Raw genomic sequence first — 443363 nt, 5'->3', positions numbered from 1 at the left:
GGCCCGATCAAGGCCCGCGACATCGCCTTCCTGCCGCAGCAGGCCAGTATCGACCGCGCCTATCCCATCTCAGTGCTGGAACTGGTGCTGCTCGGCCATTGGCAGCGCGCCGGCGCCTTTGGCCGCATCGGCCGCGACGGAGTTGCTGCGGCGCGCGATGCGCTGCATGCGGTTGGCCTCTCCGGTTTCGAGAAGCGTCCGCTCGGCACGCTCTCGGTCGGACAGGCGCAGCGCGCGCTGTTTGCCCGCGTGCTGGTGCAGGATGCCCGCGTCATCCTGCTGGACGAGCCGTTCAACGCCCTGGATGCGCGCACCATCGCCGACCTGCTGGCGCTGATGAACCGCTGGCATGGCGAGCAGCGCACGGTGATCGCGGTGCTGCATGACTTCGACCTGGTGCGGCAGAATTTTCCCGACGCCGTGTATCTGGCACGCCGCCTGATCGCCTGGGGCCGGAGCAGCGATGTGCTGACCCCGGAAAACCAGCTCGCCGCCCGCCGCATGGCGGAATCCTGGGACGAGGACGCGGCGCTCTGCCACGTCGACAACACGCATAATCACAATCACACCCACGCGGCCTGATCCCATGGCTGCACGCTGCCGGAGACGCGCATGAGCGCAGTCTGGAATTCTGTTTGGGATTTCCTGTTCGGTCCCTTCGCCGAATTCGCCTTCATGCGCCGGGCGCTCGTTGCCTGCTGTGCGCTGGCGCTCGGCGGCTCGCCCATCGGCGTGGTGCTGATGCTGCGCCGCATGAGCCTGTTCGGCGAGGCGATGAGCCATGCCATCCTGCCCGGTGCCGCCATCGGCTTTCTGGTCGCCGGCTTTTCCCTGCCGGCCATCAGCATCGGCGGCGTGATCGCCGGCCTGGTGGTGGCGATTGCCGCTGGCGCCGCCACGCGCGCCACCGACCAGCGCGAGGATGCCAGCTTTGCCGCCTTCTACCTGATCGCGCTGGCGCTGGGCGTCACGCTGATCTCCACGCGTGGTTCGGCCGTCGACGTGATGCAGATCCTGTTCGGCTCGGTGCTGGCGGTGGATGAGGCGGCGCTGCTGCTGCTCGGCGCGGTCGCCAGCATCAGCCTGCTGGTCTTTGCCACCATCTATCGCCCATTGCTGGCCGATGGTTTCGATCCGGAGTTCCTGCGCAGCGTACGCGGCGGCGGCACGCTGTATCACTTCATCTTCCTGGGGCTGGTGGTGGTTAATCTCGTCGCCGCCTTCCAGGCGCTGGGCAGCCTGATGGCGGTGGGCCTGATGATGCTGCCGGCGCTGGCCGCGCGCTACTGGAGCCGCTCGCTGATCGCCGGCATGCTGATCGCCGCCTTCATCGCGATGATCTCGGGCTATTGTGGCCTGCTGCTATCCTTCCATGCCGACCTGCCGTCCGGTCCAGCCATCGTGCTGTTCGCCGGCGCCGCCTATTTCCTGTCGCTCGGCTGCGGCCGGCAGGGCCTGATCATGCTGTGGCGCCAGCGCCGCCATCTGGAAGGCTGAGCATGCGCCGGCTGTGTCTCGCGGTTCTCGCCGCATTGCTGTTCGTGGCCCCGGCGCAGGCCCAGCAGGCCGCGCCGAAGAAGGTGATCGCCAGCTTCACCATTCTGGCCGATATCGCCGCCCGCATCGGCGGCGACCGCGTGACCGTGACCACGCTGGTGCCGGCCATGGGCGATGCGCATGTCTACCAGCCGGCGCCGTCCGATGCTCGCGCGTTGGCGCAGGCCGATATCCTGATCGCCAACGGGCTGAATTTCGAAAGCTGGCTCGACCGTCTGGTCGCCGCATCGGGCTTCAAGGGGACGCGCATCACCGCCACCGACGGCATCCGCCCGCGCCTGATGGTGCAGAAGCGGGATGCGCATGGGCATAACCATGCCGACCACGATCATGGTCCGGCCGATCCGCATGTCTGGCACGACCTGCCGCGCATGCAGACTTACGTCGCCACCATCACGGCCGGTCTGGCGGCGGCCGATCCGGCCTATGCCGATCAGTATCGCCGGCGCGGCGCGGCCTATGCCGCCGAGCTGAAGGCCCTGGATGCCTGGGCGGAGGCAGAGTTCGGCAAGCTGCCGCGCGCCTATCGCAAGGCAATCACCCAGCACAGCGCCTTCGGCTATCTGGCCGACCGCTTCGATATCGAGTTCCTGTCGCCGCAGGGCGTGACCACGGAATCAGAGGCGTCGGCCGATGGCGTGGCCAAACTGATCCGGCAGATGAAGCGTCAGCGCGTGCAGGCGCTGTTCTTCGAGAATATCGTCAATCCACGGCTGATCGAGCAGATCGCCAAGGAAGCCAAGGTGAAGGTCGGCGGGCGGCTCTATTCCGATGCGCTGTCGCCGCCGGGCGGCGAGGCCGACAGTTACGTGAAGATGTACCGCATCAATGTCGAGCGGCTGATCGCGGGCATGCAGCGCGCCGATTGATGGGTGCGGTGCTGCAAAAGATGCTGCGCTGAAAAGATATCGGCCCGGCTGCTGGGCAGCCGGGCCGATGGACGCTGCTAGTGTAAGTCTAAATCTTACAGGGCGTCGTCGTCGCTTTCGCCCGTGCGGATGCGCAGGGCCTTCTCCAGATCGACCACGAAGATCTTGCCATCGCCGATCTGACCGGTCTTGGCTGCATTCTGGATCGCCTCGATCACGCGATCGGCAAGGGCGGATTTCACCGCCACTTCGATCTTGACCTTCGGCAGGAAGCTAACGGCGTATTCCGCCCCGCGATAAATCTCGGTATGGCCTTTCTGTCGGCCAAAGCCCTTTACCTCGGTTACGGTCAGGCCCTCGACGCCGAGGCTGGTAAGAGCCTCGCGTACTTCGTCGAGTTTGAATGGCTTGATGACTGCCATGACCAGTTTCATGTGTCTCACTCCTCAGCGTTGTTGGCCGGTGTCTGGGTCGTTGCCCGCACGGCGCGTCGTCGCCTTTCCCACCCTTCAAGAACCGTGCCGGTCGCCCGACACGAGTCGGACACCACTTTAGCCGCCGCCGAGGCGGACAGGAAAGGCCGCGGCGCGGCTTTCTGCCCTATTCTCGGCGGCACTGCCAAAAGATTAGGCAGTGGACTCGGTTTCAGCCGCCCGCAATCAGGCGGTTTGCCGCCGAGGTCACGGCCTTGAGCGACGCGGCGACGATATTCCGGTCACGGCCTACCCCGAAGAGGGTCGAACCGTCGGGGCGCTTCACCTCCACATAGGCCACCGCTTCCGAGGAGGCGCCGCCATTGGCCGCCGTGGGGGCGATGGCATGCTCGCGGTAATCGATCAGGTTGATCGACACCCCGGCATGGCGGTTCAGCGCGTCGATATAGGCATCGATCGGCCCGGTGCCGTGGCCTTCCAGTTCGACCGCCTTGCCGCCGTCCTTGAGGCTAGCGGTCAGGCTGCGGCGCTCGCTCTGATGCGGGTCGGGCAGGGTGCGATGGCTGCCGAAGCTGAACCGGCCTTGCGGCTGGGTCAGGTATTCCGACTGGAAGGTGCCCCAGATCAGCTGCGGCGAGATTTCCTTGCCGGTGCCGTCGGCGATGCGCTGGATCACCTGGCTGAACTCGATCTGCAGGCGGCGCGGCAGTTCGAGGCCGTAATCGGTTTCCAAGACGTAGGAGATGCCGCCTTTACCAGACTGGCTGTTGATGCGGATCACCGGCTCGTAGGCGCGGCCCACATCGGCGGGGTCGATCGGCAGGTATGGCACCTCCCAGACGCCGTCATTGCGCTGGCCCTGTGCCGTCATGCCTTTCTTGATCGCATCCTGGTGCGAGCCCGAGAAGGCCGTGAAGGCCAGTTCGCCCACGTAAGGATGACGCGGATGCACCGGCAGCTGGTTGCAGTATTCCGCCGTGCGGGCGACCGATGTGATATCGCTGAAGTCGAGTTCCGGATCGACACCCTGGCTGAACAGGTTCATCGCCAGGGTGACAACATCGACATTGCCGGTGCGTTCGCCATTGCCGAACAGCGTGCCTTCCACGCGGTCGGCGCCGGCCATCACACCCAGCTCGGCCGCCGCCACGCCGGTGCCGCGGTCGTTATGCGGATGCAGGCTGAGGATGATGCAGTCGCGATTCTTCACCTTGCGCAGGAAATACTCGATCTGGTCGGCATAGATGTTCGCCGTGCTCATCTCCACCGTGGCCGGCAGGTTGAAGATGATCTTCTTCTGCGGCGTAGGCTTGATCACGGCCATCACGGCTTCGCAGATCTCGATCGAGTAGTCGATTTCGGTGCCGGTGAAGCTTTCCGGGGAGTACTGGAACACCCAGTCGGTTTCCGGCGCCGCATCGGCGAGCTGTTTCACCAGTGTCGCCGCATCGGTGGCGATCTTGGTGATGCCAGCCTGGTCGAGGCCGAAGACCACCCGGCGCTGCAATGTGGAAGTCGAGTTGTAGAAATGCACGATGGCGCGGTGCGCGCCTTTGAGCGCTTCAAACGTGCGGGTGATCAGTTCCGGCCGCGCCTGGGTCAGCACCTGGATGGTGACATCCTCGGGGATCAGCTTTTCCTCGATGATCTGGCGCACGAAACTGAAGTCTGTATCCGACGCCGCCGGGAAGCCGACCTCGATCTCCTTGAAGCCGAGCTTCACCAGGGTTTCGAACATGCGCAGCTTGCGTTCCGGCCCCATCGGTTCGATCAGGGCCTGGTTGCCGTCGCGCAGGTCGACGCTGCACCAAGTCGGCGCCTTGGTGATGGTGCGGTTGGGCCAGGTCCGGTCGGGCAGGTTGATCGGCTGGAACGGTCGGTACTTGTGGAAATTCATTTTGGGCGGAGTGATGGCTTTGGTCATTGGGTTCGCTCCTGAGCGAAAAATACGGTTCAACGGTGACGGAAGGGCCATGGATGGCCGCTGACAGAGGCCCGCTGTTCAGCGGCCGCCGGTAAGTCGCAGTCGAAGCGTCAGGAGCTGCGCGGCGCGATGCGCAGCGGCAGGACTGAAACCATTATGATAAGGCGAGATGGACATGAAAAACCGACCGGTTGAGAGACTGCGCACGCACTCCGAGGCGTCCCGACCCTGCTTACAGGATCGGGCAGCTAAGAAGTAGGATGCTCAGTCGGGCGGTTTTGTTCATATCCCCAACAAATTGCCAGTCCGCTTCGCCCGCGTCAAGTCGACCGTTGCCGCAGCGCAAACACACCGGTAATGTCCCCGCGTTTCAGGGACTTGGGCCGTCCCGCCAGAGATCTGGCCGGCCCGGGCCATAAAGTCTCAGTCTGGGAAGAGGCGCATGAAAAAAGTTTACCCGAATGCCAAGGCGGCGCTGGAAGGCATCGTCCGCGACAACATGATGGTGATGTGCGGTGGCTTCGGCCTCTGCGGCCTGCCGGAACGGCTGATCGACGCGCTGATGGACAGCGGCGTGAAGGGCCTGACCTGCGTGTCCAACAATGCCGGCGTCGATGGCGCCGGCCTGGGCAAGCTGCTGGAGACCCGCCAAGTCAAGAAGATGATCTCGTCCTATGTCGGCGAGAACAAGATCTTCGCCAAGCAGTATCTGGCCGGTGAACTGGAACTCGAATTCAATCCGCAGGGCACCATGGCCGAGCGCATTCGCGCCGGCGGCGCCGGCATCCCGGCCTTCTTCACCAAGACCGGCGTCGGCACCCTGATCGCCGAGGGCAAGGAAGAGCGTGTCTTCAACGGCGAGCGCTACATCATGGAAACCGGCCTGGTCGCCGACATCTCGCTGGTGAAGGCCTGGAAGGCCGACACGGCGGGCAACCTGGTCTACCGCAAGACCGCGCGCAACTTTAACCCCGCGATGGCCACGGCCGGCAAAATCACCATTGCCGAAGTGGAAGAGATCGTCGAACCCGGCCAGCTGGATCCCGACAACATCCATACGCCGGGTATCTATGTGCAGCGCGTCATCCTTGGCGCGCCGTACACCAAGGTCATTGAAAACCGCACCGTGCGCAAGCGCGCCTGAGCCAAGAAGGAGACACGCATCATGGCTTGGACCCGCGATGAAATGGCCGCCCGTGCAGCGAAAGAGCTGAAGGACGGTTTCTACGTCAACCTGGGCATCGGCATCCCGACGCTCGTCTCGAACTACATCCCCGATGGCGTCGACGTCGTGCTGCAGTCGGAAAACGGCATGCTCGGCATGGGCCCGTTCCCCTATGAGGGCGAGGAAGATGCCGACCTGATCAATGCCGGCAAGCAGACCATCACCGAACTGCCGCTTTCCAGCTTCTTCGGATCGGACCAGTCGTTTGCGATGATCCGCGGCGGCCATATCGACCTGTCGATCCTGGGCGCCATGCAGGTGGCCGAGAACGGCGACCTCGCCAACTGGATGATCCCGGGCAAGATGGTCAAGGGCATGGGCGGCGCGATGGATCTCGTCGCCGGCGTGAAGCGCGTCGTCGTCGTCATGGAGCACAATTCCAAGGACGGTGAGAAGAAGCTGCTCAAGCGCTGCGACCTGCCGCTGACCGGCGCCGGCGTCGTCGACATGGTGATCACTGATCTCGCCGTCTTCACTGTCGATCGCAAAGGCGGCGGTATGACCCTGATCGAGCGCGCGCCCGGCGTGACACTCGAAGAGCTGAAGGAAAAGACCGGCGCCGATTACACGATCGCCGCCAGCGCCAAATAAAAGCTGGGTAAATTCGGTTCACTTTCCAGACCCCGGCAGGCGACTGCCGGGGTCTTTCGTTATAGGCATGACGCTACGCCAACTTGCGTGTTCGCCCTGAACGTCATTACGTTGCCAATGGGGTTTAGGGGGAATTGCAATGATCCGCAAACTGCTCGCTGTGTCGGGCATCGCCATCGTGGCGGTGGCCGCTGTCGCCGTATATCGCGCCATGATGTTTGTGCCGCCGGTTGCGCCGGTCCTGCAGTCCGCCAGTTACGCGGTGGACGGTAACGCCACGGCGCAGCGCCTGTCGCAGGCCGTGCAGATTCCCACCATCTCGCAGCAGCCGCCGCTACCCACCGATCCGGCGCCCTTCGAGCGCTATATCGCCTGGTTGGCGGAAGCCTATCCCGAGGTGCATGCGCGGCTGAAGCTGGAGCGCCTGGGCGGCCACAGCCTGCTGTTCAGCTGGACGGGCCGTGAGGTCGCGGCCAAGCCGGTACTACTGACCGCGCATTACGATGTCGTGCCGGTGATCCCCGGCACCGAGAGGGATTGGACCCAGCCGCCGTTCGGCGGCGTGATCGCCGACGGCTATGTCTGGGGCCGCGGCACGCTGGATGACAAGGGCGCGATGATCACCTTGCTGGATGCGGTGACCTGGCTGCTCAAAGAGGGCTTCCAGCCGCGCCAGACAGTTTACCTGAGCTTCGGCCATGACGAAGAGATCGGCGGCCTGCAGGGCGCCTCTGCGGTTGCCGCGCATCTTAAAAGCCAGAATGTGCGGCTCGACTGGTCGCTGGATGAAGGCTCCTTCGTGCTGGATGGCATCGTGCCCGGCCTGGGCCTGCCTATTGCCAGCATCAATGTGGCCGAGAAAGGCTATCTGACGCTGGAGCTGACGGCGCGGGCCGCCGGCGGTCATTCCGCCATGCCGCCGCGCGAGACCGCCGTGGGCATCCTGGCGGCGGCATTGGTGAAGCTGCAGCAGGCGCCATTGCCCGGCGGCATGGACGGCGTCACCGCCGACGCCTTCGGCGCCATGGCGCGGCATATGTCCTTCGACAAGCGCCTGCTGTTTGCCAACCAGTGGCTGTTCGGGCCGTTGCTCGATTTCGCCCTGTCGAAGTCGCCCACCACCAACGCCATGCTGCGCACCACCACTGCGCCCACCATGCTTTCGGGCAGCATCAAGGAAAATGTGCTACCCATCGAAGCGACAGGCACGGTGAATTTCCGCCTGCATCCGCGTGACACCATCGACAGTGTCACGGCCTATGTGAAGAAGACCATCGACGATGACCGTATCACCGTCACGCCGGGTGTGACCTTCATCTCCAATCCGTCGGCGGTGGCTGGCAGCGACACGCCGATCTTCCGCGCCATGGCCGACGCGGTGCGGCGCAATTACGGCGAGGTCGCGATCGCGCCGGGCCTGACCATCGCCGCCACCGACAGCGTGCATTACGGCACCGTCTCGGATAACGCCTACCGCTTCAATCCGATGATGATCACGCCGCAGGACCTGACCGGCTTCCATGGCACCAACGAGCGGCTGTCCATCGAGAACCTGGTGCGGGCGACGCGCTTCTATATCGATTTGTTGAAGACGGCGGCCAACTGACTGGTTGCGGGCCGGCGGCGATGGCGGGAGAATGGGGCAAGCCAACACGGAGGTCGCCTCATGCCTGCCCGTCGCGCTCTGCTCGTTACCGCTTTCGCTCTGCTGTCAGGGGCGGCTTTCGCCCATCACGGCTGGGGTTCGTATGACTCCAATACCGTGCTGACCCTGGACGGCACGGTGGAGAGGGTGAACCCCGACAACCCGCATGCCGAACTGCGGCTCAAGACCGCGGACAAGACCTGGACGGTGACGCTGTCGCCGCCCTCGCGCATGGCCAGCCGCGGCAAGCCGGTCACCGATATCAAGGCGGGCGACAGGGTGGTGGCGGTGGGCTATCCGAACCGTGGCGTGCCCGACGAGATACGGGCCGAGCGTCTCACCCATAACGGCTTCACCGTGGAGTTGCGCTAGGTGGAGCACGCCGCCTCGCATCATCCCTGGCTGGTGGCGTTGGAGCAGTCTGCCCTGGGCGACGCCATGCGCAGTTCGATGCTGCTTTATCCCGCCGTCGAGGTGCTGCACATCCTCGGCTTCGTGCTGCTGGTCGGCAGCATCGTCGGCTTCGATCTGCGCCTGCTGGGCCTGAGCCTACAGTTGCCGGCGGCGCCGTTCGCCCGGCATGCCGTGCCGCTGGCCATGCTCGGCTTCTTCATGGCGGCGCCGACCGGCTTCCTGTTGTTCAGCACCGAAGCCACCAGCATCGCGGTCAATCCGGCTTTCCAGGTCAAGCTGGCCTGCGTCGCCATCGGGCTGGCCAATGCAGGGCTGTTCCATCTCGGGCCCTGGCGCAGCATGGCGCTCTGGGGCGTCACCACGCATGTGCCGGCTGTTGCCCGCATCGGCGCGTTGGTGTCGCTGCTGGCCTGGTGCGGCGCTGTCATCGGCGGCCGCCTGATCGCCTACCTTTAATCATCAGCCTTCTTTTCGCCGCAATTCGACGCAGCCTGTGCGCGCATTGCATTCACTCCGCATGCGTTCGGGTCTGGGACAAAAAAGCGATGCGATGAAGCGAGGCGGAACCGCGACGGCAGGGTCGCGTTTGATGCGCATCGCTCGGCGGAAAACAGCGGAACGTTCGTGAGTGTCCAGCGTTTGGATATTGCCAAGATGCGTTTCGCCCCCACGCTGACGGCTCATAAGGAGAAAAGCCATGTTTGCGCGTCGCACATTCCTCTCACTCATTGCCGCTACCCTCGCCCTGTCCTCGATGGTTGCCTGCGCCTCGCGCAGCTATGCCATCAATGGCACCGTGTCCTATCGTGAACGCCTCATCCTGCCGGCTGACTCGGTGATCGTCGTCCGCCTGGAAGATATCAGCAAAGGCCAGAACTATCCGGTGGTCGTCTCGGAGCAGCGCATCATGCCGAACAGCGCCGCGCCGACCACCTTCTCGCTGCCGTACGACTATAACGGCGTCAACCCGAATGCGACCTACGTGATCAACGCCTGGATCGAGCAGGGCGGCCGCATCATGTTCCGCAACAACAAGATCTACCAGGTGCTGACCAAGACCGCGCCGGCCAACAACATCCATGTTGAGCTGGAGCAAGTTGCGGCCGTGTTCGTACCGCAGCCGGTGACGACGGTTCCGGCCGCGCCGGGCACCGTGGTGCAACAGACCACCACCACGACTACCACGCCGAGCGGCGCCGTGATCGTGCAGCCTGCCCCGGCCGCCCCGGGCACCTACTATGTGCAGCCGGCGCCGGCCGCCGTGCCGTCGGGCACCGTCATCCTGCAGCCCTACCGCACCTACTAAGCCTCAGCCCCACCGGCTGAAGTGAGACGGGGCCTGCTCCTTCGGGAGCAGGCCCCGTTTTTTTGTTTTCAGGGGCAGGGCGCGTCGCGGAAACTGTAGACGCGGTCATCGGCCGGCGCGAAATCCGCCCGGCGTTCGGGTGCGGCATCGCCACGCACCGCCCATTCCGGCGACACCGTGGTCTGGTAGATCAGGCAGACCGTGCTGCCGTTGCGCTGCTGGCGATGATATTCCGCCTTGGCCGCCAGATGGTTCTTCTCGTCCAGCAACCGCGTCTCGCCATTGTCCACCACCACCCGCCAGTGCAGCAGGCCGCCGTCCTGCAGGCGCAGCGCGACCGGCCCCGGTTGCGCCGGCAGCAGGATCATGTCGCGCAGCACATAGCCGCCGGCTAGCACCGCGCCCGCCTCGAAGCGCAGCGGCGGTGCCGGTGGTTCGGCCAATGCGGCGGTTGGGATCAGGAGCAAGACTGGCAGCAGACGATGCATGCTGCCAGTCTAGCATGGAGATGAATGACTAGGAGTCCTTGCGCAGCCGGTCGATCTGCTCACGTGCCTTGTCGCGATGCGTATCCGTGATGCTGCTCTCCACCGCCTTGATGGCGGCGAGGATCACGGCCAGGTCGTCGCCATAGCCGAAGGCGCCCAGGATGTCGGGGATCACGTCGATCGGCACGATGAAATAGCCCAAAGCGCCAAGCAGGATGGCCTTGGCGCCGGTCGGCGTCTTCGGATCGACGGCCGCGAAGAAGGCCGACAGAAAGGTTTCGCCAAACGGCAGGTAGCTGACCGTCTTTTTCAGCTTGCGCCAGAAGCGCCGCGTCAGGCGCGGCTGTTCAATCGCCAGGCGCGCCGGATCGGCGGGCAGCTGATAGGACGGAGGATTGGGGTCCAGGCTCACGGTTTCCATATGGGGAGGGTTTTCGGCCGCTGCAAGCCGGAGGCTGCAAGACCGACTGGCTTGTGGAATACTTGGCCAGAGGCAGGTTTTCACATGCATTTTCGCCTGACCATGGTCCGGATTGCCGTCCTGCTGATCATTCTGATGGGCCCAGCCTGTGCTGCGGACCGGCTCAGGCTGGTGACAGGCGATGATTATCCGCCGTTTGCCGATCCGCGTCTGCCCGGCGGCGGTCTGGCCACCATGCTGGTCGGGCAGGTGGTCGCCGCGATGGGAGAGACCGCGACGCCGCCCGATTACCTGCCCTGGCGCCGCGGCTACGAAGAGACGCTGCGCGGCCGCTATGACGCGACCTATCCCTATATCCGCACGCCGGATCGCGAGCGCGAGTTCCTGTATTCCGATCCGCTGTTCCATGTGCGGCAGGTGCTGTTCATGTCGACGGCACGCACCTTTCCCTTTCGCACGGTCAGCGATCTGGAGGGGCGACGCCTCTGTCTGGCGCTTGGCTATGCGCCGCCGGCGCTGGTGCAGGCGCTGATCGATCAGAAGAAGATCGAAACCATGATGCCGGGCACGGCGGCCACCTGCCCGGGCCTGGTGGCGGCGGGGCGTGCGGATTTCTTCATCCAGGACCAGCGTATCGGCACGGCATTGATGGCGCGGATGGGCCTGGGCGACCAGATCACCGTTGTCACCGAGCCGCCGATCGGCAGCACCAATATTCATTTCATCGTGCCGCGCCGCCGCCCGGATGCAGAGGCCCTGATCGCGCGCTTCAATGCCGCGCTGGCCCGCCTGCGCACCGACGGCACCTACGACCGGCTGCTGCTGGAGTGATCCGATAATCCTGGATATGGCAAACGTGGAAATACGGGACCGGGTGGTCTATAAACGCCACCGGAATAGTTACGATATATAACGATCAAGGGAGCATGTGATGGATCTCAAGGGTGTAGGCGCGATTGTCACCGGCGGTGCCTCGGGTCTGGGCGCGGCCACCGCGCGCGCGCTGGCTGGGGCCGGCGCCAAGGTCGCCATCTTCGACATGAATCTGGAGTTGGCCGAGCAGACCGCCAAGGAGATCGGCGGCGTGGCGGTGAAATGCGACGTGGCTGACGGCCCGGGCGGCGAAGCCGCCGTGAAGGATGCCATCGCCAAGGTCGGTCCGGTGCGTGTGCTGGTCAACTGCGCTGGCGTCGGCACGCCGATGAAGGCGGTGGGCAAGGACGGCCCGGTGGCGCTGGAGAAGTTCATCAAGGTCGTGCAGATCAACCTGATCGGCACCTTCAACATGATCCGCCTGGTGGCGCATCACATGCAGCAGCAGCCCGAGATGGCCGACAAGGAGCGCGGTTGCATCATCAACACCGCGTCGGTCGCCGCCTTCGACGGCCAGATCGGTCAGCCGGCCTATGGCGCCTCGAAAGCTGGCGTGCATGGCATGACGCTGCCGCTGGCGCGCGAGTTCGCCCAGTTCGGCATCCGCGTCTGCACCATCGCGCCGGGCCTGTTCGGCACGCCGATGATGTTCGCCCTGCCGCCGGAAGCGCAGGAGTCCTTAGGCAAGTCGGTGCCGTATCCGTCGCGCCTGGGTCGCCCCGAGGAATATGCAGCCCTGGCCAAGCATATCTGCGAGAACACCATGCTGAACGGCGAGACCATCCGTCTCGACGGCGCGCTCCGGATGGCGCCCCGCTAAGTCAAAAACACGTAGATGCCCGGGTCAAGCCCGGGCATCTACGACTTTCTTCCGGCCGCCGGTTCACCCCCGGCGGCCGTTTTCTTTGCCTTTTGGCCGGGGGAGCGGCTTGCCCGGCCCGGTGATTCCCGCTACCCCTTGGGCCGACCATTTCCACCCCCATACGTCTAACTTGGCACGTGTAATTCCGGAGGATTTCCCTATGGCGCGCAAGAAAATCGCCCTCATCGGCGGCGGCAATATCGGTGGCACCCTGGCCCTGCTGGCCGGCATGAAGGAACTCGGCGATATCACCATCTTCGACGTGGTCGAAGGCCTGCCGCAGGGCAAGGCGCTCGACATGGCCCAGGCGGGCGCGGTCGAAGGCTTCGACGCCAAGCTGCGCGGCACCCAGGATTACGCCGACATCGCCGGTTCGGATGTCATCATCGTCACCGCCGGCGTCGCCCGTAAGCCGGGCATGAGCCGCGACGACCTGCTCGGCATCAACATCAAGGTCATGCAGGCGGTTGGCGCCGGCATCAAGGCGCATGCGCCGAACGCCTTCGTCATCTGCATCACCAACCCGCTCGACGCCATGGTCTGGGTGCTGCGCGAAGTCTGCGGCCTGCCGCATAACAAGGTGATCGGCATGGCCGGCGTGCTCGACAGCGCCCGCTTCCGTCACTTCCTCGCCGAAGAGTTCAACGTCTCGGTCAACGACGTGAACGCCTTCGTGCTCGGCGGCCATGGCGATACCATGGTGCCGCTGATCCGCTACTCGACTGTGGCCGGCATCCCGGTGCCCGACCTGATCAAGATGGGCTGGTCGACCCAGGAGAAGATCGACAAGATCATCCAGCGCACCCGCGATGGCGGCGCCGAGATCGTGGCGCTGCTGAAGACCGGTTCGGCCTTCTACGCCCCGGCCTCGTCCGCCATCGAGATGGCCGAGAGCTTCCTGAAGGACAAGCGCCGGGTGTTGCCCTGCGCCGCCTGGCTCGACAAGGGCAAGTACGGCCAGTCGGGCATGTATGTCGGCGTGCCGGTGGTGATCGGCGCCAATGGCGTCGAGAAGATTGTCGAGATCCAGCTCAATGCGGATGAGCAGAAGATGTTCGAGCATTCGGCCAATGCCGTGAAGGGCCTGGTCGACGCCTGCAAGGCGATCGATCCGAGCCTCGGCAAGTAAATCTCTTCAGCTTCGGCTGACACAGGCGGCGCGCCGGACATCCGGCGCGCCGTTTTGCGTTTCGGGTTATACTGGTGACGACTCATGCTTATGGAGACCAGTACGCATGCGCCTGATCATCGCGATCTTCTTGCCCTTCCTGCTGTTCTTCACCATCGGCCGGCCGATTGCCGGCATCCTCTGCCTGATCCTGCAGATCACTCTGATCGGCTGGATTCCGGCGGCGCTCTGGGCGGTCTATGCGCTGAGCCAGTACAGCACCGCCAAGCAGATCGAGAAGGCGACGGGCCGGCCCGTCTGACGGCCGATATCATTGGCCTGCATGCGAAGGTATGCGGCGCGGTGATCTTGCCGCAGGGTCCGAATGTTGCTATAATGTTCCATTGCGGGTATTACCCGCAGCCTGAACAGCGGGAAGTGGAAACGAAGGTCAAATAAGCGCAAATAAGGGTCGGATAAGGCCGGATAGCGGTCGGATAGGCCGGGATTGTAAAGGTACAATTTCGAACTTGCCGGCCCGGCCGGGTCCTCCTAGTCCTGACGAGAGGCCAAACGCGCGTGCAGGAGCCAACGCCATGACCACCTCATCTCCCGCCCTGACCTGGCGCACGCCCATGCTGGTCATCGTCGTGGGCTGCATCATCGCGCTGCTGAATTTCGGCGTGCGCTCCGGCTTCGGCCTGTTCCTCGAACCGATCAGCGCCGCCAATGGCTGGGGCCGCGAGGTCTTCGCCTTCGCCATTGCGCTACAGACCGTGCTCTGGGGCTTCGGCCAGCCCTTCGCCGGCGCGCTGGCGGATCGCTATGGCTCGGATCGCGTGCTGGCCGTCGGCGCCGTCTTCTATGCCGCCGGCGTGGCGCTCACCGCCTATGCCTCCACCCCACTGATGCTCAACCTCACGCTCGGCATGCTGCTGGGCATGGGGCTGGCCGGCACGTCCTTCACCGTGGCGCTTGCCGCCATCGCCCGCATGGTGCCGCCGGAAAAGCGCTCCTGGGCGCTCGGCCTGGGTACGGCGGCTGGCTCGATGGGCCAGTTCCTCATGGTACCGCTCAGCCAGGGCTTCATCGCCGCCTATGGCTGGTCGTTCGCGCTGCTGCTGCTCAGCCTGTTCGCGCTCGCCATCGCGCCGCTCGCCACCGTGCTGGGCGGCAGGACGGCCGAGAATGCCGGGCCCAAGCAGTCGCTGAGCGAGGCGCTGAAGGAAGCCGGCGGCCAGAAAAGCTACTGGCTGCTGATCTCGGGCTTCTTCGTCTGCGGCTTCCACGTCTCCTTCATCCAGACTCATCTGCCGGCCTATATCGTCGACCGCGGCCTCGATCCGCAGACCGGCGCCTGGGCGCTGGCGCTGGTCGGCCTGGCCAATGTCGTTGGCTCCTATACGGCCGGCGTGCTGGGCGGCAAGCGCTCGAAGAAATACCTGCTCAGCTTCATCTATGGCGCGCGCGCGGTGGTGATCACGATCTTCGTGCTGATGCCGATGACCACGGTGAGCGTGCTGATCTTCGCCTTCACCATGGGTCTGCTCTGGCTGTCCACGGTGCCGCTCACCTCCGGGCTGGTGGCGCAGATTTTCGGGCCGCGCTACATGGCCACGCTGTTCGGCATCGTGTTCTTCAGCCATCAGGTCGGCGGCTTCCTCGGTGTCTGGCTCGGCGGCCGGCTGTTCGATCTCACCGGCTCCTACGACATCGTGTGGTGGATATCGATGGGCCTGGGTATTTTTGCCGCCATCGTGCACTGGCCGATCGACGAGCGTGCGCTGGTGCGTGTGGCCCCGGCTGCGGCATGATGATGATGCGCGACAGGAAAAGCCCGTCTTTCGCCGGCCTGCACTGGCTGGCGCTGGGTTTCCTGTGCGCCGTGCTGGTGATCTGGGCGGGCATCTTCGGGCTCACACTGCGCCGTGCCGAACTGCCGCCCGAAGCTGTCGGCCGCGTCGTCGCCGTTTATCCCTTCGGCTGGTCGGGCCAGCAGAGCATGGCCGCGGCCATGAAGACCGAGGCGCGGCTGGTGCGCGAAACCTGGCTGCCCAATGCCATCGAACTGGCGTCTGATGATCCCGGCTTTGCCGCGCGGCTGCGGGCCGCCGGCGCCATCGGCGTCTATCGCGCCCAGCCCTTCGATGTCTTCACGCTGGCCGGCTGCACCGGCATGGTGCCGCTCAAGCCCCAGGCCGGGCCGGCTTCACTCCGCCGCCTGGGTTGAGTCTTCCCGGGCTGAGTCTTCCCGGGCTGTGTCTTCCTCGACCGTCATGTAGGGCATCGGCACAATGCCCAGCTTGTCGAGCAGTGCGCTGTCGCGGTCCTGGCCCGGGTTGGGCGTGGTCAGCAGCTTGTCGCCAAGGAAGACCGAGTTGGCGCCGGCCAGGAAGCACAGCGCCTGCAGCTCGTCGCTCATGTTCTGGCGCCCGGCCGACAGCCGCACCATCGATGTCGGCATGATGATGCGGGCGACCGCGATCATGCGCACGAAGGCGATGCCGTCCAGCGGGGCGGACTCGCCCAGCGGCGTGCCGCCCACCGGCATCAGCATGTTGATCGGCACGCTTTCCGGATGCACCGGCAGGGTTGCCAGGCTGTGCAGCAGGCCGACGCGGTCGGTGGCCTGTTCGCCGATGCCGACAATGCCGCCGCAGCAGACCTTCATGCCAGTCTTGCGCACATGCGCCAGCGTGTCGAGGCGATCCTGGTAGCTGCGTGTGGTGATGATGTCGCCGTAATGCTCGGGCGAGGTGTCGAGATTATGGTTGTAGTAATCGAGGCCTGCCGCTTCCAGCTGGCCGGCCTGCTCCTCGGTCAGCATGCCGAGTGTGGCGCAGGTCTCCATCCCAAGCGCCTTCACTTCGGCGATCATGCTGCAGACCTTGTCCAGGTCATGGTCCTTGGGGTTGCGCCAGGCGGCGCCCATGCAGAAGCGGCTGGCCCCCTGCGCCTTGGCTGCTTTCGCGGCTGCCAGCGTGGCGGCCGCGTCCATCAGTTTCTCGGCCTTCACGCCGGTCTTGAAATGCGCGCTCTGCGAGCAGTAGCCGCAATCCTCCGGACAGCCGCCGGTCTTGATGCTCAGCAGCATGCTCATCTGCACCTGGTTGGCGTCGAAATGACGGCGGTGCACCTGCTGCGCCAGATAGGTCAGGTCACTGAACGGCAGGGCGAACAGGGCAGCGATTTCCTCGCGCGTCCAGTCGTGGCGGGGCTCGGCAAGGGCGCAACGCGCAGTAAGGGTGGGGATATCCACAGTGGTGGCGGTCATGGGGAGCGCTCCTGTTGCCGGGTCGCGACTGCACTAGCCTGCGGACTCCGCCCTGTCCAGCCTCCGGCGATTCAACTTTCGCCATCCGTCTGTCGGCTTGCTGCGGGCGGGCGGCTGGTTTACCGTCGCATTCATGACGGGAGCAGAGAAGTCCGGCGCAGAACCGGCACTGACGATTATCATCGCGGACGATCATCCGCTGGTCCGCGAAGCCCTGGGACAGGCGTTGCGGCAGGCGATGAATGGCGTCGAGGTGATCGGTGCCGCTGATCTTGATGGTGCACGCCAGGCGCTTGCCGGCCGGGAGTCCGTCGACCTTCTGATCCTCGATCTCGATATGCCGGGAATGGACGGCTTTGCCGGTCTGGCCGCGATGCGCGCCAGCCATCCCGCCATTCCGGTCGCCATCGTGTCCTCGACCCGCGAGCCGGCCGTGATGCGCCGCGCCATCGAATTCGGCGCCGCCGCTTTCGTGCCCAAGTCGGCAGCGCTCGAGACCATCGCCAGTGCGCTGCAGTCGGTGCTGGATGGCGAAGTCTGGCTGCCGCCCGAGGTGGAAGGCGACGCGGCCGCCATGCCCGACGATTTCGCCCGTCGTGTTGCCGAACTGACACCACAGCAGCTCCGCGTGCTGACGCTGCTCAGCAAGGGTAAGCTCAACAAGCAGATCGCGCATGAACTGTCGGTGGGCGAGGCGACCGTGAAGGCGCATGTCACCGCCATCCTCAAGAAGCTCGGCGTGCGCAGCCGCACCCAGGCCGTGATCGCGGCGCGCCACTTCTCGCTTTAAATATCAGTCGCCGGTCTCACCTAGTGCGCCGGCCGGACGGTGCCGCTGGCTGATCAGCGCGCGCAGGGCCGCGGGCTTCACCGGCTTGTGCAGCACATCGACACCCATGTCATCGGCGCGGTGCCGGGTTTCCTGGCTGCGGTCGGCGGTGATCAGGATGGCCGGCAGGCGCAGGCCCCAGTCGCGCCGCAGCTGCGCGATGGCATCCAGCCCGTCGGGGCTGCCTTCGTCCAGATGCAGGTCGGCGAGGATGATGTCGGGGCTGCGGCCGGCAGCGGCCACGGCCTTGCGCGCATCGGCGATGGTGCCGACGGCCGCGACCTGGCAGGACCAGCCCTCCAGTAGCGTGGTCATGGCCTCGCGCACGCCCGCCTCGTTCTCGATGCAGAGCACGAAGATGTCGCTGAGCGAGCCGGCGGCAATGGTGGGCAGCAAGAGCGGCGCAGCCTCCTGCTGCAGCTCGACGGCGGCGCGCGGTACGGTAATACCGAAGATCGACCCGCGGCCAACCACCGAGTGCAGTCCGATCGGATTGCCCAGCATGGTGGCGATACGCTCGACGATCGCCAGGCCCAGGCCCAGACCGCGCTCGGCTGCATCGCCCGTGCTTTCGAGGCGGGCGAATTCCTGGAAGATCACATGGCGCTTGTCTGCTGGAATCCCCAAGCCGTTGTCGCAGACCTCGATGCGAATCTGGCTGCCCTGGCGGCGACAGCCGATCAGCACGCGGCGGTTGGCGCGCTCGGGGCTGGAATAGCGAATGGCGTTGGCGACGAAATTCTGCAACACGCGGCGCAGCAGGGCGGGATCGGTGCTGATGGTGGCGGTGGTGGGTACGACTTTCAGCGTGACACCGCGCCGTGCGGCCAGCGGCGCGAAGAAGCTGGCAATCGATTCGAACAGCGGCTCCAGCGCCACCGGGCGGATTTCCGGATGCACGGCGCCGGCATCCAGCTTGGAGATGTCGAGCAGGGTATCGAGCAGAACCTCCACGGCGCCGAGGCCATGGTCGATCTTGCCGACCAGCGGATTGTCCGGCTCGCGTTCGGCCAGTGCTGCGGTGAAAAGCCGCGAGGCATGCAGCGGTTGCAGCAGGTCATGGCTGGCGGCGGCGAGGAAGCGCGTCTTGCCCAGATTGGCGGCTTCGGCCTGGGCGCGGGAGGATTCCAGCTCCTGGACGGCAAGTTGCAGTTCGGCGGTGCGCTCGGCCACGCGCCGCTCCAGGCCTTCATAGGCGGCGCGCAGCGCGGCATCGGCGCGGCGGCGCTCGGTGATGTCCTGATACATCAGGAAGAAGCCGAGCACGGTGCCGCGTTCATCGATATGCGGAATATACGTGCCATGCGCGATTTCGATCTTCGCGTCATTGGTGGGGAATTCGGTCTCGAAGCTTTGTCGCTGACCCCGGAATGCAGCATCGATATGCGGCTTGAGGCGCTTGTAGCGCTCGGCCGACAGCATCTCGCTCACCGTATGGCCGTCGATATGCTGCTGCGGCAGGTTCAGCGCACGGCGGAACGGCATGTTGGTGAAGCGGTAGCGTTCCTCACGGTCCACATAGGCGATCAGCACCGGTACGTTGTCGGTGTAGATGCGGATGGCGCGTTCAGAATCGCGCAACGCCTCGGCCGCACGGACGCGCTCGCTGACATCGGTGCAGGTGGCGACGAAGCCGCCATCGGGCATCGGGTCGACGCGGATTTCGATGACGCGACCATCGGGGCGGCGACGTTCCAGGATGCGCGAGCCGGTGGCACCCGATGCCAGCATGGCGGCGAGATCGGATGATCCGTCGCCGACCAAGGTGGCCAGCGGCACGCCATTCTCGGCCATGTTGGCGGGCAGCCCCAGAAGGTCGAAGAAACGGTCGTTCCAGGCGGCGAGCTTGCGGGCGCGGTCGAACACGCCGATGCCCTGGCTGATATGGTCCAGTGTGGTGCGCAGCAGGTCGAGATTGTGGCGGATTGCCTCGGAAGCCTCACCCAGCATGGCGCGGGCGGCGCGCGGACTCAGCAGGTTTTTGCCGCGCGCCGATGCCATCACGATGCGGGCAGACGCCGCGCCGATGGCGCCGCTGAGCAGATGCTCGGTGAAGGCCATGGCCTCGGGCGGGTTCATGCGGCGGCCGGCGAAGGCGCGCTCGGCGCGCTCGGGGCCGATGAAGCGGGCTGCGAGCGCGCGCAGTTCATCAATGCGGGGGTCCTGGCCGTCCTCGTCGCCTATGGCGAGCGGCAGGCCGTCGCCGCCGGTGGTGAAGATCGCGGCCTGCTCGAGATCGTGCCGGCGCGGCCTGGCCAGCAGCGAGATGCCGACCAGCAGGATGGTGTTGATGATGACGCTGGTGACGAAGCCCTGCAGGATGAAGTCGTAGCCGTCGAGGGGCGCGGGCAGCCAGCGCGTCAGCGGCGCCACGACCGGATGGCCGGTGCTGGCGCCTTCGATGGAGGGCAGCAACAGGGCATAGACCCAGACGGCGAAGCCGGCCAGCAGGCCGCCGATCACACCATGACGATGGGCGCGCCGCCAGTACAGGCCGAGCAGCAAGGCCGGTGCAAAGTTGCCCACAGCGCAGAAGGAGATCATGCCGATGGAGGCGAGTGGCAGGTAGCCCGCGATCCAGGTGTGATAGATATAGGCGGCGATCAGGATGACGACGACGGCGGCGCGCCGCACGTTCAGCACGATCTGGCCGACTTCGCCCGAACCGCCGGCGCGCGAGCGCAGCAGGAAGGGCGTCACCAGTTCATTCGACACCATGATCGACAGCGCCATGCAGGCGACAATCACCATGGAGGTCGCCGCTGACAGACCGCCGATGAAGGCCAGCACCGACAGGGCCAGTTGGTCTGCCATCAGCGGTAGGGTCAGCACGAAGAAATCGGGATTGGAGCCCGGCTTTGCCAGCAGCAGGCCAGCGGCGGCAATCGGCACCACGAACAGGTTGATGGCGACCAGGTAGACCGGGAAGGCCCAGCGCGCGACCTTCAGCTGGCTTGGATCGCCGTTCTCGACCACGGCCACGTGGAACTGGCGCGGCAGGCAGAGGAAGGCGAAGCCCGACAGCAGCGTCATGGCGATCCAGTTGCTGCCCAGGCCGCCGGAGAGGCGGTCGGCGAGGCCGGGTGCCGCCTGCAGGCGGGCCATCAGGTCGCTGCCGGAGTCGAACAGGCCGAAGACGATGAAAATGCCGACGGCCAGAAAGGCCGCCAGCTTGACCAGGGATTCAAAGGCGATCGCCAGCATCATGCCGCGATGCTGTTCGGTAGCCTGCACATGGCGTACGCCGAACAGGATCGTGAAGAGTCCCATGATGCCGGCGACGAACATGGCGGTATCGCGCCAGGGCGGCGGCAGGCTGGCATTCAGAAGATGCGCCATGTCGCTGCCCACCAGCACCTCGAAGGTGACGCTGACCGCCTGCATCTGCAGGGAGATGTAGGGCAGTACGCCGATCACCGCGAAAAGCGTGACCAGCACGGCGACGGCGCGGCTTTTGCCGTAGCGCGAACCGATGAAGTCGGCGATGGAGGTAACGTTCTGCTTCTTGGCGATGGCGATCATCTTCGACATCACGGGGTAGCCGAGTGTGATCGCCAGGATCGGGCCGACATAGATCAGGATGAAATCCGGTCCCGACAGCGCTGCGCGGCCCACTGATCCATAAAAGGTCCAGGAGGTGCAGTAGATCGCCAGCGAGAGGGCATAGATCGTGGCGCCGCTGCGGCCGGTATACCAGCGCGGCCCGAGTCGGTCGCCCAGATGGGCAACCGCGAACAGCAGGCCCAGATAGCCGAGCGACAGAAGCAGTATGGCACTGCCTTGCAGCATGAAACGTTTTCTCCCCGTTCCGGCCAGTTAATCCCGCGCCGGGGCGGCTGTCCACCCCGGTTCCGGATTCCGGTCCAGCCCATTGCAACCCTCCGGAATTCCGCGTTCTTTCATCCCATGCGCCTGCTTTTCCGCCTGCTGGTCCTGCTGCTGGTCGCCCTTGCCATATTTTGGGGCGGCGGCCTGCTGCTGTTCCGGTTCATCGACCCGCCGGCGACCCCGCTGATGCTGATCCGCAGCATCGAGCGCGGAGAGGCGGTCCGGTACCGGCCGCTGCCCCTGGCCGCCGTGGCGGCTCCGATGGTGCGGGCGGTGATGGTGGCCGAGGACAGCCGCTTCTGCCTGCATCGGGGCATCGATCTGGGGGCGGTGCAGGATGCCCTGGATGATTACGAGGAAACTGGCCGCCTGCGCGGGGCCAGCACCATTCCGATGCAGGTGGCCCGCAATCTCTTCCTCTGGCCGGGCGGCGGGTTTGTCCGCAAAGGCCTGGAAGCCCCGCTGGCACTGGCGCTGGATGCCTTCTGGCCGAAGCGGCGGATCATGGAGGTCTATCTCAATATCGCCGAGATGGGGCCGGGCCTGTTCGGAGTCGGGGTGGCGGCCGAGGCCCATTTCGGCCAGCCAGCTGCCCGCCTGAGCGAGGTGCAGGCGGCCCGGCTGGCCGCGGTGCTGCCCAATCCGAACCGCTGGAGCGCCGCGGCGCCGACCGCCTATATCGAGCGCCGGACCGGCACCATCCGGGCCCGTATGGGGCAGGTCAGCCAGACCCAGCTGGCCTGTATCAATTGACGCACCCCCCATCCCGGAGCGCCTTGTAAGGCTGTACCGGACCCGGACCTGTGGGATAATCGGCTATGGTCTCGCCCATTGCACTTCGTATGGCCGGCGATGAACCCGCGCGCATCCCGGCGGGCAAGGTTCTGCTGCACAGTGTTGTCGCTGCCGTGGTGGTGATGGTGGCGGGTTTCGGGGTCTATGCGCTCAGCCGCGCGATCAATGTCACATCCGCTTCGATCCTGTTCGTGCCGGTGATCCTCGGCGCCGCGATTTTCGGCGGCATGATTCCATCGCTGACCGCGGCTCTCGCCGCGCTCGCGGTCTGTTCGGTGCTGTTCTACAATCCGGCCTTCAGCCTGCCCGATGCCGATCCGCAGGAGTTCGCCGACATCTTCGTCTTTGCCGGTGTCGCCATCGCCTCCAGCCAGCTGGCAGGGTATGCGCGTCGCGCTGCCGCGACCTCGCGCCGGCGCGAGGCGATGATGGAATATCTGCTGGCGTTCAACCGTCGCATCAGCGCCGTGGTCGATCCGGCCGAGACGCCGGCCGTGCTGGCCGGCGAACTGCGCAGCGCGCTGGACAGTTCCATTGCGATTTACCTTCTGTCCGGCGACAGCCTGGCGATGGTGGCATCCGCCGGTGACTTCGATGCGGCAGCTCTTGGCATGCTGGCACAGGACGCCTGGCGCGATCGTGACAGCGGCAGCAACACTGCGGCCAGCTACGTGCTGCGCAGCGGCGGCCAGCCATTCGGCGTGGTGGTGCTGGCCGAACCGGCGCGCAATGTCGATCCGCTGGCGATTGCCGCGATGATGGAGCAGTCCGGCCTGGCCCTGGCGCGCATGCGGCTGGCGCTTTCGGTGGAAGAGGCCCGCGTCACGGCCAAGGCGGAAGACCTGCGTGAAGCTGTGCTCGGTTCGATTAGTCACGACCTGCATACGCCGCTGGCATCCATCCTTGGCTCGGTGACGACGCTTGAGAAATTCGGCCCGCTCTGCGACGACGCTACCCGAACCGAACTGCAGTCGACCATCCGTGAGGAAGCCGAACGGCTGGAACGTTATATTCGCCGCATGCTGGACCTGACTCGCATTCGCGCCGGCCGGCTGACGCCGCATATGCAGGCGGTCGACGTCGCCGATATCGCCAATGCGGCGCTGCGCCAGACGCAGAAGACGCTCGCCGGTCATCGCATCGAGACCCATGACCTGCTCGACCTGCCGATGGTCGAGACCGACCCGATCCTGATCGAGCAGGCGCTGGTCAATATCCTTGAGAACGCCGCGAAGTATTCCAAGCCTGGCACGATGATCCGCATGAACGGCCACAATACCGGCGCACGTGTCGTGCTGACCGTGCAGGATGCCGGCATCGGCCTGCAGGATGGCGACGTGGAGCGAATCTTCGCGCCGTTTTATCGCACCGATGCTGCATCGGGGCATGTCGCGGGCAACGGGCTGGGCCTGATGGTCAGCAAGGCCTTTGTCGAGGCGACAGGCTGTGAAATCTGGGCGGAAAGCCGTGGCGTGGGCGAGGGTACCGCCTTCCACATCGGCATGCCGCCGGCAAAGACGCTTATGCTTTCTGATGAAGGGGAGGCCGCATAATGGACCCGCGCCGCATTCTTATCGTTGATGACGAAACCCAGATCCGTCGCTTCCTGCGCACGGCGCTGGCCTTGCATAACTTCGAGGTCGTAGAGGCCGCCAGCGGCGCCGAAGCACTGGAAATCCTGGTCAAGGACGATATCAGCCTGGTTGTGCTGGACATGCAGCTGGGCGACCAGGACGGCCTGGACGTGCTGCGCCGGCTGCGCGAGTGGAGCTGGCTGCCGGTGATCGTGCTGACCGTGCGCAATCGCGAGATGGACAAGGTGCGCGCCTTCGAATACGGCGCCGACGATTATCTGACCAAACCGTTCAGCATCGCCGAATTCCTCGCCCGTCTGAATGCCGTGCTGCGCCGCGCGCCGTTGGCTGCCAGCGAGCCGCTGTTCGAGGTTGGCAATCTGGCCGTCGATCTGGCGCGTCGCCGCGTGGTGGTCGAAGGCGCGGAGGTGAAACTGACTCCGAAGCAATATGGCCTGTTGCAGCATCTGGCCCGCCATGCCGGCAAGGTGGTGACGCACGAGCAGCTGCTGCGCGAGGTCTGGGGCGACGAGCATGCCGAGGATGTGCACTACCTGCGCATCTTCATGCGCAAGCTGCGCCAGCGGATCGAACGCGATCCGGCCCGACCGACCTATATCCAGACCGAACTGGGCGTGGGCTACCGCCTGCTGGCGGCGGACCAGCTGGAGACGGTGGCCTCCTGAGACCGGAAACGCCGTCCGGAAGGGCTTAAGCGGGCCGGAAGGCTTGCGCGGATGGGGGCGGGGACGATTTAGTACGGGCGTCCATTTCGCAACCAACGCGTAAGCCGATGTCTGATAATCTTTACAGCCTGATTCGCAGCCGGGTGACCGATCCGGCCAAGACCTTCATGGAAACCGGCGAGGGCCGGACATTCAGCTATGCCGAGACCTTCGCGCTGGCAGGCCAGATGGCCAATGCCCTGGTCGGGCTGGGCGTGCAGCCGGGCGACCGGGTCGCCGTGCAGGTGGACAAGTCGGCCGAGGCGCTGATCCTGTATCTGGGCGTGGTGGCGGCGGGTGGCGTCTATCTGCCGCTCAATAACGGCTACACGCTGGCCGAACTCGAATATTTCATCGGCGATGCCGAGCCGCGCGTGGTGGTCTGTCGTCCCGCAGTCGAAAAGGACCTGGGACCGCTGGCCAAGAAGCTCGGCGTGGCCCACTGCCTGACGCTCGGCGGCAAAGGTGCTGGCAGTCTGATGGACAAGGCGAAGGCTGCGCCGGCTGAGTTCACGCCGGTGCCGCGCGGGCCCGATGATCTGGCCGCCATCCTCTACACCTCGGGCACCACTGGCCGCTCGAAGGGTGCGATGCTCAGCCATCGCAACCTATTCTCGAATGCCGATACCCTGGTCGGTTACTGGGGCTTCACGGCCAAGGACGTGCTGCTGCATGCACTGCCGATCTTCCATACGCACGGACTTTTCGTCGCCAGCAATGTGACGCTGCTGGCTGGCGCCTCGATGATCTTCCTGTCGAAATTCGACGGTGACGAGGTGATCCGCCATCTGCCGCGCGCCACCAGCATGATGGGCGTGCCGACCTTTTACGTGCGTCTGCTGCAGTCGCCGGCGCTGACCAAGGAGCTGGTCAAGCATATCCGTCTGTTCGTCTCCGGTTCGGCGCCGCTGCTGGCCGAGACGCATCGCGAATGGGAAGCCCGCACCGGGCACCGCATCCTCGAGCGTTACGGCATGACCGAGACCAACATGAACACCTCGAATCCTTACGAGGGTGAGCGTATCGCCGGCACGGTGGGCTTCCCGTTGCCGGGCGTCGAGACCCGCATCACCGATCCCGAGACCGGCAAGGTGCTAGCCCAGGGCGAGATCGGCATGATCGAGGTGAAGGGTCCGAATGTCTTCAAGGGCTACTGGCGCATGCCGGAAAAGACGGCGGCCGAGTTCCGTGTCGACGGTTTCTTCATCACCGGCGATCTGGGCAAGATCGACGACCGCGGTTACGTGCATATCGTTGGCCGTGGCAAGGACCTGATTATTTCCGGCGGCTACAACGTCTATCCCAAGGAAGTGGAGACCGAGATCGATGCCATGCCGGGCGTCATCGAATCTGCGGTGATTGGTCTGCAGCATCCAGACTTCGGCGAGGGTGTCACTGCCGTGGTGGTGGCGGAAAAAGGCCACAAACTGGACGAGGCTGCCGTGCTGAAGGCGCTGGATGGGCGCCTGGCCAAGTTCAAGCTGCCCAAGCGCGTGTTTTTCGTCGAGGACCTGCCGCGCAACACCATGGGCAAGGTGCAGAAAAACCTGCTGCGCGACCAGTACAAGGGCCTGTACGACAAATAGGTTTCCGCTTCTGCGTTGATTCTGCCTCTGCCGAGTGCCGCGGCCGGCGACTGACTCAAATCAGCGTGCGGTAGGCGCGGGGCGCCACACCGAAACGGTCGCGGAAGCTGCGGCTGAAATGCGCTGACGAGTTAAAACCCCAGGCAAATGCGATGTCGGTAATGGATCGATGCCGCAGGGCGCCATTGCTCAAATCCTGCCGGATGCGTTCCAGCCGGCTGTTCCAGATATAGCTGTTCAGGGTCTCGTCTTCCCGGGTGAACAGCTTGTGCAGGTTGCGTTTGGTGCACCCCACGGCAGCGGCGATGTCGTCGATGCACAGCGACGGGTCCTGCAGGTTGGCGACTATATAAGCCTTGGCCCGGGCGCGCGTGTTTTCCTGCAGCGCTTCCTCGGTGGGACTGCCAAGCTTGTCCAGTGCGGCCAGCCGGACCAGGTTGGCCATGGTGTCGGCGAATTCCCAGCCGTTGTTCGGCCCGGTCAGCGTCGGCAGTTCGGCGAAGGCGGAAGACAACAGGTCAAAGACCAGGCGGCTGACGCCGCTTCGGCCGGAAAACCGCTGCACCGACATCTGGTCGAGGTTGACGCCGACGCGTGTCAGGCGGTCGCGCGGCAGCAGCAGGGCGATCTGGTTGATCGGTTCCGGGTTCGACACGATGTAGGTGCGGGTCGTGTCGTACATGCTCCATTCGCCGGGCGTCAGCACCAGCTTGCGGCCATTCTGTTCGAAGCTGCCCGCGCCCTCGATCTGGGCGACGATTTTCACGTAACCACGGTCATCGTGGCGGATCAGGTTGGGCGTACGCACGACTCGATGCCGGCCGGCGACGATGCGGCAAAGCTTCAGCCCGCCGATATCGCCCAGTTCCAGCCGGCCGCTGAAAGTCTGGTCGCCAAAGGTGTCCGATTGCAGGTGGCCGATATGCCGCCCGACAAAATCTCCCCACACGGCCAGCCGGTCCGCTGGCGCGACCTGCGAGGTGGAAACCACCGCGATGGCGCTCACTGTCCTCCCTTTCGTTGGGTATCCAACTTTCGACCAGTTTAGCCGTGATGGCAGGTTGCGTTAAAGCGGAAAGGCAACTTGTGAAGATAATCCGCATCATCATTGATTCACTTGAAGGATTGCTGTGGTTTTTGCGGTGCAGCAGACGTGTCTGCATGCGGAGCGGTTCACTCTGGAGCAAATTTCGGTTCCTTCCTGGACAAGATATGCAGTCCTGCGAAGGCTAGGGTCTCGACCGGCCCGCCAGTGTGATTCTCAAGGCGGCCCTAGGGAGGAATAAAAATGACGATTGGCAAAAACCGCCTGCTGGCGGCGGCCATGGCCATGGGCCTGGCTGTCACCGCATTCCAGCCTGCGCTGGCGCAGGACAAGATCAAGATCGGCTATGCGATTTCCAAAACCGGCCCGAATGCCGGTGGTGCGAATATCACGCAGATTCCGAATTACCAGCTCTGGCTCAAGGAGCTGAACGACAAGGGCGGTCTGCTGATCGGCGGCAAGCGCGTGCCGGTCGAGGTAATCGAGTATGACGACCGTTCGAATTCCGAAGAAGCGGTCCGTGCGGTCGAGCGCCTGATTACCCAGGACAAGGTCGATCTGCTGCTGCCGCCCTGGGGCACCGGCCTTAACCTGGCTGTCGGCCCGGTCTTCAACAAATATGGTTATCCGCAGCTGACCTTCAGCGCCGTCACCGACCAGGCCCCGGCTCTGGCCAAGCGCTGGCCGAACAGTTTCTGGTTCCTCGGCACCAGCGTGCAGTATATCGATGCGCTGGTCGATCTGCTGTCTAAGCAGCAGAAAGACGGCAAGATCAACAGCAACATCGCCATGCTGAGCGTGGCCGATGGCTTTGGCATTGATCTGTCCAAGGCGGCGCGCGACGGCTTTACCAAGGCCGGCTTCAAGTTGGTGATGGACAAGAGCTATCCGGTCGGCACCCAGGACATGTCGCCGCTGATCAGCGAAGCTCAGCGCTCGGGCGCCGATACCTTCGTCGCCTTCAGCTATCCGCCGGATACCATTGCGATCAACGACCAGGCCAAGGTGGCGAGTTTTGCGCCGAAGGTGATGTTCACCGGTGTGGGGACGGCTTTCCCGCTGTTCCCGCAGCGCTTCGGTGCCAATGCCGAGGGCATCATGACGCTCGGCGGCTGGGACCCGAAGAACCAGGGCACCGTCGAATACCGCAAGAAGCATGTCGCCATGCATAACCGCGACCCGGACTACTGGGGCAGCCAGCTCGGTTATGTCTCGCTGCAGATGCTGGAGCAGGCGGTCGAGCGTGTTGGCAAGATCGACCGCGAGGCCATTGTGAAGGAACTGCAGACCGGCACCTTCGATACCGTGCTGGGCAAGTTCAAGCTGGTCGACAACATGCCGCCGAAGGGGACCTATCCCTATATCGGCCAGTGGCAGAACGGCTTCTTCACCGGCGTGGCGCCGGCCGGCGCGAATGCCAGCCCGATGGTGGTGCCGAAGGCTCCCTGGAAGTAAGTGCCTGGCGCGGCGGTGTAGAGCCGCCGCGCCGGTTTTTCATGTGAAGGTCGCAGTCGATGTTTGTTGAAGCCCTGCTGACGGGCATAACGCTCGGGGGCATGTACGCGCTGGTCGCCATGGGGCTGACGCTCCAGTATGGCGTCGCGCGGATCATGAATCTGTCCTACGGCGAAATCCTGGTCGCGGCCTCATTCGCCGTCTTCTGGCTGTTCACCACTGCCGGCCTCAATCCGCTGCTCGGGTTGCTGGCCATTGTGCCGGCCGCGCTGGCTGTCAGCTGGCTGATCTACCGTATTCTGCTGGTGCCGCTGGTGCAGCGCGCAAAGACGCGCGATGCGCTGGAGGTCGACAGCATACTGGCCACCTTCGGCTTGCTGTTCGTGGTGCAGGGCGTGATGCTGGTGCTGTTTGGCGGCGCTTACTACAGCTATTCCTTCCTCGCCATTCCGGTGAATGTCTTCGGAGTCACCATCGCCGCCAACCGTCTGCTGGCGCTGGCCTTTGCCGCCGTGATTGGCCTGGCGCTCTACTGGGGTCTGACGCGCACGCGCGCCGGCACAGCATTGCGGGCCGTCGCCGTCGATCCAGTGGCGGCGCAACTGGTCGCCATCGATGTGCGCATGGCGGCGGCCATTGCCTTTGCGTTCGGTGGTGGGCTGGTGGCTGCTGGCGGCGTTCTGGTGTCGATGTTCCTGACCTTCAACGCCAATATCGGCGTGGTCTTCACCATGAAGGCGCTGATCGTGGTCATCATGGGCGGTGTCGGCAACCTGATGGGTGCGCTGGTGGCCGGTCTGATCCTTGGCCTGACCGAGACCTTCGTCGCCACGTGGATCGACCCGGGCCTTACGCTGGCCGCCACCTACGCGATCTTCCTGATCATCCTGTTGGTGCGTCCGCAGGGGCTGTTCGGCAGGAGCAACCGATGACGCTGGCTCTGCCTGTGAAAATTGCCGGCGCTATTGCAGCGATTGCCATTCTGGCCTGCGTACCTTTCGTGGCCGACGGCTACCGCCTGTCACTCGCCATTTCCATCCTGAACTACACCGTGCTGGCCACTGCCTGGGCGCTGTTCTCTGGCCCGACGCGCTATGTCTCGCTGGCGACGGTCGCCTTCTTCGGCATCGGCGCCTATACGGTGGCGGTGCTGGGCGAGGTGCTGGCCTGGCCGTTGGTTCTGCTGATCGCACTGGCCATCGGCATTGTCGTGGCGCTGATCGTCGGCCTGTCCACGCTGCGGCTGTCGGGCGTCCATTTCGTCATCTTCACCTTCGGTCTGGCTGAATTGGTGCGCCAACTGGTGACCTGGTTCGAGGTCAACAAGACCCGGACGCTGGGCCGTTATGTCTTTGTCGACATCACCACCAACCAGATCTACTGGCAGCTTCTCGGCCTGACGGTGCTGGTCTTCCTCGCTGGCATCCTGATCCGGCGGTCGCGGTTGGGCCTGGCTCTGCGGGTGATCGGCGATGATGAGGCCGTGGCCCGTCATGTTGGTATCAACACCACCGGCGCCAAGGTCGCGCTGTTCATGCTGAGTGCCGCCTTCATGACGCTGGCGGGTGCGGTGATGGCGCCGCGCTGGACCTATATCGATCCGGCTATCGCCTTCAACCCGGTGACATCCTTCCAGGTTCTGATCATGGCGTTGCTGGGCGGTGTGCATCGTCTGTATGGCCCGCTGTTGGGTGTCATTCCGCTCAGCCTGCTGTTCGAATTCCTGCTCGCCAATTTCCCAAACCACTTCAGCATTCTGATAGGCTTGGCCTTCATGCTGATTGTCTATGCCATCCCGAGTGGCATCGCCGGCCTGTTCGACAAGGGTCGTGCGAGCCTGCGCGGCCTGGGTAAAAATGGATGGGGCAAGGGGAGAGCGTCATGAACCAGACGCCGCTTCTGGCCGTGCAGGGGTTGACTCGTCGTTTCGGCGGTCTGGTCGCCGTGGATGGCGTCGATCTCAGCGTCATGCCGGGCGAGATCGTCGGCTTGCTGGGGCCGAACGGATCGGGCAAGACGACGGTTCTTAACCTGATCTCCGGGGCGCTGAAGCCTGATGGCGGCCGCGTGGCTTTGCGCGGCGGCGCCATCGAGGGCCTTGCACCCCATAAGATAGCGCGGCTGGGCGTAGCCCGCACCTTCCAGCTTGTGCGGGTGCTGGGCTCGATGACCTGTCGCGAGAATGTGCTGGCCGGCCTGGCCTTCGGGACGCGCAACGACTGGGGCGTGCGCGCGGAGCGCAGCGCTGACGATCTTTTGGAGCGTGTCGGCCTCAATGGCCGTGGCGACACCATGGCGACCGAGCTTACTTATATCGATCAGAAGCGGCTTGAACTGGCTCGCGCCCTGGCGCTGCGGCCGGAGCTACTGCTGCTCGATGAATGGCTGGCCGGCCTCAATCCCACCGAATTGCTGCAGGGCATAGAGCTGATCCGCAGTCTGCGCAGCGAGGGTATCGGCATCCTGATGGTGGAGCATGTGATGGATGCCATCCGCTCGCTTTGTGATCGCTGCGTGGTGATGAATACCGGTCGCAAGATCGCCGATGGCACACCGGCCGCCGTGCTGGCCGAGCCTGAGGTGATCCGCGCCTACCTGGGAGATGGCGATGCTTGAGATTGCCAATCTTTCGGTCTCGTACGGCAAGCATCGTGCCGTCGACAGCGTGGCGCTCAATGTTGCCAGCTCGGAAATCGTGGTCATCCTGGGTGCCAATGGCAGCGGCAAGACCTCACTGCTGAAGGCCGTGGCTGCCATCCAGCCGGCTGCTACGGGTGCGCGTGTAGTGCTGGCTGGCCGCGATCTGACCAAGCTGCGCGCCCATGGCATTGTCGAGGCCGGGCTGGCGCTGGTGCCTGAAGGGCGCGGCATCTTCGGAGACCTGACGGTACGCGAAAACCTGATGCTCGGTGCCTATGCCAAACGCGCCCGCGCGAAAGAGGCGGAGAACCTGCAGCGTGTGCTGACGCTCTTCCCGCGTCTGGCCGAGCGCATGACCCAGGCGGCCCGCACCATGAGTGGCGGCGAGCAGCAGATGGTGGCCATCGGGCGCGCCCTGATGTCGGCGCCGGATATCCTGCTGCTGGACGAGCCGTCGCTGGGGCTGTCGCCGCTGATGTGCGGCGAGCTGTTCGCGGCACTGGCCCGTATCCGCCAGACCGGCATCGGCGTGCTGCTGGTCGAGCAGAATGCCCGCCGCAGCCTGGCTATCGCCGATCGCGGCTATCTGATCGAGAACGGACGTATTGTTGGTGCTGGCACCGCGTCCTCCCTGAAAAACGACCCGGCCGTACAACGCGCCTATCTCGGCGTATCCGGCGCGGCACATTAACGACGGAGACATACCATGTTTCAGATCGATTTGCTGATTGACGGCAAGACCGTCCCGGCTACGGGTGGCAAGACCTTCGAGCGTAAGAACCCGCTGACTGACGGCGTGGCGAGCCGGGCTGCCGCTGCCTCCACCGCTGATGCCGTCGCTGCCGCCGATGCGGCGGCCAGGGCTTTTCCTGCCTGGTCGGCGCTGGGTCCGAACGAGCGCCGTACGCTGCTATTGAAAGCGGCCGATACGATGGTTGCGCGCACGCCTGATTTCGTCGCCCGCATGGCGGCCGAGATCGGTGCCACAGCCGGCTGGGCCGGCTTCAACGTGCATCTGGCGGCCGGCATGCTGCGAGAGGCGGCATCGATGACCACACAGATTGGCGGCGAGGTGATTCCGTCCGACAAGCCGGGCTGTATCGCCATGGCGACGCGCCAGGCCGTGGGCGTGGTGCTGGGCATCGCGCCGTGGAATGCACCGGTGATCCTGGGCACGCGTGCCTTGGCCATGCCACTGGCCTGTGCCAACACCGTGGTGCTGAAGGCATCCGAGCTCTGCCCGGGCACGCATCGGTTGATTGCTGAATGTCTGGTCGATGCCGGCATCCCTGTCGGCGTCGTCAATGTGGTGACCAATGCGCCGGTCGATGCGGCTGCTGTCGTCGATGCGCTTATTGCCCACCCGGCCGTACGGCGGATCAATTTTACCGGCTCGACCAGGGTCGGTCGCATCATTGCCCAGACGGCGGCACGGTACCTGAAGCCGGTGCTGCTGGAACTGGGCGGCAAGGCCCCGATGCTGGTGCTGGACGATGCCGATCTCGACGAGGCGGTGAAGGCGGCCGCCTTCGGTGCCTTTATGAACCAGGGCCAGATTTGCATGTCGACCGAGCGGCTGGTGGTTGACGAGAAGGTCGCCGACGACTTCGTGAAGAAATTCGCCGCCAAGGCTGCCACCCTGGTGGCGGGCGACCCGCACAAGGGCAATACGCCGCTGGGCGCTGTAGTCAGTCGTGAAGCCGTCGGTCGCGTGCAGGACCTGATCAAGGAGGCGACAGCCAAGGGCGCGAAAATGGTCGCTGGCGGTCGTGCCGATGGCGCCATCATGGATGCCACCGTGTTGGATCACGTGACGCCGGATATGCAAATTTACAGTGAAGAATCCTTCGGTCCAGTGGTCTGCGTCGTGCGGGCCAAGGGCGACGAGGCGGCCCTCAAGATCGCCAATGATACCGAATACGGTCTGTCGGCTGCCGTGTTCAGCCGTGATATCGCGCGTGCCATGGGCATAGCCAGGCGCATCGAGAGCGGCATCTGCCATGTGAATGGCCCAACCGTGCATGACGAGGCGCAGATGCCGTTTGGCGGCATGAAGGCATCAGGGTATGGCCGCTTTGGCGGCAAGGCCGGCATCGAGGAATTCACCGAGCTGCGCTGGATCACGATCGAGACCCAGCCCGGCCGTTATCCGATCTGATCGAGGGCGTCATGGGATTGCTTGAAGGCAAGATCTGCATCGTCACCGGTGCGGCCGGCAGCCTGGGGCTGGCCAGCACGGCCGATTTTCTGCGCGAGGGCGCGCGTGTCATGCTGGTGGATCGCGAGCAGGCGGCACTGGACAAGGCTGTCGTATCGCTCAATGTGCCGGCTGATCGCGTGGCGACCTGTGCCGCCAATGTGGCCGACAGTGGCGAGACGCGGCGCTACATCGGCGCCACGGTCAAGCGCTGGGGCAAGATCGATGTGCTGTTCAGCAATGCCGGCGTCAGCGGCGTGGTCAGTCCGGTAACCGAATATCCGGAAGATGTCTTCGATGCCGTGATGGCCGTGAATGTGCGAGCCTCGTTCCTGGCTTGCAAATACGGCCTGCCGCAGATGAATGACGGCGGCAGCATTATTGTTACATCCAGCGTGGTCGGCGTGACCAGCGATCCCGGCATCTGCGCCTATGCCACCTCGAAGCATGCGGTGATCGGCCTGGTGCGTACGGTGGCCAAGGAGGCCGCGCCACGTCGTATCCGCGTCAACGTGATTGCGCCGGGGCCGATCGATAACGGTTTCCAGAAGGGGATCGAGGATGGCATCACGGCAGCCATTGGCCGCGACGCGACCAAGCTGCTCGATTCCCTCATCCCACTGCACCGTCATGCCCAGGCGTCCGAGATCGCGCGCGCCGTAATGTTTCTGGCCTCCGACCAGGGCAGTTTCACCACCGGCAGCGTGCTCATGGCCGATGGTGGCATGCATATCTGAGTTTCAACGACCGGCAACAGCAGGAGGCGCCCCATGCCCGAACTTGCGACGACTGAATTCTGGAAAGATCTGAAACCCATCGCCAAGGTGTTTCAGCCGGATGCCTTGCCCGAAGTCTACATGCGGAATGCGCCGACGGACGAGGAGCGGCTCTATGTACCCTTCACCGATACCGTGTCGTCACGGCCGCTGTGGATCTCGCCGTCGCAGAACAAGTGGTGCGACATCCTCATGGCCAAAAGTGCGGGGCTGGTGAACCGGCATTACCATCCGCATGAGGTTTTCGCCTACACCATCTCGGGCAAGTGGGGCTATCTGGAGCATGACTGGACGGCCACGGCCGGCGATTTCGTCTACGAGACGCCGGGGGAGGGCCACACGCTGGTTGCCTACGAGCACAAGGATCCGATGAAGGTCTTCTTTACTGTGACCGGGCCATTGGTCTGGCTGGATGAAAACGGCGAGGCGAACGGCTACTTCGATGTGCACAACTACATCGAGCTTTGCCGTAATCATTATGAGAAAATTGGTATCGGCGCGGCTTATATCGACACGCTGTTCCGCTAGGGCTGCGCGCCCGACAGTCTGAACGCTGCCCGTTCATATAGCAGGTGATCACCGATCAGGCATCTGGCGTCCTTCACGGGGAGCGCCAGATGCCTTCGTCGTTTTTCCGTCATAATGACCTTGACGGCCCGGGGTCTTGTCTATTGTACTATCAATGTAACAATAGAGTCGCGGGAGCGTCCGACCGGCATGCGTGGGCAGAAAAATACGGTGATCGTGGACGAGCGGCTGCCAACGCCGTTGTATCACCAGATTTTTCTGATTCTGCGCAACCAGATCGTCGAGGGCAAACTCGCTGCCGGCATGCAGGTGCCAGGTGAGGAGGAGCTGGCCCGGCAGTTCCAGGTTTCGCGCATCACCGCGCGCCGCGCCCTGGCCGAACTCGCCGCTGAAGGCATGGTCACGCGAGGACGTGGACGCGGAACGCATGTGACGCCCCGGCGGCAGGAGCCGCCGCCCGTGCATGGCGGTGTCGAGGGCCTGATCGAGAATCTCATGGCCATGGGCCTGAAAACCCAGGTCGCCCTGCTGGATTTCTCCTATGAACCTGCTGCGCCAGATGTTGCCGCTGCCCTGCAGATCGAGCCGGGCACCGAAGTGCAGCGCGCCGTACGCGTGCGCTCCCTCGCCGATGGGCCGTTTTCCTATCTGACGACCTATCTGCCCGCCGATATCGGCCGCAAATTCGGCCGCAAGGAAATGTCGAACGAGCCGTTGCTGAGTCTGCTGGAGCGCTCAGGGATCGTGATCGGTGGCGCGGACCAAACGCTGTCCGCCACGCTGGCGGATACCCGCGTGGCGCCGGCGCTGAAAACCATGGTCGGCGCGCCGCTGCTGCGGATCAGCCGCATCGTCAAGGACAGTCATGGCCGGCCCGTGGAGTTCATCATCGGATTGTACCGCCCGGACCGTTATCAGTTCCGTATGAGCCTCGACCGTGTGCGTGGCGAGGATCGCAATACTTGGTCGGCCAGCGTGGCGCCGGCGGCCGGGGCAGCCAGGGCAGCGCCACGTTCCAGAAACAGGGAGAAAAAGTGATGACGAAGAAGACAGTCCCATTCCACGTTTCCCGGCGTCTGTTCCTCGCAGGAACAGCCGCCACAGCAGGCATCGCGGGTTTCCCCGCCATCCTGAAGGCACAGCCGCGCACGCTGAAGGTCGGCATCCTGCATCCGGTCACTGGCCCTGTCGCGCCATCCGGTTTGCAATGCCGGCTCGGCGCCAAGATGGCGATCGATACGATCAACGCCAATGGCGGCATCGCCGCACTGGGCGGCACCAAGATCGAGGCGATCTATGCCGATGCCCAGTCCAAGCCCGATGTCGGTGCAGCTGAGGTTGAGAAGCTGAACGAAATGGGGGTTTCGGCCATTATCGGGCCTTTCGCTTCCGGCATCGCGCTGGCGACGACGCAGGCGGCAGCCAAGCATAGCATCCCGCATATCGTCGATGTCGGCGTGGTGGACCAGGTTGTCACCCGCGGCCTGACCAACACCTTCCGCTTCGGCCCAGGCCTCAGCAAGATCGTCGATAGCGCCATCGAGAATCTGGTGGCGATGAACAATCAGGCCGGCAAGCCGGTCAAGACCGTCATGATCGTGCATGAGGAATCGGCTTTCGGTGCCGGCATGGCCAAGACGCTGAACGAAAAGCTGCCAGGCATGGGTTTTGAGATTCTCGAGACGATTGCTCATGCTAACCCGACCCGTGACTTCAACAACATCGTGTTGAAGATCAAGGGCCGCAATCCGGACCTGCTGATTCCCTCGAATTACTATAACGAGTTCGTGCTGCTGGCGCGCACCATGCGGCAGCAGAAGGTCCGTCCCAAGGCCGTTTACGCCATCCTGGGCGGCGCGGCCTCGCAATACCGCTTCGTGCAGGAGTTCTACGATGCGGCGGAATTTATCATGGATTGCAATCACTGGTTCGATCCGCGCAATCCCGTGGCGCTGGAACTGAAGAAGAAGATCGAAGCCGAGAAGCAGTTCTTCTCCTACGAGGTCTTTCTTAATCACGAATGCGTGCGCTTGCTGGTGGATGCGGTGGAGCGCGCCGCTTCCACCGACCGGGCGGCGATCACTCAAGCGCTGGCGGCGTCGAGCTGGTCCAACCACTTCATGCCCTATGGCCCGACAAAATTCGTCAACGGGCAGAATGAAGGTGCGGTACCGGTGAACACGCAGATTCTGCAGAAGGACATCAAGGTGATCTTCCCGCAGTCATTTGCCAACGCCAAGCCGGTCTTCCCGGCGCCGAAGCTCTGATGCTTGTCATGCGGAGCCGGGAGACCGGCTCCGCATATTCCCTTGTGTGATGAATGCTTGAAGTTTCAATCCTACTGCCGGCGATCCTGAACGGACTGACCACGGGTGCGGTTTATGCCCTGATCGCCCTTGGCTTGACGCTGATCTACGGCGTGCTGCATATCATCAATTTCGCCCATGGCAGCCTGCTGATGCTGGCGCTGTATGGCGTGTTCTTCCTGCATGCCATGTTCGGCATCGATCCCTATCTGTCGCTTCCGGTGGCCGCTGCTGCGCTATTCGCCATCGGCTATGGTTTGCAGCGCTGGGTTATCGGCCGGGCCAGCCATGGCAAGGACGAGAATATCCTGCTGGTCACGCTGGGCCTGTCGGTGATCATCGAGAATCTGGCGCTGTATTTCTGGCGCGCCGACACCCGTACTGTTGAGACGGCTTATTCCTTCGAGGTGATCGATTTCGGCATAGCGTTCATTTCCGTGCCCAAGGCCGTGGCCTTCGTCGGTGCCTTGCTGGTGGCGGCGCTGCTGTGGCTGCTGATGACCCGCACTGACCTGGGGCGCGCCATTCGGGCCATCGCCAAGGAGCGACAGGGTGCACGGCTGGTCGGCGTGAATGTCGACCATATCTTCGCTATGTCCTTCGGTATCGGTTGCGCCTGCCTGGGTGTTGCGGCTTGTCTGCTGCTGCCCAGCTTCTATGTCAGCCCGCAGGTCGGCCACGCTTTTGTGCTGGTGGCCTTCACCGTTGTGGTGCTGGGCGGCATGGGCAGTTTTGTCGGGGCGCTTCTCGGTGGCTTGATCATCGGCGTGACGGAAAGCCTGGGTGGGCTGTTCCTAGGTGAAAGCCTTGGTCAGCTCGGTATCTTCCTGATCTTCATCATCGTGCTGCTGTTCCGGCCCACCGGCCTGCTCGGGCAGAGGGCCTGATCATGCGCAGCCTGACCGGTATCATCGTTCTTCTTGTGGTTCTGCTACCACTGCCGCTGCTGGTGAAATCCGATTTCTGGATCACCTGGGCGACCATGGTGCTGTTCTATGCCTGGCTTGGGCAGGCCTGGAATCTGCTTGGCGGCTATGGTGGGCAGTTCTCTTTCGGCCATGCCTTGTTCTTCGGCACTGGCGCTTATTGCACGGCCGTGCTGCAGGTCCAGTTCGGTCTGAACGCCTGGGCCGGTTTCGTGCTGGCCGCCATTGCCGCCGGCCTTGTGGGCGCCGTCACCGGCTGGCTGGTGTTCCGTTATGGCTTGCGTGGATCGTATTTTGCGCTGGTCACGCTGGCCTTTGCCGAGGTCTTTCGCATCCTGGCCAATACTTTCGCCTTCACGGGCGCGGGCGTCGGCCTGCTGGTGCCGCTGAGGCCCGGTTTCGCGCAACTGCAATTCGAGGGCAAGGCCGGTTTCTTCTGGCTGCTGCTGGTCCTGGTCGGGATCGGCCTGCTGATCACTTGGTGGCTGGAGCACTCCCGTTTCGGCGCGCGTCTGATGGCCGTTCGCGAGAATGAGGATGCTGCCCGTGCGATTGGCGTGGACCCGTTCAGCACCAAACTGCTGGCGATCATGATTTCGGGTGCGATGGCCGGCATTGGCGGTGCGCTCTATGTGCAGCTGTTCCTCTATCTTGATCCGAATATCGCCTATGGCCCGGCCATGTCGGTGGAGGCCCTGCTGGTGCCGATCATTGGCGGCCTTGGCACCATCTTCGGACCCGTCCTAGGCGCCTTCGGCCTGCATGCGATTGCCGAAATCGGCCGGGTCGTCTTCGGCGATGCACCGGGCCTCAATCTGGTCGTCTATGGTGTGCTGCTGGTGCTGATGGTGCTGTTCCTGCCTAATGGCCTATTTGGCCTGGGCAGGATCAGCCTGCGCCGCCTGTTCAAGCGGGGAGGCGCCCATGCTTGAGATCAAAGGACTCTCCAAACGCTTCGGCGGCCTGGTTGCCACCAACAATGTCAGCTTTACCGTGCCAGCCGGATCGATCACCGCGCTGATCGGCCCGAATGGTGCAGGCAAGACGACGATCTTTGCCCAGATATCGGGTTTCCATTGCCCTGATGCGGGCGAGGTTAGTTTCGAGGGGCGGTCGCTGCTTGGGCTAGCGCCGGAGCGCATCTGTCGGATGGGCGTTACGCGCACCTTCCAGATCGTGCAACCCTTTGCTGGCCTGAATGTGAGGGAGAATATCGCCGTTGGCGCGCATTTGCACCGCGCCGATCGGCGCGAGGCCTTGAGTCATGCCGAACGGATTGCGCAGCAGGTCGGGTTGGCGGATCAGCTGGACAAGCCAGCGGCCGCACTTACCATAGCGGGCCGCAAGCGGCTGGAGCTGGCCAAGGCGCTGGCCACCGACCCGAAGCTGCTGCTGCTGGATGAAGTGATGGCGGGGCTCAATCCCGCAGAGATCGACGCCATTCTGCCGATCATCCGGCGCATCCGCGATGCTGGCGTGACGATCCTGATGATCGAACACGTGATGCGGGCTGTCATGAACCTGTCCGATCGGGCCCTGGTTCTGAATAACGGCGCGCTGATCGCCGAAGGATCGCCTGCGCAGGTTGCGGCCGATCCGAAGGTGGTCGAGGCCTATCTTGGTCACGGCGCGGCGGCGCGTATCGCCGCCCAGCAGGTGCAGGTGCGGCATGCTTGAAGTGACAGGCCTTCATGCGGGGTATGGTGAGGTGGATGTGCTGCGCGGCATCAACCTGTCGGTGCGGCGGGGCGAGATCGTCGCTTTGCTGGGCGCCAATGGTGTCGGAAAATCCACACTCAACAACAATCTCTCCGGCATCTGCCGTCCCAAGACCGGCAGCATCCGTTTTCTCGATCACGACATTGCCGGTGCGGCTTCGGACGATATCGTATCCGCCGGACTGATTCATGTTCCGGAGGGGCGACGCGTCTTTCCCAATCTCACGGTGCGTGAGAATCTTGAGTTGGGCAGCTATCGCCGTGGCAAGGCGCACCGGGCGGAGAATCTGGATAAGGCTTATGCGATCTTTCCGCGTCTGCGCGAGCGCATGGAGCAGGCGGCGGGAACGCTGTCGGGTGGCGAGCAACAGATGCTGGCCATCGGCCGCGGCCTGATGGCTGAACCGGAGCTGTTGATTCTCGACGAACCGTCCCTCGGTCTGTCGCCGCTGCTGGTGGAAGAGATGTTCGCGCTGATTCAACGCCTGAACAGCGAAGGCCTGACCATCTTGCTGGTCGAGCAGAATGTCGTGCAGTCGCTGGCTATCGCCCATCGTGGCTTTGTACTGGAGCATGGCGTGATTGCGCTCTCCGGGTCGGCGGCCGAACTGCTGAATGATACGAGGCTCAAGGCCTCGTATCTGGGGATATAGCCATGGCCATGACTCTTGCGGAAAAGCTGGTGGCGCGCGCTGCGGGGCTTGATGCCGTGAGGCCGGGCGAAGTCGTGACTGCACAGGTCGATCTCGCCATGATGCACGACTCTGGCGGACCGCGCCGGGTTGCACCGATGCTGGAGCGACTGCAAGCAAAGATCTGGAACCCGGACAAGGTGGTGGTGGTTTCTGATCACTACGTGCCTGCCGTGGACGCCGAAAGCGCCTCCATCCTGGACCGGACCCGCAAATGGGTGAAATCGGCAGGTGTGGCGAATTTCCATGACATGCAGGGGATCTGTCACGTGGTGCTGCCCGAGCGCGGCCATCTGAGGCCCGGCATGTTCGTGGTCGGCGGCGACAGCCACTCTCCCACGGGCGGTGCTTTTGGCGCCTACATGTTTGGTGTCGGCGCCACCGAGATGTGCGGCGTTCTGGTCACCGGTGAAATCTGGCTGCGTGTGCCGCAGACCATTCTGCTGCACTGGACCGGCAAGCTGTCGCGCGGCGTGGTGGCCAAGGACATGATCCTAGCCATGTGCGCCCGGCTCGGTATGGATGGCGGCCAGTATCAGGCCATTCAGTATGGCGGCGACACCATTGGTACGTTGGCGATGCAGGAGCGCATGACGCTCAGCAACATGTCTGCCGAACTGGGCGCGCAGGCCGGTCTGATCGCACCGGATATCGTCACGCGCGATTACCTAGTTAAGGTTGGTGTGCCAGCAGCCGGTATCGATCTGGCTCACTGGCAGACCGATACCGATGCTGTCGTGGCCGAACGGCATGATTTCGATGCGGCGACGCTCTCGCCGATGGTGGCTGCGCCACATAGCCCGGCCAATTCCGCGCCGGTCACCGATCATGGTGGCGTGATCATCGACCAGGCCTATATCGGTGCCTGCACAGGTGCCAAGATCAATGACTTGCGCATGGCGGCCGAGGTGTTGCGTGGCCGCAAGGTTGCCAATGGCACGCGACTGCTGATCGCGCCGGCTTCCACGCGGACCACAGCGGAAGCCGCGGCCGATGGTACGCTGGCTGTGCTGACCGAAGCAGGCGCCATTCTGCTGGCCACGGGCTGTGGCGCCTGCGCCGGCTATGGTGCCGGTGTGCTGGCGGAAAATGAGACCTGCATCGCGTCGACGGCCCGTAATTTCAAGGGCCGTATGGGCGCGTCGTCCTCTAAGGTCTATCTCGGCTCACCTTATACAGTGGCCGCCGCCGCTGTGGCCGGCAAAGTCATCGATCCGCGGGATCTGCTGTCATGAGCACCGGCATCATCACGGGACGGGTCTGGAAGTTTTCCGACAATATCGATACCGATGTTCTGGCGCCGGGCCTCTATATGAAAGGCTCGCTGCAGGAATTAGCGAAGCATTGCTTGGAATCCGTCGAGCCGCGTTTCGCCACCGAGGTGAAGCCGGGCGATATTGTCGTGGCGGGGAAGAATTTCGGCATGGGCTCGTCGCGCGAGCAAGCGGTGATGGCCTTGCGTGAACTCGGCATCGGCGCAGTGCTGGCGCAGTCCTTTGCCGGCATTTTCTACCGCAATGCCCTGAATCTCGGGCTGCTGGCGCTGGTCTGCCCAGATGTCGCCCACATTCGCCCGGATGCCCACCTGATCGTTAATGCGGCTGCGGCGCAGGCGCGGGATGCTGCTGGCGGTGGCGTGTTTGCCTGCGAGCCGCTGCCGCCGCATCTGCTGCAGATGGTGGAAGAGGGCGGCCTGCTGCCGCATCTGGAAAAAAAGCTTAACATGCAACGTGTAAAGGAGGCGCGCGCATGAGCAGTTTGCGCGAACGTCTGCAAAAGGGCGAGATCGTCGTCGCTCCTGGTGTCTATGACGGCTTGAGCGCCCTGGTGGCGAGTCAGGCCGGCTTCGAGGCGCTATATCTGTCCGGCGCCAGTATCGCCTATACGCGCTTCGGCCGTTCCGATATCGGCCTGGTCTCGATGACCGAGGTGGCTGATACGTTGGGGGCTATCTGCGAGCGGGTCGAGACACCGATCATGGTCGATGCCGATACCGGCTTCGGGAATGCGCTGAACGTGCAACGAACAGTGAAGCTGTTCGAACGCAATGGCGCATCGGCGATTCAGCTGGAAGATCAGGCCGCGCCGAAGCGCTGTGGCCATCTGGATGGCAAGATGCTGGTCTCGCCGGGTGAAATGGTCGGCAAGATCAAGGCTGCGCTGGACGCCCGCCGTTCGGATGACACCCTGATCGTGGCCCGCACAGATGCCATCGCGGTCGAAGGTTTCGCGCCTGCGATGGAACGTGCTGCCCGTTATATGGAGGCCGGCTGCGACATCCTCTTCGTCGAGGCGCCGCAAAGTGCCGACGAGATGCGCACCATCACCTCTCGATTTAGCAACCGCGTGCCTTTGATGGCCAATATGGTGGAAGGCGGTAAGACGCCGCTGCTCTCGGCGGCCGAACTGTCCGCGATCGGCTACCGTTTCGTTATTTTCCCCGGTGGCCTGACCCGGGCGCTGGCACATTGCATGACCAGCTACTTCGCTTCTCTGAAGCAGCATGGCACCACAGCACCGTTCCTGGACCGCATGCTGGATTTCACCGCACTGAACGCGTTGATCGGTACACCAGAGCTTCTGGCTCGGGGGCGTGCCTTCGACCCCTCCCGCTTTGATGGGGCAGACAATGATTGATCCGATCACCCTGGCCGTGCTGAAGGGCCGCCTCGAGCAGGTGGCTGACGAGATGGACGCTACGCTATTCCGCTCGGCCTTCAATCCGATCATCGCCGAGGCCCACGACGCCAGCCACGGCCTTTATCACGCTGTGACGGGTGAAACGCTGGTGCAGGGCAAGTCTGGTCTGCCGATCTTCGTTGGCGCTATGGCCTTCGCGGTCAAGGCCGTGATCGACAAGGCGGCAAAGGACGAGGCGCCCCTGCAGGACGGTGATGTCTATATCTTCAACGATCCCTATGACGGCGGCACGCATCTGAGCGATTTCAAGCTGGTGCGCCCCTTCTTCCGCGACGGAAAGATTTTCTGCTATCTCGCCTCGGTCGGGCACTGGCACGATGTCGGTGGCAATGTACCAGGCAACTACAATCCGGTAGCCACCGAATGCTTCCAGGAAGGCATGTTCATTCCACCGGTGAAGCTCTATGCCGCCGGACAGCTGCGACAGGATGTGGTCGATATTTTGCGCGCCAATACACGCCTGCCGGATAGCCTCTATGGCGACATGAACGGGCAGGTGAATGCACTCGATCTCGGCGTTCGCCGTCTGCATGCGCTGTTGGATGAATATGGCGACGCCACGGTGTCGGAGGCGCTGGCCGAGCTGAAGCGTCGCGCGGCCCTGCAATTCCGCAGCTTGATCGGCGAATTGCCAGATGGCCGCTACGCCGCCGAGGATTTTCTCGACAATGACGGTATCCGCGATGTCGCGCTGCGGATCGGTCTTGAGGTGGTGATCGAGGGTGAGACGTTGACGCTCGATTTCTCGCGGACGTCGGATGCCTGCGCCGGACCGGTGAATATCGCGCGCTCGACGGCGATTGCCGCCTGTTATGTGGGGATCAAGCATATCTTTCCCGACGTGCCGGCCAATTCCGGCGTGCTGGAGCCGGTGAAATTCATCATTCCCGATACCAGCCTGATCAGCGTGCGGGCGCCCAAGCCGGTCGGCGGCTACACCGAAACCATCCTGCGCGTCATCGACGTGATCTTTGCTGCCTTTGCCCAGATCGCGCCCGAACGCGTGAACGGTTGCGCCTATGGCACCATCAATGCCTTGTCGCTGGCCGGGTATCGCAAGGACGGCCGACGCTGGGTGATGTTCAGCTTCTTCGGCGGCGGCCATGGCGGCCATCCGCAGGGCGACGGCCTTAACCATGGTAATGCGCCGATTTCCATGGCGACGATTCCGCCGCTGGAAATCCTGGAAGCGGCCTATCCGGTGATGTTCACCGAATGGAGCCTGCGTCCCGACAGCGGCGGTGCAGGCCGGCATCGCGGTGGCCTTGGTGCTGTCTATGAAATTGAGCTGCTGGAAAAGGAAGCGGACTTGTTCCTGTTCGGTGAGCGCGGCAAATACGCGCCGGCTGGCGTGCTGGGCGGGCAGGCGGCCCTGCCGAACCGCTTCTTCTATCCCAAGGACGGCAAACAGGTCGAGCCGCCCATGGTGTCCAAGCTGCATGACGCCACACTGAAGAAGGGCGAGCGCATCCGGCTCGAAACGCCGGGCGGTGGTGGATATGGCCTTGCCGCAGAGCGCAATGAGGCTGCGGTCGCGGAAGACCTGCGACTGGGCTATGTCACCGAAGCCGGCGTCGCCCGTGACTACACAAAACCCGCCGCCATGAAGCGGGTGTCCTGACAACCGGGGGAAGCGTCGCGGAGGGTTCATGCGGATATTCATGCAAGCGCTGATGGTCCTAGGTCTGATCCTGCTGCCGGCAGCAGCGCAGGCGCAGGCCTGGCCGAACAGGCCGATCAAGCTGGTGGTGCCATATCCGCCGGGCGGCACGACCGATATCGTCGCGCGCCTCGTCGCGCCGAAGATCGCTGAAATTCTGGGTCAGGCGGTGATCGTCGATAACAAGGCGGGCGCAGGCGGCACCATTGGTGCGGATTCTGTCGCCAAATCACCGGCCGATGGCTACACGTTGCTGCTCGGCACACCGCCCGATCAGGTTACCGGTCAGTTTCTGACTAAACAGCTGGCCTATGACCCTGCGCGCGACTTTGCACCGATTTCGCTGCTGGTGCGCGGCGCCAATGTCTTTGTTGTGCATCCTGGGGTTCCGGCCAGAACCCTGACCGAGTTCATGGCGTTGGCCAGACAGCAGCCCGGCAAGCTGAACTTTGCCTCCGCGGGTAAAGGCAATACCAGTCATCTCTCGGGGGAGCTGTTCAAGGCGCAGGCCAGCATCGACATTACCCATGTGCCCTATCGCGGCAATGCGCCGGCCGCGCAGGATCTGCTGGCCGGCCATGTGCAAGCGCTATTCGAGGCGCCGGCGGCTTCCCTTGGCAATATCCGTGATGGCCGGGTGCGGCCGCTGGCTGTGACCTCCGATCATCGCCTGAAGGCTCTGCCGGATGTGCCGACCTTCATCGAGGCCGGTGTAAAGGGCATGGAGGTCTACACCTGGTTTAGTCTGTTGGCGCCGGCAAAGACGCCGCCGCAGATCGTGGCGCAAATCAACGCGGCCGCCGAAAAGGCGCTGGCCGATGCCGATATGCGCAACCGGCTGGAAGACATGAGTTTCGAAGTTGTCGGCGGCAAGCCGGATGTCTTTGCGCGCTTTCTGGTTGCTGAACGCGTGAAATGGGAGAAAGTGATTAAAGATGCCAATATCACCGCAGACTGAATCGGGCCGCCTGGCTGTGGGCGTCGATGTCGGTGGCACGTTCACGGACGTCTTCTTCCTGGACGAAGCCAGGGGCAGCATCGATATCGCCAAGGTACCATCCACGCGCGGTGATCAGGCGACCGGTTTCATCGAGGGACTGCGGTCGAAGACGACCCCGAAGCAGATTGCAACCGTGGTGCATGGCACGACGGTGGGCACGAATGCGCTGCTCGAGCGCAAGGGGGCGCGGACCGGCATCATCACCACCAAGGGCTTCCGTGATGTGCTGGAGATGCGCCGCCGCGATCGGCCGACCACCTGGGGGCTCTGGGGCCAGTTTGTGCCGGTAGTGCCGCGCGACCTGCGCCTGGAGGTGGGTGAGCGCGTGCTGGCCGATGGCAGCATCCGGCAGGCGGTCGATCCCGCGGATGTGAAGGCGCAGGCCAAAGAGCTGCTTGCACGCGGCGCCGAGGCCGTCGCGATCGTCTTCGTTAATGCCTATGCCAATAGCGAGAACGAGCGTGTGGCGCTGGCGGCACTGAAAGAGGTCTGGCCGAACGCCTATGTCACGGCGTCCTCCGATATTCTGCCCGAGATCAGGGAATTCGAGCGAACCTCCACGGCGGCGCTGAATGCCTATCTGCAGCCGCCAGTCGGCAGCTATCTACGGAAGCTGGAAGATCGCCTGCGGGGCGATGGATTCGACGGCCAGTTGCTGATCGTACAGTCGAATGGCGGTGTGATGAGTGTCGACAGTGCCGCCAACCGCCCGGTGCGCACGGCGCTGTCGGGGCCGGCGGCGGGGGTGATCGCCTGCCAGCATATCGCCGTCGCTGCCGGCTATCCCAATGTCGTGACCTGCGACATGGGCGGTACCAGCTTTGACGTGTCCCTGATTGCCGGCGGCGAGCCGGCCATGAGCGCGCAGACCGCCATCGATTTTGGCATGGTGGTGCGCGCACCCATGATCGAGATCACCACGATTGGCGCCGGCGGCGGTTCGATCGCCTGGATCGACCGCGGGGGCATCCTGCAGATCGGTCCCGAAAGCGCGGGATCGGATCCTGGTCCAGTGGCCTATGGGCTGGGCAACGACCGGCCCACAGTGACGGATGCCAATGTTGTGATGGGACGCATCGATGCCGAACGCCCGATCGGCGGCAAGTTGAAACGACTGGATGTCGAGGCCGCGAAGGCCGCCATTGAAAAGCACATCGCCATGCCGCTCGGGCTGGACGTGATGGCTGCGGCCGAGGCGATCATCCGTGTGGCCAATTCACGCATGGCCGGCGCCATTCGCCTGGTGTCCATCGAACGTGGTCATAACCCGCGCGATTTTGCCGCTATGCCGTTTGGCGGCGGCGGCGCGCTGCATGTCGGTGCGCTGATCAAGGAAGTGGGGCTTGCGTCAGCGCTGGTGCCGCGTTATCCCGGCGTCACCTCGGCGCTGGGTTGCGTGATCGCCGATATGCGGCATGATTTCGTCCGCACCGTGAACCGCACGCTGGACGATCTTGATACCTGCGTGCTGGATGCGGCGATTGCCGAGGCGACCGGCGAGGGCGCGCGGCTGCTGGATACGGCTGGCATTGCCTTCGAGGGCCGCGACATCGTGGTCGAGCTCGACATGTCCTATCTCGGCCAGACCCATACCGTGGCCGTGCCGTTAAGTGGTGACTTCGCCCATGCGGTTAAGCTCAGCCGTGATGCAATAAAGACGGCCTTTGAAGCGGCATATGCCGCCGCCTTCGGTCGTGTGCTGGATAATATCGGTATTCGCGTTCTGAACCTGCGCGTGGCGGTGATTGGCCGGCGTCGCAAGTTCGATCTTGCCCTGCTGGCGCCGCCAAAGGGCGGTTCCGTCGAGGCGGCCAAGCGCACCACCCGCAAGATATGGCTGGATGGTGCCTGGCATGAGGCTGGCATCTATCGTCGCCTGGAATTGCCGCTTGGCGCTGTGGTGCCGGGCCCGGCCATTCTGGAGCAGTCTGACACCACGATCCTGATCGAGGCAGATCTGATGGGCGAGGTCGACAAATATGGCAACCTGATCGTGAAGCGGAAGGCGGCATGAGCGAAACGCCTCTGGATCTGAAGGCTACGGCGCTGCTGATCGTCGATCTGCAGAACGACTTTCTGCACGCCAATGGTGCCTATGCGCGCGGGAAGGCCATTCTGCCAGACGCGGCGCAACTGATCGCCAATATGAAGGCTGTGGCCGATGCCATGCGTGTGGCCGGCGGGTTGATTATCTCGACCCAGTTCACGCTGGTGCCGGGGCGCGGTGGGGAACCTTTGATTTCGCCGCATCTGCAGCGGCTGCGGCCGTTCCTCCGCAAGGGCGATTTCCAGCCCGGTGCCTGGGGGCACAACCTGATCGACGAGCTGGCGCCCGCGGATTTCGTCATCGAGAAGGTGGCCTATTCGGCTTTCTATATGACGCGGCTGGAGTTTGTGTTGAAAAAGGCTGGTATCGACACCCTTCTGGTTGGCGGAATTGTGACGAATGGCGGCGTCGCCAGCACCGTGCGGGATGCGCATGTGCGCGATATCCATGCGATGCTGCTGACCGATGGCTGCGCGGCCTTTTCGAAGGAAGCGCATGATGCCAGCGTGGCCTCGCTGGGAACGGTGGCGCCAAGACTCACCTGCGCGGAAGCGGTGGCGAGGGTCAAGGCCGTGTCATGACGGTGCGGCAGGCATCAGGTGTGACGTTTCCGTTCACTGTGCCGGTGCTGGTGATCGGCGCCGGTGCCTGCGGTTTGACAGCGGCCCTGGCCGCACATGATGCCGGCGCCGAGGTTCTGGTGCTTGAACGCGATCACTCGCCCAGCGGTTCGACCGCCATGTCGTCTGGCATGATCCCGGCCGCCGGCACGCGCCTACAGGCCCAGCGCAACGTGCCGGATACCGTGGCTGCCATGACGGCCGATATCCAGAAGAAGGCCCATGGCGAGAATGACCCAGTCATGGTTGAAGCGATTTGTGCAGCCTCTGGGCCGACGATCGACTGGCTGGTCGATCGTCATCAGGTGTTACTGACGCTGGTCGAAGGTTTTCTCTATCCCGGCCATAGTTTCACACGCATGCATGCGCCGGCCTCGCGTAGCGGTGCTGATCTGATCGGGGGCCTGCTGGCGGCGGTCCAGACCGCCGGCATTGATATTGTCTGCAGTGCCGCAGTGACGGCTCTGTATGCCGACGATGATGGTCGGGTGCGCGGTGTTGCTTTTGCAAGGCCGGATGGGGCTGTCGAAACGGTTGGTTGCAATACGCTAGTGCTTGCCTGTTCCGGTTTCGGCGGCAATGCAGAGCTGCTGCGTCGCCATATCCCTGAAATTGCCACCGCGCAGTATTACGGCCATGCCGGCAACCGCGGCGATGCTTTGCTGTGGGGCGAACAACTGGGTGCGGCGACCCGACATCTTGGCGCCTATCAGGGGCACGGTTCGCTGGCGATGCCGCATGCCATTCTCATTACCTGGGCACTGATGATGGAAGGCGGTATTCAGGTGAATGCCGAGGGGCGACGATTCTCTTGTGAACATGACGGCTATTCAGAGCAGGCGATGCGGGTGATTGCGCAACCGGGCGGGATTGCCTGGAACATCTATGATGCACGCCTGCACAAACTGGGGCAGGATTTCGAAGATTATCGCGATGCCGTAAACGGCGGCGCAGTGAAGCGGGCCGATGATATTGCCGGCCTTGCGGCAGTCTGCGGCCTGCCGGCCGATGCCTTGGCGAAGACACTCGCGGAAACGCAGGCGCTGGCACAAGGCCAGGGCATGGATGAATTCGGCCGTGATTTCACGGCCAGGCCGGGCCTCGCTGCGCCATTCTATGCCGTGAAGGTGACAGGCGCGCTGTTCCATACCCAGGGCGGGCTGGCTGTCGATACCAGCGCGCGTGTGCTGCGATCGGATGGCACTGCCCTGCCTAATCTCTTCGCTGGCGGCGGGGCGGCCTGTGGCGTTTCTGGTCGCAGCCGTGACGGCTATCTCTCAGGTAACGGGCTTCTGTCTGCCGTCGTGCTGGGTGCGAAAGCCGGCGCTTCGGCGGCCGCGCTGTCGCAGCGTGACGCCAGCGGCGGTTGGTAAGATCGATTAATTGGGAAGTTCTGGCGGAGAGGGTGGGATTCGAACCCACGGTACGCTTGCACGCACAACGGTTTTCGAGACCGTCCCGATCGACCACTCTGGCACCTCTCCGCGAGGGACCGGCTGAGGTGCAAACCATTGCCGGGGGTCGAAAACGGCGCGGACGATAACCGATGCAGGCCGCCCCCGCAAGGCCCCGAGGCGGGGCGGAACATAATGATCTCTCAATGGCTTAAGACCTGTCATCGGGTTTGATCTTGTCATCCCGTCGAGGCTGGCGGAGACTGGCCTTCCAACAGCGTAAAGCGGTCCCCGGCCGCAGTCCCAATCCCGACACCGTGCAGAAGGAAGTTTGAGACGAAGTCCTGAAAAATAGCCCCAGACGGGCATCAGCTGAGGAGGAAACCAGCATGACGGTAGCGCATATCCTCAAGGACAAGTCGGGCGGCGTGATCCATGCCCGCCCTGACGACACCATCGAATCGATCTGCCAGATGCTGGCGGACAAGGGCATCGGCGCAGTGCTGGTCCTTCGGCCCGATGGGAGCATTGCCGGCATTCTGTCCGAACGTGACATCGTACGCGGCCTGGCCATGATCGGGACCGATCTCCTGCAGCAAAGCGCTGACAGCATCATGACCCGCAATGTCATGATCTGCTCCAGCCGGGATACCATCGAGGATGTCATGCACCTGATGACCAAGCGGCGCATCCGACATCTGCCCGTGGTCGACGGCGGCCGGCTGGCCGGTATGATCTCGATCGGCGACGTGGTGAAGCGGCGGATTGCCGATACCCAGATGGAAGCCGAAGCCCTGCGCCAATACATCGCCACAGGCTGAACTCTGCCTTATATAGGGAGCCATGACCCGTCAGCTTGCCGAATTCCTTGTCGCCCCCAACCCGCAGAACGCTGCCCTGACCGAGACGGTGCAGGGCATTGATCATGAGGGCCGGTCTGTCGAGACCAAGGTGCCGGTCGAGCGCCCGCTCACCCTGTATCTGAACGGCCAGGAGATCGTCACCATGATGACGATCGGCGACTATCCCGAGTATCTGGCGCTGGGTTACCTGGCTAACCAGCGCATGTTGCTGCCGGAAGATGAGGTCACCGAAATCAATCTGGAACCGGAAATCGAAACCATCGTGGTGCGCACTGCCCGCCGCACCGATTACGAGGAACGGCTTAAAAAGAAGATCCAGACCTCGGGCTGCGCCATGGGCACGGTCTTCGGCAACATGATGGACGCCATCGAAACCATTACGCTGGACCCGAAGGCCGAGCTGCGCACGTCGTGGATCTATGCCCTCTCCAAAAAGATCAATCTCGCACCGTCGCTTTATTTGGAGGCCGGCGCCATTCATGGCTGCGTGCTCTGTGAGGAAGACCGGCCGCTGATCTATATGGAAGACGTCGGCCGCCATAATGCTATCGATAAGATAGCCGGCTACATGCGCGTGCATGGTATCTCACCGGCTGGCAAGACCATGTACACCACCGGCCGCCTGACGTCTGAGATGGTGATTAAGACCGCACAGATGAATATTCCGATCCTGATCAGCCGGTCTGGTTTCACGGCTTGGGGCGTGCAGCTGGCGCGCCAGATCGGCATGACGCTGATCGGCCGCGCCAAGGGCAAGCGCTTCATCGCACTGGCGGGCGCGGAACGGTTGCGTTTCGACGCTGATCCAGCAGCTGTCGGGGATGAATCTTCCCGTTCGCAGCGCAAGGGCGGCCGCGACGACGAGGCCGCATAATGGGCGGGATGCTGGGCGTTGTTCTGGCTGGCGGTCTCGCCCGCCGGATGGGTGGCGGCGATAAAAGCCTGCAGCCGCTCGCCGGCCGCCCGGTCCTATCGCATATCCTGGATCGCCTGACGCCGCAGGTGGATGGCGTGATTCTCAATGCCAATGGCGACCCGGGGCGATTTTCTGCCTTCAGCCTGCCGGTTGCGGGTGATGCCGTCGAAGGTTTTGTTGGCCCGCTGGCCGGCGTGCTGGCGGGACTGGCCTGGGCGCGGGAGAATCGCACCGACATAACCGATATCGTCACGGTGCCGGGCGACGGCCCTTTTCTACCGCGCGATTTGGTGGCGCGCATGGCGGCGGCCCGCGATCAAGACGCTGCCGACCTGGCCTGCGCGGTGTCCGATGGCCAGCCCTATCCAGTGATCGGCTTGTGGCCGGTCCGTCTCTTCGATGACCTCCGGCATGCCGTGGTGGAGGAGGATATTCGGAAAGTTGACCGCTGGACCGCACGTCATCGGCTGGTGCAGGTTGATTTTCCCATGCAAACCGTCGATCCCTTCTTCAATGCCAACACGCCGGAAGATCTGGCGGAAGCCGAACGGCTACTTGTGAAACTGGGAGACGCTGCATGACGCCGGCTGACTGGCCGAATGTCCCGCCGGGCTACACGCTGCGGCTTTGCGCTGCCGATGCCTTCGCCACGGCCTGCAAGGCCGGCGAGGATGGCGCAGAGGATGGCCTACTGCTCTGGATCAACCGTACAGACCGCTGTGAGGCCGCCCTGCTGCTGCGGCCGCTCGACCCGATCCAGCCGGCACTGACGTTATCCTATGTCGGGTTACTTGGTTTGCATGATGGACTGGCTGGTGTCGTGCCGGCGGAAACCCCGGCCAGCATCGCCTGGCCCGACCGGCTGCTGGTCAATGAGGCCTGCGTCGGCGGTATCCGTGTGGCGCATGGCCCGCTGGTGGAAAAGCAGGGCATGGCCGATGTGCCGGACTGGCTGGTTATCGGCTTAACTGTGCAGATGGCGCCGCTGGGCGAGAATGACGACACGCCAGGTGTCGAGCTGGAATACACCAACCTGCATGAAGAAGGTTGCGGCGAGGTCAGCGTACCGAAGCTGCTCGAATCCTTCAGCAGACATGCTCTGCACTGGCTGGATCGCTGGCAGGAAGACGGTTTCGAGCCGGTGCGCCGTGCTTTTCTGCATGATCTGAATGACAAGGCGCTGAAGATCGAGGCCAATGGCGATGCCTGGCATGAGGATGGCACGGCGAAAGCCTGGCATGCCCTACGCGATGCCTTGCGACAGCCCAGCTGGCGCCTGCCGGAACCGGTGGGACAGCCGTCATGAAGCTGCTGCGCTGCATCCGGTTTGATGAGTCCGACACCCGCGTCTTTGCCGCTGCGGCGGAACCGGGCGAATGGGCCGTGCCGGGTACTTTCGTTTTCGCCGATGTTGATCCGCAGGGCTTGAGCCGTCAGGAGCGCCAGGCCTTCGCCAACGGTTTCCTTGGCCTGGGCAGTTTTGGCTGGTCAACCCTGGTCACCATCGCAACCATTGATGCGGACGAGTATGCGGCCGTGATTGACGCGTTGGCGCAGCACCTGCTGGAGGAATATGGAGCGCCGGACATCACGGAGGCGCGGGCTGCTGCGAAGGAGGAGGTTGATTATGCAGCCTCCTTGGCCGAGCATCCGATCAATACTCTGCTCAGTCTCAGCCGCTTCATGGACGGCGATGCCATCCGCGAACAGTTCCGCATCGTGCCGCCGCCGGGCGACAAGCCGCATACGAAAATCTGGGAGATTGCCCCCGATGCCTGATTTCTGGATCAGCAGTGGCTACGACCTGCTGGATCGCACCGGCACTGGCCGGCTGGGCATCGGCGAAGATTTCATCCGCGCCTATATGAGCCGCCCGGAAATGTCGCCGCCCGACGAGGCCTGCGACGCTGAACGCGCCCTGCATGCCAGCCTGCTGCAGCAGCCGCTGCGGACCGTTTCAGGCGCGGATCTTTCGGCGCTGGCCGATGCGGATGCACAGCAGAATTATGAAATCTTCCTGCGCTTCCGCGATCACATGGTCAGAAGCGGCAGCATAGAGGCTGCCTATATGGGCCTGTTCCGGAAGGGCGCGCCGGCTGTGCCGGTCATGTTCATGGATCACCTGGCTGCAGCAATCCTGCGCGATCTGCTGGATGGCAGCGAAGATGCTTTTCGTGCCCGGGCGGCTGAACTGTTCTTTCGTGCGCAGAAAGTAACGATCCGCGACGGGGCAATTCTGCTGGCGGATGAGGAAACTGTCGAGATGCTGGCGGCCAAGGACAGTTTCGGCGCCCTCGGCGCCCTGGTCGCTCAGTCAGGCACGGCACTGCGCAGCATCGACATGGATATCCTGACCCGCGAGAACGCGTCGGATTACTGGGCGCGCAGTGACCGTCATGATTTCGTGTTGGACTTCAGCTTCACTCGACCGGGCCATGATGCCTTTGCCCGGGTGATCGAGCTTTGGGTCGAGCGTCTGACCGGCGCAGCCGTGCAGGTGGTGCCGGTGCAGACGATCCGCGACGAACGGTGGGTCTGGCATATCGGCCTGGATACGACCGCCAGCACCATTATGAATGCCCTCTATGAAGGGCAGGCCGTCGATGACGACCATCTGCGCCAGATCCTGGCGCTGTTCCGCCTGGAATTCCGCGATCCCTCGCTGATGCTGCCCCGAGTGGCCGGTCGCCCGGTCTATCTGGGCGTGGCCGTGGATCATCACGGCAAACTGCGACTGAAGCCGCACAATCTTGTGGTAAACTTGCCGCTCAACACGGGAAGCTGAACCATGACCGGTAATGTCAGGCCGCCGGAAACCGAAACCCGCCAGATCGGGGTTATTCTCGAACGCCGCAAGCTGGATAACCCCTGGATCGACCATAGCTGGCGACCAGTGCAGGTGCTGGACGGCGTGCCGGGGTCGGAGCCGTGGACGAAGCTGGCTGAAGGCGATGGCTGGGAGCGGTTCTACGCCGGCTCCGCGGAGTTGGTGCTCTATCGCCATGAATCTGAGACCTATGCCTACAATATCGAAAGCGCGCAGCCATCGGTGTGGGTATTCCTGCGCAGTAGCGCGACAGCGCCCGGTGTAGAGTTGCATGGCGCTTCGGTCGATCCGGGCGAGGCGCATGCCCATAACGACACTGGCGACGACATTGTCGATTTCGTCGCGATGCCCGAGGCGATCCTGGATTGGGTCACCGATTATGTCAGCCGCCATCCACCGACCAAGGAACACTACAAACGCAAGCGAGATCGGGCCGATCCCGAGGCGCTGGCGCGCCGGCCGTATCTCTATGAGTCTGATCCGCTGCGGCAGGTCCCCGAAGATGAGTAAGCCGAACAAGCCTGCGCCCAATGACGACGCGGATGGCGATGCCGAACAGGGCTTCCTGTCGCGCTGGTCGCGCCGCAAGGCGGAGGCACGGGAACTGCCGCCGACCGAACCTCCGGTCGTCGAGGGCGAGGCCGAAGGCGAGGTCTTCGATCCGGCCACGTTACCGTCGATCGACAGCCTGACCGCGGACAGCGATTTCAGCCTGTTCCTGAAAAAAGGCGTGCCCCCGGGCCTGCGTGCGGCAGCGCTGCGCAAGCTGTGGCTGATCGAACCGAGCGTGGTGAACTACCAGCCGCTGGTCGAATACAACTGGGATTTCACCGCACCGGGCTATGGCGATCTGCTGCCGACAGACGATGTGGCCAAGCTGCTGCAGACGGTTTTCCAGGGCAGTCAGAAAATGGTTCAGCCGGAGGAGGTGCCGCCGGCTGAAGTGTCCGTTGCAGAAGAACAACCGGCACAACTGCCTGCGCCCGAAGAACAGCCCGTCGAGACGCCGGTCGCGACCGCGCCGCCTGTCGAGGAAGAAACGCCGGTGGTGTCTGCGCCGCCGCGCCGCCGTCATGGCGGCGCATTGCCGAGCTGATTACAGCGTATCCTGATCCTTTGCGCCCAGTTTGCGCAGAAGATCGGGCCGGTCACGTAGCCAGGCTTCCAGCGGTTCCATGGCGCGGAACAGCAGCGGATTGATGGTGATCGACAGGAAGGCGCCAGCCAGGATCAGGTCACGGCCTTCTGGGGGCAGCAGGCCGAACGATACGCCCAATCCAGCCAGGATGAAGGAAAATTCGCCGATCTGCGCCAGACTGCCAGCCACGGTCAGTGCCGTGGTCAGCGGCCGGCGGAAGGCCAGCACGATCAGGAAGGCCGCTACTGATTTTCCGAACACGATGATCAGCACCGTGGCAAGCAGCGCCAGCGGCGCTTCGAAGATGATATGCGGGTCGAACAGCATGCCGATCGCGACAAAGAACAGCACCGCGAAGGCGTCCTGGAATGGCAGCGATCGCTGGGCCGCATCATGGCTCAGTTCAGATTCGTTCATGATCACACCGGCGAAGAACGCGCCCAGCGCGAAGGAAACATCGAACAGCAGGGCCGCTCCGAAGGCGATGCCTAGCGCACAGGCGAGGACGGCCAGGGTAAACAGCTCGCGCGAACCGGTGGCCGCCACATGCTGCAGCAGCCAGGGAATGACGCGCTTGCCAACCACCAGGGCGAGGGCGGCAAACAGCGCGACCTTCACGCCAGTCATCAGCAGGGTCAGGGCAAGATTGTCGCCACTACTGCTTGGCCGGCCACCCAGTACGTCGGCCAGCGGCGGCAGCAGGAGGAGGGCGACGATCATGAAGATGTCTTCGACCAGCAGCCATCCCACGGCGATGCGGCCGTGATCGCTATCGACGTCATTGCGCGCTTGCAGGGCGCGCAGCAGTACCACGGTGCTGGCAACCGATAGGGCGAGGCCGAAGACCAGGCCACCGCCGAAGCCCCAGCCGAAGACCTGCGCCACCAGCAAACCCAGCACGGTGGCGACCAGGATTTGAGCAAGCGCACCCGGGATGGCGATCCAGCGCACCCGCATCAGGTCACTGGGCGAGAAATGCAACCCGACGCCGAACATCAGCAGGATGACACCGATTTCGGCCAACTGCTGCGCCAGGACGGTGTCGGCGACATAGCCGGGCGTATACGGCCCGACAGCGATGCCAGCGAGCAGGTAGCCGACCAGCGGCGACAGCCGGAATTTCTGGGCGATCATGCCGAAGGCGAAGGCGATCACGAAAGCCAATGCCAGCATTGTGATCAACGGAGTGTCATGCGGCATGACGCGGCTTTCCTCACTGGGACTGAAACAGGCAATGAACTCTTGTGCGTGGAATAGGTTGGCGCACGGTTAATAGCTGCAAAATAAGCATAAAATTTACATAACCGTCCTGCTATTGAGAGGCGGTCTCAAAATTTCGCACATGCAATAAAACATTATATATTTCAGTGCTTTATCCCGATTGCTATTGGCGGCCAACAAATCATTTTGTAGGTTGACCATAGGGGAAGAGGATTCGTGACCGAAGCACTGACGAAAGCCATCGCCATCGTCGGCGGCCAGACCCAGCTGGCGCGATTGCTGGGTGTTAAGCAGGCCAATATCTGGCACTGGCTGAACAAGGCTGCGCATGTGCCGGGCGAATTCGTGCTCGCCATCGAAAAGGCCACCGGCGGCGAAGTCACGCGCCACCACCTTCGCCCCGATCTCTATCCCGATGCAAAAGCTGTCGATGCCACGCCGGTCATCCCGGAAGAGGATTCATGGCGCGCGCAGATTTATACGCTGCTGGGCCGCTGCCTGGCGCGCCGTCCCGATACAGCGCTGCTGACCGCTCTGGCCCAACTCAAGGGTGACGATACCGCAATGGGCGTTGCGTTGGCCCTGCTGGCCGAGCGGGCCCGCACTACTTCGCTGGAACGTGCCCAGGAAGAATACGACACGCTCTTCGTCGGCCTGCCACGCGGGGAACTGGTGCCGTATGCCTCGTTCTACCGCACCGGCTTCCTCTACGAACGCCCGCTGGCCAAGCTGCGCGGCGATATGGAACGGCTGGGCTATGCCCGCGCCGACAATGTCGCTGAACCCGAAGACCACATGGGCGCGCTCTGCGAACTCATGGCTATGCTGATCCAGGGCGGCGAAGGCCGCGGCCCGGCCGAGCTCAGCACCCAGGAGCGCCTGTTCCGGCAGCATCTGGCACCGTGGGGCGAACGCTTCTTCACCGATCTTGAGCAGGCGCCCAGCGCCCGGCTCTACCAGCCGCTCGGCAATGCCGGTCGGCTGTTCATGTCCATTGAAACCCAGGCCTTTGCCCTCGCCGCGTGAGCGGCAGGCCTGAAATGTCGTTACGGAGGATCAGTCCATGAGCAAGACCGACAAGACACAGCAGATGGATCGCCGAAGCTTCCTGCGCAGCGCGGGTGCGGGCGCTGGTGTTGCCGCTGCCGCTGCGGTGACCACGGTTGTCGCCACCAAGGCTGAAGCTGCTCCGGAGAATGCCGAGACGCGCAAGAAGCAGCGCTACAAGGAAACCGAGCACGTGAAGCGCTACTACGACAGCAACCGGCTCTGAGTCCGGCGACCAGCACGATTTAGACGGAGACGCCCCCATGTTGATCAAGAAGAGCTCCACCGCCGGCGCCGCCCCCCGGGCAAAGCTGTCCGGCATTCTCGCCGGCGCAGCCCTGCAGACCTTGGATCGCCGCGGCTTCCTGAAGGCCTCGGGCCTCGCCGCCGGCGGTCTGGCTGCCGTGTCGGCGCTGTCGCCCGCGATGGTCAAGCAGGCCAAGGCCATGCCTTCGGCCACGGGCGGCAATATCGTCCGCAAGAAAAACATCTGCACCCATTGCTCGGTCGGCTGCACCGTCACGGCGGAAGTCGAGAACGGCGTGTGGGTCGGCCAGGAGCCGAGCTGGGACAGCCCGATCAACCTGGGCACCCATTGTGCCAAGGGTGCCGCGATCCGCGAGCTGACCCATGGCGATCGCCGCCTGAAATATCCAATGAAGCTGGTCGATGGGAAGTGGACGCGCATCAGCTGGGATGTCGCGATCAACGAGATCGGCGACAAGCTGATGGAAATTCGCCAGAAGTCGGGCCCTGAGTCGGTCTACTGGCTCGGCTCCGCCAAGTTCTCCAATGAAGGCGGCTACTTGTTCCGCAAGTTCGCCGCCTTCTGGGGCACCAACAACATCGACCACCAGGCGCGTATCTGTCATTCGACCACCGTTGCCGGCGTAGCCAACACCTGGGGCTACGGCGCGATGACCAACTCCTATAATGACATCCACAATTCCAAGTGCATCGTCATCATGGGCGGTAATCCGGCCGAAGCGCATCCGGTGTCGCTGCAGCACGTGTTGCGCGGCAAGGAACGCAACCGCGCCCCGCTGGTGGTGATTGATCCTCGCTTCACCCGCACGGCGGCCCATGCGACCGAGTACATGCGCATCCGTCCCGGCACCGATATCCCCACCATCTACGGTCTGCTCTGGCACATCTTCGAGAACGGCTGGGAAGACAAGGAATACATCCGCCAGCGTGTCTACGGCATGGACGACATCCGTGCCGAAGTCGCCAAGTGGACTCCGGACGAAGTCGAGAAGGTGACCGGCGTTCCGGGTGAGCAGATGAAGCGCGTCGCCGAACTGATGGCGAAGAACCGTCCGGGCACCCTGATCTGGTGCATGGGCGTGACCCAGCACACGGTCGGCACCGCCAACGTGCGTGCGCTGTCCATCCTGCAGCTGGCACTGGGCAATATCGGCGTTGAAGGCGGCGGCGCCAACATCTTCCGCGGCCATTGCAACGTGCAAGGCTGCACCGACCTCGGCCTCGATGTCACCACGCTGCCGGCCTATTACGGTCTGGTGGAAGGCGCCTGGAAGCATTGGTGTCGCGTCTGGGATGTCGACTACAACTGGATGCTCGGTCGCTTCCAGGACAAGAAGATGATGGAGACCAAGGGCATTCCGTCGACCCGCTGGTTCGACGCCGTGCTGGTCGACAAGAAGGATCTTGAGCAGCAGGACAATCTGAAGGCGATGTTCTTCTGGGGCCATGGTGGCAACACTGTGCCGCGCATGCCCGAGATGCGCACCGGCATGGAGAAGGTCGAGCTGATGGTGGTGGTCGATCCGCATCCGACCACGGCTGCGGCGCTGCCCGATCGCAAGAATGGCACCTACCTGCTGCCGGCCTGCACCCAGTTGGAGACCCGTGGTTCGCGTACTGCGTCGAACCGGTCGCTGCAGTGGGGCGAGCAGATCGTGCCGCCGGTCTTCGAGTCCAAGCCTGATCATTGGATTCTGTACAAACTGGCCAAGAAGCTCGGCTTTGAGCAGGAGATGTTCAAGAAGATCAAGATCGACGATGGCGACGAGCCGAACGTCGAGGACATCACCCGCGAGTTCAATCTGGGCACCGTGTCGATCGGCTATTCGGGCCAGTCGCCGGAACGCTTGAAGGAACACATGGCCAATCAGGGCGATTTCGACGTGATCTCGCTGCGCGCCACCAAGGGGCCGCTCAAGGGCGAGTTCTACGGTCTGCCCTGGCCGTGCTGGGGCACGCCCGAGATGAAACATCCGGGTACCCATGTGCTCTACAACACCGGGCTGCCGGTCAAGGATGGCGGTGGCGCCTTCCGTGCCCGTTTCGGTGTCGAACGCAATGGCGTCTCGCTGCTGGCTGACGGCTCGTTCCCCAAGGATTCTGAAATCCAGGACGGTCATCCCGAGTTCACCTACGGCCTGCTCAAGAAGATGGGCTGGGACAAGGAACTGACCGAGACCGAGCGCACCACGATCGAGAAGATCGGCGGCAACAATCCCGATGCGGTCGGCTGGGCGATTGACTATAGCTGCGGCATTATCCGCGTCTGCATGGCTCATGGCGTGCAGGCGATGGGCAATGCCAAGGCGCGTGCCAATGCCTTCGGTCTGCCGGACCCGATCCCGGTGCATCGCGAACCGATCTACACCTCGCGTCGCGATCTGGTCGCCAAGTACCCGGCCATGGCCGACCGTCGCGACTATCGTCTGCCGCATCTGGGCAAGAGCGTGCAGGACAAGGATGTCACCAAGGACTTCCCGATGATCCTGACCTCGGGTCGCCTCGTGGAATACGAGGGCGGCGGCGAGGAAACCCGTTCGAACAAGTGGCTCGCCGAGCTGCAGCAGAACATGTTCGTCGAGATCAACCCGGAAGACGCCACCCGCCTGGGCATCAAGGAAGGCCAGAATGTCTGGGTCTATGGCCCCGAGGCCAATGCCAAGGCCAAGGTCAAGGCGATGGTCACGCCGCGTGTCGGCAAAGGCGTGGTCTTCCTGCCGTTCCACTTCTCCGGCTTCTGGCAGGGTGTGGACCAGCGCAAGAACTACCCGCCGGGCGCCGACCCGATCGTACTGGGTGAGTCCGTCAATGGCGTGACCACCTACGGCTACGATCCAGTCACCCACATGCATGAGAACAAGGCCACGCTCTGCCGCATCGAAGCGGCCTGAGCGACGGTTAAGGAGAACACACCATGGCCCGCATGAAATTCCTCTGCGACTCCGAGCGCTGCATCGAGTGCAACGCCTGCGTCACTGCCTGTAAGAACGAAAACGAAGTTCCTTGGGGCATCAATCGCCGCCGCGTTGTCACCCTGAACGATGGCGCCAAGGGCGAGCGTTCGATCTCTATGGCCTGCATGCATTGCGAAGATGCGCCCTGCATGGCCGTTTGCCCGGTCGATTGCTTCTATAAGACCGATGAAGGCGTGGTCCTGCATTCCAAGGACCTCTGCATCGGCTGCGGCTACTGCTTCTATGCCTGCCCGTTTGGCGCGCCGCAGTACCCGCAGGTTGGCAACTTCGGCAGCCGCGGCAAGATGGACAAGTGCACCTTCTGCGCTGGTGGCCCGGAAGCGGACAACACCAAGGAAGAGTACGCCAAGTACGGTGCTAACCGCCTGTCGGAAGGCAAACTGCCGATGTGCGCCGAAATGTGCTCGACCAAGGCGCTGCTCGCTGGCGATGGCGATGTGATCGCCCAGATTTACAAGGAACGTGTGACCCGTCGCGGGTACGGTTCCGGTGCCTGGGGCTGGTCGACCGCCTACAAGACCGGCACTTCGGCCTGATCGCGTCAGATAGGAGAAACAAGATGCGCATTTTGCATTCCAAGCGCACCCTCTGGGCGGCCCTGGCTTTCGGCCTCATGCTCGCCTTTGCCGCGCCGGTATCGGCACAACAGGGTGCGGCTCCGGCCGATGATGCGCTGCTGATGCAGCAGCTGAAGGGCCCGGTGGCCGGCCGCGTGTCGATCCCAGACGCGAAGTCCGGCGTGCTGATCCAGCCCGAAGGTCGCGACTGGCGTCAGGCCTCGCAAGGGCCGGTTAAGTCGATCGGCGGCTGGCTTCTGGCAATCACCGTGATCGTGTTGGCGGCTTTCCTCGCCATCCGTGGCCGTATCAAGATCGAGCACGGCATGTCGGGCCGCACAGTCGAGCGTTTCTCGGCGGTCGAGCGTTTCGCGCATTGGCTGACGGCGATCTGCTTCATCATTCTGGGCCTGAGCGGTCTCAACCTGTCGTTTGGCCGCAGCCTGCTGCTGCCGGTGATCGGACCAGAGGCCTTCACCAATCTCTCAGCCTTCGGCAAGCTGGCGCATAACTTCCTCAGCTTCCCGTTCGTGCTCGGTGTCTTCCTGATGGCGGTGATGTGGATTCGCCACAATATCTTCAATGCCATCGACATGGAGTGGTTCCGCCAGGGCGGTGGCGTGCTGAAAAAAGGCATGCATCCGCCAGCCGGCAAATTCAATGGCGGTCAGAAGGTGCTGTTCTGGCTGGTCGTTCTGGGTTCGGCGGCGCTGGCGGTCAGCGGCTATATCCTGATGTTCCCCTTCTACATCACCGATATCGGCGGAATGCAGATCGCGCAGCTCGTGCATGCCATTGCTGGCATCCTCATGGTTGCGGTTATTCTGGGGCACATCTATATCGGCACCGTCGGTATGGAAGGCGCTTTTGATGCCATGGGCAGCGGTCAGGTGGATACCAACTGGGCCAAGGAGCATCACAGCCTCTGGGCCAAGGAAGTGGCGGCACAGCCGCGTGTCGGCGGCGACGACTGATCGCCGGCTTATCCGGATATAAAAGGGCGGTGGATTTCCACCGCCCTTTTTCTTTGCATATGCGCGACGCTGATTCAGCCGAGATTCTTCTCGGCGAAGTCCCAGTTCAGCAGCTTGTCGATCGCAGCATTCAGATGGTCGGGTCGGCGGTTCTGGTAATCCAGATAATAGGCATGCTCCCACACATCGAGTGTAAGGAGCGGCGTCACGCCGTTCATGGTCAGCGGGTTCTCGGCATTGCCGGTCTTCTTGAACACCAGCTTTCCACCTTCCAGGCATAGCCAGGCCCAGCCTGAGCCAAATTGCGTCACGCCGGTATTGGCGAATTCGCTTTTGAATTTGTCATAATCACCGAAGCTGTCCTTGATCATGTCTGCGATGCGACCCGATGGCTTGCCACCACCTTTGGGTGCCAGGCTGTCCCAATAGAAGTCATGGTTCCAGACCTGGGCGGCGTTGTTGAAGATCGTAGCCTTGTCTGCTTTGCCATGCGTTGCCTTGATGATCTCGACCAGGCTCTTGTCCTTTAGCGGATCATCGGCGACCAGTTTGTTCAAGGTGTTGAGATAGGTCGTGTGGTGCTTGCCATAATGGAAGCCGATGGTCTCCGCGTTGATCACCGGTGCCAGGGCGTCTTCGGCATAGGGGAGGGGTTTCATGGTAAAGGGGGCACCCATCATTCACTCCATTGTTGATTGCCAGTCTGGGGTCGTCAGCTTCATCTAGGGTGCTGACGGGAAAGCGGCAGCATCATGGACGGGCCCGAGGGGCGGTCTGTGACGGCGGTCATCCGGATTGTGCAGATGCACAGGCAGAGGCCGTACTTGCAATGATGCGGCACACCGGCATGATAAACGCCGCAGCACAGACAAAGTTGCAAAGGTTGATCCGATGAATCTCTGGCGATATGCAGGTTTTATGGCCGCGATCTGCAGCGGCATTCTGCAGGTTCCGGCCGCACGCGCCGATATGGAAGGTCATGGCGCCATGGTGAATGGCGTGGCGGTTTCTGCAGACGGAAAGTCACTGCTATCGGCCAGTTGGGACTACACCATGCGACTCTGGGATGTCGCGGGCCAAAAGGAACTCAAGGTCTTTGACGGGCACACCGCCAGCGTCAATGCCGTCGTCTTTCTTCCCGATGGCAAGAGCGGCCTTTCGGGCAGTTGGGATCACACGGTAATCCGGTGGGATCTCGCGACGGGTAAGGAGACTGGCCGCCTGACCGGCCATGTGAATAACATCGCCGGCATCAGCCTCAGCAAGGATGGCCGCTGGCTCGCCACCGCTAGCTGGGACCGTACGGTCAAGCTCTGGAATCTCGGCAACATGACGCTGCAGCGCAGCTTCGATGGCCATGAGGCCAATATCATGCAGGTGGCTTTCGCCATGGATGACAAGCAGCTGGTTTCGGTCGCCTATGACCAGACCGTGCGGCTGTGGGATGTGGCGAGCGGCAAGGAACTCGCTGTGCTCACCGGTCATCAGAGCAGCGTGAATGCCGTTGCTGTTTCGCCCGATGGCAAGACGGCGCTGACCGGCAGCACGGATGGCGCTATCAAGCGCTGGGATCTCGTCAACCGGCGCGAAGTCGGCAGCCTTGCCGGCCATGGCATGTTCATCACGTCGATTGCGATATCGAAGGACGGCCGTTACGCGTTGTCAGGCGGCGGCGACAAGCTAATGCGATTGTGGGATATGAAGGAAGGTCGCCAGCTCAGACAGTTTGCCGGTCATGAAAAACCGGTCTGGGCAGTGGCGTTCTTGCCCGACGGCAAACGGGCCGTCTCGGGCGGCTACGATACGGTGATCAAGCTCTGGTCTCTGGAGACCGGACAGCCGGTTCCAGCGCCGAGGTAAGCCTGCAGCTCAATTCTGATGCGCTTCGTGGGTGACGCGCGCGCCTTCGGTGCTGAAGGCGACATCAGCCGGCTTGTTGACCATCTGGAGGATCATGGCGGCGCCGACGGCGATGATCAGGGCGGCGATAACGCCAGCGATAAAGGGCTTCATGAGGCTTTCTCCGGAAACGAACTATCACCCTGAATTATAAGGGATTTTCAGGGTGAAAGGAAAGGGTTTCGATTATTTTATCGCCTCCTGTTTCAGCCAGGCGATCAGGTCGACACGGTCCTGGGCGATGGCCAGCCCGCCATACATTTTGTTGCCCGGCATGAAGTCCTGGGTGGCCGCCAGATAGGCGTCCATGGTGGCCTCGGTCCAGACCACGGCGGACTGTTTCATGGCCTCAGAATAGCGGTAGTCGGCCACGCTGCCGGCCTTGCGGCCGAACACGCCATGCAGCCGCGGTCCGACCAGATTGCGGCCGCCGGCCGCGACGGTGTGGCAGGCACGGCATTTCCCCCAGAGTTCGGCGCCACGCTGCAGACTCGCCGGTTCCAGTTCGGTATTTGCGCCGGCATTGCTCTGCGCCGACGCGCTGCCGGCAAGGGCTGTGAGGCTGAGACTCAGCAGCAGAAGGACGATGCGCAAAGGGGCTCTCCGGCTGGTTTTCCTGTGCTCTCAATACTATAGTTAGAATGGTTGATTTGCCAAAGAACCGGGTGGGAAAACGGGTCGATGCGTGTGGACGGCAAACGCGTCCTTGTGTGCAACTGCGAAGGTACGATGCCGTTGGACGGCGCCGCGCTGGCGAAGGCCTGTGGCGCCGCTGTCGGCAGCGATGACGGCGTTGCGACGCAGCTCTGCCGGGCCGAGCTGAAGCGTTTCCAGGATGCACTGAAGGCCGGCGAGCCGCTGACGGTGGCTTGCACCCAGGAAAGCCCTCTCTTCGAGGAACAGCGGGACGAGGCCAAGAGCCAGACCCCCGTGTCCTATGTCAATATCCGGGAAACCGCAGGTTGGTCCTCCGAGGCTTCTGCCGCCACCCCGAAGATTGCGGCCCTGATCACCGCGGCTGCCGTGCCGATGCCGGCCGTACCGGCCGTCACCATGAATTCGCAGGGCGTGGCCCTGATCTATGGCCGCGACGAACGCGCTATTGCTGCCGCACGCCAGATCAGCGACCGCCTCGACGTCACCATCATGCTTGACCGGCCGAAGGATGTGCCAGGCCAGCCAGTGATGGACTTGCCGATCGTGCAAGGTCATATCGCGGGCGCGCGCGGCTATCTGGGCAACTTCGAGCTGGTGATCGATAACTACGCGCTACCGCTGCCGTCCTCGCGGAAAAGCCTGACCTTCGCCGCGCCACGCAACGGCGCCAGTTCGACCTGCGACATCATCATTGATCTCACCGGCGGTACGCCGCTGTTCTCGGCTCATGAAAAGCGCGATGGCTATTTCCGCGCCGATCCCAACGATGCCGCCGCCGTGCAGCGCATGCTGTTCGAGGCCAGCGACATGACCGGCAGCTTCGAGAAGCCGCTCTATGTCGATTTCCATGCCGAGCTCTGCGCCCATTCGCGCTCGAAGAAGACCGGCTGCACGCGCTGCCTCGATGTCTGCCCCACCGGCGCGATCACGCCGGCTGGCGATCACGTCGCCATCGATCCTTATATCTGTGGTGGTTGCGGCAACTGCGGCGCGGTCTGCCCCACCGGCGCAGCCGATTACCGCCTGCCGCCGGCTGCCAACCTGACCGAACAGTTGCGTGCACTGTTGCTGGCTTATCGCGAGGCGGGTGGCCGCCAGGCGGTGCTCCTGCTGCATGACGCCAAGCATGGCGCGCCGCTGATTGATGCCCTGTCGCGTCATGGCGATGGCCTGCCGGCGCGGGTTCTGCCTTTTGCCGTTCATGCGATCAGCGAATGCAATGTGTCCTTCTTTGCCTCGGCTTTCGCCTATGGCGCCGCCGACATCCGCGTTCTGGCGCCAGCGAAGCAACGCGAAGATCTTGGCGGTCTGGCCGGACAGATGGCGCTCAGCGAAAGCGTGCTGGTCGGCCTGGGCTATGAAGGTGGCCGCGTTGGCCTGATCGAGACCGATGATCCCGACCAGCTGGCGGCTGCGATGGCAGTCTTGCCGCGCCGCGAAGGACCGAGCGGCGCCAGCTATCTGCCCATGGGCCGCAACCGTGACCTGTCGCGCCTGGCTTTCCGTCATCTGCACAAGGTGGCGCCGCAGCCGGTGGATACCGTGGCGCTGGCGCCCGGTGCGCCCTTCGGTAACCTGCAGATCGACGCCGAAGGCTGCACGTTGTGCCTGGCCTGTGTTTCGGCCTGTCCGACCGGCGCGCTGAGCGACGATCCGGAACGGCCGCGCCTGAGTTTCACCGAAGATGCCTGTGTGCAATGCGGCCTGTGCAAGACAACCTGCCCGGAAAAGGTGATCGCGCTGGACCCGCGCGTGAATTTCACCGCAGCAGCCGTGCAGCCACGTCTGATCAAGGAAGAAGAGCCTTTCCATTGCATCCGTTGTGCCAAGCCCTTCGGCACCAAGTCGACCATTGAGCGCATTGCCAGTCAGCTTGAAGGCAAGCACTGGATGTACAACAAGGACACGATCGACCGCGTACGCATGTGCGGCGATTGCCGTATCATCGTGCAGAGCCAGTCCAAGATTGACCCCTATGCCGGCGCGCCGCGCCCGGATGTACGCACCACCGAAGACTATCTGGTCGAGCGCGCCGCCGCCGAGTTGAAGGCGAGCGGGAAAAAGCCGTCATGAAGGTGCTCGGTATCGCCGGGTGGAGTGGCGCCGGCAAGACGACGCTTCTGGCCGATCTGATCCCGATGCTGGTTGCGCGGGGTGTGAAGGTCTCGACCATCAAGCATGCCCATCATGAATTTGATATTGATCAGCCGGGCAAGGATTCGTATCGCCATCGTCAGGCTGGCGCCAGCGAGGTGCTGATCAGTTCGGCCAATCGTTTCGCCCTGATGCATGAGCTGCGCGGTGCGCCGGAGCCGTCGCTTGATGACTTGCTGGCGAAGCTCAGCCCCGTTGATCTGGTGCTGGTCGAAGGATTCAAGAAGTCGGCCCATCCGAAGATCGAAGTCTGGCGCAAATCGGTAGGCAAGCCGATGCTGCAGCCTGACGATGCCAGCATCATCGCCGTGGCCAGTGATGCGCCGATTGCCGACCTGATCATGCCGCAGCTCGATGCCAACCGCCCGGCGCAGATCGTGGATTTCATCCTGGCCTGGCTGTCGGACAAAACCGCCGAGGCGCGCCGTGGCGCAGCTGAGTGACGACTGCTTTGCTCATGGTGGGGCGCTGACCCGCCTGGATGTGGCGCTGGCCGACCTGCTGCAGCGCCTGACACCTGTTACATCCGTGGAAACTCTTCCGCTGGCCGACTGCCGTGGCCGTGCCCTGGCCACGGATCTGATGGCGAAGGTTTCGGTGCCGCCGGGCGATAATTCCGCCGTCGATGGCTACGCGGTGTATCACGATGATCTGGCCAAAGACACCGAGACTCGCCTGCCGGTGATTGGTCGTGCTGCCGCCGGCCATCCGTTTCAAGGGCCGCAGCCACGGGGCAGTGCCGTGCGGGTGCTGACCGGCGCGGTGATGCCCGCGGGCCCCGATACCGTGATGATGCAGGAAGATTGCGGCATCGATGGTGATGCTGTGGTGATCAAGCCCGGCATTAAGCGCGGCGCCAATCGTCGTCTGGCTGGCGAGGATGTGCAGGCCGGCGAAACACTGCTGTCTGCCGGTTGTCAGCTTTCGGCGGCCGATCTGGCGCTGGCCGCAGCCGCGGGCCATGCTGCCCTGCCGGTGCACCGGCCGCTGCGTGTCGCGCTGATGTCGACCGGTGACGAGGTGCATGAAGCCGGCGGGCCGCTGCCACCGGGCGGCATCTATGATGCCAATCGGCCGTTGCTGGCGGTGCTGCTTGCGGCGACGGGTTGCGCCGTCACGGATCTGGGCATCCAGCCTGACCGCCGTGACCATCTGTCGAAAGTTTTTGCCGAAGCAGCCGCCAGCCATGACGCCGTGATCAGCTCCGGCGGCGTATCGACCGGTGACGAAGATCACGTGAAGCCTGCCATCGAAGCCAATGGCACCCTGCATTTCTGGCGCCTGGCCATCAAGCCTGGCCGGCCGGTGGCGCTGGGCCAGATTGCCGGCGTGCCTTTTTTCGGTCTGCCAGGCAATCCGGTGGCGGTGATGCTCACATTCGGTTTTTTCGCTCGGCCGCTGCTGCAGCGTCTGGGCGGCATGACGCCGCTGCCGTTGCGCAGCTTCCCGGTGACAGCCGGCTTTTCCTACAGGAAGAAAGCCGATCGCCGCGAATGGGTGCGGGTGTCACTGGCCGATGACGGCAAAGGCGGCTGGCGGGCGGAGAAATACGCTATCGACGGTGCCGGCGTCATCACATCGCTGACGCGAACCGACGGTGTGCTGGAACTGCCTGAAGAACGACTGCGACTGGAGCCAGGCGAGACGGCGCGGTTCTACCCTTACGCCGCGCTCGGTCTCTGATCAGTCAGAGGATGGTCGGGTTCGGGGCGTCGCCGTAGACAGCCTTCGGATCGAACATCTTTTCCTTCTCTTCGAAGGTGAGTTCGACCTTGTCGCCGGCCTGACCGGTCGGCACCGACCGGTAGAAGCAGGAGCGGTAGCCGACATGGCAGGATGCATCGCCCGGGATTTGCACGCGCAGCCAGACGGCATCCTGGTCGTCGTCGATGCGCATCTCGACCACCTTCTGCACAAGTCCCGAGGTGGCGCCCTTGTGCCAGAGCACCTTACGGCTGCGGCTGTAGTAATGCGCCTCGCCGGTCTCGATGGTTTTCTGCAGGGCCTCGGCATTCATGTAACCGAGCATCAGCACTTCACCGCTTTCGGCGGCGGTGGTCACGCAGGCGATCAGGCCATCGGCGTCGAATTTCGGCGCCAGATCATTGCCTTCTTCAACCTGCTCAATAGAGACGCGCTTGGCGAACACGGGCTTAGCTCCTGCGGGGCGCTGGCCCAGGGGCGGGCGCCGGATTGCTCTTCAAGGAATGGCCGTTATATATCGTTGGGTGGCCGGGGCATCAAGCCGACCGGTCCGGGATGCCTGCCGGGAAGCCTGATTGCGCCATGCTGAACGCCCTGTATAACGAGAAAATCCTTAATTTTGCAGCACATATCGGCCAGACCGCCCGTCTGGACACCCCGGATGCGACCGTCACCCACCACAGCCCGCTCTGCGGCAGCCGGATCACGGTCGACCTCGGGCTGGCCCCGGACGGCCGGGTGGCGGCCTATGGCCAGCAGGTCCGGGCCTGTGCGCTGGGACAGGCTGCCGCCAGCATCCTGGGGCAGCATATCGTCGGTCAGGATGTCGCGACGCTGCGCCGGCTGGCCGAGGTGATGAGGGTGATGCTGAAGGAAAACGGCCCGCCGCCGGGGGTGGACTTTGCCGGCGGCGCTTTTGCGGACCTGGAAGTGCTGGTGCCGGTGCGCGAGCACAAGGCCCGTCACAATGCCGTGCTGCTGCCCTTCGAGGCCGTGGTGAAAGCGATCGACCAGATCGAGGCTGCCCGAAAACCTTAAGCCGTTTTCAGTTCGGCCTTCGCCACCGACTGGATCAGCCCGATCATACCATTCAGGCCGTTGATCCGGTTCGAGGTGATGTTTTCCCACACGCCGATCTTCTGCAGGAAGTCGGGTGGATTATCCACGATCTCCTGCGGCGTCCGGCCGGAATAAACCTTCAGCAGCAGCGCGATCAACCCGGCGACAATCTCGGACTCGCTGCTGGCCTGATAGTGGACATGGCCATCGCGCGCCTCACCATGCAGCCAGGCGCGATTGATGCAGCCCTTTACGCGCCAGGCATCGGTGCGCAGGTCGTCAGGGTAGGGTGGCAGGTTGCGGCCCAGGTCAATCAGGAAACGATAACGGTCCATCCAGTCATCGAAGAGGCTGAAATCCTCGATGATCTGATTCTGCACCTGCTGCACTGACTCGCTCATTCCACAATCCTCAGGAGGCCACGCGCCAGGTGGTCTGGCCGGCCTTGTCTTCCAACAGGATGCCGCGGGCGGCAAGCACGTCACGGATGCGATCCGACTCTGCCCAGTCCTTGCGGGCGCGGGCATCCTTGCGGGCGGCGATCAGGCTCTCGATCTCGGCCACATCCACATCAGCCGCAACATCGCCCTTCAGCCAAGCGGCCGGATCCTGCTGCAGCAGGCCCAACAACGCGCCGCAGGCCAGAATTTCACCCTTCAGCCGTGCGCGTTCGGCTGGATCGGCGGCCTTGTTGGCGGCATTGGCGAGCTGATGCAATTCGGCCAGGGCCTTTGGCGTGTTGATGTCATCTGCCAGCGCCGCGATGAAACCCGCCGGCGCGGCCGATGTTCCGGCCGCAACATCCTTCAGGCCATCAAGGGCACGATAGAGGCGATCGAGTTGTGCCCTGGCATCGCGCAGGCCGGCTTCGGTCCAGTCCAGCGGCTGCCGGTAATGGGCCGAGAGCAGTGCCAGGCGGATCGCCTCGCCAGGCGCCTGTTTAAGCAAGTCATGCACCAGCAGCACATTACCGATCGACTTCGACATCTTTTCGGATTCGATATTTACGAAGCCGTTATGCAGCCAGAAGCGCGAGAAGAGCGCGCCGCCATGGGCGCAGGTGCTCTGGGCGATTTCATTCTCATGATGCGGGAAGATCAGGTCATGCCCGCCGCCGTGGATATCGATGGTCTCGCGCCCCAGATTCTGTTCGATCATGGCCGAGCATTCGATATGCCAGCCGGGCCGGCCGCGGCCCCAGGGACTGTCCCAGCCTGGTAGTTCAGGCGGCGACGGCTTCCACAATACGAAGTCGGCCGGATCGCGCTTGTAAGGGGCAACATCCACGCGGGCGCCGGCGATCATGTCGTCACGGTTACGACCAGACAGTTTGCCGTAATCAGCATAAGACGGCACGTTGAACAGCACATGGCCCTCGGCCGGATAGGCATGGCCGTTGGCGATCAGGCGCTCGATCATGCTGACAATCGCCGGGATATGCTGGGTCACCTTGGGTTCGATGACGGGGCGCAGGGCGCCCAACGCCGACATATCCTCAGTGTAGACCCCGTGATACCGCTCGGTGATGGTGGCAATCGGCACGCCTTCCTTCTTGGCGGCGGCGTTGATCTTGTCGTCCACGTCGGTGACGTTGCGCACATAGACCACATTGGAATAGGCGGTCTGCAGCAGGCGATAGAGCGTGTCGAACACCACCACCGGGCGGGCATTGCCGATATGGGCGAAGTTGTAGACCGTCGGGCCGCAGACATACATCGTCACCCGCTGCGGATCGCGCGGTTTGAAGGCTTCCTTCTGCCGGGTGAGGGTGTTGTAAAGCTGGATATCCATGGCCCGGACTATAGGCAATGGCGTCGGAATCGCAACCGGCGGGCAGGCCCGCCAGGCGCAGTCCTGGGTCGGAAAAGCCGGCTAAAACCCGTCTTTTAGAGGTACTTCACCAGTGACATCTGCAGGGTGTCGCGGGTAATGACATAGCTGGCTTCCAGCGAGGTCTGCAGGTTCTTGATGTTGACCGAGACTTCGCCGATATCGATGTTCTCGATCGCGCCGGCGCGAACCTTGGTGACGTCGAGGGCGCGATTATGGCGCTCTGTCACTTCCTTCAACTGCTGCTGTTTGTAGCCATTGCGCGAGGCAATTGACTTCAGTTCAGTAATCGCCGTGTTGAGCTGGGCGCGTGCGTCGTCGACCTTGGCCTGGTAGAGAGTCGGGTTGGTCGGAATATCTTGTGTCGCGTCGCGGAAACGAATGACCGAATCAATCAGACGCTGGAAGCCGTCCTCAGTAGCGGAAACACCGTAACTCAGCTGTTCGTTGTCGTCGGAGTAAAGGGTTACACCGGCGAAGTTGAAGAAGTTGTTGATCTGGGCTGCTGGCACAGTGCTGTTGTAGAAGTAATTGCCGGCCGTATACGGCGCCGGCGGCGCCGTGGTCAGATCGACTTCCGGAACGAAAGCGGCGGGAACGGCGCTGCCGGCTGCATAGGCGGTGGGTACGCCAGCCAGCGGGCCACGCATCGGATTGTCGGTGAAGTTGGTGCCCGAGAAGATGAAGCGGTCATTGTCCTTGGTTTGCAGCAGTGCGCTAATGCGGTCCAGGAGGACGTTGGCCTGCACCGCCGGTGCCGAGGTGCTGGCGAAGAAGGTGTCGCGATTCTTGATCATCGTGTCTTGCGCCTCGGTGGCGACGTCGATGATCTCTTCGATGGTCAGGGCATACAGGTCCACGCGATTTTGCGCGGTCTGGACGGCGGATTTGTAGTTATTGATCGTACCCAACTCGGACTTCAGCTGGCCAAGTTCCAGGGCGCGTTGCGACACGCCGACCAGGCCGTCGGCGTAGCGGCCGGAACCGAGCTGCTGGTTCTGCTTGATCAGCTGGGCATTCAGCAGGCGGATGCTGCGGGTGATATCCAGCTGGGTGGCGTACTGCGTATTTCCTATAACAGCGACCATCATTACCTCCCGATGTTGACAAGAACGTCAAACATCTGCGTGACGGTATTCATCACATTCGCCAGCGCGGCGTAATTGTTCTGCAAAACCTGCAGCTGTGCAAGCTCGTCGTCGATATTGACGCCAGTCTGGTTGCGAAGCTTCTGGTCCAGGGCGTGCTCAATGCGCTCAGCCGTGTCGCGATTCGTCTCGTTCACGGAGGCGGCGCGGGCGTGGTAAGCCATGATGCCATTGGCCAGGCCGAAGATATTAACGTTCGAGATGGCCAGGCCGTTGTTGTCGACGGTAACAGCCTGCGGATAGCCCGCTGTTGCCGCTGCCGCCGTCGTGCGCTGGATCTGGTTGGCGGTCAGTGCCTGATTGCGTAGCGCCTGCTGCAGAGTGCCGGCATTGGTGGCGACCAGGGTCGACGGCGTGGCCTGCAATGCGACATCGACTTGGATAAAGCCGGCCTCCTGGCCGGGTGTCGCCGGAGCGATGAAGGTGAAGAATTGCGTGGCGTTGGTCGGATCATAGGCTTCGTTGACCACAGCCGCGAGATTCGATGCCAGCGAGTCGAGCTGGTTAAAGAACTTCTGCAGCGTGCCACGGTTCGGGTCCGTACTGGTCATCGCTGGTGTGGTCGTGTCGAGATAGTCAAGCGATGCCTTGACTGAGCCATCTTTGAAACCGGCGGTGACATCTGTGGTAGTGCCGCGGATGTAGATACCGGGGGTGTTGGGAGCGGCCGGATTGGCGACATAATCGAACTGCTGGGCGGAAGTACCAACCAGCTGCACGCCGCCTTCGGTATAGACGAAGACTTCACCGCGATTATTCAGGACCGTGCGGACGCCGATCTTGTCGGCCAGATTGGCTATTTCGGCGTCACGCAGGTCTTCCAAGTCGCCGATCGGCGCACCAGAAGCCTTCTGGGCCGCAATCTTGTTGTTGAGCTTGGCGATCTCGATCGTTGAAGTGTTGATCGATTCCACGTCCTCGCGCAGGTTTTCCTGGGCGCGATTCTGGAGTTCCGACTGCAGGCCGTTGAGGCGGCGGATTTCCGTAGTCAGTTCGACTCCGCGCAGGATGACCTGGTTCTTCAGGTCATTGTCTTCCGGAGTGGCTTCCAGCTGCTTCCAGGCATCCTCGAAGCGGGTCAGCATGGCCAGCAGGGTCGGCTGCTCACCTGTGGTGTTGGTGGCGTCCAGGATGTCCGCCAGCTCCTTGGTGTACTGTAGCTGCTTGTTCTGGCGGCCAAGATCGGCCGTGGATGCCAACAAGTCCTGCTGGATTTCGGGAGCGGCGACGCGGGTGATGCTGGCGATGAGGGCGGCCTGGGGCAGGCCTTCCGCGATCGGGGTCGTCAGGGTGGCGATCTTGCGGCTGTAATTTGGATTCTGCGCGTTCGAGACGTTGCCCGACACGATGCGCGTCTGGTTCTGCAGGGTCTGCAGACCGAAAACGGCGGTGTTGAGGGCGGCGCTCAGAGACATGGCGTAAAATCCTTTTTCGGCTTGTGACGGCGGACCGGAAAGATCCGCCCTGGAGGCCGGAGACCGCCGGGCGGAAAGCCCGTCCGGCGGTCAGGTTACGTTAGCGGCGGATATTGATGGTTTCCTGCAGCAGTTCGTCCGACGCGGTGATCAGCCGGGCATTGGCCGAGTAGGTGCGCTGGGCGACGATCAGCTTGGAAAACTCTTCCGCGATATCCACGTTCGAGCCTTCGATGGCGGCTGACACATAATCGCCGGCGCCGCTGGCACCCGACTGCGACAGAACGGCCGCACCCGAGCTCGGGGTTTCGACGAAGGCGTTGCCGCCCACGCGATCCAGTTCGGTTGGATCTCGGAATTTTGCCACCGGGATCTGATAAAACCGTTTGACGTTACCGTTATCGAAGGTGACCGAGACGAAGCCGTCGGCATCGATGGCCAGGTTTTTGAAGTTACCCTGTGGCACACCGTTCTGACTGAAGTTGTTCAGTGTCAGGTTGTCGCCGGCATATTGCGTCGTACCGATCGAGTTGCCATAGGAGCCCAGGTCGAGGCGCATCGCCTGCGCACCGGCGCCGTAGTCCAGGGTGAAGGTGAAGGAGGCGTCGTCATTGGCCAGCACGCCGGTCGAGCCGGTCAGGCCGCCGCCGGTGCTCAGGCTGGAGATCGTGCCCGGATCGGCAACCGGCGTGGCCGAGGTGCCGATGGTGCCGCCGAAGGTGACCGTGGCGGGACCGAAGGCAGCCACGCTGGCGCCAGGCGCGCCGACTTCCAGCGTCCAGGTGTTGGTGCCGATACGGGTCCATTCCAGGTTCAGCGTGCGGGCGTTGCCCAGCGCGTCGAAGACCTGGATCGAGCTGACCGGCAGAGTGGCCGGCAGGGCGCCGGTGGTGTTCAGGGCGTTGGAGGGCAGGTTGGCGGCGTAATCCACCACGCTGGTCGCGACCGGCGCGTCGAGCAGGTTGGACACGCGCACTTCCTCGGTCGCCGAGCTGTCGACCACGCCGGTGACCGGATCGATCGGCCAGCCGCGCAGATAGTAGCCCGAGGAGTTCACCAGGAAGCCGTCTTCATTCTGGTTGAAGTCGCCGACACGGGTGTAATAGCTGGTGGTTTCGAAGGTCGGCAGACCGCTGGTGGTGTCTTCGCCGTTCTTCTTCGAGACCGGCATGAAGCCGCCGCCGACCAGGGCGATCGAGGTGGTGGAAGACACCTGCTGGATGGCGCCCTGTGCGTTATTGGCGAAGAAGGGCTGGTTCAGCACGCCGCCGGGCGAATGCGTATTCGCCTGTGCGCTCGACTGGGTGACCAGCGTCTGGAAGCGCGATTCCACCTTCTTGTAACCGATGGTGCTCGCATTCGCGACGTTGTCCGAGATGAAGCTGATGGCGGTCGACTGGCCATTAAGGCCGGAGATCGCCGTCTGCAAAGCGCCACTAATCGTCATAACACTGCCTCCTGGCTTAGGAACCGATTTGCCAGAGGATGAGCAAGGCCCGTGCCAGTTTCGGCGACGCTATCTATCGTTATGAATTATATGGACTTTATCGATTCGGCCAGCCCTGAAGCGGGGCGGCAGCTTATGCCGGGTGACAGGGCCGGTCGGTCTGTCCCGGCAGGAATTGCCGGGTCGAAACGCCCTCAGCCCCGGTTCAGGCCCGGCACCCAGAGCACGTCCTTGGTGCCGTCTTCGTTGGCATGGCGGGCCGCCACGAACAGGTGATCCGACAGGCGGTTGATATAGCTGAGGGCTGCCGGATTGATCCGCTCGGCATCCTGCAGGGCCGTCACCAGCCGCTCGGCCCGGCGCACGATGGTGCGGGCCATATGGAGATGGGCGGCCGCCGGGCTGCCACCGGGCAGTATAAAAGATGTGAGGGGGTTGATGCGGGCGTTCATGGCATCGATCTCGGCTTCCAGCCGGTCGACCTGCACCTGGTCGACCCGCAGAGCCGGGCGACGACGCGGATCGTCTTCCTCATCCTCCGGTGTTGCCAGATCGGCGCCGAGGTCGAACAGATCGTTCTGGATGCGCGACAGCATGGCGTCCAGGTCAGCCCCGACAGTATGCAGTCGGGCCGTCCCAATGGCGGCATTGGCCTCGTCCACGGCGCCATAGGCCTCCACCCGTAGGTCGTGCTTGGGCACCCGCTCGCCGTTGCCCAGCGAGGTCATGCCTTTGTCGCCACCCCGGGTATAGATGCGGTCGAGTTTCACCATGACGGGACGGACCTCAGCTGCGGAAGGCGAAACTGGCAATGCCGATCAGGATGATGGCAATGAATTGCAGCAGGATGCGCCAGCGCATCAACAGATTGGAATAGGACCGGTTGAAGCGTCCGCCGCGGAACAGCGCGAAGATGCCGACGCAGAGCACCAGGAAGGTGGCGACCGCGAAGGCCGGGATCAGCATATGGACGACATTCTGCATGGCTGCAGGATATAGCGTGCGGCCATGCAGGGCCAAGCGCCAGCCGGGGCCAAGCCGGCTGCGCGGCAATCCGTCGCGGCGCCCCGGCCGGGGAGGGTGTCAACAAAGCACTGGTCTGGGCTGCCGCCGGCTCCTATCCTGTGCCCCAAACCCCGGATAGAGGCCATGGCCCGGACCGATCCCCGTAATACGGCGCATTTCTGGCGTCCCCGCACCATGCCGGGGGCCAGCGTGCTGCGCGCGGACTTCACTGCCCATGACTATGCACCCCATAGCCACGATGCCCTGGTCATCGCGTTAACCGAGGCCGGAGGGGCCGAATTCACGAGCCGGGGGCGCACGGAAGAGGCGCGGGATAATGTGCTGCTGGTATTCAATCCGGACGAGCCGCATTCCGGCCGGATGGCGCGCAGCCGCCGCTGGCGTTACCGCTCCTTATATCTGGAGCCGGAGGCGATCGAGGCTATTGGTGGCTTGGTCGGGGTGGAGGCGGCGCCGTATTTCATGGCTAACATCTATGGCGATGCCGGCCTGATCGCCGCATTCTCCCGCCTGCATGCTGCCCTCGATCAAGATGACGACGCCCTGCAACGCCAGGAACTGCTGGCCGAGAGCTTCGGCCTGCTGCTTCGGCGCTACAGCAGCCTGCGCGGCGAGATCGCAACGGCGCCACGGGACCATACCCTGTTCCGCCGGCTGCAGCCGGTGATGCGGGAACGCTATGCCCAGCGGCTGGAACTGCAGGATCTGGCGGGCGTGGTCGGCCTGACGCCGTTCCAGCTCATCCGACTGTTCCGCCGCGTGACCGGGATGACGCCGCATGCCTACCTGACCCAGATCAGGCTGCGGGCGGCCATGGATCTGTTGAAGGCCCGGCAGCCGCTGGCCGATGCCGCCCTTGCCGCCGGCTTCTTTGACCAGAGCGCTCTCAACAAGCATTTCAAACGTGTCTACGGCATCACCCCGAGACAATATATTGCGGCCCAGGTGGCCTGAGCGCTGTCGGCGCAATTTTCGCCAATAAGCCGTCGGCCCAGCTTTGGCATCTTCGCCCTCTCAGGAGGGCCGATGTCCAAGTATCTGTGTCACGAACATCCCGAATTGCTGCAGTTGGAAACCCAGGTGCTGGAGACGCGGCCCGGTGCCGTGCTGTTGGCGATGAACCCTTTCTATCCCGGCGGTGGCGGCCAGCTCCCGGACCGTGGGGTCCTGCGCTGGTCTGGCGGGGAAACCGAGGTCGAGGGCTTTGAAAGCATCGGCGGCCGGCTCTGGGCCAGGCTGCGTGACCAGCAGGAAATTGCCGGCGTGGTACAGGTGAGTGTCGACCCGACCTTCCGGCAGATGATGCGCGAGCTGCATACTGATCTGCATATTCTCAATGCGCTGGTCTTCCAGGCTTTCGATGGCGCCCTGGTGACCGGTGTGCAGATGAATGCCGATGGCACCGCCCGGATCGATTTCGACCTGCCTGATGCCGACAACGACCGACTCCGCGCGCTCGAGCCTGCCATCAACGACGCAATCCGGCAAAACCTGCCGGTGCAGGAAAGCTATGTCGAGCTCGATCGGGCCTATGACGAGAAGGGGCTGCTGCGTTCGCGGTCTGTCGCGCCGCCTCCGACCAGCGACGGCCTGATCCGCGTCATCGAGATTGCAGGGCTGGATCGCCAGGCCTGCGGTGGCACGCACCTGACGGCCACCGGTGCCTCGCGGCCGGTGCGCATTCTGAAGATCGATAACAAGGGGCGGCATAATCGCCGCATCCGCATCGGACTGGATATGGGATAGCGGCCATGCTCTCCCATTGGCTGCAGGGGATCTGGAGCCGGCCGATCCTGCTGCTCTGGCTGCCACCGGCATTCTGGGCCGGCAATCTGGTGATCGGCCGCGCCGTCAGCCAGGACGTGCCGCCGGTCTCGCTCGCCGTCGGGCGCTGGCTGGTGGCTTTCGTGCTGCTGGCGCCATTTGTCGCTGGAGCCGCCTTGCAACAGCGTGCATTGCTGTGGCGGCATCGCTGGCTCGTACTGCTCTGTGGCGGCTTCGGCATCGCCGGTTATAACGCGCTGGCCTATGTCGCGCTGCAGACCAGCCCGGCGGCCAATGTCGCGTTTCTCAACTCGACCTTGCCGCTGATGATTCCGCTTGCTGCCCTGATCCTGTCCCGCGAGGTACCGGGGCTGCGGGTCTGCGCCGGTATTCTGCTCTCCTTTGCCGGCGTCGGCTGGATCGTGTCGCGTGGCGACGTTACGGCGTTGCTGACATTGCATCTGTCATCCAGCGACCTGCTGGTGCTGTTGGCAGTGCTAAATTATGCGATGTATTCGGTGCTGCTGCGGCGCAAGCCGGCCGCTTTGCAACCGCTGGTCTTTCTGGCGGCCACCATGCTGGCCGGCCTGCTGGTGCTGCTGCCATTCTGGATATGGGAACTGGCATCGGGCGCACGACTGCCCATCGATGCCGCCGCCATCGGTGCGGTTCTCTATATCGGTGTCTTTGCGTCGCTGCTCGCCTTCATTCTGTGGAATCACTGCGTGGCACGGCTGGGCGCGGCCGTCACCGGCATTTCCTTCCATCTGGTCGCTGTTTTCACGGCGCTGCTGGCCTGGCTGCTGCTCGACGAGCCAATCCGCGGTTTTCATCTGCTAGGCATCGCGCTCATCCTGGCGGGCTTCCTGCTGGCGACCTTGCCCGCAGGCAGCTATCGGTTGCGCCCGCAATCCCATGGTTGAGGTGGCGATGGCCGATGCTGTTCCGAAGGTCAGGATCGACGTGGTGCGACGCTTCGCGCGTTTCTACACGCAGCAGCTCGGCGCGCTGGACGAAAGCCTGCCCGACGACAGTTATTCGCTGGCCGAAATCCGCATCCTGTTTGAGCTGGCGGATGCCGTCACGCTGACGGCGCGCGATCTCGCTGCCCGGCTTGGTCTGGATCGCGGGTATCTCAGCCGGATGCTGCATCGCCTGATTGATCGACGGATCGTGCTGACGCAATACAATCCGCAGGATCGCCGCTTAATCCTGTTGTCGCTCAGTCCGCTGGGCCGCAGGGTCCATGGCCGGCTGGACGATGCCGCCAGCCGCGAAGTGGCGCAACTGCTCGGTCATATGAGCGATGCCGACCAACGGCGATTGCTGGCGGCGATGAAAGCAGTGATGGCGCTCTGGCCCGAGGCCTAGAGTTTGCGCATGGCTTTCTGCAGGGCGACGATGGCCGCTTCGTCGCGGCGATAGAAAATCCACTGCCTGATGCGCTTGCCTTGCAGCAACCCGGCCTGGGTCAGGATGCGGAGGTGTTCGCTGGCAGTGGGCTGGCTAACGCCAAGCTTCTCGGCGATCAGCAACCCGCAGACACCGTCTTTCACGAGGTCGCCATCGGTCTGCGGGCGGAAATGCGCCCGGGGATTGCGCAGCCAGTCCAGGATAGCCAGCCGCTTGTCGTTGGCCAGGGCACGAAAGATTGTCAGTTCAGACATATTGCCAATTAGCCATTTAACTAAGTATAAGTCAAGACCGCTTCATTCCCAGGTGCATCATGACCAGTCCCGCCATCGACCGCGCTGCCATTGCCGAGACCGCTCGTCAGGTCGCGCCCCATGTCAGACGTACGCCAGTGATTGCTGTCACGGGCGCCGACTTTGGCCTAGACCTGCCGCACCTGCGCCTCAAGCTGGAACTGCTGCAGCATTCCGGCTCCTTCAAGGCGCGCGGGGCATTTGCCAATCTGCTGCGCCGTCCGGTGCCCGCCGCCGGCGTGGTCGCGGCCTCAGGCGGCAATCACGGCGCGGCTGTAGCCTATGCCGCGATGATGCTGAACAAGCCGGCCAAGATTTTCGTCCCCAGCATCGCCGCACCGATGAAGATTGCGCGCATCAAAAGTTATGGCGCTGATCTTGTCGTGGGCGGCGAACGTTATGCCGATGCATTGGCGGCCAGCGAGGCCTGGCTGGCGCAGAGTGGCGCGCTGGCCGTGCATGCCTATGACCAGCCTGAGACGCTGCTGGGGCAGGGCGGTGTGGGGCTGGAACTGGAAGACCAGGAGCCGGATGTCGAAACGCTGCTGGTGGCCGTCGGCGGCGGCGGCCTGATCGGTGGTATTGCCGCCTGGTATGGCGGGCGCGTGAAGGTTGTTGCGGTCGAGCCGGAGGCGGCACCGACCCTGAACATGGCATTGATGGCAGGTAAACCCGTGGACGCGCCGGCCGGCGGCATTGCAGCAGACTCATTGGCGCCCAGGCAGATCGGCGGCTTGATGTTTCCGATCGCGCAGCAGCATGTAGCCGAGTCCGTGCTGGTGCCGGACGAGGCGATCCGTGTGGCGCAAGTGGCGCTATGGGATAAGCTGCGGCTGGTGGCCGAGCCGGGTGGCGCCGCGGCTTTCGCCGCGCTGCTCAGCGGCGCCTACAAGCCGCAGAAAACCGAGCGTGTCGCCGTATTGGTCTGCGGCGGCAACCCGACCGATATGGACTTTACGAACGAGCGTGGATAAGCCACGGATTGTCAGCATTACATCGCTTAGGTGAATCTGATGGTGTTCTGGATCGCATGTCTGATCGGGTTGGCAATTGCTTATCTCTTCGGCTCTCTACCCACGGGCTATCTGGCAGGTAAACTGCTCAAGGGTATAGATGTCCGGGAGCATGGCTCTAACTCCGTTGGCGCAACGAACGTATTGCGCACGGTGGGGAAGTGGCCCGCCCTAATCGTGCTCCTAGTTGACGTGTTGAAGGGCGTCGGGGCTATAGTCTTTGCCTGCTGGTTTTATGGTTGGCTCTATTCATTGCCTGCCATCGAGCCGCCGACGGCGTTTGATCTCCAAATCTATTTACCGTGGGCGATCTGTCTGGCCGGACTTGCTGCGTTGTTGGGGCATGGCCGTTCGATCTGGTTGAAATTTTCCGGTGGCAAATCCGCGGCAACAGGACTGGGTGTACTGCTGGCAGTATCCTGGCCAGTAGGTTTGGGGGCTATGATCGCTTTTGGCGTTGTCTTGGCTGTATTCCGGATTGTGTCTCTTGGCTCGATGATCGCGGCGCTAACTGCGATTATCCTTGTCTGCGGTTTGGAGCAGCCATTGCCTTATCGGTTGTTGGTGATTGCAGGCGGCGTTTATGTGATTGTGCGCCATCGTGCCAATATTCAGCGGTTGTTGGCTGGGACTGAACCTCGACTCGGGCAAATGGGCCCATAGTCGAAGCCGGAATCAGCATCCATACATCTGAGGCGGTTAAGACGTCGCGATTTGGTTCGATTAACCGTTGCGCTGTTCCAGCAGGCGACGGGCGATCACCTGTGCCTGAATCTCGGCCGCACCCTCGAAGATGTTGAGGATGCGCGCATCGCAGAGCACCCGGCTGATCGGATACTCTTCGGCATAGCCATTGCCGCCATGCACCTGCAGGGCATTGTCGGCATTCGCCCAGGCGATGCGCGCCGCCAGCAGCTTGGCCATGCCGGCTTCCAGATCGCAGCGGCGGCCCTGGTCCTTTTCGCGGGCGGCGAAATAGCAGAGCTGCCGCGCCAGCATGGTTTCCACGGCCATCCATGCGATCTTGCCGTGCACGCGCGGGAAGCTGTAGATCGGCTTGCCGAACTGCACGCGCTCGTTGGCGTATTTCAGGCCCAGCTCCATGGCGCATTGCGCCACGCCCAGCGCTCGCGCGCCGGTCTGGATGCGGGCTGACTCGAACGTCTCCATCAGCTGCTTGAAGCCCTGGCCCTCGCGCTGGCCCAGCAGGTTCTCGGCCTTCACCTCGAAACCATCGAAGCCAATTTCGTATTCCTTCATGCCGCGATAGCCCAACACCTCGATCTCGCCGCCGGTCATGCCTTGGGCGGGGAAAGGATTGGCATCATCGCCGCGCGGCTTCTCGGCCAGGAACATCGAGAGGCCCTTGTAGCTCTTTTCGTTCGGATCGGTGCGCGCCAGCAACGTCATCAGGTCGGTGCGGGCGGCATGGGTGATCCAGGTCTTATTGCCAGTCACCTTGTAGACATCGCCGTCTTTCACGGCACGGGTGCGCAGGGACCCGAGGTCGGACCCGGTATTGGGTTCGGTGAAGACGGCGGTGGGCAGCGTCTCTCCCGAGGCCAGCTTCGGGAGCCATTTCTTCTTCTGCTCTTCCGTGCCGCCACGCAGGATCAGCTCGGCGGCGATCTCGGCGCGGGTGCCAAGGCTGCCGACGCCGATATAGCAGCGGCTGAGTTCTTCCGAGACGACGCACATGGCGGTCTTGCCCAGGCCATGACCGCCATATTCCTCCGGGATGGTCAGGCCGAAGACGCCGAGCTCAGCCATCTCGTCGACGACCGTCATTGGAATGAATTCGTCCTTGCGGTGCCACTCATGAGCAAAGGGGATCACCTTGTCCTCGCCGAAGCGGCGGAACTGCTCGCGCACCATGGCCATCGTCTCGTCCAGGCCCAGCTCGCCGAAATCGCCGGTATCCAGCCCGTCCTTGATCAGCTCGGCGATGCGGCTGCGTACGGTGGTGGTATTGCCGGCGGCGATGAGTGCGATGACATCCTTGGTCGCGAAAGCCTGCTGGGCCTCTGCAGTAACGCCCAGATCAGCCAGACGGCAGATTTCCACCTGGCTCATGCTGATGCCACCGCGCATCTGCGCGAGGTATTCACCGAAACCGGCCTGCAGGATCAGCTGTTCCAATTCGCGCAGCTTGCCGTCGGCCTGCAGGCGTTCGGCCCAATGCAGGGTTTCCTTCAGCGTGGCGGCATAAGTGGCCAGCCAGGCCAGGCCATGGGTGGCGAACTGTTCGTCTTCCAGTCGTGCGGCATCGATATTGCCATCGGCGCCGCGCACCAGCTGCGCCACTGCGGCCGTGGCATGCGCAACCAGCTGTTCAGCCGCCTTGAGTGACGCCGCGCAGGTCGGCAGCAGATCGGCGATCAGCAGTGTTTCATTGGCCGGGGCAGCTTTCGGGGCAGCAGACATGGTGCGCTCGCAATATGAAATCGGATTTTGGACGGCTGGCGGGATCGCTCCCGCCAGCCGGTGTCAGCATCGAGAGGGATTATGCATTCCCTGCTTCGATGGCATCCTCAATGGTGCGCAGGCCCGGAATCTTGGCGCTGACCAAAACCGCCATGTTGCCGGGCTTGTGCTGGTTCTTCCACATCTTGGTGTGGGCACGCGGGATATCGGCCCAGCTGAAGACTTCCGACATGCAGGGATCGAGGCGACGTTCGATCACCAGCTGGTTGGCCTGGCTCGCCTGCAGCAGGTTGGCGAAGTGGCTGCCCTGGATGCGTTTCTGCCGCATCCATACGAAGCGTGCGTCGAAGGTGAGGTTGAAGCCGGTCGTGCCGGCGCAGAACACCACCATGCCGCCGCGTTTGACCACGAAGCAACTGACCGGGAAGGTCTGCTCACCGGGATGCTCGAAGACAAAATCGACGTCGTTGCCCTTGCCGGTGATCTCCCAGATGCCCTTGCCGAACTCGCGGCACTTTTTCATGTAGGCACCGTATTTCTCGGTATCCATCACGGGCGGCAACTGGCCCCAGCAATCGTAGTCGTTGCGGTTGACCACGCCCTTGGCGCCCAGGCTCATGACGAAATCGCGCTTTGATTCGTCCGAGATCACGCCAATGGCATTGGCGCCGGAAATGGCGATCAACTGGATCGCCATCGAGCCGAGGCCGCCGGCGGCGCCCCAGACCAGCACATTATGACCGGGCCGCAGAATATGCGGGCGATGGCCGAACAGCATGCGATAGGCGGTGGCCAGTGTCAGCGTGTAGCAGGCGCTTTCCTCCCAGGTGAGGTGCTTTGGGCGCGGCATCAGCTGACGCGACTGCACGCGGGCGAACTGCGCGAAGCTGCCGTCCGGCGTTTCGTAGCCCCAGATGCGCTGGGTCGGTGAATTCATCGGATCGCCGCCGTTGCACTCCTCGTCGTCGCCGTCGTCCTGGTTGCAGTGGACGATGACCTCGTCGCCGACCTTCCAGCGCTTCACGCGGCGGCCGACGGCATAGACGATGCCCGAGGCATCCGAGCCGGCGATGTGGAAAGGCGCCTTGTGCACGTCGAAGGGCGAGATTGGCACGCCGAGGCCGGCCCAGACGCCGTTGTAGTTCACGCCCGCCGCCATCACGAGGATCAGCACCTCGTCGGCGTCGATCTCGGGTGTCGGCAGCACTTCCAGCTGCATCGACTGTTCCGGCGGGCCATGGCGTTCGCGCCGGATGGCCCAGCCATACATCTGTTTCGGCACATGGCCGACCGGCGGAATCTCGCCGACCTCATAGAGGTCCTTGAGGACACCCTTGGCCCCACTAGGAGGCTGGGCGGCCTGGGCTTGGGCCGGGGCACCGTTGCTGGTCGCCAGCGCGACCACTGATCCACCCGCATTGGACATGGCGAAACTCCCTCGTTGTTTCCCTGTTACGCTCTAAGCGTGATTTCTGGTCTTGTTGGGCCGCGCAGGCCGGGATTAGCCTTGCCGCGACGCCGCGAGACGGTGCTGCAAGACGATTTGCTATCTTTTTGCAGTGGCGAAAAAATGGCAAGATCGTTTTGCAATGCAGCAGACGTTATGATATTTCCTTGTTCCGACGCAACGAGAAACTAAATAACCTTACGTCAACTTGACACGGAATAAAATTATGTCCGCGACTCGTCCGAATATAGATAGCCTTCGCACTCGCGAAAAGGGACCTGACAATAACCGGGAAAAGCCCTGGTTGTTCCGCACCTATTCGGGCCACAGCTCGGCCAAGGCCTCGAACCAGCTTTACCGGACGAATCTGGGCCGTGGGCAGACTGGCCTTTCCGTGGCTTTCGACCTGCCGACCCAGACCGGCTACGACAGCGACCATGTGCTGGCACGCGGCGAGGTGGGCAAGGTGGGGGTGCCGGTCAGCCATCTGGGCGACATGCGGATGCTGTTCGACCAGATTCCGCTCGGCCAGATGAACACCTCGATGACCATCAACGCCCCGGCCGCCTGGCTGCTGGCGCTCTATATCGCAGTGGCCGAGGAGCAGGGCGCCAGCCGGGCCGACCTGAACGGCACGGTGCAGAACGACATCATCAAAGAATATCTCTCGCGCGGCACCTATATCTTCCCGCCGGCGGCCTCGATGCGGCTGATCACCGATGTGATCGCCTTCACCTATCGGGAGCTGCCGAAGTGGAATCCCACCAACGTTTGCAGCTATCACCTGCAGGAGGCTGGCGCGACGCCGGTGCAGGAACTGGCCTATGCATTGGCAACCGCGATTGCTGTGCTGGATGCGGTAAAGGCTTCGGGCCAGGTGCCGGATGAAGACTTTGCCCAGGCCTTTGGCCGGATCAGCTTCTTCGTCAATGCTGGCATCCGCTTTGTCACTGAAATTTGCAAGATGCGCGCCTTTGTCGATCTCTGGGAGGAGATTGGCCGTGAACGCTATGGCGTTACTGATCCCAAGGCCCTGCTGTTCCGTTATGGCGTGCAGGTCAATTCGCTGGGCTTGACCGAGCCGCAGCCGGAAAACAACGTTTATCGCATCCTGCTCGAGATGCTGGCGGTGGTGTTGTCGAAGAAGGCGCGTGCCCGCGCCGTACAGCTGCCGGCCTGGAACGAGGCGTTGGGTCTGCCGCGGCCGTGGGACCAGCAATGGTCGCTGCGCCTGCAGCAGATCGTGGCCTATGAAACCGACCTGCTGGAATACGGCGACCTGTTCGACGGCAATCCGGCGATCGATGCCAAGGTCAACGAACTGAAGGACGCCGCGCGGGCCGAACTCAAGCGCATCGCTGAGATGGGCGGCGCTGTTCAGGCGGTGGAAAGCGGCTATCTCAAGCAGATGCTGGTGGAAAGCAACACCGGCCGCGTGCGTGGCATCGAGACCGGCGAGATCACGGTGGTCGGCGTCAACAAGTTCACCGAAAGCGCGCCGTCGCCGCTGGTGGCAAGCGAGGGCGGCGCCATCATGGCGTCTGATCCGGAAGCCGAATCCGACCAGATCGCGCGGCTGAAGGAATGGCGCGCCAGCCGCGACCAGAAGGCGGTCGATGCTGCGCTGGCCGCGCTGGAAGCCGCAGCCCGCGACAACCGCAATATCATGGAGCCGAGCATCCAGGCCGCGAAAGCCGGTGTCACCACCGGCGAATGGGCGGCGACGCTGCGCAAGGTCTTTGGCGAATATCGCGCCCCGACCGGCGTGTCGGCCTCCAGCAACATCATGAAGGATGACGGCATGGACGAACTCCGCGCGGAAGTGGCGGCGGTCGCCAAGCGGCTGGGCCGCCCGGTGAAGCTGCTGGTCGGCAAGCCCGGCCTCGATGGGCATTCGAATGGCGCCGAGCAGATCGCGGTGAAGGCGCGCGACTGCGGCATGGAAGTGGTCTACGAAGGCATCCGCCTGACGCCGGAGCAGATCGTGGCGGCAGCCCTGGAAGAGGGGGTGCATCTGGTCGGCCTCTCCATCCTGTCGGGCAGCCATGTCGAACTCGCCACCGAGGTGATGCAGCGCATGCGCGCCGAGGGCATCGGCGACGTGCCGGTCGTGGTCGGCGGCATCATCCCGCCCGAGGACGCGGCGCGGCTGACGGCGGCCGGGATCGCCGGCGTGTTCACGCCGAAAGACTACGATCTCACCGCCATCATGCGGGCGATCGTGGCGCTGGTTGACCGCACCTGGTCGAAGGCTGCATAAGCAGTCGTATGTTCTGGATCCTGACTGTCCTCTGGGCTGCCGGCTTGGTGCTGAGCGGCATCGCGCCCTATGACCGCATCACCTGGGTGATGGAGGTGTTGCCCGCCATCATCGCCTGGCCGATCCTGTTTTTCAGCCGCGAAAAATTCCGTTTCACCGACCTGGCCATGGCGCTGATCACGCTGCATGGCCTGATCCTGATGCTGGGCGGCGCATACACTTATGCACGGGTGCCGCTGGGCTTCTGGCTGCAGGATGTCTTCGCCTTCGAGCGCAACCCATACGACCGCATCGGCCATTTCGCGCAAGGGTTTGTCCCCGCGATCGTGGCGCGCGAACTGCTGATCCGCATTTTCCGCATCGCGCAGCCGAAACTGACCATGTTCCTGGCCATCAGCATCTGTTTGGCGATCAGCGCGCTGTATGAGCTGATCGAATGGCTGGCGGCGCTCAGCCTGGGGCAGGGGGCGGATGAATTCCTCGGCACCCAGGGCGATCAATGGGATACGCAGTCCGACATGGCCATGGCGCTGGTCGGCGCGGCGGCGGCCATGCTGCTCGCCAAGTGGCATGACCGGCAGATCGCTGCGCGACTCCGCGCCTAAGTCTGCCAATCCGAGCCAGCGGACAGCCAATTTGAGCCAAGGCTAGCCAATTCCAGCCAATGCAAGCCAACTTTGGCCAATGCGGGCCGGCGGTACTGCGACGAACCGCCCGACCTTCTGCTGAGATGGTGACCTGACCTCCACCCGTCAAGCTGGCATCCTTTTGCCGGCCCTGCTATCGAAGCCCTGCTGTTTTCACCTGTCGGAGTCCACCGTGCGTCTGTCCCGCCTGATCCGCCCCCGCACCGTTGCCGGGCGCATCATCACCAGCCTGGTCGCTGGCTTCGGCCTGCCGCTGCTGCTGTATGGCGTCCTGCTGCTGCGCACCCATGGCTATGAGCCGATGGGCCTGTGCCGCCCGGTGCCGGCAGCGCAGGGCCATATCCCCATCGACATGAGCCGCGGCAGCGGGATTCCCACCACCTGCGGCATCGACTGGACCTTTGCCGCCACGGATGTGCTGCTGCCCGCACTCGGGATCAGCCTGCTGGCCTGGCTGCTGATGGCCCTGCTGGCCCGCAGCGAAGGTTGAACCGTCCGGCGCTTGCGCTGGGTCAAATTTCCGCCATGACCTGTAGGCTATGCTGGCGGCATGGCCGATCCCAACCCGCCTGACATAGAAACTCTGTTTTCGCCCGCGCCGGAGCGGGTGATCGAGACGCATATTTCGCGTGTCTTCCTCACTGGCGATCGCGCTTTCAAACTGAAGAAGGCGGTCGTGCTGCCTTATGTCGACTTCTCCACCCTGGAGCGACGGCGCATTGCCTGCGAACGCGAAGTGGCACTGAACCGCCGGACTGCGCCGCAGCTCTATCTGGGTTGCCGGCCGGTTTGCCGCGACCCCAGCGGCAGGCTATGCCTGGATGGCGCGGGACCGCCGGTCGAATGGCTGGTCGAGATGAAGCGTTTCGATGCGGATGCGACGTTCGACCGTTTGATCCGGCGCGGCGCGATCACCCCGGGCATGATCGAGACTGTCGCCGATCATGTGGCGCGTTTTCATCTGGGTGCCGAAGCTGTGCCGCGTGACGGCACTGCAGCGCTGGCGCAGGCCATCGCCCTGAACGAGACGGCATTCGCCGGCTGTGATCCGGCTGCGCTGCCCATCCCGGCGCTGGCGGCATTCCGTGCCACGATGGCCGAGCAGTACAAGGCAAGGCGGGATGAACTGGCCGGCCGGCGCGCGGCCGGGCGCATGCGGCGCGGACATGGTGATTTGCACCTGCGCAACATAGCATTGGTCGACGGAGAGCCCCTGCTGTTCGACTGCCTCGAATTCGACGACGATCTGTCCGGGATCGATACGGCCTATGACATGGCTTTCCTGCTGATGGATCTGCTGGCCGCTGGGCGTCGCGATCTGGCCAATGTGGCGCTGAACCGCTATCTCGATATCACGGAAGATGATGATGCCTTGGCGCTGCTGCCCATCTATGTCGCCGTGCGGGCCGCCGTGCGCTGCCATATCGCAGCCTTGAGCCCCGACAGCCATGCCGAAGCGCGCCACTACCTTGATATCGGCCGGGCCGCCCTCACGCCGGCATCGCCGCGCCTGATCGCCATTGGTGGATTGTCGGGGACCGGCAAGACGACGCTGGCGCGTCGGTTGGCGCCCGATATGGGGGAGCCCTGTGGCGCTGTCATCCTGCGCAGTGACACCATCCGCAAACGGTTGCATGGCGTGGCAGAGCAACAGCGCCTGCCGGCTGAGAGCTATACGGCTGAAAGCAGCCGGCAGATCTATGCCGTCATGCAGCGGCGCGCAGAACACCTGCTGGCGGCCGGCGCCACCGTGATCCTGGATGCGGTTTTCGGGCGATCGGCGGAACGCGATGCCGTGGCCGCGCTTGCGAAAACAGCCGGCTGCCGGTTCGACGGACTCTGGCTGACAGCGCCCGCCGCCACCATGGAGATGCGGGTCACGGCGCGGCAGAACGACGCTTCCGACGCCACGGCTGATGTGGTGCGCTGGCAGCAGGCCAATCTCGATCACCCCCTCGACTGGACAGCCATCACGACCCAGGCGGGTCCGGAAGCCTGCGCGCGGGTGGCGGCCGATATGCTTCGGGCCGGATGACGGGCACTGCGGCGCCGTTGCATCGTTGTAGAGGGGCGGGCAGGCCCCGTGGAGAAGCGAGGATGATGTGGCTGCCCGGCAAGTCGCGAAAAAACACCCGACCGCACCGCACGGCAACAACGGCCGCGAGCCGGACCATGTGGCGCTGCCCTGGCATGGCGCCGCCGATCTGCCGGCCGTGCATGTCGACAGCTACAATCTGGAAATCCGCGATGCCGAGGGCTTTATCGGCGACCGCGCGAGCGGGCGCGCTTTCCGCGATCTGATCGACCGGTTGCGCAAGGAAAACCGCGACCTGACCGAGCATGAGTTGCGCGACACCCGGGCGCGCGACATGTCAAAAAGCGAATTCGACGCGATCCTGACCGGCGACGATCTGGGCGCCGCCGCCATCGTGCAAGGCGCCATTGAGGAGTTCGCGCAGAATCTTTCGGCCGTCGTGCAGCGGTTCGTGAAGCAGAAATCCTGGCAGGCAGTGGAGCGCATCGTGGTCGGCGGTGGCCTGCGCCGGTCGCGCGTGGGCGAGATCGCCATCCTGCGGGCCGCCATCCTGCTGCGCGAGGCCGGGACGGAAGTCGACCTGGTGCCGTTGAGCCATCATCCCGACGAGGCCGGCCTGCTGGGTGGACTGCAACTGCTGGCGCCGGAAACCCTGGTCCAGCATGACGGCTTCATCGCTGTGGATATCGGCGGCACCAACCTGCGCTGCGGCATCGTCACGGTGAAGAAGACCGACCGCTTCGGCGACAGCGCCAGCGTTGAACAGCTGCTGCGCTGGCGCCATCGCGATCACCGGCTCGGACGCGAGGAAGCGCTGGATCATCTTGGCGGCATGCTGCGTGAACTGGCGCAAAAGGCCGAGAAAAAGAAATGGAGGCTGGCGCCGGTGATCGCTGTCGGTTGTCCCGGCCTGATTGCCAAGGACGGCTGGATCAAGCGCGGCGCGCAGAACCTGCCAGGCAACTGGGAAGCCGAGGATTTCAATCTGACCGAAGCCTTGCGCGAACGCCTGCCACGCATCGATGGCCGTAGCATCGCCGTAGCATTGCATAACGATGCCGTGGTGCAGGGTTTGAGCGAGGTCTGGCGCATGCGCGACGTGCAGCATTGGGCGGTGCTGACCATCGGCACGGGGTTGGGCAATGCCAGCTACACCACGGTGAAGCCGGACAAAGGATGAGCCGGCGACGCTGCGCCTCACCTTATCGGATTAGGCTTATAACGACGGTGTGAGTTGTGTTCTTATTTTGCGGACAGAATGTGTGATTTCTGTCTATCCTGTTGCCAACCGAGTCACCAAGACCGGAACAGCAAGGGAGAAAGCGTCATGGCAAAGGGCCGAAAAGAACGCGGATTTTTTGAACTCTACCGGGATGATCCCGAACGCGCCGATGCGCTGGTCTTCGGGCGCCGCAGCGGCGCCAGCCGGCGCGGCTTCCTGAAAGGCAGCGGTCTGGCCGCCATGGGCGGTATGATCGGCGGTGCTATTCCCTTCGCCCAGACCATGCCAGCCGGCCTGATCCCGGCGGCGATGGCGCAAGGAACATCCGCCAGTGCGCCGGCCGCGCCGAAAATCCTCAAGATGGATGGCAAGGCCGATCTGGTGATCCTGGGCGACAAGCCGCTGGTGGCGGAAACGCCCGAGCATCTGCTGGACGACGACATCACGCCGAACGACAAGATTTTCATCCGCAACAACGGCGAGCCGCCGGCTGCGGTGGCGGGCGATGTGAACAACTGGGCGCTGACCATCGACGGCGAGGTCAACACCCCGCTGAAGCTGACGCTTGGTGAGATGAAGAAGAAATTCAAGCCGGTGACCTATGCGCTGCAGATGGAATGCGGCGGCAATGGCCGTTCGGCCTTCGAACCCAAGGCCAGCGGCAATCAGTGGGGCAACGGCGCGATCAGCAATGCGCGCTGGACCGGTTTCCGCCTCAAGGACGTGCTGCAGGCTGCCGGCCTGAAGCCCGGTGCCGTCTATACCGGCCATTTCGGTAGCGATTTGCATCTCTCGGGCGACGCCACCAAGCCGTCGATCAGCCGGGGCATGCCGATCGCCAAGGCGATGGACGAGCACACCATCATCGCCTATGCGGTGAATGGTGGCGCCATCCCGCATATCAACGGCGCGCCGCTGCGCCTGATCGTGCCCGGCTGGCCGGGGTCGCTGTCGCAGAAGTGGCTCAACCGCATCTGGATCCGCGACAAGGAGCATGACGGCCAGGGCATGACCGGCACCAGTTATCGCGTGCCGATCAAGCCGATGATTCCGGGCGACAAGCCTGACCCCGCCAACATGCGTATCCTGGAATCGATGCCGGTGCGCTCGATCATCACCAATGTCGCCAACGGCACCAGGCTGGCGCCAGGCACGCGGGCGGTGGTGCTGCGCGGCCATGCCTGGGCCGGTGAACACAGCGTGTCGGATGTGCAGGTCTCGGCCGATTACGGCCAGACCTGGCGCAAGGCGAAGCTAGGCAAGGCGGCGAACAAATACGCCTGGCAGACCTGGACCGCCGATATCACCCTGCCGTCCGAGGGCTATTACGAGCTCTGGGTGCGCGCTACCGACAGCACCGGCCGCGGCCAGAGCCATGCGGCGGCCAACTGGAACCCGCAAGGCTATGGCGGCAACGTGATGCATCGCGTCGCCGTGCTGGTGCCGGCCTGAGCGGACGGGTTTCGTGATGACTGTATGGAAGGCCGCCATGCTGGCGGCGATGCTGGGCCTGTCTGTTGTTGCTGCGCCGATGGTGCTGGCGCAGCAACAACAGGCCGAACGCGAACCCGAAGAGCCGACCGTGTTTCCCGATGGCGAGAATCGCGACGAAGTCTTCTATCTATGCACGGCCTGCCACGGTTCCGATCTGGTGCGGGCGCAGGGCCATAGCCGGTCGCGTTGGGCGGATGTGCTGAAGATCATGGTGGACCGGCACAACATGGCCGAGCTGGAAGGCGAGGAGCTGGACAAGGTGCTCGACTATCTTGCCGCCGCCTTTCCGCCGAAAGGGCGGCAGTACAGTAACCCTTTCCTGAAGCAGTAGATGGCTCTGAGGCAGCATTGGGCGAGGGTGGTCACTCGCCCTCGATCACCCCGAAATTCTTCGACTTGGTGCCGCGATTGGCGAGATCGAAGCCTTCAGCGGCAAGGCCACGGCGCAGCAGCTCGCGGATCGCGGCTGCCCGGCTGGGCATATGCGTCTTGAAGCGCCAGTTATCCAGCGCGGAAAGTTCGTCGGGGGTCAGCATGATTTGCAGGCGTTCGCCGCGGGCTTGTGGGTCGTTCATGGCCTTTCACCGTTGAAGAATCAAAAAACTCAAAGAGATAAAGACACGCTCATTCAGCAAATTATGAGTAAGAAACGCTGAACCCTCATAAGGAGTTCATTGCGCATATTAAGCCTTTAATAACATTAGGTTATTCCTGGATCGGGCGTATCCTTGGGAAAAGGATATAGCCATGAACAGATTCCCTCCCTTCACCCAGTTCACCCCGATCTTCACGCCCGCGAGCGCGCCGAAGACCGATCCGCCGTCTCCGGCCGCCGCGGCAGCGGCGCTGTCGGAGCTGCTGCGCAAGGAAGCCGATCACCGCATCGGCAACAGCCTGCAGCTGCTCAGCGGCCTGCTGAACATGCAGCAGCAGTATGTGATGGATGATCAGGCCCGCGACGCGCTGGCCCGCACCAGCAAGCGCCTGCGTCTGATCGCGCAGTTGCACCAGCGGTTATCGATCGGCGACGGCACCGGCGTGGTGTCGCTGGAAGACTATCTGATGGGGCTGCGCGACGAAATCTATGCCGCCGTGGTCGATCACCATCGGCATGACCTGCTGTTCAACATCGATCCCGTCCGCGTGCCGGTCAGGATCGCCAGCGCGGCCGGCATGATCATCAACGAGTTCATCTTCAACTCGATCAAGCATGCTTTCCCCGCGCAGGATGCCGGCACCATCGAGGTCGCCTGCGGCCAGGGCGAGGACGGCTCGCTGTATCTCCGGATCAGCGATGATGGCGTCGGCCTGCCGGCGCATGTGAAGCCGGATGCACCCACCGGCCTTGGCATGACGCTGATGCAGGGGCTGGTGGCCCAGCTGCAAGGCCATTTCAGTGTGCGGCGACAGCCACGCGGCGCCTGCTACGAAATCATGTTCCCGCTCGAGGCGGTCTGATTGCGCAAGACGAAAACGCCCGACCAGGATTGGCCGGGCGGATCGCTCAGGGCCCGCTCATGTCGGCGTCAGCGTGGCGTGGTCCCAGGTCAGATAGATGCTGATACCGCTGCCGCTGCCCGGCACATTGAAGGCGAGTCCCAATCCCGGATCGAGATAGACCGGCCAGGTCAGTTGCGTGATGCCGGTAAAGCTGCCGGCCACCAGGATGAACCGCGTGGTGGTCGGACCGCCCGGCGGCGGCGGGGGCGGCGGCACGAAGGGGCCGATGCCGAAATCAGCAAACAGCGTCGCCGGCGTACTCGGCGGTGGACCGCCCGAGCCGGCCGTGATGATGGCCGTACGCAGGATGACACCGCGCGTGTTCTGGCCGGACTGGATGATGACGACGCCGGTGCTCGATGACGGCGTGGCGTTGAAGGCATTCTGGCCCAGCAGCTGGACCGGTGCTTCCATGAACATGACTCACCTCCCTTGTGATGATGTGCCTGCGAGCCTGATTGGCTCGCGCGGACGTTATCAACCAAAAGGACATGAGTCCCGAGTGAATACCCTTTTAGGTATATATCCGCGCTGTATGAACCGTGAATAGAAAACCGCCCGGTCATCACTGACCGAGCGGTTGTTTGTGACGGCCTGCAGGCGTCGTTTACTCGGCGGCGGCCTTGTCGATGGGCGCGCCGTTGCTGCCCGGTTTCCAGCGCAGCACGGGCGAGCGCGCGGCACGGGTCTCGTCCAGACGCCGGCGCGGGGTGAGCTGCGGCGCGGCCTGGAACATCGCCAGGTTCTCGCCGCCGGCCTTGGCCTTCTCGGCCAGCCCGCGCAGCGTGTTGACGAAGGCATCGACGCTGTCCTTGCTCTCGGATTCCGTCGGCTCGATCAGCATGGCGCCATGCACGACGAGCGGGAAGTAGACCGTCATCGGATGGTAGCCTTCGTCGATCATCGCCTTGGCGAAGTCCAGCGTGGTGACGCCGGTATCCTTGAGGAAGCGGTCGTCGAACAGCGCTTCATGCATGCAGGGGCCTTCGAAGGCGGGGCTCATGATGTCCTTGAGGCTGGCCATCACGTAATTGGCCGACAGCACGCTGTCTTCCGCCACCCGCTTCAGGCCATCGGCGCCATGGCTCATCATGTAGGCGAGGGCCCGGATGAACATGCCCATCTGGCCATGGAAGGCCTTCATGCGGCCGAAGCTTTTCACATCGCCGCTTTCGACCAGATTCCAGCCATCCTTGTCATGCACCACATAGGGCAGCGGCACGAAGTCCTTCAACGCATCCGACAGCACCACGGGGCCTGAACCGGGGCCGCCGCCGCCATGCGGCGTGGAGAAGGTCTTGTGCAGGTTGATATGCATGGCGTCGATGCCGAGATCGCCCGGCCGCACCTTGCCAACGATGGCGTTGAAGTTGGCGCCGTCGCAATAGAAGAAGGCGCCAGCCTTGTGCACCATGTCGGCGACCTTTTTGATGTCGCGTTCGAACAGGCCGCAGGTATTCGGATTGGTCAGCATGATCGCCGCCACATCCGGACCCAGCTTGGCCTGCAGGGCGTCCAGATCGACGCGACCATCAGCCGTGGCCGGGATCGGGTCGACGGTGTAGCCGCACAGTGCGGCGGTCGCCGGGTTGGTGCCATGGGCGGATTCAGGCGCGAGGATACGCTTGCGCACATCGCCGCGGGCTTTGAGCGCCGCGCGGATCGCCATCAGGCCGCAGAGTTCGCCATGGGCGCCGGCAGCCGGCGACATGGCGACCGCCGGCATGCCGGTCAGCGTCTTGAGCCAGCCGGCCAGCCGGTCGATCACTTCCAATGCGCCCTGCACAGTCGAGATCGGCTGCAGCGGATGCACGTCGCCGAGACCCGGCAGGCGCGCCATCTTCTCGTTGAGACGCGGATTGTGCTTCATCGTGCAGGAGCCGAGCGGGTAGAGGCCGGCATCGATGGAGTAGTTCTTTTGTGACAGTCGCACGAAATGGCGGATCACCTGCGGCTCGGAGAGGCCCGGCAGGCCGATCTTGCCCTGACGCTTCAGGCCGCCGAGGCGATCCTTCACCTTCGGGGCGGCGGGCAGGTCGACGCCGGTGCGGCCGTCTTCGCCCATTTCGAAGATCAGCGCTTCTTCCTGCTGCAGGCCGCGGTTGCCGGTGATGGTGCCGGTCGAGGCGCTGTTGGCAGCGGCATGCGGCGTGGTGGGACGTCCCTGGCGGTTCATCACAGCACCTCCTTCAGCGCGGCAACAAGCTTGTCGAAGTCACCATCGGTATTGGTTTCGGTCGCGGTCACCAGCAGCACGTTCGCCAAGGACTTTTCCTCGGGGAACAGACGCGAGGCCGGCACGCCGCCGAGGATCTTCTTCTCGACCAGCTTTTCAACGATGCCGGCCGCCGGCTTGGGCAGGGTGATGGCGAATTCGTTGTAGAAAGCCTGCGGCACGATGGCGACGCCCTTCAGCTCGCTGAGCCGTTCGGCCAGCTGCGCGGCCTTGCCGTGGTTGATGGCGGCGAGTTGCGTGAAGCCGGCTTCGCCGAGCAGGCTCATATGGATGGTGAAGGCGAGCGCGCAGAGACCGGAGTTGGTGCAGATATTCGATGTCGCTTTCTCGCGGCGGATATGCTGCTCGCGGGCCGACAGCGTCAGCACGAAGCCGCGGCGGCCATCCTGGTCGACGGTCTCGCCGCACAGACGACCCGGCATCTGGCGCACATACTTTTCGCGAGTGGCGAACAGGCCGACATACGGCCCGCCAAAGCTGAGCGGCACGCCGATGCTCTGGCCTTCCGCCACCACGATATCGGCGCCCATGGCGCCGGGCGGGGTGACGAGGCCGAGCGAGGTGATCTCGGTGACGGCGACGACCAGCAACGCACCCTTGGCCTGGCAGGCCTTGGCCAGGTCGCTGAGGTCGCGCAGATGGCCGAAGACGCTGGGGTTCTGCACGACGACGCAAGCGGTCTGGTCGTCGATCAGCGAGGCCAAGTCTTCCGTGCCGGCGAGATCGACCGGGGCGGCGACATGCGGCTGGTCGGTCTGGTCCATCAATGTCGCGACGGTGTCGCGGTAATGCGGGTGCAGACCGCCCGACAGCACGGCCTTCGACTTCTTGGTGATGCGCTGGGCCATCAGCACGGCCTCGGCCGCCGAGGTCGCGCCGTCATACATCGAGGCATTGGCGACTTCCATGCCGGTGATCATGCTCACCTGGGTCTGGAATTCGAACAGATACTGCAGCGTGCCCTGGCTGATCTCGGGCTGGTAGGGCGTGTAGGAGGTGAGGAATTCCGAGCGCTGGATCAGGTGATCCACGGCGGCCGGGATATGGTGGCGATAGGCGCCGGCACCCAGGAAGAAGGGCACGTCCATCGGCGAGACGTTCTTCTTCGCCATGGCGGCGAAGGCACGCTCCACTTCCAGCTCGCCCTGATGCGGCGGCAGGTCGAGCATCGGGTTGAGCGCACCGGCGGGCACGTCTTTGAACAGGGCGTCGATGCCGCCGACACCGATGGTGTTCAGCATCTCGCCGCGATCGGCTTCGGTCAGACCGAGATAGCGCATGGGGAGGCGCTCCTTATCAGAGAGTCTTGAGATAGGCGTCGTAGGCGGCCTGATCCATCAGGGCATCGAGCTCGGCCTTGTTAGCGAGTTTGAGCTTGACGAACCAGCCATCAGTCTGCGCCGCGCGGTTGACCAGCGACGGATCGTCGACGATGGCCTGGTTGGCGTCGACCACTTCGCCGCCGGCCGGCGCGTAGACTTCCGACGCCGCCTTCACGGATTCAACCACGGCGACTTCAGCGCCGGCATCCACCTTTTTGCCCTTGGCCGGCAGGTCGACGAAGACGACATCACCGAGCTGGCTCTGGGCGTAATCGGAAATACCCACGGTGGCGACATCGCCATCGAGACGGATCCACTCGTGGTCCTTGGTGTAGCGGGTGGTCATGGATCGTCTCCTTACTTGGCGTAGCGCTTGGTGATGAAGGGAAGTTTGCAGGTCCTGGCGGGCAGTGCCTTGCCGCGCACCATCAGGCTGAGCGGCGTGCCGGCTTTGGCGTAGTCTGTGGCGACGTAGCCCATGGCGACGGGCGCATCGACGCTGGGGCCGAAACCGCCAGACGTAATGACGCCGATTTTCTCGCCCTTGTCGTTGAGCACCTCGGTGCCTTCGCGGGCCGGCGCGCGACCCTCGGGCTGGATGCCGACGAGCTTGCGGGCCGGGCCGTCTTTCAGCTGCTGCTGGATGATGCCGGCGCCCGGGAAGCCGCCGTCTTCACGGCGGCGCTTGGAGATCGTCCAGTTCAGGCCAGCCTCGATGGGCGTGGTTGTCGTGTCGATGTCATGGCCGTAGAGGCAGAGGCCGGCTTCCAGACGCAGGCTGTCGCGCGCACCCAGACCGATCGGCTTCACCTCCGGCTGGCTGAGCAGCCAGCGTGCGAAATCCTCGGCCTGATCGCCGGGCAGCGAAATTTCGAAGCCGTCCTCGCCGGTATAGCCCGAGCGCGTGACGAAGGCCTCGTACTTGCCCAACGCCAGCGTCGCGCCCATACCGAAGCTCATCGCCTGGATTGCGCTGTTCAGCCGCGTCAGCACGGCTACGGCGGCCGGACCCTGCAGGGCCAGCAATGCATGGCTGTCCAGATACTCGATCTCGACGCCCTTCAGATTGGCGCGCGCATGCGCGATATCGGCATCCTTGCAGCCGGCGTTGAACACCACGAACAGGTCGCGGTCGCGCCGGTTGACCATGAAGTCATCCAGGATGCCGGCCCTGTCGTTGGTGAAGACGGTGTAGCGCATCTTGCCGACGTCGAGTGCCAGCAGGTCGCCGGGCACCAGCGCTTCCAGCGCCTTGGCCGGATCTGCGCCGGTCATGCGTACCTGGCCCATATGGGAGACGTCGAACAGGCCGGCAGCGGCGCGGGTATGCTTGTGTTCGGTGAGGATGCCGGCGGGATACTGCACCGGCATTTCATAGCCGGCGAAGGGCACCATGCGCGCGCCCAGCTCTTTATGCAGTGCGTTTAGCGGCGTGATTTTGAGATTTTCGGCCGTATCGCCCAAGCGAGGTTCCCTTGCAGACAGAGTCAGAGTCGAACCGGCGGATGGTTTCGCCGTTCGCCCCCTCTGTCCGGGAACCTGAGAGATTCGGAGATGCACGCCCTGGGGGCTTCTCCTTACTCCTTCGGTGGGATTGGGGTTGGACTCCCGATCCGCTTTCCAGAGTGTCGCCAGTCCGGTCGGTCCTTTGGCCTGAGAGTTTCCGGGGCGGTTGCTCCTTCGGCGCGCGGGCCCCCGTATAAAGCACGGGTTTCGCGTCTCTCCCGCCAGACTGCTAGCGACGCCGCGAGAATAGGCGGCGCCATATATTAGTCAACGATATTCCCCATGACCTTACGGAAGTCCGAAAATACCACGATTGACAATGCTTTAAGGCGGTTTAGGGTTATCCACAGAACGTTGATTTTCCGGATGCTGACCCCGACTCGGAGAATCGATAAAAACTGGAGGAAATTGCGATGAACCCGTTCTTCGTCGAGCAGATGGCGATGTACTCGGCTTATCACCGCCATCCCAGTAACCGCGCCACGCATTTCATCGGCATCCCGTCCATCGTGATCGCCATTTTCATACCCTTAAGCTGGGTTCAGCTCTTCACGCTCTGGGGTGGCGAAACCGTGGTCAGCCTGGCCACGGTGCTGTGGTTCGTCACCGCCATCTTCTATCTCTGGCTTGACCGCAGCATCGGCGGCGTGATGGCGCTGATCAGCTTTGCGCTGTTGCAGGTTGCGGAATGGATCGCCACCAAAGGGACGACCACTGGCTGGATCGCCTTCGGCGTGCTGTTCATCGGTGGCTGGGTGTTTCAGTTCATCGGCCATGCCTACGAGGGCCGCCGCCCGGCACTGGCCGACAATGCGCTACAGGCCTTGATCGGTCCGCTGTTCCTGGTGACTGAGACCTTCTTTGCCATGGGTCAGCGCAAGGAGCTGCATGAGGCGGTTGAAGCGCGCTGGCCGCATTACTCGGTCGGCGCGATGCGCGAGCGCGCTGCGGCCTGAACCTTTCAGAACCAGGCGATCAATCCGCCATAGCAATTGAAAGATCATACGTAAAAGGGTGTCATGGCCGGGTCCGGGAATTTTCCTGGCCCGGCCTGATCCGTTTTAAGAGGACCTTATGACGCAACGCTGGAAGAACCGGCCCGAGGGTTCGAACTGGGGTGAGTTCGGCGCCGATGACCGCATCGGCCGCGTCAACTGGATCACGGCCGAAAAGGTGAAGCAGGGCGTGGCCGAGGTGCGCGAAGGCCGCACCTTCTGCCTGTCGCTGCCGTTGGAATATCCGGGCGGCAACCTGCTCAATCCGCGCCGCTTCCCGCCGCAGCTATTCGCCGTCACGCGTGAGGGCCGCGCCAACATGGCGTTGCCGCTGTCGCTGTTCGATCCGAAGCTGACGGATGTCTCCAGCGACGATGCCGCCTTGCTCTATCTGCAGTATTCGACCCAGTGGGACAGCTTTGCCCATATCGGCTCGATGTTCGACGCCGATGGCGACGGTGCGCCTGAACGCGTGTTCTACAACGGCTGGCGTGGTGGCAGCGATATTCCCGATGTCGAGGATCGCGGTGTCGGTGAGCCGCGACTGGAGCGCTTTCCCTCCAAGGGTACCGAGGCGCTGGGTATCCACAATTTCGCCAAGCACGGCATGCAGGGCCGTGGCGTACTGGTCAACTTGAAGGACCTTGTCGGCGAGAAGCGCGAATGGGTCGGCTATGACCTGCTGATGAAAGCCATGGAGGCGCAGAAGGTCAGCGTGGAACAGGGCGATATGCTCTGTTTCTATACCGGTTTCGGCGATGTTCTGCTGTCGATGCAGCGCAAGCCCGATCACCAGCGACTGGAGAATTCCTGCGCCGTGCTGGACGGTCGCGATGCCAGACTGCGCAACTGGATCACCGACAGCAAGGTCAGTTGCCTGATCGCCGACAACTATGCCGTCGAGGGGCTGCCGGCCAAGGCAGTGGAAGGCAGCCACGCCATGCTGCCGCTGCACGAGCACTGCCTGTTCAAGCTCGGCGTACCGCTGGGAGAACTCTGGTACCTCTCCGAACTGGCGGCCTATCTGAAAGAGCACAAGCGCAGCCGCTTCCTGCTCACCGCGCCGCCGCTGCGGCTCACCGGCGCCGTCGGCTCGCCATCCTCGCCCATCGCCACAGTCTAAGTTTTTCCATCAGGAGCATTGCCATGAACGGCGCCGAAAGCCTCGTCCGTACCCTCGTTTCTTCTGGCGTCGATACCTGTTTCGCCAATCCCGGCACGTCGGAAATGCATTTCGTGGCCGCGCTCGACCATGTGCCGGGGGTGCGCTGCGTGCTGGGCCTGTTCGAGGGCGTGGTGACCGGTGCCGCCGATGGCTACTGGCGTCTGGCGCGTAAGCCGGCGGCAACGCTGCTGCACCTGGGGCCAGGCTTGGCCAATGGCGTGGCCAACCTGCACAACGCACGCAAGGCCAGCTCGGGCATCGTCAATGTGATCGGCGAGCATGCAACGCATCACCTGCAATACGATGCGCCGTTGACCTCCGATATCGACGGTATCGCCCGGCCGGTGTCGCACTGGATCGGCCGCGGCCAGACTGCCGGTGATGTGGCGGCGCTGGGCGCCGAGGCCGTGGCTGCGGCACGCAGCAAGGGCGGCCAGATCGCCAGCTTGATCCTGCCGGCCGACACTGCCTGGAATGAGGCGAAGGCTGAGGCCAAGCCGATTGCCGTGGGCGCGCGCGTGAAATCCGACGAGGCACAGATCAAGGCCGCGGCCGCTGCGCTCAAGAAAGCCGGTCCGAATGGCATGCTGATCCTGGGCGGCGATGCGCTGCTGCGTGATGGCCTGAAGCTGGCGGCACGGATTTCGGCGGCCACCGGCTGCCGCCTGTCGAATAACGGCTTCAGCGCCCGCATCGAGCGCGGTGGCGGGTTGCCCAGTGTCGGCCGCATTCCCTTTGTCGTTGATCTGGCGCTGAAATACCTGGCCGATGTGCGCGAGATCGCGCTGATCGGCGCCAAGCGGCCGGTGGCTTTCTTCGCCTATCCCGGCAAGCCCAGCATCCTGACGCGCGATGACTGCAACATCACGCCGGTCGCCGAGGTGGAAGGCGACGTGATCGATGCACTGGAACGTCTGGCCGATGCAGTCGGCGCACCGAAGACTGTGCCGGCGCAGGAACAGCCGCAGAAGCCTGGCCTGCCTGACGGGGCGCCCAGCTTGGAAAAGATCGCCGCTGCCATCGCGGCGCTGCTGCCTGACAACGCGGTCGTGGTGGATGAATCCGTCACCTCAGGCCGCGGCATCTTTGCCGCCGCCGAAGCCTCCGGTCCGCATGACTGGCTGAACAACATGGGCGGCTCGATCGGCTACAGCCTTCCTGTCGCCGTGGGCGCTGCATTGGCCTGCCCGGACCGCAAGATCGTTGCGCTCACGGGCGATGGCAGCGCCTTCTATACATTGCAGGCGATGTGGACGATGGCGCGCGAGCAACTCAACGTCACCATGGTGATTTTCGCCAATCGCTCGTATGCGATCCTGCGCAACGAGCTGGCCAATGTGGGTGCAGCCAATCCGGGCCCGCGTGCCATCGACATGCTGACATTGGACCGGCCCGACCCCGACTGGGTGGCGCTGGCCAAGGGGCATGGCGTTTCGGCTATCCGTGTCACGGAAATGAACGCCTTCTGCCGGGCCTTCGCGGCCACGCTGGAACAGCGCGGACCACAACTCATAGAGTTGGTCCTGTAAGGCGCCTACCATTAATTGTTGATGGCATTTTAACGGCGGGGTTATTTCTAGATAACCTGTGCGGAGTATTCCGCGATTTCCTTTGCAGGGACGGGGGAAGTTTGCCAATCATAGGGCGTGGATGCCCTGAAGCAGCGTGCCGTGTCAGGCCCGTTGCCGGTCGGATAACGAAGGGTGTCTGCCTACCCCCACCGGGCCTTGCGCCATCCTTGTTACCGGGATGGCGTGTTGGCCGCCAAGGGCAGCACCCCGTTTTAAGCCACAGCAGAAAGTGTGAGCGTCATGTCCATGCCAGCCACTGTTTCCACGACCTCCGTTCCCGCCATGGCCGATGCCAAGGGCGGCGCGCTGCAGGCGATGGATATGCGCAGCAGCCAGGAAGTGCTGACCTTCACCATCGGCGACCAGAATTACGGCCTCGACCTGCTCAGCGTTCGCGAAATCCGCGCCTGGACCGATGTGACGCCACTGCCCAATACGCCCCCCTTCGTGCGCGGCGTGATCAACCTGCGCGGCGCCGTGGTGCCGATCTTCGATCTGCGCGTCCGCCTCGGCGGCGGCACGACCACGCCGACCAGCGCCAATGTGGTGATCGTCGTGGAAGTCGGCACTGAATCGGTCGGCCTGCTGGTCGACACCGTGTCCGACATTCTCGCGCTCGACTCCTCCGCGCTGCAGCCGGTGCCGGCGACCGCCGCCGATACCGAGCAGACCTTCCTGAGCGCGCTGGCGACCCATGAGGAGCGCATGGTTGCCCTCATCGACGTCAACCGCCTGTTCAACCGCGGTGTGCCGCAGGTCGACGCCGCAGCGGCTGCCTAAAGCCCGTTCTCCCAAATTCGGTTTGCCGGTCGCCCGCGAAAGCGGGCGATTTGCTTTTCTGCGGGTTTTTCAGGCCTCTGATCGCTCCGCAGGCGATCCATTTTTTAAACTATAGCGTGTGATACGTGGGTTGTGAAAGGTGGTGCGCATCGGGACGATTGTCTTCCCGCAAAAAGAGTATGCGAAAATTAACCCCGTAGGATCAGAACCTTGTGGTAGGTCGAAGAGACCATCGCGGAGGGTTTTCCGCCGGGGAGAAGCGCCATGTCGATCATATCCAGCATCAAAATCGGACCACGCGTACTCGCTGTCGTTGCGCTGCTGGCTGTAGCCTCGGCCGTGGTCGGTGCCATGGGAGTGATTTCGCTCGACCGGTACGAGCAGCAAACCACAGTGATGGAGAGCATCGCCAAGCAGACCCAGTATGGCGAGCGGCTCAATGCGCTGGTCTATGCGGTGGTAATGGATTCTCGCGGCGTCTACATGTCGGATGCGACGGCAGCGAAGCCATACTCGGCCGGTATTGTGAAGTTCACCGGCGAGATCGAAGCGCTGGTGAAGCAGTGGGTTGCCGAGATCGGTCCGCAGGCTGCCAGTGCCGACGAAGCGAAAAATTTCCTTACCGTAGTCAACCAGTTCGTGCAGTTCCGGCGCGAACTAGCACGACTGGGGATCGAGGGCGCGCCCGGTCAGGCGCGCGAGTTCGGCGATAACGACGCCAACCGCTCCAATCGCCAGGCGCTGAACCGCGCCATCGACGCAATCACCAAGCGCAATGCTGAGCGTGTGGCGGCTGTCGGAAACGATCTGACCCAATATTACAACACGCAGCGGCCGATGCTGATCACCCTGACTATTGCCGCCATCACCATATCGGTGCTGCTGGCTCTGTATATCGTGATCGCCACGCTGACTCGTCCGATCAGTCGCATCACCGGTGTGATGAACACGCTGGCGCGCGGCGATACCGCCGTTGCCGTCACCGGCAGTGAGCGCGGCGACGAGATTGGTGAAATGGCCAAGGCCGTCCAGGTCTTCAAGGACAACATGATTGCCCGTGAGCAGGCCGAGACCCAGATCACCCAGCAGCGCCAAGAGGCTGAGCTTCGCCGCACCGAGCGCGAAGCGCGCGAGAAGGCGGCGGGCGAGGAAATCGCCACACTGGTCAACAAGGTGGCGAGCGGCGATCTGAATGGCCGTATCGACGAAACCGGCAAGGAAGGTTTCTTCCTCTCCACCAGCCAGGAACTCAACCGTCTGGCCGGCACGCTGCAGACCATGGCCGGCGAGATGGCCGAGGTCATGGGTGCCATGGCCGGCGGCGACCTGACCAAGACGGTGCGCGGCCAGTATCATGGCGTCTTCGGCCAACTGAAGGACAGCGCCAATACCATGGCGACACGCCTGCGCGACTTTGCGCTCAACCTGAGCCGCACGGCCCAGTCGGTGAAGGGCGCCGCCAATGAAATCTCCACTGGCAGCCAGGATCTGGCCAGCCGTACGGAATCGCAGGCCGCCTCGATCGAAGAGACGGCGGCCTCGATGCATGAGATCACCACCACCGTGCGCCAGAATGCCGACAACGCTCAGGCTGCCAATCAGCTTGCCACAGCCGCCCGCGACAGTGCCGAGAAGGGCGGCAGCGTGGTTGCCAATGCGGTCGACGCGGTCAGCCGCATCGAAGGTAGCGCGCAGAAGATCAGCGACATCGTCGGCCTGATCGATGAAATCGCCTTCCAGACCAACCTGCTGGCGCTGAATGCGAGCGTCGAGGCCGCGCGTGCGGGCGAAGCCGGCAAGGGCTTCGCGGTGGTCGCGCAGGAAGTGCGTGCGCTGGCGCAGCGCTCGGCCAATGCGTCGAAGGACATCAAGGGGCTGATCACGGACTCGAACGCTCAGGTGAAGACCGGCGCCAGCCTGGTGAACCAGACCGGCAGCTCGCTCACCGACATCGTCGGCGCGATCAAGAAGGTCTCCGATATTGTGGCCGAGATCGCGGCAGCCTCGCGCGAGCAGGCCACCGGCCTTGACCAGATCAATACCGCCGTCGGTTCGATGGACGAAATCACCCAGCGCAATGCGGCGCTGGTGGAAGAGACCACGGCTGCTGCCCAGGCGCTCAACAACCTGGCGCATCAGCTGGCCGAGCTGGTCGGCTTCTTCAAGACGGGCGATGCGCCGACTGCGATGGCCACGACCCCGGCACCGCCCGCCCCTCCGAAGGGGGTGGCTAAGCCTGTTACAAAGCCTGGCGCGAAGCCCGCTGCGAGTCCGGCCAGACCGTCGCCGCAGGTGCAGATGGCCGCCGCCGCGCCGAAGGCCGGAAGTCCCGAGGATTGGCAGGAATTCTAAGAGGTTAAAGGCCGGAAATAGCGGCGGGGTTTCCGGTTGACAGGCCGGGGCCCCCCCGGTATGGTCCGGCCCACTTTTCCGCCGGGCGGGCAAAGCGCTGCGCCTGGTTTTTTGTTGGTTTCGAGGGTGTCATGAAAGTCGTCAATTCGCTCAAGTCGGCCAAGACGCGTCACCGCGATTGCCGCGTCATCCGCCGCAAGGGCCGGGTCTATGTGATCAACAAGACCAACCCGCGCTTCAAGGCGCGCCAGGGCTAAGCCTTCTTGGGTTAAGTCCCTCGCATTCTTGATGTTTTAAAAGGCCCGGCTGGAAACAGCCGGGCCTTTTGCTTATGCGCTTGACGGATTGTGCGGATCGGGCAAGTTGTCAGCTTGTCAGACAAATTATCCAGCCCGAGTCTCCAAGTCCGATCATGTCCGGCCCCTCTGCCTTTTCCGTTCCCGATCTGCCGCGCGGCACCGGCCTCAGCGCCATGCTGGCCGGGCGGCTTGCAGATGCCATTCGGGCCGGCGAGTTCGGTCCAGGCGAGCGGCTGCCGACTGAGAAGCAGCTTGTCGAGCGCTTCTCGGTCAGCCGCGCCGTGGTGCGCGAGGCGATCGCGCGGCTCAAGACCGATGGCTTCGTCGAGACGCGGCAGGGGGCGGGCGCCTTCGTGGCTCTAAAGCCCGGGCTGGCCAATTTCCGCATTGCATCGCCGGGCCTGCTGGATGCGCGCGACCTGCTGCATGTCTTTGAACTGCGCAGCGTGATCGAGGCCGGCATGGCGGAATTCGCAGCATCGCGCCGCACCGACCGCGACATCGCCGCGCTGCGTGCCGCCTATGCCGCCATGGCGCAGGCGCTGGCGCAGAATGAAGACGCCGGCGCGGCCAGCGACGACACCTTCCATGCCGCGGTGGCTGCCGCCGCGCACAATCCCTATCTGGCGCAATTCGCCACGTTCCTGGCGCAGCATTTTTCGGCTACGCGCGCCCTGACCTGGCAGCCGCAGGCGCGCGATGCAGGTGCCGCGGCCGCCTCGCAGGCCGAGCATCTCGCGCTGCTTGATGCCATCGTCGCCGGCGACGCGGACGCTGCCAGCACGGCGGCCCGCACCCATATTGCCAATGCCGCCGCGCGCTATGCCGCGGCAAAGACGTAACCGGAGACCGCCCCATGCTGATGCCGAAGCCGGAAGACGACATCATCGCCCAGCGGCTGGACCTGATCGCCGACCTGCGCCGCATCGTGCCGGGCGAGGGCGTGATCGCTGACGAGATCAGCCTGAAGGCCTTTGAATGTGACGGTCTGACCGCCTATCGCCAGCTGCCGCTGGTTGCCGTGCTGCCCAGCAACACGCAGCAGGTGTCCGACGTGCTCAAGCTGTGCAACGAGCGCAACGTGAAGGTCGTGCCGCGCGGCGCCGGCACCTCGCTGTCGGGCGGCGCGCTGCCGCTGGCCGACGGGGTGCTGCTCGGCCTGGGCAAGTTCAACAAGGTGCTCGATATCGACTGGGACAACCGCTGCGCCGTCGTGCAGCCGGGCGTCACCAATCTTGGGATCACCCGCGCGGTCGAGCATCGCGGCTTCTATTACGCGCCAGACCCATCCAGCCAGATCGCCTGCACCATCGGCGGCAATGTGGCCGAAAATTCCGGCGGCGTGCATTGCCTGAAATACGGACTCACCACCAACAACATTCTCGGCCTGGAGATGGTGCTGATGAATGGCGATGTCATCCGGCTCGGCGGCAAACATCTGGATTCCGAGGGCTACGACCTGATGGGCATCATCTGCGGCTCGGAAGGCCTGCTCGGTGTCATTACTGAAGTCACCGTGCGCATCCTGCCCAAGCCGGCGACGCAGCGCGCGCTGCTCGCCGGCTTCCCGACATCGGAGTCCGCCGGCGACTGTGTCGCCAAGGTGATTGCCTCAGGCATCATTCCCGGCGGCATGGAGATGATGGATCGCCCTGCCATTCACGCGGCCGAAGACTTTGTCCATGCCGGCTATCCGCGTGATGTGGAGGCTTTGCTGATCATTGAGCTTGACGGCCCATCGGCCGAGGTCGACGACCTGCTGGTGCGCGTCAAGGCCATCGCCGAGGCCTGCGGCTCGATCTCCTTGCGCGTGTCGCAGACTGAAGACGAACGCCTGACCTTCTGGGCCGGGCGCAAGGCGGCGTTCCCAGCCGTCGGCCGCATCTCGCCCGATTATCTCTGCATGGACGGCACCATTCCGCGCAAGACCCTGCCTCTGGTGCTGACCCGCATGGGCGAACTGTCGGAGAAATACGGGCTGCGCGTCGCCAACGTATTTCACGCCGGCGACGGTAACCTGCACCCACTGATCCTTTATGACGCCAACAATCCGGGCGAGCTGCAGCGCGCCGAGGATTTCGGCGCCGACATCCTGCGGCTCTGCGTCGAAGTCGGCGGCGTGCTGACCGGCGAGCATGGTGTCGGCGTGGAAAAACGTGATCTGATGCCGGCGATGTTTTCCGAGGCCGACCTGGCGCAGCAGATGCGCGTCAAATGCGCCTTCGACCCCAACCACCGCCTCAATCCGGGCAAGGTGTTTCCCGTGCTGCATCGCTGCGCCGAACTCGGCCGCATGCATGTGCACAAGGGCCAGCTTGCCTTCCCTGACCTGCCGAGATTCTGATCCATGCCGCAGACCTTCATTCCTTCGGGCACAACAGATGTGGTTGATGCGATCCGCTGGGCCGCAGGCGAACAGCGGCCGCTGGAGCTGCAGGGCCATCGCAGCAAGGCTGGCCTCGGCCGCCCGGCGCAGACCGAATACGCACTCGACCTCAGCCGCTTGAGCGGCGTGCTGGATTACGAACCGGCCGAACTGGTGATCACGCTGCGGCCCGGCACCCTGGTCAGCGACGTGGAAAAGCTGCTCGCCGCACGCAATCAGCTCCTCGCCTTTGAGCCGCCGGACCTGGGCCCGCTCTGGGGTCATGCCGCCGGGCGCGGTACCATCGGCGGCACCATCGGCTGCAACCTCGCCGGCCCGCGCCGCTTCAAGGCCGGCGCGGTACGTGATCATCTGCTGGGCTTCACGGCGGTCTCGGGCCGCGGCGAGCTGTTCAAGGCCGGCGCGAAAGTCGTGAAGAATGTCACCGGCTATGATCTGCCGAAACTGGTCTGCGGCGCCTATGGCACTTTGGCGGCGCTGACCGAAGTGACGCTGAAGGTTCTGCCGGCGCCGGAAAAGACCCGCACGGTGCTGGTGCTCGGCCTTGATGACCGTAAGGCGGCGCAGGCGATGGCGGCGGCTGCCAGTTCACCGCATGAGGTGTCGGGGCTTGCGCATCTGCCGGCCAATGTCGCGGCGCTCTCCGGTGTCGGTTATGTGGCGCAGGCTGGCCAGAGCGTCACCGCGATCCGTGTCGAGGGTACGGATGTATCCGTGAAGGCCCGCTGTGAGGCGCTGCGCACGCTGCTGCTGCCGTTTGGGGCGCTGGAGGAGCTGCATTCGATGAATTCGGCCTGGCTGTGGCGCGAAATCCGCGATGTCGCCTGTTTCGTGCTGCCGCAGGAAGCCGTGATCTGGCGGCTGTCGCTGGCACCGCTGGATGGCGCTGCGGTCGTCGCCGATATCATGGCGGCACACCCTGAGGCCAAGGCCTTCTATGACTGGGCCGGCGGCCTGGTCTGGCTCGCCATGCCGGCATCGGCCAATGCCGATGCGCCGCTGGTGCGTCGTCTGATTGGGCAGCGCGGCGGTCATGCCACGCTGATCCGCGCCGAGCCGAGCGTGCGTGCCGCGCAGGCAGTGTTCCAGCCGCAGGCCGAGGCGCTGGCGGCGCTCAATCGCCGGGTCAAGGAGAGCTTCGATCCGATGAACATACTCAATCCCGGCCGCATGGCTGCGGGAGCGTAACGATATGCAGACCAGCTTCTCCATCGCCCAGCTCGCCAATCCCGGTATCGCCGCCTCCAACGAGATTCTGCGCAAATGCGTGCATTGCGGCTTCTGCACCGCGACCTGCCCGACCTATGTGCTGCTGGGCGACGAGCGAGACAGCCCGCGTGGCCGCATCTACCTGATCAAACAAATGTTAGAGGGCGGCGAGGCGGCCACGGAAGAGACCGTGCGCCATGTCGATCGCTGCCTGTCCTGTTTGAGCTGCATGACCACCTGCCCGAGCAGCGTGCATTACATGCATCTGGTCGATCATGCCCGCGCGCATATTGAGGAAACTTACAAACGGCCGCTGATGGACCGCTTGTTGCGTGGCGTGCTGGCCAGGGTGCTGCCCAATCCGACGCTGTTCCGTTTCAGCCTGCGGCTGGCGCAGATCGGAAACCTGTTCCGTTTCATGCTGCCGGCACGCCTGAAAGCCATGGTGGCGCTGGCCCCGGCCACGTTGCCGGCCGCGTCGGCGCTGGATCGCCCGCAGGTGTTCCGGGCGGAAGGCGAGCGCCGCATGCGGGTGGCGCTGCTCACCGGTTGTGCCCAGCGCGTGCTCGATCCCGAAATCAACGCTGCCACCATCCGCCTGCTGACCCGGCATGGCTGTGAGGTCGTGGTGTCGCAGGGGGCAGGCTGCTGCGGCTCGCTGCCGCATCACATGGGACGTGAGGATGACGCCCTTGCGATGGCGAAGGCGAATATCGCCGCCTGGCATCGCGAGGCTGAAACGAATGGCCTTGATGCCATCGTGATCAACACCTCGGGTTGCGGCACGACGATCAAAGATTATGGCTTCATGCTGCGCGGCGACGCGGCTTGGGCCGAGAAGGCGGCGACGGTCTCGGGCCTGGCCAAGGATGTGACGGAGGTGCTGACGACGCTGGGGATCGCACCCGATGGCAAGGCCGCGCCGCTCACCATTGCCTATCACAGCGCCTGCTCGCTGCAACATGGCCAGAAAATCACCGGGCTGCCCAAGCAGCTGCTGACGCAGGCGGGCTTCACCGTGCGTGACGTGCCTGAAGGGCATCTGTGCTGCGGCTCGGCCGGCACCTACAACTTGCTGCAGCCCGAACTGGCCGGGCAATTGCGCGATCGCAAGGTGAAGAATATCCAGAGCGTGGAGCCCGACGCGGTGGCGGCGGGCAATATCGGGTGCCTGGTGCAGATCGGCAGCGGGATGGATGTGCCGGTGCTGCATACGGTGCAGCTGCTGGACTGGGCCACGGGTGGACCGCGGCCGGCGGGTCTGAAGGGCTAGTTTACTTTTTTGATTGCGCCGCGGACTCGATCCGGGCGCGGCACTGCTCTTCGGCGACCATACGCTGCTGTTCGGTCATGCCCTTGCCGCCAGCCTTCATGCTGATGCGCATTTCCTTCATGCAGGCTTCACGGGCGGCCGCCGTGCTTTCCTGGCCCAGGGCCGGGACGGTAGTGCTGGCCGCGAGCAGGGCGGCAACAGTCAGACTGATAAGGCGCATGGTGTGTCGATCCTTCGGCGTAACGCCGCAGATGTATGCCAGAAGGCCAGGTGAAAGAAGGTAACTTTTCAATCACAAGTCGGTCAGACGCGGGTTTTGATCCGGGTCCGGACCTCTTCGATCAGCGCCTCGCTGACCGTGCGGCACATATCCCAGACGGTCTCGAAGCCATCCGGACCGCCATAATAGGGATCGGGTACGATCCTGCCGAACTGTGGGGCATAGGAGAGGTAAAGCTTCACCCGGTCGCGGTACTGCGGCGGGCAGAGCCGCAGTAGCTGGGCGTGATGCCCTTCATCCATGGCCAGGATGAGATCGAAGCGGGCGAAATCCTCGGGCGAGACCTGACGGGCGCGCAGGGTGCTGAGGTCGACGCCATAGCTGCGTGCCGTTGCCACGCTGCGCGGGTCCGGCGGATCGCCGATGTGATAGTCATGGGTGCCGGCGCTATCGACCTGGACGCGGGCGTCCAGTCCCGCTGCGCGCAACATATGGCGTAGCAGGCCATCGGCGGTGGGCGAGCGGCAGATGTTGCCGGTGCATACCATCAGAATGGCGAAATCATGGGCGGTGGGCTGTGTCATTGCCGGGCAGGGAAGCATGACGCCGGGGCAGCTGCAAGGGAGACTGCCGCATAAGGGACTGGCGCACAGGACTACCATGCTGGCGCAAGGCCCTCTAAAATGACGACCGATGACACAGCCGCCCGACGACGAGACCGCGCTGCTGGAGGCCAACGGAGCCTTCTATCGCGCCTTCGCCAACCGCGACATCGACGCTATGGCCGGGCTATGGGCCAAGGCCGCGCCGGTCTGCTGCATCCATCCTGGCTGGCCGCCGCTGATGGGCCGTGAGGCGGTGCTGGAAGGCTGGCGCCGGATCCTGGCCAATCCCTCGCAGCCGCCGCTGCAGATGATGGCGCCGCGCGTGACGCTCTGGGGCGATGTGGCTCTCGTGCTGTGCTTCGAGCGCGTCGACGAGCAGTATCTGATCGCCTCCAATATTTTCGTGCGCGAAGGCAAGGGCTGGAAGCTGAGCCATCACCAGGCCGGCCCGGTCGCCACCCCGCCGCCGGGGGGCGCCAGCAATGACGATCCCGATCCCGATGACGAAAGTCTGGGCGAGGAAGATGACGATCTGGATGAAGAGGACGATGACGACGATGTGCCGCCGTCGGGGACCATTCACTAGTCTCTAGGCGTCAGTCGCCCTGCACCAGCGTCTGCACGCGCGCGCCGCCGCCGGTTTCGCGGATCATCCGGATTTTCAGAAAATCCAGCATTGGCTGCAGGGTTTGCGCAAGCCGCCAGGGCGGGTTGATGATGACAAGGCCGGAGCCGTTCATCTGACCGGACTCTTTCGTAGAGCGGACGGTCAGTTCGACGCAGACCGTCTCGCTTTTCAAATCCTTGGCCAGATCGCTTTTCCAGCGCTCGGTGCTGCGCTGGTCCTTCACCGGATACCAGATCGCGATCTGCCCGGTGACCCAGCGCTGATGCGTATTGAGCACCGCCTTGGTCAGGATATCGAATTCATCCTTGGCTTCGAAGGCCGGATCGATAAGTGCCAGGCCGCGGCGCGGCGTCGGCGGCGTCAGTGCCTTCAGTCCGGCAAAGCCGTCGCGATGCTGGATCTGGATGCGGCGGTCATGGCCGAATTCGTTGGCCATGTTGTTTTTAAGTGTTTCGGCATCCTGGGGATGCAGCTCGCATAGGGTGAGGCGATCATCATCGCGCAGCGACTGGGCCAGCAGCCAGGGCGACCCGGGATAGAGGCGCAGCCCGCTGCCGCCGGCTTTCAGCTCCGGATTGAGTCGTTTCAAAGCCGCGGTGTAGCGCGGCAGGATGCTGGCAGCAGCCGGGTCGGCCAGCACGGCGCCGATGCCGAAGCGGTATTCGCCGCCGCGCTGGGCCTCGTTGGATGCAAGGTCATAGAGTCCGAGGCCGGCATGGCTGTCGATCAGATGCACCGGGCTGGGCTTGCGATGGAAGGCATCCAGCAGTTCCAGCAGCACGACATGCTTGAGCACATCGCCGAAATTGCCGGCATGAAAGGCGTGACGGTAGTTCATGCCGGCAGCTTTACGTCATATTCGCTCGCAACAAAACAGGCTGACCGATTTAAACTTTAGCCTTCTGCAGGGCCGCTTCGATGGCCTTGGTCACTTTTGCATCGGTCGGCTTGACCGGGGTGGGGAAAACCTCGATCAACGCACCGTCGGCACCGATCAGGTATTTGTGGAAGTTCCACTTCGGCAGCGCGCCCTCGCCAAGCTCTTTCGCGATCCACTGATACAGCGGATGGGCATTGGGGCCGATCACCGCCTGCTTGTCGGTCAGCGGGAAGTCGATATCGAAATTGACCTCGCAGAAATCCTTGATCTGCGCGGCTGAACCTGGCTCCTGCGCGCCGAAATCGTTGGACGGTACGCCCAGCACCACCAGGCCCTTGTCGCGATAGGTTTTGTACACGCTTTCCAGGTCGGCATATTGCGGGGTGAAGCCGCATTGCGAGGCGGTGTTGACCAGCAGCACGACCTTGCCCTTGAACTGGGTCATCGGCATCGGCTTGCCGTCGATGCCGGTGAATTCGAAATCATGGGCGCTCATTCCGGTACTCCCTCTGGTTTTGCTTTGCGCCGATGCGTCGATACTCGGCCACAGGGCGGCGAGGCCCGCGGCAATCCAGGGCAGGGACAGAAGGCCGCCGATCAGGCGACGGCGCAACGGCAGCTTGCCGGCACTGACGCCCGGGGCAACGCCTTGATTCGCCTTGCCCTTGTACTGATCAGCCATGGATTCACCCTCCTTTAACGCAACTTAAGCTTCACTATAGCGTTGCCATCCTAGCGGGCCAGTGCCAATTCGGCTCGCGTTTCGCCCGGTTTCCCGAGGCTGGATCACATGTCGTTGACCGGACTGCTCACTTTCGCCGCCCTGTCGCTCGCCGCCCTGATCGGCGGCGTGTCGTTGACGCGACTGGTGCCGGGCTTGAGCGGCGAACATCCCGGCCTGGTGGCGATGGCGCTGCTGATGGGGTTCTGGGCCATGCGCGAAATCTGGATGCGCCGCCGCATCCAGCGCCGCCTGATCGCCGAGATCGATGCCCTCTCCGAGGAAGTCGTGCGGCTGAGTGATGCCGTGCCGGCCGAGCGCATGTCGTCCGCCGCGCCGCCTGTCGCTTCTGCGGTGGCGCCCGCTGCTGCCGCTCGTCCTGAGTCCACCCGCGCCGAGCCGCGTCTGACCGTTTCGCCGCTTTCGGCACCTGAGCCCGCCGATGATGGCACGCTGCTGGATGCCGTGCGCGACGCGCTCAACAACAACCGCGTCGAGCTGCATGTGCAACCGATCGTCAGTCTGCCGCAGCGACGCATCCGCTTCTTCGAACTGCTGGCGCGTCCGCGCGATGCCGAGGGCAATCACTATCAGGCCGCCGAATGCCTGCCGGCGCTGGATGCCGCCGGTCTGCGTGCCGAGTTCGATGCGTTGATGCTGCTGCGCAGCGTGCAACTGGTGCGCAAGCTGGAACAACGCGCCAAGGATGTCGGCTTCTTCCTGAACTTGTCGCCGGCCATGCTGGCCGATATCGACACCTTCAATCCGCTATATGACTTCCTGCAGCGCGAACGCGAGCATGCCACCAATATCGTGCTGGAATTCGCCTATGATGGCATTCGCCAGCTCGACCGCACCGGCCTGATCCGTCTGGGCCAGATCGGCGCGCTTGGCTTTGCGCTGTCAGTCGATGGTGTCGACCGTTTCGATGTCGATTTCGGCAGTCTTGCCCGCCACGGCGTGCGTTTCATCAAATTCGATGCAGCCGTCTTCAGCAATGTCGACGCTATTGCCAGGTCACCGGTCGAACTCTCTGACCTGCGCGAGATCTGCACACGGCACGATATCTTCCCCGTACTGTCGAAGGTGGAGGCTGAGGCCGACCTGATCCGCCTGAGCGACCTGGAATTCCCCTTCGGTCAGGGGCTGCTGTTCGGCGCGCCGAAGCTGGCCAAGGCCGCTTAAGCCTTCTTTACCGCGAGCAGAGCGTCGGTCAGTTCGACAAAACCGCTGCCGCCATCGCCCTCTGTGACATAGCTGGGCTTTGCCGCAATCCGGTCGAGAAATGGCCGCACATTGGCCACGCCGACACTGTAGGGAAAATAGCCGAACATCGGCGCGTCATTCGGACTGTCGCCGGCAAACACGATCTGGTCACGCACGCTGTCAAGCTGCAGACCATAGGCTTCCTCGAACAACATGCGCGTCATGGTGAGCTTGTCCCAATGACCGAACCAGCCGTTCACATGAATCGAACTGACCTTCGCGGTGGCGCCGGCCGCCTCGAACAGTGCGACGATGCGGTCGACCTCGCTCATCGGCAGTGCAGGCACGTCCTCGCAGAAGTCGATGGCGAGATCGCATTCCCGGTACTGCTGGTCCGATGCCAGCGCCGTGCCCGGCACCTCGCGCAGGATTGTCTCGGCCAGCGCGGTCAGCTTCTGCCGCGCCGCCTGACGCTCGGCATCGCTCTGGAAGAAGCGGCGATGCATCACCTTGTTGATGCGGTCATAGCGCATGGTCAGCGCGCCGTTCTCGCCGACGATGGCGTCGACGGGCCAAAATCGGGCGATCAGGTCGCACCAGCCGGCCGGGCGGCCGGTGATCGGAATCACCTTGAAGCCAGCATCGCTCAGTCGTTCCAGCGCGCCATAGGCGTCAGCCGTCAGTCGGCCATGGGTGGTCAGCGTATCGTCGATATCAGTGAGGATGTAGCGGATGCCGCTGCGTTCCTGCGGCGTAAAGGCGGTCAACGGACGGATATCGGCCATGGGTCAGATATACAAATGTCTATGCTGCGGGTGCGAAGAAGCGGGTTGCCCCGCCTGCGAACGGGCAGTTATAGTCGCCGCGCCCTAAAAGTCCGTCAACTGTTCGCCGAATCGCCTACAAAGGACCAGCCATGACTTATCAGGCTCTGCACGGCCATTATCTGGAAGACCTGCAGCTCGGCATGACGGCAGACTTCACCAAGACGGTGAGCGAGGCCGACATCACCACCTTTGCCGATGTCTCGGGCGACACCAATCCGGTGCACTTGAACGAGGACTTCGCGGCCGCCACGCCCTTCAAGGGCCGCATCGCCCATGGCATGCTGGGTGCCAGCCTGCTCAGCACGGTGTTCGGCACCAAGCTGCCCGGTCCGGGTTGCATCTACATCTCGCAGGACCTGCGCTTCAAGGCGCCGGTGCGCATCGGTGATACCGTGGTGGCCAAGGTGACAATCACCGAGATCGTGGCTGAGAAGCGCCGCGTGAAATTTGCTTGCGAATGCCGTGTCGGCGATACGGTGGTGATCGACGGCGAAGCCAGCCTTATGGTCAGCCGCAAGGCCAAGTAATCGCGAGACGGCGGGGGAAACGAAAAACATGCGGCTGCTGCGCTCCAGCGCCAGTTTTCCGCCGGCGCTGCATGGCGCCGTGGCGGCCATCGGCAATTTCGACGGCGTGCATCTGGGCCACCGGGCGCTGATCAGCGCCGCCAAGGCCGCCTCCGACCGCACCAAGAAACCGCTGGCGGTGATGACCTTCGAGCCGCATCCGCGCCGTTTCTTCGTGCCCAGCTCGCCGCCGTTCCGGCTCGATGCGCTGGAAACCAAGGCGCGCATCCTGGATGGCTTGGGCGTCAACGCCACGTTGGCCCTGCCGTTTACCGCGGAACTGGCGAGTCAGTCACCGCAGGATTTCGTCGATCATATCCTCGCGCGAGACCTGCGCCTGAGCCATGTGGTGGTCGGCTACGACTTCACTTTCGGTAAGGCGCGCGCCGGCGATACCGCGATGCTGCGCCAGCTTTGCGCCGCCCATGACATCGGCGTCACCGTGGTCGAGGCCCAGGGCGACAAGGAAGTCTATTCCTCCACGCGCGTGCGCCGCCTGCTGGAATCCGGCGATATCGCCGGCGCCAACCGCATCCTGGCGCGGCCCTGGGAAATCCTTGGCACGGTTGAGCATGGGGACAAGCGCGGGCGCGAGCTGGGTTACCCCACCGCCAATGTGGCGATGACCGATTTCCAGGTGCCGAAATTCGGCATCTACGCGGTGCGTTGCGTGATCGACGGCGAGCGCCGCGATGGCGTCGCCAGCCTCGGCATCCGCCCGACCTTCGACCAGACGGATGTGAAGCTGGAGGTCTATCTTTTCGACTTCGCTGGCGACCTCTATGACCGCGCCATGCGGGTCGAATTCCATGGCTTCCTGCGGCCGGAAGTGAAGTTCGAGGGCATCGAGGCGCTGAAGGCGCAGATCGCCGCCGATGTGGATGCCGCCAAGGCCATGCTGGCCGGCGGCTAGGCAGGCCTGAGACGGGCCGGACCCGCCTCGACAGGTAGGGCCGCGGGATGCTAAATCATCGCCATGCTTGGGCAATTCGCCATATCTCCGGCTTTGTGGCCGCAGCGAATTAGCGGCCCGGTCCTTGTCTAAGGCCCGGGATTCCTTCGTCTTTTCCTGACACTTCGCGCCGCCCGACGCCGTCTGGGCGCGTCTTCCCCGAGTAGACCCGATGACCACCGACTATCGCCCGACCGTTTTCCTGCCCACCACCGAGTTTCCGATGAAGGCCGGCCTGCCGGCCAAGGAGCCGGAAATCCTCGCCCGCTGGGAAAAGCTTGGCCTCTACGAGCAGTTGCGCCAGGACTCCAAGGGCCGCGAGAAATTCGTGCTGCATGACGGCCCCCCATATGCGAACGGCAACCTGCATATCGGCCATGCGCTGAACAAGATACTCAAGGACGTCATCAACCGCTCGCGGCAGATGATGGGCTTTGACGCCAACTATGTGCCGGGGTGGGACTGCCACGGCCTGCCGATCGAGTGGAAGATCGAAGAGAAGTATCGCGCCGCCGGCAAGAACAAGGACGACGTGCCGATCGACGAGTTCCGCAAGGAATGCCGCGACTTCGCCGATCACTGGATCGGGGTGCAGCGCGAGGAATTCAAGCGCCTGGGCGTGATCGGCGACTGGAAAAAGCCCTACACGACCATGAGCTTCGCCGCCGAGGCGCAGATCGTGCGCGAGATCCAGAAGTTCCTGATGAACGGGGGCCTGTTCAAGGGCTCGAAGCCGGTGCTGTGGTCGATTGTCGAACGCACGGCGCTGGCCGAGGCAGAGGTCGAATATCACGAGCACACCTCGTCGACCATCTTCGTGAAGTTCCCAGTGGTGAAGGCCAGCGTGAAGGCCCTTGAAGGCGCCTCCATCGTGATCTGGACGACCACGCCCTGGACCATGCCGGGCAACCGCGCCATCGCGGCGAGCAAGGATGCCGAATACGCGCGCCTGCGCGTCGATACCGTAGGCGAGAAGACGCTGGCCAAGGTCGGCGACGAAGTGATCGTCGCCAAGGATCTGGCGGAAAGCGTTGCCAAGGCCTGCGCCATCGAGAGCTACACCGTGCTGGCCACGCTGGCCGGCACCGATCTGACGGGCACCGTCTGCGCCCATCCGCTGCGCGGGCAGGGCTACGAGTTCGACGTGCCGGTGCTGCATGGTGATTTTGTCACCATGGATGCCGGCACCGGCTTTGTGCATATCGCGCCGGGCCACGGCGCGGATGACTACAATCTCGGCAGCGCCAACGGCATCGAGGTGCCGCATACGGTCGATGCCGATGGCAGCTACTTCCGTCATGTGCCGATCTTCGGCGGCGACAAGCCGGCTCGCGTGCTGGACGATGCCGGCAAGGATGGCGATGCCAACGGCCGCGTGATCGCGACGATGATCGAGGCTGGTGCGCTGCTCGGCAAGGGCCGCCTGCGTCACCAGTATCCGCATTCCTGGCGTTCCAAGGCGCCGCTGATCTTCCGCAACACACCGCAGTGGTTCATCTCGATGACCACCAACGACCTGCGCAAGAAGGCGCTGGCCGCCATCGACGCCACCGAATTCTATCCGCCGCAGGGCCGCAACCGTCTCTATGCGATGATCGAGCAGCGCCCCGACTGGGTGATCAGCCGCCAGCGCGCCTGGGGCGTGCCGATCGCCGTGTTCGAGAACAAGGAAACTGGCGAACTGCTGAAGGACCCGGAGGTCAACGAGCGCATCGTCGAGGCTTGCCTGAAGGGTGGCGCTGATGCCTGGTTCACTGCGCAGCCAGCAGATTTCCTCGGCAACAAATACACGCCGTCCGACTGGAAGATGGTGACTGACATTCTCGATGTCTGGTTCGATTCCGGTTCGACGCACAGCTTTGTGCTCGAGCAGCGGCCCGACCTGAAATGGCCGGCATCGTTGTATCTGGAAGGTTCGGACCAGCATCGTGGCTGGTTCCATTCCTCGTTGCTGGAAAGCTGCGGCACCCGCGGCCGCGCGCCCTATGATGCCGTGCTGACGCATGGCTTCACGCTGGACGAGAAGGGCCGCAAGATGTCCAAGTCGCTCGGCAACACGGTCGAGCCGCAGGAGGTCATCAAGCAGTCCGGTGCCGATATCCTGCGCCTGTGGGTGGTATCGTCGGATTATTCTGACGATCTGAGCGTCGGCAAGACCATCATCCAGGCGCAGTCGGATGCCTATCGCCGCTTGCGCAATACCCTGCGTTACCTGCTGGGCAATCTGGCTGGTTTCGAGGAAAGCGAGCGCCTGCCGCATGACCAGATGCCCGATCTGGAGCGCTGGGTGCTGCATCGTCTGGCCGAGTTGGACAAGGTGGTGCGCGAAAGCTGCGAGGGTTACGATTTCCATCGCATGTATGTGGCGCTGTACAACTTCTGCGCCGTCGACCTGTCGGGCTTTTATTTCGACATCCGCAAGGATGCGCTGTACTGCGACGCGCCGACCAGCATTCGCCGCCGTGCCGCCCGCACCGCGCTGGACCAGCTGTTCAACTGCCTGGTCAAATGGCTGGCACCTTTCATCAGCTTCACGGCGGAAGAGGCCTGGCTGACGCGCTATCCGTCGGAAGACGGCAGCGTGCACCGCGAACTGTTCCCGACAGTGCCGGCCGAATGGCTGAATCCCGCGCTGGGCGTGAAGTGGGAACGTGTGCGTCGCGTGCGGCGCGCCGTCACGGGCGCGCTGGAAATCGAGCGCGCGGAAAAGCGCATCGGCGCCAGCCTGCAGGCGCATCCGACTGTCTATGCGACGGCCGAAGACATTGCCGCGCTGGATGGCCTCGACTTCGCCGAGATCTGCATCACCTCGGCCATCACCGTGAAGGAAGGCGAAGGCCCCGCCGATGCCTTCCGCAGCGATGAGGCCAAGGGCGTGGCGGTCGTGCCGCAGCAGGCCTCGGGCCTGAAATGCGAACGGTGCTGGCAGGTTCTGCCGGAAGTAGGGCATGTGCAGGGTCATGACGACCTGTGCAAGCGCTGCGCTGAAGCGGTGCCGGCCTGATGTTCCGCCTCGGTCTGATTGTCGCCGCGCTGGTGCTGGTCGCCGACCAGCTCAGCAAGGTCTATTTCCTCGACCTGATGCAGCAGAACCCGGCCGGCATTCCGGTTCTGCCATTCTTCAATCTGGTCATGGTCTGGAATACTGGCGTCAGCTTCGGCCTGTTCGGGGAAGACAGCGTCACGCGCAGCTGGACGCTGATCGGGGTCGCGGTGGCTGTCATGGTCTGGCTGCTGGTCTGGCTCTGGCGGGCGGAGCATCGCCTGGTCGGCATGGCCCTGGGGGCCATCATCGGCGGTGCGATCGGCAACATCATTGACCGGCTCCGCTTTGGCGCCGTCTTCGACTTCCTGGATTTCCACGCCTTCGGTTGGCACTGGCCGGCCTTCAATGTGGCCGACAGCGCCATCGTGGTCGGGGTCTGCCTGCTGCTGCTCGATGGCTTCCTGCCCCAGCGCAACCGCCCCGCCGGTCAATAGATAGCGACCCTGAATCGCTACTTTTAGTATATATTACGGCGATTCGTTGCGCCGCCCGTGGAATGGTGGCAGCATCCTCCCCGGGGGCTAGTTCCAGAGAGGCAGGATGCTTCGGGCACCGATGCTGCCCGTCCGGTGCAACTGGGCGGAGAATCATGACAATAAGCCCGGGCTTCGGCCAAGGGACGATGGTTGCAGGTCGGCAATGCCTTCCTTGAGCAGGGCGGACCGGCCATGACGCTGTCTCGCCCGAATGCCCCTGTTCGCCATCAGCTATCCGCCAAGCAGGTCAAGGCGACGGTGATCGCCGTGCTGGTGCTGGGCGTGCTGTCCAGCATCTTCCAGCTCGCGCTCGATATCCGCAACGAGGTGAACCAGCGTGAATCCACCGTCGCCCAGGTGATGGACATGCTGAACGACGCGGCATCCCAGGCGGCTTATGCGCTCGATGAACAACTCGCGGCCCGCGTGGTCAGTGGTTTGCTGCTGTACCAGCCGATCTGGCGCGCCGAAATCTATGACAACTACGGTCGCCGCATGGCGATGCAGGAGCGAGCCCATAGTGTGACGCCACCCAGCGGCCTGTCTGCGCTGCTGCCTAGCGGCGACGAGGTGCTGACCCGGCCGTTATATGGCCCGCGCGACCAGGACCTGGTGGGCGAGATGCGCGTCGCCGTCGATGGCACGCTGCTGGCGCGCAGTATTCTGAGCAAGACCTGGGTGGTGATCCTGACGGGCTTCGTGCGCAACTTCATCCTCGCTGTGATCCTCGCGGTGATGTTCTATTTCACGTTGACGCGACCGCTGCTTAATCTGGTGGCGCAGATCGAGAATGCCGATCCGCGCCGGCCGGAGGAGACCCGCATCATCGTGCCGAAGAACCACGAGAATGACGAATTCGGTCTGCTGGCCGAGCGCGTCAACGCCATCCTGCATGCCGGCGCCGACTATCTGGCCGAGGTGGAGCGCAGCCGCGAACTGCTGCGCACCGTGTTGGATGCCACGCCGGCGCCGATCAGCGTGAAGGACACTGAAGGCCGCTATGTCCTGATCAATCGCCAGGTCGCGGAAACCTATGCCCTGACGCCCGAACAGATCGTCGGCCATCGCATCGACGACCTGCCGCTGGTTGGCATTGCACCGGAGGATCGTACGGATTTCGTGAGTTTCGGCCGCGAGATGGAGAAGAATGTCATGAGTTCGGGCCGCGCCGTGCTCAATCGCGAGCGCAGCGTGCGGCTGTCCGACGGACGTCAGCTCACCATGCTGGAAAACAAGGTGCCGTTGCATGACCGCAACGGTCAGCCCAGCGGCATCCTGTCGATCACGCTGGATATCAGCGAACGTAAGCAGGCGGAAAAGGCACTGGACGAGGCCAACAGCCGTCTGCGCCTGCAGGCGGAAGATATGGAGCGCCTGGCGTCGTCCTATGCGCGCGAACGCGAGCATGCCATCGCCGCCAACCGTGCCAAGTCGGAATTCCTGGCCAACATGAGCCACGAGCTGCGCACGCCGCTGAACGCCATCATCGGCTTTGCCGAGGTAATCACGCTGCGCATGTGGGGTGCCAATTCAGACCGCTATTTCGATTACGCCGAAGATATCGTGATGAGCGCGCGACATCTGCTGCATGTCATCAACGACATTCTCGACATGTCGAAGATCGAGGCGGGTCGCTACGAGCTGTCGCTGGAGGAGTGCTTCCTGCCCAGTGTGATCGGTGACTGCCTGACCATCGTGAAGGGTCGCGCCCAGGAAGCCGATATCGAGCTGCTCGACAATTTCCCCGACTCACTGCCGCCGCTGCAGATCGATGCGCGCGCCATCAAGCAGGTGATGCTGAACCTGCTGTCCAATGCCATCAAGTTCACGCCTTCGGGCGGCCAGGTCGAGCTGGCCGGCGGCCGCGACGCTGACGACAACGTGGTGATCACCGTGCGCGATACCGGTGTGGGCATCCGTCCGGAAGACCTGTCGCGGATTTTCGAGCCCTTCTGGCAGGGTGACCCCAATGTGCGCCGTCGCAGCGAAGGCACTGGCCTGGGGCTGGCGATCAGCCGCAAATTCGTCGAACTGCATGGCGGGACGCTGGAAATCGACAGCCGAGAGGATGAGGGCACGGTGGCGACGATTCGCCTGCCGGTCCGGATCGTCGCAACGGCGTGATCGGGCGGTTTTCCGCCGTCTCCCGGCCCCCGGCCACCCTTGTGCGGGGGGGCGGGGCAGAGGTAAAATCCCGGCTCTGAATTTGAGAAGGATCGTCCGTCATGACCCGACCGAACAAGGCCGGCCGGCGCCCGTCGATAGCCCGTACTGCCATGATCGGGGCTATCCTGGTGCTGCCCGTTGTTCTCGCTGGCTGCAGCAGCACCCGCGATGCGCTGGGCCTGAACAAGAAAAGCCCGGACGAATTCGTCGTGGTCACCAAGGCGCCCCTGGTGCTGCCGCCGGAATTCGGCCTGCGGCCGCCGGAGCCGGGCGCGCCGCGCCCCAATGAAGTGCAGGCGCGTGATCGTGCTGCTGCCGCGCTCGCCGGCACCAGCACCGACGCCGCCGGTCAGCTCACCCCGATGAACCGCGCCGCCGGTGCCCAGCAGCCGCGCTCGCCCGGCGAGGCCGCCCTGCTGCAGCAGGCTCGCGCCAGCAATGTCGATCCCGATATCCGCCGCAAGGTGAATGACGAATTCACCCAGTTGGCCGAACGCGACCGCAATCTGGTCGATCGTCTGATGTTCTGGCAGCCCGCGCCACAGCCGGGCACCGCCCTGGATCCGACCAAGGAGACCCAGCGCCTGCGCGAGAATGCCGCTACCGGCAAGCCCGTGACGGCCGGCGATGTGCCGGTGATCAAGCGCCGTGAGCGCGGCCCGCTCGAGGGTATTTTCTGAACGGAGACTTCCGTTGCTGCATCGACTGATCGTTGCCCTGTTCGCCGCGCTGGTTGCCGGTGTCGCAGGATGGGGCGGCGACAGCCGGGCCCAGGTCTTCCGTCCCGGGCAGTTCATGCTGGAAAACGGCATGCAGGTGATCCTGATTGAGGATCATCGTGCGCCCGTGGTGCACCACATGGTCTGGTATCGCGTCGGCGCCGCCGATGAGCAGCCCGGTGTTTCCGGCGTAGCGCATTATCTTGAACATCTGATGTTCAAGGGCACGCCCAGCGTGCCGCCGGGCGAATTCTCCAAGATCATCTCGCGTGAAGGCGGTCGCGATAACGCCTTCACCTCGTCGGATTACACTGGCTACTTCCAGACCATCGCCAAGGATCGCCTTGAGCTGGTGATGCGGATGGAAGCCGAGCGCATGAACCAGCTGCAGCCCCGCGAGGCCGATGCCAAGCCTGAGCTACAGGTCGTCATGGAAGAGCGGCTCAGCCGCACCGACAACAGTCCGGGCGCGCTGTTCGGCGAGCAGCTGGATGCGGCGCAGTACCTGAGCCATCCCTATGGCCGGCCGGTGATCGGCTGGCCGCAGGAAATCCTGCGTCTGACACTGGCCGATGCGATGACTTTTTACCGTACACATTACGCGCCCAACAATGCCATCTTGATCGTAGCTGGCGATGTGACGTTGCCGGAGCTGAAGCGCCTGGCGGAGAAATACTACGGCCTGATCCCGATGCGGTCGGTGCCGGCGCGCTTCCGCCCGCAGGAACCCAACCAGCTTGCCGCGCGCCGGCTCAGCATGAGCGATCCGCGCGTCTCGCAGCCCAGCATGCGCCGCAGCTATCTGGCCCCCAGCCGCACGGCGGGCGAGAAGCAACATGCGGTACCGCTGGCCGTGCTGTCTGAAATCCTCAATGCGCCCACCGGTCGCCTGCATAAGGCGCTGGTGCAGGGCGACGGTCCGGCGGTGTCGGCCGGCTCGTGGTATTCCGCCCTGTCGCTGGACCAGTCCACCTTCGGCTTCAGCGCTTCGCCGAAGAACGGCCGCAAACTGGACGATGTCGAGGCGGCGCTGGATGCTGTGATTGCCGCGGTACTGGCTGATGGCGTGACGGCGGAAGAGATGCAGCTGGCCAAGACCGGCATGCAGGCGGAAACCGTCTATGCCCGCGACAGCCTGTCGGGCGCGGCGCGGGTCTTCGGCGTTGCGCTCACCACCGGCCTGACGGTGGAGGATGTCGAAGCCTGGTCCAAGCTGGTTGACGCCGTGACGCGCGAGCAGGTGCTGGCGGCGGCGAAATACGTGTTCGACATCCGCCGGTCGGTGACCGGCCATCTGCTGCCCAAGCAGCAAAGCTGAGGACGGGATGGCGATGCTGGCATCACTTCGCAATCTGGGCTTGGGCCTGGCGCTTGTCCTGTCGGCGGCGACGGCCTGGGCCGGCCCGAAGATCGAACAGCTCAAGACCCCGGCCGGCATCACTGTCTGGCTGGTGCGCGAACCGGCGATCCCGATTCTGGCGCTGCAGGCCTCCTGGCGCGGCGGTTCGTCCAGTGATCCGGTCGGACAGGAGGGACTTGCCAATCTGGCCATGGGGCTGCTTACGGAAGGTGCTGGCAATCTCGATGCCGATGCCTATCAGGTGGCGATGCAGGAAAAGGCCATCAGCATCGATTTCAGTGTCGACCGCGATTACACCAGCGTCAGCCTGCGCACGCTGACCCAGCACCGTGACCGTGCCTTCGAGCTGCTGAAGCTGGCGATGACAGCACCGCGCTTCGACGAGGAGCCGCTCGGCCGCGTGAAGGCGCAGGCGCGCGTCGCCTATGAGCGCAGTCGGCAGAACCCCAATGCGCTGGCCGGTGAACGCTTCGCCCAGCTCGCCTATGGCAACCATGCCTATGGCCGGCGATCCTCGGCCACGACCGAAAGCCTGGAACAGATCGGCAAACCACAGCTCGGCAGCTTCACGCAGGCCCTGCTGGCCCGGCGTAACCTGGTGATCGGCGCGGTCGGCGATATCTCGGCCGCTGACCTGACGCGTCTGGTCGATGCCAGCTTCGGCAGCCTGCCGGTCGAGCCGCAGGTCGTGCTGCCGCCGCCGGTGGTGCCGCAGACCGCGGCCGCGCCGGTGGTGATCCAATTCCCCAATCCGCAGAGTATCGTGATCTTCGGTGCACCAGGCATCGCGCGCGAGGATGCCGACTGGTATGCCGCCACCGTGCTGAACCAGGTGGTTGGCGCCGGCGGCATGGCCTCGCGGCTGTTTGAAGAGGTGCGTGAAAAGCGCGGCCTGGTTTATTCGGTCAGTACATCGCTGGCGCCCTACAAGGCGGCGTCGCTGATGGCTGGGTCACTGGCCACCAGCAATGCGCAGGTGGGCGAGGCGCTCAAGCTGGTGCGGGCCGAACTGGCGCGGGTGGCCAGGGATGGCGTCACCGACACAGAACTGGAAGCTGCGAAATCCTTCATGACCGGCTCTTTCCCGCTGCGGCTCTCGTCCAATGCGGCCATCGCCGGCATGCTGGTGGCGATCCAGAATACCGGCCTGCCGGCCGATTACATCGATGCCTACCCCGGCCTGATCCGCGCCGTGACGCAGGATGATATCCGCCGCGTGGCGCAGCGCTTGTTCGCCCGCGACGATTACCTGATCGTCGTCGTCGGCCAGCCCGCCGGTCTCGGGGGCTGATCATGACCATCCGCCGCCTGCCTGAAACCCTGGTCAACCGCATCGCCGCCGGCGAAGTGGTTGAGCGGCCGGCATCGGCCGTGAAGGAGTTGATGGAGAATGCCATCGATGCCGGTGCAAAGCGGATTGATGTCGCGACCGCTGCCGGTGGCCGGACCCTGATCAGCATCAGCGACGACGGCAAGGGCATGGGGCGCGATGAACTGCCTGTGGCGGTGGAGCGTCATGCCACCTCCAAGCTGCCGGGTGATGACCTGCTCGACATCCGCTGGCTCGGTTTCCGCGGCGAGGCACTACCTTCCATCGGCGCAGTGGCGCGCATGAGCATCGTGTCGCGCCAGCCGGACAGCGACAGTGCCTGGGCCATCGAGATCGAAGGTGGCGTGGTCGGCAGCCCGAAGCCGGCTGCCGCAGGTCCGGGCACCCGCATCGAAGTGCGCGATCTTTTCTATGCCGTACCGGCGCGCCTGAAATTCCTAAAATCCGACCGTGCTGAAGATCTGGCCGTGCAGGAGATCGTCAAACGGTTGGCGATGGCGCATGCCAGCACCGCGTTCACACTGCAGCAGGATGGCCGCACCAGTTTCCGTGCCGATGCCGTGCAGGGTGAGTTGTTTGCGCGGCGGCTGGGCCGGTTGGAGCAGATTCTGGGGCGCGACTTCGCCGATAACGCTGTGCAGATCGAGGCCGAGCGCGAGGGCATCAGACTGACCGGCCATGCCGGACTGCCGACCTACAATCGTGGCAATGCCCAGCATCAGTATCTGTTCGTCAACGGCCGCCCGGTACGTGACAAGTTATTTGTCGGCGCCGTGAAGGGCGCCTATGCCGACTTCCTCAGCCATGACCGGCATCCGGTGGTGGCATTGTTCCTCGACGTGCCAGCCGAGCAGGTTGACGTCAACGTGCACCCGGCCAAGGCCGAGGTGCGGTTCCGTGATCCGGGCCTGGTGCGTGGACTCATTGTGGGTGCGCTGCGCCATGCGCTGGCCGAGGCTGGCCATCGCGCCAGCACGACGGTGTCGCAGGCCGCCCTGGGTGCCCTGCGCCCGCAGGGCGCGCCGACGCTCGGGCTGCCGTTCGGCAACAACTCGCGCTGGCGCGGTTACGACAATCTGCGGCCAGCGTCGGTTCCGGGCCTGGCGGAGGCGGCTGCTCTTTATAATGCGCCGCAGGGTGATTTCTCGTCGCAGACGTTGCCTGCGGCGGATGATGGACTGCAGCCCGGCGCACGCGGCGACGAGGCTGCTGCCGTTTCCCCGGTGCAGCTGCAGGCCTACCCGCTGGGCGCCGCGCGAGCCCAGGTGCATGAGACCTATATCGTGGCGCAGACCGCCGATGGCATCGTGGTGGTCGACCAGCATGCGGCCCATGAGCGCCTTGTCTACGAACGCATGAAGGTCAATCTGGAAGCTGGGCGCGTGCCGCGACAGGCCCTGCTGCTTCCCGAAGTCGTTGAGCTGAGCGAAGCCGAAGCCACGCGGCTGTCGTCGCGCGCGGCCGAACTCGCTGAACTGGGCCTTGTGCTGGAGGGGTTTGGCTCGGGTGCCGTCGTGGTGCGCGAGGTGCCGGCGCTGCTGGGCGACGTGGCGGTGCAGAACCTGGTTCGCGATCTCGCCGATGCCATCGCGGAATATGATTCCGTGTTGCCGCTAAAGGAAAAGCTGGAAGAGGTTTGTGGCACCATGGCCTGTCACGGAAGCGTGAGGGCGGGACGCCGTCTGACGCTGGATGAGATGAACGCCCTGTTGCGTCAGATGGAAGCAACGCCGCATTCCGGCCAGTGCAATCATGGCCGCCCGACTTATGTCGAGCTCAAGCTGGCCGACATCGAGAAGTTGTTCGGCCGGCGCTGATACTCTCGCGACTTTGTAAGTTTGAAAAGCCCGCATCATGCGGGCTTTTTTGTCTCGGCCGGACATATACCCAATATGAGTTAATCAGACTTAGGTATTTGAATCGATCTTACATACTAAAACATGGCGATTTTTCCTGTGCCGCGAAGCGCGGATAACGGAGCTATCCCGATCGCCGGGATGTGGAGCTCAGACAGAGCTCCTGACAACTCCAGAAAGGAAATCGTCATGGCTAATTCAGTCAATACTAATGTTGGCGCTCTGATTGCCCTCTCGTCGCTGCGCGGCGTCAGTCGTGAACTCGAAACCTCTTCGAAACGAGTCCAGACCGGTTTCAAAGTCGCCGATGCACAGGATGATGCAGCCGTATTCTCAGTTGCTCAGGGAATCCGCGGAGATATCAAGGCCAAGGGGTCCGTCCAAACCTCGCTGGCGGGTGGCGAAGGTCTCGCGCAGGTGACCAATGCCGCGCTGAAAGGTATTTCTGACACAATCGCCGACGTGCGTGCCAAGCTGGCTCTGCTCGGCAGTGACAGTCTCAGCGCCGATCAGCGCGCGATCTACAATGCTGACGTCCAGAAACTGATCGATACGACGACGGCCTATGCGGACCAAGCCAACTTCAATGGCAAAAACCTGATCAATACGGGCGGCGCATCGGCGACCTTCGTAGCGGATACCGCTGGTGCGACCTTGACCTTGACGGCGATCGATATCGAAGCCGCTATCGCCACTTTTGATGCCGCTTCTGGCGTTCCCAATGCCGCCGGTTTTGCGGCAGCCAACACTGCGCTGACTGCCCTCGAAACTGCAGTCAACAATGCTCAGGCGTCGGTTGCTGCCGAAGGTCGCGCCATCACTTTGCAGAAAAATTTCACCGATGACCTGATCGATGCAGCGAAGAAAGGACTTGGCGCGCTGGTCGACGCCGATGTCGCGGCTGAGAATGCTACCTTGCAGTCCCTGCAGGTCCGCCAGCAGCTCAACATCCAGGCGCTCTCGATCGCCAACCAGCAGCCTAACACCCTGCTCAGCCTGTTCCGTTAATCCAGGTACACCCTGATCCCTAAATCCTAAAACAGGAGGCGGAGGGCAGTTGATCGGTAACTGTCCTCCGTTCTAGCAAAATGCCACTTCGTATTGACATCAAGGCCGGCGAGAAGTTCGTACTCAATAACACGCTGATGCACCTGACAAAATCGTCAGGCATCATCATAGAAACCAAGGCAACCTTCCTGCGGGATCGAGATCGCATCCATAAGGAACATGCCAATACGGCAGCTAAGGCGATCTACTACTTCTGTCAGCAGTTGTATCTGCATGAAGACAGGTTCGATTTCTATTATCCGCGTTTCAAATCTGCTTGCATGGCTTTTGCCAAGGCGGCACCCAGCTTCGGACCATTTATCCTCAATCTCGGGGTGCAGGTTGCTCGTCTGGAGCTTTTCAAGGCTCTGAAGCAGGCGCGCCGGCTGGTGGAACTGGAGGAGGATCTTCTTGAGTCCAGGGCAAGTCAGACACTAGACCAGGTATTTCGCGAAATTATCGCTTACGGGACCCAAGACTGAGGGCAATCACATTTTGTTGGCGCAAGCACGTTCGTCCCTTGTCTGATTAGGTAGCCGATATAGCTTCGAACGCTCAAATCAGAGCAGAATGCCCTGGTGCAGACAGTCGGAATTCATAGAAATGATATCCAGCATATTGGATATCGATATGCTCTCGAAGCTTGTCGAGCCGTTTTACTTAGGTTTCTTGCGTGACGATGCTTTGTTGCAGCGGGGGCTCGCATCGTTATCCCGTCAGCTTGGCGCGGAAAGCGCGTGCCTGGCAATGCGCTGTTTCGAGACTGGCAAGCTGGCCTTCCGTTATATTTACGGAGACCTTTTTGATGGGAACGGCGACTACTCCCTGATCAGTCGATATGACAGTCACTACTGGAAGCTGGACCCTTTTTTCGCTCCGCTACTGTCTCCGGATAATATAGGCCAGTCCTTCTGCGACAGACAAACGCCCGAACCAATTGGGCCGGGCGCAGGTGCCTTTTTTAGAGAATGGCATGATTATGTGAGTTGGCGGCACATTCTGATCGGTGGATTTTATCATGAGGATGGCCGTATTGGTTATGTGCGCTTCTATCGGTCGGCAGAATCGGGACCATTCTCTTTCGAACATGCCGCCCGGCTGAATCAGGTTTTGCCGCATCTCGGGACGTCTTATCGCATGCGGGATGTCTTCTCGCAGGTTTACGCACCTCTCGAACGCACCCTGTTCAACGACGATGATCGTCCAGCCGGTGTCATATATTTCGACAGCGATGGCAATATAGTCATGGTGAACGATGTTGCCAGGCAGATCTTCGCTACAATGGACGGGCTTTATTATAGAGCCGGGCGGATCGTAGCCGGTGGGTGGGAGGGTACGGCCGCCATCGAGAAGCTTCTAGGCAACGCGATTGCCTGCGCGAGTGCCCCGACGGCGTTGCCGATCAAGACCAGTATATCGATTGCCCGGCCTTCCAGCCGCACGCCCTATACTATCCAGATCGTGCCGGTTCTGGTTCAGAACCGCTTCACCGAACAGAACGCGATTGTCGTGGCTCTGCGGATCATTGATCCCAGTGTTGAAGAAACCGGTGGACTGAACAACCAGATTCAGGCTTATCAATTGACGGCTGCAGAGGCGCGGCTGGCACGTTATCTCGTGGCCGGCATGCCACCTAAAGAAGTGGCGCGGCAGACCGGTCTGAGTGTTCACACCATCCGCACCCAGCAACGCGCCCTGTATCGCAAGCTTGGGGTGTCGCGGCATTTCGATCTGGTCAGGAAGCTGGCGCCCAGTCGCGCCGGCTGACGCAGGGAATGCATTATAATGCCGATGTCATGGAATTTTTCCCGATCACCGCTGCGATGATCGGTGGCATTTCCTGAATCTGCATGGCAGAAAGCGGCATCCGTCATCCACCGCTCAGCCTGGGATGCCATCCATGTCTATCATCAAAACAGTCGGGGAGCTTGAAGCGCTATATGGCGTGCCAGGCGAAACCTCGACCGCCAAAGAAATCGACTACATCGCGCCGGTATACCAACGATACATCGAGGCGTCACCTTATGTGGCGCTGGCGACGGCGGGGCCAGAAGGGCTTGACTGCTCGCCGCGCGGCGACCGCGCTGGCTTTGTGCGTATCCACGATGACAAGACGCTGATGATGCCGGATCGCCGCGGCAACAACCGCGTCGACAGCTTGCGCAACATCGTGCGCGATCCGCGTGTCGGATTGCTGTTCATGATTCCGGGAATCGGTAATACGCTAAGGGTTAACGGACGGGCTTATCTCGATACCGACCCGGCACTGCTCGACAGCTTCAAGATGGAAGGCAAGCCGCCGCGCTCGGTGATCGTGCTGAAGGTGGATGCCGTATATTTCCAGTGCGCCCGCGCGTTGGTCCGTTCGGATCTGTGGAATCCCGCCCTGCATATCGATCCGAAGACATTGCCCACGGCGGGTCAGATTCTGGCCGAACTCAGCAAGGGTCGGGTCGGCGGTGAGGTCTACGACCGCGAATGGCCGGAGCGCGCCCAGGCCTCTATGTGGTAATGGCCTCAATGTGGTGAGCGCAACAGGAAGGTGAGCCGGGCGGGGCCTTGCTGGCGCTGGTCCAGCAGCGTGAAACCGGGCAGCTCGGGGAAAGGCGCTTCATCCTTGGCGCTTTCGACCACAGCCAGGGCGTCCGGCTTCAGCCATCCGGCCGTGGTAAGCGCCTGCAGGGCGCGACTGACCAGGTCGGTGCGGTAAGGCGGATCGAGAAAGACCAGATCGGCGGCGGCCACCGCCGAACCCGGATTGAGCACATCGGTGCCGCGCAACGTGATCTGGGCGTCGAACTTCAGCGTCTGCGCATTGCGCAGGATGACGCGACGGGCCTCGGCATCGCTTTCGAACAGGAAGGCCCGCTGCGCGCCGCGCGAAATCGCCTCGAAGCTGAGGGCGCCGCTGCCGGCGAAGGCATCCAGCACGATGCCGTCCTCCACCCGGGATTCGCCGGCAGTGTTGAGTAAAAGCGGCGAATGCGCCAGCATGTTGAACAGGGATTCGCGCACCCGGTCCGTGGTCGGCCGCGTCGTGCGCTCAGGCGGCGCCGCCAGCGGACGGCCGCGATGCGTACCGCCGACCACCCGCATGTCAGGCTTTCTTCTTGGGCGCGGCCTTCAGCACTGGCCGTGTTTCCTTGCCGGCGCCGCCAAGCTGTTCCTTCAGCACCTTGCCCGGCACTTCCTTGACCTTGCCGGGTTCGATCGCGCCAAGCTGGAAGGGGCCGTAGGCGGTGCGGATCAGGCGGCTGACCTGATGGCCCAGATGCTCCATCACGCGGCGCACTTCCCGGTTCTTGCCCTCGCGCAGGCCAACCACGAGCCAGGCATTGTCGCCCTGACTGCGTTCGACAGTGGCCGTGATGGCGCCATAGGTGACCCCCTCGATGGTGACGCCTTCCTGCAGTTCGGCCAGATGCTGCTTGTGCGGCAGACCGTTCACGCGCACGCGATAGCGGCGCAGCCAGCCGGTGGTTGGCAGTTCCAGCCGGCGCGCCAACTCGCCGTCATTGGTGAGCAGCAGCAGACCTTCGGAATTGAAATCGAGGCGGCCGACCGAGATCACGCGCGGCAGGCCTAGCGGCAGATTCTCGAACACCGTGGGACGGCCCTGCGGATCCTTGTGCGTGGTCATCAGGCCGCGCGGCTTGTGATAGAGCCATAGCCGGGTTTTTTCCGGGCCTGCCAGCGGCTTGCCGTCGACACGGATTTCATCGCTTTCGGTGACCAGAAAGGCGGGCGTAGCAAGCTTCTTGCCGTTGACGCTGACGCGACCCTCGGCAATCCAGCGTTCGGCGTCTCTACGCGAGCAGATGCCGGCGCGCGCCAGCCGTTTGGCAATGCGTTCGCCCTTGTCGGTATCGTCGCTCATCGGCGGCAGGCCTCGATAAAAGCACTGAACAGCTTGCGGTCGCCGTCACTGATGAAGAATTCCGGATGCCATTGCACGCCGAGGCAGAATCGGTAGCCTGGATGCTCGATGCCTTCGATCACGCCGTCGGGTGCGACGGCGTCGCAGACGGCTCCGGGTGCGACCTTGTCGACGGCCTGGTGATGTGCCGAATTGACGGGCAACTCATCCGTGCCGACAATCCGGCGTAGCAGGGTATCGGCGCTTACCTTTACCGGATGGCCGGCCTGGTCACGCGGGTTGGGCTGTTCATGCGGCAGCGGCTCTTTCACGCTGTCGGGGATATGCTGGATCAGCGTGCCGCCCAGAACCACGTTCAGCAACTGTTGGCCGCCACAGATGCCGAAGACCGGCTTGTCGCGGTCCAGCATGCCCTTGGTGATGGCCCATTCAAATTGTGTGCGGGCGCCCTTCAACTTGACCGTCTCATGCCGGGTGGCGGCCCCGAACAGGGCCGGGTCGACATCGAAATTGCCGCCGGTGACGATCAGGCCGTCCAGCAGATCGAGATAGCGCTCTACGGCCTCGGGTTCATGAGGCAGCACCAGCGGCACGCCGCCGGTGGCGGTGACCGCCGAGCAGTAATTCTGCCGCAGGGCATACCAGGGGAATTTCGAATAGCCGCCGGGCTCTTCCGAATCGAGGGTGATGCCGATCAGCGGACCGGAGGCGGATTTGGGCATGGTCATAAGGCTTTATAGGCCGGCCCGGACCACTTGAGTAGGGGTGGTTTGAGGAGGGGGCTTGCTTGACGGAATGGAGCCGCTCCCGCAGGCTCCGGCCCATGAACCAGCCCCTGAGTCCATCCAGTCCCATGGATATCGCCCTGGAGGAAGCCCGGGCCGCCGAGACCCGCGGCGAGGTGCCGATCGGCGCCGTGATCGTGGATGGAACCACTGGCGCATTGGTTTCCCGGGCCGGCAACGAGACCCGGGCGCTGAACGACCCGACCGCCCATGCCGAGGTCCTGGCCATCCGCCGGGCCGCGGCGGCACTGGGGGCGGAACGGCTAAGCGGTTGCGACCTCTACGTCACTCTGGAGCCCTGCACCATGTGTGCCGCCGCGATCAGCTTCGCCCGCCTGCGGCGGCTGTATTACGGTGCGGAGGACCCCAAGGGCGGCGGCGTGGCGCATGGCGCGCGCTTCTTCGCGCAGCCCACCTGCCATCATCGACCCGACATCTATGGGGGCATCGCCGAGACCGAGGCCGCCACGCTGCTGCGCAGCTTCTTTTCCGCCCGCCGTTAGTCCCCATTGGCTGGTCCACTGGGGGCTAGTCCCTAGCCGGAGCCGCCGACGAGGCATACACTCCTCGGCCTACCGCTATCGGTTCACTATCAAATGGGATGGAAACAATGGACTTCGAATTCTCTGACAAGGTGAAAGACTTGCAGGAACGGGTCGCCCGCTTCATGGACGATCATGTGTATCCGAACGAGCACCGCTTCCACGAGGAAGTGGACAAGGGCGACCGCTGGCAGCCGACCGCCGTGGTGGAAGAGCTGAAGGAAAAGGCGAAGGCGCAGGGCCTGTGGAACCTGTTCCTGCCTGAGAGCAAGCGCGGCGCTGGCCTCAAGAACCACGAATACGCCACGCTCTGCGAGATCATGGGCCGCGTGCATTGGGCGCCTGAAGTGTTCAACTGCTCGGCACCGGATACCGGTAACATGGAAGTGCTGGAGCGTTACGGCACCGAGGAACACAAGAAGGAATGGCTGGAGCCGCTGCTGGCCGGCAAGATTCGCTCGGCCTTCGCGATGACCGAGCCGGCCGTCGCATCGTCGGATGCCACCAACATCGAGTCCGAAATCCGCAAGGATGGCGACTCATACGTGATCAACGGCCGCAAGTGGTGGACATCGGGCATCGGCGATCCGCGCTGCAAGATCCTGATCTTCATGGGCAAGTCGGACGCCAAGAACCCGAACAAGTATCTGCAGCAGTCAATGATCCTGGTGCCGCGCGATGCGCCGGGTGTCAAGGTGCTGCGCATGCTGCCGGTCTTCGGCTATGACGATGCGCCGCATGGCCATGGCGAAGTCACCTTCGAGAATGTGCGCGTGCCGGCCTCCAATATGCTGCTGGGCGAGGGCCGCGGTTTCGAGATCGCACAAGGGCGTCTCGGCCCGGGCCGCATCCATCACTGCATGCGCCTGATCGGCCAGGCCGAGCGCGCGCTGGAGAAGATGTGCAAGCGCGCCAAGAGCCGCGTCGCTTTCGGCAAGCCGGTGGCGGACCAGACCGTAACGCTGGAGCGCATCGCCGATGCTCGTATCATGATCGACCAGGCCCGCTTCCTGACCCTGCATGCGGCCTGGAAGATGGATACGGTCGGCAATAAGGCGGCCCGCAAGGAAATCGCCATGATCAAGGTTGCGGCGCCGATCATGGCCTGCCAGGTGATCGACTGGGCCATGCAGGTGCATGGCGCGGCCGGCGTGTCCAACGACTTCGGTTTGGCTTCGGCCTATGCGCAGGCGCGCACCCTGCGCTTCGCCGACGGTCCGGATGAAGTGCATCGCAACCAGATCGGTCGTCTCGAACTGGAACGCTGGAACTGACCTCTAACGACCACAAAAACAAGAGCCTCCCCATGACTGTTGAGTCCTACTTCTCCGCCACCTATGCCGAGGCCCGCGACAAGTTCCGGGCCGAGGCGAAGGCGGCGGGAGCGACCCTGACGACCTATGAAAACCCCAATGCCAAAGGCCCGAACGGCGAGATGCTGACCACCGATGTGGCCTGTCTCGGCCCGGCCGATGCGCAGGGCGTGTATCTCACCATCTCCGGCACCCATGGCGCCGAGGGCTTCTGCGGCTCCGGCGCCCAGATCGGGCATTTCAGGGACAAGCTCTTTGATGCCATGCCTGCAAAGACCAAGGCGGTGATGATCCATGCGATCAACCCCTACGGCTTCGCCCATATCCGTCGTGTGACGGAAGACAATGTCGACCTGAACCGCAACTTCCAAGATTTCGGCAAACCACTGCCGGTCAATACGGCCTATGAAGAGGTGCATGACCTGCTGCTGCCACCGCACTGGGAAGGTCAGGGCCGGTCCGCTGCTGATCAGGCGATCCTCGCCTACCAGCAGAAGCACGGCGCCTTTGCCTTCCAGTCAGCGATGTCAGGCGGTCAGTATTCGCGCCCCGACGGTCTGTTCTTCGGCGGTCAGAAACCGACCTGGTCGAACGACACCTTCCGCCGCATTCTCAAGGAGCATGTGCCGGCCAGCACTAAGCGCCTGGTCAGCATCGACTTCCATACTGGTCTGGGTCCGACGGGTTATGGCGAGCCGATCTATGTCGGTCCGGAGGACAAGGGATTCTACGATCGCGCCAAGACCATGTTCGGTCCGGAAGTCACCAACCCGAATGACGGCAGTTCGACCTCGGCACGAGTCACCGGTACGGTGCCGGAGGCCTTCTTGGGTCTGCCGAAATCCATTGAGGTGACGGCGATCGCGCTCGAATACGGCACCCAACCCTGGCAGCTGGTGACGGATGCACTGCGCGGCGATCACTGGCTGTATGCACGCGGTGACAAGAACAGCCCGCTGGCGCCGGTCCTGAAGCAGAAGATCCGCGATGCCTTCTATACCGATACGCCGGCCTGGAAGGCCGCGATCTTCGGTCGCGCCGCCGATTTTGCGCTGCGGGCCTTCCGCGGCCTAGAGGGCTAACAAGCCTTCACGAAAAACAGCGAACATAAAAATGGCGGCAGGATTGCTCCTGCCGCCATTCGTGTTTTATGGGCCTGCGCTTAGTGGTGCAGCTCGGCTAGGCGCTCTTCGCGGGTGCTGTCGGCAGCGCGCGGCTGGGTCTCTTCGCCCATCATCATGCGCTCCAACTCCTGACGGGCGCGGGCCAAACGGCTGCGGATGGTGCCGATCGGGCAACCGCAGACCTTGGCGGCTTCCTCGTAGGACAGGCCGTTGCCGACCACCAGGACCAGCGTCTCGCGCTGGGCCTTGTTCAGTTTGCCAATGGCAGTCATCAGTTCGCCCAGCACCAGGCTGTCTTCCTGCGGCGCCTTGACGGCCATCAGGTTCTCGATGGCGGTGTTGTCGCCAAAGGTGGTGGCTTCACGGCGGCGACGGCGGGCTTGGTCGATATGCTGGTGGCGCATGATGGTGAAGGCCCAGGCCTTGAAATTGGTGCCCGGCTGGAACTGGTCGGATTTAGCCAGCACGCGCAGCGCGGTCTCCTGGGTCAGGTCTTCAGCCCACTGGCGGTCGCGGGTGAGCATGATGGAAAAGGCTTTGAGGGAGGGGAGGGTATCCAGCAGGAGGCCGTGAATATTGTCGGTCATGGGGATCGTCCTCTTATGTATGTACAGAAATGACGGGCTTAACAGTGGGCGTCTCTGACACAGAGGATGGTGGTCGCGATGATTTGCAGCCAGCGACAAGGCTGGGACATGCTGTGATAAAGCTGGGACCAAAAAAGCCTGAAAACTCAGGAAATCCTGTGTATTTTCAGTGCTTTGAGTCGGCTTTCGAGGGTGTGATATTGCTGATCCCGAGGTTGGCCAGCTGCTGCTGAAGTAGCGGCAGGACCCGGTCGAGCCATTCATTGAAATGGCGGCTTTCAGGGCTTTGGACCCCATCCGAAGTGAAGTCGTCGGCATAGTTTGACGACTGTGGACTCATGGTACCGGCCTCGGATGCTTCAATCATGTCCTTGTTGTGCTTTTCCATTTGCCCACCCGCCGCGGCCACTGGCCCACGGCGCCCCAGAGTGATCGGCCGATATGGCCCGATTTCCTGCCTGCCGCAGCCGCCACCGACGACTGCATTCTCCAATGCCAAATGACGGACCGGTTACAAGGTTCCCCAGATTTTATGCGACCGCTCTGTGGCTGAGAGAAATGGGTCTGCGGTCATAAAAGCCCGTTGCTGACAGGAACCCTCTACCGGGCATCCCGTTACCCAGTCACGCGGGACGAACTGCCTGTCCCGTCTCGATTTTTTGGCAGTTTTTAAGATGGAGGAACACCATGACTGACCGCCTGATCTCGGCCGACAAGGTCGAAGGCACCACCGTCTACAATCCGTCCGGCGACAAGCTGGGTTCCATCAATAATGTCATGATCGACAAGACGACCGGCAAGGTTGCCTATGCCGACATGTCCTTTGGCGGTTTTCTGGGAATCGGTGACCGACACCACCCGCTGCCCTGGAGCATGCTGAAATACGACAGCAAGCAGGGCGGCTATGTCGTTAACCTGGACAAGAAAAAGCTGGAAGGCGCACCCAATTATGGCAACGACGAACGGCTGAACTGGGAAGACGAGAGCTGGGGCCGCAAGGTTCACGACTATTACGGCGTCCCCCCGTTCTGGATGTAAACGTCCGTCCAGCGGATGAACAGAAGAGGGCGCTTCGGAGACGGAGCGCCCTTTTTTCATTCCTCTTTCCGGTTATTCCTCGTCGCCGTCCACCAGCGTCCAGGCCTGATTGGCGACCGACCGCATCAGCGCGACATAGGCCTTGGTCACGGTCTCGGTGCCGGGCTTGCCCTGGTTGCGTTTAATGATCCCCTGTGCGGTGACGGCGACGCGCATCAACGCGAAGGCCACGTAGAAATTCCAGTGCGGAATATCCTGGCGCGCGCTGCATCGGCAATAGGCGGCGATGTAATCGGGTTCACCCGGGATGCCGGTTTCCATGAAGTCGATGCCCTGCAGGCTGCCCATACCTGGAATGGTGACGCGCCATGGCATGCAGTTGATCGCCAAGTCGGCCAGCGGATGGCCGATCAGTGCCAGGTCCCAATCATGGATTGCCACCACACGCGGTTCGCTGGAATGGAAGGTCAGGCTGTCGAGGCGAAAGTTGCCATGCATCAGGCTGGTGACGTCGTCAGCCGGTACATGATCAGGCATCCAGGCGAGCAGACGCTCCATGGCGCTGATCTCTTCGGTCTGGTTGGTGCGGTACTGTTCGATCAGGGCGCCGACCTGGCGAGTCAGATAGTCCAGTCCGCTGCCATTGGCTGGCAGGCCGGTCTGCTGGGGCAGCAGGGCATGCACGCGGGCCAGCGTATCGGCCATGGCCTCGTAATGCGCCTGGCGCTGCTTGGCATCCATACCGGGCAGGTTGGGATCGCGGAAATGCCGGCCGGGCACGTGATCCAGCAGGTAGAAGGGCGTGCCGATCACCTTTTCGTCGGTGCAGACATGCAGCGGCGCGCCGATCGGCATGCCAGAGGCATGCAGCCCTTTCAGCAAGCTGAAATCGCGTTCGATGGAGGCAGCGAGGGTGGAGCCTTTGCGGGGCTGCAGGCGCTTGCGCAGCACGGCGTTGCGGCCGGGACTGTGCAGCATGAAGGCTGGGTTGACAGCGGCGCCCTTGAATTGCTGGACGGTCAATGGCGCCTTGAACTCGGGCAGATGCTTGGCGACATACGCCGCCAACCTGGCCTCGTCGAACCGGTGTTGCGGTTGTACGGGGGTCAGGTCGGCTGCCGCCATGCCTTATTTGCTCCCCGTCATCCTCTGCACCAGCGCCCATGCCTGCTCGGCGATCGGTCGGGCGCGTTTGCCGGACTCGATCGCATGCTGGCTAGCGGCGGTGCCGTCCTTCACTCGTCCCATGATGCCCTGCAGGATGCCGGCGATCCGGAACATGTTATAGGCCATGTAGAAGTCGAGATGCGGAATACCGTCGCGGCCGGTGCGATTGCAGTAGGCGGCGAGATAGTCCTGCTCGGTGGGAATGCCCAGTCCGGCGAAGTCGATGCCGGCGACGCCACGGAAGGTTTCCGGCGCCAGGCGCCAGGACATCAGGTGATAACTGAAATCGCCGAGCGGATGCCCCAGCGTGGACAATTCCCAGTCCAGTACCGCGATCACGCGTGGTTCGGTCGGGTGGAAGATCATGTTGTCCATGCGGTAGTCGCCATGGACGATGCTGGTCTCCTCGCCGGGCGGGATATTGGCCGGCAGCCATTCGATCAGGCTGTCCATGGCTGGAATCTCTTCCGTTTCCGAGGCCTTGTACTGCTTGCTCCAGCGTGCGATCTGGCGGGCAAAATAATCGTTCGGTTTGCCGTAATCGCCCAGGCCTATGGCGGTGTAATCGACCTTGTGCAGGGCGGCAATGGTGCGGTTCATTGCATCGAAGATGCCGGCGCGCTCCTCGCGGTTCAGCTCGGGCAGGCGCTGGTCCCAGAAGATGCGGCCCTCGACGCAGTCCATCACATAGAAGGCCGTACCGATCACGCTGTCGTCTTCGCACAGGCCATAGGTGCGGGCCACCGGCACATCGGTCTGGCCCAGCGCGGTGATCACGCGGTATTCACGGTCGACGGCATGGGCGGACGGCAGCAATTTGCCCGGCGGCTTGCGACGCAGGACGTATTTCTTCGCCGGTGTCACCAGCATGAAGGTGGGGTTCGACTGGCCGCCCTTGAACTGATGCACCGTGAGCGGGCCGCGATAGTCGGCCACATTCGCCTTCAGCCAGGTTTCCAGCGCGCCTTCATCGAACTTGTGGCGCTCCTGCACCGGCATGGTGCCGACGAAGCGGTCTTGATCGCTCATACCTGTTTCCTCTTGTCTTTGGAGCGTCGATACGCGCGCTCGGGTCCTACGATAGACAAGCGGGACAGGGGGACGCAACCGCCTATGAAACCCGGGCGGATGCTGTTGTTATTGTTGGTCTGCGGTCAGTTTTCCTGTTCGCGCGCGATGGCCCGCCAGCCGATGTCCCTACGGCAGAAGCCTTCGGGCCAGCGTATGCGGTCCACGGCGGCATAGGCGCGGGCCTGTGCAGCTCCGATGGTCTTGCCTACACCGCAGACGCCCAGGACGCGGCCGCCATTGGCGAGAATAGCGCCATCAGCGCGTTCCACGGTGCCGGCATGGAAAACAATGGTCTCCGCCTCGGCCGCAGCGGCATCAAGGCCTTCGATGACAGTGCCCTTGCGTGGTTCTCCGGGATAGCCTTCGCCGGCCATCACCACGCAAAGCGCGGCCTCGTCCTTCCAGCGCAGGTCGAAATCCTTCAGGACGCCGTCGCGCGACGCCATCAACGCCGGCAACAGGTCGGATTTCAGGCGCAGCATCAGCGTCTGGCATTCCGGATCACCGAAGCGGGTGTTGTATTCGATCAGTTGCGGGCCGGTCTTGGTGATCATCAGGCCGGCGAACAGCACACCCTTGAACGGGGAGCCTTCCTTGATCATGGCGTCGACCGTGGGGAGGATGATGCGCTGCATCACTTCCTGCTGCAGAGCCGGGGTCAGTACCGGGGCCGGCGAGTAGGCACCCATGCCGCCGGTATTCGGGCCGGTATCGCCATCGCCCACGCGTTTGTGATCCTGGGCCGAGGCCAGCGCCAGCGCATTCTTGCCGTCGACCAACGCGAAGAAGCTGACTTCCTCACCGTCCAGAAATTCCTCGATCACGACTTCGGCACCGGGCACTGCGAACAGCGCGGCATTAGCCTCCAGGGCCTCATCCAGCGTCATCGCCACGGTGACGCCCTTGCCGGCGGCGAGGCCATCGGCTTTGACCACGATCGGTGCGCCCTGCTTACGAATGAAGGCGTCGGCCGAAGCCTGGTCCTTGAAACGACCATAGGCGGCGGTCGGGATGCCGTATTTGGCGCAGATATCTTTTGTGAAACCTTTCGAGCCTTCGAGCCGGGCAGCGGCAGCGGTCGGACCGAAGCAGGCAAAGCCCGCAGCCTCCAGATAGTCGACCAGGCCGATCACCAGTGGAGCCTCCGGTCCCACGACGACAAAATCAATATGCTCGTCACGGCAAAGCTTCAGCACTGCCTCACGATCCAGCGGATTGACGGGGGCGAGTCGGGCAACCTGGGCAATACCGGCATTGCCGGGCGCGCAGACCAGCTTGTTGACCAGCGGCGAGGCAGAGAGGGCCCAGCACAGGGCGTGTTCACGCCCGCCGTTTCCGATAACGAGAAGGTTCATATGGTCCCCTGGGACGTCTTGGGCGACTGGAGGAATGGCGGCAATGTTTGTATCATGGGGAAAGCAGACGCAAGGCCTCCCGGATGAGTGAATTCGACGAAAATACGGGTGCCCCGGCGACCCCGGGAAATGTGCCCGAATACACGGTCACCGAGCTCTCACTGCGCCTGAAACGCAGCATCGAGGAAGGCTTCGGCTGGGTCCGGGTCCGGGGCGAGATTTCCGGCTTCAAGCGGGCCGCGTCGGGCCATCTGTATTTCTCGCTCAAGGATGCCGATTCGGTCCTGGACGGCGTGTGCTGGAAGGGCAGCGCCGCCCGGCTCGGGGTCAAACCCGAGGACGGTATGGAGGTGATCTGCTCGGGCAAGCTGACCAGCTATCCCGGCCGCTCCAAGTATCAGATGGTGGTCGAGCGCATGGAGCTCGCCGGCCTCGGCGCGCTGATGGCGCTGCTGGAGCAGCGCAAGCAGAAACTCGCCGCCGAAGGCCTGTTCGCACCCGAACGCAAACGCCCATTGCCCTATCTGCCGCGCGTGATCGGCGTGGTGACCTCGCCCACCGGCGCGGTCATTCGCGACATCCTGCATCGCCTGGCCGACCGCTTCCCGACTCATGTGCTGGTCTGGCCGGTGCTGGTACAGGGTGAAGGCGCGGGCGAGCAGGTGGCCAAGGCGATTCGCGGCTTCAATGCCCTGCCTGAAGGCGGAGCTGTGCCGCGTCCCGATCTGCTGATCGTGGCGCGCGGGGGCGGCAGCCTGGAAGATTTGATGGCCTTCAACGAGGAAGTGGTGGTGCGTGCCGCTGCTGCCTCCGAAATCCCGCTGATTTCGGCGGTGGGCCATGAAACCGACACCACGCTGATCGACTTTGCCTCCGACCGTCGTGCGCCCACACCGACGGCGGCGGCCGAGATCGCCGTGCCGGTGCGCCTGGAATTGGTCAACACGGTTGCCGGTTTCGACGAACGCATGCGCCGCGGCATGGCTCGCATGGCGCGCGAGAAGCGTCAGCATCTGGATGCGCTCGGTCGCGGCCTGCGCGGTCCGCGCGAGCAGCTCGACATGGCGCGGCAGCGCTTCGACGACCTGTCGGATCGCCTGCGGCATGCGCTCCGCGTCGGTGTTGCCGCGCAGCGGTCGCGCATGGAGACCATGATGGCCAAGCTGCGGCCGGCGCTGCTGCGGCGCGAGGCGACGGATTATCGCCGCCGTCTGGTTGAGGCAGATGCCAGGCTGCTGCGCGCCATCCGCCAGCGCCAGGCCGATGCTATGCAGCGCCTGACCCAGCCGTCCAAGCTGTTGGAAAGCTTATCCTACAAAAATGTCCTGTCGCGCGGCTTCGCTGTCGTTTATGGCGAGGACGGGCGTGCGCTGAATGCCGCTGCCGCCATGGCTGCCGGTTCTACCGTCACCATCGAGATGCAGGACGGTCGCCGTCAGGCACATATTGATGGCGCTGACACTGCGCCGCCGTCTCTGGCATCTGTGCCGCGTCGCAGCCGTCCGGTCGAGCCGCCTGCGGCTCCTGCCAAAAAACAGGAAGAGCTGTTCTGATGCAGACTCCGTCGCTGCCGCGCGAGACCGAAGCCAGGGTGCATTACCGCCACGGGGCCTTCGATATTGTTTTTCCCGGCTCTTATGTCACCTGCGCCGTCACCGGCCAGCGCATCCCGCTGGAACGGCTGCGCTACTGGAACGTCGACCGCCAGGAAGCCTATGCCGACAGCGTGGTGGCAACGCAGGGCATGATGACTGATCCGGTGAAGCGCGCATGATACGCTGGCTCGCGGTCCTGCTGCTTCTGGTCAGCGGGACAGCTGCGGCCAACGACGCGCCGGCGGGCCTGACCTGGACGGGCGATTTCAGCCAGGGTGGCATGGTGATCGGTGTTGCTCAGCCGGGGGTCCAGATGATGCTGGGCGAGCGGCCGGTGCCCATCGCGAAAGATGGCCGTTTCGTCTTCGGCTTCGGTCGCGACGAGCCGGCACAGGCGAAACTCACCATCCGGCATGTCGGCGGCCAAAGCGAAACTCTCGCCCTGAAGATTGCGCCGCAGACTTATGACATCCAGCGCATCGATGGTCTGCCGCCGGCGCAGGTGACGCCGCCGCCCGCACTGCTGGAGCGTATCAAACGCGAGAATGCGCAGATCGCCGCGGTGCGCCAGCGCAACACGCCGGTGCAGGATTTCATGCAGGGTTGGATCTGGCCGGCGCAAGGTCCGATCTCGGGTGTCTATGGCAGCCAGCGAATTCTCAACAGCGAGCCGCGTGCGCCGCATTACGGCCTCGATATCGCCGCACCCGCCGGCAGTCCGGTGGTGGCGACCACTGATGGCGAGGTGACACTGGCCGAGAAGGATATTTATTACACCGGCGGCACCGTAATCATCGATCACGGTATGGGCATCAACGGCGCCTATTCGCATCTGCAGACCATCACCGTGAAGGTAGGGCAGCGCGTGAAACAGGGGCAGCAGATCGGTACGGTGGGGGCGACGGGCCGCGCCACAGGGCCGCATCTTGACTGGCGACTCAACTGGTTCGACGTGCGACTCGATCCACAACGGCTGTTGCCGCCAAAACCCTAGGCATCAGTCCTTCGGCCAGCGCCCATGGACCCAGAACCAGTGGTCCGGCCGCTGGCGAATCCAACCTTCGATCTTTGCATTCACCCGTAGCATGGTGTTGTAGACATCCTGCTGGGCGTTGCCGGTCTTTTCCGGCTGCATCGGGGCTTCGATGGTGACGCGGAAGTGCGTGCCATCCAGGCGCTCGACATAGGCGGGCACCATCGGGCAGTCCATGCGCAGCGCGAATTCGGCCAGCGCCGGAGCCGTCATCGCATCGCGACCGAAGAAGGGCACGGCAATGCCGTTGGCCATCTTCTGGTCGACCAGCATGGCGACGCGGTCATTGTCCTTCAGGGTACGCAGGATTTCACGTGCGGCCTTGATGCCCTTGGGCACATGCCGGCCGCCCAGCGGCGCGCGCAGGCTTTGCAGCAACTCTTCGGTCAGTGGATTGTTGGCCGCGCGATAGACCTGCACCAGCGGCAGGCCGTGATGCGCGGCGGTCAGGCCCAGCAATTCCCAGTTGCCGTAATGCGCCGAGAAAAAGATCGTCGGTTTGTCGCTGTTGCGAATGGCCTCGATATGCTCGAGGCCGACAATTTCCACGCGACCGGTATTGGCAGCTATGTCGTCGCCAATATTCGGCAGATGGGCGTATTCGGCCAGCACGCGGCCGAGATTGTCCCACATGCCGGTGAGCACGGCCTGCTGTTGCTTCTGATCGAGCTCCGGCATGGCGCGCTGCAGGTTGTGGACCGCCTTGCGATGAACAGGGAAATACGGCCCCAACGTGCGGCCAATCCAGCCGCCGAAGGCCGAGGCCTGCTCCAGCGGCAGCGCACCGAACATCGCCAGCGCCAGACGGGCGCCCCAGTAAGCGACATATTCATGCGGTTCGGCGCGATCAAACACGGCGCAGTTTTTCCGTGAAGAAGGCGTCAACCTTGTCGGGGGTGGCAAAGGCCAGGGTGACGCGCAGGGTGTCCACCATCTGCCGCGCCGATGGCGGCAGACGCACCAAATCCTTGATCGTGGTGACGGGAATGGCGTTCAGGCGATGGGCGGTTTCCACCAGCCGCATGATCGTGTCCTCGCTGTAGGGCGCGTGGTCGGGAAAACTTTCGGTTTTCACGACTGTGGCGCCCAGCTGTTGCAGCGATATGAAAAACTTCTCCGGCCGTCCGATGCCGGCGAAGGCCAGGACCTGACGTCCGCGCAGGCGCACGGCATCGGCTGGGTTGGGTTCCAGGTTGGCGGTGAAGACGGGGCGACGGCCGAAATCGGGCAGAGGCACGGTCTTTTCGCCGATCAGCACGATGGCGTCGCTGCGACCGATGCCGTCCTCGATGGTTTCCCGCAGGGGGCCGGCAGGCAGCAGCCGGCCGTTGCCGAAGCCATATCCGCCATCGACCACCAGCAGGCTGACCTGCCGGGCCAGCGCATAGGTCTGATGGGCGTCGTCGGCCAGGATGCAACTGGCGCCGGCCGCCACGGCGGCCCGGGCGGCGGCCGGGCGGTCGCGGCCGACCCAGGTGGGGGCCACGACCGCGAGCAGCAGGGCCTCGTCACCGACATCGGCGGCGCTGTGACGGGCCGGGTCGACCCGTACGGGGCCGGCCAGGCGGCCGCCATAGCCACGGCTGACGATATGGGGCTGCTGGCCCAGCGCCCGCAGGCGGCCAGCCAGGGCGATGGCTGTGGGGGTCTTGCCGGCGCCGCCGGCGACCAGGTTGCCAATGGAGATGACCGGACGGCCAATCTCCTGGGTGCCGGCGATGCGCTGGTGCAGGCGGTTGCCCGCACCGTAGAGGGCTGAAAGCGGCTGCAGCAGGGATGGCAGGCGGGAGCTGGCGCCTGCCTGCCAGAAGGCGGGCGTGCGCCTAGCCATTCGAGGCTGCCGGCGGGGCCGGGAGGATGGGTTCGTGGCCACAATGGCGATCGGCCTCGGCGCACATCGCATTCATCACCGCCTCGACTCGCAAGGTGGCCTGTTCCAGCGTTTCGCTCTCGTCGCTATGCACGTCGATCGGTTCGCCCCAGAGGTAAATACCACGGTTAAAGGGCCACGGCAGGATGAAGCGGTCCCACGAGTTTACCACGCGACATCGGGTGACGGCATAGGTAACAGGGATGATCGGCACCTTGGCCAGCCGGGCGGCGGCCACGACTCCGGAACCCGCCCGCATGCGCGGCCCGCGTGGCCCATCGGGGGTGAAGCCGGCATATTCGTTCAGCTTGAGCTGGCGCACCATCAGGCGCAGGGCGGCCATGCCGCCCTTGTCCTTCTTGCCTTCCTTGGCGCCTGAGCCGCGCACGGTGCCGATCCCGAAGGGATCCATGGCGCGGGCGATCAGCTCGCCGTCGCGATGCTGCGAGATCAACATGTGCATGGTGCGGTCGCGCCGCCAGGTCGGCGGGATCATCAGCAGGCGGCCATGCCAGAAGGCGAGAATGAACGGCCTGTTCTCAGCCCAGTAGCCGTTCGGATGCTCGGCGCCCCGGATTTCCCACCGCGTGGTCCGGTGCACCAGCCGCACATAGAACGCGATGGCATCCGCCGCGAACCGAACCGCCGGCTTGCTCCGCTGGATGCGCTTCCACAGTCCGGCCATGGTCAGACGGCGGCCTCGACGGCGAACTGGGTCGCATAGAGGCGGGCGTAGATGCCGTTGCGGGCCAAGAGTTCGGCATGGCTGCCTTGTTCGGCCAGGCGACCGTGGTCGAGCACGAAGATCACATCGGCATCAATGACGGTGGACAGGCGATGGGCAATAACCAGGGTGGTGCGGCCGCGCATGAGTTCACTCAAGGCCGTCTGGATCAGGCGCTCGGATTCCGTGTCCAGCGCACTGGTGGCTTCGTCCAGCAACAGGATCGGCGCGTCGCGCAGCATGGCGCGAGCGATGGCAATGCGCTGACGTTGGCCGCCGGACAGCTTGACGCCGTTTTCACCAACCACCGTGTCGTAGCCCTGCGGCAGTGCCATGATGAAGTCATGGGCCGCGGCATGGCGGGCAGCGGATTCAATGTCGACCTGGCTGGCATCGGGACGGCCATAGGCGATGTTAGCGCGAATGGTGTCGTCGAACAGTGTCAGTTCCTGGCTGACCAGGGCGATGCTGCGACGGATCGAGGACAGCGTCACGTCGCGCACATCCTGGCCGTCGATCAGTACGCGGCCTTCGGTGGCGTCGTAAAAACGAGGCACCAGATTCAGCAGCGTCGATTTTCCTGCGCCGGACGCGCCCACCAGCGCGGCCTTCTTGCCCGGCGGCACCACCAGGGAGATGCCCTGCAGGGCGGCCTTGTCGGTCGCATAGCGGAAGACAACATTCTCCAGGCGGATTTCACCGGTGCCAATCTGCAGCGGCTTGGCATCCGCGCGCTCGCTGATCGTCGGCTGTATGTCCAGGATGCCGAAGATGCGCTCGGCCGCCGCCAGGCCTTCCTGCATCGACGTCTGCATCGTCGCCAGTGACTTCAAAGGCTGGTAGGCGGTCAGCGCCGCATAGATGAAGGCAGTAAGCGTGCCCAGCGTCAGTGTTTCGCTGGTGCCGCCGATATAGATGATCACGGCGACGGCGATGCCGCCCAGCGCTTCGGTGGCCGGACTCGCGGCGGCGCGGGCGCGCACCACTTTCATCAGATGGCTGAGACGGGCATCGACCGAGGTGCGGGCGCGCTCGATCTCGCGCTGCTCCATGCCATAGGCCTTGACCATGCGCGCGCCCTCGAAGGTCTCGCTCAGGATCGTGGTCAGCTTGCCGGTTTCCTGCTGGCCCCGCGCGGAATTCTTGCGCGCCTTCTTGCCCAGACGACGCGTGGTCAGGCCGACGAAGGGAAAAATCACGCAGACGATCAGTGCAAACTGCCAGTTCATGCTGAACATGACGCCGGTGAGGAAGATCAGGCTGAGCGCGTCCTTGACCAGGCCGGTCATGGCCTTGGTGACGGCCTCGCGCAGCAAGCCGGCATCATAAAGGAAGCTGGCGATCAGCTTGCCCGAATGCATCTCGTGCAGCCAAGCCAGGTCGGCACGGATGAAATGGCTATACAGGCGAATCTGCGTATCGGCGATGACGCGCTCGCCAAAACTGGTCATCAGCGTGCCTTCGAAATAGGTGGCTACGCCCTTGATGATCACCACGATCACCACGGCGACCGGCACCATGACGGTCCAGTAGGGATCGCGCTGGGTGAAGACCTGGTCGATGGCGGGCTTGAGCAGCCAGGCGGTCGCCGCCGTCATCGCAGCCACCACGATCATGCTGATCAGGGCGAGAGCCAGCGATCCGAGATGGGGGCGGACCTGCTCTACCAGCAACCGGCGTAGCAGGCTGGTGCTGCTGGCGGGAGCCGCCTGGCGGCCGTCGGAAGGGGCGGGCGATATCACCGGAAATCAGTCCTAATCAAGGAGTTATGCCGGCTCCTATAGCATGCGGAGGCGCATCCGGCCACCATTGACGGCGGCCGGGCCGGGAAAACTGGGGCTGCTACGGCTGCCTTAAAGGCGCTGCTTGGCCGCTGCGGCCACGGCTTCCGCCGTGATGCCGAAATGCTTGTAGAGCTGGTCGATCGGGCCTGAAGCGCCGAAGCCGCTCATGCCAATGAAGCCGCCCTTGATGCCGAGATACTTGTCCCAGCCCTGGCGTACGCCGGCTTCGACGGCGATGCGCACCGTATTCGGGCCGAGCACCTTTTCCTGGTAGGCGACATCCTGGGCGTCGAACAGCTCGAAGCTGGGCATCGAGACCACACGGGTCGGGATGCCATCCTTCTGCAGCAGGTCGCGCGCCGCCATGGCGATGGCGACCTCTGAACCGGTGGCTAGCAGCGTGACCTTGGCGGCGGCGCCGTCGGCAGCCGCCAGTTCATAGCCGCCCTTGGCCACCAGATTGTCGGCTGTATGGTCATTGCGCACGGTGGGCAGATCCTGACGGGTCAGGGCCAGCACGGTGGGGCGATCCTTGCTCTGCAGGGCGACATGCCAGGCTTCGGCAGTTTCCACCGCATCGGCCGGGCGCAGCACCAGCAGGTTCGGGATGGCGCGCAGTGAGGCGAGATGCTCGACCGGCTGATGGGTCGGGCCGTCTTCACCCAGACCGATGGAGTCATGTGTCATCACATAGACGACGCGCTGATGCATCAGGGCGGAGAGGCGGATGGAGGGGCGGCAATAGTCGGTGAAGACCAGGAAGGTGCCGCCATAGGGGATGAAGCCGCCATGCAGCGCGATGCCATTCATCGCCGCTGCCATGCCATGCTCGCGCACGCCGTAATAGATGTAGCGGCCGCTGAAATCATCAGGCTTCACCGGCGCGAGGGTCGCGGTCTTGGTGTTGTTCGAGCCGGTGAGGTCGGCCGAACCACCCAGTGTTTCCGGCACCACGGGATTGATGACTTCCAGCGCCATCTGCGAGGACTTGCGCGTCGCCCATTTCGGCTTGTCGGCGCTCAGTTTGGCCTTGTAGTCGATAATGGTCTGGTTCAACTGTGCCGGCAGGTCGCCCTTGAGGCGGCGATCCCATTCGGCGCGTTGCGCGGCCGGCAGGGCGGCGAGCAGCTTGCTCCAGTCAGCGAATTTCGCGGCGCCGGCGGTGCCTACGGCGCGCCAGGCCTTCAGGATCGCATCCGGAATCTCAAACGGCGCATGCGGCCAGCCGAGCTTTTCGCGCGCGCCCTTGATTTCGTCGCCACCCAGCGGCGAACCGTGAGTAGCGGCGGTGCCGGCCTTGGTTGGGGCGCCATAGCCGATCACGGTGCGGCAGGCGATCATGCTGGGTTTGTCGCTTTTCTGCGCGGCAGCTATCGCGGCGGCGACCGCATCGGCGTCATGGCCATCGACGGCCATGGTGTTCCAGCCGCTGGCCTGGAAGCGCTTGATCTGGTCGTCGGAGACCGAGAGGCTGGTCGGGCCGTCGATGGAAATCTGGTTGTCGTCCCAGAGCACGATCAGCTTGTTCAGCTTCAGGTGTCCGGCCATCGAAATGGCTTCGTGGCTGATGCCTTCCATAAGGCAGCCGTCGCCGGCGATCACATAGGTGTAATGGCCGACCAGCTTGTCGTTGAACTGCGCGGCCAGCGCGCGTTCGGCCATCGCCATACCCACGGCGGTGGCAATGCCCTGGCCGAGCGGGCCGGTGGTGGTCTCGATGCCGGCGGCATGGCCGAATTCGGGATGGCCGGCGGTGCGTGCGCCGAGCTGGCGGAAGTTCTTCAGCTCGGCCAGCGTCATGTCGGCATAGCCGGTCAGATGCAACAGCGAATAGATCAGCATCGAGCCATGGCCGGCCGATAGCACGAAGCGGTCGCGATCGGGCCAGGTCGGATTCTGCGGGTCGAATTTCAGGAAGCGGCTGAACAGCACGGTGGCGACGTCGGCCATGCCCATCGGCATGCCGGGATGGCCTGAATTGGCCTGCTGCACGGCGTCCATGGACAGCGCGCGAATGGCGTTGGCCATGTCGGCATGGCTCACCGGAGCCGAGTGACGGGGAAAGGCGGTGGCGGCCTGCAGCATGTGGTCAAAATCCCGCGGTGAAAGCAGCAAAATCGGGCGCGACCATGCCGGGCAAACCTGCCCCCGTCAACCCATGCTGCCGGCTTGCGAAAAGCCGCTGGAATCGTGCGGAAATTCCAGTTCTACCGGGATTTGTCGAAGGGTGTTCCGACGGCCGGGATCGCCCGCCCGCCGGAGTCGCCCGGAATCAGCCGCGCAGCTTGAAGAAACCGACCAGCTGGGCCAGCTCGGAGGCTTGGTTGGCCAGGGCCTGGGCCGAGGCCGAGGTCTCTTCCACCAGCGCGCCGTTGCGCTGGGTCATTTCATCCATTTGGCCGACCGCCGTGTTCACCTGATCGAGGCCGGTGGCCTGCTCACGCGACGCCGCCGCGATCTCGGCGACGATATCCGACACCTTCTTGATGGCGCCGACGATCTCGGTGAGCGAGCTACCAGTCTGATTGACCAAGGATGCGCCCGATTTGACCTGGGCGTTCGATTCTGTGATCAGCGCCTTGATGTCTTTCGATGCATTGGCCGAGCGCTGGGCCAGCGCCCGCACTTCCTGCGCCACGACGGCAAAGCCCTTGCCGGCTTCGCCAGCACGCGCGGCTTCGACCGAAGCGTTCAGCGCCAGCAGGTTGGTCTGGAAAGCGATCTCGTCGATCAGGCCGACGATATCGCTGATCTTCTGCGCACTGCCTTCGATACGGCTGACAGCTTCCACTGCCTCGGCCACCACGCTGCCACCCTTTTCGGCGGTGCTGCGCGCAGCCGTTGCCAGCTGGTTGGCGGCTTGGGCATTGTCGGCATTCTGCTTCACGGTTGCCGTGATCTCGTGCATGGAGGCTGCGGTCTCTTCGATCGAGGCCGCCTGGCTTTCCGTGCGTGTGGCCAGATCCTGACTGCCAGACGAGATTTCCGAAGAGGCCGATTTTACGGCTTCCGCGTTCTCGGCCAGCCGCTGGGCGAAATCGCGCATGCGTTCGGCCATGCTGTTGACGCCGGTCTTGATCTGGGCGAACACGCCCTGATAGTCGCCCTTCACGGTGCGAGTCAGGTCGCCGTCGGCCATGCCGCCCATGGAACCGGCCAGTTCGTCGGTGATGGCCTGCAGCATGCCGGTCAGGCGATTCAGTTCCTGGCTGGTGGAGAGGAAAAAGCCTTCCTTGCCGCTTTCGGAGATACGGCCACTCAGGTCGCCGCCCGCCACCTTGTTGACGAGCACGGCGATCTCGTCGCCAGCGGCCTTTTCGCGGGCCTCGCGTTCGATGCGGCGCTTCTCGGATTCATCACGCTGCCGCGCGACGTCTCCCTCGGCATCGGCGCGGGCGATCATACTGTCCTTGAATACCTGAACCGCTTGCGCCATCTGGCCGATCTCGGCACCCCGATCCACATAAGGCACCTCGGTCTGCAGGTTGCCGCTGGCCAGACCCTGCATTGCCCCGGTCATGCGTTGGATCGGACCGCTGACGCGCCATTGCACGATCAGGAAGCCGATCACGGTGACGGCGATGGCCACGAGTAGCATCAGGCCGTTCAGGACCAGACTCTGTTGTGTCTCGGTTACTTGGCTATCTGCACGCTTGATCAGTTCGGCCAAAGCTGTATTGGCAATGGCGTTCAGCATATTCAAACTGTCAGTCACGGTCGGCTGGTATTTCGCTTGCTCGACCGGCGAAAGTTGTCCGGCGGTGAAAGCTTTCACGATCACCTGACGGTCATTGGCAATGGGACCGCTGAAGAAAGTTTTTGCCGTATTCACGGTATCTCGCAGGGCGGCCGGCGTTTCACTGCGTGCTGCGATGCTGCTGACAATACCCCAGGCGGTTAAGGCGCGGCCAGAATCGTCGGCATGCGCCGCCACCTCGTTGATCGTCCAGGTCTGGCCGCCAGACATGGTGGTCAGGATGCGCAGCACCATCGAACCCGCATAATTGCGGATCGTCCAGGCATTCTGCTTGGCGCTCAGCAACTGATCGACCGTCGGATCGACCAACTGCAGCGACGATTCCAGGAAATCGGACGCCGCTTCCACGGCATCGAGGTAGCCCTGGGTCACGCGCGTCCAATCCTGTGCGGCCTGAGCATTGCGTTGAGCTTTGGGCTGATTGATGACGGTCATCATGTTGCCGCGCAGAGCCTCTACGGCGTCATGCGCGGATTTCAGTTTTGCCAGGTAGGGTGCGGCTCCTACTTGGCCGGGCAACGCCGACAGCATGGCATAACCAGTGTTATATGCATTCCGCGCCCCATCGCGGTAGAGCACGATGTTATCGGCGGTTTCCTTGGAGACGGGCGCGTCGGCGCGGAAAGAGATCAGAATGTTGCCGCGCTCTAGACGATGCTGCTGCAGGCTGGTGAAAAAAGCCTGGCTAATCGGCGCAAGGGTCGCGACACGCTGTGCGGCCCGGTTGCGATCGAGCGCGGCGGTCACCCCCGTTATGCTGATGCCGATGAGCATCAATCCCAGGACGCCGATGATCAGGCCCAGCGTGGTGCGAATGGATAAAGTCGGCATTGCAAATCTCCCTGAAGCGACCCGCATTTTTTGCGGTCGCTGTGACTCAATAGCCCAGGGAAGGTAGCCGGAGTTGCAGAGGTCGGGATTTATAAAGGTCTTTACGTTATCAAGAAATAAGCCAGCAGATGCCCGGCCCTAGTTGCAGATGCAAATCTACAACTAAGGGGTTGTAGTTTCACCGGTCTTGACCTCTTCGCGGTTGGCAATCTGTTGCATCTCAGTCGCAGTAGCCTGATTGACCAGATGATCGAGATCAATGACCGAAACCATGCGTTCCTCGCGCGCCACGAGCGCCTTGAGAAAGCGGTGATCGGTGTTCATGTCGGTCTGCGGCACCGGCTGCAATTCCCGCTCGTTGATCGACAGGATATCGGAAACGGAATCGACCAGCAGACCGAAGGTGCCGGTGCTGGCCACCACGACGATCACCACATGCATGCTGGTCGGTATGGTGCGGCCGCCACCGAAGCGCACGCGCAGGTCATAGATCGGCACGACGGCGCCGCGCAGGTTGATGATGCCGCGAACGAAGTCGGGCGTATTGGGCAGGTTGGTCACTTCGGTCCAGGCGCGTATCTCGCGGACGCTCAGGATATCGATGCCGAAGTTCTGGGCATCGATGGCGAAGGTCAGATATTCGTTGCTGCCCGACAGATCGGTGCCTGCGGGGCTGCCCTGCCGCTGCACGGTGGTTGAAAGCTGCGTCATGATCCCTCCTGCATGCCGTCGCCGTCACGGAACCAAATTTATCTCAGATTTCGCTTGTAACGGGCCGATTAATTCATTGTTGTAAGACCGTCCGTCTAAAGATTTCAAGGGAGGAAGGGCCAGTCATGCAACTGCCCGTCAATACATTCAAGCGCGCCCTCAAGGAAAAGCGCCCCCAGATCGGGCTTTGGTGTTCGCTGTGCAGCAATATCGTGGCCGAAATCCTGGCCACGGCTGGTTTCGACTGGGTTGTGCTGGACACCGAACATTCGCCCAATGAGGTTCCCATGGTGCTGCAGCAGCTGCAGGCCATGCAGATCGATGCCAATACCTGCAGTCCCGTGGTGCGTCCGGACTGGAACGACACGGTGAAGATCAAGCGCTATCTCGATATCGGGTCGCCGAACCTGATTCTGCCATTCGTGCAGAATGTCGAGGAGGCCAGGAAGGCCATCGCCGCGACCCGCTATCCGCCCCGCGGCGTGCGTGGCGTGTCGGGCTCGCAGCGCGCCAACCGCTATGGCCTCGTGGAGAACTATCACGCCAAGGCCGACAGCGAGATTGGCGTCATTCTGCAGGTGGAGACCAAGGAAGCTGTCGGCCGGATTCCGGAAATCGCTGCAGTCGACGGCGTCGACGGCATCTTCATCGGTCCAGCCGACCTGTCGGCCAGCCTGGGCCACTTGGGCAATGCCGCCCATCCCGAGGCGCAGGCCGAGATCATGCGGGCGCTGAAGCTGTGCCAGGATGCTGGCATGCCGGCCGGCATCCTGGCGCCGAACGAGGATGACGCGAAACGGTATCTCGATGCCGGTTTCACCTTCGTCGCCGTCGGCGTCGATCAGGGCCTGCTGACCAAGGCCACACGCGATCTGGCCAAGCGCTTCCGCGTCCATGTCGGGCGCAGCTAGCAGTCAGCGTTTGCGGCGAACCCAGAAGCGGTAGCAGTTCGCAAACAAATCCGGGTGCTCGGTCTCGACCGCCGTCCAGTGGTCGAGATTGATCGCCTGAGGGTCGTCCGGGAAGCGGGTGCGATAACCGGTCAGTGCCTTGGGTGAGGTGAACTCGAAGCCCAGGAATTCCAGGCCGGCGCCATCGACCAGCTGCTGCAACTGCTGCGGCGTATAGCGATGCTCCTGACGATGGAACACGAGGTCGCGCAAGTCGCTGAGCGCGTAATAGGCGCTCGACACGCCCAGCCGGCGCGACAGCTTGGGGTGCAGCGTCGGCAGGTCGGCGCGGAAGCGGCGCACTTCGTCGGGACTGTCGCCATAGCCGTGCTGCGCGATCAGGTCGCGCGCGGCGACCACGTCGCGGCGGCCCAGTTCGCTATACAGGCCCAGCATCATGTAGCCATCGGGCTTGAGCAGGCTGACCAGCTGGGCCAAGCCGGCGGCCGGCTCGCGCAGGTGATGCAGCACGCCAAAGCTTTCGATCACATCGAACTGCCGGCCGATGCCGCCCAGCTTCAGGATATCGGCCTGGGCGAAGTCGACGTTCTTGATACCTAGCTCGTCGGCTTTGCGCTTGGCATAGGACAGGCTGGTGCGGCTCAGGTCGATGGCCAGCACCCGGGCGTCGCTGTAGCTGGTGGCGGCCAGGATTGCATGCAGGCCGGTGCCGCAGCCGGCGACCAGCACATCGGGATGATCGGTGCGGCTGGCTGTAATGGTCTGGAACGGCAGGGCCGATCGCAGCCGCACCGGTACGCTGAGCGGCGTGCCAAAGACCGGCTGGTGCCAGCGCGGGAAGGGGCTTTCCTCATACATTTCCTGCACGGCGACGCTGGTGCGGTCTTCAATCGGCACCAGCGTCGGCAGGGTGGCGGCGATGCGTCGCTCGGCCAGCGGCTCGTCGATCTGCTGGCGCTTCAGTTCGGCAAAGGCCGAGGGCCAGCTGGCTTGCGCCAGCCGTTCCGCATCATGGCGGCGATAGAGCGGGCGATAGAGGGCATAGACGGCGAAAAGAGGTGCGGCCGTGGCCGGGTCGGCTTGGTCGAGCAGGCTGTTCAGCTGCTCAAGCGGCGGTATCTCCATCGCCTCGAAGGCATCGAGATATTCGCTGCGGAAGGCTCGGGTCGCCATCAGGACGATCAGGCGCGCATAGCGGGGCAGTATGTCCGGCTGTTTCAGTGCCAGGATCAGCAGACCGCGCCGCAGGGCGATCAGACGGCGCTCGATCAGTGGGTCGCAGACCAGGCCATGCTCCAACCACTGCGCCAGACCGGGAGTCAGCAGCGGGTCGGGGCAGTCCGCCCGCGCCAGCAGCATCGCGACATCCTTCTGATGCTTCGCATCAACGATCGAGAGGGTGATAAAGACCGGATCAAGACGGATGGCGCTTTCAACCAGCGGGGCCAGGTCGCGCGGTTCGACGCCCGGCGTGCCTAGCAGCGTCAGAATCGCGGCGAGCAAATGGGGATCGGTGCGCTTGGTCCGAAGGTCGCGCAGCGAGCGGGCGAAGCCGATCTTGTAGCGCGGATTATCGGGGGCGAATTCATAGGCGCGGCCCAGATAGCCCATTGCCTGTTTTGAATCGCCCTTGGCCATCAGGGCATAGCCGAGCATGTAATTGGTCTCGGCATTCTTGTGATCGGCGTTAAAGGCGGTGATCAGTGCACCGATGGCGCTCTCAATCTCGCCCTCGGCGAGGAAGATGTGACCGAGTCCGATATAGGGGTCGGGCATGGCCTGGTTCAACACGATGGCCGAACCGAAGCTTTGCTTTGCTGCCTCGCGGTCGCCAGCCGACAGGAAGATATGGCCAAGCGTGAGGTGATAGCTCTCGAAATGGAAGTCGATCTTGATGGCGCGTTCGACCAGGTCGCGTGCCGCTTCCAGATGCCCGCGCTGCAGGGCGATGTAGCCCTTCATATGCAGGGCGTCGGCGAAATCGGGTTCCTGGGCCAGCAGGGTGTCGAGCATCGGCTCGGCCTGCCCGAACTGGCCGGCGTCGATAGCGCGCATTGCTGCGCGCAACATGGGCAACAGATGGGCCTTGGCGGCAATGACGGCGGGATCAGGAAGCGACATTTCGCTTTGCAGCAGGATACAGAAGGTGATTACTCTAGCTATTAGTAAGGGGAACGCCCAGTCGGAGCAAACATAATGAAAACAACGCCCGTGGTTTCGGCCGATCTGGCCAAGTCCGTCTTTGCCGTGCCGCCGCTCGCCCGCTATGCCGACCTGACCCTCAACGAGGATGCGAATCGGCAACTGATCGCCCATATGGAGGCCGGCGGCATCCGCAGCCTGATGTATGGCGGCAATGCCAATCTCTACAATCTGCCGGTTGGCGAATATGCCGAGATGCTGGATTTTCTGGTCGATGCGGTTGGCCCGGATACCTGGCTGATCCCGTCCTTCGGCCCCGATTACGGCAAGCTAATCGACCAGGCGAAGATTCTGCGCGGCTCGAAGGTGCCCACCGCGATGGCGCTGCCGATGACCTTCCCGGCGACGTCGGAGGGCATCGAGACCGGTCTGCGCCGTGCTGCCGTCACCATGGGCAAGCCGGTTATTCTCTATATCAAGTCAGACAACTACATCGTCCCCGATGCCGCCGGCCGGCTGGTGAAGGAGGGCGCGGTCTGCGCCGTCAAATACGGCACCGTGCGGCCCGATCCGGCGCAGGACGAGTATCTGAAGCGCCTGCTCGACCATGTCGATCCGAAGCTGGTGATCAGCGGCATCGGCGAGCGGCCGGCGATCACGCATCTGCGCCAGTTCGGTCTGGGCGGCTTCACCTCGGGTTCCGTCTGCATCGCGCCGCGCGGCTCGATGGCGATCCTGCGCGCGATCCAGCGCCAGGACTGGCCCACGGCCGAACGCCTGCGCGAAGCTTTCCTGCCGCTGGAGGATCTGCGCGACGGCATCAGCCCGATCCGCACGCTGCACGATGCGGTTACACTGTCGGGCGTTGCCGATATGGGGCCGATGCTGCCACTGCTGACCGGCCTGAATGCCGCCGATCGCGCCCGCGTGCAGCCGGTTGCCCAGGCGCTGAAGGTCTGGGATTCGTCGCTGGAGGATGCAGCGCGTGCGGCGGAATAGGATCAGTTGATCCGGCGCAGGATGGCGGTCGCCTTGTCATCCGGTTTGGATGGATCGGTTCGCGTGGCCGCCAGCGTGCCGTCGGTGGCGGGCTGAATCTCGAATACGTAACGCCCGCTGCGCCAGGCTGCACCGTTGCCCGTGCGTTTGACCGTCACCTCGATATTCTCCGGTGTTTCGGACACCAGGCCCAGGCCAGAGCGATAGAGGCCGCGGAACGATCCGTCACGGTCGGCGCTGAAGGCCAGCAGGGTAAAGCGGCCGTGGCTCCAGGTGGTCTGCCACAAGCCTGCGAAGGCATCGCCATCACGGCGCGCGAAACCATCGGGCAGGGCGATCTGGAATGTTGCCATGGCGGCGGCGCTCTCATCGCAGGGCGGCGTATTGCCGGTTTCAACAAAGATGTAGATGCAGGGGCCAAAGCGGCGGGCGAAATTCCAGGTCTGCCCGGCACCATGCCCTTTCAGGTTGGCGACCGCTGGTTGCGCGATCACCAGGTTGGGCACGCCGTATTTCGTTAGCGCCGCGGCGACCCAGGGTGCACGGATATTCGGGCTCTGGCCTTCGTAAAAATCGTCCTCATCGAAATAGGCGACAGCGATCCTGGCTTTCTTGCCGTCGTATTTCTCCCAGATGGTGCGCATGGTGAAATCATTTGCCCGCCAGTTCGTGCTGGCGGTAGAGCCGCTGTAGCTGCCATGGGCGGCCGGTGCGGTAGCGATCACGGCATCCACCTCATAGCCATACCGTACGGCTTCGATCGAGGCGTAGGCGCCTGCCGATTGTCCCATCAGCACGATCCGCTTATAGCCCATCACCTGGGCCTTCTCGATGCCGGCGCTGACGATCTGCAGCGCGCGAGTGCGGTCGTCGCTGCCCCAGCCGCGATAGAGGCTGTAGACATCCCAGCCCTGCTGGGCGAATTGCAGCGCCAGCGGCGAGGCCTTGTCGCTGGCGGCAGTATTGCCGCGACCATGGTTCCATATCACCAGGCCTTTGGCCTTGGCCGGCCCCAGCGTCGGCGGGGCGGCAACGCTGTATTCTGCCGGGCTGAAATCGTAATTCTTACCCTCGATCATGGTCTGGCTATGCGCTGACGGCGGCACCAGTGTGGTTGCCGCCATGACAAGATGCGCCGCCGCATACAATGCGGTTCTCATGGTCTTCCCCCGTCCATCATGCAGGGAAACGATGCCGGGCTGTTGCTGGGCGCTCAAGCGGAAAGCCGTGAATAACGGCGTGAAATTGCGTGAATTGGGCGTCAAAAAGCAAACGGCCCGGCGATGGCCGGGCCGCTGCGAGGGATGCGGAAGCGCTCAGGCTCAGACCTTGGCGGTTTCGGCCTTTTTCTTTTCTTCCTCGACCAGCTCTTTCTTGGAGAGCTTGCCGATCAGGGTCTTGGGCAGGGCTTCACGGATTTCCATGTCGACCGGCATTTCATGTTTGCCTAGCTTGTCCTTCAGGAAGTCCTTGAGCTGGTCGAGGTTCAGCTCCGCGCTGCCGGGCTTCAGCTTGATGAAGGCTTTGGCCGACTGGCCGCGATACTGGTCGGGGATGCCGATCACCGTGCATTCCTCGACGCTCGGATGCTCGTATATCGCTTCCTCGATATTGCGCGGATAGACGTTGAAGCCGCCCGACAGGATCATGTCCTTCTTGCGGTCGACGATGAAGATATAGCCTTCCTCATCCATGTAGCCGACGTCGCCAGTATGGAAGCGGCCGCCGGCAAAGGCTTCAGCCGTCGCCTCAGGTTTGTTCCAGTAGCCCTTCATCACATTGGGTCCGGTGATGCAGATTTCACCGGTTTCGTTGACGCCCTTGAGCTTCAGGGGATCTTCCACATCGACGATCTCGATGGTCACGCCCGGCAGAGGCAGGCCGCAGGAGCCGCGCTTGCGTTTGCCGCCATAGACGGTCTGAGTGCCGGCGGGCGAGGTCTCGGTCATGCCCCAGCCCTCGATCATCTTGTGGCCGGTCACTTCTTCGAACTTGTCCTGCACTTCCACCGGCAGCGGTGCACCGCCCGAGGCGCAGAACTTCAGCGCCGAGAGGTCGTAATCCCTGATGTTGGGCAGGTTGACGATGGCGGCATACATGGTTGGCACGCCGGGGAAGATGCTGATCTTCTTCTTGTGCAGGTCCTCGATCACTGCCTTCAGTTCGAAACGCGGATGCAGAATGAATTCCGCACCGATGGTCAGCATGCGCAGCAGCACCGCGCTCAGGCCATAGATGTGGAACATCGGCAGGACCATCAGGCAGCGTTCCTTGCCTTCGTTCATCTGTAGCAGCGGATTGCCGTCGGTCCAGCTGGCATACATATGCACGGTGGCGGTGATGTTGCCGTGGGTCAGCATCGCGCCCTTGGGCTGGCCGGTGGTGCCGCCGGTATACTGCAGGATCGCCACTTCCTCGGCCGGGTCCTTCACCGGATGCGGGGTGTAGCGGCCGTCATTGGCGATCAGGTCGGCGAAGCGGACATGCTTGTCGTCCTTGGGGATCTGGGCGATCTCCTTGCCCTTGGCCAGCGGAAACAGCAGGTTCTTGGGGAAGGGCAGCACGTCAGGCAGGCGACCGATCACCACCTTCTTCAGGCGGGTGCTGCCGACCATCTTGCCGATATTGGTGTAGAGCGCCTTTAGGTCCAGCGTGACAATGATATCAGTTTGGCTGTCCTCGATCTTGTAGCGCAGCTCGCGCTCGGCATCGAGCGGGCTGTAATTCACCACGCGGCCGCCGGCCTTCAGGATGGCGAAGAAGCAGATGACATAATGCGGCGTGTTGGGCAGGAACAGGCCGACATGCACGCCCGGACCGACGCCGAGCTGCTGAAAGCCCTTGGCGGCGCGATCAACCAGGTCGGAGATCGCGGCATAGGTATAGCTCTTGCCCATGAAGTCGAGGAAAGGCTGCGGCGCGAACCGGGCCACGGCATCGTCGAGCAGCGTCCAGATCGGACGGGCCTGGAAATTCTGCGTCCAGGTGACGCCGGGCGGATAGGATTTTTCCCAGAACGGTGCAGTCATTGTTTTGCTTGCCTCCCCAGACAGCGGACCGGCCGCGTAGGGCCGGGTTGATGAACCCATTCTAGGAAGCAGGCGGGGTCGGCGCAACGTGGCGCAACGTCAGCCTAATTCACTTCATCTGGCCATTCCTGAGGCAGGGTTGCACCGCGGGACGCCCGCTGGCACACTCAGGGGCAAGTTATTCCCTGTATGAGGCCAGAATGGGCGGCGCCAAGGATATGCGGGCGGAGCGCGATCGTTTCGTCGCCTTTGCCTTCTCGGCCGCCGACCTGATGCTGGAAGTGGGGGCGGACGGCAAGATCGGCTTTGCCTCCGGTGCAGCCCGGCTGATGGCTGGCTGCGAGGCCGAGACCCTGCTCGGCCAGAGCTTTTCCGCCCTGGTCGCCGAAGTCGACCGCCATTTCGTCATGAATCTGCTGGGCGGCCTGGCCGTTGGTGGCCGTATCGATCCGGTCACGGTGCAGCTTCTGCGCTTCGACGGCAGCACCGGACCGGTCTGCGTGCTGGGCGGCTGCTGCCTGCCACGCCAGGAAGGCCGGTACTACCTGACGCTGTCCAACGCCCGCCTGCCGCTGGCCGAGGCGGCCCTCCAGAACAAGCGCGACTACCAGGCCAGCCTGCTCGATGCCGAGGCATTCGAGGTTCGCGCCGGCGAGCGGCTGAAGCTCGCTCGCGAGCTCGGCTCCGAGGTCAAGCTCACCCTGATCGAGATTGTTGGCCTGAAGACCCTGACCGAGACCCTGGGCGAGGGCAGCCAGGCCCTGATCGACGACGTCGATGCGCTGATGCGGACCCGGTCGATGGGCGGAGATACCGCCAGCCGCATCGACAATGGCAAATACGGCATCCTGCATGCCGCGCCACTTGACCAGGATGCCGTCGCCGAACAGGTGCGCGATCTGGTGCGGCAGTCTGGTGGCGACAGCACCGAGGTCGATGTCCATGGCGCCACCCTCGATCTGCATGCCAAGGGCATGAGTGACGAGGATGCCGTCAGCGCCATGGCTTTCGCGGTGGATCGCTTTGCCAGCGATGGCGCGGCCGGCTTCACGCTGCAATCCACCGAAGACAGCCTGAAGGCGCTGCTGCAGCGCACGGTGGCGCGTGTGCAGGCCTTGCGCTCGGCTGTTTCCAGCCGGCAGTTCCAGTTGGTGTTCCAGCCGATCGTGCGGCTCACCACCCGCACCCTGCATCATTACGAAGCGCTGTCGCGGTTTGAAGATGGCGGCTCGCCGTTCGAGACCATCCGCCTGGCCGAGGGCGTACATCTGATCGGCGAATTTGATCTCGCGGTCGTGCAGCGTGTCGTCACCATGCTCTCAGAACGCCGCAAGCAGGGCGATACGCTGGATATTGCAGTCAACTTGTCAGGCCACAGCCTGGAAAGTGCCGTTTTCATGGCGGCGCTCCGCGAAATCACCACGGCCGAGCCAAGCCTGCGCAAGCATCTGATCTTCGAGATCACGGAATCGACCCAGATCACCAATCTTGTGCATGCCGCCAATGCCGTACGTCAGCTGCGCGAGGACGGCCATTCGGTCTGCCTCGACGATTTCGGCGCCGGTGCGGCGTCATTCCCGTATCTGCAGGCACTCGAGGTCGATTACGTCAAGATCGATGGCGCCTATGTGAAGGCGCTGCAGACTCAAGGGTCGCCGCGCGACCAGGCCATCCTCAAGGGCATGGTCTGGCTCTGCAAGGAGCTGCGCATCGGCACGGTGGCCGAGATGGTGGAGACCGAGGATCAGGCGCGTCTGCTGCTCGATTTCGGCATTGACTATGGCCAGGGCTATCTGTTCGGCCGGCCCGAAGCCGAGCCCAGGCTGGAACCCCTCCGTCTTGACGATCCAGACCAGCCCGGCAATCACCGCAACCCGAACGACTTCAAGTTTAAGCGCGGCTTCTAGCCGCGCAGTTCCACCCGCCCGTGATCCAGCACCACCACGTCGCGCTCGACCAGCCGGGCGCGGAAGGACACGATGTTGCCGTCACGCCAGATTTCCGTGTGGATGGTCTCGCCGGGGAAGACCGGCGCCGTGAAGCGGGCGTTGATATCAGCAATGCGTGACGGATCATGGTCACAAGCGGCTTTCACGATGGCGCGCACCGCGACGCCATAAGTGCATAGGCCGTGCAGGATCGGGCGCGGGAAACCGGCCGCGTCAGCAAAGGCCGGTTCAGCATGCAGCGGATTGCGGTCGCCGCACAGCCGGTAGAACAGCGCCTGGTTCGGCTGGGTTTTCAGCGTCACGCCAGCATCAGGCTGGCGATCCGGGATTTTGTGCGGAGGCGGAGGCATCTCTTCCGGTTTGCGCACCGGGCCGCCGAAGCCGCCATCGCCGCGCGCAAACGTCGTCGACAGCAGCGTGGCGAGCTTCTCGCCGGTGGCGGCATCGCTCAGAGCATTCTCCACCAGCATGATGGCGCCCTTGCCCGCACCCTTGTCGAACACATCCCGGATGCGGATTTTCGATTTCACCCGCGCAGCCGGCGGCATCGGCTTGTGGATGGTGATGCGCTGCTCGCCATGCACGACTTTCACATAGTTGATTCCGGTGCGCGGCGTCCAGCTATCGTCCCAGGTCACCACGGTGGCGAGGCTAGGCAGAGCACGCAGGTTCTTTTCAAACACAAAGGGCAGTTCGTCCAGGTCCATCGGGTCCTGGCCCATGCCGGTGCTTAGCGCATAGAGCATGGTCTCGCGGTCGGTGTAGGTCACCTCGCGGGCCGGAATGTCGAGCGCCAGCAGTTCCTCATAGACAATCGGCATGCTTCCTCCGTTTAATCTTTCCCGAGACTCTAGCGGCGCAGACCGCGGCAGACCAGCCTTGACGCTACGTCAGGGCATCTTGGGAGAAAACGATGAGCTACAAGACCTTCGATTTCAGCGTGGCCGATCATGTGGCAACGATCGTGTTCAACCGCCCCGAGAAGGCCAACGCGATGATCCTGCCGTTTTGGCAGGAAATGGTCGATGTCTTTGCCGAGATCGATGACCGGCCCGACATCCGGGCCGTGGTGATTGCCTCCACCGGCAAGACCTTTACCGGCGGGCTTGATCTTTCCGCCTTCGCGCCGATCACCGGCGAGATGATGAAGGGTGATCGCGGCCGGGTGGGCGAGCAGATGCGTCGTACGGTGGCTGAGCTGCAGGAAAGCTTCGCCGTGATCGACCGGTGCCGCGTTCCGGTGCTGGTGGCCATTCAGGGCGGCTGCGTCGGCGGCGGCGTCGACCTGATTTCAGCCTGCGACATGCGCTACTGCACGGCGGATGCCTGGTTCTGCATTCAGGAGATCAATATCGGCATGACCGCCGATGTCGGCACGCTGCAGCGCCTGCCACATCTCATTCCATCTGGTCTCGTGCGCGAGTTGGCCTACACCGGCCGGCGGCTGACAGCCGAAGAGGCGAAGCAGTCGGGCCTGGTCAATGCGGTGTTCGGCAGCCAGGAGGCGATGCTGACCGCGGTCATGGAGACCGCGAAGACCATTGCGGCCAAGTCGCCGCTGGCCATCCACGGCACAAAGGAAATGCTGAACTACACCCGCGACCACAGCACGGCAGATGCGCTGAACTACATGCAGGTCTGGCAGGCCGGCATGTTCCTGACGCCCGACCTGATGGAAGCGATCACCGCCAACATGGAAAAGCGCCCGGCGAAATTCGACGACATGCTGCCGGCAAAGAAGTTGGTGCAAAAGCGGCGCTAACTGACGCCCAGCACCTTCCAGATGCCCTCCGAGGTCAGCACGATCTTGTCGTCCACGGTCGCCGTGCCCTGGATGAAGATCAGGCTGCGGGTCTGACGCACCAGGCGGCTGCGCATGATCACGAAATCGCCCGGCTTCACGGCGGCGACAAACTGGTTGTTCAGCGACACGGTGGCGCAGCCCTTGCGCTCGACCAGGTCCCAGACCACCCAGCCCAGCGTATGGTCGGCGAAGGTCATCAGCATGCCGCCGTGCACCACGCCGCGCGAATTTGTATGCCGCTCCTCGGCTAGCAGGCCGTAAGCCGAGGAATTGTCGGCCTCGCGCCGCACCCAGATCGGGCCGACTTCGCGGGTGAACGGGCCCTGGCCGGAGCGCTGTTTCCAGCCGTCGGCAGCCGGATCGTATAAAGTCATAAGCACGGTTCCTTTACGTTACCCCGCGAATTGACCAACCGAATCACCGGAATGCAAGACTCCTGAGGGGCTTCCCCAGCGTCACGCGCTTGCCTGCCGCCGCCGGCGGTCTTACCTTTTGTCCGACAAGGGAGAGAAACCGCCATGGATCTCGAATTCACGGCTTCAGAGCGCGCATTCCGCGAGGAGGTGCGCGACTTCATTCGCGACAACCTGCCGCCGAAGCTGGCCGAGAAGGTGCGGCGTCAGATTCACCTGTCCAAGGAAGACTTCGTCGCCTGGCACAAGATACTTGCTGCGCGCGGTTGGTCGGCGCCGCTCTGGCCGAAAGAGCATGGCGGCCCGGGCTGGTCGCCGGTGCAGCGGTACATCTTTGACGAAGAATGCGCTGCTGCCGATGCGCCGCCGCTGGTGCCGTTCGGCCATGCCATGGTCGGGCCGGTGATCTATACCTTCGGCACCGACGAGCAGAAAAAGAAATACCTGCCGCGCATCCTGTCGATGGAAGACTGGTGGTGCCAAGGCTATTCCGAGCCGGGTTCGGGCTCCGATCTCGCAAGCCTGCGAACCAAGGCCGAGAGCGACGGCGACCATTACATCGTCAACGGCCATAAGATTTGGACCACCCAGGCGCATCACGCCAACATGATGTTCTGCCTGGTGCGCACCGATTTCGAGGCCAAGGCGCAGGAGGGCATCTCCTTCCTGCTGATCGATATGACCGATCCGGGCGTCACCGTGCGGCCGATCATCTCCATCGACGAGGGCCACAGCATCAATGAGGTTTTCCTCGACAATGTGCGCGTGCCCAAGGCCAACCTGGTCGGCAAGGAAGGCAAGGGCTGGACCTATGCCAAGTTCCTGCTGGGCAACGAGCGCACCGGCATCGCCGAAGTCGCGACCTCGAAGCAGCGTCTGAAGCGCCTGAAGGATATCGCCCGCGCCGAGCAGTCTTATGGTGCGCCGCTGCTGCAGGACGAAAGCTTCCGCAGCAAGGTTGCCGCCATCGAGATCGACCTGCTGGCGTTGGAATACACCAACCTGCGGGTGCTGGCGGCCGAGAATGCCGGCAAGGGTGTGGGGCCGGAAGTGAGCATGCTGAAAATCCGCGGCTCTGAAATCCAGCAGACCATCACGGAGCTGGCCTGCGAGGCGCTGGGTTATTACGCGGCACCCTACGAGCATCGTGCCGACGGTTCGAACCAGCCGCCGGTCGGACCGGACTATGCGCAGGGCCGCATGGAAAGCTACCTCTATTACCGTGCCACCACGATCTATGGCGGCAGCAATGAAATTCAGCGCAACATCATTGCGAAAATGGTGCTGGGCCTCTGATCAAGCCGACTTAAAGCGAAGAAAGAAGAGAACGTCACATGGATTTCCAATTGTCCGAGGAACAGACCCTGCTGGCCGACAGCGTCGAAAGCTGGCTGCAGGACAAGTATGACTTCGAACGCTGGCGCAAGCTGGTGAAGACCGATCTGGGCTACGACCAGGCCAACTGGAAGACCATGGCCGAACTGGGTTGGCTCTCTATCCCGGTGGCAGAAGACTTCGGCGGCATGGGCGGTGGTGCGGTGGACGTGGCCCTTCTGGCCGAGCGTTTCGGCAAGCATCTGGTGGCCGAGCCGTATTTCTCTACCGTGATTCTTGGCGCCGGCCTGATCCAGGCTGCCGGCGATGACAAGCAGAAGAACGAGTGGCTGCCGGCCATCGTCGAAGGCAAGGCCAAATGGGCTTTTGCCTTTGCCGAGCATGGCGCGCGCTATGCACTGAACGAGGTCGAGACCCAGGCCAAGAAGGGTGCCGATGGCTGGACGCTGGATGGCAAGAAGATTGTCGTCCAGGATGCCGCGAGCGCTGATTACATCATCGTGCTGGCGCGCACCGCCGGGAAGCGCGACGATGCGCAGGGCCTTGGGCTCTTCGTGGTCGAGGCGAACGGCGCTGGCGTGGTGCGGCAGGATTACCGGACCGTCGACAACAAACGCGCCAGCGACATACGCTTCGATCATGCGCCGGTGAAGGCCGTGCTGGGCGATCCGGCCAAGGCTTTTGCCGTCGTGGAAGCGGTGATGGATCAGGCGATCTCCTACATGGCCGCCGAGGCCGTTGGTGCGATGAGCGCGCTGCATGAAACCACGCTGGCCTACGTGAAGCAGCGCAAGCAGTTCGGTCGGGCCATCGGCGAGTTCCAGGTGATCCAGCATCGCCTGGTCGACATGATGATGCAGGTGGAAAGCGCGCGTTCGCTGGCGCTGCTCGCGAGCCTGAAGGCTAATGCCGAGCCGAAGGAGCGCGCCAAGGCCGCTGCCGCGGCGAAGGTGCAGATTGGCCGTTCGGGCAAGTGGGTTGGCCAGCAGGCCGTGCAGGTGCATGGCGGCATGGGTATGACCGACGAGCTGAATGTCGGCCATTACTTCAAGCGCCTGATGATGATCGACACCACCTTCGGCAATGCCGATCACCACCAGCGGCGGTTCGCGGCGCTCAGCGACTGATCTGTCGGTCGCTTTTTGAACCATGGCAAAAAGGCCGGGTCGTGAAACGCCCGGCCTTTTCTGTGAGCGCCCTGCTGAAACGGCGCGGTTTCTGAGGCTTTTCGACGAAGCTTGGCTAGTCTTTTCGTCAAATTCGCTTGACCCTGACGGCCGTGCGGACGAGGCTAAGTGCATAGACCCGTGTGCCCCCGTGGCATGCGCCGAGGAAACGCTCGCCATGGCGGATCACTCAGCCGCACCCGCTTCAGCCGCTCCGCCGGAACTTCAGCCGGACCGGATCAACACGATCAATCAGCGCCTGTTCGAGACCTCGCTCGACCTTATCCTGGTTGTGAGTCGCACCGGTGAGTTCTTCCGCGTCAGCCCGAGTGCAAAAGCCATCCTCGGCCGCGATCCGGAAGAGATGGTGGGGCGCAGCGCAGTCGGCTTCATCCATCCCGACGACCTGGACAGCACACGCGAGGAAATGCGCGCCGCCCGCAAGGGCAAGCTGATGCGCAATTTCCAATGCCGCTACATGCACAAGTCCGGCCATCCGATCATGCTGATCTGGACCGGCGTATGGTCGGAAGAGACGGGCCAGCACTTCTTCATCGGCCGCGACATGACCGAGCGGCTGGCCATCGAGGAACGCCTGCGCCATCTGCAGCGGCTGGATGCCGTGGGCCAACTCACCGGCGGCATCGCCCATGATTTCAACAACATTCTGGCCATCGTGGTCGGTTGCCTTGATCTGCTGGCCGACCAGCCCGGACTGGATGCCGAAGGACACAAGTTCGTGCAGGACGCGCTGCATGCCGCCAACAGCGGGGCTGAGCTGACCAAACGACTGCTTGCCTTCGCACGTCAGCAGCCGCTGGCGCCGCGCCGCGTCGATGTGAACGAGCTGTTGCGGCGCTTCGCACCACTGCTGCGTCGCACGCTGGGGCAGGATATCGAGATCCGACTGATGCCGGCCCCCGATGTCTGGGCGGTCTTCATCGATGCGGCCAACCTTGAATCCGCGGTGGCCAATCTGGCGGTGAATGCACGCGACGCCATGCCGGGTGGCGGCCGGCTGATCATCGAAACCGCCAATGTCACGCTGGATGAGGTCTATGCCCACAGCAATCCCGGCGCCGAGTCCGGCGATTATGTGGCCGTGTCGATCACGGATACCGGAACAGGCATCCCACCGGCGGTGATGGAGCATATCTTCGAGCCGTTCTTCACCACCAAGGAGGTCGGGCGCGGCAGCGGCCTTGGCCTGAGCATGGTGTTCGGTTTCCTCAAGCAATCGGGCGGCCATATCAAGGTCTATAGCGAGCCGGGCCATGGCACGACCATGCGGCTCTATCTGCCGCGCGCCGGCGGCGCCAAGGCCGAGGCGCAGGAGGTGGCCGAGGAGCAGGGGCGCCGGCTGGCCGAGCAGAAAGTGCACACCATTCTGGTGGTGGAGGATAACGAAGGCATCCGCAACGTCGCGCTGATGCATCTGAAGAAGCTCGGCTACAAGACCATCGAGGCTGAGAATGCGGGCGAGGCGATGCGCCATATCGACAGCGGAACGCCCATCGACCTGCTGTTCACCGACATCATCATGCCGGGCGGCATGAGCGGCTATGATCTGGCGCGCGCCGCGCGCAAGCGCCGTCCCGACCTGAAGGTGCTGTTCACATCAGGCTTCCCCGGCGCGGTCTTCCCCGACAACTTGGAACATGATCCGGCGATGATGCTGAGCAAGCCTTATCGTGCGCAGGACCTGGCGCAGAAGCTGGTGGCGTTGCTGGATTGAAGGCATGAAAAAGCCCGGTCGTTTGCACGGCCGGGCTTTTTGGGAAACCGGAACGTCTGACAGGTCAGGCGGCGTTGATCGCCTTCACTGCTTCGACGGCGCTCTCCGGGTTCCAGTTCGTATAGGCCTGCGCGCAATGCGATGCGCAGTAGGGCTTACCGGGCAGCGACACATGGGCGCAGAAATCGAAATCCGTGGTCTTCGGATCGCCGATCGGCCACTTGCAGCGCGGACCGCTCGACGGCGTCAGTGCCGCCAGCATGGCGGCTGTCAGCTGCGGCTGGCCGGCATGCCCGCCCGAAGAGGACTGGACCGGGCCAGAGCCGTCTTCGCTGCGCGGCTGAGCCGGCGCGCGCGGTGTTGAAACCCGGTGATGGACGGCTTCACCGCTCCCACCACCCGATGATCCGCCCCCGGAGGACTGGCGCGGCTGGGCCGGCTTGTCCGAGCGCATGATTGGCGAGGCCCGCTTAGCAAGACCGATGCGATGGGCCTTGCCCACCACGGCATTGCGGGTCATCCCGAGCTGCTTGCCGATCTGCGTGATCGACTGGCCAGCTTCCCAGTGTTGCACCAGAAGCTTAACCTTCTCGTCTGTCCACACCATATTTAGCCCCCGTTCTTGGCATTGGCCGCTAGATGGAGTAAAGGCGCCAAAATCGGTTTGGGGTCAACCGGACTCTTACAATCATCCACAAGAATCTATGGAAATGCCTGTGCTAAGCCCTTAGCTAGACGGGGCCGAATCGGAGTTATCCACAGATGAATGCACCCGAAAAGCCGATGGTAATCCTTAAGAGTCAGGAGCGAATTCCCGTGCCAGACGCGACCGCTCTGCGCAGTGACTACCATAGGCAGGGCTATGCGGTGGTCCGGGGCCTGTTTAGCCCCGGAGAGGTGGCGCAGATTGCCGCCGCTTTCGACCGAATCCAGGCTCGGGGCCTGGAGCGGGGCCGCAGCTGGCGCCATGGCAACCTGATGTACCGGATGGGCGAGGATCCCAATCTGGGCCGCATCCTGCGCATGGTGCAGTGGCCAAGCTGGGAGGATGCCGCGCTGGACGCCGTCCGGCTCGACCCGCGCTTTGCCGCCGTGCTGGGCCCACTGATCGGCCATGACCTCAAGCAGATCATCAACCAGATGCACTGGAAGCCGCCGGGCGCGGTGAAGGCGGATTTCGCCTATCACCAGGACAGCCGCTTCCGCCGGCCATCGAGCGCCTTCCGCAACCTGGCGACCTCGTACATCCAGACCGGACTGGCCATCGACGCCCATACCAAGCAGAGCGGGGCCATGCGCATCATCCCAGGCAGCCATACGCGCGGGGATCTGGGGCTGGGCGGCGACGGGCCGATCCTGCAGCAAAGCCTGCAGGACGAGGCGCTGCTGGCTGCCGGCCTCGATCCGGGCGGCGTGGTCGACCTGCTGCTGGAACCGGGCGACCTGGCGCTGTGGTCGCCCTATCTGGTGCATGGCTCGGGGCCGAATGTCTCCGGGCAGGACCGTCGTCTCTATATCAACGGCTATGTCACCGCCGCCGACTGCGATCGCGGCGAATGGGCCTTCCGTGACGGTCGGCCGGTGGCGCTGGGGCCGGAACCGGCGCTGGTGCATTTCGAGGGCCTGCGCGAGAAGCCTGGGCCGCATTTCCTGGACGATTGATTAGCCGCGGCCGGGATGTCACGGTAATCCCATGACAAATCCGAATCCCAGCGGCAGTTTTTCGTTCGATCTCGTCATCTTCGGCGCTACCGGCGACTTGGCCCTGCGCAAGCTGCTGCCAGCCCTCTATCACCGCGATGTCGCCGGCCAACTGAATGATGATGTGCGGTTGATCGCGGTGGCGCGTGCCGCCATGAGTGAAGGCGATTATCGGGACATGGCACGCAGCGCGCTCACCACACATGTCGCCGCCGACGATTTTGACGCCGCCCTGGCCGAGCGCTTCCTGGCACGTTTTAGCTATCTGGCGCTGGATGCGGACCAGCCCGATGATTACCGCGCGCTGAAGACATTGCTGAATGGCGACAGTAACCGCGTGCTGGTTTTCTATCTTGCCATGGCGCCGCGCTTCTTCGGCACCATCTGTACCCACCTCGCCGCGGCCGGGCTGAACAGGGCCGAAGCCCGCGTGGTGCTGGAAAAGCCGATCGGCCATGATCTGCCTTCGGCCCGCGCCATCAACAATGCTGTCGCTGCCGCTTTCCCCGAGACCCGCGTCTTCCGCATCGACCATTATCTCGGCAAGGAGACGGTGCAGAACCTGATGGCGCTGCGCTTTGCCAATGCGCTGTTCGAACCGGTCTGGCATCGCGGCGTGATCGATCATGTGCAGGTGACGGTGGCCGAGAAGATCGGCGTCGAGGGCAGGGCGGATTACTACGACCACGCCGGCGCGCTGCGCGACATGGTGCAGAACCATCTGCTGCAGCTGCTCTGCCTGGTGGCGATGGAGCCGCCAAACGCCTTCAATGCCGATGCGGTGCGCGACGAGAAGCTGAAGGTGCTGGAGGCGCTGCGCCCCATCGCCGAGCGCGAGATCACCGACAAGACCGTGCGCGGTCAGTATGCGCGCGGCGCCGTGGATGGCGCCGCTGTGCCTGCCTATGACGACGAAGTCGGCCACCTGAGCAACACGGAAACCTTCGTGGTGGTGAAAGCCGAGGTCGAGACATGGCGCTGGGCCGGCGTGCCCTTCTATCTGCGCACGGGCAAGCGCCTGCCGGTGCGTCACTCCGAAATCGTGGTGCAGTTCCGCCCCGTCCCGCACCTTATCTTCCCGGGCGCGACGCGCGATGTGGCGCCGAACCGGCTGGTGATCCGGTTGCAGCCCGATGAAGGCATCTCGTTGCATATGATGACCAAGGTGCCGGGGCCGGGCGGTATGCGCCTGCGCACGGCGCCGCTGAACCTGAGCTTCGCCGAAGCCTTCCATGGCCGGCAGCCCGATGCCTATGAGCGGCTGCTCATGGATGTCGTGCGCGGCAATCCAATGCTGTTCATGCGCAGTGACGAGGTCGAGGCCGCCTGGCGTTGGATCGAGCCGATCCTCGCCGGCTGGCAGTCGTTAGGCGCCGACAGGCCGAAGAGCTACACCGCCGGCAGCTGGGGACCGTCGGCCGCCAGCGGGTTGATCGAGCGCGACGGCCGCACCTGGCACGAGGACATGCGTTAAGCCATGCCGGCTTTGTTGGAGACGCTGCGCGACCGGCTGGGGCCCCATGTGGGGCAGGTGGACGAGTTCGCCGGCCGCGTGCGCCTGCAGACACTGGTCTTGCTGCGCTGGATCGCGATCATCGGCCAGCTGCTGGCTATCCTGTTCGTGCATTTCGGCTTGGGCTTCAAGCTGCCGCTGCTGCCCTCGCTGACCGTGGTCGCCATCTCGGCGCTGCTCAACATCGTCCTCTTCATCATCTACCCGACGGCGAAACGCCTGAGTGCCGCCGGTGCAGCCGGCTATCTAGCCTTCGATCTGGTTCAGCTCGGTATCCTGCTGTATCTCACCGGCGGCATCGATAATCCTTTCACCGTGCTGATTCTGGTGCCGGTCACCGTCTCCGCCACCATCCTAACGCTGCGCTCCACCGTCATCCTCGGCGCGTTGGCGTTCGTCATTACCGTGATCATGACGGTGCATCATTTTCCGCTGCCTTGGGGCGATCCATCGGAAGTGCTGCAACCGCCGCTGCTGCAATGGGGCAATCTCATTGCGCTGGTACTGGGTACGCTGTTCATCGCGGCCTATGCCTGGCAGGTGGCCGAGGAAGCGCGGCGCATGTCAGACGCGCTGGCCGCAACGCAGATGGCCCTGGCGCGTGAGCAGCAGGTGTCGGCGCTGGGCGGTTTGGCTGCGGCTGCCGCGCATGAACTGGGTTCGCCGCTGGGCACCATCGCCGTTGTCGTGAAGGAGATGGCACGCGAATTGCCGCCGGACAATGCCATGGCCGAGGACGTCGCGCTTCTTCAGAGCCAAGTTGAGCGTTGCCGCGAAATCCTGGCGCGCCTGTCGCGCCGCCCATCCGACAGCACTGACCAGGAAGCCTTCTCCGATCTGGGCATCGCCAATCTGATCGAGATGGCGGCACAGCCCTGGCGTCGCGAAGCGATCCAGTTCTCGGTGGTGCTGACCAGCGAGGGCAATGCACCAAATCTGCCGCGGCGCCCAGAGATCATCCATGGCCTCAGCAATCTTCTGCAGAATGCGATGGAATTCGCGCGTCACGCTGTCGCAGCCGAGATCGGCTGGGACGACAAAACGATCCGCTTGCGGATTCTGGATGACGGTCCGGGGCTGAATGTCGACATCCTGTCGGCGCTGGGCGAACCCTATGTGACCAGCCGGCCGGACAGTGGCGGCATGGGTCTCGGTGTATTCATCGCTATGAACTTGTTGCGCCGCAGCGGCGCGTCGGTGGCTTTTGCCAACCGGCCGGGCGGCGGCACCCAGGTCACCGTGATCTGGCCGCGCGAGACAATGAGCCGCCCCGTGTAATGCTTTGCCTGAACCCCCGGCCGGGCTAGAGTGAGTCGCTATGACTGAGATGACCCTTCTGATTGTCGATGATGATGAACCGCTGCGGATGCGGCTGGCGCGCGCGATGGAGAAGCGCGGCTATCAGGTGCAGACTGCCGATAGCGTCGCCACCGGCATCCAGATGGCGCGTGCCAAGCCGCCGGCCTATGCCGTGGTCGACCTCAAGTTGGGCGATGGCAACGGCCTCGATGTGGTCAGCGCCATCCGTTTGGCTCGTCAGGATGCCCGTGTGGTGATGCTGACCGGATACGGAAACATTGCCACCGCTGTCGCTGCCGTGAAGGCTGGTGCGGCCGACTATCTGCCCAAGCCGGCCGATGCCGACGATGTCGATCGTGCGTTGCGTGTAGGCAATGCCGCGCATCCGCCGCCGCCGGACGAGCCGATGTCAGCCGAGCGTGTGCGCTGGGAGCATATCCAGCGGGTCTTCGAACTCTGCGACCGCAACGTCTCGGAAACCGCGCGCCGGCTGAAGATGCATCGCCGCACTCTGCAGCGCATCCTCGCCAAGCGTTCGCCGCAATAGGCGGCCTCCATGTTTATCGGGCAGGCCAGCCTGCCGCCGGGCTTACGCGTCTATGCCATCGGAGACATCCATGGCCGCGTCGACCTGCTGGATCAGCTGCATGGGTTGATCGAGGCGGATCTCAAGACTGCCCCTGAAAAAGCCGTCATCGTTTATCTGGGCGACTACGTGGATCGCGGACCGGACTCCCATGCGGTGATCGAGCGGCTCTGCCGGCCGCGGTTCGCCAATGTCGAGACCGTGGCGCTGCTGGGCAATCACGAGGACATGCTGCTGCAGTTTCTCGATGCGCCTTATGGTGCCTCGCTATGGCTGGCCAATGGCGGCGACGCAACCTTGCGCAGTTATAAGGTCAAGGTGCCTGCCTCCTATGACGAACTGCTGTTCACTCAGCGTGCCCTGATGGGGGCGATGCCCCGACATCACAAGCAGTTCCTGATGGGGCTGGCAGAGCAGGCGCAGTTCGGCGATTACCTGTTCGTCCATGCCGGAATCAGGCCTGGCCTGCCGCTGGACCGCCAGAGCCGAGAGCACATGATCTGGATCCGCGATCTGTTCCTCGATTCGGTGGTCGACCACGGTATGATCGTGGTGCACGGCCATACCATCGTGCATGAGGTGGAGTGGTGTGAGAACCGCATCGGCGTCGATACCGGGGCCTATACCACCGGTCGGCTGACCGCCCTGGTGCTGGAAGGGCCGGACCACCGCCTGCTGCAGACCTGATAATCGAGCACAGGACTGGCGTTAAGCCCCTGTCCGGTGTACGAAAAAGCTATGTCTGACTTGTCTGCCGATCTCGCCGATTTCTCCGCTGCCCGGGTGCTGGTGGTGGGCGATGTGATGCTCGACCGCTTCGTCTACGGTGGAGTGGAGCGCATCTCGCCTGAAGCGCCGATCCCGGTGATGCAGGCCGAGCGCGAGATCGCCATGCCCGGCGGCGCCGGCAATGTCGCCCGCAACATCGCCGCTCTGGGGGCCCAGGTGTCACTGTTCGGCCTGGTGGGCGATGACGTCGCCGCCGATCATCTCAACGAGGCGCTGGCGCTGGAACCCAATATCCTCGCGCAACTGGTGGTGGACGAGACCCGCCGCACCATCGAGAAGACCCGCTATATCGGCAGCCGCCAGCAGCTGCTGCGTGTCGACCGTGAAAGTCGCGCCGCGCCGTCGGACGAGGCTGTCGATGCCCTGATCAAGGCCGCGACCGAAGCCCTGAAGGATTGCGCCGTGCTGGTGCTGTCGGATTACGCCAAGGGTGCGGTCTCGGAAGCTGTGATCAAGGCGCTGATCAAGGCTGCAGCCAAGCTGAACAAGCCGGTATTGGTCGATCCCAAGGGCAGCGACTATCGCCGCTACAAGGGCGCGCATCTGGTGACCCCGAACCGCCAGGAAGCCGCGCTCGCCAGCGGCGAGCCATGCGACTCTGATGCCAGCGCCGTGACGGCCGGCCAGAAGCTGAGCGAACAGGCGGGCATCGCCAATGTGCTGATCACCCGTGGCGCTGCCGGCATGACTCTTGTTCAAGGCAAGGACCATCCTCTTCATCTGGCGGCTGAGGCACGCGAAGTCTTTGATGTCTCCGGCGCCGGCGACACGGTTGTGGCCACCATTGCCGCAGCGCTGGCCGTTGGCCGCTCGCTGCCGCAGGCCGCGCGTCTGGCCAATGCTGCCGCCGGCATCGTGGTGGCCAAGATCGGCACGGCGGTGGTGCACCCTGAAGAATTGCGCGCTGCCCTGCATATGCCCGATCCGCATGGCATCGACGCCAAGGTGATGACGCGCCAGCAGGCCAGGGACCGTGCCGATCTGTGGCGCAGCCGTGGTGAGCGCATTGGCTTCACCAACGGTGTCTTCGACCTGCTGCATCCCGGCCATCTGGCCCTGCTGGCGGAAGTGCGCGGGCAATGCGACCGTCTCGTGGTTGCCATCAATGCCGACAGTTCGGTGAAGAAGCTGAAGGGTGACAGCCGCCCGGTGCAGGATGAACGCCATCGTGCCCAGATCCTGGCGGCGATGAGCATCGTCGACATGGTGCTGATCTTCAGCGAAGACACGCCGATCCCGCTGCTGGAACTGATCCGGCCCGACCTGCTGGTCAAGGGGGGCGACTACACCGTCGATCAGGTGGTGGGCGCTGATCTGGTGCGGGCCTATGGCGGCGAAGTGCGGGTTTCGCGCCATGTCGCGGGCCAGAGCACCACGGCGACCATCGCGCGTCTGCGCAGCTAAGAGTTTTCCGCGCATGGCCCAAACAGATGTCGACGTCGCGATCCTCGGCGGCGGCATTGCTGGCCTCTGGCTGCTGGCGCGGCTGCGCAACGCGGGCTATAGCGCGCTGTTGCTGGAAAAGAATGCGCTCGGCGCCGGGCAGACCTTGGCCTCACAGGGCATCATCCATGGCGGCCTGAAATACGCCCTCGACCTCAAGCTGAATGCCGACGCGGCTGCCCTGGCCGACATGCCGGCGCGGTGGCGTGCCTGCCTGGCCGGCAGCGGCGAGCTTGATCTGCGCGCGGCGAAGCTGGCAGCGCCCAGTCATCTGTTCTGGGCACGCAAGACATTGGTCAGCCGCATCGCCGGATTTTTCGGCAGCAAGCTTCTGCGCGGTCGCGTCGAGGCCCTGCAGCACGCGCAATGGCCGGCCGTGCTGCAGGATGCCGAGAGCGTCGCCGCCGTCTATGCGCTGGATGAATGCGTGCTGGATGTGCCAAGCCTGTTGAATGCTTTGGCCGTACTGGGGCAAGACTGCATCGGTGGGATTGACGGCGATGTGACTATCGCGGCGCAAGACGATAGTGTGACGATCACGGCTGACGGCCGCAGTTTCACGGCTGGCACGCTGATTTCCACCGCCGGCGCCGGCAACGAGGCACTCATCGCGCAACTTGGGTTGCCCAGGCAGACAGCGCAGCGCCGGCCGTTGCATATGTTGATGGTCGATAATGCGCCGGGTCCCCTCTGGGCCCATTGTTTCGATGCCAGCGACAAGCCGCGCGTCACTGTCACCTCGCATGTCAGAGCCGATGGAATGCTCGTCTGGTATGTCGGTGGCCTGATCGCCGAAACCGGCGTGCAGCAGAGCGAAGCTGAGTTGATTGCCACCGCCAAGCAGGAATTCGCCACGCTGTTGCCCAGGCTTGATTTCAGCCGCAGCCGCTTTGCCGGCTATCGCGTCGACCGCGCCGAGGGCGCTACCGAAGACGGCCGGAAGCCCGAAGGCCCGGTCCTGAAACGTGCCGGCCGCGTGCTGCTGGCCTGGCCGACCAAGCTGGCGCTGGCGCCGCAACTGGCCGATCTGGTGCTGGCTGACCTGCCGCCGCCGTCTGGTCGCGTGTCCTCACAGGTTGGTATATGGCCTGCCGTCGCCATTGCCGCACCACCCTGGGAGACCAGCGCATGGAGATGAGGCTGCTGGGCAACACCGGGATCAGGGTCAGTCTCCTGGGTTTGGGCACCGTGAAGATCGGGCGCAATGAGGGCGTGAAATATCCTAGCGGCTTTAATCTGCCCGACGACGCTGCTGTTGTTGCGCTGCTGAATGAGGCCCGCGAACTCGGCATCAATCTGCTGGATACCGCGCCGGCCTATGGGCTTTCCGAAGACCGTCTGGGACGGCTGCTGCCGGGCAAGCGGGAAGACTGGGTGATCGTGACCAAGGCGGGCGAGACCTTCGAGAACGGCGTCTCGCGGTTCGACTTCTCGCCGGCGGCTATCCGTGCTTCGGTGGAAACCAGCCTGCGCCGCCTGCGCCTGGAGCATGTCGATGCCGTGTTGCTGCATTCCGATGGCGTGGATGAGAATACCGACCGTTTCCTGCCGGCGGCGGCGGAGTTGCAACACTTGAAACAGCGTGGCCTGATCCGCGCCGGTGGATTTTCGGGCAAGACGGCGGCCGGTGCTGACAGGATGGTGAATTGCACCGACCTGCTGATGGTGACCTATAATCCGGATTATACGGAGGAGGCGCCGGTAATTGCGCGTGCTGCGAAACAGGGCAGGGGTGTTCTGATCAAGAAGGCGCTGGTCAGCGGGCATGCCCACGACCCGGCCAGGGCGCTGGCGATGGCCGCGACACTGCCCGGTGTTTCCAGTATCGTGGTCGGCACGCTGTCGCCGGTCAATCTGCGGGCCAATGCCGCAGCGGTAACTGCAGCGGGGAGACCGGCGTGAGCGGAGAGGGCATGGACACGACAGGCGGCATCGCGGGCGCAGGCGAGCAGGAGTTCCTGTCCTTTGGCTGGGACGCCGTCACTCTCGCCGTTCCCGGTCAGACTGAGGATGCCGCGCCGCAGCCGGGTTTTGCCCGGGGCGATTTCGCCGTGGTCGGCCATGAAGACTCGTGGCTGGTGATCGCACTGCCGGCCAAGCTGGTGCTCGGCACGCTGCCCAGCGCTTCGGCCGTGCGCCGCTTTGTGGCGAAGTGTGTCAGCTTCCCGGCCCAGCCCAATGGCGCCATCATCGGCGCGGCGCGGCAGGCCATGCTGCAGGCAGTGGAAGAGGAACTGCATCTGGCGCGTCAGGCCGCCGATCTGCTGGAATCCAAGATCGCCGATCTGATGGGCAGCATCGACGACATCCAGGCCAAGTCGATCCTGTTCGGCCGCGACGACGAAGACGGCAAGTGATGCTCCCATGAGTGAACCGGGCGACCAGATCTATTCTTTCGGACGCGGCGCGACGCTGTTCCACGAGGGCGCCAGCGGCGACTTCTGCTACCTGCTGCTGTCGGGCCGGGTTGAAGTCTTCCGCATGAAGGATGATGAGAAAACCAAGCTGGGCGAGATCGGTGAGGGCGGTGTGGTCGGCGAGATGGCGCTGATCGATCCGGCGCCGCGCTCGGCCACTGTTGTGGCGATCGAGCCGACCACTGGCCGCCGCATCAATGGCGTGGCGCTGGAGCGCGCGCTGGCGAGCAGTCCGCCGCTGGCCCGTTATCTGCTGCAGACCTTCATCCGCAACATCCGCCACGCTGCCGGCATCCCGATGACCGGTATCACGCCCGAGGTGGTGACCGGCGAGATGATGTCGGCAACGATCAAGTCCGAGAACAACAGCATGCGGGTGATGGACCGTAAGGTCTATCAGCCCAGGGATGCGGTCTTCCGCGTCGGTCAGCCGGGCTACAATCTGTATCTTGTGCAGAGCGGTCGCGTCGATCTGGTGCGGGAAATTCCAGGCGGCGGCGAGGAGCGGCTGCGCAGCGTCGGTCCGGGCGAAGTCTTTGGCGAACTGGCGCTGCTGACCGGCGGCACCCGTCGCGCCTCGGCCATGGCTGTGGAAGCGACGGTCTGCGAGACCATATCGGCCACGCATTTCAAGGCCATCGTGAATGCCTGCCCGCCGGTGGTGAAAGCGCTGATGCGCATCTATGCGGATATCATGCTGCGCAACGCCACGGGCGGTGCGCCGCCGTAACGGCTGCATCGGTTACTGGCGCGGCGCGGCCGGCTTGATGATCGGTACATCCTGCAGCGAGCGGATATAAATCCCGACCACTTCCGGTCCCTGCAGCGAGCGGTTGACCTGGAACACCAGGCGGCGCTTCAGGCCTTCCAGATCCTTGTCGTAGACGCGGCCATTGGCGCCCAGCGGTTCGCGGTTCAATTCCATGATCACGGCGTTGTAGACGCGCGGCATCAGGGCATCGACCTTGCGGGCGTTCTCGACATTTCCGCAATCGATGTTCAGGGTCATGATCACGCGGCTGCCGGTCGGGCCGTTGACCGGCGCGGTGACGGCGTCGACCACCAGGACCGATGTGTTCACCAGCGGCTTTTCGGGCAGCTTTTCTTCAGCGCCTTCTTTCTTCTTCTTGTCTTCTTTTTTCTTGTCGGCAGCGGCAAACGCGCGCACGGGCAGCAGCAGGGCAGCCGCCAGACCACCGAGCAGGGCCCGGCGGTCAATATGGTTAAGAGCGTTCGCGCGTCGCATGGAAACGGATTTTATCCCATTTCTTCTCGATATAGGAAAGTTCCCATGCATTGCGGGCCATGAAGACCGGATTCCCGTCCCGGTCATCGGCCAGTGCGCCGCGATTCTGGTCGAGGAAATCGTCCAGATCACGCTTCTCGGCGGAGTCGACCCAGCGTGCGGTTTCGAAAGGGGCCTGCTCGAACCCGACCTCCAGGCTGTATTCCTCGGCCAGCCTGGCCGCGAGAACGTCAAGCTGAAGAGGCCCGACCAGACCGACGATCCAGTCCGCGCCGATGCGGGGGCGGAACACCTGGGTGACGCCCTCCTCGGCCAGATCCTCCAGCGCGCGCTGCAGGTGCTTGGCTTTCATCGGGTCGGACAGGCGCACGCGGCGTAGGATTTCCGGCGCGAAGTTCGGGATGCCGGTAAAGCGCAGGTCCTCGTTCTCGGTCAGTGTGTCACCCACCCGCAGCGTGCCGTGATTGGGGATGCCGATGATGTCGCCCGGCCAAGCCTCGTCGGCCAGCGAGCGGTCCTGCGCGAAGAACAGCGTGGGATTGCTCACCGTGATCGGTTTGCCGCTGCGCACCTGCTTCAACTTCATGCCGCGCTTGAAATGGCCAGAGCACAGCCGCAGGAAGGCGACGCGGTCGCGGTGGTTCTTGTCCATGTTGGCCTGGACCTTGAACACGAAGCCGGTGACGCTCTTGTCGGTCGGCTCGACCAGGCGCTTGTCGGTCATCTGCGGACGCGGCGGCGGCGCGAACTCGCCCAGACCTTTAAGCAGTTCATCGACACCGAAATTCTTCAACGCCGAACCGAAATAGACCGGGGTCATGTGGCCCTGGCGATAGGCCTCGACGTCGAATGGCGCGCAGGCGCCTTCGATCAGCGCGATGTCTTCCAGCAGCTTGGCGCGTTGCGCCTCAGGGATGTAATCGGCGGCGCGCGGGTCATCCAGGCCCTTGTCGAGGATGATGACTTCCGGCTCCAGGTTCTTGTTGTCCTTGCCGACCAGCAGCAGGCGTTTGCCGAACAGGTCATAGCAGCCGCGGAAATCGTGGCCCATGCCGATCGGCCAGTTGGCCGGCACGCATTCCAGCGCCAGCGTGGAAGCGACTTCATCCAGCAGCGAGAAGGGGTCCTGTGCCTCACGGTCCACCTTGTTGACGAAGGTGGCAATCGGCACATCGCGCAGGCGGCAGACCTCGAACAGCTTGCGCGTCTGGGTTTCGATACCCTTGGCGGCATCGAGCACCATGACCGCACTATCGACGGCCGTCAGCGTCCGGTACGTGTCTTCGCTGAAGTCTTCATGGCCCGGTGTGTCGAGCAGGTTGAAGGTCCAGCCTTTGAACTCGAAGTTCATCACCGAGGTCGAGACCGAGATGCCGCGCTGCTGCTCGATCTTGAGGAAGTCCGAGCGCGCACGCCGGCTTTCACCGCGCGCCTTCACGGCGCCGGCCAAGTGGATCGCGCCGCCGAACAGCAGCAGCTTTTCGGTCAGCGTGGTCTTGCCCGCGTCAGGATGCGCGATGATGGCGAAAGTACGCCGGGCGCCAATGGGATCACTGGCGCCCGGTATGGTGACTGCAGCTTCGGACATCGGACTTTACGCTACCTCAGAAATCTGGCCCGGCTGTCCTGATATGGGCCCGCTCAGCGGTCGTTCCACCCCTTGCCGGCTTCGGCACGCTGCACCAGCAGATTGGCTGGTTCCCAGTGCTTGCCGTGGATCTTGTGGAAGCCGCGGATCGTGGCGAGGACCTTGTCGAGACCGATCTGTTCGGCCCAGAACATCGGCCCGCCGCGATAGACGGGGAAGCCATAGCCGAAAAGGTAGGTGATGTCGATATCGCTGGCCCGGATGGCGATGCCTTCCTCCAGGATTTTCGCGCCTTCATTGACCAGCGGATACATGCAGCGCTGCACGATTTCCTCGTCGGAAATCTCCCGTCGTTCAATGCCTTGCTCCTTGGCCGAAGCCAGGATGATCTCCTGGACCACCGGATCGGGCACGGCATTGCGGCCATCATACTTGTAGAAGCCGGCGCCGGTCTTCTGGCCGAAACGGCCCAGTTCGCATAGGCGGTCGGCTACCGGCGAATAGCGCTCGTCCTTGGGGCGCAGATGCGCCTTGCCCTTGCGGATGCGCCAGCCGACATCCAGGCCGGCAAGATCGCCCATGCGGAACGGCCCCATGGCGAGGCCGAAACGCTCCAGCGCGCCATCAACCTGCTCGGGTGTGGCGCCTTCCTCCAGCAGGAAGTTGGCCTGGCGAGTATAGCCGTGCAGCATGCGGTTGCCGATGAAGCCGTCGCAGTTTCCGGCCAGCACAGCGACCTTCTTCAGCGTCTTGCCCAGCGCCATCACGGTTGCGATGGTCTCGGGCGAGGATTTGGTGCCGCGTACATTCTCCAGCAGTTTCATCACATTCGCCGGGCTGAAGAAATGCGTGCCGATCACGGCTTCCGGCCGTTTGGTGGCGCTGGCGATCTCGTCGACGTCGAGCGTCGAGGTGTTGGTGGCCAGCACCGCGCCCGGCTTCATCACCTTGTCGAGTTTGCCGAAGACCTCTTTCTTGATGCCCATCTCCTCGAACACGGCTTCGATGACGATATCGGCATTACCGATATCCTCGAAATGCTGCGTGGCCGAGATCAGCTTCATCGCACGATCCATGGCCTCCTGCTTCATGCTGCCGCGGGCGACCGATGTGGCATAGTTCTTTTCGATCACGCCCAGGCCGCGCGTCAGCGCTTCCTGCGAGGTGTCCAGCAGCTTCACCGGAATGCCGGCGTTGGCGAAGTTCATGGCGATGCCGCCGCCCATGGTGCCGGCGCCGAGAATGGCGGCCGACTTGATCTCCTTGGGCTTCACATCCTCGGGCAGGCCGGGAATCTTGGCCGCTTCACGCTCGGAAAAGAAGGCGTGGATCTGGGCCGCGCGCTGCGGGCTGGCCATGCATTCGAAGAAGTATTCGCGTTCCTTGGCCAGGCCTTCGTCCATCGGCAGCTTGGTGGCGGCCTCCACCGCATCGATGCAGCGCCAGGGGCCCAGGAAGCCCTTGGCCTTGCGTTCGATGCTCTTGCGGTAGTCGGCGAACACGGCGGGATCGACGTTGGTGATCTTCTCGTTCATGTCGCGCACCAGACGCAGCGGGCGCTTCTCGGCGACGACCTTTTTGGCAAAGGCTAGCGCGCCCGCCAGTAGATCGTCGCTGACGATCTCGTCGATGGCGCCAAGTTCAGCGGCTTTCTTGTTGGGTATCGGATTGCCCGACACGATCATATCGAGCGCTACCTTGGGGCCGACCACACGCGGCAGGCGCTGCGTGCCGCCTGAGCCCGGCAGCAGGCCGAGCTTCACCTCCGGCAGGCCCACCTGGCCGCTGTCGACGCCCACGCGCCAGTGGCAGGTCAGCGCGACCTCGAAGCCGCCACCGAGCGCCGTGCCATGCAGGGCGGCTACCACCGGCTTCGTCATCGCTTCGATGCGCTTTAGCACATCGGGCAGATAGGGCTGGGTCGGCGGCTTGCCGAATTCCTTGATGTCGGCGCCGGCAATGAAGGTACGGCCGCCCCCGATGATTACGGCCGCCTGGACGGCGGCATCGGCATCGGCCTTGTCGAGGCCGGCGATGATGCCGGCGCGGACGCCCTGGCTCAGCGCGTTGACGGGGGGATTTTCAATGGTGAGGACGGCAACGCCGTCTTGGACGGCATAAGCGACGGGATCGGTCACGTTTCTCTCCGGGAATCTTCTACATTGTCGGACAATCGGTTATAGCCGACCGAAAGAATGCGGGCAAAAGCCTTGGACTGCCGCTACGTCAGCGCTAAGTGTATGGAATGGCCAGTTTTTCTGAATATCGTGCACGCGAATGGGATGATCGCCGGCTGATGCTGGCGGCATTGCTGTCCATCGTGCTGCACGGGTTGGTCGCTCTGGTGATGCTGCTGGAGCCATGGACTTGGCGACTCCAGCCCGAGCCGCCACCGATTCTGGCGGAGTTCGTGATGCCTGAGCCACCCAAGGCGGTGCCGCCTCCGCCACCCCCGCCGCCGCCCGCGCCGACTCCACCCGAGCCACAGACGCAGGCGCCGCAGGCTCTGCCGGCACCGCCGCCGCCGGCGCCCGTGCCGCAACTCCGGCGCGGCGCGGCGGTCACCGACCGTTCCGTGGCGCCGCCGAGTGCGGGTGAGCGCAACAAGCCGCAGCCGAAAACGGCCGAGCCGAAACCGGAAGACGGTCTGGGCCCGCGCACGCCGCGCCAGAGCCAGGCCGGCAATCGGCAGTCGGGTACGCAGAGCAGCGCACCGGGCATGCCGGGCGAGCGGATGACGCAGTCGGAAAGCGATTTCTTCCTCAGCCAGATTGTCACCATCTGGCCGATCGATTTCGACGCACCACAATTCGCCAATATCCAGATCGACGGCGCCTATATGGTGCTGCCGAATGGCATGCTCGCGCCGCCATTCGGCAAGAACGATCCCTGGGACATGAATGCGATGATCCGCGGCTGGGACCGCATCGCCAACGACCAACGTCCGCAGGCCGTCGCGCTGCGCACGGCGATGGAAACCCTGATGCGCGCCATGCGGAATGCGCAGCCGATGGCCATGCCGCCTAACGCGCAGGGCTATCCCAAGATTCTCGTCATGGAATTCAAGATCGGCGATCTGCAGTAATCGCCGTGTTTACTGCGGCCGCATCTTTTCGATCGCCGACGTGTAGCTCTTCTTGATGTTGTTGCGGATTTCGTCGAGCACTGGCTTTACCGTTTCATGCTCGCGGATGCGCTGCCAGTAGGCGGCCAGCGCCGGCCGCTTCTCCAGCAGGTCCTGCCCCAGGGCCAGCGGCATCACTTCGGCCACGTAGAGCAGGGCGGGCGCCAGCGCGCAGTCGGCCTGCGTGATATTGGCGCCGGCGGCGCAGCCGTCCTTGGCCACATAGGCGTCGAGGAATTTCAACCCGCGCGCCAGCGGTGGCGCCAGTGCCGCGACGGCGGCATGGTTCTCGGGCGCGGTGAACAGCAGCACGAAGAAGTCATGCAACGGCGGCGCAACGTAAAGATCGACCAGGCGCACGATCAGGTTGACCCTTGCGCGCTCTGTCGGATCGGCAGGCCAGAGCGAGGCGCCGGGCAGCACGGCATCGAGATAGGCGCAGATCACGTCGGATTCCGGCAGCACACTGCCGTCATCCAGCACCAGCGCGGGTACCTTGCCCAGTGGCGTGATCTGTCGGTATTCGGCAGGCGCCGGCGGCTTGATCATTTCAAGCTCGGCGCCCTTGGCGCGCAGGAACAGGCGCACGCGGGCGGCAAAGGGCGAGGCGTCGTAATTGTAGAGCTTCATGGCTTGCATCCATGCTGGCGCAGACTGCTCCAGTCGCTGAGCTTGCTGCGCGGGCTCGGCGCGATGGCACTGGTGGTTTCCACCGTTTCGATACGCTTCCAGCCGGCCCAGTCCACGACATTGACACCGCGGGCCATCAGCCAGGAATCCAGCGCACCGGAACCGGCTTTCGCGGGTGATGCATCCTCGGCGTAATCGGCGAGGATCAGGTCGGCGACGGTTTTCGATTCCGCGCGGTTGGTCGGGATGGTGCCCGAGGGACCACGCTTGGCCCAGCCCACCACATAGAGACCGGGTGCGATGCGGCCATCGGTATTGGCGATCACACCCTTGGCGTCGGTCGGCGGCAGGTCGCCGTCGGTGGCGGTGTAATAGCCAATGGCGCGGATCAGCGTGCCGATTTCCAACGGCGCGTCGCGACCAACCAGCTTTAGGCCCTCGACGCGATCCTTGCCCAGCACGGCTTCCGAGCGCTGGTTGAACATGAAATGCAGCCGGATCGGCTTGTCGTCGGTACGGTCTGCGAATTCATGCAGCAGCTGCAGGTTCTTTTCCTTCACCTTCAGCTCGGCCGGATCGATGCCGGCGGGAAGGCCTTCCGGCAGATCGGCTTTGCTCACCACCGGACGCACGCGCTCCAGGCGACCGATCTCGGCCAGTTCGGCACTGGTGAAGCTGGCCTCGATCGGGCCGCGACGGCCCAGCGCATAAAGATCAGTGAGTGGCGCCGCGCCGATCACATCGGCCGCATGGGCGGTCAGGTCGCTGTTCGCCATCTCGGCCTTGCTCTTGCCCAGCACGCGCAGGATATCGACCGAGACATTGCCCATGCCGATCACGGCCACGGCCGGCCGGTCGAGCAGGGGTTCAAGGTCGCGGAAATCCGGATGGCCGTTATACCAGCCGACAAAGGCCATTGAGCCGTAACAGCCGGGCAGCTCCTCGCCGGGCACGCCCATCGGCCGGTCCGCATGGGCGCCCAGCGCCAGCACCACGGCATCGTAATGACTGCTCAGCTCAGCCAGCGGGATGTCCCGGCCCACGGCCACGTTGCCCAGGAAGCGCACATTGGTGTTGGCGAACAGGCGGTCGAACTGGCGGGTGACTGCCTTGGTGCCCTGATGATCGGGGGCGACTCCGAAGCGAACGAGGCCGTAGGGCGTGGCCAGCCGGTCGAAAACGTCAATTTTCAGGTCCGGGCGCTGGCGGATCAGGGCGTCGGCGCAGAACAGTCCCGAGGGACCGCTGCCGATAATGGCGATATGGTGCAGCACAGCCTGGTTTCGTCTATGATTGGTCAAAATGTCGCCGCAACCTTAGTGCAGCCTGCCGCTGTTATGCAAACCTGGCATCCCGGATTTCCCTCCAGCCGGCCGGACTGTCTCAGAGCTGAAGTCATTCCTGGCCGATGAGCGAACAAGATCCCCCGAGTTTCCGTGTTCTCAATGCGCAGGGCCGCGCCCCGGCCGTGCTGATCTGCGACCATGCCTCACGCGCCGTGCCGGCGGCCATGAACAATCTCGGCCTCCCCGATGACGAGTTGCTGCGACATATCGGCTGGGATCCGGGCACGGCCGCGATCACCGAGCGGCTGGCCCAGACGCTGGATGCGCCGGCAGTGTTCAGTGGCGTGTCGCGGCTGGTGATCGACTGCAACCGGCGGCCCGACGATCCGACCCTGATCTGCGAAGTGAGCGACGGCACCATTGTGCCGGGCAACCGCAATCTCGATGCGGCCGAGCGCGAACGCCGGCTCAACAAATATTTCCATCCCTATCATGCGGCGATTGAGGACACGATGGATGCGGCGCGCGAGCGCGTCCCCGAGCCGGCGCTGCTGTCGATCCACAGCTTCACGCCGCGCATGCGGGTGAAGGGCATGGACCGGCCCTGGCATATCGGCGTGGTCTGGGACCGTGACGGCCGGCTAGCCCAGCCGCTGCTGAAGGCGCTGCGCGACGAGGGCGACCTCGTGGTCGGCGACAACGAACCCTACAGCGGCAAGGACCATTCCGGTTATTCGATCTTCGCCCATGGCCAGAACAAAGGGCTGCATCACGTGATGATCGAGGTGCGGCAGGATCTGGTCAGCGACGAGGCTGGCATCAAGGAATGGTCGGTGCGGCTGGAACGCTGCTTCCGCCGCATGCTCATCGATGCCGGGCTGATGCGCCCGGCCGCCACTGCTGCCTGATCCATACAGCGTATCCGGGGGAAGCATGATCTCTGCCGACGAGTTCACTATCGGCATCGAGGAGGAGCACCTGCTGGTCGATCGCCGCACCGGCGTGCTGGCGGTGGAGCCGCCCGATGCGCTGCTGGCTGAGTGCGAAAGCCTGGTCGGCGGCCAGATTAATCCCGAATTCCTGAAATGCCAGATCGAGATCGTCACCAAGGTCTGCGGCAGCATGGGCGAGGCGCGTGCCGATCTGGTGCGGCTGCGCTCGGCCATCGCCGAGGTGGCGGCGAAGCACGATCTGGCGCCGATTGCCGCCTCGACGCATCCGTTCGCCAAATGGAGCGACCAGAAGCATACCGACCGCGCGCGCTACGACCAGCTCGCCAAGGACCTAGCCGGCGTGGCGCGGCGACTGATCATCTGCGGCATGCATGTCCATGTTGGCATCCCCGATGACGACCTGCGGATCGACCTGATGAACCAGGTCAGCTATTTCCTGCCGCATCTGCTGGCACTCTCGGCCTCGTCGCCGTTCTGGCAGGGCGAGGAAACCGGGCTGCAGTCCTATCGCCTGTCGGTCTTCGACAGCCTGCCGCGCACGGGACTCCCTGAGCGTCTGGAGACCTGGGGCGAATACCAGCGGCTGGTCAATCGCCTGATGCAGGCCGGCCTGATCCAGGATGCCACGAAACTCTGGTGGGACATCCGGCCGTCCGCGCGCTACCCCACCTTGGAGCTGCGCGTCACGGATGTTTGCACAAGACTCGACGATGGCATCAGCGTTGCGGCGCTCTATCGCTGCCTGCTCGCCGTGCTGCTGCGGCTGAAGCAGAAGAACCAGCGCTGGCGCATCTATGCCAACGCCCTGATCGATGAGAACCGCTGGCTGGCCCAACGCTATGGCATCGCCGGCACCCTGGTCGATTTCGGTAAGGGCGAGGCGCTGCCCTATGCCAGCCTGCTCGAGGAACTGATCGAACTGGTCCGCGAAGAGGCGATCCGGATGGGCTGCCTGCCCGAGATCGAGCGGGCGCGCGGCATCCTGTCGCGCGGGACGTCGGCGCAACGGCAGTTGCAAGTCTACCGCGATGCGCTACATGCTGGGATGGACAAGCCGACCGCATTAAAGGCCGTGGTCGACTGGCTGATCGCCGAGACCGTCAACTTTGAAGTACCGAACTAGGAGGCAGAGATGGCCGACAAGATCGATGACAAGACGCAAACCGAGCTGGAGGCAGCTGCCTTCCGCCGCCTGGTCGAGCATCTGCGCGAGCGCACCGATGTGCAGAATATCGACCTGATGAACCTGGCCGGCTTCTGCCGCAACTGCCTGTCGAACTGGTACCAGGATGCCGCCAAGGGCAAGGGGATCGAGATCGATAAAATGGCTGCCCGCGAGACCATCTACGGCATGCCCTACGCCGACTGGCAGGCGAAATACCAGAAAGAGGCCTCGCCCGATCAGCAGAAGGCCTTCGCCGAAGCGCAGAAAAACCACAAGCATTAGCTTTTTGGCACATAGGGATAACCCCATCTGTCCACAGGCGGCGCATTCCTGTGGATAACTGACGGCCAGACGAGAGCAAGTGGTAGGCGGGCGGGTCTTGCTGGCTATAATCCGCGCCAACCGCATTCTCAGATTTATGAAGGGTCGCCGCCATGGCCAAGCTCAATTCCGGAAACTTCTCGACCGATCAGCTCAATCAGCTTGTCGCCCGCATCGAGCGTCTGGAAGAAGAGAAGAAGGCGCTGGCCGACGACATCAAGGAAGTCTATGCCGAGGCCAAGGCGCATGGCTTCGATGTGAAGATCCTTCGCCAGGTGATCCGCCTGCGCAAGATGGACAAGGCCGATCTGGCCGAGCAGGAAACCCTCCTGCAGGTCTACATGGACGCGCTGGGCATGACGACCGACCACAGCGCTGCCGACGCCGCCGCGGCGGAATAATCCATGCGCGCCGCCAGCCTGACCCTTGTCGGCCTGGCGGCGCTGCTCTCCCTTGATGCGGCTGCACAGCAGCAGCAGCGCCCGCCATCGATCATCACCGATGACGCCCAGGCCTGCATCTCGGTTGCCAATCTCACGCAGTACAACTGGCCGATCACGCTGGCGCGCGAAGGCCGTCAGCGCAGCACAGTGAACGTCAAGGCCCGCGAAGTGATGCGCTTTTGCGTGCCTGACCGGCTCAAGCCCGGCGAGCATATCATCGTGACATTGCGCTCAGCCTGGTTGCCGCTGGGCGAATGCAAGCTGCTCAATCGCGGCACCATGGAAATCTTCCGGGTGCCCGACAAGACGCTTACGCCGGGCGAGCGTACCGAAGTGAAGTGCTACGAGGGCCGTTAGGCCGTCATCGTATCAGGGACGCGCCAGCGCCCAGCGCCAGACAGTGCCGTCATCCGGGTCTTCCACGGCTTCGATCAGCGCAAAGCCGCGGCTGCGCAGGATCGCGGTGGAGGCATTCTCCTCCGGCAGGGTATGCGCCAGCACCGCTTGAATCTCGTATTCATTGAACGCGATCTTCAGCAGTTCGCGCGCCATGACCTTGCCAATGCCCTGGCCTTCATAGCCCGGAAACGTGAAGTAGGCGATTTCGACCAGGCCCTGCACCGGCGCTGCCTTGAAGGCGCAGGTGCCGACCACGGCATTGTCGGCCTCGCGGATGGCGAGATAGCTTATCCAGGGTTCGGTGGCGCCGGTCTGGGCATAGAGATCGAGCGTGGCCGTCGCCACTTCCGCGGCGAGCTCGGCCACCGCGGCATGGTTGGGATGTTCGGCCAGTACCGTCGCCGGATGGGCGGACAGACTTTCCAGATATGGCGTATAGAGCGGTTTGAGTGTCAGCATCAGCGGGTTCTGAACGATCCCGTGCGGGCAGGCAAGCGATTAGTGGCTTTTCAGCCAGTCCATAAGAGTGGGCAATACCACCTGGGGCTTACGCACCCAGCGGAAATGGTCGATGCCGTCGATGCCCATCGCCTTGGGATCGAGATGATGCCGTGTCACTGCCGCCCCGGGGAAGCGCCGCACGATGTCGTCCATCGCGTGTTTGGGCGCGAAGAAATCGCCCTGCAGCGAAATCGCCAGCACGGGCAGGGCCATGGTCGCCAATGCGGCATCATGGTCGATGCGGGACGGTTTGCCGAACCAGAACCGCCCGGTGCGTGCCTGCCGGCCCCAGTCGGCGATCACGCTGCGCGCCTCGCGACCGGCGAATTTGAATTTTTCGCCTGGAAAATGGCCGAGCAGTTTCGAGACCAGCACGGCCGCCTGGCTGTAGGGCCAGAAGGGCAGCGGCCAGAGTTTCCAGTGCACCGAACTGACGGCGGTGAGGATCAGGCCGTTTAATTGCTTTGGGTGATGGGCGGCATAGATCGCGCTGATCTGACCGCCGAGGCTGTGGCCGTAGAGATAGAAGGGGGCGCCGGGAAAGCGCGTCTTCACGGCTGTGACGGCCTGCGGCCAGTCCTCGGTCAGCATCTCGGTGTAGCCGAAGTCGTAGTCGCGTCCCGGCCGCCGGCCGCCGGTCTCTTCATGGCCGCGCAGTTCGGCGACAGCGACATTGTAGCCGGCCTGCTGCAGTCCACTGGCGAGCGGCGCGTAATAGCCGGCCTTCACGCCCATGGCCGGCTCGATCAGGATGGCCGGTGCAGCCGCATTCGTGGCGGGGTAGACATGCAATGCGAAGCTGGTGGCTTCTGTGTTGCGCTGCAGGCGGATGATCTCGGGCGTCGTCATGACCAGATCAAGCCATGACGCCCGATGATCCGCAATTACCTTTCGAATTATAACGCTGCGGCATGCCGCAGCGTTATGTGATGGCGGTTACTCGCCCCTCGTCATTCAGCCGCAGTCGCCAGTGGCGCCGGATCGCGGAAGCTGGCCAGCAGCTTGGCTTCCTTGTCCTTGGCATCCTTCAGGTGTTTCAACTTCACATGGCCGTAGCCGCGGATATCTTCCGGGATTTTGGCCAGTTGCACGGCGAGGCCGTGGTTGTCGGTGGTCAGCTTGGCGCAGAGCTCCTCGATCAAGGTGAAATAATCCTCGATGAGCTGGCGCTCGGCCTGGCGCTCATGCGTATAGCCGAAGATATCCAGCCTGGTGCCGCGCAGGCCCTTGAATTTCGCCAGCAGCTTGAAGGCGCGGAACATCCACGGGCCGAACTGCTTCTTGGCTGCGATGCCGGTTTCCGGATCGGGCGGGTTGAGCAGCGGCGGCGCCAGATGGAATTCCAGCTTGAAGTCGCCTTCGAACTGCGCGTTCAGCTTTTTCAGGAACTCGCCATCGGTATACAGCCGCGCGACTTCGTACTCGTCCTTGTAGGCCATCAGCTTGTAGGCATAGCGCGCGACGGCCTCGGCAAAGCCGGTCATGCCCTTGGCCTTCGCCTCGGCGGCCTGCGCCTTGTCCACCAGCGCCTTGTAGCGCTGCGCGTAAGCCTCGTTCTGATAGGCGACGAGGCGCGGCAGGCGGTCGGCGACGATCTCCTCCGTGGTCTTGGCGAAAGCCTTCGGCATCATCGTGGCCAGGGTCGGCTCGGCGATGGCGTCCACGGTCTTGGCGTCCTGCGCATAGAGCCGGCCCCAGTTCAGCGCTTTCTTGTTGGCATCGATCGCGGTGCCGTTCAGTTCGATGGCCTGCAGCAGGGCATCGAGCGAGACCGGGATCAGGCCGCGCTGCACGGCATAGCCCAGCATGAACATGTTGGTGGCAATGGCGTCGCCCATCAGCGCCGTGGCGATGCGGGTGGCCTCCACGAATTCCGACAAGTTCTCGCCGGCCGCATTGCGGATGGCCTGGGCCATCTGGTTGTCGTCGAGCTGGAGATTGGGATTGAGCTGGAAGGCAGCCGTCGGCGTGAGATGCGTGTTGATCAGCGCCCGCGTCGCGCCTTTCTGCATCTTCTCCAGCGCCGCATCGCCGGCCGCCACCACCATGTCGCAGCCCAGCACCAGGTTGGCGCCGCCGGCCGCCACGCGCACGGCATGGATGTCGTCGGGGTTCATGGCAATGCGCACATGGCTGAGCACGGCGCCGTTCTTCTGCGCCAGGCCGGTGAAGTCGAGGACGGAGGTCCCGTAACCTTGAATGTGCGCCGCCATGCCAAGGATCTGGCCGATGGTGACGACGCCCGTGCCGCCGATGCCGGTGATCAGGATGTTGTAGGGCTGGCTGAGCGGCGCGACTTCCGGGGCCTTGAGGTTGGCGAACAGGTCATCCGCCACGCCATCGGGATTCTTCTTCACCTGCACCTTGGCGCGCTTGACCTTGCCGCCATGCACGGTGACGAAGCTGGGGCAGAAGCCTTTCACGCAGGAGAAATCCTTGTTGCAGGACGACTGGTTGATCTTGCGCTTGCGGCCGAGTTCGGTTTCCTGCGGCTCGACCGAGACGCAGTTGGATTTCACCGAACAGTCGCCGCAGCCTTCGCAGACCGCCTCGTTGATGAACACGCGCTTGTCCGGATCGGGGAAGGTGCCGCGCTTGCGGCGGCGGCGCTTCTCGGCGGCGCAGGTCTGGTCATAGATCAGCACGGTGCAGCCGGGGATGTCGCGCAGTTCCTTTTGCACGGCATCGAGATCGTCACGATGATGGAAGGTGGTGCCCGGCGCCCATTCGGTGCCGACCGGATACTTGTCCGGCTCGTCGCTGACCAGCGCGATGCGGCGCACGCCCTCGCCATAGACCTGCAGCGAAATCTGATGCGGGGTCAGCTGGCCGTCATGCGGCTGGCCGCCGGTCATGGCGACGGCGTCGTTGAACAGGATCTTGTAGGTGATGTTCACTTTAGCGGCGACCGAGGCGCGCAGCGCCAGCAGGCCGGAATGGAAGTAGGTGCCGTCGCCCAGGTTGGCGAAGATGTGCTTGTCCTCGGTGAACGGCGCCTGGCCGATCCACGGCGTACCTTCGCCGCCCATCTGCGTGAACGTCGCGGTCGAGCGGTCCATCCATAGCGACATGAAGTGGCAGCCGATGCCGGCTACCGCGCGGCTGCCCTCGGGCACGCGGGTCGAGGTGTTATGCGGGCAGCCCGAGCAGAAATACGGCGTGCGCTGGGTCTTGCCGATGCTGCTGGCCGCGGTCTCGCGTTCCTTCTGCTCGATGAAGGCGATGCGCTCCTCGATGCGGGCATTGGTCCCATAGCGCTTGAGCCAGGTGTAAAGCGCCTTGGCGACGATGGCCGGCGAGATTTCGCCTGACGATGGCAGCAGCCACTTGCCCTCGGCGTCGAACTTGCCGATCACGCGCGGACGCACGTCCTCGCGCCAGTTGTACAGCTGCTCTTTCAGCTGGTTCTCGATGACGGCGCGCTTTTCCTCGACGACCAGAACCTCTTCCAGGCCTTCGGCGAAATGGCGGGCGCCTTCGCGCTCCAGCGGCCAGACCATGCCGACCTTGTAGAGCCGGATGCCCATGTCGGCGGCCATCTCCTCGGTGATCCCGAGGTCTTCCAGCGCCTGGCGCACATCCAGATAGGACTTGCCGGTGGTGATGATGCCCAGGCGCGGACGCGGGCTGTCGATCACCACGCGATCGATCTTGTTGGCGCGGGCGAAGGCCAGCGCGGCATAGGCCTTGTGGCGCTGCAGGCGGTCTTCCTGCTCCAGGATCGCATCGGGCCAGCGGATGTTGAGGCCGCCCGGCGGCATCTGGAAATCGGTGGGATAGGCGATCTGCAAACGGTCGGGGTCGATCGAAACGCTGGCCGAGCTTTCCACCGTCTCGGTCTGACACTTGAAGCCGACCCAGATACCGGCATAACGCGACATCGCCCAGCCGAGCAGGCCGTAATCGATGAATTCCTGGACATTGGCCGGATGCAGCATCGGCATCATGGCGGCCATCATCATGTGCTCGGACTGATGCGCGACCGTGGAGGAGGCGGCGCCATGATCGTCGCCGCATAGCGCCAGCACGCCGCCATGCTTCGAGGTGCCGGCCGAATTGGCGTGCTTGAACACGTCCATCGAACGGTCGACACCCGGGCCCTTGCCGTACCAGATGCCGAAGACGCCATCGTATTTCGCCTTCGGGAACAGGTTGAGCTGCTGGCTGCCCCAGACGGCGGTGGCGGCCAGATCTTCGTTCACGCCGGGCTGGAACTGGATGTGATTCTCTTTGAGATACTTGCGCGCCTTCCAGAGCTGCTGGTCAAACAGGCCCAGCGGCGAGCCGCGATAGCCGGAAATGAAAGCGGCGGTGTTCAGGCCGGCGGCCAGATCGCGCTTACGCTGCAGCATGGGGAGGCGCACCAGCGCCTGGGTGCCGGTCAGAAAGACGCGACCGCGTTCGAGGGTGTATTTATCGTCCAGCGTGACATTCGCCAGCATTCGATATCCTCCCGATACCATCACCGTGTCTGGCCGCTTCCGGCGACCTGCTGCCGAATTAGGTCAGCATTACTTACCTAATTATAGGGTGCTCGCCGCGCCGGGTCGAGAGGAAAACGAAGCGTGCACTGCAACACCGAGCCGGTTGCTCTTTCAGGCTATTCTGATAGATAGCGCGGGAGCATTAAAGGGACACGCTGTCCCGTAAATCAGGTTGTTTCATGGCCATTCTGCTGACGGGCGCTGCTGGGTTCATCGGGTTTCACGTTGCGCAGGCTCTGCTGGCGCGCGGCGAAGAGGTGATCGGCCTGGATAATCTGAACGATTATTACGATCCGCGCCTGAAACACGCACGACTCGAACAGCTTCTGAGCCAGAAGGGTTTCCGATTCCACCAGATTGATATCGCCGAGGCTGGCGCCGTGCAGGCCGCCACCAAGGGTTCCGATATCCGCAAGGTGATCCACCTGGCCGCCCAAGCTGGCGTGCGCTACTCGCTGACCAACCCCTATGCCTATATCCGGTCCAATGTGCTGGGCCATGTGGTGATGCTGGAATTCGCCCGCAATCTGCCGAATTGCGAGCATATGGTCTATGCCTCGTCCTCTTCGGTCTATGGCGGCAATACCAAGCTGCCCTTCGCTGTCGAAGATCGCGTGGATGCGCCGATCTCGCTCTATGCCGCGACCAAGAAGGCCGACGAGCTGATGAGCCATGCCTATACGCATCTCTTCGGATTCCCACAGACCGGCCTGCGCTTCTTCACCGTCTACGGCCCCTGGGGCCGGCCCGACATGGCGATGTACATCTTCACCAAGGCGATTTTTGAAGGCAAACCGATCAAGGTGTTCAACTACGGCAACATGGAACGCGACTTCACCTATATCGACGACATCGTCGATGGCATCGTGAAGACACTGGATAATCCGCCGCCGGCGGACGAGCACGGCCGCCGCTACCGCCTCTATAACATCGGCAACAACAAGTCAGAGCCGCTGCTGCGGATGATCGACCTGATCGAGCAGGCGGTGGGCCGCAAGGCCGAGAAGGAACTGCTGCCGCTGCAGCCCGGCGACGTGCCGGCGACCTATGCCGATATCTCGGCGATCCAGCGCGACACCGGCTTCAAGCCCAGCACGCCGATCGATGTCGGCATTCCGCGCTTCGTCGACTGGTATCGCCGCTACCACAATATGGTCGGATGAGCCCCGCCAACCATGAGTGAAGTCCCCCAGATCGACCCCAACGGCATCGACCCCAAGGTGGTCGAGGCCATGGTGCTGCAGGGCATTCCGCACTGCGCGGCGCTGGGTGTGAAGGTGATCGAGGTCAAGCCCAGTCACGTCACCCTGTCGCTGCCCTACAATCCCGATCTGGTCGGCGATCCGGTCAGCGGCGTGCTGCATGGCGGCGCGGTCACCTCGCTGATCGACAGCGTTGCCGGCATGGTGGTCTTTGGCGCGCTGCTGCAGGCGCACCAGAAGCTGCAGGCCATCGCCACGCTGGATCTGCGCATCGATTACCTGAAGCCGGCGGCGGCGCAGAAAGAACTCTACGCCACCGCCGAATGCTACAAGCTAACCCGCTCCATCGCATTCGTGCGGGCGCGCGCCTATCATCCCGATGCGCCCGACGACCTGGTGGCCAACTGCGTCGCCACCTTCATGATCGGCTCTTCCGACAAGCCGCCGATTCCTACTGGTGCGAAGGTCCCGGGGGTGAAGTCATGAGCCAGGATTTCCCCGCGCTCATTGCCGCCGCCCGCGCGCAGCGCGATTTCTCGCCCTTCCTCGCGGCCGTGCCGTATTTCCGTTTCCTGGGCCTGAGCGTGAAGGCGGGTATGGAGCCGGGCGACCTTATCTGCGTGCTGCCTGGCGACCCCAAGTTGATCGGCAACGCGCGGCTGCCGGCCCTGCATGGCGGCGTGGTCGGCGCGCTGCTGGAATCGGCCGCCATCGTGCAACTGATCTGGTCGGCCGAGACCGACGCCATCCCGAAGATCATCGATCTGTCGGTTGATTACCTGCGCTCGGCGCGCCCGGTCGAGACCTTCGCCCGCGCCATCATCACCAAGCATGGCCGCCGCGTCGCCAATGTGCGCGCGGAGGCCTGGCAGGACGATCCGGCCCGCCCGGTGGCGACCGCGCACGCTCATTTCCTGCTCGGATAATTTTCCGCGATCACAGGGGATTGGCTGGTCCGCTCTGGTCAAACCGGGCATCCTTTCCCATATAATGCTGTAACCGCAAAACGAGGTTTCGCATGGCTTCCCCCGCCACCGTTTCTCTGTCCAAGGATTCCGTCGCCAATGATTACGGCGCCCTGCCGGTCTGGGATCTGAACGATCTCTATCCTGGCCTGGAATCCTCCGAACTTAAGCGCGATCTTGCTGCGGTGGCCGAGCGCGCCAGCAAGCTGCAGCGCGACTGGAAGGGCAAGATCGCCAGCGCTTCAGGCGATGAACTCGCCGGCGTGGTGGCGGAATACGAAGCGCTGCAGGACCTGCTTGGCCGCATGTATTCCTATGCCTCGCTGGCCTACGCCGGCGACATGGCCGATCCGAGGGTCGCCGGCTTCTACCAGGACATGCAGGAGAAGCTGAACGACATCACCACCAGCCTGCTGTTCCTCACCCTGGAGCTGAACCGGCTGGAAGAATCGGCGCTGGAGCAGAAATACGCAGCCTCGGCCAGGCTGAAGCATTACCAGCCCTGGCTGCGCGACCTGCGGCTGTTCCGGGAGCATCAGCTCGACGATGAACTGGAGCGGCTGCTGCATGAAAAAGCAGTGGCTGGCCGCGCGGCTTGGAACCGCCTGTTCGACGAGACCATGGCCGGGCTGCGCTTCCCCTATGGCAAGGAACAACTGACCGCCGAGCAGGTGCTGCATAAGCTGTCGGACCGCGATGGCAAGACGCGCAAGCTCGCCGCCAAGACACTGGCCAAGGTGTTCAAGCAGAATATCCGGCTATTCGCGTTGATCACCAACACGTTGGCCAAGGACAAGGAAGTCGAGGACCGCTGGCGCAAGTATCCGACGCCGGAAGCCTTCCGTCATCTGTCCAACTGCGTCGAGCCCGAGGTGGTGAATGCGCTGACCGATGCGGTCACGGCATCCTATCCGAAGCTGTCGCACCGCTATTACAAGCTGAAGGCCCAGTGGATGGGCATGAAGAAGCTGCCCTGGTGGGATCGCAACGCGCCGCTGCCCGAGGACAATGATCGCGTGATCGTCTGGGACGAGGCGCGCGACATCGTGCTCAAGGCCTATGGCCGTTTCTCGCCGCAGCTTGCCGATCTGGGCAAGAAATTCTTCGACAATGCCTGGATCGACGCCCCGGCGCGGCCGGGCAAGGCATCCGGCGCCTTTGCGCATCCGACCGTGCCGAGCGCACATCCGTATCTGCTGCTGAACTACCAAGGCCGCACGCGCGACGTGATGACCTTGGCGCATGAGCTGGGCCATGGCGTGCACCAGTTGCTGGCCGCCGAGCAGGGTCCGCTCATGTCGGATACGCCGTTGACGCTCGCGGAGACGGCCTCGGTCTTTGGCGAGCAGCTCACCTTCCGCGCCCTGCTCGATCAGGCCGGCCCGGAGCGCCGCAAGCTGATGCTGGCCTCCAAGGTCGAGGACATGCTGAACACGGTGGTGCGCCAGACCGCCTTCTTCAAGTTCGAACGCCAGGTGCATGCGGCGCGTCGCGAGGGTGAACTCACGCCGGACCGTATCGGCGAGCTCTGGATGGGCGTGCAGAAGGAAAGCCTGGGTCCGGCGATCCGCTTCGACCAGGATTACAGCGCCTTCTGGTGCTACATCCCGCATTTCATCCATTCGCCCTTCTATGTCTATGCCTATGCCTTTGGCGACTGCCTGGTGAACGCGCTCTATGCGCGCTACCAGGATGCCGAGCAGGGCTTCCAGGAGAAGTATTTCGACATGCTGAAGGCCGGTGGCACGCTGCGGCACCAGGAGCTGCTCAAGCCCTTCGGCCTCGATGCCTCCGACCCCGCCTTCTGGTCGAAGGGGCTGAACGTCATCGGTGGCTTCATCGACGAGCTGGAGCAGCTCTCCTAGTGGCAGAGCGCGACAGCACACTGGGTCGCGTCCGCCGTTACGCCAAGGTCGGTGCCTCCGTCGGCGGCCTGGCGGCACGGCTGGGTGCCGAGCGCGTGCTGGGCGTGAAGATGGATCGCGCGCAGCATGCGGTCGATCTGCGCAATGCGCTTGGCGGGCTGAAAGGCCCGCTGATGAAGGTGGCGCAGATCATGTCCACCATCCCCGATGCTCTGCCTAAGGAATACGTGCAGGAGCTGGCGCAGCTGCAGGCCAATGCGCCTGCGATGGGCCAAGCCTTCGTCAAGCGGCGCATGGTGACGGAGCTCGGGCCGCAGTGGCAGTCGAAATACAAAAGCTTCGATCTGGCGGCTTCGGCGGCGGCCAGCCTGGGCCAGGTGCATCGCGCCACAGCGAAAGACGGCGCGCCGCTCGCGGTTAAGCTTCAGTATCCCGACATGGCGTCGGCGGTGGAAGCCGACCTGCGGCAGCTCAAGCTGATCTTTGGCATCTACAAGCGCTACGACGCCGCCATCGACACCACGCATATCCATGATGAGATCGCCACGCGGCTGCGCGAGGAACTGGATTACGAGCGCGAGAGCCGGCATATGCGGCTCTATGGTGCCATGCTGGCCGACGAGAAGCAGGTGCATGTGCCAGTGCCGGTCGCGGACCTGACCACCAAGCGCCTGCTCAGCATGAGCTGGCTCGAGGGCCGGCGCCTGCTCGACTTCAAGGATGCGCCGCAGGAAACCCGCAACACCATCGCGATGAATCTGTTCCATGCCTGGTATGTGCCGTTCTATCGCTGCGGTGTGATCCATGGTGACCCGCATCTGGGCAATTACACGGTGCGCGACGACCTTGGCATCAACCTGCTGGATTTCGGCTGCGTGCGCATCTTTCCGGCGAAATTCGTCTCCGGTGTGATCGATCTCTACCGCGCCATTTCCAGCGATGACCGCGCGCTGGCCGTGCATGCTTATGAGACCTGGGGCTTCACGGGCCTGAGCAATGACGTGATCGACACGCTCAACCTCTGGGCTGAGTTCGTCTACGCGCCGTTGCTGGAAGACCGGCCGCGCCGCATCCAGGAGATGGAGCAGAGCGGCGTCTATGGCCGCGAGGTGGCCGAGGAAGTGCACCGCAAGCTGAAGACGCTGGGCGGCGTCACGCCGCCGCGCGAATTCGTCTTCATGGATCGCGCCGCCATCGGGCTGGGCGGCGTATTTTTGCACCTGAAGGCCGAGATCAACTGGCACCGCATGTTCCATGAGCTGATCGCGGGCTTCGATGCGGCGGCGTTGGCCAAACGCCAGGCTGCAGCGCTGACGGCGGCGGGGCTCGAGAGTCCGGCCTAACGGAACCCGCCTTTGCCTCGCGGGTTAAACCCGTATTAGCAGAGGAGGATCATCATGCCGCCCCGCCAGCCTGCTGCCGAAGACGGCCGTCTATCTGACTCCACCCACGAACCCCGCGCATTCGAAAGCGATCTGGACCGCCATCGCGATGGCGATGACTCGGTGTACGGATCGCATGGCGTGCAGGCCGAAACGCCGTCGCAGCCGGCGCGTCCGCAGCGCCTGTCTGGCCGTCGTCAGCCGGTCAGATTTCCCCGGTAATCCAACCTAATCCCTGTGTGGCAGGGCCCGATTGACCGGATTTACGGTTGCCGCAGGAGCGCTTTGGGCTGAAAATGGCGGCCATGGTCGACAGCCTGTCGTCTTCACCGCCGCCGCCATCCGCTACGCCGCAGGGTGTGGATGGCAGCCTGCGCGCGCGCGCCAAGGCCGAGCTGCAGGCCCAGTTTCCCGGGCTGACGGTGCTGGGCGATGCGCCGCCCGAGCAGGCCAAGCCGCAACGCAAGGACACCGGGCGCCCGGTCACCGGCGGCAATGAAAAACCGCTCGCCAGCGGCGATACGCTGCTGGGCGCACAGGAGCAGAAAAGCGACGAGGACAAAAAGGCGGCTCCCGGCGGCGAGCTGACCGATGAAGAGAAAGAACAGGTCGCCAAGCTGAAGCAGACCGACACCAAGGTGCGGGCGCATGAACGCGCCCATGCCGCGGTCGGCGGCCAGTATGCGGGGGCGCCGTCCTACACCTATGCCAAGGGTCCCGATGGCCAGCAGTATGCCATCGGTGGCGAGGTCGCGATCGACGTCGGCGCGGAATCCGATCCGTATGTCACGCTGCGCAAGGCCGCGCAGATCGCCGCCGCCGCGCTGGCGCCGGCCGATCCTTCGGGCGCGGATCGCGCCGTCGCCGCCGCTGCCGGCCAGCTCCGTAACCAGGCGCTGGCCCAGATCCGCGAAGAGAAGCAGCAGGAGGCCGAAGCGAAGGAAGCCGAACGGGCCGAAGACCGCGAGAAGAAGGCCGAGGCCGAGGAGCAGGCGAAAGCCGCCGACGCAGCTTCGCCCGGTGCGGCCGAAGATGCACCGAAGGTCGAGGTCAAACTGATCGGGCCCGCGCCGTTCGGGGCAGAAGCGGAAGAGGGTGCGGCGGGCCAGAAGGCTCAGGCCCAGACAGCTCAGGCCCAGACAGCTCAGGCCGGGCCGGTCGGCAGCGACCCGCCCGCGGCGCCCGCCGCCGCACTGGCCGCCGCCGCACTGGCCGCCGACGGCCCGGCCCAGCGTGCCAGCCGGGCCTATCAGAGCGGCGCCAACGACAATATCGCCACGGCAGGTCGGCGCATTGGCCAGCTGGTCGGCCTCATCGCCTGATTTCCCTTGCGTTTTCGTGTGGTTCCGGACCCATGGAGGGCGGCGGCAGGGGTTGTGTCGGCTTTGGCCGCCAGCGTAATATCCCTGTCGATTCAATCCCTAAACACGCAGAGGGCGTTATGGCCGAAGAACACAAGATGGGCACCATGGACATCACCGAGCACAAGTCCACCTGGGCCGGCTTCATGAAGCTGACCACCTGGGGTTCGGTCGCGGTGATCGTGCTGCTGATCCTGATGGCACTGTTCCTGGTCCGCGGTCACTAACCGCTGGGCGGCGCTGCGAGGCGCCGCCTTTTTCTTGTTTAAGCGTTCGGGGGGATCAGAATGAAAATCGGTATTCCAAAGGAACGCCGCAGCGGCGAGAAGCGCGTAGCCGCTTCGCCGGAGACGGTGAAGAAATTTGTCGGTCTCGGCTGCACGGTGGTGATCGAGACCGGTGCAGGCCTCGCCGCCGATATCCCCGACGATCAATACACCGCCATGGGCGCGCAGATCGCGGCTGACGCCAGGGCCACCGTCGGCGATGCCGACATGGTGCTGAAAGTGCAGCGGCCGATGACGGCGGCCGAAGGCAGCGACGAACTGGCGCTGCTCAAGAAGGGCGCCATCCTCGTCGCCGGCCTGCAGGCGCTGCAGCAGCGCGACCAGGTCAAGGCCTATGCCGCCGCCGGTGTGAATGCCTACGCCATGGAGCTGATGCCGCGCATCACGCGCGCCCAGTCGATGGATATCCTGTCCTCGCAGTCCAACCTCGCCGGCTACAAGTCGGTGCTGGATGCCGCCGCCCATTTCGGCCGCGCTTTCCCGATGATGATGACCTCGGCCGGTACCATCGCGCCGGCGCGTGTCTTCATCATGGGTGTCGGCGTGGCAGGTCTCCAGGCCATTGCGACCGCCAAGCGCCTGGGTGCTGTGGTGTCGGCGACCGACGTGCGCCCGGCCACCAAGGAGCAGGTGGAAAGCCTCGGCGGCAAGTTCGTCTGGGTTGACGATGAAGAGGCCCGCAGCTCGCAGACGTCCGGCGGCTACGCCAAGGAAATGTCGGCCGAGTACAAGGCCAAGCAGGCGGCGCTCGTATCCGAGACCGTGAAGAAGCAGGACATCATCATTACCACCGCGCTGATCCCGGGCCGTCCGGCTCCGGTGCTGGTGACGGAAGAGATGGTGAAGTCGATGCGCCCGGGTTCGGTGATCATCGATCTGGCGGTCGAGGCCGGCGGCAACTGCCCGCTGTCCAAGCCCGACGAGGTTGTGGTGGTGAACGGCGTCAAGATCGTCGGCTACACCAACTATCCCAGCCGCGTGCCGGTCGATGCGTCCAATCTCTATGCGAAGAACCTGTGGAATTTCCTCAGCCCGCATTGGGACAAGGATGCCAAGACCTTCAAGTTCAATCCGGAAGACGAAACCGTCACCGGCACCTGCCTGACCCGCGATGGCCAGGTGGTGCATGCGTCGCTGAAAGAGGGGAATTGATCATGGGTGAGGTTTATTCCTTCTTCTCGCTGCTGACGGTTTTCGCGCTTGCCTGCTTCGTCGGCTATTACGTGGTCTGGAGCGTCACGCCGGCGCTGCATACGCCGCTGATGAGCGTCACCAATGCGATTTCCTCGGTGATCATTGTGGGCGCGCTGATTGCCGCCGGTGCGTCTGCCGTGTTCGACGCTTCCAAGATCTTTGGCCTGCTGGCCATCGCGCTGGCCGCCGTGAACATCTTCGGCGGCTTCCTGGTCACGCAGCGCATGCTGGCCATGTACAAGAAAAAAGAAAAGAAGTGAGGGCCGCGCCATGCCGATCCAGATAACCGCGCTGCTCTACCTCGTCAGCTCCATCCTGTTCATCCTGGCGCTGCGCGGGCTCTCCTCGCCCGAGACCAGCCGCAAGGGCAATTTCTACGGCATGACCGGCATGGGCATTGCCGTACTGACCACCATCGCCAATCTCGGTGCGCTGGCCGACACCATCGTCTGGGTGCTGGTCGCCCTGGTGATCGGCGGTGCCGTCGGCACCGTGCTGGCCCGCCGCATCCAGATGACGGCGATGCCGCAACTCGTTGCCGCCATGCACAGCCTAGTCGGCCTGGCCGCCGTGCTGGTGGCTGCGGCTGCCTTCTACAATCCGGCGCCTTACGGCATCGTCAATGCCGCCGGCATGATCACCGTGGCGGCGCGCATCGAGATGTCGCTCGGTGTTGTCATCGGCATCATCACCTTCTCCGGATCGCTGGTGGCCTTTGCCAAGCTGCAGGGCCTGGTCTCGGGCAGCCCGGTGATCTTCAAGGGCCAGCACATCCTGAACGCCCTGATCGGCCTGATCATCGTCGGTCTGGTTGTCGCCTTCTGCATGAACCCGAGCCGCGAACTGTTCTGGGCGGTGACGGTGCTGGCGCTGATCGTCGGCTTCACCATCATCATCCCGATCGGCGGCGCCGACATGCCCGTCGTCGTCTCGATGCTGAACAGCTACTCGGGCTGGGCTGCGGCCGGCATCGGCTTCACCCTGCAGAACCCGGCGCTGATCGTCACCGGCGCGCTGGTCGGTTCGTCCGGCGCGATCCTGTCCTACATCATGTGCAAGGGCATGAACCGCTCGCTGTTCAATGTCATCCTCGGCGGCTTCGGTGGCGACACCTCGGCGGCCGCTGGCGGCCAGAAGGTCGACCGTCCCTACAAGAAGGGCTCGGCCGATGACGCTGCCTTCATTATGAAGAACGCCGGCAAGGTCATCATCGTGCCGGGCTACGGTATGGCGGTCAGCCAGGCCCAGCATGCGCTGCGCGAGATGGGCGACAAGCTGAAGGAAGAGGGTGTGGAAGTGAAATACGCCATCCATCCGGTGGCGGGCCGCATGCCGGGGCACATGAACGTGCTGCTGGCCGAGGCCAATGTCTCGTATGACGAGGTGTTCGAGCTGGAGGAGATCAACTCCGAATTCCAGACCGCCGATGTCGCATTTGTGATCGGCGCGAATGACGTGACGAATCCGGCCGCCCGCGACGACCCCAAGAGCCCGATCTTCGGCATGCCGATCCTGGACGTCGACAAGGCCAAGACCGTGCTGTTCGTGAAGCGCTCGATGGCATCCGGCTATGCGGGCATCGATAACGAGTTGTTCTACAAGGACAACACGATGATGCTGCTGGCCGATGCCAAGAAGATGGTCGAGGACATCGTCAAGGGCCTGTAAGTCTTAACGACCCGTCCCCTTAGGTGAGCCGCGGCCCGGAGCGACCCTCCGGGCCGCTGTGTTTTGGAAGCGTTTTAAAACCGGCAGAATCCGCTTTTCGCAGGCCGGGGATGTGGTAAACAGGCCCCATTCGAAAACCCGCACCCGCCATGACCTCCCGCAAGACCCGGACGACGACCTTTGTGCATCGCGATGACCTGTCGCGCGAAGGGAAAGCCGTGGCCGAGGTGCTGGATTACACGCACAAGAATCTCGAGAACGCCAATTTCGAGGGCCGCTCGCTGCGCCGCGCCAAGATGGTGGGCAGCAACCTGCGCTCGGCCCGCATGGCGCGCGCCAACCTGGCCGAGGCCGATCTGTTCGGCGCCGATCTGGCCAATGCCGACCTGCAGAACACCGACCTGACCAAGGCGGTGTTGCGCGGTGTGAATCTCAAGGCCGCCAATCTGAACAACGCCATCCTGGTCGATGCCGATTTCCGCGGCGGCCTGATGATGAAGCCGGGTGGGCAGGAGCGGGTGGGCGTGGACGTCTCCGACCTGAGCGACTGCTTGCTGGAATATGCCACTGCCTCGCGGGCACAGTTCGCCGGCGTCGATCTCAGCGGTGCGTCACTGGTGGGCGCCGATCTCACGGGGGCGAATTTCTTCGGCAGCAACCTGCGCGGCGCGGACCTCTCCTATGCCAACCTGACCGGCGCCAATCTGAACGATGCCCGCCTGGTCGGCACCCGCATGGTGGGCGCCAATCTGAAGGACGCGCAGATCGTCAACGCCACGGTGGAAGACGTGGTGGCGACTGGCGCGAATTTCTCCAATGCGGTGATCCGTGGCGTCGACACCCAGCGGCTGCAGAGCCAGGAAGAGCGCCTGGTCGGGCCGGCGGCCTATGCCGCCCAGCTGACCGAAGCGGTCGAGCAGCACCGCATCTGGGTCGAGACCCATGGCAAGAAGGGGCGGCAGCTCAACCTGTCGGGCCGACGCATCGCCTATCATGATTTTTCCGGCCTGGTGCTGGATGGCGGCGATTTCGCCGATTGCGATCTGCGCGGCACCAAGTTCAAGGGCAGCAGCCTGCTGCTGGCGAATTTCACCCGCGCCAATCTGGCCGGGGCCAGCTTCGCCGATGCCAAGGTGGCCGGCGTGCGCTTTATCGAATCCAATCTGCGCTGGAGCGATTTCTCGGCCGCGCAGTCGGGCCGCATGCCGATCTATCTGGCCAGTGGCCGGTTCAGCGGCCGTCATGTCGCCACCGACTTCACCCGCGCCCGCCTCGATGCCGCCCGGCTCGATGGCTTCGATCTGCAGGACTGCGTCACCGACGCCAAGTAAGTCCTGAGCCAGGTCCGTCTAAGCCGGCCCGCGTTTGGCCGCCCGTACGAAATCCGCATGCTGCAGACCGCAATAGTAGGGTTCGCCCTGCTCGGGGAAGGCATTGAGCTTGGCGTTGTAGCAGCGATGCTGGAAACCGTGCTTGTCGGTCAGCGTGATCAGCGTGGGCTTGTGCCGGCCTTCCTCGCCCTCGCGCGGACCGGTTAGGTAGAAGGCGACGCGGTTGATCGGCTCGCCCAGCACCCGCAGGTTCTTCAGATGCGTCAGCCGCTCGCTCACCGCGGTAAGGAAGGTCTCGGTGTTGCACAGATTCTGCCCCAGCCCCAGCGGCCGTTCGAAATCGCCCATCACGATCTGGTCGTCCTGCGCGATCTCGATCAGGCGGGCAACCTGGATCGTCACGTCGCCGACGATGAAGGCGCCGCCATTGCCGCCATCCTTGCGCGGCTGGTGATAGAGGAAATGGCTGCCGATGCTCATGCACAGCCGCAGCACCGGCACACTGCCGGGCACTGACGCCGTGCGGCGCAGCGCCGAGAACAGGATCTGGAAGATGGCCACCGCGCAGAACAGGTCGATATCGGCGCGCAGGCCCTGGCGCTCGTTCCACACATAGAAGCCGTCGCCCGTGGTGGTGCGGCCGAAGGTGACGGCGAGGCCATTGGCCTGCGCCATCTCTTCGGCGAGGTTGAGCGAGAATTCCAGCGTCGAGAGCTGGGCTGCCTGCAGTTCGGGCGTGGTCTTGGAAAAGCCGACGATGTCGATCAGCAGCACGGCGCGATAGGGCGTCTTGCTGACCGTGAACAGGTTGAACACCTGCTCGACCAGCGCCGGCGCAATCTCGCCCGGCCCGGTGCCTACCTTTGTATCCAGCCGCAACTCCATGGGCTGGCTGTCGAGCAGTCGGGCGGCATCGTCCAGCTCCGGCCCGCTCATCAGGTTGCCGGCCGACAGCGTGGGCAGGTGACGGGCATGCTCGCCGAACAGCCGGGCCTTGGGCACGGTGATGATCTCGATGCCGTTGCGGCTCGGCCGCCAGCCGACCAGCGCGTTGCTGCCAAAGCGCCAGAGATCGAAAAAGATGCCATGCAGCTGCCGCCGCAGGGCTTCCTCCCGGAATGCGCTATTCGTTGTCATATCAGGCAGGGCCCACCCCTAGTGATGGCGGTTTGGATAGCCGCATAGGGCCTGTGGATCAATGCAAATCCGTCGCAGAAGCGCCCAGGTTGCATTTTCCGGCATGCAGCCGGGAACTTATCGGCCGGATTTCCGTTTGGGCGAGTGGACTTGTGTGCCAGGGCGGCGGCATCTTTGGGTGTCGTCAGCCTTGCAGGAATGGGAAAACTGCCTATCTTAGGTTTTGTCATTCTACTTCGGACTGCCGGCCTGCTACCCCCTCGATCATTTCGGACGGGTCCAGACCTCTGCCATCCTGGACATAGTCTGATGCGCCCCACATGGGTGGAGTGCGACCTACCACTGAACGAGGACAAAGCACATGGCCACCGGCACTGTGAAATGGTTTAACAGCACCAAGGGTTACGGTTTCATTCAGCCCGAGAGCGGCGGCGCGGACGTGTTCGTCCACATCTCCGCCGTTGAACGCGCTGGCATGAGCGGCCTGAACGAAGGCCAGAAGGTTTCCTTCGAGGAGCAGCGCGATCCGAAGCGCGGCAAGACCTCGGCGGTGAATCTCAAGGCCGTCTAAGCCGTTTCGCGTATTGAGTAAGAGGGGGCGTCCGGCGACGGGCGCCCCTTTCCCTTTGTTGAAGTTCTGAAGAAGTCCCCAATCTTCTGTGAGTGCCGGAGCAGCCAGTCATGGCCAAGAAGCCCAAGATCAACCCCAACGCCACCTTCATCCTGTTCAACGTGATCTATGAAGACGGCGCCCAGACCTCGAACCGTCGCGTGCCGCCCGAACTGGTCGGTGGCCTGGACGGCGAAGGCCCGATCAAGGCTTTCATCGAAGAGCAGGATCGCGACATCGCGCTGAAGTCCGGCCGCCCGCGCGGCCCGATCAAGACCATCACCCGCGTTCCCGGCCAGTAAGCCTAAACACTCTGGCGCCTGCGCCTTTCGATGGCCTCATGCAGGGCCTGCAGGAAGGCCGAGCGCTCCTTCTGCGAAAAGGGCTTCGGCCCGCCGCCCACGCGCTCGGTGGGATTGGCGTCGCGCAGCTCGGTCATCAGGTTCCGGCTGGCCAGGTCCATGCCGATCGAGCTTTCGGTGAAGACGCGGCCCGTCGGGCTCAGCACCACCGCACCGCCCTTGACGCCGCGCGCCGCCAGCGGGATATCCGCGGTGATCACGATATCGCCGGGCTTGGCCTGCTCCACGATCCAGTCATCGGCCTTGTCCAGGCCGGATTCGACCACCACCAGCCGCAGCCAGTCGACGCGCGGCACGTTCAGCCAGGCATTGGCCACCACGATCACCGGCACGCCGTGGCGTTCGGCCACCTTGTAGACCTCGGCCTTGACCGGGCAGGCATCGGCATCGACATAAACCGTCAGCATGGCCGCTTTATGCCATGCCGTGATAGGATCGCGCCATGAGCAAGGCTTTCACAAAAGAGACCGATTCCGACCCGGATGACGATCTGGAAGATGCCGCCCCGCCGATTCCGGCCGGGTCCAAGAACTACATCACGCCGGCCGGGCTGCACCGGCTGCAGGCCGAGCTGCGCCAGCTGAAAACCGTCGAGCGGCCCAAGGTGGTGGAGATCGTCTCCTGGGCGGCCGGCAACGGCGACCGCTCGGAGAATGGCGACTATCTCTACGGCAAGAAGCGGCTGCGCGAGATCGACCGCCGCATCCGCTTCCTGCTGAAAAGGCTCGAGATCGCCGAGCCGGTCGACCCCAGGCTGCAGAAGAACCGCGAACAGGTCTTCTTCGGCGCCACCGTCACCTATATCGATCCCCATGATGCGGAAAAGACCATCCGCATCGTCGGCATCGACGAGGCGCGGATCGAGCAGGGCGAGGTGAGCTGGATCGCGCCCGTCGCCCGCGCCCTGATGAAGGCGCGCGAGGGCGACATCGTCGACCTGCGCACGCCGCATGGCATCGAGCAGATCGAGGTGGTGAAGATCGCCTACGAAAGCGGGGGAGACGACCAATGACCACCATGAAGGCCGTGCCGGTGAAGCTGGCCGATATCTATGTGCCGGCCAAGTTCAAGGGCCTGCTCGATCCCGCGAAAGTGCAGACGCTGTCCGACCAGATCGTCACCGACGGCGGCATGACCGTGCCGATCCAGGTGCGCCGCGACGATGCGCAGAAGCGCTATGTGCTGATCGCCGGACTGCACCGGCTGGAGGCCATGCGCAGTCTGGGCGAGGCGACCATCAACGTCTACGTGGTGGCGGCGCGGAAGTTCTGACGGCCTAAGCGTCCCTCTTATTCCGAACCGTCATGCCCGGGCTTGGCCCGGGCATCCACGAGTGTCTTTTTTAAAACCAAAGCGTGGATGCCACGCCCAAGGCGTGGCATGACGGGGTATGACCTATGACGCCATCATCATCGGCGCCGGCGGCGCCGGGCTGTTCTGCGCCGCGCAGGCCGGCCAGCGGGCAAAGCGCGTGCTGCTGCTCGATCATGCCGCCAGCCCGGGCGAGAAGATCCGCATTTCCGGCGGCGGGCGCTGCAACTTCACCAATCTGCATGCCGGGCCGAACGACTTCCTGTCGCAGAACCCGCATTTCGCCAAATCGGCGCTGAAGCGCTACAGCCAGCAGGATTTCATCGCGCTGGTGGATAAACACGGCATCGCCTGGCATGAGAAAACGCTGGGGCAGCTCTTCTGCGACGGCAGCGCCAAGCAGATCATCCAGATGCTGCTGGACGAATGCGCCAAAGGCGGCGTCACCATCCGCCTCTCCACGCCGGTCGCCAGCGTGACGAAAACCGACAGCGGCTTCCGCGTCGACAGCGCCAGCGCAGAATCATTCACCGCCGCGCAACTGGTGATCGCCACCGGCGGGCCGAGCATCCCGAAGATGGGCGCCACCGGCTGGGGCTACGAGGTGGCGAAGCAGTTCGGCCTGAGCGTCGTCCCGCCGAAGCCGGCGCTGGTGCCCGTCACCTTCGATGCCAAGGATGCGCAGACGTGGGACGGCATGGCCGGCGTCGCGGTGGAGGACGCCGAAGCGACATGCGGCAAGGCCAGGTTCCGCGAGGCGCTGCTGTTCACGCATAAAGGCCTCAGCGGGCCGGCGATCCTGCAGATTTCATCCTACTGGGAACAGCTCGGGCGGAAAGAACCGGTGGTGCTGAATCTGCTGCCGGGCCGGGACCTGTTCGCGCTGTTGAAAGCGGCGCGGGCCGAGAAGCCGAAAAGCGATCTGGTCACCGTGCTGGCCGGGCTGATCCCGAAACGGCTGGCCGAGCGCATGGCGGATATTGCCATCGCCGAGGGCCGCATGGCCGATCTGGCCGATGCGCGGCTGCGTGCGGTGGCAACGACCGTGCAGGACTGGCGGCTGACACCCGGCGGCACCGAGGGCCATGCTAAGGCGGAGGTGACGCTCGGCGGCGTCGACACCGCTGCGCTGTCCTCGCAGACCATGGCCGCGAAAGCCGTGCCGGGCCTGTATTTCATCGGCGAGGTGGTGGACGTCACCGGGCATCTCGGCGGCTTCAATTTCCAGTGGGCCTGGTCATCGGGCCATGCCTGCGCCCAGGCTTTGTAGGTCGATCTTTTTTATTTTTTGTCATGCTCGGGCTTGGCCCGAGCATCCACGCGTTTTTTAAGGAAGACGTGGATGCCCGGCACAAGGCCGGGCATGACAGTTGAGGGTAAAAGCCTGTATCGCCCCCTTCTTATCCCGCCGTCGCCGCCCTCTGCTTGTCCAGCTCGGCGGCCAGCGATCCCGGCACGATCTCGGGCATGATCTGGCGGGTCTGGAAAATCTCCACGCTCTCGAATACCGGCTCGCGGAAATACGGATCGCGCGCCAGATGCGCGTCCAGCGCGGCGCGGTCGGGCATCTCCAGCACCATCAGGCTGCCGACCACGGTGCCGGCCTCATCCATGAGCGGCCCGCCGTATTTGAACGCGTCCGTGCAGGTGGCAATGAATTCCAGATGCGCGGCGCGCCATTTCTGGCGCATGCCGCTGCCGGGGCGGTCCTTGGCATGAACGACGAACAGCATGGCTCTCTCTCCCTCATGGTCTGTCGGATGGTCTGATCATCTGTCGATAGCATGCCGCGCCATATTCGTCAGCCGCCTGACGGATTTGTGAGGTCTGTACCCTCGCGCAACCTTCTCCGGCCCGATGCAACGCTGCGTTTCACGCAGGCCCGGAAATACAAGGCCAGAAATCCGGGCCCGGAAATACAGGGCGTATATGCAGTGCGACAGCGCACAGCCTGCACCGAAGCCGCGCGGTAAACCGGTTGCGATACGGATTCACCACATTTGCGCATAGGATTTTCGCGTTACAACCGAATCATGGAGACCCCTATGCGTCACGAGTCCACTGTCGACCGCTACATCAATCTTCTGCTCGCCACCCTGAATGACCGGGGCTTCTTTGTTGAACAGGACCCTGATCTCTCGCGCTGGCGCCGTTGCCTGGAAAGCATGCCCGGCATCGTCGGCATCAATTCGACGTATGATCCGGCGCATCACGATTTCCAGCCGGGCGGGCCGCAATACTGGCTGCGGCTCTCCACCATCCCCAATCATCCCGCCCATGGCATGAGCAAGGACAGCACGCTGGCCGCCGTCATCGCCTTCCGCCTGATCGACACCGGGCCGGGCGGCTGGATCGAATGGCTGCGCAGCGGGCGGCTGTTCTCGGAAAAGCTGACGCCGCTCGGCTCGGCCGAGATCCTGCAGCCGCGCGAGTGCAACTGGACCGGCCGCATCGGCCATCATGGCGGGCTGGTGGTGGCGCAGGGCTTCCGCAGCCGGCGTCTGGCCTATCTGCTCACCCATCTGGTGCGGGCGGTCAGCATCAAGCGCTACGATGTCGATTACCACTGCGGCCTGGTCTACGAGAACCTGTATCGCGGCGGCGTGCCGCTGCGCGCGGATGGCTATGGCTATGCGCGGGCCGACCTGGCGATGGAGGGCTTTGTCGGCGCCGTCGGCCGCACGGCCCGCATGTACACCACGCAGATCGACCGCGCCGGCATGCTGGCGCAGATCGAGGCGGGTCCGCTGTCAACCATGCTGGAGCCGGATATCACCCAGGCGGCGTAGCCGCCATAACATCACGCAGGCGGCGTAGCCGCCTTCGGCCTCAATGCGTGACAGCGGCGAGCGGGACACCCGGGGTGAGGGGACGGATCAGCGTCACCACCCGGGTGACCTGCCCGTTGGCGCCGAAGAAGGGGAACATGGCGCGGTTGTAGACGCGCACGCTCATCGAGATGGTGAAGAAGGCCGGCCGGCGCTCGGCCACCACGACGCTGTAGGTCTGCTCGGCGGCGATGCGCGCCGGCGCCTGCTGGATCGCGCCCAGCGTCAGGTTGTCGGCATCCTCGCCGTCCAGAACGAAGGGATGATGGTCGAAATCGATGATGCGCCAGGCCAGCACATTCTGCGGCCGCGTGTCGATCACATGCACGGGATCGGGCGAGAACAGGCGGCGCATCTCGGCCGTGAAGGACGGCACCGCGCCCTCGGTGCGATCCTGGCTCCACAGCGCCTCGGCCAGGCTGGCCTTGCCATCGCCGCGCAGCACGTCATTGGACTTATGCCGGTCGACGCGGACCAGGGCATGTTCGGAGGATACATAGATCGACTCTGACGTGGACATCATCATTCCGTCTGCGCGTGGAGGCCGGCCGGCCAAGGCTATTTCTTCTTGCGGGCCAGCGCCGCGGCATGCCGCAGCGCCGCGATGCTGGCATCGGGGGTGTCATCCGCCTGGGCGTGGCGGTCGAGATAATACTGGATCAGCGTGTTCCGCTGCAGCGCCGAGAGCGGCAGCTTCAGCCGGCGCGCCTCGGTCAGCGCGAACAGGTCGGCATAGGCGAATTCGATCATATGGCCGTCGCGCTGCTCCAGCCCGTCATGCAGCAGGCGCAGATACTGCCGGTCGTCGCCCGAGAGATTGGCGGTGTAGTCGCGGCCGCTGAAGGCGGCGGCGGCCGGCGCCGGCTCCTGCCGCGGCCGGCGCTTTTTCTGCTGTTTGGCCAGCGCCTCCAGGACAGTGGCGCGCGCCTCGGGCGCAAGCTGGGCGAAATCGGCCAGCAGGGTGGTGGCCTGCTCGGCATCGATGGCATCGGCGGGCAGGCGCAGCACCAGTTGCCCATTCTCGTTTTCGGCCGTGATCAGCAGCATCTGTGAAGCATCCCCGTTGAGACGCACAGCATACTGAACTCGTCCCGCGCCGTCGATATGGCAGGTTGCGGCGGCGGTAGGATCGGAAGCTGTTGGTTGTAACTGCAGCGGGCGGGAATTTCCCGGGAATGCATGCGATTTTATTCAGAGAAAAGTCCGAAGGCATGACTAAAGCCGGGGAGAAAGCGCGAGTTATACACAACGCAATATAGAGCGGGAGCGCAGTGTTATCACCAGGCTGACCACGTCATATCTTCCCCATAAGAAGAAGGGAAAAGGTCGTGGTCTGTATTTTTAGTTTTATCAAAATTCATTACCTCGAAATCAACATCAATATTCTTTAAATCAGTTTTTAGTTGTTTGAAAATTTGAGTGAAGTTGTGTTCATCGCGCTCGGCATAAATCGCGAGCATGGCTACGTCCGGCCTGACTCTTTGAGCAAGGTCATATATTTTCTTTAGCTCTTTCTCTGTAACTCCCGCGTAGCTTGTTTTGACTTCTGTCATGAAAACTTGACCGTCAACAGACGCTAATACGTCTATGTCAGTAGGTGGGTTGGGATCATTGCGGCTACTGACATTTACGGAGGGAATAAAACAGAAAGAGTTATTGGCCCGTTTATATAATTGATTGAGGCACCAAATCACTGATTCTTGGGCTGAAGTGGAATTAAAGGCGTGTTGCAGGAATGGGTTAAGTCTAAAATTAAAGGACGTGCTAACTGGGGCGGATTCTTTAGATTGGCAAACGTCGCATAATTGGAAAGGCTTCAAATTCTCAAGGGAAACCCAATTCTTGTGTTGGCACACACCGCACGTCCATCCGTGGCCCTGTCTCAGAAATCCGCGATCACGCAAATACGTTACGGATTTCGATAATTGAGGAGCCACCGCATTTTGCGATAGAAATTCTCCACGCTGAGGCGTCGCTTTGGCAATCTGCTTTGCCCAACTAACAAGCCCCTCAAAATTTGTAAAACCGGAATTTCCCTGGGACGAAAGATACGATCTTGCGACAAGTTCGAGTGAACGGCGTGCAAGCCATTCAGGGTTCGGGTTCGCATCCTTTGTGTATTCTTCAATTTCTGTTGCGAGTTTTTTGATTTTTTCTGGATTTTTCGCGGGCTCACTAGGCGAGAGTTTAGATATAACGTCTAGCCAGTATGGGTTTGTGAGGAAGATAAGTGCTTCGGGCAAAGATCTGAATAACTGCAGTACCCCTAATAAATCCCGCCCTTTGTCTGATATTCCTGCATCGGAGAAATTATAAAATGTATCTGGTGTGCTCTCCTGATCTTCTTTAGGCGCGGCCCAAGATTTAAAGCGAAGAGCGTAGCTAAACGCTCCAAAATCTGAAGGCAAGTTGAGTGTTTGGCGTGGCCATGCGCTGCAGTCCCAGACGGTTAAGTCTCCGAGGGCGGTCGGCCGTGTATATTGCGGGAAATAAGGCTGCGAATCTCTGCCAGAGAGAGCAATTGTAATTGCTTTATCCAATCTCAGCCGGCGTGGAAAATTCCAAGTGTGTGGAACGTTATAATATTGGGAATGATTTTCTGAACGCTCAATGGACAAATCTAGTGCCCAAATGCCACGGCTAAGCGCGTTTTCGGGAGTGAGCGTGAGGTGATAAGGGCGAACTAAGGGCAGGTGTATTTGATTGTTAGCGTATCTTTCATTTTGAGAGTTAGTGGGTGCGGGCCAAATCATTGGCTTTCTGCCGGGAGTGGCGACGGATATTTTTGATTTAATTACCTCATGGCAATCATCAAAAACCTCAGAAGGCTTAAGATTTTTTGAGGACATCATTACTCTTTGAGGCATCGATAATTTCGATTGAACCTCTGCGAGTTGATCGGGAAGTAGAGAGCTAGATTTTACAATAACATGGGGGGCTTGATTCCCGTTAATGCGATGACGATTACGTATTGATATCCATTTCTTCAGCCAATCTGGGCAACTGCTCTGAAATCGAGTAGCTGATAGCCGCATAACTGGAATATCTGATTCAGTATCAAGAGAGCGATATTTGTGCTGAGAATTCCAGTAGAGGAGTCGATCGTCTAGCTCGTCACCTACGACAATTGTGAGGTGGTCATTCCAACTTTTCCGCCCCCTTGCTAGAGGGTATATATATCCACATAGGGTATCAGATAGCCGATTCATCGACAGAACGTCATAGCTCTTTGTTATGGTATTGAAGTATTCGTCTTTATCTATGAGTGTTATTTTTTCGCTATCATGGTTCTTGGGTATTTCTGTCGAATATTGAAGCCTGTAGGCGTGTGGCAGAAGTGACGTGAAAATGTGACTTCCAGTCGCGCTTCCAAATGTATCTTGTGTGTCTTGATCCGTATTGGATGGCCATCCTGCGTCTATGACCCTCGGTAAATCATGGCCGCGCATCTGTGCGTGGCGAGAAAATAGTGGGACTAATGAGGTTGCTTGAAGTAAATCTTCTTGCCCATGATATCCTGGCCAGAAATTTAAATGATTTTTGGTGTCTTCTATATTTTTCGAATGGAATGAGATTGCTGCGGGCGCAAATGTGTATGATAGGCGTTCATATAAAGAATCGTCTAATTTGGCGTAAGAATATATGAGGTCAGCATCCCATAGCTCCAACAGTGACCAATACGCTAAGTCCAATTCTGAACCGTTCGTCGGAATTATGGGCGTTCTGCGTCCTCCCCATCGGGACTGACACTCTGCGAAAAGGGCTGTGATTAGTGCGGGTGGAGAGTCCGGCGGAATCAGGTACGCTAAACGCGTAGGTCTAGGAACCGCGCGGTATGATAGTGGTTTACTAGTTGTCCACATTGCTTTCCCCCGGCAGATCAACTTTATTTGGAATGCAGTTTAGAGCCATTCCCTTTTTTGTGAAAAGGGATGGTGTGGATATCATAGGGAAACGGAAACGCCATGGCCTCTGCGGCCCAAGACATCACCGAAGGGGCAACCTTCGATTACATCATTGTCGGTGGCGGCACGGCTGGCACTTTGCTGGCCAACCGGCTCTCCAAAGACCCGAAGAACAAGGTGCTTCTCATCGAGGCCGGCGGGCGCGACAACTGGATCTGGTTCCACATCCCCATCGGCTATCTGTTCGCCATCGGCAATCCGCGCGCCGACTGGTGCTACACCACCGAACCGGTGCCGGGCCTGAACAACCGCTCCATCGGCTATGCGCGCGGCAAGGTGATCGGCGGCTGCACCGCGATCAACGCCATGGTCTACATGCGCGGCCAGGTGCAGGATTACGACACCTGGGCGCAGATGGGCCTCACCGGCTGGGGCTGGGACGATGTGCTGCCCTATTTCAAACGCCACGAGGATTTCCACGGCGGCGCCTCCGAGCTGCATGGCGCCGGCGGCGAATGGCGCGTGGAAAAAGCCCGCGTGCGCTGGGACCTGCTCGATGCCGTGGCCGATGCCGGCGCGCAGATCGGCATCCCGAAAACGGATGATTTCAATCGCGGCACCAACGAAGGCTCGGGCTACTTCCAGGTCAACCAGAAGAAGGGCATGCGCTGGTCGGCGGCCTCGGCCTTCCTGGCGCCGATCATCGACACGCGCGGCAATATCGGGCTGCTGTCACGCGCCCATGTCGAGAAAGTGGAGTTCGAGACCGCCACCGATAGCGGCCGCCCGCGCGCCGTCTCGGTGATCGTGGCCGATGATTTCGAGCGCAAGCGCATCAAGGCGCGCAAGGAGATCATCCTGGCTGCCGGCGCCATCAACTCGCCGCAGCTTCTGCAGTTAAGTGGTATTGGCCCTGCAGGCCTGCTGAAGGACCACGGGATAGATGTGGTCCATGATGCGCCCGGCGTGGGCGAGAACCTGCAGGACCATCTGCAGCTCCGCCTGATCTACAAGGTCAGGAACGCGCGCACCATCAACGGCGCCGGCCTGTTCGGCCGTGCGCTGATGGGGCTCGACTATGCGATCCGTCGGCGCGGCGCGCTCACCATGGCGCCCAGCACGTTCGGCATGTTCACGCGCTCAAGCCCTGAGCATGAGACGCCGAATGTGGAATTCCATATCCAGCCGCTGTCGCTCGACAAGTTCGGCGATCCGCTGCATGGCTTCCCGGCCTTCACCGCCAGCATCTGCAACCTGCGGCCCACCAGCCGTGGCCATGTGCGCATCAAGTCGGCCGATCCGCATCAGGCGCCGGCGATCCAGCCCAACTATCTCGACACCGAGGCCGACATGCAGGTGGCGGTCGACAGCCTGAAACTGACGCGCCGGCTGGCCGCCGCGCCGGCGCTGGCCAAATACCAGCCCGAGGAATACCTGCCCGGCGCCGATATCCGCACCGAGGCCGACATGCGCGTCGCCGCGGGCCAGATCGGCGCCACCATTTTCCATCCGGTCGCCACCGCCAAGATGGGCGTCGACAGCGATCCGATGGCGGTGCTCGATGGCCGCCTGCGCGTGCGTGGTGTCGATGGCCTGCGCGTGATCGACGCCTCGGCCATGCCGCTGATCCCGTCGGGCAACACCGCCTCGCCGACGCTCATGATCGCCGAGAAGGGCGCCGAGATGGTGCTGGAGGATAACCGGGGTTGATGGGCCGCCGGTCGCGCCTTACCTGAAGGGGAGCGCGGTTGGCGCACCGCCTGACCCGCTGGCCCGCGGTGGCCGGGATTGGCGCGGATTGGCTGGAATTGGCCAGAGTTGGTCAACATTGGTCGAGATTGGCGCGTCCTTGGCATGCCGCTGGCCGGACTTGGATGCCGCTGGAACGGAAACGGCGGCCCGGATGCCCGGACCGCCGCTGTTTGAAATCCCGATAACGCGTTGAGTTACTTGATGCCAGCCGCGCGCACGATGCCTTCGGTGATCATCTTGGCGGCCTCGTCGGGCCCGACCCAGCCGGCCGATTTGACGAACTTGCCCTTCTCCAGGTCCTTGTAGTGGACGAAGAAATGCTCGATCTGCTCCAGCAGGCTGGCCGGCAGGTCCTTGTAGGTCGTCACGTTGGTGTAGAAGGGGTGCAGCTTGTCGACCGGCACGGCGATGATCTTCTCGTCGCCGCCGGCCTCGTCTTCCATCTTCAGCGCGCCGATCGGGCGCGAGCGGATCACCGCACCGGCCACCACCGGCACATGGCTCACCACCAGGATGTCGCAAGGGTCGCCGTCGCCGCCCAGCGTGTGCGGCACGAAGCCGTAATTGGCCGGGTAGAACATGGCGGTGTGCAGGAAGCGGTCGACGAACAGCGCGCCGGAATCCTTGTCGAGCTCATACTTCACCGGCACGCCGCCGGCCGGAATCTCGATCACGGCGTTGAGGTCATAGGGCGGGTTCTTGCCGACGCTGATGCGGGCGATATCCATGGTCGTGGTCCTTCGGACTCTGCAGGGGGTGCGGGCGTCTTTTTCGCAAATGCAGCAAAAAACGCAACTGCTTGATCCCTAATATTTTCGTCGCAGTCGGGGCCATGCGGTGACTATGATAGGACCTCTGGTTCCGGGGGGAGTATGCATAGGGAACGCAACGTCAAGATTCTTGCCACGCTGGGGCCTGCCTCCAGCAGCCCGGAGCGCATCAGGGCCCTGTTTGAGGCCGGCGCCGACGTCTTCCGCCTCAATTTCAGTCACGGCACCCACGAGGATCATGCCGCCCGGGTCCGGGATGTGCGCGCCCTGGAGGCCGAAACCGGCCGGCCGATCGGTCTGTTGGCCGATCTGCAGGGGCCGAAGCTGCGAATCGGGGCCTTCCGGGATGGTGCGGTCGAGCTGCAGAACGGCCAGGCCTTCCGCCTCGACCTGCAGGCCGGGGCTGGCGACATCACCGGCGTGCAGCTGCCGCACCCGGAAGTGCTGGGCAGCCTGAAGCCCGGCACCGAACTGCTGCTGGATGACGGCAAGCTGCGCCTGAAGGTCACCGGCGTGGGGCCGGGATGGGCCGAGACCCGCGTGATGGTCGGCGGCCGGTTGAGTGACCGCAAGGGCGTCAACCTGCCCGATACGGTGGTGCCGCTGTCGGCGCTGACGCCCAAGGATCGCGCCGACCTCGACTTTGCCCTGTCGCAGGGTGTGGATTGGATCGCGCTCAGCTTCGTGCAGCGGCCCGACGACCTGCGCGAGGCGCGCAGCCTGATCCAGGGCCGCGCGGCCCTGCTGGCCAAGATCGAGAAGCCCTCGGCGGTCGAGAGTCTGGACGAGATCGTGCAGCTCTGCGATGCGCTGATGGTGGCGCGCGGCGATCTGGGCGTGGAGATGCCGCTGCAGGCGGTGCCGGGGTTGCAGAAAAAGATCGTGCGGCTGGCGCGCCGCGCCGGCAAGCCTGTCGTGGTCGCCACCCAGATGCTGGAAAGCATGATCAAGGCGCCGGTGCCGACGCGCGCCGAGGTCTCGGATGTGGCCACGGCGGTGTATGACGGCGCCGATGCCATCATGCTGTCGGCGGAGTCGGCCTCGGGCGATTTTCCGGTTGAGGCGGTGCGCACCATGAACAGCATCGCCATGCAGGTGGAGCGTGATCCGCTCTATCGCGGCATCATGGATGCCGAGCACAACAATCCGGAGAACACGCCATCCGATGCGATCACCGCGGCCGCGCGCCAGGTGGCCGAGACGATCAACGCCGCCGCCATCGTCACTTATACGATGTCGGGTTCGACGGCGCTGCGCGCTGCGCGCGAACGGCCGCGCTCGCCCATCCTGTGCCTGACGCCGCTGCTGGAAACCGCGCGGCGGCTCAGCATCGCCTGGGGCGTCAACGCCGTGGTGGCGGCCGATGCCATCAACTTCGCCGACATGGTCGAGAAGGCGACGACCGTGGCGCGCCAGAGCGGAATGGCCAAGCCCGGCGACAACCTGGTGGTGACCGCCGGCGTGCCCTTCGGCTCACCCGGCAACACCAATGTGCTGAGGATTGCCCGCGTGGAGGCCGGCTGATGCCGACGATCCTGCTGCTCATCGGCTCGAATGTGCTGATGACCTTTGCCTGGTACTGGCACCTGAAATACCAGGAGCAGGCGCTGTGGAAGGTGATCCTGATTTCCTGGGGCATCGCCCTGTTTGAATACTGCCTCGCCGTCCCGGCCAACCGCATCGGCTATACCACCGGCGGATTCTCGGCGGCGCAGCTTAAAGTCATGCAGGAAGTGATCACGCTGGCGGTCTTCGCCGGTTTCGCGGTTTTCTATCTGGGCGAGGGGCTGCGCTGGAATTACCTGGCCGCCTTCCTCTGCCTGGTCGGCGCGGTCTTCTTCATCTTCCAGAAGTAGGCGACGCCTACAGCTCCTTGGCGTCGATGCGGCGCCGCAGCTCTTTCAGCTTGTCGGGGCCGTCGTTCAGATGCGGATTGGCGGCCATCGCCCGGCGATAGGCGCGCAGCGCCTCTTCCAGGTTGTCCAGCCGCTCCATGATCAGCCCCAGGCCGGAGAGTGCGCCGAAATGGCGCGGCTCCAGTTTGAGCGTGCGCTCGATATCGGCGACCGAGCCGGGATAGTCACCAGCCAGAAACCGCACGGTGGCGCGCTTGTTGTAGGCTTCGGCGAAATCGGGCTTCAGCTCGATCATGGCGCTGAAGATCTCGACCGAGCGCCGGTAATCGCCCTTTTCCATGACGGCGATACCGCCCTGCATCAGGGCGTCCAGCGTATCGGAGTCGCTCTTGGACCAGGCTTCCCAGATCTTGCGCTCGGTCTGGCGCGCCTCAATGGGATTCTGGGTTTCCTGCAGTTTCTCGAACAGGCTGTCGAGGACGGACTGCGCCGCGGCCGGCTGCGCCAGCATCGGCGCGAGCAGGAGAAGCAGGGCAGGAAGGAACCGCAACCGCATGGGCCAATGCTAGGTCCGCCGGGCGCGGCCGGCAAGAGCGGTTTTTTTCACAAAGGTGGGAATAAAGCGGGTTCCCGCTGGTCTACCTCTGCAGCGGCGCCATACCGGCAGCCGCCACAACCGCAAACAAGGGGATACCCGATGATGATGCGCAACCTGATGCTGACCGGCCTGCTGTCGCTCAGCCTGGTCGCCTGCGCCAGCAGCAATTCGATGGCGCCGGCCAAGACCGGCACCACCGCGCTCGGCCCGGTGCTGGTCGATGCCAAGGGCATGACGCTCTATACCTTCGATCGTGATGCGACGCCCGGCAAGTCGGCCTGCAACGGTCCCTGCGCCACCAACTGGCCGCCGCTGATGGCCGCCGGCGATGCCAAGGCCTCGGGCGACTGGACTGTCATCACCCGCGACGACGGTGCCAAGCAGTGGGCCTACAAGGGCAAGCCGCTGTATGCCTGGACCAAGGACACCAAGCCGGGCGACACCACCGGCGACGGCTTCCTGAACGGCGCCTGGCACATCGCCAAGCCGTAACAGGACGGGTATGGTCGGGCGGCAATGCTTGTTATGTTGCCGCCTGCCATCTCCCTGACGACCGCCAGAGCATGCTGTTCCGCCGTTCCCCGCATCCGATCGAAGCCGAGCTGCCGCGCCTACGCCGTTTTGCGCTGGCGCTGACCCGCAGCCGCGATACGGCCGATGATCTGGTGCAGGATTGCGTGGAGCGCGCGCTCGGCGCCTGGACGACGCGGCGCGGCGATGCCGCCAGCCTGCGGCCCTGGCTATTCACCATCCTGCATAACCGTTGGCGCAGCCGGATGGCGCGCGAGGGCATGCGACCGGACAGCCGGGCGCTGGACGATATCGGCGAGGGACCACAGGCCAGCGGCGGCCAGTGGGAACGGCTGGAACTGCGCGACATGGATGCCGCGCTGGGATTGCTGCCCGACGAGTGGCGCGCACTGCTGTTGCTGGTCGTGGTGGAAGGATTGAGTTACGAGGAGGCGGCCAGAGTGCAGGACATTCCGCTCGGCACGGTGATGTCGCGCCTGGGGCGCGCGCGTGAACGCCTGCGTCGCCTCATGGATGGCGTGCCGCCCGCGCAGGGCGACGGCCAGGCAGTGCATTTGAGGAGAGTGAAATGAGCGGCGATCCGGCAAAGAGTGTGAGCGAAGCCGATCTGCAGGCCTATGTCGACGATCGGCTGCCGCCCGAACGGCGCGCCGATATCGAGGCGCATCTGGCCCTGCATGCCGACGATGCCGCAAAGGTCGCGATCTGGCAGCAGCAGGCGGAAGACCTGCGTGCGCATTTCGCCGGTGGCATGAACGACGAGATCGTGTCTCCGGCCCTGGCCGCGCTGTTTGCCACACGCAGTCAGAACAATTTCGGCCGCAGCGTCATGCGCATCGCGGCACTGCTGCTGGTCGCCGTGCTGGGGATCGGCGCGGGCTGGTATGGCCGTGGCGCCTTCTCGCCGGGGATGGCAGTGTCAGCGCTGCCGCAGGAAGCCACGCGCGCGCATCTGGTCTACAGCCGCGAGGTGCTGCATCCCGTCGAAGTGCCGGCCAAGGAAGAACAGCATCTGGTCGCCTGGCTGTCCAAGCGCCTGGGCACGGCGCTGAAGGTGCCGAGCCTGACGGCGCAGGGCTATGCGCTTGTGGGCGGCCGTCTGCTGCCAGCCTCCAGCGGCAACAATGCGGCGGCGCAATTCATGTACGAAAACCGCCAGGGCCAGCGCCTGACGCTCTATGTGCGTTCGGGCGAGGACAACGGCGACACATCCTTCCGCTTTGCCGGCGATGGCAGGGCGGCGGCCTTCTACTGGGTCGATGCCGGTTTCGGCTATGCCCTGACTGGCGAGAACGGTCGCGAGGCGCTGTTGCCGGCGGCGCGGCAGGTCTACGAGCAGCTCAGCCGCTAGACGCGGCTCGCTCTTAAACCCGACTGAGGCCGGCCTGCCGCAGCAGGGCCGCGCCCAGCGGATGGCTGGGATTGGCGCCGTCAAACTTGATGCTGAAATGGTCGGCACCCTTGATGCGCAGCAGGCTGGCATTGGTGCCGGCGTCGCGCAGCGCCTGATGGAAATCCAGGCTCTGCGCGATCCAGCCTTCCGGCTCGGCATCGCCGCAGGCAACAAGAATGGTGCTGGTCACCTTGCCTGTCAGCTTAAGCGGCAGGCGGGTGACGCTGTTGCGCACCGCCATGGCGCCGTCCAGCCGGATATCGGCATTGACGCTGACATGCAGCACCGGTTCGAGTTCATAGACGCCGCTGACCAGACCCAGTGAAGCGACCGGCGGCTGCCCCGGCAGATCGGTGGGCCAGGGCGCGGCCACCATCATGGCGGCCAGATGCGCGCCAGCCGAATGGCCGATGACATGAATCTTCGCCGGATCGGCGCCCCAGTCGAGCGCGCGGGCGGCGACATGCACCAGCGCCTCCTGCACTTGTCGCACGATGGTGTCGACCGTGACGGCGGGGCAGAGATCGTAATTCAGGTTCACGACGACGGCGCCGGCCTTCACGAAAGGCACGATGGCAAAGGTGGTGGTGTTCTTGTCGAGGCCGCGCCAGTAGCCACCATGGATGAAAATCACCAGCGGCGCATTCGGCCTGGCATTGTCGGGCTTGTGCAGATCGTAGGTCTGCAGCGGCCCGGTGCCATAACGCAGGTCGTATTCGCCGCCGATCTCGGCCTTTGCCGCGGCCGAACGCTCGACATAAGTTTTGAAATGCTTGTCGAAATCCGGCACGGCCTTGCGCGGATTGAACTGCGCTTCGATCTGTTCGGAGGAAAGGCTGCGCCAGTCGAAGCTGCTCATGCGGTTCAGTCCTGCAGGGTTCCAGCGACCCGTGCGCGCGTTTTCAGCAGCGCCAGCACAACGTCGATGGTGGGGGTGACGATCTTCAATTTCTCGGCAAGTTCGGCAATCACGCCGATCAGGCCGCCGATTTCCATCGGCCGGCCGGTTTCCAGGTCCTGCAGCATCGAGGTCTTGTGTGGACCAACCTTGCGGGCCGCGTCCATGCGCTGTTCGACCGTGATGGGGAAGGTGATGCCCAGGGCTTCGCCCACCTGCTGGGCCTCGCGCATCATCGCGCCGAGCACGCGGCGTGCATCCGGATCGGTGGCCAGGCCGCCGAGCGTGCCGTAGGTCAGCACGCTGACCGGATTGAAGGACAGGTTGCCCCAGAGCTTGGTCCAGATTTCCTGACGGATGTTGTCGAGCACTGGCGCGTCTATGCCGGCTTCGGTCAGAACCTTGCTCAACCGCTGCACGCGCTCAGACGTGCTGCCATCGGGTTCACCCAGCGGCAGGCGGCTGCCGCCGCCGTGGCTGATCACGCCGGGCGCCGAGATCGCGCCGGCAACCCAGACCACGCTGCCGATGGCGCGCTGCGGCCCGATCAGGTTCCATTGCAGGTCACCGGGATCGACGGACGCCAGACGCATGCCGTCCAGCGGACCGCCATGGCGATAAAAATACCAGTAGGGCATGCCGTTCATCGCCGTGATCATCGGCGTATCGGCGCCGAACAGCGGCAGCATCTTCTCGGCCATGTCGGGCACGGCCGGGGCTTTCAGGCTGAGGATCACCACATCCTGCACGCCGGCCTCGGCCGGATCGTCGGTGCAGCCGGGATGCACGGTGAAGCGCTTGCCGTCGCTTTCAACGGTCAGGCCGTGATCGCGGATGGCATCGCGATGGGCGCCGCGGGCGATCAGGGTGACATCATGGCCAGCGCGGGCCAGCAGGCCGCCGAAATAGCCGCCGATGGCGCCCGCGCCAACGATGCCGATCTTCATGCCGCCTCGATATTGGGGCGGTGCTGCGCCATCCAGCTGGTCAGGCGCTCGCGTTCCAGCGCGGTGACCCACAGGCCGCATTTGGTGCGGCGCCACAGCACGTCATCGGCCTCGCGCGCCCATTCCTGGCGCATCAGGTAATCGACTTCGCGTGCATAAAGCCCGCCGCCAAAATGCTCGCCCAGATCGGCTGACCACTGCGTGTCGCCCAGGATGGTGTCGACCGCCGAACCGTGGCGGCGCGCTAACCGCGTCAGCCAGGCCGGATCGAGGCCGGGATAGCGGTGCTTCAGATCGGCCACGAAGGCATCGAAGCTCAGGCCCTTGAGGTCGCCGCCGGGCAGCGGCTCGCCGCCGGACCAGGCCTTGCCCATCTTCGGATAGAAGGGCGCAATCTTGTCCATCACCTGCTCCGACAGGCGGCGCGCGGTAGTGAGCTTGCCACCGTAGACCGACAGCAGCGGTGCGTCGCTCTTCGCGCCCGTATCGAGGTCCAGCACATAATCGCGCGTGATGGCCGAAGGATCGTTGTCGCCGTCGTCATAGAGCGGTCGCACGCCAGCATAGGACCAGACAATCATGTCCCGGGTCACGTCCTGGCGGAAATACTCGCTGGCCGATTTCAGCAGGTAGGTGGTTTCGTCCTCGCTGATGCGCGGCGGACCATCCAGCTTATCCAACTGAATGTCGGTCGTGCCAACAAGCGTGAAGTCGCGCTCATAGGGGATCGCGAAGATGATGCGGTTGTCGGCATTCTGGAAGATGTAGCAGTGATCGCCATCGAACAGCTTCTTGGTGACGATATGGCTGCCCTTGATGAGGCGCACGCTGTTCTTTGGGGTCTGGCTGAAGGCGCCGGTCAGCGTCTCGCGCACCCAGGGGCCGCCGGCATTGATGATGCCGCGCGCCGTCACGATGCGGCTGCTGCCATTGCTCTGGTCGGTCAGCGTGACATGCCACAGACCGCCTTCGCGCCTGGCCGCCGTCACCGCCGTGCGGGTGAAAATCTTTGCGCCCTTGTTGCGGGCGCTCATCGCGTTCAGGACCACGAGGCGGGCGTCATCCACCCAGCAGTCGGAATATTCGAAGCCGCGTTTGAATTTTGATTTCAGCGGCCGGCCGCGCGGATCGTCGCCGGTGAAGTCGAGACCCACCGAACCAGGCAGGCTCTGGCGGCGCGACAGGTTGTCATAGAGGAACAGGCCGATGCGGATCATCCAGGCCGGACGCAGGCCGGGATGGTGCGGCAGCACGAAGCGCAGCGGCCAGATGATATGCGGCGCCATCTTCATCAGCACTTCGCGTTCGCCCAGCGCTTCGCGCACGAGGCGGAACTCGTAATGCTCGAGATAGCGCAGGCCACCATGGATCAGCTTGGTGGCCGCCGAGGAGGTGGCGCCGGCCAGGTCGCCGCGCTCGGCCAGGATGACGCTCAGGCCGCGACCGGAGGCATCGCGGGCGATGCCGGTCCCGTTTACGCCGCCACCGATGATCAACAGATCGGCAGGTTCAGAAGACATTGAAAAATAACCGCTGGAAGGCAGGAAAGCGGCCTTTATACGGTCACGCTGATCTGCTGCGCAAGGTCGAGCTCCAGCCTGCCGCGCCCGCCGGCGCTGCGATAGGCCGAATGGGCGCTGGTCCGGGCCTGCCGGCTGATCTCAGCCTCGTCAGACTGGGCCAGCTGCTGGGTATGGTAGGTGTTAACCCCGAAGGCCTCGCGCCAGGCGCGCCGGCGCTCCAGATGGGGGGGAATCTCGGCATTGGGGTCGGCGGGCTCGCCCCGGTCGGTGCGGCGCCGCAGGATCTGCAGGACGGCCTGGCCAGCCTCGCGGGTCTTCTGCAACAGGCCGGCGCCCCGGGTGGGGGCCTGGCTGCCATCCTCCTGGGTGCGGAAACCCTCGGCAGCAGCATTCTGGCGCTGTTTTCTGCGGGTTTCGATGGCGGAATCAGCCTGGCCGCCCGAAGGCGAAACCACAATGCCGGTGCCGACCAGATTGACCATGAACCCTCGCGTCTAGAGGCCGGACTCAAGCAGGGAGTCGGTAAATGGCGCGTTAACGTCCCGGAATTGTGAACGGTCGCCCGCGGGGGGCGGCGTCAGCGGGCCGGCTGGTCCAGTCGGTAGACCTCGACCGTTTCGAGCCGGCCCTTCACGGCCAGCCGGCCGATCAGCGGCGGCTTGGGGCTCAGCCCGGCCTCGGCCACGGTTTCAGCGCTGGCAAGCGCGACGACCTGCTCATCCTCGTTTTGGTGGTCGCGGCCCAGCTGCTCCAGCCGCTGGGCGGTATTCACCGTATCGCCGACGACAGTGTAGTTGATGCGTCCGGGTGCGCCGATATTGCCGACCACCACCGGGCCGGAATGCAGGCCGATGCGCATGCGCAGGATCGGCTTGCCCAGCATGACGCGGCGGGCATTGTCAGCCGCGAGCGCGCGACAGATGGCCTGCACGGCGCGACACGCGCGGGCGGCATGGTCATCGTCGCGTTTGATCGCGCCCCAGACCGCCATCACGGCGTCGCCGATGAACTTGTCGACAATGCCGTTCTCGGCCTCGATGCAGGCGGTCACCAGCCCGAAATGATCGTTCAGGATGTCGGCGGTTTCCTCGGCAGTCATTTTTTCAGACATTGCCGTGAAGCCGACGAGGTCGGTGAAGATTACCGTCACGTCGCGGCGCTTGCTGACATTGACGGCGTCCTCGCCCTCGCGCACCAGCCGGTTGACCAATTTGCGCGGCACATAGTTGCCGAACCAGTGCAGCGCCGCATTGGCGGCGTTGATCGCCTGGGCAGCGTCGTCGAGTTCGCGCAGGCGCGTGCGGTCGAGTGGCGGCGCATCGAAATCCAGGTTGCGCAGCCGGTTGGCGGCCAGGCTGATCGACAGCAGCGGCCGGCGGATCAGGCGACCGAGGCGCCAGGCGATCATCAGCGACAGCGCCAGGCTCAGCAGGCCGACGGCGGCCGAGACCTGAAGCCGGCTGATTTCAGTCTGGATCTGGTCGAAGGCGAAATAGCGGCCGACCAGCCAGGGCCGTTCGCCGAATTCGTTGATGCGGCGATAGACGAAGATCCACTGCCGGCCGTCGACCTCGACGATATGCGCGTTGCCATCGTCGCCCAGCAGCGAGCGCGCCAGCACGCGATCGATGCGGCCGTCCCAGATCCGGCGCAGCACGGGGTCGTGGATCTTCTGCAGCGCCGGAACGGGGTTTTCCGCCGACAGTCCGTATTCGTGGTTCAGCAGCGTTGGATGCGCCAGCACATATTCATCGTCATAGAGGATGAAATTGGTCGCCTCGTTATCCACGCTGTCGGTCTCGATCACGCGCGACAGCGTGCCCAGTGACACGACGGCCAATGCCTGACCGACGAAAAGCCCGTCAATAATGACCGGCGCCTGCGCGTTGATCAGTGGCTGGCCGATCTCGGGGTTCCAGATCAGGTCACCCCAATGTACCGGCTTATTGTAGAGGTCGGGCCGGTTCTGCATCTCGAACAGGCGGCGCAGCGCTTCCAGTCGCGCCGCCGTATCGGGGTAGTTGCGGATGCTGTCATGCAAGGCCAGGGTGTTGCCGCCCTGGCGGATGACGCGCGTCGCCACGCTGTCGTTGCGCAGCAGGGCCAGCGCGTCGACCTGGGGCAGGGCATCGAGGCCGGCCATCATGTAGTCGGTCAGCCGGCCGACATCGTTCACGCCGATCTGCTTGCGCTGCAGCCGGGTGCGCAATGATTCCACCTGGTCGGCAGCGGGCACAAGCTGATCGCGCGCGCGTTCGACCAGCTGAGTGACGATGCGGTCGTTACGGTCGCGCAACAGCTCGACCGTGTTGAGGCGGCCGGTGAGCAACGCGACGCCGTTGGCGACGCCGGCCAGCACCACCAGCAGGCCGACGGCCAGCGTCAGCACGAAGGTGATCGACGGCCGCACGCGCGGCTGGCGCGCGGGCTTCAGAGCGGTCGGTTCGAGTGCCGGCGTGGAGGCGGCCTGCTCAGCCCTTGGTTCGGGCAAGGGCCTCGACCTGCTTGCGCAGGTCTTCCATCTGCTTCTTCAGGGTGTCGACCTCGACCGGCTTGTCGCCGGCCGCGCCTTTTTCACCCGCCTCGGCGGCGACGAAGGGATTGAACAAGGTCATGGCGCGCTGGAACATCTGCATGTTCTGGCGGCCCATTTCCTCGATGCTGCGGAACGGGAACATCTCGCCGAAGGCTTCGGCCATGTACTGGCGCATCTCGTCCTGATTGCGCTGGAACGAGGCCATCGAGATTTCCAGGTAGCTGGGCACCAGGGTCTGCAGGCTGTCGCCGTAGAAGGTGATCAGGCGGCGCAGGAAGCCGATCGGCAGCAGGTTCTGCCCCTTCGACTCTTCCTCGAAAATGATCTGGGTCAGCACGCTGCGGGTGATGTCCTCGCCGCTCTTGGCATCCTCGACCACGAAATCCTGACCGTCCTTGACCATCTGGCAGAGGTTTTCCAAGGTCACATAGGAGGAGGTTGCCGTATTATACAGCCGCCGATTTGCATACTTTTTGATCTTTATGGCAGGCGCTGCTGTCGTCTGGTCGGTTTCGGCCACGGTCCCACGCTCCCTAGGTCAGTTGAATACATCTTCGCGCGTAATCCTTTGTATACGCAAGTCTCTTGTGCACCGCGAAAGGGTGGCCGGGAAAACCCGCTTGGGTGTAGGCTGTGGGCATGGACGATCCCAAGGCTGGCCCGAAATCAGCCGGCGATGCACAGGCGCTGGCGCAACAGTTCCTCGATCTCTGGCAGGAACAGGCCGGATTGCTGGCTACCGATCCGAAACTGGCTGAATTGTCGGCGACCTGGCTCAATCTCTGGAAGCAGGGTGCGACCGCAGCGGCGCAGGGAGGCGGCAATGTCGCAAAGTCCCCATCACAATCCCCGTCTGGGGCCACGGCCGCTGCCGCTGCATCTGGCGACCGCCAACCTGATGTTGCTGAGCTCGCTCGCCGTCTGGCCGAGTGCGAGGCACGCCTCGCCGTTCTGGAATCCGCAGCTGCAGGCAAGGTTCGCCGCCCTCGCGCCGCAACTGGCAAGCGTCGACCCGGCTGACTTCATCGCCGAACTGATGCGTGCCGGCCTGGCACGGCTCACCACCATGAGCGGCGCCATGTTCCGCTATCGCCAGCATGGCTATCGCCGCGCCCTGGCCGATCCGCCAGCAATCTGGCGCGAAGGCGGCAGCCGGCTTCTGTCTTATGCCCGGGATGGCATCCCGGTGCTGCTGGTGCCTTCGCTGGTCAACCGCGCCTATATTCTCGACCTGGCCGAGGGCCAGAGCCTGACGCGCTGGCTGCCGGCACAGGGCCTGCGTCCTTTCCTGCTCGACTGGGGCGATCCGGGCGAGGCTGAACAGCGTTTCGATCTTACCGCCTATATCGCGCGGCTGGTGCGGGCGCTCGCAGCCGTGAAGCGCGAAACCGGGCAAGTGCCGCTGCTGCTTGGCTACTGCATGGGCGGTAACCTGGCCTTGGCTGCGGCATTGCAGGCCCCTGATGACGTGTCTGCGCTGGCCCTGCTGGCCACGCCTTGGGATTTCCATGCCGGCGGCGCCCATCATGCAGCGCTGGTGCAGGCGCTGGCGCCGGCGCTGGTGCCGCCACCTGCAACGGATGACGCGCCGCCGCCGATGCTGGAGGTCGATACGCTGCAGGGCTTCTTCTGGGCGCTCGATCCTTTCACGGCGCTGAAAAAATTCAGCCTGTTTGACGCCATGCCGGAGCAAAGCGAGGGCGAGCGACGTTTCATTGCCATGGAAGACTGGCTGAATGACGGCGTGCCGCTGGCCGGACCGGTGGCGCGCGAATGCCTGATCGGCTGGTATGGCGAGAACCGCCCGGTGCGGGGCGACTGGTTGATCGCCGGCAAGCCGGTACGGCCGCAGGAGTGGAGCAAACCGACCCTGGTGGTGCTGCCCGAGCGCGACAAGCTGGTGCCTAAGGAAGGTGCTGCCGCTTTGTTGGACCACTTGCCGCAGGCCATGCGTCTGGATGCGCCCAGCGGCCATATCGGCATGGTGGCCGGGCCGCGGGCGGAGACGGGGCTGTGGCAACCGCTGGCCGACTGGCTGTTGCAGGCCGGTGCTCTGGTGACGGAGCGATCCGCTGCGTCACCCCGCAGACGCAAGACCAAAGTGCAAGCCTGACCGGCATTTTTTCAATGCCGGGGGCCTTGCTGCAGTTGCGAAAAGGCCTTTATCGTTCCGTTCAACAGCGTCTCGACCTAGCATCACATATATAAGTCCAGAGTGGAGGGACATCCCATGACCGATATTGTCATTGCCAGCGCCGCGCGCACGCCGGTCGGCTCGTTCAACGGCGCGCTCAGCAGCGTGCCGGCGCATTATCTCGGCCAGGTCGCCATCGATGGCGCGCTGAAGCGCGCCGGCGTGAAGGCCGATGAGGTCAGCGAAGTGATCATGGGGCAGATCCTCACCGCTGCACAGGGCCAGAACCCGGCGCGTCAGGCCTCGATCAATGCCGGCCTGCCTGTGGAAGTGCCGGCTTGGGGCGTCAACATGCTCTGCGGTTCGGGCCTGCGCGCCGTCGCGCTGGGCTTCCAGGCGATCAAGAACGGCGACAGCGACATCGTGGTCGCCGGTGGCCAGGAAAGCATGAGCCAGGCGCCGCACGCTGCTTATCTGCGTGCCGGTCACAAGATGGGCGATCTCGGCTTCATCGACACCATGATCCGTGACGGTCTGTGGGATGCCTTCAACGGCTATCACATGGGCAATACCGCCGAGAACGTGGCCAAGCAGTTCCAGATCACCCGTGATCAGCAGGACGAATTCGCGGCCAAGAGTCAGAACAAGGCCGAGGCGGCGCAGAAGGCCGGCAAGTTCAAGGACGAGATCGTTCCCGTCACCATCAAGGGCCGCAAGGGCGATACCGTGGTGGAGAATGACGAATACATCCGTCATGGCTCGACCGTTGATGCCATGAAGGCACTGCGTCCGGCCTTTGCCAAGGATGGTTCGGTCACCGCCGGCAATGCCTCGGGCATCAACGACGGCGCCGCCGCCGTGGTGCTGATGAGCGCCGAGGAAGCCAAGAAGCGCGGCGTGAAGCCGTTGGCCCGCATCGTGTCGTGGGCGCAGTCGGGCGTCGATCCGTCCATCATGGGCACCGGTCCGATCCCGGCGTCGCGCGCGGCTTTGAAAAAGGCTGGCTGGAAGGCCGGCGATCTCGACCTGATCGAGGCCAACGAAGCTTTCGCCGCCCAGGCCTGCGCCGTGAACAAGGACATGGGCTGGGACACCGACAAGGTGAACGTCAATGGCGGTGCCATCGCCATCGGCCATCCCATCGGCGCCTCGGGTGCCCGCGTGCTGGTGACGCTGCTGTATGAAATGCAGCGCCGCGATGCCAAGAAAGGCCTCGCCACACTCTGCATCGGCGGCGGCATGGGCATCGCGATGTGCATCCAGCGCGACTGACGATTTTGGAAAAAGGCCGGGAGGGGAGATCCCGGCCTTTTTTCCATCAAGAAAAGACCACCATCTGACAGCCAAATAGCAAAAAAGTATTCAACAGGAGGATTCCCATGTCTCGCGTAGCGATTGTCACCGGCGGTACTCGTGGTATCGGCGCTGCGATTTCCCGTCTGCTGCACCAGAACGGCTACAAGGTCGCCGCCAACTATGCGGGCAACACCGAGCGCGCCAAGGCCTTCGAGGCTGAAACCGGCATCAAGACCTATCAGTGGAACGTTGCCGATTTCGACGAATGCCAGAACGGCGTGAAGCAGGTTGAGCGCGATCTCGGCCCGGTCGATGTCATCGTCAACAACGCTGGCATCACCCGTGACGGCACCATGCATCGCATGGGGCATGACCAGTGGCAGGCAGTGATCGACGCCAACCTGGGCGGCTGCTTCAACATGTGCCGCGCCGCCATCGATGGCATGCGCGAGCGCGGTTTCGGCCGCATCGTCAATATCGGCTCCATCAACGGGCAGGCCGGCCAGTACGGCCAGGTGAACTACGCCGCCGCCAAGTCGGGCATCCACGGCTTTACCAAGGCTCTGGCGCAGGAGGGTGCCGCCCGCGGCATCACCGTGAACGCCATCGCGCCGGGCTACATCGACACCGACATGGTCGCCGCCGTGCCGGCGAATGTGCTGGAGAAGATTGTTGCCAAGATTCCGGTCGGTCGACTCGGTCGCGCCGAGGAAATCGCGCGCGGCGTGCTGTTCCTGGTGGCGGACGAGGGCGGCTTCATCACCGGCTCGACGCTCAGCATCAATGGCGGCCAGCATATGTACTGACCGAAGCGGGGCGGTTTTCCGCCTCTTGCGCCCTCATTCCGAAACCGCCGCAGAAATCCTGCGGCGGTTTCTTTTGTTTGTCACAGCCGGATTTAACACAAATCCGCCATGATCCCCGCACAGCTTGACCGTTGTAAAAGCAGTCCAAGGAGGCTGTGTCATGGTCCGTATGTTCGCTGCTGCCGCTTTCACCGCTGTCGTTGCCGGAGCATTGTTCGCGCCCGCGCCAGCCAAGGCTGACAGCTTCTCGTTCGGGTATTCCTCGGGCGACTATCGCCGGGGCTATTACGGGCCGCCGCGGCGCTACTACGGCCCGCCGCCGCGCCATTATTCGTATTACAGCTACCGGTATTACGCGCCGCCGCCGCCGGTGATCTATGCGCCGCCACCAGTCGTCTACGCGCCGCCGGTCTATGCTGCACCTCCGGTCTACGCGGCGCCGCCGGTTATGTCGGCCGCGCCGGCCTCGCCGGTCTATGTCGCGCCCAACGGCCAGTATTGCCGTGAGTACCAGGGCGGTGTCACCGTAGGTGGTGGTCCGCAGCGTGGCTATGGCACCGCCTGCCTGATGCCCGACGGCGCCTGGCGCGTCGTCAACTAACTGTCACGTTCATTCCTCATGGGCGAGACCACAGCTTGGTCACGCCCAAAATGCTGTGCTGATCCTACCTCTGCATATCGGCAAGCGCAGAGGAGTGTGGCGTGGCGGAACGGCAGGCATATTTGAAGCAGGGGCAACGCCGGGTCGGCGGCTGGCTTTTCCCCTATAGCGCAACCTTCATCGACGACCTCGGCGCGCTGCAGCGCGATGCGGGCATTGCCGGCGCGGTCGGTGAGATCGGCGTGCATCACGGCAAGCTGTTCATCCTGATGGCGCTGGGGCGCAAGCCGGAGGAACGGGCGATTGCGATCGATGTCTTCGACGACCAGCATCTCAACCTCGACGATTCCGGTAACGGCGACCGCGCCATCTTCGAACGCAATATCGGCCGCTGGCTGGCCGATGCCTCTGCTGTGCGAATTCTGCAGCGCTCTTCATTTGAGGTGACGCCGGCCGACATCCTCGACAGCGTTGGGCCATTGCGCCTGGCCTCCATCGATGGCGGCCATACCGAGGACTGCGTCGTCAACGATTTCAGTCTGATTGAATCCGTGCTGGCGCCGAAGGGCGTCGTGATCCTGGACGACTATTTCAACGAATACTGGCCCGATGTCGCCTCGGGTGTGGCGTGCTACATGATGGAGCCGGCCAGCCGGTTGCGGCCCTTCGCCATCACGCCGAACAAGACCTATTTCACCTTCGCCGGCGATGCCGGCTTTTATCGCAGCGCGCTGCGCGAGCGCTGCGGCTATTACTTCGAGAAGTCGGCCCGCGTCTTCGGCAGCGATGTCGACATCTATGGCACCCAGGCCTTCACCTTCTCCTTGAAAAAGCGGGCCATAGAATGGATCAAGGCGACTCCGGCGGCTCCCTATGCCCGGGCGCTGCGTCGGCATTTCGCACGTTAGCGCCAGGCGCGCTGAAGGCCGGGCTTGTTAAGCCAGGTGACCCGCGACGCCAAGTCGCAGGCGGGATGGCCGAACGGTCATGAAGCCGGTGCTATATTGAGGCAGGCAAATCCTGGGAGCCACCCACCATGTCATCCGCCACCCTGTCCGCGTCGCCGCAGCCGGTCGAGGACCGCCTGTCCCTGGTGCAGCGCCGCCGCAAGCAGTTCGCCTTCGGTAGTGGCCTGTTGTTGTTACTGGTGCTGCTATTCACGGAATCGATGTGGCCGTCGGAAGCCCTGCCGCATGAGGGCCTGGAACTGCTGGGCTACGGTCTTATCCTGCTCTGCATCACCGGGCGCACCTGGTGTTCGCTCTATATCGGCGGTCGCAAGAAGAAGCTGCTGGTCGATCAGGGGCCATATTCGCTGAGCCGTAACCCGCTGTATCTCTTTTCCGTTCTGGGCGGCATCGGCGTCGGCCTGCAGGCCGGCAACGTGGTGACCGGCATGGTGCTCGGCCTGTTCGTCTTCACGCTATTCAGTGTGGTGATCGCCCAGGAAGAGGAATTCCTCAAGTCAAAATTCCCCGAGGACTTCGCTGCCTATGCGGCGAAGGTGCCGCGCTGGGGGCCGCGCTTCTCCAACTGGCATTCTGATGCCGAGTTGACCGTGCAGCCGCGCATGGTGCTGATCACCTTCCGCGATGCGCTGTCCTTCCTGATTGCGATCCCGCTGCTGGAAGGCATCGAGCTGCTGCAAAATGCTGGCTGGCTGCCGGTGCTGCTGCATCTGCCCTGAGCAAAGCGTGCCTCGCTGTGCATTGCAGCATGGCAAAAGTCCATTGACGATCGTTTGCAATACAAACAATAATCCTCCGTAACAATAAACGGAGGAAACCATGCGCAACGCTCTTGGCGTCGCGGCCCTTGTGGCTGCTGGCCTGCTATCCACCTTTTCAGTGCAGGCCCAGGACAAGCCGATCAAGGTCGGCGTGCTCAACGACATGTCCAGCGTCTATGCCGATTTCCAGGGGCCGGGTTCGGTGCTGGCGGCGCAGATGGCGGCCGAGGACTTCATGAAGGCGAGCAAGCGCAAGGTCGAGGTGATCTTCGCCGATCACCAGAATAAGCCCGATGTCGGCGCCAACATGGCGCGTCAGTGGTACGACGTGGACAATGTGGATGTGATCGTCGATCTACCTAATTCTGCTGTTGCCTTGGCCGTCAACCAGATCGCGAAAGACAAGAACAAGGCAGTGCTCGGCTCCGGCGCGGGCAGCTCACTGCTGACCGGCGAGCAATGCTCGGCCAATTTCGTGCACTGGACCTATGACACCTGGTCCTACGGCCATTCTGCGGCCCGTGCGGCCTACGAGCAGGGCGGCAAGAAGTGGTATTTCATCACCGCCGATTATGCCTTTGGCCATGACTTGGAAAAGCAGGCCAGCGACGAGATCAAGGCGCTGGGCGGTACCATCATCGGCTCCGCCCGTCATCCGGTCGGCGTCAGTGATTTCAGCTCCTTCCTGCTGCAGGCGCAGTCATCCGGCGCCGATGTGGTGGCTTTTGCCAATGCCGGCGGCGATCTGACCAATGCGCTGAAGCAGGCCGCCGAATTCGGCCTCGGCACCAAGCAGCGCATGGTCGGCCTGATCTTCGGCGTCACCAACGTGCCGGCGCTCGGCCTGCAGGCGACGCAGGGTCTGCAGTCGATCGCGCCCTTCTATTGGGACCTGAATGACGGCACGCGCGAATGGTCAAAGCGCTTCCAGTCACGCCATGGCAAGAAGATGATGCCGAACGACATGCATGCTGGCGTCTATGCCAGCCTGATGCATTACTTCAAGGCGGTCGACAAGGTCGGCAGCCCGGCCGATGGCCGCGCCGTGGTCGCCGCGATGAAGGCGATGCCGACCGACGATGCGCTGTTCGGCAAGGGCACCATCCGCGTCGATGGCCGCAAGCTGCATCCGATGTATCTGCTGGAAGCCAAGAAGCCGTCGGAATCGAAGGGCGACTGGGACTTCCTGAAGGTGGCCGCCACCGTACGGGCGGACAAGGCCTTCCGCCCGCTGGCCGAGGGTAACTGCCCCCTGGCCAAATAACCGGGGCCAGCTGGGATGCGGTAAGCTGCCTGTAAGCTTGATGCAGGATAGTCGGCGGCAATCTTTCCCGATTGCCGCCGAGGCCCCTGATGCTGAAGAACTTTCTGTTCCGTCTTTTTGTCCTCATGACCGGCTTGCTGCCGTTCGCAGCCCCGTCGCAGGCAGCGCCGCCACCCGGTGGGAGCTTGACGTTTACCGTCCTTCGAGACGGGAGCGAAGTTGGTCGCCACGAGCTGCAGTTCAACAACAGCCCTGACGGTCTGAAGATCGATATCCAGACCAATGTGGCGGTGAAGGTTGCATTCATCACCGCATACCGTTTCGAGCATGAGGGCCATGAAATCTGGCAGGGTGGCCGGCTTGTGCGGTTATGGTCGCGCACAAATGATGATGGCACCAAGCATGTCCTGGACGCCTCGGCCGACGGCGCGGGCCTGAGCGTGATGGCGGATGGCAAGAATCCGGAGAAGGCCAATGTCACCATTCCAGCCAGCCTCTGGAATGAAGGGATTCTGCAGCAAAGAAGCATTCTCAATACGCTGGATGGCAGCCGCATGACGATTGAGGTTTCCGACCTGGGAACCGAAACGCTTGCCATCCGGGGTGCGCCGGTGCCGGCGCACCATTATTCGATTACCGGCGATCTGCAGCGGGAACTCTGGTATGATGGCGAGAACGTTCTGGTGAAGGTGCGCTTCAAGGCAAAGGACGGCTCGAATATCGAGTATCTGCGCCGCTGATGGGCATTGTGGGGCAGGGGGTGGGCGAGAATGCGCCTGCTGTTGGTTGAAGACGAGGGGCAGTTGCTCGATCTGGTGCAGCGCAGCCTCAGCAAGATTGGATTCACGGTCGACAATGCCGGAAATCTCGAGGATGCGCAGGCTGCGCTTGCGGCATCGCGCTATGATGTGATCATTCTCGATCTCGGCCTGCCCGATGGAGACGGGTTGGCGCTGCTGCGCGCGCTGCGCGGTCGACGCGACAGCACGCCTGTGCTCGTTCTCACGGCTCGGGATGGCGTTGACGACAGGGTCGAGGGACTGAACAGCGGTGCTGACGACTATCTGCTGAAGCCCTTTGCAATGCCCGAGCTGATCGCTCGCCTCAAGGCGCTACTGCGTCGACCGAGCGGGGCGCTAGGTCTGGTGCTCGAGGCGGGCAATATCCGTTTTGATACAGTTGGCCGCACCGTTACCATTGATGGAAAAAACGCCAACCTTACATCGAGAGAGATGACGCTTCTGGAAAACCTGCTGCGTCGGACGGGCCGTGTGGTGCCTAAGACATATCTTGAGGAACGGATTTATGGCTTCGATGACGAGGTGACCCCCAACTCGCTGGAGGTCCTGCTGCATCGGCTGCGCAAGAAACTTGAAGGCAGCAATTTTTCTGGAGAGATTCACACGGTGCGCGGCGTCGGCTACCTGTTGGTGGAGACGCCAAGCTGAGCCAGCCTCGCAAGCAGTGGTCTTTGCAGGCGCGCCTGGCCTGGCGGCTGGGCTTTGTCCTGCTCGGCTCGCTTTTCCTGCTAGCCATCGTCATTTCGCATTATACGTGGCAGGCCATCGACAGTCTCGACGATGTCAATCTGCAGATTCAGGCTGATCAGATTGCCAGCCATACAGCGTTGGACGGAGGTCGGCCTGTCCTGCGTCTCCCGGATGTCCTGGATCGGGCCTATCGGGAATCGGGTGATGGTTATCTATACGCGGTTATGGATATTCAAGGCGGCGTGCTTCTCGCCTCCAGCGGAAAGGCGCGCGATATATTTTCCCTGCTTCCGCTGGAGCGCCTGAAAACAGGGTCGGGACCGGTTTTCCGGCTGATGGATGCGGCCGGCAACGGCACGCCATATTACGCGTTCATTTCAGTGCTGCCAGGCAGTGATTTGCGTGTCGTGGTGGCGCAGGGATATATCCACGGCGACGTCTATATCGACTCCCTGATGAACGAGTTTGCCAGCCATATCGGCTGGACGTTGCCGATCATTCTGATCGCGACATTGCTGATTGCGGTGTGGACCATCCGGAGCAGCCTTCGACCGATCAAGGACCTTTCCGATCGAGCCCTGATGATTGGCCCTGCGACCCGCGATCTGCGCCTTCCCACCGGTGAGGTGGCGGTGGAAATCCTGCCGCTGATCACGGCGGTCAACAGCGCCCTGGACCGGCTCGATCGCGGTTTCGAGATCCAGCGGCGCTTCACGGCGAATGCGGCGCATGAATTGCGCACACCGTTGGCGGTTCTGACCGCTAGGCTGACCGAGCTTGACGATAACGCGACGGCGCGGCGGTTCGGTGAGGATATCGCACGGATGAATCGACTGGTAGCCCAATTGCTGCAGGTTTCCAGGCTGGAGGCGACAGCCCTGCGGATCGAGGACGATGTCGATCTCAATCAGGTGGCCGAAACGGTGGTCAGCTATCTTGCCCCGCTCGCGATAAGCCAGCATCGTACGATCGCCCTGCAGCCTGCGCCATCGCCTGTCATGGTGCGCACGGCGCGTATCCCGCTGGAGGATGCCCTGCGCAACCTGGTGGAGAACGCGCTTCAACACACCCGATCCGGCACGGAAGTGACGGTCACAGTAGGGCAGGACGCTTCCATCGCCGTCAGTGATCATGGACCAGGCGTGCCGCTGCAATTGCGGGATGAGATATTCGAGCGTTTCTGGCGCGGTCGCGACCGCGGGCGTGGCGGCGCGGGGTTGGGTTTGGCAATCGTTGCCGAGACGATGCGCGCCTTGGGCGGCCGGGTAAGTATTTCCGATGCGCCATCCGGCGGAGCGCGTTTCGTGCTGCATCTGCCTCACCAACGCCTGTGACATATTGCCACTGGTGTCTGCGCGGATGTTTCGTAAGGCGGCTGTAAGCACGAATCCATAAACAGGGCGCATCTGAACCTTCTGGGGTTTTGCATGCGCTTTGAAATGATTACTCCCGAGAGTCCGCTGCGGCCGGCCGTCGAAGGCATGGTGCGCAGTGTGTTCCGGAACGAATACGACGCTCAAATTACGGAATTTCCTGGCCGCATGATCGTCGTGCTGGATGATGCCGGTCAGCCACGATGCGCTGCTGGTCTGCGTGATGCGACAACCGGCTTCTTCAGTGAACAGTATCTCGACTGTCCCATCGAAAGAAGGATTGCCGCGGCTGTCGGCAAGCCGGTAGGCCGCGATTCCATTCTCGAGCTTGGTTCGGTTGCCGCCAGTAGGCCCGGTGCCTTGCTTATGCTGCTCCGCGGTTTCGCGAGTCTTGGCCTGGGCTCAGGCTATCGCTGGGGCGTGTTCACGGCGACAGACCGGCTGCGCCGGCTTGCCGGACGTATGGCGATCGATATGGCGGATCTTGGGCCGGCCAGGCCGGAGCGTGTCCTCAATCCCGGCAACTGGGGCCGCTACTATGACAATGATCCGCGGGTCTGCGCGGTGGAAGGGCTGCCGGCCGAAACTCGTCTGGAGGTATCGAGGCTTCCCGGCGACGCGGTCCTGTCCGCCATGGAGGCGGCGCAGTGAGCGAGGTTCTGGTGGCGCTGGGCGAGATGGCGGCACGATGCGACGGGCGCCCCGCTTTTACTGATTCGAGTGGGTCGGTTTCCTTTGCAGGCCTTGCTCGCCGGGTGGCGGGTGCGGCAGCCGTCATGAAGGCAATGCCGGATACCATCGGGCTTCTGTCGGCGAGCAGCATCGACTGGATCGTGGCCGATCTTGCCGCCTGGGCGACAGGTAAGACGCTGGTGCCTTTGCCGCATTTCTTTTCCGATGCGCAGCTTTTTCACATCATCACCGATGCAGGTGTGCGGCTTGTGCTGGCGGAAGAGTCCCAGCGGCACCGTATGCAGGCGGTACCGCATGCCCCGATACCGATGATGGAGGCAAGCTGGGTTGGCGCGTCTATGGCGGGGCGGCGCATCGTCTACACGTCGGGATCGACGGCGGCCCCCAAGGGTGTCTTGCTCGCAAGTCAGCAGATCAATCACAGCTGCATGGCCCTGCTGTCGGCCAGTCAGGCAGGTCCATCCGACTGTCATCTCTCGGTCCTTCCGTATTCTCTTCTGCTTGAGGCCATCTGCGGCATTTACTTGCCCATCATGGCGGGTGGCTGCTGTGTGATTGCTCCCGATATCGTCGCGGCGCAGGGCGCGGATATTGCCGTCAGGCTGGGCGAAACGGTCATGCGGGAACAGCCTACGACCACGGTCCTGGTTCCGCAGCTGGTGCAGGCCTGGGTGCTTGCGGCATCCGTCGGCCGGGTCGGCATTCCCGACGGCCTGCGCTTTGTCGCGGTTGGTGGCGCGGCAGTCCCCGATGCTGTCGCGGCCCGGGCGTGGGATCTCGGGATTCCGGTCCATGAGGGCTATGGCCTCACCGAATGCTGTTCGGTCGTTGCGGTGAACCGTCCGGGCGATCGCCGGGCCGGCACCGTAGGGCGCGTACTGTCGGGATATGATGTGAGAATTGCCGATGACGGAGAGATCGTTGTCGGAAGCCGGTCGGTGGCCGACGGATATTTGGGACGCGAAGATGGGCCCGATGGTTTGCTGTGGCGCACCGGCGACCTTGGCCATTTCGATGCGGATGGCTATCTGCATGTTTCCGGCCGCAAGGACAATCTGCTCGTCACAGGCAACGGCCGCAATGTTGCGCCGGAATGGGTGGAGACGATGCTGTTGGCGGATCCGCGTATTGGCCGCTGCATCGTCCTCGCGGCGCCTGACGGTGTGTTATCTGCTTTGATAGAGCCCGCTCCGCTGGGTGTTGCGTGGCTCGGCGCAGCCGACAACAAGCGACTGCATGACCTGATACAGGCATTGACCAAGGCGGCGCCGGATTACGCCATACCGCGCCGTCTGGCCATTGTTGCCCCCGACCTGCTGGCGCAGGCCGGATTGCTCACGCCGAATGGCAGGCCGCGCCGCCGCGAGATCGCTGCCCGCTACGACGACTTCTTTTCCGCTCCGCTGGAGCAGCCCCTGGAGATGCAGCATGCAGTTCTTTGACAGACTTTTTCTGGAAACCAAATCGGAACGCGAGGCCTTTATCGGCACGCCGGTGATCCAGCAGGCCCTCCGGCAGGGCGTGCCGACGGGCATGTATCTGGATTTTCTCGGCCAGGCCTATCACCATGTGCGCCATACCTGCCGTTTGCTCAGCGCCGCCGTGGCGCATTGCAAGGACGATGACAGTCGCTACATCCGTGCCCTTCTCGAATATATCCGTGAGGAGCAGGGGCACGAGGAATGGATTCTGGATGATATTCGCGCCCTTGGTGGTAATGCGGAGGCAGTGAGGGCCGGTCAGGGCGATCTTCCCTGCCGGTTGATGGTGGCCTATGTCTATTATGCCATCCAGCATGTGAGTCCCTATGCCATGCTGGGAATGGTCCATGTGCTGGAGGGAATGTCGGCGGCGCTGGCTACGCTTGCGGCTGACACGTTAAAATCATCGCTCGGCATCAGTGATAACCGCGGATTCAGCTATCTCGGGTCGCATGGATCGCTGGATCAGGAGCATGTCGCCTTCTTCCGCGATCTCGTAAATGGCCTCGACAGCCCATCCGACCAGGACGCGATCATTGATACTGCCCGCGTCGTTTATCGTCTGTATGGCGACATGTTTCGCGCAATAGCGGACCAGCACAGGGCGGTCGAACATGCTGCTTGAGGGGCGCAGGGCCGTCATCACCGGCGGCGGCGGCGGCATCGGACAGGCTCTGGCCCTTGCGCTGGCCAGCCGTGGCGTCCGTCTTGTTCTGGTGGGGCGTCACGCCAAAACCCTTGACGAAACCGTCGCCCTACTCCCGCGGGGCAGTTCTGCCCAGACGGTTGTTGCCGACATCACCACATCGGCAGGGCGCTCTGCCATTGTACAAGCCTGCCAGATATCTGGCCTGGATATCTTGATCAACAATGCCGGCACAGTGGTGAGCGGCATCTTCGACGATTTGGCCGATAGCGATCTGGAGGCCATGGTCGCGACAAATGTTACCGCGCCCATGGCCTTGATCCGCGATCTCTTGCCGGTCCTGCGAAAATCCGATCGTCCGCGCATCGTCAACATCGGCTCTGTCTTCGGAGATATCGGTCATCCTTGTTTTGCGGCCTACTGTGCCACGAAATTTGCATTGCGCGGACTGTCCGATGCTCTGCGCCGTGAGCTGGCGGATGACCGGATTGGTGTGACATATGCGGCGCCGCGTGCGACCCGTACCGCTGCGGCTGATGGCTTTCACGACTTGATAGGCCCTTTCGGAATGGCTATGGACGACCCGATGGATGTGGCGGCACGGATCGTCACAGCGGTCGAACGGGAAGCCAATACGATCTACGCCCGTGGCCCCGAACAGATTTTCGTCCTGCTACAGCGGCTGTTGCCAAGAATGGTTGATTGGGGGCTGATCAGGAAGTTCCGCCAGGTCAGGTTGCGGCTCAGGCCGGCAGCGACCCATTGACGTCATCCGCCTGCCGCAACGAAACTGCCATTGAGGCGTTTCGTTGCGGCAGAGGCGGAGGATGACATGAAGGTTGTTGCGATTACCGGCGGGGCGCAGGGCATTGGGCGCGGCGTCGCGCTGGGCTTCGCCGCGGCCGGCTATGCGGTCTCGATTGCTGATCCGGCCCATGACGCCGGCGCCGAGCTTCTCGATATCCTGAAAACACGTGGCGCGAAGGCCAGCTTCGCCGTTACTGACGTATCCGATCCGCAGGCGGTCGAAGCCTGGGTGATGCAGACGGTGCGCGAGCTCGGCTGCCCCGCCGTGCTGGTCAACAATGCCGGCTTCATGATCCGCAAGCCGTTCCTTGAGCTGCGGCTGGCCGACTTCGACGTGGTGATCGCCACCAACCTGCGCGGCACCTTCATCTGTTCGCAATTGGTGGCGCGCGAGATGGTGAAGCGGGGCGAGGGCGGGTGCATCATCAACATGGCCTCCACCCGGGCCTTCATGTCGGAGCCTGATACAGAAGGCTATACCGCCTCCAAGGGCGGCGTCTTCGCGCTCACCCATGGCATGGCGATCAGCCTGGCCGAGCATCGCATCCGGGTGAACAGCATCAGTCCGGGCTGGATCGAGACGCGCGACTGGCAGTATTCCAAACGCGCCAAGACGCCGCAGCATTCAGAGGAAGACCGCGAACAGCATCCGGTCGGCCGCGTCGGCACGCCTGAGGATATCGCGCAGGCCTGCCTCTATATCGCAGGCGCCGGGTTCATGACCGGGCAGAACATGATCATCGACGGCGGCATGAGCGTGAAGATGATCTATGCCGAGTGACGGCTAGTATCAGGCAAAAGCGATATTGTGCGTCTTCAGCGGTACCGAGCGGATGCGTTTCCCGGTCGCCGCAAAGAAGGCATTCAGCACCGCCGGTGCAGCCACCGTAATCGTGGGTTCTCCGACACCGCCCCAGAAACCGCCACTGGGCATGATGATCGTCTCGACTTTCGGCATGTCACTGATGCGCATAGAATTATATGTGTCGAAATTCTCTTGCTCGATACGGCCATCCTTCACCGTGCATTCGCCGTAGAACAGCGCCGACAGGCCGAAGACGAACGAGCCTGCGACCTGTCGCTCGATCTGCGCCGGATTGACGGCATGGCCTGGATCGGTGGCGGCGACAATGCGGTGGACCTTGATCTTGTTGCTGTTGACCACGGAAATTTCGGCGACGGCGGCGACGTAGCTGCCAAACGACATCTGCTGGGCGATGCCGCGGAAAACCCCTCGGGGTGCGGGCCTGTCCCAGCCGACCTTTTCGGCAACGGCATTCAGCACGGCAAGATGCTTGGGGTGATTGGCCATCAGCTTGCGCCGGAAAACCAGCGGGTCCTGACGAACGGCATGCGCCAGCTCGTCCATGAAGCATTCCAGGTAGATCGCATTCTGGTTGGCATTCACGCCGCGCCACACTCCTGGTGGGACATGGGGATTGCGGATCGCATGGTCGATAAGCAGGTGGGGGATCGTATAGCCAAGATTGGCCGGTCCGATATTGCCCGGGATATTGTTGGCCAGTCCCTGAAACGCGAAGGGATCCATGCCGTTCTGCAGGGCTTCGGGGTTGGCACTGGCGAAAATCGATTGCCCGGAAATCCGCATATGCAGGCCGGTCAGATTGGCATTAGCGTCGAATGCGCCGGTGAGCTTGCACTGCGTCAGCGGGTGGTACCTGCCATGGGTCATGTCCTCTTCGCGCGACCACAGCAGCTTGACGGGAATGCCCGGCATCTGCCTGGCGATGACCACGGCCTGCTGAACGTAGTCGCTCACACCACGGCGACCAAATCCACCGCCCATCATGACCTTGTGCACGTCGCATTTCTCGATGGGCAGGCCGGAAGCCCGCGCCACGGTCGCCAGGGCGATGTCGGCATTCTGGGTACCGGTCCAGACCTCGCATTTCTCCGGCGTATAAAGCGCCGTCGCATTCAGCGGTTCCATGGGGGCATGAACCTGATGCGGGTATGAATAGACCGCCTCCACTTTTTTCGCGGCCGTTGCAATGACGGATTTCGCGTCGCCAGTTTGGTTGCCGGCAAAGGCTGGCTGTGCGGGGTCAAGTCCCTCTGCCACCCATGCTGCGGTGGCGGCGCTGGAAGCCTGGGCATGTTCGCCCTCGTCCCATACAATGGGCAGGGCATCCAGGGCGGTCTTGGCGTGCCACCAGGTGTCAGCCACAACCGCAACGGCGCTGTTACTGACCTTGAGAACAGCCTTCACACCCTTCATGCGGCGTATCTTGCTATCGTCGAAAACTTTCAGCGTGCCGCCGAAGACCGGACAATCCTTGATTGCGGCATTCAGCATGCCGGGCAGCTTGACGTCGATGCCGTAGACCATCTTGCCGTTGGTCTTGTCGACCGTGTCGATGCGCAGTACGGGCTTGCCGGCGATCTTCCAGTCTTTCGGATCTTTTAGGGCAAAGGTGGTCGGCGGCTCGAGCTTTGCGGCGGCGGCTGCCACCTTGCCGTAGGTGATCGTGCGGCCCGAGGCCGCATGGGTGATGACGCTGTTGGCCGTGGTGCATTCCGTGACGGGCACGTTCCACGCGTTGGCGGCAGCCTGCAGCAGCATGATGCGGGCTGCGGCACCACCCTTGCGCATGTAATCCTGCGATGCGCGAATCCCGACGCTGCCACCGGTGTAGAAACTGCCCCAGACCCGCTTGCGGGCGAGGTTCTGGCCCGGTGTGGGATATTCGGTCGCGACCTTCGACCAGTCGCAGTCGAGCTCTTCCGCCACGAGCTGGGCGAGGCCCGTCAGCAGGCCCTGGCCCATTTCGGACCGGGCAACGCGGATGATCACCCTATTGTCCGGCTGGATGACGACCCAAGCGTTCACTTCCGGCGCGTCATCTGCCTGTGCCTCGGATGAGCCAAAGGGAATGCTCAGCCCGAGCGTCAGTCCGCCGCTGATGGCGGCCGTACCAATAACGAAGGCGCGACGGTTGAGTGCAATGGGAGCGTTCATGGCAGTCCCTCAGGTGCTCGCGGCGGCATGAATGGCCGCGCGAACTTGCTGGAAGGTGCCGCAGCGGCAGATGTTCGTGATGGCCTCGTCGATATCCTTGTCGGTCGGTTTCGGATTCTCGCTGAGCAGCGCCGCCACGGCCATGATCATGCCGCTCTGGCAATAGCCGCATTGCGGCACGTCATGAGCGATCCAGGCCTGCTGCACCTTGTGCGGCGTGCCGTTGGCCGCCAACCCCTCGATGGTTGTGATCGCCTTGCCGACCGCGTCCTCGACCAGTACGCCGCAGGATCGCGCGGCCACCCCGTCGATATGAACCGTGCAGGCCCCGCATTCCGCGATGCCGCAGCCATATTTGGTGCCCGTCAGGCCGGCATGTTCCCGGATTGCCCATAACAGCGGTGTGTTGGTGTCCGCGTCGATCTCGACGGTCTTTCCATTGATCGTAAGGCTGGGCATGTATCTTCACGTTTTGACGTTGAGGTGTCTGTCCCGCCTGTTTATGCTGCCCCCTGTTGCGTGAAAATGCATATATTTGCAGACCACTTGTGGAAAAATGCGCAAGCGCCATGGACTGGGATAATCTCCATTATTTTCTGGCCCTTGCCCGGGCAGGGAGTCTTTCCGCCGCCTCCAAGGCGTTGGGGACGGACCATTCCACCGTGGCGCGCCGTATCGCGGCGTTGGAAAAAGCCCTTCAGTTGCGGTTGGTCGACCGGCGGGCACGCTCCTACAGCATCACGGCTGTCGGGCAGGCGGTCTGCGCCATGGCGACCCGGGCCGAAGTGGCGATCGAGGAAATCGAGCGATTCGCCCGCGGCAATGCGGCATCACCGGAAGGTCTGGTGCGGGTGAGTGGACCGCATGCCATCATCGCGCATTTCGTCACCCCGCGTTTCATGGCGCTGCAGCGCCGGTATCCCAATGTGCAGCTGGAGCTGATCGGGGAGGCGAACGAACTGTCGCTTAGCCGGCGCGAAACCGATGTTGCCCTGCGTCTGACCAAGCCGCGCGAGAGCGGTCTGGTGATGCGCAAACTGGGAGAGATCAATTACGGCCTGTATGGCGCGCGGAGTTATCTGGCCACGCGATCAACGGAGGAATGGGATTATCTCGGCTTTGATTCAAGCCGCGATCACGCGCCCCAGCAGAAATGGCTCAAGACGCTGACCAATGGTCGCGAGCTGGCGCTTCGGGTCAATGACATGGCGGCGGTCGTCGGCGCCGTTCGCGCCGGCCTCGGCGTTGCGGCGTTGCCGCGCGGCATGGTTGGCCAGGACAAGGCATTCAAGGAAATCAAAACTCCGACGCCGGCGCCGTCGCGCGAGCTCTGGCTGGTTTTCCATCGCGATGTCGGAAAGGCGCCGGCGATCCGCGCCGTGATCGACCATCTCGTGGCGATCTTCAAAAATGACTGGGGGCCGTCGAAGCGGTCTTCGTCATGATCCGGTTCTAGTCTGGAAATGGCTGGGGCGGGAGGGATCGAACCTCCGAATGGCGGTACCAAAAACCGCTGCCTTACCGCTTGGCTACGCCCCAGCAGAGCCTGATCAAAACGGCCGGTCAGGCGGGCCGGACAATACTGGGGGCTGGGGCCGGTTTCAACCCGCCCCAGCCTTAACCTGCGGCCGTCGCCGCCACCCACCATTTCGGATAGGCGCGGCCGATATTGCGGGCAGCGAAATCGGCATCCCGCTTCTCGGCGAACAGGCCGAAACAGGTCGCCCCTGAACCCGAAAGTCTTGTCAGCAGGCAGCCGGCCTGGGCTTTCAGCGCGGCCAGCACCGGGTCGATCTCGGGCGCCATGAAACGCGCAGGCGCTTCCAGGTCGTTGCGGCGCGCGCGCAGCAGGATCGCCAGATCGGCGGCGCTGTCGGGCCGGCGCTCCAGCGGCTCCGGCGCGCTGAACTGCCCCGCCAGCGCCGCGAAGACATCCTTGGTCGCCAGCGCGACGCCGGGATTGACCAGCACCAGCCAGAAGGGCGGCAAGGGCGGCGCCGGCGCGAGTTGCTCGCCGATCCCCTGCATGAGCGTGGCGCGGCCCTGCAGACAGGCCGGCACATCGGCACCCAGGCGAATGGCGGCATTGCCCAATGCTTCGTCATCAAGCGCGATCCGCCACAGCGCGCGCAGGCAATGCAGCGTGGCGGCCGCGTCGGCCGAGCCGCCGCCAATCCCCGAGGCAACCGGCAGGGTCTTGGTCAGGGTGAGCGCCGCGCCTTTCATGGGGCCGGTCAGCAGGTTCATCGGCCGCAGCAGCTCGGCGGCGCGCAGCACCAGATTGTCGGCAGCGGGGTCGGCCTGCAGGCTCTTCGCCTGTTGCCCGTCGATGGACAGGGTCAGTTCTTCGGCCGGCACGACCGCGATGCGGTCGCAGGCCGCGGCATCCTGCGCGAAGACGACAAGGCTTTCGAGCGTGTGGTAACTGTCCGCACGCTTGCCGGTGACATGCAGGAACAGGTTGATCTTGGCCGGCGCCAGCCGGCTCAACGCTGTTCCAGTCATGATTACTTCGCGGCGACCGGGTCGAGGCCGTGATCGATCTTGCGCTGCACGGTCAGACCCAGGTCCTGCTCGGGGTTGAGGCCGAGCGCACGACGCCACTGGAATTTCGCCTCTTCCTGGCGGCCGACGCGCCAGTAGGCATCGCCCAGATGGTCGGTGATCACCGGATCGCCGCCTTTCAGTTCGACGGCGCGCTCCAGCTGCACCACGGCTTCGGCATAGCGGCCCTGGCGATACAGCGCCCAGCCGAGGCTGTCGATGATGGCGCCGTCATTGGGGCGCAGTTGGGCCGCGCGCTCGATCATCTTGGTGGCACGCTCGACATGGCGGTGCATGTCGACCCAGGAGTAGCCGAGATAGTTCAGCACCAGCGGCTGATCGGGCTGCAGCTCCAGCGCCTTCAGCATGTCAACCTCGGCCTTGTCCCACTGCTTGGATCGCTCATAGGCGATGCCGCGGCCGAACACGATGCTCCAGTGGCGCTGCTCCAGGCGCGGAATCCGCTCCAGTGCGCTGGTGTATTCCTTCGCCGCCTCGGGCCACTTCTCCATGTTGCGATACATGTCGGCAAGCGTGAGCAGGGCGCGCGAGCTGGCCGGATCGGCGCTGGCCATGCGGCGCAGGATGCGCACGGCTTCATCCGTGCGGCCCAGTTCGTTGATGCACCAGGCGGCACGCAACTGGGCGCTCTCGCTGTAGGCCGAACCGGTCGCGACCTTGCTGTACATGGTCAACGCCTGATCGTAGCGGTTGCGGCCCTCATAGATGTCGCCCAGCAGCATGCGGGCATCGTCGAGATCGGGGCGCATGAACAGCGCGAGCTGCAGGTGCAGCTCGGCCAGTTCGCCGCCATCCGAGCGGCCCAGCGCCGAGGCCGAGGCGAACATGGCTTCCGCCATGCCTTCCACCGCGTTACCGACCAGTGGCTGCGCGGCTTGGCCGCGACCGGCATCGAGACGCTTCAGCGCATGCAGCAGGACCGGGTTGTCCGGGTTCTGCACGAGGTGCTCGTTCAGCAGCCGGCGCGCTTCCGCGCCACGGCCCTGGCGCTCCAGGAAGCGGCTGTAGCCGTCGACCAGGCGGGTGCCGGCGCGGTCGCGGCCTTCGACGGCCTCACGATAGGCGGCCTCGGCCGGTTCGGGCTGATTGAGGATTTCCAGCAGCAGCGGCTTGAGATAGGCATGCACGCCGCTCAGCAGCGGGTGACGTTCCAGGCGTTGCAGGTTGGCGATGGCCTGGTCGCTTTCGCCGTTGCCGGCATGAGCAAAGGCGGCGAGCAGCGGATTGAAGGCGGCGTGAATGCCGCCGGTCGGGCCGTCGGCCACCAGCTTCAGCACGCCGTTATAGTCGCGCGCCAGCATCATGGCCGAGGCTTGGGTCATGCGCGGCAGGTATTCGCCGGGGTTGAGCTGGCGCAGCGGCGGTACCAGCGTCACGGCTTCGGCCACGCGGCCATCGGCGATCAGGGCGACGAACGCGCCCTGCGCCAGCAGGCTGCTGCCCGGATCGTCACGCAGCGCGCGGAGGTAATAGTTGGCGGCGGCGGTGTTGTCATTCATCTCGCGCGCATGCCGCGCGGCGAGGAAGTTGCCATAGGGAGAGTCGAGGCGATAGCCGCCGCGCGACGAGGTGCCGGATGGACCGCCTTGCGTGCTGCAGGCAGCCAACGGCAGGATGACAGCCAGCAAAAGCGTGGCCGCCAGTCGGGGTGAGGTACGTCGGTTACGGGAGGCTGTGTCTGTCATGGCTCACATGTTGGGATAATTCGGACCGCCGCCCCCCTCAGGGACGGTCCAGTTGATGTTCTGCGCGGGATCCTTGATGTCGCAGGTTTTGCAGTGGACGCAATTCTGCGCATTGATCTGGAAGCGCGGGTTTTTGCCCGCGTCGTCCCGCAGCACTTCATAGACACCGGCGGGGCAGTAGCGCTGCGCCGGCTCGTCGAATTTCGGCAGGTTCTCCGCAATCGGGATCGACGGGTCCTTCAGCTTCAGATGGATCGGCTGGTCTTCCTCATGGTTGGTGTTCGACAGGAACACCGAAGACAGCTTGTCGAAGCTGATCTTGCCATCGGGCTTGGGGTAGACGATAGGCTGGCAGTCCTTGGCCAGCTTCAAGGTCTCGTGATCGGCCTTGGTGTGGCGCGTGGTCCACGGCACCAGGAAGCCCAGGCCCAGATCGTTCAGCCACATATGGATGCCGCCGAGCAGCGTTCCGATCCACATGCCGTACTTCATTGCCGGCTTGACGTTGCGCACCTTCCACAGGTCCTTGAAGGACCAGGAGGCGTTGAAAGCCTCGGGATAGGCGGTCAGCTCATCGCCGCCCACTTGTCGACCTTCCTGGGCGCCGCCCTTCAGCGCATCAAAAGCGGCTTCGGCGGCCAGCATGCCGGACTTCATCGCGTTGTGGCTGCCCTTGATGCGCGGCAGGTTGACGAAACCGGCCGAGCAGCCGATCAGCGCGCCGCCCGGGAAGGTCAGCTTCGGGATCGACTGCAGGCCACCCTCGTTGATGGCGCGGGCGCCATAGGAGATGCGCTTGCCGCCCTCGAAGACATCGCGCACCGACGGATGCGTCTTGAAGCGCTGGAATTCATCGAAGGGTGAGAGATAGGGATTCTCGTAGCTCAGGTGGATGACGAAGCCCACGGCCACCTGGTTGTCTTCCAGATGGTACAGGAAGCTGCCGCCGCCGGTGCTGTTGTCCAGCGGCCAGCCCTGCGTATGGACGACGAGGCCGGGCTGGTGCTTGGCCGGATCGACCTGCCACAGTTCCTTGATGCCGATGCCGAACTTCTGCGGATCGACGCCATCACGCAGGTTGAACTTCTTCTGCAGCTCCTTGGCCAGCGAGCCGCGCACGCCTTCGCCGATCAGGGTGTATTTGCCGCGCAGCTCGACGCCGGGCGTATAGCCCGACTTGTGCTCGCCGTTGCGGCCGATGCCCATGTCGCCGGTGGCGACGCCGACGACTTCGCCCTTGTCGCCATACAGCACTTCGGCAGCGGCGAAACCCGGGAAGATTTCAACACCCAGCTCTTCGGCCTGGCTCGCCAGCCAGCGGCAGACATTGCCGAGCGAGACGATGTAGTTGCCGTGATTGTTCATCAGCGGCGGCATCGCGATATTCGGGATCGGGATGTGATTGGACTCGGTCAGAATCCAGAAGCGGTCGGTCGTCACCGGCGTATTCAGCGGCGCGCCCTTGGCCTTCCAGTCAGGGATCAGCTCGTTCAGCGCGATCGGATCGATCACGGCGCCGGACAGGATATGGGCGCCGACCTCGGAGCCTTTTTCCAGCACGCAGACGGAAATCTCGTGATTCTGCTCGGCAGCCAGCTGTTTCAGACGGATTGCGGCGGCCAGGCCGGACGGGCCGGCGCCGACGATCACCACGTCATATTCCATCGATTCGCGTTCAGACACGGGGCACCTCTGAATTGATGTCTTTTTTATTTTGGGGGCATCACTGCTGGTCAGCTTGACGCTCCCTGCCTGCTTACCAGACTATAGGGGGCAAGCCAACGGCGCGACCACTGGCCGGACCCGATGAACGCCACGGAAACCTCTGATTTTCCACCCAGTCTCCTTGATATTGCCCTGTTCTATGCCGAAGCCGGTGTGGACGAGGCGATCGGCGATGTGGCAATCGACCGCACCACGCTGCCCCAGCCTCAGCCTCAGGCGCAGACCGCGCCGAAACCTGCCGTAACGGCACAGGCTGGTGCTGCGGCCCAGACCGGGAATCCCCAGACTGGGAATCCAACGTCCGGCCCGGCCTTCGGTGCCGCCGCCTTCCAGGCCTCGCGCCCGGCCCAGATGCCCAGCCCGGCGCTGCTGTCGGGACAGGCGGTGGAAACCGCCGCCACCAAGGCGGCGCAGGCCTGCAACACGATCCCTGAACTCGAAGCGGCGATCAAAGCCTTCGACGGCTGCGCGCTGAAGGCCACCGCCACCAACACGGTAATCGCGCGCGGCAACCCGAAGGCGCCGCTGATGATCATCGGCGAAGCGCCGGGACGCGACGAGGATGCGCAAGGGTTGCCGTTCGTCGGCGAGAGCGGCCAACTGCTCGACAAGATGCTCAAGGCCATCGGCCGCGACGAGAGCAACGTCTATATCTCGAACCTGCTGTTCTGGCGTCCGCCGGGCAACCGCGATCCCTCGACCGAGGAACTGCTGGCCTGCCGGCCGTTCATCGAGCGCCTGATCGAGCTGGTGCAGCCCAAGCTGATTGCCTGCGCGGGCAAGTTCTCGGCCGCGACGCTGCTCGGCACCACGCAGGGCATCACCCGCGTGCGCGGTCGCTGGCATGAGTACAAGCGCGGCGATCTGGTGATCCCGGCGATGCCGCTGCTGCATCCGGCCTATCTGCTGCGCCAGCCCGGCGTGAAGCGCGAAGCCTGGCGCGACATGCTGGAGCTGAGCGCCAGACTGGAAGAGATCGCGTAGGGATGACGCGCATCTTCTACGCCCCCGTCTTCTATGGATGGGTGGTGGTCGCCGCCGCCTTCCTGGCGATGTTCACCTGTTTCGGCGCGGCCTATACCTTTCCCGCTTTCTTCGAACCCCTGAGCCGTGAATTCGGCGCCACGCGCGGCACCGTCTCGCTGGTGTTTTCCGCCGCCGGCTTCATCTATTTCGCGCTCGGCGCGGTCAGCGGCCGTCTGGCAGATCGTATCGGGCCGCGCCCGGTGGTCGGTTTCGGCATGGCCTGCATCGGGCTGGGACTCATTGCTGCCAGCTTCGCCGACAGTCTCGCCAGCATCGTCATCTTCTATGGCATCGGCATCGGCATTGGTGTCGGCTTCGCCTATGTGCCGGCAATCGGCACCGTGCAGCGCTGGTTCATCGCCAAGCGCGGCCAGGCCTCGGGCTGGGCGGTCGCCGGCATCGGCATCGGCACCATGGCCGCGCCACCTGCTGCCGCCATCATCATCGAGCAGCTGGGCTGGCGCGAGGCGTATGTTGTTTTCGGGATCGCTGTATTGGCGCTGGGTGCGCTGGCCACGCTGCTGCTGCGCGCCTCGCCGGCCGTGATGGGCCTGCAGCCGGATGGCGCAGCGGCTGCGCCGCAGAACACCCCCGGCGTCCCATCCGGCCTCGATCTCGGCGCCACGCTGCGCCATCCCAGCTTCTGGCTGCTCTATGCCGCCGGCGGCCTCAACTGCATCGGCACCTTCGTGCCCTTCGTCCATCTCGCGCCCTTCGCCATGGACCAGGGCTTGAGCCGCAGCGAGGGCGTCTGGCTGGTCGGCCTGATCGGCGTCGGCAGCACGCTCGGCCGTTTCGTGCTCGGTGGCCTGGCCGACCGCATCGGGCGCGGCCGCTGCCTCAGCCTGATCATGCTCTGCACCGGCGTGGCGCTGCTCTACTGGATCGTGGCGCAGGGCTTCTTGGCGCTTGCCGTCTTCGCGCTGGTCTTCGGGCTGTTCTACGGCGGGTTCGTCGCGCTGGTGCCGGCGGTGACCGCCGATCTCTTCGGCCTGCGCGCCATGTCCTCGGTGCTGGGCGTGCTCTACACGTCTGTGGCGCTGGGCACGCTGCTCGGGCCGACGCTCGCCGGCTGGGTCTTCGATTCCACTGGCAGCTACACCTGGCCGATCCTGATCTGCGCGCTGGGCTGCGTGGTCGCCGCCGGCATCGTCCTGCGCCTCCCGCAACATATTGAAAAATAAGGCCGCTACCCTCGGTTGACGTAACTTTACTTGTCCCCTCCCGCCGCATGCGGTATCCGGGAGACCGTTTTCGGGTTGGGGGCAATCATGCGTCTTGGGGGGATCGGCCTTATCTGCGGGCTGCTGCTGGCTGCCGTCAGCCCAGCCATGGCCCAGACGACGTCCGAACTGCCGGCCGTACTGGCCGCCGAGGACGTTGACCGCTACCAGCGCATCTTCGATTTCCAGACCGATGGCGAATGGGCCAAGGCCGATCGCGAGATCAGCCGCCTCAAGGATCGCGTGCTGATCGGCCATGTGCTGCAGCAGCGCTACACCCATCCCACCGCCTATAACGCCTCCTATGCCGAACTCAGTGACTGGATGGCGAAGTATCGCGACCATTCCGGCGCCGAGGAAATCTATCGGGCGGCGCTGAAGAAGAAGGGCCGCAAGGACAAGGCACCGGTCGTGCCGCTGGGCACCGACATGGGCGAATACAATGGCGAGCAGCCGGGCCAGGTCGCCACCACACGCCGCATTCCGCAATCGAAAGATCGCGATCCTGAACATCGCAATGCCATTGTGCAGGCCGAAGGCCAGTTCAACGCGCTGCTCAAGCGCGAGCGGCTGGGCGAGGCCGAGGCCTTTCTCAACAAGCCCGATGTGCGCAGCAAGCTGAGCGCCGTCGAGTTTGACGACTGGCGCCGCCGTCTGGCCTGGATGTCGGTACTGGAAGGCCAGGACGAGCGCGCGCTCAATCTGGCCGGTGCCGCCGCGCAGCGCTCGCGCGCACGCCTGTCCGAACCCGACTGGGTCGCGGGCCTTGCTGCGTGGCGACTGGGCAAATACGACAATGCCGCGCATCACTTCGAGAATCTGGCGTTTTCCAAGGTCGCGACCAGTTGGGAACGCTCGGCCGGCGCCTGGTGGGGGGCGCGCGTGCAGTTGCGCCTGCGCCAGCCTTCGGAAGCTATCCGCCTGCTCGAAATCGGCGCGCAGCACGAGCGCACCTTCTATGGCCAGCTCGCGCTGGCCCAGCTTGGCACCGACCAGCCGTTGCGCTGGACGCCGCCGCCGCTCGATCCGGCGGAGGCCAAACGTCTGGCCGATATTCCCGCCGTGCGCCGCGCGCTGGCCTTGAGCGAAGTGGGCGAGGCCGTACGCGCCGACCGCGAAGTGCTGCGGCTGTTCGCCCAGTCGCCCGACCAGCTTGCCGGTGCGCTGCTGGGTCTGGTCAGCCGCATGCAGGCGGCGCCGGCCTCGTCGATGAAGATTTCGATCGCCTGGTACACGGTGAAGGGTGAGGGCTACGACTCTGCGCTCTATCCGTTGCCGCCCTGGGAACCCGAAGGCGGCTTCAATGTCGACCGCGCGCTGGTCTTCGCCTTTATGCGGCAGGAAAGCGCTTTCAATGCGCGCGCCATGAGCACGGCCGGCGCCACCGGCCTGATGCAGCTGATGCCCAAGACCGCCGGCGCCGTCGCCAACGACAAGAGCCTGCATCACAAGACCGGCCGTCATAAGCTGTTCGCGCCGGAATACAATATCGAGCTGGGCCAGAAGTATCTGCAGCACCTGCTGGAAATGCCGATGATCCGTGGCAACCTGCTGTACCTGACCGCTGCCTACAATGCCGGTCCGGGCAACCTGCAGAAGTGGCTGCGCGCCTCGCCCGACCAGAACGACCCGTATCTGTTCATCGAGACCATCCCGCTCAGCGAGACACGCAACTTCGTGCAGCGCGTGCTGACCAACTACTGGGTCTATCGCACCCGTATCGGCCAGCCCAATACATCCTTAAGCGCCACCATGACCGGCGGCTGGCCGGTCTATCGCGGCCTGGATCGTGGCGACCAGCGCGCCGAAAGAAAGTGATAAATCTCCGGTTGGCCCTTCTTGGGGCAATGCTTCCCGTTCTTGCGGCGTGTTCCGGTGACTCTCTGGTGACGTCAACTAGAATTCCCCGAGGGACGGTTGGGACTGATGCCCAGCAGCCAATATCGGTGTTTGGCCCCGTGACGTCGCGTGAAGGCATTGTGATCGGCAATGCGCGCGTATATTCGACAGGGAATGCTGGCTATTTCCAATATGAATGGTTCCCGAATGAAGAATTCGGAAAGTTGCCTCTGCGGGAATTGGCCTTTCATTGTCAGCCGAGAGACCGTCCGAATATAGCGATGGTTTCCGCCACCACCGCCAGCCATGTGTCGAGCATAAGAAAACTTGAAGAGTGCCCACCGGGCTCGATTGTTTGGCTGCAAATCCGATAACCGGGACCTAGGTTTCATCTATTGCAGATCCTAGGTTATGATCGTCTCAGTTACGAAGGAGCCGCCATGACCGAATTGCAGCCGCAGTCCTTTGTCGATGCCGATGGCAAGCGCCTGTTCGTGCCGGTGCGCATCGCCGTGCTCACCGTTTCCGATACCCGCAGCTTCGACGACGATAAATCCGGCAACACGCTGGCCGAGCGCCTGACCGAGGCCGGGCACCAGCTTGCCGCGCGCGCCATCGTCAAGGATGACGTGGCCGAAATCCAAGGCCAGCTCACCGACTGGATCGATGACGACACCGTCGATGTCATCCTCGCCACCGGTGGCACCGGCGTGACGGGGCGTGATGTCACGCCCGAGGCCTTCGAGGGTATCTACGAGAAGAGCATCCCCGGTTTCGGTGAGCTGTTCCGCATGCTCAGCTATCAGAAGATCGGCACGTCGACGATTCAGTCGCGCGCCACCGCTGGTGTCACGCGCGGCACGTATCTCTTCGCGCTGCCGGGCTCGCCCGGCGCCTGCCGCGATGCCTGGGACATGATCCTGAAAGACCAGCTCGACTATCGCCACAAGCCCTGCAACTTCGTCGAACTGTTCCCGCGCCTGCGCGAGCATGAGCGCCGCGGCGCGGGCCGATAAGACCCGCCTGTAAACTGGCCCCATGTATTTCGGCTAAACTGGCGCTTTTACCGGGACCGCTGCTAGGGTAATCCGATCAGATCGCCCTTTCAGGAATCCGTCCATGTCCGACATCGTCATCCGGCCTATCGCCGCCACCGAGCGCAAGCAGTGGGAGCCGCTCTGGCTCGGCTATCTGGCCTTCTACGAGAAGAGCGTGCCGCCGGCCGTCACCGACGCCACCTGGCAGCGCCTGCTCGATCCTGCCAATGCCATCGAGGGGCTGATCGCCTGGGAAGGCGAAGTGGCGCTGGGGCTGGTGCAGTATCTGCTGCATCCCTCGACCTGGAACATCGGCGGCAACGTCTATCTGCAGGACCTGTTCGTGGTCCCTGAGTCGCGCGGTAAACGCATCGGCCGCCGGCTGATCGCCGCCGTCACCGAGATTTCGAAGGCCAAGGGCGCCGGGGTGCTCTACTGGCAGACGGAGGAGTTCAACGGCACCGCCCGGCGGCTCTATGAGCGCGTGGCCAAGCGCGCGCCCTTCGTGCGCTACAATATCGAACTCTGACACGAGTCATTTTCTGGCCGGTTTTCCCGGCTTTCTCAAGTTCTTGAAATGTTCTTTTCGCCGCGATATCCTCGCGGCCATGAAGAAGGTCGTCCAGAGGGCTGTTTCCACCGCTGAGGACCACGCGCACCCCGATGCGCGGCGGGGCCGGGGTGCGCTGTCGACGGTGCGCAGCCGCTACGACACCGAGACGCGGCAGAAGCAGGACGACGGCTGGGACAATCTGGAAGAGGCCGACCCGATCCGCACGCATCTGCACGAGGATGCGACGCGCAGCATCATCTCGTGGAACAAGTCGCCCGACATTCCCTTCGACCGCTCGATCAATCCCTATCGCGGCTGCGAGCATGGCTGCATCTACTGCTTCGCGCGGCCATCTCATGCCTATCTCGGCTTTTCGCCCGGGCTGGATTTCGAGACCGAGATCATGGTCAAGCGCAACGCCGCCGTGCTGCTGCGCAAGGAGCTGGCACACAAGACCTACAAGGTCGCCACCCTGTCGATGGGGACCAACACCGATCCCTACCAGCCGGTCGAGCGCGACCTGAAGATCACCCGCAGCATCATCGAGGTGCTGCTGGAGACCCGGCATCCGCTCGGCATTGTGACCAAGAACCATCTGGTCACCCGCGACATCGACCTGCTGGCGCAGATGGCGAAGCTCAACCTGGTGAAGGTCTATCTCTCGGTCACCACGCTGGACCGCCACCTTGCCCGGAATATGGAGCCGCGCGCCTCCACGCCGGGCAAGCGGCTGGACGCCATCCGCATGCTCAACGAGGCCGGCATTCCCTGCGGCGTGATGACCGCGCCGATGATCCCGGCGATCAATGACATGGAAATGGAAGACCTGCTGCAGGCCGCCTGGGAGGCCGGCGCGCGCGAGGCGGGCTGGGTGTTCCTGCGGCTGCCCTATGAGCTGCGTGAGCTGTGGCGCGAATGGCTGCAGGCGCATTATCCTGATCGTGCGTCGAAGGTGATGAAGCTGATCCAGGATGCGCGCGGCGGTCAGGATTACGTCGCCGACTTCGGCGACCGCATGCGCGGGCAGGGCGCCTATGCCGATCTGATCGCCCAGCGCTTCCGGCTGGCGATCAAGCGCATCGGCTTCAACGAGCGCCGGCTGTCGATCCGCAAGGACCTGTTCCAGCCGCCGGTGCTGGATACCAGGCAGGGGAGTCTGTTCTGATGGCCAAGAAGACCAACCAGGTGCCGAAGAAGACCGATGTGCGCAAGATGGCGCCGAAAAAGCCGACCGACCGCCTGCGCAGCATCTGCATGGCGCTGCCCGAGGCCGAGGAGCGCGAGACCTGGGAGATTCCCACCTACCGCATCCGCAACAAGATCTTCGCGCTGGAAAGCGCCATCGACGAGCGGCCGGCCGTGTGGTGCAAGGGGCAGGAGGGCAGCCAGGAGCTGCTGGTCAGCGCCGATCCGCAGCGCTTCTTCGTGCCGCCCTATCTGGGCCACAAGGGCTGGATCGGTATGTGGCTCGACAGGAAGGCCGACTGGGCGGAAGTGGCCGAGCTGGTGCGCCGCAGCTACGTGCTGATCGCGCCGAAGAAGCTGGCGGCCCGGCTGGGTTGAACCGTCACGGCCGCATGAACGTGTAGTCGCGGTCTTCCAGATTCTCGATGGCGAACTGCAGCTCCGAGCGGATGTCGTCAAGGCTGCGCCCCGATTTCATGATCCGGACCGCTTCGGTCAGCAGGTTGCTCGCCACGGTCTGCGGCGCGATCGTCTGTGTCGCGGCCTCGGCGAGCGCCGCTTCCACATGGCGGTTGACGAGTTCATAGGGACTGGTCATCGGATGGCCTCCTGTCCCCAGTCTGCCCGGCCTCTCGCCGGGCCGGCTTGATGCACGTCAATCCGCCGGTGCTTTTCTCAGGCGAAGGGCCAGTCTTAAGCAAAAGGGTAGGGTCCGGGGAAATTGCCAATCGGGCAGAGATGCGTGATCAGGCCGGTATCGGCCTTCCAGTGATGCAGCAGGAAAGCCGGCGGCTCGACATAGGACTGCGGCTTCGCGGCCGGATCGAGTTGCAGCGCGATGGCGGTGGTGGTGCTGGGAGCAGTGCACAGCGCCGTGCCGCCGAAGCGCAGCTGCATGAAGCGATGCACATGCCCGCAGGTGACGCGCTCCACCGCCGGATAGCGGCGCAGCAACGCCTCCAGCAGCGCGCCGCCCTCGCACCAGTAGGGATCCATGTAGGGAATGCCGGTGGCGAATGGCGGCTGATGCAGCATCAGGATGGTCGGGCGGTCCGGCTCGGCCGACAGCGCGGCCTCCAGCCAGGCGATCGCTGCTTCATCGATGCGCCCGTGATGCAGGCCCGGCAGCGTGACGTCCAGCGCGATGATGCGCACCGGCCCACGGTCGTTCACCACGTAATGCAGCGGGCCGCCAGCCGGATCAGCAGGCAGATATGTCTGGTCGGCAAAGGCTGCGCGGAAGGCGGCGCGCTCGTCATGATTGCCGGGGATCGCCAGCCAGGGAACCTGCAGCGCCGCCAGCAGCGTGCGCGCCATGGCGTATTCCTCGGGCGTGCCATGGTCGACGATGTCGCCGCTCAGCAGCACCAGGTCTGGGCGCGGCTGCCAGGCATTCAGCTGCGCCACGGCGGCGGCGAACATGGCATTCGAGTCGACCGTATCCTGATAGAGCCGGCCGTGTGGACGGATATGGGGATCGGAAAGCTGGGCGATGAGCATGGGAAGGTGGGGAAGCCGGAGGGAGGCGCGTTATTCTTCAGTACCCTGCGGAACTCCGCCGCGCCAACCCTGTTTTCCTGCTGCCCCGGTCAAAAGACCGCTTTGCAGGAGAATCCTCCATGGCCGACCGCGAATTCAGCCCGTTCAGCATGACGCTCAACCCTTTTCGCGCCCTGGACCGCCAGATCGACCGCATGTTCGACGACGGTTTCGGCGCGGCCTCGGCCGGCACGCTGAGCCGGACCGGCGCACCGCAGAGCGATTCCGCGCTGCCCATGCCGGCATCTTCATTGTTCATGCGCGTGGTCGGCATCACCACGCGCAGCAAGTCCTGAGGAGACGCCCATGGCCAGCCGGGATTCCCCCAAGCACGAGCGTGTCAGGGAAACCGAACGCACGCTGAAGCATGCCAAGGAAAAGCATGTGGACGGCAAAGAGGTTGGCGACAAGCTGCCACCCGATCCCAAGGGCCGCGACAAGCTGCCGAAGCAGCCTGGTCAGACCATCGTCAACCCGGACCCGGACTGAAGCTGTGCCTGCCGGTCAGTCGGCGGCATCCACCACATTGTAATCGTCGTCTTCCGGCCAGGCCGTGTCGTTCAGCCGGCGCTGCGCATCGAGCAGATGCGTGATCGCATCGCTCAGCGCCTCATTGCAGTTCGCAACATCGCGGATGATGCCCTTGGTATCCACAACACCATTGCCGAATACGGCCTGCAGGTCGTTTTGCGCCTGCATCACCTGTTCCAGAATCTGCATGCTGGACTGATAGGCGGTTTGCAGTCGGGTGGTGGCAACCATGGCGCTCTCCTGTCGAGTCTCACTCCCCCGCAGGCACAATGCTGAACCGGCCGGCAGGGCGGTGCCAGCGATAATTGCTTAACAAAAAAAATCTCTGCAGGTGCGGAACTCATCCGCACAACTGGGATCCTCGCAGAGGACGGCGAAAATTTCAGGGGTGCGGCTGCGAATACCAGCATAGCGGGTTGCGGCCCTGTATTCGCGCTGCCGGATCGCGCAATATCGGGGAAGATTGATGTGTCATCCTGAGAGGGGAATTCCATGCGTATTCTGGTGGTGGGCGCCGGCTCGACCGGCGGCTATTACGGTGGCCGGCTGGCGCAGGCGGGCCGTGACGTCACCTTCCTGGTCCGTCCCGGCCGCGCGGCACAGCTGCGCAAGACCGGCCTGCAGATCGTCAGCCCCACCGGCGACGCCAATCTGACGCCGAAGCTGGTCACCGCCGATGCCATCGACGGCCATTATGATGCCGTGCTGTTGACGGTGAAGGCCTATTCGCTGGAGGCGGCGCTCAACGACATGGCGCCGGCGGTGGGTCCTGAGACCATGATCATTCCGGTGCTGAACGGCATGCGGCATGTCGATGCCATCACGGCGCGCTTCGGCGAGAGGGCGCTGGTCGGTGGGCTGTGCCGGATCCCGGCCCAGCTCGATGACGACGGCCGGGTGATCCAGATGGGCAAGTTCCACGATCTCGCCTATGGCGAGATGGACGGCAGCACCACGCCGCGCATCCAGAAACTGGATGCGGCATTCAAGGGCGCCGGCTTCGACGCCAAGCTGACATCGCATATCCGGCGCGAGATGTGGGAGAAATGGGTGTTGCTGGCGGCGCTGGGCGGCATCTGCTGCCTGATGCGCGGCGCGGTGGGCGAGGTCGCGGCGGCTCCTGGCGGCGTGGAGTTTGAAGCGGCGCTGGTGGACGAAGTGGTGGCGGCCGTGAAGGCCGTCGGTGTCGCGCCGAGCGATGCCTTTGTGGCCAATACGCGCGAGACGCTGACCAGACAGGGTTCGGCCCATACCTCGTCGATGTATCGCGATCTGCTGAAGGGCAGTGCGGTGGAGGCCGACCAGATCGTCGGCGACCTGATCGCGCGGGCCAAGCAGGTCGGCATGGCGATGCCGCTGCTGTCGCTTGCCTATATCAACCTCTGCGCCTACCAGAACCGGCTGAAGGCAGCCTGAAGCGCTATCAATCGCGCTTCGAGGGCCACAGCCGGCGCGGATCGACGCCATAGGGGAAGCGCAGGACCAGCATCAGAGCGATGCCCAGCATCGGCCACTGGAACCACAGCCGCCCCGGGCTGGTCATCAGGTTGATGAGGATCAGTGCGATCAGCACGGCGCCGAAGCGCCAGGCATTGCGTTTCCATTTCAGTAGCGCGGCTTCCGTGTCGTCGGCTTCGGATGCGGGCGCGGCGGGCTGCGCTGGTTCAACCGGCCGCACCGCATGGGGCGCGCCAGCGCCGCCCATCTGCACACGATAGGCCTGCACCGGCTCGGCGATATTCTTGATTTCGCGCGCGCCGATGAAGTCGAAGCCGAGGTCGAGTTTCTTGCGCACCTGCTCGAACACCATGCCGGAAATGCACACGCCGCCTGGCTCGGCCAGCGATTCAAGGCGCGCAGCGATATTCACGCCTTCGCCATAGATGTCGTCGCCGTCGATCATCACGTCGCCGATGTTGATGCCGATGCGGAACTGCATGGCCGGCGCCAGCGGTTCGTCGGCATTGCGTAAAGAGAGCCGCCGCTGGGTTTCCACGGCGCAGAAGACGGCCTCAACGGGCGAGGAGAATTCGGCCAGCAGGCCGTCGCCCCAGGTGTTGATCAGGCGGCCATGGTGGCGCTCGATCTCGGCCACCATCACTTCGCGATACTGCTTCAGCCGCGTCACCGTGCCGACCTCGTCGCGCTCGACCAGCGCGCTGTAGCCCTGCACGTCGGCGCAGAAGATGGTCGTCAGTTTGCGGCGGATGCTGTCGGCGGCCTCGGTCATTGGAAATCGTCCCCTCGTATGATGCGAGTATACGCCGCTGCCTGTCGGGCGCCGCGCCTTTCAGCGCCGGCTGTGACGACGGGCAATGAAAGCGGGGCGGGCGGCGGTTTGACTTTATGTTCGATTTATGTTCTTATTTCAAGGCTGCTGTTGCCCATCGTGAATACGGATTTCTGGTCACAGGGGCCATCCGGCCCGAACTGGCGGCGGCTGGCTGGGAACTGGCTCCAACTGGACGCAACTGGCGTCAACTGGCTCTAACTGGCCGGCAACTGGCACGAACCGGTCGCCCATTTGGCGTGAACTGGCCGAGCTGGAGCATAACTGTCCCAGGTATTTCAATGGTTTGGCCGAAAAGGGCAGGGATGGTGGGCCCGGCTGGACTTGAACCAGCAACCAGACCGTTATGAGCGGCCGGCTCTAACCAGTTGAGCTACAGGCCCACGCTCCCCGCTGACGAGGGGATCCCCCGTCATGAAAAAGGCCCCGGCTTTGAGACCGGGGCCCTGATCTCTGTCGCTCCGGACCGCTTACGTATCCAGGAACGAGCGCAACTTACGCGACCGGCTCGGGTGCTTCAACTTGCGCAGAGCCTTGGCTTCGATCTGGCGGATACGTTCGCGGGTGACCGAGAACTGCTGGCCGACTTCTTCCAGCGTATGGTCGGTGTTCATGCCGATGCCGAAGCGCATGCGCAGCACGCGCTCCTCTCGCGGGGTGAGCGTCGCCAGAACGCGGGTCGTGGTTTCGCGCAGGTTCGAGTTGATCGCGGCGTCCACCGGCAGGACGGCGTTCTTGTCCTCGATGAAATCGCCCAGATGGCTGTCTTCCTCGTCGCCGATCGGCGTTTCGAGAGAGATCGGTTCCTTGGCGATCTTCAGCACCTTGCGCACCTTCTCCAGCGGCATGCCGAGCTTGGTCGCCAGTTCTTCCGGCGTCGGCTCGCGGCCGATCTCATGCAGCATCTGGCGGCTGGTGCGCACCAGCTTGTTGATCGTCTCGATCATATGCACCGGGATACGGATGGTGCGGGCCTGGTCGGCGATCGAGCGGGTGATCGCCTGACGGATCCACCAGGTGGCGTAGGTCGAGAACTTGTAGCCGCGGCGGTATTCGAACTTGTCCACCGCCTTCATCAGGCCGATGTTGCCTTCCTGGATCAGATCGAGGAACTGCAGACCGCGGTTGGTGTACTTCTTGGCGATGGAGATGACGAGGCGCAGGTTGGCCTCCACCATTTCCTTCTTCGCCACGCTGGCTTCGCGCTCGCCTTCACGCACCTGCTTGTAGATGCGCTTGAATTCCGAGATCGGCAGGCCGAACTCGGTGGCAATCGTCGCGATCTGCTCGCGGATCGGATTCACTTCGCGCGAGGCGGCTTCACCGAAACGCACCCAACCCTTGTGGCTCTTCAGCTTGGCGACCTTGGTCATCCAGTTCGGATCGAGTTCCTGGCCATCATACTGCTTGAGGAACTCGTCGCGCGGAATCTTGAAGCTTTCAGCCGAGCGCAGCAGCTTGCCTTCCAGCATCATCAGCCGCTTGTTCAGGCCGTACATGCTTTCGACCAGGCTTTCGATGCGGCCGTTGTTCAGGTGAACCGATTCCATCAGGACAATCATTTCCTGCTTGGACTTGGCATAGGCCTTGTCCTTGCGGACATCGGCATCGGCATGCGCCAGAGCCGCCTGCAGGCGCTCTTCCTGCGTTTTCTGCAGCTTCTTGTAATGCTTGGCGATGGCATCGAAGGCTTCCAGAACCTGCGGCTTGAGCTGGGCTTCCATCGCGGCGAGCGACAGGTTGGCCTCGTCTTCCTCGTCAGGCTCTTCCGGCGCGGCGGCAACTTCCGGCTCGTCGCCGGGCGCTGCATCCTTGACCTTCTTCTTTTCGAGCTTCTCGGCCTTCACCGGCGGCGGCGCGGCAACAGCCGGCTTTGCCGGCTTGGCCTCTTCCTTCGGCGCAGTGGCTTCCTCGGCCTCGTCAGCTTCCACACCATCAAGGGCCGCATTATCCGGGCCGCCGGCGGAACCGCCCAGCGTCGCTTCCAGATCGACCACGTCGCGCAGCAGGATCTTGCCGTCGACCAGGTCGTCGCGCCACTTCACGATCGCCTGGATGGTCAGCGGGCTTTCGCAGATCGCGCCGATCATCTTTTCGCGGCCGGCCTCGATGCGCTTGGCGATGGCGATTTCGCCCTCGCGCGACAGCAGCTCGACCGAACCCATTTCGCGGAGGTACATGCGCACCGGATCGTCGGTGCGGTCGACCTCGGCCTTGGCCGGCGCAGTGGCGGCAACTTCGCCGTCACCGCTTTCGCTGTCGCCGTCGCCTTCTTCCTTGTCGACAGCGGCTACGCCGCCGTCCTCCTGCTCTTCGGATTCAACGATGGTGATGCCCATTTCGGACAGCATCGCCATGGTGTCTTCGATCTGCTCGGACGAGACATGCTCCGGCGGCAGCACGGCATTGATTTCGTCATAAGTGACGTAGCCGCGCTCCTTGGCCTTGGCCAGCATGCGCTTGATGGCAGCCATCGACGCGTCGATCAGCGGCGTGTCAACGGTCTCTTCTTTTTCGGGTGCTTCTGCGGTGTCAGGGGCCGCTGCCTGTTTTGCCATGCCGGGTCCTAACTGTCCTGTCTTGTAAAATGCTCAAGGCCGCCCGGTATGAGCGGCCTGTCGTTCAATCCGTATCCGATACCGAAACCTGACTGCGCGCCGAACCGACCTCTGCCTGTAAGGCCTGGAAGCGCTGCCATGCTTCGGGATTTGTATTACTGGCCAGATCGGCCTCTGCCGCCGCCAGCTCCTGCTCCAGCTCCGCCAGACGGTACCGCTGCACAGCCTGCCACCACCCTCGCTCAACCTTGTCCGCCGGAGTATCGGCGCGCGCAAAGGGCTCCAGAATCCGGCCGGTCTCGCCAGTCACGAGGTCGAGCGCGGCCCCGAGTCCTCGCTGCCTGAGATGGGCTGCGAAGGCCTCGCCGTCAAGACCCGGATGGCGGGAGGCTTCTTCTAGAATCCGGCTCTTAAGGCTGTCAAGCGGCCCCGTCGGGAAGCTCAGGTTGGCAAAGGCCTCCCCATGCTCCTCCAGAAGCCAGGGATGGGCCAGAACGGCGGCCAAAAGCGCCCTTTCGGTCCTGCCTGGGGCTGCATTGATGGGGCCGCCGACGGCCAGGGGCGGCAGGGGCTTGCCAAACTGGCCCCCCTGGCCATAGGCGGGGCGGTTCGGACGATTATTGGGCTTCCAGGTCCGCGTCGGGGCGAACAGGGTGCGCAGCTTGGCGCGGAAATGGTCCCGGTAGTGGTTCTGGACCGCCGGATTCTTGATCTGGCCGGCCACCCCGTACAGGGCCGATTCCAGGGCGGCCCGGCGCTCCGGGGTATCCAGCGGCCGGCCCTCGGTCTCCTTGCGCCACAGGATATCGGCCAGCGGGGCGGCGGCGGCCAGCACTCCGTCCATGGCGGCCCGGCCCTGGGTTTTGATCAGGTCGTCCGGATCCTGGCCGCCTGGCAACAGGGCGAAACGGAAAGAATGGCCGGGCTCGAGCAGGGGCAGGGCGCGGTCGGCGGCCCGCATGGCGGCCCGGATGCCGGCATTGTCGCCGTCGAAACACAGGATCGGCTCGGCCGAGAGGCGCCAGAGCAGCGCGATCTGCTCCTCGGTCAGCGCGGTGCCCAGCGGGGCGACGGCATGGTTGATGCCGGCCTGGGCGAGCGCGATCACGTCCATGTAGCCTTCGACCACGATCACGGTGCCGCTCTCGCGGGCGGCTTCACGGGCGATGGCGTGGTTGTAGAGATTGCGCCCCTTGTGGAAGAGCGGCGTCTCGGGCGAGTTGAGATACTTCGCCGGCGCATCGGGATCGAGCGCGCGGCCGCCAAAGGCGATGATGCGGCCGCGGCGGTCGCCAATCGGGAACATCACGCGGTTGCGGAAGCGGTCGTAGCTGGCGCCGCCGTCTTCCGGCTTGATCAGAAGCCCGCTCTCGATCAGCAGGTCTTCCGGCAGCTTGCGCGCTAGCATCGCCTCTTTCAGCGCGGTGCGGCTTTGCGGGGCGTATCCCATGCGGAAGCGTTCGACGGTCTCGGCTTTCAAGCCGCGCTTCTGGATGTAAGTGCGTGCTTCCGCGCCAACCGCGCCTTTCAGCTGCGCTTGGTACCAGGCGGTGGCTTCCTCCATCACCTTGCCCAGGGTCGCGACCTGTTCGGCCTTTTCGCGATCTTCCGGGCGCATGCGCGGCACGTCCAGGCCAGCTTCGCCCGCCAGCAGCTCGACGGCTTCAGGGAAACCCATGCCGCTGCTGCGCATGGTGAAGCCGATCACGTCGCCATGGGCGCCGCAGCCGAAGCAGTGGAAGAAGCCCTTGTCGTCGTTGACCGTGAAGGACGGCGACTTCTCGTTATGGAAGGGGCAGAGACCGGTGAACTCGCGGCCGCGCTTGATCAGGCGCACCGAACGGCCGACCACGCCGGACAGCGGCAGCCGGTTGCGCAATTCTTCCAGAAAGGAATCGGGAAAGGCCATGGCTATCCCTAAACGCCCGTTCCGGCCGCGACTCGGGACGACTCGGGGCCGCTCAGCTGAGCTGGGCCTTCAGGATAGCCGCTGCCTTGCCGAAGTCCATCTGACCCGCGTATTTCGCCTTCAGAATCGCAACGGCCTTGCCCATGTCCTTGATGCTGGCAGCACCCGACTCGGCGATGGCGGCCTTGGCGGCGGCTTCGACTTCCGAGTCGGAGAGCTGCTGGGGCAGATAGCCCTCGATAATGGCGATTTCTTCCTTTTCCTGGGTCGCCAGCTCCATGCGGCCGCCGGCCTCGAAGGCGGCTGCCGACTCGCGGCGCTGCTTCACCATGTTCTGCAGCAGCGACAGGATGGCGCCATCGTCGATGCCGGTGCGCTCTTCGGCCGAGGTGCGGGCGGCGATGTCCTTGTCCTTGATGGCCGCCAGAACCATGCGGATGGTGGCCAGACGCCGCGCGTCCTTGGCCTTCATGGCATCCTTCATCGCCTGGTTGAGCGTGTCGCGCAGCATCGCAGTCCTCTAGCGGTATACGGAATCGGGGTGTTTTCGGAAGGCGCGCAGCATAGCCCAGAGCGCCTCGCTGCGCAAAGCGAATAAGTATATGATTTTTATATGCTTTTAACCTTTCGGGCGGGGTTGACTGGGGCGGGAGTTTTGATATGGTCCGGCCTCGGTTGAAGCGGCGCCCGCCGCCGCCGCAATCATCGTGAACAGCTGTGCCGTACCGCCGGATGCGCTCGCCTCCGGTGGTTTTTTGCGGCCTGACGCCTGCGCCGCCCGACCCGAGTAATGGAGCCCATCATGGCCGAGACACCGAAATACGCCGCACCGCCGGGCCCCGGCTATACCGGCGTTGTGGTGTTGGCCGATGGCAGTGTCTTCTGGGGCCACGGGCTGGGCGCCGAGGGCGACAGCGTCGGCGAGGTCTGCTTCAACACTTCGATGACCGGCTACCAGGAAATCCTCACCGATCCCTCCTATGCCGGCCAGATCATCACTTTCACCTTCCCGCATATCGGCAATGTCGGCACCAACGCCGAAGACATCGAGACCCAGGGCATCGCCGCCCGCGGCCTGATCCTGCGCGCGCCGATCACCGGGCCGTCTAATTTCCGCAGCAACAGTCATCTCAACGACTGGCTCAAGCTGCGCAACCTGATCGGCATTTCGGGGATCGACACGCGTGCGATGACGCGCCGTATCCGCGACCAGGGCGCGCCGAACGGTGTGATCGCCCATCGCAATGACGGCAAGTTCGATCTCGCGGCGCTGCATGCCAAGGCCAAGAGCTGGCCGGGCCTGGAAGGCATGGATCTTGCCGCCGAAGTGACCTGCCGCCAGACCTATGGCTGGGACGAGACCCGCTGGCAGCTCGGCAAAGGTTACGGCAAGCAGAGCAACCCCAAGTTCCACGTTGTCGCCATCGACTACGGCATCAAGCGCAACATCCTGCGCAACCTCGCCGATGTCGGCTGCAAGGTCACCGTCGTGCCGGGCAATGCGACGGCCGAGGATGTGCTGCGGCACAAGCCCGATGGCGTTTTCCTCTCGAACGGTCCCGGCGATCCGGCGGCGACCGGCGAATATGCCGTGCCGACGATCAAGGCGCTGGTCGATAGCGGCAAGCCGGTGTTCGGCATCTGCCTTGGTCACCAGATGCTGGCGCTCGCGCTCGGCGGCAAGACCGGCAAGATGGATCGCGGCCACCGCGGTGCCAACCATCCGGTGAAGGACCTGGAAACCGGCAAGGTGGAGATCACCAGCCAGAATCACGGCTTCTGCGTGATCGAGGAAAGCCTGCCCAAGAATGTGGTGCGCACGCATGTGTCGCTGTTCGACGGCTCGAATGAAGGCATCAAGCTGACCGACAAGCCGGTCTTCTCGGTGCAGTATCATCCCGAAGCCTCGCCCGGCCCGCAGGACAGCCACTATCTGTTTGAACGCTTTGCAAAGTTGATGGAGCAGAAGCGCGGCTGAACCGTGCTGCGCTTCGCTCCCAGGTGAATCATGCCCAAACGTACTGACATCAAAAGCATCCTGATCATCGGCGCCGGTCCCATTGTGATCGGCCAGGCCTGCGAGTTCGACTATTCGGGCACGCAGGCCTGCCAGGCGCTGAAGGCCGAGGGCTACCGCGTCATCCTGATCAACTCGAACCCGGCCACGATCATGACCGATCCGGGTCTGGCCGATGCGACCTATATCGAGCCGATCACGCCCGAGATCGTGGCGATGGTGATCGAGAAGGAGCGCCCCGATGCGCTGCTGCCCACCATGGGCGGTCAGACCGCGCTGAACACCGCAATGAAGCTGGACGAGCAGGGCGTGCTGAAGAAATTCGGCGTCCAGCTCATCGGTGCCAGCCGCGAAGCTATCGTGATGGCCGAGGATCGCGAGCAGTTCCGTCAGGCGATGAACCGCCTGAAGTTGGACATGCCGCGCTCGGGTACCGCGCATACACTGGACGAGGCCCGCGCGCTGCTGCCCACCGTGGGCCTGCCGGCGGTCATCCGTCCGTCGTTCACGCTGGCCGGCACCGGCGGCGGTATTGCCTATACGCGCGAGGAATTCGACGAGATCGTCACGCGCGGCCTTGATGCCTCGCCCACCACCGAAGTGCTGATCGATGAATCAGTGCTCGGCTGGAAGGAATACGAGATGGAGGTTGTCCGCGACAAGAAGGACAACTGCATCATCATCTGCTCGATCGAGAATATCGATCCAATGGGCGTGCATACCGGCGACAGCGTGACCGTCGCGCCGGCGCTGACGCTCACCGACAAGGAATATCAGATCATGCGCGACGCCTCGATGGCGGTGCTGCGCGAGATCGGCGTCGAGACCGGCGGTTCGAATGTGCAGTTCGCCGTCAATCCGGCCGATGGCCGCATGGTCGTGATCGAGATGAATCCGCGTGTCTCGCGCTCTTCGGCTCTGGCCTCGAAGGCGACCGGCTTCCCGATCGCCAAGGTGGCCGCCAAGCTGGCCGTGGGTTACACGCTGGACGAGCTGATGAACGACATCACCGGCGTGACGCCGGCCTCGTTCGAGCCGACCATTGATTACATCGTCACCAAGATGCCGCGCTTCACCTTCGAGAAGTTCCCGGGCACCGATCGCCTGCTGAACACCTCGATGAAGTCGGTGGGCGAGGCGATGTCGATGGGCCGCAGCTTCCAGGAGAGCCTGCAGAAGGTGCTGCGCTCGATGGAGACCGGCTTGACCGGCCTCAATGAAGTGACCATCGCCAATGCCGACGACACCGATGGCACGGAAGCCATCGTCGCCGCGCTGGCCAAGCCGACGCCGGATCGCCTGCTGGTGATCGCGCAGGCATTCCGTCATGGCCTGACGGTCGCCGAGATTCACGCCGCCTGCAAATACGATCCGTGGTTCCTGGAGCAGATCGAAGAGATCGTCCAGACCGAAGAGCAGATTCGCAAGGCCGGTATTCCCAAGGATGCCGATGCCGTGCGCGCGCTGAAGCGCATGGGCTTCTCCGATGCCCGTCTGGCCGAGCTGGCCGGCAAGAAGGAGGCCGAGGTTTCAGCCGAGCGTCGCAAGATTGGCGTCGTGCCGGTGTTCAAGCGCGTCGACACCTGCGCCGCCGAGTTCGAAAGCCGCACGCCCTACATGTATTCGACCTACGAATTCGGCCCCGATGCCGAATGCGAGGCGCAGCCGCAGGATCGCAAGAAGGTGATGATCCTGGGTGGCGGTCCGAACCGCATCGGCCAGGGCATCGAATTCGACTATTGCTGCGTCCATGCCGCTTATGCGCTGAAGGAAGCCGGGTTCGAGACCATCATGGTCAATTGCAATCCGGAAACCGTCTCGACCGATTACGACACCTCCGATCGCCTGTATTTCGAACCGCTGACGGTCGAAGATGTGATGGAGATCGTGCGCGTCGAGCAGTCGAAGGGCACGCTCCTGGGCGTGATCGTGCAGTTCGGCGGCCAGACTCCGCTGAAGCTCGCCGCCGGCCTGGAAGCCGCCAAGGTGCCGATCCTCGGCACCTCGCCGGATGCCATCGACCTGGCCGAGGATCGCGAACGCTTCCAGCAGCTGCTGCAGAAACTGAACCTGAAGCAGCCCGAGAATGGCATCGCGCGCTCGGAGGACGAGGCGCGCGCCGTGGTCGCCCGCATCGGCTATCCGGTCGTCATCCGTCCGTCCTATGTGCTGGGCGGCCGCGCCATGGAAATCGTGCGCAGCAATGCCCAGCTCGAGCGCTACATGACCGAGGCCGTGAAGGTTTCGGGCTCGTCGCCGGTGCTGATCGATAGCTACCTGTCGGATGCCATCGAGGTGGACGTCGACTGCCTGGCCGATGCCGAGACGCAGTTTGTCGCCGGTGTGATGGAACATATCGAAGAGGCCGGCATTCATTCCGGGGACAGTGCCTGTACCCTGCCGCCCTACAGTCTGGCGCCCGAGATCATCGCCGACATCAAGCAGCAGACCGAGGCCCTGGCGCGCGCGCTCAAGGTCGTTGGCCTGATGAATGTTCAGTATGCGGTGAAAGACGGCGTGGTCTACATCCTGGAAGTGAACCCGCGCGCCTCGCGCACGGTGCCCTTCGTGGCCAAGGCCATTGGCGTGCCGCTGGCCAAGATCGCCTCGCGCGTCATGGCGGGCGAGAAGCTCGCCAGCTTCAACCTGCATGAAAACAAGGTCGACCATATCGCGGTGAAGGAAGCCGTGTTCCCGTTCGCCCGCTTCCCCGGCGTCGACATCATCCTCGGCCCCGAGATGAAATCGACCGGCGAAGTCATGGGCATTGACCATGACTTCGGCACGGCCTTCGCCAAGGCGCAGCTCGCTGCCGGCACCATCCTGCCGCTGCAGGGCAGCGTATTCATCTCGGTACGCGACAACGACAAATCGGCCCTGGTGGATGCGGCGCGCCGCCTGATCGCCATGGGCTTCGGCCTGGTCGGCACCACTGGCACGGCCCGCTTCTTCGAGGAGCATGGGATCGCCGTCAGCCGGGTCAACAAGGTGATGGAAGGACGGCCGCATGTGGTCGACGCCATGAAGAACGGCGATATCCAGCTGGTCTTCAATACCTCAGAAGGTGCCGCCTCGATCCGCGACAGCTTCGACCTGCGCCGCACTGCCCTGATGAACAAGATTCCGTATTTCACCACTGTGGCCGGTGCCAAGGCCGCTGTGCGGGCGATTGAGGCCCTGCGCGGAGGGAGCCTTGCGGTCGCGCCTCTCCAAGCCTACTTTTAACGGTCTGACAGGAAGGGAATGATGCAGAAGATCCCGATGACCGCAGGCGGCTACCAGCGCCTGGAGGCCGAGCTGAAGAATTTGAAGTCGGTCGAACGGCCGGCGGTGATCCGTGCGATTTCGGAAGCGCGCGAGCATGGCGACTTGTCTGAAAACGCCGAGTACCATGCTGCCAAGGAGCGCCAGGGCTGGATCGAAAGCCGCATCCTGGAACTCGAGGACAAGCTGCGCCGCGCCGAGGTGATCGACGTGTCGAAGCTGTCGGGCGAAAAGGTGCTGTTCGGCGCCACGGTTGTGCTGGCCGATGAGGATACCGACGAGGAAAGCACCTACCAGATCGTCGGCGCCGACGAGGCGGACATCAAGTCCGGCCTGCTGTCGATCACCGCGCCGCTGGCGCGGGCGCTGGTCGGCAAGGCTGCCGGCGAGAGCGTCGAAGTCTCGACGCCGGGCGGCGCGAAGGCCTACGAGATCGTTTCGGTCGCCTTCAAGTAAGATTGTGGAGAGCGTGCCGATGCTTGATCGTGCGGCTCTCGACAAGCTCTACAACAACCGGGCCGCGGTGCCGACGCATCAGCAGGACCTGGACCGTTGGGCCGCCAACAGCAGCCGTACGCGGCAGGCGCTGAGCCACCGCGCCGACATCGCCTATGGCCCGCATCCGCGCGAGACGCTCGATCTCTACACCCTGCCGCGGGCTGACGGCCCGCTGCTGGTCTTCATCCATGGCGGCTACTGGCAGGCGCTGAGCAAGGCGGAGAATGCCTTCGTGGCCTCTGCCTTCGCCGGCGAGGCTGGCTTGGCCAATGTCGCGGTGATCAATTACCCGCTGGCGCCCGAGGCCGATATGGACCGCATTGTCGCCTCGGTTCGCCGCGCGATCCTGTTCCTGTGGCGCGAGGCGGCGCCGCTTGGCTTCGACCCAAACCGCATCCATGTCAGCGGGCATTCCGCCGGCGGGCACCTGACCGCCATGGCATTGCTGACCGACTGGGCGCGGCTGGATGGCGCGGCCCCGCCCGATCTGGTGAAAAGCGGCTGTTCGGTCTCCGGACTCAACGACCTGCGCCCGATCCGGAACACCTATCTGAACGACAAGCTGGGCATGGATGATGCTGTTGCAGTGCGCAATTCGCCGTTGCTGCTGCTGCCGGATTTCGCCGGACCATTGCCGCCATTGGTTTGCGCCGTGGGCGGAGCGGAAACGCCGGCCTTTCATCAGCAACAGCACGACTTTGTGATAGCCTGGCAGCATCAAGGGACCAGCCCGGTGACTGCGATCACAGTGCCAGACCGGCATCATTTCGATATCATCGACGAGCTGGCGCAACCCGGCACGGCCTTGCATCGCGCAATGGCAGCCAAGCTGCGCTGAGGGGGAAAGATGAGCGGACCCAAACGCCTGCTTCTGGTGGATGACGATACGACGCTGCAGGGCCTGCTGGCCGAGCAGCTCGAGACCACCCGTGAATTCTCGACGCTCTGCGTCAACGATGCTGCTGCCGCGCTGCAGACGTTGCCGGGGGAACATTTCGATCTGGTACTGCTGGATGTCGGCCTGCCTGACATGGACGGCCGCGACCTTTGCCGCAAGATGCGCGAGCAGGGGCTGCGTGCGCCGGTGATCATGCTGACCGCGGCCGACGGCGAGGCCGATACGATCCTGGGGCTGGAGTCCGGCGCCAACGATTACGTCACTAAGCCCTTCAAGCTCGGTGTGCTGCTGGCGCGCATCCGGGCGCAGCTGCGGCAGTTCGAGCAGAGCGAGGATGCGGTCTTCGCCATCGGGCCCTACAGCTTCCGTCCGTCCAACAAGATGCTGCTGGACACCGAGAAGGCCGGCAAGAAGGTGCGGCTGACCGAGAAGGAAACCGCGATCCTGAAGTACCTGCTGCGCGCCGGCTCCAAGCCGGTGCCGCGCGAAATCCTGCTGGCCGAGGTCTGGGGCTATAATGCCGGCGTTTCCACGCATACGCTGGAAACCCACATTTACCGCCTGCGCCAGAAGATCGAGCGCGATCCGGGCGTCGCCCGGTTGCTGATCACCGATCCGGGTGGCTATCGCCTGCAGCCCTGAGGTTCAGGCGCCGGTGAATTTGGGCGGGCGTTTCTCTGCCATGGCCTGACGGCCTTCCAGGTGATCGGCGGTGCGGAAGCTGGCGGCGGCGCGATCACGGGCGCTGCGCTCGTCGAACAGGTTGGCGGCGACTTCATTCAGGCTGCGCTTCATGCCCTGCATCGCCAGCGGAGCGAGGCTGGTCAGTGTCGTGGCGAGAGCCTGCGCGCGCGTATCCAGATCGGCGGCGGGCACCAGCCAGTCGAGAAAGCCGGTGCGCAGCATCTCGTCGGCATCGAAGGTTTCGGTGGCAAGGAACAGCCGCTTGGCCGGGCCGAGGCCGAGCCGGGTGACGGCGCGCTTCAGTCCATGCGCGTGATACTGGATGCCGAGTTTGGCCGGCGGAATGAAGCATCGGATGCCTACAGCGCCCAGACGGAAATCGCAGGCCAGCGCCAGGTCGGTGCCGCCGCCATAAACGCCGCCCTGCAGCACGCAGACCGTGGGGAAGGGAAAAGCCTCCAGCCGGTCGCAGACGCGCTCCAGCGGGTTGTCGCGCCAGTCATGGCCGGCGACAGCGCCAAAATCGACGCCGGAACAGAAGCTTTTGCCCTGGGCGCGCAGCAGAAGTGTGCGGATATCGGACCTGTTCCCTAGGGTAAGCAGTTCTGCGTCCAGGGCCTCCAGGTCGGCTATTTCCAAGGCATTATGCTTTTCGGGCCGGCAAAATGTGATGGCCGCCAAGGAACCTTGGATTTCAGTAATAAACGCTTGAGACATGCGCCGGCCCGCCCTTAATCTTGTTCATGACAGATTTCCGCACAGACCTCGCCGACCGGCAAGGATCAGTCGGCACAGAAGGCACTCCATCCCTCGACGCTGACGGGAAAAAGGAGGCCCAGGTGGGGGTTGACGATTTTTACGTACGCTTCTGGGGCGTGCGCGGCAGCATTGCCGTCGGCTCGCCGGAAGTGATGCGCTATGGCGGCAACACCTCGTCGATCGAGGTGCGCTGTGGTGCGCATACCCTGATCTTTGACACCGGCACGGGCGTCCGGGCGCTGGGCGTTGCCCTGAGCGGCCGGAAGGAGCCGATCGATGCCGACGTCTTCTTCAGCCACACCCATTACGACCATGTCTGCGGCCTGCCGCATTTCTGCCCAGCCTTCGATCCGCGCAATACATTCCGCATCCATGCCGGCCATGTTACCGATAACGGCGGCATCAAGGGCGTGTTGAAGCAGATGATGTGCTCGCCGCTCTTCCCGGTGCCGTTGGAAATCTTCCAGGCCAAGATCAGCTTCCACGATTTCGACCAGGGCGCAGTGCTGCATCCGCATCCGGGCATCACCGTGCGAACCGGACCGCTAAGTCATCCCGACCTCGCCACCGGCTATCGCGTCGAATATCAGGGCAAATCGATCTGCTACCTGACCGACACCGAGCATCCCGAGCAGGGCATGGACCAGAATATCCTCGACCTGATCCGGGGCGCCGACATCGTCATCTATGACTCGATGTATACCGACGAAGAGCACACTTGCCGCAAGGGCTGGGGTCATTCCACCTGGCAGGCCGGAGCCAAGCTATGCGACGCGGCCGGCGTGAAGACCTTCGTCGTCTTCCACCACGACCCCGAGCATGACGACGCCTTCATGGACAAGGTGGCGGCTGACGTCGCCGCCGCGCGGCCGGGATCGGTCGTGGCCCGCGAGGGCCTGGTGCTGCGGCCCTGATGTCGCGCGTGACCTGGCGGCGGCTCCGCATGGGGCTGCAGACGATCCTGGGGCTGCGCCGGCAGGGTTTCTTCATTCCCTATCGCTATGCCGATACCGTGGCGGAGCGCCAGCCGATCTATGACGGGGTGGCGGCGCAGTTCACTGCTGCTGAAGACATTTTCCTCGATCTGCTGCGCGGCGCCGATGCCTATGCCGATGCGCTGCTGCGGATCGCCAATGACAAGGCGCCCGCGCCGGCGCCGCGCTTCACGCAAAGCTGGTTCCCCACGTTGGACGCGGTGGCCGCCTATACGCTGGTGCGGCAATACGCACCGCGGCGCATCATCGAGGTCGGTTCCGGGCATTCGACCCGTTTCCTGGTCCGTGCCGTGGCCGATGCCGGCATCCCGACCGAGATCACCGCCATCGATCCGCAGCCGCGTGCGGCGCTGACCGGCCTGGACGTGCGGTTCCTGCCGGCAGTGGTGCAGACCGCCGATCCGGCCGTCTTCGCCACGCTGCAGCCCGGCGACATCCTCTTCATCGATTCCAGCCATATCCTGATGCCGGGCAGCGATGTCGACTGGCTGTTCAATCGCGTGCTGCCGGCCTTGCCGCATGGCGTGCTGGTGCACATCCACGACATCTTCATGCCCGACGACTATCCGGCCGAATGGGCCTGGCGCGGCTATAACGAGCAGCAACTGATCGGCCCGCTGCTGGCTGGCGGCTTCAAGCCGCTGTTTGCCAGCCACTATGCGCGCACGCGACTGGCCCAGGCAGTCAGCGGCAGCATCGTCGGTCGTCTGCCGCATATGGCGGAATCGCTGCCGGCCAGCCTGTGGCTGGTCAAGCCGGCCTAGAGGCTGAAGTCAGCGATAGGGATCGGCCGCGTCGCGCAGGCCGTCGCCGAAGAAGTTGAAGGCCAGCACCACCACGATCACCGGCAGGGCCGGCGCCATCAGCCAGGGATAGAGCGCCACCACGTTGATGTTCTGGGCCTCGTTCAGCAGAACGCCCCAGGAGGTGATCGGCGGCCGCAGGCCAAGCCCGAGGAAGGACAGCGCGGTCTCGCCCAGGATCATCGACGGCACCGACAGCGTCGCCGAGGCGATCAGGTGGCTCATGAAGCTGGGCAGCAGGTGACGGCCGATGATGCGCTGGGGCGAGGCCCCCATCAGCTTGGCGGCCGTGGCGAAGTCTTCCTCGCGCAGCGCCAGCAGCTTGGAGCGTACGGCGCGCGCCAGGCCCGGCCAGTCGAGCAGGCCGAGGATGATGGTGATGCCGAAATAGACCAGGATCGGCGACCAGGTCACTGGCAGCGCGGCCGAGAGCGCCATCCACAGCGGCAACTCGGGCAGCGAACGGATCAGTTCGATCAGGCGCTGGATCACCGTGTCGATCCAGCCGCCGTAATAGCCGGATATCCCGCCCAGCACGATGCCGATGATGAAGCTTATGGCGATGCCGATCAGGCCCACGGTGAGCGAGATGCGGGTGCCGTAAACGATACGGGAAAAGATGTCGCGCCCCAGGCGATCGGTGCCCATCAGATAGAAGGCGCCGTCCTCGGCCGGGCAGACGAAGTGGAAGCTCATCGGCACCAGGCTCCAGAACTCGTATTCGTCGCCCTGGCAGAAGAAGCGCAGCTTGTGCACCTTGGTCGTATCCGGGCTGTATTCTCGCTTCAGGGTCTCGGTGTTCATCTTGAAGCGATGACCGTAAACGAAGGGCCCGATGAAGGTGCCTTCGTGGAACAGGTTGATCTCATGCGGCGGCGCATAGATGCCACGCGGATTGCGGGTCTGCAGGTTGTAGGGCGCGATGAATTCAGAGAACAGCGTGGAACCGTAGATCAGCAGCAGCACAACGCCGCTCCACAGCCCCAGGCGATGCCGGCGGAATTTCCACCACATCATCTTCCATTGCGAGGCGCGGTAATACTGTTCCTGCTCGGGCGTCATCGCCTCGACGGAATAGGGGTCGAAGGGCTTGGGATTGACCCAGTGCTCGACCGGCTTGGAGGGCTGATTGCTCATGGCGCTTACTTCGCCTGTCCGCCGGCGAGGCGGATGCGCGGATCAAGCAGCGCCAGCAGGATGTCGGAGACCAGCATGCCGATGACGGTGAGCAGGGCCAGGAACATCAGGAAAGAGCCGGCCAGATACTGGTCGAGTGACTGCAGCGCGCCCAACAGCATGGGGCCGGCCGTCGGCAGGCTCATCACCACCGAGACGATGACCGAGCCCGAGACGATGGAGGGCAGCAGATTGCCGATATCGGCAATGAAGGGATTGAGTGCCATGCGGATGGGGTATTTCACCAGCAGTCGCAGCGGCGGCAGCCCCTTGGCGCGAGCTGTGGTGACATACTGCTTCTGCAGCTCATCCAGCAAATTGGCGCGCAGGCGACGGATCATCGCGGCCGTTCCCGAGGTGCCGATCACGATGACCGGAACGATCATGTGGATCATGAGGGAGCGGATCTTCTCCATGTTCCAGGGCGCATCGACCAGTTCCGGATCGACCAGGCCACCCATGCTGACGCCGAACCACATGTTGGCGTAATAGAGCAGCACCAGCGCCAAGAGGAAATTTGGCGTCGCCAGCCCGATATAGCCGAACAGGGTGAAACCGTAGTCACCCCAGGAATACTGCCGCGTCGCCGAATAGACGCCGATCGGGAAGGCGACGAGGTAGATGAACAGGATGGTGAAGAAGTTGATGATCGCCGTCATGGCCAGGCGGTCGCCGATCAGCTCGCCGACCGGCCGGTTGTATTCGAACGACCAGCCCCAGTCGCCCTGCAGCAGGCCGGAGAAGCCATTGGGGCCGGACCAGAAACCCATCCAGATGGCATATTGCTCCAGCAGGGGGCGGTCCAGCGCATATTGGCGGCGCAGGAATTCCGCGCGCTCCAGCGCGCTGGTCTCACCCTGGGCGCGCAGTTCCGCGATCTGGTTGGTCAAGTAATCGCCGGGTGGAAGCTTGATGATCAGGAAGATCAACAGGCTGATGACCAGCAGGGTGGGGATCATCAGCAGCAGGCGACGGGCAAGGTAAGTCAGCATGTGAAATCCGGCTTACGGTTGCAGCCAGAAGGTTTCCGGACGATAGAGGCCGACGAACGCGCCCGGATCCCAGTTGAAGACACCTTCTTTCGGGATGTTCCTCAGCTTCTTGCTGGCGACGATCGGCTGGAATACGCCGCTGACCACGCCGATGCTGTAGGTCTGCTCGGCATGGATCGATAGCATGCGATGCCAGATGCGGCTGCGTTCCGCCGGGTCGCCGGTATCGAGCCAGGCCTGGTAGAGGTCGAACAGCTCCTGCGCCAGCGGCATGTCGATGGGTTCGCCGGACTGGTGTCCGGTTTCATGCCACTGACCCCATTTCGGCCATTGCAGGCCGTATTGCGAGGTGGGCGCCAGTTCATTGGGTTTGCTGTCCGCATTCGGCAGGCCGTTTTCCAGGCCGGCCCAGACCGACATCATGGCCTCGCCCGAGAAGATGCGATTGCGTACCACGTCGCGCTGGCTCGGCTTGGCAAAGAGCTTGATGCCGATCTTGGCCCAGTTCTCGCCGATCAACTCCAGGATATCGGTCTGCTCTGTATCTTCGCCGGCGGTCTCAACGATGATCTCGGCCGGCCGTCCGTCGTTGAGCAGGCGGATGCCGCTGCCATCGCGCCGCGTCAAGCCCATCTGGTCGAGCAGGCGGTTGGCGGTGGCGACGTCCAGCTTGGCGTTGGTATTCTGGTATTCCGGCTTGAACAGAGGGCTGTCGGGCAGGATCGTGTTGTTGGATTCCAGCGCCAGGCCGAAGAACAGCGATTCATTGATGGACTGGCGGTCGATGCCGAGCGACAGCGCGTGGCGGAAGCGCGTATCGCGCATCAGGTTGCGCCAGACCGGATCGTTGCAGTTGAGATTGGGGTAGAGCGCGAAATGCGAGCCTTTGGCGGTGCGCCAGAGCAGCGTCCTGTAGCCGGCGCGCTTCTCGTTTTCCTTCAGGAAGGTGAAGTTGTTGAAGCTGATGTTACGGAACTGCAGATCGGCCTCGCCGGCACCGCTTTTGGCTGGGATCAGCTTACCATCGGCCTGGCTCATGACGATGCGGTCAAGATAGGGCAACTGGCGGCCGTTACTGTCGATGCGATGGAAATATGGGTTGCGCATGGCGATGAAGCGAACGGCCGGCGGCTTGGTGGTGATCACCCAGGGATCCAGGCCGGGCAGGTCGGGGTTGTCGCCCTCGACCATATTGTCCATGCGGTTGTGCAGGGCGGCCCAGTTGGCGCGCTTCTCGGCAGTGACCAGCGCGGCCAGCTTGGCCGGCTCGGCATACTTGCCATGGAACTGCTTCAGGTAATGGGCGGGGCGATAGAGATTGAAGGCAGAGGTGCCGGCCACGCGCGGCAGGAAGCCGGCATTGCGCTTCGACCAGCTGTAGCGAATGGTGGTTTCGTCAACGAATTCGACCTTGGGCTTTTCGCCATCCAGCAGCAGGTCGGCGGGCGGACCGGCGGGGCTCAGATCCTTGTTGTTGGCGACATCTTCCCAGTAGTAGCGGAAGTCTTCCGCCGTGAAAGGCTTGCCGTCAGACCAGCGATGACCCTTGCGCAGATGAAAGGTGAAGATGCGGTCATCCGTAACTTCGAAGGATTCCACCAGGTCGGGAACAATCTGATAGCGCTCGTTGTAAATGACCAGCCGGGTATAGCCGATCACGTTCAGCAGTCTGGTTTCGCGGGCGCGGCTGATCATGGTGCGCAGATCGCCACCCTGCCGGCCTTCCTCGTTGGGCGCGGCGAAGGATACGACCATCGGCTTTTCCGGCAGCCGCCGGGCGATGGCCGGCAGCCTGCCGCTCGCGACATCGGCTGCGAGAGATGGCGTCTCCTGCAGATCGGGCATCTGCGCAGACGATGGCGCCGCGAACAGGACTGCAGTCAGGAGCAGGGCGAGAGTGAGGAATGTCTTCATGCAACAAGATCCCGGAAATCGGCAGAGGCCGCAGCGCGGACCAGATGGCCATTGCTGACCTCGATCATGCGCGGCCGCGTGTTGGCATCAATCGTGAACGGCTGCGGCCAGGCGGCGGGCTTCGAAGCCTTGCCTTCCATCAGCAGCCGCAAATCGAGGCGGCTGTTCGGGTCGGGCTTCGGTACAGCCGAGAGCAGCGCCTTGGTGTAGGGATGCACCGGATTGCTGAACAGCTGCTCGCGCGGCGCCAGTTCCACCAGCCGGCCGGCGCACATCACGGCAATACGGTCGGCGATGTAATCGACCACCGCCAGATTGTGCGAGATGAACATATAGGTTAGCCCAAGTTCTTTTTTCAGGTCCTTGAGCAGATTCAGGATCTGCGCCTGGATCGAGACATCCAGTGCCGAGACCGGTTCATCGCAGATCAGCAGATCGGGCTGCAGGGCCAGGGCACGGGCGATGCCGATGCGCTGGCGCTGGCCGCCTGAGAAGGAATGTGGATAGCGGCGGAGGAAGCGCGGATCGAGGCCGACCAGGGTCATCAGCTCTTTCACGCGGGCGAAGCGCTCGTCGGAGTCGCCGATGCCGTGAATAACCAGGGGCTCAGAGACGATGTCGAACACCGTCATGCGCGGATTGAGCGAGGAGAACGGGTCCTGGAAGATGAACTGTACCTGGCGGCGATACCGAAACAGGTCATCGCCTTCCAGCTTCAGCACATCGACCTCCTTGCCGCCGTCATGGAAGCGGATGCTGCCGCTGTCCGTCGAAACCGCACGCAGGATCATCTTGCTGGTGGTCGTCTTGCCGCAGCCGGACTCACCCACGAGGCCTAGGCATTCGCCGCGCTTCACGGTGAAGCTGACATCATCGACGGCCATCACTGCACTGGAGGGGGCTCGGCCGAACAGGCCGCTTTTGCGCAGGGTGAAGCTCTTGCTGACATGAGATACGTCCAGCAGCGTTTCATTGGCTGCAGTCGTCGCCACGCGCGTCTTGCCGCTGCGCAGCAGGCTGCCGACCTCGCCTTTGATCTCGCGGATCGGCACCAGCCGCTCGCCCGGCTTCATGTTGAAGCGCGGCACGGCATGCAGCAGGGCCTTCAGGTAGGGGTGCTTGGGGGCGCCGAAGATATCGTGCAGGCCGCCGCGCTCCATGACCTGGCCATGATACATGACGACAATCTCGTCGGCCATGTTGGCGACCACGCCAAGATCATGGGTGATCATCAGGATCGCCATGCCCAGCTCGCCCTGCAGGTCCTTCAGCAGTTTCAGAATCTGGGCCTGGATGGTGACATCAAGTGCCGTCGTCGGTTCGTCGGCCACCAGCAGGGCAGGACGGCAGACCAGCGCCATGGCGATCATGGCGCGCTGGCGCAGGCCGCCCGAGAGTTCAAAGGCATAGGTCTTGAGCGCGCGCTGCGGATCGGGGAAGCCGACCAGGCGCAACATCTCCATGGCCAACTCGCGCGCCTGTGCATCGCTGGCGCGGCGGTGCAGCTGGAGGGATTCGGTGATCTGGTCGCCGATGGTGTGGAGCGGGCTGAGCGAGGTCATCGGCTCCTGGAAGATGATCGATATACGACCGCCCTGGAGCTCGCGCATCGCCTTGCCGCCGCGCGGCAGTGTCGCGATGTTGACGGTCTGGCCCGGCTGCACCGGATCGTTAAACAGGATTTCGCCGCCGGCGATGCGGGCCAGCTTGGGCAGGATGCCCATGATCGCCTGACTGACCACCGATTTGCCCGAACCGGATTCACCCACCAGTGCAACAGTGCCGCCCTGCGGAATGCGGAAGCTGACGCCGTCGACTGCCTTGATCAGGCCCTCGGGCAGGCTGAACTGCACCTTGAGGTCGTTGACCTCGAGGACGTTCGGACTTGCGGAGGAAGCGCTGGCGGTCGGGGCGCTCATGTCAGAGACCCTTCATGGCTTGCAGATGCGCAGCATTGAGGCGGGAGGTTTCGTCAATGACGGCGCCATTCCGCTCGGCCGCGGCGAATGCCTGGCCAACCAGTTGCGGAAAACCGATCAACTCGCTATCGGCGCGCAAAGTTCCCCCAATCCCCTTAATAGTCACCCGTAGCCAGCCTTCGCTGCGGTCGCGGCGGGTCGAATAGTACCGCAAGGTCACCTTGCGGACCTCGCCCCATGGCAGGACCAACCGCTTTCCCAATCCCCATCGGCCGGTCCGTGTCACGCCTGACGCGTCGAGTGTGATCTCGGTCTGCTGGCGCCAGAGCGTGACGGCGCCAAGCCAGGTCAGTAACAGGCTCAATCCGGCTAACAGGATAAAAATGACAGATTGAGGGGCAGCAAACAACAGAAGTCCCAGACACATAGCCAGCCCGAGGCCGGCGCGCAGATAGTCCGGCAGCAGCCGGGTGGCCGGGTAATACAGGCGGGTCATGACGAGGGTATGACGCCGGCGGGCCGGCCGACCCCGAGCGCGGCGGCGGTATTGACCCACTGCGCGGCCGTGTGACGGGTGGTGTCGAGAAAACGGGCCGTGAAGTCCCAGACGTTTTCGTCGTGGCGCAGGTGATGGGTCAGTAATCCCAGAGGTTGCAGCGGCAGCTCGCCCAGCCGCATGCCGCGCAGCATGGCGCAGGCCGCGTGCAGCGCCCGGGCCGCGCCGATTGCGGCATTTCCGCCATGCCAGTCGATCGGATCGACATGCGTGTTGAGCCAGACAAGACCTCCCCCGGCCCAGTAGTCCGTCCGAGGCTTGAAGCCTGAGATGGCCGTGAACCCCAGCCCTGGCAATGCCGGCAGCAGGTCCTCGGCGGCCCTGTTCCAGGGTGGCACCAGAACCGGCTGCAGACAGCTGCCGAACATGTCTTTCATACGGTCATGCCCGCGGCGCAGATCATCCAGTCGCTTGGCCAGTGGGCGGTCGGCTGGCAGTTCAGACTTTTTGGCCGTCACGCTTGCGTGATTCTCATGGGCCCAGCCATGTTGCAGTGCAGCAATGCCAGATGTGCTCGCAAGCCGGACGGCCAGCGAGGCCTGGGCCCGGGCGGGGATGATGGCCAGCGACAGGGGGGTGCCGGTCTGGCTGTGGAGCTGGAGCAGCTGCTCCAGCGCGGGCGTGACCTCGACAGCATCGTCGTCGCGCCACCAGAAATCCGCGACACGGCCTTCCATGGCCCAACGATCAAGTTCGACCTGCAGATCGGTCCATGTGGCTGCGGCATCCATCAGCGCGGCTTGCCGAGTAGTTCGTTCACCAGCCGCACGGCTTCATCGGCACCATCCAGGCGGATGCCGGCGCCGGCCGCCTTCGGCATGTCCAGTGCCTGGTCGATGCGCTTCGCCAGGCGTTCGGGCGTCAGGTCAGTTTCGCGCAGCACCTGCAGCAGGCCGCGCTCGGCCAGCAGGTCGGCGCGCAGGGCCTGTTCGGTTTCCTCGCCGCCCGCGAATGGCACGACGATCGCGCGTGCGCTGCTGCTCAGGGTTTCCATCACGGTGTTGTAGCCGGCCTTGCTGATCGACAGCAGGCAATGCCGCAGCATGCCCGGGAAATCCGGGCGCACATGCTCGATGGTCACGCCGGTGCCCGCGAGGCGGCGAAGATCATCGATGGCTGCGGGGTCTTCGTGGGGACTGACAAGGATGCGCCAGGGCTTGTCGCGCGCCGCCGACAACGGTCGGGCGGCCAGCGCCATGCGGAACAGCGGCAGACCGACGGCGCCGCCGCCGGCCGAGACCAGGACTTCATCCCTGCCGGCATCGGTCTTGGGCACGGCATGCCGTTCGACGATATAGCCGGTATAGCGCAGCCGATCCGTAATGCGTTCGGCCAGCGGGAAAGTCTTTTCGAACGGCACCACCGTCGGGTCGCCATGGATCAGCGCGTAGTCGTAGTAATCCTGCAGCCACTGGATGCTGTCGAGATCACGTTCCGGCTTGGTGCGGTCGACCAGGATGTCACGCACTGAACAGAGCACCAGCGGGCGCTGCTGCATCTTGCGGATATTGGCCAGCAGCGGCAGCAGCTCGAAGCGCATCGGGCGACGGCCGAAGGGGAATAGTTCAGTCAGCAGCACATCCGGGGCGAAATCATCGAAGACCGATTGCAGCCGGGCGATGCGATTGGCGCGCCATTCATCGGTAATGGGAGCACCGGTCTCGTCCAGCAGAATCTTGAAGGTGGCATCCTTGGCGCGGGTCGGCGGCAGCTGCACGAAGGTGATGCCGTCAAGACCATGCAGAGTAGGGTCAGGCATGCCGCCGGAGACCAGCTGCACGGGGCTGCCATGACGTGCGAAGGCTCGGGCGATGGCGGTCACGCGATGCAGATGCCCGACACCGAGCAGATGCTGCACATAGATCATGACGCGCGGCGCGGGCATCGGGCTACTCCAGCGGGATGTTGGCGGCCAGCAGCTCGGGCCGGCCATCTTTTGTTATGCGAAATTCCTGCAGGCAGTGCCAGTCCAGTTTCACCGGTGGCTTGTCCAGCATCGGCCAGTCGAAGGCCAGGGCCAGCATCGCACGGATTACGCCCTTGTGGGTCACCGCACCGGCATCGGCCTCCAGGCTGCGCAGCCAGGGCAGCAGGCGCTGCTGCACCTGACGGGGGCTTTCGCCGCCGGGCGGCTGCAGATCGAGTCCGCGCGCTTCGTTGGCTGCAAAAGCCTCGCCATGCAGGGCCTGCAGCTCGGCCAGCGTATGGCCTTCATAGTCGCCCCAATGCATCTCGATCAGGGCCGGTTCCGGAACGGCCTGCAGAGTCAGGGCCTCGGCGGTCTGGCGCGCGCGCTGCAGCGGGCTGACGAACCACAGGCGATCGCGATAGACGGCTGGAATCCGGTGGCCCGATAGTGCGGCGCGGCCCTTGTCGGATAACGGGATATCGGCGCGCCCCTGCAGGCGTTTGGCCGCATTCCAGTCCGTTGCTCCATGGCGCAGCAGCACCAGCCGGGTCATGACATCAGCCCCAGACGTTCGAAGATGGCATGCAGACGCATCTGCGCGGCTGGCATCGCATGATTGGCTGCGACATGACGCGGCGCTTCGCGCGCCAGACGCTGCAGCAGGCCGCGGTCGGCCAGCAGCATGGATAGCGCAGCCGCCAGCGTGGCGGGCTCGTCATCGGGGGCGAGCCAGCCGCTGATGTCATGGCGCACGATATCGGGGACGCCGCGCGTGTTGACCGACAGCACGGGCAGGCCCGCCGCCTGCGCTTCCAGCAGCGCCATGCCGTAGGCTTCATTCACGGCAGGCCAGACATACAGATCGCTGGCCGCATACAGGGCCGCCAGCCGATCAGGTTCCAGCTGGCCGATGAAGCTGACGCGGCCTTTCAGCGGTGCGAAAGCCGCCTCCACGGCGGCCCGCTCAGGCCCGTCGCCCACCACCAGCAGATGCCAGTCATGCTCAAGCGCCAGCGGCAGCGTTTCGGCCAGCCGGCGGAAGGAAGCGAGCTTGTCGCCGCTGCGCATCATGCCGACCGCCAGCAGCCAGGGCCTGCCGGCCGGCAGGGCGAAGCGTTCGGCGAGGGTACGGCGATGGTCATCGCGTTGCGCCGCACCGGTCATGAACAGGCCGGTTTCCAGGAAGGGCGGGAAAGGCGTGACTTTGTTCCCGCCGGCAAACTCGTTCAGGCAGACGCGATCAAGTGCAGTGATCGCGAGGATGGCATCTGCCGCACGGATGGCGGTGGCAGCCTGCGCGAAGCCGGCGGCCCAGGGGCCATCTTTGCGCTTTGGCGCCACCGAGGCCTCGGCGATCACATAGGGCAGGCCGGTAGCCGCCTTGAGCGCCGGCGCCACGTAATCGGCGGCCTTGTGGTAGACATGATAGGTGAACAGCAGGTCGGGCCGGGTGGAGGGTTCCTGCTTCCAGGCTGCGAGCAGCCGCGCGACGTCAGTTGCGGCGGCGGCGGCGGTAGCCGCCTCCCGGGCCGGATCGCCCTCGCGGTTGAGGCTGCGCAGATCGGACAACAACGTCACGTCATGGCCTAGGCCGCGCAGAGCGGCCATGAACAGCCGCGCAATGCGGCGATCGCCCGACGGTGCCGGATGATCCGGGGGTTTCAGCGGCGCATAGAAACCGATCCGCATGGCGTCGCCTCAGCCCGTGAGGCCGAAACGTTTCGCAAGATCGGCAATGCCGCGGCTCATGCCGAAATCCTGCCGCACGCGGGCCGAGGCCCGCTCGCCCAGCCGCTGGCGCAGCATGGGATCGACGATCAGGCGGTTCAGGGCGACGGACAACTCGCCCACATCCTCGGCCGGCACCAGCAGGCCGGTTTCGCCATCGACAATCAGTTCCGGGATAGCCGAAATCGAGGTCGCGGCGCAGGGCAGGCCCTGGCTCTGGGCCTCCATCAGCACATTGGGCAGGCCGTCCATGTCGCCATCGCGGTCGCGCCGGCTTGCCAGCGTGAAGATATCGGCCTCGCGATAGGCGGCGATCACGGCATCCTGTGCCTCGGCGCCGCGCCAAAGAATGCGATCGGTGAGATTGAGCTGTGCCGCCTGGGCTTTCAGGGCCGGCAGCAATGGGCCGCCACCGATATGGGTGAAATGCCAGTGCAGGTCGACGGGCAGGCGGGCCAGCGCCTGCAGCAGGATATCGTAGCCCTTCTTCTCCACGGCGCGGCCGACCGACAGCAGCTTCACCGGGTCTTGTGCATCGCGGCCATCGCGGCGCGGCCGCCAGTCCGGCGCTTCGGGGAAGCGGGAGAAATCGAGGCCGTGATAGACCAGCGAGACCTTGGTCGGATCGCTCAGGGCCATCAGATGCGAAACGTTATGGGCGGTGCAGGTGACGGCCCACTGGCAATCGGCCAGCTTTTCGCGCTTCTCCCATTCCGGCGTGATCCAGATGTCGCGGGCATGCGCCGACGCCGTCCAGGGATATTGCAGGATCTGCGCCGCATAGCGCGTCACCGAACCCGGCGTATGAATGAAGTGCGCATGCAGGTGGCGGCAGCTGTCCGGCAATTCGGCGGCCAGCACCAGTGCTTGACCGAAACGGCGGATGCGATTGGGCGTGCGGTCACGCTTCAGGTCGCGCCACCATTGATGCAATGCCGTGCGATAGCCGGGCAGACGGCGCGCCTTCCACCAGCCGCGCAGCACGCGCCAAGGCTCTTGATACAGGTATTCCGGAAGGTACAGCACGCGCGCTGTGATCTGTTCATGCAGCGGATGGCGCTTCTTGTCCGTCGGATGACGCAGCGAAACGATCATGAGATCGAGACCGCGCGCCTCCAGGGCAGCAATCTCCTGCGCGATGAAGGTTTCCGACAGGCGCGGATACCCTTTCAGAATGAAGGCAACAGTCGGGGAAGGTAACGCTGACATACGCTTTTTATGCTGCGCCGGACCGGCGATCAGCCCCGCAGCTCGACGACGTTGTCGGGCGCCATGCGGCCGGCGGGACGCAGCCAGGGCTGCACCAGGCGGTCAAGGTTATCCAGGCCTTCCAGCAGACCCGGAATGACGATTTCCGAGGGCTGGTTTTGGCGCGGCAGGTTGCGCAGGGCCGCAGCCATGACACCGGCATTATATTCGCCGTCGTCTTCCAGCATGCGGACGAGGCCGAGCTGCTGCGCGCGATCGGCGCGGATATACTGCTCCATACGCGGGCGCTTGCGCGGCATGATGATGGCGCGTTTGTCCAGGCTGAGGATTTCGCAGAAGGTGTTGTAGCCGCCCATGGCGACCACGCCGACAGCATTCTGCACCAGATGCTCCATATGGGCATCGAAGGTGATAGCCTCGACGCGCGGCAGATGGGCGACGCGGTTCAGGAAGTCGGTCCGCCGTTCCTTGTGCATGAACGGCCCGAGCACGATCAGCGCCGGGTAGGGTAGTATCTCGTTGCTCTCATAGGCACGCAGCACCCATTCGATCAGGCCTTCGCCGTCGCCACCGCCGCCAGGCGTGACCAGCAGGAAGGGACGCTGGGTGATTTCGGGTAGCTGGTGTTCGGGCGTCGCCTCGGCCGCGTCGCGCGGCAGGTAGCCGGTATAAACGACCTTGCGGCGCACCTTCTCGGGGAGGGTGATGCCCTCCAGGGGGTCACAGAACTGCGGCAGGCCGTAGACCCAGATCTGGTCATACAGGTTCTTCAGGGCCGGCATGACGTTCTTGCGTTCCCATTCCGGCTTCAGCGCGCTGGGTTCGTCCATGACGTCGCGCAGGCCCAGCACCAGACGGGTGCCGCGGCTCTTGAGCATTTTCATGGTTTCGAGCACTTCGCCACGCAGGCCGAGCGGCTCCTTGTCGACGATGAAGATGTCGGGGTCGAAGACACGGGCGGTGTGCTGGATGATCTCGGCCCGCAGCTTGAGGGTTTCCTCGATATCCATCGGCAGGCTGAGCGAGGTGTACTGGCCGTCCCGCAGCTTGATCACGCCGGGGATGCGCACGAAGTCGACCCGGCTGCGGAAATCAAAGCTGCCGATGATTGGCGAGCCGGACATGATCAGGACCGACATGTCCTTGTGGCGTTCGACCAAGGCATGGGCAATCGTCCGGCATCGGCGCAGATGGCCAAGTCCGAAGGTGTCGTGGCTGTAGATCAGCACACGGGTGCCATCGCTGCGCGATACCATGCTGGTCCCCCCATCTTGGGAGCTGGGCTGGGTAATATTCTTGCGGGACTATGGCATAGGCTGGGGGGCAAGGCCAAGCCCCTGATCGGCTCCGTCCCTCCCATAGAGGGGCTGTGGCGTGACTGTGGGCACGTTCCATGCAGGCCGGGCAATTGAGCGGAGTGCCGGCTATGGGTTAAGGTCGAAGCCGGCCTCGGAGACGTCGTGGAAAAGAATCTCTACAGCTTTATTCTCAAGTACAGTCTGAAGCAGCAGGTGATCATTACCCTGCTCTCTGTCGTGTCCTTCGTGCCCTACTACTATTACCTCGCCATGCCCAAGGCGATTGTCAACCAGGGCATCCAGGGCAAGGACATCAGCTTTCCCGTCAATCTTTTCGGGATGGGGTACAGTCTAGACCATACTGACTATCTGATGGTCCTGTGCGTTGGCTTCCTGGGTCTGGTGCTGATCCAGCAGGGCTTCAAGTACATCATCAACTATTATCAGGGCGTGGCTGGCGAGCGGATGCTGCGGCGCCTGCGCTATGACCTCTATGCGCAGATCCTGCGTTTTCCGCTGCCGACCTTCCGCCGCACCAGCCAGGGTGAGATCATTCCGATGGTCATCGCCGAAGTCGAACCTATCGGCGGGTTCATCGGAGAAAGCTTTGCCCTGCCGATTTTCCAGGGCGGCATGCTGCTGGTCATTTTCGGCTTCCTGCTGATCCAGAATCCGCTGATGGCCTTTGCGGCCGTCGCGCTTTATCCGATCCAGTTCTATTTTGTGCCCAAGATGCAGGCCAAGGTCCGCGCCCTAGGCCGTGAGCGCATCAAGAACCAGCGCCGCCTGTCGGATCGCATCGGCGAGACCATCAGTGGCGTGACAGACCTGCATACGCATGATGCGTCCAATCGCATGCTGTCGGAATTTTCCAGGCGCCTGAGCTTCAGTTACTGGATCCGGGTCGAGATTTTCCAGCGCAAGTTCATGATCAAGTTCCTGAACAATTTTATTCAGCAGCTGGGTCCGTTTTTCTTCTACGCCATTGGTGGCTACCTGACCATCCGTGGCCAGATGGATGTCGGCACCGTCGTCGCGGCGGTGAATGCCCATAAGGAAATGGCCGCGCCCTGGAAGGAGCTGCTGAATCATTACCAGACCCGCGAAGACGTGAAGCAGAAATACGAACAGGTGGTGAGCCAGTTCGAGCCGGAAGGCATGCGGCCGCCGGAGGACCAGCATCACGAGCCTGAGCAGCCGATTTCGCTGGCCGGCCCACTGGTGGCCAGCAATATCGTGCTGCATGACGATCAGGGCCTGACGGTTCTGGACAATGCCAGCCTGACGCTGCCATGGCCGAGCCGGGTTGCCGTGGTGGGCGATCATGGCCGTGACGAGCTCATGCATGTGTTGGCGCGGACGCTGCTGCCGGCCCGCGGCAAGGTGGTGCTGAACGAGCAGAATATTGCCGACCTGCCGGAAACCGTGACCGGGCGTCGTTTGGCTTATGTCGGCCCTGCCAGTTACGTCTTCAACACGACGCTGGGCGACAACCTGTTCCTGGGCCTGCGGCACCGGCCGCGGCAGCCGCGCAAACTGGACGGCGCCGTCCTGCAGCGATACGAGCGCGATATGGCGGAGGCGCGGGCGTCGGGTAACTCGCCTCATGACCCCGATGCCGACTGGACCGATTACGAGGCGGCTGGCGTCAAGAGTGCGGAAGAGATCACGGCGGTTGCCATTGCGGCCCTGAAGGCAACCGCTTTCGAGGATGATGTCTATCAGATCGGGATGCGTGGCACTGTCGACCCGGACGCTTATCCGGATGTCGCTGAGCGTGTTTTATGGGCGCGGCGAGCTTTCCGCGACAAACTGGCCAATGGCGCGCTGGCCGATCTGGTCGAAAGCTGGGACCCGGAGCGCTACAACAGCAATGCCACCGTGGCCGAGAATCTGATGTTCGGCACATCGCGCAACGGTATCTATCACGAGGATAACCTGGCGCGTGATCCGCATATGCTGTCGGTGCTCGATCAGGTCGGATTGCGTCGGCGCTTCCTTGAAATCGGCTACGATATGGCAGGGACCATGGTCGAGCTGTTCGCCGACCTGCCGCCAGACCATGCTTTCTTCCAGCAGTTCAGCTTCATCTCATCCGACGACCTGCCGGATTACAAGGACATGCTGTTACGGGTGAAGCCCGAAGCGTTGGATCAGGTCTCGGAAGACGATCGCGTCCGCCTGATGTCGTTGCCGTTCAAGCTCATCCTGGCGCGCCATCGCCTGGGGCATTTCAACGAAGAAGAACGCGCGGCTATCCTCAAGGCGCGCCGCATCTTTGCCGACACCCTGCCGGAAGGTCGCCGGGATGCCATTGCTTTCTTTGATCCGGAGCATTTCACGGCATCGTCCAGCATGGTCGATAACATCCTGTTCGGTCGCGTCGCCTATGGGCAGGCGCAGGCGCAGGAGAAAATCGGCAAGGTGATCTCTGATGTGGTCGAGCAGCTTAAATTGCGCGAGCCGATCATTGCTGTTGGCCTGCAGTTTGAGGTGGGCATCGCGGGCGGCCGTTTGACTGCTGGGCAGCGTCAGAAGCTGATCATTGCCCGCGCCCTGGTGAAGCGCCCCGATTGGCTGATGCTGTCTGAAGCCACAGCCGCGATGGATCCGCGCAGCCAGGCCGCCGTTCTGAAGGCCATCGTGGAAGCCCGCAAGGATGCCGGGCTGATCTGGTCGTTGCAGCGGGCGTCCGATGCCGAAGGGTTTGATGTTGTGGTTGTAGTGGAAGGCGGTCGGATCAGTCAGGTCGGCTCCTTTGCCGAATTGCGCGAACGCAGCAGCCGTTTCAAGCAGATGCTTGCCCCGGCTTGAGTGGATGGGGCCCAAGTGATGGAGAGCGGATCATGAGCCTGAATGAAGAAGTCGACTTGCTGCGGCGGATTCCGCTTTTCGCCAAGATCGAACCGTCGAAGCTGAAGTTGCTGGCCTTCACCAGCCAGCGTCTGACCTACAAGACCGGGGATGTCCTGTTCCATCAGGGCGATCCGGGGGACGCCGCTTTCGTCATCATCGGCGGCGAAGCGGATGTAGTGGTTGACACCGCGGGCGGGCCGCTGAAGGTCGCGCATCTCAAGCAGAACGATTTCGTGGGCGAGATCGCCATTCTCTGTGACGTGCCGCGCACTGCAACCGTCACCGCGACCAGCGAAGTGACCACGCTGCGGATCGAAAAGGACCTGTTCTTCCGCTTGATCGCCGATTTCCCGCAGATCGCCATCGAGATCATGCGCGTTCTGGCCCAGCGCCTGGAGCGTACCACGGCCGATCTGCGCGAACTCTCGGCTCATGCCAAGAGCTGAAGCTGCGTGAGCCGGCTTGACAGTTTTCTGCGCCGGCTGACGGCACAGCGCGACATCCTTAACTGGGCCATCGCCGAGGTGGCTTTGCGCAAGGGTCTGGTGCTGGAAATCGGGCTCGGCAATGGGCGGACCTACGACCACCTGCGTGCCGGTCTCACCGCCGAACGGGTTTTTGCCTTCGATCGCGCGAATAACGCCAATCCCCGTTCTATCCCCCCGATTGATCGCCTGGTGTTGGGCGAGTTTTCGGAAACCCTGCCTGCATTTGCGGCGCAGCACCCCGGTGGCGCCGTGCTGGTGCATAGCGACGTAGGTTTGGGGGATCCGGAGGAGAATGCCCGGCAAGTGGTGCGGATGAGTGGCTGGCTGCCACCGCTGCTTGCTCCTGGCGGGCTATTGCTCAGCGATCAGAAGCTGACGCATCCTGATCTGGTTCTGCAGCCGTCGCCGGTTGCGATTCCGGCGGAACGATATTTTCTGTACCTCAAGGCGTAGCAGGCAGGCATCACTACAGACCAAGAAACAGGATGGGGGCTCATGTCGGACGTAAAGAAGCAGAAGATTGCCATTCTCGGCGGCGGCGTTTCCGCCTTGACCAGTGCTTTCTACCTCGCAACGCAGCCGGGTGCGGCGGAGAAATACGACATTACGATCTACTGCATCGGCTGGCGTCTGGGCGGTAAATGCGCCACGGGCCGCAATCCCGAGTTCGGCAATCGCATCGAGGAGCATGGCATTCATGGTTTCCTCGGCTCCTATTACAACACGCTGTCGATGATGACCGAGGCCTATCGGCTGCTGGATCGGCCGAAGGGCGTGCCGCTGGCGACCTTCGAGGATGCTTTCTATCCGGTCGATTCCATCCTGTGCTGGGAATTCCGCGACTATCGCTGGGTGAATTGGCCGATCACCGTGCCGCGCAACGACCTGAAGCCCTGGCAGCCGGAAGCGATGCCGACCCTGCAGCATTGGGTGAAGGCGCTGGTCACTCTGATGGCGCGCATGTTCGATCACTCGGCTGCCAATGTGCCGTCGAACATACTGGAGCTTGGCATTGCGCGCAGCCTCTTCACCCGTCTGGCCAGCGAAGCCGACAAGATCGCCCATGGCGAGGCCGGCGGCCTACTGAAGGCGATGGATGAGTTCTGGCAGTGGTTCAAGAAGCATGTCGAGGCGCTGGTCGAGAAGAGCGATGCGTTGCGTCACCTCTACATCACGCTGGATTATTTCCTCACCATGATCCGCGGCATCATCAAGGATGACGTGATCAACAAGGGCTTCGATCATCTCGACGAGGAGAATTTCTCCGACTGGTTCGCCCGTCACGGCGGCTCGATGCTGACGATTTCCTCGCCGCTCAGCATGAATACGCCCAACCTGTCGTACCAGTATCCCGATGGCGACACGACTCGTGCGCCGACCATGGCTGCTGGCGCCTATCTGCACTGGACCTTGCGCGAGTTTGCCTATCTGGGTTCCTTCGGCTGGCTGTTTGCCGCCGGCACCGGCGATACGGTGGTCGCGCCCCTGTATGAACTGCTGAAGAAGCAGGGCGTGAAGTTCGAGCTGTTCCACAAGGTGCGTGAGATCACCACCGGGCCCAATGGCGTGGGCGAGGTGGTGTTCGATGTCCAGGCGACGCCGAAGGACAAGGTCAACGGTTACAATCCGCTGATCGACCTGCCACTGGAGAAATTTGGCGGCAAGACGCTGGCGGTCTGGCCAGACCGTCCCCTGTATGACCAGCTGGTCGAGGGCGATGCGATGAAGGCGGCCAAGGTGGATATCGAGTCCTACTGGACGCCCTGGAAGCCGGTTGCCGAGAAGCGCATCAAGGCTGGCGATGATTTCGACAAGGTCATCTGCGCGTTGTCGATCGGTGCTCTTCCGATCTTGGCGCCGCAGCTGATGCAGTCCAATCCGAAATGGCCGCCGATGGTCGACGCCATCAAGACCGTGCAGACCCAGACCCTGCAGATCTGGATGAAGCGGACGCTGAAGGACATGGGGCTGCCGTTCGAATACAAGAACTACGACCGTCTGATCGGCGCCACCTTCGTCAATCCCATCGACGGCGTCGCCGATTTCACGGATCTGTTGCCGATGGAAACCTGGCCGAAGCAGAAGATGCCGCAGTCGCTGCTATATTTCTCGGGTGCTTCACCGCAATATGGCGAGCAGCCGCCGTTCAGCGACCATGATTACCCCAAGCGTGAATATGCCCGCGTGAAACATCAGGCCCAGCAGTATCTGCAGGCCTGCATGGGCGCCTTGCTGCCGAAATCAGTCACCAATGTTGTCAACCCGCCCGGCGACATGATCGGCTTCGATTTCTCCGAACTAGTCTGCCTGAAGGATGACGAGACCACGCTGGGCGTTGCGCGTCTGGAGCAGCAGTTCTGGAAGCCGAATATCGATCCGACCGAGCGCTATGTGACCTCGCCGCCGGGCAGCACCAAGCATCGCCTCAAGGCCTGGGATTCCGGTTTCGCCAATCTGGTTCTGGCCGGCGACTGGATCTACACCGGCCTGAATGTGGGCAGCTTCGAGGGCGCCTGCATGGGCGGCAAGCTGGCGGCGCATGCCATCGACCCGGCCGCGGTCCCGCTCGACAAGGTCTACGGCTATCCGCCGGCCCAGGGCCCGAAGATGGCCAGCCTGTAACCGGATGGGCAAGCCCGGTGCGCTCAATCTGCTGACCGATGTGCCCGGCCTGAAGGTCGGGCACGCGGTCGACCAGGCTTTGCGCAGCGGGGTCACCGTCATCCTGCCGGATGCGCGGGCCGCCTGTTCGGTGGATGTGCGTGGCGGCGGCGCCGGCACGCGCGAGACCGACCTATTGCGGCCCGAGGCGGCGATGCAGGCCATCGATGCGGTCTGTCTCTCGGGCGGGTCCGCCTTCGGGCTGGATGCGGCCTCGGGCGTGATGCACTGGCTGGCCGAGCAGGGGCGCGGCTTCGAGGTGCGCGGCCACAAGGTGCCGATCGTGCCGGCCGCTATCCTGTTCGATCTGGTCAATGGCGGCGACAAGGCCTGGGGCGAGGAGCCACCCTATCGCCGGCTCGGCCGTCAGGCCTGTACCGCTGCTGCAACCACCTTCGATCTGGGCAATGCCGGTGCCGGCTATGGCGCGGCGGCCGGGCTGTTGAAGGGCGGGCTGGGCAGTGCGTCCTGGGTTGAGCCCGATGGGCTGGTCGTGGCGGCATTGGTGGCGGCCAATCCGGTCGGCAGCGTGCTGACGCCGGGCAACCGGAGTTTCTGGGCCGCGCCCTGGGAGCAGGGCGGGGAGTTTGGCGGTTTCGGGCTGGACGTTGCCGATATCGATCTGGGGATCGCCGCGGAATCGCGGATCGCGGCTCCGGCGGCCGGCGCCCATACCTGCATCGGTGTGATCGCCACCAATGCGGCGCTCGACAAAACCGCCCTGCGTCATGTATCGGGCATGGCGCATGACGGCTTGGCCCGTGCGATCCGGCCGGTGCACACGCCTTTCGATGGCGATACTATCTTTGCGCTGGCGACGGCTGCGTGGCAGGATGACGGCGATGCCACCAACTGGTCATTGCTGATCGCCCGCGTTGGCAGCATCGCTGCCGACTGCATGGCCCGCGCCGTGGCGCGTGGGGTCTGGGCGGCGGAGCCGCTGGGGGCGCTGGAGAGCGCCCGAACCGTGATGACGGCGGCGAGGAAATCCTGAAGGAGACGGCCATGTCACGCTGGAAGACATTCGGTTTCGCACTGGGGCTTGCCGCATCGCTGACCACGATCGAGGTTTCGGCTCAGCCGCGGAAGGATGCTCTGGTTCTGGCCATGACGCTGGAGCCGCCGGGCCTCGATCCCACCGTCGCCCCGGCTGCCGCGATCGGCGAGGTCGTGCATTACAATATCTTTGAAGGCCTGACCAAGATTCTGGAGAACAGCGACGTCGCGCCGTTGCTGGCGGAAAGCTGGACAGTGTCTCCGGATATGACTGCCTTCACTTTCAGGCTGAAGGCAGGCGTGAAGTTCAATGACGGCACGGCCTTCGATTCCGCCGACGTGAAATATTCCTTCGAAAAATATGCCAGCGAAACCAGCACCAACAAACGCAAGGCAGTGTTCACCAATATTGCCGCCATTGCCACGCCGGATCCGTTGACGGTCAGCATCACGCTTAAGACCGCCGATCCATCCTTCCTGTTCAGCCTGGGCGAAAACACTGCCGTGATCACTGCGCCGGAATCAAGCGCCAGCAACCCCACCAAGCCGGTCGGCACCGGACCCTATAAGGTGGAGCAATGGGTGAAGGGCGATTCCGTCACCCTGACGGCGGCCGATACCTATCGCGATGTGGCGGCAATCCGAATCAAGACTGTGAAAATCCGCTTCATCAGCGATCCCGCCGCCATGGTGGCCGCGCTGCGTGCCGGCGATATCGATGCCGTGCCGATCGGCGTCACCGGCGAGAATGTGAAGGAATTCGAGAAGGACAAGCGCTTCAAGGTCACCGCCGGTTCGACCGAAGGCGAGGCCATGGTCGTCATCAACAACAAGCGCAAGCCTTTTGATGATGTGCGCGTGCGTCGCGCGCTGACCCATGCGATCGACCGCGAGGCGCTGGTCGAGGCCACCTCGGCCGGCTATGGCAAGGTGATCGGCAGTCATTTCCCGCCGCAGAATCCTGACTATGTCGACCTCAGCAAGCAGTATCCCTATGACCCGGCCAAGGCGAAGGCACTGCTGAAGGAAGCCGGTGTCAGCAATCTGGAGGTCACGCTGCGCCTGCCGCCGCCGCCTTATGCGCGCTCGGCCGGCGAGGTGGTGCAGGCGATGCTGGCGCAGGTGGGCATCAACGCGAAGATCGAGAATGTCGAATGGGCCCAGTGGCTGGACGGCACATTCCGGAACAAGAATTTCGACCTGACCATTATTGGCCATGTCGAACCGAACGATTACGTCAAATACGCCGAGCCGGATTATTACTACCAGTATGACAGTCAGCCGGCGCGCGACCTGATCGCCAAGGCAACGTCGACGCTCGACAAGGCCGAGCGCACCAAGGCATTGCAGGCGCTGCAGCGCCTGCTGGCTGACGATGCGGTGAATGTCTATCTTTACAACATGCCGCGGCTGGGCGTGTACAAGCAGGGCCTGACCGGCTTCTGGGTGAATGCGCCGATCTTCGTGAACGACCTGACGGCGGTGGCCTGGCAGTAAGCCGCGCCGTCATCCGGACAAAGAAAAAGCCCGCCGGTTTTCAGCCGGCGGGCTTTTTGTATCCGGTGCTTCCGTGCTTACCGCACGAAGACATGAACCTCGTTGGTCGCCGCCTGGGCGTTGCCGCCCGAAGCCGAGACATTCACGCGGCTGGCCGGCAGGCCCATGTCGGACAGCGAGCGCAGCACGCGGTCCGCATTGCGGCGCGCCTGGTTCTGGTTGCTGGCCGTCTGCGCCTGCGTGCCGCCGGCGGCCACGGCCACCACGTCGAAGACGGCGTTCGGCTTGCGGGCCAGGGCCTGCGAAACGGCGTTGTAGAGTGCCTGCTGATAGGGCACGTCGGCGCGGTCGAAGCGGATGACCACCAGCGGGGTGCCGCCGACAGAGGCGAGGGCCGGCGAGCTGTCGGCAGACGAGAACTGCTGGGCGCCGGCATAGAAGTTGGCCCGGTTGCCCAGGCCGGGGCCGAGCAGTTCGCCCTGCTTGATGGCGGCGGACAGCGTGGTCAGGTTCGTGCGCTCGGCGCCGATATAGTTGGTCTGGCGCGAGACGTCCTGGCTGACTTCACCCAGCACGCGGTCGATCAGGACCACGGTGCGGGCGGTTTCGTCTTCCAACACGGCGAGCTGGCGATGATCTTCGTCAATGGCGCCCGAAAGGCTGTAGCTCGACTTGATCGACTGCAGCAGATAGGTCGACATCGCGGAATCGGCGGCAACCTGGTTGGCCAGGTTGCTCAGGTTGCCGACATCGGCGGTCATGCGGTCGAGATCGGCCGCCGCCTGGGTCCACTGGCTGACCAGGATCGGGTTGCCGGGCGTGGTGCCCATCTGCAGGCGGGTCGAAACAGCGGCCACGGTGCCGTGGTAGCGTTGCGAATTCTGGGTCGCGCTGGCGCGGATGCCCTGCAGCTGCTGGTTCCGCTGGGTCACCTGGCCTTGGAGCTGGGACAGCTCGCCGCGCATCTGCTGGACCTTGGAACCGACGAAGGTGCCGGTCGACTGGCCAGGGGTGACGCCAGGCGGCACGAAATTGGTGTTGTTCAGGGTGGGCGGGCTGAGGGTCGGGTTCGGGTTGGCTTCCGCCGCCGAGGCCGGAACCTGCTGGCGATAGGTGCCGCCACCGGCCGGATCTTCGCCGGTCAGCGAGGGCCACAGGTCTTCGCTGACATAGGAGCAGCCCGACAGGAGCAAGGCGAAGGTCAGGGTGCTGACAGAGGCCAACACGCTGCGGCGATGCGCCGAATTACGAACAGAATATGCCATGCCACGCCGTCTCGCGTTGATGTTATGGACTGGTGTCTGCTGGCCTTGAGGCCCCCCGCTGGCAGCAGGATCGAACCGGCTGTAACGGGCCGACTCAAAGCCTTTTGCAAGCCCCTGTATTGTAGGGTTCGCCAGTACCGCCCGCAAGCATCATCTTCCTGTAGAATCCGAGGCTTGCGCCCACTGGCGACAATCCTGGCGTGGCCCTTGCGTCCCCCCGATGAATTGAGTAGGTTCCGCCCCCGTTGCGGTACCAACCGCCGTGTGCGCTCGTAGCTCAGCTGGATAGAGCACCAGACTACGAATCTGGGGGTCAGGAGTTCGAATCTCTTCGAGCGCACCATTTTCCCAAATACTTTAGATACTTAACGGCATTCCAAATCATTTGGTTTGCCGCTTTGGTGTGGAAACGCCGGCGTCGGTCATCTCTTTCAAGTCTGCGTCCTCAGACCAGGGCCTTACTCTTCATTTCGATTGATGAAGTCACCAGCCTGAATTGAAGGGCTGCATGGCCGAATCGCTACATCCGACTGGAGCGTGTCTGTCGGCGATTGTGCGTCTGCATGGGGGCGGCGTTCATGGGGCGCCTGCGGGCGATGCCGTGGAAATGGCCCGGAATTCAAGCTGCATGATTTTATCTTTTTAAAGCAACGCGTTATCGAACGTGGTGTTAATGCATTTTTTAGGGGGATTCTCGCACAGTCTTCGTATTGATCGACTTTCTCAGCGGGCGCGCCCGCTCATGTGGATTGCCACGGCATGAATCTTCAAGGCGAGCCCAAAGATGCGCGCAGTTCTCGCGAGCATATTTGCCTCAGCATCTTTGGCCGATGCGGTGCGCTGTTCCTGCACAGCCTTTTCGATGGTCATCCACAGCTCTCGAATATTCCCGGTATTGCGCCTTATCAGGTGCTCGCGGCCTTTCTGAAAGCGGGGGCGGCTCCAGTCGGCGGAGCGACCTTGCCGGACAAGATCGCCGGTCTGTTCTGCGGCATTTTCAATAAGCCCAGCCTCCTCACCGATGCCGGCCTTGACCGGCTGGGGCCGCAAGGGGATGCTGCTGCCGCCATCGATCCGGTGCGTTTCGCCGCGCATTTTCGGGCGGCTTTCGGCAAGCATGCCAGTCCCAATATCCAGGCCGTATCGGAAACGATGCATGATGCCTTTGATCTGACGACGGAACGGCCGTGCAGGGAAAAGATCTTTCTTCAGCTTCACACCATTACGCCCGATAGCAGTGCGGCGATCCTGGCGGGGCTGTCCCATCGCCATCTCATTTTCCTGGTGCGGGAACCGCTGGACAATGTCGAGTCCTGTGCGGCCCAGTTGCTGGGGGATCCGTCCCGTCATCGCGGCCGGTTGACCAAATTCTACACCATTATTGATGGCATGTTGGCCTTTCAGGGGGGGCAGCCGTTTTTGCAGGAAAAAGCGGTCGCTGTACGAATGGAAGACTTGAAGCGCCACAAGGATGCGTTCCTGAAGAAACTTTGTGAGAGGGTCGATCTGGATTTCGACGATGCGCTCCTGCATTCGACCGCGATCGGGCAGCAGTATCATTCGGTGCCGACCAAGAGGAATCCGGGTATCTCAGGTTTCACGGCACCAAGCACCCAGCCACAGGGCTATCGGCTCACACCGAAAGACAGGCAGGTATTTGCTGCGTTGTTTGAACCAATCACACGCGTCATGGATTATCCGCATACTGCCGGGATGACGGCCGCAGATGCGGTCAGGTATCTTGATCGTAATGTGCTGGATGTCGAAATCGCCTTCGCCCAGATGATTGGAATCTCTCCCCAGGACTTTGGCTTGCAGCCTGACGTGCGGGACTTCCGCGAGCGTCTCGCGCGACGCCTGGATTCCAAACCGGACGGATTGTCGTGTCAGCGTCTCCTCTTCGCTGCATAGGCAGGCATATGGCGGAAGAGAAGATGCAGGGGCGGGTATTCTGGATAACGGGGCTGTCTGGCGCCGGCAAGACCACGGTCGCCACGGCGCTGGCTGCACGGTTCAGGGGCGGCGGGCTGCCGGTCGTGCTTCTGGATGGCGATCGTCTGCGCGCCATACTGGCGCCCGAAGCAGGGCATGAGCTGGACGAGCGCAGGCGTCTGGCGCTGACTTACAGCCGGCTTTGCGCCGAGCTTTCGGCACAGGGCATGATCGTCATTTGCGCCACGATATCGATGTTCCATGCGGTTCATGACTGGAACCGCGCCAATATTCCCGGTTATCGGGAAGTGTATCTGCGCGTGTCGAAGGATGAGCGCATGCAACGCGACCCCAAGGGCTTCTACAAGGCGAGCAAGAGCGGCGCACTGGAGAATATGGTCGGGGTCGATCTGCAGCCAGAAGAGCCGCGCACACCTGACCTGGCGATCGATAATGGCAATGGCGCCAGCGTCGATTCGACCGTCGAAGCGATATGGCAAAGCCTCGTTGCATCCGATGCCGGAATTCCTGTTAACATGCGCAAGACGATTTAAGGGTCTGAGGGGGCTTCTTATGGCAGGCATCACTGTTGAATGGGACTACAGCAAGCTGGCGCAGACCTATGCCAACCGGCCCGATTATTCCCCGGGCGGGATTGATGCCCTGATCGCGATCTGCAAGGTCGGGGCGGGGGCGCGGGGCTGCGATATCGGTGCTGGGTCGGGCCATCTGACGCTGCCGCTGCTGCAGCGTGGCCTGGTGATCGATGCCGTGGAGCCGAATGCGGAAATGCGACAGGTCGGCATGTCGCGCACGGCATCGCAGCAGCATGTGCAATGGTTTGAAGGGACGGGGGAAAAGACCGGCCGCGAGGCCGGGGCATACAGCCTCGTTACATTCGGTTCTTCTTTCAATGTGGTCGACCGGCCTGCCGCCATGCTGGAGACCAAGCGGCTGTTACGTCCGCAAGGCTGGTTCGCGTGCATGTGGAACCACCGTGATCTGGACAATCCCCTGCAGGCCGAGGTCGAAGGCCTTATCCGCGCCAGCATCAAGAATTACGACTATGGCGCGCGTCGCGAGGATCAGGCGCCGATCATCAGGGCGAGCGGGCTGTTCGGAAAGCCCTATGTCATCGAGGCGCCGGTCGTGCACATGACGAAGGCCAGCGTCTGGGTCGATGCCTGGCGGTCGCATGCGACCCTGGCCCGTCAGGCCGGCGACCAGTTCGGCGGCATCGTCGACAAGATTGAGAAGATCGTCGCGCGATATGGTAGCGACAAGATCGCTGTGCCCTACACGACCCGCATGTGGATTGCCCAGAGGGTCGACTGATGGGCAGTTTCCCATCCAAGGCAGATGTGCTGTCGCAGCTGGCGCCCCAGCTGAAGATGGGAAAAGTGCTTCCGCAGGTCAGTTTCCGTGCGAAGGACTGGGTAGCAAACCGTGACGGCATCCTGGCGCGCCTTGCCGGGGAAGCCTGGAGTGGAGGTCTCCTGATCGTTCGCTCCAGCGCGGCAGCCGAGGATCGCCCGGCGCAATCGATGGCCGGGCATTTTCAGTCGGTTGGCAATGTGGCGCTCGGCGATGTCCCCGTGGCAGTCGATGCGGTGATACGCTCCTATGGGGCAGAGCCCGCCGGAGGTGATGCGGTATTCATCCAGCCGATGCTCCTCGATGTCACTATCAGCGGCGTCGTTTTCACTCGCGATCCGAATACCGACGCATCATATACCGTCGTCAATTACGATACCCATGGCGATACCGCGGCTGTCACCGGCGGCCACGGTGCCAATCTGCGAACCTATGTCCGCTGGAAGGGGGCGTCGCAGCCGGCGCCGGCGCCGCTCGATCAAGTGCTTGCCCTGGCGGCGGAGCTTGAGGCTTTGCTGAAGGTGGATGCGCTCGATATTGAGTTTGCATTCACGCGGGACGGAACGCTCTATCTGCTGCAGACGCGGCCGCTCGCCTGCGGTGACAGTGAAGCCCTGTCGCCTGAGAGGCACAGGGCGATTCTGCAGTCGATTGCCGACAAGATTACCCAGGCAGACCGGCCGCATCCCTATCTGCGCGGTCGTCGCGCGCTGTTCGGCGTCATGCCCGATTGGAATCCTGCGGAGATCATTGGCATCCGTCCGCGACCGCTATCGCTGTCGCTGTACCGCAACCTGATCACAGACAGCGTCTGGGCCTATCAGCGGCATAATTACGGGTATCGCAACCTGCGCAGTTTCCCGCTGATGCGGTCATTTCATGGGCTTCCCTACATAGATGTGCGGGTAAGCTTCAATTCCTTCATCCCCGGCGATATAGGCGATGATCTCGCCGACAGGCTGGTGGACACCTATCTGGAAGATCTGGCCGCGGCGCCGACGCTCCATGACAAGGTGGAGTTCGAGATCGTCTTCTCCTGTTACACCTTTGATATAGACGAGCGTTTGAAGCGTCTTGCGGCGCGCGGCTTCGGCGAACAGGACGTCTCCGATCTCAAAAGCAGCCTTCGTCATCTGACCAACCGGATCGTTCATGGTGAAACCGGCCTGTGGCGCGGTGACGCTGAGAAGATCGAACATCTGCAGCGGCGCCAGGACATCATTTCGCAATCCGACATGGATATCCTGGAGCAAATCTATTGGCTGCTTGAGGATTGCAAACGCTACGGAACGCTGCCTTTCGCCGGTCTCGCCCGCGCCGGCTTCGTCGCGGTCCAGATGCTGCGGTCGCTCGTCGCGGTCGGGATCATCGACCGGCAGCAGTATGACGCTTTCATGGAGAAGATAGATTCCGTATCGGGGCGCATGGCCCGCGACCTGCGTGAATTGCCGCGCGCGGAGTTCCTGTCGCGCTACGGCCATCTTCGCCCGGGTACCTATGACATTCTGTCGCTGCGCTATGATGAAGCGCCGGATGTCTATCTCGGCGATGGCGTTGCATCGGCGTCGAACAAGAATGACAGCGGTCCGGGCTTCGCCCTGTCGCTGACCCAGATGCGACAGATTTCAGACCTTATCCAGCAGCATGGGCTGGATATGAATGTCGTTGGCCTGTTCGAATTCATCCAGGCTGGCATCGAGGGGCGCGAGCAGGCGAAGTTCGTCTTCACCCGGTCGCTCAGCAGGGTGCTGCAGCTTCTGACGACGCTGGGCGAGCGGCATGGCCTGTCCCGGGATGATATGTCCTATTTCGACGCCGGCATGATCGAGAGTCTGTATGTCGCCAGCGGAGACATCGCCGAAGTTCTCCGTCGCAGCGTTGATTACGGCCGATCTAGATATCGCGAGACCCAGAAGATCACACTGCCTCCACTGATTGCGAGCGCGGATGATGTCTGGGCTTTTGAGATTCCCCCCTCCGATCCCAATTTCATAACGCAGCGGGTCGTCGAGGCGGCGGTGCTGCCCCATACGGCATCCGCCGAGGCGCTCAAAGGCGCCATCATCGCCATCCCCAGCGCGGACCCCGGTTTCGACTGGCTGTTCTCGAAAGGGATCGCCGGTTTCGTCACCGCCTATGGCGGTGTCAATTCCCATATGGCGATCCGGGCCGGCGAGCTTGGGCTGCCGGCCGTCATCGGTGCCGGCGAAACGCTGTATAACAGCTGGAGGGAGGCGCGCCGGCTGCGCATTGATTGCGGCAATCGCCGGGTCGATATCCTGCGATGAAGACCATGATCGCCATAACGCAAAGGGTCGAGGTTCTTGCCGATCGTGGCGAGCGCCGGGATGCGCTGGACCAGCGCTGGATCGATTTCATGTCGACCTGCGGGTTGATGGCCTATCCGGTCGCCAATCGGCCCGATCTAGTGCGTGATGCGATCGAGAAGATCGATCCCGCTGGCCTTGTCCTCACCGGCGGAAACGATCTTGCCAGCTATGGCGGGGATGCGCCCGAGCGCGATGCCACCGAACGGCTGCTGATCGACTGGGCGCGGGAGCGGCGCAAGCCGATCGTGGCGGTATGCCGTGGCGTGCAGATGCTGGCCGATGCTTTCGGCGGCAGCCTTGTTCGTCTGGGCGGACATGCCGGGTCCAGGCACAAGGTTGTTCTGGATGCTGGCGGCACCCGCGAGGTGAACAGCTTCCACAACTGGGGACTGACCGCGGTGCCGGATGGCTTCCACGGCTGGGCGGCGACGGAAGACGGAAGCATCGAGGCGATCCGTCACCGGAATGAGGCAATCACCGGCATCCTCTGGCACCCCGAGCGGGAGAGTCCGTTTCATGGGGATGACATCGCATTGTTCCGGCGCAGTTTCGGAATGACATCATGAGGGCGCTGATTCTGGCGGCGGGTCGCGGCAGCAGGATGAATGCGCGCACCGAGGACAGGCCGAAATGCCTGGTGGAGCTTGCGGGGCGGGCACTGCTCGATCTGCAGCTTGCAGCACTCAGAGGAGCGGGAATAGCCGATATCGCGATCGTCACCGGCTACCTGGGCGACCGGCTGGCCGGTCGCGGGCTGCAGGTTTTTCACAATGACCGCTGGCAGCACAGCAATATGGTCGTTTCACTGCGTGCGGCCGACACGTGGTTGTGTGAGGCACCCTGCATCGTATCCTACGCGGACATATTCTATCCTGCTGAAACGGTTGTCCGTCTGGCGCAGGCCGGCGATCCGTTGGCGATTGCCTATGATCCCGACTGGCTGTCGCTGTGGACCGGCCGTTTCGAGAATCCACTGCTGGACGCTGAAACCTTCCGGCGGGATGCCACCGGGCAGCTTGTGGAGATCGGTCAGCGCGCGAGCACGACGGCCGAGATCGAAGGCCAGTATATGGGGCTGCTGAAGTTCACGCCGGCCGGCTGGAACAGCGTGCTTGATGTGCTGCACGCCATGCCGGCTGCGGCAATCGACAAACTTGACATGACGTCGTTGCTGTCGCGGCTGCTGGCTGCAGGTGTGCGGATCGGCACGGTGCCGACAGCGCCGGGCTGGGGCGAAGTCGATGCCGAGACGGACCTTGCCTATTACGAGCAGGAGATGGCTGCAGGGCGTCTGCGGCTTCAGGCCTGACTGTTCACCAGGCTGAGGTGCTGGCCCGTGCAGCCGGCCGGCACTGACTTGCCGGATTAATCATGCTCGATGGTCAGAGTGACGTGATCGGCAGCGAAACGCGCGCGCACGAATTCCACAGGCTTGCCGCGTTCGTCCACATTCACGGTCTCGCTGATCAGAACCGGCCGGGTACGCGGCAGGTTCAGCAGCCGGGCGTCATTCGCTGAAATCAACTTCGCCATCACGCGTGTCGTGCGGCGGTGATAGTCGGCGACGCCGCCGGCGTGCAGTGCGCCGGTGATCGAGCCGCTGCGGCGGAAGAGCTCGGGCATGTTGGGGAAGCGGTCGACGGCAAAGAAGTGGCTGCTGATGCTGACAGCGCGTTCGTCGGCGCGGTTGCGGGTTTCGATTTCCCATAAGGCGGCGCCGGTCGGGATGCCCATGGCGCGCGCGATTTCGGCCGGCGCTGCGATCTGGTCGGCGCTGATCAATTCGCGCGTCGGTTTCTTCTGCTTGGTCAGCAGGTTTTCGGTAAAGCGGGTGCGCGGTCCCAGCGCGTAATCCAGCGACCCGTCGGCGACGAACATGCCGCGGCCCTGTTCAATCCGTACGAGTCCTGTTTCCGCCAGGCGATTCATAGCCTGTCGCACCGTATGGCGATTGACGCCGAAGGTGCCGGCCAGATGCTTTTCCGTGGGTAGCTGCAAGCCGGGTTTGTAGTCGCCCCGGCGGATCGCCTGCTCCATGACGGCGGCAATCTGGCGCCATACCGCCATGCCGCTGCCTCGTTCGATCATGCTCTGCATCGTTCAACCGCTGTGGTCATAAAAGTTTCGCCAAGTGATGGCTTGATGAAATCGGGATGGCGGAGTAGATATATAGATGTCTAGACGAATTTAGACATTTGCGCAAGAGGTCTGCATGACCAGCTCCACCGACAACCAGCCCACCGCCGCTCGCCAGCGCCGTCTTAGCCTGCTGGCCCGCGCCGATCGCGCGCGGCTTGAAGCAGCCTGGAACGCCCTGCCGGACCGTCCGGCCTATCGCCGCCTCAAGCAGCCGGAAACCGGTCTGGTAATGGTGCGCGCGCGTGCCGGCGGCGTGGGCCAGCGCTTCAATCTGGGCGAGATGACCGTGACGCGCTGCGTGGTGGCGCTGGAAGAGGGCGGCCATATGGGAGTCGGCTATGTGCAGGGCCGCGATCATCGCAAGGCCGAGCTGGTGGCGCTGTTCGATGCCTTGACTCAGGACGGCCTGCGTGGCGCAGAGCTGGAACGCACTCTGATCCTGCCGGTGGAGGCTGGCCTGCAGGCGGCGCTGCAGGATCGCGCAGCCAAGGTGGCGGCGACCAAGGTCGATTTCTTCACGCTCGCACGCGGCGATGATTAAGGCGGGACACTGACCATGAACAGCATGACCACGCCCGCACCGGGCTTCTCCGATCCGGTCCAGCAAAGCCAGCAGGCTTTTCGCACGCTTCTCGACGCCACGGCGCGTCCGGGCCTGCCGGTGCGGATGACGGTGGAGGCGGGGCATCCGGCCGGTCTGTCGCCGGCCCTGGCGGCCGCGCTGCTGACGCTGTGCGATTTCGATACGCCGGTCTGGCTTGGTTCGGGCCTGGATGGCGCGGCCGTCCGCGACTGGCTGCGTTTCCACACCGGTGCGCCACTGGTCGCGCAGCCGGAACGGGCAGCGATCGTGCTGCTCTCGGCCGGCCATGCTCTGCCCGCGCTGCAAAGCTTTTCGCTTGGCACTGATGAGGCGCCCGAGCGCGGCGCCACGCTGCTGGTTCAGGTGCCGACACTGACGGGCGAGGCGGCGATGACATGGCGCGGGCCCGGCATCCGCGACAGCATCGCCATGCCGCTCGCCGGCCTGGACATAGCGGTCTGGAAACAGCGCGCGGCGTTGAACGCGGCCTTCCCCCGCGGTCTCGATCTCTATCTGGCCAACGGGGATGATCTGGTGGTCCTGCCGCGCAGCACCGTCATCGCCATCGAAGGAGCCTGACATGTATGTAGCCGTGAAGGGCGGCGAGGCCGCCATCGAGAATGCCCACAAGCTGCTGGCCGAAGACCGCCGGGGCGATGCGGCCGTGCCGGAAGTCAGTGTGGACCAGATTCGCGAGCAGCTCAGCGGTGGTGTCGACCGCGTCATGACCGAAGGTTCGGTTTACGATCCCGAACTGGCGGCACTGGCGGTCAAGCAGTCGCGCGGCGACCAGGTGGAGGCGATCTTCCTGCTGCGCGCCTACCGCACCACGCTGCCGCGCTTTGCCGTGTCGCAGCCCATCGATACCTCCGACATGCAGATCACCCGGCGCATCTCGTCCTGCTTCAAGGACATGCCGGGCGGGCAGCTGTTGGGGCCGACCTTCGACTATACCCACCGCCTGCTCGATTTCGCTCTGCTGGCTGAACAGGAAGTCGTTGCCGCCGAAGGCAAGGGCGCGCTGGCCGACCATATGCCGCAGGTGGTCGATCTGCTGAACAATGAAGGCCTGATCGAACGCGAACTGCCCGATGCCGATGATGCCGCGGTCAGCGACCTGACCCGCGAGCCGATGATGTTCCCGGCCGGTCGCGATGCACGGCTGCAGAATCTGGCCCGTGCCGACGAGGGCTACCTGTTGGCGCTGGGCTATTCCACGCAGCGCGGTTATGCCAAGTCGCATCCCTTCGTGGGCGAAATCCGCTCCGGTGCCGTCGGCGTCTCGGTCGATATCCCCGAGCTCGGCTTCGCCGTCGATATCGGCGACATCGTTGTCACTGAATGCCAGATGGTGAACCAGTTCAAGGGTTCGAAGACCGAACCACCGAAGTTCACCCGCGGCTATGGTCTCAGCTTCGGCATGGCCGAGCGCAAGGCGATGGCCATGGCGCTGGTCGACCGCTCGCTGCGTGCCGAGGAGCTGGGCGAGGAAATCACCGCGCCGGCCCAGGACCAGGAATTCGTGCTCTACCATGCCGACAATGTCGAAGCCTCTGGCTTCGTGCAGCATCTCAAGCTGCCGCATCATGTCGATTTCCAGGCCGAACTGACGCTGGTGCGCACCATGCGCGCCGAGATCGCCGCGCAGCAGCGCGCAGAACCCCTTGAGGAGGCCGCGCAGTGACCGCCATGCAGCAGAGCTATGAGGCCGGCGGCACGCTGGCTGGATATAATTTCGCCTTCCTGGACGAGCAGACCAAGCGCATGCTGCGCCGGGCGATCCTCAAGGCCGTTGCCATTCCGGGCTATCAGGTGCCGTTCGGCAGCCGTGAAATGCCGCTGCCCTATGGCTGGGGCACCGGCGGCATGCAGGTGACGGCGGCCGTGATCGGCGGCAACGACGTGCTCAAGGTGATCGACCAGGGTGCCGACGACACCACCAACGCCGTTTCGATCCGCCGCTTCTTCGTGCGTATGACCAATGTCGCCACCACCGAGAAGACACGGGAGGCAACCCTGATCCAGACGCGCCACCGCGTGCCGGAGACGCCGCTGACGGAAGGCCAGATTCTGGTCTATCAGGTGCCGATCCCGGAACCGCTGCGCTGGCTGGAGCCGCGCGAGATAGAGACGCGCAAGATGCATGCCCTGTCGGAATATGGCGTGATGCATGTGAAGCTGTATGAGGATATCGCCCAGCATGGCCATATCTCCACGGCCTATGATTATCCGGTGCTGGTGAACGGCCGCTATCTGATGCGCTGCTCGCCGATCCCGAAATTCGATACCCCAAAGCTGCATATGAACCCGGCGCTCCAGTTGTTCGGTGCCGGTCGCGAGAAGCGCATCTATGCCTTGCCGCCGTATACCGACGTGCGACCGCTGGATTTCGAGGACCATCCCTTCGAGATCGAGCGCTGGCCGGAAAACTGCGCGCTGTGCAATGCCGGCGACAGCTTCCTGGACGAAGTGATCCTGGACGATCGCGGCGGCCGCATGTTTGTCTGTTCTGACACTGATTACTGCGGTGAACGTCGGGCGGCTGGCCATATCGGCCATATGGGTGCGCCTTATGAGAAGGAGGCCGCGGAATGATCGAGATGCCGCTGCTCAGCGTTGAATCGCTGCACAAGTCTTTCGGCCGCCAGGCCGCCTGCCGCGACGTGTCCTTCGAGCTGTGGCCGGGCGAGGTTCTGGGCATCGTAGGCGAGTCCGGGTCGGGCAAGTCGACACTCCTCAATGCCATCGCCGGCCGCATCACCGCTGATGCAGGAAAGATTCTGTACCGCACGGCTGCCGGTGACATCATCGACCTGGCGCGGGCCTCCGATGCCCAGCGCCGCCATCTGATGCGCACCGAATGGGGCTTCGTGCAGCAGCATGCCCGTGACGGGCTGCGCATGGGCTTTTCGGCCGGCGCCAATATCGGTGAGCGGCTGATGGCGGTCGGCCAGAAGCATTACGGCAACCTGCGCGACACGGCACTGGACTGGATGCAGGCGGTCGAGATCGCGCCGGAGCGGGTCGATGATCTGCCGACCACCTTCTCGGGCGGCATGCAGCAGCGCCTGCAGATCGCCCGCAACCTGGTGACGCGGCCGCGTATCGTGCTGATGGACGAGCCGACCGGCGGGCTGGATGTCTCGGTTCAGGCGCGCCTGCTGGACCTGCTGCGTCGCCTGGTGCAGGAGTACAATGTCGCCGTGATTATCGTGACCCATGATCTGGGCGTCGCCCGTCTGCTGGCGCATCGCCTGATGGTGATGCGACGCGGCGAGGTGGTGGAGGCTGGCCTCACCGACCAGTTGCTGGACGATCCGCAGCATGCCTATACGCAGCTGCTGGTCTCCTCGGTTCTGACTGTGTGAGGATGGAATGACCACGCATCCCGAAATGATCCGTGTCGACAATATCGACAAGACCTTCACGCTGCATCTGCGCGGCGGCATTGCGCTGCCGGTCCTGCGCAACACCAGTCTCAGCGTCGCCGGCGGCGAATGTGTCACCCTGCACGGCCCATCGGGAGCGGGCAAGTCGACGTTGCTGCGGTCGATCTACGGCAACTACCGGCCGCAGTCGGGACATATCCTGATTCGGCATGACGACGTCCTCACCGATATCGTTGGCGCTGTGCCCCGTGTGGTGCTGGATATCCGCCGTCGCACGCTGGGCTACGTGACCCAGTTCCTGCGCGTCATTCCGCGTGTGTCGACCCTCGATATCGTGGCGGAACCGCTGCTGGCACGCGGCACTGGCATCGAGGCGGCCCGGGCGCGGGCGGCCGAGCTGCTGACCCGGCTGCAGATCCCGGAAAAGATGTGGACACTGCCGCCGGCGACCTTCTCTGGCGGAGAGCAGCAGAGAATCAACATCGCGCGCGGCTTCTGCGCCGATTATCCGATTCTGCTGCTCGATGAGCCGACGGCGTCGCTGGATGAGCGCAATCGCAAAATTGTCATAGAACTGATCGATGATGCACGTCGACGCGGCACGGCTATTGTTGCCATCGTGCATGATGCCGAGACGCGAGCGGCGATCACCACCCGTCTTTTGCCTTTGGAAGCCCTGGGAGTTGCGGCATGAATACCGACTTGGTTGTCACCAACGCGCGAATCATCGGGCGTGATGCCGAGATCACCGGCAGCCTGCATGTGCGCGATGGCGTGATCGCCGATATCGATACACGCGGGGCTGCCGTCAAGGATGCGCTCGACTTCGGTGGCGACTACCTGCTGCCGGGCCTGGTCGAGCTGCACACCGACAATCTGGAAAAGCATTTCGCGCCGCGCCCTGGCGTGCGCTGGCCGGCCAAGCTGGCGGTAATCAATCATGACGCCCAGGTGGCGGCCGCCGGCATCACCACGGTGATGGATGCGGTGGCGGTGGGCGATGTGCGCGAAGGTTCGGTCCGCTTGCAGATCCTGCGCGACATGATTGCTGCCATCGAGGCGGCGCAGAAGGATGGCATGCTGCGGGCCGAGCACCTGCTGCATCTGCGGTGCGAAGTTTCCTTCGCCGATCTGATGGCTTTGATCGAACCGATGGCGGGCCTGAGCTGGCTCAAGCTGGTGTCGATCATGGATCACACGCCGGGGCAGCGGCAGTTTGTGAAGCCGGAAAAGTACCGCCAGTATTATCAGGGCAAGTTCGGCATGTCCGACGAGGAAATGGACAAGTTCATGGCCGATCAGATCGCGGCGGCCCAGGCCAATGGCGCGCGCAATCGTCGCGCCGTAGTGGAGCTCTGCCGGGCCAAGGGCCTGCCGCTGGCCAGTCATGACGATGCGACGGCTGCCCATGTGGCGGAAGCCGCGGCCGACGGCATGGTGGTGGCGGAATTCCCCACTACGCATGAAGCGGCCAAGCTGTCGCGCCAGCATGGCATGAAGGTGATGATGGGCGGGCCCAACGTGGTGCGTGGCGGGTCGCATTCGGGCAACATTTCGGCGCGCTCGCTGGCCGAAAGCGGCGAACTCGACATCATCTCGTCGGATTATGTACCGAGCAGCATGCTGCTCTCGGCCTTCCTGGTGCCGCAGCAGGTGCCGGGGATCAGCCTACCGAAGGCAGTCGCCATGGTGTCGGCCAATCCCGCCGATGCCGTCGGCCTGACTGATCGCGGTGCCCTGGAAGTGGGCAAGCGCGGCGACATGGTCCGTGTCAGCATGGTGGATGACATCCCTGTCGTGCGCGCCGTCTGGCGCGCCGGCAACAGGGTTATGTAATCAGGCGCGTCAAGTAACCAGGAGGGCATCATGCAGATTCTCGATCACATCATGACGCTGCTGGAAAAGGCCGGTGCCGAACGCTATGGCGGCGAGAATGTCAGCCAGCTCGAGCATGCTCTGCAATGCGCCATGCATGCCGAGCGCACCGGCTCCAGCCCGGAGTTGATCACGGCGGCGCTGCTGCATGATATCGGTCATCTGGTCGATGACGGCGACGAAGGCCTGGCCGAGAAAGGCATCGATGCTAATCATGAGGTGATTGCTGCCGACTGGCTCGGCCGGCATTTCCCGGAGGCCGTGGTGGCGCCGGTGCGGCTGCATGTCGATGCCAAGCGATACCTGTGCCAGGCCGAGCAACATTACTGGGCCGGCCTGTCGAAGAGTTCGAAAATGAGCCTGGACGTCCAGGGTGGTATCTACAGCGATATCGAGGCGGCCGCATTCATCGCCCAGCCTTTCGCTGACGATGCCGTGAAGCTACGGCGCTGGGATGATGCGGCCAAAACCCCGCACCTGAAAACGCCTGATCTGGCGCATTACCGCCCGATCGTTGCCGCCGTTCTGAAAGCCTAGCCACCGAGGCGATAACGTCCGGCGATGCGGAAGGGCTTGCCGCTGTCCGGCTGAACGAACAGGCAGATTTCCGGGACCATATAGTCCGATGCCGTGAAGGGCTTGCAGACGGCCGTCAGGTGCCGCAGCAGGGCCTCGCGCTCACCGGCATCCCTGATCGAATTGGTCAGCGTGAAATGCAGCCGGAATTCCTCGAACACATAGGGATAGCCCCAGGTCTGCAGGTAGTCTTCCTGACGCGGTGTCAGCGGCGTCCGGCGCCGACGTTCGAGCTCGGCGTCCGTCAGCGGCGCCCGGAAGGCGTCGAAGCTGCGAACGCAGTCGGCGGCCAGGGCGTCCAGATCAGATGACGGCTCTGACGGACGCAGGGCGAGAAAGCTGCCCAGGGCCGCCACCGTCAGCGGCGCCATGGTGACGGGCGCGCGCTGGGCCGCAAAAGCCTCCAGGGCCACGATCAGATCTGCTTCGCTGCTGCCGTCCTTCAGGCGGAAGGGCGGTTTGAGGGTGCCATGGAAACCGTAGAGTCGCGGATCGGCAGTCAGCTCGGCGACACGGGCCGCCGTCAGTCCGGCCACGGCGACTGGAGCATGGCTGATGCCGGTTTCGGGGTCCCGGCCCAGCCAGCGGGCGGCGAAGCCATGCAGGGGGTGATCGGCAGGCGGGGCGGCATAAAGGGCGAAGCGGGCGGTCATGGACTTTTCCTAGACAACACTCACGGTGGTCCTGTGGGTAACCGGGACGGTCTGACGGGCGGGGCCGATTTCACCCCCGCGTCGCCGAACCGCAATCGAACTGTCATACGGCATTGCTATCAGCGCTTCCTACGACTTGAACCAAGGGGAATCGCATGCGCGCTGCCATTGAGATCGCCCATCTATCGAAAACCTTCCGGACGGGCAAGCGCGCTCTCGATCAGGTGAGTCTGACGGTTCAGCCGGGTGAGATGGTAGCCCTGATCGGTGCCTCCGGCTCGGGCAAATCCACCCTGCTGCGCCATATCGCCGGCCTGATGCAGGGCGATCGCGACCCCAAAGCCCAGATCGCGGTGAACGGCCGCATGATTCAGCAGGACGGCCGGATCGCCGGTGGCATCCGCCAGAGCCGCGCCGGCATCGGTTTCGTCTTCCAGCAGTTCAATCTGGTCGGTCGCATGCAGGTGATCACCAATGTGCTGGCCGGCAATCTCGGCCGCATGCCGCTGTGGCGTACGATGCTGGGTATGTTCACCGATGATCAGCGCCGCACTGCCGTGACCGCGCTCGACCGCGTCGGCATTGCTCAGTGCGCTTTCCAACGTGCTTCCACGCTTTCCGGCGGCCAGCAGCAGCGCGCGGCCATCGCCCGCGCCCTGGTGCAGAAGGCCAAGGTCATTCTCGCCGACGAACCGATTGCCTCGCTCGATCCGGAATCCTCGCGCAAGGTGATGGCGACGCTAGCCGATATCAACCGCGCCGACGGAGTGACGGTTGTCGTGTCTCTCCATCAGGTCGATTTCGCCCTCAAATTCTGCCGCCGTGTTGTTGCCCTGCGCGACGGCAAGGTGATGTTCGACGGTCCAGCTTCTGCGGTCACTGTCGCGCTGCTGCGCGGCATCTACGGTGAACACAGCGATCTCGATTTCGGCGCCCTGTCGGGCGGCCATGTCACCAATCCCGATGCCATGCCGGCCATGGACGACGTCGATGCGCGGGTTCTGCCGCGCATGCAGGCCGTGCCGGCCTGAATTTTTTCATTCTTATCCAAGTCCACTCAGGAGAACTGCCATGCTGCGTCGCACTCTGCTTACGGCCACCGTCGCCACCCTGGCGCTGGGCTTCACCGCCACTGCTCAGGCCCAGGGTCTGAAGGAAGTCAACTTCGGCATCATCTCGACCGAGTCGAGCGCCAATCTCAAGACCATCTGGGTGCCTTTCCTCGCCGATATGGAAAAGCAGACCGGCATGAAGGTAAATGCCTTCTTTGCCCCTGACTATGCCGGCGTGATCGAAGGCATGCGCTTCAACAAGGTGCAGATCGCCTGGTACGGCAATGCCTCGGCCATCCAGGCTGTCGACCGCGCCGATGGCGAAGTCTTCGTCCAGACCACCTCGAAGGACGGCGCGCCGGGTTACTGGTCGCTGTTGCTGGTCCACAAGGACAGCCCGATCAATTCGCTGCAGGACATCCTTGCCGCACCGGGCAAGTACACCTTTGGCAATGGCGACCCGAATTCCACTTCGGGCTTCCTGGTCCCGAGCTTCTACGTCTTCGGCCAGAACAACATCGATCCGCGCAAGCATTTCAGCCGCATGGTCACCGGCAGCCATGAAGTGAACGCGCTGGCTGTCGCCAACAAGCAGGTGGATGTCGCCACCAACAACACCGAGAACATGGAGCGTCTGGCCAAGACGCAGCCGGAGAAGGCCAAGGACGTGAAGGCGATCTGGAAGTCGCCGCTGATCCCGTCGGACCCGATCGTCTGGCGCAAGGATCTGGCCGATGCCGACAAGGCCAAGATCAAGGGCTTCTTCATGAACTACGGTACGCAGCAGTCGGGCAAATCGGCCGACCAGCTGGCCAACGAGACCAAGGTCCTGACCGACCTGCAGTGGGGTCCGTTCAAGGAGTCGACCAACAAGCAGCTCGTGCCGATCCGTCAGCTCGCGCTGTTCCGCGACAAAATCAAGCTGGAAGGCGACGCTAATATGGCCGCCGACGAGAAGGCCAAGAAGATCGCCGAGATCGACGCCAAGCTGGCCGATCTCAACAAGCAGATGGGTTCGTAAATATCCCCGCGGGGCGGCATGTGCCGCCCCGTTTCCTTTCTGCGAGGTTTATCCATGTCCAGCACGGCCACCGCTACCGCCGCCTTAGCCCATCCGATCCATCCGCCCAAGACCGGGCTGCGCACCTCGCTCGGCCGCACGCTGATCTATGGCCTGCTGGCGGCGATGGTGATCTGGTCGTATCAGGGTGCCGAGATCGCGCCGGCCAAGCTGTTCACCGATGCCGGCAACATGGCGACCTTTGCCAAGGATTTCTTCCCGCCCGATTTCCATGAATGGCGGTATTACCTCAGCGAGCTGGTGATCACGCTGCATATCGCCTTCTGGGGCACGTTGCTGGCGATCGTCGGCGCCATCCCGCTCAGCCTGCTGGCCTCGGCCAATATCGCGCCCTGGTGGATCAACCAGCCGGTGCGCCGCCTGCTGGACTCGATGCGATCGATCAACGAAATGGTCTTCGCCATGCTGTTCGTGGTGGTGGTCGGCCTCGGGCCCTTCGCCGGCGTCCTGGCGCTGTGGCTGCACACCACCGGCGTGCTGGCCAAGCTGTTCTCCGAGGCCGTCGAAGCCATCGATCCCCAGCCGGTCGAGGGCATTCGCGCCACGGGCGCCAATGCGCTGGAAGAGATCGTCTACGGCGTGCTGCCGCAGGTGATGCCGCTCTGGGTATCGTATTCGCTCTATCGCTTCGAATCCAACCTGCGCTCGGCCACCGTGGTCGGCATGGTCGGCGCCGGCGGCATCGGCGTCGTGCTGTGGGAAGTGATCCGATCGTTCAACTTCAGCCAGACCTGCGCCGTGATGATCATGATCATCCTGCTGGTCAGCGCGGTCGACGTGGTCTCCTCGCGGATCCGTAAGGCCCTGATCTAGGTCAGAGCAGCCGCTCCAGCAGCCGGGCCACATGGATGGCCTCGCGGCCGGCGCCATCGTGAATCTGGTGCCGGCAGCTCGTGCCGTCGGCCACCACGATGGCATCCGGCTGCTTGCGGATCGCGGGCAGCAGGCTGGCTTCCGCCATCTGCATCGAGATGTCGTGATGGTCGGCATCGTAGCCGAAGCTGCCGGCCATGCCGCAGCAGGAGCTTTCAATCAGTTCCGGCTTGGCATTCGGGATCAGCTTCAGCACGTCCAGGATCGGGCTGACGGCGCCGAAAGCCTTCTGATGGCAATGGCCATGCAGCAGGATCGGAGCGGGAGCTTCCTTTAAGACGGGGGCAAAGCGCCCGGCCTTGGCCTCGCGGGCGAGGAATTCCTCGAACAGCAGCGCCTGCTTCGACACGGTCACGGCCTTGTCGCCCAGCCCCATGACCAGCGCCTCGTCGCGCAGGGTCAGCAGGCAGGATGGTTCAAGCCCGACAATGGCCACGCCGGCCTGGGCGAGCGGCAGCAGGGCATCGATCAGCGCGCCGGCCTTCTTCTTGGCCTCATCCACCATGCCACCAGCGAGATACGTGCGGCCGCAGCAGTGGTGGCCGTCTTCCTTGGTCACGGTATGGACGGTATAGCCGGCCGCCTTCAGCACATGCATGGCAGCCAGCGCATTCTCGCTTTCGAAGATGCCGTTGAATGTGTCGACGAACAGCACAGCGGCCTTGCCGCCAGCCCTGGCGGTCGCAATCGTGTCGGCCTGGCTGGCGAACATCGCCGGATCGGTGGCGCGCCAGAAGGTGTCGCTGCGCCATTGCGGCAGCGAACGCTTCGCCGAGAAGCCGAGCAGTTTCTCACTCAGCCAGGCCGTCCCCGGCAGTTTGTCGCGCAGGTTCAGCAGCCAATGCAGGCGGCTGGCGGCAGCGGCGTAATCGGGCAAATACGCGACCAGGCGGTCTTTCAGCGTATGGCCGTGACGCGCCTTGTAGTGGCTCAGGAATTCCACCTTCATACGCGCCATGTCGACGCCGGTGGGACAGTCGCGCTTGCAGCCCTTGCAGCCGACGCAGAGGTCCATGGTCTGGAACATCGCTTCACTGGTGAAGGCGTCCTTGCCAAGTTGCCCCGAGAGCGCCAGACGCAGGGTGTTGGCGCGGCCACGCGTCAGATGCTGCTCGTCGCGGGTGACGCGATAGCTCGGGCACATGGTGCCGGCATCGAATTTGCGGCAATGGCCATTGTTGTTGCACATCTCGATGGCCTTGGCGAAGCCGCCGGTGCTGTCGCCGCCGGTGCCGGGCACCGTGGTCTCCTCGGTGACCGGGTCGTTCTGCACATTCCAGGCCGACCAGTCGAGTTTGGTCTTCAGCGCCATGGTCTGATAAGGCTTCGGCGCGCCCGGTGGCGGGAAACGGTACAGGCTGCCGTCATCCATTTTCGGTGGATCGATGATCTTGCCGGGATTGAACAGGTTGGCCGGATCGAGGTGCTGCTTGATGGCGCGGAAGGCCTCGTTGATCTTCGGGCCGAACTGCCATTCGATCCATTCGCCGCGGCACAGGCCGTCGCCATGCTCGCCGCTATAGGCGCCCTTGTATTTGCGGACCAGCGCTGAGGCTTCTTCGGCAATGGCGCGCATCTTGGCGCTGCCACCTTCGGCGCCGCCGCGGCGCATGTCGAGGATCGGACGCACATGCAGGGTGCCGACCGAGGCATGGGCATACCAGGTGCCGCGCGAGCCATGGCGGGCGAAAACCTCGGTCAGTGCATCGGTATAGTCTGCCAGATGCTCCAGCGGCACGGCGCAGTCTTCGATGAAGCTGACCGGTTTGCCATCGCCCTTCAGGCTCATCATGATGTTGAGTCCGGCCTTGCGCACCTCCCAGAGATTCTTCTGGCGCGGGTCATCGGCCATTTCCACCACGCTGCCGGGCAGATCGAGATCGCCCATCAGTTCGACCAGCTGCTTCAGCTTGGGCAGCAGCGCATCCTTGTGCTCGCCGGAGAACTCGACCAGCAGGATGGCGGCTGGCTTGCCGATCAGCGCCGTCTCGATGGTGGGCCGGAATGCCGGGTTGGCGAGGCTCAGCTCGATCATGGTGCGGTCGACCAGCTCGACGGCGGTCGGCCCCAGCTTGACGATATGCTGGGCCGCGTTCATGGCGGCGCGGAAGGTGGGGAAGTTCACCACGCCCAGCACCTTGGCCTTTGGCAGTTCCGACAGCCGCAGCGTCAGGCTGCGCGTATAGGCCAGCGTGCCCTCGGCGCCCACGAGCAGATGCGCGAGGTTGACGCTGTTGTCCTGCGTATAGGGCCGTTCGCTCTGGTTGTTGAAGATGTCGAGATTGTAGCCTGCGACACGACGCATCACCTTGGGCCAGCGCGTCTCGATCTCGCTGCGATGCTGTTCGGCCAGGCCTTGCACGAAGCTGGCGATCTCGGCTCCGCGCGAGCCCAGGTCGGGCACCGGGCCGAAATCCACCATCGCGCCATCGGCAAGCCAGGCGCTGATGCCTTGCACGTTATGCACCATGTTGCCATAGGCAATGGAGCGTGAGCCGCAGGAGTTGTTGCCTGCCATGCCGCCGAGCGTGGCCTGCGCACTGGTCGAGACATCGACCGGATACCACAGGCCATGCTTCTTCAGTTCGGCATTCAGGTGATCCAGCACCATGCCGGGTTCGACCACCACGGTGCGGCGTGCGACATCCAGTTCGCGGATGTTGCGATAGAACTTGCTGTTGTCGATCACCAGGGCCGTGCCGGTGGTCTGGCCGCACTGGCTGGTGCCGCCACCGCGCGCCAGGACCGGAATCTTCATGTCGCGCGCGATGTCCAGCGCAGCCACAATGTCGGCTTCACTCTTCGGCACCAGCACGCCGACCGGCATGATCTGGTAGATCGAGGCATCGGTCGCGTAACGCCCGCGCGAGGGCAGGTCGAACATGACCTCGCCCTGCGTTTCACTGCGCAGGCGGCGCGCCAGCAGCTCACTCACTTCATTGGATGGCTGCAGGGCTTCGGCGGAACGGATCAGCATGACGGGGCCTGCTGTTGGTGTTGACTTTTTAATTTTTGGCGACGTCCGGATAGATCTCGCCGGCGCGTAGCAGGTCGAGGATGGTGTCGCGTTTGCGCATCAGATGTTCGACCAGCACGGCGCGCATGCCGGCGGCGTCGCGGGCGGCCAGCGCCTCGATCATCCGCTCATGCTCCTTCATCGCTTGCTTCCACTTTTCCTCATTCTGGTTGGTGCGGAAGCGCAGGCTCTGGACGCGGGCATTGATCGAACGGTAGGTGCTGCTCAGCACCGGATTGCGCGCGGCCTCGTTGATGGCGGAATGAATGCGGGCGTTCAGCCGGTAGTAGCCTGAAAGGTCACGACGGGTGAAGCAGGCCATCATCTCGTAATGCATGGCACGGATTTCGCTCAGCTCATCCTCGGTGATGCGCTGCGCCGCCATTTCGCCAGACACGCCCTCCAGCATGGCCAGCACCTCGAAGGTGTTCAGTACATCGGCCTCGGTCAGGCGCACGGCCACCGCACCGCGATTGGGCAGCAGGTCGACCAGGCCTTCGGCGGCCAGCAGCTTGATCGCCTCGCGCAAGGGCGTGCGCGAGACCCGGAGTTTTTCGCAGAGCTCTCGCTCGTTCATCTTGGCGCCGGGCGGGATCGAGCCTTCCACCAGCATGGTGCGCAGGCGTGCGGCCACCTGGTCATGCAGGCCGAGGCGGGAGATTTCGACGATTTCAGCGGTCATGGTTCTCTGGATCGCATAATGCATTCAAAATCTTACGCAGTGGAATCGAGGCGTCTGGCCTCAGCTTCGCCGCTTAAGTTGAATAATTACATACATAAAATTCATATTATTGGCCAGACCAAATGGCGGATTGACTCCCGCCGAGAATCAAGATTGCATGCAAAATGCAATTTAAGGCCTCAGCAACCAAGGGGCCCGAGCGACGGGAGACGCCTGTGATCAAGTTCAGCAATGCCCCCAGCGGCCGCCATTTCCTGCAGATTCCGGGGCCGACCAATGTCCCCGACCGCATTCTGCGCGCCATCGACAACCCCACCATCGACCATCGCGGGCCGGAATTCGGCGTGCTGGGCCGCAAGGTGCTGTCCGGCATCAAGGCGGTCTTCAAGACCAAGGGCGATGTGATCATCTATCCGGCCTCGGGCACTGGCGCCTGGGAAGCAGCCCTGGTCAACACGCTGTCGTCCGGCGACCGGGTGCTGATGTTCGAAACCGGGCATTTCGCCTCGCTGTGGCGCGAGCTGGCCGAGCGGCTGGGCCTCAAGGTGGAGTTCGTGCCGGGCGACTGGCGTCAGGGCGTCGATCCGTCCGTGGTCGAGGCCAAGCTGGCCGAGGACAAGCAGCACGGCATCAAGGCCGTGATGGTGGTGCATAACGAGACCTCGACCGGCGTCACCAGCCGCGTGGGCGCCGTGCGCAAGGCGATCGATGCCGCCAAGCATCCCGCGCTGCTGATGGTCGACACGATCTCGTCGCTGGGCTCGATCGACTATCGCCATGATGAATGGGGCGTCGACGTCACCGTCGCCGGTTCGCAGAAAGGCCTGATGCTACCGCCGGGCCTGTCTTTCAACGCGATCAGTGCCAAGGCGCTGGAAGCCTCCAAGACCGCCAAGCTGCCGCGCAGCTTCTGGGATTGGGCGCCGATGCTGACGGCCAATAAGACCGGCTATTTCCCTTACACACCGTCCACCAACCTGCTCTATGGCCTGAGCGAAGCCATCGACATGCTGCAGGAAGAGGGGCTGGAGAATGTCTTCGCCCGTCATGATCGCCATGCCGAAGCGACGCGGGCGGCCGTGAAGGCCTGGGGCCTGGAAATCCTCTGCGCCAATCCGGCGGAGTATTCCAGCGCCCTGACCGCGATCCTGATGCCCTCGGGCCATAACGCCGATGAATTCCGTAAAGTCACGCTGCAGGCCTATGACCTGTCGCTTGGCGCCGGTCTGGCCAAGGTGGCTGGCAAGGTGTTCCGCATCGGCCATCTGGGCAGCTTCAACGACCTGATGCTGATGGGCACGCTCGCCGGTGTCGAGATGGGCCTTGGCCTTGCCAATGTGCCGCACAAGAAGGGCGGCGCGCAGGCAGCCATGGAGGTGCTGGGTCGTCCGGCCTCCGAGGGAGGGCTCAAGCGTTCAGTTGCTTAAGATGAAGAGTGCGGACGACCGCAGCGTATAAGCGGCGCCGCACTGCCGGACAAACGGTAACAAGGGAGAGAAACGTGTCGAAGATCAATCGCACTTGCATGGCTGCTGCCGCGTCGCTGCTGGCGTTCGCGGTCAGCCAGCCCGCCACCGCCGCCTGGGAACCGACCAAGCCGGTGGAAATCATCGTTCCCGCTGGCGCCGGCGGCGCGTCGGACCAGATGGCCCGCGTCATCCAGGGCATCGTGGCCAAGCACAACCTGATGAAGCAGCCGATCATCATCACGCTGAAAGGCGGGGCGAGCGGCGGCGAAGGCCTGATCGACATGAAGGCCAGCAAGGGCAACCCGCATAAGGTCGTGCTGGCGCAGTCCAGCATTTATACCCTGCCGTTCTCCACCAACATGCCGTTCAACTGGCGTGACATGACCCCGGTCAGCCTGATCGCCATGGACGAGTTCATTCTCTGGGTGAACTCCGAGACGGCTTACAAGACGGCGGGCGATTTCATCGGCGCCGTGAAAAAGGCGCCGACCGAAAGCTTCAAGATGGGCGGCACCGGGTCCAAGCGCGAGGACCATATCATCACCGCAGCCATCGAAATGGCCAATGGCATCAAGTTTGCCTACATCCCCTACAAGAGCGGTGGCGAGGCTGCGGTTCAGTTGGTGGGTAAGCATACGGACTCCAATGTCAACAACCCGTCCGAGAACATCGCCCAGTGGCGCGCCGGTCAGGTCCGGGCGCTGTGCGTCTTCGACAAGGAGCGCATCCCCTACAGCAAGAAGGTGACGAACGATCAGTCCTGGGCCGACATCCCGCCCTGCAAGGAACAGGGACTGGATATCGAATATGTCATGCTGCGCTCGATCTTCCTGCCGGGCGGCGTGAACAAGGATCAGGTCGCCTTCTATAACGAGCTGTTCAAGAAGGTTTCGGCCACGCCGGAATACAAGGAATACCTGGAGGCCAATGCGCTGAAGGGTACTTTCATGGCGCCGGCCGAATTCACCGCCTTCCTGGAGAAGGACGAGGCCTACCACAAGAAGCTGATGGAAGCCGCCAAGTTCATGGCAACCAACTAAAGCTCATCGCGCCGCCCAGGCCACAATAAAGCCGGGTGGCGCGATTTTATTTTCGGAACGAGGATTGTCATGGCGGATTTACAGGAAGACAGCGGTCCGGCGCTGGTCTCCAAACGCAACGTCGCGCTGGCTCTCAGCGTCAGCCTGCTGATTGCCGGCATCATCCTGGCGATCACCAATTACAAACTTGGCGTCCGCTGGGCCTCCGATGGTCCGCAGTCGGGTTATTTTCCCTTCGGCATGTCCATCCTTCTCTGCATTGCCAGCATCATCGGCCTGATCGATGCTTGGCGCATGGATCGCGCCAAGGCCTTCGTACATCGCGCCGAGTTCGGTCGCGTGCTCCGGGTCCTGCTGCCGACGCTGCTGTTCGTCGTGGTGGCGCTCACCATGGGCATCTATCTGGCGGCCACCCTGTTCATCTTCGGCTTCATGACCGTTATCGGCCATAGCCGTGTCGTCACCAGCGTCATCGTGGCGGTGGTGTTCTCGGTCATTCTGTTCTGGGTGTTTGAAATCCAGTTCCTGGTTCCGCTGCCGAAGGGGCCGATTGAAGCCCTGTTTGGCTATTAAGAGCGAGCAGTCCTGACATGGAAGCGTTGTCGTCGTTGATGGGCGGATTTGCGGTGCTGCTGACCTGGCAGCACCTGCTTCTGATGTTCGTGGGTATCATCTTGGGTATTTTCGTCGGCGTGCTGCCGGGCCTTGGCGGTCCCAATGGCGTGGCGATCCTGCTGCCGCTAACCTTCACGATGGATCCCACCTCTGCCATCATCATGCTGTCCTGCCTTTACTGGGGTGCATTGTTCGGCGGCGCGATCACCTCGATCCTGTTCAACATCCCGGGCGAGGCCTGGTCGGTGGCGACCACCTTCGATGGCTATCCGCTGGCGCAACAGGGCAGGGCAGGCGAGGCGCTGACCAGCGCCTTCACCGGTTCCTTCTTCGGCTCCTTCGTGGCGGTGCTGCTGATCACCTTCCTGGCGCCGCTGGTCGCCGACTTCGCGCTCAAATTCGGGCCACGCGAATTCTTCGCGGTCTATCTGCTCACCTTCTGCAGCTTTATCGGGCTGGGCAAGGAAGCACGCTACAAGATCCTGATCTCCATGTTGATCGGCTTCCTGCTGGCGGCTGTCGGCCTTGACACCATCAGCGGCGAACTGCGCATGACCTACGGGTCGGACGAGCTGCTGCGCGGCTTCGATTTCCTGGTGGCCGTGATCGGCCTGTTCGGTCTGAGCGAGATTTTCGTCACCATGGAAGAGCGGCTCGCCTTCAAGGGCAAGGAGGCCAAGCTCAACATCGCCGTGGTCTGGAATACCTGGAAGCAGTTGCCGCGTTACTGGCTGACCCTGATCCGCAGCGCCGCCGTCGGTTGCTGGCTCGGCGTCACGCCGGGCGGCGCCATCGCGGCTTCCTTCATGGGCTATGGCCTGGCCAAGCGCTTCGCCAAGGATAAGGATTCCTTTGGCACCGGCCGCATCGAAGGCGTGCTGGCGCCGGAAACCGCAGCGCATGCCTCGGGCACGTCGGCGCTGCTGCCGATGCTGGCGCTGGGCATCCCGGGCTCGGGCACCGCGGCGATCCTGCTCGGCGGCCTGATGGTCTGGGGCCTGCAGCCCGGGCCGCTGCTGTTTGTCGAGCAGAAGGATTTTGTCTGGGGGCTGATCGCCAGCATGTATCTGGGCAACCTGGTCGGCCTGGCGGTGGTGCTGGCCACCGTGCCCTTCTTCGCCGCCGTCCTGCGCATCCCGTTCTCGACCATCGCGCCGATCGTGATCGTGCTCTGCGCCGTTGGCGCCTACAGCGTTAACAACGCCGCCTTCGACATTCTGGTCATGCTGATCTTCGGCATTGTCGGCTATGTCTTCAAGAAGCTGGATTACCCGATGGCGCCACTGGTGCTGGCGCTGGTGCTGGGTGACCGTGCCGAGGATGCCTTCCGCCAGAGCATGATCGGCGCGCGCGGCGATGTGCTCACCTTCTGGGGCGCGCCGCTGGTCGGCACCATCACCACGCTGGCGATCATGCTGTTGCTCTGGCCGCTCTGGAGCGCCCTGCTTGCGGCGCTGACGCAGCGTCGCGCGCATCGCGCCGCATAACCGGGAATTCGAGAGAGGCCAGAATGTCCAACAGCAAGACCGTGCTCAGCCTGTCCGGCGCGCAGAAGATCGTGGAAACGGCGCTGGCCCATGCCCGCAAGGCCAATCTGAAGCCGCTGGCCATCGCGGTCATGGATGATCGCGGCGCGCTCAAGGCTTTCCTGGCCGAAGACGGCACCAGCCTGAAGCGCGGCGAAGTAGCGCAAGGCAAGGCCTATGGCGCGCTGGCGCTCGGGCTTGGTTCGCGGTCGCTGTTCAAGCGTGCCAAGGAGCAGCCGTTTTTCATCGCGGCGGTGACACATGCCGTCGGCGGCGCGCTGGTGCCGGTGCCGGGCGGCGTGCTGATCCGCGATGTGTCGGGCGGCACGGTGGGCGCCGTCGGTATTTCCGGCGATACCTCGGAGAATGACGAGGCCGCCGCCTCGGCCGGCATTGTCGCCGCCGGCTTCGAGCCCGATCCAGGCAGCGACTGATCTCTTCCGGAATTAAAGCGACGCGTAGCTATGCCCCGTTCACACATCCTGTGAAAGCTTGGCTGTAGTTCACAGGATTGTCGCATCTTTATTGCCGGGGTCTGTCTGCCAACGCAGCGCCTGCAACCCCATATGTATGCGGTCCGGTCGGATGACCCGGCTGGTGCACGCATACCACGAAAAGTAAAATATGGAGGAACCCATGAAGCGCATACTTGCTACTGCTTCCGCCATGGCATTCGCCCTTGCGGTTCCCGGACTTGTGATGGCGCAGGGAGCTACGACGGGTAGCGAAACCACGCGCCCCGCTGCATCCGATACCATGGCGCCCATCCCCGGCACCGGTACGGCCGAGGTGAAGGGCAACAAGCTGATCGGCGCCGATGTGAAGAACAGCGCCAACGAGAAGATCGGCGACGTCAACGAAGTTCTCGTGACGACCGACGGCAAGGTGAATGCCGTGATCGTCTCGGTCGGCGGCTTCCTCGGGCTCGGCGACCGCAAAGTCGTGATGCCGTGGGAACAGCTGCGCTTCAGCAGTGAAGGCAGCGAACTGGTGGTGATGACCAATGCGACCAAGGAATCGCTGAAGTCGATGCCGGAATACCAGGATCCGGCCCGCGCCTCGACCCAGCAGCCCGCTCGCGCGCCGACGAGTGGCGGCACCAGCGGCAGTCTGGGCGGCCTGGATAATTCGCGTCCGATGCGGCCGGCGCCCGCGCCGACAGACTAAGTCGACTCATCCAAGAAAAATCCCCGTCCGGCTCGGCCGGACGGGGAAGGGCGTACTGGCGGGGGAAAGGTCAGCAGGTTTCGTTGTTGAACAGCGAAACGGGCTGGCGGGATGCATAATTTGTCGTGAGCGAGGTCATCGTGCCGGTGCGGCCATAGCCGGTACCGAGCTGGCTCTGCTTGGTCGCGCCGCGGATCACCGCATCGAGCAGCTTCTTGTTGGCGTCACGCGCCGTGCGCACCACGATTTCGTTGCGATAGCCGACCTTCTGCATGTCGGCCAGCAGGTTTTCCAGCCGCTTGCGATCGGCCTCCGGTGCTTCGCGCAGCGCTTCCGGGTTCTTGGCCAGCACCTTCTGCTTTTCACGCAGCAGGCCGCCGATCACGCGCTTCTGTTCCGTCGTGCGGTCGAGGTCGTCATAGGCGAAGCGTTCCAGCATCGCCGTCTCTTCCTGCATGACGTCCTTCAGCTGGATGACCAGGTCACCGAGCTCGTCGAGGGTGGGCAGGATGACGCCATCGCCGTAGTTGTCGGTCGGGCGCGGCCCGGTGCTGATGCCGAGGCGCTGGGCGGCGCGGTCGGTCAGGGGCTGTTGACGGGGCTGTTGGGCGGGCAGTTTCTGGTTCACGGCTGGGCCTCCTGCAGTTTCAGCATCTGGGTGTAGACCATGTCGGCAATGCCGACGCCGTGGCCCTTGGCCATCTGGCGGCCGTACTGGTCGTTGAGGAAGGAGCGCCAGGTGGTTTCCGCGCTGCCGCCACCGGTCAGTGCATTGGTCTTGACGCCGGCGGTCATCACTTCGAAGACCTGGTTCAGGAAGAACGCCTCGAAATCCTGCGCGGCCTTGCGGGCGCCGGCTTCACCCTTCGGGTTGCTGGCGGCAGAGTCGCTGCGCATGCGGGCAGCGCGCGCATCTTCGATGGCGTAGCTGTTGATGGCGGGCGAGGCGGCGAGGGCAGACATCACATCACCTGGATTTCGGCCTGCAGCGCGCCGGCGGCCTTGATCGCCTGCAGGATGGTGATCATGTCGCGCGGGCCGACGCCCAGTGCATTCAGGCCATCCACCAGTTCCTGCAGCGACACGCCGCGCTTCAGGATGCCCATGCGACGATCCGACTGGTCGTCGACCTGGATGTCGGTGCGCGGCACCACCACGGTCTGCGCGCCGCCGCCGATCTGGCCGGCCACGGTGGGCGTGCCAGTGCCCGGCACGGCCTGCGTGATGGTGTCGAAGACGAAGTTGCCCAGCGCGTCCTTGACCGGCAGGCCATCGGGGCCAATGCGCGGCACCTGCACAGTGCCGGTGGAGGCAGAGCTGCCAGGCAGGCCGGCAACGCCGACCGGGCCGGGGGCGAACGGGTTGGGCTGGGAGACCTGCGCAGTCTCGGTGATGCGGACGGTCAGCGAACCCTGCGCAATGGCGACGGTGTCGATGCGCACATTCGGGCCCATGACGATGGTGCCGGAGCGTTCGTCGATGATGACGCGGGCCATCTGGTCGGTTTCGATCTGCAACTGCTCGACTTCGGTCATGAAGCCGATGATGTCGCGGCGGAAGCGGTCCGGGATGTCGATATGAACGGTGGTCGGATCCAACGCGCGCGCGGTCGGCAGACCTGCCAGCGTGGAAATGGCCTGGCTCATGCGGCGGGCGGTGGTGAGATCGGGGTTCTTCAGCGCCAGACGCAGAACCGGCAGCGAGGCTAGCTCGAAGCCGACTTCGCGTTCAACGATGGCGCCGTTGGCGATGCGGCCAGCGGTGGGCACGCCACGGGTGATCTGGGCGGCGGCGCCCTGGGCCTTGAAGCCCGACACGGCAATTGCGCCCTGGGCCACGCCGTAGACTTCGCCATCGGCGCCGAGCAGCGGGGTGACCAGCAGCGTGCCGCCCTGCAGGCTCTTGGCATCGCCCATGGTCGAGACGGTGACGTCGATGCGGCTGCCATGGCGCGAGAATGGCGGCAGCGAGGCGGTGACCATCACGGCGGCCAGGTTATTGGTGCGGAAGGTGCCGGCGTCACGGATGTTGACGCCGAAACGCTCCAGCATCGCGGCCAGGCTCTGCTTGGTGAACGGAGCGTTGGTCAGGCTGTCACCGGTGCCGTCGAGGCCGACGACCAGGCCGTAGCCGACGAGCATGTTGTCGCGGATGCCTTCAAAGTCGGCGATGTCCTTGATGCGCGACCCGGCCTGGGCCTGCAGGGGCAGAACCAGCAAAGTCAGGGCCAGCATGGGGGCCAGGGCCAGCTGCATCAGGCGATGCAGGGCGGGGCGGGTCGTCTTGGCACCGAAGCGGATCATGTCGCGTCTTCCTTAACTCGGGTCGGTCGCAGGACCGGTTCTCGTCTCTCTTTATGCGATTGTCGTGCCAATGGTTAATTCATTGATTTTATTGAAATTTGAGGCCCCGTCTGGGTGCCGTGCGGCAAAAAATGCCGTCTTTACCCGGCCAGTCTTATCGGGCACCATGGCCCCAGCTAAGAGATTGCAATTCCATGAGCATCGATAAAGTCAAAGGCCCGGGCGGCGTAGCGCCGGGGACCCCTAAGCGTACGACCGGCGGCGGTGCCGCCGGAGGCCCCAGCTTTGCCAGTTTTCTGAAGGGAACCGAGAAGGCGCCGGGCCAGGTCAGCCAGGCCGCCCCGGTCACGGCCCTGGATGCCATGCTGACCATCCAGGCGGTCGACGAGCAGGGCGGCGGCAAACAGAACCGCCAGCGCGCGGCCCGACGCGGCACGACCCTGCTGGAGAAGCTGGACGAAATCCGGCACGGCCTGCTGGAAGGCCGCATCCCGGCCGACCGGCTGCAGGCCCTGGCGCAGACGCTGCGCAGTGAAAAGATGATGGTCGAGGACCCGGCTTTGGCCGAGGTGATGGCTGAAATCGAGCTCCGGTGTGAGGTCGAATTGGCCAAGCTGGGACTGTGATCTAAATCGTCCGGACTCGGACGTTTCATAATTTTTTCAAGAAATCAAAGGCTTCCAGCTATTTAGACGGCCTTGCTCCGAGGCGGGTCGATTCATATACTCCCGCGCGCCGCGGCCAGGGTCTTGGAGTCGCCGCGGCGCCTGGAGGGTCTCTTACATGGGTATCCAATTGAAGGCGAATTACCGGCCGACCGAGAGTGAGACCTTCATGAATCCGCGCATGAAGGAATACTTCCGCCGCAAGCTGCTGGCCTGGAAGGAAGAAATTTTGCGGGAATCAAACCAGACATTGCAGCACCTGCAGGAAGACACCGCGCAGGAGCCCGATATCGCCGACCGAGCCTCGACGGAGACCGATCGCTCGCTGGAGCTGCGCACCCGCGACCGCCAGCGCAAGCTGATCTCCAAGATCGACGCTGCGATGAAGCGGATCGACGATGGCTCCTATGGCTATTGCGAGGAGACCGGCGAGCCGATCTCGCTCAAGCGTCTGGAAGCGCGTCCCATCGCCACCCTGTCGATCGAGGCGCAGGAGCGTCACGAGCGCCGCGAGCGTACGCACCGCGACGATCTCTGAGGCATCCGCCTGTCAGAAATACGAAAAGGCCGGTCTTCTGACCGGCCTTTTGCGTTTGATACACCCTCTGGCGTTTTGCCGCGGTCCGCATCCTGCGATCCTGACGCACGTTCTGGCGCGCCCGAACTTCGGGCGAGGGCGAAGCTCCCTTCGGTTTAGAAGGGGAAGATGATGTCGTAAGCCTGCTGGCCCCAGCGCGCCTGCTGCACGTCGGTGAGCTGGCCGCGGCCGCCGTAGGAAATCCGCGCTTCGGCCATCTGGGTATGATTGATGGTGTTGGTGGCGGTGATGTCTTCCGGCCGCACGATGCCCTGGATCAGCAGCTCGCGCACTTCGTTGTTCACACGCATTTCCTGGCGGCCCTGCACGACCAGATTGCCGTTCGGCAGAACCTGGGTGACCAGCGCCGCCACATTCAGCACGATCTGCTCCTGGCGGTTGACCTGACCCTGACCCTGCACCTGCGAGCTGGAGTTCATGTTCACCAGGTTTTCCGGATCGGCGCCCTTGAAGACCTTGTTGATGCTCGAGGCGACGCCCGGGCCGGTCAGCACGCCGCCGGCAGTGGCAGCGGCCTCGAGACCGAGGAAGTTCGGCAGGCCGGCGCCTTCGCTGTTGGCGCGCGAGGTCGTGGTGTTGTTCTGCAGCTGGGCGCGTTCCTGGATGTTGACCTTCACGGTCATGATGTCGCCCACCTTGGTGGCGCGCGGATCCTTGAAGAACTGGCGCGCACCGGGACGCCACAGCGAATTGGCGTGGCGCGGCGTCACTTCCGGCGACGGCATCGGCAGGCTGACCGGGCGGTAGTCGCGCTGTTCGGTCGGGTTGTCGATCTTGCTCATTTCCGGCGCCTTGCCGATATCGGCCAGGCGGCTGAGGTTGCCGCAGGCGCCCAGGGTCACGGCGAGGCCGGTGACCGCGGCGATGCGCAGCGCGGTGGAGAGGGAAGTGTTGAACTTGGTCATGGCAATCGTCCTTTCGGGCGTAAGCAATGTTATTTCGAAGCGATGATGCGGGTCGTGGTGATGACCTGCACCTGGCCAGTGCCAGTCACGGTCGCTTGCACGGTTTTCTTGCTCTGGACATTCATGACCGGGATCACCTCGCCAAGGCTGCCGGCTTCCATGGCGCGGCCCGTGGTGGTGATGGTCATGCCCATGGTCTGGGCGGTCATGGTGACCATGGCGTTCTTGGCGATGGCTTCCGGCTTGCCGATATCGGCATTGCGGATCGGCATGCCGGCCGCCAGCGGACGACGCGGGCTCTGGCCCACCAGTTCGTCGAGGCGGTCGATATAGCCGGCGCCGTAACGGCCGGCCGGCACGCGCATCCATTCGATGTCGTTGCGGTCGATGGTCTGGCCGGCATTGATTCGGTTTTTCAGCACCGGAATGGCTTCCACCGGCATGGCGCGACCGCTGACCTTGATCATGTCGCCGCCCTGCACACCCACCGCGGCATAGAAGCGGCCGCTGCGGCTGTCGAAGGAGAAGCTGTCGACCTTCAGATGAGCCGAGCCGAATTCCGGGGTCTCGATCTCGTTGCCGGTGCCGTGGAAGTTGATGTCCACCGGCTGGCCGCCGTTGCGCTGCTGCACCAGGTCGGCAATGCGCTTGCCGATCTCGCGCTCGCCGATGACGCGACCGCCGCCGACCGAAGCGACCTGGGTCTGCGCCCAGGCCGGCGTCGACATGACGGGGACGGCAAGGGCGGCAACTGTGAAGCCGGCGATGAGAAGCGTGCGATACGAGGCCATGATGATCTCCAAACCCGTGGGTTAGCCGTTACCGCAAGCGACCGGCGGTCTGCAGCATTTCGTCCGAAGCGGTGATCACCTTGGAGTTCATCTCATAGGCGCGCTGCGCCGTGATGAGATTGGTGATTTCCTGCACCGGATTGACGTTCGAGGTTTCGACGTAACCCTGACGCAGCACGCCGAAGCCAGCGGCATTCGGATTGCCGACCGTCGGCTGGCCCGAAGCGGGAGTCTCGAGATACAGGTTGTCGCCCGTGGCCTCGAGGCCGGCTTCGTTGATGAAGGTGGCAAGCTGGATCTGACCGAGCTGCTGCGGCTGCGCCTGGCCGGCGATGCGCGCTTCAACGATGCCGGTGGCATCGATGCTGACCGAGAGCGCGCCCTGCGGCACGGTGATGCCCGGCTGCAACTGGTAACCGTCGACCGTGACGAGCTGGCCCTGGCCATCGACCTGGAACGAACCGTTACGCGTATAGGCGGTCTCACCCGAAGGCAGGGTGATCTGGAAGAAGCCCTTGCCGCTGATCGCGAGATCGTAAGAGTTGCCCGTCGTGGTCAGGTTGCCCTGCTCGTGGATGCGGTAGACGCCGGCAGTGCGGACGCCGATACCGATCTGCACGCCGGTCGGGACGATGGTGTTGGCATCCGACGAGGTCGAGCCCGGGCGCCGCATGTTCTGATACAGCAGATCCTGGAACTCGGCGCGCTGGCGCTTGAACGCCGTCGTGCTCATGTTGGCGATGTTATTCGAGATGACTTCAACATTGAGCTGCTGAGCCATCATGCCGGTGGCACCGGTGCTGAGAGAACGCATGGTTAGGTCTCCTGGTCCTTAAATCCGTTAAGCCGAGCGGCCGAGCCGCTGGATCGCCATTTTCAGGCGGTCATGTTCACCATCGAGCAGGTTCTGCGCGCCCTGATACTGGCGCAGCAGTTCCATCATGTTGGTCATTTCGAGAATGGGTTCGACGTTCGACGCTTCCAGCATGCCCTGGATCAGGGTGCTGCCGGCGGCGGCGGCGCGGGGTTCTTGCGCGGTGGCGTAGAGGCCCTGCGAGGTCTTGCGCAGTTCCTGTTCGCTGTCGAAGGTCATCAGGTCGATCTTGGCGACCTGCTGCTGGCCGATATTGATGGTGCCGTCCGAACTGATGGTCGGGGTGCCGCCCTGGGCATCCTGCGGCAGGATGATTTCGCGTTCGCGGTTGTCGAGGACCGGATGGCCGCCGGCGGTCACCAGGCGGCGGTCGGCGTCGAGACGCAGATGGCCGTCACGGGTGTAGCGGCGGCCCTGGGGAGTGTCGACAGTCAGGTAGCCGTTGCCGCTGATGGCGACATCGAAGGTATTGCCGGTCTGCTCCAGCTTGCCGGCACGGAAGTCCCGCAGCACGCCGAAGTCATTGACGAAGCTGCTCTTTTCCTTCTGGTTCGGGCCCTTGAGGTATTCCTCGAACATCACCCGCTCGCCCTTGTAGGCGTTCGAGTTCATGTTCGCCAGGTTGTTGGCGATGGCATCCATCTCCCGACGCATGGTCGAGAGACGGGAGAGGCCGATATAGGTCGCGTTTTCCATGGCACCAAACTTTCGGATGGTCGTTTGCTGCCAAGGGTATTGCAGATGCCGTGCCAGTCCATTTATTGGCGGAAAACAGGCAATATATTTGGTAAATGCGGCCAATAGGCCATTTCTGACCGGTGCCCGGACCGTGCGGCCCGGCAAAAACTGCCGGGCAGTGATAAAGTATTAACGGTGCAGCCTTACCAATGGCAGTCGGAGTGAACCGGCCTGGAGTGATTCTGGGGCCGGCTTCCGGGCCAGGGACGTATGGGCATGAGTGACGAGACTGAAGGCGAAGTCGAAGGCGGCGAAGTCCCCAAGAAGCGGGGCAAGCGCGCGATAGTCATTATAGCTGCCGTCGTAGGTCTGCTCGTCCTCGTGGGCGGCGGCGGCGCGGCCTATTTCTTCCTGTTCGCCAAGAAACAGGAAGTCGAGGTCAAGCCCGAGCCCCCGAAGGTCACAGTATTCTATGACCTGCCTGATATTCTGGTGAACCTGAATTCCACTGGCCGGCAGGCCTCGTACCTGAAGCTGAAGGTGTCGCTCGAACACCAGGATCCGCTGTCGACGCCCAAGCTGAACGAGCTGCTGCCGCGCGTGGTCGATAACTTCCAGATCTACCTGCGCGAATTGCGTCCGGATGATCTGGTCGGCTCCGCCGGTCTGTACCGCCTGAAGGAAGAACTGCTGATTCGCGTCAATCAGGCGGTGGCACCGCTGAAGATCAATGACGTTCTGTTTAAAGAAATGCTGATCCAGTAACGAAGCGAGACAGTCATGGCGGATAATCCCGAAGACGGCGCGGAGTGGGCTGGCGGCGCGGCCGGAGATGACGGTGGCGGTTCCACCCGAATCCTGAACCAGGACGAAATCGACAGTCTTCTTGGTTTTGACGCCAGTGTTGAAGAAGATGCCGACAAGGCCGGCATACGCGCCATCATCAACAGCGCGCTCGTCTCCTACGAGCGTCTGCCGATGCTGGAGGTGGTGTTCGATCGCCTCGTCCGTCTGATGACCACGTCCTTGCGCAACTTCACGTCCGACAACGTGGAAGTCTCGCTGGACAACATCACCTCGATCCGCTTCGGCGATTACCTGAATTCGATCCCGCTGCCGGCCATCCTGAGCGTCTTCCGCGCGGTGGAGTGGGATAACTACGGCCTGCTGACCGTCGACAGCTCGCTCATCTATTCTATCGTCGACGTGCTGCTCGGCGGTCGCCGTGGCACGGCGGCGATGCGCATTGAAGGCCGCCCGTATACGACCATCGAGCGCAATCTCGTCGAGCGCATGGTCAACGTGGTGCTGGACGACATGCGTGCTGCCTTCGAGCCGCTGGCGCCGGTCAACTTCTCCTACGACCGCATCGAGACCAACCCGCGCTTCGCCACCATCGCCCGCCCGGCCAATGCGGCAATTCTTGCCCGCCTGCGCGTCGACATGGAAGACCGCGGTGGCCGCCTCGAGCTGCTGCTGCCCTACGCCACGCTGGAGCCGGTTCGCGAACTGCTGCTGCAGATGTTCATGGGCGAAAAGTTCGGCCGTGACTCGATCTGGGAAAACCACTTGGCCACCGAGCTGTGGTCGACGGATGTCGAGATCGAAGCCGTGCTGGACGAACAGGTCATGACGCTGGGCCAGGTGATGGCGCTGGAAGTGGGCAAGACCATCATGTTCAACGCCACGCCGGAATCGGTGGTGATGATGCGCTGCGGCGGCATCCCGATGGTGGAAGGCCGCATGGGCCGCATGGGCAATAATATTGCAGTCAAGATCGATCGGACTCTGAAGAGTCTCGGAGGTGCATGATGACACTGACCCTGATCGTTGAAATCGTTGTTGTCGTACTGCTGGTCATCACGCTGAGCATCTCGCTGGTGCTCAACCGCCGTCTGGGCAATCTGCGCGCCAACCAGGACGAGATGCGCCGCCTGATCGGCGATTTCGACAAGGCCCTGTCCAAGGCGCGCCAGGGCATGGCCGAACTGAAGACCGCGTCGGCCTCGGCCGATACCGCGCATGAAGAACGCATGAAGCAGGCCAAGACACTGCGCGACGAGCTCGGCTTCATGGTCGAGACTGCCGACCGCCTGGCCGATCGTCTGGCCGGCGAAGCGACCAGCACCCGTGCCATGCGCCAGGAGCGCGCGCAGGACCGTAGCCAGGATCTGGGTGTACTGCGCGATGGCGAGATGCTGGCCAGCAAGATCGTGCCGCCGAAGCCGCAGGCGCCGGTGACGCCGTTCCCGACCAAGAAGCCCGCCGCTGCCGCAGCGCCCGCGGGCGGTGCCAAGGATTTCAAGATCGAACCGCGTTCGGAGGCCGAGCGTGAATTGCTGATGGCGCTGAGGCAGGCGCGATGAGCGCAGCCATGCGTCAGCCGGCGGCTGCGGCGCCGCGCCCGAGTGGCGGTGCGCGTCGTGCGCTGGCCAGCCGCGTGCGGATTCTGCCGCTGACCATCATGGCCGTGGCCTTGCTGCTGGGCCTGAAGGTCGGGTCGCTGTGGCAGGGCCGCGCGGAATTGTTCGTCACTGGCGCCGGCGCCCAGCAGGGCGGCCAGCCGACCCAGCTCACGCCGCCGCCCGCACAGCAGGCGCAAGCGCCGGCCCAGCCCGCGGCGGCCCCGCCGCCTGCAGCCGCCCAAACCCAGCCTCCGGCCGCACAGCAGCCTGCGGTAACGCCGTCATCGCGCACGTCGGGTGCATCCACCAGCGTGCAGTCGCTGGCTGATCGTGATCCCATGACCTTCACGCGCGCCGAAATCGAACTGCTGGCCAACCTGTCGCAGCGCCGCGAATTGCTGGAGCAGCGCGCGCGCGAGATCGATCTGCGTGAAAGCCTGCTCGGCGCTGCGGAAAAACGCATCGATGAACGGCTGAACGAGCTGAAGAAGCTGGAAGCCAGCATCAAGCAGATCGTGCAGCAGTACGACAAGCAGGAAGAGCAGAACCTGCAGGGCCTGGTGAAGGTCTACGAAAACATGAAGCCGAAGGATGCCGCACGCATCTTCGAGAAGCTGGAGCCCAATATCCTGCTCGGCGTGGTCGAGCGGATGAAGGAGGCCAAGCTGGCGGCAGTGCTGGCCGACATGAGCCCGCAGACGGCGCAGGACCTGACGGTGCGTCTGGCGACCCGCAAACAGATTCCCCCGAGTGTGCGCAGTGGCGCGGAAAGCCAGCTGCAGGCGCCGACACCGGCAGCCCCGGCGGCCAGCCCGGCGGCACCGGCCGGAGCGGCGGCGCCGGCCCGGCGGCCAGGGGCGGGCGGCTGAATTGTGGTTAATTGAAGGTTAACCTCTTCAGATCGTTGGGAAAACGCGACCTTGTCGGTTCGCCCCAACATGCTAAAATCAAGGGGAGTTTAAGTGCCGGTCCAGAACTGACTTGGTACCCATCATCACTGCCGCAGGAGGCGCGCAAGGATGGCCATTGATCTAAGTGTTCTGATTTCAGGTGCATCGACGGGCGCGGGGACCATCTCGCCCATCGCGATGTACAAGAAATTGCAGAAACAATCCGAAGAGAATGAAGCGAAGAACGCCCCTGACGCTGCGGCGGAGCAGGCGAAGGCGACTATTCGCGACTTCAACAATGCCGCCATCCGTCTGCGCAACACGCAGTACCGCGAAAACAACGCCCAGGTCATCAACGACGTCACCTTCTTCGTGAACCGCGTCAAGACCGCGACCACGGTGAACGAGCTGATCAACGATGACCGCTTCCTGAAGGTGCTGGCGCAGGCCAACGGTTACCAGGACCTGTTCAACACCGACAAGCAGAAGCTGCGCGACATCCTGCTCAGCAATCCGAACGATCCCAATTCCGTCGCCCGCCAGGGCACGCTGAAGGATATCGAGCTGGCGAAGAAGTATGACTTCGGCGCCACCGGCTTCCAGCAGGACGAGAATGGCAATGCCGTCGGTCTCACTTCGACCGGCCTGGTGACCAACGTTGCCGCCGATATCGCCAATCCGCTGCCGCGGGGCCTGGCCAAGCTGCGCAGCCTCGCGGTTGATGTGAACGGCGTGGCGCTGGTGACCAAGAACCAGAAGAAGCCTGAAGACAACGGCAAGCTGGTCAACGGCCCTAACCTGGTCGCGTCGGACACGACGGTCTACAAGGACAAGCTGAGCAAGAGTCTTCTCACCGAGGAGAAAGCGCCGGAAGTGGTCAAGAACTTCTATGAGTTCGATGGCCCGGAATTCGAGAAGTTCAAGGAACGCTCGGATATCAAGAAGGATGTCGAGTATTACAAGCTGAACATCGGCGACGTGAAGTCGCTGGACGATCTGTTCAAGAACCACCGCCTGTTCACCTTCATCCTGTCGGCCTACGACCTGGACAGCGACGCGCAGTTCCCGGGCAAGATCCGCAAGATCATCGAAAGTGACCTGGCCGACCCGAATTCGCTGGCCAACCGCTTCCAGGATCCGCGCTACCAGCAGCTCGCCAAGGATATCAGCTTCAGCATCTTGGGCACCACCAAGCTGACCCTGACCTCGACGACCGACGACATCGTCAAGAAATTCCAGCAGGTCAAGTACGAGAAGAATCTCGACGAGCAGGCGCCTGGCGTGCGCGCCGCCATCGAGTTCCAGCGCCGCATCAAGGATGTGAGCCTGACCGTTCAGCTGCTCGGCGATTCCGTGCTCCGCGAGGTGATCACGGTCGCGAACAACCTCCCGAAGGAGCTGGCCTACCAGGGCGTCGACGCCCAGGTGACCGCGCTGGAGAAGAGGGTGGACGTCAAATCCCTGAAGAACGATCCCGACCAGATCGAGAAGATGGTCACGCGCTATCTGACCTTCAAGGACGCCGGCCAGACCAGTTCGAACAGCTATCTGCTCGACCTGTTCGGCTGATCCTTTCCGCCGCCTGCCGGGAGTCTGCCCGCATGGCGGTTGATCCTTCCACCTTTCCCATCCTCGTCGTCGACGATCATCGCACCATGCTGGCGATCATCGCCCGGCAGCTGCGCGACCTGGGTTTCCAGGCGATCGATACGGCCGGCGACCCGGTCACGGCGCTGACCATGCTGCGGCGCCAGCGCTACAGCCTGATCCTGTCGGACTGGAACATGGAGCCGATGGACGGCATCGCCCTGCTAGACACCATCCGGCGCGACCCCGATTACGCAAAAACCCCCTTCATCCTGATCACGGCCGAGGCCCGGCCGGAGAGCGTGCTGGAGGCGCGGCGGCTGGGGGTGGACGGCTATCTGGTGAAGCCCTTCGACAGCGCCGGCCTGCGGTCCAAGCTGGTGGCGGCGATCGGCCCGTTCTGACGGGCTGCGATTCGGCAATCTTGCCGCGAGAACAATCTGTTAATGGTATCGCCTTATCGTGCCAGATTCCTATAATTGCATGTTTCGGGGGCGACTCCGGATCGGGATCTGAGGACAGGATTTGGTAGCGGTGCAGACAGGGATCATGACGGATCGTCGCGGCAATCGGCGCGCGACCCATCGGTCTGTGGCCCGGCTTGCCCAGGTTGGACATATTCTGGCCGGGGCATCCGGTCTCGCCCTGCTGGCGTTCTGCGCACCGCTCGCTGTCGCCCAATCGCCTCAGAATAACACCGCGCCGATCGGGCAGGCCCAACCGCAAGTCCAGCCAGCCCCGCCGCCGCAGGCCGCAGCACCCGCCGCCGCATCGGTACGCCTGCGCGCGGGCGAGCATCCGACCTATACGCGCCTGGTGTTCGACTGGCCGCAGCGCGTGGAATACAGCCTCGCCACCGAAGGCCGGCAGGCGACGCTGCGCTTTGAAAGTCCGGTGCCGCTCGACCTCGGCCGCCTGGCGCAGTTCCCGCCGCGCAATGTCATTGGGCTGGCGACGCGTCGTGACGGCGCCGCTGGCGTGGTGAGCTTCAGCGTTCCCGAAGGCGCGGCGATCAAGAGCTGGCGCGATGGCGCCAAGGTGGTGCTCGACATCACGCCGGCCGCCGATCCGAAAACCGCTGACCAGAAACCAGCCGAGCAGAAACCAGCCGAGCAGAAGCCGGCTGCCGCTCAGGCGCCTGCGCCGACCGTGACGCCCGCGCCAACACCCGCACCGGCCGCGGCACCGCCGGCCGCGACGCCACCTGCCACTGCCGCCAGACCGGCTGAACCGCCGCGCGCTACGGCCGCGCAGACGAATACACCGCCCGTCGCTACGCCTGCGCCGCCTGCTGCTGCACCTGCGCCGTCTGCTGCCGGTGCGGCGCCGACCATCGCCAACAGCGGCGTTCCTGCGGCTGCGCCTGTCACCGGCGTTCAGACTGCACCGCTGGGCACCTTCATGCCGGCGATGCAGCCTGGCCCCATTCGCGGCGAGCCGCTGGTGCCGACGGTGGATTCCAGCCGCACCGGGCCGCTGCTGAATTTCCCCTGGACGCGTCCGGTCGCTGCGGCCGCGTTCCTGCGCAATGGCAGCCTCTGGGTGGTTTTCGATCGCACGGCCTCGGTCGATCTGCGTCCGATCACCACGCGCGACTGGGGTGGCGCCATCAACGGCATCGAACAGGTGCCGGTGCCGGGCATGACCGTGCTGCGCCTGCAGGTCCCGAGCGGCACCACGGCCAACTTCACCCGCCGCAATGCCGGCTGGCAGATCAGCGTCAATACCATTCAGCCCGAGCAACTGGTGCCGAAGGATGCGCCGCCGGCTGATGACGCCGTGCCGCCGGTGCGCGCCAACCAGATTCCGGAAATCGATGTCCGTCGCCAGTTGGATGCCGATGGCGGTGCCAAGCTGTTCTTTGCTGCCAACGATCCATCCCCGCAATTGGCGGTGCCCGACCCTGACACGGGCGATACCTTGATGGTCGTGCCCTTTGCCGGCGCCAATGGCGGCGTTTCAAGCCGCCGCGACTTCATCGAACTCAGCGTGCTGCCCAGTTTCCAGGGGTTCGCCATCGAGCCCCATGCCGACAATCTGGTCTTCAACCGCCTGCCGCGCGGCATCGAAATCGGCACGCCGAACGGCCTTTCGCTGTCGGCCCCGCGCGGAGCCGATCCGAAAAGCGGCACCACCGAAATTCTGCGCTATGCCGACTGGCGGCGCATCGAAGGCAAGACCTATACCGAACAGGAAGAGACGCTGGCGCGTCGGTTGGCACTGAGTCCGCTGGGGCAGCGCCAGAGCGCGCGTCTGGCGCTGGCGCAGTTCTACGCTGCGAACGACATGCAGCCCGAAGCGCTGGGCGTGCTGGCGCGGGCCCGGTCCGAGCAGCCCGACCTGGAACGCGACAAGCTGTATCGCGCCCTGCGCGGCATCGCCAATCTGCGGCTTGGCCGTCTGGCCGATGCCAGCACCGATCTTGACTCCAAGATTTTTGATGACGATCCGGATGTTCTCGCCTATCGCGGCATGCTGGCTGCCGAGCGCGACGACTGGCCGGCCGCACGCCGCAGCTTCTCCCTGGCCGGTGCGGCAGTGGCGAAATTCCCGCCCGACCTGCGTGCGCCGCTGCGGCTGACCATGGCGCGCTCGTGGCTGGCCGGCGGCGACATCGCTGCGGCCACCGCTGAACTGCAGGCGCTGGAAGGCGATGCGCTGACACGCGGCCAGGCGGCCGAAGGCAATTACATCCGCGGCCTGCTGGCCAACGCCACCAACAAGCCCGAAGAGGCGATCCGCTTCTTCGATCTGGCCTCGGGCAGCGGCGACCGCCGCGCGCGTGCGCTGGCCGAATATGCCAAGACCGACATGATGCTTGATCGCAAGCTGATCAACGCACAGCAGGCCATTGAACGTCTGGACAGCCTGCGCTTTGCATGGCGCGGCGGCCCTTATGAATTCAACATGCTGCGCCGGTTAGGCGAGTTGCAGTTCTCCATCGGCGATCTGCGCAGCGGCATCAATACCTTCCGCCAGTTGGTGAAGTATTTCCCCAAGTCGCCCGAGATGCCGCTGCTGACCCGGCAGATGAGCGACGAGTTCGCGCGGCTGTTCCTCGATGGCGGTGCGCAGGCGCTGCCGCCACTGAATGCGCTGGCGCTGTATTACGATTATCGCGAGCTCACGCCGCCGGGGCCGGAAGGCGACGAGATCATCAGCAAGCTGGCCGACCGTCTGGTCTCGGTCGACCTGCTGAACCGCGCCGCCGAGCTGCTTGAACACCAGATCCAGTACCGCCTGCGCGGCGACGATCGCGCCAAGACCGGCGCGCGTCTGGCGGTGGTCTACCTGCTCGACCGCAATCCTGATGCGGCGCTCAAATCACTGCAGAACACCCAGGTACAGAACCTGCCGCCGGCAGTGCAGCAGGAGCGCCGCCTGCTGGAGGCGCGGGCGCTGGGCGATCTGGAGCGGTTCCCCGAGGCGCTCAACCTGATCGGCCAGGACCAGAGCATGGAGGCGCGCGCGCTGCGCTCCGATCTGCACTGGCGCGCCAAGGACTGGGTCGCCTATGCGCGCGTGGTCGGTCAGATGCTGGGCAACCGCTTTGCCGATGAAGCGCCGCTGTCCGCGGATGAGCGCAAGCAGGTGATGCAGCTCGCAGTCTCCTATTCGCTCAGCAACGACACGGCGGCGCTGGATGATGTGCGGCGCAAATACGAAGCCAAGTTCCGCGACACCTCCGATGCCGCGACCTTCGCCGCGGTGGCCAGCACGCTGACTCGCGCCTCGGGCGATCCGCGCCAGATGGCGGCGGCAATCGCGCAGATCGGCCAGTACGAAGCCTTCATGAGCCGCTATCGCGAACGCGTGGCGCGCGGCGGCCTGAGTGCCATCAATTAAATAGGAGAGACGGCCGCCAGACCTATCTGGCGACGAAGCTTTCCACCAGGGCCGCGCAGACCAGGTTCCAGCCGTCCACCAGCACGAAGAAGATCAGCTTGAACGGCAGTGAGATCATCACTGGCGGCAGCATCATCATGCCCATCGACATCAGGACGGAAGCGACCACCATGTCGACCACGATGAAGGGGATGAACAGCAGGAAACCGATCTCGAAGGCGCGCTTCAGCTCGCTGATCATAAAGGCGGGGATCAGCACGCGCAGCGGGATCGCATCCGGTGTGGGTGCGGGCGGCAGGCGGGCGAAGCCGTTGAACAGCGCCAGGTCCTTTTCGCGCACCTGGGTGCGCATGAATTCATGGAACGGCGCCATCGAGCGGTCGAAGGCGGTGCGTTCGTCGATCTGCTCCTCGATCAGCGGCTGCAGGCCTTCGTTGTATGAGCGTTCCATGAACGGCTGCATGATGAAGAAGGTGAGAAACAGCGCCAGGCTGACCATCACCGTGTTCGGCGGCGTGCCCTGGGTGCCGAGCGCGCTGCGCAGGATCGAGAGCACCACCACGATGCGCACGAAGCTGGTAACGACCACGAGGATCGAGGGCGCCAGCGCCAGCACGGTGGTCATGACCAGCAGCTGGACCACGCGGCCGGTCAGCGAGCCGCCCTGGCCGAGGTCGATGGAGACCGATTGCGCCAGCAGCGATGAGGGCACCAGCAGCAGTAGCGTGGCGAGGCCCATGCCCAGCGAGAGCGGCAGGGCGCGGCGCATGGTGTCCATCAGGGCTTTTGTGTCCATCAGGGTTTTCATCAGCGATCCTGTCCGCTGCGACCGGAATCGCGGCTGGGGACGCGCAGCGTCGGCCAGCCGCCGGACTCCTGCTGCGGCGCGGCGGCGGGTGCGCGGGGTTTCGAGGGCGGGGGCGGGGCGCTTGCTTCGGGCAAGAGCGGGATGTTGCTTTCGATCACCAGGTCGCCATGGCTGCCCAGCAGAAGCAGATGTTCGGTGTCGTCGCGGCGCACCAGCACCAGACGACGGCCGCCGTCGACCAGTGCGGTCTCGACAATGCCGATCCGCTGGCCAGGGCGCATCTTGCTGGTGCGGTTGTTGCCGGACAGCGCGCGCGCGCCATACCAGAACAGGCCGAGCAGAAGCAGCAGCACGCCAAAGGCGAGGATGACTTGGGTAAAGTTGATGCTGTCCATCTGCGGTCCGTGAATTGCGCGCTACTCTGTGAGCCAGGCCCGAGTCGGGTCAAGCAGCCTCAGTCTCCCGGGGTTTTGCCCTGGGTGCGATAGATGTAGCTCAGAATCTCGGCCACTGCGGCAAAGGCCTCCAGTGGGATTAGGGCATCCAGGTCCAGCTTGGCCAGGATCTCCACCAGGTCGGCGTCCTGGCGGATGGTGATGCCGTTATCCAGGGCGATTCTGATGATCTGGTCGGCGACATGGCCCTGGCCGGTTGCCACCACCCGCGGGGCCTCTTCCTTGGCCGCGTTGTAACGCAGGGCCACCGCCCTGGAACGGGGCGGTTTTGCAGGGTTTTTGACAGGCGGCTTGGCCACGGTTCGGTCCGGTATGGTAAACGGCTGCGGCATCCTAACACGGCCACCGGTTAAGCGAATCTTTACGACTCAGGATCACCCTGCGACCCACTGGCAAAGGCACTTTTTTGGACCCGCGGAACACCTGTCCGCCGGCGAGGGTTTTACCCGTATGAGTCTCGAAGACATCGGCCTCATGAAAGCGATTACCCGGCGCATGGGATGGCTGGGCGAGCGCCAGCGCGTGCTGGCCGAGAATGTCGCCAATGCCGATACGCCGAATTACAAGCCCAAGGACCTGAAGCAGGTCAGCTTCAACGAACTGGTGCGCAACAGCCAGCTCAGCAGCGGCGTGGCTGCCGCCGCGACCCAGCCCGGCCATTTTCGCGGCCTGCAGGGCCGGGGCGGCGACCAGTGGAAGATCGCGCGGGCCGAGGGCAATTATGAAACGGCGCCGAACGGCAATGCGGTGAACCTGGAACAGCAGATGATGAGCGTCGCCGAAACCCAGGCTGACCACAATCTGATGTCCAACCTGTATCGCAAGCAGATCGGCATGCTGCGCAAGGCCCTGGGCCGCGCCGGCGGCCAGTGACGCATTAGAAGAGCGAGACGACGCATGGATCTCAAGAACTCGATGAAGATTTCCGCCTCGGGCATGAAGGCCCAGGGCGAGCGTCTGAAGACCATTGCGGAAAACCTGGCGAATGCGGATTCGATGGGCAAGACGCCCGGCGCCGATCCCTATCGCCGCAAGACCATCAACTTCAAGTCCGAGCTCGATCGCGCGCTGGGCGCCAACATGGTCAAGGCGCAGAAGCCGCAGCAGGACCGTTCGGATTTCGAGCTGAAATACGATCCGGGCCATCCGTCAGCCAACGCTGACGGTTATGTGAAGATGCCGAACGTGAAGTCGGTGATTGAAATGGCCGACATGCGCGAGGCGCAGCGGACCTATGAAGCCAACCTGAATGCAGTCGACTCGGCGAAGCAGATGCTGAACCGGACCATCGACCTGCTGCGGAATTAAAGTCGGAGGATTGAGCCATGGTTGATCTGAAAATCGGCGGCAGTCTTCCGGGCATCGGCTCGATGCTGGGCGCGGGCGATGCCAGCAAGGTCAAGTCGGCCGGCGGCTTCGGCGAGATGCTGGGCGAAGCCCTGCAGGGCACGCTCGACGCGCAGAAGACGGCGGAAATGACCTCCGCCAAGGCGGTGGCCGGCAAGGCCGACATCACCGATGTGGTGACGGCCGTGTCGAATGCCGAAATGGCCCTGGATACCGTCGTGTCCGTGCGTGACAAGGTGATCTCCGCCTACCAGGAAATCATTCGCATGCCGATCTGAGGTCCGGCTGGCAGTTTTCTGCCAGATAGCTGGGCCTTTGCGGACAATTCGGTATTATCGGCGGCGGAGACCGAATCGATGACGCCCGTCGAAGTTACTGACATCATGCGTGAAGCCATCTGGGTGCTGCTCAAGGTATCCGGGCCGGCCTTGCTCGTCAGTCTGGTGATCGGCACCGTGATCTCGCTGATCCAGACCGTGACGCAGTTGCAGGAGCCGACCCTGACCTTCGTGCCGAAGATTCTCGCGATCTTTGGCACGTTGATCATCTCCATGCCCTTCATGATCGGCTCGCTGATCACCTTCATGGAACAGTTGGCGCAGCGCATCGCCGGCCTCAACTAGGGGCCGCGGCATGCTGCAGGACATCGTCGCCGGCAATGTCTACGTCTTCCTGTTGCTCTTCAGCCGGCTCGGCACGGCCCTGATGCTGATGCCCGGCATCGGCGAGACCTCCATTCCGGGCCGGGCGCGGCTCAGCATCGCCCTGCTGATGGCGGCGATCTCGTCGCCGATCCTGGGGCCGACCCTGCCGCCGATGCCGGCGCAGCCGTTCCAGCTTGCCTTCCTCATCATCACCGAGGTCGGCTTCGGCCTGGCCTTCGGCCTGCTCGCCCGCATGGCGATGTCGGCCTTGCATGTCGCCGGCACGGTGATCGCCATGCAGGCCGGCCTGTCGGCGGCCACCTTCTTCGATCCGACCCAGGGCGCCCAGAACGTGCTGGTGTCCAGTATGCTGGTGTTCTTCGGCGTGGCGCTGGTCTTCTCCACCGACATGCATTTGCTGTGCCTGCAGGCGGCCTATGACAGCTACACGCTGTTCCCGCCGATGAAGGCGCCGGCGTTCGGCGATTTCGCCGATGTCGCCACCCGCATGGTCGATAACGGCTTCGCGCTGGGCATCAAGCTGTCGGCGCCTTTCATCGTCTACGGCATCATCTTCAACGTGGCGCTCGGCCTGCTGAACCGCCTGATGCCGGCCCTGCAGATTTTCGCCATCATGCAGTCGCCGCAGATTGCCATGTCTCTGGTGGTGCTCGGCCTGTCGCTGACCGCCATCGGCCTGTCGTTCACCGCGCACTTCGAAGAGTACATGTCGCAATTCATCGTGCCGCGCTAGGAGGAAGGGCATGTCTGAAGACGCTGACCCAGAATCCAAAACCGAAGACCCTTCCGGGAAACGACTGAGCGAAGCCGCCCAGCAGGGCAATGTCGCGAAGTCGCAGGAAATCGGCTATTGGTTCTCCTTCATGGCGGCCAGCATCATCCTGTGGATGATGGCTGACGGTCTGGTGCGGGGCGTGCGCGATGCTGTCATCGTGTTCCTCGAGCGTCCGCACCTGATCCAGATGGATGCCAGCCATCTCACCAACATGTCGCTCGACCTGATGCTGACCATCAGCGGCATGATGCTGCCCATCCTCGGGCTGTTCGCCATCGCCAGCGTTGCGGCCAGTGCGATCCAGAATCCGATCGAGATCACCTTCGACAAGCTCAAGCCCGATATCGCCAAGCTGTCGCCGCTGGCCGGCCTGAAGCGGCTGATCTCGGTGAATTCGCTGGTCGAGTTCGTCAAGAACCTGACCAAGATCCTGGTGATCGGCGCGATCCTGTTCGCCATTCTGGCGCCCGAGCTGGACGAGCTTGAGACGCTGATCGATCTCGACCTGTCCGTCCTCCTGCCGTTCTGCCTGAAGATCGTCAGCAAGCTGATCGGCGCGCTGCTCGGCATCATGTTCATCATCGCCATCGCCGACTACCTCTACCAGAAATACTCCTTCATGAAGCAGATGCGCATGACCAAGCAGGAGGTGAAGGAAGAGCATAAGGAAAGCGAAGGCGATCCGCTGATCAAGGCCAAGCTGCGCCAGTTGCGCATGCAGCGCGTGCGCGGCCGCATGATGGCCGCCGTGCCCGAGGCCAGCGTCGTGGTCACCAACCCGACCCATTATGCGGTGGCGCTGAAATACGACCCCGAGACCACCGAGGCGCCGATGGTGGTGGCCAAGGGCGCCGACCTGATCGCCAAGCGCATCCGCGAGATCGCCACCGAGAACAAGGTGCCGATCGTCGAGAACCCGCCGCTGGCGCGCGCCCTGTTCAAGACCGAGCTGGACCATTCGATCCCCGTCGAGCATTTCCGTGCGGTGGCGGAGGTCATCTCCTACGTCATGCGCCTGAAAGAAGGGATCGACACCAAGTACGAGCCCAAGGTCGTGACAGTCGAGACGACCGAGTGATGGCCCAATAGGATGGCACTCTCTTTTGCCTCATTGATCGACACTCCGCGCCGCCGCGCCGCCTGGCTGCTGGCCGAGGCGAGCCCCTTCGCGCGCGTGATCACGCGCGGCCACGACCTGCTGGCCGCCAACACCGCCTATCGCGTGCTGGCGGCACGGCTGCAGCAGGATGGCGGCACCACGCCCGACCTGTTGCTGGGCGCGGAGATCGGCAATGCCGAAACCATCGCGCGGCTGCGCACGTTGCTGCCGTTGGGCCGCGCGGTGCAGGAGGACTTCCAGATTCATGTCGGCGATGGCCTGCTGTCGCTGCGCGTCACCGCCATGCAGGCGCCGGGCCGGCGCAACTGGGTGATCTGGGATATCCAGGAGGTGGCGGATTCCGCCGCCGCTTTGGTGGCCGTGCGGCAGCAGCGCGACGAGCTGGCAGCCTTCATCGACAATGCGCCGGTCGGGCTTTATTCCGCCGCGCCCGATGGCCGCTTCCTTTTCGCCAACCGCACATTCGCCGCCTGGCTCGGCGTGCTGCCCGAGCAGCTGGTTGGCAGCGACCTGCTATTGTCGGATGTGCTGTATCACGGCGAGGGCCGCGAGAACGAGACGATGACGCCGGATTGGCTCGGCGGCGAGGCCAAGCTGAAGCCGCTCGACAATATCGGCGGCGAGAGCGCGGCGACGGCGGGCGCGGGCGGTTTCCGGCTGGTCAGCGTCAGCCAGAGCGGCATCGCCGATACCGACGGCATTCCGCTGCGCTACAGCGCCGTGGTGCACGATCTGGGTCTGGAGCTGCGCCAGCGCGGCACGCTGCGTCCGGTCGAGGCCGAGTTCCGGCGTTTCTTCGATCAGGCGCCGATCGGCATCCTGGTGCTGGATGGTGCCGGCACCATCCGCGAAGCCAATTCGGCTTTCGCCATGCTTTGCGGTCGCGACGACTGGCTGGGCCAGCGTCTGGCGGCGCTGGTGCGCGAGGAAGACGCGCTGGTGCTGACCCGGCATCTGATGGCGTTGCGGCGGGGCGAGATTTTCGGGCGTCCGCTGGAAGTGCGCCTGGCCGGCCCGCGCGAACGTGTCGTCGAGGTTTTTGCCGCCTCGTCGGCCGAGCGCGAGGACGGCCAGTCGGCGCAGCTGGTCTATCTGGTCGACACGACCGAGCAGCGCAGCCTGCAGACCCAGTTCCACCAGAGTCAGAAGATGCAGGCGGTGGGCCAGCTCGCTGGCGGCATCGCGCATGACTTCAACAACCTGCTCACCGCCATGATCGGCTTCTGCGACCTGCTGCTGCAGCGGCACCAGCCGGGCGACCAGTCCTTTGCCGACGTGATGCAGATCAAGCAGAATGCCAGCCGCGCCGCCAATCTGGTGCGCCAGCTCCTGGCCTTCTCGCGCCAGCAGACTCTGGTGCCCAAGATTCTTGACGTGACGGATGTGCTGGCCGACCTGCGCAACCTGATCGGCCGTCTGATCGGCGAAACCATCACGCTGAAGCTGGTGCATGGCCGCGATCTCGGCCTGGTCAAGGTCGACCAGGGTCAGCTCGAGCAGGTGATCATCAATCTGGCCGTGAACGCCCGCGACGCCATGACCGAAGGTGGCGAGCTGCGCGTGCGCACGCTGAACCATCAGGTGGAGACGGCGACCCAGCTTGGCACCGAAACCATTCCGCCCGGCGATTACGTGCTGATCGAGGTGACCGACAGCGGCCATGGCATCGCGCCCGAGCATATGGCGAAGATTTTCGATCCCTTCTTCACCACCAAGGCGGTCGGCGCCGGCACCGGTCTCGGCCTTTCCACCGTCTACGGCATCATCAAGCAGACTGGCGGCTTCATTCATGTCGAGAGCACGCCGGGCGAGGGTGCCTGTTTCCGTCTCTATCTGCCGCGCCATCGCGCCACCGGCGATGAGATCAGCGCCAGCCGCGGCGAGGAAGGCCGTGTCGATACACGCGACCTGACAGGCCAGGGGTTGGTGCTGCTGGTGGAGGACGAGGATGCCGTGCGCGCCTTCGCCGCCCGGGCGCTGCGCAACAAGGGCTATACCGTCATCGAGGCGGCTTCTGGCGACCAGGCGCTGGCCTTGCCGGCGGAACAGCTCGATCGCGTCGAGCTGCTGATCTCGGATGTGGTGATGCCGAATCTGGATGGCCCGACCCTGGCCGCGCAGCTCCGCAGCCGTCGGCCTCAGCTCAAGATCCTGTTTATCTCCGGTTATGCCGAAGACAGTTTACGCTCGAATTTGGCGAAATCGCCCCATGTGAACTTCCTCCCCAAGCCGTTTTCGCTCAGCCAGCTGGCCGGAAAGGTGAAGGAAGTGATGGATACGGCCGTTCCCCTCGGGACTCGCGCCGCCGATTGAACGCCTGCGAACATCGCGGCGCTCTCACTAGAACATCAGTAGAATAGACCAGCAATATCATGGGGATACAGGGCACAGCATTTTTTGCTGGACAACGGCAACGATATGAGAACATATGGGGTCAAGAAGGCGTATAATTGCAATTCACCACCCCCCATGAAAGGATGCCCCCGAATGTCGTCCCCCTCACTTCGCGTCGTGGAAAAAGAGAACATGGATAAGGGTAAGGCTCTGGAAGCTGCGCTCTCGCAGATCGAGCGCAATTTCGGCAAGGGCTCGGTGATGAAGCTCGGCCAGCGCCAGAGCATGGAGGTCGAATCGATCTCCACCGGTTCACTCGGCCTGGATATCGCGCTTGGCATCGGCGGCCTGCCCAAGGGCCGCATCATCGAGGTCTACGGTCCGGAAAGCTCGGGCAAGACCACCATCGCGCTCCATGTCGTGGCCGAAGCCCAGAAGAAGGGCGGCACCTGCGCCTTCGTCGACGCCGAACACGCGCTCGACCCATCCTATGCCCGCAAGCTCGGCGTGAATATCGAGGAGCTGCTGATCTCGCAGCCCGATACCGGTGAGCAGGCGCTGGAAATCGCCGACACGCTGGTGCGTTCGGGTGCCATCGACGTGCTGGTCATCGACTCGGTCGCCGCCCTGGTGCCGCAGGCTGAACTGGAAGGCGAGATGGGCGACACCCATGTCGGCCTGCAGGCCCGTCTGATGAGCCAGGCGCTGCGCAAGCTGACCGCCTCGATCTCCAAGTCGAATTGCATGGTCATCTTCATCAACCAGATCCGCATGAAGATCGGCGTGATGTTCGGCAGCCCGGAAACCACCACCGGCGGCAATGCGCTGAAGTTCTACGCCTCCGTCCGCCTGGATATCCGCCGCATCGGCGCGATCAAGGTGCGCGACGAGGTCGTGGGCAACCAGACCCGCGTGAAGGTGGTGAAGAACAAGGTGGCCCCCCCGTTCAAGGTGGTCGACTTCGACATCATGTATGGCGAGGGCGTCTCCAAGACCGGCGAGCTGATCGATCTCGGCGTGAAGGCCAATGTGGTGGAGAAGTCGGGCTCCTGGCTCTCCTTCGACAGCCAGCGCATCGGCCAGGGCCGCGAGGCCGCCCGCCAGTTCCTCAAGGACAACCCCGAGGTCGCCAACCGCATTGAAGCCGCGATCAAGGCCAATACCGGGATCGTGGCCGCCGCCATCGACGCCGGCGCCGATGCCGCGGAGACCGAAGACGCAGAATAAGATTTTCCCCCGCTCAACGCCGGTAAACCACGGCGCCTGAGTCAATCTCCTCCATGGGAAAAGCCCCGGCAGCGGACCTCGCTGCCGGGGTTTCTTTTTTGTCCGCGGGGCGAACGCCACCCAGCTTGAACAGGGCGCGCCGCGCCCTACATTCCGCTTAGGCTAAAGTCTGTCAGATCAATGGCTTAGTGTTGCGCTAAGGACGGATAAGCCTCGAATAAGCGCGTATAAGCATCGAATAAGGACGGATAAGGGTCGAATAACGGCGGATAAGCCTCCGGTAAGGCCGGATAAGAGCGCGGGGCAAAACCGCCAGTGGAGCCGGCCAATTCCCTATCCGGTCAGTGACTTAACCGGATTGTCCCTTGGCTGGACAGGGGCAGGGCGGGACGTTAAGACAGGTCTCTTGCCGGGCCCGGTCCGGCTCATGACAATCCGACGACCAGAATTATGGCGACCCGGGCCAGCCGGAGCGCCGCGACCAGGGGTGCGAAGACCATGAGTTCCGCCAGCGACGTCCGCCAGGGCTTCCTCGACTACTTTGCCAAGAACGGGCACAGCGTGGTCGACTCCTCGCCGCTGGTACCGCGCAACGACCCGACGCTGATGTTCACCAACGCCGGCATGGTGCAGTTCAAGAATGTCTTCACCGGCCAGGAAAAGCGCCCCTATACCCGCGCCACCACCTCGCAGAAATGCGTGCGCGCCGGCGGCAAGCACAATGATCTCGACAATGTCGGCTACACCGCCCGGCACCACACCTTCTTCGAGATGCTCGGCAACTTCTCGTTCGGCGATTACTTCAAGGACGATGCGATCCCGCTGGCCTGGAACCTGATCACCGGGGAATACGGCCTGCCCAAGGAGAAGCTCTGGGTCACCGTCTATCACGACGACGACCAGGCCTTTAACATCTGGAAAAAGATCGGCGTGCCCGAGAGCCGCATCGTGCGCATCGCCACGTCGGATAACTTCTGGGCGATGGGCGATACCGGCCCCTGCGGCCCCTGCTCGGAAATCTTCTACGACCACGGCGACAAGGTCTGGGGCGGCCCGCCGGGCAGCCCGGAAGCCGATGGCGACCGCTATATCGAGATCTGGAATCTCGTCTTCATGCAATTCGAGCAGGTGACGAAGGAGCAGCGCATCTCGCTGCCCAAGCCGTCCATCGACACCGGCATGGGCCTGGAGCGCATCACCGCCGTGATGCAGGGCAAGCACGACAATTACGACATCGACCTGATGCGGGCGCTGATCGAGGCCTCGGCCGATGCCTCGCATACCGATGCGGATGGCGAGCACAAGATCAGCCACCGCGTGGTCGCCGATCACCTGCGATCCTCCTGCTTCCTGATTGCCGATGGCGTGCTGCCGTCGAACGAGGGCCGTGGCTATGTGCTGCGTCGCATCATGCGCCGCGCCATGCGCCATGCCCAGCTGATGGGCTGCAAGGAACCGCTGATGCACCAGCTGGTGCCGGCGCTGGTGGGCGAGATGGGCCGCGCCTATCCCGAACTCGGCCGCGCCGAGGCGCTGATCGCCGAGACGCTGAAGCTGGAGGAGACCCGCTTCAAGCAGACGCTGGATCGCGGCCTCAAGCTGCTTGATGAAGCCACCGCGGGCCTGTCGAAGGGCGACATGCTGGCGGGCGAAGTGGCCTTCAAGCTCTACGACACTTACGGTTTCCCGCTCGACCTGACGCAGGATGCGCTGCGTCCGCGCGGCATCAACGTCAATCTCGATGGCTTCCAGTCCGCCATGGCCGCGCAGAAGGCCGAGGCCCGCAAGGCCTGGGCCGGCTCGGGTGAGGCCGCGACCGAGAAGGTCTGGTTCGAGATCAAGGAAGACAAGGGCGCCACCGAATTCCTCGGCTATGACACCCAGTCCGCCGAAGGCCGCATCGACGCCATCGTCGTCAATGGCCAGCCGGTGGATGAAGCCAAGGCCGGCACCGATGTCGCCATCGTGCTGAACCAGACGCCGTTTTACGGTGAGTCCGGCGGCCAGCAGGGTGATGCCGGCGTGATCACCACGGCCGGCGGCGCCAAGGTCGAGATTGCCGACACCCAGAAGAAGCTGGGCGCGCTGCATGCCCATCTGGGCAAGGTGGTCGAGGGCACACTGAAGCTGGAAGACATGGCGATCCTCACCGTCGATGCGACGCGCCGTTCGGCGATCGCGTCGAACCATTCGGCCACCCATCTGCTGCATGCGGCGCTGCGCCGCAAGCTGGGCGACCATGTCACCCAGAAGGGTTCGCTGGTCGCGCCGGACCGCTTCCGCTTCGACATCAGCCATCCCAAGTCGCTGAGCGCCGAGGAAGTCTCGACCGTCGAGGCCGAGGTCAACAGCATGATCCGCCAGAATGACGCCGTCACCACGCGCCTGATGACGCCCGACGAGGCGATTGCCGCCGGCGCCATGGCGCTGTTCGGCGAGAAGTACGGCGACGAAGTGCGCGTGCTCTCGATGGGCAAGCTCGACGACGGCAAGGATTACTCGACCGAACTCTGCGGCGGCACGCATGTGAAGCGCACCGGCGATATCGGCCTGTTCAAGATCATCAACGAGGGCGCGGTGGCGGCCGGCGTGCGCCGTATCGAGGCGTTGACCGGCGAGGCCGCGCGCAGCTACTTCGCCGAGCAGGAAGACACCTTGCGCGCGGCGGCCGATGCGCTGAAGGCACAGCCCAAGGAAGTGCCGCAGCGCCTCACCGCGCTGCTGGATGAGAAGCGCAAGTTGGAACGCGAACTCTCCGAGCTGCGCAAGCAGCTCGCCACCGGCGGCGGCAGCGGTGGCCCGCAGGTGAAGGATCTCAATGGCGTGAAATTCGCGGCCCGCTCGCTCGATGGCGTGCCGGCCAAGGACCTGCGCGGCATGGTCGATGCCATGAAGAAGGAAATCGGCTCCGGCGTCGTCGCGCTCACCTCAGTGGCTGACGGCAAGGTCTCGGTCGTGGTCGGCGTCAGTGCCGATCTCACGGGCAAGATCAACGCCGCCGATCTGGTCAAGATCGCCACGCCGCTGATCGGTGGTCAGGGCGGCGGCGGCCGTCCCGATTTCGCGCAGGGCGGTGGCGCCGATGCCACCGGCGCCGAGAAGGCGCTCGATGCCATCGCGGCCGAAATCGGCAAGGCGGCGTGACATAGACCGGCAGCTGGCGCGATGATGGCACGGACCCTGCGCCGGCGCTGCTTCGACCTTCTGGCCGATGACAGGCGGGATGTCGGTGTCGGGCACCGGCTGGTGTCCACGCTGACCATCCTGAGTATCGCCGCCTGTGCGGTGGCCATCATGCTGGTCACCATGCCGGGCCTGGATGACCACAGCATCTTCTGGCTCGACCGGCTGCGCGAGGCCACGGACGTTCTGTTCACCCTGGAATATCTGCTGCGCATCTGGATCGCACCGGATTATGCGCATGGCGGCCGTGTCGGGCCTGCCGCGATGCGGCGCCGCTATATGGGGTCCTTCCTCGGCGTCATCGACCTTCTGGTGATTCTGCCTTTCTGGGTCAATCTCGTCGTGCCTTTCCCGCGCGACCTGTTCCTGGCCACCGAGATGTTCACGCTGTTCAAGCTGGCGCGCTATACGCCCGGCCTTGCGCTGGTGGCGGCCGTGCTCAGGCGGGAAGCGCGCGGCCTGACGGCGGCCCTGGGCGCCGCTGGCGTTCTGCTGGTGGTGTCGTCCTGCATCATGTATGTGCTGGAACACGAGGCGCAGCCGGAAATCTTCGGATCGATCCCGCGTGCGCTGTGGTGGGGTATCGTCACCGTGGGCTCGGTCGGCTATGGCGACATGATCCCGATCACACCGTTGGGCAAGCTGTTCAATGGCGTCGTCATTCTCATCGGCATCGGAACCATTGCGATCCCGGCCGGTCTGCTCGCATCGGGCTTTGCCGAAGAGATCAAGCGTCGCGAATTCATGGTGACCTGGCGGGCGGTCGCCGCCCTGCCGCTGTTCAGGCAGCTCGATGCCAGTTCAATCGCCGAAATCGCCGGCCTGCTGAAAGCACAGGTGGTGCCCTCTGGCACCGCCATCGTCCGCAAGGGCGAGCGCGCCGAGGCCATGTTCTTCATCATGTCGGGCGAGGTGGAAGTCGAAATCCTGCCGCGCCCGGTGATACTCGGGCCGGGGCAGCATTTCGGCGAGATCGCCCTGATGCGACGCACCGACCGCACCGCGACGGTCAGCGCGATCACCGACTGCCGCCTGCTGGCGCTCGAGGTGACGGATTTCCAGCGGCTGCTGCATATCCACCCGACCATCAAGCAGCATATCGACCAGATCGCCAGCGAGCGGCTGGAGCAAAGAAAAACGGCGGAGGGGAGTGACCCCTCCGCCGTCTGACCGGCAGTCTGGAAAAAGACGCGGCTTAAGCCAGCGCCTTCTTCAGGTTCTCGTCGATCTTGTCCAGGAACTTCTGGGTGGTCAGCCAGGGCTGATCCTTCGACACCAGCATCGCCAGGTCCTTGGTCATGAAGCCGGCTTCCACGGTGGAGACGCAAACCTTCTCCAGCGTATGGGCGAACTTGTCCAGGTCGGCGTTGTTGTCCAGCTTGGCGCGATGCATCAGGCCGCGCGTCCAGGCGAAGATCGAGGCGATCGGGTTGGTCGAGGTCTCGCGACCGGCCTGGTGCTCGCGATAGTGGCGCGTCACCGTGCCGTGGGCGGCTTCGGCTTCCACCACCTTGCCATCCGGGGTCATCAGCACCGAGGTCATCAGACCCAGCGAGCCGAAGCCCTGTGCCACCACGTCGGACTGCACGTCGCCGTCGTAGTTCTTGCAGGCCCAGACGAACTTGCCCGACCACTTGATGGCGCAGGCCACCATGTCGTCGATCAGGCGGTGTTCGTAGGTGATGCCGGCAGCCTTGAACTTGGCAGCGAACTCTTTCTCGTAGATCTCTTCGAACAGGTCCTTGAAGCGGCCGTCATAGGCCTTGAGGATCGTGTTCTTGGTCGACAGGTACAACGGCCAGCCGCGGACCAGCGAGTAGTTCATGCTGGCGCGGGCGAAGTCGCGGATCGAGTCATCCAGGTTGTACATGGCCATGGCCACGCCCGAGCTGGGGGCGTTGAACACGTCCTTCTCGATCACGGTGCCGTCCTCGCCGACGAACTTGACCGTCAGCTTACCCTTGCCGGGGAAGCGGAAGTCGGTGGCGCGATACTGGTCGCCGAAGGCATGACGGCCGACGACGATCGGATCGTTCCAATGCGGCACCAGGCGCGGCACGTTCTTGCAGATGATCGGCTCGCGGAAGATCGTGCCGCCGAGGATGTTGCGGATGGTGCCGTTGGGCGACTTCCACATTTCCTTCAGCTTGAACTCGGTCACGCGCTGCTCGTCCGGCGTGATGGTGGCGCACTTGACGCCGACGCCGTGCTTCAGGATCGCATGGGCGCTGTCGATGGTGACCTGGTCATTGGTCTGGTCGCGGTATTCGACGCCGAGATCGTAGTAGAGCAGGTCCACATCCAGGTAGGGCAGGATCAGCTTTTCCTTGATGAACTTCCAGATGATGCGGGTCATCTCGTCGCCGTCGAGTTCGACGACCGGATTCTTGACCTTGATCTTGGCCATAAAAGGGCTCCTCCACAGTCACGGTTAGGGAATTTGTGCGATGGCCCGGACCCTAGCAAAGCCCGCCGGCCCGGCAAAGGCTCAGGGGGCGCGGTGCCGGGTGGATTTAAACTCTAGGCGGGGCGAGAAAAGGTCAAATCCGGCCAGCCGGTTAAGGTCTGCCCGGGCCAGGCTCAGATCTTGCTGGTCCGGGTCGCGTGTTCGGGTTCGGGCTCGGCCAGCAGGGCGGTGATCACGGCTTCGGCGTCGTCCACCACGGTATAGAGCGTGGTGGCGGTGCGGCGGGCGAAGCCGCGCTCGATCACTGTTTCGATCAGGGCCATCAGCGGATGCCAGTAGTCCTCGGTGTTCAGCACCAGCACCGGCTTGTCATGCAGCTTGAGCTGCCGCCAGGTGATGACCTCGAAGAATTCGTCCAGGGTGCCGAGACCGCCGGGCAGGGCGATGAAGGCATCCGACATCTCGACCATCATCTTCTTGCGGGTGTGCATGCTGTCGACCACGTGCAGTTCGGTCAGGCCGGTATGCCCGACCTCCCAGTCATGCAGATGGTTGGGGATGATGCCGACCACTTCGCCGCCAGCCTTCATCACGGCATCGGCCACCACACCCATCAGGCCGATACGGCCGCCACCATAAACCAGACGGATGCCATTCTCGGCCAGACGGCGGCCGAGGATCTGGGCCTGGGCTGTATAGACATTGCTCTCGCCGAGGCTGGAGCCGCAGTAAACGCAGACGGAGCGGATGGCCATGGAATAATCCGGAACACTGAAAAGGGGGCTTTTGAAGGTGGGGATGGGTAGCCCATTCCGCCAGCGGATGCCAGCGGAAAAGCCCCGGTTTACGGGCTGGTTTCCGGATAGTGAGCAGTCGCGGTGGACCCGCCCTAAATTTTTCGTGAGGGTTTAAGGGGTTGTCGTTCCTTGGCCGCGAACCGGGTATAGATGGAGGTGCCCGGACAGCAGACGGGTTTCAAACGAGGGGAATACAAATGGCAATGTGGCATAAGGCGGTCCTGGCGGCAGCGCTCGGTCTCGCAGTGGTGTCGGCTGGTGGCTACGCCTACGCCCAGGCGGACGCGATCAAGGCCCGCAAGGACGGCTTCCAGGTCTTCCGTGTTTCGGCGGGCGCCATCAAGAAGGTGGTGGATGACAACGGCCCGGCCGCGGCCGCCGTTGCTCCGGCTGAAGCCATCGCCGCACAGGCGGGCAGGCAGCTCCAGCATTTCCCGGCCGGTTCCGACAAGGGCGACACCAAGGCCAAGCCGGAGATCTGGGCGAAGTGGGCCGAGTTCGAAGGCTACATGAAGGATACCGAAGCCAAGGCGACCGCCGTGGCCACGGCCGCCAAGAGCGGCAACATGGATGCCGTGAAGGCCGCCTTCGGTGCGATGGGCGCCTCCTGCGGCACCTGCCACAAGGCCTTCCGCAACGATTGATCCGGACTGATCCGGCTTAAGGAAAAGGCGCAGTCACCGACTGCGCCTTTTTTATTTCAAGAGGGCAATGCCGCCGAAGACAATGGCGAGGCAAGCGCCGAACAGCACCAGGCCCAGCAGCGGATGGCCGCCGGGCGCGTCGGCAGAGGGTGCTGCCGCTTTGGTGCCCGTCACCATGGGCGTCACCAGGTTTTCTTTCTTGATGGTCAGATAAAAGACAGTCGACAGCAGATGCACGGCGATCACCGCCAGCAGCAGCCAGATCGCCTTGCGGTGGATGGTGCTGAGCAGGGCGCTGGTGCTGCTGGCCACTTTTGAATAGAGCGGACCCTCGCTGAAGATGTCGTCGCTGGTGAACAGGCCGGTCGCCGCCTGCAGGCCGAGCAGCGCCAGCATGGCCAGCACGGCATAGCCACCGACCGGGTTGTGGCCGATGTATTTCGGGCCGGGACGGCCGAACAGCGTGCCCAGGTAGCGCAGGCCGGCCATCGGGCCGGCGACAAAGTCGACGAACCGGGCATAGCGGTTGCCGGTGAAGCCCCAGACCAGACGGAACAGCACCAAAGCCAGCACGATCTGGCCCAGCGTCATGTGCAGCTCCAGTTTGCCCTGCCATCCGGTCCAGACCATGGCGATCACCAGCGCAACCAGGCTCCAGTGGAACACCCGGGTGGGCAGGTCCCAGACCCGGATCGTGCTATTTGAGGGTGAACTGGAGGCGGGAGCGGTCGTTTCTGTAGCCATGGGTGTTATCGCGTGAGGCCGTAAGGATTTGCAAACCTTATGTAAGTTAGAGGAGTTGCGGGTCCTTTGACGAGGACTTAATCTCACGCGTCATTCACAATATAGCCAGCCGGGATATTCGAGTGCGGGGCAGTCGGTTCTTCTTCATCCTTCTCGGCATTGCTGTCCTGGGCATCCTGGCGGTGATTTTCTTCGGCGCCGATCCCAACAAGCGCGGCATGACCCCGCAGGCCAACATCCCGGCGCCGCCGCCGGTGCCCTCGGCCCCCACGGCACCATCGCCCGACAGTGTGGCCAAGGCGCCGCCCAGCTTCGATGTGGTGCGCATCAGCCGCAACTGCACCTCCGTTTTCGCCGGCCGCGCCATGGCCGGCTCGGTCGTCGTCGTGAAAACCGGCCAGCGCGAGCTGGGCCGCGTTACCGCTGACAGCCGCGGCGACTGGGTGCTGGTGCCCGACCTGCCGCTGGAACGCGGCAATCAGGAATTCACGCTTGAATCGCAGATGCAGGGCCAGGAGCCGATCAAGGCCGAGGCCAATGTCGTCGCCGTGGTGCCGGAATGCCAGCCGGGCGAGGGCGGCGAACAGGCGATCGCCGTGCTGACGCCGCTCAAGGGCGCGAGCCGCCTGCTGCAGCGTCCCGACGGCGCCATTGATCCGGCGCGCAAAGGCCTGTCGCTGGATGCCATCGAATACGACCAGGCCGGCAACCTGATCCTGTCGGGCCGTGCCCAGGTCGGGTCGACCGTGCAGATCTATCTGAACAACGAGCCGATCGGCGTCGCCACCGCCGACGACAAGGGGCGCTGGTTGCTGAAGCCCGAGAAGCAGGTCGATCCCGGCATCTATTCGCTGCGCGTCGACCAGGTCGAACAGGCCGGCGGCAGGGTCGCCTCGCGTCTGGAGCTGCCGTTCAGCCGCGCCCGGCCCGAGGATATCCAGCTCAATGCCGATGGCAGCAGCGTGGTCGTGCAGCCGGGCAACAGCCTCTGGCGCATCGCCCGTCAGGTCTACGGGCAGGGGCCGCTCTATACCGAAATCTACCGCGCCAACCAGGGCAGCATCGTCGATCCGGACATGATCTATCCGGGCCAGGTCTTTGCCCTGCCGCGCGAAGGCCGCCAGGCTCCGCAGAAGACCAACTGACGCGAGCCTACGGACGCGAGCGAGGCCGCCCAGAAGGCGGGCAGGCCATCCCTTAACGGGAGGCTCCCGGCGCGCTACACTGGTCGTATGATCGGTTTGACCACATTCAACGCTACACGGGCGTCCAGGACCCCGGCTGCGTGACCATGGATACCCCCGTCGCACGGCAGGGTGCCCCCGGTGCGGCCCCGGCTCGGGGCGCGCCGCCGACCTTTGCCGCCATTGATCTCGGTACCAACAATTGCCGGTTGCTGATCGCGCGTCCGATGCGCGAGGGCTTCCGTGTCATCGAGGCGTTTTCGCGCATCGTGCGGCTGGGCGAGGGCCTGAGCCTGACAGGTCGTTTGTCGGATGCAGCGATGGCGCGCACCATCGAGGCGCTGAAAATTTGCTCCGAGAAAATGGCGCGCCGCAATGTCGACTTCGCCCGTGCGGTGGCGACCGAGGCCTGCCGCCGCGCCGAAAATGGCGTGGAGTTCCTGCATGAGGTGCAGAGCGCCACCGGCATCAAGCTCGACATCATCTCCAGCCAGGAAGAAGCGCGGCTGGCGCTGGCTGGCTGCGCGCCCTTGCTGGAGCCGCCGCATCGCCAGGCGATCGTCTTCGATATCGGCGGCGGTTCGACCGAAATCCTGTGGGCGCGTTTGCTGAGCGGCGGCCGCACCGAGGTGATCGACTGGATCTCGCTGCCTTTCGGCGTGGTCAACCTGACCGAACGCTTCGGTGCCGGCGACAGCACCAGCGGCAGTTACCAGCAGATGATCGACACGGTGGCCACGGCGCTGCAGCCGTTCGAGGACAAGCACAGCCTGTCGCAGCAGCTCGAGGTCAATCAGGTGCAGGTGCTGGGCACGTCGGGCACGGTGACCACGCTGGCCGGCCTGCTGCTCAACCTGCCGCGTTACGAGCGGCGTCTAGTCGATGGCACCTGGCTCGACTACACCAAGGTTATCGAACAGTCGCGGTTGCTGGCCTCGCAGAGCGTGCCCGAGCGCGCCCTCTATCCCTGCATCGGCGAGGAACGCGCCGATCTGGTGGTGGCGGGTTGCGCCATTCTGGAAGCGCTGTACAAGTTCTGGCCGACCACGCGCCTGCGCGTCGCCGATCGTGGCGTGCGCGAGGGCGTGCTGGTCGAACTGATGCGCCAGCGGCGCAGGAGATAGTCATGCCGCCGCGTAAAGCCGGCCCCAAGGTCAAGGTCAGAACCGCGCGTGGCCGCAGTGTCGGTCAGGCGAAATGGTTGCTGCGCCAACTCAACGACCCCTATGTCGCGGCCGCCAAGACCGGCGGCTGGCGCAGTCGCGCCGCCTTCAAGCTGATCGAGCTGGACGACAAGTACAAACTGCTCAAGCCCGGCATGCGCGTCGTCGATCTGGGCGCTGCGCCCGGCGGCTGGACGCAGGTTGCCGTCAAGCGGGTGAAGTCGCAGGACAAGACGCCGGGCAAGGGTGGCGGCTTCGTGCTGGGCGTCGACATCAATCCGGTCGATCCGATCCCGGGCGCGTCGCTGCTGTTGCAGGATTTTCTGGCCGAGGGCGCCGACCTGCGGGTGATCGAGGCGCTGGGCGGCAAGGCCGATCTGGTGCTGTCCGACATGGCGGCGCCGGCCACCGGCCATCGCCAGACCGACCATATCCGCATCATGGCGCTGTGCGAGATCGCGCTGGATTTCGCCATCCGGGTGCTCAATCCCGGCGGCGCCTTCCTGGCCAAGGTGCTGCGCGGCGGCACCGAGAACGAGCTGCTGGCCACCATGAAGCGGGATTTCCGCACCGTGCGGCATGTGAAACCCCCGGCTTCCCGGGCGGATTCGGCTGAATCCTACGTCATCGCCACCGGTTTCCGCGGCTAACTGCCCTGAATTCCTGCTGATTTGGAGGCTGGACCCCACCGCAAAGAGGGTCTATATCCTCCGCGGCAAGGATACTTCACTCCCAGTCAGGAGCCGCCTTGCTAATGACCGCGCCGGACCAGTCCGAGCCCGCGGTGGACCCGGCATACCTTGCCGCCACCCCCTACATCGACAGCGATCATGCGGCCGTGCGCGCCTTGGCGCGCGAAGCGGTGGGGGAAGAGACGGACCTCAAGGCCAAGGCGATCCGGCTGTATTACGCGGTGCGTGACCGCTTCATCTACGATCCCTACCGCGTCGAAGTCAGCCAGCACGGCCTGCAGGCCTCTGCCGTGATCGCGCGCGGCCATGGCTTCTGCGTCAACAAGGCGATCCTGCTGGCCGCCGTCGCCCGCGCCGAGGGCATCCCGTCCCGCCTGGGCCTGGCCGATGTGAAGAACCATCTGGCCACCGAGCGCCTGCGTGCCCAGATGGGCACCGATGTCTTCTACTACCACGGCTACACCGAACTGTTTCTCGACGGTAAGTGGGTGAAGGCGACGCCGGCCTTCAACCTGGCGCTTTGTGAGAAATTCCGCGTGCTGCCGCTGGAATTCGACGGCGAAAGCGATTCCGTCTTCCATCCTTTCGACGCCGACAACCGCCGCCATATGGAATATGTGGCCGAACGCGGTAGTTATGCCGACATGCCGTTTGCCGAATGGCGCGACGCCATGCTGACCCATTACCCCGATCTGATGCGCGAGGACCGGTCCGGTGGCGATTTCGCCGCCGAGGCCGACGCCGAAGCGAACATCAAAAAACAGAGTTAAGGAGCCCTCCCGATGCAGTTCCGTGAAGCCTATACCTTCGATGACGTGTTGCTGGAGCCGGCCGCGTCCAGCGTGCTGCCCACCGAGGTCGACACCCGCACGCGCCTGACCCGCGACATCGAGCTGGGCATTCCGCTGCTGTCGGCGGCGATGGACACCGTCACCGAAAGCAAGATGGCCATCGCCATGGCGCAGGCCGGCGGCATGGGCGTGATCCACAAGAACCTGACCATCGAGGAACAGGCCCGCGAAGTCGCCGCCGTGAAGAAATTCGAGAGCGGCATGGTGGTCAATCCGCTGACCATCCGCCCGAACGAGACACTGGCCGATGCGCTGGCGCTGATGGAGCGCTACGGCATTCACGGCATTCCGGTGACCGAGACCCATGGCGGCAAGCTTGTCGGCATCCTGACCAACCGCGACGTGCGCTTCGCCACCAACATGAACCAGCCGGTGCATGAACTGATGACCAAGAGCCCGCTGATCACGGTGCGCGAGGGCGTATCGAGCGGGGAGGCCAAGAAGCTGCTGCACCAGCATCGCATCGAGAAGCTGCTGGTGGTCGACGAGGACTATCGCTGCGTCGGCCTGATCACAGTGAAGGATATCGAAAAGGCCCGCCTGCATCCCAACGCGGTGAAGGACGACCACGGCCGCCTGCGCTGCGCTGCCGCCGTCTCCACCGGCGCCGATGGTCTGGAGCGCGCCCAGGAACTGATGAATGCCGGCGTCGACGTCATCATCGTCGATACCGCGCATGGCCATTCCAGCCGCGTGCTCGACACCATCATGGCGATCAAGAAGGTGTCCAACCGCACCCAGGTGATCGGCGGCAATGTCGCCACCGTGGATGGCACCAAGGCGCTGATCGATGCCGGCGTGGATGCCGTCAAGGTCGGCATCGGCCCGGGTTCGATCTGCACCACGCGCATCGTCGCCGGCGTCGGCGTGCCGCAGCTCACCGCTGTGGCCGATGCGGTCTCGGTCGCCGCCAAGTCCGGCGTGCCGATCATCGCCGATGGCGGCATCAAGTTCTCGGGCGACGTGGCCAAGGCGATTGCCGCCGGCGCCAGTGCCTGCATGATCGGCTCGCTGCTGGCCGGCACCGACGAAGCGCCGGGCGAGGTCTTTCTCTACCAGGGCCGCTCCTACAAGTCCTATCGCGGCATGGGCTCGATCGGCGCCATGGGCCGTGGCTCGGCCGACCGCTACTTCCAGCAGGAAGTGAACGACAAGCTGAAGCTGGTGCCCGAGGGCATCGAGGGCCGCGTCGCCTACAAGGGGCCGGCCGGCACCATCCTGCACCAGCTCGTCGGTGGACTGCGTGCCGCCATGGGCTACACCGGCAACGGCAACCTGGATGCCATGCGCACCAACTGCCGCTTCGTCCGCATCACCTCGGCCGGCCTGCGCGAAAGCCATGTCCATGACGTGGCGATCACCCGCGAAGCGCCGAATTACCGGCAGGAGAGCTGAGGCTGACATGACACCTGCGGCGCGGCTCGCCGCCAGCATCGAGATCATCAGCGAAATCCTGGAGCGCGCCGCTGCCGCCGACCGTGTGGTCACCGACTGGCAGCGGCGCAGCCGTTTCGCCGGGTCGAAGGATCGGCGCGCGGTTTCGGAAACCGTCTATGCCGTGCTGCGCGAGCAGGGCATGCGGCGCTGGCGCATCGAACAGGCCGGGGCGGAGCTGACGCCGCGCCTGCTGGTCTTCGCCGATGCGGCGACGCCCCTTCATGTCTGGAAGGAACTCTGCGCCGCCGGCGGCTATGGCCCGCCGCCGCTGGATGAGGCCGAGATCGCCGCGCTGTCGAAACTGCCGTCCGATGAAGACGCGCCGCTCTGGGCCCGCGCCAATCTGCCGGCGGCGATTGCCGATATGGTGCAGGCGACCTTCGGCGCTGACACCGAGATGGAGCTGGCGGCGCTGAACGGCCGCGCGCCACTCGATCTGCGCGTCAATCTGCTGAAGGGCAACCGCGAGGTTGTGCTGGAGCAATTGCGCGCCGACGGCATCGCCGCTGCTGCAACGCCGCTGTCGCCGCTGGGTATCCGCATCCCCGAGCGCGTGCGGCTGGACATGAATTCCTTATATCGCGACGGCCTGATCGAGCCGCAGGACGAGGCGGCCCAGCTGGCCGGCCTGCTGGTCGATGCGCGCCCTGACGAAACAGTGATCGATCTCTGCGCCGGCGCCGGCGGCAAGACGCTGCTGCTCTCTGCCTGCATGCGGAACCAGGGCGAAGTGCATGCCGCCGACAACGACCAGCGCCGTCTGGAGCGCCTGTCGCCGCGGCTGGACCGCGCCGGGGCCCGTAACATTGTCGTGCACGACGCCAATGCGCTGCCGCAGCTGTTGCAGACCTATGAGGGCCGCGCGGACCGCGTGCTGCTGGATGTGCCCTGTTCGGGCAGCGGCACCTGGCGCCGTAACCCGGAGGGGCGGTGGCGTTACGATCCGGCCAGCCTGGACGAGGTGCTGCGCCGGCAGCGCGGGCTGCTGGCCGATGGCGCGAAACTGGTGCGGCCGGGGGGGCGGCTGGTCTATGCGACCTGTTCCATCCTTCCCGCGGAAAACGACGACCAGGCAGACTGGTTCGTAAAGCATCACGTGGAGTTTACGGCTTTGCCTCTGGCCGAAGCATGGCCGTCGGGTATAACCGAACAGCGTATATGTTCCGGGGATCGGTTGCGTCTGACCCCCTACCGGCACGGTACCGACGGCTTCTTCGCCGCCGCCTTCCGGAAGAGGGCTGCATGACTGGCCCGGGGCATCACATCCACGAGGAGCCTGCCTATGTCTCGTCTCATGAACATTGCCCTGTCTCTGGCCGCTGCGCTGCTGATCGCCGGCTCGACCCTGCCGGCCGTCGCTGCGGGCAGCGATCCGCCGAAGGCCGCGCCGGTCGATCCGAACTTCACCGAGGGCCGCAAGGCGATCGATGCCAAGGATTGGGCCAAGGCCATTCCGCTGTTCGAAATGGTGGTGGCCAAGGACGACAAGAATGCCGATGCCTACAACTGGCTCGGCTATGCTTCGCGCAACCAGGGCAACTACGATCAGGCCTTCGCCTATTACGGCAAGGCGCTGGCTGTGGACTCCCGTCATCGCGGTGCGCACGAGTATATCGGCGAGGCCTATCTGAAGGTGAACCAGCCCGAGAAGGCGGAAGAGCACCTCAAGCGTCTCGACAGCCTGTGCACCTTCGGCTGCGGCGAGTACACCGAGCTGAAGAAGAAGATCGCCGAGTACAAGGCCTCCAAGCCGAGCTGACCGGCGTCACATCTTGTCCTGACGGGGCTGCCCTGACCCTCACGGGAGGGTGGCCCCGAATGGCCCGGACGGGATATACTGGCCGCTCCAGCAAGGAGCTTCGCCATGGGTAATCCGGGTCGCATTTTCCCCCGTCTTTTCCGCATTCTTTCTGTTGCCGCGCTGCTGGCCCTGCCAGCCGCCGCAGGCTTTGCCATGGGCAACAACGATCCCGGCTCCGGCATGCCCAAGGCCGCCGATCCCGACTTTGCCGAAGGCAAGAAGGCGATCGACGCCAAGAACTGGAGCGCCGCCGTCGAGCTGTTCCAGAAGGTCGTGATCAAGAACGACAAGAATGCCGATGCCTTCAACTGGCTCGGCTACGCACAGCGCAATCAGGGCAATTACGACCAGGCCTTCGCCGCCTATGCGAAAGCGCTGGAGATCGACCCCAAGCATCGCGGCGCGCATGAGTATGTCGGCGAGGCCTATCTGAAAGTGAACCAGCCGGAGAAGGCCGAGGAGCATCTCAAGCGCCTCGACAGCCTGTGCACCTTCGGCTGCGCCGAGTTGACGGAACTGAAAACCAAGATCGCCGCCTACAGGGCTGGCAAGCCGAGCTGACGCAATCGCGCCAGCCGGTACCACAACAAGCAGAGGAGTTCGGTAAGGCCGATGGCGGAGCGCATTCTTATTATCGATTTCGGGTCGCAGGTGACCCAGCTGATCGCCCGGCGTGTTCGTGAGGCGGGTGTCTATTGCGAGATCGTTCCGTTCCAGAAGGCGGATAAGTGCCTGGACCTCGTGAACGAGCATGGCACGCTGAAAGGCATCATCTTCTCCGGCGGCCCCGCTTCGACCACCGAGGAATTCTCGCCACGCGCGCCCGAAGGCGCCTTCAAGCTCGGCCTGCCGATCTTCGGCATCTGCTACGGCGAACAGACCATCTGCATGCAGCTCGGCGGCCAGGTCGAGACCGGCCATCATCGTGAATTCGGCCGCGCCTTCCTCGAGATCAAGGATGACTGCGACCTGTTCGACGGCGTCTGGGCCAAGGGGCAGAAGCACCAGGTCTGGATGAGCCATGGCGACAAGATCACCGAGATCCCGACCGGCTTCCGTCCCGTCGGCGTCAGCGACGGCTCGCCCTATGCCGCGATTGCCGATGACGTGCGCAAGATCTACGCCGTGCAGTTCCACCCTGAAGTGATGCACACGCTGGATGGCGCCAAGCTGCTGCACAACTTTGTGCGCAAGGTGGCCGGCTGCAGCGGCGAATGGACCATGAAGGGCTTCCGCAACGAAGCCATCGCCAGGATCCGCGAGCAGGTGGGCAAGGGCAAGGTGATCTGCGGCCTGTCTGGCGGCGTCGACAGCTCGGTTGCAGCCGTGCTGATCCACGAGGCCATCGGCGACCAGCTGACCTGCGTCTTCGTCGACCATGGCCTGCTGCGCAAGGGCGAGGCCGAGGAAGTCGTCCGCCTGTTCCGCGACCATTACAACATCCCGCTGATCCACAACGATGCCTCGGAGCTGTTCCTGGGCAAGCTGGCCGGCATCAGCGATCCGGAGACCAAGCGCAAGACCATCGGCGGCCTGTTCATCGATGTCTTCGAGGCCGAGGCCAAGAAGATCGGCGGCGCGCAGTTCCTGGCCCAGGGCACGCTGTATCCGGACGTGATCGAAAGCATCAGCTTCTCGGGCGGCCCCAGCGTCACCATCAAGTCGCATCACAATGTCGGCGGCCTGCCGGCGCGCATGAACATGCAGCTGGTCGAACCGCTGCGCGAACTGTTCAAGGACGAAGTGCGCATGCTGGGCCGCGAGCTCGGCCTGCCGGAAAGCCTGGTCGGCCGTCATCCCTTCCCGGGGCCGGGCCTGGCCATCCGCATTCCGGGCGACATCACCAGGGAGAAGCTCGACCTGCTGCGCGAGGTGGACGCGGTCTATCTCGATGAAATCCGCCGCTCGGGCCTGTATGACCAGATCTGGCAGGCCTTCGCCGTGCTGCTGCCGGTGCGCACCGTCGGCGTCATGGGCGATGGCCGCACCTACGATCAGGCCTGCGCGCTGCGCGCGGTGACCTCGACCGACGGCATGACGGCGGATTACTACCCGTTCCCGCATGACTTCCTCGGCCGCGTGGCGACCCGCATCATCAACGAGGTGCGCGGCATCAACCGTGTGACCTACGACATCACCTCCAAGCCGCCGGGTACGATCGAGTGGGAGTGAGGTATTCTCGAATTCTTCAGTTAGTGCAGACCTCATGATCCGCCTCGATAACGTCAGCAAGCAGCACGGCCACCAGATTCTGTTCATCGATGCGTCGATGAGCCTTCAGAAGGGGGAGAAGGCCGGGCTGGTCGGGCCGAATGGCGCCGGCAAGTCGACCCTGTTCCGCATGATCGTCGGCGAGGAAAAGCCCGACGATGGCCAGGTGGCGATCGATAGCGGCATGACGATCGGCTATTTCAACCAGGATGTCGGCGAAATGTCCGGCCAGAGCGCTGTCTCTGCGGTGATGGATGGCGTCGGGCCGGTGAGCGCGCTGGCCGCCGAAATGGCCCAGCTCGAAGCAGCGATGGTCGATCCGGACCAGGCCGACAACATGGAAGCCAATATCGAGCGCTATGGCGAGGTGCAGGCCCGCTTCCAGGAGCTGGATGGCTATGCGCTGGAGGCGAAGGCGCGCGAGGTGCTGGCGGGCCTGAGCTTCAGCCAGGAGCGCATGGACGGCGATGTCGGCCTGTTGTCGGGCGGCTGGAAGATGCGCGTGGCGCTCGCTCGTATTCTTTTGATGCGGCCCGATGGCATGCTGCTGGACGAGCCGAGCAACCATCTCGACCTCGAAAGCCTGATCTGGCTGGAAGCCTTCCTCAAGAATTATGATGGCGCGCTGCTGATGACCTCGCATGATCGCGAGTTCATGAACCGCATCGTCGGCAAGATCGTCGAGATCGACGGCGGTTCGCTCACGACCTATTCAGGCAATTACGATTTCTACGACCAGCAGCGCGCGCTGAACGAGAAGCATCGTCAGGCGCAGTTCGAGCGTCAGCAGGCCATGCTGGCCAAGGAGATCAAGTTCATCGAGCGCTTCAAGGCGCGCGCCTCGCATGCCGCGCAGGTGCAGAGCCGGGTGAAAAAGCTGGACAAGATCGAAAAGATTGAGCCGCCGCGGCGGCGCCAGGCGGTGCAGTTTGAATTCCGCAGCCCGCCGCGCTCGGGCGAAGACGTGGCAAGCTTCAAGGACGTTCACAAGAGCTACGGCAGCCAGCCGATCTACGCCGGGCTCGATTTCCAGGTGCGTCGCAAGGAGCGCTGGTGCGTGCTCGGCGCCAACGGCGCGGGCAAATCCACGTTGCTGAAGCTGATCGCCGGCGACACCAAACCCGATCAGGGCACGGTGAGCCTCGGCAGCAGCGTGCGGATGGGGTATTTCGCCCAGCACTCGATGGATCTGCTGGATGGCGACGATACGATTTTCGAAACACTGGACAAGTCATTCCCGCAGGCTGGACAACCGGCGCTGCGCACGCTGGCCGGCTGCTTCGGATTCTCCGGTGACGATATAGAAAAGACCTGTCGCGTGCTGTCCGGTGGCGAGAAGGCGCGTCTGGTCATGGCCAAGATGCTGTACGATCCGCCGAACTTCCTGGTGCTCGACGAACCGACCAACCATCTCGACATGGCGACCAAGGAAATGCTGGTCGCCGCCTTGGCGGATTTCGAGGGTACGATGCTGTTCGTGTCGCATGACCGCCATTTCCTCGCGGCGCTTTCGAACCGCGTGCTGGAACTGACGCCCGAGGGCGTGCATCAGTTCACCGGCGGCTATACCGAATATGTGACGCGCACGGGCCAGGAAGCGCCGGGACTGCATCCGGGCGGTTAGGAAGACGCGGTTGGAGCGGGGCGGAGAAGCGTCATCCCTTCGCCGCAGCCTCCAGTCCGGCGATATCCAGCTTCACCATTTCCAGCATCGCTTCGGCCACGCGCTTGGCCTTGGCGCGGTCCGGGTCCATCGTCAGCTCCATCAGCCGCTTGGGAGTGATCTGCCAGTACAGGCCCCAGCGGTCGCGCAGCCAGCCGCATTGCTCGATCTGTCCACCGTCGCCCAATGCGTCCCACAGGCGGTCGATCTCGGCCTGGGTTTCGCATTCGACCATGATCGAGATGCTGTGGTTGAACGGAGCGAGCTGCCCCGCCTCGAAGGCCATGTAGCGCTGGTCACCCAGGGTGAAGCCCATGATCTTCACGCTGCCGGCCGGCCCGCTGGGCGAGTCTGCGGCAAGTGCAGTGTCCCAGTCGAGCGAGGAACCTGGGATCAGCGACGTGTAGAAGCGGAGCGCCGCCTCCATGTCCTTTGCGAACCAGAGGCATTGCGTGACCTTCATCATCGGCTGTTCCTTCCATGACGGGCGCCAGACGGTGAAAAGGCCGGCGCATGATCCAAGGGCATAAGCGGCCCGCCCGTTCCGGCGGGGCCGGTGAAAATAAACAGATTAGTGTTGACTAATCAATAAGTGATGGCTAATATAATCTCCATGAACACTGAAGGCGTTGATATCTCTGTCGTTATGCGCGCGCTCGCCGATCCCACCCGGCGCGCCGTGTTCGAGCGCGTCGCCGGCAGCCGGGAGATCACCGTGGCCGAACTGACGCGCGGCAGCGGGGTGACCCAGGGCGCCGTCTCACAGCATCTGAAGTCGCTGAAGCAGGCCGGACTGGTCATCGAGCGCCCGGAAGGCCGCAACGTCTATTACCGGGCCCAGCCCGCAGGCCTGATGCCGCTGGCCGACTGGATGAACCACTACAGCGTATTCTGGCGCGAGAGCCTCGACCGGCTGCGCGTTTTCCTGGAGGACATTGATCCATGATCAATCTCGCAGTCAAACAGCAGGCGCAGTCGATCGTGGTGGACGAGGTCTTCCCCCATAAGCCGGAGATTCTCTGGAAAGCCATCACCACCGGCGCGCTGATGGCGCGCTGGATGATGGAGCCGACCGGCTTCGAGCCGGTGGAGGGCAACCGGTTCACCTTCAAGACGACACCGGCCGGCGCCTGGGATGGTCTCATCCGCTGTCAGGTGCTGGAGGTGAAGCCGCACGAGCGCTTCTCCTACGCCTGGATCGGTGGTGACGAGGGCAATGTCGGCTACGGCTCGAAGCTGGATACGGTCGTGACCTTCACGCTGACCAAGGTGCAGACCGGCACGCGGCTGCGGCTGGAGCATTCCGGTTTCGTGCTGCCGAAGAACGACACGGCCTATACGAACATGAGCCAGGGCTGGGTCAAATGCGCGCGCAACCTCGACAGCGTCGCCGACGACCTGGACTGATCGAAGCCATCACACTGGAAGATTGACGTTTTCAACCGTTCGGGCCGCTGTGCTCCAACGGGCAGGGCACCCGCGTCGAAGGAGACGGGACATGACCAAGGCTTACACCGGCGGCTGCGCCTGCGGCGCGATCCGCTACGAGATTGCCGCCGAGCCGGTATTTTCCAATCATTGCCAGTGCCGTCACTGCCAGCAGGCGAGCGGCACCGGTCATGGTTCCTATCTCACCTTTGCCGGCCGCGAGGGCGTCAAACTCACCGGAGCTGCGACGCACTGGGACATGACGGGCGACAGCGGCCATGTTAAGACGAGCGGCTTCTGTCCAGTCTGCGGATCACCGGTCTATCTGACTTTCTCGGCCATGCCGGCGCTGTTCACCATCCACGCCGCCAGTCTGGACGATCCGTCGCGCTTTGTGCCGCAGGTTGTCACCTATGCCGCGCGCGGTTTCGCTTGGGACCGTCTCGATCCGGCCTTGCCGAAATTCGACCGGATGCCGCCGGCGCCATGATCCGCGATGTAAACGGAGATGCATGACATGACCAATTCCCGATATCGCTGGGTGATTGTTGCGGCCGGCGGCGTGCTGAGCTGCGTCGCCATCGGCGCGATGTTCTCGCTGCCCGTGTTCCTCGTGCCGATCTCGAAGGACACGGGCTGGTCGGTGACCGGCATCTCCACTGCGATGACCATCGCCTTTGTCTCGATGGCCGTGGGCAGCATGGCCTGGGGCAGTCTCTCGGATCGCTGGGGCCCGCGCCGGGTTGTGCTGATCGGCTCCTGCATCCTGGCCGCCAGTCTGGCGGCGGCCAGCCAGATGACATCGCTGCTCGGCTTCCAGCTTGTCTTCGGCCTGTTCGTCGGATGCGGCACCGCGGCGATCTTCGCGCCGATGATGGCCTGCGTGACCGGGTGGTTCGACACGCATCGCGCTTTGGCCGTGTCGCTGGTCTCTGCCGGCATGGGCATGGCGCCGATGACCATGTCACCGCTGGCGGCCTGGCTTGTCTCGGTCCATGACTGGCGTGTCTCGCTGCAGATCATCGCAGCGCTGGCGGCCGTCCTCATGATCCCGACAGCATTGCTGGTGCGACGCGCGCCGGCGCTCGACAGGCAGGCTGCCGCGACCATACCGGCGGGAGACGTGCAATCCAGCCTGTCGGTGGGGCAGGTCCTGCGGTCGTCGCCCTTCATCATCCTGCTGCTGACATATTTCCTGTGCTGCGCCACGCATGCCGGCCCGATTTTCCATACGGTGAGTTACGCCGTGAGCTGTGGGATTCCCATGATGGCTGCGGTCACCATCTACAGCGTGGAGGGCCTGGCTGGTCTGGGTGGGCGCATCGCTTTCGGCATCTTCGGCGACCGCTTCGGTGCCAAGCGCGTGCTGGTCATGGGGTTGCTGGCTCAGGCCTTTGCCGCGCTGGGCTTTGCCTTCGTGCGCGATCTCGGCGCGTTTTATACGGTGGCGGCGGTGTTCGGCTTTATCTATGCCGGCACCATGCCGCTCTATTCCGTCATTGCCCGCGAGAATTTCCCGCTGCGCATGATGGGCACGGTCATCGGGGGTACGGCGATGGCCGGCAGCTTCGGGATGGCGACCGGGCCGCTGATCGGCGGCCTGATTTACGACAGCTTCGCCAGCTATACTTGGCTCTATGTCGGCGCCTGGGGTCTGGGCATCGGCGCCTTCCTGATCGCCCTGACCTTCAAGCCTTTCCCGAAGGAGACGCAACCGGTGCCGGCCGCGGCCTGAAAGTCGGTGTTCCCCGTTTCCCGTCTGTAGCCACGCCTGACCAGATGCACTAGAAAAAGGTGAATTTGGCCGCGTTTAGGCGTTTTCCACAGGGATACGGGGACATGACTGCCACTGCAAAAATCCTGCTGCTCGGCTCCGGCGAGCTGGGGCGTGAATTCGTGATTTCCGCCAAGCGGCTGGGCGCTCATGTCATCGCTTGCGATGCCTATGCCGGCGCGCCGGCCATGCAGGTGGCCGATGAATGCGAGGTCTTCTCCATGCTGGACGGCGCGGCGCTGGGCGCCACCATCGAGAAGCACAAGCCCGATTTCATTGTGCCGGAAGTGGAAGCGATCCGCACCGAAGTGCTGAAGGATTTCGAGGATCGCGGCTTCAACGTGGTGCCTTCGGCGCGCGCGACGCAGATGACCATGAATCGCGACCGCATCCGCGATGTTGCCGCCAACGAGCTCGGCCTGCCGACGTCGAAATTCCTCTATGCCGAGAGCCTGGAGGACATGCGCGAGGCCGTGGCGAAGGTCGGCATTCCCTGCGTCGTAAAGCCAGTAATGTCTTCTTCAGGAAAAGGCCAGAGCACGGTGAAGGTGCAGGCCGATGTCGACAAGGCCTGGGACTATGCGGTGGCCGGCATGCGCGGTGACCGCAAGCGCGTGATCGTCGAGGCCTTCATCGCCTTCGATTACGAGATCACGCTGCTCACCATCCGCACCCGCGAGGGCGTGATCTTCTGCCCGCCGATCGGGCACCGGCAGGAGCGCGGCGACTATCAGGAAAGCTGGCAGCCGACGCCGATGTCGGACAAGGCTGTTGCCGAAGCCCAGCGTCAGGCCAAGGCCGTGGTCGACAATCTCGGCGGCTACGGCATCTTCGGCGTGGAATTCTTTGTGAAGAATGACGAAGTCATCTTCTCCGAGCTGTCGCCGCGGCCGCACGATACCGGCATGGTGACCATGATCTCGCAGAACCTGACCCAGTTCGATCTGCATGCGCGCGCTATCCTAGGCCTGCCAATCCCCGGCATCACTCAGTATGGCCCGAGCGCTTCGGCAGTGATCCTGGCCGATCGTGACGCGACAGAATTCACCGTCTCCGGCCTTGCCGATGCCCTGCAATCGCCGGCACCGGGCACAGTCGATGTGGATCTGCGCATCTTCAACAAGCCCACGACGCGGCCCTACCGCCGCATGGGCGTGGCGCTGGCGCGGGTGAAAACCGGCGATAGCGACAAGGCTCGCGAGGTCGCGCGTGCGGCGGCGGCCAAGGTGAAGATCAGCTATCAGAAGTGAAGCGGAGCCTGACATGACCATCGAGCGCAAGAACCCCGAAAACCTGGCCAAGCCGACCGGCTATACCCATGTCACCGTCGTGCCGGCCGGCCGGCAGGTGCATATCTCGGGTCAGGTCGCACTGGATGCCAGCGGCAATCTGGTCGGCAAGGGTGACCTCGCGGCGCAGACCGAACAGGTCTTCGCCAACCTGAAGGCCGCGCTGGCCTCGGTCGGCGCAGACTTCTCCAAGGTCTTCAAGATGGTCACCTATGTGGTCGACCTGACGCCGGACAAGCTGCCGGCGGTGCGCGGCGCGCGCGGTCGTGTGCTGGGCGATGGCCCCTATCCGGCCAGCACGCTGGTCGGCGTCACCGCGCTGGTCAATCCGGATTTCCTGATCGAGATCGAAGTGATCGCGACACTGGATTGAAGGCTGGGCGGCACCGATCAGCAGGAGGTCACACCGCACCTTCATCGGGGATCGGCAGCACGCGGCCGCAATGCTTGCAGTGCACGGCATCCATGTCGTGGATCTGCAGGGCGCAGTCGGGACACTCGAACCGCACCTTATGGGGCCGGAAGATCGCTTGCAGCAGGCGCAGGAACAGGCTGACGCCCACGATCATGATCAGTACCGCCAGCAGGCGCCCGCCTGGCCCGACCAGCGTGATGTCGCCAAAGCCCGTGGTGGTGAGTGTCGTGATGGTGAAATACAGCGCGTCGATATAGGTCTTGATGCCGCTGTTGATATTGTGCTGCGACACATAGACGAAAGACGTGACGATGAAGATGAATACGGCCAGCGTCAGGCTGCGCTGGATCACGTCTTCATAGAGCCGGAAGCGCAGCGAGTGGGCCCGCAGATCCTTCAGCAGGCGGTAGGAGCGCAGCAGGCGCAGCGCGCGGAACACGCGCAGGAAGGCGAGATTCTCCAGCAGCACCGGCAGGAAGAGCGAGGCGATCACGGCGATATCGGTCGCGGTCGCAAAGGTGAGGAGATATTTGCGGCGCTCGTTCTCGGCATAAAGGCGCGCCAGCAGTTCAATGGTCAGCAGCGCGCCGAGCGTGAAGTCGAGCGGTATGCGCCAAGCCGGTTCGATGAAGGAAGCCTCGACGATGAAGATCGCGATGGTCAGCACATCGAAGCCGACCAGACTGTAGCGGAAATTGCGGCCCAGGCGGCTGTCGCCGAAATAGAGCGCCCTGAGCCGGTCCCGGAACGAGTCTTTGGCGCTGGCTGAACGGGTCACGCGGGCTTCCTTCTCTGGGCAGTCTCGCCGGATCGGCGCATCGCACTGAATTTCATGGACAATTTTCCCGGTTGACGCAACGGGGGAGATTTTGTATTAAACCTATAGGTTATTTAACTGAATGGTTTAATTCGTCATGGCCGCCGATCATCTCAGCACAACGCTCGCCGCGCTCGCCGATCCCACTCGCCGCGCCATCCTGGCCCGTCTGGCGCTGGGGGAGGCCAGCGTGGGTGAGTTGGCCGAGCCTTTCGAGATGAGCATGCCGGCGGTCTCCAAGCATCTGAAGGTGCTGGAGCGCGCCGGCCTGATCAGCAGGGGGCGGGAGGCCCAGTGGCGCCCCTGCAAGCTGGAAGCCGGGCCGCTGCGCGATGTCGCCGGCTGGCTTGAGGAATACCGCAAGTTCTGGGATGCCAGCCTCGATCGCCTGGATGCCTACCTGACCGCGATGCAGACAGAGGAGGACGGGAAATGAGCGGTGCCGCCCAATCCAAAACTGGCAAGTCCGAAGCCGCCGCTGACCGCGAGATCGTCATCACCCGCGTGATCAATGCGCCGCGTGCCCGTGTCTTCCGCGCCTGGGTGGATGCGCGCCAACTGGCGCAATGGTGGGGGCCGCATGGCTACACCAATCCGGTCTGCGACATCGAACCGCGCGTGGGCGGTGCGCTGCGCATCGTCATGCGCGGCCCGGCGGGCACCGACCATCCGCTGAAAGGCGAGGTCTGCGAGATCGTCGAGAACGAACGTCTGGTCTACACCATGATGATCGACAACAGCACGGGTGCCTGGGATGAGTTTCGTGTCCCCAATGCCGTGCATGCCATCCAGTTCGAGGATGCGCCAGATAACAAGACCAAGCTGACCGTGGTCACCCGGCTGTCTACCGTGGCCGACCGCGAATTCATGGACAAGAACGGCCATCGCGAAGGCTTCACCCAAAGCCTCGAGCGCCTGGAAACCGTCGTCATGCGTACCTGATCCAACCCTAGAACAGAAAGACATCCCCATGTTGAAGATCCTTGCCATCGTGGCGGGCGTGCTGGTGCTCGTCCTCGCCGTCATCCTGGTCTGTGCCGCCACTAGGCCCGACGAATTCCGCGTCAGCCGCAGCGCCAGCATCAAGGCGGCGCCGGAGAAGATCGCGCCCTACATCAACGATCTGCGCCGCCATGTCGAATGGTCGCCCTGGGAGAAGATGGATCCCGGCATGACCCGTAGCTACAGCGGTCCGCCGGCCGGCGTGGGCCAGCATTACGACTGGGACAGCAAAAAGGACGTTGGCGCCGGCAGCCTGCATATCACCGAGATCACGGCGGCGCGCACCAAGATGAACCTCGACTTCACCCGCCCGTTCAAGAGCAACAACTTCGTCGAATTCGGCTTCGAGCCGAAGGGTGACGGCACCGAGGTCACCTGGACGATGTATGGCAACAGCCCCTACTGGGCCAAGGTCATGCATCTGTTCATGAACCCGGACAAGATGGTCGGCGGCGCGTTTGCGCAGGGCCTGGCCGATCTGAAGATCCTGGCCGAGAAGTAAGAGGGACCATCATCATGTCGAACGACGATTTTGTCATCACCCGAGTTTTCAACGCGCCGCGCCAGTTGGTCTGGGATGCACATACGAAGGAGGAGCATCTCAAGCACTGGTGGGGTCCGGCGGGGGCTGATGTCACGGTGTGCAGCATCGACCTGCGCGTCGGCGGCGTGTTCCACTATGGCCTGAAGATGCCGGGCGGTTTCCAGATCTGGGGCCGCTGGGTGTTCCGCGAGATCGCCGCGCCCGGCAAGCTGGTGGTGATCAGCAGCTTCGCCGACGCGCAGGGCAACATCGCCCAGAATCCCTGGAGCACCGAGTGGCCGGCCGAGCTGCTGAGCACCTTCACCTTCGAGGAAGAGCCCGGCGGCAAGACCCGTTTGACCGTGCGCTGGGCGCCCCATGATGCGCCGGAAGCCGGCCACAAGGTCTTCCAGGACGGCAAGGACAGCATGCAGCAGGGCTGGACCGGCACGCTGGACCGGCTGGAGAGCTACCTGCCCCCGGCGAAGTAACGGCCGAAGGACCATCCTCCCCGACGATCGGTGGCGGCGACTCGCGAGTCGCCGCCATCATTTTTGGTCAGGTTCATTTTGTGGAGTAGCGAGGGGCGCCGATCCGCTTCCATAATCCCGCCAACAGGGAGGCAGCATCATGGACAAGCTGTATTTCGGAGACCTGCAGGTCGGCCAGCGCTTTGTCAGCCCCGGCCATCCGCTGGACGAGGCGCAGATCAAGGCGTTTGCGCGCGACTTCGATCCGCAGCCCTTCCATCTCGACAACGAAGCGGCGAAAGGCACCATCTTCGGCGGCCTGGCCGGCAGCGGCTGGCATACGGCGGCGCTGACCATGAAGCTGCTGGTGCAATGCACGCCGCTGGCCGGCGGCATTCTTGGTGCGGGTGGCGAGATCAACTGGCCGCAGCCGACCCGGCCGGGCGACGTGCTGCGGGTCGAGGCCGAGATCATGGAGATATTCCCGTCCAAGCGGCCTGACCGCGGCTCGATCAGGATGCGCATCGAGACCAAGAACCAGCGTGACGAAATCCTGCAGACGTTTGCTGTGCGTGTTGTCGTGCCGGTCCGTCCTGCATGATAATGGGATGAGCAACAGCACAGGATGAGCCTCGTGGCGATCACCATCTACGGTATCAAGAACTGCGACACCATGAAGAAGGCGCGCACCTGGCTCGACAGCCATGGCGTCGCCCATGACTTCCACGACTACAAGGTCGAAGGCATCGATCGCGCCACGTTGGAAGGCTGGTGCGCGACCTTGGGCTGGGAGACCGTACTCAACCGCGCCGGCACGACGTTTCGCAAGCTGCCGGACAAGGACCGCGAGGGCCTGACCGAGAAAAAGGCCATCGCGCTGATGATGGCGCAGCCCTCGATGATCAAGCGTCCGATCCTCGATCTGGGGCGCGGCAAGCTGCTGGCCGGCTTCAAGCCGGAGACCTACGCGGCGGCGCTGGGCGCAAAGGCCGCCAAGAGCTGAGCCGTCCCTCTTGCCATTCGGCACCCGTCCCCTAACTGGGGACGGACCTGGCAGCGGAGGGTCCTCCAGTCCCGGAGGGAAGGGCTGCCAGCCTTATCTGGGAGATTCGAATGTCTTTGTCCATGCAGCAGGCCTCGGTGCCGGCTTTCACCCGTGCGCTCGACGTGCTGTCGGCGCTGCTCGCCAAGGGCGAGGCCTATGCGGCCGAGAAGGGCCTGAAGCCCGCCGAGATTCTGGACGCGCGGCTGGCGCCGGACATGTTCCCGCTGACCCGCCAGATCCAGTCGGCCTGTGATGCGGCCAAGTTCGGCGTGGCGCGCCCCGCGGGCGTGACGCCGCCCAGCGATCCCGATACCGAGCAGACCTTCGCCGAGCTGCAGGCGCGGATCAAGAAGACGCGCGACTTCATTCAGAGTGTCGACGCCAAGGCCTTTGACGAGGCTGCGACGCGCCCGGTCACCCTGAAGACGGCCACGGCGGAACTGAGCTTCACCGGCCAGAACTATCTGCTGGCCTTCGCGCTGCCCAACTTCTATTTCCACGTCGTCACGGCTTACGACATCCTGCGGCATAAGGGTCTGCCGCTGGTGAAGCGCGACTATCTCGGCGCCTTCACCGGCTGAGGCGCGTCAGCGTCCGAACCCCTGCCGGAACGTCGCGTAGAAGGGCCGCCAGTTCAGGGCGGCCCTGGCGCGCGCATTCTTCAGCCGGAAGGACGGGAAGCCTGCCGGTGCGCCGGTTTCGGGCGCGGGCAGGTTCAGGCTCTCGGCGATGAAGCGGAACACATCGCCCCATGGCGCCGGGCCGTCGTCGCAGATAATCAGCCGCTGGCGCGATGGCCAGCGCTGCACGGCGGCGACGGTGGCATCCGCCATGTCGGCGATATGCACCAGCGAGACGTAATCCGTGCCGTCGCCCGGAATGCGCAGCTTGCCGGCTGCCGCGCTGCCGAACCAGCGGTCGTCGAAGCCGGTGCCGGGTCCATAGAACAGCCCGCCACGCAGGATGATCCAGTTCAGCTCTGACGCTGCGATAGTCTCTTCCATTTCCAGTGCAGCATGGATGGCGCGCGTGGCGATGGTGTCGGCGGTTGGCGTATAGAGATGGTCTTCATCACTCCAGGCGTCGCTGCCCGATGCATTCACGAAGCTGATGCTCTGCTGGATGATGCGGCCAACGCCAGCCTCGCGGCAGGCAGCGATGAAGTTGGGCGCGCCTTCGACGCGTAAGCGGTCATTGGCGGCGAAGTCGCCGCGTCCACTCGGCCCGGGCAGCGTGGTGGCCAGGTTGATCGCGATGCTGCAACCCGCGAAGGCGGCGGCCATCGAGTCCGTGTCGAAGATGTCCCCAGTCCTCACCGTGGCGCCGCAGGCGCGCGCCACGCCGGCCGCTTCGGGGCGTCGAACGATGGCGGTGACTGGATGGCCGGCGTTGATCAGCCGCGGGATCAGGTGGCGGGCATAAACCCCGTTCCCGCCCAGGATGGCGATGGCGTCTGTCATGGCTGGCTTCCTCCTGCACGGGCCGGAAGCCTAGGACGGCAGGCGGGCGCTGCTCAAGGCCGACGTAGCGGAAGGTTATTTGCCGTCAAACCGCCGGCTGAAGATCACACGCGGCTCTTCGATGTAGCCCAGCGCCTCGTAGAAGGCGCGCACCTTGTCGTTTTCGGGCCGCACCATCAGCATGACTTTCGGAATGCCGCGCGCCTTCACCCAGTCCTCGGCCGCCGTCACCATCTGGCGGCCCATGCCGCCCTTCTGCAGGGCGGGCGAGACGGCGAGGTAGTAGAGCCAGCCGCGATGGCCGTCATGGCCGACCATGACGGTGGCGATCACGGCGCCGTCCTTGTCGGTTCCGACCAGGATGGTCGATTCCGGCTTGGAGATGCAGGTGGCGATGTCGCTGCCCGGGTCGTTCCATGGCCGCGTCAGGTCGCAGGCTTCCCACAGGGCAATCACGGCATCGCGGTCGATGGGGAGGTATGAGCGTATATTCATTCTTAAAACAGGTCCGGCCGCAATGCCGTGATCTCCGATGTCAGCCTTCGTATTTGAACGAGACTTTGAGTTTGGCGCGGTAGGCTTCGATCTTGCTGTTATTCATCTGCATATCAAGCTGCACCACTTCGGCGACGCGCAAATCGCGCAACGACTTGGCGGCACGGTCGACAGCGACTTTCGCCGCCTTTTCCCAGGAATCCTTGCTGGTGCCGACGATTTCGATGACTTTATAGACACTATCGGCCATGACGTTCTCCCGGTTGCCTGTTGGGCTGCGGGCCATCGCGAACCGCCGCGACGATGCGCAGCATGTGAACCCGTTTCTGTGACGGGCCACGGAGCCTAGACCGGTTACCAGGGGCGCGGAAGTGGAATATTGAGCCGGTCGGGAAGACTAATGCTCACTCTGGGCGGCACGGATCGACTCCACGCGGATTTCCTCTGTAAGGCGTGCTTTATAAGCTGCGAATTCCGGCGTGGTCTTCACCGTGTAATGGCGCGGATGCGGCAGGTCGATCGCGATGTCGCATTTCACCTTGCCGGGGCGGGCGGTCATCACCAGCACGCGGTTGGCCATGAAGATGGCTTCGTCGATGTCATGGGTGACGAACAGCACGGTCTTGCGGTCGGCCTCCCAGATGCCAAGAAGCAGCTCCTGCATGAGCGCGCGGGTCTGGTTGTCCAGCGCGCCGAAGGGCTCGTCCAGCAGCAGGATCTTCGGGTCGTTGGCCAGCGCGCGTGCCAGCGCCGTGCGCTGCTGCATGCCGCCCGACAGCATCTTGGGAAAATGATTCTCGAAGCCGCGCAGGCCGACCTGGTTGATGTAATGGTCGGCGATCTCGTTCTGCCGCTTCTCGGGCACGTTCTTCTCGCGCAGGCCGAAGCAGATATTCTGCCGCACGGTCAGCCAGGGGAAGAGGGTGTAGGACTGGAACACCATGCCGCGATCCGGTCCGGGCTGGGTGACGGCCATGCCGTCCAGCAGCACCTGGCCGGTGGTCGGCTGGTCGAGGCCGGCGACAATGCGCAGCATCGTGCTCTTGCCGCAGCCCGACGGGCCCAGCACGGTGATGAAGTCGTTGTCCTCGACCGACAGCGTGGTCGGCTCCAGCGCGCGGGTCGGCTGGCCGCCGCGCACGCCGGGGAAGACACGGCTGACGTTTTCGATGCGAAGCTTGCTCACTTGATGAAATACCAGGGATAGAGGCGCTGGTTGGCCTGCTTGAACAGGAAGTCGGAGATCAGTCCGATCAGGCCGATGATGAAGATGCCGAAGATCATCTGTCCGGTATCCAGCAGGCGCTGGCTGTCCATGATCATATGGCCGATGCCGCTCTGCGCGCCGATCAGCTCGGCGACGATCACATAAGTCCAGGCCCAGCCCAGCACCAGGCGCAGCGTTTCGGCGATCTGCGGCTGTGCGCCGGGCAGCAGCACGCGCAGCACGATACCGGAGCGTTTTGCCCCCAGCGTCTTGGAGGCTTCGACCAGGTCCATGCGGCTGCCGCCGACGATCACGGCAACCATCAGCACGATCTGGAAGAACGAGCCGATGATGATGACGGAGAATTTCTGCGCTTCGCCCACGCCGGCCCACAGGATCAGCAGCGGGATGAAGGCGGAGGCGGGCAGGTAGCGGGCAAAGGAGATGAAGGGCTCGAAGAAAGCCTCCACGCTTTTGAAGGCGCCCATCAGGATGCCCAGCGGCACGGCGCAGACGGCGGCGATGACAAAGCCGCCCAGCACGCGCCAGATGGTGATCGCGACATCGGCATGGAAATTATACTGGGTGAACAGCTCGATGCCGGATTTTGCGGCCTTGAGCGGGTCGGCCAGGAACAGCGGCGGTACGATGCCGCCGAAGGTGACGCCGCCCCAGAGAACGAAGAACACCACGAAGAACAGAATCCCCAGGGCGGTGCGCCGCCCTGGGGACACGGGTTTAAGCGGATCGAACACTTAAAATCCTGACTGAAAGAAGGTGACTTACTTGATGAAGCTGTCGTCGACCATGGGCTTGAGATCGGGGATCGCCTTGATCACGCCGGACTCGAGCTGAATATCGGCTGCTTCCTTCATGAAGGCCTGCAGGTCACCCTTGAAGTAGGCTTGGTTGGCGGCCTTGTCCTGCCAGGCGATGAACGAAGCCGACTTGGCGAAGTCTTCGCCGCTCTGCTTCACCTTGGCGCCCATGATCTCATTCGACTTGGCCGGTTCCTTCTTGATCATCTCCAGCGCGTCGAAGAAGCCGTTGACCACGCCTTGCACGGTCTTGGGGTTCTTCTTGATGAAGTCGGGCTGGAAGGCAACCATGTCGACCACGACCGGATATTCGATGGTGGTGTGCAGGATCTTGCCGGCATTCGGCGCGTTGCGGATCGAGGACAGATACGGCTCGTAGGTCGAGGCGGCATCATACTGGCCGGCGACGAAAGCCTGCGCGGCCGGGTTCGGGGCCAGCGTGGCATACTGCACGTCCTTCGGGCCCATGCCATTGCGCTTCAGCATCACCATCAGCACGAAATACGGCGTGGTACCGGCGCCATCGACGGCGATGGTCTTGCCCTTGAGGTCCTTCACCGAATTGATGGTGTTGCGCACGGCCAGGCCGTCGCCGCCCTTGGACTTGTCGAGCAGCAGCACCTGGGTCAGCGGGATGCCGGCGGCCGACCAGGCCACATAGGTGTCAACCGTGGTGGCGACCGCCTGGGTGGCGCCGGCCGCGACGGTGAGGTGACGTTCCTTCTGCGGGATGAACTTGATCTCGACATCGACGCCGTTCTTCTTGAACAGGCCGGCCTCGGCGGCCAGCGTCAGTGGCGCGAAGCCGGTCCAGCCGCTCATGCCCAGTACGATCTTGTCCTGCGCCATTGCCGGCGCAGCAGCGAGAAGGGCTGCAGTGGCAGCAGCCATCATCCCAAACTTCGGCATGCAAGTCTTCGTCATGTCTCAGAACCCCCGCTCTTATGTCATGTCCCCAAAATGGGGACGTTGCGGCCCTCATGGCCACAACGCAGATGCACAATTAAAGACCGTGCCGGGAAAGACGGCAAGACAAATAATCATGTATAGACAAGTGAACCCGGCCGGCCTTACCCTGCCTTCATCGGATGCAGCGGAGACTCGCCATGCGCTATTCACTGGTGCCCGGAAAACTACCGCTGAAGGATGTGGCCGCGCTGTATCGCTCGACCGGCGCGATCAGTGTTGTGCTCGATAATGCGGCACGCGCACCTGTGGATAACGCGGCGCGCCTGGTGGCGCAGGCGGCCAATGGCGATGCGCCGGTCTATGGCATCAACACCGGCTTCGGCAAACTCGCGAAGGTGCGCATCGCGCCCGATCAGGTGGCGGAACTGCAGCGCCGCCTGGTGCTCAGCCATGCGGTGGGCACGGGGCCTTTGCTGCCCGATGCCATCGTGCGCCTGATCCTGCTGTTGAAGATCAATTCACTCGCACAGGGCCTGTCCGGCGTGCGCTGGGACACCATCGTCGCGCTCTGTGCGCTGCTTAATGCCGATGTGCTGCCCTGTGTGCCGGCGCAAGGCTCGGTCGGCGCATCGGGCGATCTCGCGCCGCTGGCGCATCTGGTGCTACCGCTGATCGGCGAAGGCAATGTGCGGATCAATGGCGTCGAGCATCCTGCCGTCGACGGCCTGAAGAAGGCCGGCATTCAACCGCTGACGCTGGGCGCCAAGGAAGGTCTGGCGCTGCTGAACGGCACGCAGGTTTCGACCGCGCTGGCGCTGGCGGGATTGTTCGCGGCCGAAGACATGACGGCCTCGGCGCTGGTCACCGGCGCGCTCAGCACCGATGCGGCAGCCGGCAGCGACACGCCCTTCGATCCGCGCATTCATGCCGCGCGCGGCCAACCTGGCCAGATCGTGGTGGCCGACCTGCTGTTGCATCTGCTGGAAGGTTCGCAGATTCGCGCCTCGCACCGCACCGGCGACGAGCGCGTGCAGGACCCGTACTGTCTGCGCTGTCAGCCGCAGGTGATGGGTGCAGTGCTCGACCTGCTGCGCAACGCCGCCGTCACGCTGGGTTGCGAGGCCAATGGCGTATCGGACAATCCGCTGGTCTTTGGCGAGGGAGAGATTCTCTCGGGAGGCAATTTCCATGCCGAACCGGTGGCCTTTGCCGCCGACATGATCGCGATTGCGCTGACCGAGATCGGCAATATCGCCGAACGCCGGATCTCGCTGCTGGTCGACCCGGTGCTCAGCGGCCTGCCGGCCTTCCTGGCACCCAATCCCGGCATCAATTCCGGCTTCATGATCGCGCAGGTGACGGCGGCCGCGCTGGCCTCAGAGAACAAGCAGCGCGCCCACCCGGCCAGCATCGACACCATCCCGACCTCGGCCAACCAGGAAGACCATGTCTCGATGGCGGCGCATGCGGGCTATCGCCTGCTGGCCATGGCGGAAAACCTGGCCGGCATTCTCGCGGTCGAATGGCTGTCGGCGGCGCAGGGCATCGACCTTCGCAAGCCGCTCGCCACCTCGCCGCGTCTCTCGGCGGCGCAAGCGATCCTGCGCGATCAGGTTGCCTTCATGCCCGAGGATCGTTATCTCGCGCCCGATCTGGCGGCGGCGAAAGCGCTGGTGCAGGACGGCGCGCTACGCCGCCTGCTGGATGCACGCCTGATCTAGGTCACGCACTCTTTATCGCTGCCTTGCCTTCGTCTGACTCGCTTCAGCCAAAATCTGAAGGCACTTTACGGTCGGTGGGCTAAAAAGCCCCCCCGGACGCTCGGAGAAGCGTTCAGACAGGAGTCCGACCATGATCAAGATGAGCGTCTATTACCCGGCCAATAGCGGCTCGAAGTTCGATCACGACTACTACCGCACCCGCCACCTGCCACTGATCAAGGAACGGCTCGGCGATGCCTGTCTGCGCTACGAGATCGATAAGGGCCTTGCGGGTGGTGCACCTGGAAGCACGCCGCAGTTCGTCGCGGCGTGCCACATCTACTCGCCGACCCTGGGGATATTCCAGGAGGCGTTCGGTCGCCACCGCGCGGAGATCGTTGCGGATGTCCCCAACTATACGGACATCACGCCCATCGTGCAGATCAGCGAAGTTGTTGCGGGGTAGGAGATTCGGCGCGTCAGGCGCGATCTGCTGGCGATGTAAGGGTTATGCCTTCGACGAGGTCAGGCTGCAGAAGGCCAGCGCGACAGCAAAGGTCGTGAAGGCGGCGATAACGCCGGCAAGATAAAGCTGTTCGACAAGCGGCATGTCACGGCTCCATGTCTTCAGTGGTCATGATGCATGCTAGCCGCGTCCGCGGACGTCGGATTTGATCTCGGTCAAAAAGCGCGATCTTGGGGAAGAAACGCCACCTCACCGGGCTGTGACGGCTACGAATCGCGCAACCGCCGATTCTCCGCGCTGCACAAGGGTTTTTGACGTCTCGGCGCGGCTTGTATGGGCCGGCGGATATGTTACCTCGGGGTACCCGCTGCGGATCGTCCGATTCTGTTAGGCGGGCGTAGATATCCGCAGATTTGGGAGAGGGTCATGAACAAGGCTGATTTGATCGAGATCGTGCGCGAGACCGCCGGCAGCACCAAGGCCTCGGCCGGTGAAGCGGTCGATGCCATTTTCGAGGCGATGGCCAAGTCGCTGAAGAAAGACGGCAGCTTCACCATTGTCGGCTTCGGCACCTTCAAGGTGTCCAAGCGCGCCGCCCGCAAGGGCCGCAATCCGCAGACTGGCGAGACGATCAAGATCGCGGCTTCCAAGTCGGTGCGCTTCAAGGCATCGACAAGCCTGAAGGGCCGCCTGTAAACCTTTCGCCGTACGGCATGCAAAAGGCCCGCTATTTAGCGGGCCTTTTTTAATCCAGATCGAAACTCTCGCAGAACTCACCGTAATCGCAGGTGATCTCTTCATCCTTGGCGATGTCGCGCGCCGCATAGGTCAGCGGCGTGGTGTTGTCGGTGTTGGGCGTGGCGGCATGGTTGATGAAGCGGGTGTTGTCCAGGCTGACCACCCAGCCGCCCGGGATCTGCGGCGTCACGTAGCCGTAGCGGTCGACGAAGCTGCGCGCCGGCGGCGGCAGTGTCTCGAATATAGATTGCGGGATGATGCGGTCGAAATCCGGCTCGAAGCGCCAGATCAGCGTGCCCTTCCTGATGGGCTCCGCCGCGAAGAGGCCCACGCCCTGGATAGCGCTGGCGGCCGTGTAGGTCGGAATGAGAAGCATGCCGGCTGACTCCGTTTTTGCGGCGTCAGCCTAGCATGCTCCCGGTTCAGTCAGGCAGTGGACTCAGCCCATCCGCATCTTGAAGAAGGCCACGGCCTTGCCAAAGCCATCCTCGGCCTGCTCCTTGCGGTAGCTCGGGCGATAGTCGGCATGGAAGGCATGCGGCGTGTCGGGATAGACGTAGAAGACGGCGAACTTCTTCTCGGCTTCCAGCGCCGCCTTCATCTTCTCGACGGTGTCGTTCGGGATGCCCTGGTCGGCGCCGCCATAGAGGCCGAGCACCGGTGCCTTCAGCTGCTTGACCAGATCGATCGGATGCTTCGGCGTCAGCTCGGTCGACTGGCCGACCAGGCGGCCGTACCAAGCCACGCCGGCCTTCACCTTCGGGTTATGCGCGGCATAGAGCCAGGTGATGCGGCCGCCCCAGCAGAAGCCGGTGATGCCCAGCTTGCTCGGGTTGCCGCCGTTCTTGGCGGCCCAGGCGGCGGTGGCGTCGAGATCGGCCATCACCTGCGCATCCGGCACCTTGGCGGCGGCAGCCTGCGCGCCGGCCATGTCGGTCACCTTGCTCATGTCGGCCTGGCGGGCATAGAGGTCGCCGGCAATGGCCTGGAAGCCCTGCTTGGCGAAGCGGCGGCAGGTGTCCTTGATGTATTCATGCACGCCGAAGATTTCCTGCACCACCAGGATGGTGGGGAAGGGGCCCTTGCCGGCGGGCTGGGCGCGATAGGCCTTCATGGTGCCACCGGGCACCGGGATGTTCACTTCGCCTGCGGTAAGCCCGGTGTCATCAGTCTTGATCGCGGTCTGGCCCATCACCGGGCCGGCGGCCACGGTGAAGCCGGTGATCAGGCTGGTGGCCATGAAGCTGCGGCGGTTGAAGTCGACTTTCGGCATCAGGGCGAGCAGATCGGCGTTCATATATTCCTCCTCGGGAAATAGCCGGCAAAACAGACGCGACAGGATAGTGGGGAGGCCCCCCCTCTTGTCGATAACAAAGGCGTGAGAACGGCTGCGATCCGCTGAAATAAACCGCCTGGGCGGCGGACCATTCAAATGGTGCGTGGCTCAGCTGAAGAGCGAATAGCCGAAGCTGATGGCGGCGAAGATCGCCAGCCAGATCGCGACGAACAGCAGAATGCGACCACTCTTCCAGGGCAGGCGTAGCGCGGCCGGAAGAATCAGCAGCACGCACATGAGAAGGGCGGCGAGTTGCAGCCAGTTTGCCTGACTCATCTCGCCGCCCTGAAAGACGCGGTGTGAATGACGCTGCGGTCAGTCAGCCGAAGACACCTTGGTGCCGCCTGGACGCTGGCACTGGCGATAGAGTGAATCCGCGCCCGGCTCCTTGAAGGAGAGGAAACGCATCTCCAGGCCGCTGACCACCTTGTAGGACGGATTGTCGGTGGCGGTCGGGCCGTGGTACTTCGCCGGCAGGGTATGCACCACCGAGAGCACGCGCTCCGGGCTGATGCGCATCTCGATCTTGCCGCCATCCACAGTCTTTTCGCTGGCGCAGACCTTGCCCAGATGGCGGTCGAAGCTCTTCACGCGATCATATTTCGGATCGGCGACGCCGTCGGGCACGTCATTGCCGGCGCTGCTGGCGATCAGGGAGGGGCGGTATTTGTGGAATTCGGCGGTGGCAACCACGATGCTGCCATAGGGGAAGAAGATCTCGACGTCATCGAGGCGGGCATGCTCGCCGAGGCGCCCATCCACCACCGGCAGCTCGATCACGCGATAGCTGGGCAGGCGGGTGACGTCTTCGTTGAGGCGGATGATGCCGCGGTCATTGCCGCGGTCCTTGGCGCGTTCGGCCTCGAACGGCACCGGCGCAGTGGGCTTGTCGCGTTTGCCCTGGGCCTGGGCGGCGAGCGGCGCAAAACCGGCAACGAAAGCGGCAGAAACGGCCGCCGCTGCAATCCAAAGTCGACGCATGAAGGTCCCCCCTCGAAGCGGATCGCCTGACCGGCGAGTCGGGCGACAGTCGCCCTTGTTTTTCCCTAATGTGGCGCGAGCCTAGCCGTTTTTCCGATTCTTGCCAAGAGTCTAAGAGTTATCAAAAGGTTACTGGAAAATTTGGGAGTCTTCCGGGCTTTGCCATCGCCGGGCGATCCGGGTAAGGTACGGCCGCTTTTCAGGCCGACCTGCGTGCAACGGGCCGGCCTGTTGTCGCTTGAGGAGTGTGGCGTGGCCAATTTCATTGAGGAAGTTGACGAGGATGTCCGGCGCGACCGGATCGAGGCGCTGTGGAAACGGTACAGCCCGCTCGCCATCGGCGCCGTCATCCTGCTGCTGCTGGCCGTGGCCGGCCATCAGGTGTGGAAGAGCTGGGAAACCGACAAGGCCAATGCCGCCGCGACCGCCTTCACCGCCGCGCTGAACCAGGCGCAGGCCGGCAAGCCGGCCGAGGCCGCGCAAGCGCTCGCCGATCTCTCCAAGACCGCGCCGAAAGGCTATGCGCAGATCGCTCGCTTCCAGCAGGCCGCCCTGCTGGTCGAGGCCAAGGACATCACCGGCGCGATCGCCACCTATGACGCCATCGCCGCCGATAGCGGTGTCGAGGCCAGCTTCCGCGATCTCGCCCGCTATCTCGCCGCCTTCCATGGCTTCGACACGCTGGATGCGGATCAGCTGCGTGGCCGTCTCGCCGTGATCAAGAACGACAGCCCGTGGTCGGCCAATGCGCGCGAGATGCAGGCGCTGGTCGATCTCAAGGCGGGCAACACGGAGAGCGCGCGCAAGCAGCTCACCGCACTGGCCGATGATCCGCTGGTGCCCACCGGCCTGCGTGGCCGGGCGACCGAACTGCTCGCCGCTCTCGGCGGCCCAGTCCAGTAAACAGCCCGTCCAGTAAACAGAAAGCCCGTCCATGAAGCGCCTCGCCGTTCTGGTTCTTGCTGCTGTCAGCCTCGCCGCCTGCGATACGGTGGAGGATTGGTTCGGTGCCACCGAGAAGCCGCAGGCCATCGTCGGCGAGCGTATTTCCGTGCTGGCCTTCGACAGCCAGCTCGATCCTGATCCGCAGCTGGCTGATACGCCGGTCAGCCTGCCCAAGCCGTGGAAGAATCCGGACTGGCCGCAGGGCGGCGGCTATCCCGGGCATGCGATGCAGCATCTGGCGGTGGGCGACAGCCTGCGCCGCGCCTGGAGCGCCGATATCGGCTCGGCCGCCGATGACTCGCAGAAGATCCTGGCCCAACCTGTCGTGGCCGAAGGCCGCGTCTTCACCATGGATTCCGAAGCCCGCGTCAGCGCCTTCGACGTGGCCAACGGCCGCCGGCTGTGGCGCGTCAGCCTGACGCCCAAGCGCGAGGATGAAGGCGCGCTGGGCGGTGGCCTGGCCTATCACGCCGGCAAGCTGTTCGTGACCACCGGCTATGGCGACGTGGTCGCGCTGGAGCCGGGCAGCGGCCGCGCCTTCTGGGTCGCCACGCTGAAGCAGCCGATCCGCGGCGCGCCGTCGGCGGATGGCAGCCGTGTCTTCGTCATCACCTATGACAACCAGATGCATGCGCTCGACATCGAACGCGGCGAGGAACTCTGGACCCATACCGGCATCGCCGAAGCGGCCGGCTTCCTCGGCGCCGCCAATCCGGCGATCGAGAACAACATCGTCATCACGCCGTATTCCTCGGGCGAACTGCTGGCGCTACGCGCCGATACCGGTGTCGTCGCCTGGTCGGAGCAGCTCGTCCGCACCTCGGCCCGCATCAGCCAGGCCGGCGCGCTCAACGACATCAACGGCCGTCCGGTGATCGACCGCGGCCGCGTCTACGCCGTCAGCCAGTCGGGCCGCTTCGTCGCCATCGACCTGCGCAGCGGCGAGCGCGTCTGGGAACGCGTCATCCCCAGCGTGCAGACGCCCTGGGTTGCCGGCGACTTCATCTACGCCATCACTATCGACGCCGAGATCGTCTGCATGTCGCGCCGTGACGGCAAGGTGAAGTGGATCCGTCAGCTGCGCCGCTATGAAGACCCCAAGGCCAAGACCAACAAGGGCATCATCACCTGGTATGGCCCGGTGCTGGCCGGCGACCGTCTGCTGGTGGCGTCCACCGACGAGCGCGTGCTGTCGCTGTCGCCCTATACCGGCGACCTGATCGGCGCGATGGCGCTCTCCGACAAGGCGGCGCAGCCGCCGGTGGTCGCTGATGGCACGGTCTATATCGTAACCGACGACGCGAAGCTGATCGCGCTGCGTTAAGGACACCAATGCCTGCCAAGATTGCCATTGTCGGCCGACCCAATGTCGGCAAGTCGACGCTGTTCAACCGTCTGGTGGGCAAGCGGCTTGCTATTGTCGACGACACGCCGGGCGTGACGCGTGACCGGCGCGAGGGCGCGGCGCGCCTGGGCGACCTGGAGTTCATCGCCGTCGATACCGCCGGCCTGGAAGATGCCGACAGCGAGACGATGGCCGGCCGCATGCGGCTGCAGACCGAGACGGCGGTGCGTGAGGCTGATGCGGTGCTGTTCGTCATCGATGGCCGCATGGGCGTGACGCCGGACGACAAGCATTTCGCCAACTGGCTGCGCAAGCAGAAGACCCCGGTGCTGCTGCTCGCCAACAAATGCGAGGGCGGGGCAGGCAAGACCGGCGTGGGCGAAGCCTATGGCCTGGGCTTTGGCGATCCGCTGCCGGTCTCGGCCGAGCATGGCGAGGGGCTGTATGATCTGGCCGTGGCGCTGCTGAAATACATCGGCCATGGCGGCAGCGACGCTGTTCCCGGCGACGAGACCGACCTGCTCGATGACGTGCAGGCCGATATCGACATCGACCCCGATGCCGAGACGCCGATCGATGATGCCTCGCGCCCGATCCAGCTCGCCATTGTCGGCCGGCCCAACGCCGGCAAGTCGACGCTCATCAACAAGCTGATCGGCAGCGACCGCCTGCTGACCGGCCCGGAGCCGGGCCTGACGCGCGACGCCATCGCCATCAAATGGGAATATGAGGGCCGTGAGATCCGCCTGGTCGATACCGCCGGCATGCGGCGCAAGGCACGCGTCGAGCAGAAGCTGGAAAAGCTGTCGGTGGCCGACTCCTTGCGCACCATCCGCATGGCGCAGGTCGTGGTGCTGGTGCTGGACGGCGCGCTCGGCTTCGACAAGCAGGACCTGACCATCGCCGACCATGTGCTGACCGAGGGCCGCGCCCTGGTCATCGCGGTGAACAAGTGGGATGCGGTCGATGACCGCGCGCTCACGCTGAAGGATATCGAGGACCGGCTGGAGCGCTCGCTGCCGCAGGCGCGCGGCGTTCCGGTCATCACTTTCTCGGCGCTTACCGGCCGCCATCTGGATCGCCTGCTGCCCGCCGTGATGCTGCAGTATCAGCGCTGGAACACCCGTATCCGCACCGCGCAGCTCAATCGCTGGCTTGACGAAGCGACTCAGCGCAATGCGCCGCCCCTGGCGGGCGGCCGCACCGTGCGCATCCGCTATGCCACCCAGGTCAAGGCGCGCCCGCCGACGATTGCCTTGTTCGCGCCGCGCGCCGAGTTCATCCCTGAATCCTACCTGCGCTACCTGATCAACGGCCTGCGCGACATCTTCGACCTGAAGGGCGTGCCGATCCGCATGCATCTGCGCAAGGGCAAGAATCCCTTCGTCAATGATGACGATTAAATGAAAACGGGCAGCCTTCGCTGCCCATTTTTGCATTCACATGTGCGCGGCGATCAGGTGATCTTGATCGACAGATCAGGAAGCCCGGCGATCTTGCACAGTAGCACGTCGCCCTTCACCACCGGGCCGACATTCTCCGGCGTGCCTGAATAGATGATGTCGCCGGCCTTCAGCTCGAAGGCCTCCGAGAGTTTCGAAATCTGCTCGGCCACGCTCCAGATCATGTTGGCGAGATCGGATTTCTGCCGCACCGTGCCGTTCACGGCGAGCGAGATGTCGCCCTTGGTGAAATGCCCGGTCTTGGCCACCGGATGGATCGGGCCGATGGGCGCCGACATGTCGAAGCTCTTGCCGATCTCCCAGGGTTTCTTCTCGTCGCCCATGGCGCGCTGTAGATCGCGGCGCGTCATGTCGAGGCCGAGCGCATAGCCGTAGACATGCTCCAGCGCCCTGTCGGTCGGGATGTTGCGTCCGCCGGATTTCAGCGCCGCCACCAGCTCCACCTCGTGATGGTAATTCTTGGTCAGCGTGGGGTAGGGATGGTCGACGCTGCCGCCAGCCGGCACCAGCTGGATTGCATCGGTCGGCTTCTGGAAGAAGAAGGGCGGCTCGCGGTTGGGATCGGAACCCATCTCGCGCGCATGGGCGGCGTAATTGCGGCCGATGCAGTAGATGCGGCGCACCGGAAACACCTGGTCCGAGCCGACAATGGGAATGGTGGTCTGCTTGACCGTGAAGGCCGGCTTGGGCGGTGCAGCCGCCTCGGCGGTGTTGGCAACCGCGCCGGCAATTGCGAGGCTGGCGGCACCCAGGGCAGCAGTCTTCAGGTGGTCGCGACGGGTCTGGTTCATAGGGTTCCTCCTGTTTTATTGTTGCCGCCAGTCTATACGATTCGACGGCAGGGCGGTCGTGGCATCGGCATAACTTTTCCATCAATAACTGCTGGTTGGACTGCGGCACGCCGCATACCAGCGAAATCAGGGCGGGACGCGGCATGGATAAATGGCTGAAGGCTGCACTGGACTACATGCCGCAATGGCTCGAATTCCAGATGCGCATTTTCCAGCGCCCGGGCGCCACCGTTGCCATCACGCATCGCGGCCGCGTCGTCTTCGAGCGCGGCTACGGCTACGCCGATGTGCAGAAAAAACTGCCGATGACGCCGCGGCACCGTTTCCGCGTCGCCTCGCATTCCAAGAGCTTCACCGCCGCCGGCATCATGAAGCTACGCGAGCAGCGCGCGTTGCGGCTGGACGATCCGGTCAGCGAGTATGTCGACGGCCTGCATCCCAGGATCGGCGAAGCCACGATCCAGCAGGTGCTGTCGCATGGCGCCGGCATCAGCCGCGACGGCGCCGATCCCGGCTTCTGGCACGAGACCAAGCCGTTCCTGGATGATGCAGCACTTCGCCGCGAACTGACGCCGGCACCGGTGATTGCCGCCGCGACGCGGCTGAAATATTCCAATCACGGCTATGGTCTGCTCGGCCTTGTCATCGAAGCGGTGACCGGTGAGCGTTATGTCGACTGGATGCGGCGCGAAATCGTCGAAGCGGCCGGTTTGACCGAGACCGATCCCGACATGCGGCCGGCCTTGCGCGGCAAGCTGGCGAAGGGCTACAGCGGCAAGGCGCTGCTGGATCGCCGCGTCACCATTCCGGCGCAGATGCCGACCCATGCGATGGCGCCGGCGACCGGCTTCGTCAGCACCGCGGCCGATCTGGCGCGGTTCTATGCGCAGCTTGCGCCGCAGGCCAAGCGCAGCCTGCTGTCGGCGACCAGCCGGCGCGAGATGATCCGCCGCCACTGGCGCGATCCCTACAGCATGACGGAAAGCTATTACGGCCTTGGCCTTGCCAGCGGCCAGATTGGCGACTGGGCCTGGGCCGGCCATGGCGGCGGCTTTCCCGGTTTCATCACGCGCACGATCGTGCTGCCGGATCAGGACATCGCCATTTCAGTGCTGACCAATTCCGGCGATGGTCTGGCCGGCCCCTGGCTCGACGGCATCGTGAATGTCCTGCGCACCTTCGCCCGCCATGGCGCGCCGGCGCGGCGCACCGCCGGCTGGGCCGGACGCTGGTGGGGTCCGCATGGACCGACCGATCTGGTGCCGGTGGCGGGCAAGGTGCTGGCCGCCAATCCTTTCGCTTTCAGCCCTTTCGTGGATTGCAGCGAGCTGACCATCACGGGCAAGGACCGCGCCCGGATCAGCCAGGCTGGCGGCTTTGGCAATTATGGCGAGGATGTCCTGCTCAAGCGCAATGCGCGCGGCCGTATCGCCGAGGTCAATTTTGCCGGCTGGCCGATGCAGAGCGAGGCCAGGGCGGCGAAAGAACTGATCAATCGTTACGAGAAGAAGAAACGCTGATGCCGGTCAGGGCAGGCCATTGCGGCCATGCTGCATGAAGGCAGGCCGGTGGCTCAGGCGGTCGTAATAGGCGGACACCGCCGGGAAGGCGGGGTGCTCAATGGGCGACATGAACCAGCGGTTGACCGACAGGCCGATCACGATATCGGCCGCCGTGAAGCTGTCGCCGACGACATAGGCACCGGTGCGGGCCAGTTGCGCATCGAGGCTCGCCACCTGTGCGGTCCATTCACGGATCGAGCGCTCGATCTCGGCCGCGTTCTGAAAGGCGGGGTTCTTGCGCACCAGTCCCAGGAAGGCATGGCGCCACGATCCATTGAAATCGCCGCCCTGCCAGTCCATCCACATTTCGACGCGGGCGCGGCCGGCCGGATCGGCGGGCAGCAGGTCGTGGCGGCCATGCTTGGCGGCGAGATAGCGCACGATGCTGTTCGACTCCCACAGCGTCACGCCGTCATCCTGCAGCACCGGCACCAGCGCATGCGGATTGAGGCTGATGAACTCCGCCTCGCGGGTCGAGCGGCCGGCACCGCCCCAGTTGGGATCGTGGCTGTAGTCCAGACCGATCTCGGCGCAGGTCCACAGCACCTTGCGCACATTGATGGATTCAGGCTTGCCCAGGATGGTCGGCATGGCGGGTCTCGCAGGGTGGAACGCGGCGGAACTGTAGCCAAAAACACTTCGGCCGCGACCGAAACATTGCACCCGTGCAATCTGCCATAAAACGGCATCCACCCCTTCCTGAGGATCGCGCCCGTGCTTGGTTTTGAATGGTCTGCCCTGATCTGGATCGCCGCCGTGTTTCTGCTGGCCGGCGCGGTGAAGGGGGTGATCGGCTTGGGCCTGCCCAGCATCTCGCTCGGCCTGCTGGCCGCCACCATGGACCTGCGCATGGCGATGATCGTGCTGCTGGTGCCCAACTTCGCCACCAATATCTGGCAGGCCTGCACCGGCGGCCACTTCCGCCTGCTGATGCGTCGGCTTTGGCCCTTCCTGCTTGCGGCCTCTGTCGCCATCTGGTTCGGCGCCGCGGCGCTCGACCACGTCGATACGAAACATCTGTCGGCGTTGCTTGGGTTGCTGCTGATCATTTATGCGCTGATCGGCCTGCTGCGGCCGCCGGTGGCGATTCCGGCCCGGCATGAAGTCTGGGCCGGACCGCTGGTCGGCATCGTCAACGGCGTGCTGACCGGACTGACCGGCTCCTTCGTGGTGCCGGGCGTGCTGTATCTGCAATCACTGGGACTGGCGCGCGACCAGCTGGTGCAGGCGATGGGACTGCTGTTCATGGCCTCCACCCTGGCGTTGGCCATAGCGCTATCCGGGGCGTTGGGCGGCCGCGACATGATCGGCGGCAATCTGCTGTGGGTTTCGGCGGCGGGCGTGGTGCCGGCGGTGCTCGGCATGGTGGCCGGGCAGAAGCTGCGCGACCGGCTGTCGGAAGCAGCCTTCCGTCGCCTGTTCTTCCTCGCCCTGCTGTTGCTCGGGCTTTATATCGTCGGGCGGTTCATCCTGTGATCCGCCCGACGACAATGCTGTGCTGCGTCAGAGAGTCTTGCCCAGATAGTGGGCGACTTCCTGCGGGAAGAAACCGACGGATTTGACGGCTTCCTTCAACTTGGATTCCGAAACGCCGAGGCGATCGGTCCAGTATTCCAGTTCGTCCTTGTCGGCGACATTGACACGGTCATGCAGCTTGCGACGGGTTTTGTCGCCGGCGGCATTGTCGTCGCGATGACCGGCAAGCGAACCGCTCGATGCGGTCGGCTGGCTGATGGATACCGGATCGCTGGCTGGGAAGCTGTCGCGCAGCGCCGCGTCGAGTTCGGCGTCTTCGTCGCGACCCTCGCGCTTGGCTTCCTGCATCTGCTCTTTGGACGGCTTGTTCATTTCGGATGGATGACGACTGCTGGCCATGGCGGCCTCCTGTTCTGGGAACAGAGCAATAACGGCGCGCCGCTCATGCGGTTCCCGCCGTAAGCCGTCTCAATCATGGCGAAATCGTGGAGCGAGTCGCGCCGCTACTTTTCGTCGAGCAGGTCCAGCAGCTCGGCGCGCAGGGCCGCGACAGTCTGCGGATATTTCTCCTTCGGCACGGTGCCGTTGGGGCGCTGCAGCGCTGGCGTCACCAGCCGTTTCAGCTCCGGCATGGCGGCCGAGATCAGGCCATGGCGCAGGCAGGTGACGGCATAACGGAACGCGGCGCGTTCCCAGTCGTCGGGCGTGCGGTTGGCGGCGGCGGCATGATCGAGGAAGTTGTCGAGCAGGCTGACAAGCGCGCGTTTCTGCGCGCCCTTGTCGAGCGTGGCGAAGGCGTCGTCGGTTGGCAGGGGTATCAGATCAGTCATCGGACGCATCCTCGCAAAAGGAGCGGGGAGGGCTCGATTTGTCGGCGCAATAGAGCATGGTTTCACGCATAAGTCGCTGCAATTCGCCGCTATATGCGCAAGCGGCGCTGTTAAGTGCCGTATTCAGCAGATAACCGGACTGCTAGACTGCGCCGCAGAATCACCTGGGGGAATGCCATGAGTCTCGCTGCGAATATCCTGGTTGCCATTGTGGCGCTGCTGCACCTGTATTTCCTGGTGCTGGAAATGGTGCTGTGGACCAAGCCGATGGGCCTGCGCGTCTTCCGCAACACGCCCGAGAAGGCCGAGATCACCAAGGTGCTGGCGGCCAATCAGGGCCTGTATAACGGCTTCCTCGTCGCCGGCCTGGTCTGGGGCCTGGTGCATCCCGACCCGGCCATGGCGCTGCAGGTGAAGATATTCTTCCTGCTCTGCGTGATCGTGGCCGGCGTCTACGGCGCCTGGACCGTCAGCCGCCGCATCCTCTATGTGCAGGCCGTGCCAGCGTTCATCGCGCTGGCGCTGCTGGCCTGGCTCTGAGCAGCCAGCGGTAGCCGATCACCGCGGACGCCGCGAGCACGAAGCCGCAGACGAAGATCACCGGGCGGATGCCGAACAGCTGGAACAGCAGGCTGCCGGCCGCCACCGAGCCGAGGCCGCCGATCCACGAGCCGACCAGCTTGAGGCGATAGAGCCGCGCCACCATCTTGGGGCCGCCATGCCCGCTGCCCGCATCCTTCTGGATCATGCTGAGAAAGGACAGGTCGGCGATCGGCGGCCCTGACGCGGTGATGGCCGCGGCCAGCATGATCATCTCCAGGCTGGGCGCCCAGGCCATCAGCATATAGCCGCAGCCCGCGATGCTATGTCCGGTCAGCGTCCAGCGCGGCCGGTTGCGGATCGTGAGGTTGCCGCTGATCAGGCTGGACAGCACATTGCCGCAGCCATAGGCGGCCAGCACATAGGCATAGCTGCCGATATCGGCCATCAGTTCGCCATGCAGCAGCAGCGCCGTGCCGAGGATCAGGCCGAGCTGCCAGCCGCCGTTGCTGATCATGTTGGTGACGATGGCGTAGAAGACGTCGGCTCGCGCCCTTGCGGCGCGAAACGCCTCCAGCACATCGTCGATCGGCCGCGCCTGCGCAAACGGCGGCGCCGGCATCTCGATCTGTGCCGCCGCCATCGCACCGCGCATGCGCCGCCGGATCAGCGTCGCACAGCCCGAGGAGAGCAGGAAGCAGACGGCGGCGAGACCGAGAATCCACACCTGCTGCACGGCGACTTCCAGCACGCCGATCAGCATCGGCCCAAGGATGCGCGCCAGCCGCTGCGAGCCGTCGACCAGCGCGTTCATCGCATGCAGCAGCCCGGTCTCGGCGCTCAGGCGCGGCAGCGCGCCATAGGCCAGCGGCAGCGGCAGCGGCCGCAGCAGCGCCATCAGCAGCACGGCGGGCACGAGGATCCAGACATCGCCGGGCGACAGCGCCAGCCAGCCGACCGGCAGCAGCACCAGCAGGCCGCGCAGCAGGTCGATCCAGGCCATGCCGGTGAATTCGTCGAAGCGGTCGACCAGCGCCCCACCGAACAGTGCGAAGATCAGCGAGATGAAGGCGGTGATGGTGACGAGGATGGAGGCCTGCGTCCCGAAGGCCTCGACCATGTACCAGGTGATGGTGGCGTCGTAGATCTGCAAACCCAGCCCGGCAATGCTGGCGCCAAGCCACAGCAGGGTCATGTTGCGATCGCGCAGGGGGCGGAACAGAAGCATCGGGCGGGGAATAGAGCGGGGCGGTCAAATAGAAGGGTGAATCCTTGTACGCTGGCCGCCGCATGGCTGCAACCGGGCCGGGAAGCCTTGGCGGCGACCTCTCGCCATGGCGTGCATACCGTGGCGCTCAGCCGTTGGTCCGCCGCCCAACCACAGCGCGGAAAGCCACCACGCCTATTGTCGGAAGGCAGGTCTGTTCACCCATGCAGGCGAATGTACTGGCTGATTTATGGCAGTGCCGGGAACTTCGCTTACGCAGCCCTGTTGTTGACCGTCGTCTCCTGCCTTGGCTGGATCCGGCGGTCTGAGGACGGGGCTAGTCGACAAATGATAGTAAAAACGGCGGATAACCCCCACTATAAGAAACAAGATGCGTATGCGTCGGCCATGAGCCGGCGCGGGGCGGGGAATGTAGACGTGGCCGGCGAACGGAGGGGAGATGCGGTGCCGATTGCGGTCGCGGATCGATTCAGTGCCTCGTTGACCGACGAGGGCCGCTATCGTTTGCTGGTCGATGCCGTTCTCGATTACGCCATCTACATGCTCAGCCCGGACGGCATCGTGCAAAGCTGGAACCGTGGCGCCGAGCGCTTCAAGGGCTATGCGGCTGGCGAGATCATCGGCCGGCATTTCTCCATCTTCTATACCGAGGAAGACTGCGCTACCGGTTTCCCCGCACGCGCGCTGCAGACAGCGCGCGATACCGGCAGCTTCGAAGGCGAGGGCTGGCGCCAGCGCAAGGATGGCACGCGCTTCTGGGCGCATGTGGTGATCGACGCGATCCGCAACGATGCGGGCGAGCTGGTCGGCTACGCCAAGGTGACGCGCGACCTGACTGAGCGCAAGAAGCACCTGGACGCGCTGCGCGAAAGCGAGGAGCGCTTCCGCATGCTGGTGCAGAGTGTCACCGACTACGCCATCTACATGATCGACGCCACCGGCCGTGTCAGCAACTGGAATGTCGGTGCCCAGCGCATCAAGGGCTATACGCCCGAGGAGATCATCGGCAAGCATTTCTCCACCTTCTACACGGCGGAGGATCGCGCCAACAACGAGCCGGAAAAAGCGCTGCAGACCGCGGCGAGCGCCGGACGGTTCGAAAAGGAAGGCTGGCGCCAGCGCAAGGACGGCACGCGCTTCTGGGCCCATGTGGTGATCGACCCGGTCCGCAACGATGCGGGCGAGATCATCGGCTTTGCCAAGGTGACGCGCGATATCACCGAGCGCAAGGAGGCGCAGCGTGCGCTGGAGGTGGCGCGCGAGGCGCTGTTCCAGGCGCAGAAGATGGAAGCGCTGGGCCAGCTCACCGGCGGCATCGCGCATGACTTCAACAACCTGCTGATGGCGGTGCTGGGCAGCCTCGATCTGGTACGCAAGCGCATGGCGCCCGATCCGCGCGTCACGCCCTTCATCGAGAATGCGGTGCTCGGTGCCCAGCGCGGCGCGGCGCTGACCAAGCGGCTGCTGTCCTTTGCGCGCCGGCAGGACCTGAAGCCCGAGGCGGTGAAGATTCCGGCGCTAGTGCATGGCATGTCGGGCCTGCTGCAGCGCTCGCTCGGTCCATCGGTCACGGTGGAAAGCCGCTTCCCGCTCGGCCTGCTGCCGGCACGTGTCGATGCCAACCAGCTTGAATCGGCCTTGCTGAATCTCGCCGTCAATGCGCGCGACGCCATGCCCGAGGGCGGTGGCATCCTGATCTCGGCGCGCAACGAAACCATCGGCGCCACCGACGCGCTTGGGGTGGAGCGCAACCTGAAGCCTGGCCGCTATGTCTGCCTGACCGTCACTGACGAAGGCGAGGGCATGGACGAGGCAACGCTGGCGCGCGCCACCGAACCCTTCTTCACCACCAAGGGCGTGGGCAAGGGCACCGGCCTTGGCCTGCCGATGGTGCTGGGCCTGGCCGAACAGTCGGGTGGCCGCCTGCTGCTGAAAAGCCGCGCCGGTGTCGGCACCACGGCGGAGCTGTGGCTGCCGGCCGCCGACGAGGCTGTCGCGGCGCAGGCGCAGGCCGTGGCGAATGACGAGCCGATGATGGAGACGCGCCGGCTCGCCGTGCTGGCGGTGGATGACGACGGCCTGGTGCTGATGAACACCGCCGCGATGCTGGAAGAGTTGGGCCACAGCGTGCTGAAGGCGCATTCGGGCCGGCAGGCGATGGAGATCGTGCACAGCGATGCGCCGATCGATCTGGTGATCACCGATCATGCCATGCCGCAGATGACCGGCACGCAACTGGCCGAGGCGATCAGCGCGGCGCGGCCGGACCTGCCCATCGTGCTGGCCTCAGGCTATGCCGAACTGCCGCAGGGCGTGAAGACCAGTCTGCCGCGCCTGTCCAAGCCCTATGACCAGGGCGAACTGCAGCAGGTCATCGGCCGGCTGTTCCCGGCCGCGTAAGGCTTCCGCTTGACGCGCCGCCCGGCGCGGCCTATGTTATTCGTCGAATAACGAATGGAAACACCGTGGCCGCAGCCGTGAAATCGACGACCGGTAAAGGCAAATCCCGCAAGACGCCGCCGGGACTGAGTGCCGCCGCGATTCCGGCCAGCCTGGTGGAAGAGGCGCGGCCTGAGGATGAGGAGCTGGCCGACCTGGCCAAGGCGCTGGCGCATCCGGTGCGCGTGCTGATCATCCGCAACCTGCTGCGCATCGGCACCTGCTATTTCGGCAAGCTCGCCGACCTGCTGCCCGTCGCGCCCTCCACCGCCTCGCAGCATCTCTCGATCCTGAAGGATGCCGGCCTGGTGAAGGGCAATATCGGCGAGGGCGGCTGCGGCACCGGCGACGCGCGCCCCTGCTACTGCGTCGACCTCGCCAAGCTGCGCCGCCTGCAGCATCTGCTCGGCGACATCTGACCGCCGCGTTTTTTTTGACCTACATATTCGCTTTTCGACGAATGACGAAGGAAAACGCCATGAACGCCATTGCCCCCATCCAGCCCGCCGATCTGCCGGTCGCCGTGATTGGCGCCGGCCCGGTCGGTCTCGCCGCCGCCGCGCAACTGCTGGCGCGCGGCCTGCCGGTGAAGCTCTATGAAGCGGCCGATGACATCGCCGCGCATGTGCGCGACTGGGGCCATGTGCGGCTCTTCTCGCCCTGGTCCTACAATATCGACACGGCGGCCCGCGCGCTGCTGCAGCCGACCGGCTGGCAGGCGCCGTCGCCGGCCGTGCATCCAACCGGCGCGGCGCTTTATGCGCAGTATCTGCAGCCGCTGGCGCAGACCGCGCAGATCGCCGCCGTGCTGGAAACCGGTGCGCGCATCACGGCGGTCAGCCGTCGCGGCTTCGACAAGATGAAGACGGCGGGTCGCGCCGCCGCGCCGTTTGAACTGGTGGTGCAGAAGCGCGATGGCGGGGTGCGTCGCGATCTGGCGCGCGCCGTGATCGACTGCTCGGGCACCTGGAGCCAGCCCAATCCCGCCGGCAGCAACGGCCTGCCGGTGCCGGGCGAGGCCGAGCATGCGGCGCAGATCGTCTATGGCCTGCCCGATGTGCTGGGCCGCGACCGCGATACCTATGCCAACCGCCGCGTGCTGGTGGCAGGCGCCGGTCATTCGGCGGCGAATATCCTGCTTGATCTCGTGCGCCTGCAGCAGGACGCGCCACAGACACGCATCGTCTGGGCGGTGCGCGGCGCCAGCCTGGCGCGGCTGTTCGGCGGCGGCGCGAATGACAAGCTGGCGGCGCGCGGCAAGCTTGGTCGTGATCTGGAAGCCATGGTCGGCAGCGGCGCCATCGACCTGCGTCTGCAGAGTACGATTGCGGGGATCGACGATGGCCTGCGCGTATCGCTCAGCTATCCGAACGGCGTCAGCGACGTCGAGGTCGACCGCATCGTCATCGCCGCCGGCCAGCGCCCGGAGCTGCGCCTGCTGGGCGAGCTGCGCCTCGATCTCGATCCGGCGACTGAAAGCCCGCGCATCCTGGCGCCGATGATCGATCCGAACGAGCATTCCTGCGGCACGGTGCGGCCGCACGGGCATCGCGAACTCAGCCATCCCGAAACCGGATTCTACATCGCCGGCATCAAGAGCTATGGCCGCGCGCCGACCTTTCTGCTGGCCACGGGCTATGAACAGGTGCGTTCGATCGCCGCTGCGCTGGCGGGCGATCTGGCGCAGGCCGATCTGGTGCAGCTCGATCTGCCTGAAACCGGCGTGTGCAGCACCACCCTGAGGGACGCCACAGACTCCGGCAGCAGTTGCAGCACCAGGCCGGTTGCAGCCGCGGCGACAAGCTGCTGCACGCCGAAGCCGCATTTCGCCGGCACGGCGGCGGCGAAGGACTGCTGTTGATGGCCTTGTCGTCGCGTCATCGCGTCGCCGTCGTTCTCGCGCTCGGCACGGCGCAGACGCTGGGCTGGGGTTCGACCTATTACCTGCCGGCCATTCTGGCGGCGCCGATGGCGGAGTCCTTCGGCGTGTCCACCGGCTGGATCTATGGCGCCTTTTCCGGCGCGATGCTGCTGACCGCCTTCGTCGGCCCCGGTGTCGGGCATCGCATCGACCGCTTCGGCGGCCGCAATATCCTGACCGCGTCGAGCCTGGTTTTTGCCGCCGGCCTTGGCCTGCTCGGGGCTGCGCCCAACCTCGCCGTCTTTGTCATCGCCTGGCTGCTGATCGGCTGCGGCATGGCGATCGGGCTGTATGAAGCTGCCTTTGCCACGCTCACCGCCATCTATGGCCGCGAGGCGCGCAGCGCCATCACCGGCATCACCCTGCTGGCCGGTTTTGCCAGCACGGTCTGCTGGCCGATCTCGGCGCTCATCGATGCGGAGTGGGGCTGGCGCGCGACCTGCCATGTCTGGGCCGTCGCCCATCTGCTCATCGGCCTGCCGCTCAATCGCCTGATGGTGCCGCGCGATCTTGGCACACATGTCACCGCGCCTGTTGCGACGGACCCTGCCGCAGCCGGAGAGTCGATGTTCAGCCGCCCGATGCTGCTGCTGGCTTTTGCCTTCGCCGTCACCTGGATCACCAGCACGGCGATGGCGGCGCATCTGCCGCGCATCCTGGAGGCCGCCGGCGCGACCAAGACGGTGGCGATTGCCGCCGCCGCCCTGGTCGGTCCGGCGCAGGTGGCGGCGCGCGTGCTGGAATACAGCGTGCTGCAACGGTTCCATCCGATGCTGTCGGCACGACTCGCGTCGATCACCCATCCGGTCGGTGTGGCGGCGCTGCTGCTGTTCGGCGCGCCGATGGCCTATCTCTTCACATTGTTGCACGGCGCCGGCAACGGCGTGATGACGATCGCCAAGGGGACGTTGCCATTGGTGATCTTCGGCCCCGGCGGCTATGGTCGGCGGCAGGGCTGGCTGGTGGCGCCGGCGCGTTTCGGCCAGGCCGGCGCGCCCTTCGTCTTCGCGCTGTTGCTCGAACGCTTCGGCAGCCACGTGCTATTGTTTTCGAGCGGACTCTGCGTCGCCGGCTTTGTCGCCATGCTGATGCTGTCGGCGGAGACTCGCGACCGCGGCTGAGCGGGGCTGTCATCAAACCTTCACTGGCGCTGTGGACATTATTTCCATGATACTGGAAATATGAAAGCCATGAAGGATACGGCGGCTGTCGCCGCATTCGGCGCGCTGGCGCAGCAGACCCGGCTGGCGATCTATCGCCGGCTGGTCGAGGCCGGGCCGAAGGGTTTGGCCGCCGGCGCGATCGCCGAGGCGCTGGATGTGGCGGCGCCCACGCTGTCCTTTCATCTGGCCCAGCTGCGCGGCGCCGGCCTGATCACGCAACGACGCGAAAGCCGTTCGCTGATCTACGCCGTCGACGTGGCGCATATGAACGGCCTGATTGCCTTCCTGTCCGACCGTTGCTGCGGCGGCCAGCCCGACCTTTGCATACCGAACACCAATATCCGAAACGATGGGACCCGCTCCGATGGACTCCGCCAGCGCCGCAAGGCCGTTTAACGTTCTGTTTCTCTGCACCGGAAATTCCGCGCGCAGTATCCTGGCGGAAGCGATCATGAACGAGCTTGGCGCCGGCCGCTTCCGTGCCTATAGCGCCGGCAGCTTCCCTAAAGGCGAGGTGCATCCGATGGCGCTGGATATCCTGGCCAAGAGCGGCCATGACATCAGCACCCTGCGTTCTAAATCCTGGGAGGAATTCTCCGGGCCGGACGCGCCACGGATGGATTTCATCTTCACCGTCTGTGACAACGCCGCCAATGAAGTCTGTCCGATCTGGCCTGGCCATCCGATGACGGCCCATTGGGGCCTGCCCGATCCGGCCGCCGTGGTGGAGGATGAGATCGAGCAACGCCTGGCCTTCGCCGATACCTATCGCATGCTGACCAACCGCATCCGTGTCTTCGCCAGCCTGCCGCTGCGCTCGCTGGACGATCTCAGCCTGCGCAGCCGTCTCAGCGAGATCGGCCGCGACATCCCGCAGGCCTCGTGATGGCCGATATCGCCGCGCCGGCCCGGCCGGTCATGGGCCTGTTCGAACGCTGGCTCACCCTCTGGGTCGCGCTCTGCATCATCGCCGGCATTGCCGCCGGTCACTGGTTCCCGACGCTGTTCCAGGCCATCGCGGCGCTGGAGGTGGCCCGGGTCAACCTGCCGGTGGCGGGCCTGGTCTGGCTGATGATCGTGCCGATGCTGCTGAAGATCGACTTCGCGGCGCTGCACGAGGTGTCACGGCACTGGCGCGGCATCGGCGTCACGCTGGTGATCAACTGGGCGGTGAAGCCATTTTCGATGGCGCTGCTGGGCTGGCTGTTCATCGGCTGGCTGTTCCGCCCGTATCTGCCGGCCGACCAGATCGAGTCCTACATGGCCGGGCTGATCCTGCTGGCGGCCGCGCCCTGCACGGCGATGGTCTTCGTATGGAGCAACCTGGTCGATGGCGAGCCGCATTTCACGCTGAGCCAGGTGGCGCTCAACGACGCCATCATGGTGGTGGCCTTCGCGCCGCTGGTCGGCCTGCTGCTCGGGCTGTCGGCCATCACGGTGCCCTGGGATACGCTGCTGCTGTCGGTGGGACTGTATATCCTGGTGCCGGTGATCGGCGCGCAGCTCTGGCGGCGCGGGGTGCTGCGTAGTGGCGGCGAAGCGGCGCTGAAGGCCGTGCAGGCGGCGCTCGGTCCGGTGTCGCTGCTGGCGCTGCTCGCCACGCTGGTGCTGCTCTTCGCCTTCCAGGGCCAGCAGATCATCGCCAATCCGCTGGTCATCGCGCTGCTGGGCGTGCCGATCCTGATCCAGGTCTATGTCAATGCCGGCCTGGCCTACTGGCTCAACCGCCAGTGCGGCGTCGCCCATTGCGTGGCCGGACCCTCGGCGCTGATCGGCGCCAGCAATTTCTTCGAGCTGGCGGTGGCGGCGGCGATCAGCCTGTTCGGCCTGCATTCCGGCGCGGCGCTGGCCACGGTGGTGGGCGTGCTGATCGAGGTGCCGGTGATGCTGAGCGTGGTGAAAATAGTGATGGCCAGCAAGGGCTGGTATGAGCGGCGCGTCTAGTCGAGACGGAGCTCGTCGTCGCCGGCCACCAGCTTGAAGGCGATGCCATGGCGGTCGGCATCGGCAAGGTCGGGGATCGGTTCGTTGCGCGGCGGCCGGCGGGTGAAGTCCAGCAGGCTGAAGATGAAGCGCGGCACGCCTTCGCTGTCGGCCACCGGCAGCGACAGGCGCTCGAAGCCCTGCCACTCGCGGCCGTCCAGCACCAGCGAGCCGGCATAGAAAACCGGCCGGCCGTTATCGAGCGTCTGGTCGAGCAGGGCGGTGCGGCTTTTCAGATGCGCGGGATTGATCACCTCGTCGACATAGCGGTTGGTGCTCTCGAAGCCATAAGCCTCGACCACGGCGGTGCCCGACACCTTGCACAGATAGCGGCCGTCGGGCTTGCGTTCGTGAAGCTGCATGAAGGGCAGCAGCTGATGGAAGCGCAGGGGATCGAACTGCGGACGGCGCGGCAACTGCATGCGTCCGCGGCAGGCCACCCAGTATCGCAACAGTTGGCGCATGCCGTCATTCGACAGGCGGTCGACAAAGGAGTCCGGCATTCTCTGCTGTGCCGGGATGTACGGCATCATGATGTCGGCAGACTGCGTCATGGGCGTCACGCTGGCAATGTGATGACAAGAATCGGTAGGCGCGAAACCTTCCGCCACCGACCATAATTGTCACGCAAAGTAGCCTGCTCTAATTTTACGGATACCCAGGTCTTCCACCTAGAGAACATGTAAAGTGATGCTGCCGCATATATTGCGGAATGCCGCGTAATAGGCTGGGTATTGTTAAGGTCCGCTTACAATTCTTTACCGTGCGGTTCTGCTCGGCGGGTCTGCGAGTACAATTCGGAGCTTCTCCAAATCCTTCCTCACCAATTCCGCATCCGCCGCGAACTTCGCATCGTCCATCCCGGGCAGACGGAACAGCGTGAAGATCACTTCCGCGCCGTCGCCATTCTCGATCACGCGCAGCGGCACATAAATTTGTGCGCCGTCCGGCGTGATGACCGTGTGGTCGAGGATGCCGAAGGGATTCCGCGGACTGAACTGCACCGTCATCACGCCTTCAGGCTGTTCGGTCACCCAGCGGCCGTCATCGAGCTGGTGCAGCCGGCCAAGACCGGCGGCCCATGTCGGCCAGTTCACCGGATCGGCCAGGAAGGCATAGACGCCTGCGGCCGGGCGACTGATGGATATACTGAGATGGCGGCAGGGCAGTGTCGCGGCGGCGATCATGACGGGCCCTCCTTGAAATCTGGACTATGTTCATTATATGTTCTCAATGGTTGAATTCAAGCCGGAAATGATCCGTTGGCGGACGACCAGACGCCGGGACGCCAAACGAACCAAAACGAACCAAAACGAAGCGAAACGAACGCAAACGAACACGAACGAAGCCAAACGAACCGGAATGAACCCCAGTGAACCCGAATGAACCGCAATGGGCTCCAATGGACCGCAGTGAACCGCAACGGGCGCCAGTGGGCGCCGGTGGACCGGAATGGACCGCAGCGGGCCCGCAGCAATCGGCTTGCCGGGCGGCCGGCGGGCGCTATAGTCCCGCCGCATGACGGACCCCGTTAACACTCTGCCCCTGAACAGCCCGGTTCTGAACAGCCTGGGCTTCGCCAAGCCGGCTGCGGAGACGCGCGTCGTGGTGGCGATGTCGGGCGGGGTGGATTCCTCCGTGGTCGCCGGCCTGCTGAAGCGGGAGGGCTACGAGGTCATCGGCATCACGCTGCAGCTTTACGATCATGGCGCGGCCATAGCGAAAAAAGGTGCCTGCTGCGCCGGTCAGGATATCCATGATGCGCGCATGGTCGCGGATCGTTTAGGCATTCCGCATTACGTGCTGGATTACGAAAGCCGCTTCCGCCAGTCGGTGATGGATGAATTCGCCGAAAGCTATGTGCAGGGCGAGACGCCGATCCCCTGCATCCGCTGCAACCAGCGCGTCAAGTTCCGCGACCTGCTGGAGACCGCGCGCGATCTCGGCGCCGATTGCCTCGCCACCGGCCATTATGTGAAGCGCGTTGCGCCTGCCGATGGTCGCGCGCAGATGCACAAGGGCCATGATCCGCGCCGCGACCAGAGCTATTTCCTCTACACCACGACGCAAGAGCAGCTCGATTACCTGCGCTTCCCGCTGGGTGGCATGGAAAAGCCCGCCGTGCGCGCGCTCGCCGAAGAGTTCGGGCTGATCGTGGCGGATAAGCCTGACAGCCAGGACATCTGCTTCGTGCCCAATGGCGACTATGCCTCGGTGGTGGCGAAGCTGCGGCCGGAAGCCATGGATGCCGGCGAGATCGTCGACACCGAAGGCCGCGTGCTGGGCCAGCATGATGGCGTGATCCACTTCACCGTCGGCCAGCGCAAGGGACTTGGCGTGTCGGGACCGGAGCCGCTGTATGTCGTGCGCATCGAGGCGGCCAAGCGGCGCGTCGTCGTCGGGCCGAAATCCGCGCTGGCGCGCAGCACCGTGATGCTGCGCGAGCTGAACTGGCTGGGCGAGGCGATCCCGGCTGATGGCATGGATGTCACCGTGAAGCTGCGCTCGGCGCAGCCGGCGGTCGCCGCCCGGATTTTCGATGCGGGCGAGGGCCCGGATGGAAAGCTGGCGCGGCTGGAGCTCAGCGCGCCTGAGTTTGGCGTCGCGCCGGGCCAGGCCGGAGTGGTCTATGCCGGCGACCGCCTGCTGGGCGGGGGCTGGATCGCACGCTCTGAGGCCAGGGACTCCGGGGGCGAATTAGCCGCCTGATATCATAGGCTTGCGGCGCGCTTGACATCTTTAGGCCGCCCCCGTATTCCATGCGGCCTCCGTGACCCACGGGGACATGGTGTGGCTGGATAGCTCAGTTGGTAGAGCAAGGGACTCATAAGCCCTGGGTCGGCGGTTCAAATCCGCCTCCAGCCACCATTTCCCCTCTTAATCGAGGGGCCATCCCAGATGTCCGACAAGCTCAAGATCACCGCCGGCGACTTCGTCTTCGGCGCGCGTTTCGAAACCGCGCTGGCGCCCAAGACGGTGGCCAAGTTCCGCAGCGTGCTGCCCTACGTGGAAAAGATCATCCATGTGCGCTGGAGCGGCGAGGGCTGCTGGATTCCGCTGGGTGATTATGATTTCGGGTTGGACTACGAAAACCACACCAGCTATCCCGCGCCCGGCCAGGTCATCCTGTATCCCGGCGGCATCTCGGAAACCGAGATCCTCGTCGCCTACGGCGCCGTGCATTTCGCCTCCAAGGTCGGGCAGCTCGCCGGCAACCACTTCATCACCATCACCGATGGGCTGGAGAACCTGGTCGCCATGGGCCGGTCCACCCTGCTGAAGGGCGCCCAGCCGATCCGCTTCGAGCTGGCCTGAATTCCACGTCCCACCGAGGGGTTATGGCGCGACCAGGTTGTCATAATCCAACCTGCCGAACCGGTATGCGTTTTGCTTAGTATACCGGCAGAGGTGATGGTTTGGCTGGCGTACGCATTCTTCTGATCGACGAGGACCCGGAGCGGTCCGTGGTGCTGGCCGAAGCGCTGCAGGGGCAGGGCTACGACCTGATCGCCCAGCTTGCGCCGCGCGAACTCAGCGCCAAGCGCGTGCAGGAAATCGGCCCCGACGTGATCATCGTCGACATGGAAAGCCCGTCGCGCGACACCATTGAAAGCATGCGCCAGATCAACGCCGATCAGCCGCGCCCGATCGTCATGTTCGTCGACCAGTCGGACGAGACGATGATCAACGAAGCCATGCAGGCCGGGGTTTCGGCCTATATCATCGACGGGCTCAACGTGAACCGCGTGAAGCCCATCGTCGATGTCGCCATCGCGCGGTTTCGTGAATTCCAGGCGCTGCGCGACGAGTTGAAAAAGACCAAGGCCACCCTACATGACCGTAAGACCATCGAGCGGGCGAAAGGCCTCTTGATGCGCGAGCGCAAGATCACCGAAGACGAGGCCTATGCCGCGCTTCGCAAGCTCGCGATGGACCGTCAGCAGCGCCTGGTGGACGTGGCCGAGACGCTTCTGGCCTTCGCCGACATCCTCAAGAACAAGTAGACGGACAGGACAGCGCTGCTGCCCTTTTATGCGGCATGCGGTTTTGGCCGCCTGAAATTTGTGCAGCGCACCATCCGGCCTCCGACTCGAGAGGCACCTGTATCACCCTGGAAAATCGAGAAATTTCGCCTGCGGCAACGCTGGCATGTTTCCTGCTTTGATCAACGCGGATACCGGGTGCAATGGCGCATCCGGGTGTAGCGACCTCCCAGCTTAAGCCTCCCCAGGCAGCGCTGCTCTGGTCGTGAACGGACAAAGGCGTCCGGCAATGTGGTTTCGGTTTCCGAGGCCTCAATTGCTGGGCGCTTTTTTTATGGCCGCCGCGATCAACAGGGCGCGGCGAAACAAAAACGGAGGGGTCCATGGTCACCAAGTCCAAAGGGTTTAATCGTCGTCAGCTCATCAAGGGTGCGACCGGCACCGCCGCGCTGCTGGCCGCCGCGCGTCTCCAGTTTCCCGGCGGCGCCTTCGCGCAGGCCGCGGGCCCCGAGGTCAAGGGCACCAAGCTCGGCTACATCGCGCTGACGGACTCGTCGCCGCTGATCATCGCCAAGGAAAAGGGCCTGTTCGCCAAATATGGCCTGCCCGACATGGTGGTCGACAAGCAGGCCTCCTGGGGTGCGACGCGCGACAACATCGAGCTCGGCGAGGCGGGCGGCGGCATCACGGGCGCGCATATCCTGACGCCCATGCCGTATCTGATCGCGGCCGGCAAGATCACCAAGACCAAGATCCCGATGGCCATGCTGGCGCGCCTCAACACCAATGGCCAGGCCATCTCGGTGTCGAAGGCCTATGCCGACCTGAAGGTGACCACCGACGCCAAGTCGCTCGGCGCGGCCTTCCGCAAGGCCAAGGCTGAGGGCAAGGACATCAAATGCGCCATGACCTTCCCCGGCGGCACCCATGACATGTGGATCCGCTACTGGCTCGCCGCCAATGGCATCGATCCGGAGAAGGATGTCTCGACCATCACCGTGCCGCCCCCGCAGATGGTGGCGAACATGAAGGTGAACACGATGGAAGCCTTCTGCGTCGGCGAACCCTGGCCGTCGCAGCTGGTGAACCAGGATATCGGCTATACCGCGCTGACCACCGGCGAGCTGTGGAAGGATCATCCGGAAAAGTCGCTCTCGATCCGCGCCGACTGGGCCGAGAAGAATCCGAAGGCGACCAAGGCCATGCTGATGGCCGTGCTGGAAGCCCAGCAGTGGTGCGACAAGATCGAGAACAAGGCCGAGCTGTGCAAGATCGTCGGCGGCCGCGACTGGTTCAAGGTGCCGGTGGAGGACATCCTCGACCGCCAGACCGGCAAGATCGATTACGGCAACGGTCGCAAGGTCACTGTGGGCCCTGAAAGTCCACTGGTCATGAAGTTCTGGCGTGACTTCGCCTCCTATCCTTTCCAGAGCCATGAACTGTGGTTCCTGACGGAAAACATCCGCTGGGGCTATCTGCCGGGCGATACCGACGTCAAGGCGCTGATCAGCCAGACCAACCGCGAGGATCTGTGGCGCGATGCCGCCAAGACTCTCGGTGTTGCGGCGGCCGACATTCCGGCTTCCACCTCGCGCGGCAAGGAAACCTTCTTCGATGGCAAGGTCTTCGATCCGGCCGATCCCGCCGGCTACCTGAAGAGCCTGGCCATCACCCGGGTCTGACGATGTCAGCTCACGATAAGGAACTGTCCATGGCGGTCAAAACCGATGTCCTGACCAAGGCGGACCTGGGTGGCGAGAGTTTTCTCGCCACCTGGGGTCCGCGCGTGCTGAGCGGCCTCAAGCTCTTCGCCACGCGCGTGCTGCCGCCGCTGCTGTTTCTGGCGCTTGCGCTGACGATCTGGGAAATCGCCTGCGCCAGCCCGAAGGCTACGCTGCCGCCGCCGTCCAAGGTGGTGGCTGATACCTGGGAGCTGATCGTCGATCCCTTCTTCGACAAGGGCGGCCTCAACAAGGGCATGTTCTGGCATATCGCCTCCAGCCTGAAGCGCGTCGCCATCGGCTTCGCGCTCGCAGCGGTGGCCGGTATCGCGCTGGGCGTGCTGATCGGACAGTCGACGCTGGCCTTCCGCGGCCTCGACCCGATCTTCCAGGTGCTGCGCACGGTGCCGCCGCTGGCCTGGCTGCCGCTCTCGCTGGCCGCCTTCCGCCATGCCGACCCCTCGGCCATCTTCGTCATCACCATCACGGCGATCTGGCCGATCATCCTCAACACCGCGGTCGGCATCCGCAACATCCCGCAGGATTACCGGAACGTGGCGCGGGTGCTGCGGCTCAACGGGTTCGAGTTCTTCTTCAAGGTGATGCTGCCGGCAACCGTGCCGTTCATGTTCACCGGCCTGAAGATCGGCATCGGCCTGAGCTGGCTTGCCATCGTTGCCGCCGAAATGCTGATCGGCGGCGTCGGGATCGGCTTCTTCATCTGGGATGCCTGGAACAGCTCGCTGATCAGCGAGATCATCCTGGCGCTCGTCTATGTCGGTCTGGTCGGCTTCATGCTCGACCGTGTGATTGGCTTCATCGGCAGCCGCATCGGCGGCTATTCCTCGCAGTAGGAGTTGGGGAATGGCGCGCAGCCCGGGGAAGAACAAGGTAGTGCGGACCGCCAGCCCGGCGGCCCGCACCGCCTTGCGGATCGGTTTCATCGCGTTGACCGATTGTGCGCCGTTGATCGTTGCCCGCGAGAAAGGTTTCTTTGAGCGGCATGGCCTGAACGTCACCCTGCAGCGTGAGCCCTCCTGGGCCAACATGCGCGACAAGGTGGCGCTCGGTGCGCTCGACGCGGCTCATATGCTGGCGCCGATGCCGCTGGCCGCCACGCTGGGTGCCGGCGGCTGGAAAAAGCCGCAGATCACGTCCTTTGCGCTGAACCTGAACGGCAATGCCGTGACGATCTCGGCTGGCCTGTGGAACCGCCTGCTGGAGGCCGAACCCGCGCTGCTCCATGACCGGCATGAAGCCGGCAACGTGCTGCGCCGCCTGATCGCCGCCGACCGCAAGGCCGGCCGCGCGCCACTGACCTTTGCCACCGTGTTCAATTATTCCTCGCATCAGATCCAGCTGCGCTACTGGCTTGCTTCGGCCGGTATCGATCCGGATCGTGACGTGCAGCTTGTGGTCGTGCCGCCGCCGCAGATGACCGACCGCCTGGCCGCCGGCGAGATCGACGGCTTCTGCGTCGGCGATCCCTGGAACACGCTGGCCGTGCTGCGCGGCGTCGGCCGCATCCTGATCTCCGGCTACGAGATCTGGAACAATCGCATCGAGAAGGTGATCGCCTGCAATCGCGACTGGATGGAGCGCAATCCGCTAGTCCACAAGCAGATGCTGATGGCGCTGATCGAGGCCGCCGAATGGCTCGACCGACCGGAGAATCGTCTGGAAGGTGTCGAGATCATGGCGCGCCCCGAGTATATCGGGCCGGAAGCGGCCGAGGCCATCCGCCTCACCATGCTGGGCGTGGTGCGCTACGGCCTGGATGTCAGTCCCGAATACATGCCCGACTTCATCGTCTTCGGGCGCTACAGCGCGAATTTCCCCTGGCGCAGCCAGGCCGAGTGGTACCTGACCGAGATGCGGCGCTGGAAACTGATCGATCCGGGCACCGATATCGCCGCCACCGCTGATGCGGTCTATCGCACCGATCTCTATCGCGAGGCCGCCGCGGCGCTCGATCGCCCATTCCCGCTGATCGACCGCAAACCTGAAGGCCTGCATGCCGGCCCCTGGATGCTGGCGCAGGCGAGCGCGCCGATCGAGATGGGCGCTGATCTCTTCTTCGACGGCTCTTACGTTTCCTCAGCCCGCTCGGTGACGCAGGCCAGCGTGCGTGAGAGCCAGCAGGCCAGCCCGGCGCCGCGTCGCGCCATCGCCAATCAATAGACCAGCAGGAGAGCCCCATGTCCGCTTATCTCAGCTTCGAAAACATCGGCATGACCTTCAAGGGTGCCAACGGACCCTTCGTGGCGCTGCGTGACATCCAGCTGCAGATCGACAGCGGCGAATATGTCGCCCTGATCGGCCATTCGGGCTGCGGCAAGTCGACGCTGCTCAACATCGTTGCCGGCCTGCAACGCGCCACCACCGGCGGCGTGCTGCTGCAGGGCAAGGAAGTTGCCGATCCGGGCCCGGATCGCGCTGTGGTGTTCCAGAACCATTCGCTGCTGCCCTGGCTGACCGTCTATGACAACGTGCGCCTGGCCGTCGACAAGGTGCACAGCAAGACCAAGTCGAAGACGGAACGCGACGAGTGGACTCGCCATAACCTGGCGCTGGTCGGTATGGACCACGCACTGGACAAGCGTCCGCAGGAAATCTCGGGCGGCATGAAGCAGCGCGTCGGCATTGCCCGCGCACTGGCCATGGAACCGAAAGTGCTGCTGCTCGACGAACCCTTTGGTGCGCTGGACGCGCTGACCCGCGCGACTCTCCAGGACACGGTGATGGAGTTGCACGCGAAGCTGAAAAATACCGTCATCATGATCACCCATGACGTGGACGAAGCCGTGTTGCTGTCCGACCGCGTGGTGATGATGACCAACGGCCCGGCGGCCACCATCGGCGAGGTGATGGATGTGAAGCTGGAGCGTCCGCGCAACCGGCTGACGCTGGCCACCGATCCGGAATACGCACGTTGCCGCAAGCAGATCATGGAATTCCTGTATGCGCGCCACCGCGCGCCGGCAGTGCATGCCGCCTGATCACGCGTAACAGAGGACGTCGCCAGCAGCGACGGAGTGAAAGCAATGGCTGACAGACTGGTTATCATCGGCAACGGCATGGCGCCCGGGCGCATGCTGGAAAACCTGTTCGAGAAGGCGCCGGGTCGTTACGACGTGACGATCTTCAACGCCGAGCCGCGCGTCAATTACGACCGTATCATGCTGTCGCCGGTGCTGTCGGGCGAGAAGACCTACGAACAGATCGTCATCCATGGCGACGGCTGGTACATCAAGAACGGCATCACCCTGCACAAGGGCACCCGTGTCACCGGCATCGACCGTGCCGCCAAGACCATCACCACCGACAACGGCCTGACCGAGCCTTACGACAAGCTGGTGATCGCCACCGGCTCAGTGCCTTTCATCATCCCGGTGCCCGGCCACAACCTGCCGGGCGTGCTGTCCTATCGCGATTTGGACGATGTTGACGCCATGATCCTGGCCGCCAAGGCGCGCGGCAATGCCGTGGTGATCGGCGGTGGCCTGCTGGGCCTGGAGGCGGCAGCCGGCCTGGCCGAGCAGGGTATGCAGGTGACGGTGCTGCATTTGATGCCGACGCTGATGGAGCGCCAGCTCGATCCGGCGGCCGGCTACCTGCTGAAGAAGGCCATCGAGGAACGCGGCATCAAGGTGCTGACCGGTGCCGACACCAAGGCGATCCTGGGCGAGAAGAAAGTCGAGGGCGTTGAGCTGAAGGACGGCACGGTGATCCCGGCCGATCTGGTGGTCATGGCTGTCGGCATCAAACCCAATGCCGCAGTGGGCAAGGAGGCGGGCCTCACCGTCAACCGCGGCATTGTGGTCGACGACCAGATGCGCACCTCTGATCCGGACATCTTCGCCCTGGGCGAATGCGCCGAGCATCGCGGCGCCACCTATGGCCTGGTCGCGCCGCTCTACGACATGGCCGGTGTGCTGGCCAAGACACTGATCGGCGAGCCGGCGGCCTATAACGGCTCGGTGACCGCCACCAAGCTGAAGGTCACCGGCATCAACCTCTACTCGGCGGGCGACTTCGCCGAAGCCAAGGATCGCGAGGAGATCGTGCTGCGCGACGCCAGCCGCGGCGTCTACAAGCGGCTGGTGATCAAGGATCAGCAGATCATCGGCGCCGTGCTCTATGGTGACACCGAGGACGGGGCCTGGTTCTTCCAGCTGCTGCGCGAGCAGAAGGATATCAGCGATCTGCGTGAGACCCTGATCTTCGGTCAGGGCTACGCCGGAGGGTCCCCCCTGGACCCTATGGCGGCCGTTGCAGCCTTGCCGGATGAGGCAGAGATCTGCGGTTGCAACGGCGTATGCAAGGGCAAGATCGTTTCGGCCATCACCAGCCAGGGCCTGACCAGTCTGGATGAAGTCCGCGCCACTACCAAAGCCTCGGCCTCCTGCGGCTCCTGCACCGGACTGGTGGAGAAGCTGATCGGTTTCACGCTGGGCGACAGCTACAAGCCGGCAGAAGTCAAAAGCATGTGCGGCTGCACCGATCTGGGCCATGACGATGTGCGACGCCTGATCGTGGCCAAGGAGCTGAAGTCCATCCCGGCGGTGATGCAGGAGCTGGAGTGGAAGACCTCCTGCGGCTGCACCAAATGCCGGCCGGCGCTGAACTTCTACCTGATCGCCACCTGGCCCGGTGAATATACTGATGACAACCAGTCGCGCTTCATCAATGAACGCGCCCATGCCAACATTCAGAAGGACGGCACATACTCCGTCGTTCCGCGCATGTGGGGCGGGATGACCAATCCCAAGGAACTGCGCGCCATCGCCGATGTGGCCGACAAGTTCAACATCCCCGCCGTGAAAGTGACCGGTGGCCAGCGCATCGATCTGCTGGGCGTGAAGAAGGAAGACCTGCCCGGCGTTTGGGCCGACCTGAACGCCGCCGGCATGGTATCGGGCCACGCCTATGGCAAGGCGCTGCGCACGGTGAAGACCTGCGTCGGCACCGAGTGGTGCCGCTTCGGCACCCAGGATTCCACCGGCCTCGGCATCAAGCTGGAGAAATACACTTGGGGGAGCTGGACGCCGCACAAGGTCAAGCTCGGCGTCTCGGGCTGCCCGCGCAACTGCGCCGAAGCCACGGTGAAGGATATCGGCATCATCTGCGTCGATTCCGGCTACGAACTGCATATCGCCGGCGCCGCGGGCCTGGAGGTCAAGCAGACCATCCTGTTCCACAAGGTGGAGACCGAGGCCGAGGTGCTGGAATACACCGGTGCCATCATGCAGCTCTATCGCGAGCAGGCGCATTACCTGGATCGCATCCACAAATGGCTGCATCGCGTCGGCCTCGATACGGTGAAGCAGCAGATCATCGAGGATGTCGAACGCCGCAAGGCGCTGGCGGCGCGCTTCGCGCATTCGCAGGTCTTCGCCCAGATCGATCCTTGGGCCCAGCGGGCGCAGGGCGAGTTCGCCCATGAGTTCAAGCCGCTGGCCGATCTGCGCGTCGCGCAGGCGGCAGAGTAAAGAGTAGGGAGGGCGGTGATGAAGATGAGTAATGATTGGCTGGATATCGGAACCCTTGAGGATGTGCCCCAGCGCGGCGCGCGCGTGGTCAAGACGACGCGTGGCGACATCGCCGTGTTCCGCACCGCCGACGACAAACTGTTCGCGCTGGACGACAAATGCCCGCATAAGGGCGGCCCGCTGTCGCAGGGTATTGTTCAGGGCGATGCCGTGACCTGCCCGCTGCATAACTGGCTGATCGACCTGAAGACCGGTCAGGCCCAGGGCGCCGATGAAGGCTGCACGCGGACCATCGCCGTGCAACTGAAGGACGGCCGCATCATGCTGTCCTGGCCCGGTATGGCCGTGCAGGCGGCCTGAGATGAACGCCGCCGTCACCGAAACCCGCACCACCTGCCCCTACTGCGGGGTGGGCTGCGGCCTGAAGGTGACGCGTGATGCCGAGAACACTGTGACCGTAAAGGGTGACGTGGATCACCCAGCCAATTTTGGGCGCACCTGCTCCAAGGGCTCGGCGCTGGGCGAGACCTTGCAGCTGGATGAACGGCTGCTGCATCCGATGATCGATGGCCAGCGCACCGACTGGGATGCCGCGCTGGACCGGGTGGCATCGGTCTTCGCCGACACGATCGCCCAGCATGGCCCTGATTCGGTGGCTTTCTATGTCTCGGGCCAGTTGCTGACCGAGGATTATTACGTCGCCAACAAGCTGATGAAGGGCTTCATCGGTTCGGGCAACATCGACACCAATTCGCGGCTCTGCATGGCTTCGGCCGTGGCCGGCCACAAGCGCGCCTTCGGCACCGATACCGTGCCGGGCCTGTATGAGGATTTCGAGCAGGCCGACCTGGTGGTGCTGGTCGGCTCCAATCTGGCCTGGTGTCATCCGGTGCTGTTTCAGCGCCTCTCGGCCGCGAAAACCGCGCGGCCGGAAATGACAGTGGTGGTGATCGATCCGCGCCGCACCATGACGGCGCGGTCGGCCGACCTGCATCTGGCGCTCAATCCCGGCTCGGATGTGGCGCTGTTCAATGGGTTGCTGGCGCATTTGCAGGATGCGGGCAAGATCGATGCGGCTTTTGTCACCGCGCATACCACAGGCGCTGATCTGGCGCTGGCGGCCGCCCGCAGCCTTTCGCTGTCCGAAGTGGCCGAAATCACCGGCCTGGCCCAGGCCGAGCTGCGACGCTTCTACGATTTGTTCGCGCGCACCGACCGCGTTGTCACCGGCTTTTCGCAGGGCGTGAACCAGTCGAGCAGCGGCAGCGACAAGGTCAATGCGATCCTCAACTGCCATCTTTTCACGGGCCGGATCGGCTATCCCGGCACCGGCCCGTTCTCGATCACCGGTCAGCCCAATGCCATGGGCGGCCGCGAAGTGGGTGGCCTGGCCAACCAGCTCGCCTGCCATATGGAACTGGGCAACGCCGAGCATCGCCGGATTGTTCAGGGTTTCTGGGGCTCGCCGCGCATTGCCGACAAAGCCGGCCTGAAAGCGGTGGACCTTTTCCGCGCCGTGAAGGACGGCCGCATCAAGGCCGTGTGGATCGCCGGCACCAATCCGGTTGACAGCCTGCCCGAGGCCGACGATGTGCAGGACGCCCTGAAAGCCTGTCCTTTTGTGGTGGTCTCCGATGTCATGGCGGTCACTGATACCGCGCGCCATGCCCATGTGCTGTTGCCGGCTGCCGCCTGGGGCGAGAAGGATGGCACGGTGACCAATTCCGAACGCCGCATCTCGCGCCAGCGTGCTTTCCTGCCGCTGCCCGGCGTGGTGAAACCGGATTGGTGGATCTATACCCAGGTGGCGCATCGCATGGGCTGGAAGGATTTCTTCCGCTATGACGCGCCGGCCGACATCTTCCGCGAATATGCGGAACTGAGTGGCCTGGAAAACGAAGGCAGCCGTGATTTCGATATTTCGGCGTTGAGCGATGTCTCGGCCGCCGCCTATGATGCCATGCCGCCGTTCCAGTGGCCGCGTCCCGCCGGCACCGCGCCGCGCGAACAGCGTTTCTTCGCCGATGGCCGTTTCTATACGCCCGATCGCCGCGCGCGCTTTATCGCCACGCCGTATAAGCCGCCAGCCGAGCAGGTGTCTGACATCCTGCCGCTGGTGCTCAACACCGGCCGCGTGCGCGACCAATGGCATACCATGACGCGCACGGCGCTATCGCCCCGCCTGATGGGCCATATCGCCGAACCCTTTGTGGAAGTGCATCCCGATGATGCCGTGCGCTACGATGTTGCCGCCGCCGGCCTTGCGGTGATCGAGAATCCGCGCGGCCGCATGGTGGCGCGCGTGCTGGTGACGCCGGACCAGAAGCGCGGCACGGTGTTTGCGCCGCTGCACTGGACCGACCAGTTTGCAGCACAGGGCCGTGTCGATGTGCTGGTCAACCCGGCGACGGATCCGGTCTCGGGCCAGCCGGAACTGAAATTCTCCGCCGTCGCGCTGCGGCCGTTTGCAGCGGCCTGGTACGGCTTTGCGGTGATGACGGCCAAGCCGGCAGACATCGATGCCGGCTACTGGGCGCTGGCGCGTGCGAAAGACGGCTGGCGGCTGGAGCTGGCCGACGAGGCAATGCCGGAAGACTGGGCATCCTATGCGCGCAAGCTGTTCCGCATCGGCGATGATGCATCCATCGAGCTGCTGGCCTATCACGATGCCGCAGCGGGTCTGCGCCGCTTTGCTGCCTTCCGCGACAGCCAGCTTGTGGGCGCGCTGTTCACTGGCCCGGAGCCGGTCGCGGTATCGCGCGCCTGGGCCGCCGAGCAGCTTGGGTTGCAGATGAACGGGCCGTCCGACCGCCTGCGCCTGCTGGCCGGTCGTGCCGGCGCGTCGCAGCCCGATCGCGGCGCCATCGTCTGCGCCTGTTTCGATATCGGCAGTAACCAGATCGCACGGGCCGCCACCGATGGCTGCCATACCGTCGAGGCCGTCGGCGCGGCGACGCAGGCTGGCACCAATTGCGGTTCCTGCCGCAGCGAAATTCGGAGGATCATCGATGCAGCCCGCATCCAGAAAGCCGGCTGAGGCCGGCGCACAGCGGATTGGTGCACTGGCCAAGCTGCCGGTCTTCCTCGACCTGCAGGGCAAGCGCGTCGTCGTTGCCGGCGACACGCCGGCCGCGGCCTGGAAGGCAGAGCTGCTGGAGGCGGCGGGCGCGGATGTTGTCTGCATTGCAAGCGGCTGGCAGCCGGGTGACCTGCACGGCGCCATGCTGGCGGTGATCGATGCCGCTGACGACGCGGAGGGCGCGGCCTTTCATGCGGCGGCGCGTACGGCTGGCGCGATCTGCTCGGTGATCGACAAGCCGGCCCATTGCGACGTGCAGTTCGGCGCCATCGTCAACCGGTCGCCGGTCGTGATCGGCATTTCCACCGATGGCGCCGCGCCGGTGCTGGCGCAGGCGATCCGCCGCCGCATCGAGACGCTGCTGCCGGCTTCGCTCAGCCGCTGGGCCTTGGCTGCGAAGACGCTGCGCAAGACGCTGGCGGAAAAGCTGCCGACCGCCACGCAACGGCGCGCCTTCTGGGAACGCTTCGCCGAACGCGCCTTCCTCGAGCCGGAGGTGCCGGCGGAATCCGAGCTGCTGGGCCATGCGCCTGTGCAAGGCGGTCATGTCACGCTGGTCGGTGCCGGCCCCGGCGATGCCGAGCTGTTGACCTTGAAGGCCATGCGCGCGCTGCAATCGGCCGATGTGATCCTGTTTGATGACCTGGTGTCCGACAACGTGCTGGAGTTGGCACGGCGCGAGGCCAAGCGCATGATGGTGGGCAAGCGCGGCGGCCGGCCGAGCTGCAAGCAGGAAGAGATCAACGGCCTGATGATCAAGCTGGCCGGGCAGGGCAAGCGCGTCGTGCGGCTTAAGGCCGGCGACCCGATGGTCTTTGGCCGGGCCGGCGAGGAGATCGCGGCCCTTGAGCAGGCCAATATCCCCGTCACCGTCGTACCAGGTATTACGGCTGCGCTGGCGGCGGCCAGCGGCTTGGGCGTGTCGCTTACCCATCGCGATGCGGCGCAGTCGGTGCGCTTTGTCACCGCGCATTCGCGGCGCGGCGGCCTGCCCGACGATCTCGACTGGCGCGGCCTGGCCAATGCCGAGACCTCGCTGATGGTCTACATGGGCGGCCGCACCGGTGGCGATTTCGCGGCGAAGCTGATCGGGCAGGGGCTGTCGGCCGCCACGCCAGTGGTTGTCGTGAGTGCCGTGTCACGGCCAGATGAGCGGCGCTGGAGCGGGCGTCTGGATGCTCTTGGCGCGGCGCTGGCGGAGATCGGTACGGAACAGCCGGTGCTGGTTGGCATCGGCAAGGTCTTTGCCGCCGTGCAGCGTCAGGCCATGGTCGACCGTATCGAGCGCGTCGCCTAGAGCATGGCTCCGTCGACGAAGACGCGGCCCTTGGGGTCTTCCACTTCGATCACATAGAGATCCGGGTCGCGTTTGATGGCTTTCTCGATGGCGGCTTCGGCCTCGGTGTCGCTTAGGCGATCGCCGCCGCCCAGCTTCATCCAGCCCGCTCGCCCCTCGGCATCGCGCGCCTGCCCCAGCACCATGGCCTCCAGTGCACTGAAGGCGATCTTCAGCAGGATGGTGCCGGAATCGGGATCGCCCTTGCGGCGGATGGCGACGGGAATGGCTTCCTGGTCATAGCGCCGCAGGATCGCCTGCACGAGAAGGCGGGTCTTCAATCGGGCTTCGGTCATGCCGTCACCCTGCCTTGGAATGGCGGCGGGAACAACTACTCGGCCGCGGGTCCTGCCTTGGCAGCTTCCTGCTGCGCCTTCAGGCGTTCGCGATGCAGAACGTAAAGGCCGGCACCGACCACGATGACGATGCCGCCGAAGGCCAGTGCATTGGGGATGTCGCCCCAGACCATGAAGCCTGAGACCAGGGCCCAGATCAGGCCGGTGTAGCGGAACGGCCCGACGGTGGCGAGGTCGCCATGGCGGAAGGCATCGACGATCAGCAGATAGCCGCCGACCAGGAAGATGCCGGCGCTGAGCAGCAGCAGGCATTCGCGCCAGCTGACCGAGACCCAGCCTTCGAAAACCGAAAGCGCCAGCGCGCCGGTCAGCACGAAGATCGCATTGGCCAGCGCGATGATCAGCGAGGGAATGCCGGGCGCAATACGCCGCGTGCTGAGGTCGCGCGAGACGATGAAGACGATCGAGGCAAGCGCCACCAGCGAGTAAGCGTTAAAGCCCTCGGCGCGCGGCTGGATGATCAGCAGCACGCCGGTGAATCCGACGGCAACGGCGCTCCAGCGCCGCCAGCCCACCGGCACCTGCAGGAACACGGCCGCCGCCGCGGTCAGCGCCAGTGGGGTCGCCATGTTGATGGCGGTCACGTTGCCGATCGGCATGTGGAACAGCGCCACCAGATAAAGGATGGTCGCCACGATATCGAGGGCGCTGCGGGTCATTACCGCGCGATCGGCGATGCGGCGCAGATGCGAGGCCTGGCCGGTCGCGATGATCAGGCCCAGGATCAGCAGCGCCGCGACGATGTTGCGCATGCTAATCAATTGTCCGGTCGGCACGGTGGTGCTGGCCAGCTTGATCAGGGTGTCGTTGGTGACGAAGGCGGCCATGCCCAGCACCATCGAAATCACGCCACGGCGGGTGCCGGAGCCGAGCAGGCGGGCGTAAAACGGCTGAGAGGAGCTGGACAAGGCGGGACGCAGTGTTGTGACTTTGATTCTTTGAAGCCGCACCCTACCTTTATTGCGTGGTCCCGGAAACCCGGGTTGCCCGCAGGGCAGTCCTGTGCTGAATGCAGGGCTGCTTCCTCAGTCTGTCATAGCCGGGAGATATGTCATGTGGTTCAGCACGCCGCGTCACAAGACGGAATTGCCGCCGCGCGACAAGGCGCTGCCCGGTCGAGCTACGGTCATGCCGGTGCCAGCCAAGCACTTCGTCAACGGCAATGCGCTCAAGGCGCCGTTCCCGGCGGGCATGGAGGTGGCCGTTTTTGGCCTCGGCTGCTTCTGGGGCGCCGAGCGCAAGTTCTGGCAGGCTGGCCCAGGCATCTACAGCACGGCCGTCGGCTATGCCGCCGGCATTACGCCCAACCCGACCTATGAAGAGGTCTGCAGCGGCCTGACCGGACATAACGAAGTGGTGCAGGTGGTCTTTGATCCGCAACAGATTTCCTATGCCGCGCTGCTGAAGGTCTTCTGGGAAAACCATGATCCGACCCAGGGTATGCGGCAGGGCAATGATGTCGGCACGCAGTACCGTTCAGGTATCTACGTGACATCGCCAGAGCAGCGGAAGGCCGCCGAGGCCTCGCTCCGGAGCTACCAGGAGGCCTTGACCAAGGCGAAACGGGGCAAGATCACGACCGAGATTCTCGACGTCCCGGCCTTCTATTACGCCGAGGATTATCACCAGCAGTACCTGGCCAAGAATCCCAATGGATACTGTGGCTTGGGTGGAACCGGGGTGAGCTGCCCGATCGGCCTCGAGGTCGCGTCGTAGATTTTTCTTAACTTTCGTCCATTGGCCATATAAATTGCGGCTATGGACGATTTTGACAGAAAAATACTATGGCATATTCAGGTTTTCGGGCGCAGTTCCTATGCCGAGATCGGGGCGGTGGTTGGCCTCTCCGTCTCGGCGGTGAACGAACGTCTGAAAAAGCTGGAAAAGCAGGGCGTGATTGCCGGCTGGACGGCGCGGGTCGATCCGGCCGCCGCGGGCTGCCCGGTGCTCGCTTTCGTCTATGTGCTGATCGAGCGCCCGGAGCATGAACCCGCCTTCATGGCGCTGGTGCGCGACGAGCCGGCGATCCTGGAATGCCATCATGTGGCCAGCGACTGGTCCTACCTGCTGAAGGTGCGGGCGGCCAGCTTGCTGGCGCTGGAAGAAATCGTGGCGCGCCGCATCAAGGCGCTGCCCGGCATTCCGCGCAGCCAGACTGTCATCGTGCTGTCCACCGCCAAGGAAACCGCCGCGATTCCGATCCCGGCCGCGCAGACATGATCGTCGACATCGACCTGCTGCTGCGCGGCATCCTGCTGGGCCTCGCGGTTGCGATGCCGGTCGGTCCGATCGGCGTGCTGTGCATCCAGCGCAGTCTGACCGGCGGATTCTGGACCGGATTCAGCGGTGGAATCGGCACGGCTGTCGCCGATGCGGTTTATGCCGCGCTGGCCGCCAGCGGTTTTGCCATCCTGGCCGACAGCATCGGATCGGTGCAGGACATCCTGCGCTGGGGCGGGGCGGCCTTCATCCTGTGGCTCGGCTGGAAGACCGTCACGGCACCGGTCGCCGAACAGGCAGTCGGCCTGCCGCAGCAGACCAATCTTTCTCAGCAGGGCCGACCGATACGGCTGTTCGCCGTTACTTTCGTGCTGACCATCAGCAACCCCACAACCATTCTTTCGTTTGCCGCGCTGTTTGCCGGACTGGGGCTGGCGGCGGAGCCGTCACTGGCCGCAGCAGCCTCGGCGGTTGCCGGGGTTTTCATCGGTTCGCTGCTTTGGTGGGCGATCCTGAGCGGCGGAGTCGCCGCCATGCGGCAGCGCATCGGCGGCGCAGCCCGGCGCTGGATCAACCGTGTCGCCGGCGGCGCCCTGATTGTCTTCGCAATTGCACTCGTGATCTAGCCCGGCCCTTGTCTCCGTGGGGCTGAATCGGCAAGCTGCCTCCCCAGTTTGGCGCGACCGACGCGCCATGAATAAGGAGATCACCGTGATGATGATGCGATGGAAAACGCTGGCGGCCGCGACCCTGCTGTCGGCCGGCCTGGCTGCCGCGCCGCTGCTGTCTACCCAGGCACAGGAACTGAAGATCGGCATTTCGACCGAGCCGAGCGCAATGGACCCGCACTATCACAATCTCGGTCCGAACAACCAGATTGCCTTCACCATTTTCGACACCCTGATCTTGCAGGACGAGACCCAGAAGCTGACCCCCGGCCTGGCCGAGAGCTGGAAGGCGCTGAACGACACCACCTGGGAATTCAAGCTGCGCAAGGGCGTGAAATTCCATGATGGCAGCCCGTTCACGGCCGCCGACGTTGTCTTCACCATGGCGCGTCCGGCCAAGGTGCCGAACAGCCCGTCGCCGTTCACGCTGTTCACGCGCTCGATCGGCGAAGTGAAAGTGGTCGACGATTTCACCGTGCACTTCATCACCAAGGCTCCGGCGCCGCTGCTGCCGACCGATGTGAGCCGCGTCGCCATCATGTCGGCCAAGGCCGCCAAGGCCGATGTCGCCGAAGGCATGACCACCGAAGCCCTGGGCAAGGGCGAAGGCCTGGTCGGCACCGGCCCCTACAAGTTCGTCGAGTGGGTGCGCGGCAACCGCCTGGTGCTGACCGCCAACAAGGACTACTGGGGCGACAAGCCGAAGTGGGACAAGGTCACCTATCGTCCGATGTCGAATGACGCCGCCCGTGTGGCCGCGCTGCTCGCCGGCGACGTCGACCTGATCGAGAATCCGCCGCCGGCCGACCTGAAGAAGCTGCGCGAGAACCCGAATGTGAAGATCAGCCAGGCCGTTTCGAACCGCCTGATCTACATCCATCTCGACAGTTTCAGCACGCCGGCCACCGCGGGCATCACCGATGTGACCGACAAGAACCCGCTGAAGGACGTGCGCGTTCGCAAGGCGCTGTCCATGGCGATCAATCGTGAAGCGATCGCGACCCGCATCATGGAAGGCCTGGGCCAGCCGACCGGCGACTTCCTGCCGTCGCCGATGTTCGGCACCCGCAAGGATGCCAAGCCGGAAGCCTACGACGCCGAAGCCGCCAAGAAGCTGCTGGCCGAGGCTGGCTATCCGAACGGCTTCTCGATCACGTTGGGCACGCCGAACAACCGCTACATCAATGATGCGGAAGTGGCACAGGCGGTGGCCTCGCAGTGGACCCGTATCGGCGTGAAGACCAAGGTCGATGCCACCACGGCGACCGTGTTCTTCAAGAACCGCGACGAGTTCAAGTATTCGGCCTATCTGGCCGGCTGGGGTGCGGGCACCGGCGAAATGTCGGACCCGCTGCGCTCGCTGGTGGCGACGCCGATCCGCGAAAAGGGCTTCGGCGGCACTAACAAGGGCCGGTATTCGAATCCGCAGCTGGATGCGATCATCGAGCAGGCGCTGGGCACCGTTGATGACGCCAAGCGCGCCGCGTTGCTGCAGCAGGGTTCGAAGATGGCCATGGATGACCAGGCCCTGATCCCGCTGCATATCGAAGTGACACCCTGGGCGGTCCGCAAGGGCCTCAGCTACAAGGCGCGCGCCGACCAGTATACCTATGCCAATGGCGTGAGCCGCGACTGATCGCGGACCACATCCTGAAACAGCGCCGCGGGAGCGATCCCGCGGCGTTTTTCATTTCAGGCCAAAAACTGTTCGTTGAGGATGCGCTCTTCCAGGCTGTGACCGGCATCGAACAGCAGGGTCAGGGCCAGCTCCGGCGCCTCGCGGATTTCAACCGCCACCACATCGCGCACTTCATTGAAGTCGGCGGTGGCAGAGACCGGCCGCTTGGCGGTTTCCAGGACGTCGATCTTCACAATGGCTGCGCGGCCGAGCAGGGCGCCGCGCCAGCGGCGCGGCCGGAAGGCGCTGATCGGCGTGAGCGCCAGCACGCCCGCCGACAGCGGCAGGACCGGGCCATGGGCAGAGAGGTTGTAGGCCGTGCTACCGGCCGGTGTTGCTACCATCACGCCGTCGCAGACCAGTTCCTCGACGCGCACGCGGCCGTCGATATGGATGCGCAGCTTGGCGGTCTGACGGGTCTGGCGCAGCAGCGCCACCTCGTTGATCGCCAGTGCTTCGTGATGCTCGCCATTCTCTGTGGTGGCGCGCATGCGTAGCGGATGCACGGTGGCGGTGTGCGCCTCGGCCAGCCGCTCGAGCAGGTCATGCTCACGATATTCATTCATCAGGAAGCCGAGCGTGCCCTGGTTCATGCCGTAGATCGGCTTCTGGCTCGTCATATGCTGATGCAGCGTCTGCAGCATGAAGCCGTCGCCGCCCAGCGCCACGATTACATCGGCCTTTTCCGGCGGCGTGTCGCCATAGCGCGACGCCAGCCGCTCGCGGGCGGCTTCGGCTGTCTCGCCGCGCGCGGCGACGAATGCAATCTTCTTGAATCGGCTCATCGGGGGAGTATAGCGGCCGGACAGGGGGGCGCCAGCCCCGTGCCGGCAGTCGAAGGCCGGTCCTGCGCCTTGCCAGAGTGTGACAGGGGCGGCAAGCTTGCCTCATGATCACGCTTTCCCAAAGGACCTGGGCCATGACGGCGATGCTGCGACTTGCGATGACAATTCTGTGCTTCGGCCTGCTGGCTGCCGCGAGTCCCGCCCGGGCGCAGGACTTGAAGATCGGACTGTCCACCGAGCCGAACTCGATGGACCCGCATTACTTCAACCTGACCGCCAACAACCAGATCGCCTATTCGATCTTCAATACCCTGATCACGCAGGACGAGACGCAGAAGCTGACGCCCGGCCTGGCCGAAAGCTGGGCGGCCGTGGATGACACGACCTGGGAGTTCAAGCTGCGCAAGGGTGTGAAGTTCCATGACGGCTCGGCCTTCACGGCGGCCGATGTCGCCTTCTCGATGGCGCGCACCGCCAAGGTGCCGAACAGCCCGTCGCCCTTCACGGTCTTTGCCCGCGCCTTCTCCGAGCTGAAGATCATCGACGATCACACCATCCGCTTCATCACCAAGGGCCCGACGCCGCTGCTGCCCAACGATCTCAGCCGCGTCGCCATCATGTCCGCGAAAGCCGCCAAGGCCGATGTCGCCGAGGGCATGACCACCGAGAATCTGAACAAGGGCGAGGGCCTGGTCGGGACCGGACCTTACAAGTTCGTCGAATGGACGCGCGGTAACCGCCTGGTGCTGGCCGCCAATCCCGACTACTGGGGCGGCAAGCCGAAATGGGCGACCGTGACCTATCGCCCGATGTCGAACGATGCCGCGCGCGTGGCCGCGCTGCTGGCCGGTGATGTCGACATGATCGAGAATCCGCCGCCGGCCGACATGAAGAAGCTTCGCGAGAATCCCAATGTGAAGATCAGCGACGTGGTGTCGAACCGCCTGATCTACATCTCGCTGGATGTGGGCGAGCCGACGGCGGGTATTCCCGATACCGATGGCAAGAACCCGCTGAAGGACGTGCGCGTGCGCAAGGCGCTGTCGCTTGCCATCAACCGCGAGGCGATCGCCAGCCGCATCATGGAGGGCCTGGGCAAGCCGGTGGGCGATTTCCTGCCCACGCCGATGTTCGGCACGCGCCCCGATGCCAAGCCCGATCCCTATGATGCCGAGCAGGCCAAGAAATTGCTGGCCGAGGCCGGTTATCCGAACGGCTTCACCATCACCATCGGTTCGCCGAACAACCGCTACATCAACGATGCCGAAGTGGCGCAGGCGATCGCCTCGCAATGGACCCGCATCGGCGTGAAGGCCAAGGTGGAAGCCGTGAACGCCACCGTGTTCTTCAAGAATCGCGACGAGTTCAAGTATTCGGCCGGCCTGGTCGGCTGGGCAGCAGGCACCGGCGAGATGTCGAACCCGCTGCGCTCGATCGTCACCACGGTGAACCGCGAGAAGGGATACGGCACGGCGAACAAGAGCCGCTATTCCAATCCGGCGCTGGATGCGATCGTCGAGCAGGCGATCGGCACGGTGGACAATGCCAAGCGCGAAGCGCTGCTGCAGCAGGGCTCGAAGATGGCGCTGGATGACCAGGCGCTGATCCCGCTGCATATCGAGGTGACGAGCTGGGGTCTGCGCAAGGGCTTCAGCTATCGCGCGCGCGCCGACCAGTACACGCTGGCCAATGGTGTGAGCAAGGATTGAGGGATGTGAGCGGCCGGCGGCTTTGATCAGGCGCCAGTCTTGATCAACCGCCGGTCTTGATCACCCGCCAGTCAGGCTCATATGCCGCGGCACGGCGACGGCCGGCTGGCGGCGGTCAATGATGAAGTCATGGCCCTTGGGTTTGCGGGCGATGGCGTCGCGGATGGCGGTTTCCAGCGGTGCGTCGCTTTCCGACATCCGCAGCGGCGTGCGCAAGTCGGCGGCATCGTTCTGGCCCAGGCACATATAAAGCGTGCCGGTGCAGGTCAGCCGCACCCGGTTGCAGCTTTCGCAGAAATTATGGGTCATCGGCGTGATGAAGCCGAGCCGCCGGCCAGTTTCCTTCACGGTGTAATAGCGCGCCGGACCGCCGGTCTTGTAATCGGTGTCTTCCAGCGTCCATTTGCGCTGGATCTGGCCGCGCGCCATCGAGAGCGGCATATACTGGTCGAGGCGGACGGCTTCGCCCATCTCACCCATCGGCATCACCTCGATCAGCACGAGATCGAAGCCTTCGTCGCCACACCAGGCGATCAGGTCGTCGAATTCCATGTCGTTGACGCCGCGCAGTGCCACGGCGTTGATCTTGACATGCAGGCCGGCCGCCTTGGCCGCCTTCAGGCCGGCCATCACCTTGTCGAGCTTGCCCCAGCGGGTCAGCGCGGTGAACTTGTCGGGATCCAGCGTGTCGAGCGAGACGTTGATCCGTTTCACGCCAGCGGCGGCGAGGCCGTCCGCGTATTTCTCAAGCTGGCTGCCATTGGTGGTAAGCGTCAGCTCGTCCAGGGCGCCGGTCTTCAGGTGGCGGCCGAGGTTGTCGATCAGGGTCATGATGCCGCGGCGCACCAGCGGCTCGCCGCCGGTCAGGCGCAGCTTGCGCACGCCCATGCGCACGAAGGCCGAGCAGGCCCGGTCGAGTTCCTCCAGGCTGAGCACGTCCGCCTTGGGCAAAAAGGTCATGTCCTCCGCCATGCAGTAGACACAGCGGAAGTCGCAGCGGTCGGTGACCGATACGCGCAGGTAGGAAACAGTGCGGCCGAAGGGATCAAGCATCGTGGCGCTTAAGATAGTGAGGGGGCGGGGGCGGGGCAACCCCGCGCCGCACCAGCGCAGATGCAGCAAAAAGGCGGTTATTCGAGCGGCAACCGCACTTCCACGACATCGTGACCCAGGCTGCCGGTGCTTTTGAAGCCCAGTTCGGTGGCCAGCGCCCGCATGGCCTGGTTTTCCCGCAGGATGTCGCCCACGATTTCGCGCGTGCCGCGCTGGCGGCAGTAGGCGATAATCTTTCGCATCAGGATTTCACCCAGCCCCTGGCCCTTCATGTCGGTGCGCACCAGCACGGCGAATTCGGCGCGCTGATTGTCTGGGTCGGTGATCGCCCGCACCACGCCCAGCGTCTCGGCATGGCCGTCCGGTTTCATGCGGGTGGCGATGAAGGCCATCTCGCGCTCGTAGTCGATCTGGGTGAAGCGCGCCATTTCCGAATGCGGCAGGCTGCGCATGGGCGAGAAGAAGCGCAGGCGGTAATCCTCGGCCGAGACGCGGCTGACGAAATCCGCATGCGTAGGCTCGTCTTCCGGACGGATCGGCCGCAACAGGACCTTGTCGCCATCGCGCAGTTCAACAGTTTCTTCCAAACCGCTGGGATAGGGACGGATGGCGAGGCGGTCATGGCCAGTGACGGCGCTGGGCCGGATCACCATGCGGGCATCCAGCGCAATCATGCCCTGATCGTCGGCATAGAGGGGATTGATATCCAGTTCGGCGATCTCGGCATGATCGGAGATCAGTTGTGCGACGCGGATGATCAGCGCCGCCAGGGCCTCGCGGTCGACCGGCGGGAAATCCCGATAGCCTGCCATCAGCCGGCTGATCTTGGTCCGGTCGATCAGGTCCTGCGCCAGATGCATGTTGAGCGGCGGCAGGGCTACGGCGCGGTCTCCGATCACTTCGACGCCGACGCCGCCCTGGCCGAACATGATGGCGGGACCGAAGATCGGATCGGTCAGAGCCCCGACGATCAGCTCGTGCGCCCGCGGGCGGCGGATCATCGCCTGGATGCTGAAACCGTCCAGCCGCGCCTCCGGTCGGTGCTGGCGCACGCGCTTGAGCATCGCTTCGGCAGCAGCCAGTAGTTCCGCTTCACTGCTGAGATTGAGCGCGACGCCGCCGACGTCTGACTTATGCGTGATGTCTGGCGACAGGATTTTCAGAGCGACCGGATACCCGATGCGTTTGGCTGCTTCCACGGCATCCGCCGGCGTTGCCGCTGCCTCGGTCGCCACCGTGGGAATGCCGTAGGCGGCCAGGATGCGCTTGCCCTCGATTTCATTCAGCATGCTTCTCTGCTCCGCCATGGCCGTGGCGATGACGGTGCGGACGGCGGCATGGTCGGGCGTGAAGTCTTCCGGCATCTCTGCCGGCGTCTCCATCAGATTCTTCATGTTGCGCCGGTAATCGACCATCAGCATGAAGGCGCCGATGGCGGCGTCGGGCGTGTCATAGGAGACCAGGCCGGCCTCGGCAAAGGCCTTGCGTGCCGGCATGATGGATTCGCCGCCCGACCAGCAAGTCAGGATATTCTTGGTGGTGCCGCGCGCAGCCTCGATCACTGCCTTTGCCGGTTCGAGCGGCGGTGCGATGGCTGTGGGCGCGTGCATCACCAACACCGCGTCCACACCGGGATCGGTCATCACGGCATGCAGGGCGAGGGCATAGCGCTCCGGCGACGCATCGCCGATGATGTCGATCGGATTGTCATGCGACCAGGTCGCAGGCAAGACGCGGTCCAGTGCGGCCATGGTGATGGGGTTGAGGTCGGCCAGCGTTCCGCCATGCTCGATCAGGGCGTCCACCGCCATCACGCCGGGCCCGCCGCCATTGGTGACGATGGCCAGCCGTTCGCCGGGCAGCCTGCGGCTTCGTGCCAGCGTCTCAACGGTATCGAATAGTTCTTCAATGCCATTCACGCGCAGGATGCCGGCGCGGCGCAGGGCCGCGGTATAGACATCGTCGCCACCCGCCAGTGCGCCCGTATGCGAGGCGGCAGCTTGCGCCGCACGCGCATTGCGGCCGGATTTCACCGCGACGATTGGCTTGCTACGGGCCGCGGCGCGCGCGGCGGACATGAATTTGCGCGCATTCTTCACGGACTCGATATAGAGCAGGATGGCGCGGGTTTGTGGATCGGTCGCCAGATAGTCGATGATGTCGCCGAAATCCACGTCGGCGGAATCACCGACGGAGAGGAAGTGACTGAAGCCGATGCCATGCTGCTTTGCCCAGTCGAGCACGATGGTGCAGAGCGCGCCGGACTGGCTGACGAAAGCCAGTTGACCGGGCTGGGCATTGGCATGGGCAAAGCTGGCATTCAGGCGCAGGCCGGGAATGATCAGGCCGATGCAGTTCGGGCCCAGGATGCGCAGCAGATGCGGCTTGGCGGCATCCAGCATCGCCTGTTGCAGCGTGCGGCCATCGGCGAGCGACGCCGACAGGCCCGCCGTCAGCACGACGGCGGCCCGGCAGCCGATGGCGCCCAGCGCCTCGATCTGCTCCGGGATGGTTTCGGCCGGGGTGGCGATCACCGCCAGATCGGGTGCCGCCGGCAGGGCTTTGACCCCGGCGTAGCAGCGCAGGCCCTGCAGGCTGCGGTATTTCGGATTGACCGGCCAGATCGCGCCGTTGAACCCGCTGCTGACCAGATTGTCGAGCACCACGGTACCGACCTTCGCAGGTCGGTCGGATGCGCCGATCACGGCGACGGATTTCGGGGCGAACAGTTTGTCGAGGTTGCGAATCGTCATGTGCAGGCACTATAGCCGATTGGTGACATCGAGATGACGGGCGAGCGGCAGCATCAGTAATAACACCCCAGCAATGGTCAGACCGCCGAGCCAGATCGGCAACGGGCCAAGAACGACCATGATAGCGCTGGCGCAGGCCAGCAGCAGCCCCATCATGACGGCTGCGATCGATACGGTCTGCGGGCAGTCGCGCCAGGCGGCAATGCCGAGCGCGACGGTGGCGGCCAGGTTGGCGGCCATCATGGCAAACGCCATGCCGGTGAGGCCGGCCAGCCGTGAGGCGGGCCAGGCCAACAGCAGGAAGACGGCCAGCGTGAACAGGTTGTTGCTGACCGACCAGCCCGTGTGTCCGCTGCGCAGGATGCCGGCGGTGAGTGGCGACTTGGCAGTCAGCACCACGCGCATCAGCAGCAACAGCGCAAAGGCGCCGGCGGTCTGCGGCATCGCGTCATGCGCCAGAACCGTCATCAGCCATGGCTGGGTGGCCAGCATGATCACGGCCAGCAGCGCGGAGACGCCGAGCACCAGGCTGCTGACCTGCCCGACGATACGCGTGGCTTCCGGGCGGCGCAGTGCGTGATGCACGAGGCCGCCCCAGGCGGTGAGAAAGGGCAGGGCGAAGACGGCTTCGAACAATGTCGTGACGCGACTGATCACCATGAACTGGCCGGCGGCTTCGATGGAGACGAGCGCGGCGAGGGCGAAGCGGCAGAGCGTGTCCAGGCTGTAGCGCAGCACCAGCCCCAGCATCATGGGAAAGCCGTAGCGCAAGAGGCGCAGGCTCTCGCTGCGGTCGATACTGATCCTGATCCGGCTGCCCACGAGGAACAGCGCAATAATGGTGGAAAGCGTCAATGCGACGACCTGGGCAGCGATCAGGCCGGGCAGGCCATAGTCCTTGATGGCCACCAGCCAGACACTGAGCAGCAGCCACAGCGCCAGATGCGACACGGTGATAACGCCCGACATCCAGACATGGCGGCTGGCCCGCAGTTCGGTCAGCAGCACGGTGAACAGGCCGGCCTCCAGCATCAGCGGCACCAGCAGCCAGGCCATCGGCAGGGTCGCGGCATCGAACAGCGCCATGACGTCGCTGCTGGCGAACAGGGCGGCCATCAGGAGGCCGGTGCCGAGACCGGCGACCGTGACCAGAATCAGCGCATTACCGAGCAGGCGTGGGCGATGGCTGGCATCCGACTGGGCATAATAATAAAGGTAGGCGAATTTCATGCCGAGCAGGCTGAACGTGCCGCCCTGCACCTGCGCGGTCTCGACCAGGCTGTAGAGACCGATGTCTTCGGGTGAGAGATAGGCTGTAATCAGGGGCAGCAGCAGAAGGTTGCCCAGGCTGAGCAAACCCAGTGAAATCAGGTAGCCGGAAAAATCATGCATCAGGGCCCGGGTGAAGGCGGCAGCGCCCTCCAGCCGCTCCGGTGCCCCGATATGGGCGGCAGGCGGGGGGGCGGCAGTAGCCTCGGGCAGGCTCAAAGGGCTTCTCCGGGTATTACGAATGCCTTAACGCTCATGGCATAAATCCAGACTACCATGCAGCCTGATCGGATTGCCGCGAAAATCTTGAAGACCCTGCAAGCCGCCAAGGCGTTGCAGGCAGCGCGACGTTTTGACGAGGCGCGTCGTATCTGTGCGCTGGTGCTGACGGCTGACCCGCGGAATTACAAGGCCAAGCAGCGGCTGGGTCTGATCGCTACGGCGGAAGGCAAGCTGACCGAGGCGGCCGAGCATTTCGCCGAGTCCGTCGCGCTGGCGCCCGACGATCCTTATACAGTGCGCATGCTGGCGAGAACCTGGCGCGTGCTGCGGCAGCCGGAGAAGGCTGAAGCGGTACTGGACCGTATGATGCCAGCCTTGCCAGCCGATGCCGATCTGCTGCTTGAAAAAGCCCGTTGCAGGATCGACCGCAAGATGCCCGCCGAAGCCGGGCCTTATCTCGAGCAGGCCATTGCGCTCAGCCCCGATCATGCAGAGGCGCATTGTTTCCTCGGCCTGGTCAAGCGCAAGACCGGTGACAAGTCCGGTGCTTTTGCCGCTTTCCAGACCGCACTGGCGTTCGACCCGTCCAATACCATGGCGCTGAATGGAAGCGGCAACGACCTGCTGGAGCGCGAGCAGTTCGCCGAAGCGATTTCCTATTATCGCAGGGCGCTGCAGGTGCAGCCCCTGTTTCTCGAGGCCGAGAAGAACCTCGCCTACACGCTGAGCCTGACCGATGATATGACGGGCGCGCGTGCGGCTTTCGAGCAGGTGCTGCAACAGCATCCAGATAACGCTGAAGCGCAGATGGATTATGGCCTGTTCCTGTTGTCGCTGGGGGATTACGCGGCTGGCTGGCGCGCCTTTGAAGGCCGCTGGGGCTTCAAGGACTACAGTGAAAAAAACTGGGGCGAGGGCATTCCGCGCTGGGACGGCTCGCCACTGGATGGCCGGCGATTGTTGCTGTGGGGCGAGCAGGGCATTGGCGACCATATTCTCTATGGCACCATGCTGCGCGACGTCATCCGGCGTGCAGCCGGGCCGGTTATCATCGCGGTCGAAAAACGGCTGGCGCCGCTGTTCGCGCGTTCGCTGGGCGGAGATGATGTCCAGGTGGTGGAGCGCGGTGCGGCAGTCGCGGCTGATGTACAATGTCCCTTCGGCAGCATGGGGCAGATGACAGTGGATGGACCGGAAACCCGCGGCGGCCAATATCTGAAGGCTGATCCGCAGCGCGTGGCCGAACTCCGGTCGCGCTACGCCGCGCTGGGCCGGCTAGGCGACAAGCTGATCGGCCTGTCGTGGCGCAGCATCAACTGGCATATCGGGTCTTACAAGAGTCTTGATCTTGAGGCGCTGCTGCCGGTGCTACAGCGGCCGGGAACGGTCTGGGTCAACCTGCAGTATGGCGATGTGAACAAGGAGATCGCCCTGCTGGCCAAGCGCCATGGCATCACGGTTTACGAAGATGAGGCGGTCGATCCGACCAATGACCTGGATGGCCTGGCGGCGCAGATCATGGCGCTGGATGGCGTTGTGAGCACCAGCAACTCCACGGTGCATTTCGCCGGTGGACTGGGCAAACCCTGTCTGGTGCTGCTGCCCTATGGTCGCGGCCGGCTGTGGTACTGGCCGCGCCATGGTGAGCGCACGCCCTGGTATGACTCGTTGCGGCTGATTCGTCAGCCGGCGCCGCGTGAGTGGTCGTCCGTGCTGCAGACCGTGAAGGAGGGGCTCGATGGCCTCGCCTGAAACACGGTTGGAAGCTGCACGTCTGCTGCGCGCCGGCGTGCAGGCGCATGGACGGAATGATCTCGCCGGCGCACGTCAGCAATACGAGGCGGCGCTGGCGCTGGCGCCTGAGCAGCCCGATGCCCTGCATCTGCTCGGCGTGGTCGCCGATCAGGAGGGGCGGCATCAGGAGGCTGTCGATCTGATCCGCCGCGCTATCGTGCACTCACCGCAGGCTGCAGTCTTTCACGGCAATCTGGGAACGGCGCTGCTGGCGTTGAATGATGCAGCGGGCGCGGAGGGTGCATATCGCCAGGCCGTGACGCTGGATGCGTCTTACGCCGAAGGCCATCTCAACCTCGGCAACCTGATGCGCCGCAAGGGCAACGATGATGCGGCCTCGGCGGCTTATCGCACCGTGTTGGCGCTGGAGCCGCAGAACGTTGCCGCCGTTACCGGCCTGGCCGGCATTCTGGTCGCGCATCGCCAGGGCGGGGAGGCACTGCCGCTTCTGACCGCGGCCATTCATGCCAACCCCGCAGTGGCCGAGCTGCGCGATCTGGCTGGCTGTGCGCTGCGTCATCTTGGTCGCTATGCCGATGCCGCGCTGCATCACCGCAAGGCCCTGGCCATCGCACCGGACAATCCGGTCTATCGCGAGAACTATGCCGCCACGCTGGTGAAGAGCGGCAGCATCAAGGCCTATCAGGATGCCACACGCGAATTCGAGGCCGTGCTGGCGTTGAATCCGGACCGCATCAGCGCACTGTTCGGGCTGGGATCGACCTTGATCAAGGAGCAAAAGCCCGCAGCGGCGCTGGCGCCGCTGCGCCACGCGCTGGCATTGGATGGCGAACGCGTCGAGGTGCTGATCAATCTGTCCATCGCGCTGGCCTATACCGGGGAGATAACCGAAGCACTGACCTATTGTGAGCGCGCCCTGGCGATCGCGCCGGACGACTGCCTGGTGCTGACCCATCGCGGCACGATCCGCGAGCATGCCGGACAGTATGAAGATGCAGTGGCGGATTATGCGGCGGCGATCGATGCGCAGGGCCACCGCACGCCGGAAACGGTGGCCGACGCGCGCCTCAAGCATTCCCTGCTGCTGCTGTCGATGGGGCGTCTTGCCGAGGGCTGGCCACTTTACAGTGCTCGCATGGCGGCCGAACGCGCCGATCCGCGCGGCAAGATTCTGGCGGACCTGCTGCCAGCCTGGGATGGTGTTGTGCGGTCCGGGCAAAAGATTCTGGTCTGGGGCGAGCAGGGTATCGGCGATCAGGTGATCTATGCCGCCATGCTGCCCGAGCTGGCGGCGCGCGGCGCGTCGGTCCGCTTCGCCTGCGATCCGCGACTGGTTGATCTCTTTCGGCGTTCCTTCCCGCAGCTCGATGTCGTGCCGGCAGTCGAAGGTAGGTTGCAGGATGTGGCGAAGACCGCTGATGTGCAGATCGGTCTGGGCGATCTGGGCGTCATCCTGCGGCCCACGCTCGCGGCCTTTCCGCCGGCGCAAGCCTATCTCCGTCCTGATCCTGCCCTGGTGGAGGAATTCCGCGCGCGCTATCGCGGCCACGGCAAGGCACGCGTGATCGGGTTGACCTGGCGCAGCAAGAACCAGTTCTACGGGCGATACAAAAGCATCGATCTGGAGGACTGGGCGCCGCTGTTCCGCCACAAGGACACTCTGTTCGTCGACATGCAGTATGGCGATACCAGCGCCGAACGGCAGGCCGTGCAGGAGCGCTTCGGTGTCACCATCCTGCATGACGACACAGTCGATGCAATGAATGACCTCGACCGCTATGTCGCACAGGCCGCAGCCCTCGATCTGGTGATCGGCACCAGCAACAGCGGCCTGCATCTGGCCGCCGCGGCCGGACGCCCCTGCTGGGGTCTGCTGCCGGGCGGCGTAGGGCGTCTGTGGTACTGGTTCATCGAACGCAGCGACAGTCCGTGGTATCCGCAGGTGAAACTGTTCCGGCAATCGCGTGGCGGCAGCAGTGACGACTGGGCCGCGACCATCGGTGATGTCGATGCTGCGCTGACGCGTTTTCTGTCGCAGGGTGACGCATGAGCGCCGAGATCGGTCGTCTGCTGCAGCAGGGCGTGAGCTTTCACCAAGACGGCAATCTGAAGGCCGCGCGCGACTGCTATGAAGCTGTGCTGCGCGGCAATCCGGATCAGGCCGATGCACTGCATCTTCTGGGTGTCATCACCGACCAGGAAGGCCGCCATGACGAGGCCGTCGCGCTGATCCGCCGCGCCATCGCCATCGTGCCGCATGAAGCATCCTTCCACGGCAATCTCGGCACGGCCCTGTTGGGCCAGAATGCTTTCGATGCGGCCGAGGTGGCCTATCGCCATGCTGTGACGCTCGATCCCGCCTATGCCGAAGGACATTACAATCTGGCCAACTTGCTGCGGCGGCGCGGCGCGACTGAAGATGCGCGTGCGGCGTTCGAGAGGTCACTGTCCCTGCAGCCCGCTCATCTGCAGGCCCGCAACAACCTCGCCATGCTGCTCTGGGAAGACATTGGCGACATGGCACTGGCGCGGCAACAGTTCGACCTGCTGTTGCGGGTCGCGCCGGACTGGCCGGCCGGCCGCATGAACCATGGTCTGTTCCTGCTGGCCGCCGGCGATTATGGCGCGGGCTGGGAGGAATACGAGTGGCGCTGGCGCAATCCCGCTTATGCCGAGCGCGACTGGGGGCTGGGCCTGCCGCGTTGGACGGGTGAGTTGTTGAAGAATGGCGGCGCCTTGCTGGTCTGGGGCGAGCAAGGCGTCGGCGACCAGATTCTCTATGGCACCATGCTGCGCGATGCTCAGCGCCGCTGCGGTAGCGCGCTGGTTGTGGCCGTCGATGCCCGACTGGTGAGCCTGTTCTCCCGCAGCCTGGCCGGCAGCGGCATCACCGTGGTCGCACGCGGCATGGCCGTGCCGGCGGCTGTGGCGCAATGTCCCTTCGGCAGCATTGGCCGCTGGCTGCGCGGCACTGAGACCGACTTTGAAGCCGCTGCGACGCCTTATCTCAAACCCGATCCGGCGAGACTGGCGGCCCTGCAGGCGGACTACCGCTCTCAGGCGAATGGACGGACAGTGGCGGGCCTGTCATGGCGCAGTGGCAATACCAGCATCGGCCAGGACAAGAGCATTCCGCTGCCGGACCTGCTGCCGCTGCTGGAGCGTGACGACGTCTTCTGGGTCTCGCTGCAGTATGGCGATGTGGCCGGTGATCTGGCCTGGCTGCGCGGGCAGGGAAGTGCCATCCATCATGACCCGGCCATCGACAGCCTGCGCGACATGGATGGCTTTGCCGCCCAGGTGGCCGCGCTCGACCGGGTGGTCACGGTCAGCAATACGGCGGTCCATGTGGCCGGTGCCCTGGGCGTGCCGACCGATCTGCTGCTGGCGGCGGGGCGTGGGCGGCTGTGGTACTGGCCGGCCCAGGGTTCTACCAGCCGCTGGTACGCCACCGTGACCCTCCGGCGGCAGTCCCAATCGGGCGATTGGCAGGGGCCGGTGAAGGGCCTCACGGACGAGGTCGTCGGCTAAACCACTGATTTTGCGGTAAACAATTGATTAATTTCGGCTAACAAAGCTGTTACCTGCCCAAAAACGCAGTAAAACGCCGTTGACTCCGGCCAAACGCGCTGCTTTAAAGCAAAGGACCTCAAAAGAGGTTCTATCTATTAATCCTAGAACAGGAGAACGTAATCATGCCGAATTCAGTCAATACCAACGTTGGCGCCCTCGTCGCCCTTTCGTCTCTGCGCGGCCTCAACGCCGAGCTCGACAAGACCTCCAAGAAAGTTCAGACCGGTTTCAAGGTTGCCGACGCTTCGGACGACGCGGCCGTGTTCGCC

General features: G+C 63.7%; 435 protein-coding genes, 5 tRNA genes, 1 pseudogene and 1 riboswitch (1 of these 442 only partly in view). Of the genes and pseudogenes, 295 read left to right on the top strand and 146 right to left on the bottom strand.

Annotated features, from left to right (window positions below; all coding sequences use genetic code 11):
- The 3 genes in view from AC1RRT_RS03305 to AC1RRT_RS03295 are tightly spaced (at most 30 nt apart) and all read left to right on the top strand, a layout consistent with a single transcriptional unit that may run on beyond the window.
- Positions 1 to 582, top strand: partial view of a metal ABC transporter ATP-binding protein gene (locus tag AC1RRT_RS03305; RefSeq protein WP_493012281.1) — the 3' portion only. 198 nt of this gene lie to the left of the window's left edge; only the last 582 of its 780 coding nucleotides appear in the window; its start codon lies beyond the left edge, outside the window; its stop codon occupies positions 580 to 582.
- A 30-nt stretch (positions 583 to 612) separates the two neighbouring features.
- On the top strand, positions 613 to 1497 hold the full coding sequence (locus AC1RRT_RS03300) for a metal ABC transporter permease (RefSeq protein WP_493012280.1): 885 nt from the start codon (positions 613 to 615) through the stop codon (positions 1495 to 1497).
- A gap of 2 nt (positions 1498 to 1499) precedes the next feature.
- Positions 1500 to 2426: a metal ABC transporter solute-binding protein, Zn/Mn family gene (locus tag AC1RRT_RS03295; protein ID WP_493012279.1), complete on the top strand. Its 927-nt coding sequence runs from the start codon at positions 1500 to 1502 to the stop codon at positions 2424 to 2426.
- 95 nt (positions 2427 to 2521) lie between these two features.
- Here AC1RRT_RS03295 and AC1RRT_RS03290 read toward each other — a convergent pair whose 3' ends face one another.
- Both AC1RRT_RS03290 and leuA read right to left on the bottom strand, forming a co-directional pair.
- Complete coding sequence (locus tag AC1RRT_RS03290; RefSeq protein WP_144066887.1) at positions 2522 to 2860, bottom strand: P-II family nitrogen regulator; 339 nt, start codon at positions 2858 to 2860, stop codon at positions 2522 to 2524.
- Positions 2861 to 3071: 211 nt separating this feature from the next.
- Positions 3072 to 4784: a 2-isopropylmalate synthase gene (gene leuA / locus AC1RRT_RS03285; RefSeq protein ID WP_493012278.1), complete on the bottom strand. Its 1713-nt coding sequence runs from the start codon at positions 4782 to 4784 to the stop codon at positions 3072 to 3074.
- A 442-nt stretch (positions 4785 to 5226) separates the two neighbouring features.
- Between leuA and AC1RRT_RS03280 the strand changes: the two genes are divergently transcribed.
- From AC1RRT_RS03280 to AC1RRT_RS03255, 6 genes are all read left to right on the top strand, one after another.
- A complete protein-coding gene (locus tag AC1RRT_RS03280) occupies positions 5227 to 5928 on the top strand; it encodes a CoA transferase subunit A (protein ID WP_493012277.1) in 702 nt (233 codons plus the stop codon).
- 21 nt (positions 5929 to 5949) lie between these two features.
- Positions 5950 to 6600 carry a 3-oxoacid CoA-transferase subunit B gene (locus AC1RRT_RS03275; protein WP_493012276.1) on the top strand — a complete coding sequence of 217 codons (651 nt, stop codon included), beginning with the start codon at positions 5950 to 5952 and terminating at the stop codon, positions 6598 to 6600.
- 139 nt (positions 6601 to 6739) lie between these two features.
- Complete coding sequence (locus AC1RRT_RS03270; protein WP_493012275.1) at positions 6740 to 8206, top strand: M20 family peptidase; 1467 nt, start codon at positions 6740 to 6742, stop codon at positions 8204 to 8206.
- 60 nt (positions 8207 to 8266) lie between these two features.
- Entirely contained in the window at positions 8267 to 8617 is a 351-nt protein-coding gene (locus tag AC1RRT_RS03265; RefSeq protein ID WP_493012274.1) for a DUF6152 family protein, read from the top strand.
- Complete coding sequence (locus AC1RRT_RS03260; protein WP_493012273.1) at positions 8618 to 9115, top strand: hypothetical protein; 498 nt, start codon at positions 8618 to 8620, stop codon at positions 9113 to 9115.
- A gap of 241 nt (positions 9116 to 9356) precedes the next feature.
- Positions 9357 to 9965, top strand: a complete 609-nt coding sequence (locus tag AC1RRT_RS03255) for a YbaY family lipoprotein (RefSeq protein ID WP_493012272.1) — start codon at positions 9357 to 9359, stop codon at positions 9963 to 9965.
- A 68-nt stretch (positions 9966 to 10033) separates the two neighbouring features.
- Here the strand turns inward: AC1RRT_RS03255 and AC1RRT_RS03250 are convergent, their stop codons facing one another.
- Positions 10034 to 10453, bottom strand: a complete 420-nt coding sequence (locus AC1RRT_RS03250; protein WP_493012271.1) for a hypothetical protein — start codon at positions 10451 to 10453, stop codon at positions 10034 to 10036.
- 28 nt (positions 10454 to 10481) lie between these two features.
- On the bottom strand, positions 10482 to 10874 hold the full coding sequence (locus AC1RRT_RS03245) for a YkvA family protein (RefSeq protein WP_493012269.1): 393 nt from the start codon (positions 10872 to 10874) through the stop codon (positions 10482 to 10484).
- Between the two features lie 84 nt (positions 10875 to 10958).
- Here AC1RRT_RS03245 and AC1RRT_RS03240 point away from each other — a divergent pair, with 84 nt between their 5' ends.
- From AC1RRT_RS03240 to AC1RRT_RS03215, 6 genes are all read left to right on the top strand, one after another.
- Positions 10959 to 11705, top strand: a complete 747-nt coding sequence (locus tag AC1RRT_RS03240) for a substrate-binding periplasmic protein (protein ID WP_493012268.1) — start codon at positions 10959 to 10961, stop codon at positions 11703 to 11705.
- A gap of 100 nt (positions 11706 to 11805) precedes the next feature.
- Positions 11806 to 12567, top strand: a complete 762-nt coding sequence (locus tag AC1RRT_RS03235; RefSeq protein WP_493012267.1) for an SDR family NAD(P)-dependent oxidoreductase — start codon at positions 11806 to 11808, stop codon at positions 12565 to 12567.
- 202 nt (positions 12568 to 12769) lie between these two features.
- Positions 12770 to 13738, top strand: coding sequence for a malate dehydrogenase (gene mdh / locus AC1RRT_RS03230; RefSeq protein WP_493012266.1), 969 nt, complete (start codon positions 12770 to 12772; stop codon positions 13736 to 13738).
- A gap of 106 nt (positions 13739 to 13844) precedes the next feature.
- Positions 13845 to 14039, top strand: coding sequence for a YqaE/Pmp3 family membrane protein (locus tag AC1RRT_RS03225; protein ID WP_493012265.1), 195 nt, complete (start codon positions 13845 to 13847; stop codon positions 14037 to 14039).
- Positions 14040 to 14313: 274 nt separating this feature from the next.
- Entirely contained in the window at positions 14314 to 15531 is a 1218-nt protein-coding gene (locus AC1RRT_RS03220) for an MFS transporter (protein ID WP_493012264.1), read from the top strand.
- Positions 15528 to 15947: a hypothetical protein gene (locus tag AC1RRT_RS03215; protein WP_493012263.1), complete on the top strand. Its 420-nt coding sequence runs from the start codon at positions 15528 to 15530 to the stop codon at positions 15945 to 15947. Before AC1RRT_RS03220 ends, AC1RRT_RS03215 begins: the two co-directional genes overlap by 4 nt.
- Here the strand turns inward: AC1RRT_RS03215 and bioB are convergent.
- A complete protein-coding gene (gene bioB / locus AC1RRT_RS03210) occupies positions 15927 to 16991 on the bottom strand; it encodes a biotin synthase BioB (RefSeq protein WP_493012262.1) in 1065 nt (354 codons plus the stop codon). The genes AC1RRT_RS03215 and bioB overlap by 21 nt on opposite strands.
- A 133-nt stretch (positions 16992 to 17124) precedes the next feature.
- On the opposite strand from bioB, the gene AC1RRT_RS03205 reads away from it, so the two are divergent.
- On the top strand, positions 17125 to 17781 hold the full coding sequence (locus tag AC1RRT_RS03205) for a response regulator (protein WP_493012261.1): 657 nt from the start codon (positions 17125 to 17127) through the stop codon (positions 17779 to 17781).
- Positions 17782 to 17784: 3 nt separating this feature from the next.
- On the opposite strand, the gene AC1RRT_RS03200 is transcribed toward AC1RRT_RS03205, so the two are convergent.
- A complete protein-coding gene (locus AC1RRT_RS03200) occupies positions 17785 to 21609 on the bottom strand; it encodes a hybrid sensor histidine kinase/response regulator (protein ID WP_493012260.1) in 3825 nt (1274 codons plus the stop codon).
- 117 nt (positions 21610 to 21726) lie between these two features.
- Here AC1RRT_RS03200 and mtgA point away from each other — a divergent pair, with 117 nt between their 5' ends.
- The 4 genes from mtgA to AC1RRT_RS03180 all read left to right on the top strand — a co-directional run bounded on the left by mtgA (position 21727) and on the right by AC1RRT_RS03180 (position 26328).
- Positions 21727 to 22401, top strand: a complete 675-nt coding sequence (mtgA, locus tag AC1RRT_RS03195) for a monofunctional biosynthetic peptidoglycan transglycosylase (protein ID WP_493012259.1) — start codon at positions 21727 to 21729, stop codon at positions 22399 to 22401.
- A gap of 65 nt (positions 22402 to 22466) precedes the next feature.
- Positions 22467 to 23996: a sensor histidine kinase gene (locus tag AC1RRT_RS03190; RefSeq protein WP_493012258.1), complete on the top strand. Its 1530-nt coding sequence runs from the start codon at positions 22467 to 22469 to the stop codon at positions 23994 to 23996.
- The gene (locus AC1RRT_RS03185) at positions 23996 to 24703 is read left to right on the top strand and encodes a response regulator (protein ID WP_493012257.1); all 708 of its coding nucleotides are present in this window, start codon (positions 23996 to 23998) and stop codon (positions 24701 to 24703) included. The genes AC1RRT_RS03190 and AC1RRT_RS03185 overlap by 1 nt, the downstream gene beginning before the upstream one ends.
- Positions 24704 to 24810: 107 nt before the next feature.
- Complete coding sequence (locus AC1RRT_RS03180) at positions 24811 to 26328, top strand: malonate--CoA ligase (protein WP_493012256.1); 1518 nt, start codon at positions 24811 to 24813, stop codon at positions 26326 to 26328.
- Between the two features lie 55 nt (positions 26329 to 26383).
- Here AC1RRT_RS03180 and AC1RRT_RS03175 read toward each other — a convergent pair whose 3' ends face one another.
- Positions 26384 to 27334, bottom strand: coding sequence for an AraC-like ligand-binding domain-containing protein (locus AC1RRT_RS03175; protein WP_493012255.1), 951 nt, complete (start codon positions 27332 to 27334; stop codon positions 26384 to 26386).
- Between the two features lie 282 nt (positions 27335 to 27616).
- Here AC1RRT_RS03175 and AC1RRT_RS03170 point away from each other — a divergent pair, with 282 nt between their 5' ends.
- The 22 genes from AC1RRT_RS03170 to AC1RRT_RS03065 all read left to right on the top strand — a co-directional run bounded on the left by AC1RRT_RS03170 (position 27617) and on the right by AC1RRT_RS03065 (position 50011).
- Positions 27617 to 28828, top strand: a complete 1212-nt coding sequence (locus AC1RRT_RS03170; RefSeq protein WP_493012254.1) for an amino acid ABC transporter substrate-binding protein — start codon at positions 27617 to 27619, stop codon at positions 28826 to 28828.
- Positions 28829 to 28887: 59 nt separating this feature from the next.
- Positions 28888 to 29760 (top strand): branched-chain amino acid ABC transporter permease, encoded by an 873-nt coding sequence (locus tag AC1RRT_RS03165; protein WP_493012253.1) that lies wholly within the window; start codon positions 28888 to 28890, stop codon positions 29758 to 29760.
- Positions 29757 to 30713 (top strand): branched-chain amino acid ABC transporter permease, encoded by a 957-nt coding sequence (locus tag AC1RRT_RS03160; protein WP_493012252.1) that lies wholly within the window; start codon positions 29757 to 29759, stop codon positions 30711 to 30713. The genes AC1RRT_RS03165 and AC1RRT_RS03160 overlap by 4 nt, the downstream gene beginning before the upstream one ends.
- Complete coding sequence (locus AC1RRT_RS03155; protein WP_493012251.1) at positions 30710 to 31444, top strand: ABC transporter ATP-binding protein; 735 nt, start codon at positions 30710 to 30712, stop codon at positions 31442 to 31444. The genes AC1RRT_RS03160 and AC1RRT_RS03155 overlap by 4 nt, the downstream gene beginning before the upstream one ends.
- A complete protein-coding gene (locus tag AC1RRT_RS03150; RefSeq protein WP_493012250.1) occupies positions 31437 to 32159 on the top strand; it encodes an ABC transporter ATP-binding protein in 723 nt (240 codons plus the stop codon). The genes AC1RRT_RS03155 and AC1RRT_RS03150 overlap by 8 nt, the downstream gene beginning before the upstream one ends.
- A gap of 15 nt (positions 32160 to 32174) precedes the next feature.
- Positions 32175 to 33626, top strand: a complete 1452-nt coding sequence (locus AC1RRT_RS03145) for an aldehyde dehydrogenase (protein ID WP_493012249.1) — start codon at positions 32175 to 32177, stop codon at positions 33624 to 33626.
- Positions 33627 to 33637: 11 nt separating this feature from the next.
- The gene (locus tag AC1RRT_RS03140) at positions 33638 to 34402 is read left to right on the top strand and encodes an SDR family NAD(P)-dependent oxidoreductase (protein WP_493012248.1); all 765 of its coding nucleotides are present in this window, start codon (positions 33638 to 33640) and stop codon (positions 34400 to 34402) included.
- Between the two features lie 33 nt (positions 34403 to 34435).
- Positions 34436 to 34969: a 2,4'-dihydroxyacetophenone dioxygenase family protein gene (locus AC1RRT_RS03135; RefSeq protein WP_493012247.1), complete on the top strand. Its 534-nt coding sequence runs from the start codon at positions 34436 to 34438 to the stop codon at positions 34967 to 34969.
- Positions 34970 to 35158: 189 nt separating this feature from the next.
- Entirely contained in the window at positions 35159 to 36007 is an 849-nt protein-coding gene (locus AC1RRT_RS03130) for a GntR family transcriptional regulator (RefSeq protein ID WP_493012246.1), read from the top strand.
- Complete coding sequence (locus tag AC1RRT_RS03125; protein WP_493012244.1) at positions 36007 to 37236, top strand: ABC transporter substrate-binding protein; 1230 nt, start codon at positions 36007 to 36009, stop codon at positions 37234 to 37236. Before AC1RRT_RS03130 ends, AC1RRT_RS03125 begins: the two co-directional genes overlap by 1 nt.
- A gap of 53 nt (positions 37237 to 37289) precedes the next feature.
- Positions 37290 to 38162 (top strand): branched-chain amino acid ABC transporter permease, encoded by an 873-nt coding sequence (locus AC1RRT_RS03120; protein ID WP_493012243.1) that lies wholly within the window; start codon positions 37290 to 37292, stop codon positions 38160 to 38162.
- A 2-nt stretch (positions 38163 to 38164) separates the two neighbouring features.
- The gene (locus tag AC1RRT_RS03115; protein ID WP_493012242.1) at positions 38165 to 39133 is read left to right on the top strand and encodes a branched-chain amino acid ABC transporter permease; all 969 of its coding nucleotides are present in this window, start codon (positions 38165 to 38167) and stop codon (positions 39131 to 39133) included.
- Positions 39126 to 39878, top strand: a complete 753-nt coding sequence (locus tag AC1RRT_RS03110) for an ABC transporter ATP-binding protein (RefSeq protein ID WP_493012241.1) — start codon at positions 39126 to 39128, stop codon at positions 39876 to 39878. Before AC1RRT_RS03115 ends, AC1RRT_RS03110 begins: the two co-directional genes overlap by 8 nt.
- The gene (locus AC1RRT_RS03105; RefSeq protein WP_493012240.1) at positions 39871 to 40572 is read left to right on the top strand and encodes an ABC transporter ATP-binding protein; all 702 of its coding nucleotides are present in this window, start codon (positions 39871 to 39873) and stop codon (positions 40570 to 40572) included. The genes AC1RRT_RS03110 and AC1RRT_RS03105 overlap by 8 nt, the downstream gene beginning before the upstream one ends.
- A 2-nt stretch (positions 40573 to 40574) precedes the next feature.
- Entirely contained in the window at positions 40575 to 41846 is a 1272-nt protein-coding gene (locus AC1RRT_RS03100; protein WP_493012239.1) for a 3-isopropylmalate dehydratase large subunit, read from the top strand.
- On the top strand, positions 41843 to 42364 hold the full coding sequence (locus tag AC1RRT_RS03095; RefSeq protein WP_493012238.1) for a LeuD/DmdB family oxidoreductase small subunit: 522 nt from the start codon (positions 41843 to 41845) through the stop codon (positions 42362 to 42364). Before AC1RRT_RS03100 ends, AC1RRT_RS03095 begins: the two co-directional genes overlap by 4 nt.
- Positions 42361 to 43248: an isocitrate lyase/PEP mutase family protein gene (locus AC1RRT_RS03090; protein WP_493012237.1), complete on the top strand. Its 888-nt coding sequence runs from the start codon at positions 42361 to 42363 to the stop codon at positions 43246 to 43248. Before AC1RRT_RS03095 ends, AC1RRT_RS03090 begins: the two co-directional genes overlap by 4 nt.
- Positions 43241 to 44932 carry a hydantoinase B/oxoprolinase family protein gene (locus AC1RRT_RS03085; RefSeq protein WP_493012236.1) on the top strand — a complete coding sequence of 564 codons (1692 nt, stop codon included), beginning with the start codon at positions 43241 to 43243 and terminating at the stop codon, positions 44930 to 44932. Before AC1RRT_RS03090 ends, AC1RRT_RS03085 begins: the two co-directional genes overlap by 8 nt.
- Before the next feature lie 28 nt (positions 44933 to 44960).
- Positions 44961 to 45929: a Bug family tripartite tricarboxylate transporter substrate binding protein gene (locus AC1RRT_RS03080; protein WP_493012235.1), complete on the top strand. Its 969-nt coding sequence runs from the start codon at positions 44961 to 44963 to the stop codon at positions 45927 to 45929.
- On the top strand, positions 45907 to 47985 hold the full coding sequence (locus AC1RRT_RS03075) for a hydantoinase/oxoprolinase family protein (protein WP_493012234.1): 2079 nt from the start codon (positions 45907 to 45909) through the stop codon (positions 47983 to 47985). Before AC1RRT_RS03080 ends, AC1RRT_RS03075 begins: the two co-directional genes overlap by 23 nt.
- Positions 47982 to 48599 (top strand): cysteine hydrolase family protein, encoded by a 618-nt coding sequence (locus AC1RRT_RS03070; protein ID WP_493012233.1) that lies wholly within the window; start codon positions 47982 to 47984, stop codon positions 48597 to 48599. The genes AC1RRT_RS03075 and AC1RRT_RS03070 overlap by 4 nt, the downstream gene beginning before the upstream one ends.
- A gap of 20 nt (positions 48600 to 48619) precedes the next feature.
- Positions 48620 to 50011, top strand: a complete 1392-nt coding sequence (locus AC1RRT_RS03065; protein ID WP_493012232.1) for an FAD-dependent oxidoreductase — start codon at positions 48620 to 48622, stop codon at positions 50009 to 50011.
- A gap of 21 nt (positions 50012 to 50032) precedes the next feature.
- Here AC1RRT_RS03065 and AC1RRT_RS03060 read toward each other — a convergent pair.
- Positions 50033 to 50122: transfer RNA gene (locus AC1RRT_RS03060), tRNA-Ser, on the bottom strand.
- A gap of 299 nt (positions 50123 to 50421) precedes the next feature.
- Here AC1RRT_RS03060 and AC1RRT_RS03055 point away from each other — a divergent pair.
- From AC1RRT_RS03055 to AC1RRT_RS03020, 8 genes are read left to right on the top strand one after another with little or no spacing between them, the layout of a single operon-like run.
- Positions 50422 to 50853, top strand: coding sequence for a CBS domain-containing protein (locus tag AC1RRT_RS03055; RefSeq protein ID WP_493012231.1), 432 nt, complete (start codon positions 50422 to 50424; stop codon positions 50851 to 50853).
- A 22-nt stretch (positions 50854 to 50875) separates the two neighbouring features.
- Positions 50876 to 51769 (top strand): formate dehydrogenase accessory sulfurtransferase FdhD, encoded by an 894-nt coding sequence (locus AC1RRT_RS03050; RefSeq protein WP_493012230.1) that lies wholly within the window; start codon positions 50876 to 50878, stop codon positions 51767 to 51769.
- Positions 51769 to 52392, top strand: coding sequence for a molybdenum cofactor guanylyltransferase MobA (gene mobA, locus AC1RRT_RS03045; RefSeq protein ID WP_493012229.1), 624 nt, complete (start codon positions 51769 to 51771; stop codon positions 52390 to 52392). The genes AC1RRT_RS03050 and mobA overlap by 1 nt, the downstream gene beginning before the upstream one ends.
- Positions 52389 to 53117, top strand: coding sequence for a biotin/lipoate--protein ligase family protein (locus tag AC1RRT_RS03040; protein ID WP_493012228.1), 729 nt, complete (start codon positions 52389 to 52391; stop codon positions 53115 to 53117). The genes mobA and AC1RRT_RS03040 overlap by 4 nt, the downstream gene beginning before the upstream one ends.
- Positions 53114 to 53590, top strand: coding sequence for a DUF6505 family protein (locus tag AC1RRT_RS03035; protein ID WP_493012227.1), 477 nt, complete (start codon positions 53114 to 53116; stop codon positions 53588 to 53590). The genes AC1RRT_RS03040 and AC1RRT_RS03035 overlap by 4 nt, the downstream gene beginning before the upstream one ends.
- Positions 53583 to 54596: a DUF6352 family protein gene (locus AC1RRT_RS03030; protein ID WP_493012226.1), complete on the top strand. Its 1014-nt coding sequence runs from the start codon at positions 53583 to 53585 to the stop codon at positions 54594 to 54596. Before AC1RRT_RS03035 ends, AC1RRT_RS03030 begins: the two co-directional genes overlap by 8 nt.
- Before the next feature lie 3 nt (positions 54597 to 54599).
- The gene (locus AC1RRT_RS03025; RefSeq protein ID WP_493012225.1) at positions 54600 to 55148 is read left to right on the top strand and encodes a DUF3305 domain-containing protein; all 549 of its coding nucleotides are present in this window, start codon (positions 54600 to 54602) and stop codon (positions 55146 to 55148) included.
- A complete protein-coding gene (locus AC1RRT_RS03020) occupies positions 55141 to 55734 on the top strand; it encodes a DUF3306 domain-containing protein (RefSeq protein WP_493012224.1) in 594 nt (197 codons plus the stop codon). The genes AC1RRT_RS03025 and AC1RRT_RS03020 overlap by 8 nt, the downstream gene beginning before the upstream one ends.
- Here the strand turns inward: AC1RRT_RS03020 and AC1RRT_RS03015 are convergent, their stop codons facing one another.
- A complete protein-coding gene (locus AC1RRT_RS03015; RefSeq protein WP_493012223.1) occupies positions 55735 to 56976 on the bottom strand; it encodes a cation:proton antiporter domain-containing protein in 1242 nt (413 codons plus the stop codon).
- Between the two features lie 237 nt (positions 56977 to 57213).
- On the opposite strand from AC1RRT_RS03015, the gene AC1RRT_RS03010 reads away from it, so the two are divergent.
- The 5 genes from AC1RRT_RS03010 to AC1RRT_RS02990 are packed head-to-tail and all read left to right on the top strand — an operon-like array spanning position 57214 to position 62817.
- Positions 57214 to 58023: a molecular chaperone TorD family protein gene (locus tag AC1RRT_RS03010; protein ID WP_493012222.1), complete on the top strand. Its 810-nt coding sequence runs from the start codon at positions 57214 to 57216 to the stop codon at positions 58021 to 58023.
- 37 nt (positions 58024 to 58060) lie between these two features.
- Positions 58061 to 58270: a twin-arginine translocation signal domain-containing protein gene (locus AC1RRT_RS03005; protein WP_493012221.1), complete on the top strand. Its 210-nt coding sequence runs from the start codon at positions 58061 to 58063 to the stop codon at positions 58268 to 58270.
- A 37-nt stretch (positions 58271 to 58307) separates the two neighbouring features.
- Positions 58308 to 61202 (top strand): formate dehydrogenase subunit alpha, encoded by a 2895-nt coding sequence (locus tag AC1RRT_RS03000; protein ID WP_493012220.1) that lies wholly within the window; start codon positions 58308 to 58310, stop codon positions 61200 to 61202.
- Positions 61203 to 61225: 23 nt separating this feature from the next.
- Positions 61226 to 61822, top strand: coding sequence for a formate dehydrogenase FDH3 subunit beta (fdh3B, locus tag AC1RRT_RS02995; protein ID WP_493012218.1), 597 nt, complete (start codon positions 61226 to 61228; stop codon positions 61820 to 61822).
- Between the two features lie 23 nt (positions 61823 to 61845).
- Positions 61846 to 62817, top strand: a complete 972-nt coding sequence (locus AC1RRT_RS02990; protein ID WP_493012217.1) for a formate dehydrogenase subunit gamma — start codon at positions 61846 to 61848, stop codon at positions 62815 to 62817.
- A gap of 74 nt (positions 62818 to 62891) precedes the next feature.
- On the opposite strand, the gene AC1RRT_RS02985 is transcribed toward AC1RRT_RS02990, so the two are convergent.
- Positions 62892 to 63476, bottom strand: a complete 585-nt coding sequence (locus AC1RRT_RS02985) for a superoxide dismutase (RefSeq protein WP_493012216.1) — start codon at positions 63474 to 63476, stop codon at positions 62892 to 62894.
- Positions 63477 to 63735: 259 nt separating this feature from the next.
- On the opposite strand from AC1RRT_RS02985, the gene AC1RRT_RS02980 reads away from it, so the two are divergent.
- Entirely contained in the window at positions 63736 to 64677 is a 942-nt protein-coding gene (locus tag AC1RRT_RS02980; protein WP_493012215.1) for a WD40 repeat domain-containing protein, read from the top strand.
- Between the two features lie 9 nt (positions 64678 to 64686).
- On the opposite strand, the gene AC1RRT_RS02975 is transcribed toward AC1RRT_RS02980, so the two are convergent.
- A complete protein-coding gene (locus AC1RRT_RS02975; RefSeq protein ID WP_493012214.1) occupies positions 64687 to 64830 on the bottom strand; it encodes a hypothetical protein in 144 nt (47 codons plus the stop codon).
- Positions 64831 to 64902: 72 nt separating this feature from the next.
- A complete protein-coding gene (locus tag AC1RRT_RS02970) occupies positions 64903 to 65310 on the bottom strand; it encodes a c-type cytochrome (protein ID WP_493012213.1) in 408 nt (135 codons plus the stop codon).
- A 135-nt stretch (positions 65311 to 65445) separates the two neighbouring features.
- On the opposite strand from AC1RRT_RS02970, the gene AC1RRT_RS02965 reads away from it, so the two are divergent.
- Genes AC1RRT_RS02965 through AC1RRT_RS02955 form a run of 3 tightly spaced genes read left to right on the top strand, consistent with a single transcriptional unit; the run spans position 65446 to position 69210 of the window.
- Positions 65446 to 67446, top strand: coding sequence for a 4Fe-4S binding protein (locus AC1RRT_RS02965; RefSeq protein WP_493012211.1), 2001 nt, complete (start codon positions 65446 to 65448; stop codon positions 67444 to 67446).
- Positions 67443 to 67970: a molybdopterin-guanine dinucleotide biosynthesis protein B gene (gene mobB / locus AC1RRT_RS02960; protein ID WP_493012209.1), complete on the top strand. Its 528-nt coding sequence runs from the start codon at positions 67443 to 67445 to the stop codon at positions 67968 to 67970. Before AC1RRT_RS02965 ends, mobB begins: the two co-directional genes overlap by 4 nt.
- Positions 67954 to 69210, top strand: coding sequence for a molybdopterin molybdotransferase MoeA (locus AC1RRT_RS02955; RefSeq protein ID WP_493012207.1), 1257 nt, complete (start codon positions 67954 to 67956; stop codon positions 69208 to 69210). Before mobB ends, AC1RRT_RS02955 begins: the two co-directional genes overlap by 17 nt.
- Before the next feature lie 4 nt (positions 69211 to 69214).
- Here the strand turns inward: AC1RRT_RS02955 and hisI are convergent, their stop codons facing one another.
- Positions 69215 to 69676, bottom strand: a complete 462-nt coding sequence (gene hisI / locus AC1RRT_RS02950; protein WP_493012205.1) for a phosphoribosyl-AMP cyclohydrolase — start codon at positions 69674 to 69676, stop codon at positions 69215 to 69217.
- A 137-nt stretch (positions 69677 to 69813) separates the two neighbouring features.
- Between hisI and AC1RRT_RS02945 the strand changes: the two genes are divergently transcribed.
- Positions 69814 to 70269 (top strand): iron-sulfur cluster assembly scaffold protein, encoded by a 456-nt coding sequence (locus AC1RRT_RS02945; protein WP_493012203.1) that lies wholly within the window; start codon positions 69814 to 69816, stop codon positions 70267 to 70269.
- Here the strand turns inward: AC1RRT_RS02945 and AC1RRT_RS02940 are convergent.
- The 7 genes from AC1RRT_RS02940 to AC1RRT_RS02910 all read right to left on the bottom strand — a co-directional run bounded on the left by AC1RRT_RS02940 (position 70266) and on the right by AC1RRT_RS02910 (position 77114).
- Positions 70266 to 70691 (bottom strand): SufE family protein, encoded by a 426-nt coding sequence (locus tag AC1RRT_RS02940; protein WP_493012201.1) that lies wholly within the window; start codon positions 70689 to 70691, stop codon positions 70266 to 70268. The two genes, AC1RRT_RS02945 and AC1RRT_RS02940, sit on opposite strands and share 4 nt — an antisense overlap.
- A 10-nt stretch (positions 70692 to 70701) precedes the next feature.
- A complete protein-coding gene (cysS, locus tag AC1RRT_RS02935) occupies positions 70702 to 72081 on the bottom strand; it encodes a cysteine--tRNA ligase (RefSeq protein WP_493012199.1) in 1380 nt (459 codons plus the stop codon).
- A gap of 95 nt (positions 72082 to 72176) precedes the next feature.
- Complete coding sequence (locus tag AC1RRT_RS02930) at positions 72177 to 73208, bottom strand: flagellin (RefSeq protein WP_493012197.1); 1032 nt, start codon at positions 73206 to 73208, stop codon at positions 72177 to 72179.
- A 2-nt stretch (positions 73209 to 73210) separates the two neighbouring features.
- Entirely contained in the window at positions 73211 to 74683 is a 1473-nt protein-coding gene (gene flgK, locus AC1RRT_RS02925; protein ID WP_493012196.1) for a flagellar hook-associated protein FlgK, read from the bottom strand.
- A gap of 100 nt (positions 74684 to 74783) precedes the next feature.
- The gene (locus tag AC1RRT_RS02920; protein WP_493012195.1) at positions 74784 to 76130 is read right to left on the bottom strand and encodes a flagellar hook protein FlgE; all 1347 of its coding nucleotides are present in this window, start codon (positions 76128 to 76130) and stop codon (positions 74784 to 74786) included.
- 194 nt (positions 76131 to 76324) lie between these two features.
- Positions 76325 to 76903, bottom strand: a complete 579-nt coding sequence (locus AC1RRT_RS02915; protein WP_493012193.1) for a cob(I)yrinic acid a,c-diamide adenosyltransferase — start codon at positions 76901 to 76903, stop codon at positions 76325 to 76327.
- Positions 76904 to 76916: 13 nt separating this feature from the next.
- On the bottom strand, positions 76917 to 77114 hold the full coding sequence (locus AC1RRT_RS02910) for a twin transmembrane helix small protein (protein WP_493012191.1): 198 nt from the start codon (positions 77112 to 77114) through the stop codon (positions 76917 to 76919).
- Between the two features lie 165 nt (positions 77115 to 77279).
- On the opposite strand from AC1RRT_RS02910, the gene AC1RRT_RS02905 reads away from it, so the two are divergent.
- From AC1RRT_RS02905 to AC1RRT_RS02890, 4 genes are all read left to right on the top strand, one after another.
- A complete protein-coding gene (locus tag AC1RRT_RS02905) occupies positions 77280 to 78110 on the top strand; it encodes a helix-turn-helix domain-containing protein (RefSeq protein ID WP_493012189.1) in 831 nt (276 codons plus the stop codon).
- Positions 78111 to 78182: 72 nt separating this feature from the next.
- On the top strand, positions 78183 to 78902 hold the full coding sequence (locus AC1RRT_RS02900; protein WP_493012187.1) for an alanyl-tRNA editing protein: 720 nt from the start codon (positions 78183 to 78185) through the stop codon (positions 78900 to 78902).
- 5 nt (positions 78903 to 78907) lie between these two features.
- Entirely contained in the window at positions 78908 to 79843 is a 936-nt protein-coding gene (locus AC1RRT_RS02895; protein WP_493012185.1) for a DMT family transporter, read from the top strand.
- Positions 79844 to 79850: 7 nt separating this feature from the next.
- Positions 79851 to 80291 carry a MarR family winged helix-turn-helix transcriptional regulator gene (locus AC1RRT_RS02890; RefSeq protein ID WP_493012183.1) on the top strand — a complete coding sequence of 147 codons (441 nt, stop codon included), beginning with the start codon at positions 79851 to 79853 and terminating at the stop codon, positions 80289 to 80291.
- On the opposite strand, the gene AC1RRT_RS02885 is transcribed toward AC1RRT_RS02890, so the two are convergent.
- A complete protein-coding gene (locus AC1RRT_RS02885; protein ID WP_493012181.1) occupies positions 80288 to 80587 on the bottom strand; it encodes an ArsR/SmtB family transcription factor in 300 nt (99 codons plus the stop codon). The genes AC1RRT_RS02890 and AC1RRT_RS02885 overlap by 4 nt on opposite strands.
- Positions 80588 to 80646: 59 nt before the next feature.
- Between AC1RRT_RS02885 and AC1RRT_RS02880 the strand changes: the two genes are divergently transcribed.
- Together AC1RRT_RS02880 and plsY are read left to right on the top strand one after the other, a co-directional pair.
- Complete coding sequence (locus tag AC1RRT_RS02880) at positions 80647 to 81600, top strand: threonine/serine dehydratase (protein ID WP_493012180.1); 954 nt, start codon at positions 80647 to 80649, stop codon at positions 81598 to 81600.
- 39 nt (positions 81601 to 81639) lie between these two features.
- Positions 81640 to 82302, top strand: a complete 663-nt coding sequence (gene plsY / locus AC1RRT_RS02875; protein WP_493012178.1) for a glycerol-3-phosphate 1-O-acyltransferase PlsY — start codon at positions 81640 to 81642, stop codon at positions 82300 to 82302.
- 60 nt (positions 82303 to 82362) lie between these two features.
- On the opposite strand, the gene AC1RRT_RS02870 is transcribed toward plsY, so the two are convergent.
- Complete coding sequence (locus AC1RRT_RS02870; protein ID WP_493012176.1) at positions 82363 to 84063, bottom strand: acyl-CoA dehydrogenase family protein; 1701 nt, start codon at positions 84061 to 84063, stop codon at positions 82363 to 82365.
- 79 nt (positions 84064 to 84142) lie between these two features.
- A complete protein-coding gene (gene ccrA, locus AC1RRT_RS02865; RefSeq protein WP_493012175.1) occupies positions 84143 to 85489 on the bottom strand; it encodes a crotonyl-CoA carboxylase/reductase in 1347 nt (448 codons plus the stop codon).
- A 247-nt stretch (positions 85490 to 85736) separates the two neighbouring features.
- Between ccrA and AC1RRT_RS02860 the strand changes: the two genes are divergently transcribed.
- The 7 genes from AC1RRT_RS02860 (at position 85737) to AC1RRT_RS02830 (ending at position 93499) form a co-directional block, all read left to right on the top strand.
- On the top strand, positions 85737 to 87770 hold the full coding sequence (locus AC1RRT_RS02860) for a methylmalonyl-CoA mutase family protein (protein WP_493012172.1): 2034 nt from the start codon (positions 85737 to 85739) through the stop codon (positions 87768 to 87770).
- An 8-nt stretch (positions 87771 to 87778) separates the two neighbouring features.
- The gene (locus AC1RRT_RS02855; RefSeq protein WP_493012171.1) at positions 87779 to 88375 is read left to right on the top strand and encodes a DUF2238 domain-containing protein; all 597 of its coding nucleotides are present in this window, start codon (positions 87779 to 87781) and stop codon (positions 88373 to 88375) included.
- Between the two features lie 214 nt (positions 88376 to 88589).
- Complete coding sequence (locus tag AC1RRT_RS02850) at positions 88590 to 88907, top strand: hypothetical protein (RefSeq protein WP_493012169.1); 318 nt, start codon at positions 88590 to 88592, stop codon at positions 88905 to 88907.
- A gap of 60 nt (positions 88908 to 88967) precedes the next feature.
- Positions 88968 to 90452: a bifunctional aminoglycoside phosphotransferase/ATP-binding protein gene (locus tag AC1RRT_RS02845; protein WP_493012168.1), complete on the top strand. Its 1485-nt coding sequence runs from the start codon at positions 88968 to 88970 to the stop codon at positions 90450 to 90452.
- 67 nt (positions 90453 to 90519) lie between these two features.
- Positions 90520 to 91632 (top strand): ROK family protein, encoded by a 1113-nt coding sequence (locus tag AC1RRT_RS02840; protein ID WP_493012167.1) that lies wholly within the window; start codon positions 90520 to 90522, stop codon positions 91630 to 91632.
- Positions 91633 to 91779: 147 nt separating this feature from the next.
- On the top strand, positions 91780 to 93126 hold the full coding sequence (locus tag AC1RRT_RS02835; RefSeq protein WP_493012166.1) for a sulfite oxidase: 1347 nt from the start codon (positions 91780 to 91782) through the stop codon (positions 93124 to 93126).
- Positions 93127 to 93142: 16 nt separating this feature from the next.
- Positions 93143 to 93499, top strand: a complete 357-nt coding sequence (locus AC1RRT_RS02830) for a hypothetical protein (RefSeq protein ID WP_493012164.1) — start codon at positions 93143 to 93145, stop codon at positions 93497 to 93499.
- 31 nt (positions 93500 to 93530) lie between these two features.
- On the opposite strand, the gene AC1RRT_RS02825 is transcribed toward AC1RRT_RS02830, so the two are convergent.
- Positions 93531 to 93743, bottom strand: a complete 213-nt coding sequence (locus AC1RRT_RS02825; RefSeq protein WP_493012162.1) for a hypothetical protein — start codon at positions 93741 to 93743, stop codon at positions 93531 to 93533.
- Positions 93744 to 93915: 172 nt separating this feature from the next.
- Here AC1RRT_RS02825 and AC1RRT_RS02820 point away from each other — a divergent pair, with 172 nt between their 5' ends.
- On the top strand, positions 93916 to 94626 hold the full coding sequence (locus tag AC1RRT_RS02820; RefSeq protein ID WP_493012160.1) for a sensor histidine kinase: 711 nt from the start codon (positions 93916 to 93918) through the stop codon (positions 94624 to 94626).
- Positions 94627 to 94683: 57 nt separating this feature from the next.
- On the opposite strand, the gene AC1RRT_RS02815 is transcribed toward AC1RRT_RS02820, so the two are convergent.
- The 5 genes from AC1RRT_RS02815 to gcvT all read right to left on the bottom strand — a co-directional run bounded on the left by AC1RRT_RS02815 (position 94684) and on the right by gcvT (position 99690).
- The gene (locus tag AC1RRT_RS02815) at positions 94684 to 95088 is read right to left on the bottom strand and encodes a hypothetical protein (RefSeq protein WP_493012158.1); all 405 of its coding nucleotides are present in this window, start codon (positions 95086 to 95088) and stop codon (positions 94684 to 94686) included.
- Positions 95089 to 95275: 187 nt separating this feature from the next.
- Complete coding sequence (gene gcvPB, locus AC1RRT_RS02810) at positions 95276 to 96844, bottom strand: aminomethyl-transferring glycine dehydrogenase subunit GcvPB (protein WP_493012156.1); 1569 nt, start codon at positions 96842 to 96844, stop codon at positions 95276 to 95278.
- A complete protein-coding gene (gene gcvPA / locus AC1RRT_RS02805; RefSeq protein ID WP_493012154.1) occupies positions 96844 to 98184 on the bottom strand; it encodes an aminomethyl-transferring glycine dehydrogenase subunit GcvPA in 1341 nt (446 codons plus the stop codon). Before gcvPA ends, gcvPB begins: the two co-directional genes overlap by 1 nt.
- A gap of 16 nt (positions 98185 to 98200) precedes the next feature.
- Positions 98201 to 98572, bottom strand: coding sequence for a glycine cleavage system protein GcvH (gene gcvH, locus AC1RRT_RS02800; protein ID WP_493012152.1), 372 nt, complete (start codon positions 98570 to 98572; stop codon positions 98201 to 98203).
- Between the two features lie 11 nt (positions 98573 to 98583).
- Positions 98584 to 99690 carry a glycine cleavage system aminomethyltransferase GcvT gene (gcvT, locus tag AC1RRT_RS02795; RefSeq protein ID WP_493012151.1) on the bottom strand — a complete coding sequence of 369 codons (1107 nt, stop codon included), beginning with the start codon at positions 99688 to 99690 and terminating at the stop codon, positions 98584 to 98586.
- 53 nt (positions 99691 to 99743) lie between these two features.
- Positions 99744 to 99860, bottom strand: a riboswitch (glycine riboswitch).
- Positions 99861 to 100145: 285 nt separating this feature from the next.
- On the opposite strand from gcvT, the gene AC1RRT_RS02790 reads away from it, so the two are divergent.
- The 10 genes from AC1RRT_RS02790 to glcF all read left to right on the top strand — a co-directional run bounded on the left by AC1RRT_RS02790 (position 100146) and on the right by glcF (position 111762).
- Complete coding sequence (locus AC1RRT_RS02790) at positions 100146 to 100688, top strand: Mpo1 family 2-hydroxy fatty acid dioxygenase (RefSeq protein ID WP_493012149.1); 543 nt, start codon at positions 100146 to 100148, stop codon at positions 100686 to 100688.
- 118 nt (positions 100689 to 100806) lie between these two features.
- A complete protein-coding gene (locus tag AC1RRT_RS02785; protein WP_493012147.1) occupies positions 100807 to 101850 on the top strand; it encodes a cyclase family protein in 1044 nt (347 codons plus the stop codon).
- Between the two features lie 23 nt (positions 101851 to 101873).
- A complete protein-coding gene (locus tag AC1RRT_RS02780) occupies positions 101874 to 103421 on the top strand; it encodes an acetolactate synthase large subunit (protein ID WP_493012146.1) in 1548 nt (515 codons plus the stop codon).
- 282 nt (positions 103422 to 103703) lie between these two features.
- A complete protein-coding gene (locus AC1RRT_RS02775; RefSeq protein ID WP_493015124.1) occupies positions 103704 to 104243 on the top strand; it encodes a chemotaxis protein CheW in 540 nt (179 codons plus the stop codon).
- 264 nt (positions 104244 to 104507) lie between these two features.
- Complete coding sequence (locus AC1RRT_RS02770) at positions 104508 to 106595, top strand: methyl-accepting chemotaxis protein (protein ID WP_493012144.1); 2088 nt, start codon at positions 104508 to 104510, stop codon at positions 106593 to 106595.
- A 131-nt stretch (positions 106596 to 106726) separates the two neighbouring features.
- Positions 106727 to 106852, top strand: coding sequence for a type B 50S ribosomal protein L36 (gene ykgO / locus AC1RRT_RS02765; protein ID WP_324220155.1), 126 nt, complete (start codon positions 106727 to 106729; stop codon positions 106850 to 106852).
- 155 nt (positions 106853 to 107007) lie between these two features.
- On the top strand, positions 107008 to 107736 hold the full coding sequence (locus tag AC1RRT_RS02760) for a FadR/GntR family transcriptional regulator (RefSeq protein ID WP_493012142.1): 729 nt from the start codon (positions 107008 to 107010) through the stop codon (positions 107734 to 107736).
- 14 nt (positions 107737 to 107750) lie between these two features.
- Positions 107751 to 109238 carry an FAD-linked oxidase C-terminal domain-containing protein gene (locus tag AC1RRT_RS02755; RefSeq protein WP_493012140.1) on the top strand — a complete coding sequence of 496 codons (1488 nt, stop codon included), beginning with the start codon at positions 107751 to 107753 and terminating at the stop codon, positions 109236 to 109238.
- 3 nt (positions 109239 to 109241) lie between these two features.
- Complete coding sequence (gene glcE, locus AC1RRT_RS02750) at positions 109242 to 110468, top strand: glycolate oxidase subunit GlcE (RefSeq protein WP_493012138.1); 1227 nt, start codon at positions 109242 to 109244, stop codon at positions 110466 to 110468.
- Positions 110469 to 110472: 4 nt separating this feature from the next.
- Positions 110473 to 111762 (top strand): glycolate oxidase subunit GlcF, encoded by a 1290-nt coding sequence (gene glcF, locus AC1RRT_RS02745; RefSeq protein WP_493012136.1) that lies wholly within the window; start codon positions 110473 to 110475, stop codon positions 111760 to 111762.
- A gap of 1 nt (position 111763) precedes the next feature.
- On the opposite strand, the gene AC1RRT_RS02740 is transcribed toward glcF, so the two are convergent.
- Positions 111764 to 111982 (bottom strand): hypothetical protein, encoded by a 219-nt coding sequence (locus AC1RRT_RS02740; protein WP_493012135.1) that lies wholly within the window; start codon positions 111980 to 111982, stop codon positions 111764 to 111766.
- Between the two features lie 83 nt (positions 111983 to 112065).
- The gene (locus AC1RRT_RS02735; protein ID WP_493012133.1) at positions 112066 to 112566 is read right to left on the bottom strand and encodes a low molecular weight protein-tyrosine-phosphatase; all 501 of its coding nucleotides are present in this window, start codon (positions 112564 to 112566) and stop codon (positions 112066 to 112068) included.
- 109 nt (positions 112567 to 112675) lie between these two features.
- On the opposite strand from AC1RRT_RS02735, the gene AC1RRT_RS02730 reads away from it, so the two are divergent.
- Positions 112676 to 113173, top strand: coding sequence for a nuclear transport factor 2 family protein (locus AC1RRT_RS02730; RefSeq protein WP_493012131.1), 498 nt, complete (start codon positions 112676 to 112678; stop codon positions 113171 to 113173).
- Positions 113174 to 113183: 10 nt separating this feature from the next.
- Here AC1RRT_RS02730 and AC1RRT_RS02725 read toward each other — a convergent pair whose 3' ends face one another.
- Positions 113184 to 114053: a 23S rRNA (adenine(2030)-N(6))-methyltransferase RlmJ gene (locus tag AC1RRT_RS02725; protein ID WP_493012129.1), complete on the bottom strand. Its 870-nt coding sequence runs from the start codon at positions 114051 to 114053 to the stop codon at positions 113184 to 113186.
- A 49-nt stretch (positions 114054 to 114102) separates the two neighbouring features.
- Positions 114103 to 114777: a glutathione peroxidase gene (locus AC1RRT_RS02720; RefSeq protein WP_493012127.1), complete on the bottom strand. Its 675-nt coding sequence runs from the start codon at positions 114775 to 114777 to the stop codon at positions 114103 to 114105.
- 108 nt (positions 114778 to 114885) lie between these two features.
- On the opposite strand from AC1RRT_RS02720, the gene AC1RRT_RS02715 reads away from it, so the two are divergent.
- Positions 114886 to 116001, top strand: a complete 1116-nt coding sequence (locus AC1RRT_RS02715; RefSeq protein WP_493012125.1) for an EAL domain-containing protein — start codon at positions 114886 to 114888, stop codon at positions 115999 to 116001.
- On the opposite strand, the gene AC1RRT_RS02710 is transcribed toward AC1RRT_RS02715, so the two are convergent.
- Positions 115998 to 116807 (bottom strand): HAD-IIB family hydrolase, encoded by an 810-nt coding sequence (locus AC1RRT_RS02710; RefSeq protein ID WP_493012124.1) that lies wholly within the window; start codon positions 116805 to 116807, stop codon positions 115998 to 116000. The genes AC1RRT_RS02715 and AC1RRT_RS02710 overlap by 4 nt on opposite strands.
- Positions 116808 to 116938: 131 nt before the next feature.
- Between AC1RRT_RS02710 and AC1RRT_RS02705 the strand changes: the two genes are divergently transcribed.
- From AC1RRT_RS02705 to AC1RRT_RS02645, 13 genes are all read left to right on the top strand, one after another.
- Positions 116939 to 117376, top strand: coding sequence for a MaoC family dehydratase (locus AC1RRT_RS02705; RefSeq protein WP_493012122.1), 438 nt, complete (start codon positions 116939 to 116941; stop codon positions 117374 to 117376).
- A gap of 28 nt (positions 117377 to 117404) precedes the next feature.
- On the top strand, positions 117405 to 118328 hold the full coding sequence (locus AC1RRT_RS02700; RefSeq protein WP_493012120.1) for a bifunctional riboflavin kinase/FAD synthetase: 924 nt from the start codon (positions 117405 to 117407) through the stop codon (positions 118326 to 118328).
- A 211-nt stretch (positions 118329 to 118539) separates the two neighbouring features.
- Positions 118540 to 121371: an isoleucine--tRNA ligase gene (ileS, locus tag AC1RRT_RS02695; protein ID WP_493012118.1), complete on the top strand. Its 2832-nt coding sequence runs from the start codon at positions 118540 to 118542 to the stop codon at positions 121369 to 121371.
- Positions 121371 to 121847, top strand: coding sequence for a signal peptidase II (gene lspA, locus AC1RRT_RS02690; protein WP_493012116.1), 477 nt, complete (start codon positions 121371 to 121373; stop codon positions 121845 to 121847). The genes ileS and lspA overlap by 1 nt, the downstream gene beginning before the upstream one ends.
- A 234-nt stretch (positions 121848 to 122081) precedes the next feature.
- Complete coding sequence (locus tag AC1RRT_RS02685) at positions 122082 to 124013, top strand: PAS domain-containing sensor histidine kinase (protein ID WP_493012115.1); 1932 nt, start codon at positions 122082 to 122084, stop codon at positions 124011 to 124013.
- Between the two features lie 101 nt (positions 124014 to 124114).
- Positions 124115 to 124735, top strand: coding sequence for a DUF3035 domain-containing protein (locus tag AC1RRT_RS02680; RefSeq protein WP_493012114.1), 621 nt, complete (start codon positions 124115 to 124117; stop codon positions 124733 to 124735).
- A gap of 13 nt (positions 124736 to 124748) precedes the next feature.
- Positions 124749 to 126092, top strand: coding sequence for a M16 family metallopeptidase (locus tag AC1RRT_RS02675; RefSeq protein ID WP_493012112.1), 1344 nt, complete (start codon positions 124749 to 124751; stop codon positions 126090 to 126092).
- Positions 126093 to 126105: 13 nt separating this feature from the next.
- Positions 126106 to 127425 (top strand): M16 family metallopeptidase, encoded by a 1320-nt coding sequence (locus tag AC1RRT_RS02670; RefSeq protein ID WP_493012110.1) that lies wholly within the window; start codon positions 126106 to 126108, stop codon positions 127423 to 127425.
- 2 nt (positions 127426 to 127427) lie between these two features.
- Entirely contained in the window at positions 127428 to 129281 is a 1854-nt protein-coding gene (gene mutL / locus AC1RRT_RS02665; RefSeq protein WP_493012108.1) for a DNA mismatch repair endonuclease MutL, read from the top strand.
- Positions 129282 to 129509: 228 nt separating this feature from the next.
- Positions 129510 to 130328 (top strand): flagellin, encoded by an 819-nt coding sequence (locus AC1RRT_RS02660; protein WP_493012106.1) that lies wholly within the window; start codon positions 129510 to 129512, stop codon positions 130326 to 130328.
- 80 nt (positions 130329 to 130408) lie between these two features.
- The gene (locus AC1RRT_RS02655) at positions 130409 to 130849 is read left to right on the top strand and encodes a flagellar biosynthesis repressor FlbT (protein WP_493012104.1); all 441 of its coding nucleotides are present in this window, start codon (positions 130409 to 130411) and stop codon (positions 130847 to 130849) included.
- A 148-nt stretch (positions 130850 to 130997) separates the two neighbouring features.
- Positions 130998 to 132134 (top strand): helix-turn-helix transcriptional regulator, encoded by a 1137-nt coding sequence (locus AC1RRT_RS02650; RefSeq protein ID WP_493012103.1) that lies wholly within the window; start codon positions 130998 to 131000, stop codon positions 132132 to 132134.
- 133 nt (positions 132135 to 132267) lie between these two features.
- Positions 132268 to 132879 carry a pyridoxamine 5'-phosphate oxidase family protein gene (locus AC1RRT_RS02645; RefSeq protein ID WP_493012102.1) on the top strand — a complete coding sequence of 204 codons (612 nt, stop codon included), beginning with the start codon at positions 132268 to 132270 and terminating at the stop codon, positions 132877 to 132879.
- Between the two features lie 5 nt (positions 132880 to 132884).
- Here the strand turns inward: AC1RRT_RS02645 and rsmD are convergent, their stop codons facing one another.
- Genes rsmD through AC1RRT_RS02630 form a run of 3 tightly spaced genes read right to left on the bottom strand, consistent with a single transcriptional unit; the run spans position 132885 to position 134966 of the window.
- Complete coding sequence (rsmD, locus tag AC1RRT_RS02640) at positions 132885 to 133463, bottom strand: 16S rRNA (guanine(966)-N(2))-methyltransferase RsmD (RefSeq protein ID WP_493012101.1); 579 nt, start codon at positions 133461 to 133463, stop codon at positions 132885 to 132887.
- 1 nt (position 133464) lies between these two features.
- Positions 133465 to 134244, bottom strand: a complete 780-nt coding sequence (locus tag AC1RRT_RS02635; protein ID WP_493012100.1) for a pseudouridine synthase — start codon at positions 134242 to 134244, stop codon at positions 133465 to 133467.
- Positions 134241 to 134966 carry a gamma-glutamyl-gamma-aminobutyrate hydrolase family protein gene (locus AC1RRT_RS02630; RefSeq protein WP_493012099.1) on the bottom strand — a complete coding sequence of 242 codons (726 nt, stop codon included), beginning with the start codon at positions 134964 to 134966 and terminating at the stop codon, positions 134241 to 134243. Before AC1RRT_RS02630 ends, AC1RRT_RS02635 begins: the two co-directional genes overlap by 4 nt.
- A gap of 101 nt (positions 134967 to 135067) precedes the next feature.
- Here AC1RRT_RS02630 and AC1RRT_RS02625 point away from each other — a divergent pair, with 101 nt between their 5' ends.
- From AC1RRT_RS02625 to AC1RRT_RS02615, 3 genes are all read left to right on the top strand, one after another.
- A complete protein-coding gene (locus tag AC1RRT_RS02625; protein WP_493012098.1) occupies positions 135068 to 135532 on the top strand; it encodes a nucleoside deaminase in 465 nt (154 codons plus the stop codon).
- A gap of 107 nt (positions 135533 to 135639) precedes the next feature.
- The gene (locus AC1RRT_RS02620; protein WP_493012097.1) at positions 135640 to 136845 is read left to right on the top strand and encodes an acyl-CoA dehydrogenase family protein; all 1206 of its coding nucleotides are present in this window, start codon (positions 135640 to 135642) and stop codon (positions 136843 to 136845) included.
- A 32-nt stretch (positions 136846 to 136877) separates the two neighbouring features.
- Positions 136878 to 137966 (top strand): M14 family metallopeptidase, encoded by a 1089-nt coding sequence (locus AC1RRT_RS02615; RefSeq protein ID WP_493012096.1) that lies wholly within the window; start codon positions 136878 to 136880, stop codon positions 137964 to 137966.
- Between the two features lie 80 nt (positions 137967 to 138046).
- Here the strand turns inward: AC1RRT_RS02615 and AC1RRT_RS02610 are convergent, their stop codons facing one another.
- Complete coding sequence (locus AC1RRT_RS02610; protein ID WP_493012095.1) at positions 138047 to 138595, bottom strand: sigma-70 family RNA polymerase sigma factor; 549 nt, start codon at positions 138593 to 138595, stop codon at positions 138047 to 138049.
- A gap of 166 nt (positions 138596 to 138761) precedes the next feature.
- Positions 138762 to 138983 carry a hypothetical protein gene (locus tag AC1RRT_RS02605; protein WP_493012094.1) on the bottom strand — a complete coding sequence of 74 codons (222 nt, stop codon included), beginning with the start codon at positions 138981 to 138983 and terminating at the stop codon, positions 138762 to 138764.
- Between the two features lie 299 nt (positions 138984 to 139282).
- Between AC1RRT_RS02605 and AC1RRT_RS02600 the strand changes: the two genes are divergently transcribed.
- On the top strand, positions 139283 to 139633 hold the full coding sequence (locus tag AC1RRT_RS02600; protein WP_493012093.1) for a PRC-barrel domain-containing protein: 351 nt from the start codon (positions 139283 to 139285) through the stop codon (positions 139631 to 139633).
- Between the two features lie 72 nt (positions 139634 to 139705).
- Here the strand turns inward: AC1RRT_RS02600 and AC1RRT_RS02595 are convergent, their stop codons facing one another.
- The 3 genes from AC1RRT_RS02595 to purD all read right to left on the bottom strand — a co-directional run bounded on the left by AC1RRT_RS02595 (position 139706) and on the right by purD (position 143226).
- The gene (locus AC1RRT_RS02595) at positions 139706 to 140758 is read right to left on the bottom strand and encodes a phosphotransferase family protein (RefSeq protein ID WP_493012092.1); all 1053 of its coding nucleotides are present in this window, start codon (positions 140756 to 140758) and stop codon (positions 139706 to 139708) included.
- 3 nt (positions 140759 to 140761) lie between these two features.
- Positions 140762 to 141829 carry a phosphotransferase gene (locus AC1RRT_RS02590; protein ID WP_493012091.1) on the bottom strand — a complete coding sequence of 356 codons (1068 nt, stop codon included), beginning with the start codon at positions 141827 to 141829 and terminating at the stop codon, positions 140762 to 140764.
- A 125-nt stretch (positions 141830 to 141954) separates the two neighbouring features.
- The gene (purD, locus tag AC1RRT_RS02585; RefSeq protein WP_493012090.1) at positions 141955 to 143226 is read right to left on the bottom strand and encodes a phosphoribosylamine--glycine ligase; all 1272 of its coding nucleotides are present in this window, start codon (positions 143224 to 143226) and stop codon (positions 141955 to 141957) included.
- 83 nt (positions 143227 to 143309) lie between these two features.
- On the opposite strand from purD, the gene xseA reads away from it, so the two are divergent.
- From xseA to AC1RRT_RS02570, 3 genes are read left to right on the top strand one after another with little or no spacing between them, the layout of a single operon-like run.
- On the top strand, positions 143310 to 144779 hold the full coding sequence (gene xseA, locus AC1RRT_RS02580) for an exodeoxyribonuclease VII large subunit (protein ID WP_493012089.1): 1470 nt from the start codon (positions 143310 to 143312) through the stop codon (positions 144777 to 144779).
- Complete coding sequence (locus tag AC1RRT_RS02575) at positions 144779 to 145000, top strand: DUF2093 domain-containing protein (RefSeq protein ID WP_492981770.1); 222 nt, start codon at positions 144779 to 144781, stop codon at positions 144998 to 145000. Before xseA ends, AC1RRT_RS02575 begins: the two co-directional genes overlap by 1 nt.
- Positions 144997 to 145815, top strand: coding sequence for a M23 family metallopeptidase (locus AC1RRT_RS02570; protein WP_493012088.1), 819 nt, complete (start codon positions 144997 to 144999; stop codon positions 145813 to 145815). Before AC1RRT_RS02575 ends, AC1RRT_RS02570 begins: the two co-directional genes overlap by 4 nt.
- A gap of 3 nt (positions 145816 to 145818) precedes the next feature.
- Here AC1RRT_RS02570 and AC1RRT_RS02565 read toward each other — a convergent pair whose 3' ends face one another.
- The 7 genes from AC1RRT_RS02565 to AC1RRT_RS02535 all read right to left on the bottom strand — a co-directional run bounded on the left by AC1RRT_RS02565 (position 145819) and on the right by AC1RRT_RS02535 (position 155531).
- Positions 145819 to 146709 (bottom strand): lysophospholipid acyltransferase family protein, encoded by an 891-nt coding sequence (locus AC1RRT_RS02565; RefSeq protein ID WP_493012087.1) that lies wholly within the window; start codon positions 146707 to 146709, stop codon positions 145819 to 145821.
- Positions 146702 to 147685: a tetraacyldisaccharide 4'-kinase gene (gene lpxK / locus AC1RRT_RS02560; protein WP_493012086.1), complete on the bottom strand. Its 984-nt coding sequence runs from the start codon at positions 147683 to 147685 to the stop codon at positions 146702 to 146704. Before lpxK ends, AC1RRT_RS02565 begins: the two co-directional genes overlap by 8 nt.
- Positions 147678 to 148409, bottom strand: coding sequence for a lysophospholipid acyltransferase family protein (locus AC1RRT_RS02555; RefSeq protein WP_493012085.1), 732 nt, complete (start codon positions 148407 to 148409; stop codon positions 147678 to 147680). The genes lpxK and AC1RRT_RS02555 overlap by 8 nt, the downstream gene beginning before the upstream one ends.
- 2 nt (positions 148410 to 148411) lie before the next feature.
- Positions 148412 to 150190 carry an ABC transporter ATP-binding protein gene (locus AC1RRT_RS02550; RefSeq protein ID WP_493012084.1) on the bottom strand — a complete coding sequence of 593 codons (1779 nt, stop codon included), beginning with the start codon at positions 150188 to 150190 and terminating at the stop codon, positions 148412 to 148414.
- A gap of 111 nt (positions 150191 to 150301) precedes the next feature.
- Positions 150302 to 152317, bottom strand: a complete 2016-nt coding sequence (gene tkt, locus AC1RRT_RS02545; RefSeq protein WP_493012082.1) for a transketolase — start codon at positions 152315 to 152317, stop codon at positions 150302 to 150304.
- 187 nt (positions 152318 to 152504) lie between these two features.
- Positions 152505 to 154820: a methyl-accepting chemotaxis protein gene (locus AC1RRT_RS02540; RefSeq protein ID WP_493012081.1), complete on the bottom strand. Its 2316-nt coding sequence runs from the start codon at positions 154818 to 154820 to the stop codon at positions 152505 to 152507.
- A gap of 162 nt (positions 154821 to 154982) precedes the next feature.
- The gene (locus AC1RRT_RS02535) at positions 154983 to 155531 is read right to left on the bottom strand and encodes a chemotaxis protein CheW (protein WP_493012080.1); all 549 of its coding nucleotides are present in this window, start codon (positions 155529 to 155531) and stop codon (positions 154983 to 154985) included.
- A gap of 125 nt (positions 155532 to 155656) precedes the next feature.
- Between AC1RRT_RS02535 and AC1RRT_RS02530 the strand changes: the two genes are divergently transcribed.
- Positions 155657 to 156442 carry an HpcH/HpaI aldolase family protein gene (locus AC1RRT_RS02530; RefSeq protein WP_493012079.1) on the top strand — a complete coding sequence of 262 codons (786 nt, stop codon included), beginning with the start codon at positions 155657 to 155659 and terminating at the stop codon, positions 156440 to 156442.
- Positions 156443 to 156445: 3 nt separating this feature from the next.
- Here the strand turns inward: AC1RRT_RS02530 and AC1RRT_RS02525 are convergent, their stop codons facing one another.
- A complete protein-coding gene (locus AC1RRT_RS02525) occupies positions 156446 to 158563 on the bottom strand; it encodes a methyltransferase domain-containing protein (protein ID WP_493012078.1) in 2118 nt (705 codons plus the stop codon).
- Positions 158564 to 158638: 75 nt separating this feature from the next.
- On the opposite strand from AC1RRT_RS02525, the gene AC1RRT_RS02520 reads away from it, so the two are divergent.
- Positions 158639 to 159583 (top strand): dihydrodipicolinate synthase family protein, encoded by a 945-nt coding sequence (locus AC1RRT_RS02520; protein ID WP_493012077.1) that lies wholly within the window; start codon positions 158639 to 158641, stop codon positions 159581 to 159583.
- Positions 159584 to 159585: 2 nt separating this feature from the next.
- Here the strand turns inward: AC1RRT_RS02520 and AC1RRT_RS02515 are convergent, their stop codons facing one another.
- Positions 159586 to 160743, bottom strand: a complete 1158-nt coding sequence (locus tag AC1RRT_RS02515; protein ID WP_493012076.1) for an alpha/beta hydrolase family protein — start codon at positions 160741 to 160743, stop codon at positions 159586 to 159588.
- Positions 160744 to 160905: 162 nt separating this feature from the next.
- A complete protein-coding gene (locus tag AC1RRT_RS02510; protein WP_493012075.1) occupies positions 160906 to 162612 on the bottom strand; it encodes a long-chain-fatty-acid--CoA ligase in 1707 nt (568 codons plus the stop codon).
- A gap of 200 nt (positions 162613 to 162812) precedes the next feature.
- On the opposite strand from AC1RRT_RS02510, the gene AC1RRT_RS02505 reads away from it, so the two are divergent.
- Entirely contained in the window at positions 162813 to 164519 is a 1707-nt protein-coding gene (locus tag AC1RRT_RS02505) for an EAL domain-containing protein (RefSeq protein ID WP_493012074.1), read from the top strand.
- Here AC1RRT_RS02505 and AC1RRT_RS02500 read toward each other — a convergent pair.
- A complete protein-coding gene (locus AC1RRT_RS02500) occupies positions 164516 to 165382 on the bottom strand; it encodes a MaoC/PaaZ C-terminal domain-containing protein (RefSeq protein WP_493012073.1) in 867 nt (288 codons plus the stop codon). The two genes, AC1RRT_RS02505 and AC1RRT_RS02500, sit on opposite strands and share 4 nt — an antisense overlap.
- A 92-nt stretch (positions 165383 to 165474) precedes the next feature.
- On the opposite strand from AC1RRT_RS02500, the gene AC1RRT_RS02495 reads away from it, so the two are divergent.
- Positions 165475 to 166323, top strand: a complete 849-nt coding sequence (locus tag AC1RRT_RS02495; protein ID WP_493012072.1) for a crotonase/enoyl-CoA hydratase family protein — start codon at positions 165475 to 165477, stop codon at positions 166321 to 166323.
- Here the strand turns inward: AC1RRT_RS02495 and AC1RRT_RS02490 are convergent.
- Positions 166320 to 166739, bottom strand: coding sequence for a PaaI family thioesterase (locus tag AC1RRT_RS02490; RefSeq protein WP_493012071.1), 420 nt, complete (start codon positions 166737 to 166739; stop codon positions 166320 to 166322). The two genes, AC1RRT_RS02495 and AC1RRT_RS02490, sit on opposite strands and share 4 nt — an antisense overlap.
- Before the next feature lie 144 nt (positions 166740 to 166883).
- Between AC1RRT_RS02490 and AC1RRT_RS02485 the strand changes: the two genes are divergently transcribed.
- The 3 genes from AC1RRT_RS02485 to AC1RRT_RS02475 all read left to right on the top strand — a co-directional run bounded on the left by AC1RRT_RS02485 (position 166884) and on the right by AC1RRT_RS02475 (position 171014).
- Positions 166884 to 168074: an acyl-CoA dehydrogenase family protein gene (locus tag AC1RRT_RS02485; protein ID WP_493012070.1), complete on the top strand. Its 1191-nt coding sequence runs from the start codon at positions 166884 to 166886 to the stop codon at positions 168072 to 168074.
- Between the two features lie 38 nt (positions 168075 to 168112).
- Complete coding sequence (locus AC1RRT_RS02480) at positions 168113 to 169240, top strand: acyl-CoA dehydrogenase family protein (RefSeq protein WP_493012069.1); 1128 nt, start codon at positions 168113 to 168115, stop codon at positions 169238 to 169240.
- 217 nt (positions 169241 to 169457) lie between these two features.
- On the top strand, positions 169458 to 171014 hold the full coding sequence (locus tag AC1RRT_RS02475) for a hybrid sensor histidine kinase/response regulator (protein WP_493012068.1): 1557 nt from the start codon (positions 169458 to 169460) through the stop codon (positions 171012 to 171014).
- 64 nt (positions 171015 to 171078) lie between these two features.
- Here the strand turns inward: AC1RRT_RS02475 and AC1RRT_RS02470 are convergent, their stop codons facing one another.
- A complete protein-coding gene (locus tag AC1RRT_RS02470; protein ID WP_493012067.1) occupies positions 171079 to 171621 on the bottom strand; it encodes a GcrA family cell cycle regulator in 543 nt (180 codons plus the stop codon).
- 155 nt (positions 171622 to 171776) lie between these two features.
- On the opposite strand from AC1RRT_RS02470, the gene AC1RRT_RS02465 reads away from it, so the two are divergent.
- From AC1RRT_RS02465 to AC1RRT_RS02420, 10 genes are read left to right on the top strand one after another with little or no spacing between them, the layout of a single operon-like run.
- The gene (locus AC1RRT_RS02465; protein WP_493012066.1) at positions 171777 to 172676 is read left to right on the top strand and encodes a phytanoyl-CoA dioxygenase family protein; all 900 of its coding nucleotides are present in this window, start codon (positions 171777 to 171779) and stop codon (positions 172674 to 172676) included.
- Between the two features lie 31 nt (positions 172677 to 172707).
- Entirely contained in the window at positions 172708 to 174189 is a 1482-nt protein-coding gene (zwf, locus tag AC1RRT_RS02460) for a glucose-6-phosphate dehydrogenase (RefSeq protein ID WP_493012065.1), read from the top strand.
- Between the two features lie 3 nt (positions 174190 to 174192).
- Complete coding sequence (locus AC1RRT_RS02455; protein ID WP_493012064.1) at positions 174193 to 175506, top strand: ActS/PrrB/RegB family redox-sensitive histidine kinase; 1314 nt, start codon at positions 174193 to 174195, stop codon at positions 175504 to 175506.
- A 40-nt stretch (positions 175507 to 175546) separates the two neighbouring features.
- Positions 175547 to 176074, top strand: a complete 528-nt coding sequence (locus AC1RRT_RS02450; RefSeq protein ID WP_492981746.1) for an ActR/PrrA/RegA family redox response regulator transcription factor — start codon at positions 175547 to 175549, stop codon at positions 176072 to 176074.
- Positions 176075 to 176083: 9 nt separating this feature from the next.
- On the top strand, positions 176084 to 176800 hold the full coding sequence (locus AC1RRT_RS02445; RefSeq protein WP_493012063.1) for a metallophosphoesterase family protein: 717 nt from the start codon (positions 176084 to 176086) through the stop codon (positions 176798 to 176800).
- A gap of 51 nt (positions 176801 to 176851) precedes the next feature.
- Positions 176852 to 178306: a bifunctional D-glycero-beta-D-manno-heptose-7-phosphate kinase/D-glycero-beta-D-manno-heptose 1-phosphate adenylyltransferase HldE gene (gene hldE, locus AC1RRT_RS02440; RefSeq protein WP_493012062.1), complete on the top strand. Its 1455-nt coding sequence runs from the start codon at positions 176852 to 176854 to the stop codon at positions 178304 to 178306.
- Positions 178307 to 178319: 13 nt separating this feature from the next.
- Positions 178320 to 179483, top strand: a complete 1164-nt coding sequence (locus tag AC1RRT_RS02435) for an FAD-dependent oxidoreductase (RefSeq protein ID WP_493012061.1) — start codon at positions 178320 to 178322, stop codon at positions 179481 to 179483.
- Positions 179474 to 180247: an aldo/keto reductase gene (locus AC1RRT_RS02430; protein ID WP_493012060.1), complete on the top strand. Its 774-nt coding sequence runs from the start codon at positions 179474 to 179476 to the stop codon at positions 180245 to 180247. Before AC1RRT_RS02435 ends, AC1RRT_RS02430 begins: the two co-directional genes overlap by 10 nt.
- Before the next feature lie 11 nt (positions 180248 to 180258).
- Entirely contained in the window at positions 180259 to 180702 is a 444-nt protein-coding gene (locus tag AC1RRT_RS02425; protein ID WP_493012059.1) for a hypothetical protein, read from the top strand.
- Between the two features lie 7 nt (positions 180703 to 180709).
- Positions 180710 to 181492 (top strand): cyclic nucleotide-binding domain-containing protein, encoded by a 783-nt coding sequence (locus tag AC1RRT_RS02420; RefSeq protein ID WP_493012058.1) that lies wholly within the window; start codon positions 180710 to 180712, stop codon positions 181490 to 181492.
- 12 nt (positions 181493 to 181504) lie between these two features.
- On the opposite strand, the gene AC1RRT_RS02415 is transcribed toward AC1RRT_RS02420, so the two are convergent.
- Genes AC1RRT_RS02415 through AC1RRT_RS02405 form a run of 3 tightly spaced genes read right to left on the bottom strand, consistent with a single transcriptional unit; the run spans position 181505 to position 185734 of the window.
- The gene (locus AC1RRT_RS02415; RefSeq protein WP_493012057.1) at positions 181505 to 182008 is read right to left on the bottom strand and encodes a hypothetical protein; all 504 of its coding nucleotides are present in this window, start codon (positions 182006 to 182008) and stop codon (positions 181505 to 181507) included.
- Positions 181986 to 183596, bottom strand: a complete 1611-nt coding sequence (locus AC1RRT_RS02410; protein WP_493012056.1) for a peptide chain release factor 3 — start codon at positions 183594 to 183596, stop codon at positions 181986 to 181988. The genes AC1RRT_RS02415 and AC1RRT_RS02410 overlap by 23 nt, the downstream gene beginning before the upstream one ends.
- Positions 183597 to 183649: 53 nt before the next feature.
- Positions 183650 to 185734: a 3-hydroxyacyl-CoA dehydrogenase NAD-binding domain-containing protein gene (locus AC1RRT_RS02405; RefSeq protein WP_493012055.1), complete on the bottom strand. Its 2085-nt coding sequence runs from the start codon at positions 185732 to 185734 to the stop codon at positions 183650 to 183652.
- A gap of 107 nt (positions 185735 to 185841) precedes the next feature.
- On the opposite strand from AC1RRT_RS02405, the gene AC1RRT_RS02400 reads away from it, so the two are divergent.
- Positions 185842 to 186681, top strand: coding sequence for a hypothetical protein (locus AC1RRT_RS02400; protein ID WP_493012054.1), 840 nt, complete (start codon positions 185842 to 185844; stop codon positions 186679 to 186681).
- A 9-nt stretch (positions 186682 to 186690) separates the two neighbouring features.
- Here the strand turns inward: AC1RRT_RS02400 and AC1RRT_RS02395 are convergent, their stop codons facing one another.
- A complete protein-coding gene (locus AC1RRT_RS02395) occupies positions 186691 to 187350 on the bottom strand; it encodes a glutathione S-transferase family protein (RefSeq protein WP_493012053.1) in 660 nt (219 codons plus the stop codon).
- Entirely contained in the window at positions 187347 to 188624 is a 1278-nt protein-coding gene (locus AC1RRT_RS02390) for a ferredoxin--NADP reductase domain-containing protein (protein ID WP_493012052.1), read from the bottom strand. The genes AC1RRT_RS02395 and AC1RRT_RS02390 overlap by 4 nt, the downstream gene beginning before the upstream one ends.
- Positions 188625 to 188758: 134 nt before the next feature.
- Here AC1RRT_RS02390 and AC1RRT_RS02385 point away from each other — a divergent pair, with 134 nt between their 5' ends.
- The 5 genes from AC1RRT_RS02385 (at position 188759) to AC1RRT_RS02365 (ending at position 191875) form a co-directional block, all read left to right on the top strand.
- Complete coding sequence (locus AC1RRT_RS02385; RefSeq protein ID WP_493012051.1) at positions 188759 to 189544, top strand: N-formylglutamate amidohydrolase; 786 nt, start codon at positions 188759 to 188761, stop codon at positions 189542 to 189544.
- Positions 189545 to 189572: 28 nt separating this feature from the next.
- Positions 189573 to 190712: a carboxylate-amine ligase gene (locus AC1RRT_RS02380; RefSeq protein ID WP_493015122.1), complete on the top strand. Its 1140-nt coding sequence runs from the start codon at positions 189573 to 189575 to the stop codon at positions 190710 to 190712.
- Between the two features lie 9 nt (positions 190713 to 190721).
- Positions 190722 to 191036 (top strand): DUF1244 domain-containing protein, encoded by a 315-nt coding sequence (locus tag AC1RRT_RS02375; protein WP_493012050.1) that lies wholly within the window; start codon positions 190722 to 190724, stop codon positions 191034 to 191036.
- Positions 191037 to 191188: 152 nt separating this feature from the next.
- Positions 191189 to 191476 carry a DUF2312 domain-containing protein gene (locus tag AC1RRT_RS02370; RefSeq protein WP_493012049.1) on the top strand — a complete coding sequence of 96 codons (288 nt, stop codon included), beginning with the start codon at positions 191189 to 191191 and terminating at the stop codon, positions 191474 to 191476.
- A 3-nt stretch (positions 191477 to 191479) separates the two neighbouring features.
- On the top strand, positions 191480 to 191875 hold the full coding sequence (locus AC1RRT_RS02365) for a hypothetical protein (RefSeq protein WP_493012048.1): 396 nt from the start codon (positions 191480 to 191482) through the stop codon (positions 191873 to 191875).
- 12 nt (positions 191876 to 191887) lie between these two features.
- On the opposite strand, the gene AC1RRT_RS02360 is transcribed toward AC1RRT_RS02365, so the two are convergent.
- From AC1RRT_RS02360 to AC1RRT_RS02350, 3 genes are all read right to left on the bottom strand, one after another.
- Positions 191888 to 192376, bottom strand: coding sequence for a GNAT family N-acetyltransferase (locus AC1RRT_RS02360; RefSeq protein WP_493012047.1), 489 nt, complete (start codon positions 192374 to 192376; stop codon positions 191888 to 191890).
- 39 nt (positions 192377 to 192415) lie between these two features.
- Positions 192416 to 193267, bottom strand: a complete 852-nt coding sequence (locus AC1RRT_RS02355; RefSeq protein ID WP_493012046.1) for an alpha/beta hydrolase family protein — start codon at positions 193265 to 193267, stop codon at positions 192416 to 192418.
- 101 nt (positions 193268 to 193368) lie between these two features.
- Positions 193369 to 196860, bottom strand: a complete 3492-nt coding sequence (locus tag AC1RRT_RS02350) for an indolepyruvate ferredoxin oxidoreductase family protein (protein WP_493012045.1) — start codon at positions 196858 to 196860, stop codon at positions 193369 to 193371.
- A gap of 221 nt (positions 196861 to 197081) precedes the next feature.
- Between AC1RRT_RS02350 and AC1RRT_RS02345 the strand changes: the two genes are divergently transcribed.
- The 12 genes and pseudogenes from AC1RRT_RS02345 to AC1RRT_RS02290 all read left to right on the top strand — a co-directional run bounded on the left by AC1RRT_RS02345 (position 197082) and on the right by AC1RRT_RS02290 (position 208157).
- Positions 197082 to 198065 (top strand): NAD-dependent epimerase/dehydratase family protein, encoded by a 984-nt coding sequence (locus tag AC1RRT_RS02345; RefSeq protein ID WP_493012044.1) that lies wholly within the window; start codon positions 197082 to 197084, stop codon positions 198063 to 198065.
- Between the two features lie 12 nt (positions 198066 to 198077).
- Positions 198078 to 198590 (top strand): PaaI family thioesterase, encoded by a 513-nt coding sequence (locus AC1RRT_RS02340; protein ID WP_493012043.1) that lies wholly within the window; start codon positions 198078 to 198080, stop codon positions 198588 to 198590.
- Complete coding sequence (locus AC1RRT_RS02335) at positions 198587 to 199030, top strand: PaaI family thioesterase (protein WP_493012042.1); 444 nt, start codon at positions 198587 to 198589, stop codon at positions 199028 to 199030. The genes AC1RRT_RS02340 and AC1RRT_RS02335 overlap by 4 nt, the downstream gene beginning before the upstream one ends.
- Positions 199031 to 199122: 92 nt before the next feature.
- Positions 199123 to 200934, top strand: coding sequence for a M3 family oligoendopeptidase (locus tag AC1RRT_RS02330; RefSeq protein WP_493012041.1), 1812 nt, complete (start codon positions 199123 to 199125; stop codon positions 200932 to 200934).
- On the top strand, positions 200934 to 202277 hold the full coding sequence (locus tag AC1RRT_RS02325) for an ABC1 kinase family protein (RefSeq protein WP_493012040.1): 1344 nt from the start codon (positions 200934 to 200936) through the stop codon (positions 202275 to 202277). The genes AC1RRT_RS02330 and AC1RRT_RS02325 overlap by 1 nt, the downstream gene beginning before the upstream one ends.
- A gap of 54 nt (positions 202278 to 202331) precedes the next feature.
- Positions 202332 to 202538 (top strand): hypothetical protein, encoded by a 207-nt coding sequence (locus AC1RRT_RS02320; RefSeq protein WP_493012039.1) that lies wholly within the window; start codon positions 202332 to 202334, stop codon positions 202536 to 202538.
- Positions 202539 to 202612: 74 nt separating this feature from the next.
- Positions 202613 to 203638 carry a putative metalloprotease CJM1_0395 family protein gene (locus tag AC1RRT_RS02315; RefSeq protein WP_493012038.1) on the top strand — a complete coding sequence of 342 codons (1026 nt, stop codon included), beginning with the start codon at positions 202613 to 202615 and terminating at the stop codon, positions 203636 to 203638.
- A 119-nt stretch (positions 203639 to 203757) separates the two neighbouring features.
- The gene (locus tag AC1RRT_RS02310; protein ID WP_493012037.1) at positions 203758 to 203904 is read left to right on the top strand and encodes an aa3-type cytochrome c oxidase subunit IV; all 147 of its coding nucleotides are present in this window, start codon (positions 203758 to 203760) and stop codon (positions 203902 to 203904) included.
- A gap of 60 nt (positions 203905 to 203964) precedes the next feature.
- On the top strand, positions 203965 to 205116 hold the full coding sequence (locus tag AC1RRT_RS02305) for a Re/Si-specific NAD(P)(+) transhydrogenase subunit alpha (protein ID WP_493012036.1): 1152 nt from the start codon (positions 203965 to 203967) through the stop codon (positions 205114 to 205116).
- A 20-nt stretch (positions 205117 to 205136) separates the two neighbouring features.
- Positions 205137 to 205418: pseudogene (locus AC1RRT_RS02300) on the top strand (proton-translocating transhydrogenase family protein); the annotation flags it as partial.
- A gap of 10 nt (positions 205419 to 205428) precedes the next feature.
- The gene (locus AC1RRT_RS02295) at positions 205429 to 206826 is read left to right on the top strand and encodes an NAD(P)(+) transhydrogenase (Re/Si-specific) subunit beta (RefSeq protein ID WP_493012035.1); all 1398 of its coding nucleotides are present in this window, start codon (positions 205429 to 205431) and stop codon (positions 206824 to 206826) included.
- A gap of 149 nt (positions 206827 to 206975) precedes the next feature.
- On the top strand, positions 206976 to 208157 hold the full coding sequence (locus tag AC1RRT_RS02290; RefSeq protein WP_493012034.1) for a pentapeptide repeat-containing protein: 1182 nt from the start codon (positions 206976 to 206978) through the stop codon (positions 208155 to 208157).
- An 18-nt stretch (positions 208158 to 208175) separates the two neighbouring features.
- Here the strand turns inward: AC1RRT_RS02290 and AC1RRT_RS02285 are convergent, their stop codons facing one another.
- On the bottom strand, positions 208176 to 209294 hold the full coding sequence (locus AC1RRT_RS02285; protein ID WP_493012033.1) for a hypothetical protein: 1119 nt from the start codon (positions 209292 to 209294) through the stop codon (positions 208176 to 208178).
- A 361-nt stretch (positions 209295 to 209655) separates the two neighbouring features.
- Between AC1RRT_RS02285 and AC1RRT_RS02280 the strand changes: the two genes are divergently transcribed.
- Both AC1RRT_RS02280 and AC1RRT_RS02275 read left to right on the top strand, forming a co-directional pair.
- Positions 209656 to 209865, top strand: a complete 210-nt coding sequence (locus AC1RRT_RS02280) for a cold-shock protein (RefSeq protein ID WP_492981714.1) — start codon at positions 209656 to 209658, stop codon at positions 209863 to 209865.
- A 110-nt stretch (positions 209866 to 209975) separates the two neighbouring features.
- Positions 209976 to 210206: a hypothetical protein gene (locus tag AC1RRT_RS02275; protein WP_493012032.1), complete on the top strand. Its 231-nt coding sequence runs from the start codon at positions 209976 to 209978 to the stop codon at positions 210204 to 210206.
- Between the two features lie 2 nt (positions 210207 to 210208).
- Here AC1RRT_RS02275 and AC1RRT_RS02270 read toward each other — a convergent pair whose 3' ends face one another.
- Positions 210209 to 210670: a YaiI/YqxD family protein gene (locus AC1RRT_RS02270; protein WP_493015120.1), complete on the bottom strand. Its 462-nt coding sequence runs from the start codon at positions 210668 to 210670 to the stop codon at positions 210209 to 210211.
- 38 nt (positions 210671 to 210708) lie between these two features.
- On the opposite strand from AC1RRT_RS02270, the gene greB reads away from it, so the two are divergent.
- The 3 genes from greB to AC1RRT_RS02255 all read left to right on the top strand — a co-directional run bounded on the left by greB (position 210709) and on the right by AC1RRT_RS02255 (position 212847).
- Entirely contained in the window at positions 210709 to 211278 is a 570-nt protein-coding gene (greB, locus tag AC1RRT_RS02265) for a transcription elongation factor GreB (protein ID WP_493012031.1), read from the top strand.
- Positions 211275 to 211538 (top strand): ParB N-terminal domain-containing protein, encoded by a 264-nt coding sequence (locus AC1RRT_RS02260; RefSeq protein ID WP_493012030.1) that lies wholly within the window; start codon positions 211275 to 211277, stop codon positions 211536 to 211538. The genes greB and AC1RRT_RS02260 overlap by 4 nt, the downstream gene beginning before the upstream one ends.
- Before the next feature lie 118 nt (positions 211539 to 211656).
- Positions 211657 to 212847, top strand: a complete 1191-nt coding sequence (locus AC1RRT_RS02255) for a BaiN/RdsA family NAD(P)/FAD-dependent oxidoreductase (protein WP_493012029.1) — start codon at positions 211657 to 211659, stop codon at positions 212845 to 212847.
- Positions 212848 to 212977: 130 nt separating this feature from the next.
- Here the strand turns inward: AC1RRT_RS02255 and AC1RRT_RS02250 are convergent, their stop codons facing one another.
- A complete protein-coding gene (locus AC1RRT_RS02250) occupies positions 212978 to 213310 on the bottom strand; it encodes a YciI family protein (protein WP_493012028.1) in 333 nt (110 codons plus the stop codon).
- 312 nt (positions 213311 to 213622) lie between these two features.
- On the opposite strand from AC1RRT_RS02250, the gene AC1RRT_RS02245 reads away from it, so the two are divergent.
- A complete protein-coding gene (locus AC1RRT_RS02245) occupies positions 213623 to 214366 on the top strand; it encodes a hypothetical protein (protein ID WP_493012027.1) in 744 nt (247 codons plus the stop codon).
- Positions 214367 to 214406: 40 nt separating this feature from the next.
- Here AC1RRT_RS02245 and AC1RRT_RS02240 read toward each other — a convergent pair whose 3' ends face one another.
- The 3 genes from AC1RRT_RS02240 to AC1RRT_RS02230 all read right to left on the bottom strand — a co-directional run bounded on the left by AC1RRT_RS02240 (position 214407) and on the right by AC1RRT_RS02230 (position 218097).
- Entirely contained in the window at positions 214407 to 214925 is a 519-nt protein-coding gene (locus tag AC1RRT_RS02240) for a hypothetical protein (protein ID WP_493012025.1), read from the bottom strand.
- A gap of 38 nt (positions 214926 to 214963) precedes the next feature.
- On the bottom strand, positions 214964 to 215452 hold the full coding sequence (locus AC1RRT_RS02235) for a hypothetical protein (RefSeq protein WP_493012024.1): 489 nt from the start codon (positions 215450 to 215452) through the stop codon (positions 214964 to 214966).
- 230 nt (positions 215453 to 215682) lie between these two features.
- Positions 215683 to 218097 carry a hypothetical protein gene (locus AC1RRT_RS02230; RefSeq protein WP_493012023.1) on the bottom strand — a complete coding sequence of 805 codons (2415 nt, stop codon included), beginning with the start codon at positions 218095 to 218097 and terminating at the stop codon, positions 215683 to 215685.
- 273 nt (positions 218098 to 218370) lie between these two features.
- Here AC1RRT_RS02230 and AC1RRT_RS02225 point away from each other — a divergent pair, with 273 nt between their 5' ends.
- Complete coding sequence (locus AC1RRT_RS02225; protein ID WP_493012022.1) at positions 218371 to 220020, top strand: GMC family oxidoreductase; 1650 nt, start codon at positions 218371 to 218373, stop codon at positions 220018 to 220020.
- Between the two features lie 236 nt (positions 220021 to 220256).
- On the opposite strand, the gene ppa is transcribed toward AC1RRT_RS02225, so the two are convergent.
- On the bottom strand, positions 220257 to 220790 hold the full coding sequence (gene ppa / locus AC1RRT_RS02220) for an inorganic diphosphatase (protein WP_492981705.1): 534 nt from the start codon (positions 220788 to 220790) through the stop codon (positions 220257 to 220259).
- A 144-nt stretch (positions 220791 to 220934) separates the two neighbouring features.
- On the opposite strand from ppa, the gene pyk reads away from it, so the two are divergent.
- Complete coding sequence (gene pyk, locus AC1RRT_RS02215; protein WP_493012021.1) at positions 220935 to 222356, top strand: pyruvate kinase; 1422 nt, start codon at positions 220935 to 220937, stop codon at positions 222354 to 222356.
- Complete coding sequence (locus AC1RRT_RS02210) at positions 222356 to 222688, top strand: DMT family protein (RefSeq protein ID WP_493012020.1); 333 nt, start codon at positions 222356 to 222358, stop codon at positions 222686 to 222688. The genes pyk and AC1RRT_RS02210 overlap by 1 nt, the downstream gene beginning before the upstream one ends.
- 7 nt (positions 222689 to 222695) lie before the next feature.
- Here AC1RRT_RS02210 and AC1RRT_RS02205 read toward each other — a convergent pair whose 3' ends face one another.
- The gene (locus AC1RRT_RS02205; protein WP_493012018.1) at positions 222696 to 223244 is read right to left on the bottom strand and encodes a tetratricopeptide repeat protein; all 549 of its coding nucleotides are present in this window, start codon (positions 223242 to 223244) and stop codon (positions 222696 to 222698) included.
- A 141-nt stretch (positions 223245 to 223385) separates the two neighbouring features.
- Here AC1RRT_RS02205 and AC1RRT_RS02200 point away from each other — a divergent pair, with 141 nt between their 5' ends.
- The 3 genes from AC1RRT_RS02200 (at position 223386) to AC1RRT_RS02190 (ending at position 225168) form a co-directional block, all read left to right on the top strand.
- A complete protein-coding gene (locus AC1RRT_RS02200; protein ID WP_493012017.1) occupies positions 223386 to 223778 on the top strand; it encodes a COG4315 family predicted lipoprotein in 393 nt (130 codons plus the stop codon).
- A gap of 71 nt (positions 223779 to 223849) precedes the next feature.
- A complete protein-coding gene (locus AC1RRT_RS02195; protein WP_493012016.1) occupies positions 223850 to 224389 on the top strand; it encodes an RNA polymerase sigma factor in 540 nt (179 codons plus the stop codon).
- Entirely contained in the window at positions 224386 to 225168 is a 783-nt protein-coding gene (locus tag AC1RRT_RS02190) for an anti-sigma factor family protein (protein WP_493012015.1), read from the top strand. The genes AC1RRT_RS02195 and AC1RRT_RS02190 overlap by 4 nt, the downstream gene beginning before the upstream one ends.
- 13 nt (positions 225169 to 225181) lie before the next feature.
- Here the strand turns inward: AC1RRT_RS02190 and AC1RRT_RS02185 are convergent, their stop codons facing one another.
- The 6 genes from AC1RRT_RS02185 to phaR form a co-directional block, all read right to left on the bottom strand.
- Entirely contained in the window at positions 225182 to 226069 is an 888-nt protein-coding gene (locus tag AC1RRT_RS02185; RefSeq protein ID WP_493012014.1) for an alpha/beta hydrolase, read from the bottom strand.
- 5 nt (positions 226070 to 226074) lie between these two features.
- Complete coding sequence (locus AC1RRT_RS02180) at positions 226075 to 227055, bottom strand: 2-dehydropantoate 2-reductase (RefSeq protein WP_493012013.1); 981 nt, start codon at positions 227053 to 227055, stop codon at positions 226075 to 226077.
- Positions 227052 to 228575: a glycerol-3-phosphate dehydrogenase gene (gene glpD, locus AC1RRT_RS02175; protein WP_493012012.1), complete on the bottom strand. Its 1524-nt coding sequence runs from the start codon at positions 228573 to 228575 to the stop codon at positions 227052 to 227054. The genes AC1RRT_RS02180 and glpD overlap by 4 nt, the downstream gene beginning before the upstream one ends.
- Positions 228576 to 228610: 35 nt before the next feature.
- Complete coding sequence (locus AC1RRT_RS02170) at positions 228611 to 229060, bottom strand: hypothetical protein (protein ID WP_493012011.1); 450 nt, start codon at positions 229058 to 229060, stop codon at positions 228611 to 228613.
- 95 nt (positions 229061 to 229155) lie between these two features.
- Entirely contained in the window at positions 229156 to 231069 is a 1914-nt protein-coding gene (locus tag AC1RRT_RS02165; protein ID WP_493012010.1) for an adenylate/guanylate cyclase domain-containing protein, read from the bottom strand.
- Positions 231050 to 231634, bottom strand: coding sequence for a polyhydroxyalkanoate synthesis repressor PhaR (gene phaR, locus AC1RRT_RS02160; protein WP_493012009.1), 585 nt, complete (start codon positions 231632 to 231634; stop codon positions 231050 to 231052). Before phaR ends, AC1RRT_RS02165 begins: the two co-directional genes overlap by 20 nt.
- A 303-nt stretch (positions 231635 to 231937) precedes the next feature.
- Here phaR and AC1RRT_RS02155 point away from each other — a divergent pair, with 303 nt between their 5' ends.
- From AC1RRT_RS02155 to AC1RRT_RS02085, 15 genes are all read left to right on the top strand, one after another.
- Positions 231938 to 233227 carry an alpha/beta fold hydrolase gene (locus tag AC1RRT_RS02155; protein WP_493012008.1) on the top strand — a complete coding sequence of 430 codons (1290 nt, stop codon included), beginning with the start codon at positions 231938 to 231940 and terminating at the stop codon, positions 233225 to 233227.
- A 117-nt stretch (positions 233228 to 233344) separates the two neighbouring features.
- The gene (locus AC1RRT_RS02150) at positions 233345 to 234520 is read left to right on the top strand and encodes an acetyl-CoA C-acetyltransferase (protein ID WP_493012007.1); all 1176 of its coding nucleotides are present in this window, start codon (positions 233345 to 233347) and stop codon (positions 234518 to 234520) included.
- A 107-nt stretch (positions 234521 to 234627) separates the two neighbouring features.
- Positions 234628 to 235350, top strand: a complete 723-nt coding sequence (gene phbB, locus AC1RRT_RS02145; protein WP_493012006.1) for an acetoacetyl-CoA reductase — start codon at positions 234628 to 234630, stop codon at positions 235348 to 235350.
- 160 nt (positions 235351 to 235510) lie between these two features.
- Positions 235511 to 235951: an RT0821/Lpp0805 family surface protein gene (locus AC1RRT_RS02140; protein WP_493012005.1), complete on the top strand. Its 441-nt coding sequence runs from the start codon at positions 235511 to 235513 to the stop codon at positions 235949 to 235951.
- A gap of 101 nt (positions 235952 to 236052) precedes the next feature.
- On the top strand, positions 236053 to 236859 hold the full coding sequence (locus AC1RRT_RS02135) for a class I SAM-dependent methyltransferase (protein ID WP_493012004.1): 807 nt from the start codon (positions 236053 to 236055) through the stop codon (positions 236857 to 236859).
- A 128-nt stretch (positions 236860 to 236987) separates the two neighbouring features.
- Entirely contained in the window at positions 236988 to 237638 is a 651-nt protein-coding gene (locus AC1RRT_RS02130) for a methyltransferase family protein (RefSeq protein ID WP_493012003.1), read from the top strand.
- Between the two features lie 100 nt (positions 237639 to 237738).
- Positions 237739 to 238944: an ABC transporter substrate-binding protein gene (locus AC1RRT_RS02125; protein ID WP_493012002.1), complete on the top strand. Its 1206-nt coding sequence runs from the start codon at positions 237739 to 237741 to the stop codon at positions 238942 to 238944.
- 185 nt (positions 238945 to 239129) lie between these two features.
- A complete protein-coding gene (locus AC1RRT_RS02120; protein ID WP_493012000.1) occupies positions 239130 to 239684 on the top strand; it encodes a DUF6134 family protein in 555 nt (184 codons plus the stop codon).
- A gap of 30 nt (positions 239685 to 239714) precedes the next feature.
- Positions 239715 to 240392, top strand: coding sequence for a response regulator (locus AC1RRT_RS02115; protein WP_493011999.1), 678 nt, complete (start codon positions 239715 to 239717; stop codon positions 240390 to 240392).
- Between the two features lie 23 nt (positions 240393 to 240415).
- Entirely contained in the window at positions 240416 to 241768 is a 1353-nt protein-coding gene (locus AC1RRT_RS02110) for a sensor histidine kinase (protein WP_493011998.1), read from the top strand.
- Positions 241769 to 241861: 93 nt separating this feature from the next.
- Complete coding sequence (locus AC1RRT_RS02105; protein WP_493011997.1) at positions 241862 to 242458, top strand: thermostable hemolysin; 597 nt, start codon at positions 241862 to 241864, stop codon at positions 242456 to 242458.
- Complete coding sequence (locus AC1RRT_RS02100; RefSeq protein WP_493011996.1) at positions 242455 to 243942, top strand: AMP-binding protein; 1488 nt, start codon at positions 242455 to 242457, stop codon at positions 243940 to 243942. The genes AC1RRT_RS02105 and AC1RRT_RS02100 overlap by 4 nt, the downstream gene beginning before the upstream one ends.
- Positions 243929 to 244606, top strand: coding sequence for an iron-containing redox enzyme family protein (locus tag AC1RRT_RS02095; protein WP_493011995.1), 678 nt, complete (start codon positions 243929 to 243931; stop codon positions 244604 to 244606). Before AC1RRT_RS02100 ends, AC1RRT_RS02095 begins: the two co-directional genes overlap by 14 nt.
- The gene (locus tag AC1RRT_RS02090) at positions 244596 to 245393 is read left to right on the top strand and encodes an SDR family oxidoreductase (RefSeq protein ID WP_493011994.1); all 798 of its coding nucleotides are present in this window, start codon (positions 244596 to 244598) and stop codon (positions 245391 to 245393) included. Before AC1RRT_RS02095 ends, AC1RRT_RS02090 begins: the two co-directional genes overlap by 11 nt.
- 66 nt (positions 245394 to 245459) lie before the next feature.
- Entirely contained in the window at positions 245460 to 246215 is a 756-nt protein-coding gene (locus AC1RRT_RS02085) for an SDR family NAD(P)-dependent oxidoreductase (protein ID WP_493011993.1), read from the top strand.
- 9 nt (positions 246216 to 246224) lie between these two features.
- Here the strand turns inward: AC1RRT_RS02085 and AC1RRT_RS02080 are convergent, their stop codons facing one another.
- Both AC1RRT_RS02080 and AC1RRT_RS02075 read right to left on the bottom strand, forming a co-directional pair.
- Positions 246225 to 248414: a xanthine dehydrogenase family protein molybdopterin-binding subunit gene (locus tag AC1RRT_RS02080; RefSeq protein WP_493011992.1), complete on the bottom strand. Its 2190-nt coding sequence runs from the start codon at positions 248412 to 248414 to the stop codon at positions 246225 to 246227.
- 9 nt (positions 248415 to 248423) lie between these two features.
- Positions 248424 to 248873, bottom strand: coding sequence for a (2Fe-2S)-binding protein (locus AC1RRT_RS02075; protein ID WP_493011991.1), 450 nt, complete (start codon positions 248871 to 248873; stop codon positions 248424 to 248426).
- Between the two features lie 110 nt (positions 248874 to 248983).
- Between AC1RRT_RS02075 and AC1RRT_RS02070 the strand changes: the two genes are divergently transcribed.
- Positions 248984 to 249859 (top strand): LysR family transcriptional regulator, encoded by an 876-nt coding sequence (locus AC1RRT_RS02070; RefSeq protein WP_493011989.1) that lies wholly within the window; start codon positions 248984 to 248986, stop codon positions 249857 to 249859.
- Positions 249860 to 249878: 19 nt separating this feature from the next.
- Here AC1RRT_RS02070 and AC1RRT_RS02065 read toward each other — a convergent pair.
- The 4 genes from AC1RRT_RS02065 to AC1RRT_RS02050 form a co-directional block, all read right to left on the bottom strand.
- Positions 249879 to 249953 (bottom strand) — tRNA-Gln (locus AC1RRT_RS02065).
- A gap of 78 nt (positions 249954 to 250031) precedes the next feature.
- A complete protein-coding gene (locus tag AC1RRT_RS02060) occupies positions 250032 to 250919 on the bottom strand; it encodes a 4-(cytidine 5'-diphospho)-2-C-methyl-D-erythritol kinase (RefSeq protein WP_493011988.1) in 888 nt (295 codons plus the stop codon).
- 2 nt (positions 250920 to 250921) lie between these two features.
- Complete coding sequence (locus AC1RRT_RS02055; protein ID WP_493011987.1) at positions 250922 to 252664, bottom strand: tetratricopeptide repeat protein; 1743 nt, start codon at positions 252662 to 252664, stop codon at positions 250922 to 250924.
- 3 nt (positions 252665 to 252667) lie between these two features.
- Positions 252668 to 254329 (bottom strand): electron transfer flavoprotein-ubiquinone oxidoreductase, encoded by a 1662-nt coding sequence (locus AC1RRT_RS02050; RefSeq protein WP_493015119.1) that lies wholly within the window; start codon positions 254327 to 254329, stop codon positions 252668 to 252670.
- Positions 254330 to 254470: 141 nt separating this feature from the next.
- Here AC1RRT_RS02050 and AC1RRT_RS02045 point away from each other — a divergent pair, with 141 nt between their 5' ends.
- From AC1RRT_RS02045 to AC1RRT_RS02015, 7 genes are all read left to right on the top strand, one after another.
- The gene (locus AC1RRT_RS02045) at positions 254471 to 255373 is read left to right on the top strand and encodes a uracil-DNA glycosylase (protein ID WP_493011986.1); all 903 of its coding nucleotides are present in this window, start codon (positions 254471 to 254473) and stop codon (positions 255371 to 255373) included.
- A gap of 2 nt (positions 255374 to 255375) precedes the next feature.
- On the top strand, positions 255376 to 256599 hold the full coding sequence (locus AC1RRT_RS02040) for an MFS transporter (RefSeq protein ID WP_493011985.1): 1224 nt from the start codon (positions 255376 to 255378) through the stop codon (positions 256597 to 256599).
- A gap of 87 nt (positions 256600 to 256686) precedes the next feature.
- Positions 256687 to 258456 carry a lytic transglycosylase domain-containing protein gene (locus AC1RRT_RS02035; protein ID WP_493011984.1) on the top strand — a complete coding sequence of 590 codons (1770 nt, stop codon included), beginning with the start codon at positions 256687 to 256689 and terminating at the stop codon, positions 258454 to 258456.
- Positions 258457 to 258917: 461 nt separating this feature from the next.
- A complete protein-coding gene (gene moaB, locus AC1RRT_RS02030; RefSeq protein WP_493011983.1) occupies positions 258918 to 259493 on the top strand; it encodes a molybdenum cofactor biosynthesis protein B in 576 nt (191 codons plus the stop codon).
- A gap of 103 nt (positions 259494 to 259596) precedes the next feature.
- The gene (locus AC1RRT_RS02025) at positions 259597 to 260043 is read left to right on the top strand and encodes a GNAT family N-acetyltransferase (protein WP_493011982.1); all 447 of its coding nucleotides are present in this window, start codon (positions 259597 to 259599) and stop codon (positions 260041 to 260043) included.
- Positions 260044 to 260122: 79 nt separating this feature from the next.
- Positions 260123 to 261232, top strand: coding sequence for a PA0069 family radical SAM protein (locus AC1RRT_RS02020; RefSeq protein ID WP_493011981.1), 1110 nt, complete (start codon positions 260123 to 260125; stop codon positions 261230 to 261232).
- Positions 261232 to 261630, top strand: coding sequence for an MmcQ/YjbR family DNA-binding protein (locus AC1RRT_RS02015; RefSeq protein ID WP_493011980.1), 399 nt, complete (start codon positions 261232 to 261234; stop codon positions 261628 to 261630). The genes AC1RRT_RS02020 and AC1RRT_RS02015 overlap by 1 nt, the downstream gene beginning before the upstream one ends.
- Before the next feature lie 4 nt (positions 261631 to 261634).
- On the opposite strand, the gene AC1RRT_RS02010 is transcribed toward AC1RRT_RS02015, so the two are convergent.
- Positions 261635 to 261850: a hypothetical protein gene (locus tag AC1RRT_RS02010; RefSeq protein WP_493011979.1), complete on the bottom strand. Its 216-nt coding sequence runs from the start codon at positions 261848 to 261850 to the stop codon at positions 261635 to 261637.
- A gap of 95 nt (positions 261851 to 261945) precedes the next feature.
- The gene (locus AC1RRT_RS02005; RefSeq protein ID WP_493011978.1) at positions 261946 to 262752 is read right to left on the bottom strand and encodes a phosphodiesterase; all 807 of its coding nucleotides are present in this window, start codon (positions 262750 to 262752) and stop codon (positions 261946 to 261948) included.
- A gap of 119 nt (positions 262753 to 262871) precedes the next feature.
- On the opposite strand from AC1RRT_RS02005, the gene AC1RRT_RS02000 reads away from it, so the two are divergent.
- Together AC1RRT_RS02000 and AC1RRT_RS01995 are read left to right on the top strand one after the other, a co-directional pair.
- Entirely contained in the window at positions 262872 to 263087 is a 216-nt protein-coding gene (locus AC1RRT_RS02000; protein WP_493011977.1) for a hypothetical protein, read from the top strand.
- Positions 263088 to 263097: 10 nt separating this feature from the next.
- Positions 263098 to 263280, top strand: coding sequence for a hypothetical protein (locus AC1RRT_RS01995; RefSeq protein WP_493011976.1), 183 nt, complete (start codon positions 263098 to 263100; stop codon positions 263278 to 263280).
- A 15-nt stretch (positions 263281 to 263295) separates the two neighbouring features.
- On the opposite strand, the gene AC1RRT_RS01990 is transcribed toward AC1RRT_RS01995, so the two are convergent.
- Entirely contained in the window at positions 263296 to 263553 is a 258-nt protein-coding gene (locus tag AC1RRT_RS01990) for a hypothetical protein (RefSeq protein ID WP_493011975.1), read from the bottom strand.
- A gap of 261 nt (positions 263554 to 263814) precedes the next feature.
- Here AC1RRT_RS01990 and panE point away from each other — a divergent pair, with 261 nt between their 5' ends.
- The gene (gene panE, locus AC1RRT_RS01985; protein ID WP_493011974.1) at positions 263815 to 264738 is read left to right on the top strand and encodes a 2-dehydropantoate 2-reductase; all 924 of its coding nucleotides are present in this window, start codon (positions 263815 to 263817) and stop codon (positions 264736 to 264738) included.
- A 7-nt stretch (positions 264739 to 264745) separates the two neighbouring features.
- Here the strand turns inward: panE and AC1RRT_RS01980 are convergent, their stop codons facing one another.
- The 5 genes from AC1RRT_RS01980 to AC1RRT_RS01960 all read right to left on the bottom strand — a co-directional run bounded on the left by AC1RRT_RS01980 (position 264746) and on the right by AC1RRT_RS01960 (position 270590).
- Positions 264746 to 265552, bottom strand: coding sequence for an adenylate/guanylate cyclase domain-containing protein (locus AC1RRT_RS01980; RefSeq protein WP_493011973.1), 807 nt, complete (start codon positions 265550 to 265552; stop codon positions 264746 to 264748).
- A gap of 366 nt (positions 265553 to 265918) precedes the next feature.
- Positions 265919 to 265995: transfer RNA gene (locus tag AC1RRT_RS01975), tRNA-Ile, on the bottom strand.
- 87 nt (positions 265996 to 266082) lie between these two features.
- A complete protein-coding gene (rpoD, locus tag AC1RRT_RS01970) occupies positions 266083 to 268170 on the bottom strand; it encodes an RNA polymerase sigma factor RpoD (protein WP_493011972.1) in 2088 nt (695 codons plus the stop codon).
- 64 nt (positions 268171 to 268234) lie between these two features.
- Positions 268235 to 270079: a DNA primase gene (dnaG, locus tag AC1RRT_RS01965; protein WP_493011971.1), complete on the bottom strand. Its 1845-nt coding sequence runs from the start codon at positions 270077 to 270079 to the stop codon at positions 268235 to 268237.
- A gap of 52 nt (positions 270080 to 270131) precedes the next feature.
- Entirely contained in the window at positions 270132 to 270590 is a 459-nt protein-coding gene (locus AC1RRT_RS01960; protein WP_493011970.1) for a GatB/YqeY domain-containing protein, read from the bottom strand.
- 291 nt (positions 270591 to 270881) lie between these two features.
- Between AC1RRT_RS01960 and carA the strand changes: the two genes are divergently transcribed.
- From carA to AC1RRT_RS01935, 5 genes are read left to right on the top strand one after another with little or no spacing between them, the layout of a single operon-like run.
- Entirely contained in the window at positions 270882 to 272057 is a 1176-nt protein-coding gene (carA, locus tag AC1RRT_RS01955; RefSeq protein ID WP_493011969.1) for a glutamine-hydrolyzing carbamoyl-phosphate synthase small subunit, read from the top strand.
- Between the two features lie 30 nt (positions 272058 to 272087).
- The gene (carB, locus tag AC1RRT_RS01950) at positions 272088 to 275321 is read left to right on the top strand and encodes a carbamoyl-phosphate synthase large subunit (protein ID WP_493011968.1); all 3234 of its coding nucleotides are present in this window, start codon (positions 272088 to 272090) and stop codon (positions 275319 to 275321) included.
- A gap of 21 nt (positions 275322 to 275342) precedes the next feature.
- Entirely contained in the window at positions 275343 to 275816 is a 474-nt protein-coding gene (gene greA / locus AC1RRT_RS01945) for a transcription elongation factor GreA (RefSeq protein WP_493015117.1), read from the top strand.
- A gap of 19 nt (positions 275817 to 275835) precedes the next feature.
- Positions 275836 to 276696 (top strand): alpha/beta hydrolase, encoded by an 861-nt coding sequence (locus AC1RRT_RS01940; protein WP_493011967.1) that lies wholly within the window; start codon positions 275836 to 275838, stop codon positions 276694 to 276696.
- Between the two features lie 9 nt (positions 276697 to 276705).
- Positions 276706 to 277398, top strand: coding sequence for a response regulator transcription factor (locus AC1RRT_RS01935; RefSeq protein ID WP_493011966.1), 693 nt, complete (start codon positions 276706 to 276708; stop codon positions 277396 to 277398).
- 3 nt (positions 277399 to 277401) lie between these two features.
- Here AC1RRT_RS01935 and AC1RRT_RS01930 read toward each other — a convergent pair whose 3' ends face one another.
- Positions 277402 to 278157 carry an enoyl-CoA hydratase/isomerase family protein gene (locus tag AC1RRT_RS01930; RefSeq protein WP_493011965.1) on the bottom strand — a complete coding sequence of 252 codons (756 nt, stop codon included), beginning with the start codon at positions 278155 to 278157 and terminating at the stop codon, positions 277402 to 277404.
- Positions 278158 to 278279: 122 nt separating this feature from the next.
- Between AC1RRT_RS01930 and AC1RRT_RS01925 the strand changes: the two genes are divergently transcribed.
- Positions 278280 to 279113, top strand: a complete 834-nt coding sequence (locus AC1RRT_RS01925; protein ID WP_493011964.1) for an MBL fold metallo-hydrolase — start codon at positions 278280 to 278282, stop codon at positions 279111 to 279113.
- A complete protein-coding gene (locus AC1RRT_RS01920) occupies positions 279113 to 279958 on the top strand; it encodes a class I SAM-dependent methyltransferase (protein ID WP_493011963.1) in 846 nt (281 codons plus the stop codon). Before AC1RRT_RS01925 ends, AC1RRT_RS01920 begins: the two co-directional genes overlap by 1 nt.
- Before the next feature lie 9 nt (positions 279959 to 279967).
- On the opposite strand, the gene AC1RRT_RS01915 is transcribed toward AC1RRT_RS01920, so the two are convergent.
- From AC1RRT_RS01915 to AC1RRT_RS01865, 11 genes are read right to left on the bottom strand one after another with little or no spacing between them, the layout of a single operon-like run.
- Positions 279968 to 281134 (bottom strand): ABC transporter permease, encoded by a 1167-nt coding sequence (locus AC1RRT_RS01915; RefSeq protein ID WP_493011962.1) that lies wholly within the window; start codon positions 281132 to 281134, stop codon positions 279968 to 279970.
- Between the two features lie 5 nt (positions 281135 to 281139).
- A complete protein-coding gene (locus AC1RRT_RS01910) occupies positions 281140 to 282165 on the bottom strand; it encodes an ABC transporter permease (protein WP_493011961.1) in 1026 nt (341 codons plus the stop codon).
- Between the two features lie 12 nt (positions 282166 to 282177).
- The gene (locus AC1RRT_RS01905; protein WP_493011960.1) at positions 282178 to 284079 is read right to left on the bottom strand and encodes an ABC transporter substrate-binding protein; all 1902 of its coding nucleotides are present in this window, start codon (positions 284077 to 284079) and stop codon (positions 282178 to 282180) included.
- Complete coding sequence (locus AC1RRT_RS01900; RefSeq protein ID WP_493011959.1) at positions 284076 to 285998, bottom strand: ABC transporter ATP-binding protein; 1923 nt, start codon at positions 285996 to 285998, stop codon at positions 284076 to 284078. Before AC1RRT_RS01900 ends, AC1RRT_RS01905 begins: the two co-directional genes overlap by 4 nt.
- Before the next feature lies 1 nt (position 285999).
- Complete coding sequence (locus AC1RRT_RS01895) at positions 286000 to 286494, bottom strand: hypothetical protein (protein ID WP_493011958.1); 495 nt, start codon at positions 286492 to 286494, stop codon at positions 286000 to 286002.
- On the bottom strand, positions 286491 to 287285 hold the full coding sequence (locus AC1RRT_RS01890; protein ID WP_493011957.1) for a polysaccharide deacetylase family protein: 795 nt from the start codon (positions 287283 to 287285) through the stop codon (positions 286491 to 286493). Before AC1RRT_RS01890 ends, AC1RRT_RS01895 begins: the two co-directional genes overlap by 4 nt.
- Complete coding sequence (locus AC1RRT_RS01885; protein ID WP_493011956.1) at positions 287285 to 288439, bottom strand: glycosyltransferase family protein; 1155 nt, start codon at positions 288437 to 288439, stop codon at positions 287285 to 287287. Before AC1RRT_RS01885 ends, AC1RRT_RS01890 begins: the two co-directional genes overlap by 1 nt.
- A 4-nt stretch (positions 288440 to 288443) precedes the next feature.
- Positions 288444 to 289016, bottom strand: a complete 573-nt coding sequence (locus AC1RRT_RS01880; RefSeq protein WP_493011955.1) for a histidine phosphatase family protein — start codon at positions 289014 to 289016, stop codon at positions 288444 to 288446.
- Positions 289013 to 290152 carry a glycosyltransferase family 4 protein gene (locus AC1RRT_RS01875; protein WP_493011954.1) on the bottom strand — a complete coding sequence of 380 codons (1140 nt, stop codon included), beginning with the start codon at positions 290150 to 290152 and terminating at the stop codon, positions 289013 to 289015. The genes AC1RRT_RS01880 and AC1RRT_RS01875 overlap by 4 nt, the downstream gene beginning before the upstream one ends.
- A 9-nt stretch (positions 290153 to 290161) precedes the next feature.
- Positions 290162 to 291400 carry a glycosyltransferase family 4 protein gene (locus AC1RRT_RS01870; protein ID WP_493011953.1) on the bottom strand — a complete coding sequence of 413 codons (1239 nt, stop codon included), beginning with the start codon at positions 291398 to 291400 and terminating at the stop codon, positions 290162 to 290164.
- Between the two features lie 29 nt (positions 291401 to 291429).
- Complete coding sequence (locus tag AC1RRT_RS01865) at positions 291430 to 292656, bottom strand: glycosyltransferase family protein (protein ID WP_493011952.1); 1227 nt, start codon at positions 292654 to 292656, stop codon at positions 291430 to 291432.
- 204 nt (positions 292657 to 292860) lie between these two features.
- On the opposite strand from AC1RRT_RS01865, the gene AC1RRT_RS01860 reads away from it, so the two are divergent.
- Genes AC1RRT_RS01860 through AC1RRT_RS01835 form a run of 6 tightly spaced genes read left to right on the top strand, consistent with a single transcriptional unit; the run spans position 292861 to position 301196 of the window.
- Complete coding sequence (locus AC1RRT_RS01860; RefSeq protein ID WP_493011951.1) at positions 292861 to 295512, top strand: ABC transporter transmembrane domain-containing protein; 2652 nt, start codon at positions 292861 to 292863, stop codon at positions 295510 to 295512.
- Positions 295513 to 295544: 32 nt separating this feature from the next.
- Positions 295545 to 296000 carry a cyclic nucleotide-binding domain-containing protein gene (locus tag AC1RRT_RS01855; protein WP_493011950.1) on the top strand — a complete coding sequence of 152 codons (456 nt, stop codon included), beginning with the start codon at positions 295545 to 295547 and terminating at the stop codon, positions 295998 to 296000.
- A gap of 6 nt (positions 296001 to 296006) precedes the next feature.
- A complete protein-coding gene (locus AC1RRT_RS01850) occupies positions 296007 to 296495 on the top strand; it encodes a class I SAM-dependent methyltransferase (RefSeq protein WP_493011949.1) in 489 nt (162 codons plus the stop codon).
- A gap of 42 nt (positions 296496 to 296537) precedes the next feature.
- Positions 296538 to 298664, top strand: a complete 2127-nt coding sequence (locus tag AC1RRT_RS01845) for an NAD(P)-binding protein (protein WP_493011948.1) — start codon at positions 296538 to 296540, stop codon at positions 298662 to 298664.
- Positions 298665 to 298668: 4 nt separating this feature from the next.
- On the top strand, positions 298669 to 299697 hold the full coding sequence (locus tag AC1RRT_RS01840) for a P1 family peptidase (RefSeq protein WP_493011947.1): 1029 nt from the start codon (positions 298669 to 298671) through the stop codon (positions 299695 to 299697).
- Positions 299698 to 299708: 11 nt separating this feature from the next.
- Positions 299709 to 301196, top strand: coding sequence for an ABC transporter substrate-binding protein (locus AC1RRT_RS01835; protein ID WP_493011946.1), 1488 nt, complete (start codon positions 299709 to 299711; stop codon positions 301194 to 301196).
- 77 nt (positions 301197 to 301273) lie between these two features.
- On the opposite strand, the gene AC1RRT_RS01830 is transcribed toward AC1RRT_RS01835, so the two are convergent.
- Positions 301274 to 302461 (bottom strand): hypothetical protein, encoded by a 1188-nt coding sequence (locus tag AC1RRT_RS01830; protein ID WP_493011945.1) that lies wholly within the window; start codon positions 302459 to 302461, stop codon positions 301274 to 301276.
- A 266-nt stretch (positions 302462 to 302727) separates the two neighbouring features.
- Between AC1RRT_RS01830 and AC1RRT_RS01825 the strand changes: the two genes are divergently transcribed.
- From AC1RRT_RS01825 to AC1RRT_RS01795, 7 genes are all read left to right on the top strand, one after another.
- Positions 302728 to 302804 (top strand) — tRNA-Arg (locus tag AC1RRT_RS01825).
- A 416-nt stretch (positions 302805 to 303220) separates the two neighbouring features.
- On the top strand, positions 303221 to 304372 hold the full coding sequence (locus AC1RRT_RS01820) for a hypothetical protein (protein WP_493011944.1): 1152 nt from the start codon (positions 303221 to 303223) through the stop codon (positions 304370 to 304372).
- 8 nt (positions 304373 to 304380) lie between these two features.
- Entirely contained in the window at positions 304381 to 304947 is a 567-nt protein-coding gene (locus AC1RRT_RS01815; protein WP_493011943.1) for an adenylyl-sulfate kinase, read from the top strand.
- Between the two features lie 19 nt (positions 304948 to 304966).
- Positions 304967 to 305728: a class I SAM-dependent methyltransferase gene (locus AC1RRT_RS01810; protein ID WP_493011942.1), complete on the top strand. Its 762-nt coding sequence runs from the start codon at positions 304967 to 304969 to the stop codon at positions 305726 to 305728.
- Entirely contained in the window at positions 305728 to 308055 is a 2328-nt protein-coding gene (locus tag AC1RRT_RS01805) for a PEP/pyruvate-binding domain-containing protein (RefSeq protein ID WP_493011941.1), read from the top strand. The genes AC1RRT_RS01810 and AC1RRT_RS01805 overlap by 1 nt, the downstream gene beginning before the upstream one ends.
- Positions 308052 to 308663 carry a gamma-glutamyl-gamma-aminobutyrate hydrolase family protein gene (locus tag AC1RRT_RS01800; protein WP_493011940.1) on the top strand — a complete coding sequence of 204 codons (612 nt, stop codon included), beginning with the start codon at positions 308052 to 308054 and terminating at the stop codon, positions 308661 to 308663. Before AC1RRT_RS01805 ends, AC1RRT_RS01800 begins: the two co-directional genes overlap by 4 nt.
- Positions 308660 to 309406: a phosphocholine cytidylyltransferase family protein gene (locus AC1RRT_RS01795; RefSeq protein ID WP_493011939.1), complete on the top strand. Its 747-nt coding sequence runs from the start codon at positions 308660 to 308662 to the stop codon at positions 309404 to 309406. The genes AC1RRT_RS01800 and AC1RRT_RS01795 overlap by 4 nt, the downstream gene beginning before the upstream one ends.
- Positions 309407 to 309462: 56 nt before the next feature.
- Here the strand turns inward: AC1RRT_RS01795 and phnF are convergent, their stop codons facing one another.
- Positions 309463 to 310185, bottom strand: coding sequence for a phosphonate metabolism transcriptional regulator PhnF (phnF, locus tag AC1RRT_RS01790; protein ID WP_493011938.1), 723 nt, complete (start codon positions 310183 to 310185; stop codon positions 309463 to 309465).
- A 124-nt stretch (positions 310186 to 310309) separates the two neighbouring features.
- Between phnF and phnG the strand changes: the two genes are divergently transcribed.
- The 8 genes from phnG to AC1RRT_RS01750 are packed head-to-tail and all read left to right on the top strand — an operon-like array spanning position 310310 to position 316620.
- Entirely contained in the window at positions 310310 to 310777 is a 468-nt protein-coding gene (phnG, locus tag AC1RRT_RS01785) for a phosphonate C-P lyase system protein PhnG (RefSeq protein ID WP_493011937.1), read from the top strand.
- A gap of 15 nt (positions 310778 to 310792) precedes the next feature.
- Positions 310793 to 311398 carry a phosphonate C-P lyase system protein PhnH gene (gene phnH, locus AC1RRT_RS01780; protein ID WP_493011936.1) on the top strand — a complete coding sequence of 202 codons (606 nt, stop codon included), beginning with the start codon at positions 310793 to 310795 and terminating at the stop codon, positions 311396 to 311398.
- A 1-nt stretch (position 311399) separates the two neighbouring features.
- Positions 311400 to 312503 carry a carbon-phosphorus lyase complex subunit gene (locus tag AC1RRT_RS01775; protein ID WP_493011935.1) on the top strand — a complete coding sequence of 368 codons (1104 nt, stop codon included), beginning with the start codon at positions 311400 to 311402 and terminating at the stop codon, positions 312501 to 312503.
- Between the two features lie 5 nt (positions 312504 to 312508).
- Complete coding sequence (locus AC1RRT_RS01770; RefSeq protein WP_493015116.1) at positions 312509 to 313414, top strand: alpha-D-ribose 1-methylphosphonate 5-phosphate C-P-lyase PhnJ; 906 nt, start codon at positions 312509 to 312511, stop codon at positions 313412 to 313414.
- Between the two features lie 5 nt (positions 313415 to 313419).
- Positions 313420 to 314187, top strand: coding sequence for a phosphonate C-P lyase system protein PhnK (phnK, locus tag AC1RRT_RS01765; protein WP_493015113.1), 768 nt, complete (start codon positions 313420 to 313422; stop codon positions 314185 to 314187).
- Positions 314188 to 314194: 7 nt separating this feature from the next.
- A complete protein-coding gene (gene phnL / locus AC1RRT_RS01760; protein ID WP_493011934.1) occupies positions 314195 to 314902 on the top strand; it encodes a phosphonate C-P lyase system protein PhnL in 708 nt (235 codons plus the stop codon).
- Entirely contained in the window at positions 314899 to 316044 is a 1146-nt protein-coding gene (locus tag AC1RRT_RS01755; protein WP_493011933.1) for an alpha-D-ribose 1-methylphosphonate 5-triphosphate diphosphatase, read from the top strand. The genes phnL and AC1RRT_RS01755 overlap by 4 nt, the downstream gene beginning before the upstream one ends.
- A 30-nt stretch (positions 316045 to 316074) precedes the next feature.
- Positions 316075 to 316620 (top strand): phosphonate degradation HD-domain oxygenase, encoded by a 546-nt coding sequence (locus tag AC1RRT_RS01750; RefSeq protein ID WP_493011932.1) that lies wholly within the window; start codon positions 316075 to 316077, stop codon positions 316618 to 316620.
- Here the strand turns inward: AC1RRT_RS01750 and AC1RRT_RS01745 are convergent.
- Positions 316617 to 317312 (bottom strand): DUF1045 domain-containing protein, encoded by a 696-nt coding sequence (locus AC1RRT_RS01745; protein ID WP_493011931.1) that lies wholly within the window; start codon positions 317310 to 317312, stop codon positions 316617 to 316619. The two genes, AC1RRT_RS01750 and AC1RRT_RS01745, sit on opposite strands and share 4 nt — an antisense overlap.
- Before the next feature lie 155 nt (positions 317313 to 317467).
- Between AC1RRT_RS01745 and phnC the strand changes: the two genes are divergently transcribed.
- From phnC to phnE, 3 genes are read left to right on the top strand one after another with little or no spacing between them, the layout of a single operon-like run.
- Positions 317468 to 318343 carry a phosphonate ABC transporter ATP-binding protein gene (gene phnC, locus AC1RRT_RS01740; RefSeq protein ID WP_493011930.1) on the top strand — a complete coding sequence of 292 codons (876 nt, stop codon included), beginning with the start codon at positions 317468 to 317470 and terminating at the stop codon, positions 318341 to 318343.
- A 40-nt stretch (positions 318344 to 318383) separates the two neighbouring features.
- Positions 318384 to 319385, top strand: a complete 1002-nt coding sequence (gene phnD / locus AC1RRT_RS01735; protein WP_493011929.1) for a phosphonate ABC transporter substrate-binding protein — start codon at positions 318384 to 318386, stop codon at positions 319383 to 319385.
- 54 nt (positions 319386 to 319439) lie between these two features.
- Complete coding sequence (gene phnE, locus AC1RRT_RS01730; RefSeq protein WP_493011928.1) at positions 319440 to 320258, top strand: phosphonate ABC transporter, permease protein PhnE; 819 nt, start codon at positions 319440 to 319442, stop codon at positions 320256 to 320258.
- Between the two features lies 1 nt (position 320259).
- On the opposite strand, the gene AC1RRT_RS01725 is transcribed toward phnE, so the two are convergent.
- Both AC1RRT_RS01725 and AC1RRT_RS01720 read right to left on the bottom strand, forming a co-directional pair.
- Positions 320260 to 323295 carry an FAD-binding and (Fe-S)-binding domain-containing protein gene (locus tag AC1RRT_RS01725; RefSeq protein ID WP_493011927.1) on the bottom strand — a complete coding sequence of 1012 codons (3036 nt, stop codon included), beginning with the start codon at positions 323293 to 323295 and terminating at the stop codon, positions 320260 to 320262.
- A gap of 28 nt (positions 323296 to 323323) precedes the next feature.
- Entirely contained in the window at positions 323324 to 324016 is a 693-nt protein-coding gene (locus AC1RRT_RS01720) for a GntR family transcriptional regulator (protein ID WP_493011926.1), read from the bottom strand.
- Positions 324017 to 324231: 215 nt separating this feature from the next.
- Between AC1RRT_RS01720 and AC1RRT_RS01715 the strand changes: the two genes are divergently transcribed.
- The 6 genes from AC1RRT_RS01715 (at position 324232) to AC1RRT_RS01690 (ending at position 329833) form a co-directional block, all read left to right on the top strand.
- Positions 324232 to 325443, top strand: a complete 1212-nt coding sequence (locus AC1RRT_RS01715) for a pyridoxal-phosphate-dependent aminotransferase family protein (RefSeq protein ID WP_493011925.1) — start codon at positions 324232 to 324234, stop codon at positions 325441 to 325443.
- A gap of 74 nt (positions 325444 to 325517) precedes the next feature.
- Entirely contained in the window at positions 325518 to 326525 is a 1008-nt protein-coding gene (locus AC1RRT_RS01710; RefSeq protein ID WP_493011924.1) for a Bug family tripartite tricarboxylate transporter substrate binding protein, read from the top strand.
- Positions 326526 to 326594: 69 nt separating this feature from the next.
- Positions 326595 to 327098 carry a tripartite tricarboxylate transporter TctB family protein gene (locus AC1RRT_RS01705; RefSeq protein WP_493011923.1) on the top strand — a complete coding sequence of 168 codons (504 nt, stop codon included), beginning with the start codon at positions 326595 to 326597 and terminating at the stop codon, positions 327096 to 327098.
- Between the two features lie 17 nt (positions 327099 to 327115).
- Positions 327116 to 328627, top strand: coding sequence for a tripartite tricarboxylate transporter permease (locus AC1RRT_RS01700; RefSeq protein ID WP_493011922.1), 1512 nt, complete (start codon positions 327116 to 327118; stop codon positions 328625 to 328627).
- Positions 328628 to 328650: 23 nt separating this feature from the next.
- Positions 328651 to 329100, top strand: coding sequence for a GlcG/HbpS family heme-binding protein (locus AC1RRT_RS01695; protein ID WP_493011921.1), 450 nt, complete (start codon positions 328651 to 328653; stop codon positions 329098 to 329100).
- A gap of 202 nt (positions 329101 to 329302) precedes the next feature.
- On the top strand, positions 329303 to 329833 hold the full coding sequence (locus AC1RRT_RS01690; RefSeq protein ID WP_493011920.1) for a PRC-barrel domain-containing protein: 531 nt from the start codon (positions 329303 to 329305) through the stop codon (positions 329831 to 329833).
- A gap of 70 nt (positions 329834 to 329903) precedes the next feature.
- Here AC1RRT_RS01690 and AC1RRT_RS01685 read toward each other — a convergent pair whose 3' ends face one another.
- The 3 genes from AC1RRT_RS01685 to AC1RRT_RS01675 are packed head-to-tail and all read right to left on the bottom strand — an operon-like array spanning position 329904 to position 332136.
- On the bottom strand, positions 329904 to 330461 hold the full coding sequence (locus AC1RRT_RS01685) for a hypothetical protein (protein ID WP_493011919.1): 558 nt from the start codon (positions 330459 to 330461) through the stop codon (positions 329904 to 329906).
- Positions 330458 to 330796, bottom strand: coding sequence for a rod-binding protein (locus tag AC1RRT_RS01680; protein WP_493011918.1), 339 nt, complete (start codon positions 330794 to 330796; stop codon positions 330458 to 330460). The genes AC1RRT_RS01685 and AC1RRT_RS01680 overlap by 4 nt, the downstream gene beginning before the upstream one ends.
- Positions 330796 to 332136, bottom strand: coding sequence for a flagellar basal body P-ring protein FlgI (locus AC1RRT_RS01675; RefSeq protein ID WP_493011917.1), 1341 nt, complete (start codon positions 332134 to 332136; stop codon positions 330796 to 330798). Before AC1RRT_RS01675 ends, AC1RRT_RS01680 begins: the two co-directional genes overlap by 1 nt.
- Positions 332137 to 332330: 194 nt before the next feature.
- Between AC1RRT_RS01675 and AC1RRT_RS01670 the strand changes: the two genes are divergently transcribed.
- Together AC1RRT_RS01670 and dksA are read left to right on the top strand one after the other, a co-directional pair.
- On the top strand, positions 332331 to 332762 hold the full coding sequence (locus AC1RRT_RS01670; RefSeq protein WP_493011916.1) for a flagellar assembly protein FliX: 432 nt from the start codon (positions 332331 to 332333) through the stop codon (positions 332760 to 332762).
- Between the two features lie 157 nt (positions 332763 to 332919).
- A complete protein-coding gene (gene dksA / locus AC1RRT_RS01665) occupies positions 332920 to 333339 on the top strand; it encodes an RNA polymerase-binding protein DksA (RefSeq protein ID WP_493011915.1) in 420 nt (139 codons plus the stop codon).
- Between the two features lie 155 nt (positions 333340 to 333494).
- Here the strand turns inward: dksA and flgH are convergent, their stop codons facing one another.
- From flgH to flgF, 4 genes are read right to left on the bottom strand one after another with little or no spacing between them, the layout of a single operon-like run.
- A complete protein-coding gene (gene flgH, locus AC1RRT_RS01660; protein ID WP_493011914.1) occupies positions 333495 to 334304 on the bottom strand; it encodes a flagellar basal body L-ring protein FlgH in 810 nt (269 codons plus the stop codon).
- Positions 334305 to 334333: 29 nt separating this feature from the next.
- Entirely contained in the window at positions 334334 to 335095 is a 762-nt protein-coding gene (flgA, locus tag AC1RRT_RS01655) for a flagellar basal body P-ring formation chaperone FlgA (RefSeq protein WP_493011913.1), read from the bottom strand.
- A gap of 28 nt (positions 335096 to 335123) precedes the next feature.
- A complete protein-coding gene (gene flgG, locus AC1RRT_RS01650) occupies positions 335124 to 335909 on the bottom strand; it encodes a flagellar basal-body rod protein FlgG (RefSeq protein WP_493011912.1) in 786 nt (261 codons plus the stop codon).
- Between the two features lie 27 nt (positions 335910 to 335936).
- Complete coding sequence (gene flgF, locus AC1RRT_RS01645) at positions 335937 to 336665, bottom strand: flagellar basal-body rod protein FlgF (protein WP_493011911.1); 729 nt, start codon at positions 336663 to 336665, stop codon at positions 335937 to 335939.
- A gap of 258 nt (positions 336666 to 336923) precedes the next feature.
- Here flgF and AC1RRT_RS01640 point away from each other — a divergent pair, with 258 nt between their 5' ends.
- The 7 genes from AC1RRT_RS01640 (at position 336924) to AC1RRT_RS01610 (ending at position 345375) form a co-directional block, all read left to right on the top strand.
- Positions 336924 to 337412: a flagellar basal body-associated FliL family protein gene (locus tag AC1RRT_RS01640; RefSeq protein ID WP_493011910.1), complete on the top strand. Its 489-nt coding sequence runs from the start codon at positions 336924 to 336926 to the stop codon at positions 337410 to 337412.
- A 15-nt stretch (positions 337413 to 337427) separates the two neighbouring features.
- Entirely contained in the window at positions 337428 to 338459 is a 1032-nt protein-coding gene (gene fliM, locus AC1RRT_RS01635) for a flagellar motor switch protein FliM (protein ID WP_493011909.1), read from the top strand.
- Entirely contained in the window at positions 338456 to 339013 is a 558-nt protein-coding gene (locus AC1RRT_RS01630) for a DUF6468 domain-containing protein (protein WP_493011908.1), read from the top strand. Before fliM ends, AC1RRT_RS01630 begins: the two co-directional genes overlap by 4 nt.
- Positions 339010 to 339921, top strand: a complete 912-nt coding sequence (locus tag AC1RRT_RS01625) for a MotE family protein (RefSeq protein ID WP_493011907.1) — start codon at positions 339010 to 339012, stop codon at positions 339919 to 339921. The genes AC1RRT_RS01630 and AC1RRT_RS01625 overlap by 4 nt, the downstream gene beginning before the upstream one ends.
- A 150-nt stretch (positions 339922 to 340071) precedes the next feature.
- Positions 340072 to 341511, top strand: coding sequence for a DUF1217 domain-containing protein (locus tag AC1RRT_RS01620; protein ID WP_493011906.1), 1440 nt, complete (start codon positions 340072 to 340074; stop codon positions 341509 to 341511).
- Positions 341512 to 341543: 32 nt separating this feature from the next.
- The gene (locus tag AC1RRT_RS01615; RefSeq protein ID WP_493011905.1) at positions 341544 to 341933 is read left to right on the top strand and encodes a response regulator; all 390 of its coding nucleotides are present in this window, start codon (positions 341544 to 341546) and stop codon (positions 341931 to 341933) included.
- Positions 341934 to 342078: 145 nt separating this feature from the next.
- Positions 342079 to 345375, top strand: a complete 3297-nt coding sequence (locus AC1RRT_RS01610) for a tetratricopeptide repeat protein (RefSeq protein WP_493011904.1) — start codon at positions 342079 to 342081, stop codon at positions 345373 to 345375.
- 22 nt (positions 345376 to 345397) lie between these two features.
- On the opposite strand, the gene fliP is transcribed toward AC1RRT_RS01610, so the two are convergent.
- The 3 genes from fliP to AC1RRT_RS01595 are packed head-to-tail and all read right to left on the bottom strand — an operon-like array spanning position 345398 to position 346970.
- Positions 345398 to 346183, bottom strand: coding sequence for a flagellar type III secretion system pore protein FliP (gene fliP / locus AC1RRT_RS01605; protein WP_493011902.1), 786 nt, complete (start codon positions 346181 to 346183; stop codon positions 345398 to 345400).
- Positions 346183 to 346578: a flagellar biosynthetic protein FliO gene (locus tag AC1RRT_RS01600; protein ID WP_493011901.1), complete on the bottom strand. Its 396-nt coding sequence runs from the start codon at positions 346576 to 346578 to the stop codon at positions 346183 to 346185. Before AC1RRT_RS01600 ends, fliP begins: the two co-directional genes overlap by 1 nt.
- 59 nt (positions 346579 to 346637) lie before the next feature.
- Positions 346638 to 346970: an EscU/YscU/HrcU family type III secretion system export apparatus switch protein gene (locus AC1RRT_RS01595; RefSeq protein WP_493011900.1), complete on the bottom strand. Its 333-nt coding sequence runs from the start codon at positions 346968 to 346970 to the stop codon at positions 346638 to 346640.
- A gap of 118 nt (positions 346971 to 347088) precedes the next feature.
- Here AC1RRT_RS01595 and flgB point away from each other — a divergent pair, with 118 nt between their 5' ends.
- From flgB to AC1RRT_RS01545, 10 genes are all read left to right on the top strand, one after another.
- Complete coding sequence (gene flgB / locus AC1RRT_RS01590) at positions 347089 to 347511, top strand: flagellar basal body rod protein FlgB (RefSeq protein ID WP_493011899.1); 423 nt, start codon at positions 347089 to 347091, stop codon at positions 347509 to 347511.
- 24 nt (positions 347512 to 347535) lie between these two features.
- Positions 347536 to 347946, top strand: coding sequence for a flagellar basal body rod protein FlgC (gene flgC, locus AC1RRT_RS01585; protein WP_493011898.1), 411 nt, complete (start codon positions 347536 to 347538; stop codon positions 347944 to 347946).
- Positions 347947 to 347963: 17 nt separating this feature from the next.
- Positions 347964 to 348263 (top strand): flagellar hook-basal body complex protein FliE, encoded by a 300-nt coding sequence (fliE, locus tag AC1RRT_RS01580; RefSeq protein WP_493011897.1) that lies wholly within the window; start codon positions 347964 to 347966, stop codon positions 348261 to 348263.
- 78 nt (positions 348264 to 348341) lie between these two features.
- Positions 348342 to 348608: a flagellar biosynthesis protein FliQ gene (gene fliQ, locus AC1RRT_RS01575; protein WP_493011896.1), complete on the top strand. Its 267-nt coding sequence runs from the start codon at positions 348342 to 348344 to the stop codon at positions 348606 to 348608.
- Positions 348609 to 348618: 10 nt separating this feature from the next.
- Entirely contained in the window at positions 348619 to 349383 is a 765-nt protein-coding gene (locus AC1RRT_RS01570) for a flagellar biosynthetic protein FliR (RefSeq protein WP_493011895.1), read from the top strand.
- A gap of 10 nt (positions 349384 to 349393) precedes the next feature.
- Entirely contained in the window at positions 349394 to 350503 is a 1110-nt protein-coding gene (gene flhB / locus AC1RRT_RS01565) for a flagellar biosynthesis protein FlhB (protein WP_493011894.1), read from the top strand.
- A 12-nt stretch (positions 350504 to 350515) separates the two neighbouring features.
- Positions 350516 to 352858: a PAS domain-containing hybrid sensor histidine kinase/response regulator gene (locus AC1RRT_RS01560; protein WP_493011893.1), complete on the top strand. Its 2343-nt coding sequence runs from the start codon at positions 350516 to 350518 to the stop codon at positions 352856 to 352858.
- A gap of 174 nt (positions 352859 to 353032) precedes the next feature.
- Positions 353033 to 354106, top strand: coding sequence for a recombinase RecA (gene recA / locus AC1RRT_RS01555; protein ID WP_493011892.1), 1074 nt, complete (start codon positions 353033 to 353035; stop codon positions 354104 to 354106).
- A 498-nt stretch (positions 354107 to 354604) separates the two neighbouring features.
- Complete coding sequence (gene alaS, locus AC1RRT_RS01550; RefSeq protein WP_493011891.1) at positions 354605 to 357250, top strand: alanine--tRNA ligase; 2646 nt, start codon at positions 354605 to 354607, stop codon at positions 357248 to 357250.
- A gap of 21 nt (positions 357251 to 357271) precedes the next feature.
- Complete coding sequence (locus AC1RRT_RS01545; protein ID WP_493011890.1) at positions 357272 to 358459, top strand: cyclic nucleotide-gated ion channel; 1188 nt, start codon at positions 357272 to 357274, stop codon at positions 358457 to 358459.
- Between the two features lie 25 nt (positions 358460 to 358484).
- On the opposite strand, the gene AC1RRT_RS01540 is transcribed toward AC1RRT_RS01545, so the two are convergent.
- Both AC1RRT_RS01540 and AC1RRT_RS01535 read right to left on the bottom strand, forming a co-directional pair.
- Positions 358485 to 359696: an NADP-dependent isocitrate dehydrogenase gene (locus AC1RRT_RS01540; protein ID WP_493011889.1), complete on the bottom strand. Its 1212-nt coding sequence runs from the start codon at positions 359694 to 359696 to the stop codon at positions 358485 to 358487.
- A 173-nt stretch (positions 359697 to 359869) separates the two neighbouring features.
- A complete protein-coding gene (locus AC1RRT_RS01535) occupies positions 359870 to 360451 on the bottom strand; it encodes an LOG family protein (protein ID WP_493011888.1) in 582 nt (193 codons plus the stop codon).
- A 239-nt stretch (positions 360452 to 360690) separates the two neighbouring features.
- Here AC1RRT_RS01535 and AC1RRT_RS01530 point away from each other — a divergent pair, with 239 nt between their 5' ends.
- Positions 360691 to 361137, top strand: a complete 447-nt coding sequence (locus tag AC1RRT_RS01530; protein ID WP_493011887.1) for a c-type cytochrome — start codon at positions 360691 to 360693, stop codon at positions 361135 to 361137.
- A gap of 51 nt (positions 361138 to 361188) precedes the next feature.
- On the opposite strand, the gene AC1RRT_RS01525 is transcribed toward AC1RRT_RS01530, so the two are convergent.
- The gene (locus AC1RRT_RS01525) at positions 361189 to 361881 is read right to left on the bottom strand and encodes a cytochrome b/b6 domain-containing protein (RefSeq protein ID WP_493011886.1); all 693 of its coding nucleotides are present in this window, start codon (positions 361879 to 361881) and stop codon (positions 361189 to 361191) included.
- Between the two features lie 122 nt (positions 361882 to 362003).
- On the opposite strand from AC1RRT_RS01525, the gene AC1RRT_RS01520 reads away from it, so the two are divergent.
- From AC1RRT_RS01520 to AC1RRT_RS01475, 10 genes are all read left to right on the top strand, one after another.
- Complete coding sequence (locus AC1RRT_RS01520; RefSeq protein WP_493011885.1) at positions 362004 to 363026, top strand: LysM peptidoglycan-binding domain-containing protein; 1023 nt, start codon at positions 362004 to 362006, stop codon at positions 363024 to 363026.
- Between the two features lie 146 nt (positions 363027 to 363172).
- Positions 363173 to 364189, top strand: coding sequence for a Ppx/GppA phosphatase family protein (locus AC1RRT_RS01515; RefSeq protein ID WP_493011884.1), 1017 nt, complete (start codon positions 363173 to 363175; stop codon positions 364187 to 364189).
- Between the two features lie 2 nt (positions 364190 to 364191).
- On the top strand, positions 364192 to 364878 hold the full coding sequence (locus tag AC1RRT_RS01510) for an RlmE family RNA methyltransferase (RefSeq protein WP_493011883.1): 687 nt from the start codon (positions 364192 to 364194) through the stop codon (positions 364876 to 364878).
- A 104-nt stretch (positions 364879 to 364982) separates the two neighbouring features.
- The gene (locus AC1RRT_RS01505) at positions 364983 to 365690 is read left to right on the top strand and encodes a transglutaminase-like domain-containing protein (protein WP_493011882.1); all 708 of its coding nucleotides are present in this window, start codon (positions 364983 to 364985) and stop codon (positions 365688 to 365690) included.
- A gap of 12 nt (positions 365691 to 365702) precedes the next feature.
- Positions 365703 to 367166 (top strand): IMP dehydrogenase, encoded by a 1464-nt coding sequence (gene guaB, locus AC1RRT_RS01500; protein ID WP_493011881.1) that lies wholly within the window; start codon positions 365703 to 365705, stop codon positions 367164 to 367166.
- Positions 367167 to 367173: 7 nt separating this feature from the next.
- The gene (locus AC1RRT_RS01495) at positions 367174 to 368454 is read left to right on the top strand and encodes an RsmB/NOP family class I SAM-dependent RNA methyltransferase (RefSeq protein ID WP_493011880.1); all 1281 of its coding nucleotides are present in this window, start codon (positions 367174 to 367176) and stop codon (positions 368452 to 368454) included.
- Positions 368455 to 368490: 36 nt separating this feature from the next.
- Entirely contained in the window at positions 368491 to 368967 is a 477-nt protein-coding gene (locus tag AC1RRT_RS01490; RefSeq protein ID WP_493011879.1) for a tetratricopeptide repeat protein, read from the top strand.
- 105 nt (positions 368968 to 369072) lie between these two features.
- Positions 369073 to 369570, top strand: a complete 498-nt coding sequence (locus tag AC1RRT_RS01485) for a tetratricopeptide repeat protein (protein ID WP_493011878.1) — start codon at positions 369073 to 369075, stop codon at positions 369568 to 369570.
- 51 nt (positions 369571 to 369621) lie between these two features.
- Positions 369622 to 371181 (top strand): glutamine-hydrolyzing GMP synthase, encoded by a 1560-nt coding sequence (gene guaA / locus AC1RRT_RS01480; protein WP_493011877.1) that lies wholly within the window; start codon positions 369622 to 369624, stop codon positions 371179 to 371181.
- Between the two features lie 34 nt (positions 371182 to 371215).
- Positions 371216 to 372844, top strand: coding sequence for an ABC-F family ATP-binding cassette domain-containing protein (locus AC1RRT_RS01475; protein ID WP_493011876.1), 1629 nt, complete (start codon positions 371216 to 371218; stop codon positions 372842 to 372844).
- Positions 372845 to 372875: 31 nt separating this feature from the next.
- On the opposite strand, the gene AC1RRT_RS01470 is transcribed toward AC1RRT_RS01475, so the two are convergent.
- Positions 372876 to 373349 carry a VOC family protein gene (locus AC1RRT_RS01470; RefSeq protein ID WP_493011875.1) on the bottom strand — a complete coding sequence of 158 codons (474 nt, stop codon included), beginning with the start codon at positions 373347 to 373349 and terminating at the stop codon, positions 372876 to 372878.
- Between the two features lie 147 nt (positions 373350 to 373496).
- Here AC1RRT_RS01470 and AC1RRT_RS01465 point away from each other — a divergent pair, with 147 nt between their 5' ends.
- From AC1RRT_RS01465 to AC1RRT_RS01440, 6 genes are all read left to right on the top strand, one after another.
- Positions 373497 to 373829 carry an ArsR/SmtB family transcription factor gene (locus AC1RRT_RS01465; RefSeq protein ID WP_493011874.1) on the top strand — a complete coding sequence of 111 codons (333 nt, stop codon included), beginning with the start codon at positions 373497 to 373499 and terminating at the stop codon, positions 373827 to 373829.
- Complete coding sequence (locus AC1RRT_RS01460) at positions 373826 to 374290, top strand: SRPBCC family protein (RefSeq protein ID WP_493011873.1); 465 nt, start codon at positions 373826 to 373828, stop codon at positions 374288 to 374290. Before AC1RRT_RS01465 ends, AC1RRT_RS01460 begins: the two co-directional genes overlap by 4 nt.
- 91 nt (positions 374291 to 374381) lie before the next feature.
- Entirely contained in the window at positions 374382 to 374801 is a 420-nt protein-coding gene (locus AC1RRT_RS01455) for a GFA family protein (protein ID WP_493011872.1), read from the top strand.
- 27 nt (positions 374802 to 374828) lie between these two features.
- Positions 374829 to 376046 (top strand): MFS transporter, encoded by a 1218-nt coding sequence (locus AC1RRT_RS01450; protein WP_493011871.1) that lies wholly within the window; start codon positions 374829 to 374831, stop codon positions 376044 to 376046.
- Between the two features lie 104 nt (positions 376047 to 376150).
- Positions 376151 to 377335 (top strand): formate-dependent phosphoribosylglycinamide formyltransferase, encoded by a 1185-nt coding sequence (gene purT, locus AC1RRT_RS01445; protein WP_493011870.1) that lies wholly within the window; start codon positions 376151 to 376153, stop codon positions 377333 to 377335.
- A 13-nt stretch (positions 377336 to 377348) separates the two neighbouring features.
- Positions 377349 to 377747: a RidA family protein gene (locus tag AC1RRT_RS01440; protein ID WP_493011869.1), complete on the top strand. Its 399-nt coding sequence runs from the start codon at positions 377349 to 377351 to the stop codon at positions 377745 to 377747.
- 28 nt (positions 377748 to 377775) lie between these two features.
- Here AC1RRT_RS01440 and AC1RRT_RS01435 read toward each other — a convergent pair whose 3' ends face one another.
- On the bottom strand, positions 377776 to 378567 hold the full coding sequence (locus AC1RRT_RS01435) for a potassium channel family protein (RefSeq protein ID WP_493011867.1): 792 nt from the start codon (positions 378565 to 378567) through the stop codon (positions 377776 to 377778).
- A 136-nt stretch (positions 378568 to 378703) separates the two neighbouring features.
- Between AC1RRT_RS01435 and AC1RRT_RS01430 the strand changes: the two genes are divergently transcribed.
- From AC1RRT_RS01430 to AC1RRT_RS01400, 7 genes are all read left to right on the top strand, one after another.
- Positions 378704 to 379042 carry an ArsR/SmtB family transcription factor gene (locus tag AC1RRT_RS01430; protein WP_493011866.1) on the top strand — a complete coding sequence of 113 codons (339 nt, stop codon included), beginning with the start codon at positions 378704 to 378706 and terminating at the stop codon, positions 379040 to 379042.
- Positions 379039 to 379548, top strand: a complete 510-nt coding sequence (locus tag AC1RRT_RS01425; protein WP_493011865.1) for an SRPBCC family protein — start codon at positions 379039 to 379041, stop codon at positions 379546 to 379548. Before AC1RRT_RS01430 ends, AC1RRT_RS01425 begins: the two co-directional genes overlap by 4 nt.
- Before the next feature lie 28 nt (positions 379549 to 379576).
- Positions 379577 to 380110, top strand: a complete 534-nt coding sequence (locus AC1RRT_RS01420; protein WP_493011864.1) for an SRPBCC family protein — start codon at positions 379577 to 379579, stop codon at positions 380108 to 380110.
- 14 nt (positions 380111 to 380124) lie between these two features.
- On the top strand, positions 380125 to 380622 hold the full coding sequence (locus tag AC1RRT_RS01415; protein WP_493011863.1) for an SRPBCC family protein: 498 nt from the start codon (positions 380125 to 380127) through the stop codon (positions 380620 to 380622).
- Positions 380623 to 380761: 139 nt separating this feature from the next.
- On the top strand, positions 380762 to 381202 hold the full coding sequence (locus tag AC1RRT_RS01410; RefSeq protein WP_493011862.1) for a MaoC family dehydratase: 441 nt from the start codon (positions 380762 to 380764) through the stop codon (positions 381200 to 381202).
- A 33-nt stretch (positions 381203 to 381235) separates the two neighbouring features.
- Positions 381236 to 381604: an ArsC family reductase gene (locus tag AC1RRT_RS01405; protein ID WP_493011861.1), complete on the top strand. Its 369-nt coding sequence runs from the start codon at positions 381236 to 381238 to the stop codon at positions 381602 to 381604.
- A gap of 110 nt (positions 381605 to 381714) precedes the next feature.
- Positions 381715 to 382227, top strand: coding sequence for a DUF1993 domain-containing protein (locus tag AC1RRT_RS01400; protein WP_493011860.1), 513 nt, complete (start codon positions 381715 to 381717; stop codon positions 382225 to 382227).
- A gap of 6 nt (positions 382228 to 382233) precedes the next feature.
- Here AC1RRT_RS01400 and AC1RRT_RS01395 read toward each other — a convergent pair whose 3' ends face one another.
- From AC1RRT_RS01395 to AC1RRT_RS01370, 6 genes are all read right to left on the bottom strand, one after another.
- A complete protein-coding gene (locus tag AC1RRT_RS01395; RefSeq protein ID WP_493011859.1) occupies positions 382234 to 383106 on the bottom strand; it encodes an NAD-dependent epimerase/dehydratase family protein in 873 nt (290 codons plus the stop codon).
- A 75-nt stretch (positions 383107 to 383181) separates the two neighbouring features.
- Entirely contained in the window at positions 383182 to 383601 is a 420-nt protein-coding gene (locus tag AC1RRT_RS01390; RefSeq protein WP_493011858.1) for a GNAT family acetyltransferase, read from the bottom strand.
- Positions 383602 to 383641: 40 nt separating this feature from the next.
- A complete protein-coding gene (locus AC1RRT_RS01385; RefSeq protein ID WP_493011857.1) occupies positions 383642 to 383851 on the bottom strand; it encodes a dodecin family protein in 210 nt (69 codons plus the stop codon).
- A gap of 147 nt (positions 383852 to 383998) precedes the next feature.
- The gene (locus AC1RRT_RS01380) at positions 383999 to 384787 is read right to left on the bottom strand and encodes an ABC transporter ATP-binding protein (protein ID WP_493011856.1); all 789 of its coding nucleotides are present in this window, start codon (positions 384785 to 384787) and stop codon (positions 383999 to 384001) included.
- Positions 384784 to 385563 (bottom strand): ABC transporter permease, encoded by a 780-nt coding sequence (locus tag AC1RRT_RS01375; RefSeq protein WP_493011855.1) that lies wholly within the window; start codon positions 385561 to 385563, stop codon positions 384784 to 384786. Before AC1RRT_RS01375 ends, AC1RRT_RS01380 begins: the two co-directional genes overlap by 4 nt.
- Before the next feature lie 27 nt (positions 385564 to 385590).
- Positions 385591 to 386535, bottom strand: coding sequence for an ABC transporter substrate-binding protein (locus AC1RRT_RS01370; RefSeq protein WP_493011854.1), 945 nt, complete (start codon positions 386533 to 386535; stop codon positions 385591 to 385593).
- A gap of 197 nt (positions 386536 to 386732) precedes the next feature.
- Here AC1RRT_RS01370 and hutH point away from each other — a divergent pair, with 197 nt between their 5' ends.
- The 3 genes from hutH to AC1RRT_RS01355 all read left to right on the top strand — a co-directional run bounded on the left by hutH (position 386733) and on the right by AC1RRT_RS01355 (position 389397).
- Entirely contained in the window at positions 386733 to 388256 is a 1524-nt protein-coding gene (gene hutH / locus AC1RRT_RS01365) for a histidine ammonia-lyase (RefSeq protein WP_493011853.1), read from the top strand.
- Positions 388257 to 388386: 130 nt separating this feature from the next.
- Positions 388387 to 388701, top strand: a complete 315-nt coding sequence (locus tag AC1RRT_RS01360) for an EthD family reductase (protein WP_493011852.1) — start codon at positions 388387 to 388389, stop codon at positions 388699 to 388701.
- 426 nt (positions 388702 to 389127) lie between these two features.
- Positions 389128 to 389397 (top strand): HU family DNA-binding protein, encoded by a 270-nt coding sequence (locus AC1RRT_RS01355; protein WP_493011851.1) that lies wholly within the window; start codon positions 389128 to 389130, stop codon positions 389395 to 389397.
- A gap of 49 nt (positions 389398 to 389446) precedes the next feature.
- Here AC1RRT_RS01355 and AC1RRT_RS01350 read toward each other — a convergent pair whose 3' ends face one another.
- From AC1RRT_RS01350 to AC1RRT_RS01335, 4 genes are all read right to left on the bottom strand, one after another.
- The gene (locus AC1RRT_RS01350; protein WP_493011850.1) at positions 389447 to 389815 is read right to left on the bottom strand and encodes an SET domain-containing protein; all 369 of its coding nucleotides are present in this window, start codon (positions 389813 to 389815) and stop codon (positions 389447 to 389449) included.
- Positions 389816 to 389878: 63 nt separating this feature from the next.
- The gene (locus tag AC1RRT_RS01345) at positions 389879 to 390736 is read right to left on the bottom strand and encodes a dienelactone hydrolase family protein (protein WP_493011849.1); all 858 of its coding nucleotides are present in this window, start codon (positions 390734 to 390736) and stop codon (positions 389879 to 389881) included.
- A 147-nt stretch (positions 390737 to 390883) separates the two neighbouring features.
- Positions 390884 to 391051, bottom strand: a complete 168-nt coding sequence (locus AC1RRT_RS01340; RefSeq protein WP_493011848.1) for a hypothetical protein — start codon at positions 391049 to 391051, stop codon at positions 390884 to 390886.
- 39 nt (positions 391052 to 391090) lie between these two features.
- A complete protein-coding gene (locus tag AC1RRT_RS01335; RefSeq protein ID WP_493011847.1) occupies positions 391091 to 391756 on the bottom strand; it encodes a hypothetical protein in 666 nt (221 codons plus the stop codon).
- A gap of 252 nt (positions 391757 to 392008) precedes the next feature.
- Here AC1RRT_RS01335 and AC1RRT_RS01330 point away from each other — a divergent pair, with 252 nt between their 5' ends.
- From AC1RRT_RS01330 to der, 3 genes are read left to right on the top strand one after another with little or no spacing between them, the layout of a single operon-like run.
- On the top strand, positions 392009 to 392659 hold the full coding sequence (locus tag AC1RRT_RS01330) for a tetratricopeptide repeat protein (protein WP_493011846.1): 651 nt from the start codon (positions 392009 to 392011) through the stop codon (positions 392657 to 392659).
- 31 nt (positions 392660 to 392690) lie between these two features.
- Complete coding sequence (locus tag AC1RRT_RS01325) at positions 392691 to 394025, top strand: PQQ-like beta-propeller repeat protein (RefSeq protein ID WP_493011844.1); 1335 nt, start codon at positions 392691 to 392693, stop codon at positions 394023 to 394025.
- Between the two features lie 8 nt (positions 394026 to 394033).
- Entirely contained in the window at positions 394034 to 395449 is a 1416-nt protein-coding gene (gene der / locus AC1RRT_RS01320; RefSeq protein WP_493011843.1) for a ribosome biogenesis GTPase Der, read from the top strand.
- Positions 395450 to 395502: 53 nt separating this feature from the next.
- Here the strand turns inward: der and AC1RRT_RS01315 are convergent, their stop codons facing one another.
- Complete coding sequence (locus tag AC1RRT_RS01315; RefSeq protein WP_493011842.1) at positions 395503 to 396300, bottom strand: fumarylacetoacetate hydrolase family protein; 798 nt, start codon at positions 396298 to 396300, stop codon at positions 395503 to 395505.
- A gap of 143 nt (positions 396301 to 396443) precedes the next feature.
- Between AC1RRT_RS01315 and AC1RRT_RS01310 the strand changes: the two genes are divergently transcribed.
- The gene (locus tag AC1RRT_RS01310; RefSeq protein WP_493011841.1) at positions 396444 to 397820 is read left to right on the top strand and encodes a serine hydrolase domain-containing protein; all 1377 of its coding nucleotides are present in this window, start codon (positions 396444 to 396446) and stop codon (positions 397818 to 397820) included.
- Positions 397821 to 397826: 6 nt separating this feature from the next.
- On the opposite strand, the gene AC1RRT_RS01305 is transcribed toward AC1RRT_RS01310, so the two are convergent.
- The gene (locus AC1RRT_RS01305; RefSeq protein WP_493011840.1) at positions 397827 to 398453 is read right to left on the bottom strand and encodes a glutathione S-transferase family protein; all 627 of its coding nucleotides are present in this window, start codon (positions 398451 to 398453) and stop codon (positions 397827 to 397829) included.
- A 123-nt stretch (positions 398454 to 398576) separates the two neighbouring features.
- On the opposite strand from AC1RRT_RS01305, the gene AC1RRT_RS01300 reads away from it, so the two are divergent.
- The gene (locus AC1RRT_RS01300; RefSeq protein WP_493011839.1) at positions 398577 to 399338 is read left to right on the top strand and encodes a sulfite exporter TauE/SafE family protein; all 762 of its coding nucleotides are present in this window, start codon (positions 398577 to 398579) and stop codon (positions 399336 to 399338) included.
- A gap of 27 nt (positions 399339 to 399365) precedes the next feature.
- Here the strand turns inward: AC1RRT_RS01300 and AC1RRT_RS01295 are convergent, their stop codons facing one another.
- Together AC1RRT_RS01295 and AC1RRT_RS01290 are read right to left on the bottom strand one after the other, a co-directional pair.
- A complete protein-coding gene (locus tag AC1RRT_RS01295) occupies positions 399366 to 399737 on the bottom strand; it encodes a DUF3606 domain-containing protein (RefSeq protein ID WP_493011838.1) in 372 nt (123 codons plus the stop codon).
- Between the two features lie 104 nt (positions 399738 to 399841).
- Positions 399842 to 400168 carry a hypothetical protein gene (locus AC1RRT_RS01290; RefSeq protein WP_493011837.1) on the bottom strand — a complete coding sequence of 109 codons (327 nt, stop codon included), beginning with the start codon at positions 400166 to 400168 and terminating at the stop codon, positions 399842 to 399844.
- Positions 400169 to 400345: 177 nt separating this feature from the next.
- Between AC1RRT_RS01290 and AC1RRT_RS01285 the strand changes: the two genes are divergently transcribed.
- Positions 400346 to 400708: a DUF1304 domain-containing protein gene (locus tag AC1RRT_RS01285; RefSeq protein ID WP_493011836.1), complete on the top strand. Its 363-nt coding sequence runs from the start codon at positions 400346 to 400348 to the stop codon at positions 400706 to 400708.
- On the opposite strand, the gene AC1RRT_RS01280 is transcribed toward AC1RRT_RS01285, so the two are convergent.
- Complete coding sequence (locus AC1RRT_RS01280; protein ID WP_493011835.1) at positions 400677 to 401903, bottom strand: MFS transporter; 1227 nt, start codon at positions 401901 to 401903, stop codon at positions 400677 to 400679. The genes AC1RRT_RS01285 and AC1RRT_RS01280 overlap by 32 nt on opposite strands.
- Before the next feature lie 477 nt (positions 401904 to 402380).
- On the opposite strand from AC1RRT_RS01280, the gene AC1RRT_RS01275 reads away from it, so the two are divergent.
- The 7 genes from AC1RRT_RS01275 (at position 402381) to arsB (ending at position 409403) form a co-directional block, all read left to right on the top strand.
- Positions 402381 to 404336 (top strand): hybrid sensor histidine kinase/response regulator, encoded by a 1956-nt coding sequence (locus tag AC1RRT_RS01275; RefSeq protein ID WP_493011834.1) that lies wholly within the window; start codon positions 402381 to 402383, stop codon positions 404334 to 404336.
- A 65-nt stretch (positions 404337 to 404401) separates the two neighbouring features.
- Complete coding sequence (locus AC1RRT_RS01270) at positions 404402 to 404794, top strand: ArsR/SmtB family transcription factor (protein ID WP_493011833.1); 393 nt, start codon at positions 404402 to 404404, stop codon at positions 404792 to 404794.
- Positions 404795 to 404853: 59 nt separating this feature from the next.
- Positions 404854 to 406236, top strand: coding sequence for an NAD(P)-binding protein (locus tag AC1RRT_RS01265; RefSeq protein WP_493011832.1), 1383 nt, complete (start codon positions 404854 to 404856; stop codon positions 406234 to 406236).
- Entirely contained in the window at positions 406236 to 407417 is a 1182-nt protein-coding gene (locus tag AC1RRT_RS01260) for an MFS transporter (protein WP_493011831.1), read from the top strand. The genes AC1RRT_RS01265 and AC1RRT_RS01260 overlap by 1 nt, the downstream gene beginning before the upstream one ends.
- A 60-nt stretch (positions 407418 to 407477) precedes the next feature.
- Positions 407478 to 407855, top strand: a complete 378-nt coding sequence (locus tag AC1RRT_RS01255; protein ID WP_493011830.1) for an ArsR/SmtB family transcription factor — start codon at positions 407478 to 407480, stop codon at positions 407853 to 407855.
- 55 nt (positions 407856 to 407910) lie between these two features.
- Positions 407911 to 408345 carry an arsenate reductase ArsC gene (locus tag AC1RRT_RS01250; protein ID WP_493011829.1) on the top strand — a complete coding sequence of 145 codons (435 nt, stop codon included), beginning with the start codon at positions 407911 to 407913 and terminating at the stop codon, positions 408343 to 408345.
- A gap of 32 nt (positions 408346 to 408377) precedes the next feature.
- Positions 408378 to 409403 carry an ACR3 family arsenite efflux transporter gene (gene arsB / locus AC1RRT_RS01245; RefSeq protein ID WP_493015112.1) on the top strand — a complete coding sequence of 342 codons (1026 nt, stop codon included), beginning with the start codon at positions 408378 to 408380 and terminating at the stop codon, positions 409401 to 409403.
- Here the strand turns inward: arsB and AC1RRT_RS01240 are convergent.
- Both AC1RRT_RS01240 and AC1RRT_RS01235 read right to left on the bottom strand, forming a co-directional pair.
- The gene (locus AC1RRT_RS01240) at positions 409400 to 409996 is read right to left on the bottom strand and encodes a PAS domain-containing protein (RefSeq protein WP_493011828.1); all 597 of its coding nucleotides are present in this window, start codon (positions 409994 to 409996) and stop codon (positions 409400 to 409402) included. The two genes, arsB and AC1RRT_RS01240, sit on opposite strands and share 4 nt — an antisense overlap.
- A 204-nt stretch (positions 409997 to 410200) precedes the next feature.
- Positions 410201 to 410629, bottom strand: coding sequence for a hypothetical protein (locus AC1RRT_RS01235; protein WP_493011827.1), 429 nt, complete (start codon positions 410627 to 410629; stop codon positions 410201 to 410203).
- 373 nt (positions 410630 to 411002) lie between these two features.
- Here AC1RRT_RS01235 and mnmA point away from each other — a divergent pair, with 373 nt between their 5' ends.
- From mnmA to cysG, 12 genes are all read left to right on the top strand, one after another.
- Complete coding sequence (gene mnmA, locus AC1RRT_RS01230) at positions 411003 to 412151, top strand: tRNA 2-thiouridine(34) synthase MnmA (protein WP_493015111.1); 1149 nt, start codon at positions 411003 to 411005, stop codon at positions 412149 to 412151.
- A gap of 83 nt (positions 412152 to 412234) precedes the next feature.
- Positions 412235 to 412310, top strand: a tRNA-Met gene (locus tag AC1RRT_RS01225).
- Between the two features lie 30 nt (positions 412311 to 412340).
- Positions 412341 to 412757, top strand: coding sequence for a DUF3830 family protein (locus tag AC1RRT_RS01220; RefSeq protein WP_493011826.1), 417 nt, complete (start codon positions 412341 to 412343; stop codon positions 412755 to 412757).
- 101 nt (positions 412758 to 412858) lie between these two features.
- Positions 412859 to 413446 (top strand): ANTAR domain-containing response regulator, encoded by a 588-nt coding sequence (locus AC1RRT_RS01215; RefSeq protein ID WP_493011825.1) that lies wholly within the window; start codon positions 412859 to 412861, stop codon positions 413444 to 413446.
- 362 nt (positions 413447 to 413808) lie between these two features.
- The gene (locus AC1RRT_RS01210) at positions 413809 to 415107 is read left to right on the top strand and encodes a CmpA/NrtA family ABC transporter substrate-binding protein (RefSeq protein ID WP_493011824.1); all 1299 of its coding nucleotides are present in this window, start codon (positions 413809 to 413811) and stop codon (positions 415105 to 415107) included.
- A gap of 29 nt (positions 415108 to 415136) precedes the next feature.
- Positions 415137 to 416000 carry a nitrate ABC transporter permease gene (gene ntrB, locus AC1RRT_RS01205; RefSeq protein ID WP_493011823.1) on the top strand — a complete coding sequence of 288 codons (864 nt, stop codon included), beginning with the start codon at positions 415137 to 415139 and terminating at the stop codon, positions 415998 to 416000.
- Between the two features lie 10 nt (positions 416001 to 416010).
- Complete coding sequence (locus AC1RRT_RS01200; RefSeq protein ID WP_493011822.1) at positions 416011 to 417327, top strand: CmpA/NrtA family ABC transporter substrate-binding protein; 1317 nt, start codon at positions 416011 to 416013, stop codon at positions 417325 to 417327.
- A gap of 17 nt (positions 417328 to 417344) precedes the next feature.
- Positions 417345 to 418145: an ABC transporter ATP-binding protein gene (locus AC1RRT_RS01195; RefSeq protein WP_493011821.1), complete on the top strand. Its 801-nt coding sequence runs from the start codon at positions 417345 to 417347 to the stop codon at positions 418143 to 418145.
- A gap of 45 nt (positions 418146 to 418190) precedes the next feature.
- Positions 418191 to 420638 carry a nitrite reductase large subunit NirB gene (gene nirB, locus AC1RRT_RS01190; RefSeq protein WP_493011820.1) on the top strand — a complete coding sequence of 816 codons (2448 nt, stop codon included), beginning with the start codon at positions 418191 to 418193 and terminating at the stop codon, positions 420636 to 420638.
- Positions 420639 to 420656: 18 nt separating this feature from the next.
- The gene (gene nirD / locus AC1RRT_RS01185) at positions 420657 to 420998 is read left to right on the top strand and encodes a nitrite reductase small subunit NirD (RefSeq protein ID WP_493011819.1); all 342 of its coding nucleotides are present in this window, start codon (positions 420657 to 420659) and stop codon (positions 420996 to 420998) included.
- 1 nt (position 420999) lies between these two features.
- Entirely contained in the window at positions 421000 to 423675 is a 2676-nt protein-coding gene (locus AC1RRT_RS01180; protein ID WP_493011818.1) for a nitrate reductase, read from the top strand.
- A complete protein-coding gene (gene cysG, locus AC1RRT_RS01175; RefSeq protein ID WP_493011817.1) occupies positions 423647 to 425014 on the top strand; it encodes a siroheme synthase CysG in 1368 nt (455 codons plus the stop codon). Before AC1RRT_RS01180 ends, cysG begins: the two co-directional genes overlap by 29 nt.
- Here the strand turns inward: cysG and AC1RRT_RS01170 are convergent.
- Together AC1RRT_RS01170 and AC1RRT_RS01165 are read right to left on the bottom strand one after the other, a co-directional pair.
- On the bottom strand, positions 425011 to 425349 hold the full coding sequence (locus AC1RRT_RS01170; protein WP_493011816.1) for a DUF1491 family protein: 339 nt from the start codon (positions 425347 to 425349) through the stop codon (positions 425011 to 425013). The genes cysG and AC1RRT_RS01170 overlap by 4 nt on opposite strands.
- 35 nt (positions 425350 to 425384) lie before the next feature.
- A complete protein-coding gene (locus tag AC1RRT_RS01165) occupies positions 425385 to 426317 on the bottom strand; it encodes a DMT family transporter (protein ID WP_493011815.1) in 933 nt (310 codons plus the stop codon).
- Positions 426318 to 426462: 145 nt separating this feature from the next.
- Between AC1RRT_RS01165 and msrA the strand changes: the two genes are divergently transcribed.
- From msrA to AC1RRT_RS01145, 4 genes are all read left to right on the top strand, one after another.
- Complete coding sequence (gene msrA / locus AC1RRT_RS01160) at positions 426463 to 427125, top strand: peptide-methionine (S)-S-oxide reductase MsrA (protein WP_493011814.1); 663 nt, start codon at positions 426463 to 426465, stop codon at positions 427123 to 427125.
- Between the two features lie 42 nt (positions 427126 to 427167).
- On the top strand, positions 427168 to 427629 hold the full coding sequence (locus AC1RRT_RS01155) for an Lrp/AsnC family transcriptional regulator (RefSeq protein WP_493011813.1): 462 nt from the start codon (positions 427168 to 427170) through the stop codon (positions 427627 to 427629).
- Entirely contained in the window at positions 427626 to 428255 is a 630-nt protein-coding gene (locus tag AC1RRT_RS01150; protein WP_493011812.1) for a LysE family translocator, read from the top strand. Before AC1RRT_RS01155 ends, AC1RRT_RS01150 begins: the two co-directional genes overlap by 4 nt.
- Positions 428256 to 428343: 88 nt before the next feature.
- Positions 428344 to 429933, top strand: coding sequence for an ABC transporter substrate-binding protein (locus AC1RRT_RS01145; protein WP_493015110.1), 1590 nt, complete (start codon positions 428344 to 428346; stop codon positions 429931 to 429933).
- Positions 429934 to 429989: 56 nt separating this feature from the next.
- Here AC1RRT_RS01145 and AC1RRT_RS01140 read toward each other — a convergent pair whose 3' ends face one another.
- Positions 429990 to 430760, bottom strand: coding sequence for an NAD kinase (locus AC1RRT_RS01140; RefSeq protein ID WP_493011811.1), 771 nt, complete (start codon positions 430758 to 430760; stop codon positions 429990 to 429992).
- 134 nt (positions 430761 to 430894) lie between these two features.
- Here AC1RRT_RS01140 and AC1RRT_RS01135 point away from each other — a divergent pair, with 134 nt between their 5' ends.
- Positions 430895 to 432469, top strand: coding sequence for an ABC transporter substrate-binding protein (locus AC1RRT_RS01135; protein ID WP_493011810.1), 1575 nt, complete (start codon positions 430895 to 430897; stop codon positions 432467 to 432469).
- Between the two features lie 60 nt (positions 432470 to 432529).
- Here the strand turns inward: AC1RRT_RS01135 and moaA are convergent, their stop codons facing one another.
- The 3 genes from moaA to AC1RRT_RS01120 form a co-directional block, all read right to left on the bottom strand.
- Positions 432530 to 433522, bottom strand: coding sequence for a GTP 3',8-cyclase MoaA (gene moaA / locus AC1RRT_RS01130; RefSeq protein ID WP_493011809.1), 993 nt, complete (start codon positions 433520 to 433522; stop codon positions 432530 to 432532).
- Positions 433523 to 433599: 77 nt separating this feature from the next.
- Entirely contained in the window at positions 433600 to 436275 is a 2676-nt protein-coding gene (locus AC1RRT_RS01125; protein WP_493011808.1) for a bifunctional acetate--CoA ligase family protein/GNAT family N-acetyltransferase, read from the bottom strand.
- A 9-nt stretch (positions 436276 to 436284) separates the two neighbouring features.
- The gene (locus AC1RRT_RS01120) at positions 436285 to 437763 is read right to left on the bottom strand and encodes a lipopolysaccharide biosynthesis protein (RefSeq protein ID WP_493011807.1); all 1479 of its coding nucleotides are present in this window, start codon (positions 437761 to 437763) and stop codon (positions 436285 to 436287) included.
- A 57-nt stretch (positions 437764 to 437820) separates the two neighbouring features.
- On the opposite strand from AC1RRT_RS01120, the gene AC1RRT_RS01115 reads away from it, so the two are divergent.
- Genes AC1RRT_RS01115 through AC1RRT_RS01105 form a run of 3 tightly spaced genes read left to right on the top strand, consistent with a single transcriptional unit; the run spans position 437821 to position 443052 of the window.
- Entirely contained in the window at positions 437821 to 439518 is a 1698-nt protein-coding gene (locus AC1RRT_RS01115) for a tetratricopeptide repeat protein (protein ID WP_493011806.1), read from the top strand.
- A complete protein-coding gene (locus AC1RRT_RS01110) occupies positions 439505 to 441571 on the top strand; it encodes a tetratricopeptide repeat protein (protein WP_493011805.1) in 2067 nt (688 codons plus the stop codon). Before AC1RRT_RS01115 ends, AC1RRT_RS01110 begins: the two co-directional genes overlap by 14 nt.
- Positions 441568 to 443052, top strand: a complete 1485-nt coding sequence (locus AC1RRT_RS01105; RefSeq protein ID WP_493011804.1) for a tetratricopeptide repeat protein — start codon at positions 441568 to 441570, stop codon at positions 443050 to 443052. Before AC1RRT_RS01110 ends, AC1RRT_RS01105 begins: the two co-directional genes overlap by 4 nt.
- Positions 443053 to 443363 lie beyond the last annotated feature (311 nt).

Source organism: Ferrovibrio sp. GW821-FHT12B10, assembly GCF_058807515.1.
This window is presented reverse-complemented; position numbering and strand designations above follow the sequence as displayed.

Excerpts from the sequence above, each read along its gene's own strand:
- AC1RRT_RS03300 (WP_493012280.1), top strand. The coding sequence starts at position 613 with ATGAGCGCAGTCTGGAATTCTGTTTGGGATTTCCTGTTCGGTCCCTTC.
- AC1RRT_RS03295 (WP_493012279.1), top strand. The coding sequence starts at position 1,500 with ATGCGCCGGCTGTGTCTCGCGGTTCTCGCCGCATTGCTGTTCGTGGCC.
- AC1RRT_RS03290 (WP_144066887.1), bottom strand. The coding sequence starts at position 2,860 with ATGAAACTGGTCATGGCAGTCATCAAGCCATTCAAACTCGACGAAGTA.
- leuA (WP_493012278.1), bottom strand. The coding sequence starts at position 4,784 with ATGACCAAAGCCATCACTCCGCCCAAAATGAATTTCCACAAGTACCGA.
- AC1RRT_RS03280 (WP_493012277.1), top strand. The coding sequence starts at position 5,227 with ATGAAAAAAGTTTACCCGAATGCCAAGGCGGCGCTGGAAGGCATCGTC.
- AC1RRT_RS03275 (WP_493012276.1), top strand. The coding sequence starts at position 5,950 with ATGGCTTGGACCCGCGATGAAATGGCCGCCCGTGCAGCGAAAGAGCTG.
- AC1RRT_RS03270 (WP_493012275.1), top strand. The coding sequence starts at position 6,740 with ATGATCCGCAAACTGCTCGCTGTGTCGGGCATCGCCATCGTGGCGGTG.
- AC1RRT_RS03265 (WP_493012274.1), top strand. The coding sequence starts at position 8,267 with ATGCCTGCCCGTCGCGCTCTGCTCGTTACCGCTTTCGCTCTGCTGTCA.
- AC1RRT_RS03255 (WP_493012272.1), top strand. The coding sequence starts at position 9,357 with ATGTTTGCGCGTCGCACATTCCTCTCACTCATTGCCGCTACCCTCGCC.
- AC1RRT_RS03250 (WP_493012271.1), bottom strand. The coding sequence starts at position 10,453 with ATGCATCGTCTGCTGCCAGTCTTGCTCCTGATCCCAACCGCCGCATTG.
- AC1RRT_RS03245 (WP_493012269.1), bottom strand. The coding sequence starts at position 10,874 with ATGGAAACCGTGAGCCTGGACCCCAATCCTCCGTCCTATCAGCTGCCC.
- AC1RRT_RS03240 (WP_493012268.1), top strand. The coding sequence starts at position 10,959 with ATGCATTTTCGCCTGACCATGGTCCGGATTGCCGTCCTGCTGATCATT.
- AC1RRT_RS03235 (WP_493012267.1), top strand. The coding sequence starts at position 11,806 with ATGGATCTCAAGGGTGTAGGCGCGATTGTCACCGGCGGTGCCTCGGGT.
- mdh (WP_493012266.1), top strand. The coding sequence starts at position 12,770 with ATGGCGCGCAAGAAAATCGCCCTCATCGGCGGCGGCAATATCGGTGGC.
- AC1RRT_RS03225 (WP_493012265.1), top strand. The coding sequence starts at position 13,845 with ATGCGCCTGATCATCGCGATCTTCTTGCCCTTCCTGCTGTTCTTCACC.
- AC1RRT_RS03220 (WP_493012264.1), top strand. The coding sequence starts at position 14,314 with ATGACCACCTCATCTCCCGCCCTGACCTGGCGCACGCCCATGCTGGTC.
- AC1RRT_RS03215 (WP_493012263.1), top strand. The coding sequence starts at position 15,528 with ATGATGATGATGCGCGACAGGAAAAGCCCGTCTTTCGCCGGCCTGCAC.
- bioB (WP_493012262.1), bottom strand. The coding sequence starts at position 16,991 with ATGACCGCCACCACTGTGGATATCCCCACCCTTACTGCGCGTTGCGCC.
- AC1RRT_RS03205 (WP_493012261.1), top strand. The coding sequence starts at position 17,125 with ATGACGGGAGCAGAGAAGTCCGGCGCAGAACCGGCACTGACGATTATC.
- AC1RRT_RS03200 (WP_493012260.1), bottom strand. The coding sequence starts at position 21,609 with ATGCTGCAAGGCAGTGCCATACTGCTTCTGTCGCTCGGCTATCTGGGC.
- mtgA (WP_493012259.1), top strand. The coding sequence starts at position 21,727 with ATGCGCCTGCTTTTCCGCCTGCTGGTCCTGCTGCTGGTCGCCCTTGCC.
- AC1RRT_RS03190 (WP_493012258.1), top strand. The coding sequence starts at position 22,467 with ATGGTCTCGCCCATTGCACTTCGTATGGCCGGCGATGAACCCGCGCGC.
- AC1RRT_RS03185 (WP_493012257.1), top strand. The coding sequence starts at position 23,996 with ATGGACCCGCGCCGCATTCTTATCGTTGATGACGAAACCCAGATCCGT.
- AC1RRT_RS03180 (WP_493012256.1), top strand. The coding sequence starts at position 24,811 with ATGTCTGATAATCTTTACAGCCTGATTCGCAGCCGGGTGACCGATCCG.
- AC1RRT_RS03170 (WP_493012254.1), top strand. The coding sequence starts at position 27,617 with ATGACGATTGGCAAAAACCGCCTGCTGGCGGCGGCCATGGCCATGGGC.
- AC1RRT_RS03165 (WP_493012253.1), top strand. The coding sequence starts at position 28,888 with ATGTTTGTTGAAGCCCTGCTGACGGGCATAACGCTCGGGGGCATGTAC.
- AC1RRT_RS03160 (WP_493012252.1), top strand. The coding sequence starts at position 29,757 with ATGACGCTGGCTCTGCCTGTGAAAATTGCCGGCGCTATTGCAGCGATT.
- AC1RRT_RS03155 (WP_493012251.1), top strand. The coding sequence starts at position 30,710 with ATGAACCAGACGCCGCTTCTGGCCGTGCAGGGGTTGACTCGTCGTTTC.
- AC1RRT_RS03150 (WP_493012250.1), top strand. The coding sequence starts at position 31,437 with ATGCTTGAGATTGCCAATCTTTCGGTCTCGTACGGCAAGCATCGTGCC.
- AC1RRT_RS03145 (WP_493012249.1), top strand. The coding sequence starts at position 32,175 with ATGTTTCAGATCGATTTGCTGATTGACGGCAAGACCGTCCCGGCTACG.
- AC1RRT_RS03140 (WP_493012248.1), top strand. The coding sequence starts at position 33,638 with ATGGGATTGCTTGAAGGCAAGATCTGCATCGTCACCGGTGCGGCCGGC.
- AC1RRT_RS03135 (WP_493012247.1), top strand. The coding sequence starts at position 34,436 with ATGCCCGAACTTGCGACGACTGAATTCTGGAAAGATCTGAAACCCATC.
- AC1RRT_RS03130 (WP_493012246.1), top strand. The coding sequence starts at position 35,159 with ATGCGTGGGCAGAAAAATACGGTGATCGTGGACGAGCGGCTGCCAACG.
- AC1RRT_RS03125 (WP_493012244.1), top strand. The coding sequence starts at position 36,007 with ATGACGAAGAAGACAGTCCCATTCCACGTTTCCCGGCGTCTGTTCCTC.
- AC1RRT_RS03120 (WP_493012243.1), top strand. The coding sequence starts at position 37,290 with ATGCTTGAAGTTTCAATCCTACTGCCGGCGATCCTGAACGGACTGACC.
- AC1RRT_RS03115 (WP_493012242.1), top strand. The coding sequence starts at position 38,165 with ATGCGCAGCCTGACCGGTATCATCGTTCTTCTTGTGGTTCTGCTACCA.
- AC1RRT_RS03110 (WP_493012241.1), top strand. The coding sequence starts at position 39,126 with ATGCTTGAGATCAAAGGACTCTCCAAACGCTTCGGCGGCCTGGTTGCC.
- AC1RRT_RS03105 (WP_493012240.1), top strand. The coding sequence starts at position 39,871 with ATGCTTGAAGTGACAGGCCTTCATGCGGGGTATGGTGAGGTGGATGTG.
- AC1RRT_RS03100 (WP_493012239.1), top strand. The coding sequence starts at position 40,575 with ATGGCCATGACTCTTGCGGAAAAGCTGGTGGCGCGCGCTGCGGGGCTT.
- AC1RRT_RS03095 (WP_493012238.1), top strand. The coding sequence starts at position 41,843 with ATGAGCACCGGCATCATCACGGGACGGGTCTGGAAGTTTTCCGACAAT.
- AC1RRT_RS03090 (WP_493012237.1), top strand. The coding sequence starts at position 42,361 with ATGAGCAGTTTGCGCGAACGTCTGCAAAAGGGCGAGATCGTCGTCGCT.
- AC1RRT_RS03085 (WP_493012236.1), top strand. The coding sequence starts at position 43,241 with ATGATTGATCCGATCACCCTGGCCGTGCTGAAGGGCCGCCTCGAGCAG.
- AC1RRT_RS03080 (WP_493012235.1), top strand. The coding sequence starts at position 44,961 with ATGCGGATATTCATGCAAGCGCTGATGGTCCTAGGTCTGATCCTGCTG.
- AC1RRT_RS03075 (WP_493012234.1), top strand. The coding sequence starts at position 45,907 with ATGCCAATATCACCGCAGACTGAATCGGGCCGCCTGGCTGTGGGCGTC.
- AC1RRT_RS03070 (WP_493012233.1), top strand. The coding sequence starts at position 47,982 with ATGAGCGAAACGCCTCTGGATCTGAAGGCTACGGCGCTGCTGATCGTC.
- AC1RRT_RS03055 (WP_493012231.1), top strand. The coding sequence starts at position 50,422 with ATGACGGTAGCGCATATCCTCAAGGACAAGTCGGGCGGCGTGATCCAT.
- AC1RRT_RS03050 (WP_493012230.1), top strand. The coding sequence starts at position 50,876 with ATGACCCGTCAGCTTGCCGAATTCCTTGTCGCCCCCAACCCGCAGAAC.
- mobA (WP_493012229.1), top strand. The coding sequence starts at position 51,769 with ATGGGCGGGATGCTGGGCGTTGTTCTGGCTGGCGGTCTCGCCCGCCGG.
- AC1RRT_RS03040 (WP_493012228.1), top strand. The coding sequence starts at position 52,389 with ATGACGCCGGCTGACTGGCCGAATGTCCCGCCGGGCTACACGCTGCGG.
- AC1RRT_RS03035 (WP_493012227.1), top strand. The coding sequence starts at position 53,114 with ATGAAGCTGCTGCGCTGCATCCGGTTTGATGAGTCCGACACCCGCGTC.
- AC1RRT_RS03030 (WP_493012226.1), top strand. The coding sequence starts at position 53,583 with ATGCCTGATTTCTGGATCAGCAGTGGCTACGACCTGCTGGATCGCACC.
- AC1RRT_RS03025 (WP_493012225.1), top strand. The coding sequence starts at position 54,600 with ATGACCGGTAATGTCAGGCCGCCGGAAACCGAAACCCGCCAGATCGGG.
- AC1RRT_RS03020 (WP_493012224.1), top strand. The coding sequence starts at position 55,141 with ATGAGTAAGCCGAACAAGCCTGCGCCCAATGACGACGCGGATGGCGAT.
- AC1RRT_RS03015 (WP_493012223.1), bottom strand. The coding sequence starts at position 56,976 with ATGCCGCATGACACTCCGTTGATCACAATGCTGGCATTGGCTTTCGTG.
- AC1RRT_RS03005 (WP_493012221.1), top strand. The coding sequence starts at position 58,061 with ATGAGCAAGACCGACAAGACACAGCAGATGGATCGCCGAAGCTTCCTG.
- AC1RRT_RS03000 (WP_493012220.1), top strand. The coding sequence starts at position 58,308 with ATGTTGATCAAGAAGAGCTCCACCGCCGGCGCCGCCCCCCGGGCAAAG.
- fdh3B (WP_493012218.1), top strand. The coding sequence starts at position 61,226 with ATGGCCCGCATGAAATTCCTCTGCGACTCCGAGCGCTGCATCGAGTGC.
- AC1RRT_RS02990 (WP_493012217.1), top strand. The coding sequence starts at position 61,846 with ATGCGCATTTTGCATTCCAAGCGCACCCTCTGGGCGGCCCTGGCTTTC.
- AC1RRT_RS02985 (WP_493012216.1), bottom strand. The coding sequence starts at position 63,476 with ATGAAACCCCTCCCCTATGCCGAAGACGCCCTGGCACCGGTGATCAAC.
- AC1RRT_RS02980 (WP_493012215.1), top strand. The coding sequence starts at position 63,736 with ATGGCCGCGATCTGCAGCGGCATTCTGCAGGTTCCGGCCGCACGCGCC.
- AC1RRT_RS02975 (WP_493012214.1), bottom strand. The coding sequence starts at position 64,830 with ATGAAGCCCTTTATCGCTGGCGTTATCGCCGCCCTGATCATCGCCGTC.
- AC1RRT_RS02965 (WP_493012211.1), top strand. The coding sequence starts at position 65,446 with ATGCCGTTGGACGGCGCCGCGCTGGCGAAGGCCTGTGGCGCCGCTGTC.
- mobB (WP_493012209.1), top strand. The coding sequence starts at position 67,443 with ATGAAGGTGCTCGGTATCGCCGGGTGGAGTGGCGCCGGCAAGACGACG.
- AC1RRT_RS02945 (WP_493012203.1), top strand. The coding sequence starts at position 69,814 with ATGCTGAACGCCCTGTATAACGAGAAAATCCTTAATTTTGCAGCACAT.
- AC1RRT_RS02940 (WP_493012201.1), bottom strand. The coding sequence starts at position 70,691 with ATGAGCGAGTCAGTGCAGCAGGTGCAGAATCAGATCATCGAGGATTTC.
- cysS (WP_493012199.1), bottom strand. The coding sequence starts at position 72,081 with ATGGATATCCAGCTTTACAACACCCTCACCCGGCAGAAGGAAGCCTTC.
- AC1RRT_RS02930 (WP_493012197.1), bottom strand. The coding sequence starts at position 73,208 with ATGGTCGCTGTTATAGGAAATACGCAGTACGCCACCCAGCTGGATATC.
- flgK (WP_493012196.1), bottom strand. The coding sequence starts at position 74,683 with ATGTCTCTGAGCGCCGCCCTCAACACCGCCGTTTTCGGTCTGCAGACC.
- AC1RRT_RS02920 (WP_493012195.1), bottom strand. The coding sequence starts at position 76,130 with ATGACGATTAGTGGCGCTTTGCAGACGGCGATCTCCGGCCTTAATGGC.
- AC1RRT_RS02915 (WP_493012193.1), bottom strand. The coding sequence starts at position 76,903 with ATGGTGAAACTCGACCGCATCTATACCCGGGGTGGCGACAAAGGCATG.
- AC1RRT_RS02910 (WP_493012191.1), bottom strand. The coding sequence starts at position 77,114 with ATGCAGAATGTCGTCCATATGCTGATCCCGGCCTTCGCGGTCGCCACC.
- AC1RRT_RS02905 (WP_493012189.1), top strand. The coding sequence starts at position 77,280 with ATGGCCCGGACCGATCCCCGTAATACGGCGCATTTCTGGCGTCCCCGC.
- AC1RRT_RS02900 (WP_493012187.1), top strand. The coding sequence starts at position 78,183 with ATGTCCAAGTATCTGTGTCACGAACATCCCGAATTGCTGCAGTTGGAA.
- AC1RRT_RS02895 (WP_493012185.1), top strand. The coding sequence starts at position 78,908 with ATGCTCTCCCATTGGCTGCAGGGGATCTGGAGCCGGCCGATCCTGCTG.
- AC1RRT_RS02890 (WP_493012183.1), top strand. The coding sequence starts at position 79,851 with ATGGCCGATGCTGTTCCGAAGGTCAGGATCGACGTGGTGCGACGCTTC.
- AC1RRT_RS02885 (WP_493012181.1), bottom strand. The coding sequence starts at position 80,587 with ATGTCTGAACTGACAATCTTTCGTGCCCTGGCCAACGACAAGCGGCTG.
- AC1RRT_RS02880 (WP_493012180.1), top strand. The coding sequence starts at position 80,647 with ATGACCAGTCCCGCCATCGACCGCGCTGCCATTGCCGAGACCGCTCGT.
- plsY (WP_493012178.1), top strand. The coding sequence starts at position 81,640 with ATGGTGTTCTGGATCGCATGTCTGATCGGGTTGGCAATTGCTTATCTC.
- AC1RRT_RS02870 (WP_493012176.1), bottom strand. The coding sequence starts at position 84,063 with ATGTCTGCTGCCCCGAAAGCTGCCCCGGCCAATGAAACACTGCTGATC.
- ccrA (WP_493012175.1), bottom strand. The coding sequence starts at position 85,489 with ATGTCCAATGCGGGTGGATCAGTGGTCGCGCTGGCGACCAGCAACGGT.
- AC1RRT_RS02860 (WP_493012172.1), top strand. The coding sequence starts at position 85,737 with ATGTCCGCGACTCGTCCGAATATAGATAGCCTTCGCACTCGCGAAAAG.
- AC1RRT_RS02855 (WP_493012171.1), top strand. The coding sequence starts at position 87,779 with ATGTTCTGGATCCTGACTGTCCTCTGGGCTGCCGGCTTGGTGCTGAGC.
- AC1RRT_RS02845 (WP_493012168.1), top strand. The coding sequence starts at position 88,968 with ATGGCCGATCCCAACCCGCCTGACATAGAAACTCTGTTTTCGCCCGCG.
- AC1RRT_RS02835 (WP_493012166.1), top strand. The coding sequence starts at position 91,780 with ATGGCAAAGGGCCGAAAAGAACGCGGATTTTTTGAACTCTACCGGGAT.
- AC1RRT_RS02830 (WP_493012164.1), top strand. The coding sequence starts at position 93,143 with ATGACTGTATGGAAGGCCGCCATGCTGGCGGCGATGCTGGGCCTGTCT.
- AC1RRT_RS02825 (WP_493012162.1), bottom strand. The coding sequence starts at position 93,743 with ATGAACGACCCACAAGCCCGCGGCGAACGCCTGCAAATCATGCTGACC.
- AC1RRT_RS02820 (WP_493012160.1), top strand. The coding sequence starts at position 93,916 with ATGAACAGATTCCCTCCCTTCACCCAGTTCACCCCGATCTTCACGCCC.
- AC1RRT_RS02815 (WP_493012158.1), bottom strand. The coding sequence starts at position 95,088 with ATGTTCATGGAAGCACCGGTCCAGCTGCTGGGCCAGAATGCCTTCAAC.
- gcvPB (WP_493012156.1), bottom strand. The coding sequence starts at position 96,844 with ATGAACCGCCAGGGACGTCCCACCACGCCGCATGCCGCTGCCAACAGC.
- gcvPA (WP_493012154.1), bottom strand. The coding sequence starts at position 98,184 with ATGCGCTATCTCGGTCTGACCGAAGCCGATCGCGGCGAGATGCTGAAC.
- gcvH (WP_493012152.1), bottom strand. The coding sequence starts at position 98,572 with ATGACCACCCGCTACACCAAGGACCACGAGTGGATCCGTCTCGATGGC.
- AC1RRT_RS02790 (WP_493012149.1), top strand. The coding sequence starts at position 100,146 with ATGAACCCGTTCTTCGTCGAGCAGATGGCGATGTACTCGGCTTATCAC.
- AC1RRT_RS02785 (WP_493012147.1), top strand. The coding sequence starts at position 100,807 with ATGACGCAACGCTGGAAGAACCGGCCCGAGGGTTCGAACTGGGGTGAG.
- AC1RRT_RS02780 (WP_493012146.1), top strand. The coding sequence starts at position 101,874 with ATGAACGGCGCCGAAAGCCTCGTCCGTACCCTCGTTTCTTCTGGCGTC.
- AC1RRT_RS02775 (WP_493015124.1), top strand. The coding sequence starts at position 103,704 with ATGTCCATGCCAGCCACTGTTTCCACGACCTCCGTTCCCGCCATGGCC.
- AC1RRT_RS02770 (WP_493012144.1), top strand. The coding sequence starts at position 104,508 with ATGTCGATCATATCCAGCATCAAAATCGGACCACGCGTACTCGCTGTC.
- ykgO (WP_324220155.1), top strand. The coding sequence starts at position 106,727 with ATGAAAGTCGTCAATTCGCTCAAGTCGGCCAAGACGCGTCACCGCGAT.
- AC1RRT_RS02760 (WP_493012142.1), top strand. The coding sequence starts at position 107,008 with ATGTCCGGCCCCTCTGCCTTTTCCGTTCCCGATCTGCCGCGCGGCACC.
- AC1RRT_RS02755 (WP_493012140.1), top strand. The coding sequence starts at position 107,751 with ATGCTGATGCCGAAGCCGGAAGACGACATCATCGCCCAGCGGCTGGAC.
- glcE (WP_493012138.1), top strand. The coding sequence starts at position 109,242 with ATGCCGCAGACCTTCATTCCTTCGGGCACAACAGATGTGGTTGATGCG.
- glcF (WP_493012136.1), top strand. The coding sequence starts at position 110,473 with ATGCAGACCAGCTTCTCCATCGCCCAGCTCGCCAATCCCGGTATCGCC.
- AC1RRT_RS02740 (WP_493012135.1), bottom strand. The coding sequence starts at position 111,982 with ATGCGCCTTATCAGTCTGACTGTTGCCGCCCTGCTCGCGGCCAGCACT.
- AC1RRT_RS02735 (WP_493012133.1), bottom strand. The coding sequence starts at position 112,566 with ATGACACAGCCCACCGCCCATGATTTCGCCATTCTGATGGTATGCACC.
- AC1RRT_RS02730 (WP_493012131.1), top strand. The coding sequence starts at position 112,676 with ATGACACAGCCGCCCGACGACGAGACCGCGCTGCTGGAGGCCAACGGA.
- AC1RRT_RS02725 (WP_493012129.1), bottom strand. The coding sequence starts at position 114,053 with ATGAACTACCGTCACGCCTTTCATGCCGGCAATTTCGGCGATGTGCTC.
- AC1RRT_RS02720 (WP_493012127.1), bottom strand. The coding sequence starts at position 114,777 with ATGGCTGATCAGTACAAGGGCAAGGCGAATCAAGGCGTTGCCCCGGGC.
- AC1RRT_RS02715 (WP_493012125.1), top strand. The coding sequence starts at position 114,886 with ATGTCGTTGACCGGACTGCTCACTTTCGCCGCCCTGTCGCTCGCCGCC.
- AC1RRT_RS02710 (WP_493012124.1), bottom strand. The coding sequence starts at position 116,807 with ATGGCCGATATCCGTCCGTTGACCGCCTTTACGCCGCAGGAACGCAGC.
- AC1RRT_RS02705 (WP_493012122.1), top strand. The coding sequence starts at position 116,939 with ATGACTTATCAGGCTCTGCACGGCCATTATCTGGAAGACCTGCAGCTC.
- AC1RRT_RS02700 (WP_493012120.1), top strand. The coding sequence starts at position 117,405 with ATGCGGCTGCTGCGCTCCAGCGCCAGTTTTCCGCCGGCGCTGCATGGC.
- ileS (WP_493012118.1), top strand. The coding sequence starts at position 118,540 with ATGACCACCGACTATCGCCCGACCGTTTTCCTGCCCACCACCGAGTTT.
- lspA (WP_493012116.1), top strand. The coding sequence starts at position 121,371 with ATGTTCCGCCTCGGTCTGATTGTCGCCGCGCTGGTGCTGGTCGCCGAC.
- AC1RRT_RS02685 (WP_493012115.1), top strand. The coding sequence starts at position 122,082 with ATGACGCTGTCTCGCCCGAATGCCCCTGTTCGCCATCAGCTATCCGCC.
- AC1RRT_RS02680 (WP_493012114.1), top strand. The coding sequence starts at position 124,115 with ATGACCCGACCGAACAAGGCCGGCCGGCGCCCGTCGATAGCCCGTACT.
- AC1RRT_RS02670 (WP_493012110.1), top strand. The coding sequence starts at position 126,106 with ATGCTGGCATCACTTCGCAATCTGGGCTTGGGCCTGGCGCTTGTCCTG.
- mutL (WP_493012108.1), top strand. The coding sequence starts at position 127,428 with ATGACCATCCGCCGCCTGCCTGAAACCCTGGTCAACCGCATCGCCGCC.
- AC1RRT_RS02660 (WP_493012106.1), top strand. The coding sequence starts at position 129,510 with ATGGCTAATTCAGTCAATACTAATGTTGGCGCTCTGATTGCCCTCTCG.
- AC1RRT_RS02655 (WP_493012104.1), top strand. The coding sequence starts at position 130,409 with ATGCCACTTCGTATTGACATCAAGGCCGGCGAGAAGTTCGTACTCAAT.
- AC1RRT_RS02650 (WP_493012103.1), top strand. The coding sequence starts at position 130,998 with ATGCTCTCGAAGCTTGTCGAGCCGTTTTACTTAGGTTTCTTGCGTGAC.
- AC1RRT_RS02645 (WP_493012102.1), top strand. The coding sequence starts at position 132,268 with ATGTCTATCATCAAAACAGTCGGGGAGCTTGAAGCGCTATATGGCGTG.
- rsmD (WP_493012101.1), bottom strand. The coding sequence starts at position 133,463 with ATGCGGGTGGTCGGCGGTACGCATCGCGGCCGTCCGCTGGCGGCGCCG.
- AC1RRT_RS02635 (WP_493012100.1), bottom strand. The coding sequence starts at position 134,244 with ATGAGCGACGATACCGACAAGGGCGAACGCATTGCCAAACGGCTGGCG.
- AC1RRT_RS02630 (WP_493012099.1), bottom strand. The coding sequence starts at position 134,966 with ATGCCCAAATCCGCCTCCGGTCCGCTGATCGGCATCACCCTCGATTCG.
- AC1RRT_RS02625 (WP_493012098.1), top strand. The coding sequence starts at position 135,068 with ATGAACCAGCCCCTGAGTCCATCCAGTCCCATGGATATCGCCCTGGAG.
- AC1RRT_RS02620 (WP_493012097.1), top strand. The coding sequence starts at position 135,640 with ATGGACTTCGAATTCTCTGACAAGGTGAAAGACTTGCAGGAACGGGTC.
- AC1RRT_RS02615 (WP_493012096.1), top strand. The coding sequence starts at position 136,878 with ATGACTGTTGAGTCCTACTTCTCCGCCACCTATGCCGAGGCCCGCGAC.
- AC1RRT_RS02610 (WP_493012095.1), bottom strand. The coding sequence starts at position 138,595 with ATGACCGACAATATTCACGGCCTCCTGCTGGATACCCTCCCCTCCCTC.
- AC1RRT_RS02605 (WP_493012094.1), bottom strand. The coding sequence starts at position 138,983 with ATGGAAAAGCACAACAAGGACATGATTGAAGCATCCGAGGCCGGTACC.
- AC1RRT_RS02600 (WP_493012093.1), top strand. The coding sequence starts at position 139,283 with ATGACTGACCGCCTGATCTCGGCCGACAAGGTCGAAGGCACCACCGTC.
- AC1RRT_RS02595 (WP_493012092.1), bottom strand. The coding sequence starts at position 140,758 with ATGGCGGCAGCCGACCTGACCCCCGTACAACCGCAACACCGGTTCGAC.
- AC1RRT_RS02590 (WP_493012091.1), bottom strand. The coding sequence starts at position 141,829 with ATGAGCGATCAAGACCGCTTCGTCGGCACCATGCCGGTGCAGGAGCGC.
- purD (WP_493012090.1), bottom strand. The coding sequence starts at position 143,226 with ATGAACCTTCTCGTTATCGGAAACGGCGGGCGTGAACACGCCCTGTGC.
- xseA (WP_493012089.1), top strand. The coding sequence starts at position 143,310 with ATGAGTGAATTCGACGAAAATACGGGTGCCCCGGCGACCCCGGGAAAT.
- AC1RRT_RS02575 (WP_492981770.1), top strand. The coding sequence starts at position 144,779 with ATGCAGACTCCGTCGCTGCCGCGCGAGACCGAAGCCAGGGTGCATTAC.
- AC1RRT_RS02570 (WP_493012088.1), top strand. The coding sequence starts at position 144,997 with ATGATACGCTGGCTCGCGGTCCTGCTGCTTCTGGTCAGCGGGACAGCT.
- lpxK (WP_493012086.1), bottom strand. The coding sequence starts at position 147,685 with ATGGCTAGGCGCACGCCCGCCTTCTGGCAGGCAGGCGCCAGCTCCCGC.
- AC1RRT_RS02555 (WP_493012085.1), bottom strand. The coding sequence starts at position 148,409 with ATGGCCGGACTGTGGAAGCGCATCCAGCGGAGCAAGCCGGCGGTTCGG.
- tkt (WP_493012082.1), bottom strand. The coding sequence starts at position 152,317 with ATGCTGCAGGCCGCCACCGCCTTTCCCCGTCACTCGGCTCCGGTGAGC.
- AC1RRT_RS02540 (WP_493012081.1), bottom strand. The coding sequence starts at position 154,820 with ATGCCGACTTTATCCATTCGCACCACGCTGGGCCTGATCATCGGCGTC.
- AC1RRT_RS02535 (WP_493012080.1), bottom strand. The coding sequence starts at position 155,531 with ATGACGCAGCTTTCAACCACCGTGCAGCGGCAGGGCAGCCCCGCAGGC.
- AC1RRT_RS02530 (WP_493012079.1), top strand. The coding sequence starts at position 155,657 with ATGCAACTGCCCGTCAATACATTCAAGCGCGCCCTCAAGGAAAAGCGC.
- AC1RRT_RS02525 (WP_493012078.1), bottom strand. The coding sequence starts at position 158,563 with ATGTCGCTTCCTGATCCCGCCGTCATTGCCGCCAAGGCCCATCTGTTG.
- AC1RRT_RS02520 (WP_493012077.1), top strand. The coding sequence starts at position 158,639 with ATGAAAACAACGCCCGTGGTTTCGGCCGATCTGGCCAAGTCCGTCTTT.
- AC1RRT_RS02515 (WP_493012076.1), bottom strand. The coding sequence starts at position 160,743 with ATGAGAACCGCATTGTATGCGGCGGCGCATCTTGTCATGGCGGCAACC.
- AC1RRT_RS02510 (WP_493012075.1), bottom strand. The coding sequence starts at position 162,612 with ATGACTGCACCGTTCTGGGAAAAATCCTATCCGCCCGGCGTCACCTGG.
- AC1RRT_RS02505 (WP_493012074.1), top strand. The coding sequence starts at position 162,813 with ATGGGCGGCGCCAAGGATATGCGGGCGGAGCGCGATCGTTTCGTCGCC.
- AC1RRT_RS02500 (WP_493012073.1), bottom strand. The coding sequence starts at position 165,382 with ATGCCGATTGTCTATGAGGAACTGCTGGCGCTCGACATTCCGGCCCGC.
- AC1RRT_RS02495 (WP_493012072.1), top strand. The coding sequence starts at position 165,475 with ATGAGCTACAAGACCTTCGATTTCAGCGTGGCCGATCATGTGGCAACG.
- AC1RRT_RS02490 (WP_493012071.1), bottom strand. The coding sequence starts at position 166,739 with ATGACTTTATACGATCCGGCTGCCGACGGCTGGAAACAGCGCTCCGGC.
- AC1RRT_RS02485 (WP_493012070.1), top strand. The coding sequence starts at position 166,884 with ATGGATCTCGAATTCACGGCTTCAGAGCGCGCATTCCGCGAGGAGGTG.
- AC1RRT_RS02480 (WP_493012069.1), top strand. The coding sequence starts at position 168,113 with ATGGATTTCCAATTGTCCGAGGAACAGACCCTGCTGGCCGACAGCGTC.
- AC1RRT_RS02475 (WP_493012068.1), top strand. The coding sequence starts at position 169,458 with ATGGCGGATCACTCAGCCGCACCCGCTTCAGCCGCTCCGCCGGAACTT.
- AC1RRT_RS02470 (WP_493012067.1), bottom strand. The coding sequence starts at position 171,621 with ATGGTGTGGACAGACGAGAAGGTTAAGCTTCTGGTGCAACACTGGGAA.
- AC1RRT_RS02465 (WP_493012066.1), top strand. The coding sequence starts at position 171,777 with ATGAATGCACCCGAAAAGCCGATGGTAATCCTTAAGAGTCAGGAGCGA.
- zwf (WP_493012065.1), top strand. The coding sequence starts at position 172,708 with ATGACAAATCCGAATCCCAGCGGCAGTTTTTCGTTCGATCTCGTCATC.
- AC1RRT_RS02455 (WP_493012064.1), top strand. The coding sequence starts at position 174,193 with ATGCCGGCTTTGTTGGAGACGCTGCGCGACCGGCTGGGGCCCCATGTG.
- AC1RRT_RS02450 (WP_492981746.1), top strand. The coding sequence starts at position 175,547 with ATGACTGAGATGACCCTTCTGATTGTCGATGATGATGAACCGCTGCGG.
- AC1RRT_RS02445 (WP_493012063.1), top strand. The coding sequence starts at position 176,084 with ATGTTTATCGGGCAGGCCAGCCTGCCGCCGGGCTTACGCGTCTATGCC.
- hldE (WP_493012062.1), top strand. The coding sequence starts at position 176,852 with ATGTCTGACTTGTCTGCCGATCTCGCCGATTTCTCCGCTGCCCGGGTG.
- AC1RRT_RS02435 (WP_493012061.1), top strand. The coding sequence starts at position 178,320 with ATGGCCCAAACAGATGTCGACGTCGCGATCCTCGGCGGCGGCATTGCT.
- AC1RRT_RS02430 (WP_493012060.1), top strand. The coding sequence starts at position 179,474 with ATGGAGATGAGGCTGCTGGGCAACACCGGGATCAGGGTCAGTCTCCTG.
- AC1RRT_RS02425 (WP_493012059.1), top strand. The coding sequence starts at position 180,259 with ATGGACACGACAGGCGGCATCGCGGGCGCAGGCGAGCAGGAGTTCCTG.
- AC1RRT_RS02420 (WP_493012058.1), top strand. The coding sequence starts at position 180,710 with ATGAGTGAACCGGGCGACCAGATCTATTCTTTCGGACGCGGCGCGACG.
- AC1RRT_RS02415 (WP_493012057.1), bottom strand. The coding sequence starts at position 182,008 with ATGCGACGCGCGAACGCTCTTAACCATATTGACCGCCGGGCCCTGCTC.
- AC1RRT_RS02410 (WP_493012056.1), bottom strand. The coding sequence starts at position 183,596 with ATGTCCGAAGCTGCAGTCACCATACCGGGCGCCAGTGATCCCATTGGC.
- AC1RRT_RS02400 (WP_493012054.1), top strand. The coding sequence starts at position 185,842 with ATGGCCAGTTTTTCTGAATATCGTGCACGCGAATGGGATGATCGCCGG.
- AC1RRT_RS02395 (WP_493012053.1), bottom strand. The coding sequence starts at position 187,350 with ATGAAGCTCTACAATTACGACGCCTCGCCCTTTGCCGCCCGCGTGCGC.
- AC1RRT_RS02385 (WP_493012051.1), top strand. The coding sequence starts at position 188,759 with ATGAGCGAACAAGATCCCCCGAGTTTCCGTGTTCTCAATGCGCAGGGC.
- AC1RRT_RS02375 (WP_493012050.1), top strand. The coding sequence starts at position 190,722 with ATGGCCGACAAGATCGATGACAAGACGCAAACCGAGCTGGAGGCAGCT.
- AC1RRT_RS02370 (WP_493012049.1), top strand. The coding sequence starts at position 191,189 with ATGGCCAAGCTCAATTCCGGAAACTTCTCGACCGATCAGCTCAATCAG.
- AC1RRT_RS02365 (WP_493012048.1), top strand. The coding sequence starts at position 191,480 with ATGCGCGCCGCCAGCCTGACCCTTGTCGGCCTGGCGGCGCTGCTCTCC.
- AC1RRT_RS02360 (WP_493012047.1), bottom strand. The coding sequence starts at position 192,376 with ATGCTGACACTCAAACCGCTCTATACGCCATATCTGGAAAGTCTGTCC.
- AC1RRT_RS02355 (WP_493012046.1), bottom strand. The coding sequence starts at position 193,267 with ATGACGACGCCCGAGATCATCCGCCTGCAGCGCAACACAGAAGCCACC.
- AC1RRT_RS02350 (WP_493012045.1), bottom strand. The coding sequence starts at position 196,860 with ATGCTGGCGAATGTCACGCTGGACGATAAATACACCCTCGAACGCGGT.
- AC1RRT_RS02345 (WP_493012044.1), top strand. The coding sequence starts at position 197,082 with ATGGCCATTCTGCTGACGGGCGCTGCTGGGTTCATCGGGTTTCACGTT.
- AC1RRT_RS02340 (WP_493012043.1), top strand. The coding sequence starts at position 198,078 with ATGAGTGAAGTCCCCCAGATCGACCCCAACGGCATCGACCCCAAGGTG.
- AC1RRT_RS02335 (WP_493012042.1), top strand. The coding sequence starts at position 198,587 with ATGAGCCAGGATTTCCCCGCGCTCATTGCCGCCGCCCGCGCGCAGCGC.
- AC1RRT_RS02330 (WP_493012041.1), top strand. The coding sequence starts at position 199,123 with ATGGCTTCCCCCGCCACCGTTTCTCTGTCCAAGGATTCCGTCGCCAAT.
- AC1RRT_RS02320 (WP_493012039.1), top strand. The coding sequence starts at position 202,332 with ATGCCGCCCCGCCAGCCTGCTGCCGAAGACGGCCGTCTATCTGACTCC.
- AC1RRT_RS02315 (WP_493012038.1), top strand. The coding sequence starts at position 202,613 with ATGGCGGCCATGGTCGACAGCCTGTCGTCTTCACCGCCGCCGCCATCC.
- AC1RRT_RS02310 (WP_493012037.1), top strand. The coding sequence starts at position 203,758 with ATGGCCGAAGAACACAAGATGGGCACCATGGACATCACCGAGCACAAG.
- AC1RRT_RS02305 (WP_493012036.1), top strand. The coding sequence starts at position 203,965 with ATGAAAATCGGTATTCCAAAGGAACGCCGCAGCGGCGAGAAGCGCGTA.
- AC1RRT_RS02295 (WP_493012035.1), top strand. The coding sequence starts at position 205,429 with ATGCCGATCCAGATAACCGCGCTGCTCTACCTCGTCAGCTCCATCCTG.
- AC1RRT_RS02290 (WP_493012034.1), top strand. The coding sequence starts at position 206,976 with ATGACCTCCCGCAAGACCCGGACGACGACCTTTGTGCATCGCGATGAC.
- AC1RRT_RS02285 (WP_493012033.1), bottom strand. The coding sequence starts at position 209,294 with ATGACAACGAATAGCGCATTCCGGGAGGAAGCCCTGCGGCGGCAGCTG.
- AC1RRT_RS02280 (WP_492981714.1), top strand. The coding sequence starts at position 209,656 with ATGGCCACCGGCACTGTGAAATGGTTTAACAGCACCAAGGGTTACGGT.
- AC1RRT_RS02275 (WP_493012032.1), top strand. The coding sequence starts at position 209,976 with ATGGCCAAGAAGCCCAAGATCAACCCCAACGCCACCTTCATCCTGTTC.
- greB (WP_493012031.1), top strand. The coding sequence starts at position 210,709 with ATGAGCAAGGCTTTCACAAAAGAGACCGATTCCGACCCGGATGACGAT.
- AC1RRT_RS02260 (WP_493012030.1), top strand. The coding sequence starts at position 211,275 with ATGACCACCATGAAGGCCGTGCCGGTGAAGCTGGCCGATATCTATGTG.
- AC1RRT_RS02255 (WP_493012029.1), top strand. The coding sequence starts at position 211,657 with ATGACCTATGACGCCATCATCATCGGCGCCGGCGGCGCCGGGCTGTTC.
- AC1RRT_RS02250 (WP_493012028.1), bottom strand. The coding sequence starts at position 213,310 with ATGCTGTTCGTCGTTCATGCCAAGGACCGCCCCGGCAGCGGCATGCGC.
- AC1RRT_RS02245 (WP_493012027.1), top strand. The coding sequence starts at position 213,623 with ATGCGTCACGAGTCCACTGTCGACCGCTACATCAATCTTCTGCTCGCC.
- AC1RRT_RS02240 (WP_493012025.1), bottom strand. The coding sequence starts at position 214,925 with ATGTCCACGTCAGAGTCGATCTATGTATCCTCCGAACATGCCCTGGTC.
- AC1RRT_RS02235 (WP_493012024.1), bottom strand. The coding sequence starts at position 215,452 with ATGCTGCTGATCACGGCCGAAAACGAGAATGGGCAACTGGTGCTGCGC.
- AC1RRT_RS02225 (WP_493012022.1), top strand. The coding sequence starts at position 218,371 with ATGGCCTCTGCGGCCCAAGACATCACCGAAGGGGCAACCTTCGATTAC.
- ppa (WP_492981705.1), bottom strand. The coding sequence starts at position 220,790 with ATGGATATCGCCCGCATCAGCGTCGGCAAGAACCCGCCCTATGACCTC.
- pyk (WP_493012021.1), top strand. The coding sequence starts at position 220,935 with ATGCATAGGGAACGCAACGTCAAGATTCTTGCCACGCTGGGGCCTGCC.
- AC1RRT_RS02210 (WP_493012020.1), top strand. The coding sequence starts at position 222,356 with ATGCCGACGATCCTGCTGCTCATCGGCTCGAATGTGCTGATGACCTTT.
- AC1RRT_RS02205 (WP_493012018.1), bottom strand. The coding sequence starts at position 223,244 with ATGCGGTTGCGGTTCCTTCCTGCCCTGCTTCTCCTGCTCGCGCCGATG.
- AC1RRT_RS02200 (WP_493012017.1), top strand. The coding sequence starts at position 223,386 with ATGATGATGCGCAACCTGATGCTGACCGGCCTGCTGTCGCTCAGCCTG.
- AC1RRT_RS02195 (WP_493012016.1), top strand. The coding sequence starts at position 223,850 with ATGCTGTTCCGCCGTTCCCCGCATCCGATCGAAGCCGAGCTGCCGCGC.
- AC1RRT_RS02190 (WP_493012015.1), top strand. The coding sequence starts at position 224,386 with ATGAGCGGCGATCCGGCAAAGAGTGTGAGCGAAGCCGATCTGCAGGCC.
- AC1RRT_RS02185 (WP_493012014.1), bottom strand. The coding sequence starts at position 226,069 with ATGAGCAGCTTCGACTGGCGCAGCCTTTCCTCCGAACAGATCGAAGCG.
- AC1RRT_RS02180 (WP_493012013.1), bottom strand. The coding sequence starts at position 227,055 with ATGAAGATCGGCATCGTTGGCGCGGGCGCCATCGGCGGCTATTTCGGC.
- glpD (WP_493012012.1), bottom strand. The coding sequence starts at position 228,575 with ATGTCTTCTGAACCTGCCGATCTGTTGATCATCGGTGGCGGCGTAAAC.
- AC1RRT_RS02170 (WP_493012011.1), bottom strand. The coding sequence starts at position 229,060 with ATGGTCAATCTGGTCGGCACCGGCATTGTGGTTTCGCCTTCGGGCGGC.
- AC1RRT_RS02155 (WP_493012008.1), top strand. The coding sequence starts at position 231,938 with ATGTCGCAAAGTCCCCATCACAATCCCCGTCTGGGGCCACGGCCGCTG.
- AC1RRT_RS02150 (WP_493012007.1), top strand. The coding sequence starts at position 233,345 with ATGACCGATATTGTCATTGCCAGCGCCGCGCGCACGCCGGTCGGCTCG.
- phbB (WP_493012006.1), top strand. The coding sequence starts at position 234,628 with ATGTCTCGCGTAGCGATTGTCACCGGCGGTACTCGTGGTATCGGCGCT.
- AC1RRT_RS02140 (WP_493012005.1), top strand. The coding sequence starts at position 235,511 with ATGGTCCGTATGTTCGCTGCTGCCGCTTTCACCGCTGTCGTTGCCGGA.
- AC1RRT_RS02130 (WP_493012003.1), top strand. The coding sequence starts at position 236,988 with ATGTCATCCGCCACCCTGTCCGCGTCGCCGCAGCCGGTCGAGGACCGC.
- AC1RRT_RS02125 (WP_493012002.1), top strand. The coding sequence starts at position 237,739 with ATGCGCAACGCTCTTGGCGTCGCGGCCCTTGTGGCTGCTGGCCTGCTA.
- AC1RRT_RS02115 (WP_493011999.1), top strand. The coding sequence starts at position 239,715 with ATGCGCCTGCTGTTGGTTGAAGACGAGGGGCAGTTGCTCGATCTGGTG.
- AC1RRT_RS02105 (WP_493011997.1), top strand. The coding sequence starts at position 241,862 with ATGCGCTTTGAAATGATTACTCCCGAGAGTCCGCTGCGGCCGGCCGTC.
- AC1RRT_RS02095 (WP_493011995.1), top strand. The coding sequence starts at position 243,929 with ATGCAGTTCTTTGACAGACTTTTTCTGGAAACCAAATCGGAACGCGAG.
- AC1RRT_RS02090 (WP_493011994.1), top strand. The coding sequence starts at position 244,596 with ATGCTGCTTGAGGGGCGCAGGGCCGTCATCACCGGCGGCGGCGGCGGC.
- AC1RRT_RS02085 (WP_493011993.1), top strand. The coding sequence starts at position 245,460 with ATGAAGGTTGTTGCGATTACCGGCGGGGCGCAGGGCATTGGGCGCGGC.
- AC1RRT_RS02080 (WP_493011992.1), bottom strand. The coding sequence starts at position 248,414 with ATGAACGCTCCCATTGCACTCAACCGTCGCGCCTTCGTTATTGGTACG.
- AC1RRT_RS02075 (WP_493011991.1), bottom strand. The coding sequence starts at position 248,873 with ATGCCCAGCCTTACGATCAATGGAAAGACCGTCGAGATCGACGCGGAC.
- AC1RRT_RS02070 (WP_493011989.1), top strand. The coding sequence starts at position 248,984 with ATGGACTGGGATAATCTCCATTATTTTCTGGCCCTTGCCCGGGCAGGG.
- AC1RRT_RS02060 (WP_493011988.1), bottom strand. The coding sequence starts at position 250,919 with ATGACTGGAACAGCGTTGAGCCGGCTGGCGCCGGCCAAGATCAACCTG.
- AC1RRT_RS02055 (WP_493011987.1), bottom strand. The coding sequence starts at position 252,664 with ATGACAGACACAGCCTCCCGTAACCGACGTACCTCACCCCGACTGGCG.
- AC1RRT_RS02050 (WP_493015119.1), bottom strand. The coding sequence starts at position 254,329 with ATGGAATATGACGTGGTGATCGTCGGCGCCGGCCCGTCCGGCCTGGCC.
- AC1RRT_RS02045 (WP_493011986.1), top strand. The coding sequence starts at position 254,471 with ATGAACGCCACGGAAACCTCTGATTTTCCACCCAGTCTCCTTGATATT.
- AC1RRT_RS02040 (WP_493011985.1), top strand. The coding sequence starts at position 255,376 with ATGACGCGCATCTTCTACGCCCCCGTCTTCTATGGATGGGTGGTGGTC.
- AC1RRT_RS02035 (WP_493011984.1), top strand. The coding sequence starts at position 256,687 with ATGCGTCTTGGGGGGATCGGCCTTATCTGCGGGCTGCTGCTGGCTGCC.
- moaB (WP_493011983.1), top strand. The coding sequence starts at position 258,918 with ATGACCGAATTGCAGCCGCAGTCCTTTGTCGATGCCGATGGCAAGCGC.
- AC1RRT_RS02025 (WP_493011982.1), top strand. The coding sequence starts at position 259,597 with ATGTCCGACATCGTCATCCGGCCTATCGCCGCCACCGAGCGCAAGCAG.
- AC1RRT_RS02020 (WP_493011981.1), top strand. The coding sequence starts at position 260,123 with ATGAAGAAGGTCGTCCAGAGGGCTGTTTCCACCGCTGAGGACCACGCG.
- AC1RRT_RS02015 (WP_493011980.1), top strand. The coding sequence starts at position 261,232 with ATGGCCAAGAAGACCAACCAGGTGCCGAAGAAGACCGATGTGCGCAAG.
- AC1RRT_RS02010 (WP_493011979.1), bottom strand. The coding sequence starts at position 261,850 with ATGACCAGTCCCTATGAACTCGTCAACCGCCATGTGGAAGCGGCGCTC.
- AC1RRT_RS02005 (WP_493011978.1), bottom strand. The coding sequence starts at position 262,752 with ATGCTCATCGCCCAGCTTTCCGATCCCCATATCCGTCCACACGGCCGG.
- AC1RRT_RS02000 (WP_493011977.1), top strand. The coding sequence starts at position 262,872 with ATGGCCGACCGCGAATTCAGCCCGTTCAGCATGACGCTCAACCCTTTT.
- AC1RRT_RS01995 (WP_493011976.1), top strand. The coding sequence starts at position 263,098 with ATGGCCAGCCGGGATTCCCCCAAGCACGAGCGTGTCAGGGAAACCGAA.
- AC1RRT_RS01990 (WP_493011975.1), bottom strand. The coding sequence starts at position 263,553 with ATGGTTGCCACCACCCGACTGCAAACCGCCTATCAGTCCAGCATGCAG.
- panE (WP_493011974.1), top strand. The coding sequence starts at position 263,815 with ATGCGTATTCTGGTGGTGGGCGCCGGCTCGACCGGCGGCTATTACGGT.
- AC1RRT_RS01980 (WP_493011973.1), bottom strand. The coding sequence starts at position 265,552 with ATGACCGAGGCCGCCGACAGCATCCGCCGCAAACTGACGACCATCTTC.
- rpoD (WP_493011972.1), bottom strand. The coding sequence starts at position 268,170 with ATGGCAAAACAGGCAGCGGCCCCTGACACCGCAGAAGCACCCGAAAAA.
- dnaG (WP_493011971.1), bottom strand. The coding sequence starts at position 270,079 with ATGGCCTTTCCCGATTCCTTTCTGGAAGAATTGCGCAACCGGCTGCCG.
- AC1RRT_RS01960 (WP_493011970.1), bottom strand. The coding sequence starts at position 270,590 with ATGCTGCGCGACACGCTCAACCAGGCGATGAAGGATGCCATGAAGGCC.
- carA (WP_493011969.1), top strand. The coding sequence starts at position 270,882 with ATGGCCGAGACACCGAAATACGCCGCACCGCCGGGCCCCGGCTATACC.
- carB (WP_493011968.1), top strand. The coding sequence starts at position 272,088 with ATGCCCAAACGTACTGACATCAAAAGCATCCTGATCATCGGCGCCGGT.
- greA (WP_493015117.1), top strand. The coding sequence starts at position 275,343 with ATGCAGAAGATCCCGATGACCGCAGGCGGCTACCAGCGCCTGGAGGCC.
- AC1RRT_RS01940 (WP_493011967.1), top strand. The coding sequence starts at position 275,836 with ATGCTTGATCGTGCGGCTCTCGACAAGCTCTACAACAACCGGGCCGCG.
- AC1RRT_RS01935 (WP_493011966.1), top strand. The coding sequence starts at position 276,706 with ATGAGCGGACCCAAACGCCTGCTTCTGGTGGATGACGATACGACGCTG.
- AC1RRT_RS01930 (WP_493011965.1), bottom strand. The coding sequence starts at position 278,157 with ATGTCTCAAGCGTTTATTACTGAAATCCAAGGTTCCTTGGCGGCCATC.
- AC1RRT_RS01920 (WP_493011963.1), top strand. The coding sequence starts at position 279,113 with ATGTCGCGCGTGACCTGGCGGCGGCTCCGCATGGGGCTGCAGACGATC.
- AC1RRT_RS01915 (WP_493011962.1), bottom strand. The coding sequence starts at position 281,134 with ATGAGCAATCAGCCCTCCAAGCCGGTCGAGCACTGGGTCAATCCCAAG.
- AC1RRT_RS01910 (WP_493011961.1), bottom strand. The coding sequence starts at position 282,165 with ATGCTGACTTACCTTGCCCGTCGCCTGCTGCTGATGATCCCCACCCTG.
- AC1RRT_RS01905 (WP_493011960.1), bottom strand. The coding sequence starts at position 284,079 with ATGAAGACATTCCTCACTCTCGCCCTGCTCCTGACTGCAGTCCTGTTC.
- AC1RRT_RS01900 (WP_493011959.1), bottom strand. The coding sequence starts at position 285,998 with ATGAGCGCCCCGACCGCCAGCGCTTCCTCCGCAAGTCCGAACGTCCTC.
- AC1RRT_RS01895 (WP_493011958.1), bottom strand. The coding sequence starts at position 286,494 with ATGACCCGCCTGTATTACCCGGCCACCCGGCTGCTGCCGGACTATCTG.
- AC1RRT_RS01890 (WP_493011957.1), bottom strand. The coding sequence starts at position 287,285 with ATGGATGCCGCAGCCACATGGACCGATCTGCAGGTCGAACTTGATCGT.
- AC1RRT_RS01885 (WP_493011956.1), bottom strand. The coding sequence starts at position 288,439 with ATGCCCGCGCCGCGCGTCATGATCTATGTGCAGCATCTGCTCGGTGTC.
- AC1RRT_RS01880 (WP_493011955.1), bottom strand. The coding sequence starts at position 289,016 with ATGACCCGGCTGGTGCTGCTGCGCCATGGAGCAACGGACTGGAATGCG.
- AC1RRT_RS01875 (WP_493011954.1), bottom strand. The coding sequence starts at position 290,152 with ATGCGGATCGGTTTCTATGCGCCGCTGAAACCCCCGGATCATCCGGCA.
- AC1RRT_RS01870 (WP_493011953.1), bottom strand. The coding sequence starts at position 291,400 with ATGTCAGCGTTACCTTCCCCGACTGTTGCCTTCATTCTGAAAGGGTAT.
- AC1RRT_RS01865 (WP_493011952.1), bottom strand. The coding sequence starts at position 292,656 with ATGGTATCGCGCAGCGATGGCACCCGTGTGCTGATCTACAGCCACGAC.
- AC1RRT_RS01855 (WP_493011950.1), top strand. The coding sequence starts at position 295,545 with ATGAGCCTGAATGAAGAAGTCGACTTGCTGCGGCGGATTCCGCTTTTC.
- AC1RRT_RS01845 (WP_493011948.1), top strand. The coding sequence starts at position 296,538 with ATGTCGGACGTAAAGAAGCAGAAGATTGCCATTCTCGGCGGCGGCGTT.
- AC1RRT_RS01840 (WP_493011947.1), top strand. The coding sequence starts at position 298,669 with ATGGGCAAGCCCGGTGCGCTCAATCTGCTGACCGATGTGCCCGGCCTG.
- AC1RRT_RS01835 (WP_493011946.1), top strand. The coding sequence starts at position 299,709 with ATGTCACGCTGGAAGACATTCGGTTTCGCACTGGGGCTTGCCGCATCG.
- AC1RRT_RS01830 (WP_493011945.1), bottom strand. The coding sequence starts at position 302,461 with ATGGCATATTCTGTTCGTAATTCGGCGCATCGCCGCAGCGTGTTGGCC.
- AC1RRT_RS01820 (WP_493011944.1), top strand. The coding sequence starts at position 303,221 with ATGAATCTTCAAGGCGAGCCCAAAGATGCGCGCAGTTCTCGCGAGCAT.
- AC1RRT_RS01815 (WP_493011943.1), top strand. The coding sequence starts at position 304,381 with ATGGCGGAAGAGAAGATGCAGGGGCGGGTATTCTGGATAACGGGGCTG.
- AC1RRT_RS01810 (WP_493011942.1), top strand. The coding sequence starts at position 304,967 with ATGGCAGGCATCACTGTTGAATGGGACTACAGCAAGCTGGCGCAGACC.
- AC1RRT_RS01805 (WP_493011941.1), top strand. The coding sequence starts at position 305,728 with ATGGGCAGTTTCCCATCCAAGGCAGATGTGCTGTCGCAGCTGGCGCCC.
- AC1RRT_RS01800 (WP_493011940.1), top strand. The coding sequence starts at position 308,052 with ATGAAGACCATGATCGCCATAACGCAAAGGGTCGAGGTTCTTGCCGAT.
- AC1RRT_RS01795 (WP_493011939.1), top strand. The coding sequence starts at position 308,660 with ATGAGGGCGCTGATTCTGGCGGCGGGTCGCGGCAGCAGGATGAATGCG.
- phnF (WP_493011938.1), bottom strand. The coding sequence starts at position 310,185 with ATGATCGAACGAGGCAGCGGCATGGCGGTATGGCGCCAGATTGCCGCC.
- phnG (WP_493011937.1), top strand. The coding sequence starts at position 310,310 with ATGACCAGCTCCACCGACAACCAGCCCACCGCCGCTCGCCAGCGCCGT.
- phnH (WP_493011936.1), top strand. The coding sequence starts at position 310,793 with ATGAACAGCATGACCACGCCCGCACCGGGCTTCTCCGATCCGGTCCAG.
- AC1RRT_RS01775 (WP_493011935.1), top strand. The coding sequence starts at position 311,400 with ATGTATGTAGCCGTGAAGGGCGGCGAGGCCGCCATCGAGAATGCCCAC.
- AC1RRT_RS01770 (WP_493015116.1), top strand. The coding sequence starts at position 312,509 with ATGCAGCAGAGCTATGAGGCCGGCGGCACGCTGGCTGGATATAATTTC.
- phnK (WP_493015113.1), top strand. The coding sequence starts at position 313,420 with ATGCCGCTGCTCAGCGTTGAATCGCTGCACAAGTCTTTCGGCCGCCAG.
- phnL (WP_493011934.1), top strand. The coding sequence starts at position 314,195 with ATGACCACGCATCCCGAAATGATCCGTGTCGACAATATCGACAAGACC.
- AC1RRT_RS01755 (WP_493011933.1), top strand. The coding sequence starts at position 314,899 with ATGAATACCGACTTGGTTGTCACCAACGCGCGAATCATCGGGCGTGAT.
- AC1RRT_RS01750 (WP_493011932.1), top strand. The coding sequence starts at position 316,075 with ATGCAGATTCTCGATCACATCATGACGCTGCTGGAAAAGGCCGGTGCC.
- AC1RRT_RS01745 (WP_493011931.1), bottom strand. The coding sequence starts at position 317,312 with ATGACCGCCCGCTTCGCCCTTTATGCCGCCCCGCCTGCCGATCACCCC.
- phnC (WP_493011930.1), top strand. The coding sequence starts at position 317,468 with ATGCGCGCTGCCATTGAGATCGCCCATCTATCGAAAACCTTCCGGACG.
- phnD (WP_493011929.1), top strand. The coding sequence starts at position 318,384 with ATGCTGCGTCGCACTCTGCTTACGGCCACCGTCGCCACCCTGGCGCTG.
- phnE (WP_493011928.1), top strand. The coding sequence starts at position 319,440 with ATGTCCAGCACGGCCACCGCTACCGCCGCCTTAGCCCATCCGATCCAT.
- AC1RRT_RS01725 (WP_493011927.1), bottom strand. The coding sequence starts at position 323,295 with ATGCTGATCCGTTCCGCCGAAGCCCTGCAGCCATCCAATGAAGTGAGT.
- AC1RRT_RS01720 (WP_493011926.1), bottom strand. The coding sequence starts at position 324,016 with ATGACCGCTGAAATCGTCGAAATCTCCCGCCTCGGCCTGCATGACCAG.
- AC1RRT_RS01705 (WP_493011923.1), top strand. The coding sequence starts at position 326,595 with ATGGCGGATTTACAGGAAGACAGCGGTCCGGCGCTGGTCTCCAAACGC.
- AC1RRT_RS01700 (WP_493011922.1), top strand. The coding sequence starts at position 327,116 with ATGGAAGCGTTGTCGTCGTTGATGGGCGGATTTGCGGTGCTGCTGACC.
- AC1RRT_RS01695 (WP_493011921.1), top strand. The coding sequence starts at position 328,651 with ATGTCCAACAGCAAGACCGTGCTCAGCCTGTCCGGCGCGCAGAAGATC.
- AC1RRT_RS01690 (WP_493011920.1), top strand. The coding sequence starts at position 329,303 with ATGAAGCGCATACTTGCTACTGCTTCCGCCATGGCATTCGCCCTTGCG.
- AC1RRT_RS01680 (WP_493011918.1), bottom strand. The coding sequence starts at position 330,796 with ATGTCTGCCCTCGCCGCCTCGCCCGCCATCAACAGCTACGCCATCGAA.
- AC1RRT_RS01675 (WP_493011917.1), bottom strand. The coding sequence starts at position 332,136 with ATGATCCGCTTCGGTGCCAAGACGACCCGCCCCGCCCTGCATCGCCTG.
- AC1RRT_RS01670 (WP_493011916.1), top strand. The coding sequence starts at position 332,331 with ATGAGCATCGATAAAGTCAAAGGCCCGGGCGGCGTAGCGCCGGGGACC.
- dksA (WP_493011915.1), top strand. The coding sequence starts at position 332,920 with ATGGGTATCCAATTGAAGGCGAATTACCGGCCGACCGAGAGTGAGACC.
- flgH (WP_493011914.1), bottom strand. The coding sequence starts at position 334,304 with ATGACCAAGTTCAACACTTCCCTCTCCACCGCGCTGCGCATCGCCGCG.
- flgA (WP_493011913.1), bottom strand. The coding sequence starts at position 335,095 with ATGGCCTCGTATCGCACGCTTCTCATCGCCGGCTTCACAGTTGCCGCC.
- flgG (WP_493011912.1), bottom strand. The coding sequence starts at position 335,909 with ATGCGTTCTCTCAGCACCGGTGCCACCGGCATGATGGCTCAGCAGCTC.
- flgF (WP_493011911.1), bottom strand. The coding sequence starts at position 336,665 with ATGGAAAACGCGACCTATATCGGCCTCTCCCGTCTCTCGACCATGCGT.
- AC1RRT_RS01640 (WP_493011910.1), top strand. The coding sequence starts at position 336,924 with ATGAGTGACGAGACTGAAGGCGAAGTCGAAGGCGGCGAAGTCCCCAAG.
- fliM (WP_493011909.1), top strand. The coding sequence starts at position 337,428 with ATGGCGGATAATCCCGAAGACGGCGCGGAGTGGGCTGGCGGCGCGGCC.
- AC1RRT_RS01630 (WP_493011908.1), top strand. The coding sequence starts at position 338,456 with ATGATGACACTGACCCTGATCGTTGAAATCGTTGTTGTCGTACTGCTG.
- AC1RRT_RS01625 (WP_493011907.1), top strand. The coding sequence starts at position 339,010 with ATGAGCGCAGCCATGCGTCAGCCGGCGGCTGCGGCGCCGCGCCCGAGT.
- AC1RRT_RS01620 (WP_493011906.1), top strand. The coding sequence starts at position 340,072 with ATGGCCATTGATCTAAGTGTTCTGATTTCAGGTGCATCGACGGGCGCG.
- AC1RRT_RS01615 (WP_493011905.1), top strand. The coding sequence starts at position 341,544 with ATGGCGGTTGATCCTTCCACCTTTCCCATCCTCGTCGTCGACGATCAT.
- AC1RRT_RS01610 (WP_493011904.1), top strand. The coding sequence starts at position 342,079 with ATGACGGATCGTCGCGGCAATCGGCGCGCGACCCATCGGTCTGTGGCC.
- fliP (WP_493011902.1), bottom strand. The coding sequence starts at position 346,183 with ATGAAAACCCTGATGGACACAAAAGCCCTGATGGACACCATGCGCCGC.
- AC1RRT_RS01600 (WP_493011901.1), bottom strand. The coding sequence starts at position 346,578 with ATGGACAGCATCAACTTTACCCAAGTCATCCTCGCCTTTGGCGTGCTG.
- AC1RRT_RS01595 (WP_493011900.1), bottom strand. The coding sequence starts at position 346,970 with ATGCCGCAGCCGTTTACCATACCGGACCGAACCGTGGCCAAGCCGCCT.
- flgB (WP_493011899.1), top strand. The coding sequence starts at position 347,089 with ATGAGTCTCGAAGACATCGGCCTCATGAAAGCGATTACCCGGCGCATG.
- flgC (WP_493011898.1), top strand. The coding sequence starts at position 347,536 with ATGGATCTCAAGAACTCGATGAAGATTTCCGCCTCGGGCATGAAGGCC.
- fliE (WP_493011897.1), top strand. The coding sequence starts at position 347,964 with ATGGTTGATCTGAAAATCGGCGGCAGTCTTCCGGGCATCGGCTCGATG.
- fliQ (WP_493011896.1), top strand. The coding sequence starts at position 348,342 with ATGACGCCCGTCGAAGTTACTGACATCATGCGTGAAGCCATCTGGGTG.
- AC1RRT_RS01570 (WP_493011895.1), top strand. The coding sequence starts at position 348,619 with ATGCTGCAGGACATCGTCGCCGGCAATGTCTACGTCTTCCTGTTGCTC.
- flhB (WP_493011894.1), top strand. The coding sequence starts at position 349,394 with ATGTCTGAAGACGCTGACCCAGAATCCAAAACCGAAGACCCTTCCGGG.
- AC1RRT_RS01560 (WP_493011893.1), top strand. The coding sequence starts at position 350,516 with ATGGCACTCTCTTTTGCCTCATTGATCGACACTCCGCGCCGCCGCGCC.
- recA (WP_493011892.1), top strand. The coding sequence starts at position 353,033 with ATGTCGTCCCCCTCACTTCGCGTCGTGGAAAAAGAGAACATGGATAAG.
- alaS (WP_493011891.1), top strand. The coding sequence starts at position 354,605 with ATGAGTTCCGCCAGCGACGTCCGCCAGGGCTTCCTCGACTACTTTGCC.
- AC1RRT_RS01545 (WP_493011890.1), top strand. The coding sequence starts at position 357,272 with ATGATGGCACGGACCCTGCGCCGGCGCTGCTTCGACCTTCTGGCCGAT.
- AC1RRT_RS01540 (WP_493011889.1), bottom strand. The coding sequence starts at position 359,696 with ATGGCCAAGATCAAGGTCAAGAATCCGGTCGTCGAACTCGACGGCGAC.
- AC1RRT_RS01535 (WP_493011888.1), bottom strand. The coding sequence starts at position 360,451 with ATGGCCATCCGCTCCGTCTGCGTTTACTGCGGCTCCAGCCTCGGCGAG.
- AC1RRT_RS01530 (WP_493011887.1), top strand. The coding sequence starts at position 360,691 with ATGGCAATGTGGCATAAGGCGGTCCTGGCGGCAGCGCTCGGTCTCGCA.
- AC1RRT_RS01525 (WP_493011886.1), bottom strand. The coding sequence starts at position 361,881 with ATGGCTACAGAAACGACCGCTCCCGCCTCCAGTTCACCCTCAAATAGC.
- AC1RRT_RS01515 (WP_493011884.1), top strand. The coding sequence starts at position 363,173 with ATGGATACCCCCGTCGCACGGCAGGGTGCCCCCGGTGCGGCCCCGGCT.
- AC1RRT_RS01510 (WP_493011883.1), top strand. The coding sequence starts at position 364,192 with ATGCCGCCGCGTAAAGCCGGCCCCAAGGTCAAGGTCAGAACCGCGCGT.
- AC1RRT_RS01505 (WP_493011882.1), top strand. The coding sequence starts at position 364,983 with ATGACCGCGCCGGACCAGTCCGAGCCCGCGGTGGACCCGGCATACCTT.
- guaB (WP_493011881.1), top strand. The coding sequence starts at position 365,703 with ATGCAGTTCCGTGAAGCCTATACCTTCGATGACGTGTTGCTGGAGCCG.
- AC1RRT_RS01495 (WP_493011880.1), top strand. The coding sequence starts at position 367,174 with ATGACACCTGCGGCGCGGCTCGCCGCCAGCATCGAGATCATCAGCGAA.
- AC1RRT_RS01490 (WP_493011879.1), top strand. The coding sequence starts at position 368,491 with ATGTCTCGTCTCATGAACATTGCCCTGTCTCTGGCCGCTGCGCTGCTG.
- AC1RRT_RS01485 (WP_493011878.1), top strand. The coding sequence starts at position 369,073 with ATGGGTAATCCGGGTCGCATTTTCCCCCGTCTTTTCCGCATTCTTTCT.
- guaA (WP_493011877.1), top strand. The coding sequence starts at position 369,622 with ATGGCGGAGCGCATTCTTATTATCGATTTCGGGTCGCAGGTGACCCAG.
- AC1RRT_RS01475 (WP_493011876.1), top strand. The coding sequence starts at position 371,216 with ATGATCCGCCTCGATAACGTCAGCAAGCAGCACGGCCACCAGATTCTG.
- AC1RRT_RS01470 (WP_493011875.1), bottom strand. The coding sequence starts at position 373,349 with ATGATGAAGGTCACGCAATGCCTCTGGTTCGCAAAGGACATGGAGGCG.
- AC1RRT_RS01465 (WP_493011874.1), top strand. The coding sequence starts at position 373,497 with ATGAACACTGAAGGCGTTGATATCTCTGTCGTTATGCGCGCGCTCGCC.
- AC1RRT_RS01460 (WP_493011873.1), top strand. The coding sequence starts at position 373,826 with ATGATCAATCTCGCAGTCAAACAGCAGGCGCAGTCGATCGTGGTGGAC.
- AC1RRT_RS01455 (WP_493011872.1), top strand. The coding sequence starts at position 374,382 with ATGACCAAGGCTTACACCGGCGGCTGCGCCTGCGGCGCGATCCGCTAC.
- AC1RRT_RS01450 (WP_493011871.1), top strand. The coding sequence starts at position 374,829 with ATGACCAATTCCCGATATCGCTGGGTGATTGTTGCGGCCGGCGGCGTG.
- purT (WP_493011870.1), top strand. The coding sequence starts at position 376,151 with ATGACTGCCACTGCAAAAATCCTGCTGCTCGGCTCCGGCGAGCTGGGG.
- AC1RRT_RS01440 (WP_493011869.1), top strand. The coding sequence starts at position 377,349 with ATGACCATCGAGCGCAAGAACCCCGAAAACCTGGCCAAGCCGACCGGC.
- AC1RRT_RS01430 (WP_493011866.1), top strand. The coding sequence starts at position 378,704 with ATGGCCGCCGATCATCTCAGCACAACGCTCGCCGCGCTCGCCGATCCC.
- AC1RRT_RS01425 (WP_493011865.1), top strand. The coding sequence starts at position 379,039 with ATGAGCGGTGCCGCCCAATCCAAAACTGGCAAGTCCGAAGCCGCCGCT.
- AC1RRT_RS01420 (WP_493011864.1), top strand. The coding sequence starts at position 379,577 with ATGTTGAAGATCCTTGCCATCGTGGCGGGCGTGCTGGTGCTCGTCCTC.
- AC1RRT_RS01415 (WP_493011863.1), top strand. The coding sequence starts at position 380,125 with ATGTCGAACGACGATTTTGTCATCACCCGAGTTTTCAACGCGCCGCGC.
- AC1RRT_RS01410 (WP_493011862.1), top strand. The coding sequence starts at position 380,762 with ATGGACAAGCTGTATTTCGGAGACCTGCAGGTCGGCCAGCGCTTTGTC.
- AC1RRT_RS01400 (WP_493011860.1), top strand. The coding sequence starts at position 381,715 with ATGTCTTTGTCCATGCAGCAGGCCTCGGTGCCGGCTTTCACCCGTGCG.
- AC1RRT_RS01395 (WP_493011859.1), bottom strand. The coding sequence starts at position 383,106 with ATGACAGACGCCATCGCCATCCTGGGCGGGAACGGGGTTTATGCCCGC.
- AC1RRT_RS01390 (WP_493011858.1), bottom strand. The coding sequence starts at position 383,601 with ATGAATATACGCTCATACCTCCCCATCGACCGCGATGCCGTGATTGCC.
- AC1RRT_RS01385 (WP_493011857.1), bottom strand. The coding sequence starts at position 383,851 with ATGGCCGATAGTGTCTATAAAGTCATCGAAATCGTCGGCACCAGCAAG.
- AC1RRT_RS01370 (WP_493011854.1), bottom strand. The coding sequence starts at position 386,535 with ATGCCGAAGTTTGGGATGATGGCTGCTGCCACTGCAGCCCTTCTCGCT.
- hutH (WP_493011853.1), top strand. The coding sequence starts at position 386,733 with ATGCGCTATTCACTGGTGCCCGGAAAACTACCGCTGAAGGATGTGGCC.
- AC1RRT_RS01360 (WP_493011852.1), top strand. The coding sequence starts at position 388,387 with ATGATCAAGATGAGCGTCTATTACCCGGCCAATAGCGGCTCGAAGTTC.
- AC1RRT_RS01355 (WP_493011851.1), top strand. The coding sequence starts at position 389,128 with ATGAACAAGGCTGATTTGATCGAGATCGTGCGCGAGACCGCCGGCAGC.
- AC1RRT_RS01350 (WP_493011850.1), bottom strand. The coding sequence starts at position 389,815 with ATGCTTCTCATTCCGACCTACACGGCCGCCAGCGCTATCCAGGGCGTG.
- AC1RRT_RS01345 (WP_493011849.1), bottom strand. The coding sequence starts at position 390,736 with ATGAACGCCGATCTGCTCGCCCTGATGCCGAAAGTCGACTTCAACCGC.
- AC1RRT_RS01340 (WP_493011848.1), bottom strand. The coding sequence starts at position 391,051 with ATGAGTCAGGCAAACTGGCTGCAACTCGCCGCCCTTCTCATGTGCGTG.
- AC1RRT_RS01335 (WP_493011847.1), bottom strand. The coding sequence starts at position 391,756 with ATGCGTCGACTTTGGATTGCAGCGGCGGCCGTTTCTGCCGCTTTCGTT.
- AC1RRT_RS01325 (WP_493011844.1), top strand. The coding sequence starts at position 392,691 with ATGAAGCGCCTCGCCGTTCTGGTTCTTGCTGCTGTCAGCCTCGCCGCC.
- der (WP_493011843.1), top strand. The coding sequence starts at position 394,034 with ATGCCTGCCAAGATTGCCATTGTCGGCCGACCCAATGTCGGCAAGTCG.
- AC1RRT_RS01315 (WP_493011842.1), bottom strand. The coding sequence starts at position 396,300 with ATGAACCAGACCCGTCGCGACCACCTGAAGACTGCTGCCCTGGGTGCC.
- AC1RRT_RS01310 (WP_493011841.1), top strand. The coding sequence starts at position 396,444 with ATGGATAAATGGCTGAAGGCTGCACTGGACTACATGCCGCAATGGCTC.
- AC1RRT_RS01305 (WP_493011840.1), bottom strand. The coding sequence starts at position 398,453 with ATGCCGACCATCCTGGGCAAGCCTGAATCCATCAATGTGCGCAAGGTG.
- AC1RRT_RS01295 (WP_493011838.1), bottom strand. The coding sequence starts at position 399,737 with ATGGCCAGCAGTCGTCATCCATCCGAAATGAACAAGCCGTCCAAAGAG.
- AC1RRT_RS01290 (WP_493011837.1), bottom strand. The coding sequence starts at position 400,168 with ATGACTGATCTGATACCCCTGCCAACCGACGACGCCTTCGCCACGCTC.
- AC1RRT_RS01285 (WP_493011836.1), top strand. The coding sequence starts at position 400,346 with ATGAGTCTCGCTGCGAATATCCTGGTTGCCATTGTGGCGCTGCTGCAC.
- AC1RRT_RS01280 (WP_493011835.1), bottom strand. The coding sequence starts at position 401,903 with ATGACCCTGCTGTGGCTTGGCGCCAGCATTGCCGGGCTGGGTTTGCAG.
- AC1RRT_RS01265 (WP_493011832.1), top strand. The coding sequence starts at position 404,854 with ATGAACGCCATTGCCCCCATCCAGCCCGCCGATCTGCCGGTCGCCGTG.
- AC1RRT_RS01260 (WP_493011831.1), top strand. The coding sequence starts at position 406,236 with ATGGCCTTGTCGTCGCGTCATCGCGTCGCCGTCGTTCTCGCGCTCGGC.
- AC1RRT_RS01255 (WP_493011830.1), top strand. The coding sequence starts at position 407,478 with ATGAAAGCCATGAAGGATACGGCGGCTGTCGCCGCATTCGGCGCGCTG.
- AC1RRT_RS01250 (WP_493011829.1), top strand. The coding sequence starts at position 407,911 with ATGAACGAGCTTGGCGCCGGCCGCTTCCGTGCCTATAGCGCCGGCAGC.
- arsB (WP_493015112.1), top strand. The coding sequence starts at position 408,378 with ATGGGCCTGTTCGAACGCTGGCTCACCCTCTGGGTCGCGCTCTGCATC.
- AC1RRT_RS01240 (WP_493011828.1), bottom strand. The coding sequence starts at position 409,996 with ATGACGCAGTCTGCCGACATCATGATGCCGTACATCCCGGCACAGCAG.
- AC1RRT_RS01235 (WP_493011827.1), bottom strand. The coding sequence starts at position 410,629 with ATGATCGCCGCCGCGACACTGCCCTGCCGCCATCTCAGTATATCCATC.
- AC1RRT_RS01220 (WP_493011826.1), top strand. The coding sequence starts at position 412,341 with ATGTCCGACAAGCTCAAGATCACCGCCGGCGACTTCGTCTTCGGCGCG.
- AC1RRT_RS01210 (WP_493011824.1), top strand. The coding sequence starts at position 413,809 with ATGGTCACCAAGTCCAAAGGGTTTAATCGTCGTCAGCTCATCAAGGGT.
- ntrB (WP_493011823.1), top strand. The coding sequence starts at position 415,137 with ATGGCGGTCAAAACCGATGTCCTGACCAAGGCGGACCTGGGTGGCGAG.
- AC1RRT_RS01200 (WP_493011822.1), top strand. The coding sequence starts at position 416,011 with ATGGCGCGCAGCCCGGGGAAGAACAAGGTAGTGCGGACCGCCAGCCCG.
- AC1RRT_RS01195 (WP_493011821.1), top strand. The coding sequence starts at position 417,345 with ATGTCCGCTTATCTCAGCTTCGAAAACATCGGCATGACCTTCAAGGGT.
- nirB (WP_493011820.1), top strand. The coding sequence starts at position 418,191 with ATGGCTGACAGACTGGTTATCATCGGCAACGGCATGGCGCCCGGGCGC.
- nirD (WP_493011819.1), top strand. The coding sequence starts at position 420,657 with ATGAAGATGAGTAATGATTGGCTGGATATCGGAACCCTTGAGGATGTG.
- AC1RRT_RS01180 (WP_493011818.1), top strand. The coding sequence starts at position 421,000 with ATGAACGCCGCCGTCACCGAAACCCGCACCACCTGCCCCTACTGCGGG.
- cysG (WP_493011817.1), top strand. The coding sequence starts at position 423,647 with ATGCAGCCCGCATCCAGAAAGCCGGCTGAGGCCGGCGCACAGCGGATT.
- AC1RRT_RS01170 (WP_493011816.1), bottom strand. The coding sequence starts at position 425,349 with ATGACCGAAGCCCGATTGAAGACCCGCCTTCTCGTGCAGGCGATCCTG.
- msrA (WP_493011814.1), top strand. The coding sequence starts at position 426,463 with ATGTGGTTCAGCACGCCGCGTCACAAGACGGAATTGCCGCCGCGCGAC.
- AC1RRT_RS01155 (WP_493011813.1), top strand. The coding sequence starts at position 427,168 with ATGGACGATTTTGACAGAAAAATACTATGGCATATTCAGGTTTTCGGG.
- AC1RRT_RS01150 (WP_493011812.1), top strand. The coding sequence starts at position 427,626 with ATGATCGTCGACATCGACCTGCTGCTGCGCGGCATCCTGCTGGGCCTC.
- AC1RRT_RS01145 (WP_493015110.1), top strand. The coding sequence starts at position 428,344 with ATGATGATGCGATGGAAAACGCTGGCGGCCGCGACCCTGCTGTCGGCC.
- AC1RRT_RS01140 (WP_493011811.1), bottom strand. The coding sequence starts at position 430,760 with ATGAGCCGATTCAAGAAGATTGCATTCGTCGCCGCGCGCGGCGAGACA.
- AC1RRT_RS01135 (WP_493011810.1), top strand. The coding sequence starts at position 430,895 with ATGACGGCGATGCTGCGACTTGCGATGACAATTCTGTGCTTCGGCCTG.
- moaA (WP_493011809.1), bottom strand. The coding sequence starts at position 433,522 with ATGCTTGATCCCTTCGGCCGCACTGTTTCCTACCTGCGCGTATCGGTC.
- AC1RRT_RS01125 (WP_493011808.1), bottom strand. The coding sequence starts at position 436,275 with ATGACGATTCGCAACCTCGACAAACTGTTCGCCCCGAAATCCGTCGCC.
- AC1RRT_RS01115 (WP_493011806.1), top strand. The coding sequence starts at position 437,821 with ATGCAGCCTGATCGGATTGCCGCGAAAATCTTGAAGACCCTGCAAGCC.
- AC1RRT_RS01110 (WP_493011805.1), top strand. The coding sequence starts at position 439,505 with ATGGCCTCGCCTGAAACACGGTTGGAAGCTGCACGTCTGCTGCGCGCC.
- AC1RRT_RS01105 (WP_493011804.1), top strand. The coding sequence starts at position 441,568 with ATGAGCGCCGAGATCGGTCGTCTGCTGCAGCAGGGCGTGAGCTTTCAC.